Annotated in this window: 406 protein-coding genes, 16 tRNA genes, 9 rRNA genes, 2 pseudogenes, 4 riboswitches and 2 other annotated features (2 of these 439 only partly in view); of the genes and pseudogenes, 105 read left to right on the top strand and 328 right to left on the bottom strand. The window is 42.5% G+C overall.

Annotated features, from left to right (window positions below; translation table 11 throughout):
* The 5 genes from MHH61_RS11420 to MHH61_RS11400 form a co-directional block, all read right to left on the bottom strand.
* A protein-coding gene (locus tag MHH61_RS11420; RefSeq protein ID WP_024425376.1) for a dicarboxylate/amino acid:cation symporter crosses the window boundary here: on the bottom strand, nt 1–56 show its beginning. It extends 1,186 nt beyond the left edge of the window; 56 of the gene's 1,242 nt are visible here — the first part of the coding sequence; it begins with the start codon at nt 54–56; its stop codon lies off the left edge, out of view.
* A gap of 76 nt (nt 57–132) precedes the next feature.
* Nucleotides 133–266: riboswitch (cyclic di-AMP (ydaO/yuaA leader) on the bottom strand.
* 63 nt (nt 267–329) lie between these two features.
* Complete coding sequence (locus MHH61_RS11415) at nt 330–1,352, bottom strand: AI-2E family transporter (protein ID WP_024425375.1); 1,023 nt, start codon at nt 1,350–1,352, stop codon at nt 330–332.
* 197 nt (nt 1,353–1,549) lie between these two features.
* Entirely contained in the window at nt 1,550–2,818 is a 1,269-nt protein-coding gene (gene dctP, locus MHH61_RS11410; protein ID WP_034622583.1) for a C4-dicarboxylate transporter DctP, read from the bottom strand.
* A 124-nt stretch (nt 2,819–2,942) separates the two neighbouring features.
* The gene (locus tag MHH61_RS11405) at nt 2,943–3,626 is read right to left on the bottom strand and encodes a response regulator (protein ID WP_024425373.1); all 684 of its coding nucleotides are present in this window, start codon (nt 3,624–3,626) and stop codon (nt 2,943–2,945) included.
* Nucleotides 3,623–5,227 (bottom strand): sensor histidine kinase, encoded by a 1,605-nt coding sequence (locus MHH61_RS11400; RefSeq protein ID WP_024425372.1) that lies wholly within the window; start codon nt 5,225–5,227, stop codon nt 3,623–3,625. The genes MHH61_RS11405 and MHH61_RS11400 overlap by 4 nt, the downstream gene beginning before the upstream one ends.
* An 83-nt stretch (nt 5,228–5,310) precedes the next feature.
* Here MHH61_RS11400 and MHH61_RS11395 point away from each other — a divergent pair, with 83 nt between their 5' ends.
* On the top strand, nt 5,311–6,408 hold the full coding sequence (locus MHH61_RS11395; RefSeq protein ID WP_125587439.1) for a TRAP transporter substrate-binding protein: 1,098 nt from the start codon (nt 5,311–5,313) through the stop codon (nt 6,406–6,408).
* Nucleotides 6,409–6,433: 25 nt separating this feature from the next.
* On the opposite strand, the gene MHH61_RS11390 is transcribed toward MHH61_RS11395, so the two are convergent.
* The gene (locus tag MHH61_RS11390) at nt 6,434–7,264 is read right to left on the bottom strand and encodes an EcsC family protein (protein ID WP_087976904.1); all 831 of its coding nucleotides are present in this window, start codon (nt 7,262–7,264) and stop codon (nt 6,434–6,436) included.
* A 156-nt stretch (nt 7,265–7,420) separates the two neighbouring features.
* Between MHH61_RS11390 and MHH61_RS11385 the strand changes: the two genes are divergently transcribed.
* From MHH61_RS11385 to MHH61_RS11370, 4 genes are all read left to right on the top strand, one after another.
* The gene (locus MHH61_RS11385) at nt 7,421–7,681 is read left to right on the top strand and encodes a GlsB/YeaQ/YmgE family stress response membrane protein (protein WP_024427360.1); all 261 of its coding nucleotides are present in this window, start codon (nt 7,421–7,423) and stop codon (nt 7,679–7,681) included.
* Between the two features lie 222 nt (nt 7,682–7,903).
* A complete protein-coding gene (locus MHH61_RS11380; protein ID WP_125587440.1) occupies nt 7,904–9,181 on the top strand; it encodes an Nramp family divalent metal transporter in 1,278 nt (425 codons plus the stop codon).
* Between the two features lie 71 nt (nt 9,182–9,252).
* Nucleotides 9,253–9,822, top strand: coding sequence for a GNAT family N-acetyltransferase (locus tag MHH61_RS11375; RefSeq protein WP_125587441.1), 570 nt, complete (start codon nt 9,253–9,255; stop codon nt 9,820–9,822).
* A gap of 98 nt (nt 9,823–9,920) precedes the next feature.
* Entirely contained in the window at nt 9,921–10,184 is a 264-nt protein-coding gene (locus MHH61_RS11370; RefSeq protein WP_008346966.1) for a hypothetical protein, read from the top strand.
* Between the two features lie 40 nt (nt 10,185–10,224).
* On the opposite strand, the gene MHH61_RS11365 is transcribed toward MHH61_RS11370, so the two are convergent.
* The 14 genes from MHH61_RS11365 to MHH61_RS11300 all read right to left on the bottom strand — a co-directional run bounded on the left by MHH61_RS11365 (nt 10,225) and on the right by MHH61_RS11300 (nt 29,278).
* The gene (locus MHH61_RS11365) at nt 10,225–10,449 is read right to left on the bottom strand and encodes a hypothetical protein (RefSeq protein ID WP_024425367.1); all 225 of its coding nucleotides are present in this window, start codon (nt 10,447–10,449) and stop codon (nt 10,225–10,227) included.
* A 240-nt stretch (nt 10,450–10,689) separates the two neighbouring features.
* Nucleotides 10,690–11,043, bottom strand: coding sequence for a hypothetical protein (locus MHH61_RS11360; protein WP_025093596.1), 354 nt, complete (start codon nt 11,041–11,043; stop codon nt 10,690–10,692).
* Between the two features lie 14 nt (nt 11,044–11,057).
* Nucleotides 11,058–12,779 carry a T7SS effector LXG polymorphic toxin gene (locus tag MHH61_RS11355; protein WP_169510861.1) on the bottom strand — a complete coding sequence of 574 codons (1,722 nt, stop codon included), beginning with the start codon at nt 12,777–12,779 and terminating at the stop codon, nt 11,058–11,060.
* A 231-nt stretch (nt 12,780–13,010) separates the two neighbouring features.
* The gene (locus MHH61_RS11350) at nt 13,011–14,732 is read right to left on the bottom strand and encodes a pyruvate oxidase (protein ID WP_125587510.1); all 1,722 of its coding nucleotides are present in this window, start codon (nt 14,730–14,732) and stop codon (nt 13,011–13,013) included.
* A gap of 67 nt (nt 14,733–14,799) precedes the next feature.
* Entirely contained in the window at nt 14,800–16,626 is a 1,827-nt protein-coding gene (locus MHH61_RS11345) for an APC family permease (protein ID WP_125587511.1), read from the bottom strand.
* A gap of 113 nt (nt 16,627–16,739) precedes the next feature.
* Nucleotides 16,740–16,884, bottom strand: a riboswitch (cyclic di-AMP (ydaO/yuaA leader).
* 69 nt (nt 16,885–16,953) lie between these two features.
* Nucleotides 16,954–19,035, bottom strand: a complete 2,082-nt coding sequence (locus MHH61_RS11340) for a cellulose biosynthesis cyclic di-GMP-binding regulatory protein BcsB (RefSeq protein ID WP_125587512.1) — start codon at nt 19,033–19,035, stop codon at nt 16,954–16,956.
* A gap of 4 nt (nt 19,036–19,039) precedes the next feature.
* A complete protein-coding gene (locus tag MHH61_RS11335) occupies nt 19,040–20,308 on the bottom strand; it encodes a glycosyltransferase (protein WP_024427352.1) in 1,269 nt (422 codons plus the stop codon).
* On the bottom strand, nt 20,301–22,013 hold the full coding sequence (locus tag MHH61_RS11330) for a DUF2334 domain-containing protein (RefSeq protein ID WP_125587513.1): 1,713 nt from the start codon (nt 22,011–22,013) through the stop codon (nt 20,301–20,303). The genes MHH61_RS11335 and MHH61_RS11330 overlap by 8 nt, the downstream gene beginning before the upstream one ends.
* A complete protein-coding gene (locus MHH61_RS11325) occupies nt 22,003–22,854 on the bottom strand; it encodes a GGDEF domain-containing protein (protein ID WP_025093605.1) in 852 nt (283 codons plus the stop codon). The genes MHH61_RS11330 and MHH61_RS11325 overlap by 11 nt, the downstream gene beginning before the upstream one ends.
* Nucleotides 22,835–23,917: a glycosyl hydrolase family 8 gene (locus MHH61_RS11320; RefSeq protein WP_125587514.1), complete on the bottom strand. Its 1,083-nt coding sequence runs from the start codon at nt 23,915–23,917 to the stop codon at nt 22,835–22,837. Before MHH61_RS11320 ends, MHH61_RS11325 begins: the two co-directional genes overlap by 20 nt.
* Nucleotides 23,918–24,114: 197 nt before the next feature.
* Nucleotides 24,115–26,301, bottom strand: a complete 2,187-nt coding sequence (locus MHH61_RS11315; protein WP_024427348.1) for a DNA topoisomerase III — start codon at nt 26,299–26,301, stop codon at nt 24,115–24,117.
* A gap of 72 nt (nt 26,302–26,373) precedes the next feature.
* Complete coding sequence (locus MHH61_RS11310) at nt 26,374–27,429, bottom strand: tartrate dehydrogenase (protein ID WP_125587515.1); 1,056 nt, start codon at nt 27,427–27,429, stop codon at nt 26,374–26,376.
* 98 nt (nt 27,430–27,527) lie between these two features.
* Nucleotides 27,528–28,460, bottom strand: a complete 933-nt coding sequence (locus MHH61_RS11305) for a DMT family transporter (RefSeq protein WP_125587516.1) — start codon at nt 28,458–28,460, stop codon at nt 27,528–27,530.
* Nucleotides 28,457–29,278 (bottom strand): AraC family transcriptional regulator, encoded by an 822-nt coding sequence (locus tag MHH61_RS11300; protein WP_125587517.1) that lies wholly within the window; start codon nt 29,276–29,278, stop codon nt 28,457–28,459. Before MHH61_RS11300 ends, MHH61_RS11305 begins: the two co-directional genes overlap by 4 nt.
* 154 nt (nt 29,279–29,432) lie before the next feature.
* On the opposite strand from MHH61_RS11300, the gene MHH61_RS11295 reads away from it, so the two are divergent.
* Both MHH61_RS11295 and MHH61_RS11290 read left to right on the top strand, forming a co-directional pair.
* Nucleotides 29,433–30,107 carry a GntR family transcriptional regulator gene (locus MHH61_RS11295; protein ID WP_164512185.1) on the top strand — a complete coding sequence of 225 codons (675 nt, stop codon included), beginning with the start codon at nt 29,433–29,435 and terminating at the stop codon, nt 30,105–30,107.
* Nucleotides 30,108–30,236: 129 nt separating this feature from the next.
* Nucleotides 30,237–30,533 (top strand): DUF3817 domain-containing protein, encoded by a 297-nt coding sequence (locus MHH61_RS11290; protein ID WP_008347156.1) that lies wholly within the window; start codon nt 30,237–30,239, stop codon nt 30,531–30,533.
* A 75-nt stretch (nt 30,534–30,608) separates the two neighbouring features.
* Here the strand turns inward: MHH61_RS11290 and MHH61_RS11285 are convergent, their stop codons facing one another.
* Nucleotides 30,609–32,861 carry a hypothetical protein gene (locus tag MHH61_RS11285; protein WP_241218627.1) on the bottom strand — a complete coding sequence of 751 codons (2,253 nt, stop codon included), beginning with the start codon at nt 32,859–32,861 and terminating at the stop codon, nt 30,609–30,611.
* Nucleotides 32,862–33,019: 158 nt separating this feature from the next.
* Here MHH61_RS11285 and MHH61_RS11280 point away from each other — a divergent pair, with 158 nt between their 5' ends.
* Entirely contained in the window at nt 33,020–33,238 is a 219-nt protein-coding gene (locus MHH61_RS11280; protein ID WP_034283837.1) for a hypothetical protein, read from the top strand.
* Nucleotides 33,239–33,251: 13 nt separating this feature from the next.
* Nucleotides 33,252–33,434, top strand: coding sequence for a hypothetical protein (locus MHH61_RS11275; protein ID WP_024427342.1), 183 nt, complete (start codon nt 33,252–33,254; stop codon nt 33,432–33,434).
* A 618-nt stretch (nt 33,435–34,052) separates the two neighbouring features.
* On the opposite strand, the gene MHH61_RS11270 is transcribed toward MHH61_RS11275, so the two are convergent.
* Both MHH61_RS11270 and MHH61_RS11265 read right to left on the bottom strand, forming a co-directional pair.
* Complete coding sequence (locus MHH61_RS11270) at nt 34,053–34,475, bottom strand: pyridoxamine 5'-phosphate oxidase family protein (RefSeq protein ID WP_024425562.1); 423 nt, start codon at nt 34,473–34,475, stop codon at nt 34,053–34,055.
* Nucleotides 34,476–34,769: 294 nt separating this feature from the next.
* Complete coding sequence (locus MHH61_RS11265) at nt 34,770–35,639, bottom strand: SDR family oxidoreductase (protein WP_024425561.1); 870 nt, start codon at nt 35,637–35,639, stop codon at nt 34,770–34,772.
* Nucleotides 35,640–35,768: 129 nt separating this feature from the next.
* Here MHH61_RS11265 and MHH61_RS11260 point away from each other — a divergent pair, with 129 nt between their 5' ends.
* A complete protein-coding gene (locus MHH61_RS11260; RefSeq protein ID WP_368004445.1) occupies nt 35,769–36,404 on the top strand; it encodes a class I SAM-dependent methyltransferase in 636 nt (211 codons plus the stop codon).
* A 16-nt stretch (nt 36,405–36,420) separates the two neighbouring features.
* Here MHH61_RS11260 and MHH61_RS11255 read toward each other — a convergent pair whose 3' ends face one another.
* From MHH61_RS11255 to MHH61_RS11245, 3 genes are all read right to left on the bottom strand, one after another.
* Nucleotides 36,421–38,508: a BglG family transcription antiterminator gene (locus MHH61_RS11255; RefSeq protein ID WP_125587520.1), complete on the bottom strand. Its 2,088-nt coding sequence runs from the start codon at nt 38,506–38,508 to the stop codon at nt 36,421–36,423.
* A 128-nt stretch (nt 38,509–38,636) separates the two neighbouring features.
* On the bottom strand, nt 38,637–39,719 hold the full coding sequence (locus MHH61_RS11250) for a C45 family peptidase (protein ID WP_125587521.1): 1,083 nt from the start codon (nt 39,717–39,719) through the stop codon (nt 38,637–38,639).
* Nucleotides 39,720–39,808: 89 nt separating this feature from the next.
* Nucleotides 39,809–40,441, bottom strand: coding sequence for a GDSL-type esterase/lipase family protein (locus tag MHH61_RS11245; protein WP_125587522.1), 633 nt, complete (start codon nt 40,439–40,441; stop codon nt 39,809–39,811).
* 406 nt (nt 40,442–40,847) lie between these two features.
* Between MHH61_RS11245 and MHH61_RS11240 the strand changes: the two genes are divergently transcribed.
* Complete coding sequence (locus tag MHH61_RS11240; protein WP_024425558.1) at nt 40,848–41,483, top strand: FMN-dependent NADH-azoreductase; 636 nt, start codon at nt 40,848–40,850, stop codon at nt 41,481–41,483.
* A gap of 33 nt (nt 41,484–41,516) precedes the next feature.
* Here MHH61_RS11240 and MHH61_RS11235 read toward each other — a convergent pair whose 3' ends face one another.
* The 8 genes from MHH61_RS11235 to MHH61_RS11200 form a co-directional block, all read right to left on the bottom strand.
* On the bottom strand, nt 41,517–42,287 hold the full coding sequence (locus tag MHH61_RS11235; protein ID WP_024427337.1) for an IclR family transcriptional regulator: 771 nt from the start codon (nt 42,285–42,287) through the stop codon (nt 41,517–41,519).
* Complete coding sequence (locus tag MHH61_RS11230) at nt 42,271–43,317, bottom strand: biotin-dependent carboxyltransferase family protein (protein WP_125587523.1); 1,047 nt, start codon at nt 43,315–43,317, stop codon at nt 42,271–42,273. Before MHH61_RS11230 ends, MHH61_RS11235 begins: the two co-directional genes overlap by 17 nt.
* Nucleotides 43,314–44,060: a 5-oxoprolinase subunit PxpB gene (pxpB, locus tag MHH61_RS11225; RefSeq protein WP_125587524.1), complete on the bottom strand. Its 747-nt coding sequence runs from the start codon at nt 44,058–44,060 to the stop codon at nt 43,314–43,316. The genes MHH61_RS11230 and pxpB overlap by 4 nt, the downstream gene beginning before the upstream one ends.
* 18 nt (nt 44,061–44,078) lie before the next feature.
* Complete coding sequence (locus MHH61_RS11220; RefSeq protein ID WP_125587525.1) at nt 44,079–44,870, bottom strand: putative hydro-lyase; 792 nt, start codon at nt 44,868–44,870, stop codon at nt 44,079–44,081.
* 5 nt (nt 44,871–44,875) lie between these two features.
* Nucleotides 44,876–46,093: an NRAMP family divalent metal transporter gene (locus MHH61_RS11215; protein WP_025093622.1), complete on the bottom strand. Its 1,218-nt coding sequence runs from the start codon at nt 46,091–46,093 to the stop codon at nt 44,876–44,878.
* A 26-nt stretch (nt 46,094–46,119) separates the two neighbouring features.
* Entirely contained in the window at nt 46,120–46,878 is a 759-nt protein-coding gene (gene pxpA, locus MHH61_RS11210; protein WP_125587526.1) for a LamB/YcsF family protein, read from the bottom strand.
* Between the two features lie 182 nt (nt 46,879–47,060).
* Entirely contained in the window at nt 47,061–47,768 is a 708-nt protein-coding gene (locus MHH61_RS11205; protein WP_044335092.1) for a Cof-type HAD-IIB family hydrolase, read from the bottom strand.
* 176 nt (nt 47,769–47,944) lie between these two features.
* Nucleotides 47,945–48,214 carry an excalibur calcium-binding domain-containing protein gene (locus MHH61_RS11200; protein ID WP_080652949.1) on the bottom strand — a complete coding sequence of 90 codons (270 nt, stop codon included), beginning with the start codon at nt 48,212–48,214 and terminating at the stop codon, nt 47,945–47,947.
* A gap of 184 nt (nt 48,215–48,398) precedes the next feature.
* On the opposite strand from MHH61_RS11200, the gene MHH61_RS11195 reads away from it, so the two are divergent.
* The 3 genes from MHH61_RS11195 to MHH61_RS11185 are packed head-to-tail and all read left to right on the top strand — an operon-like array spanning nt 48,399 to nt 49,354.
* Nucleotides 48,399–48,776, top strand: coding sequence for a VOC family protein (locus MHH61_RS11195; protein ID WP_034622913.1), 378 nt, complete (start codon nt 48,399–48,401; stop codon nt 48,774–48,776).
* Between the two features lie 25 nt (nt 48,777–48,801).
* Nucleotides 48,802–49,095: a DUF5316 family protein gene (locus MHH61_RS11190; protein WP_025093625.1), complete on the top strand. Its 294-nt coding sequence runs from the start codon at nt 48,802–48,804 to the stop codon at nt 49,093–49,095.
* Nucleotides 49,096–49,120: 25 nt separating this feature from the next.
* A complete protein-coding gene (locus tag MHH61_RS11185) occupies nt 49,121–49,354 on the top strand; it encodes a DUF2651 family protein (RefSeq protein ID WP_024425548.1) in 234 nt (77 codons plus the stop codon).
* A 32-nt stretch (nt 49,355–49,386) separates the two neighbouring features.
* On the opposite strand, the gene MHH61_RS11180 is transcribed toward MHH61_RS11185, so the two are convergent.
* From MHH61_RS11180 to MHH61_RS11150, 7 genes are all read right to left on the bottom strand, one after another.
* Nucleotides 49,387–49,548 (bottom strand): hypothetical protein, encoded by a 162-nt coding sequence (locus tag MHH61_RS11180; protein WP_234107578.1) that lies wholly within the window; start codon nt 49,546–49,548, stop codon nt 49,387–49,389.
* 130 nt (nt 49,549–49,678) lie between these two features.
* Nucleotides 49,679–50,074 (bottom strand): MerR family transcriptional regulator, encoded by a 396-nt coding sequence (locus tag MHH61_RS11175; protein ID WP_125587527.1) that lies wholly within the window; start codon nt 50,072–50,074, stop codon nt 49,679–49,681.
* A gap of 75 nt (nt 50,075–50,149) precedes the next feature.
* The gene (locus MHH61_RS11170; RefSeq protein WP_335374398.1) at nt 50,150–50,959 is read right to left on the bottom strand and encodes an SDR family NAD(P)-dependent oxidoreductase; all 810 of its coding nucleotides are present in this window, start codon (nt 50,957–50,959) and stop codon (nt 50,150–50,152) included.
* 305 nt (nt 50,960–51,264) lie between these two features.
* Entirely contained in the window at nt 51,265–53,013 is a 1,749-nt protein-coding gene (locus tag MHH61_RS11165; RefSeq protein ID WP_125587528.1) for a methyl-accepting chemotaxis protein, read from the bottom strand.
* 99 nt (nt 53,014–53,112) lie between these two features.
* Entirely contained in the window at nt 53,113–54,234 is a 1,122-nt protein-coding gene (locus MHH61_RS11160) for a mannitol-1-phosphate 5-dehydrogenase (RefSeq protein WP_125587529.1), read from the bottom strand.
* Between the two features lies 1 nt (nt 54,235).
* On the bottom strand, nt 54,236–54,670 hold the full coding sequence (locus MHH61_RS11155) for a PTS sugar transporter subunit IIA (RefSeq protein WP_012008933.1): 435 nt from the start codon (nt 54,668–54,670) through the stop codon (nt 54,236–54,238).
* 95 nt (nt 54,671–54,765) lie between these two features.
* The gene (locus MHH61_RS11150; protein ID WP_024427324.1) at nt 54,766–56,208 is read right to left on the bottom strand and encodes a PTS mannitol transporter subunit IICB; all 1,443 of its coding nucleotides are present in this window, start codon (nt 56,206–56,208) and stop codon (nt 54,766–54,768) included.
* 507 nt (nt 56,209–56,715) lie between these two features.
* On the opposite strand from MHH61_RS11150, the gene MHH61_RS11145 reads away from it, so the two are divergent.
* The 3 genes from MHH61_RS11145 (at nt 56,716) to MHH61_RS11135 (ending at nt 59,756) form a co-directional block, all read left to right on the top strand.
* Nucleotides 56,716–58,350, top strand: coding sequence for a copper resistance CopC/CopD family protein (locus tag MHH61_RS11145; RefSeq protein WP_125587530.1), 1,635 nt, complete (start codon nt 56,716–56,718; stop codon nt 58,348–58,350).
* A gap of 16 nt (nt 58,351–58,366) precedes the next feature.
* A complete protein-coding gene (locus tag MHH61_RS11140) occupies nt 58,367–58,981 on the top strand; it encodes a YcnI family protein (RefSeq protein WP_024425541.1) in 615 nt (204 codons plus the stop codon).
* A 178-nt stretch (nt 58,982–59,159) separates the two neighbouring features.
* On the top strand, nt 59,160–59,756 hold the full coding sequence (locus MHH61_RS11135) for an NAD(P)H-dependent oxidoreductase (RefSeq protein ID WP_125587531.1): 597 nt from the start codon (nt 59,160–59,162) through the stop codon (nt 59,754–59,756).
* A 45-nt stretch (nt 59,757–59,801) separates the two neighbouring features.
* Here MHH61_RS11135 and MHH61_RS11130 read toward each other — a convergent pair whose 3' ends face one another.
* The 3 genes from MHH61_RS11130 to gabT are packed head-to-tail and all read right to left on the bottom strand — an operon-like array spanning nt 59,802 to nt 63,897.
* Nucleotides 59,802–61,196: an NAD-dependent succinate-semialdehyde dehydrogenase gene (locus tag MHH61_RS11130; RefSeq protein ID WP_087978516.1), complete on the bottom strand. Its 1,395-nt coding sequence runs from the start codon at nt 61,194–61,196 to the stop codon at nt 59,802–59,804.
* Nucleotides 61,171–62,559, bottom strand: coding sequence for an APC family permease (locus MHH61_RS11125; protein ID WP_125587532.1), 1,389 nt, complete (start codon nt 62,557–62,559; stop codon nt 61,171–61,173). Before MHH61_RS11125 ends, MHH61_RS11130 begins: the two co-directional genes overlap by 26 nt.
* A 21-nt stretch (nt 62,560–62,580) precedes the next feature.
* Nucleotides 62,581–63,897: a 4-aminobutyrate--2-oxoglutarate transaminase gene (gene gabT, locus MHH61_RS11120; protein WP_125587533.1), complete on the bottom strand. Its 1,317-nt coding sequence runs from the start codon at nt 63,895–63,897 to the stop codon at nt 62,581–62,583.
* Between the two features lie 109 nt (nt 63,898–64,006).
* Here gabT and MHH61_RS11115 point away from each other — a divergent pair, with 109 nt between their 5' ends.
* Nucleotides 64,007–65,431, top strand: a complete 1,425-nt coding sequence (locus MHH61_RS11115) for a PLP-dependent aminotransferase family protein (RefSeq protein WP_024427316.1) — start codon at nt 64,007–64,009, stop codon at nt 65,429–65,431.
* A 31-nt stretch (nt 65,432–65,462) separates the two neighbouring features.
* Here MHH61_RS11115 and MHH61_RS11110 read toward each other — a convergent pair whose 3' ends face one another.
* Nucleotides 65,463–65,774 carry a helix-turn-helix transcriptional regulator gene (locus MHH61_RS11110; protein ID WP_024425536.1) on the bottom strand — a complete coding sequence of 104 codons (312 nt, stop codon included), beginning with the start codon at nt 65,772–65,774 and terminating at the stop codon, nt 65,463–65,465.
* Between the two features lie 126 nt (nt 65,775–65,900).
* On the opposite strand from MHH61_RS11110, the gene MHH61_RS11105 reads away from it, so the two are divergent.
* From MHH61_RS11105 to MHH61_RS11085, 5 genes are all read left to right on the top strand, one after another.
* Nucleotides 65,901–66,275, top strand: coding sequence for a hypothetical protein (locus MHH61_RS11105; protein WP_117590485.1), 375 nt, complete (start codon nt 65,901–65,903; stop codon nt 66,273–66,275).
* A 138-nt stretch (nt 66,276–66,413) separates the two neighbouring features.
* Entirely contained in the window at nt 66,414–67,280 is an 867-nt protein-coding gene (locus tag MHH61_RS11100; protein ID WP_234107571.1) for a TetR/AcrR family transcriptional regulator, read from the top strand.
* 16 nt (nt 67,281–67,296) lie between these two features.
* Nucleotides 67,297–68,733: an MDR family MFS transporter gene (locus MHH61_RS11095; RefSeq protein ID WP_025093639.1), complete on the top strand. Its 1,437-nt coding sequence runs from the start codon at nt 67,297–67,299 to the stop codon at nt 68,731–68,733.
* Nucleotides 68,734–68,907: 174 nt separating this feature from the next.
* On the top strand, nt 68,908–70,284 hold the full coding sequence (locus MHH61_RS11090; RefSeq protein WP_041116670.1) for an aspartate kinase: 1,377 nt from the start codon (nt 68,908–68,910) through the stop codon (nt 70,282–70,284).
* Between the two features lie 164 nt (nt 70,285–70,448).
* Complete coding sequence (locus MHH61_RS11085) at nt 70,449–71,294, top strand: GAF domain-containing protein (RefSeq protein WP_025093640.1); 846 nt, start codon at nt 70,449–70,451, stop codon at nt 71,292–71,294.
* Nucleotides 71,295–71,332: 38 nt separating this feature from the next.
* Here MHH61_RS11085 and MHH61_RS11080 read toward each other — a convergent pair whose 3' ends face one another.
* From MHH61_RS11080 to MHH61_RS11030, 11 genes are all read right to left on the bottom strand, one after another.
* Nucleotides 71,333–72,760 carry a HAMP domain-containing sensor histidine kinase gene (locus tag MHH61_RS11080; RefSeq protein ID WP_034622940.1) on the bottom strand — a complete coding sequence of 476 codons (1,428 nt, stop codon included), beginning with the start codon at nt 72,758–72,760 and terminating at the stop codon, nt 71,333–71,335.
* The gene (locus tag MHH61_RS11075; RefSeq protein WP_024425529.1) at nt 72,750–73,442 is read right to left on the bottom strand and encodes a response regulator transcription factor; all 693 of its coding nucleotides are present in this window, start codon (nt 73,440–73,442) and stop codon (nt 72,750–72,752) included. The genes MHH61_RS11080 and MHH61_RS11075 overlap by 11 nt, the downstream gene beginning before the upstream one ends.
* Before the next feature lie 336 nt (nt 73,443–73,778).
* Nucleotides 73,779–74,929 (bottom strand): IS3 family transposase gene (locus tag MHH61_RS11070; RefSeq protein WP_149125678.1). Its coding sequence is split into 2 segments (ribosomal slippage): nt 73,779–74,656 and nt 74,656–74,929, totalling 1,152 coding nucleotides; the frame shifts between segments, so codons are not numbered across the junction.
* 116 nt (nt 74,930–75,045) lie between these two features.
* Nucleotides 75,046–76,380: an MmgE/PrpD family protein gene (locus MHH61_RS11065; RefSeq protein WP_024427308.1), complete on the bottom strand. Its 1,335-nt coding sequence runs from the start codon at nt 76,378–76,380 to the stop codon at nt 75,046–75,048.
* Nucleotides 76,371–77,528: an amidohydrolase gene (locus MHH61_RS11060; protein WP_034622943.1), complete on the bottom strand. Its 1,158-nt coding sequence runs from the start codon at nt 77,526–77,528 to the stop codon at nt 76,371–76,373. Before MHH61_RS11060 ends, MHH61_RS11065 begins: the two co-directional genes overlap by 10 nt.
* Nucleotides 77,529–77,562: 34 nt before the next feature.
* Nucleotides 77,563–78,309 (bottom strand): amino acid ABC transporter ATP-binding protein, encoded by a 747-nt coding sequence (locus tag MHH61_RS11055; RefSeq protein ID WP_025093644.1) that lies wholly within the window; start codon nt 78,307–78,309, stop codon nt 77,563–77,565.
* A 12-nt stretch (nt 78,310–78,321) separates the two neighbouring features.
* Complete coding sequence (locus MHH61_RS11050; protein ID WP_024427305.1) at nt 78,322–78,996, bottom strand: amino acid ABC transporter permease; 675 nt, start codon at nt 78,994–78,996, stop codon at nt 78,322–78,324.
* A 24-nt stretch (nt 78,997–79,020) separates the two neighbouring features.
* Nucleotides 79,021–79,815 carry an amino acid ABC transporter substrate-binding protein gene (locus tag MHH61_RS11045; RefSeq protein ID WP_024427304.1) on the bottom strand — a complete coding sequence of 265 codons (795 nt, stop codon included), beginning with the start codon at nt 79,813–79,815 and terminating at the stop codon, nt 79,021–79,023.
* Nucleotides 79,816–79,836: 21 nt separating this feature from the next.
* Complete coding sequence (locus MHH61_RS11040) at nt 79,837–80,340, bottom strand: GNAT family N-acetyltransferase (protein ID WP_024427303.1); 504 nt, start codon at nt 80,338–80,340, stop codon at nt 79,837–79,839.
* Between the two features lie 17 nt (nt 80,341–80,357).
* Nucleotides 80,358–81,683 (bottom strand): LLM class flavin-dependent oxidoreductase, encoded by a 1,326-nt coding sequence (locus tag MHH61_RS11035; RefSeq protein ID WP_034283773.1) that lies wholly within the window; start codon nt 81,681–81,683, stop codon nt 80,358–80,360.
* A gap of 197 nt (nt 81,684–81,880) precedes the next feature.
* Nucleotides 81,881–83,668, bottom strand: coding sequence for a right-handed parallel beta-helix repeat-containing protein (locus MHH61_RS11030; RefSeq protein ID WP_125587086.1), 1,788 nt, complete (start codon nt 83,666–83,668; stop codon nt 81,881–81,883).
* A 262-nt stretch (nt 83,669–83,930) separates the two neighbouring features.
* Between MHH61_RS11030 and MHH61_RS11025 the strand changes: the two genes are divergently transcribed.
* Complete coding sequence (locus MHH61_RS11025; protein ID WP_125587087.1) at nt 83,931–85,424, top strand: peptide MFS transporter; 1,494 nt, start codon at nt 83,931–83,933, stop codon at nt 85,422–85,424.
* 67 nt (nt 85,425–85,491) lie between these two features.
* Here the strand turns inward: MHH61_RS11025 and uxaC are convergent, their stop codons facing one another.
* The 3 genes from uxaC to MHH61_RS11010 all read right to left on the bottom strand — a co-directional run bounded on the left by uxaC (nt 85,492) and on the right by MHH61_RS11010 (nt 89,331).
* Complete coding sequence (gene uxaC / locus MHH61_RS11020) at nt 85,492–86,928, bottom strand: glucuronate isomerase (RefSeq protein WP_125587088.1); 1,437 nt, start codon at nt 86,926–86,928, stop codon at nt 85,492–85,494.
* A gap of 80 nt (nt 86,929–87,008) precedes the next feature.
* Nucleotides 87,009–88,106, bottom strand: a complete 1,098-nt coding sequence (locus tag MHH61_RS11015) for a Gfo/Idh/MocA family protein (RefSeq protein ID WP_024425518.1) — start codon at nt 88,104–88,106, stop codon at nt 87,009–87,011.
* 58 nt (nt 88,107–88,164) lie between these two features.
* Nucleotides 88,165–89,331 (bottom strand): Gfo/Idh/MocA family protein, encoded by a 1,167-nt coding sequence (locus tag MHH61_RS11010; protein ID WP_125587089.1) that lies wholly within the window; start codon nt 89,329–89,331, stop codon nt 88,165–88,167.
* A 348-nt stretch (nt 89,332–89,679) separates the two neighbouring features.
* Between MHH61_RS11010 and MHH61_RS11005 the strand changes: the two genes are divergently transcribed.
* The 4 genes from MHH61_RS11005 to MHH61_RS10990 all read left to right on the top strand — a co-directional run bounded on the left by MHH61_RS11005 (nt 89,680) and on the right by MHH61_RS10990 (nt 93,956).
* Nucleotides 89,680–90,357 carry a GntR family transcriptional regulator gene (locus MHH61_RS11005; RefSeq protein WP_125587090.1) on the top strand — a complete coding sequence of 226 codons (678 nt, stop codon included), beginning with the start codon at nt 89,680–89,682 and terminating at the stop codon, nt 90,355–90,357.
* Nucleotides 90,358–90,375: 18 nt separating this feature from the next.
* Entirely contained in the window at nt 90,376–91,473 is a 1,098-nt protein-coding gene (uxuA, locus tag MHH61_RS11000) for a mannonate dehydratase (protein WP_125587091.1), read from the top strand.
* Nucleotides 91,467–92,321: an SDR family oxidoreductase gene (locus MHH61_RS10995; RefSeq protein WP_125587092.1), complete on the top strand. Its 855-nt coding sequence runs from the start codon at nt 91,467–91,469 to the stop codon at nt 92,319–92,321. Before uxuA ends, MHH61_RS10995 begins: the two co-directional genes overlap by 7 nt.
* An 84-nt stretch (nt 92,322–92,405) precedes the next feature.
* Nucleotides 92,406–93,956 carry an MFS transporter gene (locus tag MHH61_RS10990; protein ID WP_024427295.1) on the top strand — a complete coding sequence of 517 codons (1,551 nt, stop codon included), beginning with the start codon at nt 92,406–92,408 and terminating at the stop codon, nt 93,954–93,956.
* Between the two features lie 90 nt (nt 93,957–94,046).
* Here MHH61_RS10990 and MHH61_RS10985 read toward each other — a convergent pair whose 3' ends face one another.
* Together MHH61_RS10985 and MHH61_RS10980 are read right to left on the bottom strand one after the other, a co-directional pair.
* A complete protein-coding gene (locus tag MHH61_RS10985; RefSeq protein ID WP_051149986.1) occupies nt 94,047–95,438 on the bottom strand; it encodes an amino acid permease in 1,392 nt (463 codons plus the stop codon).
* A 356-nt stretch (nt 95,439–95,794) separates the two neighbouring features.
* The gene (locus tag MHH61_RS10980) at nt 95,795–96,409 is read right to left on the bottom strand and encodes a dienelactone hydrolase family protein (protein ID WP_024424284.1); all 615 of its coding nucleotides are present in this window, start codon (nt 96,407–96,409) and stop codon (nt 95,795–95,797) included.
* A 313-nt stretch (nt 96,410–96,722) separates the two neighbouring features.
* On the opposite strand from MHH61_RS10980, the gene tcyA reads away from it, so the two are divergent.
* From tcyA to MHH61_RS10965, 3 genes are read left to right on the top strand one after another with little or no spacing between them, the layout of a single operon-like run.
* Nucleotides 96,723–97,538, top strand: coding sequence for a cystine ABC transporter substrate-binding lipoprotein TcyA (tcyA, locus tag MHH61_RS10975; RefSeq protein WP_024424285.1), 816 nt, complete (start codon nt 96,723–96,725; stop codon nt 97,536–97,538).
* Entirely contained in the window at nt 97,525–98,217 is a 693-nt protein-coding gene (locus tag MHH61_RS10970; RefSeq protein ID WP_024424286.1) for an amino acid ABC transporter permease, read from the top strand. Before tcyA ends, MHH61_RS10970 begins: the two co-directional genes overlap by 14 nt.
* Nucleotides 98,218–98,229: 12 nt before the next feature.
* Nucleotides 98,230–98,973 carry an amino acid ABC transporter ATP-binding protein gene (locus tag MHH61_RS10965; protein WP_024424287.1) on the top strand — a complete coding sequence of 248 codons (744 nt, stop codon included), beginning with the start codon at nt 98,230–98,232 and terminating at the stop codon, nt 98,971–98,973.
* A gap of 39 nt (nt 98,974–99,012) precedes the next feature.
* Here MHH61_RS10965 and MHH61_RS10960 read toward each other — a convergent pair whose 3' ends face one another.
* The 3 genes from MHH61_RS10960 to MHH61_RS10950 all read right to left on the bottom strand — a co-directional run bounded on the left by MHH61_RS10960 (nt 99,013) and on the right by MHH61_RS10950 (nt 103,565).
* Nucleotides 99,013–99,297, bottom strand: a complete 285-nt coding sequence (locus MHH61_RS10960; protein ID WP_024427292.1) for an AbrB/MazE/SpoVT family DNA-binding domain-containing protein — start codon at nt 99,295–99,297, stop codon at nt 99,013–99,015.
* A 98-nt stretch (nt 99,298–99,395) separates the two neighbouring features.
* On the bottom strand, nt 99,396–99,956 hold the full coding sequence (locus MHH61_RS10955) for a class D sortase (protein WP_024427291.1): 561 nt from the start codon (nt 99,954–99,956) through the stop codon (nt 99,396–99,398).
* Between the two features lie 6 nt (nt 99,957–99,962).
* Nucleotides 99,963–103,565 carry an isopeptide-forming domain-containing fimbrial protein gene (locus MHH61_RS10950; protein WP_125587093.1) on the bottom strand — a complete coding sequence of 1,201 codons (3,603 nt, stop codon included), beginning with the start codon at nt 103,563–103,565 and terminating at the stop codon, nt 99,963–99,965.
* A gap of 545 nt (nt 103,566–104,110) precedes the next feature.
* On the opposite strand from MHH61_RS10950, the gene MHH61_RS10945 reads away from it, so the two are divergent.
* From MHH61_RS10945 to MHH61_RS10935, 3 genes are all read left to right on the top strand, one after another.
* Nucleotides 104,111–104,755, top strand: coding sequence for a YitT family protein (locus MHH61_RS10945; RefSeq protein WP_024427289.1), 645 nt, complete (start codon nt 104,111–104,113; stop codon nt 104,753–104,755).
* 82 nt (nt 104,756–104,837) lie between these two features.
* Complete coding sequence (locus MHH61_RS10940; protein ID WP_024427288.1) at nt 104,838–105,428, top strand: hypothetical protein; 591 nt, start codon at nt 104,838–104,840, stop codon at nt 105,426–105,428.
* A 92-nt stretch (nt 105,429–105,520) separates the two neighbouring features.
* Nucleotides 105,521–106,213 (top strand): 4'-phosphopantetheinyl transferase superfamily protein, encoded by a 693-nt coding sequence (locus tag MHH61_RS10935; protein ID WP_024427287.1) that lies wholly within the window; start codon nt 105,521–105,523, stop codon nt 106,211–106,213.
* On the opposite strand, the gene MHH61_RS10930 is transcribed toward MHH61_RS10935, so the two are convergent.
* The gene (locus MHH61_RS10930) at nt 106,210–107,547 is read right to left on the bottom strand and encodes a PLP-dependent aminotransferase family protein (protein ID WP_125587094.1); all 1,338 of its coding nucleotides are present in this window, start codon (nt 107,545–107,547) and stop codon (nt 106,210–106,212) included. The two genes, MHH61_RS10935 and MHH61_RS10930, sit on opposite strands and share 4 nt — an antisense overlap.
* A 130-nt stretch (nt 107,548–107,677) precedes the next feature.
* Here MHH61_RS10930 and MHH61_RS10925 point away from each other — a divergent pair, with 130 nt between their 5' ends.
* The 6 genes from MHH61_RS10925 (at nt 107,678) to MHH61_RS10900 (ending at nt 112,475) form a co-directional block, all read left to right on the top strand.
* Nucleotides 107,678–108,592 carry a DMT family transporter gene (locus MHH61_RS10925; RefSeq protein WP_125587095.1) on the top strand — a complete coding sequence of 305 codons (915 nt, stop codon included), beginning with the start codon at nt 107,678–107,680 and terminating at the stop codon, nt 108,590–108,592.
* A 346-nt stretch (nt 108,593–108,938) separates the two neighbouring features.
* Nucleotides 108,939–109,238, top strand: a complete 300-nt coding sequence (locus MHH61_RS10920; protein WP_024427284.1) for a hypothetical protein — start codon at nt 108,939–108,941, stop codon at nt 109,236–109,238.
* A gap of 64 nt (nt 109,239–109,302) precedes the next feature.
* Complete coding sequence (locus MHH61_RS10915) at nt 109,303–110,727, top strand: hypothetical protein (RefSeq protein WP_024427283.1); 1,425 nt, start codon at nt 109,303–109,305, stop codon at nt 110,725–110,727.
* Nucleotides 110,728–110,735: 8 nt separating this feature from the next.
* On the top strand, nt 110,736–111,425 hold the full coding sequence (locus MHH61_RS10910; protein ID WP_024427282.1) for an ABC transporter ATP-binding protein: 690 nt from the start codon (nt 110,736–110,738) through the stop codon (nt 111,423–111,425).
* On the top strand, nt 111,382–111,915 hold the full coding sequence (locus tag MHH61_RS10905) for a stage II sporulation protein M (protein WP_125587096.1): 534 nt from the start codon (nt 111,382–111,384) through the stop codon (nt 111,913–111,915). The genes MHH61_RS10910 and MHH61_RS10905 overlap by 44 nt, the downstream gene beginning before the upstream one ends.
* Before the next feature lie 20 nt (nt 111,916–111,935).
* Nucleotides 111,936–112,475, top strand: a complete 540-nt coding sequence (locus MHH61_RS10900) for a hypothetical protein (protein WP_125587097.1) — start codon at nt 111,936–111,938, stop codon at nt 112,473–112,475.
* A gap of 30 nt (nt 112,476–112,505) precedes the next feature.
* Here MHH61_RS10900 and MHH61_RS10895 read toward each other — a convergent pair whose 3' ends face one another.
* The 12 genes from MHH61_RS10895 to MHH61_RS10840 form a co-directional block, all read right to left on the bottom strand.
* A complete protein-coding gene (locus tag MHH61_RS10895; RefSeq protein WP_125587098.1) occupies nt 112,506–113,246 on the bottom strand; it encodes a thioesterase II family protein in 741 nt (246 codons plus the stop codon).
* 6 nt (nt 113,247–113,252) lie between these two features.
* Nucleotides 113,253–121,448: a non-ribosomal peptide synthetase gene (locus tag MHH61_RS10890; protein WP_125587099.1), complete on the bottom strand. Its 8,196-nt coding sequence runs from the start codon at nt 121,446–121,448 to the stop codon at nt 113,253–113,255.
* A gap of 13 nt (nt 121,449–121,461) precedes the next feature.
* Nucleotides 121,462–131,595 carry a non-ribosomal peptide synthetase gene (locus MHH61_RS10885; RefSeq protein ID WP_125587100.1) on the bottom strand — a complete coding sequence of 3,378 codons (10,134 nt, stop codon included), beginning with the start codon at nt 131,593–131,595 and terminating at the stop codon, nt 121,462–121,464.
* A gap of 63 nt (nt 131,596–131,658) precedes the next feature.
* On the bottom strand, nt 131,659–135,492 hold the full coding sequence (locus MHH61_RS10880) for a non-ribosomal peptide synthetase (RefSeq protein WP_125587101.1): 3,834 nt from the start codon (nt 135,490–135,492) through the stop codon (nt 131,659–131,661).
* A 43-nt stretch (nt 135,493–135,535) separates the two neighbouring features.
* Complete coding sequence (locus MHH61_RS10875; protein ID WP_251215246.1) at nt 135,536–146,230, bottom strand: non-ribosomal peptide synthetase; 10,695 nt, start codon at nt 146,228–146,230, stop codon at nt 135,536–135,538.
* A 22-nt stretch (nt 146,231–146,252) separates the two neighbouring features.
* Nucleotides 146,253–156,959 carry a non-ribosomal peptide synthetase gene (locus MHH61_RS10870; protein ID WP_164512174.1) on the bottom strand — a complete coding sequence of 3,569 codons (10,707 nt, stop codon included), beginning with the start codon at nt 156,957–156,959 and terminating at the stop codon, nt 146,253–146,255.
* A gap of 145 nt (nt 156,960–157,104) precedes the next feature.
* Nucleotides 157,105–157,198, bottom strand: a riboswitch (cyclic di-GMP riboswitch).
* A 368-nt stretch (nt 157,199–157,566) separates the two neighbouring features.
* Nucleotides 157,567–158,370, bottom strand: a complete 804-nt coding sequence (locus MHH61_RS10865; protein WP_024424298.1) for an ABC transporter permease — start codon at nt 158,368–158,370, stop codon at nt 157,567–157,569.
* On the bottom strand, nt 158,363–159,232 hold the full coding sequence (locus tag MHH61_RS10860) for an ABC transporter permease (RefSeq protein ID WP_024424299.1): 870 nt from the start codon (nt 159,230–159,232) through the stop codon (nt 158,363–158,365). The genes MHH61_RS10865 and MHH61_RS10860 overlap by 8 nt, the downstream gene beginning before the upstream one ends.
* Entirely contained in the window at nt 159,232–160,323 is a 1,092-nt protein-coding gene (locus MHH61_RS10855; RefSeq protein WP_125587104.1) for an ABC transporter ATP-binding protein, read from the bottom strand. Before MHH61_RS10855 ends, MHH61_RS10860 begins: the two co-directional genes overlap by 1 nt.
* 8 nt (nt 160,324–160,331) lie before the next feature.
* Complete coding sequence (locus tag MHH61_RS10850; protein WP_024427273.1) at nt 160,332–161,417, bottom strand: PotD/PotF family extracellular solute-binding protein; 1,086 nt, start codon at nt 161,415–161,417, stop codon at nt 160,332–160,334.
* Entirely contained in the window at nt 161,414–163,402 is a 1,989-nt protein-coding gene (locus MHH61_RS10845) for a hydantoinase B/oxoprolinase family protein (RefSeq protein ID WP_125587105.1), read from the bottom strand. Before MHH61_RS10845 ends, MHH61_RS10850 begins: the two co-directional genes overlap by 4 nt.
* Entirely contained in the window at nt 163,392–165,461 is a 2,070-nt protein-coding gene (locus MHH61_RS10840; RefSeq protein ID WP_125587106.1) for a hydantoinase/oxoprolinase family protein, read from the bottom strand. Before MHH61_RS10840 ends, MHH61_RS10845 begins: the two co-directional genes overlap by 11 nt.
* A gap of 367 nt (nt 165,462–165,828) precedes the next feature.
* Between MHH61_RS10840 and MHH61_RS10835 the strand changes: the two genes are divergently transcribed.
* The 3 genes from MHH61_RS10835 to MHH61_RS10825 all read left to right on the top strand — a co-directional run bounded on the left by MHH61_RS10835 (nt 165,829) and on the right by MHH61_RS10825 (nt 168,588).
* On the top strand, nt 165,829–166,257 hold the full coding sequence (locus MHH61_RS10835; protein ID WP_024424305.1) for a NucA/NucB deoxyribonuclease domain-containing protein: 429 nt from the start codon (nt 165,829–165,831) through the stop codon (nt 166,255–166,257).
* Between the two features lie 127 nt (nt 166,258–166,384).
* Nucleotides 166,385–168,082, top strand: a complete 1,698-nt coding sequence (locus MHH61_RS10830) for a methyl-accepting chemotaxis protein (protein WP_098677314.1) — start codon at nt 166,385–166,387, stop codon at nt 168,080–168,082.
* Nucleotides 168,083–168,201: 119 nt separating this feature from the next.
* Nucleotides 168,202–168,588, top strand: a complete 387-nt coding sequence (locus MHH61_RS10825) for a competence protein ComJ (RefSeq protein ID WP_024427268.1) — start codon at nt 168,202–168,204, stop codon at nt 168,586–168,588.
* 1 nt (nt 168,589) lies between these two features.
* On the opposite strand, the gene MHH61_RS10820 is transcribed toward MHH61_RS10825, so the two are convergent.
* Both MHH61_RS10820 and MHH61_RS10815 read right to left on the bottom strand, forming a co-directional pair.
* Nucleotides 168,590–169,396 (bottom strand): aminoglycoside N(3)-acetyltransferase, encoded by an 807-nt coding sequence (locus MHH61_RS10820; RefSeq protein WP_025092812.1) that lies wholly within the window; start codon nt 169,394–169,396, stop codon nt 168,590–168,592.
* A gap of 28 nt (nt 169,397–169,424) precedes the next feature.
* Entirely contained in the window at nt 169,425–169,841 is a 417-nt protein-coding gene (locus MHH61_RS10815; RefSeq protein WP_025092811.1) for an Lrp/AsnC family transcriptional regulator, read from the bottom strand.
* Nucleotides 169,842–169,956: 115 nt separating this feature from the next.
* Between MHH61_RS10815 and MHH61_RS10810 the strand changes: the two genes are divergently transcribed.
* A complete protein-coding gene (locus MHH61_RS10810) occupies nt 169,957–170,721 on the top strand; it encodes an MBL fold metallo-hydrolase (protein WP_034624002.1) in 765 nt (254 codons plus the stop codon).
* A 45-nt stretch (nt 170,722–170,766) separates the two neighbouring features.
* Here the strand turns inward: MHH61_RS10810 and MHH61_RS10805 are convergent, their stop codons facing one another.
* Entirely contained in the window at nt 170,767–171,096 is a 330-nt protein-coding gene (locus tag MHH61_RS10805; RefSeq protein ID WP_024424311.1) for a YckD family protein, read from the bottom strand.
* Nucleotides 171,097–171,278: 182 nt separating this feature from the next.
* Between MHH61_RS10805 and MHH61_RS10800 the strand changes: the two genes are divergently transcribed.
* Both MHH61_RS10800 and MHH61_RS10795 read left to right on the top strand, forming a co-directional pair.
* Nucleotides 171,279–172,151: a transporter substrate-binding domain-containing protein gene (locus tag MHH61_RS10800; protein ID WP_024424312.1), complete on the top strand. Its 873-nt coding sequence runs from the start codon at nt 171,279–171,281 to the stop codon at nt 172,149–172,151.
* Nucleotides 172,152–172,163: 12 nt separating this feature from the next.
* Complete coding sequence (locus tag MHH61_RS10795; protein WP_034283291.1) at nt 172,164–172,841, top strand: amino acid ABC transporter permease; 678 nt, start codon at nt 172,164–172,166, stop codon at nt 172,839–172,841.
* A 117-nt stretch (nt 172,842–172,958) separates the two neighbouring features.
* Here MHH61_RS10795 and MHH61_RS10790 read toward each other — a convergent pair whose 3' ends face one another.
* The 5 genes from MHH61_RS10790 to MHH61_RS10770 form a co-directional block, all read right to left on the bottom strand.
* Nucleotides 172,959–174,257 carry an arsenic transporter gene (locus MHH61_RS10790; protein WP_125587108.1) on the bottom strand — a complete coding sequence of 433 codons (1,299 nt, stop codon included), beginning with the start codon at nt 174,255–174,257 and terminating at the stop codon, nt 172,959–172,961.
* Between the two features lie 132 nt (nt 174,258–174,389).
* On the bottom strand, nt 174,390–175,622 hold the full coding sequence (locus tag MHH61_RS10785) for a CdaR family transcriptional regulator (protein ID WP_024424315.1): 1,233 nt from the start codon (nt 175,620–175,622) through the stop codon (nt 174,390–174,392).
* A gap of 126 nt (nt 175,623–175,748) precedes the next feature.
* A complete protein-coding gene (pruA, locus tag MHH61_RS10780) occupies nt 175,749–177,296 on the bottom strand; it encodes an L-glutamate gamma-semialdehyde dehydrogenase (protein ID WP_024424316.1) in 1,548 nt (515 codons plus the stop codon).
* 23 nt (nt 177,297–177,319) lie between these two features.
* On the bottom strand, nt 177,320–178,237 hold the full coding sequence (locus MHH61_RS10775; RefSeq protein ID WP_024424317.1) for a proline dehydrogenase family protein: 918 nt from the start codon (nt 178,235–178,237) through the stop codon (nt 177,320–177,322).
* Between the two features lie 161 nt (nt 178,238–178,398).
* Nucleotides 178,399–179,169, bottom strand: coding sequence for a nucleotidyltransferase domain-containing protein (locus MHH61_RS10770; protein ID WP_125587110.1), 771 nt, complete (start codon nt 179,167–179,169; stop codon nt 178,399–178,401).
* Between the two features lie 92 nt (nt 179,170–179,261).
* Here MHH61_RS10770 and MHH61_RS10765 point away from each other — a divergent pair, with 92 nt between their 5' ends.
* On the top strand, nt 179,262–179,576 hold the full coding sequence (locus tag MHH61_RS10765; protein ID WP_024424319.1) for a hypothetical protein: 315 nt from the start codon (nt 179,262–179,264) through the stop codon (nt 179,574–179,576).
* 35 nt (nt 179,577–179,611) lie between these two features.
* Here the strand turns inward: MHH61_RS10765 and MHH61_RS10760 are convergent, their stop codons facing one another.
* On the bottom strand, nt 179,612–180,568 hold the full coding sequence (locus MHH61_RS10760) for an acetylxylan esterase (RefSeq protein WP_125587111.1): 957 nt from the start codon (nt 180,566–180,568) through the stop codon (nt 179,612–179,614).
* A 211-nt stretch (nt 180,569–180,779) separates the two neighbouring features.
* Between MHH61_RS10760 and MHH61_RS10755 the strand changes: the two genes are divergently transcribed.
* On the top strand, nt 180,780–181,565 hold the full coding sequence (locus MHH61_RS10755; protein WP_061110396.1) for a carbon-nitrogen family hydrolase: 786 nt from the start codon (nt 180,780–180,782) through the stop codon (nt 181,563–181,565).
* Nucleotides 181,566–181,808: 243 nt separating this feature from the next.
* Here MHH61_RS10755 and MHH61_RS10750 read toward each other — a convergent pair whose 3' ends face one another.
* Entirely contained in the window at nt 181,809–182,726 is a 918-nt protein-coding gene (locus MHH61_RS10750; protein WP_125587142.1) for a LysR family transcriptional regulator, read from the bottom strand.
* A 116-nt stretch (nt 182,727–182,842) separates the two neighbouring features.
* Here MHH61_RS10750 and MHH61_RS10745 point away from each other — a divergent pair, with 116 nt between their 5' ends.
* Complete coding sequence (locus MHH61_RS10745) at nt 182,843–183,616, top strand: class I SAM-dependent methyltransferase (RefSeq protein WP_125587112.1); 774 nt, start codon at nt 182,843–182,845, stop codon at nt 183,614–183,616.
* A gap of 211 nt (nt 183,617–183,827) precedes the next feature.
* Here MHH61_RS10745 and MHH61_RS10740 read toward each other — a convergent pair whose 3' ends face one another.
* The 5 genes from MHH61_RS10740 to MHH61_RS10720 all read right to left on the bottom strand — a co-directional run bounded on the left by MHH61_RS10740 (nt 183,828) and on the right by MHH61_RS10720 (nt 189,118).
* A complete protein-coding gene (locus MHH61_RS10740; protein ID WP_025092801.1) occupies nt 183,828–185,204 on the bottom strand; it encodes an MFS transporter in 1,377 nt (458 codons plus the stop codon).
* Nucleotides 185,205–185,324: 120 nt separating this feature from the next.
* Nucleotides 185,325–186,332, bottom strand: coding sequence for a LacI family DNA-binding transcriptional regulator (locus tag MHH61_RS10735; protein ID WP_061110398.1), 1,008 nt, complete (start codon nt 186,330–186,332; stop codon nt 185,325–185,327).
* A gap of 77 nt (nt 186,333–186,409) precedes the next feature.
* Nucleotides 186,410–187,357 carry a dihydrodipicolinate synthase family protein gene (locus MHH61_RS10730; protein WP_125587113.1) on the bottom strand — a complete coding sequence of 316 codons (948 nt, stop codon included), beginning with the start codon at nt 187,355–187,357 and terminating at the stop codon, nt 186,410–186,412.
* Nucleotides 187,358–187,701: 344 nt separating this feature from the next.
* Nucleotides 187,702–188,259 carry a shikimate kinase gene (locus tag MHH61_RS10725; RefSeq protein WP_003214270.1) on the bottom strand — a complete coding sequence of 186 codons (558 nt, stop codon included), beginning with the start codon at nt 188,257–188,259 and terminating at the stop codon, nt 187,702–187,704.
* 85 nt (nt 188,260–188,344) lie between these two features.
* The gene (locus MHH61_RS10720; protein ID WP_061110400.1) at nt 188,345–189,118 is read right to left on the bottom strand and encodes an IclR family transcriptional regulator; all 774 of its coding nucleotides are present in this window, start codon (nt 189,116–189,118) and stop codon (nt 188,345–188,347) included.
* 148 nt (nt 189,119–189,266) lie between these two features.
* Between MHH61_RS10720 and MHH61_RS10715 the strand changes: the two genes are divergently transcribed.
* Nucleotides 189,267–190,625 (top strand): hypothetical protein, encoded by a 1,359-nt coding sequence (locus tag MHH61_RS10715; RefSeq protein WP_061110401.1) that lies wholly within the window; start codon nt 189,267–189,269, stop codon nt 190,623–190,625.
* A gap of 244 nt (nt 190,626–190,869) precedes the next feature.
* On the opposite strand, the gene MHH61_RS10710 is transcribed toward MHH61_RS10715, so the two are convergent.
* The 9 genes from MHH61_RS10710 to MHH61_RS10670 form a co-directional block, all read right to left on the bottom strand.
* Nucleotides 190,870–192,183, bottom strand: a complete 1,314-nt coding sequence (locus tag MHH61_RS10710; RefSeq protein ID WP_125587114.1) for an MFS transporter — start codon at nt 192,181–192,183, stop codon at nt 190,870–190,872.
* 45 nt (nt 192,184–192,228) lie between these two features.
* Nucleotides 192,229–193,431 carry a CaiB/BaiF CoA-transferase family protein gene (locus MHH61_RS10705; protein ID WP_080701232.1) on the bottom strand — a complete coding sequence of 401 codons (1,203 nt, stop codon included), beginning with the start codon at nt 193,429–193,431 and terminating at the stop codon, nt 192,229–192,231.
* Nucleotides 193,432–193,556: 125 nt separating this feature from the next.
* The gene (locus MHH61_RS10700; protein ID WP_125587115.1) at nt 193,557–193,937 is read right to left on the bottom strand and encodes a cupin domain-containing protein; all 381 of its coding nucleotides are present in this window, start codon (nt 193,935–193,937) and stop codon (nt 193,557–193,559) included.
* Between the two features lie 23 nt (nt 193,938–193,960).
* Nucleotides 193,961–195,721 (bottom strand): thiamine pyrophosphate-binding protein, encoded by a 1,761-nt coding sequence (locus MHH61_RS10695; protein WP_125587116.1) that lies wholly within the window; start codon nt 195,719–195,721, stop codon nt 193,961–193,963.
* 38 nt (nt 195,722–195,759) lie between these two features.
* A complete protein-coding gene (gene aroD, locus MHH61_RS10690; protein WP_125587117.1) occupies nt 195,760–196,533 on the bottom strand; it encodes a type I 3-dehydroquinate dehydratase in 774 nt (257 codons plus the stop codon).
* A gap of 9 nt (nt 196,534–196,542) precedes the next feature.
* Entirely contained in the window at nt 196,543–197,976 is a 1,434-nt protein-coding gene (locus MHH61_RS10685; protein ID WP_251215245.1) for an aldehyde dehydrogenase family protein, read from the bottom strand.
* A complete protein-coding gene (locus MHH61_RS10680; RefSeq protein ID WP_024427250.1) occupies nt 197,973–198,830 on the bottom strand; it encodes a citryl-CoA lyase in 858 nt (285 codons plus the stop codon). Before MHH61_RS10680 ends, MHH61_RS10685 begins: the two co-directional genes overlap by 4 nt.
* Before the next feature lie 316 nt (nt 198,831–199,146).
* Nucleotides 199,147–199,968 (bottom strand): ammonia-dependent NAD(+) synthetase, encoded by an 822-nt coding sequence (nadE, locus tag MHH61_RS10675; RefSeq protein ID WP_024427249.1) that lies wholly within the window; start codon nt 199,966–199,968, stop codon nt 199,147–199,149.
* Between the two features lie 198 nt (nt 199,969–200,166).
* Complete coding sequence (locus MHH61_RS10670; RefSeq protein WP_024427248.1) at nt 200,167–200,763, bottom strand: DUF1989 domain-containing protein; 597 nt, start codon at nt 200,761–200,763, stop codon at nt 200,167–200,169.
* 112 nt (nt 200,764–200,875) lie between these two features.
* On the opposite strand from MHH61_RS10670, the gene MHH61_RS10665 reads away from it, so the two are divergent.
* Nucleotides 200,876–202,192, top strand: a complete 1,317-nt coding sequence (locus tag MHH61_RS10665) for an amino acid permease (RefSeq protein ID WP_164512176.1) — start codon at nt 200,876–200,878, stop codon at nt 202,190–202,192.
* Here the strand turns inward: MHH61_RS10665 and MHH61_RS10660 are convergent.
* From MHH61_RS10660 to MHH61_RS10630, 7 genes are all read right to left on the bottom strand, one after another.
* The gene (locus tag MHH61_RS10660; RefSeq protein ID WP_125587119.1) at nt 202,187–202,945 is read right to left on the bottom strand and encodes a YqcI/YcgG family protein; all 759 of its coding nucleotides are present in this window, start codon (nt 202,943–202,945) and stop codon (nt 202,187–202,189) included. The two genes, MHH61_RS10665 and MHH61_RS10660, sit on opposite strands and share 6 nt — an antisense overlap.
* A gap of 147 nt (nt 202,946–203,092) precedes the next feature.
* Nucleotides 203,093–203,476, bottom strand: a complete 384-nt coding sequence (locus tag MHH61_RS10655; RefSeq protein ID WP_125587120.1) for a UPF0715 family protein — start codon at nt 203,474–203,476, stop codon at nt 203,093–203,095.
* 307 nt (nt 203,477–203,783) lie between these two features.
* Nucleotides 203,784–204,413: a LysE family translocator gene (locus MHH61_RS10650; RefSeq protein ID WP_125587121.1), complete on the bottom strand. Its 630-nt coding sequence runs from the start codon at nt 204,411–204,413 to the stop codon at nt 203,784–203,786.
* Nucleotides 204,414–204,505: 92 nt separating this feature from the next.
* Nucleotides 204,506–205,696, bottom strand: a complete 1,191-nt coding sequence (locus MHH61_RS10645) for an MFS transporter (protein ID WP_125587122.1) — start codon at nt 205,694–205,696, stop codon at nt 204,506–204,508.
* 54 nt (nt 205,697–205,750) lie between these two features.
* Nucleotides 205,751–206,797, bottom strand: coding sequence for a Gfo/Idh/MocA family protein (locus MHH61_RS10640; protein ID WP_103132600.1), 1,047 nt, complete (start codon nt 206,795–206,797; stop codon nt 205,751–205,753).
* The gene (locus MHH61_RS10635) at nt 206,794–207,660 is read right to left on the bottom strand and encodes an HAD-IIB family hydrolase (RefSeq protein ID WP_125587123.1); all 867 of its coding nucleotides are present in this window, start codon (nt 207,658–207,660) and stop codon (nt 206,794–206,796) included. The genes MHH61_RS10640 and MHH61_RS10635 overlap by 4 nt, the downstream gene beginning before the upstream one ends.
* Nucleotides 207,635–208,960 (bottom strand): DegT/DnrJ/EryC1/StrS aminotransferase family protein, encoded by a 1,326-nt coding sequence (locus MHH61_RS10630; RefSeq protein ID WP_125587124.1) that lies wholly within the window; start codon nt 208,958–208,960, stop codon nt 207,635–207,637. Before MHH61_RS10630 ends, MHH61_RS10635 begins: the two co-directional genes overlap by 26 nt.
* A 109-nt stretch (nt 208,961–209,069) precedes the next feature.
* On the opposite strand from MHH61_RS10630, the gene MHH61_RS10625 reads away from it, so the two are divergent.
* Complete coding sequence (locus MHH61_RS10625) at nt 209,070–210,059, top strand: LacI family DNA-binding transcriptional regulator (RefSeq protein ID WP_024424341.1); 990 nt, start codon at nt 209,070–209,072, stop codon at nt 210,057–210,059.
* 44 nt (nt 210,060–210,103) lie between these two features.
* Here the strand turns inward: MHH61_RS10625 and MHH61_RS10620 are convergent, their stop codons facing one another.
* The 3 genes from MHH61_RS10620 to MHH61_RS10610 all read right to left on the bottom strand — a co-directional run bounded on the left by MHH61_RS10620 (nt 210,104) and on the right by MHH61_RS10610 (nt 214,365).
* Nucleotides 210,104–211,726 (bottom strand): L-lactate permease, encoded by a 1,623-nt coding sequence (locus MHH61_RS10620; RefSeq protein ID WP_024427240.1) that lies wholly within the window; start codon nt 211,724–211,726, stop codon nt 210,104–210,106.
* Nucleotides 211,727–211,769: 43 nt separating this feature from the next.
* A complete protein-coding gene (locus MHH61_RS10615) occupies nt 211,770–212,717 on the bottom strand; it encodes an L-lactate dehydrogenase (protein ID WP_025092786.1) in 948 nt (315 codons plus the stop codon).
* A gap of 217 nt (nt 212,718–212,934) precedes the next feature.
* Nucleotides 212,935–214,365 (bottom strand): YfcC family protein, encoded by a 1,431-nt coding sequence (locus MHH61_RS10610; RefSeq protein ID WP_024424344.1) that lies wholly within the window; start codon nt 214,363–214,365, stop codon nt 212,935–212,937.
* Nucleotides 214,366–214,518: 153 nt separating this feature from the next.
* Here MHH61_RS10610 and MHH61_RS10605 point away from each other — a divergent pair, with 153 nt between their 5' ends.
* Complete coding sequence (locus tag MHH61_RS10605; RefSeq protein ID WP_125587127.1) at nt 214,519–215,646, top strand: M20 peptidase aminoacylase family protein; 1,128 nt, start codon at nt 214,519–214,521, stop codon at nt 215,644–215,646.
* 47 nt (nt 215,647–215,693) lie between these two features.
* Here MHH61_RS10605 and MHH61_RS10600 read toward each other — a convergent pair whose 3' ends face one another.
* The 15 genes from MHH61_RS10600 to MHH61_RS10530 all read right to left on the bottom strand — a co-directional run bounded on the left by MHH61_RS10600 (nt 215,694) and on the right by MHH61_RS10530 (nt 230,850).
* Nucleotides 215,694–216,416 (bottom strand): SDR family oxidoreductase, encoded by a 723-nt coding sequence (locus MHH61_RS10600; RefSeq protein WP_125587128.1) that lies wholly within the window; start codon nt 216,414–216,416, stop codon nt 215,694–215,696.
* 110 nt (nt 216,417–216,526) lie between these two features.
* On the bottom strand, nt 216,527–217,279 hold the full coding sequence (locus MHH61_RS10595) for an alpha/beta fold hydrolase (RefSeq protein WP_087978368.1): 753 nt from the start codon (nt 217,277–217,279) through the stop codon (nt 216,527–216,529).
* 107 nt (nt 217,280–217,386) lie between these two features.
* The gene (locus tag MHH61_RS10590; protein ID WP_024427235.1) at nt 217,387–218,268 is read right to left on the bottom strand and encodes a glycine betaine ABC transporter substrate-binding protein; all 882 of its coding nucleotides are present in this window, start codon (nt 218,266–218,268) and stop codon (nt 217,387–217,389) included.
* The gene (gene opuAB / locus MHH61_RS10585) at nt 218,268–219,113 is read right to left on the bottom strand and encodes a glycine/proline betaine ABC transporter permease subunit OpuAB (RefSeq protein ID WP_024424348.1); all 846 of its coding nucleotides are present in this window, start codon (nt 219,111–219,113) and stop codon (nt 218,268–218,270) included. The genes MHH61_RS10590 and opuAB overlap by 1 nt, the downstream gene beginning before the upstream one ends.
* Before the next feature lie 10 nt (nt 219,114–219,123).
* Nucleotides 219,124–220,389 (bottom strand): glycine/proline betaine ABC transporter ATP-binding protein OpuAA, encoded by a 1,266-nt coding sequence (gene opuAA, locus MHH61_RS10580; protein WP_024424349.1) that lies wholly within the window; start codon nt 220,387–220,389, stop codon nt 219,124–219,126.
* A gap of 398 nt (nt 220,390–220,787) precedes the next feature.
* On the bottom strand, nt 220,788–221,882 hold the full coding sequence (locus MHH61_RS10575; RefSeq protein WP_024427234.1) for a toxic anion resistance protein: 1,095 nt from the start codon (nt 221,880–221,882) through the stop codon (nt 220,788–220,790).
* Between the two features lie 14 nt (nt 221,883–221,896).
* Nucleotides 221,897–223,513: a YceG family protein gene (locus tag MHH61_RS10570; RefSeq protein WP_125587129.1), complete on the bottom strand. Its 1,617-nt coding sequence runs from the start codon at nt 223,511–223,513 to the stop codon at nt 221,897–221,899.
* A gap of 70 nt (nt 223,514–223,583) precedes the next feature.
* Nucleotides 223,584–224,399 carry an HAD family hydrolase gene (locus MHH61_RS10565; RefSeq protein WP_125587130.1) on the bottom strand — a complete coding sequence of 272 codons (816 nt, stop codon included), beginning with the start codon at nt 224,397–224,399 and terminating at the stop codon, nt 223,584–223,586.
* Nucleotides 224,396–225,505, bottom strand: a complete 1,110-nt coding sequence (locus MHH61_RS10560) for a cysteine protease StiP family protein (RefSeq protein WP_125587131.1) — start codon at nt 225,503–225,505, stop codon at nt 224,396–224,398. The genes MHH61_RS10565 and MHH61_RS10560 overlap by 4 nt, the downstream gene beginning before the upstream one ends.
* Nucleotides 225,498–226,829, bottom strand: a complete 1,332-nt coding sequence (locus tag MHH61_RS10555) for a phosphoribosyltransferase family protein (RefSeq protein ID WP_125587143.1) — start codon at nt 226,827–226,829, stop codon at nt 225,498–225,500. The genes MHH61_RS10560 and MHH61_RS10555 overlap by 8 nt, the downstream gene beginning before the upstream one ends.
* Entirely contained in the window at nt 226,819–228,006 is a 1,188-nt protein-coding gene (locus tag MHH61_RS10550; protein WP_125587132.1) for an HpcH/HpaI aldolase/citrate lyase family protein, read from the bottom strand. Before MHH61_RS10550 ends, MHH61_RS10555 begins: the two co-directional genes overlap by 11 nt.
* 99 nt (nt 228,007–228,105) lie before the next feature.
* A complete protein-coding gene (locus MHH61_RS10545) occupies nt 228,106–228,885 on the bottom strand; it encodes a TerC family protein (RefSeq protein WP_024424355.1) in 780 nt (259 codons plus the stop codon).
* Between the two features lie 140 nt (nt 228,886–229,025).
* The gene (locus tag MHH61_RS10540) at nt 229,026–229,604 is read right to left on the bottom strand and encodes a TerD family protein (protein ID WP_007498343.1); all 579 of its coding nucleotides are present in this window, start codon (nt 229,602–229,604) and stop codon (nt 229,026–229,028) included.
* A 41-nt stretch (nt 229,605–229,645) separates the two neighbouring features.
* On the bottom strand, nt 229,646–230,227 hold the full coding sequence (locus tag MHH61_RS10535) for a TerD family protein (protein WP_034623949.1): 582 nt from the start codon (nt 230,225–230,227) through the stop codon (nt 229,646–229,648).
* Nucleotides 230,228–230,247: 20 nt separating this feature from the next.
* The gene (locus tag MHH61_RS10530) at nt 230,248–230,850 is read right to left on the bottom strand and encodes a TerD family protein (protein ID WP_024427228.1); all 603 of its coding nucleotides are present in this window, start codon (nt 230,848–230,850) and stop codon (nt 230,248–230,250) included.
* A gap of 414 nt (nt 230,851–231,264) precedes the next feature.
* On the opposite strand from MHH61_RS10530, the gene MHH61_RS10525 reads away from it, so the two are divergent.
* Nucleotides 231,265–232,257 (top strand): LLM class flavin-dependent oxidoreductase, encoded by a 993-nt coding sequence (locus MHH61_RS10525; protein ID WP_125587133.1) that lies wholly within the window; start codon nt 231,265–231,267, stop codon nt 232,255–232,257.
* A 210-nt stretch (nt 232,258–232,467) separates the two neighbouring features.
* On the top strand, nt 232,468–233,508 hold the full coding sequence (locus tag MHH61_RS10520) for an acyltransferase family protein (protein WP_125587134.1): 1,041 nt from the start codon (nt 232,468–232,470) through the stop codon (nt 233,506–233,508).
* A 20-nt stretch (nt 233,509–233,528) separates the two neighbouring features.
* On the opposite strand, the gene MHH61_RS10515 is transcribed toward MHH61_RS10520, so the two are convergent.
* Entirely contained in the window at nt 233,529–234,308 is a 780-nt protein-coding gene (locus MHH61_RS10515) for a glucose 1-dehydrogenase (RefSeq protein ID WP_125587135.1), read from the bottom strand.
* A 119-nt stretch (nt 234,309–234,427) separates the two neighbouring features.
* The gene (locus MHH61_RS10510; RefSeq protein ID WP_024424361.1) at nt 234,428–234,856 is read right to left on the bottom strand and encodes a cell wall hydrolase; all 429 of its coding nucleotides are present in this window, start codon (nt 234,854–234,856) and stop codon (nt 234,428–234,430) included.
* 527 nt (nt 234,857–235,383) lie between these two features.
* Between MHH61_RS10510 and MHH61_RS10505 the strand changes: the two genes are divergently transcribed.
* From MHH61_RS10505 to MHH61_RS10495, 3 genes are all read left to right on the top strand, one after another.
* Nucleotides 235,384–236,445, top strand: a complete 1,062-nt coding sequence (locus MHH61_RS10505) for a DUF4352 domain-containing protein (protein WP_024424362.1) — start codon at nt 235,384–235,386, stop codon at nt 236,443–236,445.
* Nucleotides 236,446–236,732: 287 nt separating this feature from the next.
* On the top strand, nt 236,733–236,969 hold the full coding sequence (locus MHH61_RS10500; protein ID WP_125587136.1) for a hypothetical protein: 237 nt from the start codon (nt 236,733–236,735) through the stop codon (nt 236,967–236,969).
* A 12-nt stretch (nt 236,970–236,981) separates the two neighbouring features.
* The gene (locus MHH61_RS10495) at nt 236,982–237,533 is read left to right on the top strand and encodes a hypothetical protein (protein ID WP_125587137.1); all 552 of its coding nucleotides are present in this window, start codon (nt 236,982–236,984) and stop codon (nt 237,531–237,533) included.
* A 56-nt stretch (nt 237,534–237,589) separates the two neighbouring features.
* Here MHH61_RS10495 and MHH61_RS10490 read toward each other — a convergent pair whose 3' ends face one another.
* Together MHH61_RS10490 and MHH61_RS10485 are read right to left on the bottom strand one after the other, a co-directional pair.
* Nucleotides 237,590–238,765 (bottom strand): ABC transporter permease, encoded by a 1,176-nt coding sequence (locus MHH61_RS10490; RefSeq protein WP_125587138.1) that lies wholly within the window; start codon nt 238,763–238,765, stop codon nt 237,590–237,592.
* Nucleotides 238,765–239,505 carry an ATP-binding cassette domain-containing protein gene (locus tag MHH61_RS10485; protein WP_025092774.1) on the bottom strand — a complete coding sequence of 247 codons (741 nt, stop codon included), beginning with the start codon at nt 239,503–239,505 and terminating at the stop codon, nt 238,765–238,767. Before MHH61_RS10485 ends, MHH61_RS10490 begins: the two co-directional genes overlap by 1 nt.
* A 161-nt stretch (nt 239,506–239,666) precedes the next feature.
* Here MHH61_RS10485 and MHH61_RS10480 point away from each other — a divergent pair, with 161 nt between their 5' ends.
* Nucleotides 239,667–240,368: a LytTR family DNA-binding domain-containing protein gene (locus tag MHH61_RS10480; protein ID WP_024424366.1), complete on the top strand. Its 702-nt coding sequence runs from the start codon at nt 239,667–239,669 to the stop codon at nt 240,366–240,368.
* An 11-nt stretch (nt 240,369–240,379) separates the two neighbouring features.
* Nucleotides 240,380–241,345, top strand: coding sequence for a sensor histidine kinase (locus MHH61_RS10475; protein WP_120208457.1), 966 nt, complete (start codon nt 240,380–240,382; stop codon nt 241,343–241,345).
* A 32-nt stretch (nt 241,346–241,377) separates the two neighbouring features.
* Here MHH61_RS10475 and MHH61_RS10470 read toward each other — a convergent pair whose 3' ends face one another.
* Complete coding sequence (locus MHH61_RS10470) at nt 241,378–242,307, bottom strand: aldo/keto reductase (RefSeq protein ID WP_125587139.1); 930 nt, start codon at nt 242,305–242,307, stop codon at nt 241,378–241,380.
* Nucleotides 242,308–242,465: 158 nt separating this feature from the next.
* Between MHH61_RS10470 and MHH61_RS10465 the strand changes: the two genes are divergently transcribed.
* The 4 genes from MHH61_RS10465 to MHH61_RS10450 all read left to right on the top strand — a co-directional run bounded on the left by MHH61_RS10465 (nt 242,466) and on the right by MHH61_RS10450 (nt 246,170).
* Nucleotides 242,466–242,930 carry a DUF1453 domain-containing protein gene (locus MHH61_RS10465; protein WP_224427073.1) on the top strand — a complete coding sequence of 155 codons (465 nt, stop codon included), beginning with the start codon at nt 242,466–242,468 and terminating at the stop codon, nt 242,928–242,930.
* Between the two features lie 18 nt (nt 242,931–242,948).
* On the top strand, nt 242,949–244,163 hold the full coding sequence (locus tag MHH61_RS10460; RefSeq protein ID WP_024427218.1) for a sensor histidine kinase: 1,215 nt from the start codon (nt 242,949–242,951) through the stop codon (nt 244,161–244,163).
* Nucleotides 244,160–244,816 carry a response regulator transcription factor gene (locus MHH61_RS10455; protein ID WP_024427217.1) on the top strand — a complete coding sequence of 219 codons (657 nt, stop codon included), beginning with the start codon at nt 244,160–244,162 and terminating at the stop codon, nt 244,814–244,816. The genes MHH61_RS10460 and MHH61_RS10455 overlap by 4 nt, the downstream gene beginning before the upstream one ends.
* A 313-nt stretch (nt 244,817–245,129) precedes the next feature.
* The gene (locus tag MHH61_RS10450) at nt 245,130–246,170 is read left to right on the top strand and encodes a DUF4352 domain-containing protein (protein WP_125587140.1); all 1,041 of its coding nucleotides are present in this window, start codon (nt 245,130–245,132) and stop codon (nt 246,168–246,170) included.
* Between the two features lie 48 nt (nt 246,171–246,218).
* On the opposite strand, the gene MHH61_RS10445 is transcribed toward MHH61_RS10450, so the two are convergent.
* The 3 genes from MHH61_RS10445 to MHH61_RS10435 all read right to left on the bottom strand — a co-directional run bounded on the left by MHH61_RS10445 (nt 246,219) and on the right by MHH61_RS10435 (nt 249,725).
* Nucleotides 246,219–247,304: an SEC-C metal-binding domain-containing protein gene (locus tag MHH61_RS10445; protein WP_024427215.1), complete on the bottom strand. Its 1,086-nt coding sequence runs from the start codon at nt 247,302–247,304 to the stop codon at nt 246,219–246,221.
* A gap of 191 nt (nt 247,305–247,495) precedes the next feature.
* Nucleotides 247,496–248,434 (bottom strand): response regulator, encoded by a 939-nt coding sequence (locus MHH61_RS10440; RefSeq protein WP_025092765.1) that lies wholly within the window; start codon nt 248,432–248,434, stop codon nt 247,496–247,498.
* A 4-nt stretch (nt 248,435–248,438) separates the two neighbouring features.
* The gene (locus MHH61_RS10435) at nt 248,439–249,725 is read right to left on the bottom strand and encodes a sensor histidine kinase (RefSeq protein WP_125587141.1); all 1,287 of its coding nucleotides are present in this window, start codon (nt 249,723–249,725) and stop codon (nt 248,439–248,441) included.
* A gap of 517 nt (nt 249,726–250,242) precedes the next feature.
* Between MHH61_RS10435 and MHH61_RS10430 the strand changes: the two genes are divergently transcribed.
* The 3 genes from MHH61_RS10430 (at nt 250,243) to MHH61_RS10420 (ending at nt 253,953) form a co-directional block, all read left to right on the top strand.
* Entirely contained in the window at nt 250,243–251,223 is a 981-nt protein-coding gene (locus tag MHH61_RS10430; protein WP_024427212.1) for a glutaminase, read from the top strand.
* 33 nt (nt 251,224–251,256) lie between these two features.
* On the top strand, nt 251,257–252,684 hold the full coding sequence (locus tag MHH61_RS10425; RefSeq protein ID WP_024427211.1) for a sodium:alanine symporter family protein: 1,428 nt from the start codon (nt 251,257–251,259) through the stop codon (nt 252,682–252,684).
* A 118-nt stretch (nt 252,685–252,802) separates the two neighbouring features.
* Nucleotides 252,803–253,953 (top strand): IS3 family transposase gene (locus tag MHH61_RS10420; protein ID WP_327831716.1). Its coding sequence is split into 2 segments (ribosomal slippage): nt 252,803–253,076 and nt 253,076–253,953, totalling 1,152 coding nucleotides; the frame shifts between segments, so codons are not numbered across the junction.
* A gap of 60 nt (nt 253,954–254,013) precedes the next feature.
* Here the strand turns inward: MHH61_RS10420 and MHH61_RS10415 are convergent.
* The 4 genes from MHH61_RS10415 to MHH61_RS10400 all read right to left on the bottom strand — a co-directional run bounded on the left by MHH61_RS10415 (nt 254,014) and on the right by MHH61_RS10400 (nt 258,575).
* Nucleotides 254,014–254,874 carry an alpha/beta fold hydrolase gene (locus tag MHH61_RS10415; protein WP_024427419.1) on the bottom strand — a complete coding sequence of 287 codons (861 nt, stop codon included), beginning with the start codon at nt 254,872–254,874 and terminating at the stop codon, nt 254,014–254,016.
* A 277-nt stretch (nt 254,875–255,151) separates the two neighbouring features.
* On the bottom strand, nt 255,152–255,517 hold the full coding sequence (locus tag MHH61_RS10410) for a glyoxalase/bleomycin resistance/extradiol dioxygenase family protein (protein WP_024424379.1): 366 nt from the start codon (nt 255,515–255,517) through the stop codon (nt 255,152–255,154).
* A gap of 100 nt (nt 255,518–255,617) precedes the next feature.
* A complete protein-coding gene (locus tag MHH61_RS10405) occupies nt 255,618–257,000 on the bottom strand; it encodes an amino acid permease (RefSeq protein ID WP_125587551.1) in 1,383 nt (460 codons plus the stop codon).
* A 66-nt stretch (nt 257,001–257,066) separates the two neighbouring features.
* The gene (locus MHH61_RS10400; protein WP_025092524.1) at nt 257,067–258,575 is read right to left on the bottom strand and encodes a class I adenylate-forming enzyme family protein; all 1,509 of its coding nucleotides are present in this window, start codon (nt 258,573–258,575) and stop codon (nt 257,067–257,069) included.
* Nucleotides 258,576–258,836: 261 nt separating this feature from the next.
* Between MHH61_RS10400 and MHH61_RS10395 the strand changes: the two genes are divergently transcribed.
* Nucleotides 258,837–259,274, top strand: coding sequence for a MarR family winged helix-turn-helix transcriptional regulator (locus tag MHH61_RS10395; RefSeq protein ID WP_012008812.1), 438 nt, complete (start codon nt 258,837–258,839; stop codon nt 259,272–259,274).
* A 22-nt stretch (nt 259,275–259,296) separates the two neighbouring features.
* On the opposite strand, the gene MHH61_RS10390 is transcribed toward MHH61_RS10395, so the two are convergent.
* The 4 genes from MHH61_RS10390 to MHH61_RS10375 all read right to left on the bottom strand — a co-directional run bounded on the left by MHH61_RS10390 (nt 259,297) and on the right by MHH61_RS10375 (nt 263,783).
* Nucleotides 259,297–260,430, bottom strand: a complete 1,134-nt coding sequence (locus MHH61_RS10390) for a zinc-dependent alcohol dehydrogenase (RefSeq protein ID WP_024424382.1) — start codon at nt 260,428–260,430, stop codon at nt 259,297–259,299.
* A gap of 158 nt (nt 260,431–260,588) precedes the next feature.
* Nucleotides 260,589–261,611, bottom strand: coding sequence for a quercetin 2,3-dioxygenase (locus MHH61_RS10385; RefSeq protein ID WP_125587552.1), 1,023 nt, complete (start codon nt 261,609–261,611; stop codon nt 260,589–260,591).
* Nucleotides 261,612–261,691: 80 nt separating this feature from the next.
* Nucleotides 261,692–262,264 (bottom strand): TetR/AcrR family transcriptional regulator, encoded by a 573-nt coding sequence (locus MHH61_RS10380; RefSeq protein WP_024424384.1) that lies wholly within the window; start codon nt 262,262–262,264, stop codon nt 261,692–261,694.
* Between the two features lie 37 nt (nt 262,265–262,301).
* Nucleotides 262,302–263,783 carry an amidase gene (locus tag MHH61_RS10375; protein WP_169510863.1) on the bottom strand — a complete coding sequence of 494 codons (1,482 nt, stop codon included), beginning with the start codon at nt 263,781–263,783 and terminating at the stop codon, nt 262,302–262,304.
* Nucleotides 263,784–263,970: 187 nt separating this feature from the next.
* Between MHH61_RS10375 and MHH61_RS10370 the strand changes: the two genes are divergently transcribed.
* On the top strand, nt 263,971–265,584 hold the full coding sequence (locus MHH61_RS10370) for a S8 family peptidase (protein ID WP_211484878.1): 1,614 nt from the start codon (nt 263,971–263,973) through the stop codon (nt 265,582–265,584).
* A gap of 38 nt (nt 265,585–265,622) precedes the next feature.
* Here MHH61_RS10370 and MHH61_RS10365 read toward each other — a convergent pair whose 3' ends face one another.
* Nucleotides 265,623–266,162, bottom strand: coding sequence for a DUF402 domain-containing protein (locus tag MHH61_RS10365; protein WP_169510864.1), 540 nt, complete (start codon nt 266,160–266,162; stop codon nt 265,623–265,625).
* A gap of 111 nt (nt 266,163–266,273) precedes the next feature.
* On the opposite strand from MHH61_RS10365, the gene MHH61_RS10360 reads away from it, so the two are divergent.
* The gene (locus MHH61_RS10360) at nt 266,274–266,477 is read left to right on the top strand and encodes a hypothetical protein (RefSeq protein WP_125587555.1); all 204 of its coding nucleotides are present in this window, start codon (nt 266,274–266,276) and stop codon (nt 266,475–266,477) included.
* 58 nt (nt 266,478–266,535) lie between these two features.
* Here the strand turns inward: MHH61_RS10360 and MHH61_RS10355 are convergent, their stop codons facing one another.
* Entirely contained in the window at nt 266,536–267,072 is a 537-nt protein-coding gene (locus tag MHH61_RS10355; RefSeq protein ID WP_041106188.1) for a GNAT family N-acetyltransferase, read from the bottom strand.
* 213 nt (nt 267,073–267,285) lie between these two features.
* On the opposite strand from MHH61_RS10355, the gene MHH61_RS10350 reads away from it, so the two are divergent.
* Entirely contained in the window at nt 267,286–268,503 is a 1,218-nt protein-coding gene (locus MHH61_RS10350) for a multidrug effflux MFS transporter (RefSeq protein ID WP_076840654.1), read from the top strand.
* A gap of 17 nt (nt 268,504–268,520) precedes the next feature.
* Here the strand turns inward: MHH61_RS10350 and MHH61_RS10345 are convergent, their stop codons facing one another.
* From MHH61_RS10345 to MHH61_RS10330, 4 genes are all read right to left on the bottom strand, one after another.
* On the bottom strand, nt 268,521–268,691 hold the full coding sequence (locus MHH61_RS10345) for a hypothetical protein (RefSeq protein WP_164512186.1): 171 nt from the start codon (nt 268,689–268,691) through the stop codon (nt 268,521–268,523).
* Entirely contained in the window at nt 268,688–269,275 is a 588-nt protein-coding gene (locus tag MHH61_RS10340; protein ID WP_041106184.1) for a DUF1700 domain-containing protein, read from the bottom strand. The genes MHH61_RS10345 and MHH61_RS10340 overlap by 4 nt, the downstream gene beginning before the upstream one ends.
* Nucleotides 269,268–269,585 (bottom strand): PadR family transcriptional regulator, encoded by a 318-nt coding sequence (locus MHH61_RS10335; RefSeq protein ID WP_024424392.1) that lies wholly within the window; start codon nt 269,583–269,585, stop codon nt 269,268–269,270. The genes MHH61_RS10340 and MHH61_RS10335 overlap by 8 nt, the downstream gene beginning before the upstream one ends.
* 259 nt (nt 269,586–269,844) lie before the next feature.
* A complete protein-coding gene (locus MHH61_RS10330) occupies nt 269,845–270,675 on the bottom strand; it encodes a YitT family protein (RefSeq protein ID WP_024424393.1) in 831 nt (276 codons plus the stop codon).
* A gap of 336 nt (nt 270,676–271,011) precedes the next feature.
* Here MHH61_RS10330 and mmuM point away from each other — a divergent pair, with 336 nt between their 5' ends.
* The 3 genes from mmuM (at nt 271,012) to MHH61_RS10315 (ending at nt 274,133) form a co-directional block, all read left to right on the top strand.
* Nucleotides 271,012–271,950, top strand: coding sequence for a homocysteine S-methyltransferase (mmuM, locus tag MHH61_RS10325; protein WP_025092518.1), 939 nt, complete (start codon nt 271,012–271,014; stop codon nt 271,948–271,950).
* Between the two features lie 46 nt (nt 271,951–271,996).
* Nucleotides 271,997–273,400 (top strand): S-methylmethionine permease, encoded by a 1,404-nt coding sequence (gene mmuP, locus MHH61_RS10320; protein WP_024427433.1) that lies wholly within the window; start codon nt 271,997–271,999, stop codon nt 273,398–273,400.
* 112 nt (nt 273,401–273,512) lie between these two features.
* Nucleotides 273,513–274,133 carry a hypothetical protein gene (locus MHH61_RS10315; protein ID WP_024427434.1) on the top strand — a complete coding sequence of 207 codons (621 nt, stop codon included), beginning with the start codon at nt 273,513–273,515 and terminating at the stop codon, nt 274,131–274,133.
* 461 nt (nt 274,134–274,594) lie between these two features.
* Here the strand turns inward: MHH61_RS10315 and MHH61_RS10310 are convergent, their stop codons facing one another.
* Together MHH61_RS10310 and MHH61_RS10305 are read right to left on the bottom strand one after the other, a co-directional pair.
* Entirely contained in the window at nt 274,595–275,077 is a 483-nt protein-coding gene (locus MHH61_RS10310) for an Ig-like domain-containing protein (RefSeq protein WP_125587557.1), read from the bottom strand.
* Between the two features lie 108 nt (nt 275,078–275,185).
* Nucleotides 275,186–277,852, bottom strand: coding sequence for a S8 family peptidase (locus MHH61_RS10305; RefSeq protein WP_125587558.1), 2,667 nt, complete (start codon nt 277,850–277,852; stop codon nt 275,186–275,188).
* A gap of 179 nt (nt 277,853–278,031) precedes the next feature.
* Here MHH61_RS10305 and MHH61_RS10300 point away from each other — a divergent pair, with 179 nt between their 5' ends.
* Genes MHH61_RS10300 through MHH61_RS10275 form a run of 6 tightly spaced genes read left to right on the top strand, consistent with a single transcriptional unit; the run spans nt 278,032 to nt 285,582 of the window.
* Nucleotides 278,032–278,553 (top strand): PTS sugar transporter subunit IIA, encoded by a 522-nt coding sequence (locus MHH61_RS10300; protein ID WP_368004444.1) that lies wholly within the window; start codon nt 278,032–278,034, stop codon nt 278,551–278,553.
* Nucleotides 278,550–278,879 carry a PTS fructose transporter subunit IIB gene (locus MHH61_RS10295; protein WP_024424400.1) on the top strand — a complete coding sequence of 110 codons (330 nt, stop codon included), beginning with the start codon at nt 278,550–278,552 and terminating at the stop codon, nt 278,877–278,879. Before MHH61_RS10300 ends, MHH61_RS10295 begins: the two co-directional genes overlap by 4 nt.
* Before the next feature lie 35 nt (nt 278,880–278,914).
* Nucleotides 278,915–280,033: a PTS fructose transporter subunit IIC gene (locus tag MHH61_RS10290; protein ID WP_024424401.1), complete on the top strand. Its 1,119-nt coding sequence runs from the start codon at nt 278,915–278,917 to the stop codon at nt 280,031–280,033.
* A 28-nt stretch (nt 280,034–280,061) separates the two neighbouring features.
* Nucleotides 280,062–282,725 carry a mannosylglycerate hydrolase gene (gene mngB, locus MHH61_RS10285; protein ID WP_125587559.1) on the top strand — a complete coding sequence of 888 codons (2,664 nt, stop codon included), beginning with the start codon at nt 280,062–280,064 and terminating at the stop codon, nt 282,723–282,725.
* Between the two features lie 56 nt (nt 282,726–282,781).
* Nucleotides 282,782–283,666, top strand: coding sequence for an ROK family protein (locus tag MHH61_RS10280; protein WP_024424403.1), 885 nt, complete (start codon nt 282,782–282,784; stop codon nt 283,664–283,666).
* The gene (locus MHH61_RS10275; protein WP_125587560.1) at nt 283,663–285,582 is read left to right on the top strand and encodes a transcription antiterminator; all 1,920 of its coding nucleotides are present in this window, start codon (nt 283,663–283,665) and stop codon (nt 285,580–285,582) included. The genes MHH61_RS10280 and MHH61_RS10275 overlap by 4 nt, the downstream gene beginning before the upstream one ends.
* 57 nt (nt 285,583–285,639) lie before the next feature.
* On the opposite strand, the gene arr is transcribed toward MHH61_RS10275, so the two are convergent.
* The 5 genes from arr to licT form a co-directional block, all read right to left on the bottom strand.
* Nucleotides 285,640–286,056: an NAD(+)--rifampin ADP-ribosyltransferase gene (gene arr / locus MHH61_RS10270; RefSeq protein ID WP_024424404.1), complete on the bottom strand. Its 417-nt coding sequence runs from the start codon at nt 286,054–286,056 to the stop codon at nt 285,640–285,642.
* A gap of 111 nt (nt 286,057–286,167) precedes the next feature.
* A complete protein-coding gene (locus MHH61_RS10265; protein WP_024427440.1) occupies nt 286,168–286,380 on the bottom strand; it encodes a hypothetical protein in 213 nt (70 codons plus the stop codon).
* A 153-nt stretch (nt 286,381–286,533) separates the two neighbouring features.
* Nucleotides 286,534–287,955 (bottom strand): glycoside hydrolase family 1 protein, encoded by a 1,422-nt coding sequence (locus MHH61_RS10260; RefSeq protein WP_125587561.1) that lies wholly within the window; start codon nt 287,953–287,955, stop codon nt 286,534–286,536.
* Between the two features lie 19 nt (nt 287,956–287,974).
* Entirely contained in the window at nt 287,975–289,834 is a 1,860-nt protein-coding gene (locus tag MHH61_RS10255; RefSeq protein WP_125587562.1) for a beta-glucoside-specific PTS transporter subunit IIABC, read from the bottom strand.
* Between the two features lie 235 nt (nt 289,835–290,069).
* Nucleotides 290,070–290,906, bottom strand: coding sequence for a BglG family transcription antiterminator LicT (gene licT, locus MHH61_RS10250; RefSeq protein WP_024424409.1), 837 nt, complete (start codon nt 290,904–290,906; stop codon nt 290,070–290,072).
* 185 nt (nt 290,907–291,091) lie between these two features.
* On the opposite strand from licT, the gene MHH61_RS10245 reads away from it, so the two are divergent.
* Nucleotides 291,092–291,292: a hypothetical protein gene (locus MHH61_RS10245; protein ID WP_024424410.1), complete on the top strand. Its 201-nt coding sequence runs from the start codon at nt 291,092–291,094 to the stop codon at nt 291,290–291,292.
* Between the two features lie 35 nt (nt 291,293–291,327).
* Here the strand turns inward: MHH61_RS10245 and MHH61_RS10240 are convergent, their stop codons facing one another.
* The 7 genes from MHH61_RS10240 to MHH61_RS10210 all read right to left on the bottom strand — a co-directional run bounded on the left by MHH61_RS10240 (nt 291,328) and on the right by MHH61_RS10210 (nt 297,116).
* Nucleotides 291,328–292,947 carry an APC family permease gene (locus MHH61_RS10240; protein WP_034283122.1) on the bottom strand — a complete coding sequence of 540 codons (1,620 nt, stop codon included), beginning with the start codon at nt 292,945–292,947 and terminating at the stop codon, nt 291,328–291,330.
* Nucleotides 292,948–293,288: 341 nt separating this feature from the next.
* On the bottom strand, nt 293,289–294,257 hold the full coding sequence (locus MHH61_RS10235) for a rhodanese-related sulfurtransferase (RefSeq protein WP_024424412.1): 969 nt from the start codon (nt 294,255–294,257) through the stop codon (nt 293,289–293,291).
* A 249-nt stretch (nt 294,258–294,506) separates the two neighbouring features.
* Complete coding sequence (locus MHH61_RS10230) at nt 294,507–295,334, bottom strand: aldo/keto reductase (RefSeq protein ID WP_024427444.1); 828 nt, start codon at nt 295,332–295,334, stop codon at nt 294,507–294,509.
* Between the two features lie 81 nt (nt 295,335–295,415).
* Nucleotides 295,416–295,832, bottom strand: a complete 417-nt coding sequence (locus MHH61_RS10225; RefSeq protein ID WP_125587563.1) for a DUF5301 domain-containing protein — start codon at nt 295,830–295,832, stop codon at nt 295,416–295,418.
* A gap of 29 nt (nt 295,833–295,861) precedes the next feature.
* A complete protein-coding gene (locus tag MHH61_RS10220) occupies nt 295,862–296,323 on the bottom strand; it encodes a DUF523 domain-containing protein (protein ID WP_125587564.1) in 462 nt (153 codons plus the stop codon).
* Nucleotides 296,320–296,550: a hypothetical protein gene (locus MHH61_RS10215; RefSeq protein WP_125587565.1), complete on the bottom strand. Its 231-nt coding sequence runs from the start codon at nt 296,548–296,550 to the stop codon at nt 296,320–296,322. Before MHH61_RS10215 ends, MHH61_RS10220 begins: the two co-directional genes overlap by 4 nt.
* Nucleotides 296,551–296,657: 107 nt before the next feature.
* On the bottom strand, nt 296,658–297,116 hold the full coding sequence (locus MHH61_RS10210) for a MarR family transcriptional regulator (protein ID WP_024424416.1): 459 nt from the start codon (nt 297,114–297,116) through the stop codon (nt 296,658–296,660).
* Between the two features lie 201 nt (nt 297,117–297,317).
* Here MHH61_RS10210 and MHH61_RS10205 point away from each other — a divergent pair, with 201 nt between their 5' ends.
* On the top strand, nt 297,318–298,085 hold the full coding sequence (locus MHH61_RS10205) for a GNAT family N-acetyltransferase (RefSeq protein ID WP_125587566.1): 768 nt from the start codon (nt 297,318–297,320) through the stop codon (nt 298,083–298,085).
* Between the two features lie 96 nt (nt 298,086–298,181).
* On the opposite strand, the gene MHH61_RS10200 is transcribed toward MHH61_RS10205, so the two are convergent.
* Nucleotides 298,182–299,369 (bottom strand): MFS transporter, encoded by a 1,188-nt coding sequence (locus tag MHH61_RS10200; protein WP_125587567.1) that lies wholly within the window; start codon nt 299,367–299,369, stop codon nt 298,182–298,184.
* 77 nt (nt 299,370–299,446) lie between these two features.
* Nucleotides 299,447–299,546: riboswitch (purine riboswitch) on the bottom strand.
* Between the two features lie 387 nt (nt 299,547–299,933).
* Here MHH61_RS10200 and proS point away from each other — a divergent pair.
* The 3 genes from proS to MHH61_RS10185 all read left to right on the top strand — a co-directional run bounded on the left by proS (nt 299,934) and on the right by MHH61_RS10185 (nt 302,951).
* Nucleotides 299,934–301,367: a proline--tRNA ligase gene (proS, locus tag MHH61_RS10195; protein ID WP_125587568.1), complete on the top strand. Its 1,434-nt coding sequence runs from the start codon at nt 299,934–299,936 to the stop codon at nt 301,365–301,367.
* A 143-nt stretch (nt 301,368–301,510) separates the two neighbouring features.
* On the top strand, nt 301,511–301,687 hold the full coding sequence (locus MHH61_RS10190) for a hypothetical protein (RefSeq protein ID WP_164512187.1): 177 nt from the start codon (nt 301,511–301,513) through the stop codon (nt 301,685–301,687).
* Between the two features lie 113 nt (nt 301,688–301,800).
* Nucleotides 301,801–302,951 (top strand): IS3 family transposase gene (locus MHH61_RS10185; RefSeq protein WP_125587610.1). Its coding sequence is split into 2 segments (ribosomal slippage): nt 301,801–302,071 and nt 302,071–302,951, totalling 1,152 coding nucleotides; the frame shifts between segments, so codons are not numbered across the junction.
* A 60-nt stretch (nt 302,952–303,011) separates the two neighbouring features.
* Here the strand turns inward: MHH61_RS10185 and MHH61_RS10180 are convergent.
* The 7 genes from MHH61_RS10180 to MHH61_RS10150 all read right to left on the bottom strand — a co-directional run bounded on the left by MHH61_RS10180 (nt 303,012) and on the right by MHH61_RS10150 (nt 307,093).
* The gene (locus MHH61_RS10180) at nt 303,012–303,788 is read right to left on the bottom strand and encodes a sulfite exporter TauE/SafE family protein (RefSeq protein ID WP_125587484.1); all 777 of its coding nucleotides are present in this window, start codon (nt 303,786–303,788) and stop codon (nt 303,012–303,014) included.
* 58 nt (nt 303,789–303,846) lie between these two features.
* Nucleotides 303,847–304,077: a sulfurtransferase TusA family protein gene (locus MHH61_RS10175; protein WP_034283076.1), complete on the bottom strand. Its 231-nt coding sequence runs from the start codon at nt 304,075–304,077 to the stop codon at nt 303,847–303,849.
* A 33-nt stretch (nt 304,078–304,110) separates the two neighbouring features.
* The gene (locus MHH61_RS10170) at nt 304,111–305,238 is read right to left on the bottom strand and encodes an MBL fold metallo-hydrolase (protein ID WP_125587485.1); all 1,128 of its coding nucleotides are present in this window, start codon (nt 305,236–305,238) and stop codon (nt 304,111–304,113) included.
* 14 nt (nt 305,239–305,252) lie between these two features.
* The gene (locus MHH61_RS10165; protein WP_368004443.1) at nt 305,253–305,813 is read right to left on the bottom strand and encodes a sulfurtransferase TusA family protein; all 561 of its coding nucleotides are present in this window, start codon (nt 305,811–305,813) and stop codon (nt 305,253–305,255) included.
* Nucleotides 305,814–305,860: 47 nt separating this feature from the next.
* Nucleotides 305,861–306,214, bottom strand: a complete 354-nt coding sequence (locus tag MHH61_RS10160; protein ID WP_125587487.1) for a rhodanese-like domain-containing protein — start codon at nt 306,212–306,214, stop codon at nt 305,861–305,863.
* A gap of 12 nt (nt 306,215–306,226) precedes the next feature.
* The gene (locus tag MHH61_RS10155) at nt 306,227–306,709 is read right to left on the bottom strand and encodes a DsrE/DsrF/DrsH-like family protein (RefSeq protein ID WP_041088802.1); all 483 of its coding nucleotides are present in this window, start codon (nt 306,707–306,709) and stop codon (nt 306,227–306,229) included.
* Between the two features lie 123 nt (nt 306,710–306,832).
* A complete protein-coding gene (locus MHH61_RS10150) occupies nt 306,833–307,093 on the bottom strand; it encodes a metal-sensitive transcriptional regulator (RefSeq protein WP_003217059.1) in 261 nt (86 codons plus the stop codon).
* A gap of 183 nt (nt 307,094–307,276) precedes the next feature.
* Here MHH61_RS10150 and MHH61_RS10145 point away from each other — a divergent pair, with 183 nt between their 5' ends.
* Nucleotides 307,277–307,783, top strand: a complete 507-nt coding sequence (locus tag MHH61_RS10145) for a hypothetical protein (RefSeq protein ID WP_125587488.1) — start codon at nt 307,277–307,279, stop codon at nt 307,781–307,783.
* Between the two features lie 154 nt (nt 307,784–307,937).
* On the opposite strand, the gene MHH61_RS10140 is transcribed toward MHH61_RS10145, so the two are convergent.
* From MHH61_RS10140 to MHH61_RS10095, 10 genes are all read right to left on the bottom strand, one after another.
* A complete protein-coding gene (locus MHH61_RS10140) occupies nt 307,938–309,158 on the bottom strand; it encodes an MFS transporter (RefSeq protein ID WP_164512184.1) in 1,221 nt (406 codons plus the stop codon).
* A 16-nt stretch (nt 309,159–309,174) separates the two neighbouring features.
* Complete coding sequence (locus tag MHH61_RS10135) at nt 309,175–310,479, bottom strand: phenylacetate--CoA ligase family protein (RefSeq protein WP_087978238.1); 1,305 nt, start codon at nt 310,477–310,479, stop codon at nt 309,175–309,177.
* Nucleotides 310,480–310,495: 16 nt separating this feature from the next.
* Nucleotides 310,496–311,557 carry an Ldh family oxidoreductase gene (locus MHH61_RS10130; protein WP_125587489.1) on the bottom strand — a complete coding sequence of 354 codons (1,062 nt, stop codon included), beginning with the start codon at nt 311,555–311,557 and terminating at the stop codon, nt 310,496–310,498.
* A gap of 248 nt (nt 311,558–311,805) precedes the next feature.
* Nucleotides 311,806–312,621, bottom strand: coding sequence for a sulfotransferase (locus MHH61_RS10125; RefSeq protein WP_087978240.1), 816 nt, complete (start codon nt 312,619–312,621; stop codon nt 311,806–311,808).
* Nucleotides 312,602–313,441 (bottom strand): sugar phosphate isomerase/epimerase, encoded by an 840-nt coding sequence (locus tag MHH61_RS10120; RefSeq protein WP_024427462.1) that lies wholly within the window; start codon nt 313,439–313,441, stop codon nt 312,602–312,604. Before MHH61_RS10120 ends, MHH61_RS10125 begins: the two co-directional genes overlap by 20 nt.
* A gap of 17 nt (nt 313,442–313,458) precedes the next feature.
* Nucleotides 313,459–314,187, bottom strand: coding sequence for a hypothetical protein (locus MHH61_RS10115; RefSeq protein WP_087978241.1), 729 nt, complete (start codon nt 314,185–314,187; stop codon nt 313,459–313,461).
* Nucleotides 314,184–315,116: a Gfo/Idh/MocA family protein gene (locus tag MHH61_RS10110; RefSeq protein WP_087978242.1), complete on the bottom strand. Its 933-nt coding sequence runs from the start codon at nt 315,114–315,116 to the stop codon at nt 314,184–314,186. Before MHH61_RS10110 ends, MHH61_RS10115 begins: the two co-directional genes overlap by 4 nt.
* Before the next feature lie 14 nt (nt 315,117–315,130).
* On the bottom strand, nt 315,131–315,937 hold the full coding sequence (locus MHH61_RS10105) for a glycosyltransferase family 2 protein (RefSeq protein ID WP_080652956.1): 807 nt from the start codon (nt 315,935–315,937) through the stop codon (nt 315,131–315,133).
* Nucleotides 315,913–316,644, bottom strand: a complete 732-nt coding sequence (locus MHH61_RS10100) for a polysaccharide deacetylase family protein (protein WP_024427466.1) — start codon at nt 316,642–316,644, stop codon at nt 315,913–315,915. Before MHH61_RS10100 ends, MHH61_RS10105 begins: the two co-directional genes overlap by 25 nt.
* 22 nt (nt 316,645–316,666) lie before the next feature.
* Nucleotides 316,667–317,152, bottom strand: a complete 486-nt coding sequence (locus tag MHH61_RS10095; RefSeq protein ID WP_024427467.1) for an ATP-binding cassette domain-containing protein — start codon at nt 317,150–317,152, stop codon at nt 316,667–316,669.
* A 140-nt stretch (nt 317,153–317,292) separates the two neighbouring features.
* On the opposite strand from MHH61_RS10095, the gene MHH61_RS10090 reads away from it, so the two are divergent.
* Entirely contained in the window at nt 317,293–317,652 is a 360-nt protein-coding gene (locus MHH61_RS10090; protein ID WP_024427468.1) for a VOC family protein, read from the top strand.
* 28 nt (nt 317,653–317,680) lie between these two features.
* Here MHH61_RS10090 and MHH61_RS10085 read toward each other — a convergent pair whose 3' ends face one another.
* The gene (locus MHH61_RS10085) at nt 317,681–319,027 is read right to left on the bottom strand and encodes a nucleotide sugar dehydrogenase (protein ID WP_024427469.1); all 1,347 of its coding nucleotides are present in this window, start codon (nt 319,025–319,027) and stop codon (nt 317,681–317,683) included.
* 1,367 nt (nt 319,028–320,394) lie between these two features.
* On the opposite strand from MHH61_RS10085, the gene MHH61_RS10080 reads away from it, so the two are divergent.
* On the top strand, nt 320,395–321,003 hold the full coding sequence (locus MHH61_RS10080; protein ID WP_125587491.1) for a transglutaminase family protein: 609 nt from the start codon (nt 320,395–320,397) through the stop codon (nt 321,001–321,003).
* Between the two features lie 114 nt (nt 321,004–321,117).
* Here MHH61_RS10080 and MHH61_RS10075 read toward each other — a convergent pair whose 3' ends face one another.
* Nucleotides 321,118–321,954, bottom strand: a complete 837-nt coding sequence (locus tag MHH61_RS10075) for a helix-turn-helix transcriptional regulator (protein WP_024424426.1) — start codon at nt 321,952–321,954, stop codon at nt 321,118–321,120.
* Between the two features lie 103 nt (nt 321,955–322,057).
* On the opposite strand from MHH61_RS10075, the gene fabF reads away from it, so the two are divergent.
* Together fabF and MHH61_RS10065 are read left to right on the top strand one after the other, a co-directional pair.
* A complete protein-coding gene (fabF, locus tag MHH61_RS10070; RefSeq protein ID WP_125587492.1) occupies nt 322,058–323,290 on the top strand; it encodes a beta-ketoacyl-ACP synthase II in 1,233 nt (410 codons plus the stop codon).
* Nucleotides 323,291–323,431: 141 nt separating this feature from the next.
* Nucleotides 323,432–323,602 (top strand): annotated as a pseudogene (locus tag MHH61_RS10065) (DUF255 domain-containing protein); the annotation flags it as partial.
* Nucleotides 323,603–323,637: 35 nt separating this feature from the next.
* Here the strand turns inward: MHH61_RS10065 and MHH61_RS10060 are convergent.
* On the bottom strand, nt 323,638–325,062 hold the full coding sequence (locus MHH61_RS10060; protein WP_125587494.1) for a PLP-dependent aminotransferase family protein: 1,425 nt from the start codon (nt 325,060–325,062) through the stop codon (nt 323,638–323,640).
* Nucleotides 325,063–325,221: 159 nt separating this feature from the next.
* Between MHH61_RS10060 and MHH61_RS10055 the strand changes: the two genes are divergently transcribed.
* The 6 genes from MHH61_RS10055 to MHH61_RS10030 all read left to right on the top strand — a co-directional run bounded on the left by MHH61_RS10055 (nt 325,222) and on the right by MHH61_RS10030 (nt 331,823).
* Nucleotides 325,222–326,133 (top strand): DMT family transporter, encoded by a 912-nt coding sequence (locus MHH61_RS10055; RefSeq protein ID WP_125587495.1) that lies wholly within the window; start codon nt 325,222–325,224, stop codon nt 326,131–326,133.
* Between the two features lie 145 nt (nt 326,134–326,278).
* On the top strand, nt 326,279–326,440 hold the full coding sequence (locus MHH61_RS10050; RefSeq protein WP_111927599.1) for a DUF255 domain-containing protein: 162 nt from the start codon (nt 326,279–326,281) through the stop codon (nt 326,438–326,440).
* 29 nt (nt 326,441–326,469) lie between these two features.
* Nucleotides 326,470–328,353, top strand: a complete 1,884-nt coding sequence (locus tag MHH61_RS10045; RefSeq protein ID WP_125587496.1) for a thioredoxin domain-containing protein — start codon at nt 326,470–326,472, stop codon at nt 328,351–328,353.
* Between the two features lie 152 nt (nt 328,354–328,505).
* The gene (locus tag MHH61_RS10040) at nt 328,506–329,276 is read left to right on the top strand and encodes a SurA N-terminal domain-containing protein (RefSeq protein ID WP_056768484.1); all 771 of its coding nucleotides are present in this window, start codon (nt 328,506–328,508) and stop codon (nt 329,274–329,276) included.
* Between the two features lie 238 nt (nt 329,277–329,514).
* Nucleotides 329,515–330,849: a glycerol-3-phosphate transporter gene (gene glpT, locus MHH61_RS10035; RefSeq protein ID WP_125587497.1), complete on the top strand. Its 1,335-nt coding sequence runs from the start codon at nt 329,515–329,517 to the stop codon at nt 330,847–330,849.
* A gap of 92 nt (nt 330,850–330,941) precedes the next feature.
* Nucleotides 330,942–331,823: a glycerophosphodiester phosphodiesterase gene (locus tag MHH61_RS10030; protein WP_025092488.1), complete on the top strand. Its 882-nt coding sequence runs from the start codon at nt 330,942–330,944 to the stop codon at nt 331,821–331,823.
* A 39-nt stretch (nt 331,824–331,862) separates the two neighbouring features.
* Here MHH61_RS10030 and MHH61_RS10025 read toward each other — a convergent pair whose 3' ends face one another.
* The 28 genes from MHH61_RS10025 to MHH61_RS09890 form a co-directional block, all read right to left on the bottom strand.
* On the bottom strand, nt 331,863–333,251 hold the full coding sequence (locus MHH61_RS10025; protein ID WP_034621697.1) for an amino acid permease: 1,389 nt from the start codon (nt 333,249–333,251) through the stop codon (nt 331,863–331,865).
* A 286-nt stretch (nt 333,252–333,537) separates the two neighbouring features.
* Nucleotides 333,538–334,143, bottom strand: a complete 606-nt coding sequence (locus MHH61_RS10020) for an ABC-2 transporter permease (protein WP_034621699.1) — start codon at nt 334,141–334,143, stop codon at nt 333,538–333,540.
* On the bottom strand, nt 334,127–334,960 hold the full coding sequence (locus MHH61_RS10015) for an ABC transporter ATP-binding protein (RefSeq protein ID WP_125587498.1): 834 nt from the start codon (nt 334,958–334,960) through the stop codon (nt 334,127–334,129). The genes MHH61_RS10020 and MHH61_RS10015 overlap by 17 nt, the downstream gene beginning before the upstream one ends.
* An 18-nt stretch (nt 334,961–334,978) precedes the next feature.
* Nucleotides 334,979–335,350: a GntR family transcriptional regulator gene (locus MHH61_RS10010; RefSeq protein WP_003217079.1), complete on the bottom strand. Its 372-nt coding sequence runs from the start codon at nt 335,348–335,350 to the stop codon at nt 334,979–334,981.
* 306 nt (nt 335,351–335,656) lie between these two features.
* Nucleotides 335,657–336,910 carry an MFS transporter gene (locus tag MHH61_RS10005; RefSeq protein WP_098677711.1) on the bottom strand — a complete coding sequence of 418 codons (1,254 nt, stop codon included), beginning with the start codon at nt 336,908–336,910 and terminating at the stop codon, nt 335,657–335,659.
* Nucleotides 336,911–337,118: 208 nt separating this feature from the next.
* Complete coding sequence (locus MHH61_RS10000; RefSeq protein ID WP_120208514.1) at nt 337,119–338,246, bottom strand: DUF418 domain-containing protein; 1,128 nt, start codon at nt 338,244–338,246, stop codon at nt 337,119–337,121.
* Nucleotides 338,247–338,399: 153 nt separating this feature from the next.
* Nucleotides 338,400–338,597, bottom strand: coding sequence for a hypothetical protein (locus MHH61_RS09995; protein WP_236626600.1), 198 nt, complete (start codon nt 338,595–338,597; stop codon nt 338,400–338,402).
* 152 nt (nt 338,598–338,749) lie between these two features.
* The gene (locus tag MHH61_RS09990; protein ID WP_125587499.1) at nt 338,750–339,265 is read right to left on the bottom strand and encodes a HEAT repeat domain-containing protein; all 516 of its coding nucleotides are present in this window, start codon (nt 339,263–339,265) and stop codon (nt 338,750–338,752) included.
* Nucleotides 339,266–339,284: 19 nt separating this feature from the next.
* The gene (gene skfF, locus MHH61_RS09985) at nt 339,285–340,703 is read right to left on the bottom strand and encodes a sporulation killing factor system integral membrane protein (RefSeq protein ID WP_125587500.1); all 1,419 of its coding nucleotides are present in this window, start codon (nt 340,701–340,703) and stop codon (nt 339,285–339,287) included.
* The gene (locus MHH61_RS09980) at nt 340,696–341,418 is read right to left on the bottom strand and encodes an ABC transporter ATP-binding protein (protein WP_125587501.1); all 723 of its coding nucleotides are present in this window, start codon (nt 341,416–341,418) and stop codon (nt 340,696–340,698) included. The genes skfF and MHH61_RS09980 overlap by 8 nt, the downstream gene beginning before the upstream one ends.
* Before the next feature lie 232 nt (nt 341,419–341,650).
* Nucleotides 341,651–342,043 (bottom strand): RidA family protein, encoded by a 393-nt coding sequence (locus MHH61_RS09975; RefSeq protein ID WP_125587502.1) that lies wholly within the window; start codon nt 342,041–342,043, stop codon nt 341,651–341,653.
* Between the two features lie 271 nt (nt 342,044–342,314).
* On the bottom strand, nt 342,315–342,665 hold the full coding sequence (locus MHH61_RS09970; RefSeq protein ID WP_241218619.1) for an ABC transporter permease subunit: 351 nt from the start codon (nt 342,663–342,665) through the stop codon (nt 342,315–342,317).
* Between the two features lie 17 nt (nt 342,666–342,682).
* Nucleotides 342,683–342,832: a hypothetical protein gene (locus MHH61_RS09965; RefSeq protein WP_241218620.1), complete on the bottom strand. Its 150-nt coding sequence runs from the start codon at nt 342,830–342,832 to the stop codon at nt 342,683–342,685.
* Complete coding sequence (locus tag MHH61_RS09960; protein ID WP_125587503.1) at nt 342,829–343,746, bottom strand: ABC transporter ATP-binding protein; 918 nt, start codon at nt 343,744–343,746, stop codon at nt 342,829–342,831. The genes MHH61_RS09965 and MHH61_RS09960 overlap by 4 nt, the downstream gene beginning before the upstream one ends.
* Nucleotides 343,747–343,761: 15 nt before the next feature.
* Complete coding sequence (locus MHH61_RS09955; protein ID WP_034621703.1) at nt 343,762–343,953, bottom strand: PLD nuclease N-terminal domain-containing protein; 192 nt, start codon at nt 343,951–343,953, stop codon at nt 343,762–343,764.
* Between the two features lie 161 nt (nt 343,954–344,114).
* Nucleotides 344,115–344,471, bottom strand: coding sequence for a DUF2200 domain-containing protein (locus MHH61_RS09950; RefSeq protein WP_125587504.1), 357 nt, complete (start codon nt 344,469–344,471; stop codon nt 344,115–344,117).
* 217 nt (nt 344,472–344,688) lie between these two features.
* The gene (gene glmS / locus MHH61_RS09945) at nt 344,689–346,491 is read right to left on the bottom strand and encodes a glutamine--fructose-6-phosphate transaminase (isomerizing) (RefSeq protein WP_034621707.1); all 1,803 of its coding nucleotides are present in this window, start codon (nt 346,489–346,491) and stop codon (nt 344,689–344,691) included.
* 575 nt (nt 346,492–347,066) lie between these two features.
* On the bottom strand, nt 347,067–348,413 hold the full coding sequence (glmM, locus tag MHH61_RS09940) for a phosphoglucosamine mutase (protein WP_024424446.1): 1,347 nt from the start codon (nt 348,411–348,413) through the stop codon (nt 347,067–347,069).
* Nucleotides 348,414–348,438: 25 nt separating this feature from the next.
* A complete protein-coding gene (locus MHH61_RS09935; protein WP_125587505.1) occupies nt 348,439–349,866 on the bottom strand; it encodes a YbbR-like domain-containing protein in 1,428 nt (475 codons plus the stop codon).
* The gene (cdaA, locus tag MHH61_RS09930; RefSeq protein WP_008344027.1) at nt 349,859–350,680 is read right to left on the bottom strand and encodes a diadenylate cyclase CdaA; all 822 of its coding nucleotides are present in this window, start codon (nt 350,678–350,680) and stop codon (nt 349,859–349,861) included. The genes MHH61_RS09935 and cdaA overlap by 8 nt, the downstream gene beginning before the upstream one ends.
* Before the next feature lie 217 nt (nt 350,681–350,897).
* Entirely contained in the window at nt 350,898–351,524 is a 627-nt protein-coding gene (gene rsiW / locus MHH61_RS09925) for an anti-sigma-W factor RsiW (protein WP_024424448.1), read from the bottom strand.
* A 14-nt stretch (nt 351,525–351,538) separates the two neighbouring features.
* The gene (gene sigW / locus MHH61_RS09920; RefSeq protein ID WP_024424449.1) at nt 351,539–352,102 is read right to left on the bottom strand and encodes an RNA polymerase sigma factor SigW; all 564 of its coding nucleotides are present in this window, start codon (nt 352,100–352,102) and stop codon (nt 351,539–351,541) included.
* Nucleotides 352,103–352,286: 184 nt separating this feature from the next.
* On the bottom strand, nt 352,287–353,198 hold the full coding sequence (gene rocF, locus MHH61_RS09915) for an arginase (RefSeq protein ID WP_024424450.1): 912 nt from the start codon (nt 353,196–353,198) through the stop codon (nt 352,287–352,289).
* Between the two features lie 137 nt (nt 353,199–353,335).
* Nucleotides 353,336–353,407, bottom strand: a tRNA-Gln gene (locus MHH61_RS09910).
* A 4-nt stretch (nt 353,408–353,411) separates the two neighbouring features.
* Nucleotides 353,412–353,496 (bottom strand) — tRNA-Tyr (locus MHH61_RS09905).
* 28 nt (nt 353,497–353,524) lie between these two features.
* Nucleotides 353,525–353,597: transfer RNA gene (locus MHH61_RS09900), tRNA-Thr, on the bottom strand.
* A 3-nt stretch (nt 353,598–353,600) separates the two neighbouring features.
* Nucleotides 353,601–353,676: transfer RNA gene (locus MHH61_RS09895), tRNA-Val, on the bottom strand.
* Between the two features lie 6 nt (nt 353,677–353,682).
* Nucleotides 353,683–353,757, bottom strand: a tRNA-Glu gene (locus MHH61_RS09890).
* 220 nt (nt 353,758–353,977) lie between these two features.
* On the opposite strand from MHH61_RS09890, the gene murQ reads away from it, so the two are divergent.
* From murQ to MHH61_RS09860, 6 genes are read left to right on the top strand one after another with little or no spacing between them, the layout of a single operon-like run.
* Nucleotides 353,978–354,889, top strand: coding sequence for an N-acetylmuramic acid 6-phosphate etherase (gene murQ, locus MHH61_RS09885; RefSeq protein ID WP_024424451.1), 912 nt, complete (start codon nt 353,978–353,980; stop codon nt 354,887–354,889).
* Between the two features lie 14 nt (nt 354,890–354,903).
* Nucleotides 354,904–355,773 carry a MurR/RpiR family transcriptional regulator gene (locus tag MHH61_RS09880; RefSeq protein WP_024427487.1) on the top strand — a complete coding sequence of 290 codons (870 nt, stop codon included), beginning with the start codon at nt 354,904–354,906 and terminating at the stop codon, nt 355,771–355,773.
* Complete coding sequence (locus MHH61_RS09875) at nt 355,770–357,149, top strand: PTS transporter subunit EIIC (RefSeq protein ID WP_025093531.1); 1,380 nt, start codon at nt 355,770–355,772, stop codon at nt 357,147–357,149. The genes MHH61_RS09880 and MHH61_RS09875 overlap by 4 nt, the downstream gene beginning before the upstream one ends.
* 13 nt (nt 357,150–357,162) lie before the next feature.
* Entirely contained in the window at nt 357,163–358,518 is a 1,356-nt protein-coding gene (pbp4b, locus tag MHH61_RS09870; protein WP_120208542.1) for a penicillin binding protein PBP4B, read from the top strand.
* Nucleotides 358,519–358,531: 13 nt separating this feature from the next.
* Entirely contained in the window at nt 358,532–360,451 is a 1,920-nt protein-coding gene (locus MHH61_RS09865) for a glycoside hydrolase family 3 protein (protein ID WP_125587506.1), read from the top strand.
* 11 nt (nt 360,452–360,462) lie between these two features.
* Nucleotides 360,463–361,707 (top strand): exo-beta-N-acetylmuramidase NamZ domain-containing protein, encoded by a 1,245-nt coding sequence (locus MHH61_RS09860; RefSeq protein ID WP_125587507.1) that lies wholly within the window; start codon nt 360,463–360,465, stop codon nt 361,705–361,707.
* Nucleotides 361,708–361,750: 43 nt separating this feature from the next.
* On the opposite strand, the gene MHH61_RS09855 is transcribed toward MHH61_RS09860, so the two are convergent.
* The 7 genes from MHH61_RS09855 to MHH61_RS09825 all read right to left on the bottom strand — a co-directional run bounded on the left by MHH61_RS09855 (nt 361,751) and on the right by MHH61_RS09825 (nt 369,603).
* Nucleotides 361,751–362,716, bottom strand: a complete 966-nt coding sequence (locus tag MHH61_RS09855; RefSeq protein WP_241218621.1) for a bile acid:sodium symporter family protein — start codon at nt 362,714–362,716, stop codon at nt 361,751–361,753.
* Nucleotides 362,717–362,778: 62 nt separating this feature from the next.
* Nucleotides 362,779–364,218: a SulP family inorganic anion transporter gene (locus tag MHH61_RS09850; RefSeq protein ID WP_125587509.1), complete on the bottom strand. Its 1,440-nt coding sequence runs from the start codon at nt 364,216–364,218 to the stop codon at nt 362,779–362,781.
* A 355-nt stretch (nt 364,219–364,573) separates the two neighbouring features.
* A tRNA-Thr gene (locus MHH61_RS09845) sits at nt 364,574–364,646 on the bottom strand.
* Between the two features lies 1 nt (nt 364,647).
* Nucleotides 364,648–364,722 (bottom strand) — tRNA-Asn (locus tag MHH61_RS09840).
* Between the two features lie 42 nt (nt 364,723–364,764).
* A 5S ribosomal RNA gene (gene rrf / locus MHH61_RS09835) occupies nt 364,765–364,880 on the bottom strand.
* Nucleotides 364,881–364,941: 61 nt separating this feature from the next.
* A 23S ribosomal RNA gene (locus tag MHH61_RS09830) occupies nt 364,942–367,872 on the bottom strand.
* A 182-nt stretch (nt 367,873–368,054) separates the two neighbouring features.
* Nucleotides 368,055–369,603: ribosomal RNA gene (locus MHH61_RS09825) — 16S ribosomal RNA — on the bottom strand.
* Together the 16S, 23S and 5S rRNA genes with 2 tRNA genes alongside form the textbook arrangement of a ribosomal RNA operon.
* A 375-nt stretch (nt 369,604–369,978) precedes the next feature.
* Here MHH61_RS09825 and pdaB point away from each other — a divergent pair.
* On the top strand, nt 369,979–370,743 hold the full coding sequence (gene pdaB, locus MHH61_RS09820; RefSeq protein ID WP_024425876.1) for a polysaccharide deacetylase family sporulation protein PdaB: 765 nt from the start codon (nt 369,979–369,981) through the stop codon (nt 370,741–370,743).
* On the opposite strand, the gene MHH61_RS09815 is transcribed toward pdaB, so the two are convergent.
* Nucleotides 370,736–371,338: a KinB-signaling pathway activation protein gene (locus MHH61_RS09815; protein ID WP_125587474.1), complete on the bottom strand. Its 603-nt coding sequence runs from the start codon at nt 371,336–371,338 to the stop codon at nt 370,736–370,738. The two genes, pdaB and MHH61_RS09815, sit on opposite strands and share 8 nt — an antisense overlap.
* Nucleotides 371,339–371,428: 90 nt before the next feature.
* Here MHH61_RS09815 and gerD point away from each other — a divergent pair, with 90 nt between their 5' ends.
* Entirely contained in the window at nt 371,429–372,016 is a 588-nt protein-coding gene (gene gerD / locus MHH61_RS09810) for a spore germination lipoprotein GerD (protein ID WP_025092243.1), read from the top strand.
* A 37-nt stretch (nt 372,017–372,053) separates the two neighbouring features.
* On the opposite strand, the gene MHH61_RS09805 is transcribed toward gerD, so the two are convergent.
* From MHH61_RS09805 to MHH61_RS09795, 3 genes are all read right to left on the bottom strand, one after another.
* Nucleotides 372,054–373,112: an Mrp/NBP35 family ATP-binding protein gene (locus MHH61_RS09805; RefSeq protein WP_024425873.1), complete on the bottom strand. Its 1,059-nt coding sequence runs from the start codon at nt 373,110–373,112 to the stop codon at nt 372,054–372,056.
* Nucleotides 373,113–373,215: 103 nt separating this feature from the next.
* Entirely contained in the window at nt 373,216–373,929 is a 714-nt protein-coding gene (gene cwlD / locus MHH61_RS09800) for an N-acetylmuramoyl-L-alanine amidase CwlD (protein WP_024425615.1), read from the bottom strand.
* 58 nt (nt 373,930–373,987) lie between these two features.
* On the bottom strand, nt 373,988–374,431 hold the full coding sequence (locus tag MHH61_RS09795) for a DUF2521 family protein (RefSeq protein WP_044333888.1): 444 nt from the start codon (nt 374,429–374,431) through the stop codon (nt 373,988–373,990).
* 152 nt (nt 374,432–374,583) lie between these two features.
* Between MHH61_RS09795 and MHH61_RS09790 the strand changes: the two genes are divergently transcribed.
* Complete coding sequence (locus MHH61_RS09790; protein ID WP_125587475.1) at nt 374,584–375,150, top strand: DUF4825 domain-containing protein; 567 nt, start codon at nt 374,584–374,586, stop codon at nt 375,148–375,150.
* A gap of 36 nt (nt 375,151–375,186) precedes the next feature.
* Here the strand turns inward: MHH61_RS09790 and MHH61_RS09785 are convergent, their stop codons facing one another.
* The 106 genes and pseudogenes from MHH61_RS09785 to MHH61_RS09260 all read right to left on the bottom strand — a co-directional run.
* Nucleotides 375,187–376,266, bottom strand: a complete 1,080-nt coding sequence (locus MHH61_RS09785; RefSeq protein ID WP_241218618.1) for a serine hydrolase — start codon at nt 376,264–376,266, stop codon at nt 375,187–375,189.
* A 108-nt stretch (nt 376,267–376,374) separates the two neighbouring features.
* Nucleotides 376,375–376,785, bottom strand: coding sequence for a GNAT family N-acetyltransferase (locus tag MHH61_RS09780; RefSeq protein WP_125587483.1), 411 nt, complete (start codon nt 376,783–376,785; stop codon nt 376,375–376,377).
* A 189-nt stretch (nt 376,786–376,974) separates the two neighbouring features.
* Nucleotides 376,975–377,499: a GNAT family N-acetyltransferase gene (locus MHH61_RS09775; RefSeq protein ID WP_034621546.1), complete on the bottom strand. Its 525-nt coding sequence runs from the start codon at nt 377,497–377,499 to the stop codon at nt 376,975–376,977.
* A gap of 282 nt (nt 377,500–377,781) precedes the next feature.
* Nucleotides 377,782–378,621, bottom strand: coding sequence for an HNH endonuclease (locus MHH61_RS09770; protein ID WP_034621543.1), 840 nt, complete (start codon nt 378,619–378,621; stop codon nt 377,782–377,784).
* Between the two features lie 555 nt (nt 378,622–379,176).
* On the bottom strand, nt 379,177–379,569 hold the full coding sequence (gene rpsI, locus MHH61_RS09765; protein WP_007496354.1) for a 30S ribosomal protein S9: 393 nt from the start codon (nt 379,567–379,569) through the stop codon (nt 379,177–379,179).
* A 20-nt stretch (nt 379,570–379,589) separates the two neighbouring features.
* Nucleotides 379,590–380,027: a 50S ribosomal protein L13 gene (gene rplM / locus MHH61_RS09760; RefSeq protein ID WP_003217042.1), complete on the bottom strand. Its 438-nt coding sequence runs from the start codon at nt 380,025–380,027 to the stop codon at nt 379,590–379,592.
* 165 nt (nt 380,028–380,192) lie between these two features.
* Complete coding sequence (gene truA, locus MHH61_RS09755; RefSeq protein ID WP_125587476.1) at nt 380,193–380,936, bottom strand: tRNA pseudouridine(38-40) synthase TruA; 744 nt, start codon at nt 380,934–380,936, stop codon at nt 380,193–380,195.
* 11 nt (nt 380,937–380,947) lie between these two features.
* The gene (locus MHH61_RS09750) at nt 380,948–381,745 is read right to left on the bottom strand and encodes an energy-coupling factor transporter transmembrane protein EcfT (protein ID WP_024425607.1); all 798 of its coding nucleotides are present in this window, start codon (nt 381,743–381,745) and stop codon (nt 380,948–380,950) included.
* Nucleotides 381,742–382,611 (bottom strand): energy-coupling factor ABC transporter ATP-binding protein, encoded by an 870-nt coding sequence (locus MHH61_RS09745; protein ID WP_034621537.1) that lies wholly within the window; start codon nt 382,609–382,611, stop codon nt 381,742–381,744. Before MHH61_RS09745 ends, MHH61_RS09750 begins: the two co-directional genes overlap by 4 nt.
* Nucleotides 382,587–383,429, bottom strand: a complete 843-nt coding sequence (locus tag MHH61_RS09740; protein ID WP_008356549.1) for an energy-coupling factor ABC transporter ATP-binding protein — start codon at nt 383,427–383,429, stop codon at nt 382,587–382,589. Before MHH61_RS09740 ends, MHH61_RS09745 begins: the two co-directional genes overlap by 25 nt.
* Before the next feature lie 125 nt (nt 383,430–383,554).
* On the bottom strand, nt 383,555–383,917 hold the full coding sequence (gene rplQ, locus MHH61_RS09735) for a 50S ribosomal protein L17 (protein ID WP_003216944.1): 363 nt from the start codon (nt 383,915–383,917) through the stop codon (nt 383,555–383,557).
* A gap of 75 nt (nt 383,918–383,992) precedes the next feature.
* Nucleotides 383,993–384,937, bottom strand: a complete 945-nt coding sequence (locus tag MHH61_RS09730) for a DNA-directed RNA polymerase subunit alpha (RefSeq protein WP_003217009.1) — start codon at nt 384,935–384,937, stop codon at nt 383,993–383,995.
* Between the two features lie 175 nt (nt 384,938–385,112).
* Nucleotides 385,113–385,508: a 30S ribosomal protein S11 gene (gene rpsK, locus MHH61_RS09725; RefSeq protein WP_003217231.1), complete on the bottom strand. Its 396-nt coding sequence runs from the start codon at nt 385,506–385,508 to the stop codon at nt 385,113–385,115.
* A 20-nt stretch (nt 385,509–385,528) separates the two neighbouring features.
* A complete protein-coding gene (gene rpsM / locus MHH61_RS09720) occupies nt 385,529–385,894 on the bottom strand; it encodes a 30S ribosomal protein S13 (protein ID WP_003217023.1) in 366 nt (121 codons plus the stop codon).
* Nucleotides 385,895–385,915: 21 nt separating this feature from the next.
* Complete coding sequence (gene rpmJ / locus MHH61_RS09715; protein ID WP_003156543.1) at nt 385,916–386,029, bottom strand: 50S ribosomal protein L36; 114 nt, start codon at nt 386,027–386,029, stop codon at nt 385,916–385,918.
* A gap of 31 nt (nt 386,030–386,060) precedes the next feature.
* Nucleotides 386,061–386,279 carry a translation initiation factor IF-1 gene (gene infA, locus MHH61_RS09710; RefSeq protein WP_003217190.1) on the bottom strand — a complete coding sequence of 73 codons (219 nt, stop codon included), beginning with the start codon at nt 386,277–386,279 and terminating at the stop codon, nt 386,061–386,063.
* A pseudogene (locus MHH61_RS09705) lies at nt 386,257–386,545 on the bottom strand (RNA-binding protein). Before MHH61_RS09705 ends, infA begins: the two are co-directional and overlap by 23 nt.
* 45 nt (nt 386,546–386,590) lie before the next feature.
* Nucleotides 386,591–387,337: a type I methionyl aminopeptidase gene (map, locus tag MHH61_RS09700; protein ID WP_003217210.1), complete on the bottom strand. Its 747-nt coding sequence runs from the start codon at nt 387,335–387,337 to the stop codon at nt 386,591–386,593.
* On the bottom strand, nt 387,334–387,987 hold the full coding sequence (locus tag MHH61_RS09695) for an adenylate kinase (protein WP_024425604.1): 654 nt from the start codon (nt 387,985–387,987) through the stop codon (nt 387,334–387,336). The genes map and MHH61_RS09695 overlap by 4 nt, the downstream gene beginning before the upstream one ends.
* Before the next feature lie 55 nt (nt 387,988–388,042).
* The gene (gene secY / locus MHH61_RS09690; protein WP_024425603.1) at nt 388,043–389,335 is read right to left on the bottom strand and encodes a preprotein translocase subunit SecY; all 1,293 of its coding nucleotides are present in this window, start codon (nt 389,333–389,335) and stop codon (nt 388,043–388,045) included.
* Between the two features lies 1 nt (nt 389,336).
* Nucleotides 389,337–389,777, bottom strand: a complete 441-nt coding sequence (gene rplO, locus MHH61_RS09685; protein WP_003216888.1) for a 50S ribosomal protein L15 — start codon at nt 389,775–389,777, stop codon at nt 389,337–389,339.
* Nucleotides 389,778–389,807: 30 nt separating this feature from the next.
* Nucleotides 389,808–389,990, bottom strand: coding sequence for a 50S ribosomal protein L30 (gene rpmD / locus MHH61_RS09680; protein WP_003217067.1), 183 nt, complete (start codon nt 389,988–389,990; stop codon nt 389,808–389,810).
* A 13-nt stretch (nt 389,991–390,003) separates the two neighbouring features.
* On the bottom strand, nt 390,004–390,504 hold the full coding sequence (gene rpsE, locus MHH61_RS09675) for a 30S ribosomal protein S5 (protein WP_007496332.1): 501 nt from the start codon (nt 390,502–390,504) through the stop codon (nt 390,004–390,006).
* A 24-nt stretch (nt 390,505–390,528) separates the two neighbouring features.
* On the bottom strand, nt 390,529–390,891 hold the full coding sequence (rplR, locus tag MHH61_RS09670; RefSeq protein WP_008356544.1) for a 50S ribosomal protein L18: 363 nt from the start codon (nt 390,889–390,891) through the stop codon (nt 390,529–390,531).
* Between the two features lie 32 nt (nt 390,892–390,923).
* Nucleotides 390,924–391,460 carry a 50S ribosomal protein L6 gene (gene rplF / locus MHH61_RS09665; protein WP_024425602.1) on the bottom strand — a complete coding sequence of 179 codons (537 nt, stop codon included), beginning with the start codon at nt 391,458–391,460 and terminating at the stop codon, nt 390,924–390,926.
* A 31-nt stretch (nt 391,461–391,491) separates the two neighbouring features.
* Entirely contained in the window at nt 391,492–391,890 is a 399-nt protein-coding gene (gene rpsH, locus MHH61_RS09660) for a 30S ribosomal protein S8 (RefSeq protein WP_007496327.1), read from the bottom strand.
* Between the two features lie 31 nt (nt 391,891–391,921).
* The gene (rpsN, locus tag MHH61_RS09655; RefSeq protein ID WP_008356542.1) at nt 391,922–392,107 is read right to left on the bottom strand and encodes a 30S ribosomal protein S14; all 186 of its coding nucleotides are present in this window, start codon (nt 392,105–392,107) and stop codon (nt 391,922–391,924) included.
* Between the two features lie 22 nt (nt 392,108–392,129).
* Complete coding sequence (gene rplE, locus MHH61_RS09650; protein WP_024425600.1) at nt 392,130–392,669, bottom strand: 50S ribosomal protein L5; 540 nt, start codon at nt 392,667–392,669, stop codon at nt 392,130–392,132.
* A 25-nt stretch (nt 392,670–392,694) separates the two neighbouring features.
* A complete protein-coding gene (gene rplX, locus MHH61_RS09645) occupies nt 392,695–393,006 on the bottom strand; it encodes a 50S ribosomal protein L24 (protein WP_008356538.1) in 312 nt (103 codons plus the stop codon).
* 35 nt (nt 393,007–393,041) lie between these two features.
* Nucleotides 393,042–393,410: a 50S ribosomal protein L14 gene (rplN, locus tag MHH61_RS09640; protein WP_003216882.1), complete on the bottom strand. Its 369-nt coding sequence runs from the start codon at nt 393,408–393,410 to the stop codon at nt 393,042–393,044.
* A 39-nt stretch (nt 393,411–393,449) separates the two neighbouring features.
* Nucleotides 393,450–393,713: a 30S ribosomal protein S17 gene (gene rpsQ / locus MHH61_RS09635; protein WP_003216906.1), complete on the bottom strand. Its 264-nt coding sequence runs from the start codon at nt 393,711–393,713 to the stop codon at nt 393,450–393,452.
* A 25-nt stretch (nt 393,714–393,738) separates the two neighbouring features.
* Nucleotides 393,739–393,939, bottom strand: coding sequence for a 50S ribosomal protein L29 (gene rpmC / locus MHH61_RS09630; protein WP_003217155.1), 201 nt, complete (start codon nt 393,937–393,939; stop codon nt 393,739–393,741).
* Nucleotides 393,929–394,363, bottom strand: coding sequence for a 50S ribosomal protein L16 (rplP, locus tag MHH61_RS09625; RefSeq protein WP_003156478.1), 435 nt, complete (start codon nt 394,361–394,363; stop codon nt 393,929–393,931). Before rplP ends, rpmC begins: the two co-directional genes overlap by 11 nt.
* A gap of 1 nt (nt 394,364) precedes the next feature.
* The gene (gene rpsC / locus MHH61_RS09620; protein ID WP_003217241.1) at nt 394,365–395,021 is read right to left on the bottom strand and encodes a 30S ribosomal protein S3; all 657 of its coding nucleotides are present in this window, start codon (nt 395,019–395,021) and stop codon (nt 394,365–394,367) included.
* Nucleotides 395,022–395,024: 3 nt separating this feature from the next.
* Complete coding sequence (rplV, locus tag MHH61_RS09615) at nt 395,025–395,366, bottom strand: 50S ribosomal protein L22 (protein WP_007496316.1); 342 nt, start codon at nt 395,364–395,366, stop codon at nt 395,025–395,027.
* A gap of 17 nt (nt 395,367–395,383) precedes the next feature.
* The gene (gene rpsS / locus MHH61_RS09610; protein WP_003216920.1) at nt 395,384–395,662 is read right to left on the bottom strand and encodes a 30S ribosomal protein S19; all 279 of its coding nucleotides are present in this window, start codon (nt 395,660–395,662) and stop codon (nt 395,384–395,386) included.
* Between the two features lie 57 nt (nt 395,663–395,719).
* On the bottom strand, nt 395,720–396,553 hold the full coding sequence (gene rplB / locus MHH61_RS09605) for a 50S ribosomal protein L2 (RefSeq protein ID WP_024425599.1): 834 nt from the start codon (nt 396,551–396,553) through the stop codon (nt 395,720–395,722).
* 28 nt (nt 396,554–396,581) lie between these two features.
* Nucleotides 396,582–396,869, bottom strand: a complete 288-nt coding sequence (gene rplW / locus MHH61_RS09600) for a 50S ribosomal protein L23 (protein ID WP_003217016.1) — start codon at nt 396,867–396,869, stop codon at nt 396,582–396,584.
* The gene (rplD, locus tag MHH61_RS09595) at nt 396,869–397,492 is read right to left on the bottom strand and encodes a 50S ribosomal protein L4 (RefSeq protein WP_024425598.1); all 624 of its coding nucleotides are present in this window, start codon (nt 397,490–397,492) and stop codon (nt 396,869–396,871) included. The genes rplW and rplD overlap by 1 nt, the downstream gene beginning before the upstream one ends.
* 27 nt (nt 397,493–397,519) lie before the next feature.
* Nucleotides 397,520–398,149, bottom strand: a complete 630-nt coding sequence (gene rplC / locus MHH61_RS09590) for a 50S ribosomal protein L3 (protein WP_024425597.1) — start codon at nt 398,147–398,149, stop codon at nt 397,520–397,522.
* Between the two features lie 37 nt (nt 398,150–398,186).
* Entirely contained in the window at nt 398,187–398,495 is a 309-nt protein-coding gene (rpsJ, locus tag MHH61_RS09585; RefSeq protein ID WP_003156464.1) for a 30S ribosomal protein S10, read from the bottom strand.
* A 218-nt stretch (nt 398,496–398,713) separates the two neighbouring features.
* A complete protein-coding gene (locus tag MHH61_RS09580; RefSeq protein WP_368004442.1) occupies nt 398,714–399,673 on the bottom strand; it encodes an alpha/beta fold hydrolase in 960 nt (319 codons plus the stop codon).
* 109 nt (nt 399,674–399,782) lie between these two features.
* Nucleotides 399,783–400,973, bottom strand: a complete 1,191-nt coding sequence (tuf, locus tag MHH61_RS09575; protein WP_024425595.1) for an elongation factor Tu — start codon at nt 400,971–400,973, stop codon at nt 399,783–399,785.
* Nucleotides 400,974–401,091: 118 nt separating this feature from the next.
* Complete coding sequence (gene fusA / locus MHH61_RS09570) at nt 401,092–403,170, bottom strand: elongation factor G (protein ID WP_024425594.1); 2,079 nt, start codon at nt 403,168–403,170, stop codon at nt 401,092–401,094.
* A gap of 54 nt (nt 403,171–403,224) precedes the next feature.
* Nucleotides 403,225–403,695 (bottom strand): 30S ribosomal protein S7, encoded by a 471-nt coding sequence (gene rpsG / locus MHH61_RS09565; protein ID WP_008356520.1) that lies wholly within the window; start codon nt 403,693–403,695, stop codon nt 403,225–403,227.
* Between the two features lie 121 nt (nt 403,696–403,816).
* The gene (rpsL, locus tag MHH61_RS09560) at nt 403,817–404,236 is read right to left on the bottom strand and encodes a 30S ribosomal protein S12 (RefSeq protein ID WP_008356518.1); all 420 of its coding nucleotides are present in this window, start codon (nt 404,234–404,236) and stop codon (nt 403,817–403,819) included.
* A gap of 113 nt (nt 404,237–404,349) precedes the next feature.
* A complete protein-coding gene (locus tag MHH61_RS09555) occupies nt 404,350–404,598 on the bottom strand; it encodes a 50S ribosomal protein L7ae-like protein (protein WP_024425593.1) in 249 nt (82 codons plus the stop codon).
* 144 nt (nt 404,599–404,742) lie between these two features.
* On the bottom strand, nt 404,743–408,342 hold the full coding sequence (gene rpoC, locus MHH61_RS09550; protein ID WP_024425592.1) for a DNA-directed RNA polymerase subunit beta': 3,600 nt from the start codon (nt 408,340–408,342) through the stop codon (nt 404,743–404,745).
* A gap of 61 nt (nt 408,343–408,403) precedes the next feature.
* A complete protein-coding gene (gene rpoB, locus MHH61_RS09545; RefSeq protein WP_024425866.1) occupies nt 408,404–411,985 on the bottom strand; it encodes a DNA-directed RNA polymerase subunit beta in 3,582 nt (1,193 codons plus the stop codon).
* 255 nt (nt 411,986–412,240) lie between these two features.
* Nucleotides 412,241–412,846 (bottom strand): class I SAM-dependent methyltransferase, encoded by a 606-nt coding sequence (locus tag MHH61_RS09540; RefSeq protein WP_125587478.1) that lies wholly within the window; start codon nt 412,844–412,846, stop codon nt 412,241–412,243.
* Between the two features lie 96 nt (nt 412,847–412,942).
* Nucleotides 412,943–413,308, bottom strand: coding sequence for a 50S ribosomal protein L7/L12 (rplL, locus tag MHH61_RS09535; protein ID WP_008345418.1), 366 nt, complete (start codon nt 413,306–413,308; stop codon nt 412,943–412,945).
* 48 nt (nt 413,309–413,356) lie between these two features.
* A complete protein-coding gene (gene rplJ / locus MHH61_RS09530) occupies nt 413,357–413,857 on the bottom strand; it encodes a 50S ribosomal protein L10 (protein ID WP_024425590.1) in 501 nt (166 codons plus the stop codon).
* Between the two features lie 69 nt (nt 413,858–413,926).
* Nucleotides 413,927–414,067: a sequence feature (ribosomal protein L10 leader region), on the bottom strand.
* Between the two features lie 49 nt (nt 414,068–414,116).
* Complete coding sequence (gene rplA, locus MHH61_RS09525; RefSeq protein ID WP_017359164.1) at nt 414,117–414,815, bottom strand: 50S ribosomal protein L1; 699 nt, start codon at nt 414,813–414,815, stop codon at nt 414,117–414,119.
* Between the two features lie 99 nt (nt 414,816–414,914).
* Nucleotides 414,915–415,340: a 50S ribosomal protein L11 gene (gene rplK, locus MHH61_RS09520; protein ID WP_003216956.1), complete on the bottom strand. Its 426-nt coding sequence runs from the start codon at nt 415,338–415,340 to the stop codon at nt 414,915–414,917.
* A 171-nt stretch (nt 415,341–415,511) separates the two neighbouring features.
* Nucleotides 415,512–416,045: a transcription termination/antitermination protein NusG gene (gene nusG / locus MHH61_RS09515; RefSeq protein WP_003217197.1), complete on the bottom strand. Its 534-nt coding sequence runs from the start codon at nt 416,043–416,045 to the stop codon at nt 415,512–415,514.
* Nucleotides 416,046–416,216: 171 nt separating this feature from the next.
* Nucleotides 416,217–416,393, bottom strand: coding sequence for a preprotein translocase subunit SecE (secE, locus tag MHH61_RS09510; RefSeq protein ID WP_008345422.1), 177 nt, complete (start codon nt 416,391–416,393; stop codon nt 416,217–416,219).
* Nucleotides 416,394–416,427: 34 nt separating this feature from the next.
* Nucleotides 416,428–416,577, bottom strand: coding sequence for a 50S ribosomal protein L33 (rpmG, locus tag MHH61_RS09505; protein WP_008356502.1), 150 nt, complete (start codon nt 416,575–416,577; stop codon nt 416,428–416,430).
* Between the two features lie 76 nt (nt 416,578–416,653).
* Entirely contained in the window at nt 416,654–417,310 is a 657-nt protein-coding gene (gene sigH, locus MHH61_RS09500) for an RNA polymerase sporulation sigma factor SigH (protein WP_008345424.1), read from the bottom strand.
* Nucleotides 417,311–417,373: 63 nt separating this feature from the next.
* Nucleotides 417,374–417,886: a ribosome-dependent mRNA decay endonuclease Rae1/YacP gene (gene rae1 / locus MHH61_RS09495; RefSeq protein ID WP_024425589.1), complete on the bottom strand. Its 513-nt coding sequence runs from the start codon at nt 417,884–417,886 to the stop codon at nt 417,374–417,376.
* Nucleotides 417,887–417,888: 2 nt separating this feature from the next.
* Nucleotides 417,889–418,638 (bottom strand): 23S rRNA (guanosine(2251)-2'-O)-methyltransferase RlmB, encoded by a 750-nt coding sequence (gene rlmB, locus MHH61_RS09490; protein ID WP_125587479.1) that lies wholly within the window; start codon nt 418,636–418,638, stop codon nt 417,889–417,891.
* On the bottom strand, nt 418,622–419,053 hold the full coding sequence (locus MHH61_RS09485; RefSeq protein ID WP_024425587.1) for a Mini-ribonuclease 3: 432 nt from the start codon (nt 419,051–419,053) through the stop codon (nt 418,622–418,624). Before MHH61_RS09485 ends, rlmB begins: the two co-directional genes overlap by 17 nt.
* Before the next feature lie 3 nt (nt 419,054–419,056).
* Complete coding sequence (gene cysS / locus MHH61_RS09480; protein ID WP_024425865.1) at nt 419,057–420,457, bottom strand: cysteine--tRNA ligase; 1,401 nt, start codon at nt 420,455–420,457, stop codon at nt 419,057–419,059.
* Nucleotides 420,454–421,107 carry a serine O-acetyltransferase gene (cysE, locus tag MHH61_RS09475; protein ID WP_024425585.1) on the bottom strand — a complete coding sequence of 218 codons (654 nt, stop codon included), beginning with the start codon at nt 421,105–421,107 and terminating at the stop codon, nt 420,454–420,456. Before cysE ends, cysS begins: the two co-directional genes overlap by 4 nt.
* Before the next feature lie 81 nt (nt 421,108–421,188).
* Nucleotides 421,189–421,419, bottom strand: a binding site (T-box leader).
* A complete protein-coding gene (gene gltX / locus MHH61_RS09470) occupies nt 421,419–422,870 on the bottom strand; it encodes a glutamate--tRNA ligase (RefSeq protein WP_125587480.1) in 1,452 nt (483 codons plus the stop codon). It overlaps the preceding feature by 1 nt.
* Before the next feature lie 94 nt (nt 422,871–422,964).
* Nucleotides 422,965–423,441 carry a 2-C-methyl-D-erythritol 2,4-cyclodiphosphate synthase gene (gene ispF / locus MHH61_RS09465; protein WP_003216928.1) on the bottom strand — a complete coding sequence of 159 codons (477 nt, stop codon included), beginning with the start codon at nt 423,439–423,441 and terminating at the stop codon, nt 422,965–422,967.
* Nucleotides 423,442–423,444: 3 nt separating this feature from the next.
* Nucleotides 423,445–424,134, bottom strand: a complete 690-nt coding sequence (gene ispD / locus MHH61_RS09460) for a 2-C-methyl-D-erythritol 4-phosphate cytidylyltransferase (RefSeq protein WP_024425583.1) — start codon at nt 424,132–424,134, stop codon at nt 423,445–423,447.
* Between the two features lie 13 nt (nt 424,135–424,147).
* Nucleotides 424,148–425,248 (bottom strand): PIN/TRAM domain-containing protein, encoded by a 1,101-nt coding sequence (locus tag MHH61_RS09455; protein WP_024425582.1) that lies wholly within the window; start codon nt 425,246–425,248, stop codon nt 424,148–424,150.
* Between the two features lie 153 nt (nt 425,249–425,401).
* Nucleotides 425,402–426,481 carry a DNA integrity scanning diadenylate cyclase DisA gene (gene disA, locus MHH61_RS09450; protein WP_024425581.1) on the bottom strand — a complete coding sequence of 360 codons (1,080 nt, stop codon included), beginning with the start codon at nt 426,479–426,481 and terminating at the stop codon, nt 425,402–425,404.
* Between the two features lie 2 nt (nt 426,482–426,483).
* Entirely contained in the window at nt 426,484–427,863 is a 1,380-nt protein-coding gene (radA, locus tag MHH61_RS09445) for a DNA repair protein RadA (RefSeq protein WP_125587481.1), read from the bottom strand.
* Nucleotides 427,864–427,956: 93 nt separating this feature from the next.
* Nucleotides 427,957–430,392, bottom strand: a complete 2,436-nt coding sequence (clpC, locus tag MHH61_RS09440; protein ID WP_048240170.1) for an ATP-dependent protease ATP-binding subunit ClpC — start codon at nt 430,390–430,392, stop codon at nt 427,957–427,959.
* Nucleotides 430,389–431,480: a protein arginine kinase gene (locus MHH61_RS09435; protein WP_024425579.1), complete on the bottom strand. Its 1,092-nt coding sequence runs from the start codon at nt 431,478–431,480 to the stop codon at nt 430,389–430,391. Before MHH61_RS09435 ends, clpC begins: the two co-directional genes overlap by 4 nt.
* A gap of 4 nt (nt 431,481–431,484) precedes the next feature.
* Nucleotides 431,485–432,042 carry a UvrB/UvrC motif-containing protein gene (locus MHH61_RS09430; RefSeq protein ID WP_024425862.1) on the bottom strand — a complete coding sequence of 186 codons (558 nt, stop codon included), beginning with the start codon at nt 432,040–432,042 and terminating at the stop codon, nt 431,485–431,487.
* 14 nt (nt 432,043–432,056) lie between these two features.
* Nucleotides 432,057–432,521 (bottom strand): CtsR family transcriptional regulator, encoded by a 465-nt coding sequence (locus MHH61_RS09425; RefSeq protein ID WP_003217184.1) that lies wholly within the window; start codon nt 432,519–432,521, stop codon nt 432,057–432,059.
* 177 nt (nt 432,522–432,698) lie between these two features.
* Nucleotides 432,699–432,814 (bottom strand): 5S ribosomal RNA (rrf, locus tag MHH61_RS09420).
* A 61-nt stretch (nt 432,815–432,875) separates the two neighbouring features.
* Nucleotides 432,876–435,806, bottom strand: a 23S ribosomal RNA gene (locus MHH61_RS09415).
* Between the two features lie 182 nt (nt 435,807–435,988).
* Nucleotides 435,989–437,537, bottom strand: a 16S ribosomal RNA gene (locus MHH61_RS09410).
* Nucleotides 437,538–437,662: 125 nt separating this feature from the next.
* Nucleotides 437,663–437,738 (bottom strand) — tRNA-Ala (locus MHH61_RS09405).
* An 8-nt stretch (nt 437,739–437,746) separates the two neighbouring features.
* Nucleotides 437,747–437,823, bottom strand: a tRNA-Pro gene (locus MHH61_RS09400).
* 7 nt (nt 437,824–437,830) lie between these two features.
* Nucleotides 437,831–437,907, bottom strand: a tRNA-Arg gene (locus MHH61_RS09395).
* 10 nt (nt 437,908–437,917) lie between these two features.
* A tRNA-Leu gene (locus tag MHH61_RS09390) sits at nt 437,918–438,003 on the bottom strand.
* Nucleotides 438,004–438,015: 12 nt separating this feature from the next.
* A tRNA-Gly gene (locus MHH61_RS09385) sits at nt 438,016–438,087 on the bottom strand.
* Nucleotides 438,088–438,117: 30 nt separating this feature from the next.
* Nucleotides 438,118–438,200: transfer RNA gene (locus MHH61_RS09380), tRNA-Leu, on the bottom strand.
* Nucleotides 438,201–438,208: 8 nt separating this feature from the next.
* Nucleotides 438,209–438,284: transfer RNA gene (locus MHH61_RS09375), tRNA-Lys, on the bottom strand.
* Nucleotides 438,285–438,321: 37 nt separating this feature from the next.
* Nucleotides 438,322–438,397: transfer RNA gene (locus MHH61_RS09370), tRNA-Thr, on the bottom strand.
* A 33-nt stretch (nt 438,398–438,430) separates the two neighbouring features.
* Nucleotides 438,431–438,506 (bottom strand) — tRNA-Val (locus MHH61_RS09365).
* A gap of 798 nt (nt 438,507–439,304) precedes the next feature.
* A 5S ribosomal RNA gene (gene rrf / locus MHH61_RS09360) occupies nt 439,305–439,420 on the bottom strand.
* A gap of 61 nt (nt 439,421–439,481) precedes the next feature.
* Nucleotides 439,482–442,412: ribosomal RNA gene (locus MHH61_RS09355) — 23S ribosomal RNA — on the bottom strand.
* A gap of 182 nt (nt 442,413–442,594) precedes the next feature.
* Nucleotides 442,595–444,143 (bottom strand): 16S ribosomal RNA (locus MHH61_RS09350).
* A gap of 341 nt (nt 444,144–444,484) precedes the next feature.
* Nucleotides 444,485–445,984 carry a lysine--tRNA ligase gene (lysS, locus tag MHH61_RS09345; RefSeq protein WP_125587550.1) on the bottom strand — a complete coding sequence of 500 codons (1,500 nt, stop codon included), beginning with the start codon at nt 445,982–445,984 and terminating at the stop codon, nt 444,485–444,487.
* A gap of 91 nt (nt 445,985–446,075) precedes the next feature.
* Nucleotides 446,076–447,077 (bottom strand): tRNA dihydrouridine synthase DusB, encoded by a 1,002-nt coding sequence (dusB, locus tag MHH61_RS09340; RefSeq protein ID WP_117728229.1) that lies wholly within the window; start codon nt 447,075–447,077, stop codon nt 446,076–446,078.
* A complete protein-coding gene (locus MHH61_RS09335; RefSeq protein WP_024425661.1) occupies nt 447,070–447,303 on the bottom strand; it encodes a helix-turn-helix domain-containing protein in 234 nt (77 codons plus the stop codon). Before MHH61_RS09335 ends, dusB begins: the two co-directional genes overlap by 8 nt.
* The gene (gene folK, locus MHH61_RS09330) at nt 447,255–447,758 is read right to left on the bottom strand and encodes a 2-amino-4-hydroxy-6-hydroxymethyldihydropteridine diphosphokinase (protein ID WP_024425660.1); all 504 of its coding nucleotides are present in this window, start codon (nt 447,756–447,758) and stop codon (nt 447,255–447,257) included. Before folK ends, MHH61_RS09335 begins: the two co-directional genes overlap by 49 nt.
* Nucleotides 447,755–448,117: a dihydroneopterin aldolase gene (gene folB, locus MHH61_RS09325; protein WP_080780838.1), complete on the bottom strand. Its 363-nt coding sequence runs from the start codon at nt 448,115–448,117 to the stop codon at nt 447,755–447,757. The genes folK and folB overlap by 4 nt, the downstream gene beginning before the upstream one ends.
* The gene (gene folP / locus MHH61_RS09320) at nt 448,110–448,967 is read right to left on the bottom strand and encodes a dihydropteroate synthase (protein ID WP_024425658.1); all 858 of its coding nucleotides are present in this window, start codon (nt 448,965–448,967) and stop codon (nt 448,110–448,112) included. Before folP ends, folB begins: the two co-directional genes overlap by 8 nt.
* 9 nt (nt 448,968–448,976) lie before the next feature.
* Nucleotides 448,977–449,825: an aminodeoxychorismate lyase gene (pabC, locus tag MHH61_RS09315; RefSeq protein WP_024427181.1), complete on the bottom strand. Its 849-nt coding sequence runs from the start codon at nt 449,823–449,825 to the stop codon at nt 448,977–448,979.
* Complete coding sequence (gene pabA / locus MHH61_RS09310; protein WP_024425656.1) at nt 449,822–450,415, bottom strand: aminodeoxychorismate/anthranilate synthase component II; 594 nt, start codon at nt 450,413–450,415, stop codon at nt 449,822–449,824. The genes pabC and pabA overlap by 4 nt, the downstream gene beginning before the upstream one ends.
* A gap of 13 nt (nt 450,416–450,428) precedes the next feature.
* Nucleotides 450,429–451,847: an anthranilate synthase component I family protein gene (locus tag MHH61_RS09305; RefSeq protein ID WP_125587549.1), complete on the bottom strand. Its 1,419-nt coding sequence runs from the start codon at nt 451,845–451,847 to the stop codon at nt 450,429–450,431.
* A gap of 124 nt (nt 451,848–451,971) precedes the next feature.
* Entirely contained in the window at nt 451,972–452,895 is a 924-nt protein-coding gene (cysK, locus tag MHH61_RS09300; RefSeq protein WP_024425655.1) for a cysteine synthase A, read from the bottom strand.
* Between the two features lie 77 nt (nt 452,896–452,972).
* Entirely contained in the window at nt 452,973–453,881 is a 909-nt protein-coding gene (locus MHH61_RS09295; RefSeq protein WP_024425654.1) for a peptidyl-prolyl cis-trans isomerase, read from the bottom strand.
* Nucleotides 453,882–453,927: 46 nt separating this feature from the next.
* Nucleotides 453,928–454,803 (bottom strand): Hsp33 family molecular chaperone HslO, encoded by an 876-nt coding sequence (gene hslO, locus MHH61_RS09290; protein WP_125587548.1) that lies wholly within the window; start codon nt 454,801–454,803, stop codon nt 453,928–453,930.
* 14 nt (nt 454,804–454,817) lie between these two features.
* Complete coding sequence (locus tag MHH61_RS09285; RefSeq protein WP_024427185.1) at nt 454,818–455,594, bottom strand: type III pantothenate kinase; 777 nt, start codon at nt 455,592–455,594, stop codon at nt 454,818–454,820.
* 162 nt (nt 455,595–455,756) lie between these two features.
* The gene (gene ftsH, locus MHH61_RS09280; protein WP_024427186.1) at nt 455,757–457,658 is read right to left on the bottom strand and encodes an ATP-dependent zinc metalloprotease FtsH; all 1,902 of its coding nucleotides are present in this window, start codon (nt 457,656–457,658) and stop codon (nt 455,757–455,759) included.
* A 95-nt stretch (nt 457,659–457,753) separates the two neighbouring features.
* A complete protein-coding gene (gene hpt / locus MHH61_RS09275; protein ID WP_008357399.1) occupies nt 457,754–458,293 on the bottom strand; it encodes a hypoxanthine phosphoribosyltransferase in 540 nt (179 codons plus the stop codon).
* Between the two features lie 15 nt (nt 458,294–458,308).
* Complete coding sequence (gene tilS / locus MHH61_RS09270) at nt 458,309–459,712, bottom strand: tRNA lysidine(34) synthetase TilS (protein WP_041105731.1); 1,404 nt, start codon at nt 459,710–459,712, stop codon at nt 458,309–458,311.
* Nucleotides 459,713–459,808: 96 nt separating this feature from the next.
* Entirely contained in the window at nt 459,809–460,816 is a 1,008-nt protein-coding gene (locus MHH61_RS09265; protein WP_125587547.1) for a protein kinase family protein, read from the bottom strand.
* Nucleotides 460,800–461,373: the 3' portion of a VWA domain-containing protein gene (locus MHH61_RS09260; protein WP_034325063.1), read on the bottom strand. 164 nt of this gene lie beyond the right edge of the window; the window shows 574 of its 738 coding nt (coding positions 165–738); its start codon lies off the right edge, out of view — the gene reads right to left on this strand; its stop codon occupies nt 460,800–460,802. Before MHH61_RS09260 ends, MHH61_RS09265 begins: the two co-directional genes overlap by 17 nt.

Here is a 461,373-nt window from a genome sequence, read left to right as displayed (position 1 = left end):
AATCCTGTGATTGCACCTACAAACAAGGCAATAATAATTTTCGTCGCCAGCTTCAATAAAATCTCCCCTTCCTCGTCAAAAAGCCCACGAGAGAGTCTTCTCGTGGGCCTGCGTGTCCATACATGTACCACTGTCTACTCTCTTCACGCTGATGAGGTTAGCTGACGGGTTAGGACGAAGAGATGTCCTTTTTTCTCAGATAAGAAAAATTCACCCCAAAAACATGGGTCCCCCATTCCTTTAGAAAGATTAAGCGTGTGGTAATATGATATTTTCATACCATTTATACCTTATTTTTAGAAAATTGTAAACAGGTTCATATGAACTTTTTAATTACTTTCTTCCCTATTTGTCACTTCAAGAATATCTAAAATAAACACAAAGATTGGGATACCGATAATAAGTCCCCAAATGCCAATATAGTGTTCAGAGAAGATCAGCACAATAAACGTGAAGAAAATAGGGAGTTCTGTTTTAGCTGACATGAGCTTCGGATTCAAGAAGTATGCTTCAATAGCATGGATAATCACAATCACCAGCACAATATACAGGACATACATTCCGCCTCCGAGTGTATACGCAATGATGCTGAGTGGAATAAGAGAGATAACCACACCCGCTACTGGGATTAATCCTAGCAAAAAGACCATGACCGCTAATCCAAATAACTGCGGGAAGCCCATAATGCCTAGCGCAATGGTCGTTAGCACACAATTAACGGTTGCAATAATAAACTGTGCTTCGAGTACTTTTCCAAACGTTCGGGAAAATTTACGTCCAAAGAAGGCAATTTCATGATAGAATACGGAGATTTTACTCGTTTTGAACTTGTTCATGAATTGAATGAGGCGTTCTTTTTCGAACAGGAAGAACATGCTTAATATTAAGGACATAATGACCTGGATACTGAACGTGCTGAAATCGGTTATGTATGTATAGAGGAAATTAAACCCTTTCTCAAAGAAAGCTGATATTTTGAAATCTCCGAATACGTTCGTGATGACGTCAAAGAAGGGTAAATCTTGTGGGTGATCTGCAATTTTCTTTCCTAAATGGAATAGCTGCTCTACCTGTTTGGCGATGATTGGTACAAAAACGAATCCGCCAAATGTCAATCCACCAGCCAGAAGAATATACAAAATGGTAATGACCGATTTCTGTCCTATTTTCAGGAAGCGATTTAAAAAGCCTCTAATGACCTCTTCCAACCGATTCATCAAAAAGGTGAAAATGAAGGTCAAAAGAATTAAATTCATCATTCCTCTTAATAGATATAATGCTGTAGCTAATACTACAAATACTGAAAACCGCTTAACACCGGGTTTTTCGAACAATTTTAAAAATGCCGTCATTACGTTACACACCTGCCAGGACTAAAGTCTATTTTTCATCGTATCTGATATACATTATATCGGATCTTTCTGTAAATTATATAATAAAAGGTCAAAGAGGTCTTACGATTTGAATTAATTTTATTGGTTTTTCTTTTTTACACAAAAAAACCGAACCCATGTAGAACATAAGGTTTCGGTTTTTGGTTGTTTTTATACTAAACAGCTTGCTTCATATTCCGCATTTCCTGAAGTGCTGTTTTGCTCTTCGCTTCGTCAAATTCACCTTCACTCTTCGCGACAACAATTGTTGCGATGCCATTTCCAATGAGGTTTGTAATCGCTCTTCCTTCACTCATGAAGCGGTCAACCCCAAGCAGCAGTGCTAGACCCTCTAACGGAATGACCTGTAATGCCGCAAGAGTAGATGCAAGCACGATAAATCCGCTTCCTGTCACCCCAGCAGCTCCCTTTGATGTAAGCATCAGAACAAGGATAATAGTGATCTGCTGACCGATCGACAGGTCTACACCAAACACTTGCGCCAAGAAGACGACAGCCATTGATAAATAGATTGAAGTTCCGTCTAGGTTAAAGGAATAACCTGTTGGAATGACAAGACCGACAACAGACTTAGAGCACCCGTAGCGTTCCATTTTATCCATCATTCTTGGCAGCACGGATTCTGAAGAACTTGTGCCAAGTACAATTAAAATTTCATCCTTGATAAACCGCAGATAACCGAGCAGGCTGAAGCCATACATTTTACAAATGATGTTCAGTACAACGAAAATGAACAAGAACATGGTCAAATAAACGGAGAGCATCAGACTCGCCAGCGGTTTAATCGATGCCAAACCAAAGTGTCCGATCGTATAAGCCATCGCCCCAAATGCACCAAGAGGCGCAGCACGCATGATATAACCAATGATTTTAAAGAAAACAAGTGACAGCTTATCAAGCCATTCGATGATGCCTTTCCCCTTCTCGCCAAGAGCAGCGAGCGCGACACCGAATAGAATAGAGAAGAATAAGACCTGTAAAATATCACCCTTCGCAAAGGCGTCTACCATGTTAGAAGGAACGATGTGTGTGACGAATTCCATCCAGTCGATACCCTGTCCCCCATTTTGGGTATACTGTGAAACGTCCCCTTTTTCAAGCTTGCTATAGTCAAGACCAGCACCTGGCTTCATGATATTCACCACAAAAAGACCGATGACTAGAGCAAGTGTCGTGACAACTTCAAAATAAATAAATGCTTTTCCCCCAACTTTCCCAACCTTTTTCATATCACCCATCTTGGCAATACCAAGAACAATGGTTAAGAAAATAATTGGTGCAATGACCATTTTAACGGCATTGATAAAGGTGTCACCAAGCGGCTTCATTTCTTTTCCGACGTTTGGCCAAACCATCCCGACAATGATCCCGATAATGACAGCTGCAATTACCTGAAATGTCAGGTTCTTAAAAATCCTTTTCATAAAAAATCAACTCCCTCACCCTTTGATGTAAACGCTTAACTATTATCTGTAGATAAATGATAGCGATTTCATCAAAGGCTGTGAAGCTTATGGACATATCGTACATTTTGGTCTTTTTGGTCTCTTAGTCAGAATGTACGATATATTTATTCACAGGCCGTCCTACCCCGCCATATTGCATATCTAATTTCAGCTCGCCTTCTTTAACGAGAAAGTCTAAATACCGACGTGCCGTGACGCGGGCAATGCCAAGTGCATTGGCGACTTCTTCTGCAGACTGCGCGCCTTCCTGCAAGCCCATATACGCTTTAATTTCGTTCATCGTATGCACATTCAGCCCTTTAGGAAGCCAAGTATCTTCCTGCTTAACAGCAGGCTTTCGTATGATATCATCGAGCATCTCCTGAGAGAATTCTGCTGCAGTTTGGATTTTTGATTTAAACGCCTTATAGCTTTCAAGTGATTCTTTCATTCGTTCAAATTTGAATGGTTTAATAATATAATCCCGCGCACCATTTTGAAGCATGATGCCGATGGTCTCTTTGTCCTTCGCTGCTGAAATGACAATCACGTCCACTTTCATCTTCTGTTTTCTGATGTCTTGCAGCGTTTTGACGCCATCCTTTTTTGGCATATAGACATCAAGTACCACGAGGTCTGGACGAATTTCTTTGATCAGCTGGATGCCCTGCTCCCCGTTCCCAGCGACAGCTGCTACTTGAAAGCCAGGAACACTCATAATGAACTCTTTATTCACTTCTTGCACCATCGGGTCATCTTCAATTAACAGCACCTTAATCTGAGTCATCTGTCTCTCTCCTCTATGGTCATTGGGAATTCGATTGAGAAGGTGGTACCAATGCCGATGCTTGATGTGACCTCTACATTTCCCATCCCTTTGTCGATAATCGTTTTTACAATATACAGGCCATAGCCTGTTCCGCCCTCTTTGCCATGTGTGAAGCCTTTATCGAAAATAGAAGGAATCATTTCTTCTTCGATCCCGGATCCATTGTCTTCAATTAAAATTGCGAGAACATCCTCCGTTTGATCGATACTAATGGAAATGACTTTTGTGTCTCTTTCTACAGTATCATACGAAGCAAAGGCGTTCTCAATGAGATTTCCGAGCAGCTTTGTCATATCATGCTGATCAAGCCGTTCAGGGAAATCACGCAGACAGCTATGTTCATCTACTTCGACCATGATGCCAAGCTCCTTGCCCCTTCTGATTTTGCTCATCAATAACCCTGCGACAGCATCATGCTCTATGACGCGATGAAGAAAGTCCGTCACATGTTCCTGCTCCTCTGTCGTTTGAAAGGCTAGATCGAGCGCCTGATCGGCTTTACCAAGCTGAATCAGCCCGGCAATCGTATGAAGCTTATTCATATGTTCATGGTTTTGCACCCGCAAACCGTCCACAAAGTTCTTAACCCCTGTGAGCTCCTCCGCCAATTTTGCTGCTTCTGTCCGGTCCTGAAAAATGGCGACCGCTCCGATGATCTTCTTTTTCATGACAATCGGAATCCGGCTGCTCATGATCCGCTTTCCGCTCATATGAATTTCTTCATTGTAGACGGGTTCTGCGCGATCAATAATCTCAGGAAGTCTCGTATCAGACAGCACACCCCAAATATTCCGGCCCACGACATCACCTGTTACGCCAAAAATCTGCTTCGCCTTCTCATTAAAAATGGTGATCATGTGCTGATTATCAATGGCGATGACCCCTTCATTAATAGAGTGAAAGGTTGCAGTGCGTTCCTCTAGCATTCTGACAATCTCATGCGGCTCCAGCTTAAACATTTGCTGTTTAATATGACGGGCGAGCAAAAATGAACCCACAAGCCCAAAGCTGAGCGTCAGCAGGAGGATCATGAGGATATCCTGCTTCATTTCTCCTAATATATCTGCCATACTTGGCAGAGTTCTTCCTACAAGCACAACCCCTGTTTGATTAAATTGATCATCCTTGACTGGATAAAAAGCTCTGATGGCTGTTCCAAGCTCTCCCTCTGCTTCTGAGAAATAAATATGCTCTGCAAAAGCCGGCTCTTCATCAGTTCCTTCTGAGCGCTGGCCAATCCTCGTTTTCACTGGATGCGTTAATCTCACATGATCCATATCCATCACGACAATATAGTCAGCATCTTGAATAATCCGAATCTCTTCGATTGCATGCTGTAATTGATCACGATCCTTTGTCTGATCAGCTAACGCCTGCTTCACCTCATTCATCTCAGCCACGGTTCTCGCCGTGTTCATGAGTCTTTTTCGAAGCTCCCGTTCCTCTGTCTGCTGAATTCCCCCAACGAGAACAATTCCTCCGATTAAAAGGGCGAAAATGACAACGAAATATGTGAGGATGGTAAGCTTCCATCTAATAGATAATTGTTGTAATTTCAATCGATTTCTCATCATTTTTTTCACCTGTATCTTTACGGATTCTTCCTCTGTCAAGTATGCTTGACATAAGGGGGATCTGACGCATGAAGAATTTACTCGCTTATACACTATTGCTCATGATCGGTTTTGTAACCGCTTTATACTTTGGTTTTTATCATATGATGCCAAAATCAGCGACAACCTTTGATGATGAACAGACAGGGCTGAAGGACCAGCTTGTATTCAAATTCAGCCATGTCGTGGCAGACAATACACCTAAAGGACTTGCCGCAAAGAAATTTGCTGAGCTCGTGCACGAAAAATCCGATGGAAAGATCAGCATTCAAATTTTCTCCAATGGAAGCCTTTATTCTGATATTGAAGAAATAAATGCACTCAAAGAGAATCAAGTTCAATTTATTGCTCCGTCTACCTCGAAGCTCGGCATGCTGTCCCCTGAGTGGCTGGCACTTGATCTTCCCTTTGCTTTTTCAAATTACAATGCGGTTCAAGAAGGCCTGCAAGGTGCAATTGGACAAAGGTTGTTTGGCACGCTGCAAAAAGATGGGTTAAAGGGAATGGCTTATTGGACAAATGGCTTTAAGCAAATTACTTCTAATAAAGGGCCAATCAAACAGCCGGCTGATTTAAAAAACCAGTCTCTCCGCATTATGCAAAGCGACATGATTGAAAAACAATTCAAACTCCTTGGCGCAAAGCCCTATCAGGAATCATTTAATTCAACGTTTCAGCTATTAGAAACCAAAAAAGTAGACGGTGAAGAAAATACCATTTCAAATATTTATTCAAAAAAATTCTATCATATACAAGACTATATGACGATAAGCAATCACGGGTATTTAGGCTATGTGGTCTTAACAGATCAATCCTTCTTTGACCGCCAGACACCCGAAACGAAGCGAATTTTACTTGAAGCCATGGAGGAAACAACGGCTTGGAATGAAAAGCATGCAGAACAGATGAACAAAGATCAGCTGGAGGACATTAAACGTGAATCGCAGATTGCCATTCATGAATTGACGCCAGCTGAAAGACAAAAATGGATGAAAGCCCTTGATCCTTTGTATGATGAAGCCGAAAAAACGATCGGCTCCACCCTCATCAAACAGATCCGCGAACTGCGTGCACGTTATGAACACTCACCTATTCATGCTTTTCAGGAAGAGGATGAGAGCAAATAAAAAATCCCTTTGATATGGGATTTTTTTATGCGCCGGACTCACTCTGTTCTTGCTGCGTGAGCTCTTCTAATCTTGTTAAAATTCTTCGCTTTCGGTATTGCATCATGCCTGTTTCAGCAATTCCTTTTAATTGTGAGCGGTTTGAAACGGCACCAAACAAAATTCCGGCGATGGGAACAAGTTGAAATAGTTTCTTCCAGCCGAACGAATCCCGGTAATTATAGACGACCTCACGCCACCCTTGGATTTGGGAAATCATGTTTTCATGCTTACCTTCGGATGCATGATAGCTTTTGAGTTCTTTTAGAATCGATTTCTTTCCAACGACATCCGCGGAGTTCAGCTGCAAGCATTTAATGATGAAGACCCGCTCGTCTTTGTTTTTAGGATCATAGCCATAGGTAACGGCAATATCCTGTAATGTTTTCAGGGAGAGACCCAGGACCGCAGGGATATCAGCGGCTAGCGTAAACATTCCGCCGACACCAGTTGTCGCCCCTTGCACCGTCGCGAGATTCGTTCTGTTTTTCCCCATATGTTCACTAATGGCATCCATCATTTCGATCGGGGCCTTTCCAATATCCTCTATGCGCTGAATGGATTCGTCTGCACATTTCTTTTGAAATTGATGAATGATGCCTTTTTCCGACGTCAAATAGGCACCGCCAGATTGAATGTAATGACCCATTTCGTCTAGCAGCACACCGATTTTTTTCTGAATAAAAGCAGGCGTGAGCTTGTCCAGCATTTGAAATGGAAGGCGGCTGAGCTTCTCCCAAAACCATACCTTTTGCTGGTCTTTCTCCCACTTTTCGATCTCCTTTAATTGTGCTTTTAGCCATTCTCTTTCCTCCATGCCATATGCCTCCTTAGATGCCGCTGAAGTATTTGTCTGTTATTATACACAATCCTTGTCCATCATACGTATAGAACATTGAAGCGGTTCCGAAAGGTTTTAATCTTTTTCAAAACGGTTATTGCTTAATAAACAAACAAAAGAGGAGTGATCAACATGTTAGGATTTCTAATTTCATTAGTTGTGGCGATTGTCATTGGTCTCATTGGGAGTGCACTCGCTGGAGGCAGTGTACCAGGAGGATGGATCGGCTCAATGATTGCCGGGTTTGTAGGCGCTTGGATTGGTCATGGATTACTTGGAACGTGGGGTCCTAGTCTGGCAGGCTTTGCGATCATTCCAGCGATCTTAGGAGCAGCCATCTTTGTCATTATTTTAAGCCTGATCTTCCGCAGCGTGGGATCAAGGGTATCTTAAAAAAACAAATAACAGAGGAAGCAGTAGGGACACCGTCTAAGGGGCGGTGTTTTTTATGTTGCGCGTTGACAAGGTATCTATTTTTTTCACTTACATATGATAAACAAACCTATTAGTTCAGATAGTTGACTTTTCATGAAGATGGGCATATGATGATTAAAAATTGCATGAAGGAAACTTTTTGTGCCCAAGCAAAACTTTGTAGAATCTAGGTGATGACATATGACAAACAAATACATCGAGGCACAGGCACACATGTCAGCGGCAGCTGAGCGTGCACTTGAAGGTAAGGTCAAAGGATTTAGAAGGCTTCTTCCTTTTCTAGGCCCTGCTTTTATCGCTGCCATTGCATATATTGATCCAGGGAATTTTGCCACCAACATTGCGGCTGGCTCTAAATATGGATATCTTCTCTTATGGGTCATTCTTATATCAAATCTCATGGCGCTGCTCATCCAATCCTTATCCGCAAAGCTTGGAATAGCGACAGGGAAAAACTTACCTGAAATCGCACGTGAAGAGTTTCCGAAACCCGTCTCCATTGGTTTATGGATTCAGGGCGAACTCGTTATTATTGCCACAGATTTAGCTGAGTTTATTGGAGCGGCACTTGGTTTATACTTGCTCTTTCGGATTCCTTTGCTTGAAGCATCTATTATTGCAGCCATCGGATCATTTGCGATTTTAGAATTGCAAAGAAGAGGATATCGAGCATTAGAAGCCGGCATCACCGGCATGTTGTTCGTTGTCGTGATCGCTTTCGCTGTGCAAACCTTTGTCGCCAAGCCTGATATGGCAAGTGTCGCAGGCGGGCTTTTCATTCCAAAATTTGAAGGCACAGATAGTGTACTGCTTGCAGCTGGAATTTTAGGTGCCACTGTAATGCCGCACGCGATCTATTTACATTCAGCATTAACCCAAAGAAGAGTCGTCGGCAGAACGGAAAAGGAGAAAAAACAGATTTTCCGCTTTGAGTTTTTAGATATCCTCATTGCGATGCTAGTCGCTGGAGCCATCAATGCCAGTATGTTGATTGTGGCAGCCGCTCTATTTTATAAAAATGGTCTCTTTGTTGAAGATCTGGATGTTGCGTTCCAGCATTTTAGCACACTCGCAGGTCCTGTATCAGCTATCTTATTTGGTGTAGGCCTGCTTGTAGCAGGACTATCAAGCTCTTCTGTCGGTACATTGTCAGGCGATATCATTATGCAGGGTTTTATTGAATACCGCATTCCACTGTATGTCCGCCGGCTGATTACTATGATTCCCCCTATTGTGATCATTGCATCTGGGGTGAATCCGACATCCGCACTTGTGATGAGTCAGGTGGTCTTATCCTTTGGTATTGCCTTTGCTTTAATTCCGCTCATTTTATTTACAAGTAAAAAACGAATTATGGGCGAATTAACGAATGCCCGCTGGGTAACAGGAATATCTTGGGTGATAGCAGCTCTTGTTGTCGCACTCAATCTCTTTTTAATTGTGGATACGTTTATGTAAAAGACAGTAGTGATGCTGTCTTTTTCTTTTCATATGGTTATGGTAAAATTCCCCTGAGAGGATGTGGGCACATGTTTTTTTATCAAGATCAAGAGATATCCATGCGGCTGCTTGAGCCAAGAGACGCACGAAGTCTATATTTGCTCATTCAGCGGTCAAAAGAGCATTTACGTGAATGGATGCTTTGGGTGGATTCAACGAAAACAGAAGAAGACAGCATGGCGTTCATTCAAGGCGCAATGCAGCAAGCCATGCAGAACAACGGTTTTCAAGCGGGCATCTGGTCACATGGAGAACTTGTCGGGATCATCGGCACCCACCAAATTCATTGGATCGACAGGACTGTTTCAATTGGCTATTGGCTCGGAGAAGGCTATCAAGGAAAAGGCATCATGACAAAAGCGTGCAAAGCAGTCATTCATTATTTATTTGAAGATTGTGGACTGCACCGCATTGAAATCAGGGCTGCTGTCGATAACCTGAAGAGCAGACGCATCGCAGAGCGATTATCCTTTTCGCTTGAAGGCATTTTGAGACAATGTGAATGGCTGGGCGACCGCTTTACGGATCATTGTGTATACGCCCTTTTGCAGCCTGAATATATGAAAGAAAAAACGCATTCTATGAATCAGCCCACGTAATTGTGTCGATTGCATGAATTATTTTACAAAGTGAAGCTTTGTAGTATCGATTGCGATCAGCATCTGATAAAATAGAAGGAAAAATCGAGGTATGAAGTATGTCTCTTATTATTTTATTTTACTTATGGATTGTCCCTTTATTATTTGGCATTTTCTTCTCATTCTTAACAAAGAAAGCCACATACAAACGCCGCTTTGTCCCATCATATAGCATGGCAGGACTCAGCATCGTTTTTCTCATTCTGGCACTTGTCTTTTCAGCCAGCCATTTTCTATTCATTTGCGGTATGTTCCTATTTGCCACCACCCTTGTCGGCACAGGCATCCCTTTATTTTTAGCCTTTACAAAAACACCATCATAAACAAAAACCACCTTTTCGCAATGGAAAGGTGGTTTCTTTTTTATTGATTTGGCATTCTGTAAGTCACAGTGGCATCTTGATTGGCTTCAATTACTTTCACAATGTCTTGAAGGATCTCTGCTGCACGATCGTTTGAGTCATACTTACCGAGCGTCTTGACCCAAGTATCGCTTCCTGCGATCATCCCTTCAATCTTTTTGCCGGCTACTGTGATTTCGTGGACATGAACGAAACTTTGCTGGTTTTGTGTGAAAATCCATAGCATGGTTTTAGCTCCTTTTTTGTGGTGATTGGATTAGTTTAACATGTAATTTCCAATTATGAGTGGGTGATTGAGTTTGCAAGTGCATTTTCAGTTTAAAAAACCTTGATATTTCGTAAAAAAATCAAGGTTAACATAGTATCGTAATCTTTTAGTTTTTATGTCATCATTTAGACGTTAAAATTACATAGGTTCTTTTACTGGCAAAGCTCCATTCATTATTCTTTTATTAATTGTTCACTTTCACTCATCAGACATAGCATCGTCGTAATCCTGTAATTCTTCCATTATTTCTTTTAATCGCTCAATACTATTGATCAATTCATCGTAAGAAATTTCTTGATAATTAAATATTCCTTCACCATATTCATCACTATCAAAGATTTTCACATCCGCTCCCAAATTCAGTAAAGCATCAACTAATTCCTTTAAACTTTCCATACTATCAATATCATTTGCATCCGTTTCGGAAAAAAAGTCCTTGTTTTCAATCCCACTTTTTATATCTGTAATTCCTAAACCGGTGTACTTTCTTAAAGGTAATACATATTTATTAATTGGACCTTTTGAGCTTATCTTAATAGCTATCTTACTCATATTTTTCCTCCCTATTAAAATTCCTCTAAATAATCTGGATTAACAGGTCTACCAGGTGCATTTTTGCTATAACTTCCTCCATGCCAACCCTTTAAATGTTCTCTTCCAGTCACAGGATAAATTAATTCTCCTCTATTACTGATATGTGGATAATTCATAGCATTGTAAGTATGGTGTCCGATAATGGATTTCCCATTATATTGTGGTTTTTTGCTTTTTAAAATCTCTTGTTTTTGTTCATTAGTCCAATTCCTTGTTGTAGATTCTCCATCTAAAATTCTTTTCTTTTCTTGTTTCCAGAATTCAGTAACCCCTGCAGCCCTTCTTTTGGAGAATCTTTTATCCCATTGATATCGTTTATACTCTTCCTTTGTAACAGTACGATTTTCAATCTTTTCCTTTATTTTCTTCTGTTGATTCCGACTTAACGATTTGTAAGGTGTAACTTTTGTAGTTAAATCTAATTCTACTTTCTGTACCCTCTGAGCAATAATTTCTTCACCTACTGCTACTTTTTTATTACTCAAAGTTTTTTCTGTACTCTTAATCCCCATCTTCCCATGAAACCCTTTAGCTCCAAACGGCAAAAGCATACCAAGCGCCGCGTTTATGCTCGCTTCCTGCTGTTCTTTTGAGATCTTGTTTCCAAACATGTCTCGGCCTGTGATCGCTTCGCTGAAGCCGTTGGTGGCGGTGAGTCCATATAAACCTTTTTGCGATGTTTTCAGGGCGTCAAAGGATTTTTGTGATGTCTTGTAGATATCGACTGCCCTGACTGCGGCTGATGTGGCTTGGGTCGTTTTATAGACAGCTTTTCCGCCTTTGAAAATGCGGCCTGCCCAGCCGAGGATTGGGATGTAGCCTGCTGCTGCCATGCCTCCTGCCGCGACTCGCTGGCCTGCGGTGAGTTCCTCGCCTGTGATTGGATCAACGCCTGTTGCGGCACGTTTTGCATCGTTTACGCCAGTCAGTTCATTCACGATGTTTCCACCATAATCGAGGGCTTTTTCATACCAAGGGCGGTTGGCGAGGGCTTCTTGTTCCTTTGCGATCTTACGGGCTTCTTCTTGTTCTTTTTTGATTTTCAGATATTCAGAAGTTTGCTTCTCAATATCGCTCTTTGCCTTGTAGATTTCGCTATTTTGATACGCTTTCTTGTCAAAATTCATAGGCGAAATCGCTTTTCCGTCATTTGTCGCATTCATCATTTCAGCGTACAATGCCATTGTAGCTTGCTGCTCCGTCTCTGACAAAGCATATTCATCTTTTAAATTTTGATCAAGCTCTCTTAGTTCTTTGACCGTCTTTTTTCGTTCATCTTCCGCATCTTCTATTTTTTCATCAAAGGTTTGGCTATCAAATACCTCTAGGGAAATGAGGTCATCAATGTCTTGAAAAATCGTTTTGAGTGCCTTTTTTTGATCTTTCACAATGCTTTTGGCATTCTTGATGCCCATATGTACTGCGTTGTCTAAAAAGTGTTCTTCTACAAAGGTATCGCCGCCAAAGCTCGTATCATCCAGTGTCCCAGAAACACCTTCATGAAAGACTTTTTGCTTATCAATGAAGCTGATAAACATGTCTACATTTCCAGCAAGCTCTTTATAAAAGCTTTTAATGTTATCGGCTCCTTTCCCAGTGAAATCATCACCGAGATTGGCAACACCTTGTAATGCCTTTTTTAAATCTACCATTTGTTCGCGGAGTTCCTGGTAGTGTTTTGCCCTTGTATCCATGGCACTGGTTAGTGCTTTTGCATCAAGTATCTTACCCAGAAGAAGTCACTCCCTCCATTATTGATCATAAAGTCTATTTTACCTTTCTCAGCGAATTGGAAAAATAGGCTTTAAGTTACAAAAATAATTTCCAGATATTTTTAGAGGGAATAAAACAAGTGATAATTGAAATGTTTTTTCCTTTCAGCAAAAAAAGTCAGTCCTCTTTTGAGAGGACCGACTACATTTTGTTTAGAAAAAGCGTTTTAAACTTTTCTTGAGTGGAGGGATATCCAGCTCGCCTTTTTCAAAGAATTTTTTCAGTAAGTACTTACTAAAACCAGCTGCTTGTGTGTACGTAATTTTCCCAGGTAACGGCGGTTCATTGGTGACAGCAACATCAATAATGACGGGTTTATCTGATTGAAGGGCTGTATCAAAGGCTGGAGCTAGTTCTTCATGTGATGACACAGAGATTCCTTTGCCGCCACATGCTTCTGCGAACTTAGCAAAATCAATATCTTCCAGCTCTATACCATAATTGATGTTTCCTTTTACCTGTTGTTCATATTCAATCATTCCAAGGTTGTTGTTGTTTAAGATCACAACAACGATCGGCAGTTTATATTTTACCGCTGTCACAAAGTCTTGCATGACCATTGTGAAGCCACCATCTCCGCAGACAGCAACCGCTTGACGATTCGGTTCATTTAACTTAGCAGAGATCGCTCCAGGCAAACCACAGCCCATTGTGGCAAGCCAGCTGGAGATGATGAAATCCTGCTGTTTCATTTCGAAATGGCGGGCCATCCATACGGTTACATTCCCTACATCTACAGAAAGAATGGCGTCGTCTTCAACTGCTTCTTCTAGTCTAGCAATGACTTGCTGCGGTTTAAGTGGTGATGTGGCAACGGATTTTTCCTTATCCATTTCTTCTCGCCATTTCATCATATGCTCTGTACAAGCTTCAAGGAAACCACGCTGCTCTTTATATTCAATGTAGGAGGTCAGTTCCTGCAAACCACTCTTGCTGTCACTCACGATTCCTACGTCTACTGGATATCTTTTACCGATTTGATCTGGTTTAATATCCAGTTGAATGGCAGGTGTGTCCTCTGGTAAGTAGTCTCTATATGGAAAGGAAGTTCCAAGCATAATTAAGAGATCACACTCTTCCATCGCTTCATAAGCTGGCTTCGTTCCAATTTGACCTAGGTTTCCTAAAAAGTACGGATGCCTGTCTGGCACAACCCCTTTTGCAGGAAGTGTGATGACGATAGGTGCAGCAGCCTTTTCTGCAAATGAAAGAAGCTCTTCTTTTGCATTTCGTAATCCTTTACCTGCTAAGATGACTGGCCTCTTCGCATTGTTAATTAGCTGTGCTGCCTTTAGCAGTTGATCTTTCTTTGGCCGTACCTCTCCCTCAACATAAAGAGGAGATGTATAAACTGGCTTACGCTTAATTTTTTGAGAAAATAAGTCATCTGATACGGTGAGAACAGCCACCCCTTTATGGGTATAAGCTGCTTTAATGGCTTGATTCAATAAATCAGGCAGCGCTTCTGCTGTTTGTACCTGCTGATTAAAGACAGCGACGTCGTCAAACATCCGCTCTAATTTGATTTCTTGAAATGTGTCTCTTCCTACTTCATTCGACGCAACCTGCCCTGCAATTGCTAAAACGGGTGCGCCATCTGCTTTTGCATCGTATAGTCCATTTAATAAGTGGACAGCACCCGGTCCAGCGATGGATAAGCAGACACCGAGCTTACCTGTTAGTTTGGCATCAGCCGCCGCTGAGAGTGCCGCCACTTCTTCATGTCTCGTTTGTATAAATTGTATTTGGCTTGATTCATGCCTAAGCTCTTCAATCAATTCGTTTATGCTGTCGCCGGGCATTCCATAAATATGTTTTACGCCCCACTCTTCCAGTAGCGCTGTTACTTCTTTTCCTGCGGTTCTTTGCGGCATGTGAGAAAACTCCTTTTTTCTTACTCCATACCACCGCACCCTTTTGATCAAACGTTTCAACTTGCTGCTACTTTTTAAAATGATATGGAAGGGTGGCGACCACAATATCCCGTTTCCATAATAGACGGAACCTTAATAAAAAGGCAGATTGGTTATGCAAGATCGTATGCCATCTTTTTTTCGGGATAAATTGAGGCACGAGCACCATCACTTTATATTGATGCGCATTTGCTTTAGCCTCAACCGTTTCAAGAAATTTATCAAGCGGATGAATAAGACTTCGATAAGACGAATGCAATATCACAAGCCGCACACCGCTGTTCAGTTTTTCCCAATCCGCTTCAATTTTCTTATCTTTTTCTTTATCAAAAGATACATGAACTGCTATGACTTGCTCTGATAAGGATTTTGCATATTGAACAGATTGCTCGACGACTCGTGTTACTCCTGCTATTGGCACGATGACCACATTTCCTTTAATCTCAACAGGCTCTGTTTCATTCATTAAACGCAGTTGTTCTCCGACAGACAGATAATGCTTTTTTATGGAATGAAAGATCAATAGCACAATTGGCATGAAAACAAATACTGGCCATACAAGATGGAACTTGGTCAAAATGAGAATCATGAGAACCGTGAAAGAAATCAGTGCTCCGACTATATTGATAGGCATTTTCGTTTTCCAGCCCTGCGGTTTTTCACGAATCCACTTCACACACATACCGGTCTGTGACAAGGTAAATGGAATAAATACACCGACAGCATATAGCGGAATGAGGTGTTCCGTTTTCCCATCAAACAACCAAATGAGCAGCATGGAAGCTACACCTAAAAAGATAATGCCATTAGAGTAACCGAGTCGATCCCCTCTTACAGTAAACATGCGCGGCATATATTTATCCTTTGCTAAGTTGACCGCCAATAAAGGAAAGGCGGAAAAGCCGGTGTTTGCCGCTAATATCAAGATTAAAGCCGTGACAGCCTGAATGACATAATAGAAAAATGTACGTCCAAATGTATCTGATGCAATTTGTGATACAACCGTTTCTTCTGGCTTTGGTGAGATGCCAAAACCAAACGCAAGCAATGTCACACCAACAAATAATACGGCTAGTAATCCACCCATCATCAATAATGTTCTCGCTGCATTTTGTGCAGCTGGTTTTTTAAAGGATGGAATGGTATTTGAAATGGCTTCTACCCCAGTTAGTGCAGAACAGCCAGATGAAAATGCTTTTAATAAAAGAAATAATGTAATACCAGGTACATGTGTGCCGATCGCTGTATGCTCAGGTGCTGGAGGCACACCTCCTGTTAATAATTTAAAGCCGCCGACTCCAATTAGTATAAGGAGTGATAATACAAACAAGTATACGGGATAAGCCAAAATAGATGCCGATTCTGTCAATCCACGAAGGTTAAGCACCATGATCAAAATGACCAATACAATTGAAATCAGCACATGATATGGATATAGTGCCGGAAAAGCCGATGTGATGGCATCAGTACCCGCTGATATGCTCACTGCTACAGTCAGAATATAATCTACAAGCAATGATCCGCCAGCGACCAGTCCTGGCTTTTCACCTAAGTTTCTGCTAGAGACGACATAAGCCCCTCCGCCTTCTGGATAAGCATAAATAATTTGGCGGTAAGATAAAATTAACGCCATTAAAAGAATTAATACACAACCTGCAATCGGGAGTGAGTACCAAAATGCTGCTGCACTAACGACTGAAAGAACAATCAAGATTTGTTCTGTACCATATGCAACGGATGACAATGCGTCTGATGACAATAATGCCAACGCTTTGATTTTTGATAGTTTTTGTTCTCCTGCTGCCTGTGATTTTAATGGTTTCCCAATTAAAATACGCTTCATCAAACTGTACATGTGATGCCCGCTCCTTTAGTGTCAAAACGATTTAAGTTACAAAAGATGGATCGCCAAAAAGACACAGAGGCAATAGAATGCCCCTGCGTCTATTGTTTAGATCACAGGTTGGTCTTTGCTCTCTTTAACGCTTACGAGGTTAGCTGACGGATTCGGGCGCATGAGACTTTGCCCTACCTAAAAAGGATTCACCCCACGTGGTGTCCTGCACCACTAATGGTTCCCCCGCTCATTGAAATGATTCAGCGATTGGTCTTTTATAAAAGAGATCATACTCCCGTTTGACACCAAAGTAAAGACATTTTTTCAAGGTCTTTTGATCGTTTATCAATCAGTCTTTTTGCGGTTTTTTCGCACGAAATAAATAATCAGCCCCACCACAAAAATAATCAGCGCAGCGATACATGCAAAGTAAATCCAAGAATCATCGATGCCTTGCTTTTCATCTTTTTGGAGATCATTTGTTGTGCTGCTGACCGTTTGATGATTAGAGAACATGTCTTTGTTTTTGCTCTCGATTGCGACTGTTGCCGTTTCCGTATTTGTTTGCAGGAAATGAAGCACTTCATGTGAAAGATCAGCGTCAGCTGCATTCATTCCTGAAAAGACGGTCATTGTCTGTTCTTTATTCCATACAGATGGCTGCGTCCATACGATACGAGCAGTCGTTTCGTTGATCATGCCAAAGGAGGATACATCATACTGATACTTTTTCACTGGAACGATGAGATCGTCTGCCTTTTCTTTTAAAAGAGAGAACGTTTGAATGCCCCCGATGAAAATGAGAGAGTGATCTTTTAATTGATCATTTGTCACATTTGAAGCTTTGATCAAATGATATTGGGCAGCTTCCGGCTGACTAAATGATTCTGTCAGCATCGCCATTTGATTGATCGTTTCTTGCTTGATTTGATCTGGAATGACGATCAATGTTTTTCCTTGCTGCGATGTGAAAGGAAGCGGCCATGCGGCTAAATCCGGTGTATCACTAGTCGTACCTTCTGGTATTTGAAGAGAGCTGTTCTTATCAATGTAAATCCAGCCTTCTTCATCCGTATGTCTGCAGGATTCCATGTTTTTAAAGCCTGTAGTAACAAATTGCAAATCAATATATTCGTTCTTTTGGAGTACTTGTGAATCTACTGGAATTGACACATGATAGAATCCATTCTCATCTTTGTTTCCTAGTTTTGTTAACGGTACATCGTGTGGTTCGTTATTGATCATGACTGTTAAGCGTTCCGCTTTGTTCGCTATATCAGATTTTTTAAATGATAGATTTAGCTTTGCACCTGATTTTTGATTAGCGATCAATGCCTTCGGATAATAGTAATGTTCAGACGACGTTTTCTTGGTTCCAACTGTGACATCCTCTCCACCGAAATCTTTTAAACGAATTTGATGAGATGGTTTTGATGCTTTAGCCGTAACCTTTTGAAGCAGTAAATCGCTACCAGTGAGCTGACCAGTCAGTTCTGGTTGAGTTAGGACATTGATTTTTTCAGCAATTGTTTTTGGCTGCTTAGCAGTGACAAATAAAATAGGCTGTTCTTTTTTCTTTCCTGTCAAGGCTCTCACCGCTAATGTGAGCTGATTGCTTGCTGTTTTCATTTTCGCAGCTTGCTCGATCGATTTCACTCGTCCATCCCAGTTTCCTTTTGCTCCCACAGCAATGGTTGGATGCGCGATTTGCTTGATGTCCTTTTCTTGGACAATTTTGAGGTCTGCTTGGCGGTCTTTGTTTTTCAATGTACGGTATACTTTCATAGCCGCTTCTAATTCAGCTGCTTGCGGTGAATTTGGAATCACAATATCTGTTTGTTCTTTCTGATCACCTGTTTGAATGAAAGGTGAAGGGAAGCTGTCTAACGTCACGTCTTTCGTTTGAGTTCCTTTGAAAGCCAGCTCACTTTCAGGATATACTTTCAGCCAGTTGGCAGGTGTCTCTTGGTTGATACACACACCTTCTTTTAACACGCCATAAAATGCGAGCTGAATTTGATGAGAACCTTTTTTCAATTGCGATTTGCTCAATTTGATTTGAATTGATTTCTTTTGGTTTTTCCCTGATACGGGAATGGTCTTTTCAATCTCTCCATCGATCATGACTGTGAACGAAGATGGCGAAATGAGTAATGGTGAAGCCTCTATATTCAATGTAAGGATGCTAGACTCTACTTTTTCTTTCTCTATTTGATAGGAAAATTCAGTGCGGTCTTCTTGTCCATACAAGGTCACTACATCTTCTGATAAGTGCTGCGTTTCTGTCTGGCTTCCTTTAGATGAGCGAATCCATTCATCTTTCACTTGTACTCGATTTGATTGCGCCATTGCTTGACCCGCCATGAAAAAAGGCTGAATGGCAAGGGATATCATCAATATAAAAATCATCCATTTTACCGATTTCAATTTGTCACCCGCTTTTCTTTTGTTGTTGATCGTAACGCTCGGTTTTGTACCATTTCACTTCTTGTTTGAATAATCGGCTCTTTGCCTCTACACATAAGGAGTACACGACTAGCGCAATCCATACTTGAGAATAAGTGAAGTACATGAGCGCCACAATGAGTATATTTTGTTTGGTGAGCTCTGTTTTCTCAATGCTTAATGTAATCATCACTTCTGTTAGAAAGAGGAAGAAAGCCAATCCCCACAGGATCAGTGCAACAGCTCCTACAGATAAGTGAAGGTCAACAAATAGGTTCACGATAAAGATCCCATTTGAGAGCAGGACACCGAAGAAAAATAAGAAATACGTAAAGAAGAAATAAAACAAATCGAAAATCATTCGTTTTCGTTTCAGCTTCATAAACTGTTTTAAAAATTTGAGTACAACATATTGATTGCCTCGTGCCCAACGCGTTCTTTGCCGCCACCAGACTTTCCACGTCTCAGGCTCTTGTTCCCATGTAATCGCAGCCGGGAAAAATCGAATGACATAGCCAAGGTTATAGACTCGAATCGTTAATTCGGTGTCCTCAGCCAACGCATGAACATCCCAGCCGCCAAGTTCTTCTAAAATGTGCCGGCGGATGGCGAAGTTGGTGCCTGGTATTGTCGCAATACCAAACCACTTCCATCTTCCGCCCTGTGCCATCCATTGGAAGCAGATGGTCTCAATATTAATAAATTTGGTTAGTAGATTTTTGGCTGCATTGATGACCCTGAATTTCCCGACAACAGCGCCTGCCTTTGGGTCATTCAATAAACCAAGAACCAAATGATAGACGGCCTTTTGTTCAGGCATGTTATCTGCATCGTATACGCAGATGACTTCTCCTGTTGAAGCCTTTAAGCCTTCATTCAGTGCAGTGGATTTTCCCTTTCCTGCAAATGGCGGCTTCGTTTCAATCATATGGACATGATCATATTGCTCACTGAATGACTGCACGATGTCCCCTGTGCCATCAGAGGAATTGTCATTAATCACAATGATTTCAAGAAGATGTTTAGGATAGGATAGCTGGACCATTGCTTTTAGCGTTTGCCGGATGACAACTTCTTCATTATGAGCAGGAATTAGAATGCTGACGGTCGGCAGCTCTTTCCCTTGTTTCGTCCATTCAGGCAGCACTTTTTCGTAGGTCAGGTAGTGCTGAAAGCCGCCCTGCATGAGAAACATGTGGTATAGGAGCATGATCCAAATCAATATTAATGAAAGATAAAATAAGACATCAGCCACCTAATTTTCTCTCCTTAAAAATTCGTTTTTTCATTGTCAGCCTTAAATACAATGTGTAAAAAGCAAATGCCGCAATAAACAGCATCACCACGACTGTTAGAATTCGCAGCATATTTTCCATGCCGCTTCGTTTAACTGTTTTGGTTTCTGCTCTATTGGATTGTTCTACTTGAATATGTCCATTTCCTGATGTTTTGATTTGTACATGTGGTGTTTGGACTGTTTGTTTTGTTTTCTTTAAATCCAGCCATTCACTAGAAGGAATTGCATCCATCAGCGTCATCAGATTCTGCAATCCAGTTATTCCGGATTCCACATCATAGGACAGCCCGATTGCGGCTGATTGAAGATGCTGGATGGATTGAATCTTTTGTTCTATTAAAATATTTGAACCTTCTTGGTCAGACGCTGGCTCTACTGATTGCTGAGGATATAAGGTCATACCATGAAGCATGGCGGGTTTCGTCACGAGTGGCGGAGCACCGGCTGTTTTCCACGTATGGTCCGACAGCTGTACCTGTCCAAACAGACTGGACACATGCCTTGATATCACTTCATAGCCTTGTTGAGATATGGCATCATGCGGCACCTCGAATGCCAGTGGATAGAGACCTTGCTGCGCAAGAAACTCAATACCTTTTGTCAGTTTTTCTTCTGTATAGATGGTTTCTTGCTGCTGATTCGATCTCGTATAAGCATGGAAGTCTTTCTCATTCGAAAAATGACTTTCACTTTGCTTCTTCTCGGCTTTTTTTGGGTCATTTGACGTAATGGACTGATCATTCTTTGCATCCCAGAACTCAAAGTCCTGACCAGAATCCTCTGTTCGATACGTACGGCTAAATCCATGAAGAATAATGCTGGCTCCATTACTTTGCAATTGTTTTAACACTTTTACGAGCTTCGGGCGGTCACTCAGTGTCACTTCATCGCCTGTTGTTCGATCCACCCAAACAGGGGTTACCGCTATCAGAAACGGGATATGCCGAGTGGATACATATTGTCCAAGCTCAAGCAGCTTCTTTTCGTCAGTGACAGGACTGATGTTCCCAAGCCTTAAGTACTTTGTGGTCAGCTGATCAGAAGAAGGCAGGTGTTTTTCTAGCACTTCTGCAAGAAGCTCATTATGCTGCACGACATTTAAGATTCCAATATAGGCCGCACCTTCCTTTGTTTGAATCACAAATGGAAGATCAGCTTCATGCTTCTTCAATAGAAATTCCCTTTGCAAGTCTGCCCCTTGAACCGTTAACGCAATGATCCTTTTCTCTAGCTGACGGTAAGTGGGATCATCTGTATATTTGATTTGACTCGTGTGTTCTTGTTTATGAAAAGTAAGCTTGGAAAATGGGCGCAGCTGGTCCGCATTGTATCCAATGGCTATGATCTTCTGTGCTTCGTTCATTACACGAATGGTCTGTTTTGGTAAGGTTCTCTTTATTTCCCCTAGATAGATGACTTGCTGAAATTCGCTGATCTTCTTTTCAGCCAAATGTTCATCAGATACAATCGTCGTCTGTTTGGAAAAATGTCCGGCGAGTAGATCCAGCATATGCACTGCTGGAGTCGCTTCTCCCGATTCTGTTGAATAAACGATCAGGGTATCTGGCTTGGCAAGAGCGTCGGCTGAAGCCATGTATTGAAACGAAAGAATGAAAAAAAGAGCGATCATCAAACAGCATTTCATTATAGAATTAAAGTTCATTCATCATCATCTCTTTTTCTAGTTCTTCTAAAAATTGCTCTGGCGTACGATAATCCGAACTGCTTGTTAAATGACAGACATGAAAAGTCAGGGTGACTTCACGACCGTTTAACAGCACATGCTTTTGCAATTTATCTTTTAGCTTCTCAAGGACGACAGAGACATTCTCTTCTGGTGTGTGAGTAAGCAGCAATCCTATTCGTTCTTCGGATAATCGAAATTTCTTATCAGTTTCTCTGACACTTTCGCGAATCTTGATACTTAATTGCTGAAATAGGTGCTGCATTTCTTTTTCTCCATATAATGATTTGAATTCCGCTGCATAATGGATATGAAGAAGGATAAAAACGAATGGCTGTTTGTAGCGTTCTGCCCGTTTCATTTCCTCGGATAATTCCAGCTTCATCCGATCTGCATTGTCAAATCCAGTTGTCGAGTCAATCGCCACAAATTGTTTCATCGCCTGCTTTTGTTGTTCTATGGTGTGACGCATCGTCTTGATTCGCTCATGCAAGCTTCCTGCTGAAATCGCGAAAAAGAGAAGAGCTGCGCCCCAAACCACCACATCCTGCAATGTTTGATTGGAAAAGAAGGGATTTGTGTGGCCAAGCTCTGTAAAGAACATAGCACTTCCTATAAAGAACAGCATCAGCAAGGTAAAAATTAATGCTGGTAAGATGCCAAATAAAATCCCGCATCCTAACACGACAAAAGTCAGTGTGATCATCAAAAAGCTCTCTGCATCATGTACGCCAAGGTAGCCCATAAACAAAATAAGACCTGCAAACGTGAGGAGCAGAGAATAATATAAACGATACGTATTACTGAATAACCGATTCATTAAAAAGCTCCCTTTCTGCAATGAGAGGCAATAAGTTGTCAAATGAGTGTGTGTCTTTTTCGTTCATGTATCCTCCATAATAATCCTTGAGAGGATCTTGAATTTGTAATTCTTTCATGCGGTCATACACCTCTTTTGCGAATTCCGGTTCGTTTCGTTTAAGAGCATACAAGATGACCAGCGCATATACAGAAGGCGATTCATACGTCACTGATGGCTGCAATGTGCTCAGTTTATATCTACCGTACAGCTTTCCTTCTTTTTTAAAAGTCGTTTTAAGCCATTTCATGATCGCGGACGTATTCACCTTTGCACGATCAGCATGTAGAGCCGTATAGAGTTGATCAATCATATTGATTTCTCGATCAAATGAATAGGCTTTTTTCTTTATATCATAGGATTTAGGAAAGAATCCTTTTTTTCTCGGTGCTTGTTTTAGAATGGTCAATTGGTTACTCGTCATTTGTTTCGTGAATATTTTGAGGGATTCCAATTCTTTGATTGCTTTTGGGTCTAAATATGAGAGTGTGATTGTGTGTGAAGTTCGATTTGTTGATGCATCATAATAATCGGACAAGATGCCTCTATACATATTTTTGTCTTTTAACGCTTGTGCGATTTCTTTTGCTGTGGTTTGATACGCTGCATTCTTCCATAAACGATCTGCCTTTTGAAGTGCCGCCACTACCCGTAAGTCATCAACTAGAGCATTGGCCTTACTTTTTTGATCAGATTCGATTTGCCAGCTGAGAAGATGATGGTCTAGTAAAAATTCATCTTGCAGGACACCAAATTGTTGGTCAAAAGAATTTTGGTCTTTTTTTCGAACAAGATAATCCATCCAAAGCCCAAGCGATTCAGATAAGTAGATATGCTGCTCTGCAAATGAAGTGCGAATCATGCCTTGATCTGTCATGAGGTGATGAGTAATAAAATATTCTCCAGGCAATACAGGCTGTGGTGATACTGGATAAGCTGATTCCTTCTGCTGCTTCCAGGTACATCCGCCTAGTAGAATGACAATGAGTAAAACAATACCTATGCGATGTATGGGTGTATCCATTCGTGTCCCCTTTCAACTCCCGTTCTCTTAGCATTCCAACGATTTATTATAGATTGTTTCTGTTTAAATTTAAATAAATATTTTATACCAAATTACGAGTCTTTTCGCATAGACATTCCCATTTTCAGAAAAACAATATGTCGATATGCTTGATTACATTGGAAAACCCATGCGTTTCCGCATGGGTTTTTATAATACTATTGATCTAATTTTAATTTCTTTAATTGCTCAGCTAGTGCGTTATTGATTGGTTCTTCCACTTTCTTTTGTTTCTTCATATATTTAGACACATCATGCTTACTGGCTCTCTTTTGATTGGATTGTGATTTGCGTTTTTCGAAAACAGACAGTTTTTCTCTATGGCCGCACACACAAGCGAAGATTTTGCCATCGCCTTCTCCGCGCAGCTCGAGCTTTTTATGGCAGTTCGGGCAGCGTGCGTTTGTTTTCTTCGCCACATTTTTACGGTGGCCGCATTCTCGGTCTTGGCACACGAGCATTGTGCCATGTTTTCCATTTACTTTTAGCATAAGTTTTCCGCAGTCGGGACAATGGGTGCCAGTGACATTGTCATGCTTAAAGGTTTGGTTCGTCTGTTTGATTTCAGATACGGCTTGTTTTGCATAGGACTTCATTTCACTCATGAATTGAGAAGCCTTTAGCTGTCCTTTTGCGATTTTAGAAAGCTTTTGTTCCCACTCTGCTGTTAATGCTGGAGACTTTAAGTCTTCAGGCACTAAGGAGAGCAGCTGCTTCCCTTTCGATGTGATGAAAATATCTTTGCCCTTTTTCTCGATTAAGAAGCTGTTGAACAGTTTTTCAATGATATCGGCTCTTGTGGCTACTGTCCCTAGTCCGCCTGTTTCACCAAGGGTTTTCACTAAGTCCTTTTCCTGATTTTGCATAAATGCCGCTGGGTTCTCCATAGCAGATAGCAAGGTTGCTTCATTAAAACGAGCAGGAGGTTTCGTTTCTCCTTTTGTTTCTTTCAGCTGGCGCACTTCAAGTGATTGCCCTTCGGAAAGTACCGGCAGATGCTGATCTGCTTCGGCTGATTCCTCGTCTTCATAGGATTCATCATACACGGCTTTCCAGCCGGCTGATTGCACGGTTTTTCCTTTTGCTGTGAATGTTTCACTGCCTATTTTGGCAATCACCGTTGTTTCCTCGTATTCAAAAGGATTCATGAGTACAGCAAGGAATCGTTTGGCAATAAGATCATACAATTTACGCTCTTTATCACTTAATGCACCAGGATACAGCTCTTCCTCGGTTGGAATGATCGCATGGTGATCTGACACTTTTGCATCGTTGACGAAGCCTTTATGCGCTTTCACGCCTGATTGTAAAATGCGGTTCACATGCTGAGCGTACGGTCTGACATTCATTCCTTTTAATCGATCTTTTAATGTAGGAACGATATCCGCTGAAATAAATCGTGAATCTGTACGCGGATATGTCACAAGCTTATGCTGCTCATACAACCGCTGAAGCGTAGACAAGGTTTCTTTCGCTGAGAAGCCGTAGCGTTTATGCGCATCACGCTGCAATTCAGTGAGGTCGTACAGACCTGGAGCAAAAGCTTTTTTCGCTGTTTTTTTCAATGCATCGATCACTGCTGGTTTTCCTTTGCAGCCTGCCAAACGCTCTTTTATGACATTCTCTTGGAATGTGCGGTTTTGCTTTGTTTTGGCATCCTGCCACGTCAAGGTAAGTCCATCTACTTGTGCAGTCATTCCATAAAACGGCTTCGGCTGGAATTGCTGAATGTCTTCTTCTCGTTTGGCGATCATGGCAATCGTTGGTGTTTGTACCCGTCCGCAGGAAAGCTGTGCATTGAATTTGGTCGTCAGCGCCCTTGTTGCGTTGATCCCCACAATCCAGTCTGCCTCTGCACGTGCAACCGCTGAGCGATACAGATTATCATATTCTCTGCCGTCTTTTAGTCGTTTGAAGCCTTCTTGAATGGCTTTGTCCGTAACAGATGAGATCCATAGTCGTTTTAGGGGCTTTTTCACATGCGCTTTTTCAAGAATCCATCTTGCGACAAGCTCCCCTTCACGTCCAGCATCTGTTGCGATGACAATGTCTTTTACATCTTTTCTTGCAAGCTGTGCTTTTACTGCTTGAAATTGTTTACCTGTCTTTTTCATGACGACAAGCTTTAGCGGCTCTGGAATGATCGGCAAATCCTCTAAACGCCAGGATTGAAATTCTTTTCCGTAGCCTTCTGGATCAGCCAGTGTGACCAAATGGCCAAGGGCCCACGTTACAATGTATTGATCTCCTTCTAAAAAACCATTTCCTTTTTTATGACACTTCAGCACACGTGCTAAGTCACGTCCTACTGAAGGTTTCTCTGCTAATACAACTGTTTTTGACACTAGATTTCACATCTCTTTCTTCTATCCATCCTTTTATTATAGCAGACGTGGAGATGTGGTTCTAATGACGGATTATTTCTTCAAGCGCTGGATGATTTCGTTTGTGATTTCTTGTGTTTGATAAGCCCCGCCGATGTCTGCCGTTAAAAAGCCGTCTGCTGTGACTGATTCGATGATTTCGAGCAGGTGTGTACCCAGTTCTTCCTCACCGAAATGATCAAGCATGAGTTTAGCGGTCCAAATTTGACCGATTGGGTTGGCGATTCCTTTTCCTGCAATGTCTGGGGCTGATCCGTGTACAGGCTCAAACATGGATGGATATTTGCCATTCACATTGATGTTGGCGGCAGGCGCCACGCCAATACTTCCCATAATCGCAGCCCCAAGATCAGTTAAAATATCGCCAAATAAATTGCTGGCAACAATCACATCGAATTTCTCTGGTCTTGTCACAAAGAAGGCTGAGAGCGCATCAATGTGCTGCGAGTCTGCTGTCACCTCTGGATAATCCTTTGCTACGTCTTGAAACACTTCATCCCAAAATGGCATTGTATGAACGATTCCATTCGATTTGGTTGCACTTGTCACATGCTTTCGTCTTTTTTCTGCTAATTGAAAAGCAAAACGCATGGCTCGCTCTGTCCCTTTTCTGGAGAAAACAGCATTTTGAATGGCAAGCTGATCTTCCCCTTGATAGATGCGGCCTCCGATTTCACTATATTCACCTTCACCGTTTTCTCTTACAACAAGAAGATCGAAATCCTTTGGCTGAGCAAGCGGTGAGCGAATGCCGCTCAGCTGTTTTGCAGGTCTAACGTTGATCACCTGCTCAAATTCACGTCTAATTTTAATGAGCAATCCCCAAAGCGATACATGATCCGGCACTAAATTGGCATCTCCGACTGCCCCTAAGAAAATGCTGTCAAAGGCTTTCAGTTGTTCCAATCCATCCTTTGGCATCATTTCGCCATGCTCTAAATAATATTCACAGCTCCACGGAAAATCCTGAAAGGTGAAAGACAGACCGCCATGCACATCTGATATCGCTTTCAAAACTCGGATGGCTTCAGGTACAACTTCCTTTCCAACCCCGTCTCCTGGTATTGCTGCAATTGAAACATGCTTCATTGATTTTTCCCCCTTCGTCATCGGTCGACCGTCGACCATTTAATTCGAGTTTACTAAAGAGTGCGTGTTCTTACAATGGACAAAAGACGCTTTTATGATCAAAGCGCCTTTTTATCCTGCATCAGCACACGGGGCTTCTGTTTCTTTCTTCCCGCACTTTTTTTATCTGAAAGCAGCAAACCTCCTAAGGTCAGTATCGTTCCTAGCGCCGACATGAAGGTCAGTCTTTCGTGAAGAACGATCATTGAGATGACCATCGTAATAATGGGCACTCCATAAATATACACACTTGATTTCACCACACCGATCGTCTTCACGGAAAAGCTCCATGTCAGAAAACAAATAGCAGATGCAAAGACGCCTAAAAACAGCAAGTGGAAGGTAAACGATGGATTCGTGAACCGCTCCCAGTCTAAACGAATCTTAAAATGCCAGATCAGTGGAATCATCCATAGCAATCCGTAAAAGAAGACACGTCTTGTCACCTGAATAATATGGTAGCCATATTGATTGATCATTTTCGATAAAATGGAATAAAATGCCCAGACGATGGTAGCCATAAATGCTAAAGCATCACCAAGCGGATTCAATTGGAACGTCGTCATCCCATTAAAGCTAATCAGTACAATTCCCATCATCGCGATGAAAAAGCCTATGAAAAATCGGCTGTGCAGCGGCTCATCTTTTAATAAAAAATAAGACAATAGAAAAGAGAAGAATGGGACAACGGAGCTGATGACACCTGCATTCGAAGCGAACGTATAAGTAAGTGCAACATTTTCTAAAAAATAGTATAAGACCACACCGCATAACCCTGCGAGCGCAAACATCCCTTCATGCTTTCTACACTGCACCTTCATGGTGACTGGATAAATGATCATCAGGGCAAGGTACCCAAGGAAAAAACGAAAAAATAAAATCTCTGTTGGAGAAAAAGCCGTTAATAATATTTTGGTTGATATAAAGGTAGATCCCCATAAAAAAATGGTGAACATGGCTGCTAGATGACCAAGAAGCTGTTTATTTTTCATTTTGCTGTTACCTGCTTTGCAAAAATTTGCTGATACTGCCCTGGCGTAAGCCCAATAAATTCCGAAAAGAAATGAGTCAAATGACTTTGATCAGAAAATCCAGCGGCAGCAGCTACATCTATTGGCTTCATTCCTTGGGCGAGTAGTTCCTTCGCATAGTTCACCCTGATTGTCTGTAAATAACGATACGGGGTAATTCCTCTGAACTTTGTAAAAGCACGCAGCAATGAATATTTGTTCATGGACACAAGCTCACCTAAGTCATCTAACGATATATTTTCCGTGAGATGTGTTTCAATATATTGCTGTACGTCTTGGACTTTTTGTTCATTGGCATTGGCTGCTGATGCTTTTTCCTCTGGTGTATCAGAATAGGTTTCGATCAACTGCTTCATCAAAAAGTAAAAGGCTTCCTGTTTATTCAAAGCAGGAGCTTCTTCTGTGATCATTTGATGAAGATCATATAATTGCTTTGCTAGTTCACTTTGTGAAACCACAGGGGCTTTAAAATGCGGCTTGTGCTGAAAGACCTTCTCCAGCAACTCTGGTTCAATATTTAAGCTGCGATAATCTAGCGGCATGTGATCAAATTGTTCACATCCGTGGTTATCGTACGGATTGAAAAGAAGGATATCTCCTTTTTCAATGATGTATTCTTGATTTTGGCAGAACATACGTCTTTGACCGCCTTCAATAAATCCAATCACATAGTATGTATGAAAATGTTTTGGGAACTTTTTGATGATGGCATGAAAGCGATACGCCTCTATTTGCAAGTCCTGGTCAAAATGGACTCTTCGTTCCTCTAGTGTTCTCATGTCGATCCCCTCTTTTCACTGAGCTCATCATTAGTGTAGCACACCCTTTTTCTCTTGGATTGTACGATATTGACTTTGCGATGCAGGCTTGCCTAGAGGGAAGAACTTGGATAACATGAGACAAAAGATGATGTATAAAAGAGGGAATGATGGGATGAATTCATTCGATATGGAAAGACCAACACCGTACCACATGCAATTTTATGAACAACTGAAGCAAATGATATTTGATGGCCAGTTTCAGCCAGGGGAGCGCATCAATGAAACGCAGCTTGCCAAGCAATTTGGTGTAAGCCGATCACCGGTCAGAGAGGCGATGAGGCTGTTAGAAAAAGACGAGCTTTTAATCGCAGATCATCGATCAGGCTATTCCGTCTATACGTTGACCGAAAAAGATGTCGAGGAGCTTTATCAAATTCGGGTGGCCTTAGAAACACTTGCTGTTGAGCTTGCCTGTAAGGAAGCCTCGCAAAGAGAAATGGATGAAATTGAGCAGGTTCTCACGCAGGCGGACGAAGCGATCAAGCAGCAGCTGCCATCTAAAGAGATCGTCCAATTACATGAAGCCTTTCACCAAAAAATCATTTTGGCGAGTCACAATGACCGCTTATCCAAACAATTAAATCACGTGAATGCACTCATTCACTATTGCCGCATCTTTCATTTTAGTGGCGGAGCTCGTGCTGAAACCATTCAAAGAGAGCATGCAGCCATCTATTCTGAAATAAAAGAGCGCCGCTCCACAGAAGCCGTTCAAGCAATGAGGGAGCATTTATTACATGATGTCATGCACTTAAAGCAAGTACTCTCTAAAACAAACAAAGAGTAAAGGACTTTTCCCATTTTTTAAGCATTCCATGAACATATTTTGAATTTTTCGTAGATTTCAGCATGTCCAGACGATCTTTCGTTTATATTAGAAGATGAGAAACTAGCTTTTATACAGGAGGATTTGTATATGCATACAAGTATTAGCCGTCTTCGACAGGCGGGTTTTATTGAGGGTATGTCTCTTTTAACCCTTCTTTTAATTGCCATGCCTCTAAAATATTTTGCGGATATTCCGATGGCAGTCACTATTGTAGGCTCTCTTCATGGCGCATTGTTTGTCATCTATATGCTCATTTTGGCATATGTGACTTTTAAAGTTCGCTGGCATTTGAAATGGTCCATCGCTGGTTTTTTTGCGGCTTTCATTCCTTTCGGTAACTTCGCCTACGATAAGGTGCTCCGCCAATATGATACAAAAGCTTAATCAAAAAGGGCTAAAACGACATTCGTTTTAGCCCTTAGTCTTCACGCTGAAGCGTCCTGATAAAGGAACGCTTTTTTATATTGATGCATATTTCACAATGGCTGCTCGACGCGTCATGTCGTGATATGCCACCCATAATTCATCACCAGGCAAGACGCTGGTGATTGGATCGATTGGCTGTTTCACTTCATACATCATGCCATTTCTCTCAACCTGAATGATCGCTAACGGCAGATTGCCGATGACGCCTGCAAATTCAACATTGGTCACTTTTGCACTTCCTTGTTTCTCTTGCATGAGACCCATTTCTCTATCCAGCTCTTCTTTCTTTGTCTGGATCGTGATTTGAGTGCCCGCTGCGACCTGCATATGATCAGGGATAAACTGGCTGACCGTTTTTGTGATGGACTCATCTCCGTTTGAAACCGTCACATCGAGCTGAATAGGCTTTTGTTCATGGATGGCAATTGGATATTGCTTCACACGCTGGATCGTTCCTGTTAACGTCACATCTTTCCCCGATCGATTCCGCACTTCATGGCCATAGGCTGCCATTTTGAGCTGGCCGTTGATGTCGACAAGATCGGCTTTTTCTCCTGTTGTAAATTCAAAACCAGCCGCTTGAATCATCGGAATGGTATACCTTTTCTGATCTGCTTCAAATGTAAGCGATAAGACCGTGCCTCGTCCTACGGTTCCATATGATTCTATATTTCTTAAAACAGCGCCTTTGATGAACTTTGGCTGACTTGGCTGTGAGAAGTCACCTTCTTTTAAGAGCATTGCCTTTTTCTTCTTCGGATCATAGTGAATGACAATACGCTGGCCTGGCTGCGGTATCTGGGTGTAGGATACAACCGTTTTAACCGTCTTTTCTATGCGCTGCCCTTCATATTCAAATTGAAGCCGCATGCTGACAACTGGCTGTTCGTTGATGTAGGTGCCCGTTTCTTTAACAGACACAATATTGGCTTCTAATGTGACACTGTCCTTAATCTTGTTCTTTCTCACCAGTCTCAAAATCGGCGGCAGGAAGATCGCTAGTACAAATAATAACAGCGGGATCAAGATCCATATCGCCCAGTTAAGAATGAGCGGTCCGCCCTTCATTACATATTGCGTAAAGGTGTCAAATGATGTTTGGTGAGCAGGGCTTGCGTTTTCGATTGAGATGACTTTTTGCAAAGGAAATTCCTTTAGCTGTTTGCTTTTCGTCTCAAATGCACCCGTTAATTGATTTTCGAATGAATAATAGATCCAATCACTTTTCACATTTTTATGGAAAAATAGTCCTTCTCGGTTTAAATTTTCATATGAAAACGACTGAAAAAGCTTGCTGACAGACGTCGTCTTATTCGTGCGGTGGTTGTAAATATAACCAGTCAGCTTGCCTTTTGCTTCGTCCTTTGCTGTAGAGCCTACAAGAAGAACTTCTTCTTCATTAAGCTGGTAGATAAAGGTTTGATAAATCGGTTTTGGTGTTGGGACGACTTCACCAAGCCCTCCATCTGCATTCACTTTCCTTGGTCTTTTTGGATAGTTAGATTCGACAGCGACGGCAAAGTTTTGGGATGTTCCGATTGTTTTTGCTAGCTGCTTCTCCACTTTATCTTTAATGAGGCTAAACGGTTCAGCGTTTTTGGAGACATAGACCCCAAGCTGATGCTTATCGTTTGAGACTCCGCTGACATATGCTTTCTGGTCATTTTTTAAAGTCAATTCAAATATAGGTATAGGCGTCTGGCCTCTAAAGGAGTTCATGACGGCATCGATGGAAACGGGTCTTGCTGGCAGCTTCAGTTTGTTGAGATTGTGCACATGAAAAAACTGACCATTCTTTAGCTCACCTAGGACGGTAGCGGCGCCTTCCATTTCTCCTGTAAACACAAGCCGTCCATTCCATTGATATGTATTCGTTTTTAAAAACGAGGGTATCTGCAAGTTTTGTTTAATGAGCTCTTTCCTTTCTCCGCTAGGCGTTAGTTTCTCGATCAAAAGCTGCCCCTCTTTATTTTTTAAAGCAAGTAAGAGATTGTTACCTTGAATGGATGGCAGCATTTCATTAAACGTATCGCTTTCCGTGGTCCATTCACTGATTATTTTTCCTGATTGAGGATCATACATTACAAAATGGAGTTGCTGGTCTTTTGATACAGCACTCACCACTCGTTTCCCTTCATCAAATGTAAATATTCGTCTGACGTCATATTGCGTCGCTTTCCCTGCTGACAAATCATCTTGGTAATGGTTCCACACCAAGAAACTAAGAATGATTGCTGGAATAAAGAAGACAATATATCTGAGGAAGATGACTGGTACTCTTTTCACTTGATCGCTTCCTTTCTTGAGGTTCCTTTCACTTATACGTCAGTACAGCGAAAATGTTTCATGCTAGAAGAATACCATCAAAGCCTCTAAAATCCATATTTTACAAACTTTGTTGTTTACGATAAAATCCAATCAGATTCAAAAAAGGAGTTATCTCATTGGATAAGCTATCATCAATCATTCTAGCAGCTTGGCTGCGTGTCCCTCGCTGGTTCAAGCAATGGGTACTCGTATCCATTTCCATTTTCTTTTTTTATATGTGTTTTGTAAAGGGGCTGACTAGCTGGCACACCTTGCCGCCTGTCACTTTGCTCTCATGTGTGATTGGTTCCTTCATCATTTGGCTGATGTGGCTTAAGGGACAAAAAAACAAGTGAAAAGAGGACAATGATGAAAAAATCCATTCTATATTTTGCGATCTCTTTTGTTCTGCAATTCGTTTGGTTTGGTCTTGTGCACCCAAATAGAGGCGTGACCCTGCTGGATATGTTCATGTTTTCTATTTTGTTTGCGGTGATGTTCTTTTTTATTGAGCGAATTTGGCAGTATCAGAAGAAAGGACAAAGTAAATGATCATGAAGCCCGCTTTATTCACTCTGATGATCTGTGCATTTATCGGCCTGCTGTTAGTATCGAACCCTTTTGGAGCGGACGCTATGCGAATGGTTACGACCTTTGTTTTTCCTTTTCTTGTGCTCATTGGTTTCGGGGTTCTATTGTTTGACCTAATGAAAAAGGCTGCCAAATAGATGGCAGCCTGTTCCTTACTCTTTTCATGCAAATAAATAATCAATGTTTAATCTCCGTTACGGAGTGTATGAATTAAGATTCGATCATATCAGTGTGTCATATGTGTTCCGAGTGAACCTACGTTTGAAAGTAAACGCCATGGAAGTTCTGGATAACAAGACAACGAAAGCCCTACCTCTCATTCGTCCTTACGGCTCCGAAGCCGCGCCAGTGTGAATTGTAAATCAAAACGTCTTTTTTCCATTCTTCCGCTTTTATAGGGGGCGGGTGCAGAAGGAAAAGAATAAGTTTGTTCGCTTTGACAGCGTCTCGTTCTTATCAAGTAGAAGCTCTATTGCTTCTCATTATGTCATAGAAAAAAGAAAGTTTACTTTCTTTATTTATTTGCTTATTTCAACACTAATATAAAACTATAACACATTCCCCCTGCTTACGCAAGTGTTAAAGTGATAATTCTGCTGGTGTACGGCTTCCTTCATTCATATAACGAATGGAGGTTGGCTCAATCTTCAGAATCACTAGATTCGGATCCTCTTTTCCTTTAAACCATTTCTCCATCTCATCAGACCAAAGACGGTCGATCAGTTCCCGATCATCGGTTAATGTGGCGGTGCCTGCAATCTCTGCATAAGTATCACCGAATCCTTCGCCTGAATATCCAATAAGAATATGAACATTCGGGTTTTTTTCAATTTCTTCTGCTTTATGTGTTTCTTTACTCGTTGGTGTATATAACGTCAGCCCTTCATGGAAAAAAGTCATATAGCGGGTATGCGGCTTATCCTGTTCAACAGTCGCTAGTGTCCCGACCTTTTGTTCATCTAATAGGTTTAATACCTTTTGTTTTAATTCTTCTTGAGACATATCGTTTCACTCCTTCAAAATTTCATCCGTATACGTAGGTTTCCACGACAGCCCATTCATTAAACAAAGAAATGTGTTTTTCATAAAAAGCGATCTTCTGGCTGATGCTATAGAAAACAGGTTCAATGAAGGGAGAAATTGAACATGCATCATGAAACGATGTTCCATTTGAGTTCACTTGTCATTGCGGCAGTTGTTGTAGGCATTATCGTATGGTCTGTCATATCTGTGCAGAAAAATCGCAAGAAATACTAAAAACACCGCCCAATCAAAGCTGGGCGGTGCCGCGGTAGATCATGTATTCATAAAGGAACCGCCATTGACATGAAGTGTTTGTCCTGTCATATAAGACGATTCGTCAGAAGCCAGCAGGACAAAGCAGCCGACATGCTCTACAGGCTGTCCTGGTCTTCCCATTGGGGTTTCTGCCCCGAAGCTTTCCACACTGTCTTCATCAAATGTAGATGGAATGAGAGGCGTCCAAATTGGACCTGGCGCTACACCGTTCACCCGAATCCCATCTTTCACAAGCGATTGTGCCATAGAACGCGTAAAGCCGTTAATGGCTCCTTTTGTCGCCGTATAATCAATCAGCACTGGGTTACCCCGATATGGGTTAATTGATGTTGTATTAATGATGGAGCTTCCCGGTTTTAAATAATCCAGTGCCTTTTTCGTAAAATAGAAATAGGAATAGAAGTTGGTTCTAAAGGTTTGGTGAAGCTGTTCACTCGAAATATCTTGAATACGTTCTTGCGGATGCTGTTCAGCCGCATTATTTACTAAAATGTCTAATTGACCAAAGGCTTCAACTGTTTTTTCTACTGCTTTCTCACAAAAGGCTTCGTCACCGACATCTCCTGCAATCGTTAAGCATTTAACGCCTTCTTGTTCTACACGTTTTTGCGTATCCTCTGCATCCTCATGTTCATTTAAATACACAATGGCAACATGTGCACCTTCCTTTGCATAGGCAACAGATACTGCCCGTCCAATTCCACTATCTCCACCTGTAATCAGTGCCACTTTTCCTTTTAGCTTGCCAGAACCTTGATATGATTCATCCTCAAAGATCGGCGCTGGATTCATTTCTCTTTCACTGCCTGGCTGCTGATCCTGCGTTTGGCGCGGAATGCCATTTGTTAAATATTCACGTAAATCCATGTGTAAGCTCCTCCTTGATTTGTTGATGTATCCTTTCATTACCACCTCATTTTTTCACTCAAACATCATGAAGCTGTACAAATGTGTTCCCGAAAATCAGCATGTTTGAAGAGGGGAAAAATCGGTTACATGATCATCAAAAAGGAGCGTTCTCACATGCTGTCTATTTCGAAAACCTTTAGCAGACCAAAAGGCTGGCTCGGAAGCATTGCTGGACTCATTATGGCAAATGAAAATAAAGCATTGAATCAGTGGGCCATCCGCCACTTAGATTTGACAGATGGTGAAAACATTTTAGAAATTGGCTATGGACCCGGCTACAGTATTAAACATATGCTCAAGCATTATCAAGATCTTCATATTGATGGGCTTGATGCTTCTTCCACCATGCAGGAGCAAGCACAGTCACGCGTCAGCAAACGGGCAAAAGACAAACAAGTTCGGCTGTATGTCGGAAAAATCGAGAAAACACGTCTTCCCGGAGAGCAGTATGACAAAGTGCTGTCTGCTAACAATTTTACGATTTGGGATGCTCCAAAAACGGGCTTACTCAATCTTTATCACACCTTGAAACCAGGCGGAACACTCGTTATTGTGATGCAGCCAAGAGAAAAAGGAGCTGATGCCAATCGGACAAAAGAGATGGGTGAAAACATATTAAACGACTTGAAGTTTGCCGGGTTTGACCATTTGTCTATTGAGTATGAAGAAATTCGTCCTACCCTTGCCGTCTGTGTCACAGCAAAAAAGCCGAGAAGCGACTAAGCTCTCGGCCTTTTTCTTACCACTTTGCCTCTTTGACAAATTGATAGAAAAGCTGATGTAATTTCTGTTCAATGTCTTCCTTTGTTCCTTGTCCATAAAGCGCCATGCTTTCTTCACTTTCAATGATGGATGAACTGATCAGACTAAACATTTCTGACCCTTCCTTGCCAAGCTCTTGCGGTGCCAGCATCATGAGCATTCGTGACATCTGCTGCTGCCCGCCATCCATGCTTTTAACCTCATATGCCTGATCAAGATCATAAATATGAAAGATTGGTTCCTTGATGAATGCATGCTTTAAATGATAAAGAGCAAACTCAGTGCCAGGTATGCCTAAGCCGCCTTGCTGTTCACGTTCCAGAAGGCCGCCCGCTACATCATCCGCATGTATGAGAAACCCTTCCTCTTCAAGCTGACAAAGCAGCTGCCTGAGGGTTTCATCATGCTGCGGCATCGTCTTTCTTTTTTCGATGGTAAAATGGGACAGGATGCTGCGAATTACAAACATATAATTCGTCACCTGCTCTGCAACCGCCATCATATCAACAGTTTCTTGCACCAATTCTTTAGGAGATTCTTTTGTTCTTTTTTTCTCGATGATATAAGGAATCTTCCGTTTAATATGAGCCTTCACACGCATGGCATCATCCTCGTTTAAAAGGGGGCTGACCATAATGTAATCGATATGCTCATAGGGAATCGGAACGGTCGAGACAATCATGTCATAGCTCGATGCATCGATTTCCTTTAGCTCCATCAAGGAGGATAGATCGAATTTGGCGATCTCCGGCAATTCTTTTTTCAATCGGGAGGCGAGCATTTTAGATGAACCAATCCCGCTTGAGCAAACAACCAGCGCATGAATTTTTGTTTCTTCTTTTTTGATTTCAAGCACTGAGCCAAAGTGAAGCACAAGAAAGGCAATTTCATCCTCTGGAAATTCAATCTCTGGAAAGAAACGCTCGACTCCTTCTTCAATCGCCATAAACAGCAAAAAGTAGTCTTTTTTTATTTGTTGTGTGAGCGGATTATAGATTCTCATCTTTTCCTTTAGACGGTTCATGGCAGGCTCAAGATGAGACACGAGCCCCTCATACAATGAATCATTTTCATTGAGATGATAGCCGGTTTTATTTGAAATAAAATCAATGAGCTTTTTCGTTCTCAGCGCTATATCCAGCTCAATTTCATCAATACGGTATTCTGCCCCAAAGCTGCGATTTGCACTGCGAAGATGGATGGTCATATAACCGACCTCCGCTTCAGGAATTTCCACATTAAACATGCGTTCAAGTGCTCTTGCCATTCGAAGTGATGATTCAAATTCCTTCGTCCGCTTTAATTCCAGCAGCTCTTCCTCTTCCATTCGAATGGTTTCCCCAAGCTGAATACGTTCGATAGCATAGGTTAAGTGAACAACAAGTGCAATATAGGCACTATCAGATAAGGAGAGTGACAGTCGATCTTTCAAATGAAAGAGCAGCCTTTCTACCTTAAGCAGCTGCCCTCTGCTGACAACGCCAAACACCTTTTCTGTCGCTTTCGTTCGATGTTTGATATTCATTTCAATCGTTTCTAAAAATAATTGAATGTCGAGCCGGTCAACAATGAGATTGCCGACAATTTTCCGTTTTGCTTCCTCCGGCCCTTTTAATTCAATGCCGTACCCGCGCTTGCGGATAAGCTGCAAACCGTATGGAGCAATCCACTCCGTCAGTTCATCTAAATCATAGCTGATCGTCGCATTTGTTACCTGCAAGTCAGCTGCGAGTGTGTATAATTTCACCGGTTCCTTCGCTTCAAGCAGCGCACATAGGATTAAGAGTTTTCGTTCATCTGAACTATATTCGATTTGATCCTCATTTGACATATGAGCAAGAAGCCGCTGTTTATCCTCCTGTTCGCCGACTGCCTTCAAGCCTTTCCCCGGCTGTTTATCTAATGAAAGATGATAATCTTTTAATATTGGTTTAATGGATTTTAGTTCTCTATGGATCGTTCTAGTACTCACCTGAACAGAATCGGCTATCTCACGAATGGTGACATAACGATTTTGCTGAATGATGTATTTAATGACTTTCTGTTCTCGTGCCGTTATGTACATGAAATGCCTCCTTCTGTATAAATAGGTCTATTGTCACACCTTAATATAAAACGCTTTCAACGAGCGTTGCAATCTTAAGTTGATCTGAATTTGGCACAGCGGCTGTGACAAATATAAACAAGGGATCATCAGACACTTCTCCAAAATGACGGTCCATAATCCTTTTGATGAAATTGAACCTTTTGTTCTTGAAAAGGCAGTGAACCCCCCGCTTTTAAAGAATAAGTCGGATTGTATACTGGAGAGCCAAAGCAATAATCGATTGTGCCTTCTTCCGGATGGAACATGACGGTTCGCATCGTTCCAAACAGCTCCTCATAATTGTGCACAGCCAGACCATCAGGATATTCTGTCTGGAACAGTTTCACAAGAGAATCACTTGATCGTTGTTCTTTTAACGCTTCCATTAACATATCGTATCTGACCACAGAATGATGTTTGGTCATCCCTTTTGCTGTTTGATCAGCTACCGGATGATTTGTTGCCGCAATATAACCTCTCTCCGGTCTTCTCACCCTTTTTTGACCATCAATGATTTCAATCACAGCCGCCTCTCCTTTTCGATCGGCAAGCATGATATGAACATTTGAGGCAACGGGCATTTCCTGGATAGAGCGAATGGCTTCCTCGATCGTTTGACAGGATTCCAGAACAGAGCGAATCACATGATACACCTGCAAACCAGCCACTGCTGGGGGTTTTAAACCGGGTTCATTGCCAACCGGCGGACCGCAAGCAGAGAAAGTCACAGCAAGACCATACTCATTCATCCCATCAGATCTGCCAAACAAGAGCAGCGACGAGCCTGTATGATATGCCGAGCCTTTTACATGTGTCGTCACAAGACGCATATCATCAAAAATCGGGGAGAAATCATAGTTACGAAGCATGACCGTTTGTTGACCTGCCGCCATATTCCCCTGCCTCACACAGTGGGAACAGCCTGGCTGAAGATGAGATGAATAGAAAAAGGTCAAATAACGCTCATCTAATTGCATTTCATCACAAAAACCAGCAAACTCTTCATCTAATTGAGGAAGAAAGGGACGGATCAGCTGCTTCGTTTCTTTCACAGCCTGTTGTGTTACCGGTTCTGTCCGAATATATTGTGTCTTTAGCAGCGGGTTCTCCTTAAGCCAGACAGCCTGCTGTTTTCCTACTTCATAAGCCGTTCCTGTCATCTTTTGAAAAAACGCACTGATTTCCTCCATGCCTGCACACCTCTTTCGCCTTCGTTTCTTTTATCATATCGAAACCGTCATTTATTGAAAAGGATGAAAAAAACTGCAATCCCACCGGATTACAGCTGTTTACAGTATTCCTTAAACAATGCTTCTGCCATCGCTTCATAACCCTTAGGATTCGGGTGAAATTGATCAATCGATAAGTAGGCTCTTTCATGTCCTTCAAACGCCCGGTACACATCCACAACTTCTACATGCGGATTCGCAGCAAGCAAACGAAGCTGTTGATTATATTGCTGAAGCCAACGCCCGGCTATTGGTATTTGCGGAAATGGATTATATAAATTCATGAAATACACGTAGTAGGGCTGATGCTGCCCTCTTTTGATCTGAGCGATTTCTTGAATCATCTTGCTAAAATTCGCCTGGCAATGCGTGACCGCTTGCAGCAGTTTCTTTTCATCTTCACCTTCTTCATACTGCTGAACAGCTTGAACAAGGTCATTCCCACAGCCTGTGATGGTGATGATGTCAGCTGCCGCAATCGAACGTCTCACCTCTGACCGTTTGAAGAGCTGTAAAATCTGCTCAGTCGTTAACCCTGATTTTGCAAATACGGACAACTCAACAGGTACATGCGTCTTTTTTTCAAGCATCCACCAAAACCGCTGAACAAATCCTCCGCCAAATAAACGTGCCCCCACCCCAACTGTTAAGGAATCTCCAATCGCAACATAGGATCGTCCCACTCTTATCCCTCACTCTCTCCTGCCTTCTCTTATATATACGAAACCGGAGAACAGATGCTTGTAGCAGATGACTTAGGGGCATCCATCTTTTTTTGAGATGCAGCGCCTTTACAAACTCTTTACTTGCGATATCGATCAATTTTTTGTTCAATAAGAGTAGGTTTTTTGCGCTGAAAACTGCGTGTTTACGCGTTCCAGAAAAATTTACAAACTTTTTATCTTGATTTCGAGACTTTTTACCTTGACTTCAAACTACATAGTGATTACAATGAAAATATCAGTTTTCATGTAACTGTGCTTGTTACATCTTTTTCATAGCATTCCAATATGATTAAAGATGCCACATATTCAGTGTACCTTTGGGATACGCTAAAAAAATAACCGAAACAGAAAGGATTGAATGAACATGGCAAAAGTTTTATACATCACTGCACATCCGCATGATGAAACAGTTTCTTACAGTATGGCTACTGCTAAGGCATTTATCGAATCTTATAAGGAAGCAAATCCAAGTGACGAGGTTGTACATATCGATTTGTACAAAGAAAACATCCCTCACATTGATGCAGATGTATTCGCTGGCTGGGGCAAACTTCAATCTGGCGCTGGTTTCGATACACTTTCAGCTGAAGAGCAAGCGAAAGTTGCTCGTCTAAACGAATTAAGTGATCAATTCGTTTCTGCTGACAAATATGTATTTGTTTCACCACTTTGGAACTTCTCATTCCCACCAGTTCTTAAAGCATACATCGACTCTGTTGCTGTAGCTGGTAAAACATTCAAATACACTGAGCAAGGTCCTGTTGGATTATTAACAGACAAAAAAGCTCTTCACATCCAAGCACGTGGCGGATACTACTCTGAGGGTCCTGCTGCTGAACTTGAAGCAGGTCACCGTTACCTTGGTACAATCGCTAACTTCTTCGGAATTCCTTCTTTCGAAGGTCTTATCGTTGAAGGTCACAATGCTGAGCCTGCAAAAGCAGAGCAAATTAAAGCAGATGCAATCGAACGTGCGAAAGCTTTAGGAAAAACTTTCTAATAACTGCACACAAAAAGCCAATGATCTTTACGGTCATTGGCTTTTTATTTGTTCAGAAAAGCCTAATTCTCTCGAAATATCACTGGCGGCTTTTTTCACCTGTTTAATTAAGTAAGGTAAGCGTTCTTTTTGATATCCTGCTTCAAATCCTGCAATGCTAATACCTGCTGCCACTTCCCCCAGATGATTGAAAATAGGAGCTCCAATCGCAGCTGTATAGTTTTCAAGCTCAGAATAGCTTAGCGTATATCCCCTCGCATTTGATTCTTCCAGCATGTTTCTTAAAACCTCTTTATCTGTGATGGTCCCAATTCCGATCTTCCCCAGCTCAATTGAGTCAATATAGGCAAGTCTCTCGCTCTCTGGCAAAAAGGAGAGAATACTTCTCGCACAGGCACCCGCATATAGGGGAGACCGTCTGCCAACGGCGGTGTAGAGACGAACAGGCTGCGTACCTTCAATCTTTTCCACGTAAATGGCTTCGTCGCCCTCACGAACAATGAGCTGTACAGCCTCTCCTACTTCATCGCGTAAGCTTTCCATAAATGGTCTTGCAATCCTTCGAATATCAAGGCGGTCCGCCACAAGCTGACCGTATTCAAGGAACATTAAGCCTAATCGATAAACACCTGTTTCTTGCTTTTCTAACAGTCCCATATCGGCTAAAGAGCTCGCCATGCGATGGACAGATGTTTTCGGCATACCGGAAAGCTCGATCATTTCATTTAATGTTAATTGATCGTGAGCGATAAACAGCCGCAAAATCTCCATTGATTTCACAACCGTTTTATTTGTGTTTTGCATCTTCTTCACCTTTTCTAAACGAGAATGCTTCCAGCTTGATTCTTGCGGCCAGCTCCCTCAGTTCTGCTTCTTGCTTAAATAACGCCTGCTCTGCATCCCGATGATCTATTTGTTCAAAATACAGCTTTGCCCCAGGCATCGCCTGTGCAATAAGCGGCAAATCAACAGTCGCTACTTCTCCAATACGCGGGTATCCGCCTGTCGTCTGCCGATCTGCCAGCAGAATAATCGGCTGGCCATCGGGTGGAATTTGAATAGATCCAAAGGCGACAGCTTCTGAGATCAATTCCAGCTTTTCTTTTAAATGAACCGGCTCTCCCTTTAGCCGGCAGCCCATGCGATCTGATTGGGGTGTGACCTGATAAGGCTGCTCAAAAAACGCGGTTTGAGATGTTTCTTGAAAATGAGAAAGATGCCTGCCTGCCAGCACACGAATCACTGGTGATTTCCGCAGCGGTAAAAAATGATCATGACTCACTGTCCAATCGGGTGCGCCGTATCCCGCCTGTTTCACTTTATTTTTCAGCCTATCAAACAAATGATCCGCTACGAGAGACGGCTCTCCAACAGGCAGAACGTCGCCTTTTTCAAGCGGTCGTCCTTTCAGTCCACCGATCCCTGCTCTGACATAGGTGCTTTTGCTCTGCATGACTGGTTCCACATCAAATCCACCTGCCACAGCAAGATAAACGCGGCAGCCTCTCTTACAAAGACCAAAGGTGATCGTACTTCCTGATCGAACAAAGAGCGGCTTCCATAATGGTGCCCGCTCCCCATCAATATCAATCTCTACATCAGCACCAGTGACTGCAATGAGCTGATCCCTCTCACATGTGAGCACAGGCCCCGGCCCCATCAACGTCACTTCCAGCACTGCTTCGTTTTCTTGGTTGCCAGTGAGAATGTTGGCGATTCTAAGTGAGAGCGGGTCCATGCCGCCGCTCGTTAAGACACCATACTTTTGATAGCCTTGCCGCCCTTTATCTTGAATGGTTGTGTAGATTCCTGGCTTGATGACATGAATACTCAACGTTCTGCCTCCTTCATGCTGAAAAATTCCTTTTCAGACATTTGGACAAATCTGACCTCGTCCCCTGCTTTCAATAGACTCGGAATTTCCTCGTCTGGGCGAAAAAGCGGCAGCGGGGTTTGTCCAATGAGCTGCCAGCCCCCGGGTGTGGAAATTGGATAAACACCTGTCTGCTTTCCTGCAATACCAACAGAGCCTTTTGGAATGGACATCCTTGGTGTTTCTCTGCGTGGTGCCGCGATCTTTTCAGACAGCCCGCCTAAAAACGGAAACCCTGGGGCAAATCCAATCATATAGACAAGGTACGTGCCGGCAGTGTGAATACGCACGACTTCTTCTGGCGTTAAACCATTGATACGGGCAACCTCTTCTAAATCAGGGCCCAGCGCTCCCCCGTAACAGACTGGAATGTCAACGGTGCGGCGCTTTACCTGAACTCCCTCCTGCCATTTGTCTTCAAGAAGTTGTTCAATATAGCCTTTGACCCATTCATACGGAGACAGATCTTGTGTTTGCAGCTGGGCCGATTGATGTACGGTATAAGGCTCGTAAAAAACAGTCACGTTTGTAAAGGCTTGAACTGCTTCTACATACCCTTCAAATGGGTGCTGTTCAATACATGCAAACAGCTGCTCAACACGTGCATGAATCTCCTCACGTATGTCAGCTCCTGCTTGGATGACGATCGCTGCATCTCCCAGCGGGTGATAGGTGATGGAATCTTTTATCGTTGAAAAAGCCACTTGAGGACACCTCTCTTTCTACAGTACACCGAGCTTTTGATCTCTTCGATCTGTGATGAACATATGCCCGGGTGCATGAGTGATCGCAATGTCGGGTTTTGTATGCATGACAATCGCTTGCGGCGTCACACCACATGCCCAAAACACCGGGACTTCTCCTTCTTTGATCACAGATGGCTCTCCAAAGTCAGGATGATTCACATCGGAAATGCCAATCACCGCTGGGTCCCCTATATGGATCGGTCCGCCATGGACTGATGGAAATCGAGATGTCACTTGAACACTTCTTGTGACTTGATGCGCCGGAATGGGTCTCATGCTGACCACCATCGGGCCATGAAAGACTCCTGCTTTTTCACAAGCTATATTCGTTTGATACATGGGAACGTTATGACCGTCTTCAATATGGCGGACAGGAATGTCATTCAGCATAAGCGCGTGCTCAAACGTAAAACTGCATCCAATGAGAAAGGCAACCATATCATCCTCCCAATAAGCCGTGATATCTGTCACCTCTTCTTCAAGAATCCCTTTTCGGTAAATACGGTACTTAGGAAAGTCCGTACGAATATCCGCTTGAGGCGCCGACCGTCTTGGCACTGGATCACCTGGGTCCAGTACATCAAGCAAGGGACATGCAGCCGGATTCCGCTGGCAAAATAAAAGAAAATCAAAGGCAAGTTCCTTTTTGACAATCATTAAATTGGCTTGAGCAAACCCTTCTGCAAAGCCAGCCGTTGGTCCTGTGATCTTTTTTTCGCGAATCAATTCTCTCATCTGTGATGGCTCATATGTTTGATAAGTATTCATCTGAATCAGCTCCATAGTTTCGGGATTTCATTAATGATGGTATAGCCGCCCATCATCGCCATAATGACCACAACAAATGCACCAGTCACTGTCAAAAAGAATGGATGACGATAATCTCCGACAATGTCTTTCTTATACGCCGCAACGAGTAATGTGCCAAGGGCGAGCGGCAAAATCAATGCATTGATTGCTCCAACTAATATCAAGATGTTCACTGGTCTTCCGATCGTAATAAAACAAATGGTCGAGAGGGCAATAAAGCCAATGATGATACCACGCTGGTTTTGCTCAATTTTTGGTGAGAAGGTTTTAAAAAAGGAAACAGATGTGTATGCTGCTCCAATGACGGATGTAATCGCCGCAGCCCACATAATAATCCCGAACATTTTATATCCGATATTTCCTGAAGCTAATTGAAAAACAGAGGCAGGCGGGTTGGATGGATCTATCTGCAAGCCTTTTGAGACAACTCCTAATGTGGCAAGAAAAAGTGCTACACGCATGACAGATGTAATTAACACACCGAAAATAGAGCTTTTCGTCACTTGCGGCAGTGCTTCCTTCCCCTTAATACCTGCATCCAGCAAGCGATGCCCGCCAGCAAAGACGATATAGCCGCCTACCGTTCCGCCCACAAGTGTCACAATGGATAAAATATCAATCGTCTCTGGGACAAATGTTCTCACGGCCGCTTCTCCAACTGGCGGCGCTGTTGAAATCGCCACATACAGCATCAGGCCAATCATGACAAAACCAGCTGCCTGTGTGAAACGGTCCATCGCTTTCCCAGCCTCTTTGATCACAAAGATGAGAATGGCAATCACAGCACTGATCCCTGCGCCGATTCGCGGATCGACTCCGAAGATTACCTGGAAACCGAGACCAGCTCCAGCGATATTTCCGATGTTAAAGGCAAGTCCTCCAATGACAATCAAAAAGGCCAGCACATAGCCGAGACCCGGGAGCACCATATTCGCTATATCCTGACCTCGTTTTTCTGAAACGGCAATGATGCGCCATACATTTGTTTGTGCAAAAATATCTAATAAAATTGAGATCAAAATGACAAACCCAAAGCTAGCCGCAAGCTGCTGTGTGAAGACGGTTGTTTGTGTTAAAAATCCCGGTCCGATCGCGGACGTCGCCATTAAAAAGGCAGCGCCCATCAGCATAGACCGATTCCCCTTTGGTGCCTTCATTTGTTTGACTTTCTCTGTTTTCATGCTGTTTCCCCCTTTGATGACGATTTTTATTGAAAGGCCTTGAGATGAATCCCGGCTTCTTTTAGCTTCGCTGTAATGGTCTTCGCAAATTGAAGCGCATGGCTGCCGTCTCCGTGAATGCAGACCGTATCTGCTTTGAGCTCGATATCTTCTCCTTGAACTGTACGAACCCTGCCTTCTCTCACCATACGAACAACCTGCTGAACGGCCCGTTCATCCTCTTCAATGAGTGCATGTTGTTCGCGGCGCGATGTCAGCGTCCCGTCTGTTTGATACGTCCGATCAGAAAACACTTCATGTGCCACTTGCAAACCTATTCGTTCACCTTCTAACGCAAGTTCACTGCCTGACAGACCAAATAACACAAGGTTTGGGTCCACATCATACACAGCCTTCGCAATCGATTCAGATAATTCAGTATTTTCAGCCGCCATGTTGTAGAGGGCGCCGTGTGGTTTGACATGCTGCATCGTACCACCCTCGGCCTTGAGAAAGGCTGATAGAGCGCCAATTTGATAGATGACAAGATCATAGGCTTCCTCTGCGGAGATAGCCATTGGACGTCTGCCAAAGCCGGCCAAATCTTGCAAACCAGGATGTGCACCAATTTTGACCCCTTTATCCAATGCCATTCTGACCGTCTTTCTCATAACCGTTGGATCTCCTGCATGAAAACCGCAAGCAATGTTGGCTGAGGTGACATATTCTAAGATTTGTTCGTCTGCACCGATTGTGTATTGACCAAAGCTTTCTCCCAAATCACAGTTGATATCCACTTGATACATAGAATCCCTCCTTGTTGTTCCGAAATACGGAATATAAAGTCCGAATATTCGAATTTATATTGATTATACCAACTTTGGATAGACTGCACATGAAATTGTCAGAAAATATAACAATCGAACTAGGAGAAAACAAAAAAAGCGAGAGGCAAAATCCTCTCACTTTTTCTGTCATGAAATGCACCTTATTTAGACAGCACCCAATGTTGGATGGCTTTTGCCACACCGTGTTCTGTGTTAGGAGCCGTAATCCAATCAGCGGCCTCTTTCACCACTTCCTGGGCATTTCCCATCGCAATGCCTAACCCGGCTTCTTGAATCATGGCCATATCATTGAGGCTGTCGCCAAGTGACATGACGTTGTCCATCGTACAGCCAATGCGTTCTGCTACTTTTGCAAGAGCTGCCGCTTTGTTAATGCCGGCTGCATTGACTTCAATATTCGTTGGACTTGAGTTTGTGATCTCTAGGTGCTTATTTGTTTTCAATGTATTGAGTACTTCCTCACGAACGTCATCATCATGAATATCAAAGCCAAATTTCAGCCATTCATGGTCATGAATTCGTTCAGGAAATTCACCTCTCCACACCTTATCCACAGTTGAAGCCCAGTAATCGGTTTCGTACCTATTTTTTAAATCCCACATCATTTGGACATGATCAGGATGCAGCAGATCCCGTTCGATCAGCTGGAAGTTTGAATCCCAGATTTCACTTCCGTTTGCTGTCACAAGGTAAGACGATAACTTGAGCGGCTCAACCAGCTCTCGGCATGTCATCAGTGTCCGCCCTGTGCTAATGACCACATGGACCCCTTTTGCTTCAGCCTCTTTAATGGCTTGTTTATTTTCCTCTGGAATGATGTGCTCACTGTTTAACAGCGTGCCATCCATATCAATGGCAATCAATCGGATGTCTTTCTTATGAGCTTGTGTTGACAAATTGAGTACCCCACTTTGTATCGATTTTTGAAACTATCTTTATTTTAATATAAAGAGGAAGAAGGCACAAAGGGACGAGTTTGATCCCATAGAAAAAAGACCTTGTGACAGGTCTTTTTCACATGTGCTTAGCGTTCACACGCAATGCCGTCTTTATCGCGGTCAAGGTGCTTATTTTTTTGATAAAGTGCTTTAGATACATAAGGCTTGTATTTTGTTTTTCCGCCTTTGTTTTTCGTGTTTTTACTTTTTGCTACGCCGCCTTTATACACTTTGTTCAGCGCTTTGCAGTTTTTGTAAGACTTGACCGTTTTTGCATCTGCTGTGTGGGTGTCGACTTGTGTAAAACTTAGTAAAAGTCCTAAAGACAAGACAGCCACCATGATTTTTTTCAACATGTAAGATCCCCCTATTTTTTCTAATTTTACATTTTTATCATATGTCACCACTTTTTGTTTTTCAAGACTATTGAGCTAAATATTTTGATTTTTTTGGCATGAAATACACCTTATATCCTATATGGTACAATGAGTGGGAAACCTTTCCGTTTTTGACACGTATATGAAGAGAGGAGTTTTTCACATGAAAATGAAATATACCATTTTATATGTAAACGATGTGGAGGCGAGTATTCATTTCTATCAGCATGTACTTGGTTTCCCAATAAAATTGAGGGTTGAATCCTATGTTGAGTTTGACACTGGAGACGTGACGTTATCGATTAATTCACGCCAGGATGTCAAAGAAGCACTCGGATTGCCTGTCCCTGAAGCAAATCAAGCGTCTCACACGTTTGAGATTGGCTTTGTTGTGGATGATGTGGAGCAAACGATTGCATCAATGAAGAAAAAAGGGGTTTCGATCATCAAAGAACCTGCCAAAAAACCATGGGGTCAAACAGTCGCTTATGTGTCTGATCCTGATGGTCATTTCATTGAAATATGTGATGCGGTCTCCTAATTGTCTTTGAAGGGAGTGAACCAGAATGAGAAAAAAACATGCTTTTTTCGCCGGTGTTTGCTCAATGATTGTGATTTGCAGCGCCGCTATCCTGTTGCAGCACCTTGAATGGATTGGGTTTGTCAGTGGCGGCATCTCAATTATTGGAGTCGTGATGTCTGGGGTGCTAATGGGTGCTTGGACAAGTGGAGAAGAGACACGAACAGCCTATCATTCTGAAACAAAAGAACACCGCATGTGGCGTCTTGATACGGCTTTTCTTGTAATCATTTTTGCACTTCCACACATGGCTGCGTCAGTCTTTTATGTTTTGATGTAAACACTTGTTAAAAGGAGTTCGCAATATGGCTGTTTTTATTCTATTCATTGTATTTGGCTTTCCTATTCTCTCTGTGCTGATTGGCATTTTGGGCACGCTCTTTTTGAAGAATGTTTGGATGCCCACTTTAATTGTGCTGTTAGCGAGCATGATCTTCATGTTCACTTATATTGACGGGAATGAATCCTTTCTCATTTGGGTCATCGTCTATACCGTCTTTACATTCTTTGCTGGGTGGATTACAAAGCGGCTCAAGTAAAAAAGAACAGTTTCCACTGTTCTTTTTTTGAATCATATATCCGCACACCATAGTTCAATTTCAATTTTCAGCTCAGGCCATCCTAAAGCTGATACATAAGCAACCGTCATTGATGGGTAAGCTGTTTTGAAGATCGTATCCCACTGAGGGTATAGATGGTCCCAGTCGATCACTTTAGGAGCTCTATTTTTCATTTCATTTAAGTGCTAATTTACACTAAAATACTCTTATATTGAAGCATCTTATTGATTTAAACAAAATATTAAGTAATAGCCCATAAGGATAGCTTCATACCTAAACTACAGGTAAAATACCAGTCATACACTAAGCGTTTTTGTTACCTTTATTTTTTTGAGGCCGAAAAAGGGTCTCATCGTTTTCTAGCTTAGAATCAATAAACTCCACAATACGTTGAAGATCGTGTATTTGATTCATCACTTTTTCTTTATATTCTAAAAGGGTTCTTTTTAATTCGGGAACAGAACTAGGTTTATATTTTACAGGATATTGTAAAATATTTTTCATTTCATTTAATGACATTCCTGTTTTTTTCAGACAAATGATTAGTTCCATTAGCTCTATGTCTTCTTCATCGTATATTCGATGTCCATTTCGTTTTCTTTTTGCATAAGGAAGCAATCCGATTTTTTCATAATAGCGGATCGCATCTTCAGTTAATCCGGTTTTCTTGGAAGCTTGCTTGATAGAATAAGCATTCAAATCATCACCTACTAATTTTGTTTACAGATAGATTAATTAAAATCTAAACGAGAAACTCGTTTTGGTAAATATCAATCAGTTGATTAAGTACTTGTGCCTCATAACCAGAGAATTTGATGCAGTTTCTTTGCCCTTGTTTACAAAAATCCCGGTAATTTCGTTGTTGAAATTGAAAGCAGCTTCATATAAGCGAGATGCCCCTTTGCTTGGAGGAGAAAAAATAAGGTTCCTTATGGGAAGAATATAACTGGGCATTCTTTTTCCTTTGGTCAACTTCGTCCTGTTTGGCCCTGGGCAGACACTGCGAATTTTTATTCCCTCGGTCAATAGCTTCGAAGCAATTCCATTCGTCCACAGGGAAAGGGCTAATTTACTGTTCGCATATGGACCTATAATCTTTTTAAATGGAATTGTCTTAGGATCGATTACTGTATTTAAGTCAAATTGCTTCAAAAATAATAAAGAATTGGAAGACGTATTGATGATCGTTTTCTCCTGCCCATGTAGTAACAGTTCTTTAAGTTCCATTGTAACGATATAAGGCACTAATGTATTAATTTCAAAATGAATTTCACGCCCTTGTTTGGAATATTTGTATTCAGCAAAACTGACTCCTGCATTGTTAAAAATCAAGTCAATTTTGGTCTCGCTTTTCTTAATCTGGCTAAGTACGTTTCTAAGGCTGGAGAATTCGGCTAAATCAGCTTTATATACTCTTAATAGCTTCTTTTTAAGAGCATCAATAATTATCGGTTGATCATTTGGAAAGTCAGAACGAATTACAGCAATTACTTCCCATCCTTGAGATAGAATCTTTTTCGTCAGTTCCAATCCAATCCCAGAGTTGGCTCCTGTAATCAATACCACTTTATTTTGTTCGTTCATTTTATTCTTCCTTTCTGTGTTTCCGATAGTAAACACAGATTACTACTTGGAGTGAACACCAAGTCAAGGGAAATTTATTTAATATATTTCCATAAGCGATTTATATTCGTATCCTTAAAAAAGCTATCCTTTATTATGGATAGCTTTTTGTATTAGTGAAAAATAAAACCAAAATGAGTATCCATAGCCACAAGGTAAGAACATCAATATCTTCTTTTTCATGACCGGAACACTCCTTTTGTTTGCGTGAGCAAGGTTTTGATTAACTTCATCGTACCTGACAAGTGATACATCGTCAAAATGATTTATAGACGATAACGTGCAATGTCCTGATTCAATCGCATGCTTAGTTCATTGAGCCTTTCTGCTGCTTTAGCCACATTAGAGATGGCTGTCACTTGTTCGTCTGTGGATGCAGTGATTTCTTCGATCGCCGCAGCATTTTCTTGAGAAACATGTGCTGCGCCGTGCATGGCTTTAGTGATGAGGTCGTTTTGCTCCAGCAGTGTATTCAGCTCTTTTGCCATCGCGTTTGTTTCAACGATGGTTTGTGAAATCAATGTAGAGATGGCATTGAACTCATGTTCTGTTGCATGCACCGCTTCATCCAGCTCGGCAAAACGATCCATTGTGCTCGACATGATGCCGGCTGTTGCCGTCGTTTCTTCTTTAATGCCTTGGATCATTTGCTGAATTTGAACGGCTGATTGTTTTGTCTGTTCAGCTAAATTCCGCACTTCACTCGCCACAACTGAGAAGCCTTTGCCATGCTCTCCTGCACGTGCTGCCTCAATACTTGCATTCAGCGCCAGTAAATTCGTCTCATTTGAAATGCTTTCAATCGTATCTGTGATTTGAGAAATATCCTGTACTTTTGTAGTTAACTGCTCGATTCCTGCTCTAATGCCTTGAGATGCCTGAATCGATTGTTCATTCGATTGTTTTAATTGCTGTACGATTTGCTGACCCTGCTGTGATGATTGACTTGATTGGTCGGAAATCCGTTTAATTTGATCACTCTGTTCTTTGACATTCTCAATAGATTGATTAAACTGGGTCATTTGTTGATTGGCTACTTCAAGATCGGATGCTTGATGAAGTGTTCCAGTCGAAATGTCTCCGATGGCTCGTCCAATTTCTTCACTGCTGGCTGAGGTTTCTTCAGAGATCGCCGATAAATCTGTCGCTGATTCAACAAGCTGACTGCTCGTTTCCTGTAAACCGCTCACCAGTGTTCTGAGTTCTCCTGACATATGGTTAAAGCCTTTTGCCAGCTGGCCGATTTCATCCGTTGTTTCCTTTAAGTTCGTGCGTTCAATATTCCCCGCCGCAATTTCCTTTGAAGCAGCAGTGACTTGCTTCAGCAGTCTGACTTTTCCTCGAGCAGCTAAATAAAAGACGCCTAGACTCAGAAGGGCGACACCTGCTGTAATGAGAATAATATAGAGCTTCATCTGCTCTAATTCTTTATAAAATTCGTCCTGGAAGACAGCGATACCTACACTCCAATTCCACGGCGTAAACTGGCTCATATAGGCGAGCTTTTCTTTTTCTTCGCCGGTTGCATCGTCCTTATCCATATAGGTCACATAGTGTGCATCCTCACCTTTTGCATTAGCGCCAGCGACCATTTTTTCACGATTGGTCGTGTTATCTGGAATGACGCCAATGTCGTTGACCGGATGAACCTGGGTAGAATAGTCAGTGCCATAAGCGATCAGATAGCCTTTATTTTTATAGATAAAATCTGATTTTTGAGATTGGTATCCCTTCCCGTTTTCATTTTTGGGTCCGCTCAAGTAAAGCCGGGCTTGTTCTTGCGCCTGCTCAAGCGTCAGTTCTTTTTTCTCCACACGGTCATTCAACTGTTCAAGTGTGGCCATCGCTCCGCTGACGATGTGCTTTAAATCTGCTTTCCCTGCATCAATTAATACATGTTTCGCTAACAAATACCCCGTTGTTCCAACAAGTCCACCCGTTAAAATCGTGATCACGATAATGGCAGACATTAATTGAAAAAAGACACTCCTTGACGCAAACGCTTTCTTTTTCATGTACAAATTCCCCCTTACTTTATATATCGTCAAGCAGGGAAAAGTATTAAAAAAGTCATAGAAAAAATCCCTTTCTCACGTTGGAAAGGGATTTTCTGATTAATGGGCTGTTTCTTTAAGAATGGCTTGATAAAGATCGTCTGCTGGCGAGAGTCCACATACCTCTTCCAGCACACCTTCAATGCCTTTTTCTTTTCGTAATGCCTGCAGACGAACAGCTTCTTCGTCTTCAGTAAAGTCGTAAGCCAAAGCTGCCACAATGCCTTTAATTAAATACTGTGGCTGTCTGATTTTTTTCGCTGGACCGATTAAACGGTCATTTGCTCCAAGCTTTCTAAGCGGGGAACGTGCGACGCGTGTGACTTCATCAGAGATAAAGGCATTTTCAAATCGTTTGATGATTTTTTGGATATACGCATCATGTTCTTCTTTTTGAAAACCATATGTGTCGATTAAATAACTGCCCGTTTCGTGAAGTGCACCTTCGACCACTTGACGAATCTCTTGTGTATCGACAGCTTCTTTAATCGTTTGCACGCCTTTCTCATACCCGACATAAGCAGCTAGTGCATGTCCTGTGTTGACAGTAAAGAGCTTACGCTCAATATAAGGCGTCAAATCTTGTACAAAGATCGCTCCATCGATCTGAGGAACGTCTCCAATAAAGCCTGTCTCATCAATGACCCACTCGAAAAATGGCTCGACTGATACTTTCAAAATGTCCTCATGGTGCTGAATGGGGACAATGCGGTCAACCGCAGCGTTTGGAAAACCAACTGTGTGTGACAGCGCTTCTTGTTCATCAGCTGTTAAATGAGAGAAAACGGCTTCCTTTAAATGAGAGCTGCCGCCAATCATATTTTCACATGCCACAATGTTGATGATATGATCAGATTTTTTCTGTTTTAAACCTTCAGCAATCGATGAAGCAATGATGTTCAAAACAGCTGGTCCAACAGCTGTTGTAATGAGATCAGCTGTTGCAATTGCCTCTGTTAATGCGGCTGGATCTTTTGCGGAATTGATGGCTGACACAGGACCAACCACTTCTTGCTGCTGCCCTGGTGCTGCGAGTTCAACCGTGTATTCTCCTTTTTCATTCAGCTCGTTGATCACCGCTTCATTTACATCGGTAAAAACGAGCTCAAAGCCTGATGCTTTTAACAAAGATCCGATAAACCCTCTGCCAATATTTCCTGCTCCAAAATGAAGTGCCTTCATGTTAGTTCACCTCGTTAAAGATGGCAATCAGTTCATCCTGATCCTTTGCATGAATGATACGCTCTACGTTTTCTTCCTCTGAACAGACAATCGCAATTTGAGAAAGAATATCGAGATGTTCATTGTTTTTACCAGCGATACCAAATACAACTTTAGCAATATTCCCCTCGCCATATTCAACGCCATCTGGAATTTGGATAATGGAAATTCCTGAATGAAGGACAGCCGCTTTCGCATCCTCTGTCCCATGAGGAATGGCAATTCCGTTGCCCATAAATGTAGAAGAAATGTTTTCTCTTTCAAACATTTTGTCCACATAATCACTTGTGACATAACCGTTTGCCACTAAGACTTCGCCTGCTTTTTTAATGGCTTCTTCTTTAGAGCCCGCTTGTTCGTTTAGAAAAATATTGTCTTTTGAAAGTACTTGTTTCATGAAAGATCACACACCTTTTTTAGAATAGAAAATCAGAAAACAACCAAAACGGGGAGTTCAATTAGGAAAAATTGGACTCAACCCGTTTCGTCATGTTATTTTTTCAATTTCTCAATCAGCTCATCATATTTCGGGCTGTTTAAGAAATTATCAACTGAGATATGGACAGCTCCTGGCAGTTTTGCCTTGGCTCTATCTGTTAAATCTTTATGAGTAAAGACCACATCGGCATCATCTGGGATGTTGCTGATGGATGTATTTGTCACATCAATATCAAGCTCTGCCTTTTTGACTTTATTCTTTAAGACGGATGCGCCCATCGCACTTGAGCCCATTCCTGCATCACAGGCAAAGATGATTTTGTTCACGTTATCTGGATTGATTTCATCTGGAGATGCTGCTTGCTCGCTTGCTTCAGCACCTTCTTTTTGTGCTGTAAGAGCAGCAGCTGCTGCACTTTTCTTGCCTTTCATGTCTTGCATTTTTTCTGTTGCTGCTGTTAAGTCTTCGTCCACTGCTTTAGATGCTTTTAAAATGACAGAAGCGACAAGGAACGATACGACCGCTGCCACGACAACACCTGCTAGAACGGCAAGGTGGCCGCCTTTTGGTGACATGAGCATAAGAGCGATAATACTTCCTGGTGAAGGCACAGCCTTTAAGCCTGCATTTAACAGTGTAAAGGTCAGAACGCCGCTTGCTCCCCCAGCAATAACCGCCAAAATGAGCTTTGGCTTCATTAAGATGTATGGGAAGTAAATCTCATGGATTCCCCCTAAAAATTGAATGACAATCGCACCCGGTGCAGACTGCTTTGCCGTCCCTCTTCCAAAGAACATGTAAGCTAGAAGAACACCGAGACCTGGCCCTGGGTTTGTTTCAAGCAAGAACAGAACGGACTGGCCTGTCTTCGCCGCTTGCTCTACTCCTAATGGACCTAAAATCCCTTGGTTAATGGCATTGTTTAAGAACAATACTTTCGCTGGTTCAATGAAGATACTTGCCAGCGGAAGTAAATGTGCATTGACAATGATATCTACACCTGCCGCAAGGGCTTTATTCAGGCCTAGTACCACTGGACCGATGGCGTAGAAAGCAATGGCGACTAAAATGGCACCTAGAATACCTGCACTAAAGTTATTAATCAGCATTTCAAAGCCTGATCTGATTCGGTCTTTGAACAGCTGGTCGATTTTCTTAATGAGATAACCGCCAAGCGGCCCCATGATCATTGCGCCTAGAAACATTGGGATGTCCGAACCGACAATAACCCCAATCGTAGCGGTTGCACCGAGTACCCCGCCTCGATGGTCATATACGAGCTTCCCGCCTGTGTAACCGATTAAGAGCGGCAGCAAGTAGTTGATCATTGGTCCAACAAGTGTATTTAATTGTTCATTTGGAAAATAACCACTTGGAATGAACAATGCGGTGATGAGTCCCCAAGCGATAAACGCTCCAATATTCGGCATGATCATACCGCTTAAATAGCTTCCGAAGCGCTGTACTTTTACGCGAAATCCGCTTTTTTCCTGCATCTATGAAAACTCCTTTCTTCTCTCCCTTTATTTAGGGCTTTATAGGTCAAAAGATATAAGAACAAGATTCAGTGAAGCCCTTATGCCTATCGTAAAACGCTTTCACTTTCTCTTCAATTGAAACTAAATGTCACTTTGTCACATAGTGTGTGACAAAATTGAAAAATGATGTGACATCACCTTCAGATCCCAATACAAAAGGGGAGTAAAGGTTGATCTTCCGTTGTTTTGAAGCAAAATTCATGGGAATTTCACAACTTTCAAATGGTCTCTTCTTGTTTCCTCTTCTTAAATCGAATAGGCTTATAATTGATCAAACCTATTCAATTAAGAAATGTCTGCGCAGACATGACACAGAAAAAGTGAACCATCTTGCTGTTTGTTTCGTTTACCTTTTAGAGAGGGCGGTACAATAGGAAGAGCGGTTTTTTCTGTGACTCACAGTTTACTGCCGCTTTCTTTCTGATACATGAGACATTTTCATAGGTAGAAAGGCGGTTATTCACCTTGTATAAAAATAGTAAGTGGCTTCTGCTTCTTATGGTCATGTTCGCTTTTTTCATTCCAAAGGAAGCATTTGCTCACGCATACGTCGTGAGCTCAAACCCGGCGGCAAATGAAGAACTGGATCAGCAGCCTCCTTCAGTCTCGATCACATTTAGTGAAGGGATTGAAAGCGGATTTCATGCCATTAAGGTGCTAAATGCAAAAGGTGATCGTGTGGATAAAGGAGATACGGTCATTAAAGATCAAAAGATCATGGAAGCGGCTTTGAAAAAGAATTTACCAAAAGGAATTTACACCATCCAGTGGAATGCGGTATCAGCGGACGGACACTCTGTCTCTGGCATGATTCCGTTTAGTATTGGAAAAGCGGATGGCGGTTTTGACCAATTAGAGCAAGGTCAAACGAATGAATCCATTGATGTGGCCTCAACTATTGATAAAGCCTTTCTTTATACGTCATTCAGCTTATTCCTTGGGACCATTTTGTTTGGACTGCTTTGGTTTAAGACTGCGATTTCACCTGTATTGGCGAAACGAATGAAGCGGCTTTTGACCGTGTCATTGATGATGATGGGCGGAGCACTTTTGTTCCAGCTGCCGATTCAGACAAAATCAGCGGCAGATGTGTCCTTTTGGGGGGCATTTCAGCCTTCGCTTTTACAAGAAACGATTGCGTCCACTTCTGGCGGTAGTCTGTGGATGATGCTTATGGCATCATTTGTTCTTCTCACCATCTGGACGATTGTAGCGGTGAGAAAAGGGGATTTCTCTTCTTTTCGGGTTTGGCTGTTTCCACTGCTCCTTTTCACAGTGCTCCTTTGGCTGAAGGCACAAATCGGACATCCAGCCGCAACAGACAATAGAATACTCACAACATCACTTGATTTCATCCATCTCGTCTCTGCTTCGATTTGGGTCGGTGGTTTAACAGCCATTGTCCTTCTATTGATGAAGAAACTGCCAAATGAAGATCAGCCGCTCATTCGGAGTACGCTAGCAGCATTTCATCCTTGGGCACTGCTCTCTGTTGGACTCATTGTGTTTTCAGGATTTGTGAATGCCATCTTTATTTTGCAATCGTTTGACGCTCTTTTCCAATCAGCATACGGACGCACCTTTTTAATCAAGCTTGGTTTATTTATCATCATGGGCCTTCTTGGGCTTATGCATTACTTGATGCTGAGATGGGAAAAGAAGCAGAAACGCAGCATTTCCTTACGAGCCGAATGGATGATCGGGATCGCCATTTTGTTATTAACAGCTGTCTTTACCAATATTCCGAGCCCTCCTCCGCCTGCACCTGAGCCCTTCTTTGGTGCAAATCAGGTCGAGCATCGTGATATTGTGTCCTTGAGCATTACTCCGAATGCCCCGGGGAAAAACTCATTCGAAGTGGCATTTACAAAGAAGAATGGCGAAACGATCACTGATATTCAATCTGTAACAGCCAAGATCCATAAGGTGGCTTTATTCGGTGATGAGACACCGAGTGAATTTCAGCTGAAACGATTAAAAAATGGTCATTTCTCTGCTGAAAATCTCTTATTAAATGAAAAAGGCACATGGAAGATTGAAATCCATGCGTTAACTGGTTCTTTTAAGAATATCGATACCACATTTATTAGAAGAAACTAAAAGGAGTTCATCACATATGAAAAAATACGTTAAAGCTTTATTACCAATGCTTCTCGCTTCATTTTTATTAGCAATTCCTGTGAGTGCGCACGTAACAGTCAAGCCTGATACATCTGCGACAAATGCTTGGGAGACCTATACATTAAAGGTTCCTTCTGAGAGTGACAGCCCGACGACAAAGGTTGTCTTGTCAATACCTAAAGGCGTAGAATTCCAGCAATATGAGCCAGTACCTGGCTGGAAAACATCAACTGAAGAGAAAGATGGCAAGGTAACAAGAGTGACTTGGGAAGCAACAGGTAAAGGTGTGCTTGCTGGACAATTCCAACAATTCGTTTTTGTAGCGAAAAACCCTGAAAAAGCAGGTGAAGCTGCTTGGGATGCGTATCAATATTATAAAGATGGAACTGTCGTTGAATGGACTGGCGATAAAGATGCTGATAAACCTCATTCCATCACAAACATTGTGGCATCTAATACTGTAACGGATTCACATGGCCAGGAAAAACCAAAAGAAGAAAAGGCCTCTGAAACAGCCTCTGCTTCTTCCTCACCACTTGTCCTTGGTCTGTCCATTGCTGCTCTAGTGGTGGCACTGATTGCACTTGGACTTGCTTTTAGAAAGAAATAAAAGCTGTATGAGCGATCGTTTTCTCAGAAACGATCGCTTTTTCTTGCATCACAGACTGTTTACTTTTATTAAAAATCAATTATTTTCCATTTTCCCAACTTGTTATTACCAATATAGGATTGAATAGGATAAAGCCGCGTGACATAATGAGACAGATGACCACATAGGAGGCTATGAGATGAACCATGTAATTATATTTGCTCATCCCCAGCAAAGCTTAAATCAAACCTTATTAGATCTTGTTGTGAGCACTCTATTGAACAATGGTCATAAAGTGACTGTTCGTGATGTCTATGCCCTAGGTTTTTCGCCAGAGCTCACCATTGCAGAAAAGGCTGCCATCAAATGCGGTGATGTCCCGATTGCTATTCAAAGAGAGCAGACACTGATTCAGCAAGCGGATGTGCTGACGTTTATTTTTCCAATATGGTGGACAGGCTTGCCGTCCATGCTAAAAGGATATGTAGAGCGCGTGTTTTCTGAAGGTTTTGCTTATCAGATCAGTGAAGATGGAGAGATTGAAAATCTGCTTCAGCACAAAAAAGGTGTCATTATCAACACCCACGATGCACCGAGGACTTTTCTTGATTCCAATAAAGTCTTCAGCTCCTCTCATCACATGACAACCGATACTGAAGTCTTCAATTTTATTGGCGTTCAGCCTGTCGAACGGCTTTTGTTCAGCAGCATGGAGCAGGCATCTGCAGATTACATACATGAAATTTTGAAAGAAACGAAAGAAACGGTGGATCAGCTTTTTCCGCCGGCTGTTTAACATAAAAAAGACTGCCGAGATTTCCTCTGACAGTCTTTTTCACGTTTATTCGTCTAACCCAATGGATACATATTTTGTTTCTAAATAAGGTTCGATCCCTTCGATGCCGCCTTCTCGGCCAATTCCGCTCTCTTTCATACCGCCAAAAGGTGCTTGGACAGCCGATGGACCGCCATCATTCCAGCCAATAATCCCATAATCGAGATGTTCTGAAATGTAGAGTCCGTTCCGATAATTTTCTGTAAAGAAATAAGCTGCTAGGCCAAAAGGTGTATCGTTGGCTAATTCAATTGCCTCGTCTAACGTTTTGAATGTCGTAATTGGTGCCACTGGACCAAATGTCTCTTCATGCATGATGTTCATCGAAGGATCCACATGTGTAAGAACCGTTGGCTGGACAAAATAATATGATTTGTCATCGTCGAAATGCGTATCGCCGCCGACAAGAACTTTCGCCCCTTTATCCACAGCATCTTGAATTTGACCGACAATTTTATCAAAGCCGCGCTTGTTGATAATTGGACCGATGGATGTACCTTCTTCAAAGCCATTGCCTACTTTCAGCTTTTCTACTTCTTTGCTGAAGCTTTGCGCAAATGCTTCATGAATGTCTTCATGCACAATTAAGCGGTTGGCACAGACACAGGTTTGTCCTGCATTCCGGAACTTAGATGCCACTGCCTGTTTGACAGCTAGTTCAAGATTCGCATCCTTGTCTACGATGAGCGGAGCATGACCGCCAAGCTCCATTGATACGTGTTTGACTGTGCTTGCACTGTTTTTGATCAAATGCTTTCCGACGGGCGTTGAGCCTGTAAACGTGATTTTTCGAATCAATGGACTATCTGTGAAGATTTCACCCACTTCTTTGCCATCTCCCACAACCCATTGCAGTGCATCCTCTGGAATGCCAGCTTCATGACCTAATTTTACTAGTTCAATGGCTGTCAGCGGTGTGTCTTCAGCAGGTTTTACAATAAACGTACAGCCTGCTGCAAGCGCAGGAGCTGCCTTTCTCGTAATCATCGCCGCAGGGAAATTCCACGGAGTAATGGCAGCAACAGGACCAACTGGCTGTTTTGTGACGAAAAGCCGTTTGTTCGTCGTATGTGACGGGATGGTTCTGCCGTAGATTCGCTTTGCTTCTTCTGCGTACCATTCAATATAACCAGCCGCATAGACGATTTCTCCTAATGCTTCTTGATACGGCTTTCCGTTTTCTTCTGTGATGATTTTCGCAAGCCTTTCTTTATGCTCAATCATCAGATCAAACCACTTACGAATGATATTGGCACGTTCATGCGCTGACGTTTTTGCCCATGATTTGAATGCTTTGTGTGAACGGGAAATTGCATCTTCGATCTGTTCTTTTGTATGCTGAGCAACTGAAGCAATTTCTTCTCCTGTTGCAGGATTATATACTCTGAGTTCGTTTGTCATGCTCTACCGTCTCCTTCGTTCTTGGATTCATTACATATAGTATATACCCAATGAGTACCCAACCTAAAAGCAATATCCATTCAGCTGGCCACGATAAGGAAGCCGGCATTCCTGGAAAGTAAAATGAAAGGAAAAGAAGACTCAGTCCGATGGCTAAAACACCTGTCGTCCGCCAATATTTAATGCTGTATGGACGCTCCAGCTCAGGTTCTGTTTTGCGAAGCCTCATAAAGGCAATGGACACGATTAAGTACCCGACGATGATTCCGACACCGCCTGCATTGACAATCCATACGAGGGCAGGACGCCCTAATAATGGAGCGAAAAAAGCTAAAACTCCAAGAAATAAAATGGCATTTGTCGGTGTTTTATACTTTGGATGAATATACGCAAACCATTTGGAAATCATACCTCTTTCCGCCATAGCATATAGAATACGGCTTGCACCGATAATAAAAGCATTCCAGCTCGTCACAATTCCTGCTACACCGCCAATGACCAGCACTGTTCCAAACGCTTGATGACCGAGAAGCTGTACCATCGCATCTGCGGTCGCTAATGAGGAAGCTTCGAGCTGTCCTTTTGACATTCCAGCAGCTACCCCAAAGACAATAAGCAGATAAAAAACGACTGCGCTCACGATGGAGATAATCAAGATTCTCCCAATGATTTTTTTTGGTGCGTTAATCTCCGCCGCTACTTGCGGAATGACATCAAACCCAACGAATAAAAAGGGAATCATGACTAACACCGCCATAAGCCCCCCAACCCCGCCTTGAAACATCGGCTCAAGGTTTGCAAAATCTCCATTAAATGTTGCGCCGCCTAAAAGGAGAAAACCTGTCAGAATAATCGCCACTGTGAACACGGACTGAAAAATGGCAGCAGGCTTCGCTCCAATGTAATTCAGCGCTGTTAAAAACAATGCCCCGCCAGATCCAATCAATACCCATGTGAAATAAACGTCCCATCCTCCTATATTCCATAAGAAGCCAGCATGCTGTGTTGGAATCACATAATCAATGACGGTCGGCAAGGCGACAGCTTCAAACGTAATCACAGACACATAACCAAATAATACGCCCCATGCTGAGACGAACGCTGCTTTCATCCCAAATGCCCGCTGGACAAAAACGAGCCCTCCGCCTGTCTCTGGAATCGCAGACGAAAGCTCAGCATACGTAAGTCCAATAAAGATGACGAGAATCCCGCCTATAATGAAAGCAATCACACTGCCTAAAAATCCAGCTGTTAAAATCCAATCTCCCGAAAGTACAACCCAGCCCCAGCCAAGCATTGCACCAATGGACAAAAACAGCACGTCAGACTGCGACATCGTTTTTGCCATTTGTTGTTTTTGCATACAACCATCCCCCTTTGTTGTTTAGCGTGCTTTGAAGGCGTCCTCGATAATCCCTAGTCCTTCGTGAAGCAGCTCATCTGTGATGACAAGTGGTGTTAAGAAGCGAATGATATTCCCATTAATCCCTGCCGTTAAAAGAAGCAGCCCGTGCTCATTTGCATATGCTGCAATCGCTGCGGCTGTTTTCTTATCCGGTGTACGCGTTGTTTGATCTTCCACAATTTCAATTGCCGCCATTGCCCCTAACCGGCGGACTTCCCCAATGAATGGATACGCCTGTCTCCATTCATTTGCTTTGTCCTCAATGACTTTCCCAATATGTTCAGATCGTTGATTCAGTTGTTCTGTTTCAATGATATCAAGGACAGCCAGTGCAGCTACACAGCCTAACGGACTTCCTGCATATGTTCCCCCAAGCTCCCCTGGATCTGCCGCATCAAGCATTTCTTTTCTGCCAACGACTCCGCTCAGCGGTAAGCCAGCTGCAAGAGATTTTGACACAGTAATTAAGTCCGGTACCACATCAAAGTGCTCAATCGCAAAGTATTTCCCTGTTCTCGCAAAACCGGTTTGGATTTCATCTGCAACAAAGACAATCCCGTGCTGCTGACAGAAGGAAGCGACATGCTGAACGAAACGCTTCGATGGCACTATGAATCCGCCCTCCCCTTGGACTGGTTCCATGACCACACAAGCAACAGTTTCAGGTGCAACGGCTGCGACGAAGAATTGATTGAATTGGTCAATGATATACTCGTCGTACGCGGCATCGCTTAATCCTTCAGGTTTTTGATAGTAATAAGGGTACGGTGCTTGGTACACCTCTGACGCAAATGGTCCGAAGCCAAATTTATATGGCTTGACCTTGCTTGTCATGCTCATTGTCATATTCGTTCTGCCGTGAAAACCTCTTGTGAACGACACAACGGCCTGTCTTTTCGTATATTTACGTGCAATTTTCACCGCATTTTCAACAGCTTCTGCACCTGAATTAAGAAAAATGGCTTTCTTATCATGGTCACCTGGTGTGAGATGGCACAGCTTCTCTGCCAATTCGATATACGATTCGTACATCATCACGTTAAAACCTGGATGAATCAGGCTCTCTGCCTGTGCTTTGACCGCTTCCACGACCTTTGGATGTGAATGTCCTACGTTTAATGTGCCAATGGCGCCTGCAAAATCGATAAATCGTTTCCCATCAATATCGAACAGCTCGGCTCCTTTCCCCTTCGCTGCAAGATGACGGTTGCCATTACTCACGCCTCTTGCGACGTATTGATCTCTTTTCCCCTGCCATTCTTCGGTTGAAAAACGGTTTGTTGTCGTTTGACTCATTGTCATCCATCCCCTTTATATCCTTTTTTATTATTCTGAATATTTTTTGGTATGATAGAAAGTACCAATATCATTTTTTTCATGGTACCAGAGAGGATGGAATGGTGAGATGCTGACAATTCAACTAGACCAAACAGGACAAAACGGATATATTTATCATCAAATTTATATGAAAATTAAAGAAGAAATCTTAAATCGCAACCTACAGCCACACGATCAATTACCATCTAAACGAGAGTTAGCCGATACATTAAACGTCAGCGTTAATTCAGTGAATGGGGCCTATCAGCAGCTGCTTGCTGAGGGATATTTATATTCGGTTGAACGCAAAGGTTTCTTCGTGGAATCACTAGAAACATTTCATGAATCTGGGCAGCTGAAACCCTCTTCTCTTCCTGTAGATTTAAAGGAAGAACCGATTGCACGAGACGACTGGTATTCCTTTTCACATATCTCCGTCGATACAGCGAACTTTCCATTTAAAAGCTGGCTGAAAAGTGAACAAAAGGCGATCCATCTCCACCAAGAAGCCTTCGGTGAGCTTCCGCATCCACAAGGTGTGTATGAACTGCGGGAAACGATTGCCCGGTTGATCGGACTTGCACGAGGGGTCAAATGCTATCCAGAACAGCTCATTTTAAGTGCAGGCACACAGTCACTGATCCATTCGTTATCAAGCATTCTTCCGGCCGATCAAATATATGGGTTAGAAAACCCTGGCTACCGCCGGCTCTATCAAATGCTGAAAAACAATCATCACCAAATTGAAACGATTGGCATTGACCAAAAAGGTGTGCGGATGAGCGACATTCATAAGAAACAGCCAAATGTGTTGATCATTACCCCTTCACATCAATTTCCAACAGGGGTGATTATGCCGATTTCCCGGCGTATTCAGCTGTTAAACTGGGCAGCCGATCAGCCAGATCGTTATATTATTGAGGATGATTATGACAGTGAATTTAAATATGGCACAGACAGCATTCCGGCGCTGCAAAGTCTTGACCGATATGACAAAGTCATTTATATGGGCACCTTTTCAAAATCATTGCTGCCTGGCTTGCGGCTAAGCTATATGGTGCTGCCTCAGCATTTATTGAGACGCTATAAGGAGGAACAGCATTTTTTCATTCAAACAGCTAATCTTTTTACACAATACACCCTTCTTCATTTTATAAAAGATGGGGCGTATCAACGGCATATTAAAAGAATGAATGGTTTATATGAGGAAAAACGGAAGCAGCTCATTGAAGAGCTCAATACGGTTTTTGCTGACAATGTGCGGATTATTGGAGAAAATGCCGGTCTTCATTTTATTGCAGAGTTCCGCTCAAATCGAACGCAGCATGAGATTTTACAGCGAGCGAAAGAAAGAAAGCTGAAAATGTACGGAATGGATCGTTTTACCCTTGATGAGCAATTGCCGGGGCATCAGCCAGGCTTTGTTCCGCTCGTCCTCGGCTTCTCACATATGAAGCAAGAAGATATTCAGCCGGCAGTGAAACGGCTGTATGACGCCATTTTCGGGAAATAAAACAGCCAGCTGTTCTTCATAGACAGCTGGCTTACCACCGTTCTTTATCTATAGCTAGAATCGATGACATGAGTCCAGGAAAAGCGGTCTCGATGTCTTCTTTTCTTAAAGAATAGTAACGGTGCTTCCCGTCAATTCTCACTTTCACGACGCCTGCCTCCCTCAGCACTTTGAAGTGATGGGAAAGCGTGGATTTGGCAATATTCATCTCATACGTGCCACATGTCCTCTCCCCCGCTTCCGCTAAGCAGCGGACAATTTCTAACCGGATTGGATCAGCCAATGCGTGCAGCACAGAAATCAGTCTCATATCTTCTTTGTTTGGATGGTTTGGATTCGTCATACAATAAATGTATCGTATTTTGTGCCAACATACAATCTCATTCACCTGGAGCTGACTAGTCAAGTAACGATATGACTTCACAAACGTCCATTATTCATGAGACTGTCTGAAGGGAAGGAACCCATTTTGAAACATAATATATGGATGAGTTTATTGATGATGATTCTCGCGATCTTCCTCTGCGCCTGCCAGTCCGTCCAATATTCTCAGTCAAAACCACCTAGTGCTGAAGAGTTATTAGCTATGGATCAGCAGGCAGATTTATTTCAATGGGAAGGAACGGTCTATGAAACAAATGTAGATTGGACGACATCCTTACACGTCACAAAACATCAGCAAGTAGGTGTCATTCAGAAAACAGCCGTCAAAAATTTTGAACATGGTACAGCTTCTAGGCTGCAAAAAGGGACCGCTATTTACTCTGTGAAAGAGAGAGAAGACATGTTGGTCGTCGAACTTCACGGCAAAACAAAAATATATACCGCACATGCGGAAGGATAAATACCTGTCATGCAGACGGGTATTTTTTTAAGTTCATTTTCTTGTCATGGGTCATTGGTTTTGTTATCATAGCAAAAGTGACCACTCGGTTTCCATTGTGACCATATGGTTTTGCCGATTCGGAAAGGACTTATGAAGATGAACGAAAAGCAAGAAGAGATTTTGCGGGTTTCAAAGAAATTATTTTCTCAAAAAGGCTATATGAGTGTCTCCATGCAGTCAATTGCCGATGCCTGTAAAATATCAAAAGCGTCTATTTATAAACTGTTTGATTCAAAGGAAGCTCTTCTACTAGAACTGATTAAATACAATCAGCGCAAAATGAGAGAGATTTCCCGCATCATTCATTCAGAAACGACGCTGTCCAAAAAGGAAAAATTCACAAAGAAGATCAAGCTTGAGCTTGAAGAGTTTAAAGAGAATCATAAATTTTTGAACATGCTGTCCTTTGAAGCTTTTTCTCAGCATTCGCCTATTGTCATTAAACACTTACGCGAGACACGCTCCATTATCATGCAGCGGCACAGGGACATTATTTTGAGCACATATGGTGAATCTGTCGCTCCTTATGTCTGGGATCTCGTGATTGTTCTCAATGGATTAATGAGAGAATTCATCTTAATGCTGGCGATTGAGCACAAGAACATCAAATTAGAAAATGCTGCTGAGATGATTATCGGTGTGATGGACCGTGTATCGAAAAAGCCTTGCTCAATTGAGCCTGTGTTAACAGATCAGCTCATGGACTCTTATTTGTTTTCCTCACAGGACGGATATGATGAAGAAAAACTTGTCATCTCGTACTTAACGAAGATCAAACAAGAGCTTCACGCACTGTCAAACGGAGAAGAAAAAGACGATCTCCTCTCTGCTTATGAGCTGCTCAATCAAGAATTATCAAAGGATGAACCGAGAACCTTTTTAGTCAGCTCACTGCTCGATTATTTAGGCAAAAACAGCGTTTTATCACAAAACGTGTCACAGTTGAAAAACATCATTTTATAGATAAAGAAGGGATAACATGAATCAATCAACTACATCGTATAATCGATCTGTGATTGTTGGGATTTTCCTCGTTGGGGCATTCGTTGCGATTTTAAACCAAACGCTTCTCATTCCAGCGATCCCGCATATCATGGAAGATTTCAATATTGAGGTCAGCAAAGGACAGTGGCTTACAACAGCCTTTATGCTGACAAACGGGATTCTCATCCCCATTACGGCTTTCCTCATTGAGAAATTTTCAAGCCGTTCTTTAGTTTTAACGGCACTTAGCATCTTTACAGCCGGTACAATTCTTGCTTCATTTGCAACGAATTTCCCGGTGTTACTTGCAGCGCGTATCGTACAGGCAGCAGGCGCAGGGATTTTAATGCCGCTGATGCAAACGATCTTTTTAACCATTTTCCCGAAAGAAAAACGCGGGCAGGCAATGGGCATGGTCGGACTTGTCATCTCGTTCGCACCTGCGCTTGGGCCAACACTTGGCGGCTGGATTGTTGATTCCTTCAGCTGGAAGTTCTTGTTCTATATTGTTCTGCCAATCGGTATCATTGATCTCATTCTTGCTTTCTTCTTAATGAAAAATGTGACGCAGCAAAGAGAAACACGTATTGATGTCTTATCTGTCATCTTGTCGTCGTTCGGTTTCGGCGGGCTGCTTTACGGATTTTCTAGTGTCGGCACGTATGGATGGACGAGTGCGACTGTTCTCATTTCGCTGATTGTCGGCGCCGTGAGCTTGTTCTTCTTTATCCTGCGCCAGTCGAACTTAACAAGACCGATGCTGGAGTTTGGCGTATTTAAATTTGCGATCTTTAGCTTAACAACCTTCCTCGGCATGCTTGTCTTTGCTTTATTAATTGGGACAGAGACGATTCTGCCGCTTTATACGCAGAATGTCAGAGGGCTGTCTGCACTTGATACAGGGCTTATCTTATTGCCAGGTGCTCTCTTCATGGGACTCCTGTCACCGATTATTGGACGGATTTTTGATAAAGTCGGCGGAAAAGGGCTGGCATTAGGCGGATTTACGATACTCACCGTTACCACCCTGCCATTTATGCTGCTCACCCTTGATTCATCGATCGCCCTCATTACGGTCGCCTACACGCTTCGGTTAATCGGGGTTGGGATGATCATGATGCCGCTGACAACCGCAGGTATTAACTCTTTACCGCCTCATTTGATCCCTCATGGGACAGCGATGAATAACACGATGAGACAAGTAGGCGGTTCCATTGGAACGGCTGTGCTTGTCTCTATCATGAGCAGCTCTGCTGCAAATGCAGAATTGGCCAATCCATTAAAATCGGCCGTTCATGGAATGAATACGTCATTCTTCATTTCTGGTCTGATTGCCGTCATTGGTCTCGTCCTCTCCTTTTTCTTAAAGGAAAAAAAACGTGAGAATAAAGTGATGAAGCAGGAGCTATCTTCCTCCTCGTCTTCTTCATAAGAAAAAGAGCTCGGCATATGGCCGGCTCTTTTTTCATATACTCATACAATATCGTCCTCTCTGTAAACACATTTGTATTTCTAGTGAAGAAAAACCTTGATAATTTAAAGAAAAGAGTTGATAATAGGAACTATTCAATTTGTGAGAAAATTTTTACTATAGGAGATGTATGCATTGAAGGTCGTTAAATTTGGTGGCAGTTCACTTGCATCTGGCAAGCAGCTGCAAAAGGTATTTGACATTGTAACAGCAGATCCAGCTCGAAAAGCAGTCGTTGTTTCCGCACCAGGAAAACGGCATTCAACGGATACAAAGGTCACCGATCTATTAATTAGCTGCGGTGAACAATATTTACGTTTAGGCGAAGCACATGATTTAAAGGAAGCAGTCATTGAGAGGTATGCCTCAATAGCGGATGAACTCGGATTAGGTCAAGACATTATCGATACCATCAGGCAAGATTTAGACACATTATTACAGGCTGATTCATCCCGCCCTGAGTGCTATCTTGATGCCATTAAAGCAAGCGGTGAAGACAATAACGCTAAGCTCATTGCCGCCTATTTCCGCCACCAAGGTGTGGAAGCTCATTATGTGAATCCAAAGGAAGCTGGTTTGTTTGTGAGCGATGAGCCTGGCCAAGCACAAGTTCTGCCGGAGTCTTATGATCATTTGTACAAATTAAGAGAGCGCTCTGGCATTATTATATTCCCTGGCTTTTTTGGCTTTAGTCTCTCGGGAGACATCGTCACCTTTTCGCGAAGCGGCTCCGATATTACCGGCTCCATTTTGGCGAACGGTTTGAAGGCAGATGTATATGAAAACTTTACAGATGTCGATGCTGTCTATGCCGTCAATCCAACGATTGTTCATGAACCGAAAGAGATTACAGAGCTGACATACCGGGAAATGCGCGAGCTGTCCTATGCTGGTTTTTCTGTGTTCCATGATGAAGCACTTATTCCTGCCTTCCGTGCAGGCATTCCGGTTCAGATTAAAAACACCAACAACCCGTCGGCAAAAGGGACAAAAATCGTAAATCAGCGGGACCATACAAATGGACCTGTTGTTGGAATCGCCTCAGACAATGGATTTTGCAGTATTTACATTAGTAAATATTTGATGAACAGAGAAGTCGGTTTTGGACGAAAGGTGCTGCAAACACTAGAAGAGTATGGGCTTACGTATGAGCATGTTCCTTCTGGCATTGACGATATGACCATTATTTTACGTCAGGATCAGCTGGAGGAGCAGCATATCGAAGAGGAGCTGCTAGACCGCTTGAAGGTCGTGCTTGATGCAGATGAGGTCGTTTTAGAGCGAAATCTTTCGCTGATTATGGTTGTAGGAGAAGCGATGCGTCATAATGTTGGCACAACAGCAAGAGCGGCAAAGGCGCTGTCAAAAGCCAAGGTCAATATTGAAATGATCAATCAAGGCTCTTCAGAGGTCAGCATGATGTTTGGCGTCAAAGCGGCTCAAGAAAAAGAAGCTGTTCAAGCCTTGTATGAGGAATTTTTCTCTATGTCTACTGTCCCTGTCTCTCTTTAATCAGAAGGCTGCCAGATCTTTGGATCGGCAGTCTTTTTTCATCTCGACGATCAGAGTGTTTTTGCGCATTAAAGTGTATCTATTTCTTGTTTGATTTTGTATTATAGAGACAAATCAACTATCCGTTCCGGCCTATGATCGGAGCTACAAGGAGTCCTAAAACAATGCCTCGTCAACAACTATTAAAACAGTTTCGCAATTTTCATGATGCTTCTACTAGTATTTTAAACATGATGAGTCAATTCATTGATGTGAATACACTGTTTATTGCTAAAAATGATCAAAACACCAATCAAATTGTAAAGGTGCTAAATCATGACGAGCAGCTTCTTGAAGAAGGAGAAGAACTTCCTTACGAAAAGACATTTTGCAAGCTTGTGGTCGATCATCGGGATACACTTGTGATTCCTGACATTTCGAAGGATGACCGTTTTAAATACTTAGAGGTTACGAAAAATCTTCAAGGCGGCTCGTTTATTGGAGTTCCCATTAATTTCACAGATGGGACGAACTACGGAACGATTTGCGGACTTGATTTGAGGCCGAAGCAGTTCACAGAAGAGCATGTGTATATGTTTGAAACGATGGCTTCATTATTAAGCTATGTCCTCGAACTAGACCGTGCCAACCGGCAAATTCGGCAATTGTCTGTACCGATCGTACCAGTTGTTGACGGTGTCGCTGTGCTTCCTCTGCTTGGTGATATCGAAGAGACACGTGCTCAGCATATTTTAGAAACCATTTTACAGGAAAGCTACAGGCTGTCGCTCTCTCATTTGGTCATTGATGTATCGGGAACCAAAAGCCTGAATGAACAAAGCATTCAATATTTGGTCAGCTACGCACAAACGCTGAGACTTTTAGGAATTTCGGCAGTTTTAACAGGTATTAAGCAAGACCTTGCTTTAAGTGCGATTCAATCCAATATATCGTTTAAAGACATCACCATCCGGAAAGACTTGCCGCAGGCACTTGCTCATATTGGGTTGACGTTTACCAAAAATGAATAAGTGGTGATTCACCAAAAAAGGCTAAGATGAACTTCATTTTAGCCTTTTTCTTTTGGAAACGGCAGTCGTATGGTAAATGTCGTTCCATTGTTTTTTTCACTTTTCATATCAATATGCCCTTCATGCAGGTCCACAAGCTGCTTCACGATAGACAAGCCCAATCCGTATTCTCCATACGGTGTATTCGTTCTTGAGATATCCGCTTTATAAAAACGTTCCCATATGTGTTTGACTTCGTCTGGCGCAATGCCAATGCCTGTGTCTTCCACTTCGATGATCGTCTCTTGATTTTCTTGTTTTCCTCTTAAGTAAATACGGCCGTCTTCTGTGAATTGAATCGCGTTCTTTGTGATATTGACAAGTATTTGAATGAGCCTGTCATAATCTGCATAAACCTTTAGCTCGGGATCAACGTCCACGATCAGCTGATTGTTTTTCTCTTCGGCGATTCGGCTCAGCTGCTCTTTCATCACTTCAAATGTGTCAATGAGTGGATAATGAAATTTCTGAAGGGTAATTTGATTCGATCTAATTTTCTCATAATCCATATTTTCATTGACGAGGCGCAACATACGTTTTGTCTCATCAGTGATTAAGGCATAGCATTTCTCTTTCTCTTCTGCTGACACATCCGCAGTGTTCAGCCATTCCACCAGTCCTCGAATGGTGGTCAGCGGTGTTTTCAATTCGTGAGACACATCTGCGATGAATTGACGTCTGCGCTTTTCGAGCCGGTCAATTTCCTCTCTTGATTGCTGAAGACGCTTGGCCATCATATTAAAATCCTCACCAAGTGTGCCAATTTCATCAAGGTGTTTGTTTTCAAGCTTGATGTTGTAATCACCTTGCGCAATCTTTTCAGTCGCCTCTCTCAACTTTTTGATGCGGTTCACATGAAATTTAGACAGGAACAGGCTGAGAATAAAGGTGATCGTCAGCGCCACAAATACGATGATATACAGATAACGATTCATTTGGGCGATGAGCTGTTCAGCGCCTTGAATCGGGGCAATAAGGACAACTCCGCCCTTTAGCTTTCCATCCTCCATGACAGGGAGCGCCACAAGTGATGCCTCTTGATCAAGGCGGCGTGAATCACTTCGCTTCACAATGATTTGCTCTCCTTTTGAGAGTTTGGCCCATAAATCCTTTGTCAATAATACTTCATGCGGCGGCATCACTTGCTGCTGAGACAGAATATCTCCTTTTTCATCAAACACGAAAAAACGAATTTGCCTCGTCGAAAGAATATCTTCAAATGGCCGCAGACGAAAGGTCATCTCGCTTTTAGGGAGTCGTTTATAATCTTGCAAGATTTCATTCCCATAGGAGCTCATTTCATTCACTCTGTTTTGATAGGCAATATCTTTCACAAAATGAGATAAAAGGGTGCTGATAATGACAATGGCGATGAGCAATAACCCAAGGTGGCTGATCAGCAGCTGATAAAAATATTTAATCTTCATCGAACTTATACCCTACGCCCCATACTGTATACAAAAAGGGCTTAGGCCCGTCCCCAATTTTTTGACGCAGCCGTTTAATATGAACATCTACCGTTCGTTCATCTCCATAAAATTGGTATCCCCAAATTTGCTCAAGCAATTGTTCTCGTGAAAATACTTGCCGAGGATGCTGAATAAAAAAGCACAGCAGATCGTATTCTTTCGGTGTGAGGTTCTCTATTCGCTCTCCATCCAGGAAAACTTCCCTCGTTTTTTTATCCAACTGAAAATGTGCTGTCTCCAGCCGTTCGCCCTCATTCACCTTTTCTTGAGTCGTTGTATGAGCAAAGCGTCGTTTCACCGCTTTAATTCTTGCCATCAAGGTTAGTGGACTAAAGGGCTTGGTCACATAATCATCTGCCCCAAGATCAAAACCAAGCACCTGATCAGATTCGGTTTCCTTGGCTGTCAGCATGATAATCGGAATGTCACTGATCTGGCGCACTTTTTGACAAATGGTCAGACCATCCATCGAAGGAAGCATGACATCTAAAATGAGCAGATCCCAATCCTCCTCTTGCTTAAAGCGATTCAATCCTTCTAATCCATCATGAACGAATTCCGCTTGAAATCCCTCTCGTTGAAAAAACATATCCGTCATTGTACAAACGCTCTGATTATCTTCAATCATTAATATTTTCATGATCAGCCTCCGCTGCTACCATTGTTTTTCTTTATGTAGCTTTATTTTACATGTTCCCTTTCAAATCTCAATTGGATTCCCACTGTTTTTATGAACTTATCATCGTTTGGTCATCTTTTATTCATACTTTTTGAAAGAACTAATACTGCGGTGAATCACATGAGGTTTTTTTATGATGGCATTGCAGAAGATGGTCAAGATGTTAGTTGAAATAGGATAGCGTCATTTGCATATATTTACAGAAAGAACTTCCTGACAGTTATAGGATAGATCTATTTAAAAAAGCTCATCACTATGGGACTGACCCCCGTTTTTGAGACAGGGATCAAAACACCTTTATACAGCCAATTGCCGATAGTTGATCGGTGATTGGTTGTTTAGTTTTGTTTGAATACGAATGTTGTTATAATAATAAATGTATTCTTTGACAGTGCGTTCTACGATGGTGGTCGTAGTTCGATCAATACTGTTAAGATAGAACGTTTCAGACTTTAGCGAGGAATGAAACGATTCGATGGAGGCATTATCAGCGGGCGTCCCTTTACGGGACATGCTCATGGTAATGCCTTTTATATGAACAGCTTTCTGATACTCGTAAGATGTATACACAGAACCTTGGTCGCTATGTAACACACAGTTTTCAGGCAGTGCTGGGAGCTGATCAAGTGTGTTTAAAATAAAGTCTGTGTCCTGCTTATCACCAATCGTAAACGCAATCACTTCTCCATTATATAAATCCAATATACTGGAAAGGTACAATTGTTTCTGTCCATAAGGCAAATACGTGATGTCCGTTACTAGTTTTTCAAGAGGGCGATCAGACTGAAAGTTCCGATCCAGTATATTACCAGCCACAGCATAGGGCTGCCCATTTTTCTTACGCTTTTTCATTTTAACCCGGCACTGCCACTGGTTTTTCTGCATGATACGTTGAACAGTTTTATGGTTAATACGCATTCTCACTTTTAGTAAGGCTGTGATTTTTCGGTATCCATATCGATACTTGTGCTCTCGGCACAACGTGCCGATTTGTTTCTCTAGTTGTCTTTTAGAATGATTCTGATTCAGATTCTTTTTCCATCTATAGTACGAAGCGCGTGAGACGCCTAAATGGACACAGATGTCCTGTACTGTCATCGTTTTGCACAATTCTTCTACCAGTTTGATTGACGTTTCCTTATCAACTTCCTTTCCAATTCGTTGTACTTTTTTAAAACTTCATTCTGTTGACTCAGATAGCGATTTTCTGCCTGCAGTCTCTCTAATTCGGAAGAGTACTCGGGACCCTTTCTATGGGTATATTGTTTTCCAACAGGCTGTTCGAACCGGTGTGTATCCCCAGCCTTATGCCACCTCACCCATGTCTGAACCTGCGTTTTATTTTTGATATTCAATTCCCGCAAAATCTCTTTCATTGATACGCCTGCCAATCTCATTTCTACAGCCTTCTGTTTGACTTCAACCGGATAACTCACTCTTGTCCCCATAGAAAAAACACCTCCATGTTTTATTTCGGATTACAACGATCCGTTTTCAAACTTGAAGGTGTTTTTTATTTGTCTCATCTTATGGGGTCAGTCCCCTATATCGATGAGCTTTTTTATCATGCCAGCAACTTCAAATAAGCAGTGTCATTTTCCTCTTCAACCGCCTGTAAAATCTGCTGTGCCTGAGATGCGCTTGTGATGCTGCTTAACTTTTGTATGATGTCTTCTTTCGATAACGCACAGCCTGGTGCTCCCTGCGGAATATCAACCCGCTTGCTCATGGTGGTGCCGTCAGTTAAGGTGAGCTTCACAATCGTAAAGCGTCCTTTTGGGACAGCATCGGGATGGGGTACTGTCGTTTGATCATATCCTCTGTTTACCCGCTTCATCCATGTCCGCATGTCTGATGGAATGTTTTTTTTCGTAAAGGCATCCAGCGTAAGCGTCTGTCCAAACACTGCAAGTGCGATGACATATTCGACACTGAATCGTCCTTCTTCCCCGGTTAAAGGTGTCCGCTCAATAAGCGCTGCATCTCCGCCTGGCGGGAATATGACATCGACCTGTTTTACCTGCTCCGGCAAGAAAGACCGCTCTTTCATTAAGGATTGGATCGCATCTGCTGCATGGTGGGCTGCTGAGCAGAATGGATATACTTTGAACCACAGCCCCGGCGAAACGATACGCCATGTAGAACCATAGCCCTCTAGCAAACGGCTTTTCGCAAGTTCCAGATCTCCATAGAGTGAAAAGAAACCAAGCGCGCCATCAAGAACCGAGTCATTCCCGCCAAAACCTGAACAAGCTAAATCCATAGACCAAACGGCTGTTTTAGCAGCTAAGCCGGCTTGTAATGGTTTCATATCAGAGCCAAATTGCTTTCGCATTCCGGCTGATTGCGCTCCGGCAAAGCCGATTGCTTTCGTCAGTTCTTCCTTGGAGACTTGTTTCAAATAGCCAATCGCACACACTGCCGCAATGGCTCCGAGTGTTCCTGTATTATGCCAGCCCCGCTCATAATGCGCCTTACCGATCGATTCGCCAAGTCTTGCCATCACTTCAACACCTGTGATGTAGGCAGCTAAAAACCGCTCGCCATACCCTTTGCCGTCTGTCAGCTGTGATAGCAGCGCTGGAATGATGACTGCGCTCGGATGTCCTCTCACATCTGAGTGCACATCATCATAATCCAGGGCATGGATGAGGTAGCCATTCAGCATTGCTGCAGATTGGCGGCTCACCTTCTTTCCTTGTCCAATGACAGGAATCTGAGCGGCTCCGCCTTCCTGTTCAACAAGCTGCATCAGCTTTTGGATCCCTTCATCCTCTTTCGCAGCAAGCGCTGATGCTGCAGCGTCTAACAGGCCATTTCTAGCCATTTGAATGGCCCGCTCATCCTGCAGCGGATCAGCAGAAAGCACTGCTTCTGCCAGATGTTTTGTTAATTCCATGATCGAGACTCCAATGCCCGTACGGCAAGCTCAGCAAAGAAGGCAGCGGAAACTGGAAGTGCGTCTTCATTTAATGTAAACGCAGGGTGATGCCACTCCTTCGTACCACTAGTCCCCATCCATACAAAAAAGCCTGGAATGCGTTCTTGATAAAGAGCAAAATCTTCTCCGCCCGGTGACTGCTCTGCCTGCACGACATGTAAGTCAAGTGAGCCAGCCGTTTCTTCTACTACCTTTGTCAAACGCTCATCATTCATGACAGATGGCAAATAAGGATGCCATCTTACTTCAGCCTCTGCTCCAAATCCTTCTGCAATTCCACTGACGATTTGTTTCATAAGCTCCGGAATCATCGCTCTTACTTCAGGCTCAAACGTCCGAACGGTTCCTTCCATCTCAACACGGTCGGGTATGACATTCCATGATGTACCGCCTTGGATACGTGTGATACTGACAACCGCATGATGCAAGGAGCTGATGCGGCGGCTGACGATTTGCTGAAGGGCGCTTGTGATCTGCCCGCTGATGGCTATGGGGTCTACCGTGTGATTTGGAATACCGGCGTGGCCACCCGTTCCTTTAATATCGATTTCAAACCGGTCCACACTCGCCATCAATGCTTTTTCTCTGATGCCAATCGTGCCAACTGGCAGGTCAGGCTTGTTGTGCATACCGAAAATCGCATCGACTCCATCTAAAACGCCTGCCTCTATGACGTGTTTCGCCCCTTGAGCAACTTCCTCAGCCGGCTGGAACAAAATACGCACCGTTCCTTTGATCTCGTGTTTCCGCTCTTTTAATAAAAGAGCCGCGCCAAAAATAGAAGCTGTATGGAAATCATGACCGCATGCATGCATTTTACCCGGTACCTTTGAAGAAAATGGTTCGCCAGATGCCTCTTCAATCGGAAGTGCATCAATATCGGCTCTCAAAGCAATTGTTGGCCCCTCTTGTTCTCCTTTGATTTCACAGACAACGCCTGTTTGAAGGGCTGGGATATCAAGTACAGTGATCCCTTCCTCTTCTAACCAGTGGCGCAGTTTCTTTGTCGTTTCATATTCTTCAAACGCCAGCTCTGGATGCTCATGAAGCGCTCGGCGAATGTTGATCAAACGTTTGTTTAAAGCTTCATTTCCTATTGATTTCACTAGACACTCACCCCTCTAAAGAATAAAAAGCAGCTTATGCTTCTTCAGCCGCTGCTTCTTTTTGGATAAATCGTTTCGTTCGTTCATTCTTTGTTTCATCAAATAGCTCAGTTGGCGTCCCCTGCTCGATAATATGACCATCCGCCATGAAAATCACATGGTCTGCCACTTCTCTTGCAAATGCCATTTCATGTGTGACGATAATCATTGTTGTTTCTTGAATCGCAATGGATTTAATGACTTGAAGCACACCTGAGACAAGCTCTGGATCAAGCGCTGACGTTGGTTCATCCAGCAAAATCGCATGTGGATCAACCGCTAACGCGCGGGCAATCCCAATCCGCTGCTGCTGTCCGCCAGATAATGTGACTGGATAGCTGTCAGCCTTTTGCTCTAACCCTACCTGCTTCAGCAGTTTCATACCGATTTCATTCGCCTGCTGCTTCGTCATTTTTTTCGTCACAAGCAGTGATTCTGTTATGTTTTGCAGTGCTGTCTTGTTTTTAAATAAATTATAGTTTTGAAACACCATGGCCGTTTGTTGACGCAGGTGATGAGCTTCTTTACGTGAATATTTGGACGCATCGAGCCTTGCATCGCCAATTTCAATCGTGCCTTCATCAGGTGTTTCTAATAAATTTAAACAGCGCAGCAAGGTGGATTTACCGGAGCCAGAAGGTCCGATAATGGCCACAACCTGCCCTTTTTTCACGTCGAGATTGATTCCGTCTAAGACGACAAGGTCGCCGAATGATTTCTTCAAATTGGTGAGCTTGATCATGTCCACACCTCCTTAATTCCGGTAAGGTTTGCTGATTTTTCGTTCAAACAGGTCCTGCAGGAAGCTATAAATGATCGTCATCACCCAATACACGATCCCTACGGCTAAATAGGTTTCAAAGTATTTATAGTTCGCCGATGCAATCATCTTCCCTTGTGCAAACATTTCTGCCACACCAATCGTAAAGGCAAGAGATGTTTCTTTTAAAAGACCGATAAAGGTATTCCCCGTCGCTGGAATTGCATTTCTAATGGCCTGCGGGAAAATAATTCTAACGTAAGACTGCCATCTTGTCATACCGACAGATAAGCATGCCTCAAGCTGCCCTTCATCCACTGAGTTCAGAGCCGCTCTGAAAATTTCTGCTAAGTATGCTGAGTTTTTAATACTTAATCCGATAATGACCGCTGTTAAAGCATCCATTGAGGTCATCGCAGGGAATAGCTGCGGGAGACCAAAATAAATGAGAAAGAGCTGAACCAAGGTTGGAACCGCTCTGAAGAAAGAAATATACAGCTTGGCAAATTGGTATAAAACAGGTATCCGGTTTTTCGTAATGAGAGCGAATACCACACCAATGATAATGGCAAATACCATGGAGACAATCGCCATGAAGATCGTTATCGGCAAGTATTGAAGCAATGTCGGAAACACCGTCACCATATACTGCCAATCAATTTTGTTCATGTCTGCTCTTCACCGCCGCTGTCGTTATTTTTTAATTGGCACTGTGACATCGTCTTTGAAATATTTCTCAGACAATTTCTTAAGTGTCCCGTCTTCTCTTAATTCTTTGATGGCTTTGTTAAATTCTTCTCTTAGTTTGTCATGCTTTTTATCTTTCGCAAATGGATAGCCTACTTCTTCATACACAATTGGGTTGCCTACGATTTTCAGCGGCAGACCTGTTTTTTCAATTTGAGCAAGTAATACACTGCGTCCGTTGACATAAGCATCTACGCGGCCATTTGCCACTTCATTTAATACGCCGTCTTGCGTTTCATATGTTTTGATCTTAATTTTCTTGTCAGGGTCTTTGCTCTCTAAGTTTTTAGCATGGTTAGAGCCAAGAACCGCCGCCACTGTTTTTCCTTTTAAATCGTCAAGACCTTTGATGTCGTTGTTGTCTTTTTTCACGATGATTTGTGTTCCTGCGTAAGCGTACGTATCTGTAAAGTTAAATGTTTGTTTACGCTCGTCTGTGATGGCAACTTGGTTTGACACTGTATCGAGCTTACCAGACGTCAGCTGTCCCATCAGTCCGCTGAATTCACTCAGCTGCCAGTCTAGTTTGTAGCCAAGCTTTTTCGCAATGGCTTCTGTTACTTCAACATCGAATCCTACAAGCTTGCCATTGTCTTTATAAGCAAACGGATAGCTTTGTCCTGTAGCGCCTACTTTTAACACCTTTTCGTCTTTGCCTTCACTCTGATTGTTGCCGCCGCAAGCTGCTAAAACTGCCAGCATTGCTGCAAATAGAACGACTAGCCACTTTTTGTTTTTCATGTTTGTAAACCCTTCTTCCTCTTATGGTTGTGTGATATCTGATCTTAATTGTTTTTTGAAATAAACCGTGATATGACCTTTGCCTAAATCCTTTTCACCTGCTCTGACGTAGCCTTTACGCTCATACATCTCTATGAGCCATGGATGCTTATCAGCTGTACCGAGCGACACGTACGGCACCTTCAGTGTATCCCTTAGCACTTCGGTTTCAACCCATTCCAGCAAGGCTGAGCCTGTGCCTTTTTTGGCAGCTGGTTCTGAGGCAAACCACCAGATGTGAGGGACGCCGAATGGTCCTGGCTGCTCTCCCCAAGGCATACGGAGTGATAAGGTGGATAGAAGCTCTCCGTTTTCTTCCATCACATAGCAAAGATTCTTTTGTACATTTTTCTGAACGAGAGCGAAATCAGCATGTGCTGCTTGGAACTGGATGCCTAGCTCACGAATTGGCTCGTAGGCTCTTGTTGTCAGTTCAAGCAGCGCCTCTATATCTGCCTCTGTTGCCAGACGAAACGTGTATCCCAACGTTAGTCACCTCACCCTTATGTCGTGTAGCGATTTTTTGGCTCTGTTAATCCAAGATTTTCTCGTAAGGTTTGTCCTGTGTAATCGGTTTTGAATAAGCCTCGTTCCTGAAGGATTGGGACGACGCGGTCTACGAACACATCCAGCCCTTCTGGCAAGAGCGGCGGCATGACATTAAAGCCGTCTGCTGCTTCTTCACGAAGCCATGTTTCCATCACGTCTGCCAGCTGCTGCGGCGTTCCAATGAAAATATTATGACCGCGTGAGCCAGCAACCGATTGATAAAGCTGGCGAATGGTCAGGTTATCCTTTCTCGCCATATTCATCACGAGATCAAAACGGCTTTTCACCGCATTTGACGTGCTCGGATCAATCTCTGGAAGCGGCCCGTCTAAAGGATACTGAGACAGATCAATCCCGCCTAAGTAATTTTGCAGAATGCTCAGTCCAATCTCAGGAACAATCAGCTCCTGTAATTCTTCATATTTCGCTTGGGCTTCTTCCTCTGTATCAGCAATGATCGGGAAGATACCCGGCATGATGCTGACGTCCTCTCTAGCACGGCCAGCAGCCTCTACTTTCCCCTTCAAGCTTTGATAAAATTCCTTCGCTTTATCGAGATCGTTTTGTGCAGTGAAAATGAGTTCTGCTGTTTTTGCTGCAAGCTTTTGGCCATCTTCAGAAGATCCTGCTTGAATGATCACGGGCTGCCCTTGCGGCGTGCGTGATACGTTGAGAGGACCTCTTACTGAGAAGAACTCACCTTTGTGCTGGAGCTCATGAAGCTTACTAGATTCGAAGAATTCTCCCGTTTCCTTGTTTCTGACAAGGGCGTCTTCCTCCCAAGAATCCCAGAGACCTTTGACGACTTCGACGAACTCTTCTGCACGCTCATATCGTTTATGGTGTGCTAAATGCTCTTCTCCGCTAAAATTTTTCGCTGTTTCTTCAATAGAAGATGTGACCACATTCCATGCTGCTCTTCCGCCTGATAAATGATCAAGGGAGGCAAACTGCCTTGCAATATGGAAAGGCTCACTGTATGTAGTGGATGCTGTTGCTGCTAAACCAATGGTTGAAGTAGACTCAGCAATCGATGAAAGCAGCGTGAGCGGTTCAAATCTCGTTAATACGTTCGGATGAGAGGTTTGATTAATGGATAAACTGTCAGCTAAAAAGAGCAAATCCAGCTTTCCTTCCTCTGCCTTTTTCGCTAATTGTTTAAAATAATCTAGGTTCATGGCTGCATCTGGTACTGCATTCGGATGTCTCCAAGAGGCAACGTGATGTCCAGTTCCTGCGATGAATACGCCTAGCTTGAGCTTCCTTTTCGGCTGTGACACTTGTTCTTCATCCTTTCTATATCCTACATGTATCAAACTGAAGTCTTAGAAGATACATTTTTCTGATTGAATTAATCGGTTTTATTAATAAAAAAAGGGCAAATGTTGCGAAAAATGAAAAATAATTATTACTATATGCCCTTTTTACAGGATTGTCAACCGCCTTCTGAACCTCCAAAATAAGGGATTTCAAACGCTCATGATGGTGTATCAATCTCAATATTTCCGATGAGCCGATCTGTGGTATGTGTCAACAATTGACTGCGTTCCAGCATGTTGTGAGCGATGACAGAATGAGTGGAATTTGCGGTGCGGACAGCAATCGCTTTTTGAGGAGATAGATTGATGATGTTATTGCGCAGCACACGGGCTGAGGCGGCCTGGTCAATAAAGATCGCCGTCGGCTGTCCGATCGATCGATTTAAATAGAAACGGTTATCTCCAATTTGTGGCGAACCATTTTTAATATACATCACCACATATAAGGATGTTTCTTCAAAGGAATTATCTTTAATCTCTAATGCCCCCGTCGTGCTGCTGTATACAGCGTAGTTTTGATAGTGTTTAAAGCGATTCTGCCAGATGAAAGCCTTTGCATTTTCAGTGACACTGATCGTATACGAAGAATCTAGCTCCGGGTGTCCTTCTTGAATAAAGTGATTGCCGTTGATCCCGACTTCCCCTTCCTGCACCCAGATGCCTCTGCTGAATTCTTTGAATTGATTGTGCTGGATGAGAATATTCGTTCCTCTCACCACGGCCGCATCGATTACAGAGTAGACCGTATTGTTTGAAAAGACGACACTATCCGATTGATAGATACGCAGCGAGGCGCTTCTTTTTCCGGTATTCGTTCCTGATTCAATATGGTTTCCTTCTATTAGAATACGATTCGCCATATAAACGGACACAGCCGCATCTTCAAAAAGACTAATCTTATTGCCTGTAATGTGAACACTGTCTCCCCTCACATCAATCCCTTTTTCAAACCCCTCAATCATATTGCCAATAATCACCACATTGTTTTCCGTTTGACCAAGTGAGACGCCTAAGCTCGTAATCCCTGCTTTTGTCACACCTCCTCCCACTGCACGAATCATATTGTTGGCAATGATCGTTTCGGTGGAGAAGCCATAGGAGATACTGCTATCTGTATGATTGCCTTCAATGATCACACCATAACCGTTAAAGTTATAGATGGAGCTCGCTGCACCTCCTCTGACGATGTTGTTGCGAATCTGAATATTCAGAGGCTCCTCCATATTAACGGCATTTTCTCCATAGCCTTCAATATCAATACCCATTCTTGGCTCGACCCCATTTACTCCTGCTCTTTCCAAGAGACAGTCCTCCACAATAACCCCATCACAGCCTGTAATCGAAATATTGTTGCGTCTCGAATCTGTGATGGTGCAGCCAGAAATATCAATAGATGCAGCAGGCGAGTATGGTTCCCCCTCTGTCAACAAACCGTGGGGACTGACAATGATGCCGTCTCCCGTACAATTTTTTATTTGGACATGATTGACCTCTACATGGGAGGCACCTTCAATACATATCCCAAAGCCCCATTCATGGGTTTTTCGTTCAGCGGGGAGCGGCTTGTATACATGCTCATGACGATCCCCTTCAATACGCCCGCCTCGAATGGTCACATGCTCAACCTTTCCTATATAAAAAGCTGCATATCCCCATGAATCATTTGGTTTTACCTTTATTACAGCGTCTGACGCCATCTCAATGCATATATGACTTGGCACCCGTATACCTGCACCTCGGAAAGGAAAAAATGGATCACCTCTGTACACCGCATCGATTAAATATGTGCCGCTCGGCAGCCAGATATGGGAATATCCCTGTGCTTTTGTCCACTCTAAACATTCATTGAGCTTAGCTGTGCAATCCGTTTTCCCGTCAGCAATTACGCCAAAATCTAGTACATTGACAACTGGTTTTTTTAGATCAGATTCATTCAATTCCCCCAACCTAATCACTCCTTTTCACACATGTTCTCTTGTCATCCTATGCATGTGGTAAAGGTTTGCTTGTACATTCCTTCAAATTTTAAATAAATTCTTTCGGAATAACTTTCCGATAATTTTCACTTCAAAGAATTTTTCAATTTTTTGAGTCTTTACGCCTATTGAACTAACATTTTCCTGTTTTAGAATAGTTTTATATTGACACAAGAACTATACAAGAATATCATTTTTCTCATATCTCTTTTTTTAAGAAAGGATCTATGCCATGTCTACAATTGATCACGATAAAATTGTTAAAAGTGTTCCTCAAAAAGGGTTTTTTGGACATCCTAAAGGACTTTACACACTGTTTTTCACTGAATTTTGGGAGCGTTTCTCCTATTATGGCATGCGTGCACTGCTTATTTATTATATGTACACAGAGGTGACAAAAGGCGGTCTAGGCTTTGACCAGACGACAGCCAATTCGATCATGTCTGTCTATGGTGCGCTTGTCTATATGTCAGGAGTGATTGGCGGATGGCTCGCCGACCGGGTATTTGGATCATCCAGTACGGTCTTTTATGGCGGAGTTTTTATTATGCTCGGCCACGTGATTTTGGCTTTGCCAAGCGGAGCAACAGCGCTCTTTATTAGTATGGGACTGATTATTATCGGGACAGGTCTTCTCAAGCCAAACGTTTCAAACATTGTTGGTGACCTGTATACAAAAACAGACCCTCGCAGGGACTCTGGATTTAGTATTTTCTACATGGGGATCAACATGGGTGGCTTTATCTCCCCATTAATTGTCGGAACACTCGGTCAAAAAGTGAATTTCCACCTCGGGTTCTCACTCGCTGCCGTGGGGATGCTTGTTGGACTTATTACATTTGTGGTCACAAAAAAACCGAACCTTGGTCTTGCCGGCACGTATGTGACAAATCCATTATCAGCTGCCGAACGTAAGAACTTCAAAATTTACGGATCATTGGTTGTGATTTTGCTCGCAGTTTTTGCTGTCATTGGCATTCAAACAGGCGCACTCACAATTAATCTATTCACTTGGTTTGTTAGTGCCCTTGGTGTACTCATTCCGATTGTTTATTTCATTGTCATGTATTTCAGTAAAAAGACGAGCGCAGTGGAGCAATCCAGGGTTCTCGCTTATATTCCATTGTTCCTTGCTGCCGTGATGTTCTGGGCGATTCAAGAGCAGGGCTCAAACATTTTAGCAACATATGCAGATCAACGAACAAACTTGAATTTCCTTGGGATGACACTAGCGTCTTCATGGTTCCAATCATTGAACCCAATCTTTATTGTGCTGCTGTCTCCAGTGTTTGCTTGGTTATGGGTCAGACTTGGGAAGAAACAGCCGTCTACCCCGATTAAATTCTCACTCGGTCTTCTGTTTGCAGGGTTATCCTTCATCATCATGATCATTCCTGCATACATGTCCGGTCCGAACACACTTGTGAGCCCATTATGGCTCGTTCTGAGCTTCTTCCTCGTCGTGATCGGAGAGCTCTGCTTATCACCAGTTGGACTGTCAGCGACAACAAAGCTGGCCCCTGCTGCCTTCTCAGCGCAAACGATGAGCCTTTGGTTCCTTTCAAATGCAATGGCACAGGCGATCAATGCGCAAGTAGTCAAACTGTTTGATAAAGTGCCGGAAACCGTCTATTTCGGTATCATCGGATTGCTGGCCATCGTTTTATGCATTGTGATGCTATTACTGACACCAGTGATTAAGAAAGCGATGAAAGGCGTTCATTAATAAAAAACTGGACATGAGTACATCATGTCCAGTTTTTTACTTTATTTATGATCATTATCTTACTGCATTATTCATTCGTTTTCATTGGTACTGTCTCATTTATTTCAATATTAAAATAATTCACGGCATTGTGATAACAAATATCTTTGACTATTTTTCCTATAAATTCGTAATCCCTTGGAAGCTCACCATTTTCTATCCAAGTCCCAAATAAATCACATAAGATTCTTCTGAAATATTCATGGCGAGGGAACGATAAAAAGCTTCTGGAGTCTGTAAGCATCCCTACGAAAGTGCTAAGCAAACCTATATTAGATAATGTTTTCATTTGATCTAGCATGCCGTCTTTTTGATCATTAAACCACCACCCGGATCCAAATTGAATTTTTGCTCTGGCATCAGAAGACTGAAAATTCCCTATAGTAGAGGCCACAATCGCATTATGAGCGGGATTTAAATTATAGATGATGGTTTTAGGTAAAAGGTTGTCTTTGTCTAATTCATTCAAAAAACCATTTAAATGTCTTGCTAGGTGGAAGTCAGACATAGAGTCGTACCCACTATCTTTCCCCGTTAACTTGAACATTCGTGTGTTATTATTCCTTAAAGCACCTATGTGTAATTGCATGGTCCAATGAAGAGAATGATATTTTTTACTCAGGTGAAGAAGAGTGTTTGTTTTAAATTTATTGATATCCTCTAGGGATAGTGTTTTTCCTTGCAGAGCACGTACAAATATAGAAGACACTTCTTGTTCAGTAGCTGGTGAAAATGGAAATATTTCAAAACCATGATCAGAAATTCTGCATCCATTCGCGTGAAAATAATCAATTCGCGAATGTAATGAAGCGATAAAGTTTTCATATGTTAAAACAGCGCCGTTGATTGAATCACCTAATTTTTCTATATAGTTTACAAAATTTGATTGTTCAATATTTAAAGCATGATCCGGTCTAAATGTAGGTAGGACCATAGTTTTAATTCCTACATCTTTACGTATGATTTGATGAATTTCTAAAGTATCGATTGGATCATCAGTCGTACACACAACTTTTACATTAAATTTTTCTAAAATTCCATTTGTGGACATGTTACTTTCATTTAATCTCTCATTACAAATATCCCAAACTTGATGTGCATTTTTTTCTGAGAACAACTCATTTATATTGAAATAACGACTTAATTCTAAATGTGACCAATGATAAAGAGGGTTTCCTATTGTATATGGAACCGTTTGCGCCCAAGCTAAGAATTTTTCCTTGTCACTTGCATTCCCCGTGATCAATCTTTCTTCTACGCCTAACCATCGCATCGCCCTCCATTTATAGTGATCTCCATTAAGCCAAATATCAGTCATATTTTCATATTTTTTGTTAGCAGCAATGTCATCAGCCATTAAATGCGTATGAAAATCATAGATTGGCATATTTTTCGCGTAATCATGATAAAGAACTTTTGAACTTTCATGATTAAGCATCATATCTTCGCTTAGGAATGTAGACAATATCGTCACCTCTATACTTATGTTTAGAAAATCAATTAAATGAAATAAGGTGTTATTAACAAAAATAACACCTCACTTTTTTAGATCTTACTTAATTCAAACTCCGTATTTACGTAGATTGCGTCTCGTTGTGCAATTAAGCAAAGTTCTGCAGCTTTAAAAGTATGTTCTTGAGTCATAGCATTTTCAGTACCGTTTAAACAATCTAAAATAAGTTCACCAAAGTAAGGGAATCCTACTTCTCCATTTAGAGAAAAATGCTGCTCTGTCTGTTGATTTACTAAGTATAAATGGTCTCCTGTTTTATCCCTTGCGATGTCTACGTATTTGCGAATTTCAATATACCCATCTGTTCCAAGAATGAATGTGCGCCCATCCCCCCAAGTGCTAAGGCCATCAGGAGTCAGCCAGTCTACTCTAAAGTAGTTTGTAGCCCCATTATCAGCAATCAAAGTAGCATCACCAAAGTCTTCTAATTCTGGATATTGATGATGCTTATAATTGCCCACTTTACTATGTACAACTTTTGCATCTTTTGCGCCAGAATAGAAAAGGAATTGTTCAATTTGGTGACTGCCAATATCACATAGAATACCTCCATAATATTCCTTTTCGAAAAACCAGCTTGGTCTGCTTTCTACATTACTACGATGTGGGCCAGTTCCAAGAACTTGTACCACTTTTCCAATGGCTCCTTGTTCAATCAATTGACCAGCAAATACGGCACTCTCCACGTGCAAACGTTCACTATAATAAACAGCCCATTTAAGTCCCGTTTCAGCTGTTTTTTTACGAGCAAGCTCCAATTGTTCTAACGTTGTAAAAGGTGATTTATCCGTAAAGTAATGCTTACCATGATCTAAAACACGCAGCCCTAAATCACAGCGTTTAGATGTAATGGCTGCGCCTGCCACGAGCCTAACATCTGGATCTTCGAGGATTTCTTTCTCACTTTTGGCTGCCTGTACCTCCGGATATGCTTTACAAAATTCTTGTACTTTTTTCTGATCATGATCATAAACCCATTTTAATGTAGCCCCAGCCTCAGTTAATCCATTGCACATTGCATAGATGTGTCCATGATCAAGACCTATAGCCGCCATGACGAATTGTCCTTCTGTAACGACAGGGGCACTTTTTCCCTTAGGAGCATAATTCATTCCATCACTTTTCTGCATGATTGTTCCTCCTCTAGCTAGCTTCCAGTTTATTTTTAATAATTTAATAACGTTAGACTCATAGTTTCTCGTAATTTCCTCCAACGGTTATCGTATCGTCTGAAAAATTTTCTACACTGCTTTGTTTTTCATAAAAATGCTTAACGTTCGCGAGCATTCCTTCACGTGTATAAAAAGGATCGTCTGCTAAAAGAGGAAGCTTCACATGAACACCTTGGTTTGCAGATTTATAGATGGCTGTAATAAGTTCTAGTGTTTTTCTTCCTTCTGTTCCATCAATTAAAAGCTTCTGGTTACCCTTGATAGCCATTAAAAAATTATTTATTTGTCCTTTATGCCCTTCAAATAGTAATTCCGGATATTGATGAAAAGCTTCCTGAATACGATTTTCTAAATCCTCATCATTTTTCTCTTGAGGAAACCCATTTTCTTTAGCTATTTGAGCATTTACTTTCCATGGGACAGATACTCTAGCTTTTTCACCTTGAAAAATCAATTGTTGTTCTTCTCCATGATGAACAACAGAACTGGTTACTTGTGCTAAGCTACCATTTCCATAGCGAAGTACAGCAATAGAAAGGTCTTCAACCTCTGCATTATCATGCAAGGTATTACTAGTTGCTGCAAAAATGTCAGTCGGCAATCCTAACATCCATTGCAACATATCAATATGATGGACAGCATGATTAAGTGTACAACCTCCACCTTCTTTTTCCCATGTACCGCGCCACCATAAATCATAATAACTATGACCACGCCACCAAAAAGAATCAACTTGAGTATGAGCGATTTTTCCAATTAGGTTTTGATCAAGGACATGTTTTAATCTCATAATGGGCGTCATAAACCTGTTTTGAGCAACAACAGATAAAAGCTTTTGGCTTTCAATAGATGCTTTTATCATTTCGTCACATTCTTTTAGAGAAGAAGCCATAGGTTTTTCTACTAAAACATGTTTGCCTGCTTTAAGAAAATCGATGGCAATGGTTGCGTGCATATAAGGAGGTGTACAAATGGAAACGGCATCAATCGTAGGATCATTCAATAATTCTTGGTAGTTAGCGACAACTCGTGCTTCCAGGTTATATTTTGTTGCTGCAGACATTGCTTTTTCAGGATAAATATCAGCTAAAGCTACAATTTTACTGATTTCAGGCATTGCAAGATAAGCCTCGATATGGGCAGTTGCAATAGATCCAGTTCCTATAATGGCGATGTTGGACATATCAATCTTTCCCTTCTGCAATAAGATAAATTTTCACTTCTAATAATGAGATAGCGCTTTCAAAAAACTGAATAATTCACCTAGCTGATAGATCAGAGTACCGTTCGTTTTATTAATATTCTAGTTATACTAGTATGGTAGCTCAAAAACATTATAACTTAATCTTTTTGAATTTTGTATAGTTTTTTGAATTTTCTTTTTAATATCCCCCACTTTTATGATTGATTATGGCTTACATAGTGGAATCATCAAGAGATGCTCACAGTGAAGTATTCAGAAAAATGAAATTAATGGCTACCATTCTAATCTACTTGTATGGTAGTATGTTAGAGAAAGGAGATTAGAATAATGAATATTGATTTTAAAAACCAAAACCTCTCTACGAGGGAACAAGTTTACAATATGCTAAAAGATCAAATATTAAGCCTGAAGCTTCCACCTGGGACAAATATTTCTGAAAAAGAAATATCCGTTCAATTTAATGTTAGTCGAACTCCTGTAAGAGAAAGCTTTTTAAAATTATCTCAAGAAGGATTATTAAGTATCTATCCTCAACGAGGTACTTTTGTTTCTTTAATTGATTTGAACCTTGTGGAGGAAGCACGGTTTATGCGAGAACATCTCGAGAAGGCAGTGATTAGACTAGCCTGTCAGGGATTTTCTGAAGAGCTGATTAATGATTTAGATATGAATTTAAGTATGCAAAAAATTTGCGTTAAGAAAAAAGACTATAAAAAAATGTTTGAATTAGATGAGGAGTTTCATAGAACTATTTTCAAACGGTGTAAAAAAGAAAAAACATGGTTAGTTATTCAACAGATGAATGTACACTTTAATAGGAGTCGCATGTTAAGGCTAGTAACAGATTATAATTGGGATAATATTCTTTCCCAACATGTGGATATATTCAAAGCTATACAAGATCAAGATGCTGATAAAGCTGAAAAAATCATGGAAGAGCATTTGAAAATTGCACTTGTTGATAAAGAATTATTGAAGAAAGAATATCCAAATTATTTTAAATAACATTAGGGGTGATGGTAGATGAGGATGACATTCAGATGGTTTGGAGAAGGAAACGATACGATCACACTGGAACAAATAAAGCAGATTCCAGGAGTGGAAGGAATTGTTTGGGCACTGCATGATGTGCCCGTAGGAGAAGAGTGGCCAATAGAAAGAATGTTAGAAATGAAAAAATTAGCTGATAAACATAACCTTCATATTGAAGTAGTTGAAAGCGTGAATGTTCATGAAGACATTAAGCTCGGACTTCCAACTAGAGATCGATACATAGAAAATTATAAGAAAACAATTCAGAAGCTAGCAAAGGTGGGTGTTAAAGTCATATGTTATAACTTTATGCCTGTCTTTGATTGGATCCGTACAGACTTAAATAAAACACTTTCTGATGGATCTACAGCTCTATTTTATGAACATAGTCGAATTAAAGATATTGATCCGAAAGAATTAGTAAATAAAATTAGTGAAAACTCCAGTTTAACCATGCCAGGTTGGGAACCAGAGCGGTTACATCACCTCCACCAACTTTTTGAAGCCTACAAAAATATAACAGAAGATGATTTATGGGCCAACTTGAAATATTTTTTAGATCAGATTATTCCAATTGCAGAACTTCATGATATTAAGATGGCTATTCATCCTGACGATCCACCTTGGCCTGTCTTTGGTCTACCGCGAATAGTAACTAACCAAAAAAACATCAGAAAAATTTTACAACTAAATAGCAGCCCATCTCATTGTATAACGCTCTGTACAGGATCTTTAGGAGCAAATTTAGAAAATGATTTAGTCTCTATGATTCACGAATTTATTGATAGAATACCATTTACTCATATAAGAAATGTACGTGTATATGATAACGGGGACTTTGTTGAAACATCGCATCGATCAAAAGATGGATCAGTAGACGTTTCAGCCATTATACATGCTTATTATGAAAGCGGATTCAAAGGTTATTGCAGACCCGATCATGGAAGACACATTTGGGATGAACAATGCAGGCCTGGATATGGTCTTTATGATAGAGCACTTGGAATTATGTATTTGTGGGGAGCTTGGGATGCTTTAAAAAATAAACAGTCTGTACGAAAAGAAGCAAAGGAGGAAGCTACATGGTAAACATACAAGAAAATAAAAATTTAGCTGGTAAAGTAGCTGTCATCACAGGAGGCAGTGGCGTACTTTGCAGCGCCATGGCAAAGGAACTTGCTAGACATGGCGTGTCTGTGGCTATTTTAAATAGAACAGTCGAAAAGGGCGAAAAGGTAGCCGAAGAAATTAACCTTATGGGTGGGAAAGCGATTGCGATTAAATGTGATGTTCTGAATAAAGATAGTGTGGAACAAGCCGAGAAGATTGTAACAGAGGAATTAGGCAATTGTACAATATTGATAAATGGAGCTGGTGGTAACCACTCCAGTGCAAATACAACCAACGAAATATTTCAAACAGAAGATCTTACTAATCCTAATGTAAATACTTTTTTTCATTTAAGTACAGATAGTGTACAAAATGTATTTGATTTAAATTTTATGGGGACTTTCATTCCTACACAAATTTTCACTAAACATATGGTTTATCAAAAGGGAGCAGTTGTCATCAACATGTCATCTATGAGTGCCCCTTCTCCAATGACCAAAGTGCCTGCTTATAGCGCGGCAAAAGCAGCAATTGAAAATTTCACCAAATGGTTAGCTGTTCATATGGCTGAGGCAGGAATTAGAGTAAATGCTATTGCACCGGGCTTCTTTTTAACCTCACAAAATAAAAAACTTCTCCTAAATGAAGATGGAGATTATACAGAGAGGTCTTATAAGATTATTTCGAACACACCAATGAGAAGGTTTGGTACGCCAGAAGATCTTCTTGGTACCCTATTATGGCTTGTTGATGATCATATGTCAGCATTTGTTACCGGCGTGACAATTCCTGTTGATGGAGGTTTTATGGCGTATTCAGGTGTTTAATATTTTTATTTTTTTCCTTGTCATACATCTTTATTTTATATGTTTTTTTAAATTTATAAGTAGGCTTGGAAAGGAGAAATAAGAATGCAGACTGAGAATAGGAAACTAACACTCAAAAATTATATTGGTTATGGAACAATGGATTTATTTGGAGGGGGAGCATTCGCTATAATAGGCGCATGGATGTTATATTTTTTCATTACATACTGCGGTCTTACCCCTGTTGAAGCAGGATCTATTATTGCAATTGCTCGTATTATTGATGCGATAGCAAGCCCAATTATGGGCCATATCACTGATAATTTTGGTCGTACAAAACTTGGGAAAAAATTTGGAAGACGCAGGTTCTTTTTGCTAGTTGGAAGCCCTTTGATGATTATTTATTCCCTTCTTTGGATTTCTGATATGAATTACTGGTACTATTTAACGGTTTATATTTTGTTAGAATTCCTTGCAGCAATGGTATTAATTCCATTTGAAACACTTGGAGCTGAAATGACGAATGATTTTAATGCACGGACCAAGCTCTCAACAATAAGATTAATCTATTCAGGACTAGGAACATTTTTAGCTACCTTTATTCCAGGCAGATTATTCGAAATATTCGGAAAAGATTCACCTCAAGTTTTTCTTTACAATGGGATTATCTTCACCTTTATTTTTATGGCTGCATTATTAATTACACATAGAACAACATGGGAACGTAAAATAGAAGAAGACATGATAGAACCTGATGGTGTAGAAAAAGTACCTGCTATAGAATCCATCAAAAAAGTCATCATTGACTTAACATCTACTTTTAGAATAAGAAGTTTCCGTCAGCACCTCACGATGTATATTTGTTCGTTTACAGCCATGGATATTTTAAACGCTGTCTTTGTCTACTTTGTTGTGTTTTCTTTAAATAAAGATGCAGTGCTGGCAGCTGATTTATTATCTATTGGTTCATTACTTCAAATGGTATGTACAATATTGTTTGGTTGGCTCGTGATTAAAATAGGCCCTGCGCCATCTTTGAAAATATCTTATATTGCGATTATTACATGTATCAGCGGTTATATATTTTTATACTTCACACAACCAGCTTATATGATTATAGCGCTGTATGCTTTCTCTGTTATCTTAGGCATCGGAAAGAGTGGGTTATATTATATACCATGGAATATTTACACTTTCATTCCTGATGTAGATGAAATGGTCACTCGTAAAAGAAGAGAAGGAATATTTGCAGGTATTATGACGTTTACACGCAAAAGTACTACAGCTTTAGCCACATTTTTGGTAGGAGTTATTTTACAGGAAAGTGGATTCGTTGCAAGCGCGACGACACAGTCTACGACAGCAATAAATGGGATTGTAGGTATTCTGTTTTTCGGAACTGTAGGGCTAGTCGGTATTAGTTTAGTCATTTCATTTAAATTTAAATTATCTAAGAAAACTCATTCCATTATGATTAATGAAATTAATAGGTTAAAGAATAATGGTTCAATGGAACAGGCTGATGATGAAACGAGAAGTGTTTTGAAAGCGCTAACAGGATGGGATTACGAGAAGCTTTGGGGTAATAATAACGTAGGATATCAGAATAAGCGCCAACATTTTGAACAACAAGATTTTAAACAGGATATGAACTAACTTTTGTTGTTAGTTGCACTTCAAAAAAAAACACCTTCAGATTGATATCAGAGGTGTTTTTAAATATCTTACATTTAGTGTTTTTTGATTTTAAAACCGGATCTCATCATCTCCATGGATTTGCAGCTTCAGTGGCTCACTTTGTGCCTGATGCTTTTTCACATAGCGGTGATAGACAATATACCCAATGATCATGAGCGGTACACCGACATATAGCCCGATGCGCTGCTCTTGATCAAAGGCAAGGCTGACCAATACGATGGTATTCAGTGTGATCGCAATGATTGGCAGCACCGGATAAAGAGGCGTTTTAAATTTTAAGTTTTCCAGCTTTCCGCCTGCTTTCAAGTATTTTCTACGGAAAAGCAGCTGTGATAATGTAATCGTGATCCAGCCTGTCTGGGCACTCATGCCGGCAATGGACACGATCCAGGCAAAAACCGTTTTCTCTGCAAAAAACCCGGATAACAGCGAAATCCCTGTAAACAGGAACGTGAGCAGTAAGGCATTCATCGGAATACCGCGCTGATTGACGCGTCTAAACGCTTTTCCTGCCATTCCTTCCTTCGATAAGGAATACAGCATTCTCGTCGATGCATACAAGCCAGAGTTCGCAACAGATAATAAAGCAATGATAATGACAAAGTTCATGATGTCTGCCGCAAAAGGAATGCCCGTTCTCTCAAACACAGTAACAAATGGGCTTTGCAGCACACTAGCTTCCTTCCAAGGCACCATACCGGCTAAGACGAAAATCGATAAGACGAAAAAGACAAGTGTACGCCATACGGTCTGATGAATCGAGCGGGGAACGGTTTTCTCAGGGTTTTCACTTTCTCCTGCCGCAATCCCGATCAGCTCTGTTCCTTGAAACGAAAAATTTACTGTTATCATCGTAACCACAACAGCGAGCAGGCCATTTGGAAACAGCCCGTCACTCACAAAATGGCTGAAGTATGGGGCGGGTTCACCGCTCGTTGTTTCAATAAACCCAAACATCGCCGCTCCACCTACGCCAATAAAGAGTAAAATCGCAATAATCTTAATGGTGGAAAAGAAAAACTCCGACTCCCCGAACGCTTTCGCTGACCGGGCATTTAATAAGAAAAGACAGAGTCCGAATATGAGACACCAAATCCACACATCCACTTGCGGGAGCCAGCGCCTCATCAGCTGCCCTGCTGATAAGAACTCAAGGGCGACCGTTGCTGCCCAGCCGAGCCAATAAATCCAGCCGACAGCAAAACCTGCTGCAGGGCTGACAAATTTCGTCGCATACGTATGAAACGACCCCGACACAGGAAGTGCAACCGACAGCTCACCAAGACACAGCATGGTTAAATACATGATCAATCCGCCCACAATATATGAAAGAACAGCTCCGACTGGCCCTGCTTGTCCAATCGTATAGCCCGTTCCTAAGAAAAAGCCTGTCCCAATGACACCGCCAAGTGAAATCATAAATAAATGGCGGGAGGTCATCGCCCTTTTCAATTGTTCAGGCTGATTTTGTCCAACATCCACAATGATGCCCTCCTTCTTCTAAGATGCTCTGTTATCAAAACATGTCTCCATGTGATTCATTCCATTTTCAAAACAACCTACTAATTATACATCTTTTATAATAAATATGCTTCCTTCTATGGTCACTGTCTCAAAGTCTTTATTTTAGTAATGTTCGCACAACTATGTGGTGGATCAAACCATTTGATAGGATGCCATATATCTAAAATATTGCACAAAAAAACCAGCATGAAACTTTATCGTTGCACACTGGTTTCGTTTCATTCTTTTCAAGTCTCATTTTAGACAGTTCTTATGATCACTTTAGTCACAAGTCATTCTGCTTTTAACAAACACACTTTGATAAATTCATCTATTTTCTGAAAGCAGCGCTTTTTAGATTCAGCGTGAAAGGCCGCAGAATATGAATTGGCGAATCCATGCTCACCCTCTACTATTGTCACGCAAAGCTTTTCCTTTTTCTCCAAAACACTCGCAATCTCCCTTGGATGAAAGGATGCTTCGATCTCCGGGAAAAATAACAGCGTTTTGCAGGCGGGCACAAGATCGACGTCATCTCTGATCCTTGAACCATAAAATCCAATAACTCCTCTAAACAGCTGATCATTTTGGCTGCATCGCCAGGCAATTGTTGCCCCCACACTAAAACCTAGCAGAAATATGTCTATCGCGGCATTCTTCGTTTTTAACTCTTTTGCCAGATTCAGTACACTCTTTACCGGCTTATCAAAACCAACTTTATTCATAAAGTAGTCGTAAGCCTCATTTTCACTGACATAAGGGAAGTGCTTCGCCTGTCCCAATAAATGAGGACAATAAACCTCAAAACCAGCTGTGTCGAAATAATGGATCATACTCTTCATATGATCATTTATTCCGTATATTTCGTGTATTAAGATCATGACAGGTTTTTGTTTCGATGTATGCAAATGTTCACACTTCCCTTTTGTTTCTTAGAAGTCAATTGAATCGATTGGAAAATTTCGTTGGGATGATCATTGCATATTTTACCCGAATCGTTTATCTAACGTTCCTCCAATCAAATCATCTTAATCATCTTGAACTTGTGATTGGTTTTATTCACCTTTTAACTTGGGTATAGTTCTATCGTTTGTCCGTTCGACCGTTTGAGGGCATAAAGTTGGTGAGATTCGCTCAAGCTAGTTTCAAATGCTTTACTTTTAGGTTGCTTCTCTGTAAGATCATATGTTGTAAATACCAACAAGAAAAGTGGGGAATAAAATGAAAAAAATGTTCTTTGCCATTATTTTAGGCGTTTGTGTTGCATTGATCACGGCATGTGGATCTGGTGCAAGCGACAACGCGAATAAACAATCTGGGTCTAAGGAATCAGGAGACCTTTGGAAATCCATTCAGGATAAAGGTGTATTAACCATCGGAACAGAGGGAACTTATGCTCCTTTCACCTTCCATGACAAAAAGACAGATAAATTAACTGGCTATGATGTAGAAGTCATCACAGAGGTAGCAAAACGCCTTGACTTAAAACCTGAATTCAAAGAAACACAATGGGACAGTATGTTTGCTGGACTGAATGCAAAACGTTTTGACGTGGTAGCAAACCAAGTTGGGAAAACTGGACGTGAAAATCAATATGATTTCTCTGATAAATACACGACTTCTCAAGCTATTGTTGTGACAAAATCAGATAACAACGACATCAAGAAGCTATCGGATGTCAAAGGCAAAAAAGCAGCACAATCGTTAACAAGTAACTACAATAAACTAGCAACAGATGCTGGCGCTAAGATTGAAGGCGTTGAAGGTCTTGCACAATCCATTCAATTGATTCAGCAAGGACGTGCTGATCTAACGTTCAATGACAAATTAGCTGTATTAAATTACTTGAAAACAAGCGGTAACAAAAACCTAAAAGTTGCATTTGAAACAGGAGATCCTCAAGAAACGTATTTCGCATTCAGAAAAGGCAGCGGCGAAGTCGTTGACAAAGTGAATGGCGCATTAAAAGAAATGAAGAAAGACGGTACACTTGCTAAGATTTCTAAGAAATGGTTTGGTGAAGATGTTACAAAATAATATCCTAGGAGTCGTCATTCCTTGGGATCTTCTTCAGCAATCTTTTTGGCCAATGGTGATGCAGGGGATTTATTATACAATTCCCCTCGCCATCATTGCCTTTATTATTGGTATTTTTATCGCGCTTGTGACAGCTCTTGCTAGAATGTCTAAGATTAAAGCCCTCAGATGGATTTTCTCCATCTATGTGTCGGCCGTTCGCGGAACGCCGCTTTTTGTGCAATTGTTTATTATTTTCTATTTCTTTCCGACATTTAATATCACACTTGATCCATATCCAAGTGCCATTATTGCTTTTTCTTTAAACGTAGGTGCGTATGCGTCGGAAATTATCCGTGCATCTGTCCTGTCTGTTCCAAAAGGACAATGGGAAGCTGGTTATTCAATCGGAATGACGCATCGCAAAACGCTCGTCCGCGTGATTTTACCGCAGGCTGTGCGTGTATCGATTCCACCGCTCTCTAATTCATTTATTAGTTTGGTGAAGGATACATCCCTTGCCTCCCAAATTCTCGTGGCAGAGATGTTCCGTAAATCACAGGAAATTGCTGCGGCAAACTTGGATCAAATCTTGTTTATTTATATGGAAGCAGCCCTCATCTATTGGGTATTCTGCTTCATTCTATCGCTCGTTCAGCATCAAATTGAAAAACGACTTGATCGATATGTCGCAAGGTAAGGAGGGAACGACATGCTAACAGTCAAAGGTCTCAAGAAATCCTTTGGTGAAAACGAAATATTAAAGTCGATTGATTTTTCGATCAACAAAGGGCAGGTTGTGGCCATTCTCGGTCCATCTGGTTCAGGAAAAACAACGATGCTTCGCTGTTTAAATGCACTTGAAATACCAAATGGCGGCTCCTTTACCTTCGATGATTTCTCGATTGATTTTTCGAAAAAAAATAAATCAGCTGATCTCCTGAAGTTACGCCGGAAATCAGGAATGGTGTTTCAGGATTATCACCTGTTTCCTCACCGTACAGTGCTTGAAAATGTGATGGAAGGTCCTGTTCAGGTGCAGCGCCGTCCAAAGGAAACGGTTCGAAAGGAAGCCATTCAGCTCTTGCAAAAGGTCGGTCTTGAGGATAAAAAGGATCTGTATCCATTCCAGCTCTCAGGCGGTCAAAAGCAGCGTGTCGGGATTGCCCGTGCACTTGCCATTCAGCCAGAGCTCATGCTTTTTGATGAACCAACCTCTGCGCTTGACCCTGAGCTTGTCGGGGAAGTCTTAAAGGTCATGAAGGATCTAGCGAAGGAAGGCTGGACCATGGCAGTTGTCACACATGAAATCAAGTTTGCCCAAGAAGTAGCAGACGAAGTGATTTTTATTGATGGCGGCGTCATCGTCGAACAAGGTCCCCCGGAAGAAATCTTCAAACGACCAAAGGAAGAACGAACAAAACAATTCTTAAACCGGATATTAAATCCAGTATGATGAAAAAAGGCTGTTCTCACGTGGTGAGGACAGCCTTTTTTATATCTCTTTTTGCAGGCGAAGTGCCAGTAAATCTTGCAGAAGCAGTCTCGCTCCCTCTGGACTGATAACTAGCCCGCCGGATAGCACCTTATTGGAACACGTCACTTGTCCTGTTACGATGCAAGGTTTGTCCTGCCAATACGGCTTCATCACAATTTGGTCTTCTTCTCGATAAATCTCCATAAAATCTTGCGGATGAATGTTCAACCGTTTTCTCATCTCTGTCGGCAGGACGATTCTTCCAAATTTATCTATATATTTAACATAATCGTTATTTAACAAATTGCCCCCTCCTGCATCTCTAGATATGATATAAAAGATTCCCTCTTTATGAAGGGATTAAGCGATCAAATCGGTTAATCTGCAGGCTGTTCCAGTGACTAAATACGCTTCCCATATATGATATATCTGTTTGGTGCAGGACCAATATAGGAAAAAGGGTAACATGTGGTGAGGACAAGTTCTTCCTTTTCCTGTTGTAAAGTAATAATTGTTTGATCATCTTTCTTCACTATCTTTGTTTTCTCGATTTCATAGACAAAACGTCCATATGAAAGCTCGATAATCAATTGATCTCCCTTCACAAGTTCTCCTGTTCGTCTAAACACCGTATCACGATGCCCTGATAGAACGATTTGTCCGTGCTCGTTTGGAAAATAACTCTCGTGAAAGTGACCAACGCCTTTTGCTAAATCATCTGCTTCTGTTCCTTCTACAATCGGTAACTCAGCTTTTAGCTTTGGGATGTGCAAAAGCCCAATCGCTTCACCAGTCTGCGGCGCAAAAGGGGAATCTGTTTGCCCCTTTTGCTGAATGGCTGCTTGTGCAGACTGAAATGACTGATCTACTTCTTTTTGTCCATCAACGATATTCAAATATCCTACAATCGCAAGACAAAGCCCTGCTATGATCATTATCGCTGAGATGAATTTTTGAAACATGACTGGTTATCCGTTTCTTTTTCTTCTATTCCAAAAAATCAGGGCTGCACCTATTAATACGAGTGCAAATCCTGCTAGTAAAAGGTTGTACATCGCAGTTGCAGTATTCGGAAGATGATGTCCAGGTGTATCCTGTTGTGGATCAGAAGGTTGATCTGGATTTGCTGGCACTTCTGGCACATTCGGTGGTTCTACTGTCGTTGAGTTTTCAGGTTTGTCTGGTTCATCTACATTCTCACCCTTCACGACTCCAATATTTTGAATGGTTTTACCTTCAGATCCTTTGACAGCCTTCGCCTCAAACGTTACGGTATGCCAATCGTTATCTTTGATATCGCCAAATTGACCAGTTACTTTGCCTTTTGTGTAATCTCCGTTGTCGTCATCTTTTGCATCTGTGACGGTTTGTCCATCTACTTTTAATGAATCTTCGACATATTGAAGACCTTCCGGCAGCTTATCTGTGATGACTAGATCTTTGATGACACTGTCTTCTACACTATTTTTTGTTTTGATGGTGTAAAGAAGAGTGTCGCCTGCCTGTACTTGTTTTTCATCTGTATTGCCTTCTGCTTTTTGAGAGATTTCAGATGTTTTCTCTGATTCAAGCTTTGGATCTCTTGGTCCAATTTTTGTTTCGGTCGTTGGTTCATCTGGCGGTGTGTTTTCGCCTGTTACTTTCGCTGTGTTTTGAATGCTTTTACCTGATTGGCCTTTAGCGACTTTCGCTTCAAAGGTCACTGTATGCCAGTCCGTATCTTTGATATCGCCAATTTGACCGGTTACTGTGCCTTTTGTGTAGTCTCCGTTGTCGTCATCTTTTGCATCTGTAACAACTTGTCCATCTACTTTTAATGACCCTTCGACATATTGAAGACCTTCTGGCAATTCATCGGAAATCACGAGATTGTTGACGATGCTGTCTTCTTCAAGGTTCTTTGTTTTGATTGTATACAGAAGGGTATCGCCTACCTGTGGTGTCTTTTTATCTGTGTTGCCCTCTGCCTTCTTTTGAATGTCCGCTGATTTTTCTGATGCTAGTTTTGGGTCACGAGGGTAAATTTTTGTTTCTGTTGTTGGCTCTTCTGGCGGTGTGTTTTCGCCTGTGACGCTGGCTGTGTTTTGAATGTCTTGACCAGCCTGTCCCTTTTCAACTGTTACTTCAAACGTCACCGTGTGCCAGTCCGTATCCTTCACATCACCAAAAGAACCTGTAACCTTTCCATCTGTGTAGTCTCCGCTATCGTCGTCTTTTACATCCGTGACAGATTCTCCATCAACCTGAAGAGATCCCGTGACATACTTCAGTCCTTTTGGTAATTGATCTGAGATTACTAGATTTTCAACAAGGCTGTCTTCTATCGTGTTTTTTGTTTTAATTGTATAAAGAAGGGTATCGCCTACTTCTGGGTGTTTCTCATCTTTGTTACCTTCTGCTTTTTTCTGCAAGACCGCTGATTTTTCTGATTCAAGCTTTGGATCACGCGGATAGATTTCTGTTTTTGTTGTCGGCTTATCCGGCGGTGTGTTGCCGCCTGTGACATTGGCTGTATTTTGAATGTCTTTACCAGATTGTCCTTTTTCAACCGTCACTTCAAACGTCACCGTATGCCAATCTGTATCCTTAATGTCGCCAAATTGTCCTGAAACGGTTCCGTTTGTAAAGTCTCCGTTATCGTCATCCTTTGCGTCTGTGACTGTATCTCCATCCACCTGTAGTGAATTCGGTACATACGCCAATCCTTCCGGCAGTTCATCTGAGATCACTAAGTTTTCAACGAGACTGTCTTCTTTCGTATTCTTTGTTTTAATTGTATAAAGAAGAGTGTCACCAACCTCTGGATGCTTCTCATCTGTGTTACCTTCTGCTTTTTTCTGCAAGACGGCTGATTTTTCAGAGGTCAGCTTCGGGTCACGCGGATAAATTTCTACATTCGTTGTCGGTTCATCTGGCGGTGTGTTGCCGCTTGTGACATTGGCTGTATTTTGAATGTCTTTGCCTGCCTGCCCTTTGTTAATCGTCACTTCGAACGTCACTGTATGCCATTTTGCATCTTTCACTTCACCGAACGTTCCAGTGACAGTTCCGTCTGTCATATCACCGTTGTCATCATCTTTTGTATCTGTGACTGGATTTCCATCTATCTGTAGAGAATTTGGTACATATGATAACCCTTGAGGTAACTTGTCAGAAATCACCAGATCTTCAATGACGCTGTCTTCAACAGCATTACGGGCTTGAATGGTATACAGTAATGTGTCGCCTACTTCTGGATGCTTCTCATCTGTGTTACCTTCTGCTTTTTTCTGTAAGACGGCTGATTTTTCTGATTCAAGCTTTGGGTCACGCGGGTAAATTTCTATGTTTGTTGTTGGTGTGTCCGGTGGTGTGTTTTCCCCTTTGACATTCGCGGTATTTTGAATATCTTTTCCTGCCTGACCTTTGCCTACCGTCGCTTCAAATGTCACTGTGTGCCAATCGGTATCTTTCACGTCACCTATTTGACCTAAAACAGTGCCGTTTGTATAATCACCTTTGTCTTGATCTTTTGCATCTGTTACGCTTGTTCCATCCACCTTAAGCGACCCTGACACATACGTTAAGCTGCTTGGCAGGTTATCAGATATGATCAGATTTTTGACAATACCATATTGCACGGTATTTTTTGCTTTAATTGTATAAAGTAACGTGTCGCCTACTTCTGGATGCTTCTCATCTGTGTTGCCCTCTGCTTTTTTCTGTAAGATAACTGATTTTTCAGATTCAAGCTCTGGAGGATATGGATCAAATTCTGGCTTTACTCGTGATGCTAAGTCGTAAGATAATGAATCACCTACAGTGCCCATATATGTTGTACTTAATGTTTTCGCATCAAGTGTAAAAAGAGTGGAATGGCCAATGGATTCATTTAACCCTGACTGTAATAGCATTTGTCCATTTGGCAAGAAGCTAATCCCCCGAACGCCTCCGTCAATCGTTTTGCCATCCGCATTTTTAATTGGAATGACACGAATGACTTCTGCTGTATCAGGGTTCATTTGCGCAATGGCTCCACTGCCATTTGATGCGAACCAAAGATAGCCGTCCTTATCAACGACAAGATCTCCGCCAACGCCAGAGCCAATGTCATAGCCTACAATTTTTTTGGCCGTTTTTTTCTTCGTAACTAAATCGTATGTTCCAAGGAAATACTCACCATTAGAAGCGTAAGAATAGATATATTTATCTTGATACACAACGGCATTAGAAGCACCTTCTGGTAATTGGGCTACACTCTCTGCTTGTCCTGATGTCGCATTTATTTTATATAGAGTAGGGGTAGTGCTATTCGCAAATGCATACATAACATTTTCTCGATCACTTACAGCAACACCATTCACTGCACCTATATCGATTCCCTTCACCTGTACACTAGCTTTTACATTTGTTGGATTATTTCCATCAAGTTGCTGAAGAACTAGCGGCCTACTCCCAATAATATATGAATCCGTGTTATTGACAACCACCGTCCCAGCGGCTTTCGTAACAGCTGGTGAGACCGTTAATAAATTTCCAACGATCAGCACCAATATAAGAAATAATTGACTCGTTCTTTTTAATATATTCATTTTTTGACCTCCCCTTTTTCCTGCTTCATTTCATAATGGTATGTACCAGTTCACCTCCCACACTTTGGTAAAGAATATCAGTAACATTTGAAATGCCTCAACATGACTAAATGACTATTTTCGACAAAAATAGACTTTTAGAACTATACACCTCTCGTCATTTGATCTGTCTATGTTTTTTCCAAAAAAATAGCCTTTTTTCATCTTAAATCCCCTCATATATCTATCTTTATAAACAGGTCTTATGATGTGAATTACATACAATCCTTTCTATTTAAAGATAAATATTCTTTAATTGGGTGTAGATTATTTTTTTGGCAAAATATATTGAATTATTTTCTTTTTTTCTTAAAGATAGGAAATTAATGGCTTGGTTTGTCAAAAAAAACAATCCGAAAGTCATACTGCTTGTTTTGCCGTTTTGACCTTTACAATTCGAAAAAATTATTTTTTAAGTAAGCGATTACAATTAGACTAAGCCATTTAAAGGGGTGTGAGAGTATGTTACGATGGAACTCGAGTGTTTAAGAAAGAAGGGAATGCTTTTGAAGCGGGAACATCTTTTACGTTGGTTTTTTTATTTTGTTGGATTGATCGTACTAGCTTTTGGACTATCGCTGACAGTGAAAGGGAAGATCCTTGGGATTGGTCCTTGGGACGCTTTCCACTACGGACTGTTTCAGCATTTTGGACTCACAATTGGACAATGGTCCATTATTATTGGTGCACTTATTGTGACACTGACTTCTATTTTTACGAAATCATTTCCAAAGATCGGCGCTTTACTGAATATGGTGCTGATTGGCGTGTTTATTGATTTCTTTAATGCGATATTACCTGCGCCGCACGGATATTTACCGGCCTTATATGTATTTATTACAGGTGTTGTTGTTTCTGGATATGGCGTTGGCATTTATGTTTCAGCTAATCTTGGCGCTGGGCCACGGGACTCATTAATGCTGCTCATCTCAGCGAAAACGGGACTGAACGTACAGTGGGTTCGAAATGGCATTGAGTTAACAGTGCTTTTGTTTGCATGGATGCTCGGTGGACCGATTGGCATTGGAACGATTTTGACTGCGATCTTCACAGGTCTTGTCCTTCGTTTCTCCTTGCCTCAATCAACACGGCTTCTGGAGCTGCTCATTACAAAAACAGCCGAGAAACCTGTTCAAACCCTGACTAGATGAGAACAAGCCATTCTATAATTAGAATGGCTTTTCTTGTGCTAAAATAAATAAACAGAATATTCACACACAGGAGATGAGACCTATGCAGCTTTTCCACTATCATTACTGGACACCATTTGTTGAAGAGACAGAGCAAGCATATCGTTCGCTAGGCTTTGAGGTAAAAGGTCGTTTCACAAAAAGTGGCTCCTTTCATCCCCCGCTCACTTGGGAAGATTTTAGAGAAGAGCAGCCGACCTTTCGGATCATCGAAATGAGAAAAGGTCAGATCAATATCACTTTTGGCTATAGCAAAAAAGTCCTTTTTGATCACATCGGCTTTCTTGTCTCAGACGAAGAATATGCTCAGCTGCTTGCACAAGCTAAAGAACTAAACTGGCCAATCCAAGCTGGGGAACGGAGAACGTTTCTTTCGACACCTCTTCGTTTAAGGCTTGAGTTACAGCGGCGTACAGATGTCATTGAAACGGGAACCGATGCGCTGCACGCTATGACAATTGCTGTTCCTGATTTGTCACAGACACCTAAAGTGGATCAGCTGCTATCACCTTTGCATCAGCCCATTCACTGGCAAAAAGGTGAACAGCTTTCCCTGCTTAACGTGATTATGACAGATGATGATGGAGTTGATACAACTGATCCGAATGGTGTTCACATCGTGAAACAGACGTAAAACAGCGAGGCTCGCTGCCTCTTTACGTTAATGGACCCTTTTAAGCGGCACTCTTCAATGGTACAATCAATGTAAAAAATTAGAGGTTCGTTATGAAGATATTTGCTATCAAATTACAACACTTAGATGAAATTGATGCACAACAACAAATAGAGCGGCTGAAACCCTTTGTGTCATCTGAAAAGCGTGCTGCGGCTGAACGCTTTCGTTTTTTGATCGATGCAAGAAGAACCTTGTTAGGTGAGGTGCTGGTTCGTCAAACGATCCATGATATGTACGATCTGCCTATGGATCGGATCGTTTTTGAAACTGAGGGCAATGGCAAGCCTGTTGTCCGGCAGCTTCCTTCTTTTCATTTTAATCTTTCTCATTCTGGCGATTGGGTCGTTTGCGCAGTAGATGATGCACCTGTTGGCATTGATATTGAGGAAATCAAACCTATTGATCTGGCGATTGCCAAACGATTTTTTTCAGCGGATGAGTATCAGGATTTACTCTCACAGCCGGCAGAACGGCAGGAAGCGTATTTCTTTCATCTATGGTCAATGAAGGAGGCCTTTATCAAGCTCACTGGAAAAGGCTTATCCTATGGGCTTTCGTCCTTTACAGCCCGTCTGTCAGAGGATGGACAGGCTGCGTTGACATTACCTGATCATGAAACACCTTGCTTTGTTCAAACTTATTCACTTGACCCTGCCTACCAAATGGCGGTATGCACACGAAAGTCTGCTGCGGCTGAAAGCGTAGAGAAAATCACTTGCAGTGATGTGCTGTCCCGTCTTTAATAACGCGTGCTTTGCTGAAATACCGTCTTTAATAGATCGACTCCACGTGTGATCTGCTCTTCTTTCACCTGCCAGATGTTCAGCTGAAGAATGGGGTCCTTTTGATAGGCCTGTAGGTAATGGCGGTCAATTGGCTGAATGGAAACAGATGCCTTTTTCAGCTGCTGAATGAGCTGGTTCATGGGAATCGACCGGTCGACACGTACATGTGTATGGGTAGCTGGTTCCCATTCTCCCAGCTGATAAGCGCTTTGATCATTTTTTAAACTTGCCACGAGCTGCTTGGAGCGGTTTCGATAGCTCGCCCGCATCCTGTCTCTATGCCGCTCAAACATCCCGCTTTTTAAATAGATTTCTAAGGCTGCCTGGGACAGCATGGAGCTGTCGATATCAATCAGCCGTTTGTGTTCGCTAAAAGGTGTAATCAGTTCTTCAGGTAAGACGACAGCTCCTGTTCGCAGTCCCGGAAAAATGATTTTAGAAAAGCTTTTCAAATAAATAACCTTTCCTGCCTGATCGTATGAATAGATCGGGTCTCTTTTTGTGTCGAATTCTAAATCTGCCAGATAATCATCCTCAACAATGTAGACATCATATTTCTCAGCAAGGGCTGCAATCGCTCTTTTTTCTTGCTTTGATAAACTCGTTCCAAGCGGGTTTTGAAATCTTGGCATCGTATAGAAAAAACGAATCTCCTCTTCTCGAAAGATACGTTCTAATTCGATCAGATCGATCCCTTTTTCCGTCCGTTGAATTCCGCGCACAGGCAATTGGTTTTTCTCTAAATATTGGAGATATAAGTGATACCCCGGCTGTTCGACTAGTATGGTTTGTTTTCCATTCGGAAAAGGGATGGTGCTTAAAATGGATAACGCGAGCTGAATACCAGAGGTCATGACGATCTGTTCTGGATGAGCAAACACTTGATAATCCATTAATCGCTTTGAAATGACTGGCAGCAGTGATGGTAAGCCGCTGGATGTGCCGTAAATAAATAAGTCATTTTGATATAAATCGATCGCTTGGTTGATGCAGTGCTGGAAATCGACATATGGAAACACAACGGGATCAGGCGCAGATGAAGCAAAATCAATCCATGTGCCGTCCTGCTTAGCTGCTGATTGCTTCGTTTTCACGACATAATAGCCGCTCCTTTCTACAGAATACAGCAGATGTTCACGCTCCAATGTGTCCAGCGCTTTGATGACAGTGCTTTTACTCACTGCATATTGAGCCGCTAAGTGGCGAATGGAGGGAATTTTCATTCCAGCGCTGTACTTACCTGAATCCATTTTTTCTTTTAAACTCGAGACAAGCTGATCATATTTCCTCACGCCTTTTCCTCCTTGTACCGGTACAGATATCATGTTCTCTTATTGTACACGTTAGATGATCCGATTACGATAGAAGAACAGAACCGGTCAATTCATTTGAAGCATGCATGCTCATGTAAGGAGTCACGTTATGAATATGTCAAAACAAAAAGCGTATGCTGCCGCGATCGCATACGCCTCTATCATTGGTTTTTCCTTTTTGTTTGTCAAAATAGCATTAGAATCAGCAAATCCAATCGATTTATTGGCACACCGCTTTACTGTTTCTTTTGCAGCCGCTCTATTGCTGTATCCGTTTCTACGAAAAAAGTATCGCATATCCATTCAATGGCGTGATCTCATTTACATCGTACCGTTTTCCTTGCTTTACCCTGTTTTGTTCTTTGCTTTTCAAGTGTGGGGATTGATGTATACATCTTCTTCAGAAGCTGGCATCATTCAAGCGACGATTCCCTTTTTGACGATGCTGCTGGCAGCCTGGTTTTTAAAGGAACGTGCGACATGGATACAAGTGCTGTTTACCTTTCTTTCTGTGTGCGGGGTGATGCTTCTCTTTGTCATGAAGGGAATCGATGTCAAGCATTCTCACTTCATCGGCTATGTGCTGATTTTACTTTCAGCCTTGTCATCCAGTGCATATAGTGTGTTTGCCAGAGTGATTACAAAACGATTCCATGTGATCGAACTCACCTTTGTGATGACCTTCTTTGGCTTTGTCTTTTTCAATGCCGCCGCGCTTATCCGGCATTCGATCAATGGAACATTGCCTCAGTTTTTTAGTCCATTTACAGAAGCATCCTTTGTATGGTCGATGCTCTTTTTAGGTATTCTTTCATCTCTTCTTACCGCATATTTATCAAACTATGCACTCTCACAGCTAGAAGCGGCAAAGGTCAGCATCTTTAACAATTTATCCGCGTTTATCACGGTCGCCGCCGGAGTTCTCATTTTACACGAAACGATTGATTGGTATCATCTCCTCGGAGGGGTGCTGGTCATTGGCGGGGTGATTGGCGGGAATGTGGTGAAGAAACAGCATTCATAAGAAAAAGCGGCCTCTTTAAAAAGAGCCGCTTTTCTTATGTCCTATTAATTGTTGATAGTCTTGTATAAGCTTCTTTTTTCGTCCAAATTAAATATCATATTTAATAAAATAAGTGATTTCACCTTGTATTTCATAGCTAGTTACTGAAGTAATGTCATTATCAATATAAAAAATAGATTTATGGGCTATTAATTCTCGAGTAATTTTACTACCTTTTCTCATATTCCATCAAACTACTACTAAATCTTTCGTTACAGAGAAATAAAATACAGTATAAAAAACCCATTTATTAAATATCCTTTTTTTGTATAATATGGGCATATAAGCAAGGGAGGAGGTGTTAATTATGGAATTGAGTTTAAAAAATAGATTTTTTGCAATTGTAGGCTTGAGTCTTATTTTCACTCTAACTTTGACAACTATGATTTTATTGACTCTTGAACCAGTTACACCTTTTGCAAATCTAGTAGCAAACTATCCTCAAATACCTGGCTGGGCTATAACTTCTGTTAGTGCAATTCTAAATGCTGCAGGTACAGTGGGTGCTGTTGCTGCTGTCTTAGGTACTTTTGGACTTGGTGCTATTGCTTCTCTGGTCATTAGTTATGCTAGAAAATACGGAGTGAAATACGCTATTTCTTTCTAAAAAAGATTTAATAGAGAAGGTGTAACAGCCTTCTCTATACACCTTTAAAATGGAAGTGTTGTAAATGCATAAATATTTAACATATACAAAAATCTTGTTAATCAATGATTTAAGAAGACATCATCGAAAAAATGCTCTCATTTTTGTATTTTTTTCTTTTTTATACATAATAACACCACTATTACTAGGTATATTAACTCCTTTTTTCGTTAAGGATTTATCAATAATTTATTTATCGCTGTTTATATTTATGTTTACAGTTAATATTGATAAGAGTTTGATGAGAATACTTTTCTCCTCTGATAAAAAACAGATGGCTATTTTAAAAGTTCATCTTGATCAATACATTTTCGGCAAAGATATGAGTAAGTTTTTCAGCACTATTGTGGGTGTATTATTCTTCATATTAGGGTCCTACTTAGCAAACTTAATTATAAATGGGTATGAGGGAGCTTTTACAATAGCAGCTCTCGCCGCCACTTCTTTTATTTTAGGTTACTTACTTAGATTACACGTCTTGTTGCTACTTTCTAATCCAAAGTTTTTCTCAATTTCATCGAGCATTGGTTATATAACTACAGGCCTCATTGCTCTATGGGTATTCACTGTATTTAGATTCAATTTATTAACAAATTCTTTATCTAGTTATTCAATATATTTTATTTTAACCTTCACATTCATTAGTTTATTGTTATTGATGAATTGGAAGAAAAATGTTCGTAATGTACCAATTTTTAATTCCCAAAAAGAATTAAAAGAAAAACGAAAAAGAACATCTAGAGAGTTTAATCATATTTTGTTTTATGAAATTACGCTTCTCATGAGAAATCCCCCTATTCAATGGTCAGTATTATTATTCATATTAACCTTATCTGGGGGGTTATTTGGTCTAATTCTTTATGGTGTTAATACAAATCAGCTTGAAACATTGAATATAGAAAATGATTTTTTGTTTATTTTTAGTGTGATTTTTCCAATGATTATTATATCGAATGCAATACAACCATATGTCTCTTTTGATATTGATGGACCCATTCTTCCTTTAAAACAGAATCTACCTAACTTAGTGAAAAATAAAATTAAAAATAAGATAATTTTATCTATTATACTACACTTGTTTTTTTGTATTTTATATATCATTTTTTCAAGCTTTGTATTAAAACTAGATCAGCCTTTTTACGTGATGATTACTTTAATAAACACTTGCATTCTCGTCGGTATTTGTACTGTCGGTTCTACTGTTGTATTTCCTTATTTTAATTGGGAATTTGTTTATCAAGTTCCAAGTTCTCTTAGTAAATTGACTTTAAATATTTGTTATGGTTTCATTCTAGCTTTATCAGTGATTTCCTCATACAGCACAGTATATTTCATTTTAACAAATTCTGTTATGGCTGCTTGTTCATTCATCATTTTATTTTTAATGATTAAATTTTGGGATAGAACAATCAACAAAAACTACAAATCATTTAAAACATTATTTGAGTGAGGGATTGTATGTTATCAATTCAAGGTCTAATTAAAGAGTACAAAGAGTCTAACTTTAAAGTTATGATCCCTGAGATGCATTTCCAAGAGGGTAGAATTATCGGACTATTAGGTAAAAATGGTGCTGGAAAAACGACTATTTTAGAAATGGTAGCTGGATTGATAAATCCTGATGAAGGTCAAATATTAATAAATCATAGTAAGCAAAATTTTTCTTCTGTCGGATATATGGAAGACGATCCAACTCTATTTGAAAACTTAACCTGTTTTGAACTTGTAAAATATCAATCTATGCTTGTAGAACAACCTTTAGAAAATGAACAAATCAAGGATTTATTGAGCAAATATGGATTAGAAGAACAAATTCACCGCCGTTCCTCTGCTCTTTCAAGAGGTATGAGACAAAGAATGTCTTTTATATTAACAATATTACATCATCCAAACATTATTTTATTAGATGAGCCATTTACAGGTCTTGATCCTACTAACATGGCTGACATGAAAAAACATTTAAGAAATTTCAGAGATGCCAACAAAATCATTTTGCTCTCCACACATATCATTCAATTTGCTGCAGACTTATGTGATGAAATCCTTTTTATTGATAATGGTAGTATTATTCACTCAGAAAAAAAATCTTCAGGAGTGACTTTTCATGAAGATCAGCTCGAAAAGAAGTTTTTTGAAAAATTATCTTAAAAATTTTTCAGTTTTTATCATATTATTTTTAGGAGGTTTTAGTTTAAGTATTTTTGCTTCAACATTTATAGATAGTATAGATTTTAAAAACAACATTGAGATTCATAGCTATCTAGACATTTTTTTTAATAATCTTTTTGTGTCACTCCTAATATTAATATCTGGAATAGTTAGTTTAGGTTTGTTATCTAGCATGATTATTTTTCTAAATGGTTTTTTCTTAGGTGCATTTTTTATATCGTATACCTATATATATGGATTTGATATAGCATTATACTATATTATTTTCCACGCTCCGATGGAGATTGTCGGTTTGTTCCTTTTTTATTTTGTCTCTTTTGATATATCAAGACAGATTATAGGATATATCATATCTAAAAACAAAATTTCATTTAAAACAAAAGGGAAAATCTATGCTAGTCAGCTTATAACCGGTGTTTTCTTATTATTTATTGCTTCGATGGTTGAATTTTATTTTATAAAAATTTGATATTGTTAAAGGGTGCTATTATGAAAAAACACATTTTATTAGTATGTATGCTTTCTGGTATAATAGCTTTCATCCTTTCTATATTAAAAATGGATGAAATAAATAAAAATCTACTAGAACTACAACTTGATGGGAATCAAGATGTAATTGAAGTTAGTAAGTGGATAGGTATTTCACTTGCTGTGATTGGAGAAATATTCAAGCCAATGATTGAAGTTTTATTTTTTTCATTAGTCATTTTTTTAAGTTTTATTATTTTTGGAATAAAAGATTCCTATAAAAATATTTTTAAAAAAGGGATATTAGCTTACTATTACATTTTACTAGGCAACTTGATTGTTATTATTTTATACCTATTTAAGGTATCTAATGCTGAACGCACGATTACACTTCCATTTTTATGGAACATCAACATTTTCGTTATAGTCGCATTTAGTGTGTGGTGCTATTCTTACTTAAAAGATCAAGAAAATAGAAGTTATAAATTTTACCTCCCATTCGTTTTATTATTCTTATTTTCATTAGCTATATCAGCGTTTTCAAGTATTATTCCTCAGTAAAAAACGACCCTATTGATGGGTCGTTTTTTCTTAATTCTTGATCAATTGCTGCTTGGCTGTTAGCTCAATCACCTGTCTCATCTGCTCTGCAAATGGCTTGAGGTGTGTGTTGATGTACATGTGGCCTCCATCGAAAATGGTGCGTTCGATGGTTTTTGCCCATTTTAACCAGCCGCTTGCATCCTGCATGCATTTCTCATCTTGCCTTCCATTGAATAAATAAACAGGTGTGTCGATAATCGATTGATCTGTGTGCTGGAAGGTTTCTAGTGCCTTGTAGTCTGCACGCAATGATGGCGTAAAGTAATCCATCATTGGTTTGTTCTCTAGTAATTCCTTTGGAATCCCGCCCATTTCGGCAATATGCTGTACAAATGCTTCGTTGGATAAATGCGTCAGCATCTGCCGTTTTGTTTGCGGAGGCTGAATGGCTGAGATCACCACTGCTGCAGGATAAATTCCTTCCTTTTCTAGCAGCTGGGTTAGTCTGTATACCACAAGCCCTCCCATTGAATGTCCAAACAGAATAAATGGGCGGTTCAATTTGTCCGTAAGTCCTTCTTTATACAGCTCTGCCAGCCGGTCAATGCTTGATTCAAGCGGCATGAGATTGGTACCGTGCCCTGGGGGCTCTGCTGCTGTGACTTCGGCCACGTCTTTTAGCTGTTCAAAGAGTGGACGGTATGAGGCGGAATATCCGCCGGCAAAAGGAAAACAAATAAGCTGAATGAGATCTGATTTTTTTTCAAAGGTTTTCAATAACTGATTCATACGTCTTTACCCCTTTATAATCGTTTGAAGAATCCGTGCCAGTTCATCTGCCTGCGGTCTTTTCATCATGGTGACATGATCGCCTTTGATGTGGTAATACGAGCACGACTCTTTCGTATAAGCCTCCCAATCTGCGAACTTCTTCTGGAAATCGCTTGCGTGATCACTGCTTTGAACAATATAAAATGGCACAGGGAATGGTTCTTTTTCTAATTCAATGGCTTGTGACATGATCGTATTATGCGTTTGCATTTGCAAATATTTATCTAAATATTGATCATTCATGAATTGATGAACAACTTCATCCTTTTCTGCCTCTTTGAGTATTTTCTGCTTCACTTCTTGGAAGCTCAATCCTTGTAAAGCTTCTGGCTGAATGCCGACCAGGTTCCCCATCCCAAGGACAAGTGCGAGCATTTTTACTTCTTCTTCGTTCATATCGGCATGAAGTGCCTGATCTGCCTCATCTCTTAGCACTGGCACCGTATCTAAAATGATGAGTCCTTTCGGTGCTTTTCCTGCATGGCAGAGCCGCTGATTCATTCCGTAGGCAAGATGCCCGCCCATTGAATGCCCTGCGAGATAGTCAATCCCCGGACGGTAGAACGTCTCAATAGCTTCAATAAAAAGGGTTACAAGCTCCGTGTAATGGAGGAATTGCGGCTCTTCATCCTCATATAGGCCAGGAGACTGCAAGGCGTACACAGCCCCTTGATGTGTCATGAGCTTAGCAACATCAATATAGCCCATCACTGTTCCACCAGCAGGCGGCGCAAAGAATATTCTCGGTTCGGCTGGATCGCCTTTTTTCAGCTCGATCACGTAGTCCTTCGGAGACCTTTCAACGTTCTCAGCGGCTTCTGGCACTGCGTCCAAATGGGCGGCTAATTGCGCAGGCGCCGGGTGCATGAAAATCCATTTTGGATCAACACGAACACCTTTTTCTTTTAATTTGGCCACAGCCTGAATACTCATAATGGAATCGCCGCCCAGATCAAAGAAGGAGTCATGCATACCTACTTGCTTCACACCAAGCACTTCTTTGAAAGCTGCGACAATCCGTTCCTCCGTTTCGGTGACCGGTTTGTCGTCATCACGGGAAAGGGAAATTGTTTCTGTTGGCTCTGGCAGTGCTTTTTGATCAACCTTCCCGTTCGTTGTCACCGGCATTTCATCCAGTACGACAAAGTAACTTGGAATCATATAGCCTGGCAGGCTTTCCTGCAAAAAGGCTTTCCAGCCCGGAACAGGATTTTCTCCATCTGTCACAAGGTAGGCCGCCAGCCGTTTTGAGCTGCCATACGTTTTGGCGATGACTGTACATTCTTTGACTTGTGGATGCTTGAGCAGGGCTGTCTCAATTTCTCCGCATTCAATTCGGTAGCCTCTAATTTTCACTAGGTGATCTTTTCGGCCGAGATATTCAATGGTGCCATCTGATCGCCATGTACCAAGGTCGCCTGAACGATACAGCTTGTCTCCCTTTAGTTCAGGAAAAGGATTGTCAATAAACCGCTCCTTTGTCTGCTCTGGATCATGAAGGTAGCCTTTCGCAAGGCCAGTTCCGCCGATATAAATTTCTCCTTTGACGCCTGCTGGTACTGGATTGAGCGCATCGTCCAGTATGACGACAGTTGAATTCGACACTGGCACACCAATTGGAACTGATTTTGCGCCTGCTGGCACATGTGTGACTTGATGTGTTGTGGCTAATGTCGTGTTTTCTGTTGGACCGTAAGCATTGACGAGCGCACCTTCCATATGCGGCAGTGCCTTTCGTGCATGCTCACTAGACATGGCTTCCCCGCCAACGAGTAATGTGCGGTAGCCTGCCACACTTTTCGGATCGTGCTCTACCAGTCGATTAAATAAAGCGGTTGGCAGACAGTTGGCTGTCACTTGATACGTTTTGATGAATTGCGTTAATTCTTCCATATTCAGTGCTGCATATTTTGGGAGTAAAATCAGCTGACCGCCATTCAGCAGCATCCCCCATAATTCAAATGTAAAAGCATCAAAAGCATAGTTTGAGAGCTGAAGCATTTTGTCATCTGGACCGAGCTTGATATAGTTTGTTTCTCTAACTAAGCGGACAACTCCTGCATGAGGAAGCATCACGCCTTTTGGTGTACCTGTTGAGCCTGATGTGTAATTGACATAGGCGATCTGGTCTTCACCTATAATCGATGATTCTCTTTGATAACCTGCATTTGTTTCTGGTATTGGCTTGTCCATGATAATCCTTGTACCTGTAAAGCCTACTAGACGATCTGCAAGATGAGACTGGGTGATGATCACTTCGCTTTGCGTATCACGAACGATGAGACGGATGCGTGCATCAGGATATTCAGGTGACATTGGAACATATGCAGCACCAGATTTGATGATTCCTAGTACCGACACAATCATGTCAAAGGAGCGATCAAATAGCATCGGTACAAGGGAGCCTGGTCCAATTCCTTTTGACTGCAAGTACGCAGCAAGCTTTGTCGCCTTCTTATCCAAAGCTTCATACGTCATATGCTCATCCATATAGGACAAGGCAATACGATGCGGATCACGCTGCACCTGTTCTTCAAACAATTCTTGAAGCGTTCGCTTTGGATATGGCGTTTCCGTTTGATTTTTGCCTAGAATCATGGCCGCCTGTTCCGCTTTGTCCATTAAGCAATAATCCGCAAATGTACGCTCAGGCTGTGCCGTCATGCCATCTAGCACATGGAGATAATAGTTCATATAACGATGAATGGTCTCTTGATCAAATAAATCCGTATTGTATTCCACCTGAATCGACAGCTGCTCTTCCTGTTCAAATACATGCAGGGTGAGATCAAATTTAGATACTGTATGATGGACCATCACATGTTCACTTGTCAGCCCTTTAAGGTTTACATCGAGCGAATCGGTGACATACCCCATGGCCGCCTGAAAAATAGGGGACCGGCTTAAATCTCTATCTAACGAAAGGTCATCGACAAGCTTGTCAAATGGATAATGCTGATGCTCAAACGCTTTTAATGTCATCTCTTTCACGTTTTCCAAAAGATCGGCAAACGTCTCTGCTGTTGAGACGTCCTGTCTCAGCGCAAGTGTATTCACAAACATCCCAACGAGCTGCTCTGATTGCTTGGCATCCCGGCCCGCGATAGGCGATCCAATGATGATATCTGTCTGTCCGGACAGCTTGTGAAGCAGGACGTAGTACGCGGACAGCATCGTCATGAACAATGTCGTGCCCTGCTTCTTGGACAAAGCCTGCAAGCGGCGGATAAGCGGTTCATCCAGTACGATTTGCTCTGTAGCACCGTTAAATGTTTGAACCGGCGGACGAGGACGGTCAAACGGCAGCTCCAGCACTGGAAGTTCACCTTGTAACGTATTGAGCCAATAGGCTTGGTCTTCTTGATGATGCTTTAATTGTTCATTTTCCCAATGTACATAGTCTGTCCATTCGATTTCTAAGGCTGGGAGCTGCGGCGTTTCATCTGCAAGCAGCGCGTCATATGCCACTTCTAATTCCTGAATGAGCAGGCTGAGTGACCATGCATCTGAAATGATGTGGTGCTGCGCGCAAAGGAGATAATACTCCTCCTTGCCCATATCTACTATCGTCCACTGCGCAAGAGGTCCTCTTTCTAAATCATAAACGCGGTCTGCCTCTTGCTGAATGAGCTGCTTGAGTCTTCTCGCTCTTGTTTTTTCATTAAATAACGAGAAATTTGCCACAGTCACAGATGGCGGAAGGTCTTCGCGAATAAGTTGAACCGGCTTGCCGCCAAGTGATTTAAATACTGCCCGAAGTGCTTCATGCCGCTTTGTTAAAAGGCCAATCGCTTTTGTTAATGCTTGAACGTGTAATGGTCCTGTCAGCTTCCAAGCACCTAATATATTGTAATGATGGCTCTTTTCTAATGTGGATAAGAACCAAATACGCTTCTGGGCATGTGACAGTTCATAGCTTGTTTGCTTTTCAAGCTTTGGAATTTTAGCTTCCTGAACGGCTGGCGCCCCTTTGATGTCATCAACCATTTGCGCCAGATGTGCCAGATGCTTACTTTCAAATAATATTTTTAAAGGCGCCTTCATTGAAAATTCATGATTGATCCGGGAAATGGTTTGAGTCGCTTTTAGTGAATGCCCGCCAAGGTCGAAGAATTGATCCTCTTTGTACACGCGATCTACATCTAAAATGTCCTCCCATATGGCGGCAAGAAGCTGCTCTGTCTTCGTTTCTGGCAATAGCTTTTCAAGGCTTTGTCCGTTTTTGTCATGATTCAATTTGAGTGCTTCATAATCAATAGAGCCATCTTGCTTTTTCGGTATTTCCTTTACTTGCTGAATGCCCCATTTGCCTTTTGAGACGCTCGTGATCTCTTCAACATGCACTTCTTTGCCAGGCTGAACGGTGTAAAAAAGCTTTTTCTCAAAGACCGGTATTGGAGCTGGCTGAAGATACCCGGCGATGTCTGGATTTGCTTCGTCCAGACCGATAAATAGATGCGCTTCATTGAGCCGGACACCTAAACATAATGAATGGAGACCTTGCTTCTTTCCAATCAATTGAAATCCCTTGCGAACGGTGAGAGCTGCTCCGGTATGCCCCTTAGACAAACCGAGATTATCCCACATACTGAAGTTCAAAGAGATTGCTCGTCTTCCTTCTTGAAAGCTGAGAGCGTGCGCGAGTCCATCTAAAAAGCTGTTGGCCGCAGAGTATGCCCCAAATGTTGTGCCGCCAAAAAAGCCATTGACCGATCCAAAAAAGACAAGCGGTACTGTCGGATCATACTTAAAGGCTTCCTGCAGGACCCATGCTCCGTCTGCTTTCCCTGACATTTCTTTTGTGAAATCCTCTTCTGACGTATGAGCCAGTGTATACTTGTCCGCCTGCTGAAAATGCTCAGACACATGACCAGCACCGGCCAAATGCAGCACACCCCGGATCGATTGTCCAAAGTGCTTTTCCGCCTCATAAATCGCCTGTTCAACTTCACGTAAATCGGTCACATCCGCTTGGATATAAATGACGTCACCAGCATCTTTTAGCTGTGACAAGGCTTCTTTCTTTTCCGAGCTGTCTTCTAGAGATGTCCGTCCGATCAAGACAAGCTTTAAGCCAAATTGGAGCATTTGCTTAGACAGCTCAAACCCAATCCCGCCAAGTCCTCCAGTCAATAAATAAAGACCTTCATATTCTAAAAATCCTTCTGTTTGAGGCGCTTCGATCATATTGACTTTTTCCAGCTTTGGTACGAACCTGTCCCCATTTCGGTAAGAAACCTCTGCTTTTATATGAATCGCAGACAATTCTTCCGCAATATGCTTGGCATCCTGTTCTACATTCTCCGCTTCAATATCAAGATGAGACACCTCTGCTCCTTCCCATTCTTGCGGAATGGTTTTTAGCAGACCTGCAAGCGGCGTTTTCTCCACATGAAGATCGTCTTCAGGCTTCACAAATTGACCACCTTTTGTCACAACGACAAGACGGATGGGCTCTTTATTTGCTTGTCTCAATGCTTGATACAAGTACAAAATGGATTGATTGGTGCTGGCATGCAGCTCTTTGAACTGCGCAGGATCAACGATGTCTTCTTTGTCTGACACATTCCAAAGATGGAGCATACGCCCGATCTTTAGTTCATCTGCTTCAAGTGCGGCAACGAGCCTGACGTAATCCCCCTTGATTCTCGGATTTATCTGGTACATCCCTTTGGACAGACGCAAAAATTCATGACCTTTTCTCACAGAAATATATGGCTGTTTCTTTTGCTCAAATTGTGTGTAAAGCGATTGATACAGCCCTTTTTCATCCTCGAAAACGAGTACATGATCAGTAAAAGGCTGAGTTGGACCGATATGCTCCTTAGCCCACATGCGTTTGAAAAACCAGTCTGGGAGTGTTTGTTCATTTTCAGAAGCAAGATCCAGTGCTTGTTCAATGTCACGGAAGGCTCCATCTTTTAGTGCTGCGCCTAACTGGGCACGCTGGATTTTCCCACTCTCCGTTTTTGGAAATTGGTCTTTTTTCACTGGAATGATGTGATCAGGCTCTATGCCGATTTTTCGAATGATAGCCTCTCTAATCTGTTGAATCATCGCGATTTGTTCCTCTATTGAATCCCTTTGTGAGACAAAAAAGACGGCAAGCGTGTCATTGCTTGATTCGGAATTATAAATGCCATACGCAGCGGCAAAAGTGACTTCGACCCCGTCCACCTCTTCTACAACCGCTTCAATTTCGTAATTCAAATAGTTAGCGCCGTTGATAACAATGATGTCTTTTTCTCGACCTGTCAGAACGAGACGCCCTTCATGAATAAAACCTAAATCCCCTGTGTGAAACCAGCCGTTTTCCGCAAAAACTTCTTGATTGGCTTCTTCATTTTGATAGTAGCCCATCATAATTGTTGGACTCTTCACCTGCAAGCGCCCAACCTGATCTTCTGGCAGCACCTCGTGATGCTCATCTACAATTCGAATCCATACAGACGGAATCGGCGTGCCGACTTCTGTAAACGTCATCTTGTTCGGATGATCGTGCGTCACATATTCGATCTCACTTGTTAACGAGGTCTGATCAATCGTCAGCTGTCCATCCTGTTCACTGTTCCGCATAAATTTCTTTGACTGAACAATGGCAGAGGATGTTTCTGACATGCCGTAAGCAGGTACCATCGCATGACGGCTTAATCCGTGCTGCCCCATAATGTGCATGAAGCGCTGCGTGACTTTCGGAACAATTGCTTCGGCTGCATTCATGATATAAGTCAGAGTGGACAGGTCCCAGTTTCCCTTACGAATGTCGTCTTCATATTCATTCATCATGGAAAAGGCAAAGTTTGGTGCCCATGTCCTTGTGACACCGTATGTTTCTACCCAATCCAGCCACACCATCGGCCGCTCGATAAATTGATCGATGGATGGACTTATCTGCTGGCAGCCAAGGTAGACGTCATGTACATGAAACATGACAATTCCACCAACATGATCAAGCGGCATCCAGTTAAGTGACACATCCTCATGTGTAAAGCCGTTTACCTGCTCAAAGGCCATAATTCTAGATAAAATGCTTTGATGATGATGACGGATACACTTTGGTACACCCGTACTTCCTGAAGACAGCAGCTGCAGCACAGGCTCATTCGGCTCCGGCTCATAATGCTGTTCATCTGGTTCATACGCCAGCAATGCTTCAATTGTTAAGATAGGCACGACCTTTGCTTCAAATGTCTCACGCAGCCCAGCAATGTCCTCAGCACTTGCTTCATTCGTAATAATGAAAGGTTCATTTTGCAGCTGAAACACGCCCTTCAGCTTATTCACACCTTGATTCATTTCATCATAAACAGGCGGCACAGAGACTGGGGTCGGAATGATTCCTCCGAGAATACAGCCCCAGAACACCGTGATAAAATCTTGATGATCTTTCAATTGAAGTAACACTTGATCACCGTTTGACAGTCCTGCTGCCCTTAAGCCGGACAGAATCCGTTCAGCGCTAGTTAGTAATTCAGGATAGGTTTGGGTCAACGTACGCCCGCCTTCTTTCAAATAAGTCACCCCGCGGTCTGGTGACATAAAGGCTGATCGAATCAGCACCTCTGTCAGTGTGACAGGTGTGCCTGGTTTTTTGATCACATCTCCGCCATACACAAGTGCGGGCGGCTTCTCATGGACAGATGATTGTTTTGTTTTGCCCGCTTCACTTTTTGAAATCGGTCCGTTCCCTTGAGTACGCTGTCGATCAGGAAACAGGTCATCTAAGTGATAGGGCGTTTGTTTTTCTGACTGACTTTCAATGAAAGCGGCCGCTTCCGCTACTCCATCTATAGCTTTGGTGCGCTCTTCTATCTTTCTTAATTCATCTTGATCTATGATTTCAATTGAAAGCAGTGCCTCTTTGTCGACTGCTCCACTTTCTGTCTTTGGCAAAGAAGGTAATAAGACGAGAGCGGCTGGCACTTCATGAGGATGAAGCGGACCTTTCTTCAGATCCTCTCTTGTCAACGAAGCGTCCTTCGCCTGTGCAAATAGCACAAGCGATAGACTGCCTTCTTGATTTTTCTTCGGAATGATTGCACATTCCTTTAGCGGAAAATGAAGCATCATGACTTGCTCTAATGCTTTAAGATCTATCCGTTTTCCGTTGATTCTGACGATATGATTTGCTGCATGTCCTTTTCGTCTACTCACTAGCATCGTTCTTCTCCTCCTACATCCAATCCAAAATCTGAATCTTGTTTTCTTCAGTCCAAACGCCGACATCCCCTGTCGGATAGAGGTATTCGCCAGTTTGATGTTTGAATGGATGCGGAATTTTATGCGTCTCCATCCAATCGGCAAGCTCCCCGCAAATTGCTTTGATATCCTTTGCACCGATAAAAATATCTCCAGAAAATCCTACCGGCATGAGCTGATGCTCTTCGCTCAGGACATATATTTCCGTCTCACAGGAAGGATCATGCACACCTGAATAGACCTCTTCTTGATCTGGGTACAGCACGCTGACTTGTGCGTTTTTCGCCCAATCGGTGATCATCCGCTCTTTTTCTTCATTCGTCACAATCGTGAAGGAAGAGAGGGGTGTCTCCATTTGTTCTGTCATCGCTTCAAGTGTATGGATCAGCTGCTGCATCAGCGATTGTATTTGCTTTTCTGTATATTGATTGAAGCGATATGTGACCCGAAGCTCCAGCGTATCTCCCGGAACTGCCACAAGGGTCAGGTCATAGTTCGTTTCTTCATGACTCGCAATGTCTAAAATGCGTACCCCGTATGGCTCGATAGATTCAATCGGATAGTTTTCAAACACGACAATGCTGTTAAACAATGAATCTCCATTCGGGATGTGGGTCAGCTGCTGAATATCTGGCAGTACGGTATATTCGAATTCCCGCATCTGAAAAACTGTGTCCTGCGTATGTGCCAGCAGCTTGGAAATGGTCCACTCTGGCGTAATCGGCAAACGGAGCGGCAATGTGTTTATAAAGAGCCCTGTCATGCTTTCAACCTGTGGTAAATCCGCCGGCCGTCCTGATACTGTCACTCCGAACACAACATCCTCTGATCCTGAATGAAGATGCAAAAGCAGCCCCCATGCTGTTTGAATCAATGTGCTCATTGTCACCTTCTGCGCGCCTGTCATCTTTTCGAGTTTCTCCTGCATCTCGGGTGTTAGTTTGATACTTAGCTGATCAACACCTGCATCTTCATCCGAAGCATGCCCGCCGTCTCCTGGAAGTGGTGTAGCCTCTTCTACTCCTGACATATAACCTTTCCAGAACTCTAGCGCCTTCTCTTGATCCTGCTTTTGCAGCCACTCGATAAAATCTTTATATGGACGTACAGCAGGAAGATCCACCTCCCGTTCATCCACAAGAGAGCGGTATAAAGAAAAGGATTCTTCAATAAAGCTGAACAAGCTCCAGCCATCGATTAAAATATGATGAAAGCTAAAAATAAACGTGCATGTGTTTTCATCACGATGGAATAAAGCAATACGAATCAGCGGTTCATCCGTATCTTCTAGTTTGAAATCCTTTAAACGATCTGTTTGCAAATATTGCTGGATGGCTTCCTTCTGATCCGTTTCACTCAGGTGGCGCACATCGTGCTGAGTGAGATGAATGCTTCCTTCTGATTGAATCAACTGAACAGGCTCCTTTAGCCCTTCCCAAGCAAATGTTGTCCGTAAAATCGAATGACGCTCTACAAGCAGATTCCAGGCCTTTTCATAGGCTGCGCCGTCCGTTAAGCCTACGAGCGTCATATGCACTTGACCAAAATACGCCTGTGACGCTTGATCTAATAGAGCATGAAACAGCATCCCTTGCTGCATTGGAGATAGTGGATACACATCCACTACATTGTCTGGAAGCTCATCGATTTGCTCTTGCGTCAGCTGAACCATTGGAAAATCAGATGGCGTAAAGCCGCCTTTTGTCTCTACACAATGCGTCAGAATATCCTCCATTTTTTCTTTGAACCGTTCAGGTAACAGGCGCACCTCTTCATACTGAAGCAGTTCACGGTTTATCATAAAATTCATCTGAAGCTGACCGTTCACAACATATCCGTACACATCGATCAAATGCTGTCTTTCTGCTTTTGGATCATGTACAAGTCCATTTCGTTCATCTGCTAAATAAAGATGTGCTTCACCGTCTATTTGATCTAACTGTCCAAGATAATTAAAGCTCATTTGCGGCGCTGCCTTTTTGAGGAAACGAGATGCTGTCATATATTGAAGCAAGCCATAGCCGATTCCCTTTTGCGGCACAGCTCTTAAGGTTTCTTTGACATCTTTGATTTGTCTCTCAATATCGGTTTGAATAAAAGGAATAAAAATAGGATAAGAGCTTGTAAACCAGCCGACTGTTCGTGACAAATCCATCTGTTCAAATAAATCCTCGCGTCCGTGCCCTTCTAACGTGATGAGCAGCGGCTTTCCTACGGCTTGTGTGAGTCCTGATAAGAGTAAATCGTTTACCTCTGTTCGGTACGCTTGTGATGCCTGTTTTAATAAAATATCTGTTTGATCCTTCGTCAATTGAATAGACAGGATCTCTGCATGTTCTTCTATATTGAAAAGCGCAGGTGTTTGAAAAGGAGAACCCTCTTCCTCTTGACTGATGATATTTTGCCAAAAAGGAACCTGCTCTTGTAATTGATCGGTTTGTGCATATTCATAAAGAGCATCTGCCCACTGCTGATAGGACGCAGTTTTCTTTGCAAGCGCGATTTCCTGCCCTGCCGCAAGCTGCTTCAGTCCATTTAATAGGTCTTCCTGTATGATGCGCCATGAGATTCCATCCATTACAAGATGATGGGCAGCGATAAAGAGTTCAGACGTACCATCACTTGTGTGAAAAAGAATGGCTTTGATCACTTCTCCCCGTTCTAATGACAACGTTCCTTGACAAGCGGCGGTCTCCATGCGGATTTGTTCCAGCGCTTCCTCCTGAGAAACACCCGTCAGATCAAAGAAGGTGACACAAGGGGTGATGCCAGGCGCACGAATGGTTTGAATCCATGATCCATCTGCTGTTTTTGTATACATCGCTCTCAGCATATCGTGATGATCGACAATTTTTGAGAGAACCTGTGTCAGCTGCTTGAGCTGTATGGATTGCTTGAATTCCATATGCGCTGATAAATTCCAATAATCTTGGTTTGTCATTGATTGCTCAAAGAACCATGATTGGATTGGAAGCAGACGAACAGCTCCTGTGACAGGTGACTGGTCATAGAACGCAGCAGCATCTGACCTTTTCATAGCAAGTGCCAGCTGTGAAATCGTCTGTTTTTCAAATACATCTCTCGGCTGAATGACATAGCCTTCCTGTGCTAAGCGCGCCACCATTTGTATGACAATAATCGAATCTCCGCCAAGCTCAAAGTAGTTATCATGTACGCCAATCGAAGGCGTACCGAGCAGCTGAGTCCATACTTTTTCCAGTACACGCTCTTCCTCACTGAGTGCCCTGTCAGCCGGTTTGTCCACTTCTTCCTGTCTCCACTCTGGCGGCGGGAGACGTTTTTGGTCTACCTTGCCATTTGGTGTGAGCGGGAGTTCCTCCAGCTCTATTAATAGGCTTGGCACCATATAATCTGGCAGTATTTCTTTTAATTGATGGCGAATGTCTTGCGTGGTCATGCTGCCCTTTTGGACAAAATAACCGATCAATCGCTTATGACCACTCTCATGCTGATGCGGAATGACCGCACATTCTATGATGTCTTCAAAGCGCAGCATAGCAGCTTCAATTTCTCCGCATTCGACGCGGTGTCCGCGAATTTTCACTTGATGATCGATTCTTCCAAGGCAGTCGATGATGCCGTTTGGCAGCCAGCGGCCCATATCGCCTGTTTTATATAAACGCGCTCCTTCTTGGAAAGGATGCGGGATAAATGATTGCGATGTTTTTTCTTCATCTCCAAGGTATCCGAGTGCAAGCCCTGTACCGCCTACGTAAATCTCTCCAATAACACCTTGCGGAACCGGCTGTAGCTGGTCGTCTAGTACATAGGTCTGAGAATACGCAATTGGCTGACCGATAGGAATTGTTGCCTGCCCCTCATCCACTGCCCGAATGTGATGCACACAGGAGAACGTCGTATTCTCAGTTGGTCCATAGCCGTTTAAAAGGCCTTCAGGTAAATACGGCAGCGCTTTACGGATATGAGCAGCTGACAAAGCATCACCGCCGACCAATAAGGCATCGAATCCACATAAAGCTTCTGGATGTTCCTCTGTTAATCGGTTAAACAGCGGCACTGTCAGAAATCCTGTTGTGATCTTGTAAGATGTCAGCGTGTCAGCCAGTGTATCCATTGATAAGATCGTATTTCGATCGGTCAGTATCAGCCTTCCCCCGTTGAGCAGGGCTCCCCATATTTCATACGTAAAGGCATCAAAGGAAAAGCTCGCGATTTGTAAAATACGCGTTTGTTCATTAAGGGTGACATAATCTGTTTCGCATACAAGCCGGATGACCGCTTGATGCGGAATTAAAACCCCTTTTGGCTGACCGGTTGATCCTGATGTGTAATTGATATAAGCGAGTCCATCAGGTTTTAAAGCAGCAGACTTGAGTTCTGCCTCTAATAAAAACTCTTCATACCCCTGATCAAGACAAATGAGCTCGGTTTGACTGATCGAGACTTGTTTCAGCCATTCATTTTTTGTCAGTAACAGCTGAATACCTGTATCCCTCAGCATATAATCAATGCGTGCATCTGGATATTCAGGATCAATTGGGACGTAGGCCCCGCCTGCTTTCACAATCGCCAGCACCCCAAAAATCATTTCAGGCGACCTGTCGATCAGAAGCCCTACTGGTTCATGCGGCTTCACTCCTCGCTGCTGCAGATAAGCAGCAAGCCGATCGACTTTCTCTTGTAACTCCTGATACGTCCACTTATTTTCCCCTGATTCGAGGGCGATCGCATGAGGCGTCTTTTTCACCTGCGCTTCAAACCGTTCTGTGATGAGAAGCGGGCCTGCTGGTTGATCTGTTGTGCCGCTCCATTCATAGAGCAGCTGATTCCTCTCTTTCTCTGGCAGGTAATTCATTTGTCTAATCGGCTGTGCTGGATTTTCACAAATACATGCAAGCAGCTGCTCGTAGTATCGAAGGAACCGTTCTATCGTGTCGTCAGAAAATAAGTCTGCATCATACTCTAGTTTTAATTGAAGACCTTCCGCCCCTTCAAAAACAAACAGAGAGAGATCGAATTTGGCTGTATCATTATCTTCAATAGCTAAAACAGATGTCACCTCACCCATCGGAGAAGCTTCAAGGGGCAGGTTTTGCAGAACGAACATAACCTGAAACAGCGGCTGCTTCCCAGCCTCACGTACAATATTCAGCTCATCCACGACCATCTCAAACGGCACATCCTGATGCGCATAGGCACCCATTGTTGTTTCCTTCACTCGCTCTAATAGCTCTGTGAAAGCCGGATTCCCGCTATGATCGATCCGAAGTGCCAGCGTATTCACGAAAAATCCGATGAGCTGCTCCATCTCCGTCCGATTTCTCCCGGCAATGACGGATCCAATGACAAACTCATCCTGTGAAGACAATCGATGCAGCAAGGTAGAGAAAGCCGAAAGTAATGTCATATAAAGGGTACTGTCTGTTTTCTGAGAAAGAGCAGCCAGCTGGTCAGACAGCGGCTTCGATAAGCGGTATTTTTTCGTTTTTCCCCTATAGGATTGAACGGCCGGACGCGTGTAGTCATACGGCAGCATCAACTCTTCAACAGGTACCGCAAATTGCTCCTTCCAATAGGAAAGCTGCTTCTGAAGCGTTTCTCCCGTCAAATACTCCTTCTGCCATAGTGCGTAATCTGCATATTGAATCGGCAGCGGTGAGAGATCAGGCTCCCTCCCTTCGATGATCGCTGTATACCATTCGGACAGCTCCTTTGCGGCAATGCCAATCGACCAGCCATCTGACACGATGTGGTGAATGGACATCAGCAGCAAATGATCTGTTTCTGACAGCCGAATTAATTTCGCGCGAAAAAGTGCATCATGCTCTAAGCGGAAAGGCGTGCCCGCTTCTTTTTTCGCCCACTCAGCCGCTTTTTGTTCTTTTTCTTCCTGTGATGCCAAATCTGATACATCGACCACCTCAAGCGCTGGAAGAGTCATATGCTCATGTATGATCTGTACCGGTTCATCGCCGTTCATCGCAAAGGATGTTCTGAGCGATTCATGCCTTTGCACCATTTGCTGCAGGCTGCGCTGAAGCACCTTTACATCTAAAGGTCCATTCATCCGAAAGGAAATCGTATTATTGTATAATGGCAGATCAGGCTGTAATTGATAGAGAAACCACTGTCTTTGCTGGGCATAGGACATCGGAAGCTCCTGACCCTTTTCTATTTTCCGTATCAGAATCGCTTCATCGGCTTTGGCATGTGAATCAATCCACTCCGCTAACTCTCCAAGTCTCGTATGCTCAAAAAGAACAGCGAGCGGCACATCAAATCCCGTTTTCTGTCTAACAGCAGACAGCATTTGCGTTGCCTTGAGCGAATGACCTCCGAGTAGAAAGAAATGATCACCACAGCTGATGTTTGAGACATCAAGCAGTTCGGACCAAATGTGTGCCAACAGTTTTTCCGTCTTAGTTTGAGGTGCTCTGTCCTCTGAACCTTGTCCACTTTCTTCTATTAATTCATTGAAATGCACTTCGTCCTGCATCCCATCCTCTGTTTCTTTCCAGTATTCTTCAGGATATAGATGGACGGAATATTCACCAGAGAGACGAGACTGTATAAACGTATAAATGGACTGATACAGCCTTTCTTCAACAGCCTTTGTTTGATCGGTTTTGAAAAAGACATATATGACCTGCTCTGTTTGAGTCTCCCCCTGTATCATCTCTTGAATTTCCTGCTTCGATCGATCCAGCCCGATATAAATGAGGGGAACTTCTGTCATCATGCATGCAAGCATTGTTTGAATGCCCGCCCGCTTTGGAATCGGGAGATAGCCCCTTTCTTTTAGCATGCCTTTGATCATCGAACCTTCACTCATTCCGGTCTCATCCCACATGCTAAAGCTAAAGCAATACGGTTTTACTGTAGATGTCAGCCTCTGATAATGAGCAAATTGTTCAACGAACTCATTTGCCGCACAATAAGCGCCAACGGTCATCCCGCCCTTTAACGTTCGAGCTGACGAGCTAGAAAGGAATAAGACATTCTCCCGTTTAGAGGCTGCTTCATGTAGCGCAATCGTGCCATATACCTTCGCCTCGTACATCGCATGTAATGACACAGACGTCATATCACGAAGCAGCTCTTCTTGAATGATGCCAGCGAAATGAATAACGCCATGCAGCCTTTTACCTAATGCCGTCTCCTCTCTTGAGATCAGGTCTTCAATGGCTTGTGCGTCAGTGATGTCCACCTTTTCATATAGAACTGTACCGCCGTGCTTTTCCACTAGTTTCTCAAGTGAAATCAATACGTCTTGCTGCTCCGCAGATAAAGCCTCCCGCGCTTTTCTTCCAACCAGCACTAGATGCGCTTGATAGGATGTCAGCAGGTACTCACTAAGCATCCTCCCAATGCCGCCAAGCCCGCCTGTCATCACGTAAAGCCCGGATGATTCAAATGGCGGTTTCTTCATCCTTTGTTCTTTTTCCAGATGAAGCGGTGTTAAAAGAGGAGTATAACGAACACCTTCACGATAAGCGGCGATATGATGGCTTGTGTCATGTGTGAGCTCTGTCATGATCGATGATGCATGAGAACGGCCAGCGTCCGGTTCTGCCTGAGAAAAATCAAGACACCGCACCTTGATAAACGGCCATTCATGCTGAACAGCTGTCATCAATCCTGCTGTCGTTGCTTTCTCCACATCATGTGTTTGATCTTCCGGCAAATTCATCGCATTGGCAGAGACAAAGGTGATCTCTACCGGCTCATCATAGGCAGCGACCGCTTTAGTTACATATAATGCACTCATACTGCCTGTTTTCTGCGCTTCTTTCGCCAACGCTGCATGAAGTGTGTCTTCTTGAGTTGTGTAGTTCCAAAGGTGAATGATTTGTTTCACCGAAACGCCATACGAACGGAGCGTCTCAAAGAGTTGTTCGTAGTCAGACGGCCGATTCGGGTGGATGATGAAGTGTGTATGTGTAAGTTGTGTGAATGCTTGCCCCGGTTCAACCGTAATATATGTTTGTTCATTGCTTGAAAGAGATTTTAATTGATCTGCCAGCCCTAATGTGTCTGCAAAGATCACCATATTCCCTTCTGTTTGTTTTTCCGCTTCATGAAGCGGAGCAGGTGTCCACTTCTTTTGTAAACTCCAATCAGGCAAGGTGTATTCATTTTCAAGTCTGATGTCCAGCTCCTTGATGATTTCATCGAATTCGCCTTCCTGCCATCGCTTCTTGAGCTGTGCCCTTTCTATTTTTCCAGAGCTTGTTTTCGGAAAGGCGTGCTTCTGGACAGGGATCACACGCGATGCAGACAACCCCATTTTTGTTGCAATATGGGATTTGATATTCTGACTTGCCCTCATGATATAAGAAGGTTCATACAGCTTCGGTGTAAAAAAGAGAATCAGCTCGTCGGATGCAGATGCTTCCATCCGGACGGAACAAGCGGCTACAAAGCTCGTTTCGACGCCGGGTACTTCCTCTGCAATGACTTCTATTTCATAGTTGTGATAATTTTTCCCGTTGATGATGATCATGTCTTTTTCTCTTCCGGTTAATGTCAGCCTTCCTTTGTGCAGAAAACCTAAATCCCCCGTGTGAAACCAGCCGTCTGTTTGAAAGACTTCTTGATTCGCTTCGTCATTCTTGTAATAGCCCTTCATTGTCGTCGGCCCTTTAATTTGCACACTGCCAATATGATCTTCGGGAAGAAGTTCATGCTGATGATTAACGATACGAATCGTGATACCAGGAATTGGTCTTCCCAGCTCTGTAAAGCTGACAGTTCCTGTCTCACGTGCCTCCGCTGGTCTTAGCTGCTCTGTGAGTGATGTTTCCTCAAAGGTTAGAACCCCGCTGCTTTCATCTCCCCGCTCTATCGCAAAAGAGAAGACAACGGCTGAAGAGATTTCAGACATGCCAAATGCCGGTCTCATGACGTCTCCCTTTAAGCCGTGCGGAGCAAGCAAGTGTAAAAATCGGTGAATCGTCTTCGGTACGACCGCTTCAGCCCCATTGATCATACAGGTCATAGCAGAAAGATCCCAAGATCCTGATGAGATGTCTTTCTCATAATCATTGATCATCGCAAATGCGAAGTTAGGCGCCCATGTCTTCGTTGCACGGTAGCGGTCCATCCAGTCAAGCCAGCGCAGCGGCTGAGCGATAAAATCATCTGTTCTTGCCCGAACCTGTTCACAGCCCGTGTACACATTGACAAGGTGAAACATCACAATACCGCCAATATGATCTAAAGGCATCCAGTCTAACGACACATCCTCTTGTGTAAACCCATTGGCTGCCACTGTTCCTTTGACATTCGCCAGCACGCTTCGATGAGAATGCTCTACGCATTTGGGCATCCCTGTACTTCCAGACGTTAAGATAAAAAAGACTGAATCATCCGGTGACGCGGGATAAGCTTCTATATCTCTTTCTAAAGAAAGCATCGGCTCAACGGCTGCGACACGTAACTTGTCTGTATGCCACAATAAAGCTAAGCCTTGCACCTCATCAACCAGCGAGTCATCTGTTAAAATGAGCGGATGCTCCAGCAGCTTCCACGCATGATGAAGCTTCTTCACAGAGGCATTCATTTCCCGATAGGTCGGTGCAGCCGACACTAATGTTGGAACAAATCCCCCTAACACACACGCCCAAAAGGCTGTTACCATCGCATGATTGGATGAAAACTGAAAGAACACAGGATCACCCGGTTCAAGTCCGAGCGCCCTCAAACCTGTCAAAACCCGCTCAGCATCCTCCTTTAACTGCGCGTAGGATTGTGTGAGTTCATTTTCACTATTGACGATATAAGTCAGCCCATTTGTCGTTTTTGCCGCCTCCGTTAAGGCGTCCTGCAAGGTTTGGGCTCCTGCCTTAACATCTAGATCCCCTCCATAGGAAAGGGCGGGCGGCATGTCCGCTAAAGCAAGGGAAGCCGTTTGCGTCTGTATCGATTCAGCTGCGGCCTCCTGCTCCATGTGATTGTCGAGAAATAAATGAGAGAGGTGATATGGCCGCGGTCGAATGGTTTTTTCACGAGAAAAAACAGCGAAGCGTTCGATTTCGTTGGTTTGTAAAATGGTTCTCTGTACATCTTGTAAAATCGTATCCATTGATTCATGTACATTTGATTGGTTCATAATTGATGGTTTCATATGAGTTCCTTTCCTTTTTTATCAGGCAGAGCTGCCAATGTGCACCCCTGCCTGATCTAAAGTTTACAAAACGGCTTCTCTATTTTTTTGATTGACGATCTTTTGGATCAGCTGGGCATTTTGGGCTGCACATTCTTTGTTTTTGAACATGTCAGCATGCTGACCATAGCCTTGATAATAGCGATAAGCACCGGTCGTCGCATCTTCCCAATGATCCATCCAGTCTGGAATATCAATTTGCTCTTCTGATTGGATGAAATCAATATCTGCTTGTATCTTTCCTTGATTCACCCCCTTAACAAATGTTTCATAATAGGCCCGCGTTTTTTGAGCAAGCGCTTCTTGAACGAGCTCTTCTTGGGCAAGTTCACTTTGCTTTGATTGATGGACAATCGCTGCGATATCGTCATCAATGGATCGTCCTTCTAAATCACTTTCACCAATTTTCTTATAGGAATCGATCATGATGACCTTTTCCACCGTCCGTCCTGCTTGTTCAAGCGATTGAACGAGCTCAAAGGCCAGATAGCACCCGCCAGAGTAGCCCATCAAAGTCAGCGGTCCTTCAGGCTGAAGGTGCTGAATATGCTGAACGTATTGCGTCATGCGTTGATCAGCTTCAATAAAGTCAAAGGCGATCAAACGAACGCTATCAAGCGTTTTGGCAGCTTCCTGATAGATAAAGCCGTAGCCCGGTAATGGCGGAAGAGCAAAGACTGTTGGCGTTTGAGATTCATTGAATACAAGATAGCCGGCAGCTTCATGATCCTGCTGTTGAATATAACGGCTGATGGCTTCGATTGTAGGCGTCTCAAACAGCAAGTGAATAGGCACCTGAACATCGAATTCCTTCGACACCTTTGATAAAAGCGACATCGCTTTTAAAGAATGTCCGCCAAGCTCAAAGAAATGGTCATCTGTACTGATATCATTTCGTTCAAGTACTTCACGCCACATGACAAGCAGCTTTTGTTCTACCTCATTGGCCGGAAGCTTCACATGGCGGTTTCCTTGAGGCGTCTCCGGCTTTGGCAGCTGACGTTTATCAATCTTTCCGTTTGGTGTCAGCGGCATTTTCTCAAGTCTGATCAGCTCATGAGGCTGCATGTAAGCCGGAAGTTTCTCCTTCAGCCCTGACTTGATCACATCAACTTTGTCCTTCCACTCCTCCTCACACGTCATATAGGCGAGCAGTCTTGTATGCTGCGAGCCATGCTGATCCGTCATAAGGGCAGCTTGCTTTACGCCTGGATGCATGAGAAGGTGGGCTTCAATTTCTGTCAGTTCAATTCGGTGGCCGCGAATTTTCACCTGATCGTCCACTCTGCCTGCATACTCAATCAGACCATCTGCTCGAAAATAAGCCAAATCTCCCGTACGATACAGCCTTTCTCCCGTAGCAAATGGATGTGTGATAAAGGCTTCTTTTGTCAGATCAGGACGATTCAAATACCCCTTCGCAAGCCCTTTGCCGCTGAGACAAAGTTCTCCAACCATTCCAATCGGCTGAAGCTGTCCTTGCTGGCTCAATATATAAGCACCCGTTTGGTTAATCGGCTTTCCGATTGGAATAGAATACGCTTCAATCGGCGGAGCTTCATCTACAGGATAATAGGTGGCGAAAACCGTTGATTCAGTTGGGCCGTAGACATTGATTAGTCTGCCTTTCCCCATGACACCAAAGGCTTTTCTCACATGCTGTACAGATGCACGCTCACCTCCGAACAGCACCTTGCGCACACTGCGCATCCAATCGGTTTCTTCATCAATAAGAAGATTAAATAAAGCAGTTGGAACAAACATGACAGAAATGCTTTCTCTTTTAATCAGCTCCGTCAGCTCATGCATATCTAAAATGGTGTCTTTTTTCGGCAGGACAAGCTTTGCTCCGTTTAAAAGTGCACCGTATACATCAAAGGTAAAGCCATCAAATACGCTGTTGGATAGCGACAGTAGTGTATCTGTTTCTGAAATGGTTAAGTAGTTCGTATTTTTGACCACCCGGGCAATATTGGAATGGGTTGTCATGATGCCTTTTGGCTGACCCGTTGTGCCTGATGTATACATGATATATGCCGTATCGTGTAAACCTGCTTCCAGCGGCAGATTCTCTGAGCTCATTAGTGAAATCTCCTGATCATCTGCAAACAGATACGTGCCAGCAAACCCAAGTCCCTTCGCCTGACCAATAAAGGATGAGTGAGTCAGAAGATGCGTCGCTCCGCTGTCTTTAAGCATGTATTGAATGCGGCTTTCTGGATAGTCGGGATCAATTGGCACATAGGCTGCGCCTGCTTTTAAGACAGCAAGCAGACTGACAATGAGTTCAGGCGTTCGATCGGCTAAAATGGCGATGACCGTTTGATGTTCGGCTCCATTTTTTTGCAAATGCCTTGCCAATCGATTGGCTTGTTCATTCAGTTCAGCATATGTCATCGTTTGCTCTTCTGCTGATAGCGCCACTGCATTTGGCTGTTTGCGGACATTATGCTCAAACCATTTCGATAAATACAGCTGGTCATGCTCAAGCTCAGGTGCATTCCATTCCTCAAGAATCAGCTGTTTTTCCTGTTTTGTGACGAATGGGAGTGTATGAACCGATTGATCAGGATGCTTGACCGCCTCATGTATCAATAGGCTGAGCTGTTCCTTTAACTTATGAACAAATTGAGGATCAAACGCTCTTTGGTTAAAGGCCAGCTTCAATAGTAATTCTTCTCCAGGCGATGCGAGCAGATTGAGATCATAGTTTGATTTTTCATAGACATTCATGTCCTCCACCGTGAACCCTAATCGTGCTTCTTGCTCGTCCTTCTTTGCGGCTGGAACATTTTCAAACACAACAATATGATCAATGAGCTGCTGCTGACCTGTCTTTGCCTGAATATCATAAATCGGAATATATTGGTGCGGCTCGGCTGCAAGAGACTGCTGCTGTGTTTCTGAAAGGAGTGTACGAAATGTCATGTGATCTGTCAGCTGAATTCTTCTTGGGATGACATTAATGAACAATCCAACCATCCTGTCAACGCCAGCCAAGTCTGCCGGACGTCCTGACACAACTGTTCCAAACAGCACATCATTTGACCGCTGATACCTGCTCAGCAGAATCGACCAAACGGATTGAAGCGCACTGCTTAACGTTGCATTTTGCTGCAGCGCTAACTCTGATAAAGCGGCCGTTTCTTCTTTGCTCATGGACCACTCAATTTCGCCTAATTCATGTTCATTCGTTTGTTTCCGCTGCTCTTTAAAGGTCGATTGTCCATCAAACCCTGCTAATGATTGCTGCCAATATTGAAGTGATGCTTGCTTATCTTGTTTTTCCAGCCACTTTATATATTCTTTATATGGTTTGACCGGCTCTAACTTGTAAGGGACGTCATGTAAAAGTGCATGATAAATCGCAAATAACTCCTGCACCACAAGTCCAAAGCACCAGCCATCCAGAAGGATATGATGATAGCTCCATATCCAGCGATAGCTGGCAGGGCCCGTTTGGAAAACAGACGCCCGCATGAGAGAATCCTTCGAGAGGTCAAATCCTCTCAGCTGATCCTGTTGTTTGAATTTCTCTATACGTTCAAGCTGTTCGTCTTCAGAAAGATCTTGCAAGTCCACAACATCAAGTGTAAAAGGACGTTCTTTTAGTACAACTTGGACAGGGCGCTTTACTTTTTCGTGGAGAAACACGGTACGAAAAATATCGTACCGCTCCACGATGATATTCATGCTTTTCTCAAGTAAGTCATAACGCAGTGTGCCCTTAACGTTCATATCCATTTGCTCTACATAAAAGCCCTTTTCCTGATGATGGAGGGTATGAAACAGCATTCCTTCTTGCATCGGTGACAGATAATACATGTCTTGAACTTGATCCCTTTTAAATTGACTCATCTATTTCATCCTCCCTTCCTTTTTTATGATTCATCTCGTGTTGTTAAGTCAATTTCTCCTCAAGCATGTCAAAAATGTCGTCCATTTCATCCATTTCAAGGTCAGCCGCAGAGAAGTCACTTGGCGTAAATTCCCGTTCTTGCTGCGTGAAGCAATGGGTGATGATGGATTGAATTTTCCCCTTCAACAATGCCATGAACTGCTGTATCGTCTGTTCTTCATATTCACTTGCACAATAGGAACAAGACAAAATGAATCGATTTTGTTGAACAAGACCACTAAGGTTCAGCTTATAAACAGCTTCCGAATCAGGGCTTGCTTGTCGTCCCATATCATAAGTCGACGGCCCAAAGAGTTCTGTCGTCACTTCCTGATCAATCTGTCCAAGATAGTTCAAACTGATTTCAGGCTGTACGTGCTGCCCTGACGGTTCAGTGGCTGTCATGTATTTTAAGATCCCGTAGCCGATTCCTTTATTTGGCACACGCCGCAGCATTTCTTTCGTTCCTTTAATAGCATCAGCTATGGTCTGATCCGGCTTCGCTTCAAGTACAACTGGATACATACTCGTAAACCAGCCAATCGTGCGAGAGACATCCAGCCCTGATAAAATATCCTCTCTACCATGACCTTCAAGCTGCACATGAACATGGGACTCACCTGTCCACTCTTGAACAGCAAGACCGAGAGCACATAAAAGAATATCGGTCATTTCCGTTGTGTACGGCAGATGAATATCGGTCAAAAGATGTTCAGTTTCTGTTTCTGTCAGCTGCATTTGAACCGATTTGGTTTTGGCAACTTTTCTTTTTGTCACTTCATGATCAACAGGTAATGCGGTTAATGGTTTGCTTTCAATTTCTGCCCAATACTCCTGCTGATTTTTTAATGGCTGTGACTGTGCATAACGTTCAATGGCCTCTGCCCATTCTTTAAAGGAATGAGTTTTCAGCGGCAGGACAAGCTTTTGTCCCTGAGCTGCCTGCTGATATAGAGACATAAAGTCCTCTAGTAAAATTCGGCATGAGACACCGTCAATGACTAAATGGTGTGTCACGATGAGTAAGTGATCGCCATCTTCTGCATGGAAACAAATCACTTTCATTAACGGACCTGTTTCGAGGTTCAGCTGACGCTGATACTCATTGGCATATGTGGAAATAGCCTTTTTCACGTCGTGCTCTTTTGAGACATCTTGAGAAATAATCGCCAGCGGTTCCGTGAGCTCCCGCTGGTTGTATTGCAGGATGCCGCCATGTTCCTGCTTGTATACCATACGCAGTGCATCATGATGTGAAAGCAGTTTTTGCATGACTTGTTCTGTAATGGAAAGGTCAAATCCATTTGGCGCATGAAGCATCATCGAGAGATTCCAATGGTGCTGATCGCTGAATGCTCGTTCAAAGAACCAGCGCTGAATTGGTGTTAAAATGACTTCTCCTTCGACAGGTGATTGGTCGGCTGTGAGAAGATCGGCTTCTTCAATATATGGGCGCAGCTCTGCAATGGTCGGATACTGGAATAGAAGTTTCATATCGAGCTTCCAGCCTGCTTGCGTGAGTCTGCTTGCCATTTGGATACCTTTAATCGAATCTCCGCCAAGGAAGAAGAAGTGATCGTGGATACCGACTTGGCTGACGCCAAGGACATCTTCCCAAATGCCGCAAAGCAGTGTTTCCACTTCGTCTCTTGGTGCTTCGTATACCGTTTGGTTCGCTTCGATATCAGGAGCTGGCAATGCTTTCAGATCGACCTTTCCATTGGCCGTCATTGGAAATTGGTCTAGTTTTATGATCCATGATGGCACCATGTAATCAGGCAATGTGCGTTTCAGGCTTTCTTTTAAGTCCTCTGTATCGTTCTCCGTAATCACGTAAGCGGCAAGGGCGTCCTGATCACTTGCATCTTTGACCGTGGTCACGACAGCTTCTTTGACCGAATCCAGCGTTAGGAGCTGCGCTTCAATTTCTGACAGCTCAATACGGAAGCCGCGGATGTTGACCTGATGGTCTATTCTACCGAGATAAATCAGCTCACCATCCTCTGTCCATTTCACTAGATCGCCTGTGCGGTACATGCGCTCGCCCGGATAAAATGGATCTGGGACAAATCGTTTGTCTGTTTCTTCTGGAAGATTCCAGTAGCCTCTTGCCAGTCCTTTTCCTGCGATCACGAGCTCACCTGGTACGCCTGGCGGCGACAGGTCGTATAACGAACCCATGATGTAAAAACGTGTATTGGCAATGGCTGTTCCTATCGGAATCGTGCCTTGTTCTGGATCGATCATTCCGCTTGTCGCTACGACTGTATTTTCTGTTGGACCGTAGTTATTGACGAGTTTGTATGGAACAGGCTTCACTTGTTTCAGCTTGTCTCCGCCTGTTAGTAAATAACGCAGAGAATGATTGTCCATTGACATAAACTGCTCGCATAACTGCGTTGGCAGGAAGGCAATAGTGATCCCTTCTTCATTGAAATACGCATTGAGTTTGATCATATCGAGACGAATCGCTTCATCGATAATGTGCAGCTCTGCGCCGGCGATCCACGTTGGGAACATCTCCCAAATGGAGGCGTCAAAGCCAAAGCCGGCATATTTCGCGGTTCGATCGTCTTTCGTCACTTGGAACGCATCATTGTGCCAGAATGCAAGATTCACAAGGGACTGATGCTCGACCATGACACCCTTCGGCTGTCCTGTCGTCCCGGACGTGTAAATCATATAAGCGAGATCCGTTGGTTTGATATGAACCTGAATCTCGTGAGCTTCTCCTTCTACGGCATCTTCTATGAACAGCACTTGACCTGTAAAGGAAGGTGGTGCAGTAAGCCCTTTTTGCATTAGAAGTACCTCTGCCCCGCAGTCTTCTAGCATGCATGCAATACGCTGCGCTGGATAGTCTGCATCAATTGGAACGAATGCCGCACCTGACTTGAGAACGCCAAGAACAGCTGCCGTCATGTCAAGAGATGGGCGAGTGAGAATACCGACGCGGTCGCCTGGTTTTGTGCCGTTTGAGATGAGTCTTGAAGCGACTACATTCGCCCGGCTGTTCAGCTCTTTATACGTCCAGCTCGTTCCGCAGAAGGTCGCTGCTTTTTGGTGCGGTGCTTCTTGTGCCTTAGCCTCAATCAAGGCATGAACGGTTTGATCTAACGGGACGTCTAGGGCAGGTCCTGACCATTCGTTGATCAGCTCTCGTTTTTCCTCTTCAGTTATGAGAGATAGCGCTGAAATTGGCTGATTCAGCTTAGCCAGCATATCATCTATGATTTTTTCAATATACATGCTCCAGCGCTGAATGGTGCTCTTTTTAAACAGGGCCGCTGCATACTCAAAGCGCAAGCCCACTTGGTCATTTTCTTCAAATACACCGAGCGTTATATCAAATTTTGCATGAACGGTATCTTGCTGCTTTTGCGACAGCTTGAGTCCATGCAAATCCGGTAACGTCAGGTCACGGTCATCTGTTGTCAGCATGACACTAAACAATGGATTGCGGCTTGTGTCTTTCGGAAGATCTAGCTGAGCCACCAATTCCTCAAACGGGTATTCTTGATGTTCATAGGCTGATAGGCTGCGATCTTTCATTTTTTCAAGCAGCTGCGCTGTCGTTTCTTCTGGCTGCACTTCGTTTCGAAGAGCCAGTGTATTGACAAACATGCCTGGAACCCGTTCGATCGAAGCATGCGTACGTCCTGCGGTCACAGCGCCTATGACGATATCTGTCTGCCCCGTTAACTTGGAAAGGAAAATGGCAAATGCCGTTTGCATCACCATGTTCAAGCTCACACCTTTTTCCGCCATGAGCGTTTTGATGGACTGCACCTTTTCAGCAGACAACCATCTATCGACTCGGCCCCCTTCAAATGACTGAACTTGAGGGCGCGGAAAATCAAGGGGCAGTGCTAAGTCTTCCGGCGGCTGTGCATATTGCTCCAGCCAATACTGCCGCTGTTTCTCAAGCAGCGCCTGCTGCTTTTCTTCCTGCTGCCATACCGCAAAATCCTTGTAATGCAGCTGAACTGGCGGTAACGTCTTTTTCTCATACAGCTCTGCGAGTTCTTGAATGAGCAGGCCGCGTGTGACACCATCTGCAATGATATGGTGCATATCCATCATGAATACATATTTCTCATCAGAAAACTTCGCCACTTTTGCCCTCATTAATGGTGCTTGATGTAATGAGAATGGTGTAATGAATGAATCGATGACAGACTGCTCCTGATCGCCCTCTATTTCATCAACCTCTAATGTAAACGGTACTTGGCGATAGACTTTTTGAACGGGTACGCCGTCAATTTCTACAAAGGCTGTCCGAAGTGATTCATGTCTGTCGATCAAGGCTTGAAGCGCTGCTTCCAGCTGCTTCACATCAAGGCTGCCTTCCATCATTAAAACGGCTGGCATATGATAAGTGACTGCATCTGGATGCAACTGCTGAAGTACATACATACGCTTTTGAGCAGAAGAGACGGGATAGAAATCTTGCTTTTCCGCTGGCTGAATGGATGTCACCACCGAAGAATCTGTTTCTTCCAAGTAGGCTGCCATTGCCCGTATGGTTGGTTTTTCAAAAAGGACTTTGAGCGGCACATGCTTGTTCAGCTTTGCCTGCACCTTCGAAATGAGCACCATGCCCTTGAGGGAATGACCTCCCAATTCAAAGAAGTGGTCAAGAACGCCTATTTGTTCAACCCCAAGAACTTCTGACCAAATGTCACACAGCGCCTGCTCAAGTTCCGTTTCTGGTGCCACATGCGCCGCATGGTTCATATGCACCTCATGCGGAAGCGGCAGAGACTTCGCATCCACCTTTCCGTTTTGGGTGAGTGGAACGTGATCGACTTTCACAAAGTACGTTGGAATCATATAATCCGGCAGTGTCTCCGCAAGATTTTCTCTAAACATCAGTGTTCCAATGTGTTCAGGCGCTGTGTAATAGAGTGCAAGCTCCGGCAAACGGGACAGGTGCAGGACTTTTACATAGACTTCTTGAATAGATGCCAGAGCACGTGCGGCATGCTCAATTTCCTGTTTCTCAATGCGATAGCCGCGGATTTTCACTTGATCGTCTACTCGTCCAAGAAACTCAATATCTCTATTTGCATGCTGTCTGACCAAATCCCCTGTGCGATACATTCTCTCTTGAGGATCATATGGATTTTCAAGAAAACGTTCTGCTGTTAATTCAGGCTGATTCAAATATCCTCTCGACACGCCTTCTCCAGATATATAAAGCTCTCCCGGCGCGCCATAAGGAACAAGCCGCTGCTGCTGATTGCATACGAGCGCTCTTGTGTGAGCAATTGGCTGTCCGATCAAAGATCGTTCCTTCAAAGCGTCCAGCTCTTGCGGTGTGATCAGCTTGGTCACTGTACCAATGGTTGTCTCAGTCGGACCGTAATGGTTCATTACTGCCACGCATGGATGCTGCATCATAAATGTTTCAACATCCTCAGGGATCACCGGTTCTCCTCCAAGTACCACCAGGCGTAAAGCATTAAATGAATGTTCCTTAGAATCTGCCATCATATGAAATAAGGATGGTGTCATTTTGATATAAGTCAGCTCTTGTTCATCAATCAACCGCATCAGACGTACAGGGTCTGTATACACGTCTTCACGAGGAACATAGAGTGTCCCCCCTGCTTTTAAAACAGGGAAAATGCTTGTGTAACCAAGATCATATGCATAAGAAGAAAGCAGTGCCGTCCGATCACATTCCTGCAATGTCACCTCATTTATCAGCCAGCTGACATAGTGTGATAGATTGCGATGCGTGAGCTGTACACCCTTCGGCTTCCCTGTTGTCCCAGATGTGTAAATGACATAAGCAAGCTGATCAACCGATACTTCCGGCAATTCTATTGGATGGCTTTGATGCACTGCTTGTTCAACCTGCACCACTTGAATCGACTTATGATTTTGATAGGAATCTGCTAGAGACTCATTTGTCACGATGACTTGTGCACCTGAATCCTCTAATGTGTAGCGGATTCGTTCAGCCGGAAAGGCCGGATCAATCGGGACAAACGCTCCTCCTGCTTTCATCACACCAAGCATGGAGACGATGACATAGACAGAGCGGTCAAGGATCAGTGCCACAGTTTGTTCCTTCTCGACGCCTCGTTTCTTAAGCTCACAGCTAAGTGCATATGACATTTCCTCAAGCTCGCGGTAGGTGAGTTTTCTTTGATCATCCATGACGGCGATAGCATCCGGTGTTTCCTTCGCCTGACGTGAAAATTGGACATGGAATGGCTCATGACGATTCGTTTGTCCTTCGGCTTTTTTCTCCAGACGCTCTATTTGTTCATGCGGATCCAGTATATGGAGCAAGCCGATCTGTTCCTCTGGATGACGAACCGCCTCACGAATAATCGCCAGAAGATGAGTTCCGAACCGGCGGACGGTCTCTTCTTTAAATAATGCCGCTGCATAGTCAAAGCTCAACTTTAATGCTCCCTCGCGTTCAAATGCTTCTAAAGATAGATCAAATTTGACCGAGTGATGCTGAATGGCATAAGGCGAAATGTGCAGATCGCCGAGCTTTAGCGCTGGTACCTCCATGTTCTGCATGTTAAAAGACACGCTAAAAAGCGGGCTCCGAGTTGTATCACGGTCTAATGGAAGATGTGCAATTAACTCTTCGAGCGGATAGCTTTGATGTGCAAAAGCATCAACACTTGTTTCTTTTATTTCTTCAAGCAGCTGTAAAAATGTTTTGGTTTGTTCTGGTTTTCCGCGCATCGCAATGGTGTTGATAAACATCCCCGGCATGTCCTGAATATCAGGGTGTGTCCGTCCAGCAACAGGCGAACCCACAATGATATCTTCCTGCCCGCTATAGGAGGCAAGCAGCACTTGAAAGGCGGATAACAAGAACATATACATGGTCGTATCAGTTTTCTGAAGCAGTTCCTGAATGCGCTGAGTCGTTGCTTGATCACAGCCAAACATGAATCGTTCTCCAGTAAAATCACGTTCTGCTGGACGAGGATAATCAGTTGGCAGCTCTAAAACCGGTAAATCTCCTTCAAATTGCTTCAGCCAATACGCTTCATGTTCCTTCTGTTTCTCCGTTTCTTCTTCACTTAGCTGCCAGACAGCGTAATCTTTATAATGAATGGCTCGTTCAGCAAGAGCTTCTCCATCATAAGCCTTCGCCAAATCTTGAATGAACGTCTTCATGGAGCTGCCATCTGTAATGAGATGATGTGCTTCTAAGACGAGAAGATGACGATTCTCACTGACTTTCAGCAGCTGAGCTCGCAAAAGGGGTGCTGCTGTTAAATCAAATGGCGATTGACGTTCTGTAAGAAATGCCTCCGCCTCTTCTTCCTTGATGTCATGAACAGGAAGGTCAAATTCAGTCCATTCATGCACCCTTTGGACAATGTCTTCCCCGTTCATATGAAAGCTCGTTCTTAAGATTTCATGTGTTTGGATTAACTGATTAAATGCTGATTTGAGCCGCTCATATTCGAGTGTTCCTTCAAGCGTTAAGACGATCGGAATATGATAATTCGTGCTGTCAGGTTCAAGTGTCTGCAAAATATATAAACGGCGCTGAGCTGGTGATACCGGATATTCGTCCGCCTGCTCTGCTGGCAAAATAGGATGTCCGGTTTCTTCTTGACCATCCTGATCGATGTAAGCCGCTAATGAGCGAATCGTCGGCTTCTCGAAAATCACTTGAATCGGCACTTCCTTTTGAAGCACTTCTTGAACCTTCGCAGACATCATCATCGCCTTGAGTGAGTGCCCGCCAGCCATAAAGAAATGCTCGTCTATCCCAATCGTTTTCCCAAGAAGCTCCTCCCAAATGTCAGCGAGTGCCTTTTCTGTCTCGGTCTCAGGCAGAATGATTTTGATTTCCTCGCGATGCACTTTGTCAGGCTTAGGTAAAGCTTTTCGATCTATTTTCCCGTTCGATGTCAGTGCAAAGGTATCCAGCTTCATCACATGGTGCGGCACCATATAAGCTGGCAGTTTTTGATTGAATGCATCTCGTACCTCTTCTTCTGTCAGTGTCCCTGTGAAGTAAGCGATGATTTCCTTTTCATCTGAAGAAAGCTGCTGAACAAGTACAACTGCTTCCTCTATGCCCACTTCTTGGTGAAGCACTGATTCAATTTCACCAAGCTCAATACGGAAACCACGAATTTTCACCTGATCATCGGCACGGCCGAGGAATTCAATCTGACCATCCGCACCATATCTAGCCAAGTCCCCCGTTCGATACATCCGTCCTGACGGCTTAAAAGGATCTGCCATGAATACTTGATCAGTCAAATCTGGACGTTTGATGTACCCTCTTGAAACACCATCTCCGCCCACATACAGCTCTCCTGGGGCTCCAATTGGCTGAAGTCTTTGATAGTCATCTAAAATATAAGCTGACGTATGATTGATCGGCTGACCAATTGGGATCGGGCCCATTTCATCTCCTCTTACTTCGTAAATGGTCGAAATGGTTGTATTTTCAGTTGGGCCATAGACATTCAGCAAGGTAATTGATGGATGATGCTTTTTCACAAGCTCCGCACTTTTCACATTGATCACATCACCGCCGGTGAATAATGTTTTTAACCCTTTGAACATTTGCGGCCGCTGCTGAGCGAGCTGATTAAATAAACCAGTCGTTAAAAAGAGCGCTGTGATCTGATGTGTTTGGATAAATTGTTCAAATCGGTGAATATCCAATAAAGTATCACGGTCAACAGGATAAAGCGTCGCCCCATTCAGAAGCGTAGTGAAGATTTCAAGGGTAATCGCATCAAAGCTGACAGCTCCTGTATGCGCCATACGATCCGACGTGTTCAAGCCTATTTTTTCCTGAGAGCATGCTAACCTCACAATATGCTGATGCTCAATTTGAACTCCTTTTGGCCGTCCAGTTGATCCCGAAGTGAACATGATATATGCCAATTGAGATGGAGACGTCTCGACTGATAACTCCGCTTGTGAGTGATGAGACATGCCGGTCACATGAACAGCTTTGATGCTTTCATCAACTGGCGGCTGGCTGTCAGCATAGAGCAAAACGGATACGCCGCTGTCTTCAAGCATCCAACGGATTCTCTCCTCAGGCTGAGCTGGATCAATCGGTACATAAGCAGCCCCTGCATGTAAAATGGCTAAAATAGAGATCACCGCATCTGCTGATCGGTTCATATATACCGCGACAGCATCCCCCCGCTGAACGCCGTTTTCTACAAGGCTGCTCGCTAAACGACGGATTTCCTGTCCAAGCTCTTCGTATGTGAATGTTCGCTCGCCTTCGACTAATGCCGGATGGTCAGGCTGCGCCTTGATACGTTCATCGAGCAGCTCAGGAATGGACAGATGCTTCGGATAATCTCGCTCCGTCTGGTTCCATGCTTCAATCTGCTGCTTTTCTTCTTCTGTAATACATGTCACTTCATGAAGACGTACGTCAGGATTGTGAATGATTTGCTTCATGAGGTTGGTCAGATGTTTGGATATGTTTTCAATGATCTTTTCTTCAAAAGCCATCGCATTGTATTTGAATTTCAATGTCCACGTTTCACCAGGATAGACAAGGACGTTGAGATCGAAATTCGTTTGTTCAAATCCGTCCTTTACATCAATGGCAAAACCGAGACGTGCAGACATGGTGTCACCGGACAGCTCCTGATCTAAAGGATAGTTTTCAAACCCAACCAAATGATCAAAGAGCTTTCCTCCAGCAGCCGTTTTCTGCTGAATGTCATAAAGCGGCATAAAATCATAGTTTTCCGCTTCCAATGCATGCTGCTGAACCGTTTGAAACAGCTGTTTAAAGGTCTGCTCCTGATCCAATGTCACTCGAACAGGTATCGTATTGATAAACAGCCCTGCCATGCGCTCAATCCCAGACACACTTGGAGGTCTGCCTGATACGACTGTTCCGAATGTGACATCATCTGCTGCATGATAGGTGCCTAAAAGAACGGACCAGACAGCCTGAAAAAGGTTCGGTGCTGTCACTTGGCATTGTCTTGCCGCATCTTGAATGGCTTGTACGGTTTGAGCGTCCCATGTAAACGTCCATTCCTGATGGTCATATTGTCCGTTCGCTTCTTTTTGCTGCAGCAGCCCTTGGTGCTGAACAGCACCATCCAGCCGCTCCGTCCAATAGTCTTCCGCTTCTTGTTTGTTTTGCTTTCCAAGCCACTGGATATAGTCCGCATAAGGCTTACCTTGTGAGCGATCCGGCGTTCGGCCGTTCCGATAAGACTCATAGTAATGAAACAGTTTTTTCATTAAAACACCCATGGACCAACCATCCATAATAATGTGATGGTTGCTCCAAATCAGGTGCCAGTTTGTTTCATTTAATTGAAAAACAGCGACTTTCAACAACAGATCATTCGTTAAGTGAAATCCTTGCTTTCTCACTTGCTTTTTATATTGATCCAATACCTTTTTCTGCTCTTGATGATTCAGATGAGATAGATCTTCTCTATACACATCTATATGACGTTCAGCCAGTACAACCTGACGAGGCTTTTGTAATTGCTGATAGACAAAGGCTGTACGCAGAATGTCATATGTCCGTACGAGTTCATTGAGACTCTTTTCAAAAAGATCGAGATCAAAATCTCCGCTTATTCCAAGCTCAAGCTGTGTGAAATAAGAGGAGGAATTAGGGTCTAGCATGGCATGATACAGCATGCCCTCTTGCATTGGTGTTAAAGGATATACCTTTTGAATTTTCTGCTTGCTCATAAGTCCACCTCTTCATTTTTGCTTAAAATAGATCCATTAGCTTTTCAAGTTCGTCCATAGTGAGATCCTCATCCCCCACATCACTAGGTGTGATCTGACTCTCATCCTGTGATAGACAATGTGAGATCAGTGCCTTCACATTCTTTTCTAAGAGTTCCTTAAACTGTTCGATCGTACGTTCTTCGAATTCAAGGTGATGATAGGAAATCGTCACATGGAGCATGGCTTGTTCTACGAAACCAACAATATCCAGCGCATGAGGTTTCTCAGATTCAGGGCTCAGCGATTGTCCTGCATGCCATGGAGAACGCCTCAATTCACCGCCGCCGATCTGTTCATCAAACTGACCAAGATAGTTAAAGCTGATATCTGGTGTGACTTGAAAATCGATATCGTCCTTCATCTTGTCAGGCGTTAAGTATTTTAAAACGCCATAGCCGATGCCCTTGTTCGGAATGTGTCTGAGTTCCTCTTTTAAATACTTGATCTGATAAGAAAGATCGTCTGCATGCGACATATCCAATAACACAGGATACATACTAGTAAACCAGCCGATGGTCCGTGATACATTAACCGCAGGGAGGATGTCCTCTCTCCCGTGCCCTTCAAGATGAATAAAGTGTCTGTCTTCACCTGTCCACTCTTTCATGGACAATCCTAATGCCGTCAGCAAAATATCATTGATTTCTGTTTGGTAGGCTTCATGTACATCCGTCAACAGACTGCGTGTTTCCTCTTCAGACAATGCAAAACGAATGGTCTGTGTATGAAGCATTCGTTGATCCTCCGTGACATGATCCTTTTGAAGCGGAGAAACGGAATGTGCAAGCAACTTTTTCCAATACTCTCTTTCCGATAGCAGCTCATCTGACACAGCGTATTCAGTCAGCTTCTGGGCATATTCTTGGAAGGAGTGTGTTTTTTCAGGAAGGGTAAGAGTTTCCCCGCGCTTCGACTGTTCATAAAGAGCCATGAAATCTTCAAGGAAAATGCGCCATGACACACCATCAATGACAAGATGGTGTACAGCGAGCAATAAATGATCTCCTTGATCTGTTCGGAAAATGGCAGGTTTCACTAGTGGTCCCTCCGTTAACGACATACTCGCCTGCACTTCATTTGCCAGCTTTTCTACTTGCTGGATCTGCTGCGACAGCTCTCCTTTTACTTCCACCACATCAATTGCAACATTATTTTCCTCGATTCCTCGATGACGCTGGATGACGCGCCCTTCTTCGAGTGGATACACCATTCGCAATGCATCATGATGAATCATGAGCTGCTCCAGTACTTGCTGAACGTTTTTCTCATTTAAACCATTTGGCGCATGAAGCATCATCGATTGGTTCCATTGATGCTGATTCGTAAAGTTTCGTTCAAAGAACCAGCGTTGAATCGGTGTTAATATGACTTCTCCTTTGACAGGTGATTGGTCGGCTGTGAGAAGATCGGCTTCTTCAATATATGGGCGAAGCTCCGCAATGGTCGGATACTGGAATAGAAGTTTCATATCGAGCTTCCAGCCTGCTTGCGTGAGTCGGCTTGCCATTTGGATACCTTTAATCGAATCTCCGCCAAGGAAGAAGAAGTGATCATGAATGCCGACTTGGCTAACGCCAAGGACATCTTCCCAAATGCCGCAAAGCAGTGTTTCCACTTCGTCTCTTGGTGCTTCGTATACCGTTTGGTTCGCTTCGATATCAGGAGCTGGCAATGCTTTCAGATCGACCTTTCCATTGGCCGTCATTGGAAATTGGTCTAGTTTTATGATCCATGATGGCACCATGTATTCAGGCAACGTTCGTTTTAGGCTTTCTTTCAGGGTTGTTGTTTCTTCAGCCGCGATGACATAAGCGATAAGTGCATCTTGATCACTCGCATCTTTGACCGTTGTCACGACGGCTTCTTTGACCGAATCCAGCGTCAGGAGCTGGGCTTCAATTTCTGACAGCTCAATACGGAAGCCGCGGATGTTGACCTGATGGTCTATTCTGCCGAGATAAATCAGCTCTCCATCCTCTGTCCATTTCACTAGATCGCCTGTGCGGTACATGCGCTCGCCTGGATAAAATGGATCTGGGACAAATCGTTTGTCGGTTTCATCTGGAAGATTCCAGTAGCCTCTTGCCAGTCCTTTTCCTGCGATCACGAGCTCACCTGGTACGCCTGGCGGCGACAGGTCGTATAAAGAACCCATGATGTAAAAACGTGTATTGGCAATGGCTGTTCCTATCGGAATCGTGCCTTGTTCTGGATCGATCATTCCGCTTGTCGCTACGACTGTATTTTCAGTTGGACCGTAGTTATTGACGAGTTTGTATGGGACTGGCTTTACCTGTTTCAGCTTATCTCCGCCTGTTAGTAAATAACGTAGAGAATGGTTGTCCATTGACATAAACTGCTCACATAGCTGAGTTGGCAGGAAGGCAATGGTGATGTCTTCTTTATTGAAATACGCATTGAGTTTGATCATATCGAGACGAATCGCTTCATCGATAATGTGCAGCTCTGCGCCGGCGATCCACGTCGGGAACATCTCCCAAATGGAGGCGTCAAAGCCAAAGCCGGCATATTTCGCAGTTCGATCGTCTTTCGTCACTTGGAAGGCTTCATTGTGCCAGAATGCAAGATTTACAAGGGACTGATGCTCGACCATGACACCCTTCGGCTGCCCCGTCGTCCCAGACGTGTAAATCATATAAGCGAGATCCGTTGGTTTGATCTGAACCTGAATCTCGTGAGCTTCTCCTTCTACGGCATCTTCTATGAACAGCACTTGACCTGTAAAGGAAGGTGGTGCAGTAAGCCCTTTTTGCATTAGAAGTACCTCTGCCCCGCAGTCTTCTAGCATGTATGCAATACGCTGCGCTGGATAGTCTGCATCAATTGGAACGAATGCCGCACCTGCCTTGAGAACGCCAAGGACAGCAGCTGTCATATCAAGGGATGGGCGGGTGAGAATGCCGACGCGGCCGCCTGGTTTTGTGCCGTTTGCGATGAGTCTTGAAGCGACTACATTCGCCCGGCTGTTCAGTTCTTTATACGTCCAGCTCGTTCCGCAGAAGGTTGCCGCTTTTTGATGAGGTGCTTCTTGTGCCTTATCCTCAATCAAGGCATGAACGGTTTGATCTGACGGGACGTCTAGAACAGGACCTGACCATTCGTTCAGCTGTTTTTGCTGCTGCTGCGGTGACAATAATTGCATTTGATCTAACGATTGATCTGGCGCTGACACCATTTGTTCCAGCAAATGAAGAAAATATTCTTTCCACTTTTCAATTGACGTCTTTTGAAAGATAGAACAATTAAAATCAAACACGAGCTCAATTTGATCTGCGGATTCGTTTCCAGTTAAGGTCAAATCAAATTTGGCAATATTCTCTTCGAATGGCTGTGGAACAATGTGAAGCCCATCCATTGATAAATCACGAATATCCGCATTTTCCATTGAGAATACTACGTCAAAAATTGGATGACGGCTTGTGTCGCGAACCGTTTGCACCTGATCTACCAATTCTTCAAATGGGTACAGCTGATGCTCATTTGCCTCTAACACAAGCTGATGAACATTTGAAGCAAATTCAGCAGCTGTCTGATGTCCTGATGGTCTTGTTCTAAGTGCCAACGTGTTCACAAACATGCCGATCACAGATTGAATATCAGGATGGGTTCTGCCAACAACCGGAGAACCAATGATGATATCTTCTTGTCTTGAAAGCTTGCTCAAAAGAATACTGTAGCCAGCAAGCAGGACTGTATAGGTCGTACTGTTGAGCGCTCTAACGAGTTCGTCCAATTTCGCTTTAAGCGAACCTTCGATTGTAAATGAGACACGATCTCCTGCGAATGTTTGCACTTTTGGCCTTGGCAGATCTTCTGGCAGTGCCAGTACAGGCAGCTCCCCTTGTAATTGATCCAGCCAGAAAGCCTCTTCAGCTGCTTTTTGCGCAGCAGATGCCTCACTTTTTGACCAAACTGCATAATCCTTATATTGAACAGGTAATTCCTCTAGTTTGTCTCCTCGATACAGGGCTGATAGCTCCTCAATTAAAATGCCAACAGACGCACCATCTGAAATGATATGATGCATATCAATCAGTAAATAATGGACATTTACGGAGACGGAAACCAGCCCTATTCTGAGTAAAGGCGCTTTTTCTACATCAAATGGCCTGATAAAGTCATTCATTAATTCCTGTATGTCTCGGCCGTTCTGTTCAATTTTTTCAATGTCTATAGAGACATTTGTTTCAATCCGTTGAACAGGTTCATTCTGAACAAAATCAAAGCTCGTTCGGAAAGCTTCATGACGTTGGACTAGCTGATCAATTGCCTTTTCAAATCGTTTTTCATCAAAGGCTCCTTCTAGCTTTAAGGCAGCCGGCATATGATAGCTTTGCTCCGCATCAGTCATTTTCTCCAAAACAAACAGTCTTTTCTGAGCAGATGTCACTGGATAATAGGACGCCTCTTTGGCAACTTCTACTCGCTTGATCTCCGTTTGATCCGCTTGATCAACCGCAAGGGCGAACGCTTCTAATGTTGGGGATTCAAATAAAGACTTCAATGTGAGCTCCACCTGCATCTCTTCATATAGCCTGTTCAGCATTTTCATGCCGCGCAGCGAATGGCCCCCGCATTCAAAGAAATGATCGTGCCTGCCGATTCGCGGCACTTCAAGAACTTCCTCCCAAATGTTCGCCAGTAGACGCTCTGTTTCTGTTTGAGGAGAGGTGTATTCATTTGCCCCCTGCTCACTGAGATCAGGTGTCGGCAGCGCTCGCCTATCGACCTTGCCATTATTCGTCAAAGGAAGCTCGTCTAATTGCATGAAAAATGCCGGCATCATATATACAGGCAGTTCACGTCCTGCTTGCTCGCGCAAATCAGATAATGAAACAGATCCTTCCGCTGTGAAATACGCACATAAGGTGTCATTCGAAGCAGCAATGACGACAGCTTCCTTCACCTGAGGATGCCGCAGCAGCTGGTGTTCAATTTCCCCAAGCTCGATACGCTGTCCGCGAATCTTCACTTGATGATCGATCCGTCCAATGAATTCAATATCTCCATTCGGCAGCCAGCGTGCAAGATCGCCCGTTTTATACATGGCCTCTCCAGGACGGAAAGGATTGTTGACAAACTTTTCGCTTGTTAGTTCTGGCTGCTTATAATATCCTTTCACCAGTCCATCACCAGCGACACATAGCTCTCCCGCCACACCCGGCGGCTGAACATGTCCAAACTCATCTACAATATAAACAGCCGTTTGACTCACTGGCTTTCCGATTGGGATAGATAACGCCTGCTTCTCAATATGATTCACAGGATAATATGTGGTGAAAATTGTGCTCTCAGAAGGTCCGTACATATGAACAAGCTTGTCTTTCCCAACTGTCTCAAGTGCAGTCACTACATGAGGCACAGAAGCTCGCTCTCCGCCAAACAGCACTTTTCTTACGTTTTTCAGGCTGTCTTTTTTCATGTCGATGAGTAAGTGAAAAAGAGCTGTTGTGATCATTAAAATACTGACTTTTTCCTTCTCAATCGCTCCAGAAAGCTCATTCATGTTTAAAATATGATCCTTTGGCAGAACAATGAGTTTCGCTCCGTTTAATAATGCACCAAACACATCAAACATAAAGGCATCAAATACATAGTTTGAGAGGCTCATCACCGTGTCTTCAGGATGGATGGTGAGATAATTCGATTGCTTCACCGTTCTCAAAATGTTCCGGTGTGTTACCATATTTCCTTTAGGCTTACCGGTTGTACCTGATGTATAGGTCAAATTCGCCAAGTCCTCAGGTAAAATATGAGCATCTATAGGGCTGTCTGACTGCTGAGCAATCGCTTGATCTTCTGTTTCTATGATGGTTCCCTCAAATGCAGTGAGCACCGAGCGATGGCGCAGCACTTGATGTGTCAGTAAAAATTGTGCACCGCTGTCTGTTAAAAAGTGCTTCACGCGCTCATCAGGGAAATCGGGGTCAATTGGTACATAGACACCGCCAGCCTTAAGCACAGCCAGAACAGAGAGCACCATTTCATTGGATCGTTCAAAGAATAAGGCCGCTTTCATCCCTTTTTTAAAACCATTTTCACGCAAATAATGAGCCAGCTGATTCACTCGGTCATTCAGCTCTTGATAAGAAAGAACCACATCTTCACATTGCAATGCAGGCTGATGACCATGCTGCTGCACCTGTTTTTCAAACTCCGTTACAATGGTTTCTTCTGCTGGATAAGGCGAAGGTAACGGATTCCACCTATTTAACTGAGCTTCTGCTTCTTGTTCAGACAGTAATCGATAGGATTGAATAGCTTCCTGCGGCGCTTGAACCATCTGCTCTAGCAGATAAACATAATGTTTCATCATCTGCTCTGCCGTACTTCGTTTAAATAGCGCCGTACTGTAATCAAGTACAAAGGATAAACCTTGATCTGACTCCATCGCTTGCAGTGTTAAATCAAATTTCGCAATATGGAAATTGGTTTCTTCAACCTCGACCAGCATATCTCCAATATGCTGAGATGCTCCATGATCCGGCGCGAGTGTAAAGACGGTGTCAAACAATGGATGACGGCTAAAATCTCTTGGCACATTCAGCTTTTCAAGCAGCCGTTCAAATGGATATTGCTGATGCTCAAATGCCTGCATTGTCTTTTTCTTTACTTGCTCAATCAGCTGAGACATGGTTCCATTCGGATCTACCTCAGACCGCAAAGCAAGTGTCTGGACAAACATACCGATCATGTCATTCAAATCTGTATGCACACGCCCTGCCGCCGGTGTTCCGACCACGAATTCCTTTTGACCTGTATATTTGGCAAGCAATGTATAGTAAGCAGAAAGCAAGACCGTATACAGTGTCGTGTGATGGTTTGCTGCAAGCTCCTGTAATTGATTCTTTAACGCTTCATCTATTTCTTTGATGACACGATCACCTGCGAAAGACTGGACAGCTGGACGCTGATAATCGGTCAGCAGCTGTAAAGAAGGAATATCACCCGAAAATTCTTGCAGCCAAAATGCCTCTTCTTTTTGAAAGCCTTGGTGCTGCTGCCAAACAGCATAATCTTGATATTGAAGCTTCAATGGTGCTTTAACCGATCCCTCGTAAGCATCTGACAGCTCACGCAGCATCAAATCGATCGAAAGACCATCTGAAATCAGATGATGCATATCGAAAAAGAGCAAATGCTCCTGATCATGCAATGACTGCAAACCAATTCGAAGAAGCGGCGCACACTCAAGATCAAAAGGTCTGACAAATTGCTGCATGTTTTCTTCCATCGTACCGCCTGTCAGCTGTTCTATTTGAAAGGACACTGATGAAACGATCCGCTGACGAGGAACACCTTTTATCGTATGAAAAGAAGTGCGCAGCACATCGTGACGTGAGATCAGTCTGTCAAAGGCTTCAGTCAGCTTCTCAAGCTGCAGAGTTCCTTTTAACCTCACAACAGCAGGCATATGATATGCAGTGCTTTGCTCCAATTGACTCACCATATATACGCGCTGCTGTGGAGGCGACAATGGATAATGATCAGCAGCCGGCGCTTTTGGTATCACCGTTTCAGAAGACTTATCTGCTTGCTCAATATAAGCAGCTAGAGCAGCAATTGTCTGCTGTTCAAATAAAACGGAGAGCGGCACCTCCACTTCAAAGTCTCGCTGAACCTTGGTAAGTACGGTCATTGCTTTGAGCGAATGCCCGCCTCGATCGAAGAAAGAATCATATACACCGATTTTCTCTTGATCAAGAATGTCTTCCCACAAATGAACAAGCTTCGTTTCTATATCGTTTCTAGGTGCCGTATAAACAGCATGTACCGCTCTATCACCTTTTAACGCAGCAAGTGCACGACGGTCGACTTTGCCGCTGACTGTGAGTGGAAAAGCATCGAGCTCTTTGAAATAAAGAGGCATCATGTACGCTGGAAGTTGATGTTTGATAGCCGCATGCAGCATGTCAACAGACACTCCTTCATGACGAGCTTGATAATAAGCACTTAACGCCTTTTCTCCATCCGCTTCGTCAACCACTAGCACGACAGCCTTATCAACTCCATCTACCTGCTCCATCACAGCTTCAATCTCGCCTGTTTCTATCCGGTAACCCCTTATTTTCACTTGATCGTCCATTCTGCCAAGATAATCAATCGTGCCATTCGGAAGCCATCTGACTAGATCCCCCGTTCGATACATCCGCTCATGCGGAGAAAACGGATCTGCTGTGAATACCTTCTCCGTCAATTCAGGCTGATTCACATAGCCTCGCCCAACACCTATACCGGCAATGCACAGTTCTCCAGCAGCCCCATGCAGCTGTAATTGATCATATTCATTTAAAATATAAACACGATGATGACCAAGCGGTTTTCCAATCGACACATAACGCTGTTCAGTTGATTCGCTCAGCTCACTGAGATCTAGACGATGCACCGCCGCATCCACACACGTCTCAGTTGGACCATACACATTCCACAGAGTAAAATCAGGCTGACTCATACGAACTGCTTCAATGAGTGAACGTGCTGCTTTCGCAGGCAGCGCTTCTCCCCCAATCAACATGTGCGTCAATGACAGCCCGTCCAAATCCGCAGCAAGTAAAAGCTGCACATGCGCCGGTGTTCCATCTGCCGCTTCAATTTGATGTTTTCTGTAATAAGCCGCTAGCTGCATGCCATTTCTCGTCGTTTCTCGCGGGATGATATGAAGCGTATGTCCAAATAAAAGGGCAGCAAAGATTTGTTTGACCGATGCATCGAAATGGAATGGGGCTAGAAGCGCCATTTGTAGCTCATTCGCCCCTTGATAAATCTCATGATGCAAAGCATGGACCAAATGATGAAGCTGAAGATGCTCAATCATGACGCCCTTCGGCTTTCCAGTTGTACCCGATGTATAAATCATGTAGGCTAAATCATCCGGCGCCGTCTGATCTACAAGCTCAGGCAGCCGGCCATCATCTAATAATATTTGCTGCTGCACGATCAATTTTTCCGAAAGGGCTGGGTAATCTTGAATGAACGATTCCTCTGTTAACACAATAGAAGCACCTGAATCCTCCACAATAAATTGAATGCGCTCCTCAGGTAATGCCGGATCAATTGGTACATATGCCCCGCCAGCCTTTAGTATGCCGAAGACTGCTGCCATGGCATCTGTCTTCCGCTCCATCAAAACAGCAACAGGCACATCACGTGAGATACCTTTCATTTGTAAAAAACGTGCCAGCTTTTCTGCCTGTTGTTGCAGCTCTCCATAAGTAATTGTTCCATCTTCTGCTACAACGGCTGTCCGGTCTGCATATTTGTTGGCTGTCTCATCAAACAGGTGATGAACCGGTTTTGCGGCTGGCCTTTCAAACGATTCTCCTTCAGATAATTGCAGCAGCTCCTTTTGTTCACCTGCTGAAAGTAAAGGCAGTGTCCCGATCAGCTGATCAGGCTGAGAGACGGCCGCTTCTAGTAATATCAAGAATCGATCAAACATCTTACTCATTTCTTCTTCTGTGAATACATCTGTACGGTAATCCAAATCAATGGTCAATGTATCAGTATCCCAGCGGTCTTTCACATGGATTGAAATATCATTCATTCCGCTCCCGCTAAAAATCGGTTCAGTAATGAACGACAGATTCTCTTTTTTCTGCCACTGCATCACCTGATACTCTAAAGAAATATCAAAAAGGCGTCCTGTAAACCCTTCTCTTTCCCGCAAATCATTCATGAGCAAATTGTAAGGGTACTTTTGGTGTCGCAAGATCTTCATTTGATCCGCCATGACCTGTTTTACGAAATCAAGAAACGATTGCGACCCTTGAACAGATGCACGCATTGGAATCGTCGATACAAACATTCCAATCATCTTTTTTTCTTTGGCATTCGTCCGGTTGCCCATAAAGGTTCCAAGAACGACATCCTCCATACCGCTAAAGCGATGTAAGTAAATATAGACAGTGGACATAAACATTGAAAGCATACTGACTTTCTGTTCTTCACAAAAAACACGAAGCTTCTCCTTTAAAGAATCTGGAACATCCCCTGAAAATCGCTCCGCATGCAAACTCATCTCGTATCCCTTATGCGGTTTTAAAGATGCGAAGTCTGGAATATGAGCAAATTGCTCATTCCAAAAAGCTTGGTCTTTTTGAAAACGTTTAGAAGATTCATAGGTCTGCTCACTCATGATGTGATCAACGAAGGAAATCTCCTCAACTGGCGAGATGTCTACTCCTTGCAGCATGTCATGATATAAATCAATAATGCGATTTCCCATTAAAATGATGGAAATACCATCCGCGACAATATGATGTGCTTTACAGAACAGCCAGCACTCTTGATCACTGATTTGAAACACCGTAAATTCAATCAAAGGGCTGTCAATCAATGGCATTGGCTCACGAATCTGCTCGTTTGCCCAAACCCTTACTTCCTCTTCACTCCAGCCCTTTTCCATGCGAATCGGCTGTTTTTCATAAGGTTTGATATATTGAACAGGCTCCTCCTCTTCATCTCGATACACGAGCCTCAGCCGAAGAGAGTCAGTTTGTCGAATGTACGCTTGAAGCACATCGACGACCAAAGAAGGATCGAGACCAGATGCTGATCTCAACCTGGCGAATCCACCCAAATTAGAAATACTTGTACCTGGATAAAATCTTTCCGTGTAGAATACTCGCTTTTGCGCATGTGTTAAGGGGTAATAAACTGTATTCATTCTCATCCTCCGCCTCTTCTATGTTTTCTCCACCAATTTCACCCTGCACCCTCTATATCAAAAGAACCAAGTCTATTTCATTAAAATAGACGGTTAAACCGAAAAGGAGCCCACCCCGAATAAAACGGAGGGACTCCCATTTTCATTCGGTAGCCTGCCGACCTTAGCAAAAAAAGAATCATTTACCTTAGGACATGGCTTTGCGTCTCTATGTTTCCATAGATTTGCCTTTTTCTTCTTTTCTTTTAGATATTTTCTATTTACGTCCACTTTATATGAAAATATTGTTTTTTTCACCGAAAAATGGGTGTAAAGATTCATGCGTTATACCGAAGGGATCCTGTGAGAATTGACGATATTTACCGAAAATAACTAATAATAGTTGCGTTCAACCGAAAATAATCGACTAAATACCGCAAAAATTTCATATTTTCCCTTAAATTTTGAAAATATGACCGAAAATGTAGGATAGAGGTCTCCTTGCGTTCCCCGCAAATTCTTAAATCTTAAGAACTATATTCCCTAAAAAAATGAATTTTTTTACTGTAAAAACAACAAAAAAAAGAGCTGTCATTTCAAATGACAACTCCTTGTTTCTTCATTATATTTACATCACCTTAGACAGACCAATCGTTTTTTCAATAATGAGCAGCGCAATGATAGAAATGATAATAAATATGACAGATATCGCATTGACACTTGGATCAAAGGTCTGCTCAATGTAATTAAAGGTCCTGACAGGAATTGTAATGGTTTGAGGAGAGGAAACGAACAAACTGATCGATATTTCCCCAAATGACGTCACAGCTGAAAACACCCCTCCTGCAATGATTCCCGGCTTAATCAAAGGTAATGTGACTCGAAAAAACGTGCGAATGGGTCCTGCGCCGAGATTCATTGAAGCCAGCTCAAGCCGCGGATCTAAATTCGAAACACTCACGCCTACCGTTCGAACCACATAGGGAAAACCAATGATGACGTGACCAATGACGAGCGCCCACAAAGACCCTGTAAAACCCATAGCCGTAAACAAGTAAAGCATTGCAATCCCTAACACCACCTGAGGAATCATGAGAGGTGACAGAATGAAAGCTTGGACGGCCTCCTTTCCCTTAAAGGAAAGCCTTGCTAAAGCATACGAAGCCATTGTCCCTAAAAGAACCGTGAGAGGCGTCACGATGAACAGCAGAATCACACTGATCCGAAGAGATTCCATCCATTCTGGATTTGACACGACCTCATGAAACCAGCGCACAGAGAACGAAGTCGGTGGAAATTCAGGAAAGGCATTTGGACTAAAAGCAGATAGGACGATCACAAGAACAGGTATGGTTAAAAAAAGATAAACCAATGACCCAGCAGTCCAAATCAGGATGGAAAGCAAGCGGTCACCTATTGACTTTTTACGCATGCATCCTCGCCTCCCAACGCTTCAATAAATAGCTTAATAGACTGACTACCACAAGCACACAAACCAATAATGTAAAGGACATAGCCGCAGCAAGAGGCAGATTATACACCTGCATGACCTGCTGATAAATTGACAGCGGCAGCAGCGGCTGCATCCGTCCGCCGACTAACAGCGGAGTGATATAACTTCCTGCTGCCAGTGAGAAGACGATGATCGCGCCAGTCACCATGCCTGGAATGGTCAGTGGTAAGGTGACATGAAAAAAGGTTCGAATCCGGCCAGCTCCAAGACTCATAGAAGCCGGTCTTAAGTGACGATCCATATCGGTTAAGCTTGTTGCGATCGGCAGTACTGCAAATGGCAGCATGACTTGGACATAGGCAATAATGACCGCATTCATATTCCACAGCATCGAGAGCGGCTTCTCAATCACCTGTAAATCTAGTAACATGCCATTGATCAGACCATTTTGCGAAAGAAGAACAATCCATGCAAATGTCCGAATCACAACACTTGTCAAAAGCGGCGACACAAGTAGGATATAGAAAAATGCCCGCAGACGCGGATTAGGTGCTTTGACGAGCACGTATGCTGCGGGGTATGCCATCAATAAACAAATCACCGTTGTCTGCAAAGCCACCCACACAGTACTTCCAATCGCCTTTACATATGCATCTGTCGTGAACACATGAATATATTGAGAAAAGCTATACGTTTGTAATGTATTCATCATCGAATCGACATCGCGAAAACTGAGAACGAGCATCATCACCAGAGGAGCTAGTAAAAATACTACAAGAAACAAACAGGCTGGCAGCAGCATAAACCAATGAAATCGTTGATTCTTTTTCTTGATTCGCATCACGTATGCACCTTCGAATCTAAGAAAACGATATCTTCAGGCTGCCAATGGATATGGACGGTTTCTCCAACTTCAGGCAACTCGGGAAATGCCGCATCAGAAGCATGGACAATGATTTCACCATTATCAAGCCCCACAACCAAACGTAATGAATGCCCAATATAACTCACATCTGACAGCACGCCTGATACATGGTTCGGCTTTACTTCCTCCCGCTCAGAAGAGATGCTGATTCTTTCAGGACGCAGCATAAGCAGTTGCTTTTCCCTCTTCTCTTGATGTGCCGCAGCCTGCAGCTGAAGATGCTGACCGTTTGAATGGGTTACATTCGGAACTGTAAATGCCGCATCAGCTTCATTGTACACGGCCTCAAAGATGTTCACCTGTCCGATGAATTCAGCTACAAATCGATTGTTTGGCTGGCGGTACACCTCTAAAGGCGTCCCAATCTGCTGAATTCTTCCCTCTCCTAAAATTCCAACCCGATCAGAAAGGCTTAAGGCCTCCTCTTGATCATGTGTCACAAGAATGGTTGTAATCCCGACATTCCTTTGAATATTTCGCAGCTCTGTCTGCATGTTTTTTCTTAGTTTGGCATCTAGGTTGCTGAGCGGTTCATCAAGAAGGAGAACAGACGGCTGAATCGCCAGCGCTCTTGCAATCGCTACCCGCTGCTGCTGACCACCGCTTAATTGGTGGGGCATCCGTTTCGCAAATGCCTCTAATTGAACAAGAGACAAGCTTTCCATCACCTTCTCTTTAATTTCCGCCTTCTTTTTCTTTTGAACCTTTAGCCCGTACGCCACATTATCAAATACAGTCAGATGTGGAAAAAGTGCATAGCTTTGAAAGACCATACCTGTTTTTCTTTGGTAAGGCGGCAAAGCTGTCACATCCTGATCACCAATATAGACGACGCCTTTTGTTGGTTCTAAAAAACCGCCAATGATGTTTAATAATGTTGATTTTCCGCAGCCGCTAGGACCAAGAAGGGAGAAAAACTCTCCCTCATTCACCGTAAGACTGACATCGTTGAGAGCAATCTGCTCACCGAAGTGCTGACTGATGTGTTCTAAATGAATTCCACTCATGCGATCACCTATTTTCCTCCGCCTAATACTTCGTTCCATCGGTTTGTCCAATTGCCAAGCTCAGAGGTCGCTGTTTCATAATCTACCCACGTCAGCTTGCTGTAATAATTTTCTCCAACTTTCACTTTCCCCTTAATCTTGTCATCGTATTTCACGTCAGAATTCGACATGCCATAATAAGATTTTTCCGAGAAAGCCTCCTGAGCTTCTTTTCCACTTAAGTAGTTTAATAGTTTGTACGCCGCTTCTTCATGCGGACTTCCCTTCGTTAAAGCCCAGCTCGCAACAGCTGCAACAGCACCTTCTTTCGGATATGAGAAACCAATATCCATTCCTTCTTCTTCAAGTGCAAATACTCGCCCGTCCCAATATGGAACAGCCGCAACATCCCCACGTTCTAACAAGGTTTGAATCGATCCTGGGTTATCTGGAAAAGCAGCAACATGACCTTTTAACTGCGCGAGACTTTTAAATGCTTTATCAATATCCTTAGGATTTGATTCTGTCCCCCCTTGCGCATGAACAAGTGCAGAGAAAAATTGCAAACCGGCTGAATAAGTCGGAGATGAAATGGCTACCTTCCCTTTCAGCTGACTGCTCCATAGGTCAGTCCAGCTGTTTGGTTCCTGCTTGACGAGGTCTTTTCTATAAGCAATACCAAGCTGCCCCATACTAAAGCCTGCTGCATATTGTTTTCCATTCACAGTAAGCTTCTTTTGGACAGAACGGTAAAGCTTTTTGACGTTCGGCGCTTGATCTTCATCAATAGGCGCAAGAACGTTTGCCGCGATACCTCTTTGAATCGTATCAGGCTGTAAGATTAGTAAGTCATATGGTGGATTTTTCCCATTTGACGCTTTTAATTTTGTAAACCATTCAGAATCCGCCCCAGAGACGGTTTGCACTTTAATTCCTGTATCTTTTTCAAACTTTTCGAGGATTGGTTTGATATTCTTTTCCCAATCGCCTCCATATACGCCAACAATCACAGTCTGCTGCTGTTTGCCTTGATCCTTTCCATTTCCACCACAAGCGGTCAGCAGTACAACGATTGATAGGATCCCTGCAAAAATAGCGATTAATCTTCTTTTCATGATTCATTTCCCCCTTTTTGTCCATTCATTTGACGAAGTGCTTGAGTAATATCTTCCTTTGTTAACGGCTCATTTCTATGACTGAAATGTTGATGAACTGCATGTTTATAGTGCGTACGTTCATTAGCCGGATAGGAACGAAGCTGAACGGCAAGCTCACTGCTGGCTTCGTCCGTCCATACTTTCTCATAAGCTGCTCTTTGTTCTCCGAAATCCCACACGTCAGTAGATGGAGAATGATTAACCTTTTCACGCACCCTGCTCGTCTGCTCCTCATCAATCTTCCATTCATTTTGGTCTAAATATACTTTCACACCATATTGCTGCAGCGCTCTTTCTTCACTTAATAGACCTGCTTCCACTTCCTGAAGGACTTTTTCTTTCTTCCTGTCAAATGGATTCCCCCAGCCGCCTCCACTTGGTGAAATCAATTGAACGATATCACCTTTATCAAGTCGCAAGACATCTATTTTGGGCTGGTCTTGTTTCTCACCATTAGCTGTGATCAGCTTGACCTCACCAACCGCTCCTGCTCGGCCGCCCATTAATCCCCAAGGCTGAAACTTCATCCGTTCCATTCCTCGTGCTGTCACCATCGATTCAGGCTTTATCATTTCAAATTCCAAACCAATCGCATGTCCGCCTCGATTTTCACCAGCTCCACCTGTATTCGGCAGAAGCTCATATCGGTGAACATGAATATCAATATGCTGTTCCAAACTCTCAATTGGGGTATTCTTCAAAAAGCCTGACGAATGATCAATACCGTCCACTCCATCAGTACCATTTTGAGCACCGCCACCTCCTCCTAATGGTTCGACAACGGACATTTTCCTGCCACCCGTTTGATCATCAGGTACAGAGAGAACCACAATGGCAGATTGACCTGCACCTGCTGCCGGCACTGCTTCAGGCAGCAGCTTACCAATCGCGCCTAGCACGACATTGTACAGCCTCATCGTAATCGAATGTCGAATCCCGACAGAAGCCGGGTATTCTGGATGCACCAGCGTTCCTTTAGGAGAGATTACGTCAATTGGATACGTTATTCCACCATTAATCGGTATAAAAGGATCCTTACTAATGATGTAATTAATCAACCCTTGATAAAGAAAGGAATGTTTCTGACCATTGGTAACAAGGTTAAAGGCTGTTTTTACTTGGGGATCACACTCAGAAAAATCGAGCGTCAGCCGTTTCCCTTTGATCGTTAGCTTGATTTTCAACCGAATAGGGACGCCTGAGATCATATCATCATCTAAATAATCAGCAAATTCACTCGTTCCATCCGGAATAGCTTCAATGACCTTTCCAGCACGATCCTCGGCTTGCTTCAGCAAGTCTATCATTCCTTGTTTCACTTCGTTTTTTCCGAATTTCTCAATCATTTCTTTTAACCGAATATCTGCTGTATTCACTGCAGCAATCATCGCATTGATATCACCATCATTTAGATGACTAGCGCGGCTGTTAGCTCTTAAAAAGGTACGTACGACCTGATTCTCTTTCCCGCCTTCATAAATTTTTACTGGCGGAATTCTTAATCCTTCTTGATGAACATCCGTTGCTGTCGGTGAAATACTCGAAGGCACAAGTCCACCCACATCACTGACATGAACAAAAGACCAAGCATAGCTTACGATTTCATCATCTACAAAAATCGGCTTAATGATATGGACATCTGGCAGGTGAGTCGCCAAACCATCTGTCGTATAAGGATCATTAGTGATGATAATGTCTCCTGGCTGCATCGGTCCGCTTTCTTCAATCGCTTTTTTTAGACTCAGCCCTAAAAAGATCGTCACACCCACTGTCTTCGGATAAACAAAGAAATCTCCAGAAGGCGTGGCTAATGCTGTCGCAAAGTCAGCAGATTCTTTGACGAAGGTCGTAAATGACGTTCGTTCAATGACATGTCCCATGCCTGATGCAATCGCATTAAAATAACTGCGCATCATCTCAAGCTTTGCTGGATCAGTTCTCATGTAAAGCTGCCTCCTTTGAAATCACTAAGTTACCTGATAGATCAATGCTGCCTGCCCAGTTTGGCAAAATTAATGTTGTTGTATCATCCTGCTCAATAACAGCTGGTCCATTTACAATAGAACCTACTGACAGAGTATCCCGGTTATAAACCGATGCTTCGTATTCTTTTTCCTCTATAAAGATTCGTCTATATTCATATGGTTTCAAAGACTGTCCGCTGCTTTCATGAACAGGTGAAAAAGGCAGCGGAGGCGTCTCGCCTATGACTCGAACGCGCAAATGAGTAAACTCGATGTTTGCCTGATCATCCCTATGACCATATTGACGCTGATGCAATTTGTGAAATGCTTCAATGAGTTGGTGGATGTCTTGTTCTTGCTTTAGCCAATCAATCGATAATGGCAATTCAATCTCAAATGCCTGTCCTTGATAACGTGCGTCTGCTAATAATAGAATGGATGTCTGATTGATATGCTGAATGTCCTGCTGGCTGACCCAATCAGTCGCTTTTCGCGACAGCTTCTCATAATCTTGTTTTAGTTGGTTGATCGAATAGTCTTGTAAGCATATTTTCTTCGACAGCACCGCATCATGAATAAAGTCAGCGGTCAGAGCACCTAATGCACATAATGTACCCGGACTCGGAGGAACAACCACATTTTTCGCATGAATTTCTCTCGCAAGAAAATTCGCTACAACCGGCCCTGCTCCGCCAAACGCCAGCAAACTAAAATCTCTAGGGTCAAATCCTTGCTGCTCCATCACATTGCTTAATTCTGTGTACATATTGGCTACGGCTACTTGAATGAGCTGGTCAGCAGCCTCTTCAACCGTTTTGTTGAGCTGTTCAGCAATTGGCTGAAAGGCCTTTTTCGCCGCAGACAACTGTAATTGTAAATGTCCTCCGGCAAAACGTTCTTGATTGAGATAACCGCATATAAGAAACGCATCAGTTAAAGCTGCTTTTTCTCCCTTTCCATACGAAGCTGGTCCCGGATTTGAGCCAACTGATTCTGGCCCCGCTTTTAGAAGTCCGCCCTGATCAATCCATGCTACCGAACCTCCTCCTGCTCCTATTGAATACATCGCAACAGATGGGAGAATAATTGGAAAGCCTGAAAGCTGATTTGATTGCGCCATTGTAGGCTGTCCATTTTGAATAATCGAGATATCTGCACTCGTCCCCCCGACATCAAAAGTGATCAGGTTGGGTTCACTAGCTGATGCTGCAATTCTCGCCGCACCGATGACACCAGCTGCCGGACCAGAAAAGAGAGTCTTAACAGGCGAAGTTGCCGCACTTTCTGCATCCATTAAACCACCATTTGATTGTGTAATGTATGGAGAAATTGGTACACCTTCTTCCTTCAAACGACTTTTCAGTGTTTGCAAATACTGTTTCACCTTTGGTTGAATGTACAAATTAACAACAGACATCACTGTACGCTCGTATTCCCTCATTTGAGGCCATAATTCAGATGAAGTAAGGACTTCTAACTGTGGATAATGATGATTGATATAGGCTTTTGCCTGTAATTCATGAACTGGGTTTTGATAACTATGTAAAAAAGAAATGACGATACCTGCTAGATTTTTAGATATAACATGCTGGACTGCATCATCTAACTGCTGCAGATGGAGAGGGTTTTTGATTGTACCATCGTGTATCAACCTTTCAGAGATTGGATATACATGTTTCCGAGGTATCAATGGTTCTGGCAAACGAGAATTGAAGTCATAAGGAATGGGTAGTCGTAAACGTTGAAGTGACAATATATCTTGAAATCCTTCTGTCACAAAAAGGGCTAAATCTGCTCCTTTTCGCTGCAATAATGTATTAAGACCGATTGTCATTCCGTGAACGAGGTATTGGATGTTGGATAAATCAACACCTCTTTTTTTTAGAAGATTTAACCCATTGATAATACCTTGGGCTGGGTCATCAGTCACTGTGGGTGTCTTGAGTTCAGTCAGCTCCCCTGTTGCTTCATTTATCAACGATAAATCAGTAAATGTTCCGCCTATGTCTATTCCGAGCCGGTATGAGACATCCGCCATTTGTACTTCCCTCCTACAATGTAATTAGAATCATATTTTGATAAATTACGACATTTTTTGATATTTGACTCCATATTATTAAAGCAGATCGGTCTAGTCAATTTTATTTTTTTGAAATTTCTGTGTGTTAAATTCTTGAAATTAGCTCAAAAAGCAGTGATACAGCCATTTTGGATGAGCATAATCGTTTTATGATCTACAAAATTAAAATTTTTATGAATTTCTACAAAAATGAAAAACAAGAAATCAAGTAAAATCTGTTTTTTGAATTTTAAAAGGCGTTTTTTCAAAACCAGGAGAAATTGGTAAGTAATTCTGCTATACTTCTGTTTACAAAATACGCAAACAAGAAAGAGAGCCAGCACCTATGAAACTTCTTAAAATGATTCTCTTGCTTTTATTGATTGTTATTGGTGTAGCAACAGGCTATATCCAGCTGGAGCAAGGGAAACAAGAGACAGCGAATTCATCTTATGACAAAACGATTCATTTTCCATCAGACCGCTATCCCGAAACAGCCAAGCACATAGAAGAAGCCATTGATGAAGGTCATTCATCCATTTGCACAATTGACCGTAAACATAGTGATGAGCAAAGGGATCGATCATTACATGGCGTTCCAACAAAGCGCGGGTATGATCGTGACGAATGGCCAATGGCAATGTGCAAAGAAGGAGGCACAGGAGCTTCTGTCAAATATGTACGCCCTTCTGATAATAGAGGCGCAGGCTCGTGGGTAAGTCATCAATTATCGGATGATCCTGACGGCACAAGAATTCAATTTATCATTGATTAGCAGCCTTTCCCTTTTCTATATTAAAAAAATTTTCACATGACTGCATGCAGGTATTTTAAACACTTTTTTCATGCCGATAATCCTTAAGGAGGGATATCCTACCTTATACCTAAAGGAGTTAAAAAGCATGAAGAAAAAGGGAAAACTGAGGCTTGGCGCCAAAATTTTGCTGATCTTTTTAAGTGTCCTCATCATCTTTTCCGCAGTTGTTGGTTATGTGGTGAATCGCGAGATGACAGAAAACATCAAGCAAATGGCAACTGAAAAAGCAAAAGGTGATTTAAAACTAGGCTACGCCTACCTGAATGAAAAAGTAGAAGGCTCATGGCAGATTAAAGAGAACAAGCTATTCAAAGGAAATACGCAAATGAATGATCATGACACATTGGTTGACCAATTAGCCGAATATACCGGTGATACAATCACGATTTTTCAAGGAAATACCCGCGTTGCTACGAATGTCATGTTAAACGGGAAACGAGCTGTAGGTACAGAAGTCTCTCCTGAAGTGAAGACCACTGTTTTAGATAAAGGAGAAAACTATTACGGCACTGCAAATGTTGCCGGGAAAGACTATCAAACGGCTTATATGCCGATCAAAAATGAAGCAGGCGAAACAATTGGTATTTTTTATACTGGCGCCAATCAAAGCATGATTTCACAAATGCTTCAGTCATTCTATATACAATTTGTCATCGTCCTTTTGTTAAGTCTGATCGTTTCGGTCATCATTATTTCTATTTTCACTAAACGGATTCAGGCACGTCTCAAGCATATGGCTTCTGCCATTAAGAGTGCAGGCGAAGGTGATTTAACCATCAATGTGACGGATACTGCTGGTGATGAATTGTCTGATCTGGCTGGCCATTTCAATAAGATGCGTGAAAAATTAAATCAAACCATTCTAAATGTCATGAACACGTCTGAATTAGTGGCCACATCCTCTGAGCAGCTGTCAGCTAGCGCAGAAGAAACGAGTGCAGCGTCAGAAAAAATCACCCACACGATCCAAGAAGTAGCACAATCATCAGAAGAACAATCAGCTCAAATGACAGCCAGTGAGCACACAATGATTCAAGTATCAAACGAGCTGGCAAACATCACTGAAAATGCAGGACAAATGGCTTCAAGAAGTCACTCCGCACAAGAAGTGGCCCAAAAAGGTGTACACAATATCAGTGAAGTTCATTCACAAATGACGTCTATTGCAAAATCAATTGAAGAAAACGGTACAGCGATTCAAGCGTTGGAAACACGTTCAGCTGAAATTGATCATATTTCCAAAGTCATTACAGATATCGCCAGCCAGACAAACCTGCTAGCTCTTAATGCAGCAATTGAAGCAGCACGGGCAGGTGAGCACGGAAAAGGATTTGCTGTTGTCGCAGACGAAGTGAGAAAGCTTGCAGAAGAATCTCAAGCATCATCAAACATGATTTCCCATCTCATTTCTGAAATACAAAAAGAGATGACTCATTCGACGAATGCCATCAAACGAGTAAGAGAGGAAGCGGCTCAAGGGGCTGTACTTATCTCTCATACAGAGGAATCATTTCATGATATCCAGCAGTCGATGAGAGAAATGGCGAATGGCATTAAGCATTTATCAAGTGCATCACAAAAAATCGCAGCTTATACAAACGATGCGAAACAGTCTTTTGCGTCTATTACAGAAGGCGTGAAACGAACGAGTGAACATTCACAGCAAGTAGCCGGTTTAACAGAAGAACAATTTGCTGCAATGGAAGAAGTAACAGCTTCATCAGAAGCGCTTGCCCATTTAGCAGGAGATTTAAAAGCAATGGTCTCGCAATTTCACATCTAGATCCCACACCAAATAGCGCAAGACGGCGACAATCGTCTTGCTGCCTAACTTTCTCCTCAAGAATCACTCTTTAACCATTCACGTTCCAACGAAAATCCATAAATAAAGGAGTTTTTTATATGAATCACTTAAATCAAGCCTATTCCCTATCTATCTCCTACCACCAAATCACGGTATACACCGGAAGCGAAACACCACCTGTTATTGATTGGACAGATGAGGACATTCTTCAAGGATTTGCAACAGGAGATCAAGGAGTTTCCTTTGAAGGGATCAATAATGGAAAGGCGTCTATTATTGTGACATTAAATAGCGATGAGCCCCAAGTCTCGGTTGATAGAGCCATAACAGTTCCCTTTACGCTTACAAGTGACCAAGTTTATATCACAAGCGTCATGGCCAATGTGCTGTCTTTTTCCATTCCAAAAGGAAACTATCAGCTTACCTGCTACACCTCACAGCAGCCTGATCAAGACGTTTATTATGTAAATTTCCAAACAGTGTAGATTACGACTGATCGTATAGATCAAGCCACTGTTCCGCATAGTCTACCGATTCTCTCATGGGCAGTAAATATGAACTGGCAAGTCCAATTTGATTGTGCTGATGGATGCCTCCTGATTGCAGAAAATCACGGCCAATCTGTTCAAATAGTTCTTCTCTTGTGATGATATCTTGGTACTCTTTCCATACCCTCCACCCATTCTCTAAAATAGGGGCTCCTCTTGTCATGAGGTCCTGCTGAGGGATTCGGTATTCAGCTAGATGAAAAGCTGTCATGCTCTCAAATGATGCGCCAAGCAGCAGCACTTGAGCATGAAGATCATACATGCGGCCAAGAGGCGACTGCTCTCCTAATCCAAAGGAAAGTGCATGGTGTTGCAGAATTTCATGTTTTCTTTTCCCCCAGGCGGTGAATGAAAAATGGGGATGATTGCTTCTCGCCACGCCTGGGTATTTCCAAAATGTTTCCGCCACCTTTCCCATTGCTGCTGGTGTCGTGTAAGCTGGGTCAAATGCGGGCATTGTTTCTTTGATCGATTTCCACCATGAATAAGGAACAGGCGGATCGATCCAATCGGCGGGATCAGAAAGCTCTAACGTTTGTGCCGGCATAATCAGTGTCCCTTCTTCTGTTAAGGTTTCCATCAATGCTTGTATGACGGCTACAGCGCCTCCGTTTACCCAGCCGATTGATGATAAAGATGAATGAACACATAAAATCATGCCCTTTTTCACACCAAGTTGAACCAAGTCTGCTTTGATTCTTTCCTTTGTCATCGGTTCAGCTTGATTTTCGATTAATTTTTGCATCGTTCCTTTTCCTCCTGCGTCTCTTCTATTACTGATGAATGAGACGTTTAACCGCAATAGACAGTTTGTAATTTGCGTAATTCGTCAGCTCCGTTAAAAACTGATCAAGTTCATCATGACTGGAGAAATGTCCTTCAGCCATATAACAGCCTTCACCACTTATTTTGAACAAATTCTTGATTTCTTCCTTTTTATAAAGAAACGACAGAAGTGGTTCATGATGATGACTACGGGTATATAGCTGCAAAAAGGTTTGAATCGTCTTTTGTGTCTGCCAATCAATTGAAATGGTATATGCTTCAATCACGCCTTCTTCTTCTAGCTTTAACACCCGATTTGCAACAGCTTGGCCGGTTAAATGAACTTTTTCACCTAGAGCTTTCATCGTTAATCGGCTGTTCTTTGATAGTTCTTTTAAAATATTCATATCTGTTTGGTCTAGCATTGGCTCACCTCTTTCAAAAATCAAGCCCTTCTGCCAAAAGACTTTCATAATCCTCTGTCACGTAGAACTCTTTTAATATACTGTAAACTTAATCAGAAAAAAAGGAGGCCTTTTTATGAAAATTACACTCATTCGCAATGCGACTTTATACCTTCACTATGGTCATTCAACTTTTTTAATCGATCCCTTTTTAGCAGCAAAAGGAACATATCCACCGTTCCCTCATACAGCCAATCAACATTTGAACAATCCTATTGTGGAGCTTCCTGTAAATATAGATTTAGACAGTCTGTTACACCCAGATGCTGTCTTACTCTCTCATTTACATGTGGACCACTTTGACGACGAGGCCAAAAGGAAATTAGCTCAGGATCAACCAATTTATACTCAATCGGAGAAGGATCGAAAAGAAGTTGAAGAAGCTGGATTTCAGCATGTCACATGCATTGAAGATGAAATGGACATTTGCGGCGTTCATATTAAACGTACAGGCGGACAGCATGGGACGGGAGAAACGGCGAAGCGGATGGGGCAGGTGAGCGGTTTTGTTTTCTCTCACCCTGATGAACCTACCCTTTATATTGCAGGTGATACCATTTGGTGTGATGAACCGAAAGAGGTTGTGAATACAAGCAAGCCAGACGTCATTGTGGTCAATAGCGGGGCTGCTCAATTTTTAGAAGGCGATCCTATTACAATGACCAAGGAAGAGATTCTAGACATTCACCGTTCTCAGCCAAAAGCTCAAATTGTCGTCTGTCATCTTGAGGCAGTGAATCATTGCCTGTTAACAAGAGCTGCTTTAGAAGCTTACGTTCAAGAGCATCATGCAGATCAAGCCATTTTTGTCCCTCAAGATGGGGAAAGTCTCACCTTCTGATCGACAATAAAAAACCGGCACTTAAAGCTGCCGGTTTCATCATTATCATGGGCGATGGTGCTGTGGTTTTTTCAGCAATGGAACAAATCCGTTCTTTTTCAAATGAGTGTAATGCTCATCCATTCGTTTCGTGATGTGTGTGCCTTGTTCCTTTGTTAACACGCCGTACTGTACATATTTCTCAATGACTTCTTTTCGCTTAGAAAGAATTTGCTGCTCAAGGATTTCAATTTGTTTTTGTTGTTCTGCTGTTAATTTCACTTGATGTGTCACCGGGCGCTTTTCCATTTGAGGTGTTTCTCCATGAGCCGTTTCTATATGAAAACCAAATAACAGCATCATCGACAAGATGATCAAACTACTTATTTTTTTCATCATTGTTGTTCCCTCCTTTATTCGCCTTTATTTTGCGCTCGCTTTCCTTTTTTATACATTATTTCTAACACGCAAATTGCTTATAATATTCTTACTTTTTCACTTTTCTTCTGAAAACGTTGTCCTTATAGAGAAAGCGTGCTATGTTTTGTTTTGTATAAAAAATAGAGGAGGATTCTTAAATGAGTCGTTTTTATCATAAAAAACCTATATGGATCATGCTTGTTGTATCTGCTTTCATCCTTATTATGTCTGCTTGCAGTCAATCAGGCTCATCTCAATCTGAAGACACAAAGTGGGATCAGATTAAAAAGAAAGGGAAAATCGTGGTTGCAACTTCAGGCACCCTTTATCCAACTTCTTATCATGATACTTCTAATGGCAAGGATCAATTAACTGGCTATGAAGTAGAAGTCGTCAAAGAAGCGTTTAAACGTCTTGATGTGAAAGTAGAATTTAAAGAAATGGGCTATGATGGGATGCTGAGCGCCATTAATTCTGGTCAAGTGGATGCCGCTGCGAATGATATCGACATCACAGATGACAGAAAAGACAAGTTTGCCTTTTCAACCCCTTATAAATATTCCTACGGAACGGCTATCGTTCGGAAAGATGATTTATCTGGCATTAAAACTTTAAAAGATTTAAAAGGAAAGAAAGCAGCAGGGGCTGCCACAACGATTTATATGGATGTTGCTCGTAAGTACGGTGCAAAGGAAGTCATTTATGATAATGCGACAAACGAGCAATACTTAAAAGATGTTGCAAACGGCCGTACAGATGTCATTCTAAATGATTATTACTTGCAGACACTGGCTCTTGCTGCATTTCCTAAACTAAATATTACAATTCACCCTGACTTGAAGTACATGCCGAATGAACAAGGTTTTGTTATGAAGAAGGACAACAAAGAGCTTCAAAAAGAATTAAATCGTGTATTAGGCGACATGAAAAAAGACGGAACAATGAAAAAGATTTCTGAGAAATTCTTTAATCATGCAGACGTCTCTAAGAAAATTGATGCTGATGTCGAAGATGTCGACATTTCCAAATAAGGAGCTGCAATCGTGGGAGATATTCATTTAGAATATATATTTAATCCTGCACTGGCAAAGGCGTCATTTCCGTTTGTTATGAAAGGCATCTGGCTGACGCTGCTCATTTCCTTTGTGAGCATGTTTTTTGGTACCATTCTTGGCTTTTTTATCGCTCTTGCCAGGATGGCGAATTCATGGATTCTTCGGCTGCCTGCACGACTGTATATCTCATTCATGCGAGGCGTGCCCATTCTAGTGATTTTGTTTATTCTCTATTTTGGATTCCCCTATATCGGCATTGAGTTCACAGCGGTCACTGCCGCCATTATTGGGTTCAGCTTTAATAGTGCTGCCTATATTGCAGAAATTAACCGGGCGGCTCTCTCCTCTGTTCCAAGTGGACAGGTGGAAGCTGCTAAATCATTAGGTCTCAGCTATTGGCAAACGATGCGTGGTGTCATTTTGCCTCAATCCGTCCGCATCGCCCTGCCGCCATTGACCAATGTCATGCTCGATTTAATCAAAGCTTCCTCACTGGCAGCAATGATTACTGTACCAGAGCTCTTCCAGCAAGCAAAAATTGTAGGCGGACGAGAATTCGATTATATGACCATGTATATTTTGGTCGCACTCATTTACTGGGGCATTTGTAGTGTCGTCTCATTGCTTCAGGACTTTTTAGAAAAACGCTATGCGAAATATCTGTAGCAAAAAAAGAGCAGATCTCATGGATCTGCTCTTTTTCAGCGTGTTAGAAAACCTTTGCAGCCCTAAGCACCGAAGCGCAGACCTGCGGGCGAATGCGAGGATTTGTCTACACGATAATTAATGAATAAGCCATAACCATACATATAACCCGAGTAATGTGAGAATCAAGGTTGGGATGGTCAGGATGATCCCGGCTTTCATGTACGCCCCCCAAGAGATATGGACGCCTTTTTTCTTTAAGACATGAAGCCACAGCAATGTCGCCAATGAGCCGATTGGGGTCATTTTCGGTCCAAGGTTGGAGCCGATGACATTGGCATAAATCAGTCCGTCTCTCATGACACCTGCTGTATCTGTATGTCCAATGGCAATCGCATCAATTAAAACGGTCGGCAGATTGTTCATCACAGAGGACAGCACTGCGGCAAGCACGCCCATAAACATCGTTCCTGCAAGCAAGCCATGTGAAGCCCCTTGTTCAATCCATGCCGCCAATATTTCTGTAAGACCGACATTTTTCAGTCCATATACGACGACATACATACCGATTGAGAAAAACACAATGGACCACGGCGCTTCTTTGATCACTCGCTTTGTCGCTACTTGTGGACTTCTTCTCGCCAGCCACAAGAAAGCAAGGGCAATCCCGCCTACGATGATGGACACTGGAATACCGATCAGTTCCCCCGCAAAATAACCCACAAGCAGACAGCCGAGCACATACCAAGACACACGGAACATACGGATATCTCGAATAGCTGACGCCGGTTCCTTTGCCTGTGACAGATCGTAGGTTTTTGGGATAAGCTTTCGGTAAAATACATACAGAACCAGCATGCTCGCTCCAAGCGACACAAGGTTTGGCACGAACATATTCAATGTATATTCTAGAAAACCAATATGAAAATAGTCGGCTGATACGATATTGACCAGGTTACTAATGACAAATGGCAAGGAGGTTGTATCTGCAATAAAGCCGCTTGCCATCACAAAAGGCAGCACCATGCGCTCATCCAGCTTCAACGCTCTCACCACAGATAAAACGATTGGGGTCAAGATCAATGCCGCTCCATCGTTGGCAAAAAAAGCAGCCACAACAGCGCCGAGCAATGTTAAGTAAATAAACATGCGGACACCGTTGCCTCTTGCGGCTTTTGCCATATGCAGTGCAGCCCATTCAAAAAAACCGATCTCATCTAAAATTAACGAAATGATAATAATGCCAATAAAGGCAAAGGTCGCGTTCCATACAATTTGCGTGACTTCCCACACATCGCCTAGATGAACGACACCAAAGGCAAGTGCAAGAATGGCGCCTCCACACGCTGACCATCCTATGGTGACACGTCCTGGCTGCCAAATGACAAGGACGAGGGTCATGATGAAAATCAAAATGGCTAAGGTGACTGATCCCAAAGGTGGCCCCCCTTTCACTTTTCTCATAAAATCTTTATCTATCATACAACGAAATGCATCAGTTGTATGCCATTTTCGAATTTCACATGCAAACCCGCAGGTGATCCTATGCACCTGCGGATTCCATCATCATTATTGATCTTTTTTCATCAGCATCAATTCAATAAATAACTCACATCTCTGGCTAAAATGACTTAAGTCGATCGAAGTCATGTCAAAAATTTGTTTCATTCGATAGTTTAATGTATTTTGATGAATAAACAACTGCTCCGCTGCTGGCTTTAGCTTGCAGTTATTCAATAAGTAGACTTCCAGCGTTTTTAAAAACGAGGTTTGACTCTCGCGGTCTTTTTCCTTCAAGCGTAACAAATCTGGATTGAAGTCGTTTTTCTTTTTTTGATGGCTGTAAATAGAGTCTAAAAACCGGAAGACCCCTAAATTCTCATAATCATATGGAATCAGTTCTTGCCCTCCGACAATTTTTACTGCCTTGACGACCTCTATCGCTTCAAATCGACTTGTACTCATTTTCATGACATCACGGTACTCTCTTCCCATCCCAATATACAAAGGGGAAGGATGGGCATTCGTTTTTGATTGCAGATGTGCGATGACATCAGCGGCAGTCGCTTTCGGTGAGTGCCGGTCTGACAGGCTGCCTAATATAACGACAATATCTGCTTGAACCGAATAGACGTGATTCACTTTATCCTCTAGCTGCAAATACGTTCGAATGACATCCTTCACATCTTCTGCCGTCTCACTTTTGTTATCGGCAGCGTGCACGACCATAACGGTAAATACGGCTGGCAGTGGAATGCTTAAGTTCTCAGCCTCCCATTTCAGCTCTTCTTCAGTATAAAAATGATCATCCATGACCTTTTTGAAAAACTCTTCAATCTTGCCTTCCTTTTTCTCAAGCTGTTTCTTATTCTTATAAATCACTTTTCCAACCTGAAAGGAAGCTTCGTGTAAAAATTGCAGCTCCTCCTGAGAGAGGGAGTCCTCAATGTCCTGCACCCAAATAAAGCCTACTACCTCTTGTTTATGCTTGGCGCTCACAGCCACCCGCCGATTAAATCCGAGCTCGTCATGGCCGCTCACATAAAAAGGCTTTGACTCCTTGTGAAGCCGCTCAATTACCCCTGTTTTCTTTAACCAATCGACCACAGACCCCGGACATTCCTTGGAGAAAATCGTTTGCTGATTCACTGGGTCAAACTGCTGAATGCTGTAAGAATTATAAGCAAGGAGCTGACACTCTGTGCTTTCTAAAATGACTGGTTTTTTTAAATAGCCGCTAATAAATGCAATTAATTTATCGACATCAAAAAATGTATGAAGCTTTTCTAATATCTCTTCCATCCCGATTGCTCCCTGATTAAGTGATACATTTATCATACTTCTTTCCAGTCAGATTTGTATAGAAACAAGTCGCAAGCAGGCAAAAAAAGCATGAACCCATCAGTGCAGGTTCATGCTTTTTCCATATTAAAACATTTCACTAATCGTTTTTGCCTGCATGTGCAGAGCTAGGTAATCTGGACCGCCTGCTTTTGAATCCGTTCCTGACATTTTGAAGCCGCCGAATGGGTGGTAACCAACGATGGCACCTGTGCAGTTACGGTTAAAGTAAAGGTTCCCTACATGGAACTCCTGCTTCGCACGGTTGATGTGATCACGATTATTCGTAATGACAGCACCTGTTAAACCGTATTCTGTGTTGTTGGCTACCTCAAGTGCCTCATCAAAGCTAGAGACTTTCGAGAAAGCCAAGACTGGTCCAAAGATTTCTTCTTGCATTAAACGGGAAGTTGGCTCAAGATCTGCAAAAATGGTCGGGTGGATAAAGTATCCTTCCGAATCATCACTCGTTCCGCCAGTGACTAAGCGGCCTTCCTGTTTGCCAACCTCGATATAATCCGTGATCTTGTCAAAGGACGCTTGATCAATGACAGGTCCCATGTAAACATCCGCAGAAAGTGGATTGGCTGTTGTTTTCGTTTCTGTGATTTCCTTCACTCGCTCAACGACTTGGTCATACAGCTTCTCATGGACGACAGCCCGAGATCCAGCTGAACATTTCTGACCTGAAAATCCGAAGGCTGATGTGAAAATGGCATTGGCCGCTAATTCAACATCTGCATCCTCATCGACAACCACTGTATCCTTACCGCCCATTTCAGCAATGACACGTTTTAAATGCTGCTGGCCTGGCTGCACTTTTGCTGCGCGTTCAAAGATACGTGTCCCTACTTCTCTTGATCCAGTGAATGTAATCAGGCTTGTTTTCGGATGATCTACTAAGTAATCCCCGACCTCTGCTCCGCTTCCTGGTACAAAGTTGACAACACCCTTTGGAAGACCGGCTTGCTCAAGCTCTTCCACAAAACGGGCTGCAATGACAGGCGTCGCACTTGCGGGTTTTAAAACAACTGTATTCCCAGTGACGATTGGGGCTACTGTTGTTCCTGCCATGATCGCAAACAAGAAGTTCCACGGCGGAATCACGAGCGTCACGCCAGTTGGTGTGTAAACATATTGATTGCGTTCGCCTTCGCGGCTGTTTACTGGTTTGCCTTTCGCCAGCTCCAGCATTTGACGGGCATAATATTCTAGGAAGTCAATCGCTTCTGCTGTATCTGCATCTGCTTCATTCCACGGCTTACCTGCTTCTTTGACAAGAAGGGCTGAATACTCATGCTTTTTACGGCGAATGCTTGCCGCAGCTCGGAATAATACGCCAGCTCTTTCTTCTGGAGACGTGTAGCGCCATGTTTCGAATGCTTTCGCTGCTGCTTGAACCGCCTGCTCTGCCTCTTCCTTCCCGGCCTTTGATACGGTTCCAACCACTTCATCCTTTTTCGCTGGATTGATCGAAACAATCTTGTCTTTCGTTTCAATTCTTTCTCCATTAATCACGAGCGGATAGGTTTGACCAAGTGATTCTGTTACTTTAGCTAATGCTTGTTCAAACGCTTTGCGGTTTTCTTCCTGGCTAAAATCCGTGAATGGTTCATGCTTGTAAGGTGTTGTCATTTTTGTCACGCTCCCGTTTCAAATTATTTTCTCGTCATCCCTTTTAGAGCAAAGGCAATGTTTGCCGGCCGTTCTGCAAGGCGTCTCATGTAGTAGCCATACCACTCTCGTCCATACGGAGTATAGACCCTCATTTGATAGCCTTCTTTCACAAGTGCCTGCTGCGTTTCTGATCTCATGCCGTACAGCATTTGAAATTCGAACTGACTTGTCTGTATATTGTGTTTTTTCACAATATTTTTTGTGAACTCGATCATTTGATCGTCATGTGTCGCAATGGCTGTATAGTTCCCTGAGAGCAATTGCTTTTCGATCAGCTTTTGATAATTCAGATCGACATCTTTTTTGTTTGGATACGCCACTTCGGCGGATTCCTTATAGGCACCCTTTACAAGTCTTAAAAATGGCTGCAGCTCATTTAGGTCATCAAGATCCTTTTCTGTTCTGTACAAATACGCCTGCAAGACCGTACTGACATACTCATATTGAGATTTCATCTCTTTAAAAATGTCCAGCGTTTTTTGACAGCGCTGTTCATCCTCCATATCGATTGTCACCATGATACGGTGTTTCTCTGCCGTATCTAAAATACGTTTCATATTGTGATACACAAGGTCATCGTCAATATCCAGGCCAAGTGATGTCATTTTGAGTGACACATGGGAATTGAGTCCCGACTCAGCAATCCGCTGAATGGTTTGAATACACTCAGTCGTCCGTTCATTGGCAATCTCTGCCTTTGTAACAAACTCACCAAGGTGATCAACTGTCACAGCCATTCCTTGGTCATTTAATCGCTTGATAACAGGGATGGCACTCTCAAAGTCCTTCCCTCCGATGATTTTCTTAGATGCAACAGCACTTCCCCAATTACGAGCAATATGGTTCAAGAGACTGCTCTTTGACAAAAACAAGAAGAAATTTCTTGTGACCGACTCCATAAAGGGCACCTCCCACTCTTTGTAAGCTATGTCTTTATTGTAAAGCTCATAAGCTGTCCGCTACAATATTTGAAGATGACAAAAATTCTGACTTTTTTTGTGGTTTTATCACAATAAGAGATAAAAAAGAGCCTGCCGTGATCCGGCTGGCTCTTCCCTGCTTACGCCCACACCTCATCAAGGGTAGACTGCAGCAGCTCATTTAATTCTTGCAACAGGTTGTCTTTCGGCTGATTGTAGCTTTTCACCAATTCATCAAATCGCGCGAGCTCTTTGTCGATAAATGGATGGACATAAGCGAGACGGTTTTCTACATCCATTTCTTCTCCGTCCATTTTACGTTTGAGCAGCTCATGGATTTCCGCTAAAAGCGGACCTTCCTCCACTAGTTCTTCGAGCAGTTCATGAAAGTCCATCGGCGGAACCGTCCTGTATCGTTCAATCCACTGACAGGCAAGCAGCGGACGAAGTACATAGAAATACTTCTTGATTCGCACCTGCTCTCCTCGTAAATGCCGGCTTTCATTCCGCTTCGCCATATTGAGGTAATGATACATCAATGCTGCAGGATAAAACGCTCGATCCTTTAATTCTCTTAGCCGCTTTGCCAAAGAGAAAGATTCAGCATAGATGATGTCAGACGACAGCCATTCCATGATGGACGGATTCGATTTATTGAATAAGCGAAGTGCCTTTCTAAGCTCCCAGCCGCTGATATCAAGCACATCATCAATCGGCCGTTCAATGACATCACGATGTTCTTCCATTGCCCAATACCATTCTTTTCGAGGAACATATAAAAAACGGACATCGTAATCACTATCAGTCGAGGGGAATCCCCATGCTCTGCTGCCTGATTCAACCGCGAGGCAAATTTTTACGTCATACGTTTCTTCGATGATTTTCAGCTCTTCCTTGATTCTCTCTCTCATCATCCATCAACTCTTTCTATAGAAATCTGCATGACTTCTTCACGTTTTGGTAAAATACGAATAAGACATATATGAAAAAGGAGTTGGATCTCATGTCTATATCTCGCATCATGAAATGGATCACCGGGATTTTTGAAGCCTGTCTTGCCATCCCTGTCATCGGAGGACTATTTATTATTAGCAATGGCTATTCACCGCTCATGGTCATGCTTATTCTGCATATTATCACACTCGTCTTATCGAAGCGAGACCAAGGACCAATGATTGGCAGCATCATTGGGATTATCACATCCTGCCTCGCCTGGATTCCGATACTTGGATTCATCCTTCATATCATCACAGCTCTTGCCCTTATTATCACCGCGTTAGTGCCTGATGAAAAAACGAGACAGAATACGAGTTATTAAAAAAGAGGCCCTCCTAGAGCGGCCTCTTTTTTCTTTTATTTGAGTAAATGCTTTTGTAAGAAGGAGAGCTTCTCTGTTTGAAAAGCCGGGATAAACTCGTGTCCAAAATAGCGATATACCTTAAGGTCTTTATCTGCTTCTAAATGGTTGTATGCCGCAAACACAGTAGATGGCGGGGTTATTTTGTCAATCAGACCGATCGCCATCAATGTTGGCTGTTTCACCCATCCAGCTAAATTGATTAAATCAAAATAGCTTAATGTCTCAAATGCCTTTTTCTCCACTTCCGGATCACTGTTTCTTCGAAAGTATGAATTGATTTCTAAATAAGGCTGCTCCAATGCAACGTCCACTGCACGCTCGAAGTTTGATAAATAAGGGTAATCTGCCACGACGACCTGCGGAATGTCTGAAAGGGCTGCAGCTGCAACCGCTAATGCGCCTCCCTGGCTCCCACCAATCACGCCGATCCGGTGTTCATCCACTTCTGGGAAGGACTGAATGACTTCGAGTGCACGAACCGCATCTAAATAAACACCGCGATAATAGTAGGTCTCTTTTGATAAAATGCCTTTTGTCATCCACCCCAAAGCGTGACCGCCTGGTGTCACTGTCTGATCTTCACTGCCGCCTTGACCACGGACGAGCATACCAAAAATTGCATAGCCGTGGAGCGCCCAGTTGACGATGTCGTGAATGCCGCCGTCATAGCTGGCATTATAGCCATGATAACGAACGAGCGCTGGATGCGGGCCAGATTGATCAGGTACAGCATAAAAGCCTTCAATTTTAGAATGTCCAAAGCTTTGATACGTCAGGCGGTACACCTTAACGCCTTTCACTGGATAGTCATACGGTTCAAGTGTTGGCTTTGCCTCCACTTGGCGCAGTTCTTCGAGCGATTTCTTCCAAAAGTCTGAGAAATCAGGACGTGCAGTTTTCTTTGGTTTATATTTTTTTAGATCTTCTAGTGATAAATCGAACAATTGCATATCATACTATTCCCCTTTGTTTTATTAGTTATAGGTATCATACCACTCATTTCTTGATTGAGAAAGTCATTTAACAAAACCTTCTGACATTTCTATTGGCAAAGATGATGGAAACCTTTATGATAAAGAAACTGGCCTTGAAGACTAAAATAAACCATTACATACATTCATGATTTTCACATGACATATAGCGAATAAAGGAGGAACCCATATGAAAATCGCCCTTGTCCAAATGGACGTACAAATTGGAGAACCTGAAGTGAATTTTAAAAAAGCAGAAGCGTTTTTAGAAGAAGCAGTTCGCGAGCAGCCTGATCTGATCATTTTACCCGAAATGTGGAATACCGGCTACGCCCTTGAACAAGCCGAGCAGCTTGCGGATATAAACGGTGAACGCACAAAACAGCTCTTTTCCTCCTTTGCACGGAAGCACCAAGTGTATCTCATCGCAGGCAGTGTATTAAATAAACGGACAGAAGATGAACACATTACCAACACAATGTATGTTTTTAACCGCCAAGGTGAGCTTCTGTTAGATTATGATAAAATTCATTTATTCCGCTTAATGGATGAGCACAACTATTTAACCGCTGGTGATCAGCTTGGTTTATTTGACTATGGTGAAGATGTAACAATTGGTGCGATGATTTGCTATGACCTCCGCTTCCCGCAGCTTTCCAGAACACTTGTGAATAAAGGAGCGAAGGTGCTCGTCAATACGGCACAATGGCCGTCAGCAAGAGTGGACCATTGGCGCAGCCTGCTCATCGCAAGAGCGATTGAAAACCAGTCATTTATGATTGCTGTTAACAGAACTGGCACAAGCAGGGACACGGCATTCCCTGGACACTCTATGGTGATTGATCCACTCGGCCGAATCCTGCTTGAAACAAGCGATGACGAAGACATTTATTATGCGGAAATTGATCTTCAGCTAGTGGGTGAAGTCAGACAGCAAATTCCGGTTATGACGGATCAGCGTCTGGACTTATATTAAAAAGCAGGGTGCTCCCCTGCTTTCAGCGTGTAGACAAACCCTCGCATTCGGTGTCAGGTCTGCGCTCCGGTGCTCACGAATGTCAAATTCGCTCCGCTCCGCTGCTCGCCCTTTCTAGACTGCAAAGGTTTTCTATCACGCTGAAAAGAAGACAAAGGGCTAAAACCAAGATCATTTTAGCCCTTTGTCACCAATCTTAAAGCAGGGTGCCCCCCTGCTGTTTGCGTTTAATTAAACGTTTGTTTAAGCTTTTCCTTGGTTCTGATAAAGGTCCATGAAGGCTTGAGCGGCTTTCGTTAAATACCTTTCTTCAACATATGCAAATACAAGTGTTCGGGTTGGGCATGAATCAATGTTTAAATAAATAACTTGGTTCCTATCCTCTTGTGCCACCATTTTCGGCACAACGGTCACACCTAGTTCGTTTTTGACCAATGCCTGTGCTGTTTGAATATGGCTTGTTTCAAAAGCCGTTTTTGGCTGAAAACCGTGATGACGGCACAGTTCCATGACCACATGCCGAAAACCGTATCCCTCTTTCAGCATAATAAATGGGATACCTTCAAGAAGTTGAAAGGGAACGATTTCGTGACCGGACTCTTCTTGCCCTGCTTGCTTGATGATCTCGTTCAATTCCTCTGATAACCAAGACTGAGCAGCTTGTGGAACTGCAAGAAGGAGCGGCTCTGTCAGCATTTGTTTCGTTTTCAATGATTCATGCTCGACAGGCATAGATAAAATAGCCAAATCCAGTTTTCCAGCCAATAGACGTTTTTCAAGCTCACGAGGAGACTCTTCTATCAGTTGAACGTGAACATGAGGATACGTTTGACAAAAGGTTTTTAATAAACCGGGCAAGACATATCCCCCAGTCACTGCTGGCGCTCCAATGTTCAGCTCTTTCCCGATTTCATAAGCTGCTTCTCCCATTTCACGCAGCAAATCATCTCTTTCCTTCAAAATATTCTCAGCCCTTTTAATGAATCGTCTCCCTTGAGGTGTGGGCGTTACTTGTCCATACTTTCGAATAAATAGCGGTGTGTCTAATTCCTCTTCCAGCTTCTTCATTTGCTGGCTTAAAGAAGGCTGTGCAATATGAAGTTGATCCGCTGCTTTTGTAAAACTTTGCTGCCGGTACACTTCAATGACATATTCCATCATTCGTATATCCACTTTCATCACCTCATAGGTTTTAACTATCCATGTCATATCTTTTATGTCTTAGACAAATAACAGAAGGAATTCTACGATAAAGAGACCACAAAGGGGGAAAAGAAATGAATCCATATGCTAAAGCCGAGAACCAATTTTCACAAAATGCCGAGAACTATCGAGATTCACCTATATTTGCAGCCGGAGAAGAGCTGGAATGGATGAAAACAACAGCAAATGCGAAGGGACATGAGCATTTACTTGATATTGGCTGCGCGGCAGGACATACCGTTTTTTCCTTTTCAGACGTTATCTCTAAAGGGGTAGGCATTGATGTCACGCAAAAAATGATCGAGATTGCAGCAGCACTAGCGGAAGAACGCCACCTGAACCACATTACTTTTGAGCATGCAGCCGCAGAAGCATTGCCCTTCTCTGATGAATCATTTGATTTAGTGACGTGCCGATTTGCTGCTCACCACTTTCCAAACCTTCCGGCAGCCATGTCTGAAATCAGCCGAGTCTTAAAAAAAGGCGGCCAATTTCTGCTCGTCGACCATTATGCACCTGAAAACCCTGCACAGGATTCATTTATTAATCACTTAAATAGACTGAGAGACCCTTCTCATGTGCGGGAAAGCTCGTTATCAGAATGGAAAGAGCTTTTCGATGACAACCAACTGACTCAGAAAGAGATTCGTTACTGGGATCTGCATATTGATTATCAGGACTGGATTATACGCGGACGCACGCCAGAGAATATTCAAAAGGAGATCGTTTCCCACCTTCAAGCCGCAGACCCTGACACAAAGCAGCTGTTTCAGCTTCAATTCGATGCACAGCATCAGCCCATTTCCTTCTGTTTAAAAGCTGCACTGCTTCAAGGAATTAAGCATTGAACTGATAGAAAAAGTCTACCATCGCCGGTAGACTTTTTTAATCTTCACTGTTTCACAGGTGGCTTTTCTTGTTCGTGACTCGTCTCTCTACACGACTAGATTATGTTTCTATTATATGATAATTGAACGAAGATAGGTGATGCATTTTAGATCCTCTGAATAAAAAAAGAACCTACCCTCTTTGGAATAAGTTCTTTACTGCATGCGTAACTTACGGTGCAATATCCTCTAATACTTTCTCGCGCGTTTCGATCATTTTAAAAGCAAGAATTGCTCCCACTACCGTCACACTTGCAAAAAGAATAAATATAGTTGAAACACCGCTTACCTCTAAAATAAAACCTATCATAATAGGAGCGATCGCTGAGGCTAGTCTAAGCCACGCTGTAGCAAATGCCGTTCCAATCACCCTCATACGTGTCGGATAAATTTCAGGTGTATATAGATAGAGGAGAACTGTAATTGTCCCCATCATTCCGTAAGCAGCAGATCCTAAATAGATGACGCTTTCTGGTGAAGTCGCTCCGCTGATCCATAAAGCCGTTAATAAAACACCTGTTAATACAAATGCAATGGTTGCCCAGCGCTTCCGTCCCACTTTATCAATTAAAAATGCACAAGCGAATACCCCTATGGTCTGTAAAATATTTGTGAGAGATGCTGCCCTTAATGAATCTCCGACTGGCAAATGGTAAACAGTATTATAAAGACTCGGTAACCAGTTATTTAAACCATTCGATACAAAGTAGGCAGAAAACCATAGTCCCCATACGACCAATGTTCTTTTACGGTAAAAAGTTGAAAATAGCTCTTTCCAGTCGCCTTTTTCAGTACTGCTGGATACTTGATTTGCGACAGGCATTCGTTTGTCAGTACTAGCTTCAATTTCTTCAATAATTCTTTCGGCTTCATCTAACCTGCCTTTCGAAATAAGCCACCTTGGCGATTCACGCAGCATGAAAAAGAATCCAAAGACGATTAAACCTCCAATGCCTCCAATCAAGAACATCCATTTCCACCCAAAGCTAGGTACGACGAATGCGCCAATTTGAGCTGAGATCATTAATCCTAATGGAAAAATCATCTCATAAAGCATAAAAAATCTACCTCTTCCTTGGGCTCGGGACAACTCATTAATATATGAGGCTGCTACCGGCACCTCTCCTCCAACTCCAATCCCTTGTATAAAGCGGAAAATAAAAAGGGCCATAAAATTACCTGAAAATACACATGCGATACTCATAATAGACATGAGGAACACCGTCCACTTTGCACTAAATACACGGCCGCGCCTTTCTGCTAACCACCCAAAGAAAATAGCACCAATCGCTTGTCCTATATAACCAGACCCAATAAGAAGGCCAATTTGAGCAGGTGATAAATTCCACATGCCGATGAGGACCGGGAGAACAAACGCTAAAGATAGCGCATCAAAAGCATCAAAAAAGGTAGCAGATCCCATAATGATCCGAGGTTTTAAATGCCACCTCGAAAAAGGTACACTTTCCATCCTAGTCAATAGTTGTGAAGCTCTATCAACAACTTGCCCACCTTGAGAATTTGAATTTCCGCTGAGTTCTAACGTCATGGTATCTCCTCCTTATTAGAGGAAATGATGCAAAAGTACATGCCGAAGAGCGCTGAAGAAATCGCTTACATTTTAAATCAAGAGGAATTCTCAAGCGATCTTACGAGTTTTCAGCATCTATCAAATCTTTTTTGGCGTTCCCGTGGTGCCCCGATCTATATAATACATAGGGAAGATATGCTCCATCGCCTCTAACTGTTCTCCTTCTAATAACTGTGTTAGTAAAGAAACAGCTTTTCTTCCCATTCCAACTAAATCAACATGAACAGAAGATAAAGAAGGGGTTAGGAAACTTGCAATGGGCACATCATCGGCACCAACGACAGACAAATCATGAGGTATTGACACATGTGCGTTTTCTGCCGCTTTCATGACCCCTATCGCCAAAAAATCTGAAGAGCAAACAACTCCAGTCATGTGCTGGTTTCCTTGGAGAAATTGAGAAACCACTTCTACTACTTTTCCCCCATCAAATTCATCTAACTCAAACACAAGCTCTTTGTTCAATGTTAATCCTAAACGTTTCAGTGTGCGCTCATACCCCTTGTAATACCTCACACTATGCATCGAACTCATTGGACCATTGACCAGCCCAATGGTTCGATGACCTTTATCAAATAAGGCCGTTACAGATTGACAAACACCTTCTTCATCATCTGGCCTGACACATGGAAATGGTGAATCCTCTAAGTAACTTCCGACAACGATAATGGGAATAGCCAAACTTTTTAGCCAATCCATGCTCAATTCTTCATTTCTTGGAGAAAATAAAATGGCACCATCTACAGCCTGCGTCTCAAGTAACCGCTGCTGCTGCACAGATGTAAATGACATCAGCATATTGAATTCGGTCTCATCTAATTCCTTCGCTATGCCATCTAAAATCGTTGAAAAAAATGGATTATTCAAAATATATGAACCGCGGGGAACCACTACAGCGATATTCCCAGTCTTTCTTTTCACGAGTCCTCTCGCTCCTAAATTAGGGCGGTAGCCTAACTCATCAATCACTTGTTTGATTCTTTCAGCCGTTTGAGCGCCTACTCCTGGTTTACCACTTAATACTCGGGAAACAGAAGCTATAGACACTCCTGCTTTCAATGCGACATCTTTAATACTTACTGACACATTTCATACCTCCGGGAGTCTGTTGTTTTATACCCTATTATAACCTGACTCACCTTCATCATGAAATCAATGGTCTGTTATCTACTGACGTTTTCCTTAAGCAAACCAACACTTTGAAGGCCTTGGCGAATCTCTTCTTTTTCCTTTTGAGTTAAAGGTAATACCGGCTTTCTAGCAAGTGAACTGCTGATCAAACCTCTCTGGAACATCGCTTCCTTCATTCGCAGATGAGAGGTAGAGGAAGGTTCATCCATTTTATATACAGCATGCTTTAATTCAAAGATTCTATCGTACACTTTATTAGCTGCTGCAAGGTCTTGTTCTTTCACACATTTCACAAGTTCAGCGATCAAATCTGGTACAAAACAGCCGAAACCGACAAGCGCTCCATCAATCCCTTGAACTAATGTTGGCAATAAATATTCATCGTGACATGTGAGCAGCGATACATCTGGTGCATGCTTTTTCAGTGCGCGCACATCGACTTCATATTGTGCCATGTCTCTTTGACCAATTTTGAATGAGACAACATTTTCAATTTCCGACATTTCTAGTAATTGATTCGTTGTATATGAGGTTTTTGTCCAAGTTGGATATTGATGGACGATGATTGAAATGTCAATCGCTTCTGCAACATCTTTAAAGAATTGGACAGGTGATTCAGGTTGCATACCGAATCTCAGCCATGAATGCGGCGGCATGAGAAGGATACCTTCTCCGCCAGCTTCTTGAACTGCTTTTGCATGCTGGATCGCTTCAATTGTCCCTTCAGCTGAAACCCCGGAAATGACAGGTACTTCCCCTTTTAATTCGTCAGCTGCAATACGCACAGCCTCAGCTCGTTCATGTGGCAGCAAAGTCATAATCTCGCCAGTATGTCCATTGACAACAATCCCGTTAATTCCTTCGTGCTCCGCCACCCAGCGAACAAGCTTACGAAAAGCAGGTTCATCAATTGAATAGTCATCTTTAAAAGGAATTAAGACCGCCGGGAATACACCGCTCCATTTTTCTTTATTTTTCATCAACAAATTCCTCCCCATTCGATTATAGTAAACGTTTACCGTAAGCGTTTACGTAAACAATCATAGAATGTGCTCACGGAAGATGTCAACATTATTTTTTAAATATTATCATAATTCAAAAAACTCTTATTAAAATTTAGATACTATTTTATTTTTCCGAAAAAGAAAATGATCTATATCAAAAGCCTCATCACCATGAACTGATTGAAGGAGGATCACCGCTTTTTCCAAACGGCTGCACACCAAAAAAAGGATAAATACATTTTGGTTGTCAAAGCATCATCATATGTACGAAGGAAAAGAATTCAATAGAAAAAAAGTCTACCCTCAACGGTAGACTTTTTTTATTTCGAATATAAATCCCAGCCAAGCTTGAGTGTGTCCACAATATAATTGGCGACTTCCTCAGCCTCTAAATGATCTGTTTCCACTCTTGAGTTATGAAGAGAATAAATCTCCCGGCGCTCTTCAAACAGCTCTTTCATCTCATCAAGTGTCCGGTTGTGAAGAACAGGGCGGTTTTCGATTAAAATATCAAGCCGCTGCTTCCAATTCTCCCACGATAGATCAAGGAAAAGAACGGTACAATGCTTCAAGCAGGCGCGTTTGATTTCTTCCTGTTTGAATGCACCGCCTCCAAGGGAAACGATCTTGAGCTGTGTATGTTCACATAAATCGACGATATAATCCTTTTCAGCCTGCCTGAAGAATGCTTCTCCTTTTTGCTGAAACATCTCTGGAATCGTCATGTTGTACTTTTTCTCAATCTCCTGATCGACATCAATAAAATCTCTATATAGCTTTTTGGCAACCAACTGCCCAATGGTTGTTTTCCCAACACCCATAAAGCCAATGAGGACAATATTCCGCTGTCTTACAGGAATTTCTCTATTGATTTTCATGGTCGTGACACGTCCTCCCTACGACAAGGAATGCTACATAATGTTTCTATTATATGATAAATGGAGCTCGAAAAGATAGGCAATCTTAAAAATTGTGTTTGACGACGTAGCCGAGCTGTTCAGAAAGCCGCTGTGCCTGTTCTTTCACTTTTTGCTGCAACTGAGGAATGACTTCTTCAGTAAACCGATGGGTTGGACCAGATATGGATAAACAGGCTTTCACTTCACCATGAATGTTAAAGATTGGTGCCGCTACTGCCGCAGATCCTACCTCGCGTTCATCGATGCTGCAAGAAGTATATGTGTCAAGAATATGTTCACGTTCCTTTTGCCAGTCACCCTTCATCACATGATCAGCCTCAGACGCTAATACTTTTTGTTGAAATTCTTCACTTTGAAATGCCAATAATACCTTTCCGCCTGCACCTGCGTACAATGGCAGTTTTTCACCAATCTTGACAAGATGCCGAATCGATTGCAGCCCTTCCGCTTGTTCAATACAAACCCTGCTTGTTGAATCCAGTACATACAGGTTGACGGTTTCCTTTGTTTCATCACGAAGTGAGTACATGAGTGGCTTAGCCAGTTCCCTCAATTTAATGGACTTCCCTGCAATGTATCCGAGGAGATAAAGCCTTTGACCCAATCGGTATTTCATTGTTTCTTGATTCTTCTCCACAAAATGATTCATTTCAAGTGCCTTGAGCAGTCTCGTTGTCGTAGACATTGCTAAATTCATCTCTTTTGAAATATCCGTTAGCGTCAGCTCTTGACGTTCTTCACTAAAACAATACAGAATATCCAAAGCACGCTGAACTGTACGCAGTCCTGATTCTTCTTTTGACTTTTTATCAGCCATATTCACTTTCTCCTTTTCCCCTTTGATTTCTTATCGACATCAACGATCGATTTTGCTATAATCCATTTTAAACGTTCCATTAAAAGAAAACAAATTCCACCAGACGGAATAAAATCAATTGAAGATATTTGATGGAGGAGATATTTGAATGTACCTGCTCGTTTTTACACTGCTTATCAGTCTATATATAGTTCATCAACTATTTCCTGCTCCTATACTCTCCTATTTTGTTGGTCTGCTGGCCGCTGCTTCGCTCACCATTTCTTTTAAGAAAGCAAGCGGGCTTTATTTGAAAACAGGTGCTGTATTTCTCATCATTGGGTTGTTCTTATTCTTCTTATCCGGCCAGCCTTTGCACACGTTTTTTCTTCACTTTCATTCCATGCTGGGCTTGCTTTCTCTCTTTTTCATGCTGCCTTTTATTCATTCTCTCATACATGTTGGACATTTCGATACACAATTAAATAAACTGCTCACACTGCATACAACGAGCTCAAATCAGCTTTATCGCAAGAGTTCATTTGTCACTCATATACTTGGCATGTTTTTAAATATCGCGACGATTCCCTTACTCTATACATCGCTCAAACCGTCGCTTGAATCCCTAAAAGAACAAGTGAAACAACATCTTTATACACGCAACCTCTTAAGGTCATATGCATTATGTTTAAGCTGGAGTCCTGTTGAAGTGCTGGTAAGCGTCACCATTGATGCAACCAAACTAAAATATTATCAAATTGCACCTATTACTTTTGGTTTAATGGTCTTCGTGCTGGCGATAGATTGGATGCTTTTTTCTCGTCAAAGCAAACGATTACCAAACATCATTCAGTCTTCAAAAACAAGCGCCAACCCTCATCGAATTAAGCGAAAAACCCTTCAGCTCGCTTTCATGCTGCTAGGTTTTATGACAGTCGTCTCACTTGTCGATGCATGGATTGGGAAAGGCTATTTATTCGCTGTAGTACTGACGATTATTCCATTTGCTCTATTATTCTCTTCTGTTATCAAAAAAAGAAAACAATATATCGCTGTCTCTGTACCTCATTGGAAAGAAAGAACCCGTCAGCTCTCCAACTATATGTGTCTATTTTTAAGTGCAGGCTTCTTTGTCGATATGCTCCTTGCGACAAACAGTATGCAGCCGATTCAAGCATTTATTGTCAGTATATCAGACCATGCCATTTGGGTTTATTGTGTCATTGGGTTGTATTTTCTGATCACCGCCCTTTGCGGTTTTCACCCGCTCGTCTCACTTGCTTTGTTAGTGAGTATGATGGCACCAGTCATCCATGAACTGCCTGCTCTTCCCATTGCCATCATGCTGATCGTTGCTGGCACATCAACTGTTATGTTTAGCCCTTTTAATGTTTCTGTCTCCCTATTAGCTGATTTGATGAAGGTCAACCCTTACCGTATCACTCGCTGGAATATATGGTTTGCCAGCCTTTATATCAGCATGGGTATCGCATGTGCAGCGATCATCACCGTTATCTTTTATACATAAAAAAGAGAACTCATCCTTGAGTTCTCTTTTCAGATTGTTGACAAAGGGCTAAAATGATGTTGATTTTGGCCCTTTGTCTTCTTTTCAGCGTGATAGAAAACCTTTGAAGTCTAGGAAGGACGAGCACGGGCGCGGAGCGAATTTAACATTCGTGAGCACCAGCGCACAGGACTGACAACGAATGCAAGGGTTTGTCTACACGCTGAAAAGAGAACTCACCCTTGAGTTCTCTTTTGCTTTCTCTCTATGGTTTTAATTGAATACGTTCAATTTTACCTACGATAAAGATGTACGACAATGCCCCGCCTAAAGCGACTAAACTGACGAATAAAATGCCTCCATTGTAAGAGCCTGTCGCCGACACGATGAATCCGATAATCAGCGGAGTGATGATCCCAGCTAAATTAGCAAAAAAGTTAAATACGCCGCCAGCCAGCCCAACCATTTCCCGTGGTGCCACCTCAGACAGCATCGTCCAAGAGATATTAGACAGTCCTTGTGCAAATGAAGCGATGGATAAAATGGTCAGCACAAGTGGGATATTTGTTGTAAAGTTTGCTAAAACAATGGTACTCGTCATCAGCAAGCCAACCACTACTGGCAGCTTTCTCGCTACATTCACTGATACGCCCTTTTTAAGCAGCCAATCAGATACATAACCTCCAAACAAGACCCCAAAGAAGGCAGCAATATAAGGAAGAGAAGCAGCAAAACCTACCTTGAGAAACGCCATATTTTTCGCCTCTGCCAAATAGGTCGGAAACCATGTTAAAAAGAAAAAAAGGGTAGACGCAACAGAGAATTGGCCAATATAAAGCCCGATCAATTTACGATATTTTAGAAGGGCGGCAAAGTCTGCCCATTTCAGCTTCTCCTGTGATGCGACTGTCAGCCCATCGCCTTGCCGGATTATTTCTAACTCATCTTCATTTATCTTCGGATGCTCTTTCGGTTCGTGATAATACTTGTACCAAAAGAAAGCAAATATGATACCGAGCGCACCTGCCGTAATGAAGACGGTTCTCCAATCGAAAGTCGTCATGATCCAAAATAGAAGAGGTGTCGCAAATGCAAGACCCACATACTCTCCAGCAGTATAAACACCTGTTGCAAAAGCCCGTTCCCGCCTTGGAAACCATGTGGTGACAATACGGTTATTTGCAGGAAAAGCGGGAGATTCTGTAATCCCAATAAACAAACGGCAGCCGAATAAAAAGGCAAAGCTGTTCGCAAACGCCTGTAAGCCTGTGAAAATAGACCAAGTAACGAGTGATATCCCATACGTTACCTTTGAGCCAAATTTATCGAGAATAAAACCGCCTGGTATTTGCATTGCTGTATATGTCCAGCTAAATGCCGAAAAAATCAAGCCTAATAAGGCTGGATTTAATTGCAATGAAGATTGAATTGCAGGAGCAACAATGGATACACTAGCTCGATCAATATAATTAATAGCGGTAATAAAAAACAACAGAATCAATATGCCAAAACGGGCTTTCGTTGGTTTCACATATGCGGGCTGCAATTCATTCCCCTTCAGTTCTGAATGCACTTTCATAACCATCCTCCTTTGTTTCCGCAGCGTGCGGTTCGGTTGAGCGTATTAAATAACCCCTTTTTCTTCTAACTGCTTACACTCTTCTTCTGTTAAGCCAAGCATATTTGTTAAAATCTCATAATTATGTTCGCCTAAATCAGGTGCAATGTGACGGATACTTCCAGGTGTTTTTTCAAACTTCGGAATGATCCCAGGCACCTTCACTTTTCCAAGACGAGGGTGATGCACCTCGACGATATTCTCTCGTGCTTTAAATTGCGGATGCTCAAAAATATCCCGAATACTTAAGATTGGGCTCACAGGAACACCATGTGTATCTAAAATTTCTAATACGTCATCCCTTGTTTTCGACGCGATCCATTGAGAGACGATCGCATCCATTTCTTTGTTATGCTTCAGCCTGGATGCATTGACCGCGAATTTTTCATTCTCTAGTAAATCTAATCGATTCATCGCCTCTGCCAATCGATTGAAGGTCGAATCTGTACTCGTCACAAGAACCAAATAATGACCATCCTTTGTCTCATAGGTACCGGCAGGGCTTGAATGTCCGCTTAGCCCCGGTGAACGCTCACGCACCTTCCCAAGCTTGTCATATTCTGCAACCAAAAACTCTAACATACGAAACACAGATTCATAGAGGGCCAAATCCACCATTTGCCCAGTTCCTTCTGGATGTGTATCCCTGTAATACATCGCTGTCACAGTAGCAAACGCCACATAGATGCCAGCAATATAATCAGTAAGAGAAAAGGAAGGGCTGACTGGATGCCGGTCTGGGAACCCTTGAATATATGTAAAGCCGCTAAACGCTGTCGCTGGTGTTCCAAATCCGGCTTTGTCCTTAAACGGACCCGTTTGCCCATAACCCGATACACGAATCATAATTAAACGAGGGTTGATTTCTTTTAACACATCGTACCCAACGCCCCATTTTTCGAGTGTTCCAGGGCGGAAATTTTCAATCAGCACATCGACCTGACCCGCAAGCTTTTTAAAAATGTCCTTTGCTTCGTCTTTGTGCAGATCCAGTGTAAGGGATTTCTTATTCCGCGAGAGACCTGACCATCTAAGTGGTTCTCCATCTGCAAAAGGGCCGACATGCCGCAGCGTATCGCCTTTGCCAGGAATCTCGACTTTGATGACCTCTGCTCCAAAATCCCCTAGAAGCACCGCGCCATAGGGTGCAGCAATCATCGTAGAGACGTCTAATATTTTTATTCCTTCGAGCGGTGTATTCATATTCATTGCTTGACTCCCTTTCATTCATGTGATGAAGGGCTAAAATCATTCCTAATTTTAGCCCTTTTCATCTTTCTGATTGACCTGGAAGGCCCTGATGATTCAAAAGGAGGGCTTACCGGTGCAATTTTTTAATCCTTCGGAAGCTGCCCTTGCGGTGTGTAGAGCCAAATGAGCCATAAAGGTTCATCTCCTGTATTGACATGCTGGTGCGGGACACCGTCAGGAATGAACATAAAATCATTTTGTTTAAAGGACTGCCTTTCTCCATCACAAATGACTTCGCCAGATCCTTTAATCACATAATCAAATTCCTCTGAACCCGGGTGATTGTGCACTGAACTTGCTTCCCCCGGTTCAAAAATGGTGAGACCCGCCATCATATGTTCTGAACCAACTGTATCCGGTGTAATGGTTTGAAATACCTTTCGAACCATTTGCTCCTCTGGACGATCTAAACCTAACCATAATGGGTTCCCATCTTGAAACGGATTCAATACTTTAATTTTCATTGTTAATTCCTCCCTCGTTTTGATTAATTCACGCTGACATGTGAGCGCTTTGAATTTGGTGAATAAATGTCATTAATATTCCAATGTCCATCCGTAGGAACAGGATCATTTTTCATTGCTACATCAATAACGCAAGGCTCCTGAGAAGCAATGGCATCAGCTAAAGCTTCTTTGAATTCAGAAGCAGAGGTGATTTTAATCCCCTTCATTCCATAACCTCTCGCAATGGCAGCAAAATCTGGTGAATAGCTTTCTCCATCTTTTCTAAAAACAGTGCCGTACGTCGTTTCATAGTGCGCCATTTGCAAGCCGGCTATTGTGCCAAATGCACTGTTATTCATCACAATCCACACAACAGGAATGTTCTCTTCAACGGCTGTTGCGAGAACGGATGGATTTTGACCGAAGCCGCCGTCTCCAACGAGTGACACAACAACACGGTCAGGCTGGGCAATCTTCGCCCCAAGTGCGGCAGGGGCTCCAAATCCCATCGTTGCAAAGCCGCCTGGCGTTAAAATGGTTCCTGGCGTCAACACTGGAAATTGCTGTCCAACCCCATTTTTATTCCAGCCAACATCCGTTGTAATAAAGGCATCTGGCGGCAATACTTCCCGCACTTCCTGCAAAATACGCTGCGGCTTCATTGGGAAGGATTCATCTTGAACATTCGTCAGATTGTTAGCCTGAAAATCCTTACGATATGCCGCAATGTCCTTTTTCAATTCAGGACGATTCAGTCCTTTTGGCAGCCTTTCTTTCGCCACTCGATTGAGTACAGTCAAGGCTTGCTTAAGATCGGCTACCGCTCCAATTTCAACAGGGTAGTTCCGGCCAATTTCATTCGGATCTATGTCGATATGAATGAGCTTGGTTGATTGGAAATTGAACGTATACTCCGATTCCCACGAGCTCGCATCAGCTTCAGCAAAACGAGTGCCTAAAGCCAATATATAATCCGCCTCTTTGCACTGATCATTGATAAATTTTGTCCCCCAAAACCCTGTCATTCCAAGGGTCATTGGGTGATCATCCGGCATGGCTCCTTTCCCCATCAAAGAATGGGCGACAGGGATACTTAGATGGTCAGAAAATGCCTTTAGTTCTTCAGCTGCATCAGCTAATAAAATGCCTCCCCCTACATATAAGAGCGGCCTTTCTGCCTGCAGCAATCGATCTAATATTCGATTGGCCGTTTGATCATCAATAGAAGGTTTTTCAATGGTGTGTGTATGATGGTTGATTTGTTCAAACAGGGACACATCTAAATCTTTTGAGAACACATCCATTGGAACAGAAATAAGCACCGGGCCAGGACGGCCACTTTCAGCTAACTGAAATGCTTTTGATAAAATCTCTGGAAATAATTCTGGAATATCGACTCGCCATGCTCTTTTCACAAACGGCCGGTAAATTTCGTATTGAGAGGCATCGGAATGAAGATTGATTTCTTGGTGTGGGTGCTTTCCGTAATAGTGACTTGGGACATCTCCTGCAATAACAACCATTGGAATGGAATCAAGTGCTGCATTCGCTACCCCTGTTGCGGCATTGGTGAGTCCAGGTCCTAGATGACTGAGAACAACAGCCGTCTGTTTCTTCGCCCGCGCATAACCATCTGCTGCATGTGCCGCTATCTGTTCATGTCTGACATTTACAAATTGAATCGAGCTTTTTTCAAGCGCTGATAAAAAAGCAATATTCGTATGACCACAGAGGCCGAAAATATGCTCGACTCCCCGATTTTCTAAGTACTGAATAACCTGTGTAGAAATATTCTTCTTCATGTTTCTCTCCTCTCACGGTGCAGCTATGAATCTGCTACTCACTTATTCTTTGAAAACACAATAGATAGAACATTGTTCAAATCCTGTATCGCCACTTGCCCGGGAGCTGAGCTTTCTTTCCCTACAGCAAAGGTCATCACAGAACCAAAAAGCCCGCCAATCATTCTTGTAAAAGCACCGTATTCCGCCATTGCCATCGAAATAACGGGAATTGACAGCTGCTTTTTCGCATGGCTGGTCGCCAAGAGCAGTGTTAATGCATCGTCATAGGAATGCGGCATCACTGCGATCTTTGCGATGTCGGCGCCGACTGATTCTGCATTGACGAATAGCTGCACGAGGCGATCCACCTCAGGGGTGCGATCGAAATCGTGATACGACACAATCAAGGTAACGCCATGTCTTTTAGCTGCCTGACTGACTTGCTGTATATGTGTCACATCATGCATTAATTCATAATCAACGGCGTCCACAAGCTGTGTGGAACAAAGTTCGGCAAGCAGAGAAACCTTCTCAGATTCTGAGAGTGATATCCTTTCGCCTCCCTCCTTTTCAGAACGAATGGTGAATAAAAATGGGATGCCCTTTGCCTTTTCTACCATTCCCTTAAGGGTTTCTATCACTTGATCCTTGTCATGAAGGTGATGAAAAAAATCCGCCCGCCACTCTATCACATCAGGCTTCTTCTCTGTTAACACCTCTATCTCATGAAACAATTCTTCCTTTGTTTGTCCGATGAGCGGCGTACAAATCATTGGCTGACCGCCTGCCTGCACACTTTTTACCTTTTGCTGAAATGCATTCACATCCATACGCCCCTTTCACAGACCATTTGGAAGCACGACCATTTTGGTTTCGGTCATCTCCTCGATGGCGAAACGCGGACCTTCTCTTCCAAGGCCACTTCGTTTAATCCCGCCATAAGGCCAATGATCCAGTCTAAAATTCGATGTCCCATTGATGACAACCCCGCCAGCTTCAAGCTCTTTTGCTGCGTGTAATGCCACATCCAGCTGATTCGTAAAGATCCCTGCCTGCAAACCATATCGGCTATCATTTGCTTCTTTAATCGCTTCCTCCAGCTCCTCATAAGGGAGAATGCTGACAACTGGGCCGAACACTTCCTCACAGACGACCTTGGCCTGTTTCGGAGGGTTTAGCAAAATAGCCGGTGTGATGCTCGCTCCATTTCTTTTCCCCCCGCATAAAAGCTGGGCACCCATGCTCTCTGCCTCTTGTATCCATGTCTCAACACGCTGCGCGGCCTGAACATCGACCATACAGCCGATATCACTCTCACTGGACAGCGGATCTCCAACAACAAGCTGCTCTACTTTTTGTTTTAATACCTCAGTAAACGACGGCATCATTTCCTGGTGGACATAAATTCTTTGAACAGAAATACAGCTTTGACCGGAATTACTAAAGCCTGTTTTGGCACACATGGATGCGGCTTGTTCAATATCTGCATCGTGATGAACAATCGTCGCTCCATTCCCTCCGAGTTCGAGCAGTACCTTTTTTAATCCCGCAGAGGTTGTAATGTGTTCGCCTCCGGCAGCCCCGCCGGTAAAAGAGATGAGATTCGTTCTATCATCAGTGACTAACTGTTTCCCGGCGTCGACCCCGCCAATCACAAGCTGCAAACCAGCCTCAGGAAATCCTGCTTCGAGAAGGAGTTCGACAAACGCTGTGGCAACAGCTGATGTTTGCGGTGCAGGCTTCAAAATGATGACATTCCCTCCCGCAAAGGCCGGACCGACTTTGTGACAAATTAAGTTGAGCGGTGCATTAAAAGGGGTAATCGCCAGCACAACTCCGACTGGTACTTTAAATGTCATGGCCATTGCTCCCTGTCCGCGCGATGATACATTGCCAGGAATGGTCTCACCTATTAATCGATTCGCTTCTTCCGCCGATTGCGCCAGCGTCTCGATTGACCGCGAAACTTCATCTCTTGTATTTTTAAGCGGTTTGCCTAATTCTAGCGAAATCAATTTTGCAAAATGGTCTTTTTGTTCTTCAAGCAAGGTGGCTGCTTTTGTTAGAAGCCTTGAGCGGTCGATTGCCGATATTCCCGCTATTTGTTTTTTAGCATGCTGCGCACTAGAAAGTGCCTGTTCTATGTCTTCTGATGAGGCGAGATAGGATGTACCGATCCTTTCTCCTGAGTAAGGATTGATGATATCTGTTTTCACACGACCGGTATCCAGCCACTCGCCGTTTATATATGACAACGCTCTCAAACTACTCAAATTTTCTCTCCCTCCTTCAAGTGCCGCGTTCCATGTCCTGCATAACGAACCAATCTTTCTTCATTCGGACAAGGTCCTTTCACGAGGGCTCCCTTTGTCAGCTCCTCATATGCATGCGCCACGATTCCCATTCCTCTGGATAAGGAAAAAATGCCTTTTGCTGCTTCTGCTGGAATGTTTAATTCACATTGGATGGCAGCAGATACACCATCTATATTCATCGTGATTTTCTTCCCTTTCAGTTGTTCAAGCTCATGCCTAATCGCTTCGGCTAACCGTAAATATGTGCCGCTGATAAGACCTTGCTGGACATGTTTGTGACTCAGCTCATATAGACGTCTCACCCTCGGATCATCATCATGAAGCTGATGGCCGATTCCCGGGATTTTTTCCTTGCGATTTAACCATGTTTGACACACTTGCTTTGCCGCAGAGTGTATATCCTTTTGATCATCGTAGATCGCTTTAGCCTCGTATAGCATGCGCATGGCCTTCTCTCCAGCTCCGCCATGAATGTCACCTAATAGATTCACCCCTGTTGCTACAGAGGAATTAAACGAAATGCCGCAAGTCACCGCCATTCTAGCTGCTGCAATAGATGGTGCTCTTGGTCCATGGTCCGCACCTGCGACAAGAACACTTTCAAAAAGAGCTGCTTTTGAATCATCCAATAATTCACCAACAAGCAGTAAATAGAGCATTTGTGGATAAGACAATTCACCAATCAGTTCTTCAATCGGATACCCTCGAATTTCAATTGAATTTTTTTGAATATGACTAATCTCAGTCTCCCACCAAGCGCCTCCCTCTTTGTAAATTTCCAGTGCACTTCGATTTTTCATTGTGTGAATCATTCCTTTAGCTTCTTATTTGGAGGTGAACCACCCCTTTATTCCATCCAGTGGAATCTAATTTCACTTTTCGGAATGTGGTTTCATTGTAAGCGCATTCTTTTTATTCGTCAATTATTTTTTCTGAAAATACTGTCAACAGAAATGAAATTAAGTGAATCGAACTAATTATGTTTGCTTTTTTTGATCAAAAAAATTGATATTTAGTTAAATGGACTTAAGTAGATCGTTCTACTAATTTAATGAATTTTTGGTTATTTTGTCAAACCCAATTGAAATTCAACATAAAAAAACCTCTCCATCTGGAGAGGTCTCTTTTTTATTTCCACCAGTCATCAAACATGGAAGCGGGTACTTGGCGTTTATGCTCTGATTGAACATAACGCTTTTCAATCGCTTCGGCGGCTTGATCTGACACTGGTTTTCCTTCTAAGTAATCATCAATTTCACTGTACGTAATGCCGAGTTCTGTTTCATCCGTTTGCTGAGGTTTGTCGTCCAGCAGATCGGCTGTTGGTTTCTTTAAATACAAGCGTTCCGGTGCTTCTAGGGCTTCTAAAAGCGCACGGCCTTGGCGTTTTGTCAAACCTGTAAGCGGAAGAACATCTGCACCGCCATCACCATACTTCGTGAAGAAGCCGGTTACTGCTTCAGCTGCATGATCTGTACCGATGACAAGCAATCCTTCCTCACCACCGACAGCATATTGCGCGATCATTCTCATGCGTGCTTTGACATTCCCTTTATTAAAATCAGACAATGGTCCGCCCGTTTCCTTTTGATATTGATCACTGAATGCTGACACGGCAGGTGCAATATCATATTTCCACGACTTGTCTGGCTGAATAAATGATAGGGCGAGCTGTGCATCATCTTCATCCTGCTGCACACCATGCGGAAGGCGTACCGCAATAAAGACCGCATCCTCTTTTCCTTCTTGACGAAGCTCACTGACAGCAAGCTGTGCAAGACGTCCGGCAAGCGTTGAATCCTGCCCGCCGCTAATGCCGAGTACGAATCCCTTTGCCCCGGTTTTTTTCAAGTACTCTTTTAGAAATCCAACCCGTTTTTCGATCTCCTGCTTTGGGTCAATTGAGGGCTGCACATGCAACTCTTGGCTGATCTTTTTCTGCAAACTCATACACTTTTCCTCCTAAGCATCCTCTACATGAAGAGAACAGGTTTTACTCACAATTCATTGATTTAACAACGTTTTTTGAATCTTCATTATACCATGTTTTCATCAAGAACATTTTGTTAGACGTTCCCCTATTTCTGAGATGATCAAACATTCACAAGTGAAAAAGACCACGTCTTGATTGACTGGTCCTTTTCTTTTTTAATCGATTTCTACCCGTATGGATGTACAGCTTGATCCATTGCACTTCCCAATATCAGCAGGGCATGCAGAAACGGCCACAATGAGGTCCATTTCAGCCCGAAGGCGAATGTAGTCACCGGGCAGCGATTTTGGCTGCTCCACAGACAGCTTTCCTTTTTCATCAATGACTGTATTCATAAAGGCATTAAAAGGATAGTACATATCCTCCTTTGGAATCCCAAAGGGCTCAAAGGCAGTCCGCAAATTATCGTAGCATGTATGCATGACCTCTAAGTGCGTCCTGCCGTATAAAAGCTGATACATCTCTTGGCGGCAGGCGGGCATGTATAAATCATGGCATTCCACTGTATCTTCAATGATCGTAAACATCGGTTTATATAAATTAGAATAGAGCTTATCACCTTTTTTCACTTTGGATGAAAATAGGCTGTCCATTGTCGCACCTTGGTCAAATTTTTCATAAAAATCCTTTTCATGATAGGCCATCACATCTGCTACTTGCTGGCCTTCGACATCAACCACTCGCATACATTGGCCTTTTCCTAAACGAAAGCCGAGTCTACCCTTTGGTAAAATGACGTATTCTCCGTTCATCACATGCACTCCTTTCCATGACAGTATGCCCAAAATGTCCCCTTGATCATGTATAAAAAAAAGAGGCGGTCACAAGCTAATGTCATTGAAATAGAAAGGTGTTGCACTTGCATTGAAAGAAGAACAATCTTTATCTTGGTGGCAGCTTTCTCTCATCGGAGTCGGCTGTACAATTGGCACTGGGTTCTTCCTTGGCTCCAGCATCGCCATTACAAAGTCCGGTTATTCCGTCTGCATTTCCTTTTTGCTTGCTGCGGTCGGAACGTATCTCGTCTTTAAACATTTGGCTGCGATGACAGCTGATAACCCTGATAAAGGGTCGTTTTGTTCCTATGCTCGTAAAGCATATGGACGCTGGGCAGGGTTTAGCAATGGCTGGGTATATTGGTTTGCAGAAATGCTGATTACAGGGAGTCAATTGACAGCCATTTCTCTATTTACCCGCCACTGGTTTCCTTCTGTTCCGCTTTGGGTGTTTTCTACGATTTATTCCGCTCTTGCCCTTCTCGTCATTATCATTGGGCTTTCTTCTTTTCAAAAGACAGAAAATGTTCTTGCGGTACTGAAGACAGCGGCGATTTTTCTGTTTATGATTCTTGCCGTGCTTGTGTTATTCGGCATTTTGACAGAACATAAACCGACCCTGCATCTGCCTAACAAGGATCACGAATGGATGCCGCTTGGCCCGCTTGGTCTTTGGAATGGATTGATTTACGCGTTTTATGCATTTGGAGGAATTGAAGTCATGGGGCTGATGGCGGTTCATTTAAAAGACCCGAAGGATGCGGCAAAAGCTGGACGTGTCATGCTGATCATTCTAGCGGTCATCTATATCGTCTCAATCGGACTTGCTCTCTTGCTTGTCCCAGTGACAGCCTTTAATGAGAACAGCAGTCCATTTATTACATCATTAGAGCCGTTTCATTTATCAATCTTTCTTCATATCTTTAATGGCATTTTCATCATTGCCGGTTTTTCGACATTGGTTGCCTCTCTCTATGCGGTCACAACACTGCTCGGCACAATGTCAGAGCATCAAGATGCACCTGCTTGCTTTAAACAAAAAGACCCATCTCATGTGAGGTGGTCTTCGATTATCTTAACTGCTGCTGGCTTAATTGTCTCAATTCTGCTTGCACTCTTTTTGTCAAAACACATCTACGAGCATCTCACAACAGCAGCTGGTCTTACCCTGCTGTACACATGGATCTTTATTCTGTTCTCAAGTAAAAAGTTATCCAAGCCATCCACTCGCCAAACGTGCGAAATGATTCTTGCGCTGCTCTTAATTGGAGCCGCCGTTTCAGGCACATTAACAGAGGCAAGCGGACGACCTGGCTTTTTTATCAGCCTAGGGATCATTGCAGTGATTGCCATCATGGTGCTATTTATGAGGAAAAAGTGGAAGCAGGATCAGACCGCATCATAATTTCATCATGTTTTTTAATGCAGTAAATGGACATTTGGCGGAGGCTGGTTTCTCCGCCTCTTCATCTGGGAGAAAGTATTGCTTCCATTCATGATTGGCCGGGTCACCGTACCATTTTAATGATGAATGAACACTGACCTCATCATATGCTTTGAGCCGCTTGCGAACGAGCTGGCTCATTTTTTGTCCAAACTTGGTCGACCCATTCAATTTCTCAAACACCCATCTAGGCTGAAACGCCATCAAGAGATAAGGGAAGTGGCGGCTTTTTCTGAGTTTGTGAGCAGGTGTGGAACACAAAATAAAATAAGCTTCACCATGGAAGCAATACTCCCACTCATGATGATGAGTATCGAGCGGAATCTCCTCAGGCCACGGTTCTTCATCTTTATGATGGAGCCGTTGAAGCAGCGACCAAAACTGCTGCTCAAACTCTTCAAGCGAACTTTCCTTTAAATCCTGCGGTGTTTCAAAAAAACAGATAAATGAAGCATATTGACCGGTTTCTTTCGCACAGCCTTGATATTCTCTCAGGAGCTGGGCTAATTCATCCACCGCTTCCTCTTCCCTCGGGTCACCAACAAACCCATAGCGTAAATGATCGAGAAAAAATCCCTGTCTTCCGGGTACACAAGGGAATGTATCGGCTTCATCTCCTACCATCTCGCCAAATTGTGTGAAAGCATCCTGTTTCCATTCTTCTAGTGATCGTAGATTTTGATCAAGGCAACTTTTTGCATACAGCTGGGCCATTTCCTACACCTCGTTTTAGCGTCTTCTCCATAGCCTATGAGGTGCAAATGGCTGTGGTGACTGTCCCTCCACGACTTCCTAGCGTATGACAAGATGGGTTTCCTATGATCAGACTAGTGAAAGTTAATAGAGAGCCTTTCATCATACCTACGATGGATTCTTCATCAAAAAGACGGAATCCAGCACCCAATAAATAAGGGCTGCGCAGAAGCTAAACAGATAGACTTTATAGCTGATGAACACAACAAGCCCATAATCAATCCATAAAGCCAAAGCCGAACACACCACCCATGCCGCAATAAAATAAATCAATAAGTCACGGCTTCGAAACCTCTTAGGATGCCGGTGTAAAACAAACTGAATCGGTGCAGCAAAAATGACATAAGCGAGCAAAATGAACAGACTGGTCATCTCCACATAACTAAAGCCCACTTCAGGCTGCATGAATAAAAACGTATAAACGAATGTTGCAGTGATGACTGATAAAATCAGCATACACACATAGTTGAATACTGGCAGAAACATACGCATAGCAGAAGCTCCTTCAAACCATTTAATATTCCACCATTATTCAAGAATGTGTTATGTCTGTCAATCCTTACAAAAAAACAGACTGGATGTGTCAGCCTGATTCAGATTATTGACAAAGGGCTAAAATGATTTTTTATTTTAGCCCTTTGTCTTCTATTCAGCGTGATCAAAAACCTTTGCAGCCCTAGAAGGGCGAGCACTGGAACGGAGCGAATTTGACATTCGTGAGCACCGGAGCGCAGACCTGACAAAGAATGCGAGGGTTTGTCTACACGCTGAAACAGACTGGATGTGTCAGTCTGTTTTTCTACCCAATCAACGCCATGATTCCTTGATACCCAAAATAGGCGCCGAAACCAAGTAAAGATAGACCTGCCAGAACAGATAAGCCATGTAAAACACGTTCACTTAAATAACGCCTAAACGAACTAGCAAGCAGCGCCATGCTGAAATCCCAGATCAGCATGCCGATAAAAATAGCCATACTGTACATGAGCATTTGGGAAGCTCCATACTTTTCGATCGTATTGGCTAAAATGCTGCCGTAGATGCCAAGCCAAAACAAAATACTGAGCGGATTAGATAGAGAAATGAAAAATCCGGTCATGAATGACTGGCCAACTGATGTGTTTCCACTATGCTTTTTCGGACTCTCCTGCAAATTGATTTTACGCAGACTTTCAATGCCGGTATAGGTCAGAACAAAAAAGCCGAACAGCCACAAAAAGGTCTTTACAAGAGGTGCAGTCAAAAGCTGGGCGACACCAAAATAGATGAGAAGCATATAGACAATATCCGCAGCCATAGCCCCCACGCCAAATATCCACGCATGCCAAAATCCACTTTTAATCCCTCTGTCGATTTGGGCTGCATTGACTGGCCCAACAGGCGCTGAAAGTGACAACCCTAAAAAGATATAACCAAAAAACACCGCCACATAGACGTCCTCCTTTTGATGCTGACTTGTACATGTTATTCAAACTTTCTGCGTTTTAGTACAAGTCCTTTGTCATCATTTCAGGTGGAGGCTTAGCGGTCTGCTTTCAGTGCTGACTGCTGCGCGTGTACCGTTTCTTTTTTCTTAGAACGATTCATTTGAATCGCAGCTGCAAACAGAAGAACAGCTAAGAAAGCAAATACAAAGACGGCACTAGCCGCTCCTGCCCATTCCAGACTAAATCCAATCAAAAAGGACAAGCAGGCTCCGCCTAAGCTTGCGGCTGCAATAAAATAACTCGTCGCCTCATCGATGGCATTTTCAATCATTAAGGCAGATGCTGTCAGTGCGATTGGGAACATGCCAGCTGCGCAAAGACCGATGAAAAAGATGAGGATCAGCTGCGCGGCGATGTGGGTTGTCAGAGCAAATATCACAAGCAGCAGAATCATCAGAGATGCACTTAGCTTTAAAAAACGCAGCGGATGCAGCTGATCAGCTTTTCTCGCGATCATGGTTCTGCCGATGACGATCGCTGTCCAGAAAGTAGAGACCGCAAAGAGTCCCCAATTTTCTCCCCCTTTTTCCAGCATGATCGACGGCAAAAAATTCGCAAAGTTCGTTTCAATCCCTGCGTAGAAAAAGGCAAAGCAAATCATGATCACCACAATCATTCGATTATTTCGATCAACAAGTAAAGACGGTTTCCTCGTCCCCCTTGTGGTGGGAGCATCCATCTGTCCATGAGGCAGTTTGTTCATAAAAACCAGCCAGAGCATGAGGAAAAATGTCAGCGCACCCACCTGAAATAAAAACACATACTGCCATGTCTGTTCTGTGACAGTCAGCAGAATCACTAGCGGGAATAACAGCGCACCTAATCCAAAAAAGACCTCCATGATACTGATTCGCTTTGCACTATTAGCCATCGAAATGACATACGCTCCGGCTGTTGTCTCAAGACTGCCTGCGCCGCTCCCAAGAAAAAAACCTGCCAGCACAAGCGTTGTCCATCCGGGCACCAATAGCCCCAGCAGAAGTGAGCCGATCATCAGCAAAAGACCCATGGTCAGCACAGCGCCATAGCCTTTTTTTCTCACTAGAATGGGAGATAGCAGAACACCTGTCAAAAAACCAATAAACTGAAAAAAAATTAAAGATGATAATTCCCCGGGACCCTTATCGTAACTCGACAGCAAATAAGGTGTTAAGCTGCCAAAAAATACATGAATGGTCCCAATAAAAAAATAAAAGACACAGCCAAAATAAAATACCTTTTTCATCTTTTCACTTCCTCTAAAAAGGAGCGGAGTCATGATATCCTCCGCTCCACCTCTTTAATATGCCTGGGCAGAGACAACTGCCTCTTCCCTTTCAAAGCATGTATTGAGCGCAGCCTGAGCGCGATAACCATCTTCAAAATCAGCGACCTTCATATGAGATGGGTATGGATCAGTATTCACCCAATGCATCAGCTGATCGCGGAATGTATCGGACCATCCGTAAAATTCATTTGGCGGATCTGTCAGCAAAGTTTGCGGCATTTGATGACGCTCCACACACAATCCATCACTGATCTCATATTCGTTTTTCATGTTCGTATGGTATTTGAATACCTTGTCATGACCAACGACTTCTACACTAAATCCACATTCCTCAGGCTGCGTGCTTTTGGATGTCACCAAATGAAAGAACACTTGATTCTCCATCTGCCCGAAAATTTCGGTATGATCATCCACCTGAACCTTTTTCTCTTCTTTTTCCTTTACATGTGTCAGCATCTTGGTGTTAAGTGATTCTTTCTTCATTTCACTGCCAAATAAGTACCACAGCATATCAATCAAATGAATGCCAAGATCCCCTAGTGCACCGCTCGTACGCAGACTTTCACCGCTGTCTCTCCATGAAAAAGTCTTTCTTCTAAGGGCACTGTTTTTCTTAAAATGAGTTCTGACGGTCAAAATGCGGCCTAATTCACCGTTGGCAATCAAGTTTTTCAATATATTCACAAAGGATAAATAACGATAGTTAAAGCCCATACTGGCTTGAACTTGGAACTGTTTGGCTGTCTCCACCATTTCCTTCGCTTCCTTCAACGACACAGCCATCGGTTTTTCACATAAAATCGGCTGTCCTGCTCTTAGCGACTGAAGGGCATGGTCCTTGTGACAAAAATTAGGGGATGCAATGATCAATCCATCAGATGCATCTGCCAGTGTCCCGATACTTGAATACACACGTCCGCCGTACTGTTTAATGAATCCCTGTGCGACCGACTCATGCAAATCATAGACACCGGATAATTCTGCACCTTTGATCGTTGATAATGCTCTTGCATGTGCTTTTGCAATATTCCCTGCTCCAACAATTCCAATTTTCTTCATGAATGTGCCTCCTCATGTTTATACATCACTGTTTTCAGTGTTTCATAGATTCCTTTTGCATACCCATGATGACAAATTTGGTGATGGTGCCGTTTGGCTTCAGCTGTCGCATTTTGGACAAGGAAGCCGTGTGTGACGGATTGAAGCATCCGCAAATCGTTCCCGCTATCACCAAAGGCAAAGCCTTGATCTTTCGATAAATCATATTGGTTCAGCATAAAACGGACAATTTCATCCTTCCCTGTTCCGACTGGTAAAAAATCGACATCATAGCAATCCGCAGGATCTCCAGCAAGCGGGTTGCATTTATTGATGTTGACTGCCACGCCTCGCTCTTTAGCCAGTGTTTGGATAAATGATAGATGATAAAGATCTGTCCGTTCATCCTGCTCCTGATAATAGAAATTCTTCTTATACCCTGAACTGCCCAGCTGCGTTTGCGGTCTAAGGGAAATGCCCTTTTCTCGGATGGTTTCCAGGATGTCTTCGATTTTTTCATCTGAAAAGCCCTGTGCATCCAGCCGCTTCATCCACTCTGCATCTGGCTGTCCAAAATGGGCATCCGACGTATATACAATCTCAGTCCCTAAGTTCGACGCAATGAAATGCGGGAATTGATGAAACCCTCCTTTTTCCATTTTGCTCGTGACAGAATCGAGGCTGCTTCCCGTCACCCAGCCCAGCAAGAGCTGTCCCGCTTCACTCTTTTCTGCTACAAAGGCTTCCAGCCGATTGACATCCGCTCTCTGCTCCTCTGTCATTCCGTGAGAATAATACGTTTCATCAAAATCACAGAAGACGATCCACTGCGGATTCTTCGGCAGATTCAGCAGTTTTTTATTGAATGGAAGACTTGATAACATGATGAACCCCCTCGATGACCTTCTCCTGATCTTGCAGCGGCATTCCTGGATAAAGCGGCAAGTGAAGTAATTGCTGCGCAGCTTTTTCCGTGTGTGGAAGTGTCGTTTGTCTATATTTTTGAGAAACAAGATTTGTTTGATGCTGATGCGATAGAACCGGGTAATAGACATCCGTCTCTATGCCCATTTCCAGCAATTTCGCTGCCAGTTCATCTCGTTCTCCCTTCAGCACTCTAATCGGGAATAGATGCCATACATGATCATCTGTCAGCGTCGGGAGCTTCATATATCCTTCATCCTCAAGCGTTTGCAGCTGTTCAATGTATCGCTTGGCTAAGTAAAAACGTTTGAAATTTTGCAGTCCTAAATACTTCATTCGTTCGAGTCCAATCGCTGCCTGCAAATTATCAATTTTCGAATTAAAGCCATAGTCACTGCGTTTGACATTTTTCTTTCCAGCTTCAAAGCCGTGATAGCTGATCTCCATGCATTTTTCCGCTAAGGCCTCATCATTTGTAGCGATGGCTCCTGCCTTTCCGCAGACCCCAAGGTTTTTGTATGGATTAAAGCTGAGAACAAGTCCATCTCCATAAGCGCCAAGGCCGCTGCTGCCAATCGCCTGACAGCCGTCTTCAATGATTTTCAGCCCATGCTGTTTCGCAATCGCCGAAATCTCCTTCATATCCGCTTGCTTTCCATATAAATGAACCGGTAGAATGCATACCGTTTTATCTGTGATATGTTTCTCTATTTCACTCGGTGAGAGGCAGTAGGTTTCAGGATCAATATCGGCATATACCGGAACAGCCCCAATGGCAAGCACTGCATTTTCTGTTGCAGCAAAGCTATTGGCCGGCAAAATCACCTCGTCTCCTGGATGGACGCCTGCTGATATGAGACTGATCATTAATGCATCTGTTCCACTTGACGTGGCAATGACATATTTTTTCCCTAAGTACTCAGCAATCGCCTTTTCAAATGTCGGAATATATGGCCCTGAAGTAAAACGGCCAGAGCTCAATACTTCCTTCAGCACCTGCATAATATCATCGATTTCATCTTCTGAAATCAGTTTGTCAACTGGCAGAAACGGTATCTTTTTTTCCTTATTTTGTTTATAATGGAAGAGAATTTTTTCCAAACCTGTGCGCTCTATATCTTGCTCAAGGAACGTCACCAGCTTTTCATTTGCTAGATGCTTTTCAACTGAATCAGCCTTAACTTGAACACCTTGATTGATCATATCCAGCAAAGGAAGATAATCCTTGCTTTTACCTGATATCTTCGTCAATATTTGCATTCCATTCCCTCCAATTAATCAATTCCTTTTGTTAATATTTAACTTGTTTCACATTGTAAATGATGTTATCGATTTCAGAACAATAACTTTGTGTAAAGGATTTGTTAATATGTGTACAATTTATGAAATTGCCAAACGCTGCGGGGTTTCAACCACCACCGTTTCCAGAGTGCTAAACCATCACCCATATGTGTCAGAAGAAAAGCGGCAGCTCATTTTACAGGTGATGAAAGAAATGGAATATACACCGAGTTCAGCAGCCCGCACACTAAGGTCACATCAGACAAAAACCATTGCTGTGTCTGTTCCAGCTGTGGACCATCCTTTTTTTGCACAATTGATTAAAGGCATTTCAAAGGAAGCACTGGATCAAGGATATAAAGCCATCGTGCTCCAGACGTTTTATCAAGAAGCATTAGAGCTTGAAGGGCTTCAATTATTAAAAAGAAAAGAAGTCGATGGGGTTATATTGGGTGCGTTAGAAAATACGTGGGAGAAAATTGAGCCATTTTTAACGAACGGCCCCATTGTCATGGCAAATGAATATCACCAAACAGCAAACATCCCGATTATTGGATACGATGAACGGGAAGCCGCCTATAAAGCGGTGGACTATTTGATTCGGTCGGGGCGAAAATCGATTGGGTTTTGCTTTGATACAGAAAGCAGTGAAGCGCAGAAACAAAGGAAACAGGGCTATCTTGATGCACTCTCTGCTCACGGTTTGCCGCTGCAAGATGATTGGCTGTTTGGAGAGGCTTTTACCATTGAAGACGGCTTTCGCTTAATGGAGGTCATCCATCACATGAAGGAAGCGCCTGATGCCATTTTCACCGGCAATGATCAAGTCGCAGCAGGACTCATTAAACAGGCTATTTCATACGGCTATCAAATCCCCGGGGATCTAGCGGTCATCGGCTATGACAACCAAGACATTTGTGAGGTGACAGCTCCAACGATCACCACAATTGACATACCGATCGTAGAGCTTGGCCAGCGGTCTGTACAGCAAATGATCGCACTCCTGCAAGATCAAAAACCATTACAGCGCGAACATATCCAGCTGCCTACCCGGCTCGTGACAAGAGAATCTACATAAAGAAAAAGACTGAGATCTCTCTCAGTCTTTTTTAGTCTATCAACCTATACAAATTGAGCGAGAATGAATGTCCATATACATACAATACCGAGCAGGATGAAGCTGTACTTCACGGTCTTTTTGAAGAGCTCAGATTCTTTCCCTGTTTCTCCAACAGCTGCTGTAGCGATAGCGATTGATTGTGGAGAAATTAATTTCGCCATCACACCACCGGTCGTATTCGCCCCAATTAACAAACCTGCCTGTGAACCGATTTGAGAAGCAGTGACTGCTTGAAGGTTACCGAATAAGGCGTTGTTACTCACGACAGACCCCGTAATAAACACGCCGATCCAGCCAAGCACCGGGCTGACAAGCGGGAACAAATCGCCCGTTTTGGCAAGAGCAAGTCCAATCGCTGAACTTAGTCCAGCAAAGTTCGCTAGGTTGGCAAAGCCCATAACAAAACAAATAGTAAGAACAGGAACCCAAAGCTCTTTCACCGCTGCTTTTAAGCAGACAGCGCCTTCTGTTAATGTAATATGTCTGCTAAACAGCCCTGTCAGCATGACCGCAATCAGAATGGCGGTCCCCGTTGCACTGATGACATCAATTTTAAAGATCGCATCAATAGGTGTTTCCGTTTGTGCAATTGGTGGTAATTTCACAATTTGCTGATGTAAAAATGGCATTTTCACTAAAATGGTCGTCCAGTTAAGCGGTCCTCCTACAGCAAACAATGCTTTAAATGCCGGCAGACTCCATACCGTAATAACAGCAGTTAAAATATAGAACGGAGACCATGCTTTCAGTATTTCAACGCCGCGATACGTTTGTTTCTGTTCAATATCTGGCGCTCCTTCTTCACGATAAATGTGTTTTGGCTGCCATTTCCGAAGAAATAAAGCCAAAATTCCCATACTTGCTAAAGCAGAAATAATATTGGCAAGCTCAGGACCCATCGTCACCATTGTGACAGCTTGCAAAATGGCATAGGTACCACTCACAACAAGCAAGGCTGGCAGAGTTTCTTTGATCCCTTTCAATCCATCTACAATCAGAATGAGGAGAAACGGAATACAGAATGAAATAAATGGGATCGTATATACAAGGGTTTGAGATAACGCAAGCGGCGTCATATTGCCCATTTGCGCCCCTGTAATCACCGGGATGCCCACCGCCCCAAATGCACCAGACGCAGCATTGGCAATTAAGCAGAGCATCGCAGCTTTCAGCGGTTTAAACCCAAGCTCTGTTAAGAGAGCGGCACTGATCGCAATCGGTACACCAAACCCAGCAGCGCCCTCTAAAAATGCGTTAAAACTAAAACCGATTAATAAGAGCTGAAGACGTTGATCTTGAGAGATTCCTGCAATACTAGATCGAATGACATCGAACTTACCAGATTTCACGGCAATTTTATAGAGCCATACCGCCATGATGACGATATATCCAATCGGCCACAGCCCATTAGATATACCGAGCAGCACAGCAGATAATGCTTTTTCAACTGGCATATGGAAGAAGAAAACAGCTGTTACAAAACTGACGATTAAGGTAAAACAAGCGGCTAAAACACCTTTTAGCTTAAAAACGGTTAATGCAAGAAGGAAAAACAAGATTGGGAGCATTGCCACCAATGCACTGACGAATTCATTACCAAACGGATCATATATTTGCTGCCACATAGTGATTCATCCTTTTCTGCTCAGATAGGTTGCTTTTGATTGATTAAAAATGAGGAGCCAAAATCTCTTTTAACACATTTACACTGTGTGCAAATTTTTCTTTCTCCGTGTCGTTCAGTGCAAGCTCCATCACTTCTGTTGCACCATTTCGATTCACAAGGGCTGGTACACCAATGTAGACATCTTCTGCTCCGTACTCTCCATCTAAGTAAGTGCTGACAGTTAAAATGCTGTTTTCATTGTGCAGGATCGCTCTTGTAATGCGGGCTAAACTCATTGCTACGCCGTAATAAGTGGCGCCTTTTTTCTCAATGATTTGGTAAGCTGCATGACGAACATTTTCCATGATTTCATCTAAGTCTTCTTGTTTGTATTGATCATTTCTCTTCATTAATTCTGTAATTGGTACACTTCCGATATTCGCATGACTCCAAACAGCAAGCTCTGTATCTCCATGCTCGCCAATGATGTAAGCATGCACGTTGTGTGCCGCTGCTTCAAAATACTCACTAAGCATGTATCTAAATCTTGCCGTATCAAGCGTCGTACCACTGCCAATTACTCGTTCTTTTGGAAGTCCACTGAATTTCCAAGTCGCATATGTCAAAATATCGACTGGGTTTGTGGCAACTAAGAAAATGCCATCAAATCCACTTTTCATTACGTTTTCTACAATGCCTTTAAATATATTTAAATTTTTCTCAACAAGATCAAGTCTTGTTTCACCTGGCTTTTGGTTTGCACCAGCACAGATACAGACGATATCTGCATCCTTACAATCCTCATAATCTCCATACCATGTATTCACAGGATGCGGGGCAAATGCTTTTCCGTGGTTTAAATCCATCACGTCACCCATTGCTTTGTCTTGATTCAAATCGATGACAACCAATTCATCTGTGATTGCTTGATTTATTAATGTAAAGGCATAACTGCTGCCGACGAAACCTGCTCCAATAAGGGCTACTTTGTTTACTTTTTCGTTTGTCATTTATCTCATCCTCCTGAGTAAAACTAGGCTGTTTTTCTTATGTGAAGTATTTCACATTCATATTGTGCAACATTTCACAAACTTTTGCAAGGGGACTGCTCAAAAAAAATATGTAGCGAATTTGTGAACACATTTATTGTGCTTTCAAAGCGCTGGATCCATACATATTTCCACAAGAAAAAAGCTGCCAAACACTCGTCGGCAGCTTCCTACATATTTAATAAGGTCCCCAGTTGATCATGACCCCGATACAAATAAATACAAGACCGATGACAAACCAAATGAGGGCAAGCGGCACCATAAAACGCAGCCATTTTACATAAGGTATACCACTTGCAGCAAGCACAGCCATCAATACACCAGAAGTCGGATTGATACAGTTGACTACCCCTTCGCCAAGCATCACTGCTTCTACAGCTACCTGTCTTGTGATACCCATTAAATCAGCGAGCGGCGCAAGAATCGGGATAAAGACAACAGCTTCTCCTGATCCTGATGAAATCAAAAAGTGAAGAAGCGCACTCGCAATATACATCCCGATCGCACCAGCGATTGGACTAAAGCCTGTCAGCATACTCGCCAAGCCGTTGACCACTGTATCAAGCAGCTTCCCATTTTCTAAAATGACCGAAATACAGCGTGCCATCCCAACAATAAGTGCGCCGTATACAAGGCTTTGGCACCCAATAATAAACGTTTTCGCAATATCATTGGCCGCTAAACCGCCAAGCAGTCCAGCAGCGATAGCCATAAAGATGAACACACCCGCCATTTCCTTATCGGTCCAGCCAAGCTGAAGTGCGCCATATAAGAATCCTCCAAGTGACAATCCGCACACTGCTAAAATCAGCTTATGTCTGCCAGTAAATGCAGGCTTGTCCACAGATTCCGCATCGGCTCCGCCAAGCCCCTTAGCAGGAAACCATTGATCGCCAAGAATGCTTCCCTTTTCTTTATTCTTCAGACGTCTTGTATATAAATAGATGTACACAATACTAGAAATAAGAAAACAAAGATAAATAATGACACGCAGGCCAATTCCGGAAAAGATCGGCAGCTCTGCAATCGTTTGTGATAAACCTAATGGAGATGGAGATAAAATCGTTGCGTTAAATCCTGCATAACAGCCGATGTATATGACAGCCGCTCCTGCTACAGCATCCCATTTCAAGGATCGTGCTACAATGATGCCGATTGGAATAAATCCAATGACAGAGTTCACGACAATTCCGGTCGTTCCAAGGACTGAAAATAATCCCCCAACAATACAAATAAACAATAATTGCTTCGTTTGAAACCGGCTGATGACATGGTGAATCATCCCGTTAATAGCACCTGTCTTCTCCAAAATGGCAATGGTTCCGCCCGTAAATAGAATCAGAAAAATAATAGAAGAGGACCCTACCATTCCTTCTTGTATCGCTGTAAAAAAGCCAACTGGACTCACTGGTGATTGATCAATACGGTGATAGCTGCCAGGAACGGCTGTTGTGATCTCCCCAGATGTCTTTCGGTCAAACTCACCCGCTGGTACAAAATACGTTGCTATTGTACAAATCAGTGCAATCATAAATAAGAGAACATACGCATCTGGCATTTGAAGTTTTCGTTTTTGTTTCTCTGGTGCTGATACTGTCGCTGTTTTCATGTGTCAAAACCCCTTTGTCCCGATCGGAATTTCACTTAATTTTCAGAATAATCAAATGATGTGTTATATTATAAACACTGTTGATATTTAAGAGCAATATTATTTCATTAAAATAATGTTTTGGCAGATTATCTGTCAGCAAGGAGGATTCTCATGACAACTTTGACAAACGAAATGAAACAAACCGTGACAGACATCTTTGAACACTTGCATGCCCACCCAGAAATCAGCTGGGAAGAAACAGAAACGACCGCTTATATTGAAGATATATTGAAAAAATTGGGCTGCAAAACTCAAACATTTGACGACTGTACAGGGGTGATCGGTGAAATTGGAGAAGGCGCACCAGTGGTCGCTGTGAGAGCTGATATTGATGCACTTTGGCAGGAAGTAGATGGTGAGTTTAAAGCCAATCATTCATGTGGCCACGATGCACACATGACAATGGCTCTTGGCACCTTCATGGCATTAAAGGAAAAAGAACGACCAAACGGCACGATCCGTTTCATCTTTCAGCCTGCTGAGGAAAGAGGCGGCGGTGCGCTGAAAATGATTGAAAAAGGTGTGCTGGCAGATGTCGATTACTTATATGGCGTACATGTGCGTCCAATTCAAGAAACATTAAACGGACGCTGCGCTCCTGCTATTTTGCACGGATCAAGTAATCATTATGTCGGCACCATTATTGGCGAGGAAGCGCACGGTGCACGTCCACACCTTGGCATCAACGTAATAGAAGTGGCTTCTACCCTTGTGCAGAGACTCGCGCATATCCATGTCGATCCAAGAGTTGCGCATTCTGTCAAAATGACCAATTTACATGCTGGCGGGGGCAGCTCAAACATCATCCCAGGTAAAGCTTCTTTTACATTAGATGTACGGGCGCAAACAAACGAAGTGATGGATGAACTAGAAAAAGAAATTGAAAGAGCCGTTCATTCTGTAGCGGATGCCTTTGGCGCTTCCATTACACTTTCAACAGACCATCGTCTGCCTGCCGCCACCTTAAATGAGGAAGCTGTCCAGATCATGTCTCATGCAATTGAACAGGTTTTAGGTAAAGAACAGCTTGATCCCCCGATTGTCACAACAGGTGGAGAGGACTTTCACTTTTATGCAGCAAAGCTTCCGCATATCAAATCCACAATGCTCGGTTTAGGCTGTGATTTAAAGCCTGGTCTTCATCATCCGTATATGACCTTCAACCGCTCGGCAATCTTTACCGGCATTGAGATTTTGACCGAAGCTGTCTATCAAACACTCCAGCAGCATTCATCATAAATGAAAAAGCCACCCGCCTTCTCATTAAGCGGGTGGTCTGCTTTATATTATGCATTCAGATCTGCCATGGCGGGAACGTTGATTTCTTTTACGCAAGATACCCTTGATAAATGAATCACACATCTCGCAAGCTCCACAATATCCTGGACAGGGATTCTCGTTTCATCATATAGAGTGATGGCCTTTTCGGCTCCATCCTCATATGGAACCTCCGCCGCCAGCTCTCCTGGATTGATACAGGTGACGGATATTTTATCTTTCCTCACATGCTCTCTCAGTGCATTTACAATTCCGCGCAGGCCAAATTTAGATGCAACAAACGAGACCTGAGGCAGGTTTGTATGGTCGAGTCCGGCCGTTGAGCCAATCACGATGATTTTCCCATTCTCTGATTTCCTTACGTGCGGAAGCAGTGCCTGGATGTATGTAATGGTTGAGGTGACATTCACATTGATTAAATGTGCAATATCCTCTGGCTGATCGTGATCAAAGGAATAATCGTCTTCAAAGCCTCGTTTTTCCCATAAGCCGACGTTATAGATGAGTACATCAATCGTCTTGTTCTCCAGTGCTTCGAGCATATAAGAGATATGCGTTTGGCTTGATAAGTCGATTTTCAGCCAAATTCTATGTACACCGTCATCTATGCTCAAACTGCTTGGTTCACTTCGCGATACAATCCAAACTGTATCTCCACTTGAAGGGAGACCCTTTACAAAAGCATCTCCTAATCCTTGACTTGCACCGAATATGATATAGTTTTTACTCATAGCTCCTCCTTCTAGGAAACACAAACTGTAAGCGCTCTACACCTATATCATACAGATTTTAAGAGACTGGCGCCCTTTTTATGCTCGTCTTCACTTATTGATTGGCGCGGCTACTGGATTTCCTTTAATTCGACTGGTAATGCACGTGCCTCTATAAAGCATTTGATCATTTCTGTAAAAAGTTCTTTCTTCTCAAAAGTAAATGTATGTCCAATACCGGGAACGATGAAGCCTGTTGCCTTCGGATGTGAATTCGTTATTTTTTTTGCTGACCGTTTCATAATGCCTTTTTCTTTTTCTCCCACTGTGACAAGAATGCGTGCCTTCGCTTGTTGAAACGTGTCAGGGAGCTTGTAATGGAGGTTTTCTTGAAACATCGTAAGAAGGGTTTTCTTTTGCAGATGTTTCGATTCCGCCGCATAATGATGCAGTACATGTTGCGAGAGCCCCATCTTTTCGGCTTGGAGCTGGATAAACCAATCTTTCTTTAATAATGGATACGTCAGTGGCAAGAGGGGTCTCACCATGAAATGGAGCCATGGCAAAGGCATCACAAGGGCGCTATTGATGACGGCTATGTCTACGATATCCGGCTCTCTTGATAACACATCAACGACAATCTGCGCACCTAAAGAAAATCCAATCAGAATCACTTGACGGCCATTCGCATTTTCCTTGATCCATGAGATAACTTCACGGGTGCTTTCATTCATTGAAAATATCTGTTCTTTTGCTCTTGTCCCGTGTCCAATGAGATCAGGAGCAAAGCATTCATACGTGTCCTTCAATATTTCAACCTGCTCCTGCCACATCCAGCTGCTTACTCCTCCACCATGCAGAAAAATCATGATTGACTTATCCATCGTCCGACAACTCCATCCTTCTATATAAGAAAAAAGCAGCCGCTTTTTGAGCAGACTGCTTTTTCAACATGCTCCCTTCTATTATAAGGGAACCACTATATCATTGACTATTTTTTCAAATCCTCAATGGAGTTTACGTTCTTCATATATGTTGGAACAACTAGCCCCATTCGAAGACCTTTCATACTTGTACCAAGGTCATCATATTTTCCTTTAAACTTCGCTGCATACGTTTTATGCGTATTTGGCAGCCAAGCGGATAATGATGCGTCCGCACTTCCGGTTGCTATTGCTGTCCACATTGGACCTGCTTCAACCTGAGTCAAAGTTACTTTAAACCCAAGTTCACGCAATACTTCTGCTGCAACATTGGTACTTGCAATCTCACTATCCCATGCAACGTAGGCAAGGTTGACTTTTCCACCATTCGACTTTTTCACGCCTTTTGTCCATTTCGCTACTTGGTCTTTATGTTTTTTTACATATTTTAAGGCGGCATCCTTTGGTTTCACACCATCTTGGATATCAATCATGACTTCGCCCATGTCATCTTGAGACCATTTAAACTGACTAAGCATTTTGGCTGCTTCCGGCTGATCCTTCGCAAATCCTTTACGTGAAATCGTATGAATTTCTTCCGCTTCACCGTAAGATTTTTTTGGATCATCTAAATATTTTAAATCATAGCGGGAAAACATCCAGTGTGGATTCCAGCCAGTGATGATGATTGGCTTTTTACGGTCGTAAGATTTTTTGAGCGTTGCCGTCATGGCTGCACTTGATGCAGACACAACCGTCCAATCCTCTAAGCCGTAATCCTTTTTCGCTTGATCTGTCAGTGCCATAATCCCTGAACCAGGATCGATTCCGATAATGGTTTTATTCACCTGCTGAGCAGCACTCGCATTTGAATCTGTCTGCGCACCGCAAGCGGCTAGTAAAAAGACAAGCAGGGCGGTCATCCCAATGTAGAGAGACTTTTTCCACATTAAGCATTCCCCCTGGATTTTTTCGTTTTAATGTTTTGGGTAATACGGTCAAGTGTAATCGCCACAATCACAATGGCAATACCTGCTTCAAAACCAATACCTGTTTTCAGCTGCGTTACCGCACTATATACTTCTGAACCAAGTCCTGGTGCACCTACCATCGCCGCAATGACGACCATTGATAGAGCCAGCATGATACTTTGGTTAATACCAGCTAAGATGGTTTTTGTTGCAAGTGGAAGCTGAACTTTGAATAAACGCTGGAATGTCGTTGAACCAAATGCTTCAGTTGCTTCAATTAAATCAGCCGGTACTTGTTTAATACCAAGAATGGTCATACGAATCGTTGGCGGCATGGAGAAAATAACCGATGCCACAACCCCAGGAACAACCCCAATATTAAAGAAGAAGATCGCTGGTAATAGATAAACGAATGCAGGCATTGTCTGCATTAAATCTAAAATAGGTGTCACAATTTTACGCACAGTTTCCTTCTGTGAAGCCCAAATACCGATCGGAACCCCGATCACAATGGAAATGACCACAGCGGTCAAAACGAGTGCAAGTGTTTGAAGCATTGGATGCCAGTAGCCTAAATAGTCGATCAGTAAAAATCCAATAAGTGTGAAAAGAGCAACTCCTCTTGTACTGATCCACCAAGCAATGCCGGCAAAGATAAGGGTTAAAATAATGGATGGAATGACGCCAAGTGCTGCCACAATCCCATTTACTGTTCCTGCTAATCCATTTGTGATGCCATCAAAGAAACCACCAAACGTTAATGTTAACCAGTCAACAAATTGATCGATATATTCCGCAAACGGAATTCTAGGTAAATCACTCATACTAAACATCTTATTCTACCTCCTGTGCAGAAGGCTCTTGTGCTTTAATTTCCTCTAGCTTGTTAGAAGACATGTTGATATACTCATCATTTCCTGATAATGCACCAATCAATGCACCTCTGACCACAATGCCCTTCATTCTGTTTTTCTCATCAACAACGGCAATCGGAATGTTCGCATCAGACACCGCATCAAAGATCTCTGTCAAATACGTAGATTCCAACACTGTCGTAAATTCTTTATCGAGCACCGTTTCAAGTGACGCTCCCGTTTCTGCTGCCTTTTTCGCTGCTTGGGCAGAAATGACACCTAATAAATGCTTTTTCTTATCTACTGCATAGATAGACGAAATCCCAAGGTTTTTCATGAGCGTAAGCGCAACACGTGCCCCTTTATCGATCTGAACTGTTTCTGCACGTTTCATAATATGACCAGCGGTTAATACTTTAGAAAGGTCAACATCTTCAACGAAGCGTTCAACATATTCATTCGATGGGTTCATCAGAATTTCTTCTGGTGTTCCGATTTGAACGATATTTCCGTCCTTCATGAGTACAATGCGGTCACCAATACGAAGCGCCTCATCTAAATCATGGGTAATGAAAATGATCGTTTTTCCTACAGATGTATGAAGCTCAAGCAATTCATCCTGCATATCTTTACGAATTAATGGATCTAGTGCGCTGAATGCTTCATCCATTAATAAAATGTCAGGGTCATTTGCTAACGCACGTGCCAATCCAACACGCTGCTGCATACCACCACTTAATTGATTTGGATATTGCTCTTCAAAGCCTTCAAGTCCAACAAGCTTTAAAGATTCAAGCGCTTTTGGTCTGCGCTCTTCTTTATCGACACCTTGCAATTCAAGACCATACTCAGTGTTCTCAAGAATTGTACGGTGCGGGAACAATGCGAAGTTTTGGAAAACCATGCTGATCTTTTTCCGTCTGACTTCACGCAATTGATCCTTTGACATATTTGTTATCATATCCCCATCAATATATATTTCACCGGAGGTTGGTTCAATTAACCTGTTTAGCATCCGCACAAGTGTGGACTTTCCGCTCCCTGATAGCCCCATGATGACAAATATCTCGCCGTCATAAACATCAAAATTTGCTCGATTGACACCAACTGTTGCGCCGGTCTCTTTTAGGATCTCTCTTTTTGTTTTCCCTTTTTCAAGCATTTGAGATGCTTTTTTAGCATTTTTACCGAAAATTTTAGATACATTATTTATCTTGATTTTGATATTTCTCTCTTCAGAATTCATATTTTCCCTCCAAATTAGCATCTTTATAACCGTAACATAAGCGTTATGATGCGAACAATCTTTAGAATTCGCTTATTTCCCCACAATATGTATGAATTCCATATAGAGGTCTGGTCATTAGAGTTTATACGCCGTATTACTCGTAAATCCTATAGAATGCTTCATAAACTACATATTTTACGGGGTATTTCCTCTCATCAGACAATATTTTACTGGAAATTCCTAATTGTGCTAAAAAATAAGTCGAATCCTCGTCATAGCGGTTTTTTGAATCATGGGCGAACCATTCCCCTTAACAGGATTTACCCGAAAATGGTCACATAAAAACCTTTTTCCTCAAATTTTATTTAAATTCATAAAAAACTGCCTGCAACTTTAGTTACAGACAGCTTGTTTTTTTAGGACTCTAGGGCAGCCCGCTTAATATTATCTTGAAGCTCAAGCATACGTTTTGTTCCATCTTCGCGTAATCGCTTGTTCTCTTCTTCGATCTGTTTCGTCTCTTTCATCCCTTGTACAATTGTATTAAAGGAAGATTCGATCGTTTCAATGTCGATGCTTGGACGGCCAGATAATTTGGCAATCTCCACACTTTGACTTGAAATATTTTCAGCATTTCGTTTCAGCATTTCATTTGTTCTTCTATCCAGCTCACTCATAGAATCAGCCACAAGCTTTTGTCTCTTCGCTGTAACAGCTTGAATGATCCCATTTTTGAAAATTGGAATCGTGATGATGAAGGCAGAGTTGATTTTACCGATTAATTTCGTATTCCCACGCTGAAGCAAACGGATTTGCGGTGCCGTTTGAAGCGCCACCATTCGTGCCATATCAAGGTCATACACACGCTCTTCAAGCGCTTGAATGCCATTACGAAGCGTATCAAGCTCCATTTGTGCCAGCTGGTTTCCACTAGCTGCTTTTTCTTCATATGAAGGAACCAATTGCTTTAATTCTTCGATTTTCATTTGACCGGCTACGACATACTTTTCCAGCTCCAAATAGTATTGAATGTTATGCTCATACATTTCTTCAAGCGTCACAGTCGATTTGGTCATTTCATCTTTATATTTACTAATTTCCACATTAATTTTTTCAATTTCTGCACCGAGCGTTTGATATTTACTAAAAATCTTTTCGATCATGCTGCCGCCGCGCTTAAAGATTTTTGACAACAAACCACCCTTCGGTTCGTCAAAATCATTTTTATCAAAGCGATCCATAATCTTACCAAGCTGCGTCAGCATTGTTCCTGAGTCAGTGACGCTTGTTGAACGCATCATTGAAAGGATACGATCAGAGAACTTAGAGATTTCAACGGCCGGCTGTTTCCCGTATTCAAGCAGTTCCAGCTGATTTTTCGCATCGATCTGTCTCGCAATATTCTGCACTTCTGGTTCGTTTCGAAGCTGAACGCGAATATCGTCTGCCTTCTCAATCGTGATTTCCTCTTTATCAATTGAAATGATGTCATTTCCGTTTGTATTTGTCATAAGCTTTGATCTCCTTATCGGTTTTTAATGGATTGAAATAACTTTCTAACGATGGACGGCTCTTTAAACTCCTGGTTCATGACCATCTCATCAAGCCAATGGGTATCAAATAGTTGGTCATCGATATACCGTTCGATACACTGATATCCCGCCGGATGATATACGAAGAGATCCACACCCATTTCATTTAGGAAAATCAGGGCGGCCGCATCAGAACGAGTCAGCTCTCCATTATATTCCGTATGGTATAAAATCACTTTCGGTACGGTTTGTGCGTAATCAAAGGTTTGAATCAGTTCAATGAGATCCTGGCTTAAATGCAGAACCTGCTTGAATAAATAAATACGGACATCTAATTCGGTTTCATTGCCTTCTTTTAATAGCTTCGGATGCTGACAGATTCGAGATATCGCCTCTGCTATCGCACGCTGCGTGCCCTCATATAGATGAGAAAACTGCCACACATTGCTTTTCATTAATAAGTCAGGATCAATCTCTCCAGCAGAAGAAAGTGCATGCTGATAATGAAATTGATAATTCGAAGTCACTTCTTTCGTAAAAGGAAAATGGCGAATGGTCTTCGTCTCTTTCCCCTCCATTAACGTGTGAATGCGATCCCAGTATTCACGCTTGTCTCGTGTGACACCCATCATTTTCGCAAAAAGATTCGGAATCTGTATCGTGTCCCGGTCTGCTTTAAAATTCGGGCGGATAAAGGATCGTTCCTTTGCAATTAAAAACAGCTCATCATACGTGGTCTTCAGTGTAATAGAATGAGGAGTATGATCTCTGAATTGCCACGGCTTATACAGCATTGAATCTTCCGTATGAAGCACCTCTTCAAGCTCTCTTGTCGAGCGGTACGCCACCGTTGATTTCCTCTCAGGCTTTTCAGTAGGGAACGGCTCAAGCTTTGAAGTTCCCGGGTACTGATCAATAAAAGTCAGCTTTTCTTCTGGATCTAATTCGCGGAACGAATCCTCGCCTTCTGGATGAAATAGCACAACATCACAGCCAATCAGCATGACATAGTAAAGAAAATAAAGCTGACTTTTATTCGCCTCTCCATACCAAATGACAACCGGCATTTTTTCTTCGATTTTGACTTCCTTCAGCCATGGACCTAGATGATTATTTGAAAACTTCACGACATCCAGCAGGACCCGGCGGAAATCAGGATGCTGAAATCCACCCTCGTGCAGCTGCTTGAAATGCTCAAATACCTTGATCAATGAAAGACGGATATGCCGGTTCATCACAGGGTTTGGATGGCGTACAATCAGCTGTTCACCATCTAAAAAAGCAACAAAGCGATTCACGGACAATCCCTTTTCTTCTTGGTTAATCAAATGAATACGCTGCAGCGCTTGAAAATGCTCCGGCTCAATATGACGATTGAGTGTTTCACTTAAAATATGCATGCCGTCTGTTTCGTATAATTCATGTAAATAAATAAAATAATCGGTTGCATCATGCGGAGTTCCAAGGACCCGGGCGGCGAGACGCGGCAAGGACAACATATGCTCGTCCTTTACATAACCGTCTCTTTCAGGGAGCGGCTTTTTCAGCACATTTTTCCAGGCTTCCTGCTCCGCCCGTGTATGGGTGACATTGATTTCTTTATAACTCACGCCGCTCCTTCCTTTCTCCTATATTTTCTCGAAAGCTACTACTATCATATCATTCAGCCTTCTACTTCTGCTATCGAATCGAAGGCTTTTTTGCGTTCATCATCTGCTCGATGACACAAGCGGTGATCTCATCTGCTGCGGCCATGCCAGATGCTGCTGTCGGCTCAAGTGATGGGTCAAAGTCCAGAACTTCTCCATGCCTTGGGGCAAAGCCCATATCTGATTGACGAATGAGCCCTGCATCTAACAGAGAATCACCCGCACCATAGACGTATTCAAGCTGCAGCCTGTCCTTTAGAAAAGCAACAGCATCCCACTTATTAAGCGGCTGTGGAATAAAATAAAGCTTCCGTCCCTGAAGAGAAACCTGCCAGCCTCTCTCCTCGCCCCACAGCTTCAATTCAGCAAGCGGAATGTGAGATAGATACTCCTCTTTCATAATCAAATAAAGAAATCTTCCCTCTGCTGTACGGGTACGCTTCACCCATGCCGCAACTGGAAGTTCCGAGATCGCCCTCAGCATCTCTCTGACTGGCATACACTCCCTAAGTCTCTCATCAACAATGGCCTGCCAATCCTCAAGCGGCTTGCCATGATGAAGAATACAGCCCCCATTTGTTGTGACAGCATACTCCGGTTTAAGCTCTTGCTCAAAGAAGGTGATTCGTTCATACTGTGCGGTTGTTCTTGTCGTCACTGGAATGAACCAGCCTGATTGATGAATCGTCTGCAAAGATTTTTTCGTTTTAACAGACATATAGGAAAGCGGCCGTTCGTCCAGCACCTCAACTAAATCATACTCTCCTTCATACGCATACTGGTCAAGCACTCGATGTGAGTAAATCAGCGTCCGGTCTAAATCACTAGCAAATGCAAATGTCTTCATGACGTTTGCTCCAGCGGACGAATTAACCCGCAGCACGTGTAAGACATATTGGCATATTCAATGACAGGAACACCTCTGTCCTCTGCCAAAAGCAAGATATGCTTCAGCTTTTCCTGAGATCCAGGCTGAATCAAGATTTTCCAAGGGATTCTTCTAAGCAGCACACGGGTCGTCTCACCAACTCCCGGCTTAATCAAATGGGTATTTTCAATTTGAAACACCTGACCGATTGCTTCAATGGATGCCATTCCCCGCCAATCTGCCGGCGTCCCTTGCGAGAGTATGGTTTCTGCTTTCTCTTGTACATTTGGTCCGAGGCTTGAAAATGCTTCTTCAATTGTATCCACATATAGATTGGACACATCCTCATCAAGCAGCTCTTTATAATACTTTGCCCCATGGAAATCATCGGCATTGATCCAGCGGTTGTTTAATACCGTACGACTGACAAGCCCTGATACTGTCGAATTCAAGCAGGCACTTGGAATGAGAAAGTCCTCCCTCGTTCCGTATACATGTGTACAATAGCCGGGGTCTGCCAGCACAGCCAGCTCACTCGAGAGACGTACACCATACTTTTTTTCAAAATCAAGAACAGCTTTTTGGAGCTCTTTCGAAATCGCCCCTTTTCCAGTCCATCCATCGATAAAAGCAATTTCAAAACCTGGATGTTCTTTCAGCATGTAATGCAGTGCATTCTCGTCTATTCCACGGTCGCGAATAATAGAGATGCTGTAATGAGGCAGATCGACACGATACGTCTTTCGAATATATCGTTTGATCAGCACCCCGATCGGTGTCCCCGCACGCGCCAAACTGCAAAGCACGGTTTGGAAGCCTCGTTTCTTCACAATCTGTTCTGCTACAACAGCTACTGCTTCTGCTACCTTTTCCTTACTTTCTTCAAGAGATTGATAGAATAAAGTCATATAAGATGCCGTTGGTTTGTACTCAATTGGCAGCATTTCTGAATAATGCGCACCGCTCTGAATCGAACGCTCCCGCTCTTCTGTACTTTTCTCCATCTCAATAGAGGATAAATCTTTGAGTAAGAAGGTTACATCCTGCTCTGGATAGCTCCCCATCTTTGTATACACATTAGCCATTCACCTTCACCTCGTCTGATAAAGTCACAATATGCACATGCTTCACATGCCGCTCAGCAAATAAGTGAACAAGCGGAAGCAATGCCTCCTGAGAGACCTTTTTCTCAAAAAAGAGAAATACATCATCATATTCACCTTTTGGAATGTTGTACACGTAGTGCTGAATTCGGGCATCCTCTGGATTCATAAAGGTAAACCCATTTTGGACAGCGTATCCATCCTTTTCGACTGGGTGAATAGGGCTTCTCGTTGTTGAATGAAAGAGAACGCCTTCCCCCATGTGTGCAGACAGTCTCATCGGCACATACATCAGCTCACCTGTCCCTAAGCAGAGTGTTTGTTTTCCTTTGCGTTCCTGCCGCAGCCTCAATCCCGCTTCAGCAGCTGCTTGGTCGAGCGCTTCCGTATCTGCTGCATTTAAACCAAAACGACCCGTTTCATGTATATATGGCGAATGACCAGCCGAATTTGCTGCATAAGAAAGTGAATAGGGCACCTGCTTAAAGAAAGATTGAAGAGAGTGAAAAGAGAGACTTGGCTGCTTCTCTTGCTCCGCAATCTCATACGAATAAGCTGGCTCATCGAGCGTTTTGCCTCGAAAAATCATCTGCCCTTTTAATAAAGACAATGATGTGATGTGAATTCCAAGCTCCTCTTCAAGCTGGCACATGGCTATCTCATGCTCCTCCGTCCGCCAGTCCAAAATGGAAAGAATGGTATAAGAATGCCTTGGATACTTTGCATGAAGGTCACGAATGATGTTGATATTGGTACGACCTGTTGTGACTTCATCATCTACTAACACGATGGGGCGGTCTGTGCGAAGGAATGCTTCGTCTGCATAACAAAGCTGATCTGTTGCATGCGAATGTTCTTCTTCAAATACCAATGACGGGTCAAGATCCAGCAGCTGTTCACGTGTCGTATGAATGTATGATGCGCCTTCTATCACATCATACACACCATGTCCAAGGGCTGTTGCCGTTTCCGCAAAGCCGATGACGACAGGCTTATTGCCAGCTGAAAGCTTTTCTTCTTTGAGTGTTTCATAGGCTGCCGTTAACACCGTGTGATCATCCGTCTTGAGTGCCTCTACAAGAAGATCTTGGTGCGGGGGCGTCTTTCCCGTTTGCTCTTTGGCATATGCCATCGCTAAAAGACCCGAGACAAGGAGCGGTTTTACTGGATGAACAGGAATATGCTTTCCAAGCACCTTACTCACGAATAAAAAGGCTCTTTTTTTGTTCACCCTTGCCGCCATCTCAAAAAGATGCTCTTTTTCAAGCTGGAGCGCACCTTCTTTGAGGTCAAGCTCAACCTCCATATGTTCCAAGATGTTCAGCGTATGCCGCTTCTGATTCTGTGAGTATGTCGATATAGCTTCTATTTTCATGAAACACCCCGTAAATGTCTGACTTAATTAAAATGTGCTCTGCCCACCTGTAATGCGGCTTCGTTTCATTCATCTTATTAGAGAAAGCACTCTTCATCACGCCAACTGTGCCGTCGGCATGTTCCAGAATGCTTAATGCATCCAAGTACTCTTCCTTTGTCACAACGTACATGCTTTGCACTGGCTTGAGATGTGTTGGATGGATCACTGTCTTTCCATGTATGCCGTTGGCTACATCGAGTCTTGTCTCTTTGAGTAAACCTTGTACATCATCGAATTCAGATAAGGACAGCTCACCGCCCTTAGAAAGCGCACGGATGAATGGTTTTTGTTCCTTTCGTGCAGGACCAAAATGCTCCCATACAGCACCTGATACAACAAAGGAACGGCCAAAATAATTGATAATATCTGTGATCAAATCAGCAATCAATCTGATTTCATAAATGGTGGTGTCGCGATCACGGCGAATGCCATATAAGCCGCAAAGATCCGTTGCCCCAATACGAATATTCAAAATATATTCTTCATCATTCAGCATGATCTGCTTTAACTTAGACAGCACCGTATATCTTGTTTCTTTTTCTAATAAATCGGGTGTTTCCAAAATGGGCATACCGTACAGCGTGGTCTTCGTTTGTGCGGACGCCTGTTTCAAGCTGTCCAAATAATCCTTCGCATTATGAATAGAACACTTTGGAAATACAAAACCCGTCAATAAACGAAGAGATGGACCAAGCAAATCTGCCATTTTCAGCAGCTGCTTCGGCGAACGAACCCGAATAAATAAAAGCGGCATTTGTTCAGCCATTTCAGGTGTATGCGTTAATTTGTCCGACAGTTTGGCGAGTTGTACCACTAGATTCTGTTCAGCCATTTCCACTTCTTGATCACCGATGGCATCCTCTAAACAAAATACAACAGAGCAAAGCGCTTCATATTTCTGCGACAGCAGCATGTCTGCTATATCCTGTCTTGTCGCAGGCATATACAAAGTAGCACCTAATGCATGCGCAAGTACGTGCCTTGGCGTCATCAAATGCATCGACCCCGGCCGTTTGAAAAAAATATCGTGCTGCCTCGCCTCTGATAAAAACTGAAAATACCGCATGCTGTGCCACCTCCTGTTGTTGAGAGAAAATCGAACAAATGACTTGATGATTCAAAAAAGGATGGAGCCGCTAATCAACTCCATTCCTTTTTGATCGTCCTATTCTTCTTTTGAAGCCGCAGCTTCGTTTGTCACTTCTTGATGTTTCTTCTTATTGATCTTATGAACGATAAACGTTCCGATAAATGCTAGGATAATAATCGCAAAGAATACAAGATGCGGGATTTCAATGTGAGCAGCACTCAAGCCCATTTTGATCGCAATGATCCCGATGAGAATAAACGCTGTATTCTCAAGCTCTGGGATACGGTCAATGAGAACAAGGAATAACTGTGCGACTGTACGCATCATGAGAATTCCAAGCATTCCGCCTAATAGTAGAATCCATACTTCCTCAGATACAGCGAATGCTGCAAGAATACTATCAACCGAGAAGGCAAGGTCCATAATTTCAACAGAAATAACAGTTGCCCAGAACACACCAAAGACTCGAATCAACCAGCCTTCTTTTTTCAGTTCCTTCGCTTCATCATCGCCGTCACCTAACCAGAAGTGCTTAATAACAAGCCATGCTAAGTAAGCAGCTCCGAGGACCTTAATCCACCAGAACTTAATAAGCAGCATCCCTACGCCAATGAATAGAAAACGGAAGAAATAAGCGCCAATTAATCCGTAGGTTAATGCCTTTTTACGCTGCTTTTCTGGTAGATGTTTCACCATCACAGCTAATACAAGTGCGTTATCTGCTGATAACAATCCTTCAAGCACGACAAGAGTCCCAATAAGCCCCCAAGAGACAGGGTCTGTTAATACCTCTGCCCACATATGCCAATCAAAAAACGAGGCATATGTATCCAACATATGTTTCAAAATGTCCAACTGGTTTTCCTCCTATAAGTGTAGAAGCATCAGCAGGCTTTCGCCTGCTGCTATTCTTGATCGCTGTTTCTTTCTCACTTAGGAAAAGGCCCTCATATGAGCTTTTGACAGCATCTCTTGAACTGATTTGTTTCTCTTATTTACACTTCTAACCCATAATTTTGACAAAGAGCTGCAAGTCCGCCAGAGAATCCGCTTCCGATCGCGTTAAACTTCCAATCACTTCCGTGTCGGTACAATTCACATACCACAACAGCTGTTTCAATTGAGAAGTCTTCGCCTAAATCGAAGCGAATCAATTCTTCCCCGCCCTCTTCATTTACAACACGAACAAATGCATTAGAGACTTGTCCAAAATTCTGGCTGCGCGCCTCTGCATCATGGATCGTAACTGTAATTCCGATACGATCAATGTTAGCAGGAATTTTCGAGAAATCAACGAGAATTTGCTCGTCATCTCCATCTCCTTCACCCGTACGGTTATCACCTGTATGAGTGACACTGCCGCTCGGATGCTGAAGGTTATTATAGAACACAAAATCTGTATCTTGCTGACAACGATTGTTTGCATCCACCAAGAAAGCCGAAGCGTCCAAATCAAATTCGGCTCCGCCAGAATATTTATTCGTATCCCAGCCAAGACCGATCATCACTTTCGTCAGCCCTGGGTTGGTTTTGGTTAAATCGACACGTTGTCCTTTTGAAAGCTGAATCGCCATATTCGTATCTCTCCTGTCTTTGAAAATAGGAAACTATTGCGTTATCCGATATCTAAGCCAAAGTCCGTTGCAATGCGGGCAAGACCGCCTTGATAGCCTGATCCGACAGCTGAGAATTTCCATTCCCCGCCATGACGGTATAATTCACCTACAATAATGGCTGTCTCAATTGAGAAATCCTCTGCCAAATCGTAGCGAATGAGTTCTTCATTCGATGCTGCATTTAAAATACGTACATATGCGTTAGACACTTGTCCGAAATTTTGACTGCGCGCTTCTGCATCATGAATTGTAATGACAAATGAAATCTTTTCAACACTTGCTGGTACAGCTGCAAGGTCAACATTGACCTGCTCGTCATCCCCGTCCCCTTCACCAGTGCGGTTATCGCCTGTATGTACGACACTGCCGCCTCCGCCAGTTGTTTGGTTGTAAAAGACAAAGTCAGATGGAGAGCTTGCTTTACCTGTCGCATCTAAAAGGAATACACTTGCGTCCAGATCAAAGTCATGTCCGCCGTCATACTTATTGACGTCCCAGCCAAGACCGACGACTACTTTTGTTAAACCCGGATTCGTTTTTGTTAAATCAATTTTTTGACCTTTCGCTAAAGAAATTCCCACTAGGAACCTCTCCCTTCTGTTTAAATATAGTTTCTCGTAATATCTGCAAGCTTCGCATCATTTGTTCCATTTCCAAGCGCCGCAAACTTCCACTCATTCTCGTGACGATAAAGCTCTCCGACGATTAATGATGTTTTTCCTGCATAATCATCTTTTAAATTATATTTCACTAATTCTTGATTGTTTGAACGATCAACGATGCGAATGTAAGCATTTTGAATCATACCAAAGTGTTGGTTTCTTCTAAGGGCATCATAAATGTTCACGACAAACACCAATTTATTCACATTACCCGGCACCTTGCTCAAGTTGACGAGGACTTGTTCATCATCTCCGTCTCCTTCACCAGTCAGGTTGTCACCTGTATGCTCCACACTGCCGCATTTGCTTTTTAGGTTGCCAAAATAAATCAAATCTTTATTTTCCGTAAACTTATCATTTTTCAGCATGAGCACTGAAGCATCACAATCAACATCAGCGCCGCCTCCGCCGCCAAACAGCTTTCCTAAAAATCCGCCGCCTTGTGATACAGGGTCCCAGCCAAGTCCAACAAGAATATTTGTTAGCCCTGTTTTCCCTTTTGTTAAATCAATACGTTGACCTTTTTCTAATGTAATCGCCAAATCAATCACTCCTCCAGCATAATAAAAATCTATTTATTAAGCGATGGACCCTATTAAAATCATCATACATGAAAATTCGACAAAATTCATGAAATGACATTGGAGCCTCTTACTCTTTTTTCTATTTACTAGTATATACGATCTATGTTCAAGATAGGTTTCAAACACTTTATATTTTTTTAACGAAAGATGCAGATTGGAAATGGTTCATGTCGTTAATGAAGTGTTTCATGTGAAACATTGTCGAAAGTTCCCGATGAACAGCTCTTGCTGATAAGGAGTGTATTGATGTGGTTTCATATGTTGATATAGAAAAGATAAAAGCAAAGGATCAAAGGATAAACCCTTTCGTTTCCTTCCACCTAAGGATTTCTTTATACTTATATTCAGCATGTTGATGAAAGGATGTTGATGATGCCATCACTTCATATATTAGATCAAGTCGCCATTCCTAAAGGTCAGTCTGCTCAGGAGACATTGATTCATACAACGCAGCTGGCTCAGCTGGCTGAAACGCTTGGGTATGAGCGCTATTGGTTCGCTGAACACCACAGCACAAGAGGGCTCGCTAGTACAGCGCCTGAAATATTAATGGCTCATATTGCGGCTCATACAACGACCTTGCGTACCGGATCTGGCGGTATTTTACTTCCTCAGTACAGTCCTTTTAAAGTAGCAGAGGTCACGCGGCAGCTTGAAGCCCTTTATCCTGGACGGATTGAGATTGGTGTCGGCAAATCTCCAGGCGGGATCGAAAGGACGAGGCTCGCTTTGACAGACGGCGTGCCTAAAGATCTGTCTCAGTTTGACCGCCAGCTGAAGGATCTTCTTTTTTACTTATCAGACAGACTGCCTTCTGGTCATCCGCATACAGGCGTGAAAGCTGCTCCGCTTGTTGATACTCATCCGCCGGTTTGGCTGCTTGGGCTGGGAGAAAATAGTGCCATGCAGGCGGCGGAGCTTGGAATCAACTATATTTTCGGCCACTTTATCCATCCTGCACGCGGCACACAAGCATTTGAGACGTATCGATCACACTTTTCTCCATCTGTCTTTTCTAGGCAGCCACAATCTATGTTTGCCGTCTTTGTCATCTGCGGTGAAACAGATGAAGAAGCAGACAGGATCGCCAGCAGTACAGATTTATGGCTGCTTCGTGTTGAAAAGGGACTGGACAGCCGCGTTCCTTCTATAGAAGAAGCAAGCGCCTATCACTACACCACACAGGAAAAGAAAAAAGTGCTGCAAAACCGCCAGCGGATGATTGTCGGCTCGAAGAAAACGGTGAAAGAGCAATTACAGACCTTGATGGACCGCTATCAAACGGATGACATCATGATTCTGAACAATTCCTTTGATACGATCGAAAAACAACGTTCCTTCAAGCGAATAGCAGAATTATTTTGAAGCCAGCTTTCCAGGCTTCTTTTTTACATTGTCATAAAAAATGGGAAATGTAACATCAAGATGTCAAAATCCTTCCGTCTGTCATCTGATCGCAAATGTGTCTTCTAATCGTTAGCGAACTGTAAACGCATAAGAGGTGTACCTTTTATATAGTAGAGGTACATATTCAATGAACGGTTTACAACGCTGAGAAAGAAGGAGATGACAGACATGAAAAAGAGACTCGATTGGGTTGATGCAGCTAAAGGAATTGGCATTCTGCTCGTGGTCATGGCGCATGTGCCCATTCCAGATTCGCTCAAGCAATTCATTTACTCTTTTCATATGCCGCTTTTCTTTTTACTATCAGGCATGATGTTTCGATCATCCTCATCCCCTGCTCTGTCATTTATTCAGAAAAAAGCCAAAAGCTTACTCTTGCCCTATCTCTATTTCTCCATCATTACGTATGTATTTTGGTTCTCCGTTACCCGTTTTTTCGCATTCAAGGGACAAACGGATATTGATCCTTTCGTTCCGTTTACAGGTATTTTCATATCCAATGCAGATGAAGCAAGACTCACACATAACCCAGCGATTTGGTTTTTAACGACGCTCTTTTTAGTGGAAATTTTATTTTTCTTTATGCATCGTCTTTCTAAAGGAAAACCCGCTGCCGTGATCTTGCTGACTGTTCTTTGCGGAGGTGCTGGATATGCCTCTACCTTGCTTTTAGATCAAAGTCTTCCTTGGAACGCCAATGTCGCCTTGACAGCTGTTGTGTTTTATTCGATTGGATTTTTAGCAAAGCAATGGTTTGTGGAATTAAAAACAGATCCAACCCTTCTTTTATGTACAGGTCTGCTTGTGCTAACGGCTTACATGCAAAGCTTTAATTCACGGATCGATATGCGCGTCAACGACTACGGTGATCTCTTTATTTTCTACGCATGTGCTCTGCTCGGTTCAGCTGCCGTGATTTATTTAAGCTTTAAATTGAAAACATCCCCTATTTTGACGTATCTAGGACGTAATTCTATTGTCATTCTTGTCTTGCAGTTTGCCGGTATCGATATCATGAAAGCATTTGTTTTTTATGGACTCGGTATCAATATTGCTGATACAGCACAGCTCTCTTGGACACTTTTTTATACGATTGGCACATTGCTGCTCATGGTGCCATGTATCTCCTTCCTGAGCAAATACCCGATGCTGCTCGGCAAACCAGCCAAAGTCGCTCAACGCTACGAACAAAAAACATCCGCCGGATGAACAGGCGGATGTTTTTTGGATTAATCATTGATTTGAGAAGGATAAAGTGTCATTCCACCATCTACAAATAAGGTGGTGCCTGTGATATACGCCGCTTCCTTAGAAACGAGGAATGCAGCAGCGGCCCCAATCTCCTTCGGTTCACCAAAGGTTCTCATCGGAATTTTCTCAAGCTGCTTTTGTTTTTTCAATTCATCCTGTAAATCATCATTCGATTCGGTTGCCATGGTACCCGGCGCAATCGCGTTGATTCGAATACCTGCTTCGGCATAATCAAGAGCCAGCGTCTTCGTCATCATATTCATTCCGCCCTTTGAAGTGGAATAATGAACATTAAACGGGCGCGGAATTTCCTGATGGACACTGGAAATATTTAAAATCGATCCTTTGATGTCATGCTCCATCATATAGGCGAGCGCAGCCTTTGCGCCTAAAAATGCACCTGTTATGTTGACATCGATGACGTTTTGCCATTGCTCCAGCGTCATCTCATGCGGCAGCGCTTCTTCGCCGTTGAAGCCTGAATTATTGACGAATACATCTACTGTACCGAAATGCTCCAGTGCTGTATCCATGATGGCTTGGATGCCTTCCTCTTTGGAGACATCTGCGTGTACTTTCACCGCCCCACCTCCGTGCCTCTGAATGGCTTGTACGGTCTCTTCAGCTCCATCTTCATCGCCTTTATAGTTTACAACCACATTCATTTCCTCTTGTCCAAACCGCAATGCAATCGCTTGTCCAATTCCTTTTGAAGAACCTGTGACAATGGCTGTTTTCCCTTTTAAATCTTGATACATCTTCATTTCCTCCATTCACGTGCTTCATCTTGCTGATACACAATGGTTACCCATTTTGGAAAAAACAAAAACACAACCCTCTGCATTTGTACTCGAAGAGGGTTGTGCGTTTCATCAAGCTAAAAGGTGTTATAAACATTTTCACACGTTTCGGCGGTTGGCTGATAAAAGCAATGTGACTTATACCTTGCCACAAACGGCTGATTGTACCAAGTCGCCGGACAATCGCCAGGCGGTTTAAAATACCAAAGGCTGAATTTTGCCGGCCAAAAACGTTCTCCGTTAATATTTCTCCGCGCAAGTGTTTTTTCCGTTTCTCGTGCTCGCTGATAGAAGTAACCATGCGTGACCGCTTCAAATGCATGCTCCTGATAAATCATTTGTGGAATCGTACGCAGCCCTTTAAAGTCAGAGCAGTTGGCACGCAAACGATTGATGCCCACGTTTCCTACGAGCAGCATCCCTCGCCTCCCTTCACCTTCTGCCTCCGCTCTCAGCAGTCTGGCCATTAAATCAATATCAGAGCTTGTCGCTCTTACCACTGCCATACATCCACCTCCAGTTCGTTTCTCTTTTATTTTATGTAGCGTTTCTGTGTAGATGACTGCCATTTTGACATGAAAAAGCACGTTCAGTGTCGGCAGCCTGTCTAAATTTGCTGGACATGTGTCTCGCTGCCAACAACACTCAAACCAAGTGACCATATACATAACAGGAAGAAATATTCATTACTATATACTCATTTACAAGTCATAAAAATCCTTCTAATTGCGACATCATCTTCAAAAACAGTCATTTGAACCTATTCAATAATCCGACTCAAAACCTTAAAATATAAAATGTTGAGTTTCTACAGGAGATATCAAATAATAAATTACAAGTTTCTCCTCTCAACTTAGTGTCATTTTTACTACTTGAAGCCAATCAACCTCGGAAACGCACTGAGGTATTGACAGTACTTTCGCTTCATTCTACAGTAAAAAACATACAGTATTTTTCTTTTTGTGCAAAAAGAATGATATGAACTACAGCTTTTCAATGAAATTCACCATAAACCCGAGGAGGAAAACACGCCATGTTTAAAAAGAAATTATCCCTGTTTCTTCTGATCTTGTGTGTAACTGTTGTCGCTGCTGCTTGTAGTGGTGGAAAAGACAAAACAGCTGCGAAAGAAAACGATACCAAAAAATCTCTTGATGCAGCAGAGGTAAAGGTAGAAAGTGCTGAATACACATTACCACCTCAATACGATACATCTGTACAAGATGATCAGTATGTACTAAAAGTGAATGTATCTGTAAAAAATATCAGCAAAGAGCCTCTCAATGTTGATAAAAGCAACTTCACGCTTTACCAAGATGACGCACAGGTATCTACAATCTCTCCAGATGACTATAACGAAGTATTATCTTCAAGCTCTTTAAATGCAGACAAAGTGACTAAAGGCGGTCTTTTCTTTGTTGTTGACAAAGACAAAGACTATCAGCTTGTTTACACAGAGCCAGGAAGCGGATCGAAAAAAGATGACAAGACATTAGAATTCGATATTAAAGGAAAAGACTTAATGAAAAAAGCAGATACACTACAAGCATCTGCAAAAGCTCTTTCTTCTTATATTGATGTGATGATTTTTGGTAAGAAAAACGATGATTTCGAAAAACTAACAGGTGATAACAAATCAACTGTTGTGAACGAATTTGATAAATCATTCAAACAAGGTTACATCACTTCATCAGGTATTTCTTCTAGCTCAGCGAAGGACGAAAACCTTGATAAGCTTTTAAAAGCTGTGAAAGAAACATTAGCTGAAAAATCAAAAGTTTCAACAAAAACAAAATCCATCAGTGGTGATAAAGCTGTCGTGACTGTGACTCTGACACCAATCGATGCAAGTCCGCTTGTCGATCGTTTGAAAGAGAAAGCGACTGAGTTCTACAGCAAAAACCGTTCAGCTTCTTATGATGAAGCGCAAAAATACTTACTATCAATTTACCCAGATGAGTTTAAAAAATTAGGACCATCATCTTCTGAAGAAACAGTAGAAGTCAACATGAAGAAAAATGATATCGACCAATGGAAACTTGATTTGAACGACTACAAAACAAGCTCATTAGTTGAGAAATTCATCAAGAACTAAAGAAAAACCCCCGATCCCGGGGGTTTTTTGTTATGATTTATCACCTGGTTTGGTGATCGTGAACCCCCTCTATCATCAAAAACCAGAATATAGTCAAGTTATCTTACCCTTGACAACATTTCTTTCTATAATCAGTGTTCCATTTCTTTAGCTTGATCACTTTGAGATATTCAATCCTGATTATTCTTTTTTGTACTTAAGATTTTTTTCTGCTTATTTGAGTTAAAGATGTAGTGTAAACTCGAAGTAAAAAAGGTACTCCTCATTCTTTATTTCATACTGGTGCGGTGATTGTTGTTGCAGGAGCTGGTTATGTAATTGCTACAGAAGCCAGCAAGCACAGGAATAAAAAGTATAACCATTATGAAGCTATTATCCGAGGCGGAGTATATATTGGAAAAGGAATAAGTAAGTCACAAGCAATTGCTAGAATGAAATCAAGAAAGGGTATTATTATTACTGGCATCCCCATAAAAGAACTTCAAAAGCTCATGCTTTCTACGGAGGTCCTGTTAAATAGTTAATAGAGGTGAATAATGTTCAATTACGAAAAGCTATATAAACAATATTTATATAAAAAAGATCAATTGATTTTTACTAAAGAACAAGTCGTTGAAATGATAACGTCTAAATTTAAAGCTAGAGAATTTTCAAAAACAAAGATTTTAGATTTAGTAGATGATGATCACTTTGAATATACTAAGATATTTAAATGTTTTGTCATTGATGATCCGAGTATATTGATTCAATTGTTTTCGAATGAGGAAAAAAAGGATCATCGTGAACAAGTACTTCATAATCGTCTTCATCCGTTAAACCCTAAAAGAGTAAAAGAATGGGAGTATAATCACTTATTGCTTGATGAACAAGAAGGTAGAAGAATTGATATCATTTTAGAAAGTAAAGATGGATTATATGTTTCAGAATTTACCGTAAGAGATAGTTGCGAAAAGCTTAATAGGTATATAAATGCTTTAATTGAAGGTGCACTTATCGAAAATGGGTTAGAAGAATATCCTGATGGTATTCATGACGAGTATTTTCAATTTTATTTAGAGAACTTGGATCAATTCGGTTTCTTAAACTGAAAAATACGATGATCGGCATTCACTTGAAAACGCCCTCTATCAAAGAGGGCGTTTCTTTATTTCGCAAGCATCCATTTCTCTTTCATAAACAAGCTTCTCACGATAATAAACAAGATGACAACTGCGAGAGCTGAGGAGCCGAGTGTCAAGGCGATGGACGTTGGATCGATGATACCAAACATCAATTGCTTACACAACGCATGAATATTGAGGAATGGGATGGCAAAGTAATACGTATCTAGCTGCGTAGCACCTGCTCTCATGGTAAAGAACATTGGGAGCACACCTAGTGTAATGATCATGGACATGTACGACTGAGCTTCTTTCACTGAGCTTGAAACGACACTGAGCAGCAGTTCAATCATGGATACCATGAAGGAGAAGATGATAAGCGCCGCAAACATGACGGTGATAATGCTCCACATTTGATCACCAAAGTTCAGAGCTTGCTTCAGCTTTTCTGTAAAGAGCAAAGTGGATAGAAGCAGCATGCCGATCGCCACAATCCCACTTAAAATACCGAACATAGAGACAGCGAGCCATTTTCCGATGAGAATCTGGAGTCTGCTGGCCGGCGTCAGGAATAAGGCTTCAATTGATTTTCGGTCTTTTTCACCTGCTACAATATCAAGCGCTGCCGGCAAAGCTCCTGAGATCACGGAGGTCACCAAAATCATTGGAAGGAGAATCGACAACAGCATAGCGGTCACTCCGTTTTCCCCTTCATCACCTTCTTCTACATCAACGGACTGCACTTCAAACGGATGAATAACGGACGTATCGATTTGATCCGCTGCTAAACGCTTCTCGACCACCTGGTTTTGATACTGCTCCAGCAATGATTGCAGCATTTGAACGGTGATCACCGAATCATCATCTGTCGTATATCCATGAATTTTAATGGCGAATGGCTTTTGATGCTTGAGCATATCGCCTGCCTCTTTCGGCATTTCCAGGTAAGCATTTGCCTCCCCATCCTTGACGGCTTGCTGCGGATCATCAAATGTTTCAAGGTTTAGGTTTTTGACCTCTTTGATCATTTGGTTCATTTCGGCTGGAAGCTGTTCATTGATGGCGACTGTATAGGCTTTATCCCCTGGATCTGCAATCATGCTTTCATAAAAGAACACCAGCCCAAGCATGGTCAAAAGAGGAATCAGTACGGTTAAGAGCAACGTTTTTCGATCCCTTAGCGCATCTGTCATTTCTTTCAAAAAGACGGTTTTCCACATTATGAAATCCCCCTAGCGAGCTTCGACATAAAGATATAGTTCAAGTCTTCACTTTGTTCCTGTGCATATAATTCTGGAAGTGTCCCTTTGTAAACAAGCTCTCCTTGATGAATCATCATCACACTGTCACAAAGCTGGCTGACTTCTTCCATGATGTGGCTTGAAAAGAGGATCGTTTTATTTTGCTGCTTGAGCTGATGGATAAAATCTCTGAAAATATTACTCGACGTGATATCTAAGCCTGTTGTCGGCTCATCAAATAAAATAATGTCAGGATCATGAATTAACGTTCTGGCAATCGCCACCTTTTGTTTCATTCCTCTTGAGAATCCTTTCACCTTGCGATCCATGTATTGTCTCATCCCAAAACGCTTTGCCAAATCCTCTATTCTTGCTTTGATTTCATGCTGATCTAAGCCATATAATTTGCCAAAGTATTCAAGGTTTTCTCTTGCCGTCAAACGATCGTAAAGCCCCGTCTCTCCGCCAAACAAGACACCAATTCGCTTTTTCACTTCTGTTGCTTCTTTCACTGTATCAAAGCCTGCGACAGTGACTGTTCCGTGTGTAGGCTCTAATAATGTGGCTACGGCGCGCAATAATGTTGTTTTTCCTGCACCATTTTCTCCTAGAATGCCAACGACTTCCCCTTCCTTCACGGAGAACGTCATGTGTTTCATCGCTTTTACGACTTTTTTCTTATCTTTAAACCAGCAGCTGCAATCGCTGAGAGTAATCATGTGGTTCGCCCCTTTCAACTTTCTAAGTCTATGATAGAAAAAATAACGCTTGCCTGATATAAAAATGTCGCGAAACGTCCTTTTTCTGTCTTGAAATGATCTATTTCAAAAAAACAAATGGTAAAATAGACAAATAATAAGAATGGTCATAGGTGATTTTTATGATAAAAGTAGGTCTCGTCGACGATTACCGAGTAGATTTAGAAAAGCTGCACGCCATTGTAGGCAGGATGGAGGCTGTGGACATCATCTTTGTCACGCAGTCAGCAGAGGATGCATATGAGAAGGTCAAAAAAGGAGACATTGATCTGTTGTTCGCTGACATTGAAATGCCTGGAATGTCCGGCTATGAATTAGCGGACCTCATTCACTCTCACGCACTGAATGTCGATGTGGTCTTTGTGACAGGAAACAGTGGATATGCGGTCCATGCGTTTGATTTGAATGTACATGATTATATTATGAAGCCCTACCAAGCTGATCGAATTGCCAAATGCTTAGAGCGTTATATGTCCACCAAACAGGAGAAGAGCATTCATGGACGGCTTCTCATTAAGCAGCAGTCAGATATTCATGTGCTCCAGAAAAAGGATGTTATTTTTGTTGAGCGAACAGGCCGGTCAACAACTATCGTAACAACGACAGGAGATATCCAGACCTATCAGACATTAAATGAGCTAAAGGGCGATCTAGCTGAAAAGGATTTTATCCGCTCCCACCGATCGTTTATCATTAATATTCATTACATTAAGAATTTCTCGGCGTATGCTAAAAATTCGTATATCGTGTCTTTTGAAGGGACAGATAAAAAAGCCATGATGACCAAGCAGCAATTAGAATTCTTTAAGAAATACTATTTTTAAGGAGAACGAACGTGAACGCTTTCTATCTTGGATTTCGCATTTATGCTCTCATATGGTTAGGTCTTGCGTTTCATGCAGCTGCTGAAGCCTTTCTGCCGCTTTCATCCATTGTGTTGTGGCTTCTTACCTTTTGCGCGGTGTGTGTTTATACATTTTTCATGTACAAAAGATTTTTGCCTCATACGAGCGGTGATGTGATATTAGGCGCTTTTATACTCATTACCTGCACAGGTCTTTTGCTGTTTCTAACGCAACCGAATGGACTGAGCTGTCTTTTGGCGCTCATCATGATGGTGACAATCGATATCCTCTCATTGAAGGTGATGCAGACAGAGAAACAGTTAAATGGACAGCTTCAAGAGCTCATAAACGCAGAATCAAGAACCAACGAATTACTTCTTGAGCTGCGCAGTAAACATCATGAAACAGCCAGACATTTAAATGCCTTTTCCGCATCGAACGACGAGCATGAAATCAAAGATTTGATTCAGCAATACGTCAAACATTTCCCATGGATTAAAGGAGAAAATGCATATTTAGCCTCAACCCTACATCCCTTTTTGGAGCGGGCTGAGAAAGAGGACATTGCACTTTCACTAGACCTTCAAGCACCCTTTTCATCGCTTCCTTTTTCAAAGGCGGATCAGGTTAGTTTTACTGGCAACCTGCTTGATAATGCTCTAGATGCAGCGATTGAAGCGAAGCAAGCCGGAAAAGAGGGAAGCATTTCGGTCACGACCTCTATTCGGAGCGGGCTATTTTTAATCCATTGTGAAAACAGCACAAAAGGTATGGAAAAACACGTGCTAGATCATTTGTTCAAAACTTTTGGCCGCTCGACAAAAGGCGGCGATCATCAAGGCATGGGGACGTATATCATTCAACAGCTTGTTGAAAAGGCAGACGGTACGCTTGATTTCACTTACCGTTCTCCAAATTTGCGGCTCGTCATCAAAATCCCTCTCACCATGTCATAAAAAAAAGGTGCATAGCTGCACCTTTTTTAGTGTTAAGAGAAGATCTTATCGATTTGATTGATTTCCTCTTCTGTTAATTGAACATCGTTTGTTTTTAGGTTTTGCAGCACTTGGTCTGCTCGTTTTGCCCCTGGAATAATAGCATCAATGCCTTCCTGCGCTAAGAGCCAAGCGAGTGCGACGTGTGCTGTTTCTGCATTCTTTGATTGAGCAATGGCCTTCAGCTTGTCTACTTTTTCGAGATTTGAAAGGAAAGCATCGCCTTGGAAAAGCGGGTCCTTTGCTCGAATATCATCAAATGTCGCATCTTTTGTAAATTTCCCAGTCAACAAGCCTGACGCCAATGGGAAATAAGGAATAAAGGAGATCCCATGCTCGACACAGTATGGAAGAAGATCCTGCTCTGCCTGACGTTTCAGTAGAGAATACTCTGATTGAAGCACGTCTAAGTAACCATCTCGGTTAAAGGCTTGAAGCTGTTCAAAATCAAGGTTTGATGCACCGATTGCCCTGATTTTCCCTTCGTCCTTCAATTCCTTTAATGTGCCTGCTACTTCTTCGAGCGGCGTACGTCCATCTGGGAAATGCATATAGTACAAATCAATATAATCAGTTTGCAGTCGTTTCAGGCTATTTTCAACCTGCTCTCTTAAGAAATCACGGCTGTTATCAAGTTCAATTTGCCCGTTTACTTCCTTATGAGCTCCTTTTGTCGCAAGGACAAGCTTTTCTCTGCCGCCTCTTTTGGCAATGATCTCACCGATTAATTCCTCTGAACGGCCCAGCCCATAAATAAAAGCAGAATCTAAGAAATTAACACCTTGATCAAGAGCCGTCTCCACAAGCTCCCGTCCAGCATCCTCACTAAGATTCGGGAATAAATTATGTCCACCTACTGCATTCGTACCAAGCCCTATCGGATTTACCTGCAAATCAGTTCGTCCAAGCGTTACCTTTTTCAAAAGCTCATCTCCCTTATCTACATAATCATCCTTATTTTCCCACGAATCATTTCCAACATTCAAGTATACCGCTCTCTAAAATCAACCTGCAGGTGGACGCGGCGAAAATAGAAGATGCGTATGATGAAGATAGACTAAAACGAAAAGGAGATCTTGTCATGACCATTCAAATTGTCATCATTATGATTATTCTGCTTTTAAGAACAGGCAAGGAAAAAGAAATCCGCCCCATCAGGCTTCTCATAGGACCGCTCATTTTATTAGGCACACTCTCTTATTCCTTTACCCAGCATATTGAAATCACGGCGATGAGCCTGCTTGCAATGATTGTCTTTGCACTCGCAGGTTTTGCAATCGGGCTATGGAGAGGTAAACTATACAAAGTAACATATGATCAACAGTCGGGGCGTATCACCGCCGCCAGCTCACTTTATGGAACACTTTTTTTCATCGGAATCATCCTTATCCGGATGACAGTAGGTTCAATTGTACAGGATGGCGGTCATTCCCTGATCATTTTCGCAAATGGCCTGACATTCCTTCCAATCGGCAGTATGATCGGCTTACGTTTTATTCTTTTAAAAAGATATATGAACATCAAGGCATCTGCTGCTATTAACTGACAGACAGGAGTTTTTGATATGAACCTTCAGCAGCCACTCAAGCTTTTAGGTCAAATAAGGCGGAAATTCGTATTAGGCCTTGTTTTGACCTATATGTATATTCAAATGTATGAGCCCCTTTCATTAGGCGAATTGGTGTTTCGCACCTTCGTCTATTTGGTGTTTCTCCTTTGTCTTTTTCCAAAAAGCAAGCTGTCACCTAAAAAGCAATTTTCTATGCTCCTCTTGATGTGGATTTTGACACATCTTTTGTGGCTGGTGACAGGTCAGATTCAAGACAGTATTGGACTGACCTTTTTTATGATCGGCTTTATCGCTTTTCGTTTTTCAGAGGCGCATCATCCCTATCTATTTGCTATCATCTTTTTCACCAGTGGGATCAGCTATTATATAAACGATTTTTCTTGGAACATGGTGATCACTCTCCCGCTATTCCAGCTGCTTGTGTATACACTTGTTTTGATTTCTAGAATGCGTCGGCGTGAACAGGAATTAAAGGAAGAACACTTCGGAGAACTGCAATTGGTTCACAAGGAATTATCAGAAGCCCATGAACAATTGAAAAAGGCGCATATGGAGCTTGAAGAAGCGACCGTTCAGTCACTCCAATTTGCAGTGCTCGAGGAGCGAAGCAGAATTGCACGTGACCTGCATGACAGTATCGGTCACCAATTAACCTCGATGATTGTCCAGCTGCAGTCTTTGCCCTACCGTTTAAAGCAGGAAGAACCAGAGCAGATGACGCAGACGTTTCAGGAGCTGATCCATATTTCTAAAAATTGTCTCACCGAAGTTCGTTCTGTGGTTCATCATATGGCGTCAGATGATGCAGGTCTCGGACTTGCCGGACTTCGCAGCCTCATCAAGCAAGGAGAGATATCGGGTGAGCTTGACATTCACTTTCATACAGAGCAGCTTACGTATAAAAAATGGCCGCTCTCCGTATCTGAACTGCTTTACCGCATTTTACAAGAAGCCATCACCAATACAATTCGCCATGCCAAGGCCACCGCAATGACCATTACACTATCTAACGACCAGCATGAGCTGATGATGAACATTGAAGACGATGGATATTTGACCAGCGAAAAAGATATTTCATTTGGCTTTGGACTGTCAGGCATGAAGGCACGGTGTGACGCAGCAGGCGGTTCCCTCAAGACGTCCATACGCGAGCCGCACGGCTTTTGTATCCATGTTCACATTCCTATCAAGGAGGACTCCGAGACATGACAAACCCTATTAAGATTGGCATTATTGATGATCAGCCGCTGATCCGCCAAGGATTTCGTTATATTGCAAGCGCTCAAGAGGATATTGACGTCATATGGGAGGCGTCAGACGGTCAGGAGGCGGTTGAGCTTTGCTCGATCAACACACCAGACGTACTGCTGATGGATGTACAAATGCCTGGAATGGATGGCATCACAGCAACAGAGCACATTTTAAAAAAGCATCCAGATGTAAAAGTTGTGATTCTCACGACCTTTGATACGGAAGAATACGTCTTTGACGGAATTCGTGCAGGGGCAGTCGGTTATTTGCTGAAGGATACAATGCCTGAGGAATTAATTGAGGCCATCCGCACCGCCTTTGCTGGTGAATCTGTATTTCGAACGGCAGCCTCTGAGCACATGATGACACGAGCTCTTCAGCAGGCAAATGATACACATCACACTCATCTGCTTCACGAATCATTCACAGAACGTGAACGCGATGTATTACAGCAAATGGCCTATGGCTTAAAGAATGAAGACATTGCTGATCAATTATTTATCAGCAAAAGTACGGTAAAAACGCATGTGCACCGTATTTTACAAAAGCTCAATGCACAAGACCGTACACAGGCTGTCGTCTTCGCCATCCGGCACCGCCTCGTGAAATAAAAACTACCTTCACTTCAAGATTTTTATACAAAAAACATTTAAAACCTAAAATAAATCTATAAATCAATACTTATTGACTAGTATATTATGCTTATTTAATTCCTTATTTTATAGGTTATTGTGTTAAAAACTATCAAAAATAGGGACTAAAACCTATTCCTCATCATGAATGAATTTCGATAGAATGAATAGTGCAAATCGTCATTAGGATATTTTCCCCTTTAACACCCGAATATACCAATCTATCTGTTTCTTTTTTCTTAGTCAGATAGCGGGAATGAAATGACGAAAGAAAAGCAAAGGAGCTTCAACTGTGAATCTTAAAAAATTAAGTGCACTCCTCATGATTTCATTCGTGATGATCATCTCTGCAGCCTGCCAGGGCTCAGCCAAATCAACCGACGCTGATCAAAAGTCAACGAAAACAGCAGAGGTAAAAGTCAATAGCTACGAATATACGTTACCAGAAGACTCAACAACTACCTTGAGAGACAATGAATTGGTGCTAAAAGTCAATCTGACGATCACAAACAAAGGTGACAAAGCCCTTTCATTATATAACTCTGACTTCTCCCTTTATCAGGACGACGCCAAAGTATCTGATTTAAAATTCTACGGCAGCAAAGACCGTCTTGACCTTGGTTCATTGAACAAAGGCAAGTCACTTTCAGGAGCTCTTTATTTCCTAGTAGACAAAGGGAAGAAATATCAGTTCGTCTATCAGGACAGTATCAAGAAAAACAGTGATTCCATCCAAATCGACCTAGATGGAAACAAAATACTCGATTCAGCAAAAAAGCTGGATAACCCAGCAAAAGCGTTATCCGCTTATACCGATATTATTGTTTTTGATAAAAAGAACGATGAATTCGCAGATTTAACGGGTGACAACCAATCGGATGTCGTCAATAAATACCATGAGATGTTTGTAAAAGACTTCAAAAGAAGTGCAGGAATATACGGAAATGAAGTGAGTGACCGAGATATTCTGTCGATGTACAAACGCATTCAAAACACCATGAAGGATAAAGCCAAAGTAGAAACAAGTGTGAAAACCATCTCTGATGACGAAGCAAAGGTTGTCGCTCAAGTAACAGGCATTGATGCTTCTAACTTAAAAGACAAGCTAGACAAGCAAAGAGACGAGTTTTACAACGGGAAAATCCGTTCTAAAGAAGAATTGTATAAAAAAAGCTTAAACTTGTACGCATCTGAATTCGAAAAACTTGCTCCCGTTTCCAGCCCAGCTGAATATGAAGTGAAAATGAAACGTAATGGGGATGGTCAATGGAAAATTGACCTCAATGATTATAATACAGAGCAGTACATGAGTGGTTTTATTAAAACGAGATAATCTAAAAAAAGACGCTGGCCTCTGAAGGAGCCGCGTCTTTTTTAGATTTTATACTGTCGCCTCTTGCTCTTCTTTCACCGCTTTTTCGATATCTTTAAAACGGCTCGATACAGTCGACGCACTAATGCCATACTTTTTCGCTACTTGTGCTTGAGAAAGCGGGGCATCGCTTGCAAGTGAATGAATGTAGTATTCGATTCCGGCAGCAAATGACGCTGCTTTACGGATCACAGGTGATTTCTGATCACAGTAGGCTTTCCAAACCGTTAAAGCACCATCTGTCAGGCTTTGATCACCGTGCTCCTTCATTCCGTCTTCAATCAGCTTAGCAGTTTCCAGCTGGACGTCACTTGCCCAGTCCATACGATCTGCTGATAGACCTGCACCGCCTTCTGTTTGAGCAGGTGTTTCTGATTCTTCTACTTCTTGCTTCGCAAACATACACTTCAGCACATCAGGGAATGATTCTCTCATAAATGTGCTGCGCGCCCCTCCATTTGCTTCATATGCGTCAACAAGCTGGCGAACTTGAAGAAGAAGAGTATCTGTAAACTCTTTCGCAAACATCGTATATTGAATGAAAAACTCTGCCTTTTCTTCAAATTGAACAGGAAAACCAAGCACGAGACTTCCCTTTTCAGGCAGTACCGTTTGATCAGGTTTTACATCTACTTCAACCTTCTCCGCTGTTACCATATTCTCAAAGTAAAGAGACTCGTCCGTTTTTTCATTTAATAAAAGCAAAGATGGCTCCATGTCTGTCCAAGATTGGACCACTTGTCTTGTTTTCGGACGGGTAATATCTTCTGCTTTCTTTGTCAGGAACTCTTGGAAAATGGTCTCTTTCTGATCAGTTAATGGACGGAAGAAGATGCCCCATACACTCAAATGGAAAACTGAGATTTGTTGCGTTTCTTTATCCATATCTGCAAGGAAAGAAAACTCATTAATGAATTGATTGATCGCTCTCTGATGCTTAGAAAAAGCATAATTCATTAAATCCTTTTGAACTTGTACAGCTTCCTTAAACACAAGCTCAGACGTTTGTTCTCCGCCTGATTTTTGACCACAGCAATGTTTATATTTTTTTCCGCTTCCGCATGGGCAGAGCGCATTTCGTTTAATTTTTCCCAAAATAAAACCTCCGACATTCTAGTCTAACCTCACTATTTTAACAAACGATTGCACAGGAGGGTTTTATTTTCAAGAAAAAAGAAAAATCTGAATGATCAGTTAAATTATAAAATCACCTGAAGATCACGATAGATCATAGGAAAGACAGACTTTCTCTGTTTATTTTCTCCAATCATACCAACAGATTTCCCTCAGCTCATTCCTTCGAATAACTGCTTTGCCTCAAAATAAAAGATTTGAACGAATTTCTTCGTATTGACTCTGCCTGTCGATCCTGAGGGAGAAGATGTCTTCTGCATTTCTTTCATTCTTTGACTGACATCGGTAAAATCGAAAAACTTCGACGCGTAGTGCTCAAACTTAGGATTTGAGAAATCTGTTAATCCTAGTGAGGCAAAATGATTCAAGGAATGATGAATAGCTCGTCTAATCCGCTGCTCCGCCGCTTTCACTTCCCGCATCACCTCTACATCGGTTGCACCATGATCCAGTTTTCTTTCTGCTGTTTTGATAAACAGCTGCTTTAGCGGCGGGAAATTGACCTCATGAGAATTGGCTGACTGTGTTTCATGTAAGTAGATGAGTATCTCCAGTAAATCCTTAGAGCCGCTCTCGCCGACAATTCCCAGCTCAGATAAGAGGAATTCCCCAGCCTCTTTCATCGTTCTTCTCTTCGCCCCAGCGCCCGCACCTTGAGAAATGACAGGCTCTAATGGCAGCACGTGGCGAAGAGAGGCTTGTATATCGTAAATCGATTTTTCCAGCTTGATACGCTCCATGACTTTTCGAATCACACTGACGATTTCAATGCGATTGACAGGCTTATGGATATAATATTCAATCCCTAGTTCATAGGCTTCTGCCATCATCTCTTTCGCCTCTACTTGGGAAATCATAATGACCTTGCCTTTGAATTCAGGGTGGATATGGCGGATGGTTTGAATGCCATCTCTAGCAGGCATTAAAAGATCAATCAAAAGGATGTCTACTTTCTTGAGGTTCAGGGAATGTGCCTCTAATCCAACTCCGTCACCCGCTTCATCTACGACCTCTCCCAAATCCTCATCCTCTATGATTTGACCTAAAATCGAGCGTATTGCACGATCATCATCTGCAATGAAGAATCGCATACACTCACCCTCTCTGTATTAAATTTTGTATAGGAAGGACAAGCAGAAAAGCTGTACCTTTTGTTTCTTTTTGTTCGATTTGAATCTGACCGCCAAGCTCTTGAACCAGCTCTCTCACATAGGATAAGCCAATTCCTGTAGACGGTGTTCCAAATGCATCAAATTTGGAGGTATACCCTGGATCAAACACAATCTCTCTCATTTTTATAGGAATCCCTGGTCCGTCATCTTCAATCCGAATCTCTATTTTATCATGACTTCCTTTCAATTCGAGTGAGATCATCCCGGTATCTTTTATTGCTTCGACTGCATTGGCCATTAAATTATTAATCAGCGATAAGAAAATAAACACATGATAATCATGCAGATGAATGCCCCTTATATCAGAAGTAAAGGAGATGTTTTTCCCAAGAGATAAAGCATACTTCTCTTGAATGCGGATCACAATTTGAACAAGCTCTTCCGCCTTCATATAGTCTTGCATATTTTCCTTCGAAATCAGCTTTGAAAGCCCAGCATAAATACGCTGATTGTCCTTTTTCACTTCATGAATTTCTCCTGCGAGCTTTAACAGCTCCTGACTCACTTTTTTCCCTGCTTCGTGTTCATGCAGCAAACGGTAAAGCCGGTATGATTCCTGTGTAATATGCTCTGTATGTTTTAACGTTTTCTTTAAATGCACCGTTTCTTCATATAAATTCGAAATGACCATCATCATATGCTCATTTTGTTTCATGATCTGCTTTTCTCTTGATTGAGCCTCATACAGCTTCATCATATTAAAAAAACTGATCACCACAAAGCTATGAGCAAACGCAATGAGGAACATATCGCTCAGCTTTGATAAGGTCATCGTTGTATCAAACACTAGAAATTGTACAAACAGCTCGACAAAATCAGCAACTAATTCGATCATCAGGCCGATGATCCCAATGAAAATAGAGCGCTGTTTAAAGCGTCCCGTACGGACGGCAAAAAACAGGAAAGCATAAGTGAAATAGAAAAAGAAGCTTGGGAATTGCTGATAAAATGATGAAGCCAGATCAGCATTCTGCTGAATCAAATCTAAACCTACCCGAAAAAGCACAATGGCTGCGCCTGTTAAAAATCCCGGCAATAGCGGTCTAGATTTTCTTAAGAGTAATAAGCAAAAGAAAAACGCAGGTGCGCCAAAGCTGATGCGAAACGTCTCATTCACAGGATAAAACTTCAGCTCTCCTGCAAGCGGCACAATGACTATCATAAAAATTAAAATGAATGCGTCCTTTTTGACAAGCTGATTTAAACTCAAATGACTGACATCCCTTCCCCTGGTTGCATAGCCACAGTATACAAGGAGACTCTTTTCTCCACAATGTACAAAAAAATAATTTTCACTGCTCCTTTTATCCTCAAAATCCTTTTTTATGACTATTCTCCGGGGCAGCAAGGTGACCTTTCAGCTATTCACTGTTTTGATCATTGACGACAATAATAGGAATTGTTTAGACAATCATCGACAGACTGATTTTTATTTGTAAGTTTTTCTGTAGATTTACGTCAGATTGTGTAGTTTCCAAGATAAATTGAATGAACAATTTTAGTGAAACTATATGTAAGCGTTTTCTGAATTTTCACTAAAAACCCTTTTTGTTTTTCCGCCGACAATGCCTTCATTTGTACATATATTTAGGTGTAAAGGAGTGGTGCAAGCAGCGCATGACAAGTTCTTTGAAGATGTGTAACATGTTTTCGTGCCTATTTGATCGCATTTTTTGTCATCCGCCAATTCAATAGGGTACTTTTTGATTTTTGATTGGAGGAATCGTATGAAAACAGCAATTTCTAAAAATACACAACACGCATGCCAGTCTTCTGTTGATCAATGGGCAGAAGAAATACGTCCGTATTACACAAACGGGCAGAATGCTGGCTACATTCCAGCACTTGGAAAAGTGAATTCCTCTCAACTTGGTATCAGCGTGATAGGCCCAGATGGATCATCTGTACGATATGGTGATTGGGACGTTCCCTTTACCCTGCAAAGTATCTCAAAAGTCATCAGCTTTATAGCTGCCTGTTTAGGAAGAGGCGTACCTTACGTCTTGGATCGGGTAGATGTAGAGCCAACTGGTGATGCATTTAATTCCATCTACCGTCTTGAGATGCATAAACCAGGGAAGCCCTTTAATCCAATGATTAATGCTGGAGCTATTACCGTATCCTCCATCCTTCCCGGAAAGACTTCTACAGAAAAGCTAGCATATATTTTCGATTTAATCGAAAACTTAATAGGTAAGCGTCCTTCTGTTAATGAAGAGGTTTATCAATCAGAATGGGCAACTGCACATCGAAATCGGGCACTTGCTTATTATTTAAAGGAAACCAATTATTTAGAATCGGATGTCGAGGACACGTTAGAAGTGTATTTAAAGCAATGTTCCATCGAGGTTACAACAGAGGACATCGCCTTGATTGGACTGATTATATCAAGTGATGGCTACCATCCCTTTAAACAAGTCCAAGTCATCCCAAAGGATATCGCTAGACTAACAAAGGCATTGATGCTGACATGCGGCATGTATAATGCGTCTGGGAATTTTGCTGCTTTTGTAGGCGTTCCAGCCAAAAGTGGTGTGTCTGGAGGAATTATGGCTTGCGTTCCGCCAAGCGCAAGAAGAGAGTTCCCGTTTCAGACAGGCTGTGGAATTGGCATTTACGGTCCTGCCATTGACGATTGCGGAAATAGTATTACCGGTGTCATGATGCTGAAAAAGCTCGCCAAAGAGTGGGATCTCAGTATTTTTTAAAAAGAACAGTGATGAATTCGAAGAGGTGATGTTATGAACGAAAAAGCTTTGCTATCTTATTTAACACATACAAATGATTTTATTTGGACTTATATTGTGATTGCTCTGTTACTTGGTGTTGGGGTGTACTTCACATATAGAACACGCTTCCTGCAAGTGAGAATGATCAAAGAAATGCTGCGTGTCCTGAAGGAAGGAAGAAAAGAAAAAGAGGGAATATCACCGTTCCAAGCATTTGCCATCAGTATGGCAGCACGTGTAGGGACAGGGAATATCACAGGGATTGCTATCGCTATTGCCATTGGCGGCCCTGGTGCCATCTTTTGGATGTGGATCGTAGCCATTATCGGATCTGCTTCAAGTTTCGTTGAAAGTACACTAGCTCAAGTATATAAAGTAAAAGACAAAACAGGTTTCCGCGGTGGACCTGCTTATTACATGGAAAAAGGGTTAAACAAGCGCTGGATGGGGATTTTATTTGCGATCCTGATTACGATTTCTTTTGGAATCGTCTTTAATGCGGTTCAATCAAATACGATCACTGTCGCTTTTAAAAACTCCTTCGGTTTAGACCGTTTAACCGTCGGTATTGTGATGGCTGTCATTTTTGCAGCGATCATTTTCAAAGGAATCCAAGCGATCGCAAAGGCTTCTGAATACATTGTCGTTGTGCTTGCGGTTGCTTACATCGGAATTGCGTTCTTTGTTATTGTCACAAATATCACGGAACTTCCTGGTGTCATCAGCACGATTGTGAAACACGCCTTCGGGTTTGAACAGTTTGCTGGCGGTACGCTAGGCGGTGCCTTATTACAAGGGATTAAACGCGGTCTCTTCTCAAATGAAGCCGGTATGGGTAGTGCACCTAACGCAGCAGCAACGGCTGTCACAAGCCACCCTGTTAAACAAGGATTAATCCAAGCATTCGGCGTGTTAACAGATACGTTAATTATTTGTACAAGCACAGCCTTCCTTGTTCTGTTTTCTGATGCGTATAAAACAACAAACCTGCAAGGAATTGAATTAACACAGGCTTCTCTTAGTCAGCATATTGGACCATGGGCCTCTGGCTTCCTTGCCATCATGATTTTCCTATTCGCGTTTAGTACATTGATCGGTAACTATTACTATGGGGAAACGAACATTGAATTCCTTGGAGCGAACAAAATTTGGCTTAACATCTATCGAATTGCCGTTATTGGAATGGTTCTGTTCGGTGCGGTTGCCACTGTTCCTCTCGTTTGGGGTCTAGCCGATCTCTTCATGGGACTCATGGTCATCGTCAACCTCATCGCCATTACCATGCTGTCTAAGGTCGCCTTCGCAGCACTGAAGGACTACACGAGACAGAAAAAAGAAGGCAAAGATCCTGTTTTCTATAAAAATGCCGTTCCAAACAATGAGAAAATTGAATGCTGGGACGACGAACCTGCTGCATTGAAAAAGAATCAAATCGGATAAATCAAAAAAGCTCTGGTCAACTGGGGACTGACCCCATAAGATGAGACAAATAAAAAACACCTTCAAGTTTGAAAACGGATCGTTGTGATCCGAAATAAAACATGGAGGTGTTTTTTCTATGGGGACAAGAGTGAGTTATCCGGTTGAAGTCAAACAGAAGGCTGTAGAAATGAGATTGGCAGGCGTATCAATGAAAGAGATTTTGCGGGAATTGAATATCAAAAATAAAACGCAGGTTCAGACATGGGTGAGGTGGCATAAGGCTGGGGATACACACCGGTTCGAACAGCCTGTTGGAAAACAATATACCCATAGAAAGGGTCCCGAGTACTCTTCCGAATTAGAGAGACTGCAGGCAGAAAATCGCTATCTGAGTCAACAGAATGAAGTTTTAAAAAAGTACAACGAATTGGAAAGGAAGTTGATAAGGAAACGTCAATCAAACTGGTAGAAGAATTGTGCAAAACAATGACAGTACAGGACATCTGTGTCCATTTAGGCGTCTCACGCGCTTCGTACTATAGATGGAAAAAGAATCTGAATCAGAATCATTCTAAAAGACAACTAGAGAAACAAATCGGCACGTTGTGCCGAGAGCACAAGTATCGATATGGATACCGAAAAATCACAGCCTTACTAAAAGTGAGAATGCTTATTAACCATAAAACTGTTCAACGTATCATGCAGAAAAACCAGTGGCAGTGCCGGGTTAAAATGAAAAAGCGTAAGAAAAATGGGCAGCCCTATGCTGTGGCTGGTAATATACTGGATCGGAGCTTTCAGTCTGATCGCCCTCTTGAAAAACTAGTAACGGACATCACGTATTTGCCTTATGGACAGAAACAATTGTACCTTTCCAGTATATTGGATTTATATAATGGAGAAGTGATTGCGTTTACGATTGGTGATAAGCAGGACACAGACTTTATTTTAAACACACTTGATCAGCTCCCAGCACTGCCTGAAAACTGTGTGTTACATAGCGACCAAGGTTCTGTGTATACATCTTACGAGTATCAGAAAGCTGTTCATATAAAAGGCATTACCATGAGCATGTCCCGTAAAGGGACGCCCGCTGATAATGCCTCCATCGAATCGTTTCATTCCTCGCTAAAGTCTGAAACGTTCTATCTTAACAGCATTGATCGAACTACGACCACCATCGTAGAACGCACTGTCAAAGAATACATTTATTATTATAACAACATTCGTATTCAAACAAAACTAAACAACCAATCACCGATCAACTATCGGCAATTGGCTGTATAAAGGTGTTTTGATCCCTGTCTCAAAAACGGGGGTCAGTCCCATTGATCAGAGCTTTTTTCTTTATGTCAAAAATTCAAGTATGAGTTTGTTGACGACCTCTGGTTTCTCATGATTGATCCAATGAGAGGCATCATCGACAAAGATCAGCTGGCCATTTGGACAGATCTTTATCGTTTCCTTCGCTAGCTTTCTGCTTAAAAATTTGTCCTCCATCCCCCAGATCATGCGAACAGGGACGAGAATTCGTTTGGAAATTGGCTTTTCAAAGCCGCCTTTTTTGATGGCTCGGTACCAATTCAGCATTGAGGTCAAGGCGCCTGGCTGTGTCCAAGCGAGCTTGTAGCTTGAGACATCTTCCTTCGTGAACAAATGTGGTCTTGCCGTCAGCCCAATGGCTTCATCCAGCTTTTGAAAATGATTTTCTTGAAGTGCTGCCTCTGGAGCATTCGGAAGCTGAAAAAAAGCGATATAGGAGCTTTTCTTCCACTGCGGCGGATAAAAAGGAAGAACCTTCATCATCACCCGCGGATGCGGCATATTGACAATGATTAATTTCTCGACATATTGAGAACGGGTTGAAGCCAAATGCCAAGCAACAGCTCCGCCCCAGTCATGTCCGCCGACAATCGCCTTTTGGTTCGGGCTCAGCGTCTTGATCAAACCCACAATATCATCTCTCAGTTTATCTAATACGTAGGATTCGACTCCTTCTGGCTTGTCACTTAGATGGTAGCCTCTTTGATCAGGAACAACAACACGATAGCCTGCCTCAGCCAAGGGGATGATTTGATTTTTCCAGCCGTACCAAAACTCAGGAAACCCGTGGAGCAGCACAAGCAGCGGGCCATTTTCTGGTCCAGCCATTGCTGTATGAAGTGTTACACCATTTGTTTGGATTGATTGAAACTCAATTTGTTCCATTCCTTTGCCACCCTTCTCCTTGTCCTTTTATTCTTCCAACATAGCATATTTTCCATTTTTCAGAAAATAAAAACACTCACAAAAAAACCTTCACACTCGTGAAGGTACAGATTGTTGACAAAGGGCTAAAATGATCTTGATTTTAGCCCTTTGTCTTCCTTTCAGCGTGATAGAAAACCTTTGAAGTCTAGGAAGGACGAGCACCGGAGCGCAGACCTGACACCGAATGCGAGGGTTTGTCTACACGCTGAAACTTCACACTCGTGAAGGTCTTCGTCTATTTCATATAATTCAGAACCCAGATCAACCCATTTTTCCGGTCCTGTACTTGTCCGTGAAGTGCGCCAAAGAAGGTATCCTGTAATTCGACCAGTACATCTCCATCAGCTTCCAGCGCTTCATAGACAGCCTTTAGTTCTTCTTCATTGTCAAACTGCATGATCAATCTGAGATTCTCTGGCTTTGGCGTGCGTCCAAATGTATCTGAAAAATGAAGCAGTGATTCCCCAAGATGCAATTCAGCATGCAGGACACGGTCCTGGTGTTCATTTAAGATATGAATATCCCCACCAAAAATCCCTTGATAATATTGAAGAGATTCTTTCACATCTTCTACAACAATATAAGGACTAACACTAATCATATCCCTCATCCTCCTCTTGTTCCGTTCATCATCTCTTTTATAGCTTATCCCAAATCGTATGAAAAAAGGCACAAATCGTCAACGGATTTGCACCTTTTTCTCATGAAGATTTCGCTAATTCACTATGTTTGTTTGAATACGCTGCATACATGACGACACCGATTAACAGCCAAACCCCAAAGTAAAGCCACGTCCGGCCTGGTAAGTTGAGCATAAGGAACAAGCAGCAGCCCATTGAAATAATCGGCAAAACCGGCACAAAAGGAACCCTGAAGCCCCTCTCAAGCTGCTGATGTGTCTTTCTCAAAATAAGCACAGATAAACTGACCATGGCAAACGTTAATAACGCACCGATATTCGCTAAGTTGGACAGATCCTTCAATTCAATAAAGCCTGAAATAACAGCTGTCATTCCGCCAATCATCCATATGCTAGCAACAGGCGTATCGCTTTTGTTTGTTTTTGAAAACACTTTAGGCAAAAGTCCGTCTCGGCCCATCGCATAGGCAATTCGAGTTGCTGCATAATTATTGGCGAAAATCACAGCCATCAATCCAATGACTGCACCAACAGAAATAATACCAGCCACGCTATTTTGATGTACACTTTGCAGGACATAGGACATAGCCTCTGTGACATTCAGCTGTGTATAGTGCACCATGCCTGTCATGACCAAACAAACGACAATGTAAATGATCGTACAAATAAGTAATGAACCTATGATCCCAATTGGCAGGTTCCGCTGCGGATTTTTCACCTCCTCTGCTGAAGCAGAAATTGCATCAAACCCTAAAAAGGCAAAAAATACAGCAGCAGCACCGGCAATGACACCTTCTGCGCCAAACGGCATAAACGGCTGCCAATTGGATGGCTGTACATAAAAGCCGCCTACTACAATGAAAAGAACAATAATACCGAGTTTCACAAATACCATGATATTATTAAATTTTTTACTTTCCTTCGTTCCTCTAGATAAGATCCACGCAATCAGTAAAGCAATGATAATCGCCGGCAGATTCATATATCCGCCTTGCTCCGGCCCCGCTAAAAATTGATGCGGAATCGAAATTCCAAATCCCTCAAGCAGGCTGTTGAAATAACTCGACCAGCCGCTGGCGACAGCTGAAGCAGTCAGCATATAAACAGACAATAAGGTCCAGCCCATCAAATGGCCTACAAGCTCGCCCATGGTCGTATATGAATAAATGTACGCACTGCCGAATACAGGAAGCGCTGAAGCCATTTCTGCATAACAAAGTGCTGCCAAACTGCACACAATGGCTGCAATCGCAAAGGAGAAAATAACAGCCGGTCCTGCATCCTTAGCCGCTGTTATACCAGTTAACACCATAACCCCTGTGCCAATCACTGCCCCTATACCAAGAAGCGTGAGATCTAGCCCGCCCAGTGTTTTCTTTACCCTTTGCTGTCTGCTCTGTTCCAACAAATCGTGAACGTGTTTCTTACGAAGAATATGTCGCAAACCCTTTCCCTCCAAAACGTTAGAAAAACAAAAAATCATTCAAATTTCATTATAGCAGAATAGGTACTAAGCATTCACAACCAATTCACGTAAATCTTTCTTCATAATTTTACCAAGCTTGTTTTTTGGCAGATCACTGATGAAATGAATGGATGGCACTTTGTAATCTGCCAAACGTTCCTGACAATAGTTCACCACATCTTCTTCGCAGAAATCGGCGGATTCGTCTTTTACGATATATGCACTTGGCACTTCACCATATAATTCGTCCGGCACCCCGATGACAGCTGATTCAATCACACCTGGAATTTGTTCAATGACTTCTTCTACTTGATCAGGATAGATATTATCTCCACCGTATAAAATCACATCTTTGTATCTGCCTGTGATAAATAGAAAACCGTCTTCGTCTAGATAGCCTGCATCTCCCATATGGAACCAGCCATCTTTGAGCACCTTCGCAGTAGCGTCAGGCTGGTGATAATAGCCTAAGAAATAAAATGGGCTTCTCATGACGACTTCGCCAATTTCTCCAGCTGGCAGTGTTTCCTCAGTCTCAGGATGAACGATTTTCACTTCTACATCTGGATCCACTTTACCAGCAGAGCCCATTTTATCCTCGCCCATCGCAGGATGCCACGCACTGACAACCCATGCTTCCGTGCTTCCGTAGCCATGCATCATCTGAATGCCTGCTTCTTTGTAGTCCTTAATCAAACGGACCGGCACCTTCGTACCGCCAGAAATCGCAATTTCAAAGGATGAAAGGTCATACGAACCGCGCTTCATTTCTTCCAGCATGTACGTATAAGCTGATGGGAAAGCCATCATGAACGTTATTCTTTCTTTTTCGATCGTTTCTAAAATGCGCTTCGGCGTTGCATCATGTAAGAAAACAAGTGTATACCCTTCAATGGCAGCAGCGATCAGATGATTAATTGAACTCATATGATAGAGAGGGTGACTCGCCAAGTACCGTTTCCCTTTCAAGTCAAATCCTCGATTCCCGCGTCTTGTTAAAAATTGATAGATTCGTCCATGTCCGACCATACAGCCTTTTGGATTCCCCGTTGTCCCAGAGGTAAATAAGATCATCGCTAGATCCTCTTCTGATACCTCTTCCGCAAGATCACTGCCATCATTTGAAGCCAATATGTCTTCAAACAGCTGCGTTGTTTTCGCATTTACACCAGATTCCACCATGAGGCAGTTGTCTAAAGACACATTCACCGCAGCAATCACATCACGGAATTCTCGGTCAAAAAATAAAGCCTTTGGCTCTGCTTTTTTCAAAATACCTTCCAGCTCAAAAGAAGTAAGCTGCCAGCTAAGCGGAACTGCGACTGCACCTGCTTTAATGGCTGCCAGCATAATCGTTGAAAAGTGATGATGGTTTTGACAAATAAAGCAAACGCGGTCACCTTTTCGAATTCCTTTTTGATTTAAGTAATGTGCAAGCTGGTCGATGCGTTTTGCATATTCTTCAAATGTATAAGACACCCCTCCGCCAGTTACCGCCTCAATTTGTGAAGAGCGCTCCATTCTGTCGTTTAGTAATGCCTGTAAAGTATTCAATATCTTCATCTCCAAACGTTTGATTTCCAATAGCCAATTTCCAGCGAATTGGGTTGGCAGATTTTATCTCATTCACATTCTAAAATAAAAACAGCTGAAAGTAAAATCATTTCATTTTGGAATTGTTCTTTATATTAATTGATAATATAGGTAATTTTATAGCCGTCTTCCATTTTGGTTTAAATCATGTTGATTATTATGATAAGATAGACCTAGTAATTGATCGGAAATGCGAATGCAATAGGAAAAGAGGTATGGAGAATGCAACATTTCGAGCTAGAGGCAAGTTTGTTAGACCATGCACTGACAAAGTATTTAAAGGCGACGAAACAAATAGATGAAGAAAATATTCCGAAAAACGTCACGAATGTTAAAGGGTTTATTTTACGTATCATCTACCGCCATCAATCATGTACTGTGAAAAATATTCTGCAGGAAGTTTCATTATCTCCCTCTGCAACAACAACCGCTCTCAATCACTTAGAAGACGAAGGGCTGATCATCCGCTCTCGAAATAATAATGACCGCCGTACTGTATGGATTGAACTCTCTGAATCGGGTGAACAAATTGCTAAACAAATGATCGACAATCGCCAGCTGCTTGTGAATCAATTGTTCAACCACCTTTCAGAGGAAGATAAAAAAACATTTTTTGAATTAATCGAAAAAATGATGGACGAGCACACATTAAAGGCTTAGGAATACTCCTAAGCCTTCTTTTTTATGGCTTTAAAACGACCTTTATACAATCATCCTGTTTGTCATTGAAGATGTGGTACGCATGAGCTGCTTCATCTAATGGTAATTTGTGAGTGATAATGGCTCTGGGATCAATTTCACCGCTTGTCACTTTTTGATAGAGCTTTGACATGTATCCTCTCGCCGGGGCTTGGCCCATTTTCAGGGTGACGTTTCTTGCGAAAAAAGCGCCTAATGGAAACATGTTGTACAGGCCGCCGTACACACCCGTCATCTGCACTGTTCCACATTTGCGAACGGCTTTTGTGGCAATTTGAATGGGTCCAATCGTTCCGCCTTGGAGTTTGAGCTTTTGCTCAATTTTTTCAAGCGGCGACTTCTTTCCATCCATTCCCACACAATCAATCACAACATCAGCCCCGCCCTTGGTAAGCTCCTTTAATGTTTCTCCCATGTCGGGATCTTCTGTAAAGTCAAAGACCTCAACGCCGCTCATTCGTTTTGCATGCCGCAGGCGGTAATCAATGTAATCGACGGCAATCACACGTTCTGCTCCTTTTTGCCAAGCAAATTGCTGTGCCATTAACCCAACAGGTCCGCAGCCTAGCACGATGACCGTATCGCCTTTTTTCACACCTGCGTGCTCTACACTCCAATAGGCGGTTGGCAGGACATCTGATAAGAACAGCAATTGTTCATCCTCCAGCTCACAATCCTCTGGAATCTTAAACGGTGTATAGTTGCCAAAAGGTACGCGTAAATACTCTGCCTGTCCTCCGGGGTAATTCCCATATTTCTCACTATAGCCAAAAAGTCCACCTGAATCGTAGTGCGGGTTTGAGTTGTCACATTGGCTTTCTAAGTGATGATCGCAATATTGGCATTTACCACATGCAACTGTAAATGGAATGACGACACGGTCTCCCTTTTTTACGGCTGTGACATCCGGGCCAACTTCCTCCACAATCCCCATTGGTTCATGCCCAATCACATAGCCGATTGGAAGCGGGAAATTCCCCTGATACAAATGTAAATCTGATCCACAAATTGCTGTTGATGTAATACGTATGATCACATCTTCCCGATCTTGAATCGACGGTGCATCTACTTTCTTCACTGCAATGCTATTTTTCCCTTGATAAGTAACAGCTCTCACATGGATTTCCTCCTTTAGCTCAAGTCATCTTTACATAGCTTCACCTTGAATGAATGGTTCATTCATCAAATGAGAAATTTATGTGGAGGAGGCAAAAAACAAAAAAAGCCTGTCGATTGTTTCGACAGACTCATGATGTCGTGTAACGCGTTACACACTTATTCCTTTTCGACAAAAAACAAATCATATTGAGTTGAAGTCTCCCGATTGAACATGAAATTCCCTTCTTGAATAAAATAGGGGCATATACTTGGGCTTGGAGATTCTTCAAACTGCTCATACACCTGCTCAATTTCTCCTGGAAGCAGCAAAACCAACATTTTATTTGAATGAGACACAAATTCATAAGAGTGGATCGTATCTGGCGGGATATAGGCAAAGTCACCCGGCATCAAGCAAATCTCCTCTCCGTTCAAATGAAGGTTCATCTTCCCTTCAACACAATAGATTGCTTCTGTATGAACTTGATGATAATGCGGCGGGAAATATTTCTCCTTCGCTCCTTCAACCACAAAATGACTGAATCCGCCTCCAGTTGTTTCTACTGTTGCAATCAGCTCATGAATCTGACCATCAATGATGTATTGCTTCCCTTCACCAGCCTCTAATACATAAGGCTGTACCTCGTGAGGAAGCTGACTATGAAATAAAACGGAGGGCCTCGTTGTATTAGACAGTTCTCTGATTCCATGCATCAGGATGATATCGCTTTCTTTTTCAGCCTGCTGAAAACAGGATGCATCGAAAGCATGATGAGTCATAGACCATTCATTCTGAAAAAGCCTCTTCCCAATTTGCTGATAGACATCTGTCATTTTTCCACCCAGCGTATATGAAATAAATCTTGTTTTATGACTATGCATTCTGTAGCCATGAATCGTTTTGGGCGGGATATGAATATAATCAAAGGCTGTGACCATGTATTTTTTACCGTCCAGCATCACTTCAAGCTTTCCTTCCAGCACAAAAATGGTTTCAAATAAGTGCTCATGACAGTGCAGCGGGAAATAAGCTCCTTTCCCACCTGTGATTAAGGCAAGCTCAAACAGCTGATTCGTTTGATTTGCTTCTGCCAGCATATGAACAAGCTGATTCTCCAGCCCATACAGCTTTCCGGAACCAGACACGGTATAAAAAGAGGTACCTTCGGATTGCTTCATCGATTGCGGTTGCTCCGACATCCCATCACTCCTCATGACAAATTGACTATCTATATTATATAGACCAATTGATATAATAGATAGACAATATGCGAGAGATTTTACTCTTCTCGCATAAATAAGTGTCTAAGGTAACTTTTTACGTGTTCTAAAGGGGTCGTTTGTTTGAGTGCAGTGGTCATCGATAAACCCCCGATGACCATTGAGTGAAGGAGAGAAGCCAGCTCATCCGCTTTGTTTTCTTCATACCCGCTGTTCATTAGCTTTTCTTTTACAAGCTCCTGCCAGCGGATCATTTCTTGTTTGCATGCAGCATGAAGCTGCGCGTTTTCAGGCTTGGACTCTGCCGCAAGCAAGACAATTGGAATCCCTCTTTCACTTTCTTTCTCCATAAATCCTCGAATGATCTTTGTCATAAAACGATCGATGGCGATATAAGGGTCATCCGAATAGGCAAAGCCTTCTTCAATTTGATTGATGACCTTTTGACTAATGTATTCAACAGATGCAATGGCCAGCTCTTCTTTTCCATTTGGAAAGTAATAATAAAGAGAGCCTTTAGGTGTGCCGCTCTCTCTGATAATTTGATTCAATCCTGTCGCATGGTATCCCTGTTTACGTAAAAGAAGTGCTGCCGTTTGAATGATTTTGTCCTTCGTACTCACGTGTGACACTCTTTTCCCTCCATAGACCAAAGTCGCTTATCATGCGTTATCGATTTAATTGACTAGTTCCTTTCCAAATCGAGGATGTCTCCATTTCCGCCGCAAGCCTGAGCAGCCAGTCCTCTTTTCCTTTAGGTGCTGTCACCTGTACCCCTAAAGGCATGCCCGCGCTAGTCAGATGAACAGGAACACTCATTGATGGCTGACCTGTTAAGTTGGCAAGCTGTGTAAATGGGGTGTAGGTCAAGCTCTTGAGGAACATGTCATAAATAAGATCCTGCTGCGCTTGCATGGAAAGAGATGACACACGTAAAAGTGCGGCTGTTTCCTGATCTGAATGCATAAGCTCACCAACCTTTGGAGCTGAATAGGCAGTAGCTGGTGTCACATAGAGATCGTAGGTTTGATGAAATGATGCCATTTGTGCAGCAGCCCGATCCCACGCATCAAGACTTTCTGTATAAGCAGCAGCGGTCACATTCTTGCCAGCCTCCGCCAGCACCCATGCCACGATGTCCGTTTCCTCCGGCTTTACTGGACGCCCTAACGAACGAGCCAAGGAAGTGAATAACGCAGACATTTCTCCGCTGTTCATCACGTAATATTGCTGCATGAGATGAATCCCATCAATTTCCGGCTTGGCTTCCTCTACTTGATGACCTTGCTCACTCAGCCATTTCACTGTTTGCTGAACCGCCTGCTTCGCCTCCTCACTGACCTTCGTGCCAACTGGAGATTCTACGCTGTAAGCAATTCGCATAGAAGATGTACGTTTCACCAGATCCTCTTGGTAACTGCCATCGTATAATGGGGTTTGGAAAGCAGCTTCAGGCTGAATGACTTGAAGAAGATCAAGAAGGGCTGCACTGTCCCGCACTGTTTTTGTGAGTGTAAAGTCAATGGAAGCCCCTTGCCACTGCCTTCCTGCGCCTGGGCCTACCGGCGTTCTTCCCCGCGTAGGCTTAAGGCCGAACAAACCGGTAAAGGATGCTGGAATCCGGATGGAACCACCGCCATCACTTGCTCCGCCAGCAGGTACAATGCCGCTTGCAACAGCTGCTGCTGTCCCGCCGCTTGAGCCGCCTGGAGAATAGTCCGTATTCCAAGAATTTCTCGTTGGCCCATGTAACGCAGGCTCCGTTACATTTCTTAAACCGAATTCCGGTGTATTTGTATGTCCGATCATGAGAAAACCAGCCTGCTTCAACCGATCAACAAAGTGCGAATCCGAATTTGCTTTTACATCCTTTAACAGCAAAGCTCCTGCTGTCAGCGGTTCATTTTTTATTCCTTGTGATATATTTTTCAGCACAAACGGAACGCCCGCAAATGGCTGATACTCATGTAACTCCTTGATGTCTTTTAAAACTTGTTCTTGTCTTGTCCGTATCACAGCGTTTAGTTCTGGATTGACCTCATTCAATCTATCAAATGCCGCCTGCATAAGCTCCTTGGGCGTTACCTGCTTATTCCGCACAAGTGCTGCCAAGCCAGTCGCATCATACGTCATATACTCTTTTACGTTCATCAGCATGTCCTTCTTTCTCTTATCATGATGTCTCTATTGTCTACTAGAATTCTATGAATTTCAATTTCAGGTTACTTGTAAAAATAACTTTCTGAACAAGACGACAATTCTACTATCCCATCCCTCTGCTTTCTCCGATATAATAGAGAAAAAAAGACCGAGGTCATCGGATGAGAGGAGCCACGCATTGAAAAAGAAATTACTTATCGTCATTGCGTTTCTTCTTGCGTTGACAACTGCTTTGCCCTTCCATTCGCAGGCAGCTGCACCGCCAAAAGAAACAGATGTCATCATCGTCTATAAAAATCAAAAAGGAAAACAAACAGCTATTGAGGAAAGTGAGAAAGTGAACGCACAGTACATACATCTTCCCGCTGTCGCTGTGACAACAGATGAACAAGCGGTCACCTCACTCAAAAAAGACCCAAACATCGCTTACGTCTCAAAAAACGTAAAGGTCAAACTCGCAGCTTCTACTGTAAAGAAAACAGCCGCTACTACTAATCAGGATGCATTGGTACAAAAATCTTACAATCTGCAAAAACTAAATATCAAGCAAGCAATAAAAGAAGGCGTCACTGGTAAAAATGTAAAAGTCGCCGTATTAGATACTGGCATTTTCTCACACGAGGATTTAAAGGTAGCCGGCGGTAAATCATTCGTGAACTACACATCCTCTTATAAAGATGATGAAGGACATGGCACACATGTCGCCGGCACGATTGGTGCGCTTAATAACGATTATGGAACAGTCGGCGTCGCTTCCGGTGTGAAGCTGTATGCTGTGAAAGTGTTAGATAAAAAGGGAGAAGGCGACCTGTATAGTCTGCTTCGAGGCATCGATTGGGCGATTACCAACAAGATGGACATTATTAATTTAAGTTTAGGCTTTGAAGACAATATCCCCATCTTGCGTTCAGCAGTAGATGAAGCCTATAAAAAAGGGCTGCTTGTAGTCGCTGCAAGCGGAAATGATGGGAAAAAGAATTATATTAGCTACCCTGCCGCTTACAATAGTGTCATTGCCGTTTCTGCAACAACTTCCAAAGACAAACTCGCGTCTATCTCGAATACAGGAAAAGGGATTGAATTTTCTGCCCCTGGCGAGAACGTCATCAGCACTTATTTAAAAAATGAATATTGGTATGCAACGGGGACATCACAAGCTGCACCGCATGTCACAGGAATGCTGGCACTGTTAAAGCAGCTTCATCCGAAGAAAACAAATGCACAGCTTCGCACTTTATTGCGCAGCTATACAGTGGATCTTGGTGCAAAAGGGAAGGATCCGCAATTCGGCTATGGCCGCGTGCAATATGTGCCGCAATCCACCTTTTTAAAGGCTGCGGCCAGTGCTGTCAAAACAGCCGAAACATCTAAAAAGCAGGCAGATGTCAATCAAGCCAAAACAAGAATTGGCCGGCTCACTGCAAGCAAGCAAAAAACAGCACTCACAGAACGGGTGAAGAAAGTCCAAGCAGCCATTGATATCCGCTCGGCACGTGCAAAGGTCAAAACAGCCGAAAAGAACAAAACACAGGGCGCTATTAAAAGTGCTCAAACGGCCATCAAAAAACTAAATAAAGGCAAAGAAAAAACAAGCCTGCAAAACCGGCTTGACAAAGTCAAAAAACAAGTCGCTTATCAAAAGAAAGTGACGGACGCTAAACAAAAGGTCAAAAAAGCGGAAGCCAAACGAACAAAGAAAACAAAAGCAGCGGCTCAAAGCGCTGTCAAACAGCTAAAAGCCTCCAAAACAAAAACCAATTTACAAAAACGATTAAACCGTATTAAGGTCTAACAGAAAAAACGATTCCTTTCAGCGAGGAATCGTTTTTTCTATCTCAACATCGGCTCAAACAAGCTGTGATGATATTTCCCTTCGGCATCTGCCCTCACTTGATCGAGAATTTTTTCTATCGAAGACGTCACGCCTTCTAATGCCCGGCGTACTGCGCCGTTCTCAAAATCCGCTAAACTCTCCGGCAATTCATCTTCATCCAGTACATAGACTTCACCAGTCGGAAGAACGAGAAGATCAATAATGAGGTCTTCAAACATGACCAGCTGGGCGTTGAACTGTGTATCTCCCACAATATTAAAATAAGATCCTAGTTCCTTCCCTTGATCATCTCTCCAGAAATATATGTTATATGGACGATCCTTCCAATAATAAGCGGTCGTATAGCTCCCTTTTGGAATGGTTAGAAAACCAGCACCTGCCCTCATCGTAAACGGGTCTTCAATCTTATGAAACAGCACAGCCTGCTGTCCCTGTGCATCTAACAGCTGACAGGTATGTTCCACAACTTTCTGATCGTATTTGATTTTTCTCTCGATGACTTCATCCCAACGATCCACATGCAGCGAAAACAACATGTCACAACTCCCTCTAAACATCTCTTTTCTTTCCAGTATACACCGATTTTTTCTGAAGAAATAAAGGATTGCCTCATTTACTTATGGAAGCCCTATGATGAGGTGAAAGAAATGAACGGAATCACGATTCTTGAAAACTTTACACAGCTTGGACAAATCATCCTCATGATTTGCGGCTATGTCCTTTATTGGCGGCTGGTGAAAACGAAGAAAGAACGAAAGCTGTCTCCTTATGAACGCATGTTAAAACTCTTTGTCATGTTCGGTTTCATCTCGTGGGTGGTATCCTATTGGGCGCTGGCACTGTGGGCGTAAATTGAAAAAAGGAAGAGCTTGTCATGGAGGTAAGCTCTTCCTTTTGCTGCACGTTATACTATGAACCTGCCGGCTGTTCTTTCTTGATCACATATTGATAGCTCTTGACATGTGTCCCATTTTGGTTCACAAATTCTTTATCAAGCGCACGCTCAAAGCCCATTCTTTCATATAGGCGAATGGCGGCCTGCATTTTATCAGATGTATGAAGATACAGGACATTTTCGCCCCATGATTGCGTCAGTTCAATACTTTTACGCAGCAATGATTCTGCAATGCCTTTTCCCCTCACATCGGGATCTACTCCTAAAAACCGGACGATGGCTGATGTAATGCCCATTTCGGGTTTGTCATACGCTTGCTCTGATGAACGGAACATTTGCAGCGTCCCCACGACCTTGCCGTCATGTTCCGCCACAAGCATCAGCTCCATGTTCGGATTATCTACAGCTGCTGCAAGCGCGGCAGAATAATTTTGCCAGCCTTCCTCTGTAAATTGCGGCTCATACTGTGCATAGGATTTGATCAGCACGCGTGTGATGGCCTCATGATCTTCTTTGACTGCTTGACGAATAATCAGCTCTTGCTGCTTCATGTCAGCACCTCCTGCTCTCTATTAGTGGGTATACGTATCATGCAATCACTGCATGCGATCACCTTACTCTTTTCTCTACTCATTCAATGTAAAGAGTCTCATTCGAAAGATCAATCATTTTGCACGGAATCATCTCTGAAAATTTTTCATTGAAAAGGAACGCTTGATTCATTATGCTGTGTTGAGGAAGTATACGAGGAGTGTTGTCATCATATGAGTTCTTTATCCTATCCCCAAGAATCGAAAAAAAATCGATTTCTCCTTGCCGCATTGCTCGGATCTTTAACAGCCCTTGCTCCGCTGGCAATGGATATGTATTTACCTGCTTTACCTAATATCGCCCGTGACTTTGAAGCAAGCACGGCGCTGTCTCAGTTAAGTCTCATGGCTTGTTTGATTGGACTTGCTCTTGGACAGCTGATTGCAGGTCCAATCAGTGATACAGTCGGCAGAAGAAAGCCGCTCATGATTGGGTTGATCATCTTTATTGCGGCATCCCTTCTTTGTACAGTGGTCACATCGATTTGGACGTTCATTCTTCTTAGATTGATTCAAGGACTTGCTGGTTCAGCTGGCATTGTCATTGCACGAGCCATTGTCCGAGATCATTATGAAGGATCAGAAATGACGAAATTCTTTGCACTGCTGATGTTAGTCAACGGGGTTGCTCCGGCAGCCGCGCCTATCGTGGGCGGACAAATGTTACGGTTCACGACGTGGCAGGGTGTGTTTGTTCTTCTAGGAATCCTCGGAGCGCTAATGCTCCTAAGATCAATGTTTTCATTGAAAGAAAGCTTACCTGCAGAACGCAGACAGACTGGGGGCTTCAAACAGATCCTAGGTGCGATGAAAATTCTAGCGAGCGATCGTCTCTTTGTTGGATATGCCCTATCACAAGGTCTTGTCTTCGCAGCAATGTTTGCCTATATTTCTGGTTCACCGTTTGTGCTTCAGGAGATTTTTAACCTTTCTCCACAAGGATTTAGTGCGGCCTTTGCGGTAAATAGTCTTGGGATTATCACGGCTGGACAAGTATTTGCCCGAGTCGCTGCGAAAATCGGTGAAGAGAAAGTTCTTCGTATTGGATTGCTGACAGCTGCATTAGGGGGAGTCACTTTATTTTTCATGATCTCAATTGATGCAGGATTGTACGGTATTCTGATTCCGCTGTTCTTTGTTGTCTCAAGCGTTGGAATTGTCGGCACATCTGCGCCGTCTCTTGCGATGCAGCATCACGGAGCGCATGCAGGAAGTGCAGCTGCACTGATCGGTGTGGCACAAATGCTGCTAGGCGCTTGCATGACCCCTCTTGTCGGACTAGCCGGAAGCCAAACAGCCTTTCCAATGGGTCTAATCATTATGCTTTGTGATCTAGGCGCACTTTGCTGTTATTTCTTCTTTGTGGCCCGAGCGAAAAAAAGACCCGCATAAGCGGGTTTTTTCATTTATTATGGCTTGCTCCAATTGATGGTGCGGAACACGTTACTCTCGTCATTGTTGTGATATGCATCTAAATCAAAGCCTGATATTCCAAAACCAATTGCCATGACAATTCCTCCGGCAACGGTGAAGATGATCCCCCATTTGATGCATTGCTTTTTTAAATCATTCACGTTCATACTCTCACGACCTTCTTTTTAAACATTCCCATGAATGCCTTAGTGGTTTGAATAGTCATTTGCACAAATAGCTTTGTCAAATACGCTGTGGCTATGCCACTTAATAATCCGACACCTAATAGAAGAATACCAACGCCAACCTGCGTCACCACCACATGCAAACCGTCCTGAAAAATAAATGGAGAACCAATGATGCTCCAAAAACCGCCGAGCAGACCAGTAAGCGTCAATGCACCTGTCACGAGTGGAATGCACCAAATCACCATATACACAGAAAGAATCAGCAGGAAGACTGTTGCTAGAATACTGCCCCATAACGGAAAGCCTAAAATGAGAATGGAGAGTCTCGTCGCCTTTTCTCCAAACGTCGGCACCTGAACGGTTTTAATTCCTTGTTCCTTCATAATCCCTTCAGCGATCATAGCAGGCTGTCCTACTTGATGAACCGCTTCCTCTTCACTGTAGCCATCTTCCTGATAATCCTCAATCATTTCATCGTAGTATTCGATAAACCGATCACTATCTTTGTCGCCTAGAAGATGCAGATGCTTCTTTAGGCTGCTCAAAAATTCTTTTTTATTCATTGCCCTGTCCTCCAGAAATAAAGTCGTAAATCGCCATCACCTGATCCCATTCCTCTAAAAACTGCGCCATATGCTCCCGCCCGCTTTCTGTCATGCGGTAGTATTTTCTTAATCGACTGTTATGTTCCTGGGAATAGGTCTCCACATAATTGTTTTGCTCTAAACGCTTTAAAATCGGATATAATGTCGATTCTGAAATCTCAATACAATGGGACATATCTTTAATGATTTGATAACCATAGGAATCGCCTTTCTTTAATACCGCCAGTACACAAAATTCCAGTAATCCTTTTTTTAATTGTGCATTCATGTTTACAACTCCTAACTCTTTATACTATACATTACATAGTATTGTGTGACAAGAGGTATAGAGAATAAAAAAAGACCCTTTTTCGGGTCTTTTAGCTCTTTGTCTTCTTTTCAGCGTGATAGAAAACCTTTGCAGTCTAGGAAGGACGAGCACTGGCGCGGAGCGAATGTAACCATTCGTGAGCACCAGCGCGCAGGACTGACAAAGAATGCGAGGGTTTGTCTACACGCTGAAAGACCCTTTTTAGGGTCTTTCATTTTTATATATTCACAAATCCTTCTCCGAACACATCGCGTACGTCATGGACAACAACGAATGCGTCTCGATCTATTTTCTTAATAATTTTCTTAAGGCGCATGAGCTCCTGCTTTTGAATGACCGCGTAAAGAATTTCCTTCGATTCCTTTGAATAATGACCGCGTCCGTTTAAAATCGTTACGCCTCGGTCCAGGGTGTGATTGATTTCTTCCGCAATATCATCTTTGCATGAAGAAATAATCGTCACTGCCTTTTTCGTGTTAAGTCCTTCTATCACGAAGTCCATCACCTTTGTCGCCACGTACAGCATCACAATGGTAAACATTAATTTTTCTGCACCAATAATAAAGTATGAAGCAAATACAACGATCAGATCAAAGAACAAGATGGCATAGCTCACGTTCCAGTCTAAATACTTGTTGGCAATTCTTCCGAGAATGGCAGAACCCGCCGTTGTTCCACCGGCTCTGAGCACAAGACCAATCCCAATTCCGATGATAATACCTGCAAAAATCGCTCCAATAATCAATTCATGAACATTCACGACCCATGTTGTAGTCAGGTGCAAAAATAGAGAGTTACTTGCAACGGCAACCACCGTATAAATCGTGGTCTTTTTGTCCAAGTATTTATATCCCACAAGTAATAAGATGGCATTCAATACAAGGTTCGTCAGCCACGGTGCTATTTCAAACAAATAATAAAAAATAATGGACAGCCCCGTGACGCCGCCTTCACCAAATTCAAGCGGAATGACAAACATGTTCACTGCTGCGGCAAATAAAAAAGAACCAACTAGAATCATCGCTATATCTTTTACACATTTTTTCAATTTCTTCTTTCCTCCTTTTTTGAGCATATAAAAAACCCTCTTTCTGCACGAAAGAAGACAGTCGTTGGACAACATAAAAATCAAAAGACGGCGCCTTTTGATGAAGCTTTCTGAAATCAATCTTTCCATAATATATATCTCTTTTTAGAGGCTGTCAATGACTTGGTTTTCTATTATTTTGACTGCATTTTTATGCATCAAAACCCGCATGTTTTCAGGGTTTTTCCGCCCTACGATGCTTTTTCCTCTCCTTGACAAAAACACTTTAGTCATTTAAACTACTGCCTCATATCATATCCATCATTTCCGATCTAAAAAGGAGGCTGTTTGATTCCGATGAATCCTATTCAAAGCCGTTTACAGGCTCACGCACCTTTGATTTTAGACGGTGCATTAGCAACAGAGCTTGAACGAAAGGGCTGTAACTTAAACGATCGTTTATGGTCAGCCAAAATACTTATTGAACAGCCACAATTGATTCAGCAAGTACACTTGGACTACTTCCAAGCAGGTGCTGACTGCGCAACAACCGCCAGCTACCAAACAACGATTGAAGGCTTTGCTGAAAAAGGCTATACAAAAGAAGAAGCGATTGAACTCATGAAACGCTCTGTCACTCTAGCGAAAGAGGCACGCGATCTTTTTTGGCAGGATGAAGCGCGTCGTGAAGGACGGACAAAACCATTTGTCGCTGGATCTGTGGGGCCATTCGGCGCTTATTTGTCTGATGGTTCAGAATATAAAGGAAATTATGGGCTTTCAGAGCAGGCTCTCATTGATTTTCACAGACCAAGAATTCAGGCATTAGTAGAAGCGGGTGCAGATATTCTAGCATGCGAAACGATTCCTTGTCTGATTGAAGCAACTGCCATTGCAAAGCTGCTGCAAGATGAATTCAGCGGGACATCTGCTTGGATTACATTCAGTGCAAAGGATGGTCTGCACATTAGTGAAGGTGATTCCATACGAGAATGTGTACAGGCGCTTGAGCCTTATGAACAAATCGCTGCTGTCGGCGTGAACTGTACGCCGCCGCAATTTATTACTTCTCTTATTCAAGAGATGAAAAAGGGAACGAGCAAACCGATTGTGGTTTATCCAAACTCAGGTGAAATATATGATCCTGAAGAAAAGGTATGGAGCGGAGATACGTCTCATCTTACTTTTGGGGAATGTGCGCATCAATGGTACAAAGACGGCGCGCATATCATCGGCGGCTGCTGCCGCACGACTCCAGAAGATATCAATGACATCTTAAAAAGAACCACATCATAGCATCATGAATCATCACACATACTTTTAAGCAAAAGGGCGGGAAGACATGGAACAAGCAAAAGATCAGTCACAACAATATCAACGAAAAATGACGAGCCGGCACCTGTTCATGCTTTCTCTAGGCGGCGTCATTGGAACCGGGCTCTTTTTAAGCTCTGGGTATACCATCAATCAGGCCGGACCTGCGGGGACCATTCTTGCCTATCTTGTCGGGGCTTTAATTGTCTACCTCGTAATGCTTTGTTTAGGCGAGCTGTCTGTCGCAATGCCGGTCACAGGGGCTTTTCATACGTATGCAACAAAATATATTGGACCTGGTACAGGCTATACGGTCGCTTGGCTATACTGGCTGACATGGACAGTGGCACTCGGTTCGGAATTTACAGCGGCAGGACTATTAATGCAGCGCTGGTTTCCAGACACTTCGGTTTGGATGTGGAGTGGCGTTTTTGCTCTTCTCATCTTTTTACTGAATGCATTTACGGTCAAGTTTTTTGCAGAATCAGAGTTTTGGTTTTCCAGTATTAAAGTGATGGCTATTATTCTCTTTATTATTCTTGGCGGAGCTGCAATGTTTGGTTTGATCCCATTAAAGGGCGGTGAGGCCGCTCCGTTCTTTTCTAATTTCACTGGGGAAGGCGGACTTTTCCCAAACGGCTTTTTACCGATTTTAATGACGATGCTTGCGGTCAATTTTGCTTTTTCAGGTACGGAGTTGATTGGGATTGCTGCGGGTGAGAGCGTCAATCCTGACGAGACCATTCCAAGAGCAATTCGCACAACCGTCCTGCGTCTCGTCCTGTTTTTCGTTGGAACGATCGTTGTGTTGGCTGGCTTGATTCCAGTAGAAGAAGCCGGGGTGATCAAAAGCCCATTTGTCGTGGTATTTGATCGTATCGGGATTCCTTATGCCGCAGATTTCATGAATTTTGTCATCCTGACCGCGATCTTATCTGCCGCAAACTCAGGATTATACGCATCATCTCGTATGCTTTGGTCGCTTTCTGAGGAACGGACACTTCCTAAAAAACTGGCGAAGCTGACGTCAAAAGGCATTCCTTTGAATGCACTCATTTTAAGTATGATCGGTGGTATTCTTTCTTTGCTATCGAGCGTGATCGCACCAGAAACGGTATATCTTGTCCTAGTGTCAATCTCTGGACTGGCCGTTGTGGTTGTATGGATGGGGATTGCTGCCTCACAGTTTATGTTTCGGAAAAGATTTTTACAGGAAGGCGGACAGCTTCATGATTTATCCTTTCGAACACCGCTCTATCCAGTAGTTCCGATTGCAGCCTTCCTCCTATGTCTTGCATCTGTCATTGGCATTGCCTTTGATCCAAATCAGCGGATTGCCCTCATCTGCGGCATTCCTTTCATTGCGCTCTGCTATGCTGCCTATTACGTGACAGCTTGGATTCAGAAAAAACGAGAAAAACCTGGTGTATAAACATCAGGGTTTTTTCATTGACAAAAAAGGATATCGCTAGTAAAAGAAGCACACTTTGGTATATGATAGGAATCTATGATTTTCAGGATGAACCAAGGGAGTTGTCGTGAATATGGAAATGACCATTACAAGAGCATTAAGTGAACTGAAAATGTTAGATAAAAGAATCAACCGAACCGTTGATGAAGCCGTACTTGGTGGATTGATGATCGGGAAACATATACAGCACGGATTTCAGAATCAAGAAGAGATTGAAAAAAAGGCAAAGGCTGATGATCAATCGATTCGAGCTTTAATCAAACGCCGGAATGCCATCAAATCAGCCATCGTTGTATCGAATGCGACCACAATGATTGATGTGGCAGGTGTCCGTATGACGGTGGCAGAGGCGATTGAACGAAAGACGTCGATAGACTACGATATTCGTTATTTACGGAAAATGAAACAGGTGTACAAAGAGCTGGTCGACAAAGCTGAACAAACGAATGAAGATGTGAAAATGAGACTTGATCAGCATTTAGAGACCTTGTTTGGGAAAGATGGAAAGACACAAGCGGCCGCCAACCAAGAGATCGTGAAGTCTTTTCTAGCTGAAAATGAGGCGGTGATCATCGATCCGCTTCGCCTTCGAGTGAAAATTGAACAGCTTTCGAAAGAAATTGAAGATTTTCAAATGGAAGTTGATTTTTCCTTGTCTGAAAGCAATACACTAACGAAAATACAGATCGATTAATTGATTTTGTTAGTGAGCCGAAAATCGAGAGGACTAAACACCTCCGAGGGAAAGGTCATTCCCTCCTCATCTGATGATCATCTTAGGATGATCCTTGATAAAAGCTCAAAGCTGAACGTTCAAGGATCAAAGTTCAAGTGTGAAAGTTCTTATCTATCAAAGCTCAAGATTAAAAGGTAAACGCTCGATCGAATCTGGGAATAACGGCTGATGAGTGTTTGTTTATCGACTCATTCGGTTGCCGCCCAGCAGGTTTGCTAACAAAAAACAAAGGGCTAAAATGATTTTCATTTTAGCCCTTTGCAGCGTGATAGAAAACCTTTGCAGTCTAAGAAGGACGAGCACTGGAACGGAGCGAATTTGACATTCGTGAGTACCGGAGCGCAGATCTAACACAGAATGCGAGGGTTTGTCTACACGCTGAAGGATGTCACCTGATGACATCCTTTTTTTCTATGAGATTAGTAACGTGATGTATACGCCAAATGGTACACACTTGTGACATTTGAAGATAGTTTGATGTCGTTTGACGTGAACGTCACTGGAACGATATCGTAGTAATGTGTTGACCAGCCTGCATTATTGTATGATTGGTAGCCTGCACCTGCAGGAACTTGAAACGTCAGCGAAAACTGTCCATTCTCATCTGTTGTGCCTGTCGCTGTTTGAGCATATGATTTGATGGCTGCTTCAAAATAAAGCTTGATCGGCTGATTAGGCATGAAGTTTCCGCTTGCATCTTTTAGTGTCCCTTTAAACGTAGCTGGATAATAAGAACCCACGCGATATTTACTGCCATAGCCGTAATTCACTATTCCACTATCGGCTGCTGTGACACTTGTTACTTCTACTGATGCTGGTACTGCACCTGTTTCTTCAGCATGTGCAAAGGTTGGGAATACGAGAAGTAATGATAGAACGAAAGCAAACATGATTTTTTTCATCGATAAATCCTCCTTTTTTTTCCTACTATTTTACTATCGACAGGAATTGGTATTTTTCCAGTTAAAAACAAAAAAACTCCCCTTTTTTTAGAAAGGGAAGTCCATTTTTTATTTTTTCACAACCACTTTTACCGCTTTGCTTTCTCTTTTTCTCACATCTGATGCGGTCACATATAAAACCGTTTTGGCTTTTTGTGGTTTTATTTGGGCAGTAAATGCGCCCTTGCTATTGGTTTTGACTGTTTTGATGACTTTCTTTGATTTGTTTTTCACTTTAATGGTCAAACCTGCACCCGCAGTCCCTTTGACGGCTTTACTTTTGACGGTTACTTTGCTGACTTTCGGCTTAGCTGGTGCTTTGCCTTTTTTCACGACGGTTTTGAGCGTCGTAGCGGCCTTTCCTTTTGACATTTTAATGTGAAGGACCTTGTTTTTGTTCTGATGCTTAATCTTCACGCTAAAGGTTCCTTTTTTGCCTGCTGTGCCTTTTCCAAGCAGCGTTTTGCCTCTATACACAGAAATAGCAGCACCGGCTTTTGCTTTACCTGTCACCTTTTGATGCTGATCTTCCACTTTGTTCACTGATGCATTCAATTCAACAGCACTTAATGCAGCAAATGCATTCAGTCTGCCATGTCCTGTCATCCAATCAATTCCTGGGATTTTAGGATCAACAATTGGCTCCTCGTTTTCATCATAGAAAACGTCGTCTTTTCCATCAATAGATTTAAATGAGATGTCATCTGCTGTCCTTTGCAAAAGATTTCTCACTTGATTTGGCTTTAAGGATGGATTTTTAGAAAGCAGTAACCCTGCTGCTGCTGCCACATATGGTGTCGCCATTGAGGTCCCGCTCAGGTATGAGACATTCCCATCAGGCATGAGGCTCGGAATATCTGACCCTGGTGCTGACATGCTCAGTCCTTTGCCATAGCTTGAGAACTCAGCGGCAATATCCATACGGTTGCTTGCGCCAACCGCCATTGCGTATTTTGATGTCGCAGGGTAGCCCATTTCTGGTACGCCATCATTTCCACTTGCCACGACGACTAGTACATTTCTTTGAGCAGCATAATTCATGGCATATTCAATCACTCTGCTGTAGTAGCCGCCAAGGCTCATGTTGATGACCTTTGCGCCTTTGTCCACTGCATGCTTGATCCCAAGTGCAATATGCTCTGTATCGCCAAAGCCATAGGCATCCAGCACCTTCACCGGAATGATGCCCGTATGTTGATTGAGACCTGCCATTGAGTAATGATTATCGGATTTTGCGGCAATGATGCCTGCCACATGCGTACCGTGTCCATTGTCATCAATCGCATCTTTGTTTCGTCCAATGAGATTCGCACCTAAGTCTGTACGAACAGTCCCGTTTAAATCTGTCAAACGGCTGTCTACACCTGTATCCACAACAGCAATTAATGTTTGCTTCATTTTGCTTGTGCCAATCAGTGTATTCATTTGTTCAAATTTGACGTCAGCGCCTTTTTTCCCGCTGTTTTGCGCACTGTTTTTCAGCGGCCACTGATAACCATACTGCGCGTCGTTGCTTAGCGCACGATACGTTTGAACAGGCTCTGCAAATTCAACATTCGGCATGCTGGAAAGCTTTCTTGCCGTGCTCTTGATCGCCGCTTTGCCTGCTTTTAGTGTCTTTCCAGCTGATTCTTGCCCTGCTGGCACATCATAGACATACATTCCTTTGAATAAAGGACTAACTGACTGTGATGTCACACGGTTTTCTTGAATGCCGTAGCTTTTCATTTTCTTTTTCGCAGATTGAAGTGTTTGGCCATCCTTTAATTTAAAAATGATCTTATTCGTTTTAACCTTCTCTTCTTTTACAAGCTTTTGTTTCTCTAATACATAACCAACTGACTTTCCTTCAAGCTGATCGAAGCCAATTTTTTGACTGACGGCTTCTAATTCCTTTTTTAAATATGCCGGACTTGCTTCTTTGAGCATATCAAAAAGGGAGCCGATCGCCTGTTGTTCTTTTTCTGTTACGATATGACCACTAAATGCACCATTTTTCTCTACGTCACTTAGCAGTGTTTTTAATGTGAGCAGATGGTTGTAAACCTTTTGCTGCTCTTTTTGATGTTTGATGAGCTTTGATTTGAGAAACGGCTTTGTCTTTTGGAGCAGACGTGAAAGCTTTTGACCTTCTGCTGTTTCATTGAATCGTTTATCTTCGATTGTACGAATCGATTGAAGAATTTCACGCCCGTACTTTTTCTCAATAATAATGATTTCAGGCTCATCTTCTTCAGGAAAAACAGGTTCAGAAGGCGGAAGATTAGCTCCTTTATATCCGATTGTATATGCCGCATCCTCTTCCTCATCACGGCTGTCTTCCTCTGACCCTAAATAGAGCACTTTGACATAATAGGGACCTGACCATGCATGCGGGAAGTTGATATCTGTCTCTCCGCTTGCTGTGTCCACGCGATATCTTGAATATGTGTCATCCTTCATCGCTCTGTCCTTGCTTGGATAGACCGATACAGACAGCACTTGTTTACTTTTCACAGAAATTTGCATGTGTGTATGTTTTGCCACCTCTTGTGCAGATGGCGTGATTTGATACCAAGACTCTTCCTTTTCATTCTGTAATGTACCTGAGATGACTTCACCATTTTTTAACCCAATGGCTTCATTGACACTTGTTCCATGACTGGCAGCTGCTGCCTCGTATCCAGGTAATGCTGCCATACATAGAATGATGACCATGAGTACGATCACACAGGATTTGACCTGCTTTTTGAACATGAAAAGACCCCCTTATCTTTTATGATACCTTGGAAGAATATCACAGAAAGACATTTAGTAGAATCTGTTTTTTATATAATTAAACTCGTTTTAAGCTAGGATTTGAGATATTCAGTCAGCAAGACGGATAGCTTCATAAACTTTTTGCCATTTCAAACGGAAAATGATGCTATTTAACCATGCGGAAAAGTACATTACAATCAACTTGTAAGCGCTTAACAAACAAGAGAGAAGGGATCAGCTTGTTCCAAAAAGATCATGTTTTCACACAAGTAAACGGACGATCAAAGAATGAGATTTTACAATACATTTCCGAGAAAGCTGAAGACCTTCAGATTACAAACAATCAGGCGGGGCTATTAGCAGATTTGTTGACACGCGAAGACGAAGTCTCAACAGGACTTCAGCAAGGCTTCGCCATTCCACATACAAAAAGCTCCGCTGTACAAACGGCTTCACTTCTTTTTTTAGAACTTGAACAACCCATTGAATGGGGAAGCTTCGACGATTTGCCCACAAGCTATTTATTTACACTGCTCGTTCCATTAGAAGAAGCAAATGTCACACATCTGAAATTACTGTCAGGTATTGCGACCAGTCTAATGGAACCTGCTTTTATCGAGAAGATTCAACCAGGTCAAACAGCTGATTACTATTACGACGTCATTGAACAACAATTGAAAGAGGGGATTACACAATGAAAATTGTCGGTGTCACTTCATGTCCAGCAGGGTTAGCTCATACTCCAATGGCAGCCAAAGCGTTAGAAAATGCAGGTAAACAGCTCGGACACGAGATCAAAATCGAACAGCAGGGGATTATGGGACAGGTGAACGGCATTACAGCAGAAGAAGCGCAGCAGGCAGACCTCTGCATCATTGCCTCAAATCAGCATATCAACGATGCGGAACGCTTCTCAGGCATTCCCACTGTACGTGTCGAGATCGGACGTGCCTTAAAAAATGCCGAACAAATTATCACCAAAGCTGTAGCACTTGTTGAAAAGAAAAAGTCTGAATCTCAATAAACATGAGCAATGCCATATAGAAAGGAGCAAAGAAAATGAAAGCAAAATTAAAAGTCATTGAAGGCCATCTCATGACCGGTATTTCTTATATTCTTCCTGTAATCATCGGCGCCTCACTTATCGTTGGTTTAGCAAAACTGGTCGGATTAGGGTTTGGTGTTTCAGATTTAAACACCTATAAGGATGCTGGCGGCATACTGCACGGTGCCTATTTAATGGAGCAGGTAGGCTGGACAGGCATTGGCTTAATGAACGTCCTGCTCGCTGGATTTATCGCCTATTCGATTGCGGATAAATCAGGTCTTGCGGCTGGTTTTATCGGCGGGGCCCTTGCCAGCTCAACAAATGCCGGATTTATAGGTGCCGTCATCGCAGGCTTCTTCGCAGGATATGTTGCTCTTTTTGTGAAAAGAAAAATTCAAATTCAAGGCTCTGCAGCTGGGCTCGTCCCTCTGCTCATCCTTCCGCTTATTACCGTTGGCTTAACCGGACTTCTTATGTCAGTTCTGCTGGGCGGCCCATTAGGCGCTTTGAACACGGCATTAATTGAATGGATCAAAGGCATGGTCGCTGATGGAACAAGCACACTCGCGCTCGCTCTCATTTTAGGTGCGATGATTGGCTTCGATCTTGGCGGACCGGTGAATAAATCAGCGTGGATGGCTGGTAACGCCCTCTTCCTATCAGGTGTCTACCTCCCTGCCATTCTCGTCAATATTGCGATTGTCATTCCACCGCTTGGATACGGGCTTGCGACATTGATTCGAAAACGCAACTTCTCCCCAACCTTTAGAGAAGCCGGACGAGGCGGCCTTGTCATGGGCATTATCGGTATTACGGAAGGGGCGATCCCTTTTACCCTCGTCAATCCTTTGAAATTGATTCCGCTCAATGTTGTCGCATGTGCTGTTGGAAGCGGGGTCGCTGCATTATTAGGAGTTCATGACATCATGCCGCCAATTGGCGGGCTATACGGCTTCTTCTCAGTCGGAAACTGGTGGGCTTATTTAATTGGAGCTCTAACTGGCGCACTCGTCATCGGTATTGGCGCCAACCTACTTGTGAATTTCTCTGAGAAAAAAGAGCCAAAAACGCCGGAACATGATCAGAAGCAGAAAGAAGAAGACGATTTTGACCTTGTGCTAGAAGGATAATTTGAACGAAGAAAGGTGTCGTTGATCAATGACTGTCAATGTACATGTGATTCCACATACTCACTGGGACCGGGAATGGTATTTCACCACCTCCCGCTCCCGTATTTACTTAATGAAAAGCGTAATGGACATCTTAGATACCCTTGAAACAGATGAAAGGTTCCATTACTTCATGCTCGATGCCCAGGCTTCCTTATTAGATGATTATCTGAAATGGCGGCCAGAGGATGAAAATCGAATCAAAAAGCTTGTCACAGCGAAACGTCTCATCATCGGCCCATGGTATACCCAAACCGACCAGCTCGTCATTTCAGGTGAATCGATTGTGCGGAACCTGCAATATGGGATTGAACGCTGTCAGCAGTTCGGCCACGTGATGAAAGTCGGCTATGTCCCTGATTCCTTCGGTCAATCCGCACAAATGCCTCAAATTTATCGCGGCTTCGGCATTGTCGATACGGCATTTTGGCGCGGCGTTTCTGACCATATGACGAACCATACTGAATTCAATTGGCGCGGCGCTGACGGCAGTGAAGTCTTTGCTGTGAATCTGCCATTTGGCTACTACTACGGTGGTAATATCCCTGAGAAGGATGAGGACTTACAAGCCTTTTTATCTGAAAAAATCGGTGCGTTGCAAGCAAAGGCCACCACAAAGAATGTCTATTTCCCGAATGGTTTTGACCAAGCACCGATTCGCAAAAACCTGCCTGATTTATTAGAAAAAGCCAATGAACTTGACGAGCATCACTATGAAATCAGCAGTTTAGAAGATTATATTGCAGCCGTGAAAAAAGAGCGGACATCTTTTGAGACGTTACAAGGAGAGCTTATTCACGCGAAGCATATGAGGATTCACAAATCGATCTTTTCAACACGAGCGGATTTAAAAATCTTAAACAATCAAATTGAAAACTATCTCGTGAATGTGATGGAGCCCATCCTAACGATCAGCTATTCTCTCGGACACGACTATCCGCATGATACGGTTCGTGATATTTGGTACCTCATGTTTGAAAATGCAGCGCATGACAGCATTGGCGGCTGTAATAGTGACACGACGAATCAAGACGTCTTCTTCCGCTACAAACAGGCAAAGGAAATCGCTGAGAATCTTGTGGACTTACACATGCGTCTCATCGCTATTCGACTGCAAACAGAGCAAGAAATCACATTTACGTTGTTCAATACCCTGCCTTCAAAGCGTTCTGAAGTCATTGAAGTCGAAACCTTTATCACGGAACGTCCATTTACGTTAAAGGATGCTAATGGAAGAACGCTTCAGTACACAGTGAAAAGCAAAACCGATGTCACAGATTATGTGCTGGCACAGCAAATTTCTCTTAACCCAAGTAAAGAAGTGTACATGCCAAAGCAAGTATGGAAAGCTGTGCTGCTGATTGAAGCCCTCGACTTACCGTCAGTTGGTTATACACAGGTCAGCATGGTCTTCGATGAATCAAGCGAATCGGCATGGGAACAAACTGAAGGACGCGTGATTGAAAATATGTATTACCGCATTGCGGCAAATGACAACGGATCACTGGACATCACAGATAAACAAACTGGCCGGACATTCTCTGAGCAAATGATCTTTGAAGACAACGGAGATGATGGGGATTCCTACAACTATTCACCCCCTCGTGAGGACTTGTATGTGTCATCAAAGGATCTTTCATCAGCAGACATCTCAGTGGCTAAAAGCGGCCTGCAGCAAGAGCTGATCATCAAGCTTCAGCTCACTGTCCCTTACGACCTAGAGGAGCGCTCTAAGCAATTGGCTGCGACTTCACTTCCGATCACAGCGAAGATAGCATTAAACAAAGACGATGCTGTCATCCGTTTTCATGTAGATGTGGACAACCATGCGTTAGATCATCGCCTGCGCGTTCTTTTTGATACAGGCATCGCATCAAACGTATCACTGAGCGATCAACAGTTTGGTACAATCGAACGCCCAACAGAGCTGACGCAAGAGCTAGAATGGTGGAACAATGAACATTGGGAAGAAAAACCGATCACCATTGAACCGATGCAATCCTTTGTCGCACTTCGTGATGAAGCATATGGTGCCGCTCTGTTGACCGACTGCGTGAGAGAATATCAGATCACAGGAGAAGGCTATACAACGATTGCATATACGCTCTTCCGCTGCTTCGGAAAAATGGGGAAAGAAAACCTTCTTTACCGTCCAGGACGCGCATCTGGGGAAAAAATTGTTGATACACCTGACGCTCAGCTGCAAGGTGCACTGTCATTCTCATTTGGAATGCACTATAGCAAGGACGCAGTCAGCGAGGGACACTTAGCACAGCTTGCCAAACGGTACACCACCCCTGTTCAATGCTACGAGCGGGCAGACTTTTTAAACGGTCGTTTAATTTTCTCTTTCCGAGATGAAAAAGAAGACTTACAATCTACTTATAGCCTGCTTGACATCGAGACAGATGGAGCCATTCTAAGCGCTCTGAAAAAAGAAGAGCATGGAACAGGCATTGTCATTCGTCTCTTCAATCCATATTTAACGCGTCAAACAGCCGCTTCAATCAATAGTTCATCTCTACAACACGGAGAAACAGCGAATTTAGGAGAAACACCTGAAGGACATAGACTCAAAGCACAACATGGATCATTACACATTGAACCGCTTACACCTTGTCAGGTACAAACCTACATTGTAAAGAAAAAATGAACATGTAGGGGCGGGATCCATTGGATTCCGCCCCTCTTTAATGGAGGGCATTGATCATGCGAATTGGAGGCATTGAAGCAGGCGGAACGAAATTTGTCTGCGGCTACGGAACAACAGACGGAACGATTGAACACATGACTTCCTTTGCAACAGGGAATCCAGTTGAAACATGCCGGCAAGTGATCGATTACTTTACAAAGCATCGTGTCGATGCCATTGGAATTGGGGCATTCGGGCCTGTCGATGTGAAAGAGCAAAGCCTAAGCTATGGGACGATTTTAGACACACCAAAAACAGCCTGGCGCCAATTCCCTTTCCTCTCTACCTTAAAACAAGCCCTCGGGATCCCGATGAAGCTTGATACCGATGTGAACTGTGCAGCACTCGGAGAAGCCCGTTTTTCAACTGAAGCAGAAAAGCCTGCCTCCTTGGTCTATATTACTGTTGGGACTGGAATAGGCGGCGGTGCCTATATTGAACATCGCCTGATTCACGGATTGCTGCATCCAGAAATGGGTCATATCACCGTTCAGCGGCATCCTCATGACACTTATGGAGGCTGCTGCCCTATACATCATGACTGTTTAGAGGGACTGGCATCTGGTCCTGCCATAGAAGGACGCTATCATACACTGGCACAAATGCTGCCAGAGGATCATCCAGCCTGGTCACTTCATGCTTACTATCTCGGGCAAATGACTGCTAACCTGCTGCTCACCCTTTCACCTGAACGCATCATTCTAGGTGGAGGCGTGATGAAACAGCCGGCTATGCTGCCGCTTATTCTTGATGAAACAGACAAACGGCTTCACGGCTATTTGCAGCTGCCAAAGCCTTTACATGAAATTATCACAAAACCATCCTTTGATGGACTATCTGGTTTAATGGGCGCCATCGCTCTTGGAACTGATGCCTTACAGGCGCAAGGAGCCGCGCAATGATGATGACGGCAGATCCTCGAACCTATCAGCTGATTCAGCGGCTATTTGAAACGAAGGGGTTCGTGAAGCTGGAGGAGCTCACTGCCTCTTTTCGCTTATCTGACCGCTCTATCCGCAATTTAATCAAGGAAGCAAATGAGTATTTAAAGGAAACTGGGGCCATGATTAAAACGATTCGCGGGAAGGGATATACTCTTTTAACGAGTGACCAAGATGCTTTCTTACTTTGGCTTCATCAGCAAAAGCTTCCTGCCCGCTCCCTTGTCCCCGTCATGCCAGAAGAGCGTGTACGATTTATGATGAGAAAGCTGCTGCTTCAATCAGATTACTTAAAAATTGACCAGCTGGCTGAAGAACTGTTTATCAGCCGCATGACGGTCAGTAGCGATTTAAAAAAAGGACGAGAGCTGTTAGCCCGTTACGGCATGACCCTTGTATCAAAGCCTGGATTTGGCTTAAAGATTGAAGGAGATGAGCTGCAAAAAAGAACGTGCTATGCAGACTTACTTCTTGAAGAAGAGCCTGCTCTCTCTCATATCACCGAGCGGGAGCAGCTCCATTTTCCTGATATTTCTCTTGAAACCATTCGATCTATTGTGTTGACGAACCTGCATCAAGAGTCATTGCTCATTAAAGACATTGCCTTAAAAAATTTAGTCATTCACTTAGCCATTGCGATTCAGCAAACACGAAAAAACCAGCGGATATCCGCTAGTACTGCCCGTACACAAAGATCACCCGTTTTAATGAGAATTGCACAAAAAATCATACAGCAGGTGAGTGACACTTTTTGTGTGACCTTATCAGAGGATGAAACAGATTACTTAGTCATGCATCTATTGGCGAATCAAACGTGGAAAGAAGCCGCCCAGCATCAGACGACAGTGGAAGTTCAGCAGGCGGTTACAGTCTTTTTACAGCACATTGAAAAAATAAGCGGTCATCGTTTTGCTGATGACAGCATCCTACAGCAAGACTTGATGCTTCATATGAAGCCGTTATTAAATCGCATCCAATATGGCGTATCATTACAAAATCCGCTTTTGCATGAGATCAAAACGTCCTATCCTTACCCGTTTGATTTGGCTGTCAGCGGGCTGAATGCATTACAGCTGGTACGGACGCCAAATGAAGATGAAGCGGCATATGTTGCCCTGCATATCGCTGCTTCATTTGAAAGAAGTCAGCTCGACACCTCGCAAAAAAAGAAAGCGATTATCGTGTGCGGGTCTGGACTAGGGACGGCCAGACTGCTTGAAATTAAATTGAAGGCAGCCTTTCAGCACGAGCTTGACATTGTTGAGCTCTATTCGTATCAGGATTATCTCATGAGCTCCTCTCTGCCGTGTGACGTCATCATCACAACCGTGCCTCTCACATCAAAGGGGAAACCAGTCATTCAGGTCAGCGCCTTTTTTGAACATCATGATATACAGCGTGTAAATGAAGTCATTCATTTATTAAATGGACACGGGGCACCCTCAAAAGAGCTGATGGCGTTTTTTCAAGAGCGATTGACTTTCATGAATGCTGATCTAAGCAGCAAGGATGAGGTATTAGATATATTATGCAGCCATTTAGAGGCGCATCAGCTAGTATCGTCTTCTTTTCGGCCCTCGGTGCTTGAGCGGGAGCAAATGTCGTCTACCTATCTTGGCAGCGGCATTGCAATGCCGCACCCGCTCATCACAAATGAAAGCACCTCCTCTGTAGCCATCGCACACTTAAAACAGCCGATTGACTGGCAGGGAGACCAAGTATCACTTGTCTTTTTATTAGCGATTCATAAGGATGACGCTGCCTGCATGAACCAATTCTTTGAACAGGCCGTCGATTTACTAGACAATCCAGACCGCATTCGCGCCCTCAAGCAAGCCAACACATTTGATGAGCTGATGGATGCGTTGTTTCAATAAGATCAAACAAAAGGCCGCCCAATTCATGAGGCGACCTTTTTATTTAGATATATATCATTAATCGTAGATGACATTTTTTCCTTCTTCACTTAATTTTTTTAAGGAGCTCAGCATATGATTGATTTCTTCATCGGAATGTCTTTCCCAAGAACCTAATTCTGCGACTATTTTCAACGGAGATTTCGATCGATAAGAACGTGTTGGGTTGCCGGGAAATCTTTTATCAGTCACATTTGGATCATTTTCAAACTCGCCTAACGGTTCTACAATATAAATTCTTTCTTTCGCATCAGACCTAGCTAATTCAGCACCCCATTTGGCCGCATTTAGTGTTCCGGTGAAATAAATATGGTTCGATTTTTTATCCTGATAATTGGATAAATGCAGCGGTTCAAGCAGATCTCCAATCTTCAATTCCGCTTTGGTCCCATGAAAAAATGGCCCGGGATCTAACACCTTTTGCTTGTCATTCATACAGCCACACCCCTCATCGTTTTTGACTTGCGTATAACAGTATACGGCTAGATATGGGCGAGAAACAGTCTATAAATTTCATTAAATTCGGGGTATAATAATAGTAGAGAGTTAGATGTGAACAGACATAAGTACTGTAAATAAAAACGGAAATTTCGCATTCACACCAACAATGACGAAAACAAGAATACCTTCCACAGCTGACAGCGTCACAATCAATCCATGGTTCATTGGATATTCCTTCGCAATTAATTTCTGTCCTATATAATTCAAACCATAAAAAATCAAAAACAATGTGAAGAACATAAAAAAAATCGTCATCATATAAACAACCCCTTTCTGATAATGGATTTTTACCCAATTTTTACAATATATCATCAGACTATCATGTTAGAACAACTCGAACAATATGATCTTTCCAATAAAATGAACGAAAAAAAGCCAGCCACCCGCATAAGGTGATTGGCTTTTTTATCGTTATTTCCCGATGTTGTCTCCATTTTGCTGAATCAAGGTTTCATACCAATAAGAGCTCTTTTTGCGAATTCTTTTAAGGTCTTTTAGGTCAAATTCGTCGCGATTGACGTAGATGAACCCGTAGCGCTTGGAGCATCCTTGGTGTGTGCTGATTAAGTCGATGGCTGACCACGGGCAGTATCCGAATACCTCGACGCCGTCTGTGATCGCCCATTTGATTTGCTCGATATGTTTTTCTAGATAATCAATTCGATAATCATCCTGAATTGATCCATCTTCTTCTAACTTGTCGAATGCACCCAATCCGTTTTCCGTGATAATAAGTGGCAGCTGATAGCGGTCATAAATCTCCCGCATCGTTGAACGGAAGCCGACAGGGTCAATCTCCCAGCCAAACGCATTTTTACTTAAGAATGGGTTGTTGCCGCCTTTGTAGACGCCATCTTCACCTGATTTCAAATGCTGATCTCCGCCGCGTGCAAATTCGTCGTTGCCATCTCCTTTACTCGCTTCAACCGTTTGTGAGGTGTAGTAGTTAAAGGCAATGAAGTCTGGCTTCGCGCTTTTCAAAATATCCATATCTCCCTCTTCGATGACAGGAAGAATGCCTTTTTCTTTCATGTACGCCCAAGCCAGGTTGTTATAACGCCCGAACACCGCCATATCAAGATAAAGCCAGTTGCGGATCGCATTGTAATTCGCCGCAGCAAGCACATCTTCAGGCTTTGGAGAAGCCGGATAAATGAGCGCAATGTTTGGCGCTGGTCCAATTTTCGCTTCAGGCAGCATTTGATGACAAAGCGTCATGGCTTTTGCCTGTGCAACAAGCATATGATGATTCTGCTGATACAGTTCTTTTTTCGGATTTTCTAAATTTGGATCAAGTGTACCTAGCGCTGATCCATGTAAGATCATCATGTTTTGTTCATTAATGGTCAGCCAATATTTTACCTTCTGACCATACTCCTTGAATAGCACCTCTGCATAGCGTTCAAACGCATCCACTGTCCCGCGGTTAGACCACCCGCCCTTTACTTGAAGCGCATGAGGCAGATCAAAATGATACATTGTCACGATTGGTTCAATGCCATAGCGGCGCAATTCATCGATGAGTGAATGATAGAATTCAATCCCCTTTTGATTGATCTCCCCATCTCCATCTGGAATGATCCGTGTCCACGCAATGGAAAAGCGATAAGCCTTCAAGCCCATTTCCGCAAACATCTTCACATCCTCTTTATAACGGTGATAGTGATCGCTTGCCACTTTAAAATCCGTTGTCCCTTCAGGATAACTTGCTCTCATGTCAATGACAGAAGGCCCCTTGCCATCCTCGTTCCACGCACCCTCTACCTGATAGGCGGAAGTAGATCCGCCCCAGAAAAAGTCTTTTGGAAATGATGCTAGTGTTGAATATCTCATGATTTCTTCCTCCTTTTGATTAAACTAGATGTAAAAATGATTGGCCTGGTGTGATTTGTTTCTCTTCTGTTTCAATGATATCGCTAAACTCACCTGAATTGGTAATAATAACGGGTGTTGTGACTGACAGGCCTGAAGCTTGGATGGCTTCTATGTCAAACTCAGCAAGCAGTTCGCCTTCTGTGATAGTTTGCCCCTGAACAACCTTCGGGGTAAAATGCTTTCCGCCTAATTGTACGGTATCCAATCCGATGTGAATGAGTACCTCTGCTCCGCTTTCTGAGGTTAGACCATACGCATGTCCAGTTGGGAACACCGTTGTCACAACTCCTGATACTGGTGCAAACAGCTTTCCTTCTGATGGAATGATGGCTGCGCCCTTTCCTAATGCACCAGATGAGAATGCTTTATCCTGCACTTCCTCCAGCTTGATGACCTCGCCCTTTAAAGGACTTTTCACATGAGCTGCTTTGACCCCATGTTCGTTTTCAATTACCGGTGCAGAAGCTGCTGCTGGCGTTTCATCTTCATCTACTGGATCTTTAAATCCAATCAAATAAGTTAAGATGATCGAAAGGACGAACGAGACCGAGATTCCGATGATGAACCCTGTAAATCCTTGACCGTAGAAAATCGGCAGTGTCAGTAAACTTGGAAGGCCTGACGCAATTGCAATACTTTGTGAATAACCGATAATCGCACCGCCGACCCCAGCAGAGATAACGGCTGCAATAAATGGTTTTTTCAAACGAAGTGTGACCCCGTATACAGCTGGCTCTGTGATCCCAAACACAGCAGAAACTGCTGTTGATCCAGCCAGTGATTTCAGTTTTTTATTCTTTGTTTTCAGCATAACACCGATGGAAGCACCTGCTTGTGAAAATACAGCTGGCGCAGTGGCCGGCTTGATATGATCTTTCCCATGGACTGCGATATTATTTAAAATGACTGGCACAAGTCCCCAGTGGATACCGAAGATGACAAGAATCTGCCAAGCCATCGCAATTAAAGCACCTGCAAGTGTAGGACTAAAGGAGAATACTTTCAGCAAAACAGCTGCAATGCCATTCCCTGCATACACACCAAATGGTCCGAATACGATGAGTGTCAGCGGAACAACCGTGATAAGTAAAATCAGTGGCGTAATAAAGTTTTTGACACTTTCATGAATAACTTTGTTAAAGAAACGTTCGATATATCCCATGACAAACACTGCCAAAATGATTGGGATGACCGTAGATGTATAAGACATTAAGACGACTGGTATCCCGAAGAATGTCACATCTCCGCCGCCTTTTGACAATTCTTGAATGGTTGGGTAAATCAGTGCACCTGCTATCGTCACAGCGACAAACGGATTCGCTTTAAACTTCCTAGCAGAAGTGAATGCGAGCAATAATGGCAGGAAGTAGAACAAGCTGTCAGATGCTGCAAATAAAATTTGATACGATGTATCTTCAGGAGATAACCATTTCGCGTTGATACAGATGCCTAATAGACCTTTTAAAATACCTGCACCCGCCATGACACCGAGAAGTGGTGTGAAAATCCCCGATACAATGTCGACGAATTTCCCGAAAAGGCTTGTGCTCTCTTCACCTGATTTTGCAGATGAAGCAGTGGAATCCTCTAAGAGATTCGTAAACTCTCCAATTTCTCGATATACCTCTGGTACGGTATTGCCAATGACCACTTGAAATTGGCCGCCGCTTTCCATAACGGTAACGACGCCATTTAATTTTTCAATGGCCGCTTTATCTGCTTTTGATCTGTCATTTAAGGTGAAGCGAAGCCTTGTGGCACAATGCACCAATGAATGGACGTTTTTCTCTGTACCAATGTGTTTAATAATGTCTTCTGCTAATTGACGATAACTCATGCAAAAACCCCCTTTTTTTCAAAAAAATACGTTTTTGGGCAAAATAAAAACCTAAACGGGCACCAAAAATAGTCGCAGCTTGCTGTTGCGCTTTTTCAGTGAACGTTTAGGTTTTGCCTGCCGAACAGTCACAATCCTCTAAGACGATCATTGTGAAACCGTATTCTTTTATGTTTATGAGCAAATAGTACCACTCACCTTTTCTCATGTCAACGCTTTCTTTTAAAATCTATCTTTATTTTTCTCGTTTGATCAGTCGATTCAAATGAATGGATAGATACAGCATCTCCTCTGATGTGAGATCCCGATGATAGGTTTGATAGACATATTCTGCGATTTTCTTTGCGCAATCATATGCTTTCGGATATTTCACTTTGATCAGCTGATATAAGTCCTGATCTTCGCTGACAAGCAGTGTTTCGTTAATCAGACGCTGGACGAAAAAGCGCAAATGCGTGAGAAAACGGTAAAAGTTAAGTGAGTCTTCATCAAATTCCATGTTGAGATGATATTTCACAATGGTGAGAATGGCATTGACTTCCTTTGTGATATTGACCGTCGTATTCATATCCTCATTGAGCTCTGCGTTAATGATATGCATGGCAATAAAGCCCGCTTCATCCTCAGGCAGTTCAATATGAAGACGCTCTTCAATCATCTCAAGACAGTCCTTTGCCACAAGAAATTCATCTTTGTATAAGCGTTTAATCTCCCAAATAAGCGAATTCTCAATCAGATGATTTTTCTTCAGCCGTTCGATGGCGTAATGAATATGGTCTGCCAGCGATACATGCAGACTTTCGTTTAATCTTCGGTTCAGCTTTGTATGTGCATATTGGATCATTTCTTCGGTCACTTTGACCACATCATACGGAACCTCTTGAAGAAGCATTTTCATCCGCTCGTGAACGGAATGATCCTCCAGGCGGAAGACTTTATCAATCAACGATTCGTCCACCGGGTCCCCGGGACGTCGCTGGAAAGCGATGCCTCTGCCCATGACAACGATTTCTTTTCCATGTTCATCTATGACACTAATGACATTATTGTTTAGAACCTTTTGAATCTGCATTTCCAAACACCTCCGTCTATGACCAACAACTTTACTCAAAATATGCTCTCATCTTAACACAATTGTCAAATCACTTGATATTTTTATCTGACTTTAGCAATAGTTCTCATCAATAGTCAACCTCTTCATTGCTGGTCTGATCGTGCATCAGCCTGCATACAATACTCCTGAGGAGGTGGCCTTCTGTGAAAGCTTTTTTCTGGTCTGCATCATTTTTATTCTTGCTCATGTTCACCCTCATCATCCTAGGCATCGTGTTCTGGCTGAGTGGACAAGGCTTAGGCCAGCTTTGGAGATATGTGCTCATTTCACTTGTCACAGCGGCCGTTTTGCGCGGCGTCACCACTTGGCTGAAACGGCATGTGATGCACCTTTCATCCAAATAAAAACGGCTGCCCCGAGTGTTCAGGCAGCCGTTTCTTTATTCTTTGGTTGCTGCAGCTTCTTTCTGAGAAGCACGCAGCTCATCATTGATTTTTTTCGCATCCTCTAAAAACTCTGTTTCATATCCACTTTTGAGTGCCCACATATAAAATAGCAGAGCTACCACTGTAATCAGTGCCATGTCCCAGCCATAATGAATGATGTTATAACCGCCGAATTTGTCACTGCCAAGACAGGAAATCGTCATCATGACAAGCAGGTACACAACCATCCAAGCACCCGCCTTAAAGTTGCGGCCGAAGCCTTTCCACTTCGCTTTTGCTTGATAGTAAAAATAGATAGGGAGACCGATGAGAATAATGAACAGCACCTGACCTGTTAACGGCCATCTTGCCCAATACAGTGTCAATGAGGCAAAGACAAAACCGAGAGGAGCAATGATGCTGAGTCCTTTTATTCGAAGCGGACGATATAAATCTGTCCCTGTCTTTCTCAGCGTCATGACGGTCACTGGTCCCGTCAGATACGAAATAAGTGTTGCGACAGAGATAATTTCAGCAAGTACACCCCAGCCTCTAAATAAAAACAGAAAAATAAACGATACGGCTAAGTTAAAAAACATTGCTGGACGAGGCACGCCGTAAATAGGGTGCAGACGGCCAAGCACACTTGGCATGTATTTGTTTTTTTCCATTCCATAAATCATACGAGACGTCGTTGCGGTATACGTAATTCCTGTACCAGAAGGTGACACAAACGCATCCGCATATAAAATCAGAACAAGCCAGTTAATCCCAAGCGCAATGGCAAGGTCCGCAAATGGCGAGTTGAAATTCAAATGACCCCATCCGTTCACAATCATAGATGGATCAACAGCACCGATAAAGGCGACTTGTAAAAGGACATAAATCACAGTTGCAATGAAAATCGATCCGACAATGGCAATTGGAATCGACCGGCCTGGATTTTTTGCCTCACCGGCCATATTAATCGGGCTTTGGAAGCCATTGAAGGCAAACACAATCCCAGATGTCGCAACAGCTGTCAACACACTCGCCCAGCCGTTAGGGGCAATACTTGTTCCAGAAGTAAAATTCTCACTATGAAAACCTACGAATAAGAGCGCACCAATTGTTAATCCTGGAATGACAATTTTAAACACGGTAATGAATGTATTTGCTTTTGAAAATAACCCAACTGTCCAATAATTAAGCAGAAAGTAAATCACAAGAAGCACACTGGCAACCATAAGACCTTCTGTCGTCAATACCCCTTTGGTGACCAAATGAGATGTCCACTTTGCCCATTCCCAAGGCCAAGAGCTCATGTACTGGACAGAAGCAACCGCCTCAACTGGTATCACAGAGACAATGGCGATCCAGTTCGCCCAAGCTGCAATAAACCCAATAAAAGATCCGTGTGAATATTGCGTATATTTGACCATTCCGCCTGCCTCAGGAAACATCGATCCGAGTTCACTATAAGACAAAGCGATAAATAAAATCACAACCATCCCAATCAACCAGGATAAAATAGCAGCAGGACCGGCGATTTGAGCTGCACGCCAAGCACCGAAGAGCCATCCTGAACCAATGATTGAGCCAAGACCTACCATCATTAAAGCGAAAGTTCCCATCCTACGATGCAAATGATTCATGTTCATAACACCTTTCGATTAAAATACAGAGCATGTGTCAAGCAAGCGTCTTTCTTTCAAAGCAGCTCACTTTTCATTTTACTGGTAAATATTTCTTCTAATGAACCTTTACCTTTGTTCATTTTTTCATCTGTTATATTATCTCTCAATTCTTCATTTTCTGAAATAGTCGAACATGCTTATTTCAAAAGAAAGCGCTTTTTCACCTGTTCAATCTATTAGACTGAATAACTACCTTTACCCTTATTTTGAAAAAAACAAAACAAAAAAGATAGAGGAAATGACTTCCTCTATCTTCTAACCCCCGTCATGTATAGAAAAAAGGATAGAGGGGATTCCCTCTATCCTTGTGAAATCGCTTGTTCTTTTTCAATGACAGCTAGTCTTTCTTGTACTTCTTCTTCAGATAAATTGTGCTGTTTCACATACAGGTTCCGTTCGCTTGTGCGGCATTCATGACTGCAGCTGCGCATATACTTATGCTCACTCTCTTCAGTGGCAATCATCTTACGGTTACATGCAGGGTTCGCACAGTTCACATAACGCTCGCAAGGCTCACCAGTGAAGAAATCTTTTCCGACAACCACATGCTCTGTTTGATTCACTGGTACTGTTAAGCGATTATCAAACACATAGCATTGACCGTCCCATAGCTTCCCTTGCACTTCTGGATCTTTTCCGTAAGTGACAATTCCGCCGTCAAGCTGAGAGACATCTTCAAAGCCTTCACGCTTTAACCAGCCTGAGAATTTCTCGCAGCGTACACCGCCTGTGCAATAAGTCAGGATTTTTTTCCCTTCAAGAATCTCTTTATTGTCACGAATCCACTCAGGTAATTCACGGAATGTCTCAATATCAGGACGGACTGCCCCTCTAAAGTGACCAACATCAAACTCGTAATCATTACGTGCATCAATCACAACCGTATCAGGTGATTGCATTTGCTCGTAAAATTCGACCGGGCTAAGATGTTTCCCCGTTAATTCTAACGGATTCACGTCATCCTCAAGGCTGAGGTTCACAAGTTCCTTCCGGTGGCGGACGTGCATTTTCTTAAACGCATGTCCATCTGCTTCGTCAATTTTGATCGGCATAGACGCAAAGCGCGGATCTTCTTTTAACGCTTGCATGTACTTGTCCGTTTGCTCAATGGTTCCAGAAACCGTTCCGTTCAAGCCTTCTGCTGATACAAGGATACGGCCTAACAAACCAAGCTCCTTACAGAATGCTAAATGCTCTGCTGTAAACGTCTCTGGGTCCTCAATGGGGACATATTGATAGTAAAGTAAAACGCGATATTGTTTTTCCATCTATATAAACACCTCTTAAATTTAATCAAAACATACCATTCTTTATCATACAGGAAATACATACCTAAAGGCAATGTCGGCGGCTCAATTCCATAAAACGGAAGGGCCTTTCTTCTCATATATTCGATGGTTTGATTGGAGACTATGTAAAGAAAAGATTATCGACGCCATTCAACTCATTGAGGCCTTTCAACATCAAAAAACTGCACATAAAAAAGCACAGGCATCACACCTGTGCTGTTCTTTCGATTAAAAATCAAAGTTATCTGGATCTGGACCTGTGCGCTCATCTTCATTGAGCTGATCAATGACACCCATCTCACGTGCGGACAGCTCGAAATCGAAGACTTGTGTGTTTTCGATGATTCGGCTCTTTGTCACAGATTTTGGAATGGTGATAATGCCATGCTGCAAGTCCCAGCGAAGAATCACTTGCGCTACTGATTTGTCATGTTTTTTCGCGATATCCTGGAGAACAGGATGGTTCAGAAGCTTCCCGCTTCCTAATGGCGACCACGCCTCAACATGAATTCCTTTCGATTTGCAGTAGTCTCGTAAAGGCTCCTGCGTCAGCTTCGGATGCAACTCGATTTGATTCACCATTGGCACAACTTCTGCCTCTTCCAATAAATCCTCTAAATGATGCTGATGAAAATTACACACTCCGATCGCTCGAACGCGTCCATCCTCATATAGTTTTTCTAGCGCTTTCCATGTTTCTTTATATTTGCCTTCAACTGGCCAATGAATTAAATAAAGGTCTAATACATCTAGCCCCAGCTTGTTCATACTTGTTTCAAAGGCTTCGAGTGTTGATTCATAGCCTTGATCATTATTCCAGACCTTTGTCGTAATGAATAGATCATCGCGAGAGATGCCTGATTGCTGAATGGCTTTGCCTACCCCTTCTTCATTTTGATAGGCGGCTGCTGTATCAATGCTGCGGTAGCCCGCTTCAAGAGCGTCTTTGACTGCATTTACAGCCTCATCCCCATCTTTTACCTGCCATACACCAAAGCCTAGCTTCGGCATTTTTACTCCGTTTGCTAATGTGACTGTATCTGTTAATCCACTCATCAAACAAACCTCCGCTTCCTTTTTACTTACCAAGCACTATACCCGAATTTTCGATTGATCATGCATGACATTCTGACTGAGTTATTTGATATATTTTCCCATATCAACTTGATTGGCGTCAACGATTTGATATTCGCTGATCCGATTTTTTGTTTTAGAACCATCATATGTTTCTAAATAAGCTTGATCGTAAAAGATGAATCCGTATGTCGCTTTGCCATCCTCTAACACCCTGATCCAATAAGACTCTTTTGTGTCTTTTTTAGAGTCATTCACCTTCTTTAATTTCATACCCGAAAATTCCTTCAGCAGCTTTTGAATATCCTCTTTCTTTTCCACTTTAACACGCTCATTATCATGCTCAATTTGAATCGAAGTCACCTTGTTCTGATCAATTGAGGCCACATCATCAAAAGAGTATGTTTTTGCATTGATTATAAAATAAATACCAATTCCTAATAAAATAATGACGACTAAACCAATCATCCACTTTTTCAACCTAACTCCTCCTTCTATTCACACCACACCTATAAAAACAGTGAAGTCCAATCATCCTCCTCAGAAAATACCTGAATTCCGTGCTGTTTAAGCAAGGCGGATGTCACTCCATCTCCAGCTTTTGTCCCCCCGTTAAAATCTCCGCGATAAATCATCCGGCTGCCGCAGGAAGGGCTGTACTCTTTTAACACAACCGCCGTCGCTTTCAGAGACTGAACCTGTTCCAGCGCGGCCTTCGCGCCTTTTACATACATCTCCGTGACATCATTTCCATGTACATCGATCACAGAGGCGAGGCCCTGTAATACATCATGTCCGTCTCCGCCAATGATTTCTGCGGGAGGCCTTGGCGTGGAAAGGCCTCCAAGCAGCTCAGGACAAACTGTGACCGCCTTTCCCTCCTGAACAAGCTCCTCAATTCGCTGATCTAATCGATGGCTGCCATTATAACGAACCTTCAACCCAGCAAGACAAGCACTAACGACAATCATGTATGTTCCTCACTTTTTTTGCTGACTTTAAAATAAATACATACAGGCAAGAAACATATCGTATTCACCAAAAAGGGCAGAGCACAATACAAAGCAGCAGCCCAAATTGGTTCTCCAGGTCCTGCAATACCAAAAAAATAAACAAATAATAGCAAGCTGACAAACAATCCCACGAATGGCATGATGAATGCGTATTTTTTATAATTTTCTATCATTTCTTTCTCCAATGAGCTCCCTCCCTTTCATCACGGCTAAGAACAACGTCAATATATGTTAATTTTACCATAAAAAAACCGAAACCATCTCCTTTTGTACGATGGTTTCGGTTTTTTAACTATATCTTTTCTTTCCAAGCCTTTAAGAAGCGCTCAATCACTTGTAATTCATCCTCATGAAACTGGTGGAGAAATTCTAAATAGGACGTGACTGCTTTATCATGTAGTTCATCATGCAGCGCCGCCAATTGCTTGCCTTCCTCTGTCAAAGAATAATAGACAGATTTCTTATCACCTTGCCGGTGGCAATAGTCGACCATGCCTTTTTCAATTAGTTTTTTCACAGCCTTTGTAATAGCTGGCTTTGATAGTTTTAACTGTTGAGATAGAAATGTATTGTTTGATTCGTTTGGATTGGCTTGAATCATCGATAAAATGTGAAGCTGTGTGAGTGTCCATTCTTGTTTGAGTGTATCAGTCGTGGTAATCAGTGGATCTGTTGGATCATTCCGTCTCTTTTCCCTATGCATAATCAGATCTTGAATCGCTTTTAATACAATCTGCTCTTTTGTTTCCATCTGAACCTCCACTCTTAACTGGTTAATAAAATGGTACTAATAATGAAGAAAGGAGTCAAAAGAAATGTCGATGTGAGTAAAATAATAGGACATCAGACCTGAAAATTGCATATGCACTTTTTTACTAGATTCTCCTCATCCTGTCACATGCTATAATCATGGGGATGTCATCCAATTTATCATAATGAAAAGGTGATCTAAATGAATCCTGAACAACAAATGGCCATTCACCAGTTAGAAGAAAAGATACATCTGTTTTCCTCTGCTGTGAACGGAGCCTTCCTTGCATCGGACGATTTCGTTCTATCAAATACTCATATATCGACTGACACGTTCAATTTGCTCTTACCAACATCAGCTCAAATCCAAGATCCGAATAAAGTGAAAGCAGCCATTGAACACATGCGGTCACAGAAACTCATCTTCAGCACATGGGTCGATCACCGTTTACTCCATCCTGATTGGGCTGATTTATTAAAGGAATATCAGCTTCAAGAGGTCGAACGCAATACCATCATGATGCTTGAGCATACAGGTGACATTGATCCAGTCACATCCTCATCACTTACAATCAAGGAAGTACTTGATGAGCAGACACTCTTTGATTACAAACATATCTTTATAGAACTATTCAAAGGATCGACTGAGGCCGCCGCCTTAGAAGACTATTTCCAGCGTTTTTCGATTGAAGCATTGCACTCAAAAGCTCGCATGTTCGTGGGATATGAACACCACAAGCCGGTCACAACAGGCTTATTATTCGAGACAAACGCCAGCTACGGTATTTATGATGTCATGACAAGGGAAGAACACCGCGGCAAAGGACTTGGCAGTGACATGTTCCATTACCTTCTGACCCAGACAGAGAATAAACAAAAGTGTGTCATCCTACAAGCTTCAGCTGACGGCAAAAACATTTATCAACGTGCCGGCTTCCAACCAATCGGCGAAATGGCCGTCTTTGAATAGAAAGTACTTTTCGTGTGAATTTGAAATGAACATAAAAAAGCTGCCTAATGTTAGGCAGCTAGAGATTGTTGACAAAGGGCTAAAATGATCTTTATTTTAGCTCTTTGTCTTCATTTCAGCATGATGCTGACGATCCATATAAAGCGGCGGTCTCTTCAGCGAAATCACCGCACAGCTAAAGGCAATCAGTACAAACACAGCACCGAATTTAGCCAGATCAACAGATGAACCGGTCATCGTAAACATGACTCCGCCAACCGCTGATCCAATCGAAATGCCGATTTGCAAGGCCGATGTATTTAAACTTTGCTGAATATCAGACGTGACAGGATCTGTTTGAATCAAATAACTCTGCAAAGCAGGCGTCAGTGCCCAGCTGAGCGCACCCCAAAGGACAACCATCACCATAAAGAGCGCGAACACCCCCGCTGTATAAGGAATGGTAAACATGACAACCGCAAACGCGATTGTCACAAGCAAAATGGCTTTCCCTGAACCCAGTTTGTCACTCAGCCAGCCGCCAAATCCATTCCCGCCTATCGACGCAAGTCCGAAGATTAAATAACAAATACTAATCCAAAACGGGGTCATATGCAGAACTTCCATCAGAAATGGAGTGAAATAAGAATAAAGCATATAATGGCCTGCAAGCATAAACAAACTGATCAAGTGTGCACTAAAAATTTTCGGATGTCCTAAAGAACGAATCTGCTTTCTAAGAGGCGTCACTTTTTCAACAGGCATTTTCTCCAATAGAAAATAGATCAGAACCATCGATATGGCAGAAAGAATACTGATTCCTAAAAACATCACTCTCCAGCCAAAGCTCTCTGTAATAAAAATACCGATCGGTACACCGAGAACAAGTGAAGAACTAATTCCTATAAAAATCAGCCCTAAAGCCTTTGCACGATGCGCTGGTTCCACCAATTTGGCAGTGATCGTCAAAGATAATACCACCACAAGCGCTGTGCTCATGGCAATCAACACCCTTGATATCATGACAAGGGCAAAGGTCGAACTAAAATAAGTGAACACATTCCCTAATGTAAACACCAATAACGCGATTAAATAAAGGCGCTTTCGTTCGATTTTGGCTGTAGCGGTCAGCAGCACGGGTGCTGAAATGGCATACACAATCGCAAATACCGTAATGAGCTGTCCGGCTGTTGCAAGAGACACATTCAAATCCTCTGCAAGACTTGGCAGAATGCCCCCGACCACAAGCTCAACTAATCCAACTGCAAAAGTAGAAACGGCTAATAAATATACTCTCCAGTTCATGTCTAACATCCCTTCTGTATATCATCGCTTTCATTTTTGATACAGGGTGCAGACAAACAAAAAAACCCTGATTACAAAAAAGGAAAGCGCGCTTTTGTAATCAGGATTTATCGGATCCTGGTAGAAACCCTCAAACCATATTATTGAGGTTATACAAGTCTATTTTTTTCTTCAAATATATTAGCATAGCCTTACATAACTCGCAAGCTGTAAAAATAGAAAAATACTGCCATTCCGTTACCTAAACAAAAGGCGCTGTAAAAGGAATCAGAACAGCTTGCTTTCTCCCCCATTTACAGGTAAACTGATGAAAAATCAACGAACAAGGATCAACGTAGATCTGGAATAGTAGCTTGAATCGATCTTTAACAGAGAGGGAACGGTGCTGAGAAGTTCCTACTGACATCTTCAAGTGAACCTGCCGATTTAGTTCTGTTTCATACAGCGGTTCATACCGTTATCATGATTGAGTGTAAAGCTGTGCTTTAAATTAGGGTGGTACCACCAGGAATGGTCCCTAACTTAAAGTACAGCTTTTTTGTTTTAAAAAAGGAGGAACCTGCAATGTCAAAAAAACAATTTGTTGAGAAAATTACAAGCATGGAAGACGACTTTGCCCAGTGGTATACAGATGTTGTCACAAAGGCGCGGCTCGTCGATTATTCAAGCGTAAGAGGCAGTATGATCATTCAGCCGTACGGCTTTAAAATCTGGGAGAATATTCGCGACGAACTTGACCGCCAGATTAAAGAAACGGGTCATGAGAATGTCTATATGCCGCTCTTTATCCCAGAGAGCCTGCTGCAGCAGGAAAAAGATCATATCGAAGGCTTTGCTCCTGAAGTGGCGTGGGTCACACATGGCGGTGAATCCGAATTACAAGAAAGGCTCTGCGTCAGACCAACCTCTGAAGTGCTGTTCGCTGAGCATTACAAAAACATTATTCATTCCTACCGCGATTTACCAAAGCTATATAACCAATGGGCCAATGTCGTCCGCTGGGAAAAGACAACACGTCCCTTCCTTAGAACCCTTGAATTCCTATGGCAGGAGGGACACACGTGCCATGAGACTGAGCAAGAAGCGATTGAAGAAACAGAAAGAATGCTTCACACTTACGCTTCTCTTTGCGAAGATCTCCTCGCCATTCCTGTCATTAAAGGGAGAAAAACAGAGAAGGAAAAATTCGCTGGCGCTCGCTTCACCTATACGGTTGAAAGCTTGATGCATGACGGAAAAGCGCTTCAAACTGCCACTTCTCATTTCTTCGGGAACGGATTTGCCAAAGCATTTGGCATCGAATTCTTAAACCGTGAAGGAAAACTAGAGCATGTCCAGCAAACCTCTTGGGGTTTCACAACAAGAATTATCGGCGCTATGATCATGGTGCATGGCGATGACAGAGGGCTCGTCCTCCCACCAAATATTGCACCAACCCAAGTGCGTATCGTGCCAATCGCTTCTCATAAAGAAGGGGTGCTGGATCATGCCTACGAATTGAAGGATCGCCTCGCCCGCATCGCACGTGCTGACATCGATGCAAGCGATAAACAGCCAGGCTGGAAATTCAACGAATGTGAAATGCAGGGTATTCCGCTACGTGTAGAAGTAGGACCAAAGGACATCGAAAAAGGACAAGTGATGCTCGCACGACGAGACACTGGTGAAAAGCAAGCTGTCACATTAGATGCACTTGAACAAACCATCACAGCAACGCTTGAAGACATCCAGCGGACCATGTTCGAAAAGGCGAAGGAACGATTACATGAAAAAACATCACAAGCCCTCACAATCGAAGACATCGAGCAAATTCTTGCGGAAGAAAACCGATTGATTAAAGCCATGTGGTGTGGTGACGAAGCCTGTGAAAACGACATTAAAGAAAGAACAGGTGCGACCTCACGCTGTATTCCATTCGAACAGGAAACCATTTCTGACACATGTGTCTGCTGCGGAAAGCCTGCATCTGATATGGTGTTCTGGGCGAAAGCCTATTAAGAATATGAACGATAAAGAAGCATCTCTCATGATGCTTCTTTTTTGTTAAAAAGACCCAAACACCCATTGACCTCACCTGCATGATCCCCTATAATTCATATTAATATAATCGGTTTTTAAGACTTTAACTGGAGTGGTGATATATGAAACGCTGGCCCTCATTCTTTGCCGAACGCTGCCCTAAATGTAGAACAGCATTAGAAGTCTCAAAGTCCAATGCCCTGCAAGGCAAAGTCGTGAAAACATGTCCCAACCTTCATTATCAAAAAGAGTACCACCCCGCACTAGAAACGTATATCGAGCACGATGACGTCAAATAAAAAAGACCAACATGTTTGCGGGACTGACCCCATAAAGTGAGACAAATAAAAACACCTTTAAATTGAAAAATCGGGTATAGCATATCTGAAAACAATTTGGAGGTGTTTTTTGTATGGGAAAAAGAGTTAGTTATCCGATTAGTGTAAAAGAAGAGGCCGTTCAAATGAGGTTAGCTGGAATCCCGACAAAAGAAATCATGGACAAGTTAGGAATTAAGAATAGAACACAAGTGAAAACGTGGATGAAATGGTATCGCGAGGGTGAAATCCATCGATTTCATCAACCAGTTGGAAAGCAGTATACCTACGGGAAAGGACCAGAATATCAAAATGAGAACGAGAAGTTGAAAACAGAAAATCTTTATTTAAAGCAACAAATTGACCTATTAAAAAAGTATATAGAATGGGAAAGGAAGTGAAAAAAGAAGCATTCGTGTCGATTTATGATGCGGTAAAAGACACAGTAAGTGTAAGTGCATTCTGTCAGATGTTTGAGCTCGCAAGATCAACATTTTATCGTTGGAAAAAACAAGATCTCCTGCCAAAACAGCAAGTGTTAATTGACCTCATATCGTCGCTTTGTGAGTCACACCAATATACGTACGGTTATCGTAAAATAACGGCCCTACTGCGAAAAGAAAGGAGAATAAATCATAAGACAGTACAACGCATTATGCAAACCTACGGTTTACAGTGTCGTGTGAAAATAAAAAAGCGTAAACAGACTGGTCAACCTTACTATATTGCAGAAAATCACTTAAAACAGGATTTTACTGCGACAAAGCCACTTGAAAAACTGGTGACAGATATAACGTATTTGCCATTTGGTCAAAAACCACTTTATCTATCCAGCATAAAGGATTTGTATACTAGTGAGATTGTGGCTTATACGATTGGTGATAAACAGGATGTTTCTCTTGTTTTAGATACATTGAAGCAGTTACAGACATTACCTAAAGGCTGCGTACTTCATAGTGATCAAGGTTCGGTCTACACTTCTTATGCTTATCAAAAGGAGATAAAGGAAAAAAGCATTACCATGAGCATGTCCCGGAAGGGAATGCCCGCTGATAATGCCCCCATAGAATCCTTCCACTCCAGTTTAAAAACAGAAGGATTCTATCTCCACCACCTGACAAACACTACAACAGCCATTGTAGAAAAAACGGTCAGGGAGTATATTGATTATTATAACAATATCCGAATTCAATTGAAATTAAACAGCCAGTCACCAAAAGAGTTTCGGCAACTGGCTGTTTTATAAAGGTGTTTTGATCCCTGTCTCAAAAACGGGGGTCAGTCCCTTGCTCTGTTGGTCTTTTCTTTATAAAATATCCAGCCAAATTTTGACCGCTGTCGCTGTAATCATTACAGCAAGTGCCCATTGCAAGTAGACGGCGTTGATTTTCTGACCGACCTTCGCACCAATCGGAGCTGCCATTAAACTTGCCGCCATCAGCACAACAGCAGGAAGAAGCATGACCTGACCCGTCAATACCTTTCCAGTCGATGCGCCTATCGCAGAAAGAAACGTAATCGCAAGTGACGACGCAATCGTCATCCGTACAGGAATTTTTAAAATAGACAGCATCACAGGCACTAAAATAAATGCGCCGCCTGCACCTAATACCCCGGAAACACTGCCAATCACAAAGGCAATACCTGATGCCAGCCCTTTATGAAAAGTAACTTCTCCCTCTGCGTCTGCACGCTGTCCTTTTTTCGGAATCAACATGAGAATAACCGCCACAATGGCGAGTAATCCATAGACGAGGTTCATCCCTTTCTCCGGCATAAAATGTGATACATAACTGCCTAATAAGCTGCCCGCCAATATACTGCTTCCCATATATAAAATCAGCGAGCGATGTAAAAATCCGCTTTTCCGATAAGCGAGTACACCACCCAGCGTCGAAAAAAGCACTTGAATGGCGCCAATCCCTGATACCTCGTGTGCTGATAGTGCCATCACACCAAAAAGAGGCGGGATATAAAGCAGCATGGGATAGTTGATCACAGATCCGCCGATCCCCACCATTCCTGATAAGAAGGAACCAAGACATCCGATGATAAAAAGTGTAATCAAAAATGCAAAATCCACGCTGGTCTCCTCCTTTGCAAAAGGAAAAGGGGATCTTCAGCAGATACCCCTACATCCTTTAGGACCCTTTTCTCACCCAGAACTTCAGCACGTGACCTTCTTCTGTCTGCGTGATCAATTCATGTCCGCTTGACTTCGCCCATGCGGCCAAGTCAGCTTTAGCCCCTTTATCTGTTGCATGTATTTCTAAAACTTGACCTTCCGCCAAGTCGTTCATTTTTTTCTTCGTTCGAATAATCGGCATTGGGCATGCGAGCCCTGTTACGTCTAAAATTTGATCTGATGTCATTTGATTGTTCCTCTTCTCTTATTTTATTGGACATTACCGAATCGCACAACGGTTTGGACCCATTTCCATTTCCCGCTGCTCTTCCATATCTGGGTACAGCTTCCCCATATTGGCTTGACGAATCTCTTGAAATGCATGCGGCTGTGCAGGCAGACCTTCCGTCACCATCTTTCTAAACACATGTTGATCTTCAATATGAAGCCCATGATTTTCTTTTAAAAGTGAGCCGAGCTCCTTCCAAACACTGCCGTCTTCATTCATTTCTTCTTTGGTCATGAAGTGCGCAGGCAGAACGATGTATTCCTTTGAAAACGCCATATACCGTTCATAAAGCGTCTCTCTCAAATCATCTACCCAGTCCTCCGCCATTCCAGCAAGATCAGGTCTTCCAATTGAATCAATAAACAAAATATCACCTGAAAGAAGATATTGATTGTCTACGATAAAAGATGTTGAGCCGATCGTATGTCCCGGGGAATAAATGGGTTGAATATCAATAGAAGCTGTTCCAATCGTTATCCGCTGTCCTTCTTCAAGACGTTCATATTCAAAGGTTACCTCTTCTGCATCTTTTGGCGGCAGCCAGTAGGCAGCACCCGTTAGTTCAGCCAGCTTTTTCCCACCAGAAATATGATCCGCATGAAGGTGAGTATCCAGCACATGCGTCACAGAGACATCATGCTTTTTCGCAAAATCAATATAGACCTCCGCCATTCGAGCTGCATCCACAACCGCGGCTTCTCCATTGGACATGATCATATAGGACAGACACCCTTTGCCCATCCGTACAAATTGATACAGCTCTCCGCCGCCGCTTAAATCACCTATTTTCACTGGCTCTAGATGCTCACTCCATGCCTTCATGCCGCCCTGTAAATAACGAACAGGCACGCCAGCCTCTGACAGCATCTCCGCCACCAGGATAGAAGAACCTTCCTTGGCACAAACCACCAGCACTTCACGGTCACTAGGAATGTGCTGTAAAAGGCCCTCTACTCCGTCAAGCAGATCAAAATAAGGCACATTCATATCAACGATTGCTTCCCCTTCAATCTTCCAGTCCTGCACATCTGCTTGGTTTCGCACATCTAGCAAAAAGAGCGGCTCTTTGCCCACGATCTTTTTTGTTAACTGCTCTGCAGTCATGGCTTTTACCGTCATGTTTTATTCAGCTCCTATTTTTCAATGGCTCCTGTCCAGCTATTCATGCCTGGCACCACATTGATTAATTGTTGAAATCCTCTCTCTTTTAGCTTTTGCGCAGCTAATTCACTTCTTCTGCCTGAATGACAGATGAGATAAATGTCCGATTCTCTTGTTAACTCCTCTGCACGATCTTCCACCTCACCAAGCGGGATATGAACGGCTCCTGGGATATGCCCCGCTTCGTATTCATCCAGCTCCCTTACATCCAAAATAAACAGAGATTGATCTTCTTTTACCTTCTGTTGAAAGGCATTCAAAGATATTTCCGAAATCATGGGCTCCCCCTCTTCTTCTTGCGCTCCGCCCTTACGAATCAAATGATAAAGCACCTGTCCTTCTACTCTTGTTCCTAAAAACTCATGACCGGCACTTTTTGACCAAGCCACTAAATCCGCTGCTGATCCTTTATCGGTAGCTTGCACTTCAAGCACATCTCCTGGCAAAAGCTCATTCATTTGTTTTTTTGTTTTCACAATCGGCATCGGGCATGCCAATCCTTTTGCATCTAAAATGAATGTTGGTTGCTGCATGTGATGTCCTCCTTTATATAGGGGTGGGGGTATATTTTTATGCGTGCTTAATGCCAAGCATTCATACCACCCTTGATGTTTGTAATATGAGTAAATCCTTGCTTCTTCAATATTTTCGCTGCCTGCATACTTCTCATTCCACTTTGACATATGACATAGATCTCTTCATTTTTCTCAAGCTGAGAAGCTCGTTCTTTTAACTGAGGTAAAGGAATGTTTCGAAATCCTTTTATATGGTTTGTTTGAAATTCTACTGGAGATCGTACGTCAATTAGTTGTTGATCTTTGTTTTTCAGCTTTTTCTTCATATCGGCAGCATCCATTTGGTTCACACCTCGTACTGGTAGGAACCGGCTCACGAGTAAGCCAATCACCAGGATGAACAAAATCGTTTGAATCATTTCATCACCTCACTAAATAAATAAATTCACATTCCCGATTTCAGCCTCTGCTAAATACGCCGCCACACCAGCATATTGAATGTCATCTAATAATTCTTTCTCCTGCAGCCCTAAAAGGTCCATCGTCATTGTACATGCTACGAGATTAATCTCCTGTTCCTTCGCCATATCAATGAGCTGCGGCAAGGTCATGGCATTATGCTTTTTGATGACGTGCTTAATCATCTTTGGGCCCATTCCAGCAAAATTCATCTTTGAAATGCCCATTCGATCAGCCCCGCGCGGCATCATCTTGCCAAACATTTTTTCTAAAAAACCTTTTTTCATTGGCACCATCTCATCCTTGCGCAAGGCATTCAGCCCCCAAAAGGTATGAAAAATCGTCACTTCATGATCATAGGCTGCTGCACCATTTGCAATAATGTAAGCCGCCATCGCTTTATCATAATCTCCACTAAATAGCACAATCGTCGTGCGTTTTTTCTGTTCTTCCATTCTGCTCCTCCTTCATTATTACCCATGGGGGTATATAGAAAACAAAAAATATATACACATACCGGTAAGGGTATATTATAACAAGTAAAAAAATCCGTCAACCTTCAAAGGCTGAAGAATTTCTTACCGGCTCTTCACCAATAGCTCAACTGCCTCTTTCACAAGACCTTCCGTATCCTTGCCTTGTTCAAGACTTTCACGAACACATTGCTCAAGATTTGTACTCACAATCACACCCATTGCACGATCAATGGCATTGCGTGATGCAGACAGCTGCGTCACCACCTCGCGGCAATCCTTTCCCTGCTCCATCATCGCAAGAACCCCTTTAATCTGCCCCTCAATCCGGCGAAGACGGTTCTTCATCTGCTGATTATATTCCATGCACAAGTACCCCTTTCTATTCTTTCTATGAACAGATAGTATACCCTAAGAGGTATTTAGTCAAACGACTTGCCCTACTCTTTTGTAGAGAATGTATGTGAAAAGAATTGCACATTCCACCATTTATTGATAAAAAGAAAATAATCAACGAACGAGAAATCATTGAAGAAAAGAGGGCAACTCATGACTTTACATCATTATATTGGATCAAACAAAGAACTGCCGCTTGGTACCATTGGTCAAAATCCTACCTATAAACCATTCTCTGAACTCAATATCAACATGTTTGATAAAAAACAAAAAAAGCTAAAAAGCTATCAAAAAGAAGAACTTTTGATAAAAGTATTTGAAACAGAAGAGGATTTCGAAGGCATTCACATTGATTATCTAGATCCCGTCTATGAAGCGGTAAGAAACAAATTCACGCATCCTTTTGTTTATGAATTAGACATCATTCATTCTCTTCGTGCACTTTTTAAATTCATTGAAAAAGAGCTGTCAAAAGGAGAAAGCATCGAAATCTATTCTTGTGTAGATGGACTCGAAACGAAAGAAAAGAATAATCAATTGGACGTAGAAATTGACCTAAGCAAAAAACGGTTTGGAAAACATATCGATTTTAAAGAGATCGATGAACTGATTGATATGTTTGAATTAGAAAACTTACAATATGTGTTGGTGAAGAAATAGACCTCCTGCCATTATTCTTTCATATAAATTTTAAATAACCGTCTGAATAAAATGAATTTTTTTCTTATATGTAACACATCCTTTGCAAAAAATAGTGTCAGATTAACTGTAATATTAATAAAAAGTTTTGTTTTTTATATTTATTAATATCTCTTTATCTAGAAATAACTGATGAGATTAATTGATGAGTACTTTTTTGTTTGAGAAAAACTATGGTATATATCAAAGCAATAATGGTTGGTATTAGTAAAACCATGTAAGCGAAATTAGCTCCATAAGTTTCACTTATTAGTCCTAGTATTGGGCTTCCTATAACTACAGATCCTTGGTTAATAAACATTCTGTAGCTGGCCATTCTACCATGATATAATGAATCAGTAATCATTTGTTGTATGGATTGTGTAACTACTCTTAACAAAGCAGTACCAAAGCCTAAAAAGAAAATACCAAAAAAAGACAAAATAATAGTTCTACTAAAAGAAAGGAGAGAAAGTCCTAAAATAACAACACCTATAGATATAGTTGGGACAAAGGATTTTGTTTTTAAAAATAACCATGAAATAATTAAACCAGCAAGTATCGCCCCAGTAGACAAGGCTGCTTCCAGTAAACCAAATATAAAGCTTGGTTTACCAAGATATGTCTTAGTATAAACAGAAAGTAGACCGGTGTTTGAATGCAATACTAGCTGACCAACACATCCAATTCCAAAAAGTCCTAATATGATCTTATTTTTTAATAAATAGTTAAAACCATCTTTAAGATCGAATAATATCGAATTTTTCTCCCGTTCTAATTGAATTGAATTAACATTAATAGATTTTATAAAAGATAAAGATAATAAAGATAGGAGGCTAATTATTAATATTATCAAAAAAATATATACTGCATCTAAAAATATTAATAAAAATCCTGTGGAACTAACCCCAAGAATCCATCCTATTTCACCGATACTTGTTGAAATTCCTATGATCTTTGTATACTCTTTTTTCGAAAAAGTTTGTACAATAAGGGCCTGCATAGCAGGTCTAATAATTGAACTCAACAATTGGACTATTACGTGAGATGTAATTATTGTCCAAACAACTAATGAGTTGGTAGCAATAAAGATTGTCAGAAATAAAATCATTAAACTCTGAATTGATAAAGAAATAATGATAATTTTTTTTTTATTTAAGCGATCAATAATAACTCCTGAAAAGAGATTTACTAACAATCCTGGGATAAAACCAATTCCAACTATTAAGCCAGAATAGAATGCATTACCTGATGTTTCATATAGAATCCAAGTTAAAGCAATTATATACATTGAAGAAGATGTTGAGGAAAAAAGAACGGTTAATACGTATAACCATGAACTATATTTATTTAACATAGTAATTCCTCCAGATTTAACTCGTTTCAACATTACATAAAAAAGACTTTATTTTCCCATTACTCCCTATTAAATCTTCGATATTACAAAAATTTAACCTGATGTCTAATTTACATCCTAATTCTAAATTTAACTTTTCTCTGTATTTAAATATATCTACTTTGTTTTTTTCTTCATTAATTACAATATTAATATCAATTTCCCCTGGAATTGACTGCTTTAATTGGAAGCAAACAACATTTATATCTTCCAAATCTCTCTTTAAAACATACGTATTTAATAAATCACCATCCTTTAAAACAACCGGATTCATTTTTCGACCTTCAAGTAATTTAATTGTTTCACCTTTATATCCGCAAGGACATTTACTTGATATTAAACCCGTATCCCCAGTTTTATATCTCATAAATGGCATATATTTGTTTATTAATCCAGTAACCACGAATTCTCCTGATTGATTATTCTTTTCATTTATTAAGTTTCCATCTTCATCAATTAATTCAATAATTACACTTTCCTCATAAATATGATAATGATCCTCTTTGGACGAACACTGGACTGCTATATCTCCTATTTCCTGCATCCCATAAGTATCAACTACTTTCGACTTATAGGCATTTTTTATGTAATTTCGGGTTTGACTTGTTAAAGATTCTCCACCGCATATTAGTAATTTAATGCCCTTTAGTTTATGAAGTAATTGATTTTTTTCGAAAATTTTGTATAATAAGAGGATTTCAGAACCATGACCACTTATAATATTTGGCTTAAAGTCTATAATTTGATTCAGTATACTTGTTTCAAACTTACCTAAAGAACCATTTATACCTATTAAACCTAAACTGAAAAATGGTAAAGTTTCTTCTGTTTTATCTGAAAATCCATTAATTCTTCCAGCAATTCTTAAAATCCTTGGATGCTCCGTTATGTTATATTCATCTAAAATGAACATAAGGTTAGCTAGTCCCTCATAATAGGATTCAATATTATGTATAGAAGAAAAGGGGGTTCCTGTAGAGCCTGAGGTATTTGTAACATAACAATCATTTTCATTTATATTATTTATATCATCCGATACATAATCTTCGTAACTATCTATAATTTGTTCTTTATCTACTGGAGATATTTCATTCAATAGAATTCTTGGATTTACCGAATTTTCTTTTTCTAAATTTAAAAATTTCGGAACTTTTTGTGTTGCATAACTCAAAAGCTCCTGCAACCTCTCTTCTTGAACTTTCATTCTAAAAGAAAAATCACTCCTGGATTTATTTTTAATTTTGATTTTCTTATTTAATCGCTCTTCTACTAAAGGAATCATATTACCCACTCCTATCTTATTTTTGCAAGATCCGAGTATCTATGTTATATTGTTTCCCTAAATTATTTAATGTCTCTATTTGCTTCTGATCTAAACTTATCCCTTCTTTTATTTTTTTTTGATAAAATCTTTTCTCACGTTCACCAGGTATTAAAATTTCCTCAGTTCCTTCTGCTTTTTTTGAAGATTTAATTAAGGAAATCCAATCCTCCATTCTATAAAAAAATTGTTCTAATTCCATAAAAATATTTATACGTATTCCAATAAAAGTATGTGAAGATTCTGCAACTGAGGAATAATCTGCCCTTTGTCTTTTTACTTGAGAAGCGTATAGCCCACCACTTAATACGCCAGTAAACAAATCGATTAACATGCCAATGCCGTATCCTTTGTGTTTACCGAATGGCAAAACTACCCCCTCATTTAAAAAATCTAACGGGTTATCGGTATTTTTACCATTTTTGTCAACAATCCAGCCCAAAGGTATTTTTTCATCTCCTTTTTCTACAGCTGCTCTTACTTTACCGCAAGCAACTTCCCCAGAAGCAATATCTAGTAAAAAAGAATTCTCTTGCCTTCCAGGAAAACAAACTGCCATTGCATTATTACCCAATACAGCCTCGGCCCCTCCCCAAGCTGCTACGTTTGGTCCTGAATTCGTCAATACTATACCTATCATTTCATTTTCAGCAATCATATTAGCATAATATCCAAGCATACCAATATGATTACTGTTTTTAACCATAACGATCCCAACCCCCTCTTCTTTAGCTTTTTTTACAGCATTTTCTGTAGCTAGAGATGCTGTTGCCGGACCTATTCCTCCATCAGCATCTATCATTTCTAACATGTCATTAAGTTTTTCAATATTCCTTTTAGGATTAATCCTAATTCCACCTTCTTTAATTCGCTTAATATAAGTCTCAGTTAATGAAATTCCATGAGAATCAATACCACAAAGATTAGCACTAACCAAAACATCTGATGTAATTTCGGCATCTCTCATAGGTAAACCTACTCTTTGCAAAACTTGAGAAATGAATTTTTTTAAGTTTGTTGAATTGACCATTTGAACCATAGTAGACAGCCCCTTATATATTGATCCAAACAACAAATAAGGCAAATGTTAAATAATTTGCCTTATTTGTTTCTTTAAAACTACTTATTTGCTAATTACAGATACACTTCCTTTAATATTTAAAAGTTTTTCGATTTTTTTCTTTTTCATATTATCTCACCTCCTTTATAGTTAAAATAATACTTCCGTGGTTTATTTTAACATTATATAAAAAGATTGTAAATATAATTGGGGTTATATTCTGAAAACTATCTATTTTTGATCAATTCAAGCCAAATGTCTCTTATTGTAGGCGGTAATAAATCAACTGAAAAATCGGAATTTTTTTTATTTATTTTTAAATTATTGAGCGTATTATGAAATGACATGTTCAAAAAGTTTGTTAAACGTTCTGTCTCTTTTCCTTCACACAGATCATTGTATTCAATTATAAGATACTTATCTTTTTCCCACTTGCGCATAATTGAAATAATTGGTTCATGCCAACTCTTCCATTTTATTAAATTATTGGTAGAGTTAAATGGACGCCATGGCTTATTTTTATTCCAGTTTAAGATGGAATTTGAAACGTCAAATGGATTGCGAATTAGCAGTATATATTTGGCATCCGGAAACAATTTATCAATATACGGTATTTGATGCATATACTCGTTATACTTATCGCCCCATAATATATAGTCTTCATAAGCTTTCATAATGATTTGACGTGACAAACTAACAGCATCCAAATCAGTCCCGTTAGCTACCAAAGCTGCTGCTTCATGAAGAGCGAGATCAACTTTCTTTAACCAATTTTCCACTCCAATTCCGCTGGGCATAATTCTTCTTAATGCGAAAGAAATTTCATCAGATCTAAAATGTCCAAAAGCGATATCGTCATCAGTAAGCCATCTTTGTAAAAAGTAAATTAATTTCCCATTAATGGTAAATAGACCGCCATGTTTGTTAAACTCATGGTTCAAGGAATACGATAATGCTGTTGTACCTGACCGTTGCACTCCCAATAAAAATACAGGATTATTTTTTTGTAAGACATTCATATTTTTATTTAAAATATGAAGCAAACTCTTTCATACTTTTTAAACTTGCTTCATACCCTCCTCTTGAAAATTCATCATACCAAGGATTATCTCTTATCTGTTGAGGAATTATACGATCTGGTCTCCAGTGAGTTTCAAGTGAAAACCAACCATCATAACCGTCATTAGTTAAAAATTTCACGATATCTTTCCATGGGACATCTCCATCGCCAATATTGACGTATTCTTTTTGACCTTTGGAATCTTTTACATGAATATGCTTTATAACATCTCTCCCTAATTTATAATCATTAGGAAATGGATTTTTATTAAATCCAGAATAAACTGTATTTCCAGGATCCCAAAGTACACCTACTCTATTATTATTTAATACTTCTAACAAATCGATCATTTGTACTATTGAAGGTGTATTCGTTCTCATTCCAGTTTCCACAAGTATCATAATATCCTTTGGTATAATATCTTCAATAATACCTTTCATTATTCTTCCCGCCTCTTTTGGCTCAGGTTGTTCTTTTCTATAAAATGAGAAGACTCTAATGAATTGGGCTTTTAAAATTCTCGCTTGATGAACTGCATGTAAAAAACTATCTCTCGCTTCTTCTATCTGCTTTATTGTCTTGGGAATTGCCGTTTTAAAAACAGGGGAATCAAAACCAACAATACTCAAACCCTTTTTTTCAATACTATATCTAATAGAGTCCAATTGTTCATCGTTAAGTTGATCTGGTCTTATATTCCATACAGACCTAACCTCAATTCCTTTGTAATCGCATTCCTGAACTGTGGAAATAACATTATCTAAATCTTGATCGATTTCATCTCCGATTATGGCCAAATTCACCGTCAATACCTCCAATCTTAAGTATTTATTTGATTAAGTAGTTGTTTAGTAATTAAGTAATCTTCTTCGTAGGAGTTAGAGCGCGTTTCAATTGTAATAAACATAGATGGATTATCTAACAGCTCAAGAATTTTTTTTAATGGATTTAAATTTATTTTCTCTAAAGGTAAATGCCGAGAATTTATTGGATTACACCAATCAAATCCTTTTATTTGCATTGCTTTTACAGCTTTTTTCAAGCGTAATAAACTAATATTTTCAATATCATTGCAAATTTTAAAGAGGCCCATAATATCCAAAAGAATATCAACGCCAGTTTCTTGGTGTAATGTTAGCAAAGTATCTATATCAGCGTAACCATAATGAGTTTCCACTAAAATATTCTTATTCAATATATTTTTTTTAATTTCAGAAATTTGCTGTATTGTAATCATCTTGTTGTGTTCACTCATACAAGACTTATGAGCTAATATTTTTAATTTTACATTTAAATTTTTATAGGGAGTTAACAGTTCCTTTATTAGCTCTTTAGTAAAAAATTGTTTTCCCAGAACTAAATCTAATCCTATAAATGCAATTTTTATTCCATTTTCAATAAAAAAATCACATCCCTTTTCCTCCCATTTTTGTCCTTTACCTACTCTTAAATCTAGGGTATTACATTTAAGTTTTTTTAAATAAGCAAGTATTTCATCTGCAGTTTTCTCAGGAAAACAATTAGTTGAAAACCCCACATATCCACTCATTTTAGTGCCCTTATATTAGAATTCATTTTCTCAATAATTTTTATCGTTCCTCTAAAATTTTCAATATTACATATTTCTGGGCGTTTCCCTATTTTTACTGAGTAAGAGAAATCCTCATACACTAACTTTCTTAAATCATCTGTTGTTTTCTTAGGATAAATCTGCTTCTGATTTATACCGCTTTCTAAATATACAGTTCCGTTTATATAAGTAAATACATTATCTCGATCATATATTATTATTCGTTCGTTTCTTTTTTTTGCCTCAGCTGTTACTGCTAAGGTAAGTACAGATCCATTACTAAATTTTATTATTCCTGCTGTTCTTATATCTAAGCCATATTGATAGTTACGTATACCTTCAAATAAAAAGGAGACCGGTTTCCCTAATAAAATTGATGCAATATCAATGTAATGAATACCTATATGAGTCGTAATTCCACCCCCAGCTGAATTTGGATTTTCTCGCCAAGACCTAAAATACCTTTTCATCTCTCGTGGTCTTGATACTTCTAATGTAGCTATTGTTTCAGGTCCCCACTCAATATCAAACACTTCTTTTGGTAACTGGTAACGATGTTGTAACATTACTCCAATAACCTTATTATAAATATTTGAGTATTCAATTAATTCATCTAATTCTTTTTCACTAAGACACGGGGGCTTTTCTAATAAAATTGATTTACCTTTTTTCATAGCTTCAATAGCCATTTTTGTTTTAAATTGAGGTTGAACACAAAAAGCTATTGCGTCAACTTTTGGATCATCTAAAACATCTTGCCAACTAGAATATGATTTATAATTGTCTATTCGTTTAGTTTTATCTTGTTCAAAAACACCTATAAGATTTACTTCTTCGGTACTGTTGATAGCTTCAACATGCTGCTTTCCTGCCGCCCCATAACCAATTAATGCTAAATTTATTGACATTTAATCTATTCTCCTTATATTTTTTTCTTAGCGGATAGTCGAGCAGTTAAATGGATAATGTTCAAACATCCATTAAATAATGAAACGATTAAAGATCCTTGATATAAGTTTCGGAATTTTACTATTTCTTTAATAAAGGTTTTCCAGCAAATAGCATCTGATTTTTCTCTTCCAGATTTAAAAGCCTCCTTAACAGCCTGCTTTACACCTTTGCTATTCCTATGTAAAATCACTAATTCGGGAATAAAGCAAATTTCATAACCAATAGCATCTAAATCTCCTACTATTTCGTTATCTCCACCGCTAGATAAGCGACTGAACCCATTAACCCTTTTAAAAATATCAGTCCAAATCGCACTGTTACCGCCCGAAAAAAAATCAACTTTATCTCCTCTTCTTAGATTTTTGTACCTCATGTTATATCTCTCCTGTCTTGCTTTTGATACAATACCACGGTCAAAGCGGAGTACTCTTCCTGTAATCCCACATTTTCTTTTTTCGAGAAAAGAAATTGCAGTAGCTATCCAATCGGGAGTTGGTATAGCATCATCATCAAGAAAAGCAATTATTTTAGACTTAACCAAATCTACAGCTTTATTCCTACATGCAGCTGCACCAATTGATTTGCTGTTTCTAATTATTTTTAAAGGTAAATCAAATTCTTTTATCGTAAGAGGCTTTTTAGAATTATCATCGATAATGATTATTTCCTCAATCAATGCAACATTATTTTTTAATAATCCTTGTAAACACCTTTTAAGATCATGTTCCCTATCTTTAGTAGGGATGATCACTGTTACCCGTACCATTGCATTCTCCATTTATATACCAACCTTTTCCATTCATGATTTTGCCTAGCAGGAAGATAGGTCCTGCGAATATTAGTATCTATTTTTTCCCACGATTGTGCTGGTGCTTTAACTGTCCCAAATGCTAAAGTATCCTCAGGGAAGATTATTTCCGATCGGGGTAATAATCCGTAAGGATAAGAAAAATGAATAGAATCACTATTAAACTTACTTTTTAAGGTATCTATTGAAATTATAATTTCATTATTAGCCTCTTTCATTGATAATTTATTTAAAGCTGAATGTGACAAGGTATGTGCACCTATAGTATGTCCCATACTATGCAATTCAATTATTTCAGTCCATGACAAATAATTTTTCCAGGGATTTAAACATAAAGATTTTATGCCTATATTATTTGTTGTCAAAAAGAAGATAGCCTTTACCTCATACTTATTAAGTAAAGGTAATGCAAAATCATATGTGTCTCTAAACCCGTCATCGAACGTAATTAATACTGATGGTTCTTTAGGATTCCAATCGAAAGACCTTTTACTTATAACGGAAGGGTCTATTACTTTAAAATTGTTCAATAACAAGTTTAAACCCTCCTCAAAGTCTTTAGGTGTAATACTGGTATAGTGTTTTAAAGTTGGATGTACATGGTGGAAATACAGTACTAAAGGCCATCCGGGGGCGGATCCACAAAATGCATTTATTAACTCTGACTGTTTAGACATTACAACCTCCATAATGTATAAGCTAGACATTGATTTTACCGTTTTCTAGATAAACGATATTTGATGTGTGTTTTTTAAGAATCATAAAGTTATTGGATAAAAGAATTGTTGTGAAACAATTTGCTCTTCTGTTATACAAGAGTTCCGATAACTTATTAAAATCAAAATCTTCAATATCATCGATAATCAATATTTGAGGAGGATTACTTTTAATTCTTTCAATGGCACTAAAACACTTACCCCTTCTTTTAAAAGTAATTAAACTTAACCTTCTTTTTCGTCTTTTGCTTAATAAACCTATTGATTTACCTTTTTTAGTATTCACTATTTCACCAGTCAATGGGGCAATTTCTCCAATCATAATTCTTGCTAAAGTCGATTTCCCGCTCGAACTAGACCCTATTATCCCCTGCACAATCCCTTCATTCACAGTATAGTTTAAAGCTGCCAATACAATATTTTCTTCACCCGTCGGACCAAAGGATACAGTTATGTCCTTTAGAATCATATTGCCCACCGCCAAATTTTCAGATTATTCCCGAAAATTCTAACCTGCATTTATTTTTTTGTCAATTTTTTGTTTAAATTAAAAAAATATGGTAAGTTTATATTGCAAGAATATCAAATAACGTTGTGGAGGAGAAACTTATGTTTGTTGGAATTGATCATGTTCAAATTGCAGCTCCTAAAGGTAGTGAAGATGAGTGCAGAGAATTTTTTTCAAAAATACTCGGAATGGATGAAATACCCAAACCGGAAAATCTCAAAAAGCGCGGAGGAGTTTGGTTTCAATGCGGCACCCATGAGCTTCATATTGGTATTCAGGAAAACTTTATCCCCGCAATTAAAGCACATCCAGCTTTCAAGCTAAAAGATATAGATAAATTAAAACAAAGATTAATTGAAAACAATATTAAAATAACAGAAGATGAACCTTTAGAGGGAGCTACACGTTTTTATGTAAATGATCCATTCGGTAATCGATTGGAGTTTTTACAACGTCACTAATTACTAGAACAAAGTAATGAGAGTATCTTCATTGCTTTGTTTTTTCTTTTATTTCTTGGAATACAGATCCAAACTTGAATATTTTCTCACTTCTATAATTTTCAAAGAAGTTTCTAGTATCTACTATGAGTTTAGTGTTTTGTAAGATCAATTCACGATTATATTCGCTATGATCAGTTATTAATACAACACAATCATAATGATTAAACAGGTCATAGTTAAGAGGTTTAGATATTAATAGCCTTCCTTCCTTATCCTCAAACTCCATTACATGAGGATCATTAAAATCTATCAATCCTCCACTTTTCTTTAATAATTCATACAATTCTATTCCTGGTGACTCTCTTAAATCATTTATATCAGCCTTATATGCGATCCCTAAAATCAAAATTTTTGATCCCTTTATTATTTTCCCATATTTAAAAAGGGCTTTACTGATATTGTCATGAATATATTTAGGCATATTTTTATTTGTTTCATAAGCCAAATCTATAAATTTAGAAGTGAAATTTGATTCTTTGGCTTTCCATGATAGATACATAGGATCAAGAGGAATACAATGCCCTCCTATCCCTGGACCAGGAAAAAATTTCATAAACCCAAAGGGTTTCGTTCCTGCTGCTTCAATTGTCTCCCATATGTCAATTTTTAAATTTTCTGCTAAAATAGCCATTTCATTAATAAAAGCTATATTAACATTTCTAAATGTATTTTCTATCAACTTGCTCATTTCAGCAATTTTTGGTGACGATACTGGAATAACTTCATCTACAAATGATTCATACAACAATATACCCAAAGTTTCACATTTTCTTGTAGTCCCACCTAAAATTTTTGGCGTATTCTTAGTATTATATTTTAAATTGCCTGGATCTACTCGTTCAGGAGAGTAACACAAAAAACAATTCTCTCCTACCACATAACCCAACTCTTCAATTCCTTTTTGAATAATATCTTCAGTAGTTCCTGGATATGTAGTACTTTCTAGTATTATTAATAAATTTTCTTGCATAAATTTTTTTATATAATAAAGAGCAGACGTTATGTAAGTAATATCTGGTTCATTATTTTCAGTTAAAGGAGTAGGTACGCAAATAATAATTGCATTTAGTTTCTTTATAATACTTTTATCGTTAGTCGGGAAAAATTTTTTTTGAACAATACTCTCCTTAATTTTGCAGGAAGGAATATCTTGAATATAAGATTCTCCTTGATATAGTTTATTTATCTTTCTTACATCTTCATCTATTCCATATACAGAAAATCCAGAATCAGCGATTTCCAAAGCTAATGGCAAACCAACATACCCTAAGCCTATTACACCAATATTAGCTGCCTTATCAATAAATTTAGTTTTTATCTCTTCGAAACTCACTCTTTGTACCCTCCCAAAAGAAACTGTTTAAAAAATAAAAGTCTCACTTGAATTTAAGTCTAAATATCCAAACTATTAAATGGGTATTTTTCTTAGTTTTTACAATTTTACAACAAATATAGTCACAAGTCTAATATTTATTTAAGTTGTTGCTTTATTGTTACTAATTCATTATTTTCAAAGTAGAAACTCCCCATAATTTAAAAGCTATAGATTGTAGGCAAATTATCATGATTATCAAAGCTGAGGATCAACGATCTACACACAACGATAATCAGTAATATAAAGGGGATTTCTCTTTATTTACTAAGGTTCTTGAAGCCCTTTAATGATTCAAACTTTTCATAAAATCCAAATTCCAGCCTATAAATAATATCTCACTGCTAAATGTTTTACTCACTTCCACAAAAAACAACATACCCATGTTACATCTAGATGGAGGTATTTTATTAAATACTTATGTTACATTAAAGAAGAATAAAGACGTAACGAGGGCAGATGATCCTATGCAAAAAAATAACTAACCGACTTAAAGTTTTTTATCTATCAGTAACAGGCAGTAGAGTGCGAGAAAGAATAGGCGATGACAGTACGAGAGATATATTTAATTAAAATGGGGGCGCATTGGAGCCGAATATAGCTATGGTACTAGTAAGTGCGGAACTTATGGGCAATTAATTTGATTTTTGTCCTCTTAGCAGGTCTCATACGTACGGATTCCAGCCTAAAAGGGATATCATTATAAACCATACGTAAATCTTAAATCATACTATTCTAATATCTATTAATAATCACAATGCATATTGTCATGATTATTATGCAAACGTTTTTGATATTTATGTTTCTTATGCAAGTTATAGAAAATTAACAAGCGATAAAACAGCTATCGAAGAATTTAAAACGCTGAGACTACCACAATGGGTTCGTGTGTTTACAGGTATCTAAGAATTAGTTACTGCAGTAGCTTTAATTATCGGTTATTGTTAGGTTCACTTTTGATTGTAATTTTTACTATAGTCGGAACCTTGTCAATGGTGCTCGTTAAGAAACCATTTAAAAACATGATAATGATTATAGTGATAGCTTTGCCATTATCTTATTTTTAAACAGTGTCTCAGACCTTTCAAATTCTCCTGGGTTTAACTAATGAATTTTTACGAAGGAACTTTAGTGAGGTTAAGACCTGAAATTGATGTCACTACATATTTTTAAGGCAGAGAACTAATCATAATTTGTGTTACATCTTTTCATAGCACTCTATAAATATTCAAACTTTACTGAGTAGTAATCTCTTTTATTCTTTCTTAATATATTTCTGATCATGTTCTATAATGTAGTAACATTTATTAGAATATGGGAGTGAAGAAATGAATTTGAAATGTGAATCGAAAAACTTTAATGATTATTTACTTGAATTAAATGAAGTTGATTATTCTAATCCTATTATTTGTACACTTGCAAATGAACTTTTCAACCCTTTGCAGACAGAAATAGAAAAAGCAAAAGCAGCCTATGAGTTTGTTCGAGATGAAATTCCCCATACATGGGATATCCAATCCAAACGAGTGACTTGTCATGCATCAGAGGTATTAACTTATAAAGAGGGAATTTGCTACGCAAAATCGAACCTATTGGCTGCTCTATTGCGCTCACAAGGAATACCCACAGGTTTCTGTTACCAGCGATTAATGTTGTTCGATACGCCAGATAAAGGATATTGTATTCACGCATTAAATGCAGTATTTCTGCAATCACTTAATAAATGGATTCGATTAGACTCTCGTGGCAACAAAACAGGAATTGATGCTCAATTCTCACTGGATCATGAAAGATTAGCTTTTCATACCCAACAAGAATTAGATGAAGTCGACTATCCTTTGATATATGTAAGACCCCATCCAAAAACAATGAGTATTTTAAAAGAACATACAGACGCTATTGAGATGTATCAACACCATTTACCAGAAAAGATATAGGCTTGGGGCCAAGAACCTTCGACAAAGCCAAACGTGAAAATAAACCGGTGCTTGTTAGCATCGGTTATGTCCCTTGTCACTGACGGCTTGGGATCTATTTTATATTAACGAAACCTAGCCTTCAATCAAACGTTTTAACTTAAGCTCCGTATCAGTATCCTCAACTGGAGTATAGACGCTGCATCTTAGATCAGTATCCCCATACACTTGTAATGAAGTGAGATTAAACAACATTTTACCTGCCTTAGCATGACGAAATTCAATTAATACTTCAGGTGCATAGCTGATCTCATTTTCATTCCAGATTTTACGAAACTCAGGATATGCCTGCTCCATTTCTTCTATAAATTGCTCATACCAGTCATCTGCCACATACTGTCCATAATACGTTCTAAATATGGCGATATATCCTCTAACAAAATGCTCCCAATTCACCGCTAAACTTTTAAATTCCTTTCTTGCGAATAGTAAGCGTATGATATTCCTTTCTGCCGGATTGATTTGTTCAAAGTCCAAAAATACATTAGCTGCTGCTTGATTCCAGCCAACAATCTGGCTTCTTCTATCCGATACAATCGTCGGGCAATAACGAAGTTCCTGCAAAATTTTCACTAAAGCCGGACTGATTTCCTTCTCATTCTCAATGATAAAGGATTGTTTCACTCCTTCCTCTAACGCTAAAGCGTACAAATATCTCCTTTCATCGTTATTTAATTGTAATGCTCGAGAAATCGCATCTAATACCGAAGTCGATACTTTTATATCTCTGCCTTGCTCTAACCATGTATACCAAGTAAGACTCACACCGGCTAGTTGAGCCACTTCTTCTCTTCTCAGTCCTGGTGTTCTTCTGCGGGTTCCTACAGGTAAACCAACCATTTGAGGCGTAATTTTCGAACGTTGGTTTTTTAGAAATTCTGATAATGCTTGAAGTCTAGTTTCAGGTTTCATTTAGATCTCCCTTTAAAAGAGTATTAATTATACTAGGATAAACAACAACTTGTAATAGGATAACACAATGGCTAAAGTTAATAAAAACAAGGAGGGAATGATCATGAAAAGAGTTGTCATTACTGGAATGGGAATTATTTCTCCACTTGGAAATGATGTAAATAGCTTTTGGAATCAACTAATCAAAGGACAATCGGGAATATCTCTCATTGATTCTTTTGATACAACTGATTATAAAACAAAAATAGCTGGAATCGTTCGTGATTTCGATGCAGATGAAATATTGGGAAGAAAAGAAGCAAAACGATTAGACCGTTTTAGTCAGTTTGCCTTAGCAGCAGCCGAACAAGCATTAGAAAATTCGCAATTACAGTTAGATCAAGTTGATCTTGAACGTTTAGGCGTATATGTTGGTTCAGGAATCGGGGGAATCCAATCGCTTGTTGATCATGTCAATGTATTAGATAAACGAGGTCCCTCAAGAGTAAGCCCCAGCCTTGTCCCCATGATGATTTCAAATGCAGCTGCGGCCCAAATCAGCATTAGATTAGGGGCACAAGGGCCATCATTGTCACCAGTCACAGCTTGTTCTATTGGGAACACCGCTATTGGTGAAGCTTTCAATGCGATCCGAAATGATGATGCAGATATTATATTTGCCGGAGGAGCAGAAGCTGCTGTTTCACAGATATCTTTGGCCAGTTTTGGAAACGCACACGCACTATCTACTAGAAACCAAGACCCAAGCCGGGCCAGCCGTCCCTTCGATACAGATAGAGATGGCTTTGTGATGAGTGAAGGCGCAGGTATCTTAGTATTAGAATCATTAGAAAACGCGATTCTTAGAGATGCGCCGATATTATGTGAAGTAGTTGGGTACGGAGCTAGTTCAGACGCTCATCATATGGTAGCATCCCACCCAGAAGGTAAAGGTGCCTACTTAGCCATGAAAAAGGCGTTGAGAAGTGCAAATATATCAACAGATGATATTGATGTTATTAGTGCACATGCAACAAGTACACAAGTAGGTGATCGTTCAGAAGTTCTAGCTATTAAGAAATTATTTGGTGAACGTTCAGGTGAAATTCCAACAACGGCAAACAAATCAATGACAGGGCATATGTTTGGTGCTGCCGGCGGAGTCGAAGCCATTGCTTTAGTGGAAAGTTTGAGACGAGGAATGATTCCGCCAACTATTAATGTAGAGAATCAAGATCCAGACTGCAACTTAGATGTTGTATTAGAAGCGAGACAGCTTCCATTGAAATATGGGCTATCCAATTCTTTTGGTTTTGGAGGACATAATTCAGCCATCTTGTTAAAGCATTACGATTGAAGTAGCTATCAAGGGTGTATAGCCCTTGATTTTTTTCATTTTGTAAATACCTCACAGACAAATGATGACGAGCCTCAGCAATCTGATATATTAAATGGAGAAAAGAGAATACTTAAAAACATTTTTGAAAGAAGGTGACCCATGCCAAACAACGAGACACCCAACCCACTCATCCATGAAAAATCACCGTATCTCCTTCAACACGCCCACAACCCAGTTCACTGGTACCCGTGGGGGCAAGAAGCCTTCAACAAAGCCAAACGTGAAAATAAACCAGTGCTTGTCAGCATCGGTTATGCCACTTGTCACTGGCGGAATGTCACTGTCTTTTAGTATTCATTATATATTTATCTGCTTGCCAATTCCTTAATCATTAAACCCAATTCATAAATTCCCTTTTGCAGGTCTTCAAGAGATGCATAAGCATATGATAAGCGAATATAGTTCCCCTTTTCTTGAGCATAGATACTGCCGAGATTGAGAAGTATCCCTTTTGTCAAAGCTTTTGTATAAAGTGATTTCATAGATAGTGGAGGCAATATTTTTACCCAGACAAAGAATCCTCCCTTCGGAATATTCCATGTAGCAACATTCTTCAAATTGGTTTCTAAAAGACTCATGACCAATTGCCTTCTCACCTTTAATTGACTTCTTACCTGTTCTAGATGTTGTTGGTATTCACCGGATGTAAACCACTCTGCCGCTACTCTTTGGGATAACGAACTGGAGCCGTAATCTGTTTGCATTTTTATGTCGGATAAACGGTCAATCACTGATTCTGGACCGACGATCCATCCAATTCTTAAGCCGGGGCTTAATGTCTTAGATAAACTTCCTATGTAAAGCACATGTCCATTTTTATCTATTGTTTTAATAGGATTTGGAGGAATCTCATCGATCCATAACTCACGATATATGTCATCTTCAATAATGGGAAGCTGTGCATTCTCACTTGCCGCAAGTATTTCTTCCCGTCGCCGTTCTGACATTGAGATACCGGTTGGATTATGAAAACAGGGATTTGTATATAATATAGCCCTCCCCCGCTCCCCCCTTGCCACGTGGATATGTTCCGGCAAAAGTCCATCATTATCCATAGGAACTCCAGTCAGCTTCATACCGGCTGATTGAAATACGTGTAATGAATAAAGATAGGACGGCTGGTCAAGATAAACGGTCGATCCCCTTTGTAAAAGCCCCATTGATATTAGCTGTAAGGCTTGCAGTGCACCCGAAACAATAAGAATGGAAGAAGATGAGCCTTGAATTCCCAATGTTCTTAAATAGCCACTTAATGCCTCTCTCAAAGGTAAATATCCTTTTGGTTCCTCATATCCGAATGCCTCTATGTTTTGAGATACCTTTCCCATCATCTCTTTCATAGCAGTTAAAGGAAAAATCTCCTTTGAAAGTTCTCCTTTACTGAGCTGTATAAGATCAGAGTTTGATTCTGATTTATTGATCTCTTGAACGATTTTTTGGCTTGGCCGCTGGATTCCAGAGGTTACATACTGATCCCAATTGGGGGCGGAATTCTTAGCCAAAAGTGTCCATGTATTGTTCGTAACAACTGTCCCTTTTCCCATTCTGCCTTCGATTAATCCGTCCGCCATCAATTCCTCTAAAGCTGTAATTACTGTGCTCCTATTCACCTCAAAGTGTTTGGCAAGCGTGCGCTGGCTTGGAATCTTACTTCCAATCGGCCATTCTCCATTTCCTATTTTATCTTTTATAAATTGAATGATTTGTATGTACTTAGGAAGCTTTCTCATCCTTCATTCTTCTGAAGCGCTCATAAAAAGTATCCTCCTTAAAAACTAAAGTGGTTGGGTCAAAATCTATTTAACTGGTTGAAGTCATATCATCAAATCTTTATTAGTATAGAAATACATTAAATAACTGGTTGGTTTTTGTAAAGAGGAGTGAGAAAAATGCGAAAGAAAACAATTCGAATCGGCATATCTTACAGTCTGATGATTGGGTTGTGGGCATCAGCTTTCCCGGGAATTCGCGCGGGTTTGGAGAGTTATACGCCGGAACACCTCGCTTTGTTTCGCTTGTTGATTGGGTCAATGGCATTGTTGGTTTTTGCTGTTTTGACTCATATGCATTTACCCGACATGAAGGATATCCCTGCTATTTTATCTTTAGGATTTTTAGGTTTTACACTATATCACATTTTGCTGAATATCGGAGAAAAAACAGTCAGCGCAGGGGTAGCAAGCTTACTCGTGACCATGACACCTATTTTTTCTGCAATGTTATCTCGTCTGTTTTTTGGTGAACATTTTGGTTCTTATAAATGGATCGGCTCTATTATAAGTTTATTGGGTGTGTCGATCATTTCATTTGGGGCGGGAAACTATACAAATTCAGTGAACGGCATTTTGTTAATCCTGCTGGCAGCATTTTCAGAGAGTATTTATTTCGTTTTTCAAGCTCGCTATATAAAAAAATATGGATTTATTCCATTCGTTACATTCACTATTTGGGGCGGGACAATACCTATGCTTGTATTTCTGCCTGGCTTAGGGGAAGAGTTTTTGAACGCTTCAATGAACTCAACTTTGTCTATCGTTTATTTAGGTTTATTACCAACGGTTGTGCCTTACTTTGCACTTGCGTATGTAACTTCACTTGTCGGTGCTTCAGAAGCAACAATTTCACTTTATTTAACACCAGCCGTAGCCTTGGCCATTTCTTGGGTATGGTTAGGTGAAGTACCTACGTTTATTGCACTGACAGGCGGGATGGTTACAGTCATCGGGGTGTGTTTCTCCTATCTAACAGTAAATAAAAAGATAAAGATTTTAATTCCTTATTTCTTATCTAAAAAGCAATAAGGTGATGAAGTTAACCCTGAAAATAGAGTCATAAGCAGTTCTCCTTTTTAATAACTTGGGTTTGGTTCACAAAATGGAGTGTATGAATTTTTTTAGGGAATTATGGTATGTTAAACGTACAAATTAATAGAAAGCAGGTGATCCCATGCCAAACAAAAGTAAACCCAATAGATTAATCGCTGAGAAGTCTCCTTATTTACTTCAACATGCTCATAACCCTGTGGACTGGTTCCCTTGGGGAGAAGAAGCATTTGAAAAAGCGAAACGCGAAAACAAGCCTGTTCTCGTATCTATTGGGTATGGATAACCAAAGGAACATGTCACTGGTGCCACGTCATGGCACACGAAAGCTTTGAAGATCAACAAGTCGCTGACATCTTAAATGAGCATTTCATTTCAATCAAAGTCGATCGTGAAGAGCGTCCAGATATCGACTCGATGTATATGTCTGTTTGTCAGATGATGACGGGGCAAGGCGGCTGGCCGCTCAACGTGTTTGTCACGCCGGAGCAAAAGCCTTTTTATGCGGGGACATATTTCCCAAAGAGAAGTGCATACGGACGTCCTGGCTTCATCGAGGCACTGACACAACTGCTGGATGCGTACCATAACGACCGGGATCATATTGAATCATTGGCTGAGAAAGCGACAAATAACTTGCGGATTAAAGCAGCTGGGCAGACAGAAAACACACTGTCTCAAGAGGCAGTTCACAAAGCCTATTATCAGCTCATGAGCAGCTTTGATACGCTGTATGGCGGATTCGGCTCCGCACCAAAATTTCCTGCACCTCATATGCTCTCATTTCTGATGCGCTATTACGAATGGACTGAACAGGAGAATGCGCTGTATGCAGTCACGAAAACGTTAGATGGAATGGCAAATGGCGGTATATATGACCATATTGGTTCCGGCTTTTCTCGTTATTCGACGGATGAAAAATGGCTTGTGCCGCATTTTGAAAAAATGCTGTATGATAACGCGCTGCTGATGGAAGCTTACACAGAAGCGTATCAGCTCACCTCAAAACCTGAGTATAAAAAGCTTGTCCAACACCTGATCCAATTTATCAAACAAGATATGATGAATCCGGGTGGCTCCTTTTATTCAGCGATAGATGCAGATTCTGAAGGGAAAGAAGGGCAATATTACGTCTGGTCAAAAGATGAGATCATCACCCATTTAGGAGAGGAGCTTGGCGCTTTATTTTGCGAAGTCTATCACATCACAGAAGAGGGGAACTTTGAAGGGGAGAACATCCCTCATACCATTTCTACCTCTTTTGAGGACATCAAAGCCTCTTTTTCGATCGATGATAAAACCCTTCAGTCTAAGCTGCAAGAAGGCCGGCAAATTCTACAATCAGTCAGAAAGCAGCGCCCTGCACCGTTTGTCGATGACAAGGTGCTTACATCTTGGAATGCGCTGATGATCGCAGCTCTCGCCAAAGCAGGAAGGGTCTTTGATGAAGAGGAAGCGATCCATATGGCGAAGCAGGCGATGTCTTTTCTAGAAACACATCTTGTTCAACATGAGCGGCTCATGGTCCGCTATAGAGAAGGTGACGTGAAGCATCTCGGCTTTATCGAGGATTATGCGCATATGTTAAAAGCCTATATGTCTTTATACGAAGCGACCTTTGAATTAGATTGGCTGGAAAAAGCCACAGCCATTGCCGAGAACATGTTTGAGCTGTTTTGGGACAAGGAAAAAGGGGGCTTTTTCTTCTCAGGATCAGACGCGGAATCGCTCCTCGTTCGAGAAAAAGAAGTGTACGACGGCGCCATGCCTTCTGGTAACAGCACTGCACTCAAGCACCTTCTCATGCTAAGCAGACTGACCGGACGTCAGGATTGGCTAGACACATTACAGCAGATGTTCCAAGCCTTTTATGTCGATGTCTCTTCCTACCCAAGCGGACACACAGCGTTTCTGCAAGGGCTCCTAAGTCAATATGCAACCAAAAGAGAAATCATCATTCTCGGAAAAAACGGCGACCCTCAAAAAGAACAGCTTTTACAGGCGCTTCAAAAACGCTTCGTGCCATTTGATATCATATTGACTGCCGAAACAGGGGAAGAATTAGCCAAGCTCGCGCCCTTTACAAAAGATTACAAAACAATCGATGGCAAAACCACCGTGTATATTTGTGAAAACTACAGCTGCCGCCAGCCAATCACCGATATCGACGAAGTGATGGAACAATTATTCCACAATTGAGTTTGTCATGAGATGACTATGAGAAGACAAAATGAGGACAAACAGATAAAAAACATGTCAATCCGCTAACAAATTGTCTGTACGGTTTTATTTTTCCTAAAAAACGGTTAGAATGCGCACTAGACGTTCTCATACCGAAGGGAGAGAAAATGATGAAAAAGGTATCATATACACTCATCGCTTGTTTGTTATCTGTTGGGCTTGCAGCCTGCTCGTCAAACGATGCCAAACAAGATAAGCAAAACGATTCAGCCAAAAACAAGGAAACAACACAGGCTGATCAAAAAGAGCAGCAAAAGCAAATGGAAGAAATGCAAAAGAAATTAGACGCACAAAAAATCGATGATCAAAAGGTCGTTGCGACCGTCAACAAAGACAAAATCACAGGCAGTGAATACAATAGCGCCTTATCTACCATTCAAGGCCAGCTTCAGCAGTCCGGGCAAGACCCCACTTCTAAAGAAGGCGAAAAAGCAGTCAAGAAACAAACCATTGATGCGCTCGTAGGACAAGAGCTCATCTTGCAAGATGCTGAGAAGAAGGGCTTCAAAGCCTCTGACAAAGAGGTAGATAAGCAGCTAAAGGAAGAAAAGAAACAGTTTAAAGACAACGCTCAATTCGAAGAAGCACTGAAAAAGAGCGGACTCACATTGGATCAGCTGAAAAGTGACATTGCCGACAGCATCAAATACAGCCAATATGTCGACAAAGAAATCAAATCAGCCTCCGTCTCTGAGAAAGACGTCAAAGCGTACTATGATCAATACGCAGATCAAATGAAAAAACAAAAGCAAAAAGCACCAGAATACAAAGAGGTTAAATCACAAATAAAAAAACAGCTAGAATCTCAAGAAAAGCAAAAAGAAGTACAAAAAGAAATTGAAAAACTAAAGAAATCTGCGAAAATTAATGTGACTCTGTAACCGCTAAGAAAAAATCCGCCATTGTGCGGATTTTTTTGTTACTTCACGAACCATTTTTCCAAATTTATGACAAAAGCCTCATCATAAACGTCTCTTCCATCCGATATGATGGGAGTACAAAAGAAAGCGCTAACAATTCTTTTGTCTCTGAAAAGGTACAGGATCAAAAGCCATTCTCGTACTTTTGCTCTCGTACTTTTGCTTCAGTCAATCGGACATCTACAAAAGGAGGATCTTTATGTTCAAATGGTTTAAACCTGCTCCGCATATCGACAGGCTTGATGATGCCAAAACAGACGAGACGTATAAGCGGCTGCGGCTGCAAGTCTTTTTAGGCATCTTTATCGGGTATGCGGGCTACTATTTGCTGCGCAAAAATTTCGCTTTTGCCATTCCATATCTACAGGAAGAGGGGTTCACGAAAAGTGAATTAGGCTTTGTACTCGCAGCTGTATCTATCGCTTATGGCTTTAGTAAATTCATCATGGGGATGATCTCAGACCGCTGTAACCCCAGATACTTTTTAGCTGCCGGGCTCTTTTTATCAGCTCTTATCAATATCCTATTTGTCTCATTTCCATGGGTTACGTCCAGTGTATGGATCATGTTTTTATTCATGTTCTTAAACGGCTGGTTTCAAGGCATGGGGTGGCCGCCATGCGGACGTACGATGGCGCACTGGTTTTCAGTTAGTGAACGTGGTACGAAAATGTCCATTTGGAACGTCGCTCACAATATCGGCGGGGGGATTCTTGCACCGCTTATCACATTAGGGATTGTGCTGTTTGCGACGTGGAAAAGTATCTTTTTCTTCCCTGCCATCATTGCCATTATCGTCTCCTTCGTGATCATTCTTCTCGTACGGGATACCCCGCAATCCACTGGTCTTCCGCCAATCGAGGAATATCGAAATGACTATCCGGCACAAAACTATGAGGATCAAGAAAAAGAATTAACAGTGAAAGAGATTTTATTTAAATATGTACTCAACAATAAATTCCTATGGTATATCGCCATTGCCAACGTGTTTGTGTACTTTGTCCGTTACGGTGTCGTTGACTGGGCGCCAACCTACTTAACAGAAGCAAAGGGCTTTTCACCAGAGCATTCACGCTGGTCTTATTTTCTTTATGAATATGCAGGCATTCCCGGTACATTATTGTGCGGCTGGATCAGTGACCGCTTCTTTAGAAGCCGCCGCGCACCAGCTGGCGTCATCTTTATGGCTGGGGTGTTAATTGCCGTTCTTGTTTACTGGCTAAACCCTGCTGGCAATCCAATGGTCGATAACATTGCCCTTATCAGCATCGGCTTTTTGATTTACGGCCCGGTCATGCTCATTGGACTTCAAGCCATTGATCTCGCTCCGAAAAAAGCAGCTGGCACTGCTGCCGGACTGACAGGCTTCTTCGGCTACATTGGCGGCTCTGCCTTTGCCAATGCCATGATGGGTGTCGTCGTCGATCACTATGACTGGACAGGAGGCTTCATTTTACTGATTGGTTCTTGTGTGCTTGCGATTGTTTTCCTCGCCATGACATGGAATACAGGAAAACGCGTAGAGCAAGCTTAATGAAAATCACATAAAAGATTCATATCCGCCCAACATGCTCTTTACATCTATTTCTTATGATGGAGGCAGTTACCGTAAAAGGAGGATAAAATATGAAGAAAAGTAGATTACTTGCTTTCGTGTTGCTCTCTTTTGCTTTACTGTCTTTTGCGTGGGTGCCGGCCACCGTATCGGCACATGAAAACCTTTTATCTCCAGATCGCATCTTAACCGTTGCACACCGCGGAGCATCAGGGTATGCACCAGAGCATACCCTGGCTTCCTACAAGCTCGCCACAAAGATGAATGCAGATTACCTCGAACTCGACCTTCAAATGACAAAGGATGGACATCTCATCGTGATGCATGATGAAACCGTTGACCGAACCACAAACGGAACAGGCTGGGTCAAAGACCTCACACTTGCTGAAATCAAACAGCTTGATGCTGGTACATGGTTTAACGAAGCCAATCCCGACAGACAAAATGCCAACTATATCGGACAGAGAGTCCTTACATTAGATGAGGTGCTGCGCTATTTCGGCAAACGAGAGAATTATTATATTGAAACAAAAAAACCAGACCTTTATCCGCAAATGGAAGAAAAACTATTGGCCGCCTTAAAGAAACATCACCTTCTTGGGAAACACACAAGAAAAGGGCAGGTTATCATACAATCCTTTAGTGAAGACAGCCTGCTAAAGCTACAGAAATTAGCCCCACGCCTGCCAAAAGTACAGCTATTAGACAGAAACCAAATGACATCCATCACAGACGATCAGCTCGACTTTATCAAAACGTACGCTGTAGGGGTCGGACCGAATTTTAGAGCATTAACACCTGAAAACGCCCAGCAGGTCAGAAGCCATGGACTCCTCCTTCATCCATATACAGTCAACAGCGAAGCAGATATGACCCGTCTACTGCAATACGGCGTCACCGGTCTTTTCACCAACTTTCCAGATGTCTTTAACCGTGTAAAAGCTTCACTCTAAATATAAAAAGCCTTGCGGTCCATCCCGCAAGGCCTTTGATTATTTCACCGTTTGATCAGAAGAAGCTGTTTCAATCGGCTTCCGTTTTCCAATCCCAAATACAAAAAAGCTAAGTGCTACTAAAATCAAGAACCCAATTGCTACAATAAGAGAAATACGCGTATCCTGATTAATGAGCATAAACACAAGAACCATCAATAAAAATCCGATTGTAAGATAGTTAGAAAACGGTGCTAGCGGCATCTTGAACGGGTGCTGATCAAGCGCTGCCCCCTTCGCCTTTCTGAAGCCAATATGACTAATCAAAATGACAAACCAAGGCACCATCCCAGGAAGTACACTCGCACTATACACATAGACGAAAATGTTTGGCGGAGAAACATAATTCAGGACCACTCCTATCGCTAAACCAATCAGCACAGCGAATGTCCCAAAATACGGTACACCGTTCTTCGAAATTTTTGTAAAGAAAGCAGGCGCCTGACCATTCACACCTAATGTATAAAGCATACGGCCCGCACTGAAAATACCACTATTACAGCCGGACATCGCTGCTGTAATGACAACAAAGTTAATAATACCAGCCGCTGCTGTAATCCCAATCTTCGCAAACGTCGCCACAAATGGACTGCCAAGGGTATTCAGCTGATCCCAAGGATACACAGTCACAATGACAAAGATCGCACCGATATAGAAAATCAAAATACGCCAGATGATACTTTTGATGGCATTTGTCAGCGTCTTTTGTGGATTTTGCGCCTCACCCGCTGTAATCCCAATGAGCTCGACACCTTGATAAGCAGCAATGACTAGAGACAATGCAAACAGGAATCCGCTAAACCCACCTGTAAAGAACCCACCATGCGCCCAAAGATTAGACAGCCCAATAGGCGTTCCGCCATTTCCAAAACCGAAGAAAATAATGCCTAAACCTGCAACAATCATCAAGATAATCGTCACAATTTTGATCATCGCAAACCAAAATTCAAATTCACCGAACGACTTAACCGAAATCAAATTGGCTGCTCCTAAAATGATCATCGCAATTAACCCTGGAATCCACGCAGGCAGCTCTGGGAACCAATATTTCATATAAGCCCCAACCGCAATGATTTCAGACATTCCGACAATGACCCACTGGAACCAGTTACTCCAAGCCGTCATATACCCTGCAAGCGGATGAATATATTGATGCCCGAATGTAGCAAATGACCCTGTACTCGGCTCAAGATATAACATTTCTCCCATCGCACGCATAATAAAAAAGATAAAAATACCACACACTGCGTACGCTAGAAGAACGGATGGACCTGTCCACTGAATGGCCTTCGCTGACCCCATAAATAAGCCAACACCGATTGTGCCGCCAAGAGCGATCATTTGAATATGGCGGGCACTTAACCCTCTCTTTAATTCCTTTTGAGCCACTTTTCTTCCCCCTCATCAACAAACAACATAAAAAATAAAAATCAGAATTTTCATTCTGATTGAGAAACATCAATCTTTCGATGTATATTATCATAATAAATCTACCCTTAAAAAACAATTGTTTTTTTGAGGAAAACACTATTAACAAAATATTCTGACATAAAAGTAAGTTCAAATTATTTTATATTGATATAATCAATAACCAGAAAAATCTTCAAAAAAAGACCGCTCACACGGTCTTCTAAGCTCAAACTGTAAATTTATAGGAACTTCGGTAATTGCTTTCCTAAAACACTTTCCTCTGGTAAATCACAGTAGAAAGTCCCCAAGACAACAAGTAGAAGAGCATAATCAGCACAGCTGACCCCGTATATAAAACAGGGATCGATACATTCATGATAAAATTAGTGAGCCCACTAAATTGCTCTGCTAAATAGAGGACAACAGGCGGTCCCATAGCAGATAATACGATAAAGCCAATGATCACTGCCGTTGTGATATAACCAGGCTTTAAGATATAAAACAATGGAAACGTACACGCCGCGAACAATAAAAACAACCCGCTGCCAATCGCAATATCTGACAGCGAAAATAGTTTCCCAAACACAAGTAATGCAGCACTTGTCAGCCCGATCGAAATGACCATATAAAAAACGGCACCAAGATAACGGGAGGCAATAATTTCATTCCGGGTATAAGGCAAAGAATTTAAAAGGATATTCGTTTCTGCCTTTTCATCATACGCATATGTGTTAAATGGAATGAAGACACTAGCGACTATAAACGTCAATACTGGATGGACATCCATGAAAATAAAAAATAAGATAAACGGAATAAAAATAAGTAACTGCTTCTTTTGCAAAATCACATCACGCTTAATTAAATGAAACATGCGCAGCCCCGCCTTTCAAATAAAACATGATATCCTCAAGCGACGCCGGTTCAATCACAACAGCATCCCCAAAAATAAGTTTCACTTCATCAATTCGATCTGATAATGCTTCAAAACCTGCTGATGTACGCTGAATATGGATAAACGCCTTTTCTGTGTCTCGATCCAACAACTCCAGGCTCCCTCTCACAAGCGCATAACTTTCTGCCACTTCATGAATCGACTGTTGAAAGACCAATCTTCCATTTTGTATAAACGCAATATAATCCGCGATCCGGTCTAAATCAGTCGTCACATGCGTCGAGAAAAAGATCGTCCGATTTCCATCAATCATCAATTCTTGTAACGTGCTGAGCAGCTCTCTTCTAAAAACCGGATCTAAACCAGCAGTTGGTTCATCCATGATAATCAGCTCTGCATGATGCGACAGCGCAATCGCAAGTGACGCCTTCATCTGCATCCCTTTTGAAAATGTTTTGATCGCTTTATTCAGCGGCAGACCAAACTGTTCAATATATTGATTAAAAAGCTGGTCATCCCAGCGTTTATAGGCAGGAGCCACAATCCGTTTGATGTCCTTTAAATTCAACCCTGGAAAAAAAACATTGGCATCGTAAACAAATCCGATTCGTTCCTTAATTTCTTTTTCATGAGTATGATAATCCAATCCAAAAACCTTGATGTCACCTGAATCGGGCTTTAACAAATTCATGATCATTTTAATGGTGGTCGACTTACCCGCTCCATTCTCTCCAATAAACCCTGTGACAAAGCCTTTCTTAACCTGTAAATCAAGCTCCTGAACGGAAAAATTCAATCACATGCTCCACTCATCTCACTCCTCATATAAGAACTTTAATAACTGCTGCAATTCATCAAAAGATAAGCCTAATTCTTTCCCGTTTGTAACAACCGCTCCAAGCTGTTCCTCGATCACCTTCAATTTCTTCTCTCTCATCACTTCTAGGTTTTGTTCCGCAACAAATGAACCCTTGCCGACAATCGAATAAATAAATCCCGCCTTCTCTAACTCTTCATACGCTCGCTTTGTTGTAATCACGCTAATTTGTAGATCCTTCGCCAGTTTTCGAATAGACGGCAGCGCTGCACCTTCCGCAAGCTCACCCGTTAAAATCATCGATTTGATTTGATTCGTAATTTGCTCATAGATAGGCTCCTTAGAATGGTTTGAAATCGTAATTTGCATATAAAAACCTCTTTTTTTCAGAAAATATTGTATATACACTATATATACATTATATACACACTAAAAGAATATTCAACCATTTTAAAAATGTTCTCCTTATTTTTTAAAAATAGAATGCAATTAAAAAACCGCACAGCCCTTAAGCCATACGGTTCTTTTATCTTTTGGATTTGCATTCATTCGCCAAGCAATGGGTGTAATGAATGCGCATGTTGGTATACGCAATGTGGAATTTTCTAATAATTTTAAATCACTTATGAATGTGAAAACGCCATAGAATGATCATTCTATGGCGTTTTCTTTTTTCTATTTTAAAGGTATGTTTTCAGTTTCTTTTTGCGTTTGACATTTATTGTTTCTTTCGGATAAGTTAAGCCATATACCCCCTATTGATATAAACAATATTAATAGGAAGAACGGTAGTTTATATCCATTAAAATAGTCCACTGATAAGCCAAATAGGGAGGGTGCCAGCACAATAAACATTTGATTTAAAGTTAATCCAAAGCTTACAGTTAATCCAATAAACTCTTTGTCTGCTTTTTCAGACATTAGCACAATAAATAAACTGTACCATCCCACCCCTAAAAAACCTAAAATGAAACAAATTATATAAATTCCCCATAGGGGAAGATAGTTCAAAAGATAGACTAGAACAATTAAAATAATAACAGTTAATAATATTGTAAGTTGTAATGGCTTACTTCTATCTCCATTGAACAAATTGTCACTAATCCATGCTAACAATATCCTTCCAATTGCACCGCCAATTAAAACCACACTTAACAACGTTCCAGAAATACTTAATGATATATCTAACGTATTGCTTAGATAACTCATCAGATGAGCTAATATGATTAATTGTAAAGAAATCATACTCATTCCAATAAAAAATACTGGATAAAGACTCGATTTTGCTTTAATCTTATTAATTTTCTCCAAAAAACGATCATTCTGTTGTCTTTGCGCAGTCATTCCATGATCTTTATAGAAAATTGAAAAGATTATACCACCTGCAATTGCTACAATAGCTTGTGTTAATTTAGCTGAAGATAAACCATAATTATAAAAGAAAAAAGGTAGAGTTGTTGAAGCTAATGCACCACCAAGTGGTATTCCTGTTTGACGAATCCCCATTGCAAGTCCTCTGTTTTTGTTTTTTGGGAACCAATTGATGATTGCGCTGCTCCCCCCTGGTTGAGCCGTCCCATACCAAACCCCGACAAAAGCGAGAACAATCAAAAGGTATACGTATTCATTAATAGGAATTGTTATTAACATGGTAAGTCCTAATAAAATTGACCCTATTCCTACAACCCAACGTTCACCGTATTTATCCATTATGTTACCGAATATTAGCATAGAGAATATAGGACCAATATTTACAGCTGATACAATTAAACCTGTTTGAAATTGTGATAAGTTATATATTTCTTGACAAAATGTTGCTAAAGGACCTACTCCGTAATTTACAAATGTTGCACACGTTTGTGAAAAGGTAGCTATTATGAGTATAACCCATCTATAGCTCCCCTCATGATTAGCTTTCATTTGTGACATGCAATCCATCTCTCTTTTTATTCTAAATATGTAAATTTGATGTCATTATCTCAAAAATAAAAAGGAATTTGAATGGATTTTTCAAATTTTCTTTCCGATTTAAAATATACTGGATGTTATATAAAGGTGACCTGTAAAAGTGTCAGAGGAGATTACATTCTTAAAGTGCTCAATTCTTAATAGTAGACTCATGTTTTAAGAATATGCTTTATTTCCAATACACCCATTTTCCCATAAGCCACTCCACAGGACCTCTTCTCCATTTTTTCAAATAGAGATAGCTGATGAACAGCTGTGCTGTGTACAGTCCGACAGCAAGCAGCAGCCCAAACATTGACCCCAATTGTCCAAATAGACCAAGTCCATAAGAATAGAAAATCGTTGTACAAATAATCGACTGCGCCAAATAGTTTGAGAGAGACAAACGGCCAAGCCCTGCAAGCAGGCGTTTGAAACCTTGGGCTGCCTTCGAATAGTAGAAAACAATAAAGGCTTGAATATACCCAATCGTCAGCACATAGGCACCCAGCGTAATCACCAATTCACTCCAAGGAGCATCAATGAACGTCGCACATTTTAAAACGAACCCGATGATAATCATCCAAACCCAGCCTTTACGATAAGCCATTCCTCGATCTTCTTCTGTCAAATGACCCTTTTTCCCGATCGCCATGCCAAGCAGTGCAAACGGGCCAACCATGATCGTACCGAAAAGAAACCCTAATATCGGCATAAGCGTAATGGTCACGATCGCCAGAATCATGGTCACAATCATCATATCGTCTTCAACCGTAATCCGGCTGAGCAAAATATCCCCATAATCACCTTTTGCATACACATCGGTTAATAAATCATCAGTTCCATAAACAAATTTCATCATGTATGGCAAAACGACTAATGACAACGCACCTAACACACCCGACCAAATAAGCATTGTTTTAATCCGGCTGCTCAAAAACATCATCAAGAAAAACGTACAAGCTCCATAATAAAGAAGAATGTCACCGTTCCAAATAAAGATGTAATGCAGCATCCCAAGCACAATCAAACCAAAACCACGGCGAACGACAATGGCATTCGTATTTAATCCCTTGGCCTTCGTCGATTCAATCAGCTTGATAAAAGAATACCCAAACAAAAAGGAAAAGATCGGATAAAAAGACCCTTGGAACAAAATTTCCGTCACATATACACCGAATTCCTGTCCCCAAAAACTCGAATCAAACATTTTCTCAAAATCATAATCATATTGGAAATTAAGCATATTCACAATCAAAATACCTAATAAACTAAAACCACGTAAACTATCAATTAACTCAACCCTAGATCCCTTCAAGACGACAGCTCCTTCGGACAATATAAAGATAAAGCATATTTATCCTACCACACTTTTAAAAAAATGGTTTCCATCCCCATGTGAAAAAGTGCGTTTTAAGGTAAATTTAATAAAAAAACCTAGAATCTATATTCTAGGTATCATACTAAATACTTATGACTTATGACTTTCTTCTTCCCGCAGCACACGCTTCAAATAAAACAAAATTCCCAAACCGAATAAAATCAACGCCATTTCCAAGTCTGCAGAAATCGGCAACCATTTCAGCATCATTAAAATCAGCAAAACCGCTCCAACACCTGCGAAAAAAATGACGTTTCTTTTTAATTCTTTGTTTGATTGAAACAACACTCTCTCCTCCTTGATACTTACTAACCAATTGATTGTTTTTCTAACCAGCCGATATCCCCATTTTCCAAGCTATTCATTGACCCTAAAACTCCTTTGATCTTAAGGGCAAATCCAAGGAAGATGCTCAGGCCAGTTGAGTTTCTGCGTTCCCACTATACATCCCCCTTATCTTTTAGCTGAAAGGCGATGATTTTTCCTAATGCTTCCTCAGCAGCAAAAGGAGTGACGCTGCCTGTTGGATTTTCTTGTTCTTGTTTTAAGCACTCGTACATGTTTTTTTCAATTTTTGATGGATCAATCCAAGAGATACACCATGATGCCCAGAAACAAGTAGGTCCCTCATAACGTTTAGCAAGTGCTAGAAGAAATGGCAAGCTAGGTTGCCCAATCCTCATGAGTGACATGGCAGCGGCCATTCTTGTATCTTCTTCGTCACTTTCTAATAGCCGAGCTAGCGGTTCTGCTGCGTCCCCCGCATCTGCTCCAAATTCACCAAGTACAGCTGCTGCAATGTTCCGCAGAGAGCCTTTTTCTTTTAAAGCCTCAACAAGGACGGGCACTGCATCTTTTCCATATTTTCTTAAATCTCCCATTGCTTGAACGATCGTTACTTCATTTGTATTGGCCAATTGTTGAATGGATTGAGACAGCTTATTTTCTGGTTTCATTTACAATCAACTCCTCTTTTTAATGAACCGCACGGTATCGATAACAAAGCACATAAAATCCAGCCCCAGCAGCTAGGGATACAATTGTAGTCAACAAGCCATCAGTGATGAGATGAATGCTAATCATGACCATCGCACTGATCACAAACGCAAATAGCAATGATCGATAATAGGCAGCTAAAGCAAAACTCATTTCTCGTCTCAGAGGCTGCATAAAGGCAAAGAGCCGTATGGCCAAAAACCATATATAAACTTCTCCACCAAAGGTCCAATACAAAACATCCTGAATCTCAACCAAATAAAGAGAAATCAAGTAGAAAGCATACAGCCAAAAGGTTTGAAACACCTCTAACAGAATGATTTTTTGATATAAAGCACCTGGAAAAAGGTAGAGCACTCCCGTTTGTGCGTGTCTTACAATCCCTGCATAATATGAACTAAAAAGAACGGATGCCGCGATGACGATCAAGAATAGATTCAGCCAATCTGAAAAATAAGTAAAGACGACATAGTAAGTACCAATTAACAGCATAGTAGATAGTACATGGAAAATCATATACTTTTTTATCAGCAATAATTCAATCCAAAGAAAAGCCCAAATGCCCGTTAATGCCGGAAGTCCCCACCATGTCCTGCTCTTTTTTTGAACGATTGGACTTGATTGAATATGTTTTCCCTCAAATTCCTCCCAAAATACTGCTTCCTTGACTAAAGACTCCTTCATCTCTAAACGATGACTAGCCTTGTACATCATCATGAAAGATAGAAACATCACTCCAATAAAAATGAAGACAGAAAGAATGGAGAACTCTTCGATCATACGTCCAGATTGAAACATCAAAGAATCAGCAAAGTTCATCAATGGAGGCTGTTTCATCACCAATTGATTCAAAACAAGTAGTGCAAAGCTGAAAAACATCAAGACAAAACTGAGTAAGAGCAAACGCTTGTATACTCGAATGGTTCTAGCACAAGAAACCGCAATCATCCAAGTTTCGACCAAACATAACAGCCCTGTCAGAATGAGTGATTTGCCAAGCAGAAACGGGTACTGCTGCGTCATAAAAAACAGGAGTAGATCGGCAGTTACAGCAGAGAAAATGAGAAGAGCCCCTCTCCAGAAAATGTGATACATCCACACACTGATAACAACCGTCCATAAAGAAACGCCATTTCCATATAACCAAATGATATCGTTCATTTGGCTAGGCAGCCGGTTCGTAAACAAACCAACCCCCGTATAAAGAACAAACAAACAGATAATGATCCATCCAGCTGTACCCGTATTCCAATCACCCATACTTGAAACTGCACTTAGCTGAAAACCAATTGCCGCTATGAAAAGAAGTAAGATCAGAAAAGGCATTTTCTTTTCTTGATTTTTACTGATCAAGCGCCTTTGAGATTTCATCCATAAAAGGGAGAGTGTGTTATTCACTTGACCACTCCCCCAAAAGTTGAATAACTTCTGCCCTCCACTCAACCTGTTCTTCCTTTAATTGAGGAACATCCATACTCTTCATGATGGCACCGTCTCGAATCAATACAACCCTGCTAGCCGTATCAAGGACAAACTCCAGACTATGAGTCGACACAAAGACCGCCCCACCTTGACTGCTTTTTTGTCTCAGCCAATCCGACAGCCACTGTTTTGACGGTATATCTAACCCGACAGTCGGTTCATCTAATATAAAAAGGGAGGCATCTTGAACAATGGCTCCTGCTAAGACGACACGCTGCTTTTGGCCTCTTGACAGCCTTCCACACAGTTCATTCATCTTCTTTTCCATATGTACTTCTTTCAACGCTTCATATACCTTTTCCTTGATCTGTTTTAAGCCCTTATGATATCCACGAGCACGGAATTGAACATGTTCAGCAGCCGTTAAATCTGGATACAAATACGGCTGATCAGGAATAAGAGCTACTTGTTTTTGGACATGGGCATGACCAGGCGGGAAACCCTCTATGAGAATTTCCCCTCCATCTGGTTTATATAGACCCGTTAAACATCGAATCGTTGTCGTCTTCCCAGCACCATTAGGCCCAAGCAGCGCCACAACCTCTCCTGCTTCGATGGAAAATGACAGACCTTCTATCCCATCACCATTGCTATATCGTTTGCTTACATTCTGAACCTCCATGAATGGCATCAAATCTCTCCTTTTGATTAGAGTGATGTATGCTTATCTATGGTGTGTTATAAAATCAAAAAACGAATGTCAATAGACCCACTAATCTCTTAACCTAATATTACCATATAGAGAATAACAAGGTAATAGGAATGAGATAATCTATTCTATAAACAACGGAAAAAGAAATTATAATTATGTACAAAATAAAAAAAGATTGGGTTGCAGTATCCCAATCTTTTATCTATTAACCCTATACCATCTCCTGACACGCCCAAGCATCCACCTCTACCTTTAAAGCAGGTGAAGCCAATGCCACCACATAAATCATCGTCATACAAGGCAGATGATCACCTAAAAACTGCCCCATGATTCGTTTCCTGCTCTCTGCATCGAACTCTCCCACGAGATAAAATACTAGTTTCGTTATATCTTCCACAGCCATATCTGCCGCTTCTATATTTCGTTTCACATTCTCTAACGCTAATTCGAGCTGCTCCAACGGACTTTCGGGGATTGTCCCATCCGCTTCCATTCCCACCTGACCTGATAGAGTTAACCACCGCTGTGGTCCAGTTGTTTCTATTTGATGGGTATATGGGGCAACTGGCGGGTGAATGGTCTCAGGATTACGTGATGTTCTCATTGATAAAAACCCCTTTTCTGAAAATACAGTCAATTTTTATCATCATATCAAATTTTCAACCGTATTCAGATTTTTATGCTCATAGTAAACCTGAAGATACTGCTATAATTCTTGTCTTCTAAAAAGAATCCATCCGATAAGAAAAAAGAAACCAATCAATACCGATACACCTAGAAAACTTGTAAGTGCCTGATCCGAATAAGTCCCTTTATGAATCATCTCTTCGGCTGCACTTGTCACGCCTTTAGGCGCAAACTTCCCTAATGTCTCTTCATAAAATGAAGGTACGGTAAACAGAATAAGGTTGATTAAAAGCGACACACCGCCAGCTGTGACAGAACGTTGAGAACGCCGAAGCACAAATGGTCGATACCACAATCAGCAATAAATTTGGATAATAAAGAAGTGTTCCTTTTAACACATTGACCCAATCCACATGCCCAAATTGAATGTCCACATAATAAACAGAGGCAAGCACCGCCACCACCAAACTAAACAAAGTCAAACAGGCATAAGCACATATTTTCGAGACATAGTAACTCGTTCGACTAATCGGTTTCACCATAATCATCGCAGTCACTCCAGAGGCACGCTCTCCAGCGATCGTCCCCATCACGATCATAATCAGGATAAACACACCTAGCGTAAATTAGCTGATTTCGATAGAAGATCCGGCAGCATTTTGAGCGTAATAGGCTGCGTAATCATTAAAATCGTAAAAATGATAGGAACAAATAAGATTTTATAGCTAGTGAATAACTCCCTAAATTCCTTTTTCAACATCATCATGCATTCACAACCTTCATGAAAATATCTTCAAGCGTCAGCTTAGATAGTCGATAATGGAGGAGAACACCCCCAGATTCAGTGATGAGACGAGGCAGCTCCTTCAATGCTATTTGTTGATCGTTCACTCGCAACTGATAAGCATCTCCTGTCTCAAAGCATTCCTCCACCCAATTCCGCTCTTTTAACAAAGCCACTAGTTTCGTATTCTGTTGTTCTAATTGAAATTCAATCACTGGCTGGATATAGTCTTCTTTGATCTGTTTCATGGAAGAAGACATCTCAATTTTGCCACTGTTGATCATGATAATATGATCTGCCACACGTTCAATGTCATCTAAAATATGAGTCGACATAAAGATCAACATCTCTTGTTTCAGATGCTCAATCAATGTCAGAACGTCTTTTCTCCCCATGGGTTCAAGTGCAGACACAGGTTCATCCAAGATGAGAACCTTCGGGCTGTTGATAAGCGCTTGCGCAATGGCAAGCCTCTGCTTCATGCCTCCGCTATAGCTGCCAATGGCACGATCCTTCGCCTCATATATGCGGCAAAGCTTCAACAGCTCCTCTGTTTTGGAGCGAATGATTTTTTTCTCTAAATGAAATAACCCGCCAACCCAATGCATCCACTCCTGCCCCGTCATATCCTGATAAAATGCAGGATGCTGCGGACAATACCCAATCACATGACTAATGTCATCCATGTCCTTTGTGACATCCATACCCGCCACCTTCACGACCCCAGAAGTAGGACGAGCAAGCCCTGTCAAAATCCGGATCGTCGTTGTCTTCCCCGCGCCATTGGCTCCTAAAAAGCCAACACATCCAACCTCCCCAACAGAAAACGAAACATCTTTTAAAACTTCATTCGGGCCATACGATTTCGTCAGCCCATAACACTCCAACATATTCAAGCAAATCCCCCCCTTTTAAGATGATTTACGACCAAAAATCAAATAGACAATAGGACCGACACTCGCCACAAACACGATCACCAACGCCCAAATCCACTTCACCTCTCCTCTGATCCTCGATGGATCTCTTTTCAGCAAATCAAACAAACCAATCACCATCAAAATCGCTTGCAGCAAAATAAGAGGTAATATCATCTTCATATCCATCCACGCCACTCCCTTTCCAAACGCCAATTCGTTTTGGTATTACTTCTTTTGACGACATGAAGAGTGAATTCGTTCAAATGGATTTTATTTTTATTGGTCGAATGATCTATAAATATAAAAAAGCCCAGTGAAGGTTAGTTCACTGGGCTTGCTTGTTATTCTCATGATGTACCTCGTAAAATCTTTTCCATCTTCTTTCCTTTCGCTAACTCATCAATCAGCTTATCTAGATAACGAATGTTCTTCATGGTTTCTTCCTCAATGTCCTCTACCCGTACACCACAGATGACTCCTTTAATTAAACTGCGGGAAGGATGAAGCTCAGGAGCCTCGGCAAAAAATGTTTCTATATCTGTATTTTTATCCACCTGTTCCTGCAACTCTTCTGGACTGTACCCTGTTAACCAACAAATAATCGTATCGACTTCAGCCTTTGTTCGTCCTTTTCTCTCTGCCTTTGCGATGTAGAGAGGATAGACTTTTGCAAAGCTCATTGTGTAAATTTTAGGTTTGGTCATGTGTCTGCTCTCTTTCTTTATTATTTAACCTGTATTACCTGCGCAAGGTGCGTTTGGCATTCTATTTATAATGTACTTAGCACATTATAACCCATGTAAATCTTCTAATATTGTACCCTTAATCAAAAATCTTCGTACGTTCCAGTTCTAATGAAACAAAAATACCCCTTTAGAAACGATATCTAAAGGGGTATCAAAAATCCGATTTTATTTAAACCTACTCCACCGTCACACTCTTCGCAAGGTTACGTGGTTTATCCACATCACACCCGCGGTGAAGTGCTGCATAGTAAGCGATTAGCTGTAATGGGACAACAGATGCAAGTGGTGCAAGTGCTGGGTGTACAGCTGGAAGGACGAAACGGTCGCCTTCGTCTTCTAGGCCTTTTAGTGAGATGACACATGGGTTTGCTCCGCGTGCAACGACTTCTTTGACGTTACCGCGAATGCTGAGGTTCACGTGCTCTTGTGTTGCAAGGGCAATGACCGGTGTGCCTTCTTCAATTAAAGCAATTGTGCCGTGTTTGAGTTCTCCGCCAGCAAAGCCTTCTGCTTGGATGTAAGAGATCTCTTTTAGTTTTAGTGAACCTTCAAGGCACACATAGTAGTCAAGTCCTCTTCCGATAAAGAATGCGTTACGTGTCACTGTGAAGAAGTCACGAGCGATTTGTTCCATTTCATCCTTTTGATCGACAAGGGCTTCCATTGCGTTTGCTACAATACCAAGCTCTTTCACAAGATCAAAGTCAAGAGATTGACCGTTTAATTCAGCTGCAACAGATGCAAGGATTGCAAGGACAGCGATTTGTGCTGTGTAGGCTTTTGTTGAAGCCACTGCGATTTCTGGTCCTGCATGAAGAAGCAATGTGAAGTCCGCTTCACGAGAAAGCGTAGATCCTGGTACGTTTGTGATCGTTAATGCTTTATGACCAAGCTCTTTGACTTGAACAAGTACAGCACGGCTGTCCGCAGTCTCTCCAGATTGAGAAAGGAAGATGAACAGCGGCTTTTTCGATAGAAGCGGCATGTTGTAAGAAAATTCACTTGCTACATGGACTTCTACAGGTACTTTTGCCCAGTCTTCAATGTATTGTTTACCGACAAGTCCAGCATGGTAGCTCGTTCCGCAAGCCACAATGTAAATGCGGTCTGCTTCTGCTACTGCGCTTGCGATATCGCCAGCGACTGACAGTTTGCCGTTTTCGTCTTGATATTCTTGGATGATTTTGCGCATAACAAGCGGCTGTTCATCCGTTTCTTTTAACATGTAGTGAGGATATGTGCCTTTCTCAATGTCGCTTGCATCAAGCTCAGCGATATAAGAAGGACGTGTCATGATATCACCGTCAAGGTTTTTAATGATGACCTCGTCTTTTGTGACAATGACCATTTCTTTATCCATTAATTCCGCATATTCGTTTGTTACTTGAAGCATCGCCATTGCGTCAGAAGCCACAACGTTGAATCCTTCGCCGAAACCAACCAATAATGGGCTTTTGTTTTTCGCCACATAGATTGTTTCTTTGTTTTCGTTATCGAAAAGGGCAATCGCGTAAGAGCCTTTTAGTTGAAGAAGCGTTTGACGGAAAGCTTCTTCTGTATCAAGACCTCTGCTGACAAATTGTTCGATGACTTGAACAACAACCTCTGTATCTGTGTCGCTTTTTAGTGTGACGTCTTGTAAATATTCGCGTGTCAATTGTACATAGTTCTCAATGACACCGTTATGAACAAGCGTAAAACGGCCAGAAGCACTTTGATGCGGATGCGCATTTAGATGGCTTGGTACACCGTGAGTTGCCCAGCGTGTATGTCCGATTCCTGCTGAAGATGCTACGTTTGCATCCACGACTTCACGAAGCTCAGCGATACGTCCTTTTTCTTTGAACACATGCACGCCATCTTCGTTTGCCACAGCGATACCTGCTGAGTCATACCCGCGGTACTCAAGCTTCTCTAAACCTTTTAATAAGATTTCCTTCGCATCATTCTGACCAATATAACCTACGATTCCACACATAAATATTCTTCCTCCCGATCATGTGAAAGGGACAAAGAAAGCCTACTAAAATAGAAGGGACATTTCTTCGTCCCTCTCTACATGTTTATTTTGGGAGATCATGTGTATTCCCTTTGTACAAAGAGTCACCTCTTTGGTTTAAAGAAACACTTACGGCTGTGATCTCTTTTTTTGATCAGCCGGGAGGCATCCGCCGAAAATTCGATAACCTCCATCCTCGTCAACTAAGCATCTTTCGTCCGATCGCTTAGTTCGGGCGCTATAATTATAAGAGAGTTTCTGAACATCTACCCTGCCTTTCCTGATAGAATAAAAATCCAGTAACACAAGGATGATTGTACTATAAGGTCTGACCTCCGTCAATCACAATTTAGCGGGTGATCCCCTTCATTTGAGAAAGTGAGACCTCCATACACTATATGCTATGAGGCTTGTCACGTTCTACCTTTGATGTGCTCTCCTATGTATGAAGGCAGCTTCAAGTTGCCCTCACTTATATCATTCGTATAGATCCATCCAATTATGTCGTTTATTCAAAAAAAAGCAAACCGCTGCCAGCGGTTTGCCTTCACCTATTACTCAATACCCATTTCTTCTTTCACAACAGCTGTAATTCGAGCCACATATTCATTACACAGCTCTTTTGTTTTCGCCTCTGCCATGACACGTACAAGCGGCTCTGTCCCCGAAGGACGAACTAGGATACGGCCGTCACCATTCATCTCTTTTTCGACCTCTTGGATCACCGATTTTACTTTTTCATTTTCTTCTACTTTATATTTATCAGACACTTTCACATTCACTAAAAGCTGCGGGAACTTTTCCATTTCCGCTGCAAGCTCTGATAATGTTTTCCCTGTCGCTTTGAGCGTATTCACAAGCATGATCGCAGAAAGCATGCCATCACCTGTCGTATTATAATCAAGGAAAATCAAATGACCTGACTGCTCGCCGCCGACATTATAGCCGTCTTTTTTCATCGCTTCAACCACATAGCGGTCACCAACAGCAGTTTGAATGCTCTTAATGCCTTGCTTCTCAAGCGCTTTATAGAAACCAAGGTTACTCATAACCGTTGACACGACGGTGTCATCCTTTAATCGGCCTTCATCCTTCAAATAACGTGCACATATGTACATAATTTGATCGCCGTCTACGATATCACCTTTTTCATCGACTGCAATTAAACGGTCACCGTCACCATCAAACGCAAGACCAATATCTGCACCCTTCTCCTTCACAAAAGCAGAAAGTGCTTCTGGATGAGTGGAGCCTACACCATCATTGATATTCAATCCGTTTGGAGATGTTCCCATTGTGGACACATCAGCATCTAAATCTGCAAATAAATGTGTCGCTAGAGAAGAGGTTGCACCATGTGCACAGTCAAGCGCCACGTGAATACCTGTGAAATCCTCGTCCGCTGTCTGCTTTAAGAATTGCAAGTATTTCTGACCGCCTTCAAAGTAGTCGTTCACCGTTCCAAGATCGGCTCCAACTGGGCGTGGTAATTGATCGACTGGCTGATCCATCAGCTGCTCAATTTCGTTTTCCTGTTCATCTGACAGCTTAAAGCCGTCACCGCCGAAGAATTTAATGCCGTTGTCTTGAACTGGATTGTGTGAAGCAGAAATCATGACACCCGCTTCAGCATCCATTGCCTTCGTTAAATAAGACACACCAGGTGTTGAGATCACACCTAGACGCATCACTTCAGCTCCAATTGAAAGTAAGCCTGCAACAAGCGCTCCTTCTAACATATGACCAGATACACGTGTGTCTCGACCAACGAGTACCTTTGGACGTTCTTTATCCTTCGTGAGCACATAGCCGCCAAATCTCCCAACTTTAAATGCGAGCTCTGGCGTTAATTCGCTATTCGCTACACCCCTTACACCATCAGTTCCAAAGTACTTGCCCATGTTTCAATCGCTCCTTTTTTACCATTCAAGAGGACGCATCGTCCTCTTTTTTATCTTCTTTGACCCGCTGTCTTTGACTCGATTCTTTCTTTGCTTTATCTTGCGTGGATTCTTCTTTACTCTTCTCACCCTGATCATCGTCATCAGTGGATGGATCTTGTTGATCTTTTTGATCCTTCCGATCATTCGTCGAAGCCGGCTGATCCTCTGTATCAGTAGAAGTGAGTTTCACTTTGACCTTTGATCTCGATAATGTCCAAGTCACATTTTGAGGACCATTTACTTGAACTTTGACCTCATGGGTTCCTTCGTTCAAGTCCCCTGCATTGATATAGGCTTCAACATCTGAAGCCTTTAGTTTATCAATCGCACTCTTTGATCCCTTTGCTGTTAACGTGATCCGTCCAGAAGATGGGCTCACAAAATCAGATGTGAGATCCTTGCTCAAACCCACGACAGAAATCGGTACATTATCGATCTTTTTTTCTTCAGCTGTTGCAACCTTCACTTTGATCTTAACGGTTTCGGGTGATACCTTTTTCACACCATCTGGCATGGGAATATCGGCATCAATCTCCGTATCATCTTTGATCTTGCTTAGGTCCAGCTTGACGCCATCAATAAAATCAAGGGCATCCAGCACCTTTTGAGAGCCGTACACTGTGACCTCACTCGGGCTTGTCTCAATGCTTGAGATGCTGATCCCTTCTGGCAAGCTGCCCGTCCGCTCAATTTTAAAAGGGACCTTTTTGCTTGGACTCGAGATTGGGACCGTAATATCCACCACGGACGGACTTACTTCAACTGGCAGCTCATTCCCGCTGCTATCATACACAGTGAGCTTCGCCTCTTTTTCAATTTGCTGATCGACATCTTCTAAGTTCACAAAAGCTTTAATGACAGAAATTTTGTCGATGACGTCCTTTGATCCAGTAACTGTGACCTTTTTCGGATTCACAATGGGCTGTTCAGGTGAATAGCCGTCTTTGATTTTATTTTGATTATAAAACTCGGTTTCAACAGGAAATTCAGCTGTCGTTTTTTCTTGTATCGTTACAGTCGTCACAGATGGATTAATCGATAGTGTGAGTCCCTTTGATACATCTCTTGCCTTCAGCTCCACTTTATGTGTACCTGTCGATAAGTTCTGCATGTCTGCGTAAATTTCAAAATTCTTTGTTTGTCTTGCTGTTTTCACAGCACTAGTTGATCCTTTAATCGTGACATTGACTGTCTGCGGCACACCAGTGACGACGTACTTCTCGTCATCATAATACGCTTTAACAGGAATGTCGGTTAAAGTTGCTTCATCTGTCGTCGATGTTGGGAAAAAGGATTCACCGATTTTTTTCGGCGTGGGCGCTTGCGCTGAATTGACTGCACCATACAGCAATAAAGCGAAGACCAATGCAAGAAGCTTAACGGCCCAGCGATTATTCAAAATCTTATCCATTTTTCTTGCCCCTCCAATACCATTTGGTCGAGGAAGCATCTTTGCTGTTCTTACTAAATTCAGCAATCAGCATTTCTTCAAGCGCTTCTTCTGTCAATTCTCGGTGGAGATCACCATTCCTTGCGACAGAAATACCGCCAGTTTCCTCAGAAACGATGACAGTTAAGCTGTCTGTCACTTCACTAATTCCGACTGCCGCCCTATGACGCGTCCCCAGCTCCTTAGAGATAAAAGGGCTTTCTGATAGCGGTAAATAGCAAGCTGCAGCTGCAATCTCATCCCGCTTCATAATGACAGCACCGTCATGAAGCGGTGTATTCGGAATGAAAATATTAATGAGCAGCTCTGAACTCACCTTTGCATTCAAAGGAATTCCTGTCTCTATGTAATCATTCATTCCGGTATCGCGCTCAATTGTCAGCAGTGCGCCGATTCTGCGTTTCGCCATATAGTTAATTGCTTTTGTAATTGCCTCGATCGTTTTCTGCTGCTGTTCCTCTACAGGTGTCCCGCTTCTTGAGAAGAAACGGCCGCGCCCAAGCTGCTCAAGCGCTCTCCTTAGCTCTGGCTGAAAAATAATAATGATCGCAAGGAATCCCCACGTAATCGCTTGATCCATCAGCCATTGAAGTGTGTTAAGACCGAGATACGCACTTCCCATCCTGACGAGAACAATGACCACAATTCCCTTTAAAAGCTGAACCGCTTTTGTTCCGCGGATGACCATCATTAATTTATATATCACATACCAAACAACGAGAATATCAACAGCATTACCGAGGTACTGCAAAAAAGGAATATCCCCTAAAGCCATTTCCTCGTCCTCCAGAATTTTCAGTTATTCTTCGTTTGATGCATTTTTTAATATAAAAATAGCCTATGTATCAATACATAGCGTGGCTATTATACCACATTTTGTTTCAGCAAGGAAAATAGTTGCCATATCTGGCTAAGTTGCTAGTATGCGTGAATCCCACCAATGTATAGAAAAAGAGCAGCCCCCTTAGAGACTGCTCTTTAAGCCGATTGAGTTACTTTTGCTCCTCTGGCCCAATGACCCGCATTACGTTTTGTGCTGTTGATTTCATTTTGTACCAGATCCAATCAAATACTTCATTAATTTCATTAATTTGACCAGTGACTTGTCCGGCAGAAGCAGTCAACTGTTCCCCATTGACGACGGTGACATTTCCATCAACCTTGCCTTCTACAATCAGCTTGCCATTTTTGACAGTGACATCACCCTTTACGGTTTCCCCTTTAGGTACGGTCACTGTATCATTTTCAACGACGAGATTCGGCTGCTTTGACACACTGAAATTATGATCGGTATTCCAGCTCGTAAACAGACTGCCTCCCATTAAAATGAGAAAGAGGGCAGCGGCTACCATCAGCGGGTGAGCTTTAATCCATCTTTGAACCGACACACGCTTTTTCTCCTTTGGAAGACCTGCCATCACCTTTGCAGTGAAATCAGATGGTGCTTCTATATGAGATGTACTCTGCACTAGCGCGATGGATTTCTCAATTTGTTGAAAATGAGTACGGCACTCCTCACACGATTGCAGATGGCTTTTTAATTCTTTTTCGTCTTGGGGCTCAATGTCCCCGTCTAAATACTGATGCATAAGCTGGACGATTCTATCCTGACAGCTCATCAAAATCACCTCACTCAAAGGTCTCTCAACTGTTTCCGGAGAGCCTCTCTACCCCTGTGTATTCTCGTTTTCACCGTACCAACTGGTATATTCAGAATCTCACTAATTTCTTTTAAAGAGAGTTCATCAATATACTTTAATACGATGACCGAACGATATTTGTCGGGTAATCTTAAAATTTTTTGCTGAATGGTACTCGATAATTCAAGAGACACCACCTCATCCTCTGGCAAAATGCCATCAGCAGCAATTTGAGAATACATATTTAATCCTTCTGTTCCTGCCACCTCTGCATCTAAATAATAATCCGGCTTTTTTTTGCGAATACGGTCGATGGTCAGGTTGGTTGCAATGCGGTACAGCCACGTGGAAAACTTGCGATTCACATCAAAGCTTTCGATATTCACATAAGCACGAATAAACGCCTCCTGCGCAATATCCTCCGCTTCATGTGCATTCCCAAGCATACGGTAGCACAGCTGATAAATTTTGTCTTTATACAGGTCTACGATGTCTGCAAATGCGTTTTGGTCGCCTTTTTTCACTTGCTTAATTCTCTTTTTAATCATTGTGTCCATAGTATATTCAACCTCTGCCTTCACCGGTCTTTATGTATACGAACCTCTTTCCAAAAGGTTTCATTCTCCTCTAAAAAATAGTGTAACAAATTTTTGACAGTGTGTTACGCTTATCAACCGGTAAAAACCTTAACATATCCTTAAATTTTCCCAAAACAAAAAAAGAACGGGAACAAGTCCCGCTCTACAATAGCTTTTCACCCATTAATGAACCAATTAACGCAACTGCCGCTTCAGCAGTTTTGTTTTTCTCATCTAAAACCGGATTTACTTCAACAAATTCAGCAGACGTTAAAATACCCGCCTCCTCTAAAAGCTCCATTGCGAGATGACTCTCCCGGTAACTAATGCCCCCTGCTACCGGAGTACCTACACCAGGGCATTCCGCTGGATCTAATCCATCTAAATCAAGCGACAGATGGACACCATCTGTTCTCTCCTTTAGATACGCAATCGCTTCCTCCATCACCCTTGTCATCCCTAAACGATCAATTTCATGCATCGTATACACTTTAATGCCTTTCTCTCGAATCAATGCCCGCTCTCCTTCATCTAAAGATCGAGCACCAATTATAACGACATTTTCAGGCTTCAATTTAGGCGAATAACCGCCAATGTTCGTTAAATCAGCATGCCCAAAACCGAGACTGACAGCAAGCGGCATGCCATGAATATTTCCAGAAGGAGAGGTTTCCTCCGTATTCAAATCCCCGTGTGCATCATACCAAATGACCCCTAAGTTTTCATAATGCTTGGCTACCCCAGCAAGTGTGCCAATCGCAATGCTGTGATCACCGCCTAAAATGAGCGGAAACGAACCAGATTGCACAATACTGTCAACCTTCTCAGCAAGCAGCTGATTTGCCCCAGCATTCTCCGTCAAATTTTTCAGCTTTTCACTTGTATATAAACCTTTCTCATCATCTCTTTGTTCAACTGGAATATCTCCAAGATCCTCTACATCAAATGAGAGCGTTTCCAATTTTTCTTTTACGCCTGCACAACGAATCGCACTCGGGCCCATATCGACGCCCCTTCTCGTTTGACCCAAGTCCATTGGAACTCCAATAATCGTGACCTTCTTTTGCTCTCCCATATGTACATCCCCTTTCCGTTCATGCTTATATTTTACTTTCTTGATGCCTTCTGACTCAACTCGACAACATTTTGAATAGTTATACAGTCCCTCTGCCAACATAAAAAAAAGACACCTTTTTGAAAAAGGTGTCTTAACTGGGCTAGCTGGATTCGAACCAACGCATGACGGAGTCAAAGTCCGTTGCCTTACCGCTTGGCTATAGCCCAAAAATGGTGGAGGGGGACGGATTCGAACCGCCGAACCCGGAGGGAGCGGATTTACAGTCCGCCGCGTTTAGCCACTTCGCTACCCCTCCACATATGGAATTGATAAAGAAAAAACAGTGCCGGCAAGAGGACTTGAACCCCCAACCTACTGATTACAAGTCAGTTGCTCTACCAGTTGAGCTACACCGGCATATGGTGGAGGATGACGGGCTCGAACCGCCGACCCTCTGCTTGTAAGGCAGATGCTCTCCCAGCTGAGCTAATCCTCCACATCATGGTGACCCGTACGGGATTCGAACCCGTGTTACCGCCGTGAAAGGGCGGTGTCTTAACCGCTTGACCAACGGGCCAGTTTGTCAAGTTTGTTGTTTCCGTGAAGCTGACAAAAGTTATTATATACAGGTTGTCCCCCTTTTGTAAAGGGGATTTTTATTTTTTTTATTTTCTAACTATTTACTCCCTATTCGTTCAACAATTTGACTGAAATATAATTTCAATATTCAAATATAATATTGAAATTTCATATCATACTCAATATACTGAAAATGAAGAAATAAGGAGGTATGTCACATGCAGCCATCTCAACTGCGTTCTTTGACAACAGAATCAAGAAACCCAAACACAATGGGAATTTCTCAAGCAGATCCGCTTGAAATACTCCAGATGATCAATGAAGAAGATATGAAGGTCGCTCAAGCAGTCAACCTTGTACTTCCACATGTCAAAACAGCAAGTGACTTTGCTTATGAATCCATCTCAAATGGAGGCCGACTCGTTTATTTAGGCGCCGGAACAAGCGGCAGAATTGGCGTAATGGATGCTGTCGAATGTCCGCCAACCTATAGCGTCTCACCTGATGTCATTGTTGGCATCATGGCAGGCGGAGACTCCGCTTTTTCTCAAGCTGCCGAAGATGTGGAAGACAGTGAAGATGCCGGCAAACAGGATTTAGTACACATCCACCTGACATCAAAAGATACAGTCGTCGGTATTGCCGCAAGCGGCAGGACACCTTATATCATCGGCGCTTTAAACTACGCAAAGTCAATTGGAGCTAAAACAGTAGCACTCAGCTGCAATGAACAAGCAGAAATTAGCGAGCTTGCAGATTGCGCCATTGAGGTTATTGTAGGACCAGAAGCCATCACTGGGTCAACAAGAATGAAAGCAGCATCCGCTCATAAAATGATTTTAAATATGCTTTCCACCTCAGTCATGATCAGACAAGGCAAAGTATATGAAAACCTGATGGTTGATGTAAAAGTCAGCAATCATAAATTAAAAGAACGCGCCATCACCATCATTCAACATGTGACAAATGCTTCCTACGAACAAGCCGTGAAGACTCTTGAAGCAGCAGACTTAGAAGTCAAAACGGCCATCGTCATGCTCCAAACAAATACAGATAAGAAAACAGCCAAAGATTTACTCAACAAAACGAATGGCCATATTGACAAAGCGATCTCACGTTATCAATCCTAAAGGAGGCAGAGCTCATGTCAGCAGGTGGACTTACCCTACTACACACAATCAAATCAAAGCTTCCCCAATCTGAAAAAATCATTGCAGACTATATCCTTGCCCATCCTGACAAAGTCATTAAAAGCACAGTACATGAAATTAGTCAGGCAGCCGGCGCAAGCAGCTCTGCAGTCATCCGCCTTTGTAAATCTCTCGGGCTGGATGGCTATCAAGATTTAAAAATGCGGATCGCTGGAGACTTGATACATGACGATAAACAAGGCTACAGAGATATCGAACAAGATGAACCGCTTCAATCCATTATTCAAAAAACAGCAGGAAACTCGATTCAATCGATTAAGGACACCGCTTCTATTTTAAATGCAGATGCTTTAGAAAAGGCTGTTCAATTACTGCTGCATGCAAACCAAATTCATTTTATCGGTGTTGGTGCATCTGGCATCGTCGCAGCTGATGCCCAGCAGAAATTTCTCAGAATTAACTATGCAGCCACAGCCTTCACTGACATGCACATTGCATCTACGGTCATTGCAAATGCGGGTGAGAATGACATTGTGTTTGGGATCTCCTTTTCAGGAGAAACGTTAGACATCATTCAAGCCCTTCAGCTCGCAAAAGACAATCAAGTGAAAACCATTGCTTTAACACATCCAGGTCATACAAGCGTTTCTGCTTTATGTGATGTTCACCTATCGACGTCCGGTTCCAATGAAGCACCTTTTCGCAGTGCTGCCACTTCCTCTAGAATGGCACAGCTCTACTTAATTGATGTCTTGTTCCTCAGTTTAGCTTCTCGTCAATATGAAGAGACAGCCCAATATATTGACAAAACAAGACATGCCATCCGCTCCATGAAACGAAAATCAAAGGGGGATTCAACATGAGTCATCAAAAGAAATATCAGCAGTTGGCGAAAGACATTCTTTCACTCTGTGGTGGTTCTGAAAATATCTCTTCCCATACACATTGTATGACAAGGCTCCGAATTACACCGATGGACAATGAAAAAGTTCACGTCACAGCAATCAAAGAACTCGATGGCGTCATTGGCGTCGTCGAAGCAGAAACGCTTCAAATCATTTTAGGCACTGGCGTTGTCAACCAAGTATCAAGTGCGTTTGAAGAGCTGCTAAATGCCTCTGGCTCTTATGATTTAAACAACGAAGCACAAAAAAACAAGCAAGCCATTTCACAAAAGAATCGCACACCATTCAAGCTGTTCTTACGGCGGATTGCCAGCATTTTCATTCCAATTATTCCGGCACTAGTTGCCTCAGGTCTGATTACCGGGATAACAAAAGCAATCGTGCAAGCAGGCTGGCTTGACGAAAAATCTCAAGCTGCGATTATTTTAACGGTTATCGGTTCTGGACTTTTCGCTTATCTCGGGATATTAGTCGGAACAAATGCCGCAAAGGAATTTGGAGGCTCTCCTGCATTAGGCGCATTAGCTGGTATCCTCATTATTAACCCAGCCTCCGCAGACATTATGTTATTTGGCACAAATATTCTACCAGGCAGAGGCGGACTCATCGGTGTTCTTCTAGCCGCCATCTTTATGGCACTTGTGGAAACCCGAATTAGACGCTTCATCCCGCAATCACTTGATATCATCGTCACACCAACCATCACACTACTCATTACAGGCATTTTCACGTACGTTGTCTTCATGCCAGTCGGCGGATTTATATCTGATGCCATAACCTCAGGACTGACTTATCTATTGAATATGGGCGGAATTTTCGCAGGATTTGTTCTTGGTGCTACCTTCCTCCCACTTGTTGTAACAGGACTTCACCAAGGGCTGACACCGATTCATATGGAACTCATCAATTCAATTGGAGATGACCCGCTTCTGCCAATTCTCGCTATGGGCGGTGCAGGACAGGTCGGCGCTGCATTCGCCATTTATATGAAAACAAAAAAGAAAAAGCTCAAAAGAGCCATTGCTGGTGGACTTCCTTCAGGGATGCTGGGCATTGGCGAACCACTCATTTTTGGTGTCACACTCCCGCTGGGACGACCATTTCTCACCGCTTGTCTTGGTGCAGGAATCGGCGGCGCATTTCAAGCCTACTTCCAAATTGCGACGAAAGCCATCGGGGTATCCGGTCTTCCATTAACCTTTATTGTTCACACACATCAAATGCTTCTTTACTTAATTGGACTATTCATCGCATATGTTGCTGGATTTTTCTTCACATACTTATTTGGGTTTCATGATGATATGGCTGTTGAATTCGAGGATCACAATCAATAAGGAGGTCTAGACCTTGAAGAAATGTTTTCTTTTGATCACATGTCTGCTCATGCTCCTTGGGTTACCAGTACAAACATTTGCAACTAGCTCCCATCCTGTATCGTCTTTGTCTAAAACAGCTCATGAAGAATATCCCGTCTTAAAAAAAGCAAAACGACCGGAACAAGTAGGTGTTTCTTCCAGGCAGCTGAGGAAGGTTGATCAAATGATTCAAAATGACATCAAAGCAGGATTTCCAGGAGCCGCTCTCATCATTATCAAGGACGGAAAGATCGTCCATCAAAAAGCCTATGGCTACCGGCAAAAATATGATGGCACAACAGAACTCAAATCGTATAAAAAAATGAAAAAAGATACACTATTCGATTTGGCATCCAATACAAAAATGTATGCGACCAACTATGCCCTGCAAAAGCTTGTCTACGAGAAAAAACTTGATGTCAGCGAAAAAGTACAGACCATCCTTCCAGATTTTCAGGATGAACCTGATGCAAAGGTAACCGGTAAAGACCAGCTTCGGGTAAAAGATCTTCTCACCCATTCTGCGGGTCTCCCTTCCAGTGTCTTATTTTATAGCAAAGAATCAGCTGGCTCTTTTTATTCTCAAGACAGAAAAACAACGATGAAATGGCTGCCAAAGGTACCGCTGCAATACAAGCCAGGTACCCAGCACATTTATAGTGACATTGATTACATGCTGCTAGGCATGATCATCGAGAAGAAAACAGGCATGCCTCTTGATCAATATGTCGAGTCAACAATTTATCGGCCGCTAGGTCTCAAACATACAATGTTCAATCCGCTGCAAAAAGGGTTCAAGCCGAAGCATTTTGCAGCAACTGAACGTTTAGGCAATTCACGAGACGGTGTCATCGATTTTGAAAACATCCGACGGTACACCCTGCTAGGTGAAGTACACGACGAGAAAGCATATTACTCAATGGCAGGTATCTCCGGCCACGCTGGACTTTTCTCGAACACCTCAGATATGGCCGTGCTGCTTCAGCTGATGCTTAATAAAGGAGGCTATGGAAAAACAACCATTTTTGATCAGGCTTCTATCGATCTCTTTACAGCCTCATCTGATACGAACCCAACTTACGGGCTAGGCTGGCGAAAAAACGGTCATACTGACATGGAATGGATGTTTGGAAAATATGCAAGTAACGAAGCCTATGGGCATACTGGCTGGACCGGCACAATGACGTTGATTGATCCTAAACACAATTTAGGTGTCGTGTTGCTGACGAATAAGAAACATTCACCCGTTGTTTCACCAGAAACAAATCCTAATCAATTTGAAGGCGACCTGTTCCCAACTGGTACTTATGGAAGCATCATGACCGCAATCTACGAATCTTTTCAGTAAAAGGAGGAATTCGATGTTGAAAGCTCTCTTCCCTGCTGCACTGGTTTTAGCCCTGCTAACCTCTTCCATTCCAACGGAAAAGGTTAGCTCTGCCTCTCTGCCAACCGCTAAACAAATGGTTCAAGACATGTCACTGGATGAAAAGATAGGTCAAATGCTCATGCCGGACTTTCGCAATTGGCAAACAAAAGATGAATCCACACCTACAGGCTTCACAAAGATGAATAACGAAGTATCTCATCTTGTAGAAAAATATCATCTAGGCGGTGTCATCTTATTTGCCGAAAATGTCGTTGATACGGAACAAACCGTGAAACTCACCCATGAATTTCAAAAAGCATCACCAAACATTCCTTTACTCATTTCCATTGATCAAGAAGGCGGAATCGTCACAAGGTTACAAAAGGGAACACATTTCCCAGGAAATATGTCGATTGGTGCCTCTAGAAGCAAAAAAAATGCATATGACACAGGAAAAATCATCGGAAAAGAATTAAACGCCTTAGGCATCAATACAAACTTCTCTCCTGTGCTTGATGTGAATAATAACCCAAACAACCCCGTCATTGGTGTCCGTTCCTTTAGCTCTGATCCTGCTCTTGTCTCTAGACTTGGCCTTCAAACCATGAAAGGACTTCAAAAGGAAAAGACCATTTCCACACTAAAACATTTCCCGGGACATGGTGATACAGCCGTCGATAGTCACTACGGCTTGCCGCTCGTAGAGCATGACCTAGATCGTTTAAAAAGGGTTGAGCTGTATCCGTTCCAACAAGCAATCAATGCTGGTGCAGATATGGTCATGACCGCTCATGTGCAATTTCCTGCCATTGATGACACAACGTATCGAAGCAAAAAAGATGGCGAGGACATCATGGTTCCAGCAACCTTATCAAAAAAAGTCATCACAAACTTATTAAAAGAAGAGATGGGCTTTCACGGTGTTGTTGTGACAGACGCTCTAAACATGAAAGCGATTGCAGATAATTTCGGACAGGAAGAAGCCGTAGTGATGGCCATTAAAGCAGGTGTCGACATCGCTCTCATGCCAGCACCAGTCACCTCATTAAAAACAGAGAAAAACCTTGAGAATGTATTCAATGCTGTCAAACAAGCGATTTTAAAGAAAGAGATTCCGATATCTCAGATTAACGAATCTGTCGAAAAAATTCTTCAATTGAAAATCAAACGCGGCATTATTTCCTCCAAAAAACCAATCAGTCTTGAGAAAAAAATCAAAAAAGCCACTCAAGTCGTCGGGAAAAAGTCGCACCTTAAAGCAGAACAAAAAATGGCACGTGAAGGAATCACCCTGCTTAAAAACAACAAAAAGACCTTACCTTTCAAGCCTAAAAAGAATGACAAAATCGTGGTCATGGCACCTTACGAAGATCAGACAAAAGCAATGTCTGTCACAGTCGAATCTCTCGTGAAACAAAAAAAGATCAAGCCTGTACGCATCCAGTCATATGCTTTTGCGGATAAAACGTTCGCCAAAGATACAGCCAAACTGATTCAAGAAGCTGACTATGTCATCACTGGCTCTTACGTTGTCCAAAATGATCCAGCTGTGAATGATGGCGTAATTGATGACAATGTCCAGGATCCGAAAAAATGGGCTACTGCCTTCCCTCGTGCTGTCATGAAAGAAGCAGCAGCACAAAACAAAAAAATGGTCATCATGAGCCTTAGAAATCCTTATGATGCGGCAAATTTTGAAGAAGCCGATGCCTTACTAGCTGTGTACGGTTTTAAAGGCTACTCAAACGGACAATTCAATCAGCCAAATATTCCTGCTGGACTAGAAGTGATATTTGGAGCTGCATCATCTAAAGGGAAACTGCCAGTTGATATCCCATCTGTCACTCATCCAAATCAAACCCTTTACCCATTCGGCTATGGCCTCAACTTGAAAGGGAAACAGATCAAATAGGAGGGATTCTCTTGAAGAAAACAGTCAGTTTCATACTCGCAAGCTTTCTCATGATGAGCACATTGACCGCCGCCTCTCCCGCAGAAGAACGAACAGATACAAAGGGAAAAAAAGCAGCAGTCAAAACAGGGATTGAAACACTTCTCTCAAACAACCTTTCATGGCTAAAAGGGAAAAGAGTTGGTCTCATTACCAACCCGACTGGCATTGATGCAAATATGAAAAGCAGTGTCGATCTCCTATTTGAACATCCAAATATCAAGCTCACTGCTTTATATGGACCTGAACACGGCGTGCGTGGCGATGCACAAGCAGGAGAAGGCGTCGAATCCTATACCGATGAAAAAACAGGTCTTCCTGTTTACTCTCTTTATGGAAAAACAAGAAAACCAACTCCTGAAATGCTGAAAAATGTAGATGTCCTGCTGTTTGATATTCAAGACGTTGGTGCTCGTTATTACACCTATATTTACACAATGGCCTATGCGATGGAAGCCGCTAAAGAAAACAACATTCCCTTTGTTGTCCTAGACCGCCCAAATCCCATTGGCGGACTAAAAGTAGAAGGACCTGTTTTAGAGCCTGAACACGCCTCATTTGTAGGGCTCTATCCAATCCCATTAAGACATGGAATGACCACTGGTGAGCTTGCAAAACTGTTTAACAAAGAGTTTCATATCAATGCTGATGTAACAGTCATCAAAATGAAAAATTGGAAGCGGTCCATGACATTCGATGATACAAAGCTGCCGTTCGTCCTTCCTTCTCCTAACATGCCAACAGTGGATAGTACCTTTGTATATCCTGCCACAGGATTAATTGAAGGCACAAATGTCTCTGAAGGCAGAGGAACGACAAAACCATTCGAGCTCATTGGTGCACCATATATCAATAGCAGCGAGCTGGCAGATCACTTAAATCAGCTAAAACTAAAAGGCGTTCAATTTAGACCTGTGTCATTCACCCCCACATTTTCTAAACATGCCGGTACACTATCTCATGGTGTGCAGTTATACGTCACAGACCGCTCATCCTTCGAAGCAGTGAAAACGGGGTTATCTATTATCAAAGCAATACATGATTTATACCCTAATGACTTTCAGTTCCTTCAAACAGGCAGCTTTGACAAACTCATCGGGAATGGCTGGATGAAAGAAGAAATCAATAAAGGGACTTCCGTCAAACAAATTATGAAACGCTATCATCACGACCTTAAAACATTCGAAAAGAAGCGAAAAAAATATCTCATCTATTAAATCACAGAAAAAACCTCCATCTATCAAAGGATGGAGGTTTTGTTCATGAGAAAGATTTGGTCACAGCAGGTGCTTTCAGCTCAAAACGATTGAGTAAGAAACCAAACAAGGCAGCAAGCACTTGCTGAAACAGCATGCCAATCACCACAGGAACAGCGACAGCAGGCGGGAAAAAGCTAATGGCAAGCACAGCCCCCGCACTAATGTTTCTCATACCGCCCGTATACACGATGGCCACAATCTCTCCTTGAGTACATTTCATCGTCTTTCCAATCAACCATGCAAACGCATATCCGCTCATCGCAATGAGAAACACAGTCGCTGCCTTGCTAAAAAATGCGGCATCCAGTTCACGCAAGTATGGCGCAACAACAGAACTGTTAATCGACACCACTACAAACAAGCCTATTTTTGAAAAAGGTGACAGTGTCTGACTGATCATTTTCGTCACAGCAGGCTTTGCATAGTGACGAACGAGCATCCCTAAAATAGATGGAAGCACCACCATCCAAAACAGCCCTTTCATGATCGCGACCATGTCCATATGAACCTGTGTACCGGCTAAAAGTGACAAACTGGCTGGCACAATCAATGGCGAAAGCAATGTATCAATTAAAATAATGGATAACGTTAATCCAACATTCCCCTTATACATTGCCGCCCATATTAAACTAGAAACTCCTGTGGGAATCACCATTGCAAGTGTCAAACCGGTGATCGTCATGGCATCACCCGCAAATATGAGATGTCCCGCTGACCAAGCATAAAGAGGCATCAACACATGTAAAATCATAAACGATAAAATCAAAGGCAATGGGTGCATCACCGTATGCTTTAAAGCCGAAAAAGTAGAAGACAAACTCCCTGCAAAGGTCATCACAGCAAATACCCATGGCACCAAAAACGTAAAATCCTTTAAATAGGCCGCCAACAAAACACCGAGTAACACACTAAAAGGTGTAATGAGCGGCATCATCCGGCCGAGCACTTGATTCAAACGCACAAGCATGCCGGCCACCTCCATCCCTTCACTTTCTTACCTTTTCTATTGTAACAGACAGAAAGGTCTTTTTAAGAACCATTCACTTGTTTCACAAGCTTTTGACTTGATGTATCCATTCCAACTACGTCCACCTGGACGCCATTTGCTTGATACCTTTCCTTTATACGTTCTATCGCTGCTACGCCTGATTCATCCCATATACGTGCTTCAGACAAATCAATCACAACAGATTGGAGTTCTTTCCCCTGATGGAAAGCTTGGATCAAATCAGTGACAGAAGCAAAGAAAATTTGTCCTTTAACTCGATATTCCCAAGTACCTGCCTGGCTTTCTTTAGACGTAATATGAAGCTTCGATATCTTTGCGACAAAGAATACCGCACTAAGCAGTACACCTGCAAAAACGCCTTTTGATAAATCATGAGTCAACACCACCGTCACGACCGTGACAACCATCACAATAGAATCTGTTTTCGGATTCTTTTTTAGCTGCTGAAAGGAACTCCAATCAAATGTGCCAATGGAAACCATGAACATCACAGCCACTAGAGCAGCCATCGGAATTTGAACCACGACATCACCTAGTACAAAAATCAGCACCATTAAAAAAGCACCCGCTACAAAGGTAGAAAGCCGGCCTCGTCCTCCTGCCTTCGTATTAATCACAGATTGGCCAATCATCGCACAGCCAGCCATACCACCAAAGAATCCCGCAACCACATTGGCAATCCCTTGACCTCTTGCTTCCTTGTTCTTATTACTAGACGTCTCTGTCATATCATCGACAATCTGTGCGGTTAAAAGAGACTCAAGTAAACCAACCATCGCAAGTGCTAAAGAATAAGGAAAAATGATAGCAAGTGTTTCCCAGTTAAACGGAACTTGAGGTATCAGAAAAACAGGCAAAGAACTAGGAAGCTCTCCCATATCTCCAACTGTTCTAACATCAATATGTCCAAATACGGCCAATATCGTCATTACAATAATGGCAATGAGTGGGGAAGGTATCACCTTTATCACCATAGGCAATAAATAAATGATCAGCAAGGCGCCCCCTGTCATCATATACATAGCCATTGATTCCCCAATGAAATGTGGAAGCTGAGCCATGAAGATCATAATAGCCAACGCATTGACAAAGCCAACCATGACGGACCTCGGAATAAATTTCATCAAACGAGACACTCGGCACAATCCAAACACAATTTGAATCAAACCCGTCAAAATCGTAGCTGCAAACAAATATTGCAACCCATAATCAGCGACCAAGTTAACCATGACAAGAGCCATAGCCCCTGTTGCAGCCGAAATCATGCCTGGGCGTCCACCAACAAACGAAATCACAATCGCGATACAAAATGATGCATACAAGCCGACCTTCGGATCAACGCCCGCAATAATCGAAAACGCAATTGCCTCAGGAATTAAAGCCAGTGCGACTAATATACCCGCAAGCACGTCCTGACGTACATGTCCAAACCATTCTTGCTTTACAAATAAATCTTTCAAACCATCTACTCCTTTTTATATACATACCGTACATGGAAAAAGAAGATCAACTATACCTGGAGATAAAGAAAGGGAAAACAAACGATACTTCACTTTCGGGGGAAAAGAGGAACGTACAGAGTCTTTTAATATAGAGGATATCACTTTAGTAAGAATAAAAGAAAGAGAATGAAGAATCAAGAACAAAAAGAAGGAGATAAGTAAAAAATCGATGCAACACTTCTGTGCAAGCCGTTTCATTCTCTTTCCTAATGTCTTCAGTCTACTGATCATCGAGCAGTTCAATATATATGTAAACAAACAAAAAAAGCCTTCTCATCATCGAGAAACCTTGTCATATCAACATATAGAGGAAAGCTTCCAAGCGGGCTCGAACCGCTGACCTCTTCCTTACCATGGAAGTGCTCTACCTACTGAGCTATGGAAGCATGGCTCCGCAGGTAGGACTCGAACCTACGACCGATCGGTTAACAGCCGATAGCTCTACCACTGAGCTACTGCGGAATGATAAAGTAACTTCTTCCATTGGAAGGATATAAACAAAAAGCTTGGCGGCGTCCTACTCTCACAGGGGGAAACCCCCAACTACCATCGGCGCTGAAGAGCTTAACTTCCGTGTTCGGTATGGGAACGGGTGTGACCTCTTCGCTATCGCCACCAAACCTGATGGAGAGAATGTTCTCTCAAAACTAGATAACAATGTTCATGCTTCACAATAGAATATAGGTTAAGTCCTCGATCTATTAGTATCTGTCAGCTCCACGTGTCACCACGCTTCCACCTCAGACCTATCAACCTGATCATCTTTCAGGGATCTTACTTCCTTGCGGAATGGGAAATCTCATCTTGAGGGGGGCTTCATGCTTAGATGCTTTCAGCACTTATCCCGTCCGCACATAGCTACCCAGCGATGCCCTTGGCAGAACAACTGGTACACCAGCGGTGCGTCCATCCCGGTCCTCTCGTACTAAGGACAGCTCCTCTCAAATTTCCTGCGCCCGCGACGGATAGGGACCGAACTGTCTCACGACGTTCTGAACCCAGCTCGCGTACCGCTTTAATGGGCGAACAGCCCAACCCTTGGGACCGACTACAGCCCCAGGATGCGATGAGCCGACATCGAGGTGCCAAACCTCCCCGTCGATGTGGACTCTTGGGGGAGATAAGCCTGTTATCCCCGGGGTAGCTTTTATCCGTTGAGCGATGGCCCTTCCATGCGGAACCACCGGATCACTAAGCCCGACTTTCGTCCCTGCTCGACTTGTAGGTCTCGCAGTCAAGCTCCCTTGTGCCTTTACACTCTGCGAATGATTTCCAACCATTCTGAGGGAACCTTTGGGCGCCTCCGTTACATTTTAGGAGGCGACCGCCCCAGTCAAACTGCCCACCTGACACTGTCTCCCTGCCCGATAAGGGCAGCGGGTTAGAAGGTCAATACAGCCAGGGTAGTATCCCACCGATGCCTCCACCGAAGCTAGCGCTCCGGTTTCCAAGGCTCCTACCTATCCTGTACAAGCTGTACCAACATTCAATATCAGGCTGCAGTAAAGCTCCACGGGGTCTTTCCGTCCTGTCGCGGGTAACCTGCATCTTCACAGGTACTATAATTTCACCGAGTCTCTCGTTGAGACAGTGCCCAGATCGTTGCGCCTTTCGTGCGGGTCGGAACTTACCCGACAAGGAATTTCGCTACCTTAGGACCGTTATAGTTACGGCCGCCGTTTACTGGGGCTTCAATTCGCACCTTCGCTTACGCTAAGCGCTCCTCTTAACCTTCCAGCACCGGGCAGGCGTCAGCCCCTATACTTCGCCTTACGGCTTCGCAGAGACCTGTGTTTTTGCTAAACAGTCGCCTGGGCCTATTCACTGCGGCTTCTCGGGGCTTTAACACCCTAAGAAGCACCCCTTCTCCCGAAGTTACGGGGTCATTTTGCCGAGTTCCTTAACGAGAGTTCTCTCGATCACCTTAGGATTCTCTCCTCGCCTACCTGTGTCGGTTTGCGGTACGGGCACCTCTCACCTCGCTAGAGGCTTTTCTTGGCAGTGTGGAATCAGGAACTTCGCTACTAAATTTCGCTCGCCATCACAGCTCAGCCTTTACGGGAAACGGATTTGCCTATTTCCCAGCCTAACTGCTTGGACGCGGATATCCAATACCGCGCTTACCCTATCCTCCTGCGTCCCCCCATTGCTCAAATGGTGAGGAGGTGGTACAGGAATATCAACCTGTTGTCCATCGCCTACGCCTTTCGGCCTCGGCTTAGGTCCCGACTAACCCTGAGCGGACGAGCCTTCCTCAGGAAACCTTAGGCATTCGGTGGACGGGATTCTCACCCGTCTTTCGCTACTCATACCGGCATTCTCACTTCTAAGCGCTCCACCAGTCCTTCCGGTCTGGCTTCACAGCCCTTAGAACGCTCTCCTACCACTGTTCGTAAGAACAGTCCGCAGCTTCGGTGATACGTTTAGCCCCGGTACATTTTCGGCGCAGAGTCACTCGACCAGTGAGCTATTACGCACTCTTTAAATGGTGGCTGCTTCTAAGCCAACATCCTGGTTGTCTAAGCAACTCCACATCCTTTTCCACTTAACGTATACTTTGGGACCTTAGCTGGCGGTCTGGGCTGTTTCCCTTTCGACTACGGATCTTATCACTCGCAGTCTGACTCCCAAGGATAAGTCATCGGCATTCGGAGTTTGACTGAATTCGGTAACCCGGTAGGGGCCCCTAGTCCAATCAGTGCTCTACCTCCGAGACTCTTACCTTGAGGCTAGCCCTAAAGCTATTTCGGAGAGAACCAGCTATCTCCAGGTTCGATTGGCATTTCACCCCTACCCACACCTCATCCCCGCACTTTTCAACGTGCGTGGGTTCGGGCCTCCATTCAGTGTTACCTGAACTTCACCCTGGACATGGGTAGATCACCTGGTTTCGGGTCTACGACCACGTACTCATGCGCCCTATTCAGACTCGCTTTCGCTGCGGCTCCGCATCTTCTGCTTAACCTTGCACGGGATCGTAACTCGCCGGTTCATTCTACAAAAGGCACGCCATCACCCGTTAACGGGCTCTGACTACTTGTAGGCACACGGTTTCAGGATCTATTTCACTCCCCTTCCGGGGTGCTTTTCACCTTTCCCTCACGGTACTGGTTCACTATCGGTCACTAGGGAGTATTTAGCCTTGGGAGATGGTCCTCCCGGATTCCGACGGAATTTCACGTGTTCCGCCGTACTCAGGATCCACTCTGGAGAGAATGACATTTCAGTTACAGGGCTGTTACCTTCTTTGGCGGGCCTTTCCAGACCTCTTCGCTTATATCATTCCTTTGTAACTCCGTATAGAGTGTCCTACAACCCCAAGAGGCAAGCCTCTTGGTTTGGGCTGTTCCCGTTTCGCTCGCCGCTACTCAGGGAATCGCATTTGCTTTCTCTTCCTCCGGGTACTTAGATGTTTCAGTTCCCCGGGTATGCCTTCTCATACTCTATGTATTCAAGTATGGATACTACTCCATTACGAGCAGTGGGTTTCCCCATTCGGAAATCTCCGGATCAAAGCTTGCTTACAGCTCCCCGAAGCATATCGGTGTTCGTCCCGTCCTTCATCGGCTCCTAGTGCCAAGGCATCCACCGTGCGCCCTTTCTAACTTAACCATTTCTTACTTTAGAAAGAATCACTATGTGTGATGAACTTTGCATTGCATTCAATGTGAATGTATTACTTATTGTTATCTAGTTTTCAAAGAACAATCCTGTCTCGCTAGAGACATGTTTTGAAGGAATGATCCTTCAAAACTAAACAAGACGAAAACGTACGCTGCTCCATATATCCTTAGAAAGGAGGTGATCCAGCCGCACCTTCCGATACGGCTACCTTGTTACGACTTCACCCCAATCATCTGCCCCACCTTCGGCGGCTGGCTCCATAAAGGTTACCTCACCGACTTCGGGTGTTGCAAACTCTCGTGGTGTGACGGGCGGTGTGTACAAGGCCCGGGAACGTATTCACCGCGGCATGCTGATCCGCGATTACTAGCGATTCCAGCTTCACGCAGTCGAGTTGCAGACTGCGATCCGAACTGAGAACAGATTTATGGGATTGGCTAAACCTTGCGGTCTTGCAGCCCTTTGTTCTGTCCATTGTAGCACGTGTGTAGCCCAGGTCATAAGGGGCATGATGATTTGACGTCATCCCCACCTTCCTCCGGTTTGTCACCGGCAGTCACCTTAGAGTGCCCAACTGAATGCTGGCAACTAAGATCAAGGGTTGCGCTCGTTGCGGGACTTAACCCAACATCTCACGACACGAGCTGACGACAACCATGCACCACCTGTCACTCTGTCCCCGAAGGGAAAGCCCTATCTCTAGGGTTGTCAGAGGATGTCAAGACCTGGTAAGGTTCTTCGCGTTGCTTCGAATTAAACCACATGCTCCACCGCTTGTGCGGGCCCCCGTCAATTCCTTTGAGTTTCAGTCTTGCGACCGTACTCCCCAGGCGGAGTGCTTAATGCGTTAGCTGCAGCACTAAGGGGCGGAAACCCCCTAACACTTAGCACTCATCGTTTACGGCGTGGACTACCAGGGTATCTAATCCTGTTCGCTCCCCACGCTTTCGCTCCTCAGCGTCAGTTACAGACCAGAGAGTCGCCTTCGCCACTGGTGTTCCTCCACATCTCTACGCATTTCACCGCTACACGTGGAATTCCACTCTCCTCTTCTGCACTCAAGTTTCCCAGTTTCCAATGACCCTCCCCGGTTGAGCCGGGGGCTTTCACATCAGACTTAAGAAACCGCCTGCGAGCCCTTTACGCCCAATAATTCCGGACAACGCTTGCCACCTACGTATTACCGCGGCTGCTGGCACGTAGTTAGCCGTGGCTTTCTGGTTAGGTACCGTCAAGGTGCGAGCAGTTACTCTCGCACTTGTTCTTCCCTAACAACAGAGCTTTACGATCCGAAAACCTTCATCACTCACGCGGCGTTGCTCCGTCAGACTTTCGTCCATTGCGGAAGATTCCCTACTGCTGCCTCCCGTAGGAGTCTGGGCCGTGTCTCAGTCCCAGTGTGGCCGATCACCCTCTCAGGTCGGCTACGCATCGTCGCCTTGGTGAGCCATTACCCCACCAACTAGCTAATGCGCCGCGGGTCCATCTGTAAGTGACAGCCGAAACCGTCTTTCATCCTTGAACCATGCGGTTCAAGGAACTATCCGGTATTAGCTCCGGTTTCCCGGAGTTATCCCAGTCTTACAGGCAGGTTACCCACGTGTTACTCACCCGTCCGCCGCTAACATCCGGGAGCAAGCTCCCTTCTGTCCGCTCGACTTGCATGTATTAGGCACGCCGCCAGCGTTCGTCCTGAGCCAGGATCAAACTCTCCGAAAAAGTACAAAACCGAAGTTTTGCTTTTCGCCAGTTTGACTGACTACCTATGAATTATCATAGGATTTTTTATAAAAACTCGAATTAACAGGTACGTTTTGTCTTGTTTAGTTTTCAAAGATCATCTCCGCCGTTCTTAGCGGCTTTAATAATATAACATTTCGCTTCATCTTATGTCAACAACTTTTTTCAAGTTTATTTCCCGAAGCGTTTTGTGTTTGTCACTGTGTGTCAGCGACGATTAATAATATATCACGAAAGCATTCTCTTGGTCAACGCCTTTTCAAAACTTTTTTTGAAATAGTTTTATTAAGCATCTTAAACCCTTGTCCTGCATACAATCAAGTAACAATCTTGGACAAGGCAGGAGTGTTTGAATTGAGTCGATTATATGTGTTGCCTATTAAACGGCTGAAGCAAGTTGTCATTATTCTTGTAGCAGCCCTTGCAGCTGCAACCTTTTTTTATGTACAAAAGGCACCGCCGCTGTCGGTATTTAAAACTGAACATGGACCCCGAGCCATTTATAAAGGCGAGACTTCATCAAAGCATATCTCTCTCACTTTTAATATTGGCTGGGGAGATGAGAAGGCTGTTCCTATTTTAAATGTCCTTCGGGAGTACGGTATAAAGAACGCCACCTTCTTTCTGTCTGCTTCTTGGGCTGAGCGTCATCCTGATATCGTGAAACAAATTAGGGAGGACGGCCATCAAATTGGAAGCCTCGGCTATGCTTATAAAAATTATAGCCAACTTGAAGATAGTGAAATCAAGCAAGATCTTGTCCGTGCACAAAATACATTTCAAAAGCTTGGACTAGATGACATTCAACTATTAAGACCGCCAACTGGACAGTTTAACGAAACAGCACTAAAAATAGCCACACAGTACGGTTATACCGTTGTTCATTACAGCATCAATTCACAGGATTGGCTGAATCCGGGTGTCGACCAGATTGTTCAGAATGTAAATGATCGAATGAAAAGCGGAGACATTGTTCTCCTTCACGCCTCAGATTCAGCAACCCAAACCGCTCAAGCCTTACCCGCTATTTTGAAACAAATAAAAGAAAAGCATTTAAAAAATGTGACGGTTGGCGAACTGATCTCCAATACGAAAACAAAGTCATCTGAAGTTAAGTAGCTTTCGTTTTTGAAAACCGCGGCATCGCTAACAGCTGAAACGCATTACAGCCTAATAGCGGGAATAGCATTAAATACAGCCAGTCCTCTTCATTGACTCTGAGCGCCGGGAACCATTCTAACGACGTGATGACGACCATGAGAAACATTGCAGAAACAAATGTTTTCTTAGAGGACTGCTGCTGTTTAAAGTAAGCCACGATCAATGCAAACACACCGATAAATAAAGGCAGCCACAAGTATGGAAAAAATGATTCATTCTCCCCGAAAAACAAAAATCGCAAGTAAGCTAAATCAAACAGCACAAAAATCACAAGAAACAGCTGAATGGTATTCCATAAAGAATGCGACCGGAAAATCTCTAACGCAAACCGGTGCACCGTCAAAAAGACAACAAACCCCATCTGGCTAATGACACTAAAGATCATCCCTACACCAATGAACCAAAACAACACAGATGCGATCTCTAGAATTTCAAATGATATAAAAAGCTTCTGATATTTCCCCCACTCCAGCGCAAAGCCTACCACGCTTGTAATGACCGCTCCAACAGCTAGCACAGAGAAGAAAAAACGAACTAAATCCCGACTTTTCATTGAATTGATCCAACCCCTATTTTTGTTATGTATAAATTTACGTGAAACATTCATATTAAAAGTAAGACATGTAACGAAAGGAGCCACAGTATGTCAAAAGGCATCTTGCGTATAATGAGCTGTTTTCTTCTTTTATCTCTAACAGCTTGTGCTCCCAAAACCCAATCCTCATCTAATATGGACTATGACGAAACAAAAAAAATGGTCGTCGATATATTAAAGACAGATGACGGTAAAAAGGCCATTCAACAGTTATTAAATGACGAGGCAATGAATGAAGCTTTGGTAATGGATGAACAAACTGTGAAAAAAACGATAGAGAAAACACTGACTTCTGATAAAGGCAAAGAGTTCTGGAAGAAGGTCTTTGAGGATTCTAAATTTGCCGAGACTTTCGCAAAATCCATGCAGCAACAGCATGAAAGAATGTTAAAACAGTTAATGAAGGATCCTGACTATCAACAGCTGATGATGGATATTCTCAAGGATCCTGAGATGGAAAAGAAATATGGTGAACTGGTAAAAAGTAAAGAGTTTAGAAAGCACTTAGAAAAAGTCATTACGGAAACATTGAGCAGCCCTCTTTATAAGAAGAAATTCGAAGATGAGCTCAAAAAGGCAGCATCTGAAAGCAGCAGTGATTCCGGATCGCAAGGCAGCGAAGGAAGCGACAGTTAAACATCACCCGAGTGGCATTCATCCACTCGGGCTTTCATTATGCTTTCACTGCTAATTGTTCAATGACTTTATTCGCAATGTGTTGATACACTTCTCCTGTCGGATGACTTGCATCATAGACAGAAGGCGCGAAATCATCCTCATTCCAATCAGGCTGTCTTAAAGGAATTTGGCCAAGGACTGATACACGCAGCTCTTCAGCCAGCTTGTCCCCGCCCCCTTTTCCAAAGACGTATTCCTTTTCACCTGTTTTTTTGCTTTCATAATAACTCATATTCTCAACGACCCCGAGCACCTCATGATCTGTTTGCAGTGCCATTGCGCCTGCTCTTGCTGCAACGAAGGCAGCCGTTGGATGCGGTGTAGTGACAATGATTTCTTTACAGCTAGGCAGCATTGTATGAATATCAAGCGCTACATCTCCCGTTCCAGGCGGAAGGTCTAATAGTAAGTAATCTAATTCTCCCCACTCAACTTCGTGGAAGAAGTTATTTAACATTTTTCCAAGCATCGGTCCTCTCCAAATAACCGGTGCATTTTCTTCAACAAAAAAGCCCATTGAAATCACTTTGACACCAAAGCGCTCCACAGGAATAATTTTTTCCCCTTTAACTGTTGGTCTGACAGTGATTCCCATCATATCCGGTACACTAAAGCCATAAATATCAGCATCAATCAGCCCGACTTTTTTCCCTAGACGAGCAAGCGCTACAGCAAGGTTAACAGAAACCGTCGATTTACCAACGCCGCCCTTTCCACTCGCAATCGCTAAGAACTCAGGCGGATTTTTAGAGTTAAGCAGGGTTTCTTCCTCATCTTGTGATGGCATAAACTTTTCAAGTGTTTCCTGAGGAAGTTCCTCAAAACGAAGTCCTACTGTGTTAGCGCCAGCTGCTTTCAAGGCTTGTACGATGTCTTGCTGCAGCTTCATCTGCTCAGCAGTGCCTGTTTTGGCAATAGCCACCTTTAGGCTCACATGCTCTTTCTCAGGCTTTAGGCTGATTTCCTTGATGGCATCCAGCTCACCAAGCGGTATATGAAGGAAAGGTTCGTCCATCTTCCCAACTAGTTTTCTCACATCATCTTGTCCGATCATAGCAGAACCTCACCCTTTATTGAATTCGTTTACAATCCAAGTATATCATACATATCCTTACAATGTCTGTCCTGTTTGCCTGCGATCAAAAGGAAAAAGCCCCTTATTCAGGCGGCTCTTTTTGCTCTGTTAAATATCTTAAAATCCCTTTATAAATAGAGGCGGCAATTTGATCCTGATATTTAGGTGTTGCCAGCTGGCCAGCCTCTTTTGGATTGGAGAGAAATCCAATTTCCACAAGAGCTCCTGGCTTTGTGACATTTTGCATTAAATAAATGCCGTTGATCCGCTTCGCCTTTCGATCTGTGTTTTCAAGGTTTCTGCGCAATTCATCTTGAATGAACTTCGCTGCCTTTTCATTTTCTTCATACTTTCCGTAAAAAAACGTCTGCGCCCCGCTCCATTTGTTTGATGGTATCGCATTTAAATGAATGCTTAAATAGAGGTCCGCTTCAGATTCATTGATAACTTTAACGCGGTTCCTTAAATCCTCCGCTTTCTTCCGGGCATAACCCTTTGTATTCTTTGATGATAAATCAGAATCATCCTCTCGGGTCATGAGAACAAGTGCTCCCTGCTCCTGCAAATAGTCACGTATCTTCATGGATACATCCAGTGCAATCTCTTTCTCAAGCAGCTCTCCTCCTACAGCCCCGCCATCTGGACCGCCATGACCCGGATCTAAATAGATGATCTTCCCGCTTAGAGGTAAATTCCACGATTTCCAAGAATCATCATTTAGAAATTGAAACCTGAATAAGAATAAGAGGACAATAAACCCGATTAAAAACCCTGTCCACTTCAGCTTTCTTTTCATCCCTGTCCCTCCCATACACCATTATTTTATAGATATGGGACAAGGGCTGGAAATATGCTTAGTGCAGCCGAAGCTTGTGTCTTTTTTCTGATTCACGAAAGCCTTCCTGCCACCACATGCTTAAAAAATCCTTCGCAAATGGATATAAACATGACATCTTCCGCTCCATACGGAACATATTCCCCCACGATTGCAAGCATCCTGCCAGCTCTTCAATCAGCTCAGCTTCCTCCTGGGAGGACCGTTTTTTGATATCGTCGAACGATTCCCCGTATTTACTCGACTCACCGTATCTCCCGCCAGCTAAAAAAGCTTCAATGGCGAAATCGATACAGCCATCACTCATTATACCGGCTGGATCATCTGCAAATGGAAACAGCTTCTTTGTGAATTTCTCAGAAGCGGCCGTTACTTGTTGAAGAGACAATGTACGCAAAAGCTTCTTTTCAAGCGTGACATCTCGTTTTGTTTTCAATTGATAAAATGAAAGCACTTCTGCCATGGACTGAACTCCTTTTTTCTTTGTATTGTTCGTTGGTTTGAACAAAACATGCAGTTCAGTAAATGGAAATGACGGCCTGTGAACGATCGGAATGGAAAATTGTGATAAAATAGACATTTACATATAGAAAGAACAATAAAGGGGCAAAATCAATGAAGAAATGGATGTATATCCTGCTGCTATTAACAGTCGTCTTATCTGCATGCAGCAGTCAAGCCACAGAGAAAAAGAGCATAAAAGGAATAGAAGACATATCCTTAAAACAACTTTCAACACACAAAAACACGTATCTCGGTGACAATTCAGCCATTCGTGAAATCTTATCAGATCTTCCTGGAGGCGTAATACGTGAATTTGAAATCATCGATAGAAAAGCATTAGACGTCACGTATGGAGTAAAAGAAAATGCAGGCTATACAGAAGAACAGTTTGACGCCTTCTGGTTTGATCAAAAGGATACGATCGAAAAAACGTATTTATACAACGCCATCGCACTTTTTATTCTTGTCGATAACGTAGAGCAAGTGACACTTAACATGAGCTCTAAAGACGAGCCGTCCGTCACGTTTAAAAGAAAACAGCTAGAAAAAAAACTCCCTCACCCTTTTAAAAAGTACAAAGACGATACAACACTTTGGCAAAAGGAACTGGTTGATGGAGTTGTGAAGTCAAAAAAGAAACGCCAAGATGTATACAAAGCGTTTCCAATGCAGAAATAATAAAACAGAGGGGTGTTTCCCTCTGTTTTTTGATGTTTATGTAGTGAAAGCCTGTATCAATCGTTGTCGAAAGTTTTGATCCACTGCTGTAGTAAGCATAAATTCGTTGAATACTTCCCCAATCCAGTGAGAATTGTTCGCTTTTGGATCATTGATAAAAAGAGAGATGGAGATAGAGGATGTATCTGTTCTTCGATATAAAGCACTTGTGAAAACAAACAATGTTGCTCCACCTTTATACCAAAAATATTGATCTGTTTCCTTTTTCAATGTTTCTCCCAGTACGATTTGGCTAAAAAGACCCTTTTCTTCTGTTGTTAACAGCTCGTCATGAAGACGTTTCATAAATTGTGCATATTGATTGGTTGTAGACTTTGTCAGCTTTTGCGTCAGTAATGATTGTATACGCCAGCCTAATAAGTTCTTTTTTTTCATTTTTTCTTCTAACGCCTTTTTATACTCTGGGTCATTTTTCATGATATTAAAAATCTCATTCATTAGAGATTTGTATTGTTCTTCGGATACACCGCTCATTTTCTTGAATGCATCCCGCCGACGATCAGATACATAAGCGGACCACAAAATCATTGGCGTCAGCGGCATGAGTTCATCATGTTCTGTAAGACCTGCTTGTTTCATCTGATCATTGATCTTTTCTAAGCCCAGCCGGTCAATCAAATAATCCGTACAAGCATTCGAACTGAATTGCATCATCCCTTTGGCAACATCTAATAAAGTCGCATGCTCAGAAAAATCATTGACCTCCAGCCAGTACGCGTGCGCACCACCGTCTGTTCTATCAATATAAAACCGCTCTATATCAGGCAATGCCACTTTTTCCTCTAGCTTGATGGCGCCGCTCGATACAGCTTTAACAAAATGAAATAAAACCACTAATTTCACCGTACTTGCAAGTGGCGTTTTTTGATCAGCATTCCACTCTAACATCACATCATCATTTTCAATGATTGTCACTGAAACGTCCTTTTTGTTTTTTGCGACAAATGTCAAAAGATCTTCCTTTGTTTTTTTCATATCTCTTTTATACAACAAAACTTGAACCCCTACGTAAAGTACGACCACACCTACAACAACTAGACCGATTTTGAGTAACATGTTTCTCCTTTCCAAATAACAGAGGATTTACATATTAAATATGGCAAATATTTCTAATAAAGGCACAAAAAAGCCAGAGGTACGTGAATCCTCCGCTTCTTGATATCCTTATTCATGAGGCAAATGCAGCTTCATTCCTTCATGAGTGGCTTCAAACCCTAATTTCTCATAAAAATGGCGTGCTTCTGGCCTCTGTTTATCTGTTGTCAGCTGAATCATATGACAGCCGCGGTCGCTTGCGCGTTGAATGGCCCACTTTATAAGCAGCGAACCGACTCCTTTTCCTCTATGACTCGAAGCCGTACGAACTCCTTCGATGGATGCTCTCCATCCTCCTTGATAAGTAAGAAATGGCGTCATGGTTAACTGAAGAACACCAACGGCTTCTTTCTGGTCACACGCAACAATGAGTTCAATATTTGGATCAGCATCGATTGATTGAAAGGCTTTGATATAGCTTTCTAATAATGGGCGAGTGTAACGCTCTCTCTTTTGACCTAACTTATCATCTGAAAGCATGAAGACGATTTTGTCGAGATCTTCTTGCACAGCTTCTCTAAATGTCAATTGATTTAAATTCAATGAAAGCACCTCCTACGATAGATGGAAGACTGTTTTTCACTTACTAAAATACCAGTTAAGAGCGTTCTCATATAAAAATTTGATCAGCTGCTTTTTCATCAAAGTACTTCATATCATGAAAACTGATCAAGCTCTCTTCTCGAACCATTCCTCTTGTAGGAGGGCATAGTAAAACTCATCCCACCACTCATTTCCTTGGGGTATACACTGTTTAAAATACCCCTCTCTCCTCATCCCCAATTTCTCCATCACTCTCCACGATGGCACATTTTCAGGCTGACAAGTCGCAATGATTCGATGTAAGTTCAGAGTGTGAAAACCATGATGTAAGACAGCATACGCCGCTTCTGTTGCATAGCCCTTGTTTTGATAGGCAGGATTGAAAACCCAGCCAATTTCATATGTGTGCTCACCAAAGTAAGAATGAAACACGATATGCCCGATGCAAATCTGGTCTTCTTTTAGTAGAACAGCAAAATTCTTGGCTGTTTTAAGACGATTATTTTTAACAAATTCCTGCGCATTTTCTTTAGAAAAAACACCTTCCGGAATATACTTCATCACTTCCGGATCAGAAGTATATGCATAGACATCCTGCCAATCATCTTCAGCAAATGAGCGAATGATACACCTTTCTGTTGTCAGATTCATATGACACCCCCTCCATAGACTTCGTTTTTTAAACAGAAACCTTGCTATGATCCTATTTTATATGTTTCCATACAGAAAAAAAGCACCAGCAGGATGCTGATGCTTTTCGTATATGGTTTGTCTGTAACAAACCTTTGTAAAACGTCCATACAATATAAAATTGATTAACGAAGTGCGAGACGCGCTAATTAACGGGCTATTTTTGCATCAGCCAAAAAGAAAGAATGTCATTCTGTATATTTGTCGTCAAAATGTGATCAAAATTAACCTGTGCCCATTGGGTCAAATTTTGATTGTTTCCACTTCTACGCACTTTAACACTTTCTCTTGAAGTTTTCTTACGTCCTCTTCCAAATCTAAAATATGCATTTTATCATGGCAATTAGGACAAAGAGCAATAGTGTTGTATATTGAATCATCTCCACCACGTGATAGCCATTTAATATGATGGGTATGTAAATGAGGCTCCCCATTCATATTTAAATATGGAGCCGGTTGTTCACATAACTGACAAACTCCCTTTGCCCAGCGTTTTGCAAATTCTGTAACATATGGGTCACGTTCATATGTAGTTGAGATAGTCTTACGTTTACTACTTTTTCTTCTGGCGGTTCTAGCTCTGTTTTCTAAAACGGTCTCACCCAGTTTTCTTACCTTCTTTTCCCTCAACACTTGTTTCATTTTTATCAACTTATCTGGAATGATAAACTTTTGATCGTCTGCCAACACAAGAGGGAAGACCCATACTTGTCGCAGTTGGTCATTATCATCTAGCTGCTCTTCTTGATAAGGTTCATCAGCTAGTTTCACTACCCCACGATACACATATTTCTTCGCTTCAAACACTTCGAACAAATGCATCTCCACTTTATTACTTAATGATTCAGCCACAGTTTTATTTTGAGATGTCAATGTCTGATCTCCCGTTCTACCCATACCAGTATAATGAAAAACATTTCCGTCCCACCGGTCTTCATACAATGCTTTGGTATGATCCGATACTAAAACTAAGGTATTCGTTTCAAGCGAGCGCCTCATACCTCCTTGAGGAGCACATTTAAAAATTTCAGTTATCTCACTATTATTAAGTGTACTTATGGGTTCTATTTTCACTAAACTCACTATTGCACCTACCTATAATTTAATAACATCACGTAATACGTAATAATAAATATTCCTAGATCGCATCTACAGTTCAACATAGTGGTCAATAAAGGTGATTCAAAGACCTTTAGGCAAATTATATAGCAAAAACACATTATTTTCCCTATTTTCCTCTTACCATACATCATAAATTGGCTAACAAAAATTGGCGAGTTTTGCTACACGAGAACTCATCAAACCATGGAATAAATGCTGTCTCAATAGTGAGGAGTTCGCCTCTGCTGATTACGGAAAATACAACCGCTCTGAGGCAATAGCAGTAATGACCTATTTTCATATTATAAGTTTATTTGAAGCGGGATCAGGCATTAAAGATGTACAGGCTCGATTAGGCATCCAATGACTATGAACATTTATAAACACGTAACAGAAACTCTAAAAGATCAAACCACTCAAAAGTTTCAAAGGTATAGAGTTATAACCAGCAATAAATTTCTCTTGGTCCTATTATTTTAGAGCCTAAAAAAAGACCCCCAAGCATAAGCTTGAGAGCCTTTGAGAAACGTAATAGAATTAACGTTTTGAGAACTGAGGTGCGCGACGTGCGCCTTTAAGACCGTATTTCTTACGCTCTTTCATACGAGAGTCACGAGTAAGAAGTCCAGCACGTTTAAGTGGTGTACGGTACTCAGGATCTACTTCTAGAAGAGCACGAGAGATACCGTGACGAATTGCTCCAGCTTGACCAGAGAATCCACCACCGTGAACATTTACAAGAACATCGTAGCTGTTAGCTGTTTCTGTGATGTTCAAAGGCTGTTTCACGTCTTCGATTAAAGCAGCGAATGGAATGTATTCAGTAATTTCACGATTATTAACGACGATACGGCCTTCACCTGGAACTAAGCGAACGCGCGCTACAGAACTTTTACGACGACCTGTACCGTAATATTGAACCTGTGCCAAATTGTTAACCTCCCTTATAATTAACCGCGAAGTTCGTAAACTTCAGGTTGTTGTGCTTGATGTGGATGCTCAGAACCACGGTACACATTTAATTTTTTGAACATTTGACGACCTAGTGGACCCTTTGGAAGCATACCTTTGATAGCAAGCTCCAACATTTTTTCAGGGTAGTTTGTACGCATCTCAAGAGCAGTTCTTTGTTTCAAACCACCTGGGTGCATCGTGTGACGGTAGTAAATTTTGTCCGTCAATTTCTTACCAGTTAATTCGATTTTCTCAGCATTGATGATGATCACATGATCACCTGTATCAACGTGTGGTGTATAAGTTGGTTTGTGCTTACCGCGCAAAAGTGATGCTACTTCAGTAGAAAGACGACCTAGAGTCTTGCCTGCCGCATCAACAACTAGCCATTTGCGCTCAATTGTGCTTGCGTTCGCCATTGGTGTTGTACGCATGAGTTTCCCTCCTAAATAAATCAATAAATTTTCCTTGAATCAAATGCTACGTTCTATTTCAAAACACAGATAAGTCTTCCGGGGCTTATTTGTGGGGTTGAAATACATACCATATGATATCTTATAACTTTCTGCTTCCTGTGTCAAGAACATGTTACACCTGGTTTAGTTGTCATAGAAAACTTCCCATAAATACAGTCCGTGACTAGGCGCAGTCTTGCCTGCCGCTTCGCGATTTCGGGCGGCAAGCATGGCTTTTATCTCATCAGGGTGAAATTTACCAGAACCGATTTCAAGCAACGTTCCAGCGATAATCCGCACCATGTTGTATAAAAAACCATTCCCTCTCACACGCATTTCAAGGCCGTCTGAGACGTTTTTCCACTCAAGGGCATAAATAACCCTCACCTTGTCCTGAACCTCTGTATTGGCCGCACAAAAGCTTGTAAAGTCATGTGTCCCAATCAGGTGCTCTGCGGCTTCTCTCATTTTATCGATGTCCAGCCGGTAAGGATAGTGGCAGGCATACTGTCTCGTGAACACATTTTGGTGTGTTTCTGTTGAGACCTTATAACGGTACTCCTTCGAAACAACACCAAATCTGGCATGAAACGAATCATCGACCTCCTCAGCCTTTAGAACACGGATATCATCCGGCAGCAGGCTGTTGAGGGCAAAAGGCCATCTCTCCATCGGGATCGAGAGCGGGGTCTCAAAATGGATGACCTGTCCCTTTGCATGGACACCGCTGTCTGTCCGGCCGGAAGCCACGATCGGAATCAGTTCATCCTGTTTGTGCATTCTTGCAAGGACCGACTCAATCTCCGTCTGAACGGTTCGCTGCCCTGGCTGCACCTGATAGCCTTTAAAATGTGTCCCATCGTAGGATACGGTACATTTGACCTTCATCTAGGAATCACCTAATTTCTAAGCAGCACAAGGAGTGCTGTTAACAGGATGAATAGAAGCAGCGTGAACGTGTCCTTCATGCCCCAGACAAGCTGACGGTATTTCGTCCGTCCTTCTCCCCCGCGGTAGCCTCTCGCTTCCATCGCGGTCGCCAGTTCCTCTGCACGCTTAAACGCACTGACGAAAAGCGGAACAAGCAAAGGAACGATAGCTTTCAGGCGATCCTTTAAAGGTCCACTTGTAAAATCAACGCCTCGTGCCATTTGTGCCTTCATGATTTTGTCTGTCTCTTCTAATAACGTCGGAATAAACCGAAGAGAGATGGACATCATGAGAGCAAGCTCATGAACAGGCAGTTTGATTTTACGGAACGGGTGCAGCAGCTTCTCCATCCCGTCTGTCACTTCTATAGGCGTTGTCGTTAACGTAAGAAGTGTCGTCATCATAATGAGATAGACAAAACGGAGTGAAATGAAGATCCCCTGCTTTAGACCTTCTTCATAAATATTCAGAAAACCAAAGTGAAATAGCAAGGCGCCATCCTTCGTCATGAAAATATGCAGAATAAAGGTAAACAGGACAATCCATAGGATCGGCTTCATTCCCTTGAGAATAAAGTATAGCGGCACCTGAGAAACCATCACCACAAGGATGGTAAAGACACCTAAAAGCCCGTAAGTGATGTAATTATTAGCAAAAAAGACAATAAAGACGAAAAAGAAAATTGATAACAGCTTTGTCCTTGGATCAAGACGATGGACAAAGGATGAGCCTGGCACATATTTGCCGATAATCATACTATCCATCATGATGTCGTGTCCTCCTGATAAAGAGCTGTTAAGGCTTCTGCCATCTCATCCATCGTCAGAAGCGGCCTTGGAAACGTAATACCAAGCTTTTCTTCTACAGTCTGCTGGAATTTAATCGTTTCTGGGAGGTCGAGACCAAACGAAGACATGTCTGTACGATTGGCAAACAACTCTCTCGGCGTGCCTGTGGCCTTCACTGTCCCTTTATGCATCACAATCATTTGATCCGCATAATGAGCGGCATCCTCCATACTATGTGTGACCAAGATCGTGGTGAGGTTTGCCTTTTGATGAAGGTCATAGAACATGTCCATGATTTCCTTCCGTCCGCGTGGATCCAGCCCAGCAGTCGGCTCATCAAGCACAAGCACTTCTGGCTCCATCGCTAAAACGCCTGCAATCGCCACACGTCTCATTTGACCGCCGCTTAGTTCAAAGGGAGATCGAGATAATAGGGATTCAGGAAGACCAACCAGTTTCAGCATCTCCTTCGCCTTCGCTTCTGCCTTCTCTTGAGGAGCACCGAAGTTCATTGGACCAAAGCAGATATCCTTGAGGATGGTTTCCTCAAAGAGCTGATGCTCAGGAAACTGAAACACGATGCCTACCTTTTTCCGGAGGGGTTTCATATCCTTCTGCTTTTTATTGGCTTGTAAAATGGTCTCTCCAAGCGCAATGCTCCCCTTCGTTGGTTTGAGCAATCCATTTAAATGCTGCAGCAATGTAGACTTGCCAGAGCCCGTATGACCAATGACAGCGACATAGCTGCCCTCTTTGATGGAAGCATTGACATCATACAAAGCGAGACGCTCAAACGGCGTTTTCATTTGATAACGATGCTCTAATTCTTTGATCGTAATGTCCATAGCTCTTTCACCAATCCTTCTTGTGTCAAATGGGCATTTGCAAGCGGCACACCTTGCTGCTTCAATTGCTTGCTCAAGCGATAGGAGAATGGCAGATCAAGTCCAATCTGAACCAGTTGTTCATCTAGTTCAAATACTTCCTCTGGCGTTCCCTCGGCAAATTTCTTCCCGCCATTCATCACAATGACGCGGTCTGCCTTGGCAGCCTCGTCTAAATCATGTGTGATGGAAATGACTGTGACTGTACCTTGTTCCTTCAGAAGTCTAACAGTCTCTAACACTTCTTCACGGCCAATCGGATCAAGCATTGATGTTGCTTCATCCAAGATCATGATGTCAGGGCTTGCGGCAAGCACACCTGCAATAGCGACTCTCTGCTTCTGCCCGCCTGATAGATGGTGCGGCTCTTGATCAAGAAACTCCTGCATATTGACCTGTTTGACAGCCCAATCTACACGTTCTATCATCAATTCCCGCTCAACCCCGTTATTTTCTAAACCAAAAGCCACATCATCACGAACCGTTGAGCCCACAAATTGGTTATCTGGGTTTTGAAAGACCATTCCGACCTTTTTGCGAATATCCCAAACACTTTCTTCTTTGAGCTCAATCTCTCCAACCTTGACCGTACCAGCATCCGGTAAAATGAGCCCATTCAGCACACGGGCAAGTGTGGATTTACCTGAACCGTTATGACCAACAATGGCGAGCCATTCATTTTGATTCACATGCAGTGACACTTGATCTAAAGCGGGCTTGTCCGCATCCTTGTGATAACGAAATACAATGTCCTTTACGTCAATTAATGTCTTCCCCATCTCTACCGGACCTCCTCTCAGCTCAACCTCTTCTTTGCTTATTCCTAAAAAAGCCGTAGTACCTAAAAAAGGGCATAGATCCAGTTATGAACTGTCCCGCCCTTTCTTAGATACACGATATGTGATTAAACTAATTCAATGACAGCCATTGGTGCGCCATCGCCGCGACGAGGTCCAAGCTTCATGATACGAGTGTATCCACCTTGGCGATCTTCGTAGCGAGTTGCAACGTCAGCGAATAATTTTTGAAGTGCATCTTGGTTTGTTTCAGCGTTAGCTACTTCATTACGAATGTAAGCTGCAGCTTGACGGCGAGCATGAAGATCTCCGCGTTTGCCAAGAGTGATCATTTTTTCAACTACAGAGCGAAGTTCTTTCGCACGTGTTTCAGTTGTTTCGATGCGTTCGTTGATGATCAAATCAGTCGTTAGGTCACGAAGCATTGCTTTACGTTGTGCACTAGTGCGTCCTAGCTTTCTGTATGCCATGTGATGTCCCCTCCTTAATTAGAGATGCTGTATGAATAAAAAACACACGAAAATCCTAGTTCACAATGAAACTAGTCAATCGTCTTTACGAAGACCCAGTCCAAGTTCTTCTAGTTTCGCTTTCACTTCTTCAAGAGATTTACGTCCAAGGTTACGAACTTTCATCATATCCTCTTCTGTCTTGTTAGCAAGCTCTTGAACAGTGTTAATACCCGCACGCTTCAAACAGTTGTAAGAACGAACAGAAAGATCAAGCTCTTCAATTGTCATTTCAAGCACTTTTTCTTTTTGGTCTTCTTCTTTCTCAACCATGATTTCAGCATGCTGAGCTTCGTCAGTTAACCCAACGAAAATATTCAGGTGTTCAGTTAAAATCTTAGAACCTAGAGCGATCGCTTCTTTCGGTCCTGTGCTTCCATCAGTCCATACATCTAGTGTTAGTTTATCATAGTTTGTGATTTGCCCAACACGGGTGTTCTCCACTTGATAAGTCACACGAGATACAGGTGTATAGATTGAGTCGATCGGAATCACACCGATTGGCTGATCGTCTCTTTTGTTTGCATCAGCAGGATTATACCCGCGACCTCTTTGTGCAGTTAAGCGAACACGGAAGCTCGCATTCTTGCCAAGAGTTGCGATGTGAAGATCTGGATTTAAGATTTCAATATCGCTGTCGTGTGTAATATCAGCAGCTGTTACAGTACCTTCATCTTGTACATCAATTTCAAGCGTCTTCTCTTCTTCAGAGTAGATTTTGAGTGCAAGCTTTTTAATGTTTAAGATAATCGTTGTAACATCTTCAACCACGCCTTCGATCGTTGAGAATTCGTGTAAGACACCATCTATCTGGATCGATGTTACAGCTGCACCAGGAAGTGAGGATAAAAGGATACGACGAAGGGAGTTCCCTAAAGTGGTACCATATCCACGCTCAAGTGGCTCTACGACAAACTTGCCATACTTGGCATCGTCGCTGATTTCAACCGTTTCGATTTTTGGTTTTTCAATTTCGATCATCTAATAAAACCCTCCTTCAAAACGTCGAAACCTCGAATAGAATCATATGAGATTCCATCCGAAATTCCTCATTGTTTAGTCCCGTATGTGCTCAGGCAACGAGTCGTGTATTCGTCTCATAAATAACTGTATCATAACCCATTATTGACAGGGACACAAAATCTATACAAACAAATTACACGCGGCGACGTTTTGGTGGACGGCATCCGTTATGAGGAACTGGAGTTACGTCTCTAATTGCAGTAACTTCAAGACCTGCAGCTTGAAGTGCACGAATTGCAGCTTCACGACCAGAACCAGGACCTTTAACAGTTACTTCAAGTGTTTTAAGACCGTGTTCGATAGAACCTTTAGCAGCTGTTTCAGCAGCCATTTGTGCAGCGAAAGGAGTAGATTTACGAGAACCTCTGAATCCTAATGCACCAGCACTTGACCAAGAAATTGCGTTTCCATGAACATCAGTAATCGTTACAATCGTGTTGTTGAAAGTGGAACGGATATGAGCGATTCCAGCTTCAATATTCTTTTTCACGCGACGTTTACGCGTATTTTGTTTACGAGCAGCAGCCATTCTTTAACTACCTCCTTTACTTATTTTTTCTTGTTAGCTACAGTACGACGCGGACCTTTACGAGTACGCGCGTTGTTTTTTGTGTTTTGTCCACGAACAGGAAGTCCTCTACGATGACGGATTCCGCGGTAGCTTCCGATTTCAATTAGACGCTTAATGTTAAGTGAAACTTCACGACGAAGGTCACCTTCTACTTTAAGTTTGTCAATGATATCACGGATTTTACCAAGTTCGTCTTCAGTTAGATCGCGAACGCGAGTGTCTTCAGAAACACCTGCTTCTTTAAGGACTTGTTGCGCAGTCGTACGACCAATTCCAAAAACATATGTTAAAGAAATGACAACACGCTTATCACGTGGAATATCTACACCAGCAATACGAGCCATGATTTGGGCACCTCCTTGTTATTAGCCTTGTTTTTGTTTATGTTTTGGGTTTTCACAGATCACCATTACTTTTCCTTTTCTGCGAATCACTTTACATTTTTCACAGATAGGTTTAACAGATGGTCTCACTTTCATGTGTTTCCAACCTCCTTCTTCCGGAGTTGCTTTATTTGTAACGGTACGTAATTCTACCACGAGTTAAGTCATATGGAGATAATTCTACCGTAACTTTGTCTCCAGGTAAAATGCGAATGAAGTGCATACGGATTTTTCCTGATACATGAGCCAAAACTGTATGACCATTCTCTAGTTCAACTTTGAACATTGCGTTTGGCAAAGTTTCTGCTACAGTACCTTCCACTTCAATTACATCGTCTTTCGCCATTCAAGTGTTCTCCCTTCTTCAAATCAGTAACTTGCTCTCTGACAAATGTCCAAATGAGAATCTCTCAATTGTTCATCTATCACCCGACCTGTTTTGAATATACTGTTCTGAACTTCCGGAGATACGCAATCATAAAAGGTTATATGATTGATATTTTTTCTTAGGAGAATGAAATTTACGCTTTTCTCCGTCTGCGATTAGTACATGGCAGTCAACGAATATGCCGATGACACCTGTATACTGATCTTGTTCTTTCTTTGGACTATACAGACAACCTGCCCGATTTGGGCCTGAAAGGCTTCAGTGAAGACCTAAATCTTAGTCAGTATATCAAAACCTGTATCTGTAATCGCAATCGTATGCTCAAAGTGAGCACACTTTTTCCCATCAACCGTTACAACCGTCCAGTTATCAGCCAATGTTTTCACATATCGGCTGCCTGCGTTCACCATCGGTTCGATGGCCAACACCATTCCAGGTTTTAGCCGCGGGCCTTTGTTGGGCGGACCATAATGAGGAATTTGAGGGTCCTCATGAAGATCCTGTCCGACCCCATGTCCAACATATTCTCTAACAACTGAAAAATTCTCATTTTCAACATACGTTTGTATGGCATGGGAAATGTTCGACAGACGTTCGCCTGGCTTTGCTTCCTGTAAGCCTTTATATAGAGATTCCTCTGTGACTTCCAGTAGTTTGCGGTCTTCATCACTGATTACCCCAACTGGATAAGTCCAAGCAGAGTCACCATGATAGCCATTTAACTTTGCGCCAATATCGATACTAATGATGTCACCATCACGTAAAACCCGTTTACCAGGAATACCGTGAACGAGTTCTTCATTCACCGAAACGCAAATGCTCCCGCGAAAACCATTATACCCTTTAAAAGATGGGATTGCACCCTGCTTTGTAATAAAACGTTCGGCAATTTGATCCAATTCTTTTGTCGAAATACCTGGTTTTATGTGTTTCTTCAGCTCTTCATGAGTCAGTGCGACAATACGTCCAGCTTCTCTCATAATCTCAAGCTCGCGAGGAGTTTTACAGATAATCATTTATTTAATCCTCCAAGCAGGTCCTTGATATCTGCATATACATCGTTAATGTGCTTCGCACCATCAATGTTTGCAAGATATCCTTTTTCTGAATAGAAGTTCAGTAAAGGTTCAGTCTGCTTTAAGTTTACTTCAAGTCTAGTCGAAACGGTTTCTGCATTATCATCTGCACGTTGATAAAGCTCGCCTCCGCACTTGTCGCAAACATTTTCTTTCGCAGGTGGATTGAATACTAAATGATATGTTGCTCCGCAATTTTTGCAAATTCTTCGGCCAGTCAGACGCTCCATCAAAGCATCTTTATCGACTTTAATATTAATGACATAATCAATCGTTCTGCCAAGGTCCTTTAGAATTTCTTCTAAAGCTTCAGCCTGAGCGACTGTTCGCGGAAATCCGTCCAGAAGAAAACCTTGTTCACAATCATTTTTGCCAAGTCTTTCTCTAACAATACCGATTGTGACCTCATCAGGAACAAGCTCTCCTTTATCGATAAAGGATTTTGCTTCGAGCCCAAGTTGTGTCTCCTCTTTCATAGCAGCGCGGAACATATCTCCTGTTGAGATATGAGGGATCCCATAATCATCAACAATTCGTTCTGCCTGAGTGCCTTTACCAGCACCCGGAAGCCCCATTAAGACTAAGTTCATTTCGGATTTCCCCTTCCTTACTTAGAGAGGTTGGGCAGCTGCCCAGCCCTCTGTTTTATTTCATAAATCCACGGTAATTTCGTTTCACTAATTGGCTTTCAAGCTGTTTCATTGTTTCAAGTGCAACACCTACAACAATGAGAAGACTTGTGCCGCCAATTTGTGCAGCGGAAGGTAATCCAGCGAATTGAATGAAAAAGATAGGAAGTATTGAAATCACGGCTAAGAAAATGGCGCCCACAAACGTGAGTCGGTACAAAATGCTCGTAATTCTATCTTGAGTCATTTTCCCTGGACGAACTCCCGGGATATAGCCACCCTGCTTTTGCAGATTTTCAGCCATTTGTTCAGGATTGACTTGGACAAAGGCATAAAAATATGTGAAAGCAACAATCAGTGCTACATAAATCGTCATACCGATTGGCTTAGTATAGTCAAAGTTGTTGGTTATCCAAGTTGTCACATTATTGGTTCCGAAGAACGATGCGATCGTCTGCGGAGTAATAATGAAAGAAACGGCAAAGATGACTGGAATCACCCCTGCTGGATTCACTTTCAATGGAAGGTGCGTTGCTTGACTAGCAGACATTTGTGCACGGCCAGTTCCTTTTGAATATTGAATTGCAATCTTTCTCACTGCCATTTGAATGTAAATAACACCGATAACAATGACAAGAATGGCAATGACAATAAGGGCAATTTTAAGGATTTGCATGAACAGCTGTCCATCTCCACCTACAAATTGTTGAGCGTACACTTGTTTTAATGTTTGAGGGATACCAGCGATGATACCGGCAAAGATAATAATCGAAATACCATTACCAACACCGTGAGCAGTAATCTGCTCACCCAGCCACATTAAAAATGCTGTTCCCGCAGTGAGTACGACCGCAATTAAGAGATACGTTGAAACACCAGGGTTTTCAATCAGCATGCCTCCTGCCATATTGTTGAATCCATATGACATTCCCAACGCCTGGATAAATCCTAGAACAATTGTAAAATACCTTGTGAATTGTGCTAATTTTCGGCGGCCAACCTCTCCTTGCTTTGACCACTCAGTAAACTTCGGCACAACATCCATCTGCAAGAGCTGAATGATGATCGAAGCAGTGATATACGGCATAATCCCCATTGCAAGAATGGAGAATTGGAAAAGTGCCCCGCCCCCAAACGTGTTGAGGATTCCGAAAACACTCATTTGATCCTGTGCCTGGAGAACATCGGCGTTCACATTAGGCACAGGGATGAAAGCACCTATACGAAAGACGACTAACATTAAAAGTGTGAATATAATCTTATTCCGTATATCTTTCACGCGCATAAAATTGGAGATTGTCTTAAACAAGTTAGATCACCTCGGCTGTACCGCCAGCAGCTTCAATCGCTTCTTTCGCAGAAGCAGAGAATTTATTGGCTTTTACAGTTAATTTTTTTTCTAATTTACCGTTGCCAAGAATTTTTACTCCTGCTTTTAACTTGCTTATTGCACCAGTCTCTAGAAGAAGTTCAGGAGTTACTTCCGTTCCTTCGTCAAAACTGTTTAATCTGTCTAAGTTGATTACCGCGTAATCTTTACGGTTGATGTTTGTAAAACCACGTTTTGGAAGGCGTTGGAATAAAGGCATCTGACCACCTTCGAAACCAGGGCGTACACCGCCGCCAGAACGAGCGTTTTGACCTTTATGACCTTTACCAGAAGTTTTACCGTTACCTGATCCAATACCACGACCAACACGGTTGCGTACTTTACGTGAACCTTCTGAAGGCTTCAATTCATGAAGTTTCATTTGGGCACCTCCTTATCGATTAAAAATGTTTTATTGTTCTTTAACAGAAACTAAATGAGACACCTTGTTAATCATGCCGCGGATCGCTGCATTGTCTTCATGTACGACTGTTTGGTTTGTTTTCTTAAGACCAAGAGTACGAACAGTGACACGCTGATCTTCAGGGCGACCGATTACACTGCGTTTGAGGGTAATTTCTAATTTATTTGCCATTATTGTTCCCTCCTTATCCTAACAGGTCTTCTACAGATTTTCCACGAAGCTTCGCTACATCTTCAGCACGTTTAAGCTCACTTAAACCTTGAAGTGTTGCGCGGATCATGTTGATCGGTGTATTAGAACCTAGAGATTTAGAAAGGATATCAGCTAGACCAGCAAGCTCAAGTACCGCACGCACTGGGCCTCCAGCGATAACTCCTGTACCTTCTGAAGCAGGCTTCAATAGAACGTTTCCTGCACCGAATCGACCGATGATTTCATGTGGAATTGTAGTTCCAACCATTGGTACTTCAATTAAATTCTTTTTCGCATCTTCAACAGCTTTGCGGATCGCTTCTGGTACTTCTTGTGCTTTACCAGTACCGAAACCTACATGACCGTTTTTGTCACCGACAACAACTAAAGCTGCAAAACGGAAACGACGTCCACCTTTAACAACTTTCGCTACGCGGTTAACCGTAACTAAGCGTTCTTCTAACTCTAATTTGCTTGGGTCAATACGACTCATTCGGATGTGTCCCTCCTTCTTTTATTAAAATTTAAGTCCAGCCTCACGAGCAGCTTCAGCTAGAGCTTTTACACGTCCATGATATAGGTATCCTCCGCGGTCAAATACCACGTTAGAGATTCCTTTTTCAACAGCACGTTTTGCAACAAGTTCGCCAACTTTCGTAGCAGCTGCAGTGTCAGAACTATTCTCGATCTTTAACTCTTTATCAAGAGTAGAAGCACTTACAAGTGTTACACCGTTAACATCATCAATTACTTGAGCGTAGATATTCTTGTTAGAACGGAAAACGTTAAGGCGAGGTCTTTCAGCAGTACCTGAAAGTTTCGCACGAACACGAGCATGTCTTTTAAGACGAGTAGCGTTTTTGCTAGTTTTCGTAATCATCCGAGTCACTCCTTTCTTCACTTTAAGCGATCTTACTTACCAGTTTTTCCTTCTTTACGGCGAACGAATTCACCTTCGTAACGAATTCCTTTACCTTTGTAAGGCTCTGGAGCACGGACAGCGCGGATGTTAGAAGCTAGAGCTCCTACACGCTCTTTATCGATACCTTTAATGATTACTTTCGTTTGAGATGGAACTTCGATTTCAACTCCAGCCTCAGGAACGATTTCAACTGGATGAGAGTATCCAACGTTAAGAACAAGTTTGTTTCCAGATTTAGCTGCACGGTAACCGACACCGATAAGTTCTAAACCTCTTTCGAAACCTTTAGATACACCTTCAACCATGTTTGCAATCAAGCTACGTGTTGTACCATGTAATGCACGGTGTTCTTTATTTTCAGACGGACGGCTTACAGTTAAGACGTTGTCCTCAATTTTAATTTCCATATCAGGGTGAAATGCACGAGTTAGTTCACCTTTTGGTCCCTTTACTGTCACTGTGTTATCGTTGTTTGTCACAGTTACTCCTGAAGGGATCTCGATTAGTTTTTTACCTATACGAGACATACCAAGCACCTCCATTCATCTTAAACTTTTTTTACCATACGTAAGCAAGTACTTCTCCACCAGCTTGTTTAGCACGGGCTTCTTTGTCCGATAAAACACCTTGTGATGTAGAAATAATTGCGATTCCAAGTCCGTTAAGTACACGTGGTACTTCATTTGATTTCGCATATACGCGTAAACCAGGTTTACTGATTCTTTTAAGACCAGTGATAACACGTTCGTTGTTTTGGCCGTATTTAAGGAACAAACGGATAATTCCTTGTTTGCTGTCTTCGACGTACTCAACGTCACGGATAAAACCTTCACGCTTTAAGATTTCAGCAATTTCTCTTTTGATTTTTGAAGCCGGTACTTCTAGCTTCTCATGACGTACCATGTTCGCATTGCGAATACGAGTCAGCAAATCTGCAATCGGATCTGTCATAACCATTATTTAATAACCTCCTTCCCATTTATGGGGATTACCAGCTGGCTTTTTTAACGCCAGGAATTTGTCCTTTATATGCAAGTTCGCGGAAACAAATACGGCAAAGTTTAAACTTACGAATAACTGAATGTGGACGTCCACAACGTTCGCAGCGCGTATACTCTTGAACTTTAAACTTTTGTTTGCGTTGTTGTTTCGCAATCATAGACTTTTTAGCCACGATTTCGCCTCCCTTTCATTGATTATTTCTGGAACGGCATACCTACTTGAGTTAATAACTCACGTGCTTCTTCGTCCGTATTGGCAGTAGTAACGATAACGATATCCATACCGCGGACCTTTGTTACTTTATCGTAATCAATTTCTGGGAAGATTAACTGTTCTTTAATACCAAGCGTGTAGTTTCCACGACCGTCGAAAGATTTCTTAGAAATCCCGCGGAAGTCACGTACACGTGGTAAAGACACAGAAATAAGTTTATCAAGGAAATCATACATGCGCTCTCCGCGAAGTGTTACTTTCGCACCGATTGGCATTCCTTCACGTAGACGGAATCCAGCAATAGACTTCTTCGCACGAGTAACGACAGGTTTTTGACCAGCGATAAACGTTAATTCTTCAACAGCAGTATCGATTGCTTTAGCGTTTTGAACAGCGTCACCAACACCCATGTTGATCACGATTTTTTCGATTTTTGGCACTTGCATTACTGAAGTGTATTCAAATTTAGAAACTAATGCAGGTGTAATTTCTTTTACATACTTTTCTTTAAGGCGGTTCATGAGAAAGACCTCCCTTCCTTATTTACTATTTATCTAGAACTTGCCCAGATTTTTTCGCTACACGGACTTTCTTTCCGTCCTCAACTTTATACCCAACACGTGTCACTTCACCCGTTTTAGGATCAAGCGGCATTACGTTTGATACGTGGATCGGCGCTTCTTGTTCAGAAATTCCGCCTTGAGGGTTAGCTTGGGTTGGTTTAGAGTGTTTTTTCACAAGGTTAATACCTTCTACTAAAACACGTTCCTTTTTAGGGAAAGCAGCAAGGATGACACCTTGTTTACCTTTATCTTTACCAGAGATAACCACTACTTTATCGCCCTTTTTAACATGCATTTAATCGCACCTCCTTGAGTCGCGGATTGTATTCATTAAAGTACTTCTGGTGCTAGAGAAACAATTTTCATATAGTTGTTTTCACGAAGTTCACGTGCTACTGGTCCGAAGATACGAGTTCCACGTGGGCTCTTGTCGTCACGGATGATGACACATGCATTTTCATCGAAACTGATGTAAGATCCATCGTTTCTGCGAGCTCCGCTCTTAGTACGAACGATAACTGCTTTCACAACTTCACCTTTTTTGACAACGCCTCCAGGTGTTGCTTGTTTAACCGTACAAACAATGACATCACCGATGTTAGCCGTTTTACGTCCAGAGCCACCAAGAACTTTAATCGTTAGTACTTCGCGTGCGCCAGAGTTGTCAGCTACTTTTAAACGAGTCTCCTGTTGAATCATTAATGTTACCTCCTTTCGGAAAAAGAAATCCGAACTTTATTAGATAATAACGGCTTCTTCGACAACTTCAACTAGACGAAAGCGTTTAGTCGCAGATAAAGGACGAGTTTCCATGACCTTTACGATGTCTCCGATTTTTGCTTGGTTGTTTTCATCATGTGCTTTGAACTTTTTAGAGTATCTTACACGTTTGCCATAAAGTGAATGCTTTTTGTATGTTTCAACTACAACAGTGATGGTTTTATCCATTTTGTCAGAAACAACACGACCTTGATACACTTTACGTTGGTTACGTTCGCTCATGTTTGCGGGGCCTCCCCTCTAATTATTATTTATTAGCAGCGATTTCTCTTTGACGAATCACAGTTTTCATGCGTGCGATTGATTTACGCACTTCACGAATGCGAGCAGTGTTTTCAAGCTGCCCAGTCGCTAATTGGAAACGAAGATTGAAAAGTTCTTCTTTAAGAGACTTTACTTTTTGTTCAATTTCAGCAGTGGTAAGGTCACGAATTTCATTAGCTTTCATTTGATTCACCACCAATTTCTTCACGTTTTACGAACTTCGTTTTAATTGGCAATTTGTGAGATGCAAGACGAAGAGCTTCACGAGCAACTTCTTCAGACACACCAGAAATTTCAAATAAAACTTTGCCCGGTTTTACTACAGCTACCCATCCTTCTGGAGCACCTTTACCGGAACCCATGCGGACCTCTAGAGGTTTAGCTGTGTATGGCTTAGAAGGGAAAATTTTAATCCAAACTTTACCGCCACGTTTCATGTAACGAGTCATAGCAATACGAGCAGCTTCGATTTGACGGTTTGTGATCCAAGAAGCTTCAAGAGCCTGGATACCGTACTCACCGAAATGTACTTCAGTACCGCCTTTTGCACGACCACGCATTTTTCCACGATGTTCTCTGCGATACTTCACGCGTTTTGGCAATAACATATTATTTTCCTCCTTCCGCAGTATTCTTCTTAGTTGGAAGGACTTCTCCACGATAGATCCATACTTTTACGCCAAGCTTACCATAAGTAGTGTCAGCTTCAGCAGTAGCATAGTCGATGTCAGCACGAAGTGTGTGCAATGGAACAGTACCTTCACTGTAATATTCAGAACGAGCAATATCTGCACCGCCAAGACGACCAGAAACCATTGTTTTGATTCCTTGTGCTCCAGCACGCATTGTGCGTTGGATTGTTTGTTTTTGTGCACGACGGAATGAAATACGGTTTTCAAGTTGACGAGCGATGTTTTCAGCAACTAGCTGAGCATCAAGATCTGCTCTCTTGATTTCAAGAATGTTGATGTGTACACGTTTGCCAGTTAGGCTGTTAAGAGCTTTACGAAGTGCTTCAACTTCAGATCCGCCTTTACCAATTACCATACCTGGTTTAGCCGTGTGGATTGTGATATTTACGCGGTTTGCAGCACGTTCGATTTCTACTTTAGAAACAGACGCGTCAGACAAACGCTTGCTGATGAATTCACGGATTTTCAAGTCTTCATGTAAGAAGTCAGCGTAATCTTTTCCTGCGAACCATTTAGATTCCCAATCACGAATGACGCCAATACGAAGACCTACTGGATTTACCTTTTGACCCACGGATTATCCCTCCTTCTTTTCTGATACAACGATTGTAATGTGGCTAGTACGTTTGTTAATTGCGCTCGCACGACCCATAGCACGTGGACGGAATCTCTTAAGTGTTGGACCTTCGTCAACGAATGCTTGAGTAATCACTAGGCTGTTAGCGTCCAACTCGTAGTTGTGCTCAGCGTTTGCGATAGCAGATTTTAATACTTTTTCAATAATTGGTGAAGCAGCCTTAGGTGTAAGGTTTAAGATAGAAACTGCTTCTCCTACTTGCTTACCTCGGATCAGGTCCATTACTAGACGTGCTTTACGAGGAGCAATACGGACTGTTCTTGCGACAGCTTTAGCTTGCATTTAAAAGCCTCCTCTCATTAGCGTCTTGTTTTTTTATCGTCACTAGCATGACCTTTGTAAGTACGGCTTGGTGCGAATTCGCCCAATTTGTGACCTACCATATCTTCAGAAATGAAAACAGGTACATGTTTGCGTCCGTCATAGACAGCGATTGTGTGACCGATGAATTGTGGGAAAATTGTAGAACGACGAGACCAAGTTTTTACGACTTGCTTTTTGTCAGTTTCATTCAATTTCTCGACTTTAGCCATCAAATGATCATCAACAAATGGTCCTTTTTTTAAGCTGCGAGCCATTGTGGAACCTCCCTTCGTGATTGAACTACGGTCCTAAATGAACCGTAGACAACCCCGTTACTTGTTTTTACGACGACGTACAATGAATTTATCAGACTTGTTGGTTTTCTTACGAGTCTTGAATCCAAGAGTCGGTTTACCCCATGGAGACATTGGTGATTTACGTCCGATTGGAGCGCGTCCTTCACCACCACCGTGTGGGTGATCGTTAGGGTTCATTACAGAACCACGAACTGTTGGGCGTACGCCTTTCCAGCGAGAACGTCCAGCTTTACCGATGTTGATTAATTCGTGTTGCTCGTTTCCAACTTGACCGATAGTCGCACGGCAAGCAGAAAGAATCATGCGAACTTCTCCTGAGTTCAAACGTACAAGAACGTATTTACCTTCTTTACCTAGAACTTGAGCAGAAGTACCAGCAGAACGAACTAATTGTCCACCTTTACCTGGTTTTAATTCAATGTTATGCACAACTGTACCAACTGGGATGTTGATAAGTGGAAGAGCATTACCTGGTTTGATGTCAGCTTCTGGTCCAGAAGTAACTTCAGTACCAACTTGGATTCCTTTCGGAGCAAGAATGTAACGTTTCTCACCATCTGCATAGTTTACAAGAGCGATGTTAGCTGAACGGTTTGGATCATACTCGATTGTAGCAACGCGTCCAGGTATACCGTCTTTATCACGCTTAAAGTCGATGATACGGTATTGACGTTTGTGACCGCCACCTTGATGACGAACAGTCAATCTACCTTGGTTGTTACGTCCGCCTTTTTTGTGTAGCGGTGCAAGCAACGATTTTTCTGGTTTGTCAGTCGTGATTTCAGCAAAATCTGAAGTAGTCATGCCACGACGACCATTACTGGTTGGTTTATACTTTTTAATCGCCATTTTGAATTTCCCTCCTTCTTTTTAAGATTTACGCTTCAAAAATTTCGATTTCTTTGCTGTCAGCAGTTAATTTCACGATCGCTTTTCTGCGACGGCTAGTCATACCAGTGTAGCGTCCAACGCGTTTTGATTTTCCTTTGTAGTTTTGAACGTTGACTTTCTCAACTTTCACTCCAAAGATTTCTTCAACAGCGTCTTTCACTTCTGTTTTGTTAGCTCTGACATCAACTTCGAACGTGTACTTCTTCTCTGTCATTAGATCAGCAGAACGTTCAGTAATGATAGGGCGCTTTAGAACATCACGAGGATCTTTCATTATGCAAGTCCCTCCTCTACTTTTTCAACCGCTGCTTTAGTGATCAGAAGTTTGTCGTGGTTGACAACGTCAAGAACGTTGATACCGTTAGCTTCAACAACTGTTACTCCAGGGATGTTACGAGCAGATAAAGCAACTGTTTCGTTTGCATCCGCAGTGACGATCAACGCTTTCTTCTCAACAGATAATCCTTTAAGGATGCCTGCGAATTCTTTCGTTTTCACTGCATCAAGAGTCAGATCTTCAAGAACGATGATGTTGTTGTCGATTACTTTAGAAGACAATACTGACTTGATAGCCAAGCGGCGAACTTTTTTAGGTAATTTATAAGAATAACTGCGTGGTGTTGGACCGAATACGATACCGCCTCCGCGCCATTGTGGTGAACGGATAGAACCTTGACGAGCACGACCTGTACCCTTCTGTCTCCAAGGCTTACGACCTCCGCCACGTACTTCAGAACGAGTTTTTACTTTATGAGTTCCTTGACGTAAGGAAGCTCTTTGCATAAGAATAGCATCGAATACTACGCTTTCGTTTGGCTCGATTCCAAACACAGAAGCGTTTAATTCGATTTCACCGTTAGTAGAACCGTTTTGGTTATATAATGCTACTTTTGGCATGACTTGTTTCCTCCTTTCCTAAGAGAGTTATTTAGATTTAACTGCACTCTTTACAGTTACTAGAGATTTTTTAGCTCCTGGTACGTTTCCTTTGATCAATAGAAGATTGCGTTCTGCATCAACTTTAACGATCTCAAGGTTTTGGACAGTGATTTGCTCTCCGCCCATACGACCTGGAAGAAGTTTACCTTTGAATACACGGTTTGGATCAACAGGTCCCATTGAACCAGGACGACGGTGGTAACGTGAACCGTGAGTCATTGGTCCGCGTGATTGTCCGTGGCGTTTGATAGCCCCTTGGAATCCTTTACCTTTTGATGTTCCTGTTACATCTACGATATCTCCATTTGCGAAAATATCAACTTTGACTTCCTGACCAACTTCATACGCATCTAACTCCGCACCGCGTAATTCTTTTACGAAGCGCTTAGGAGCAGTTTCCGCTTTAGCAACGTGGCCTTTCTCTGGTTTGTTAGAAAGCTTTTCACGTTTATCATCAAAACCGATTTGGATTGCTTCATAGCCATCCGTGTCAACAGTCTTCTTTTGAAGAACAACGTTAGCAGCAGCCTCAACAACAGTTACAGGGATAAGATCACCGTTTTCTGCGAATACTTGCGTCATACCAATTTTTCTACCTAAGATTCCCTTGGTCATTAGTCACACCTCCTATAATATGTGTTTTCTATTTGAATTAAAGTTTGATTTCGATATCTACACCAGATGGTAAATCTAAACGCATAAGTGCATCAACTGTTTGCGGAGTTGGATTCACGATGTCGATTAGACGTTTGTGAGTACGCATCTCGAATTGCTCACGAGAATCTTTGTACTTATGCACCGCACGAAGGATTGTGTAAACTGATTTTTCAGTTGGAAGCGGGATTGGACCAGATACACTAGCACCAGAACGCTTAGCCGTTTCAACAATCTTCTCAGCAGATTGATCAAGAATTCTATGATCATATGCTTTTAAACGAATACGAATTTTTTGTTTTGCCATTATTTTCCCTCCTTTTCGCCTACTTACGTTAGACAGTTCTCCGTGAGAAAAACCTGATCACCTCGCCATGGCAAAGCGGCCGGGTGTGTCAGCAACCTCTCACTTCATCGCAGTCAAAGACCAACATGCACTATTGTACCAAATTGGCCTGCGTGTTGCAATAATAAATCGGATAAATTTATGATTTGCACACTTTTCATATTATACAGGGATTCAGCCTATAAATCAAGCTTTCCCTGAAGATGATGTATAGCAGTCTTTCTTATGATACGTATAAATTCATCTGGCTCTTCGATATGCGGAGAATGTGCAGAGTCTTTAAAGGTAAACCATTCTTTGATTGGTGCTTTTAATTGATCAACATATGGTTTTGATACAGCAGCTGGTGTAATCATGTCGTGATCGCCAATGAGAAAGTAGCACGGTATTAATATAGTAGAAACTCGGTATTGAATACTCTCATTCATGAGCTGATCCCATAACTTGTCTTGACTAAACTTCTGCCCTTTTATGAACTTCCATTTATCTTTCAGCTGATATCGCTTACTAAAAAGAAACCCTTTTAGTATTTGAAAAACCGGCTTCCATCTATGTGTGAGACCTACGCTCGCAAACTCTTTATATAGAGAAAACAAGGCATGAGCTGATGTCCGTTTCCATGGAGGCGGTGTCAGTAATCGCAGACACCCAGCAAACAGCCGATTGCGATGGTATTTCTTCAAAAGGAGCTCGTACGATACGATATCTTCCTTTAACACATCTACTACCTGACTAATCCCATAATAAGCATGATAAAGATCCGGACGCTTATGTACTGCTTGTATGGCAATTAATGATCCCCACGAGTATCCTGCGATATACAATTTTGAATGACCTAGATAAGATAGGATCTTCTCTGTCAATTCAATCGTGTCTTCAATAAATTGCTGAATGGTCATCGATGCATCGGGAAGATTCTCTTGATAGGAAAGTCCTGCGCCACGCTGATCCCAATGGACAACTGTAAAGTCTTGATCAAGTTCCTCGAGAAAGGAATCAATATAACTGATTTGAGCTGAGCCGGGCCCACCGTGTAAAAATAAAAGTACAGGCTTCGTTTCACTCGTCTGATCTTCTTTCATCCTAATCCATTGGTCAATTCCGCCGATCGACCATTTTTTCAAATATGTCTTTGCCATTCCAGCGATCCTCTCGGTTCCATTTAGATTCTATAGCTTATAGTAGCCGTTCTGATCTGGAAAAGCAAAAAAAGAGACCCTTTTGCAAGGAGTCTCTTTTGTATATTTATTACTTAACGATAGTTGAAACAACACCAGAACCTACAGTACGTCCACCCTCACGGATAGAGAAACGAGTTCCTTCTTCGATAGCGATAGTAGAGATAAGTTCAACTTCCATCTCAGTGTTATCGCCAGGCATTACCATTTCAGTACCTTCTGGAAGATGTACGATACCAGTTACGTCAGTTGTACGGAAGTAGAACTGCGGACGGTAGTTAGCGAAGAATGGAGTATGACGTCCACCCTCTTCTTTAGAAAGTACATAAACTTCAGCTTTGAAACGGCTGTGTGGAGTGATTGTACCTGGTTTAGCAAGTACTTGACCACGTTGGATATCTTCACGAGATACACCACGAAGTAGTGCACCGATGTTGTCACCAGCTTCAGCATAGTCAAGAAGTTTACGGAACATTTCAACACCTGTAACAGTTGTTTTACCGTTTTCTTCTTGAAGACCGATGATTTCAACTTCGTCACCGACTTTAACTTGTCCACGCTCAACACGACCAGTAGCAACTGTTCCACGACCAGTGATTGAGAATACGTCCTCAACTGGCATCATGAATGGCTTCTCAGTGTCACGCTCTGGAGTTGGGATGTACTCATCAACCGCATCCATAAGTTCAAAGATTTTTGCTTCGTAATCAGCATCTCCTTCAAGAGCTTTAAGAGCAGAACCTTTGATAACTGGTACATCGTCACCAGGGAAGTCATAGTCAGAAAGAAGGTCACGAACTTCCATTTCAACAAGTTCAAGTAACTCTTCATCGTCAACCATGTCACATTTGTTAAGGAATACTACGATGTATGGTACACCTACGTTACGAGAAAGTAGGATGTGCTCACGTGTTTGTGGCATTGGACCATCAGCAGCAGATACTACTAAGATCGCGCCGTCCATTTGAGCAGCACCAGTGATCATGTTTTTAACATAGTCAGCGTGTCCTGGGCAGTCTACGTGTGCATAGTGACGAGTTTCAGTTTCATACTCAACGTGTGCAGTTGAGATTGTGATTCCACGCTCGCGCTCTTCTGGAGCACCATCGATTTGGTCATAAGCCATAGCTGTACCTTTACCAGATTTCTTATGAAGAACTGTTGAGATAGCAGCAGTTAGAGTTGTTTTACCATGGTCAACGTGTCCAATTGTACCAATGTTAGCATGCGATTTGGAACGGTCGAATTTTTCTTTAGCCATTCTAAAAATCCTCCTTAAAGGTTCATTGTATTTGGTATAGAGTGATAGAAAGTGAAGAGTTACCTCTCACTTTCTGATCTTCAATAGTAGTTATACTTTAGTTTAAAGGCAAAATCAATTATTCACCTTTATTTTTTTTGATGATTTCTTCACTGATGCTCTTAGGCACTTCTTCGTAGTGATCCATGTGCATAGTGAAAGTACCGCGTCCTTGTGTGTTAGAACGGAGTGCAGTAGCATATCCGAACATTTCAGAAAGTGGAACCATAGCGCGAACAACTTGAGCGTTACCGCGAGCTTCCATACCTTCTACACGTCCACGACGAGATGTGATATCACCCATGATGTCTCCCATGTATTCTTCTGGGATAACAACTTCCACTTTCATCATTGGCTCAAGTAGAACTGGGTTACACTTGCTGACAGCATTTTTCAATGCCATAGATGCAGCAATTTTGAACGCCATTTCGTTAGAGTCAACATCGTGGTAAGATCCATCAAATAATTTTGCTTTGATGTCGATTAATGGGAATCCAGCTAATACACCATTTTCAAGTGAATCTTCAAGACCTGCTTGAATTGCTGGGATGTATTCACGTGGAACAACCCCACCGACGATTGCATTTTCAAACTCGAATCCTGCGCCTTCTTCGTTTGGTTCGAATTCGATCCAAACGTGTCCGAACTGACCGCGTCCACCAGACTGACGTACGAATTTACCTTCAACTTTTGCACCAGAACGGAATGTTTCACGGTACGCAACCTGAGGAGCACCTACGTTAGCTTCAACCTTGAACTCACGCTTCATACGGTCAACAATGATATCAAGGTGAAGCTCACCCATACCAGAGATGATCGTTTGACCAGTTTCAGGGTTTGTTTGTGTACGGAATGTTGGATCCTCTTCAGCTAGTTTAGCTAAAGCGATACTCATTTTATCTTGGTCAGCCTTAGATTTAGGCTCGATAGCTACATCGATTACTGGCTCTGGGAATTCCATAGACTCAAGGATAACAAGATTTTTCTCGTCACAAAGAGTGTCACCAGTTGAAGTATCTTTAAGACCTACAGCTGCTGCGATATCCCCTGCATATACAGTAGAGATTTCTTCACGGCTGTTTGCGTGCATTTGAAGGATACGTCCAACACGTTCACGCTTGTTCTTAGAAGAGTTCTTCACGTACGAACCAGAATCAAGTGTTCCAGAGTATACGCGGAAGAAAGTTAGTTTCCCAACATAAGGGTCAGTCATAACTTTAAATGCAAGAGCTGCGAATGGTGCGTCATCAGTAGACTCACGAACAACCTCTTCATTTGAATCTGGCAGGATACCTTTGATTGCAGCAACATCAGTTGGTGCAGGAAGGTAGTCAAGCACAGCGTCAAGTACAAGCTGAACACCTTTGTTTTTGAAAGCAGATCCAACAAGAACTGGGTAGAATTCAACATTCAATGTTCCTTTACGGATTGCAGCTTTCAATTCAGGAATTGTGATTTCTTCACCCTCAAGGTATTTTTCCATAAGCTCTTCATCAAGCTCAGCGACAGCTTCAATTAGGCTGCTGCGAAGCTCTTCAGCTTTGTCTTTATACTCAGCAGGGATTTCTTTAGCATCAGAGCGAGTTCCAAGGTCATCTTCGTAGAAGTATGCTACGTTTTCTACAAGGTCGATGATTCCTTCGAATTGATCTTCAGCGCCGATCGGCAATTGAATTGCATGAGCGTTCGCTTGAAGACGATCTCTTAATGTGCTTACAGAGTAAAGGAAGTCCGCACCGGTTTTATCCATTTTGTTAACGAATACGATACGAGGTACTCCGTAAGTTGTTGCTTGGCGCCAAACTGTTTCAGTTTGTGGCTCTACACCTGATTGTGCATCAAGAACAGCAACCGCACCATCAAGTACACGTAAAGAACGTTCAACTTCAACAGTGAAGTCTACGTGTCCTGGTGTATCGATGATGTTTACACGGTAACCTTTCCATTGTGCTGTAGTAGCAGCAGAAGTGATTGTAATACCACGTTCTTGCTCCTGCTCCATCCAGTCCATTTGTGAAGCTCCTTCGTGAGTTTCACCAATTTTATGGATACGACCAGTGTAGTATAAGATACGCTCAGTCGTTGTCGTTTTACCGGCATCGATGTGAGCCATGATACCAATATTACGAGTTTTGTCTAAGGAGAACTCTCTTGCCATTGGGTAATTTCTCCTTCCTCATTAGGGAATAGTTTTTTTAGTTTGGTATAAATCCTACCAGCGGTAGTGAGCGAATGCTTTGTTCGCTTCTGCCATTTTGTGTGTATCTTCACGTTTCTTAACAGCAGCACCAGTGTTGTTAGCTGCGTCAAGGATTTCGTTAGCAAGACGCTCTTCCATCGTTTTTTCTCCACGAAGACGAGCGTAGTTTACTAACCAGCGAAGACCTAAAGTAGTACGACGGTCTGGGCGAACTTCTACAGGAACTTGGTAGTTAGCTCCACCTACACGACGTGCTTTAACTTCAAGAACTGGCATGATGTTTTTCAAGGCTTGTTCGAAAACCTCCATCGCTTCATTACCAGTACGTTCTTTGATGATATCAAATGACTTGTAGAGAATTGTTTGTGCTTTTCCTCTTTTACCGTCGATCATCATTTTGTTGATCAAACGAGATACAAGTTTAGAATTGTAAATTGGATCTGGCAATACGTCTCTTTTTGCTACAGGACCTTTACGTGGCATCTGAATAGCCTCCCTTCTCTTTTAAAAGGATTTCTATCTGTCTCTCATCTCAATATCATTGTCAGCTTCCTGACTCCACTGATCTGATATCAACTTCTAAAAACCCTTATGTTTGTTTGTATTATTTGCTTTGTTTAGGGCGTTTTGTTCCGTATTTAGAACGTCCTTGCATACGACCGTCAACTCCGGCAGTATCAAGCGCACCACGAACGATGTGGTAACGTACACCCGGTAAGTCTTTTACACGTCCGCCACGGATAAGTACTACACTGTGCTCTTGTAGGTTATGTCCGATACCAGGAATGTAAGCTGTTACTTCAATCAAGTTAGACAAACGTACACGAGCATATTTACGTAGTGCTGAGTTTGGTTTTTTCGGTGTCATTGTACCGACACGAGTACAAACCCCGCGCTTCTGTGGAGATGTTACGTTAGTGTGCTCTTTTTTGAAACTGTTGTATCCTTTGTTAAGTGCAGGTGACTTTGAGTTTTCAACTTTACTCACGCGTCCTTTGCGTACTAGCTGATTAATTGTAGGCATGTTGTTATTCCTCCCTTCATTACTTTTTTTATAACCCACATACCCAGGTGGTTCATCAAAAGGCAAAAAACAATGCTTTTGCATTTTAAGCATGCAAAAACAAAACAAGTACGTTATAACATAATGGCAACAGCTGCTGCCCCAACTTCAATTCCGCAGGCCTTGCCGAGCTTTTTCATGGAATCTACCACTAAAATGTCTACACCCTTCTCTTGTGCTAGTTTCAATACACTAGCAGTTAAAGCAGGATCAGCATCTTTCGCTACGACGACTTCCTTTACTGAATCTCGTTTCAGAGCTTTTACTGTTTGCTTCGTACCGATAATAATGGATTGAGCCTGTGATACTTTATCATAAGACATCGAATATCCTCCAAAGTAACAGGTTTTATTTTGAGCACCTTGGTTATATTATCATCATGGCAGAAGGATGTCAATATCGTATGACAGATTATCTTGACATCCTTCACCATTTTTGATGATTTTATAGGAATCTCACGAGAAAGATTACTCTACAGGAACCATATCGTCAGACGGCTGCACTTGCGAAACCGGCTTAACTTTACGGTAGTTTGGCATTCCCGTTCCAGCAGGAACAAGTTTACCAATGATCACATTCTCTTTCAAGCCAAGCAGTTCATCACGTTTTCCTTTGATCGCCGCATCTGTTAGGACACGAGTCGTTTCTTGGAAGGATGCCGCAGACAAGAATGAGTCTGTTTCAAGCGAAGCTTTTGTAATACCAAGAAGAACTGGACGGCCTGTTGCAGGACGTTTGCCTTCGAATAGTACTTTTTTGTTCGCTTCAGTGAATTGATGTACATCAAGAAGTGTGCCTGGTAATACGTCTGTATCCCCTGCATCAGCGACACGCACTTTACGAAGCATTTGGCGAACCATTACCTCTACGTGCTTATCTCCGATTTCTACCCCTTGCATACGGTATACTTTTTGTACTTCATGAAGCAGATATTCTTGAACAGCTGTCATGTCAGTCACTTTAAGAAGTTCTTTCGGATCGATCGAACCTTCTGTCAGTACTTGACCACGAGTAACTGTGTCACCTTCAACAACTTTTAGACGCGCATTGTAAGGAGCTGTGTATGAGCGAGTTTCAACTTCGCCTTGAACCACAATTTCCTGCTGCTTGTCACGAACATCGTTAATTTCAGCAACGACACCATCAATTTCAGAAATTGTCGCTTGCCCTTTCGGATTACGCGCTTCAAATAGCTCTTGGATACGAGGTAGACCTTGAGTGATATCGTCTCCTGCTACCCCACCGGTGTGGAACGTACGCATTGTAAGCTGTGTTCCTGGCTCACCGATTGATTGTGCAGCGATGATTCCAACTGCTTCACCGACTTCAACGTCAGTACCAGTTGCAAGGTTACGGCCGTAGCATCGTTTACATACACCATGAGGCGTGTTACATGTAAATGCAGAACGGATCCATACTTCCTCAATTCCTGCTTCAACTACTTCAAGTGCTTTATCTTCATCAATTAGTTCGTTTTCGGCTACAATGACTTCGCCTGTTTCAGGATGAACAATTGGTTTTCTTGCAAAACGTCCGATCAGACGTTCTTCAAGTTTCTCAATAATTTCATTTCCTTCTTTAATAGACTTCGCCAAGATTCCACGGTCTGTACCGCAATCTGTTTCACGGATGATGACATCCTGTGCAACGTCAACGAGACGACGCGTGAGGTAACCTGAGTCAGCTGTTTTAAGGGCTGTATCGGCAAGACCTTTACGCGCACCGTGAGTGGAAATAAAGTATTCCAATACGGTTAAACCTTCACGGAAACTAGATTTAATCGGAAGTTCGATGATACGTCCAGCCGGGTTGGCCATCAGACCACGCATACCAGCCAGCTGAGTAAAGTTAGATGCGTTACCACGCGCTCCAGAGTCACTCATCATGTAGATTGGGTTGACTTCATCAAGGGACTTCATCAGTTTACCTTGGATCACATCTTTAGAAGAACTCCAGATTGAAATAACTCTCTCATAACGCTCTTCTTCAGTAATCAAACCACGTCTGAATTGCTTCATGACGTTATCTACTTTTGCTTGTGCTTCTTCAAGAATTTGCTGCTTATCATCTAATACGACGATATCAGACACACCAACCGTAATACCGGCTTTAGTAGAGTATCTGAAACCAAGATTTTTCATGCGGTCAAGCATTTTAGATGTCTCAGTGATATGGAATCTCTTAAAGATTTCTGCAATGATTTTACCTAAAATACCTTTTTTGAACGGCGCATTGATTTCTTGTTTCTCGATCGCAGCTTTTACATCCTCACCTTTTTCAAGGAAGAAACGATCAGGCGTTTTTTCTTCAATATTGCTCTTTGTCGGCTCATTCATGTATGGGAATGATTCCGGTAAGATTTCGTTAAAGATCAGTTTTCCAACTGTTGTAATCAACAATTTAGAACGCTGTTCATCTGTGAATGTCACATTCTTCAACGAGCTAGCTGCAACAGCTACACGTGTATGAAGATGCACATAACCATTTTGATAAGCTAGAAGGGCTTCGTCAGTATCTTTGAAGACCATACCTTCTCCGATAGCACCTTTGCGCTCAAGTGTAAGGTAGTAGTTACCAAGCACCATATCCTGAGATGGCGTAACAACTGGTTTTCCATCTTTCGGGTTCAAAATGTTTTGAGCCGCAAGCATTAAGATACGAGCTTCAGCTTGAGCTTCAGCAGACAATGGTACGTGAACCGCCATTTGGTCACCGTCAAAGTCAGCGTTGTAGGCTGTACATACAAGTGGATGCAGACGAATTGCGCGTCCTTCCACAAGTGTAGGTTCAAACGCTTGAATACCAAGTCTGTGAAGAGTCGGTGCACGGTTTAGTAAGACTGGATGCTCACGAATAACTGATTCTAAAACATCCCATACTTCCGGCTGCACGCGCTCAATTTTACGCTTCGCACTCTTGATGTTGTGAGCTAATCCTTTTTCAACAAGCTCCTTCATCACGAATGGTTTGAATAATTCAAGAGCCATTTCTTTCGGAAGTCCACACTGATACATTTTCAAATGTGGTCCTACGACGATAACGGAACGTCCAGAATAGTCAACACGTTTACCAAGCAAGTTTTGACGGAAACGTCCTTGTTTCCCTTTCAGCATGTGAGAAAGAGATTTCAATGGTCGATTTCCTGGTCCTGTTACTGGTCGGCCTCTACGTCCATTATCAATCAAGGCATCGACAGCTTCTTGAAGCATACGCTTCTCGTTCTGAACGATGATGCTTGGCGCGCCAAGATCTAATAAACGCTTCAGACGATTGTTACGGTTGATGACACGACGATAAAGGTCGTTCAAGTCAGAAGTAGCAAAACGTCCACCATCAAGCTGAACCATTGGACGTAATTCTGGCGGAATAACCGGAAGTACATCAAGAATCATCCAAGATGGTTTGTTTCCTGAGTTACGGAAGGCTTCTAACACTTCAAGGCGTTTGATCGCACGTGTACGGCGCTGTCCTTGAGCAGTTTTCAGCTCTTCTTTCAGTGTATCTACTTCTTTTACAAGATCGATATCTTGAAGAAGTTTGTTGATTGCTTCTGCACCCATAGCTGCTTGGAATGTATTACCGTATTTATCTAAATAAGCACGGAATTCTTTCTCAGAAAGAAGTTGTTTCTTCTCAAGCGGTGTATTGCCCGGATCTGTCACAACGTAAGAAGCGAAGTAGATCACTTCTTCTAACGCACGTGGTGACATATCAAGAACAAGACCCATACGGCTTGGGATACCTTTGAAATACCAAATGTGGGAAACTGGGGCAGCCAGTTCGATATGCCCCATTCTCTCACGACGGACTTTTGCCCGTGTTACTTCTACACCACAACGGTCACATACAACACCCTTATACCGAACGCGTTTATACTTCCCACAATGACATTCCCAGTCTTTTTGCGGTCCGAAGATACGTTCACAAAAGAGACCATCTTTTTCAGGTTTCAGTGTACGATAGTTAATCGTTTCAGGCTTTTTCACTTCACCAAAAGACCAAGAACGGATTTTATCAGGTGATGCGAGACCGATGTTCATATACTCAAAATTGTTCACATCTAGCAAGGGGCCTACCTCCCTTTTAATCTTCGGGTTATACCCTAGTCACTTGCTCTAATCGTTTCTGCTATTCTTTTGTGACTGCGTCACGTTCAAGATCGACAGGTGCGAGGTCTGCAGCATCTTCGTCATTAGATAACGCTAATCCGTCTGCTTTCTTCGTTTCCTCATCGTCTTCTAAATCTCTCATTTCTATCTCTTCTTCATCGCCAGATAGGATTTTCACATCCATACCTAAACTTTGAAGTTCTTTGATTAACACTTTGAATGATTCAGGGACACCTGGTTCAGGTACGTTATCCCCTTTGACGATGGCTTCGTATGTTTTCACACGACCCACAACGTCATCCGATTTAACTGTTAAGATCTCTTGAAGTGTATATGCTGCACCGTAAGCTTCAAGTGCCCATACTTCCATCTCTCCGAAACGCTGACCACCAAACTGTGCTTTACCGCCAAGTGGCTGCTGCGTAACAAGTGAGTATGGTCCAGTTGAACGAGCGTGAAGTTTATCGTCAACCATGTGAGCCAGTTTGATCATGTACATGATTCCGACAGATACACGGTTGTCGAATGGTTCACCAGTTCGACCGTCATAAAGGACTGTTTTCGCATCACGGGACATACCTGCTTCTTCAAGCGTTTCCCAAACATCTTCCTCGCGCGCACCATCAAATACTGGTGACGCAATGTGGATGCCGAGGTAACGTGCAGCCATACCCATATGAAGCTCAAGTACCTGACCGATGTTCATACGAGATGGTACCCCTAGAGGGTTCAACATGATATCGATCGGTGTTCCGTCTGGAAGATAAGGCATATCTTCTTCTGGAAGGATTTTAGAGATAACCCCTTTGTTACCATGTCGTCCGGCCATTTTGTCACCTTCAGAAATCTTACGCTTCTGAACGATGTATACGCGGACTAATTGGTTTACACCTGGAGGTAATTCATCTCCATCTTCACGGTTGAAGACTTTTACATCGTGGATAATTCCGCCGCCGCCGTGTGGAACACGTAGTGACGTATCACGAACTTCACGAGCCTTTTCACCGAAGATTGCATGTAATAGACGTTCTTCAGCTGTTAGTTCAGTTACACCTTTAGGCGTTACTTTACCTACAAGAAGGTCTCCGTCTTTTACTTCTGCACCAATACGGATGATTCCGCGCTCGTCAAGGTTGCGTAAAGCATCTTCCCCAACGTTTGGAATATCACGAGTGATTTCTTCTGGTCCAAGCTTTGTATCACGAGCTTCTGATTCATATTCTTCAATATGAATAGACGTGTAGACGTCATCTTTTACAAGGCGCTCACTCATGATGATCGCATCCTCGTAGTTGTAACCGTCCCAAGTCATGAAGCCGACCATGACGTTACGTCCTAGAGCCAATTCACCTTTTTCCATAGAAGGACCGTCTGCAAGGATTTCCCCTTTAACGACTTCATCTCCAACACTTACGATAGGACGCTGGTTGTAGCAAGTCCCTTGGTTAGAGCGGACAAATTTCAGCAGGCTGTATTTGTCTAGGTTTCCTTTGACTTGTTGTCCGTCAACGTCTTCATAACGGCGAACCCAAATATTTTTTGCTTCTACACGTTCTACAACACCTGGGTATCGGCAGATGACAGCAGCACCAGAGTCTTTACCTGATACGTACTCCATACCTGTACCAACAATCGGTGATTCTGGCTGCATCAAAGGCACAGCCTGACGCTGCATGTTCGCTCCCATTAGAGCACGGTTAGAGTCATCGTTTTCTAAGAATGGGATACATGCTGTCGCTGCAGAAACAACCTGCTTTGGCGAAACGTCCATGTAGTCAACGCGGTTTCGAGGAACAACGGTGTTTTCCCCTCTGAAACGAGCAATGATATTATCATCGATAAACGAACCATCATCAGCTAACTGAGCGTTCGCTTGTGCTACTACGTAGTTATCCTCTTCATCAGCAGTTAAGTAATCGATTCTCGGTGTCACTTTACCAGTTTCAGGATCAACCCGGCGGTAAGGTGTTTCGATAAATCCGAAGCGATTCACTTTTGCAAATGAAGATAGAGAGTTGATCAAACCAATGTTTGGACCCTCTGGTGTTTCAATCGGACACATACGTCCATAGTGAGAGTAGTGAACGTCACGAACTTCCATTCCTGCACGCTCACGTGTCAAACCACCCGGTCCAAGCGCTGACAGACGACGTTTGTGCGTCAATTCAGCAAGCGGGTTTGTTTGATCCATGAACTGAGAAAGCTGAGAACTACCAAAGAACTCTTTGATAGAAGCGATCACAGGACGAATGTTGATCAGCTGCTGAGGTGTGATCGTGTTTGTGTCTTGAATTGACATTCTTTCACGGACAACACGCTCCATTCTGCTTAAACCAATACGGAATTGGTTTTGCAGAAGTTCACCTACAGAACGCAGACGACGGTTACCAAGGTGGTCGATATCATCTGTGTCACCTACACCATGAAGAAGGTTGAAGAAGTAACTGATTGACGCAATGATATCAGAAGGCGTGATGTTTTTCACAGCTTCCTCTACATATGCATTTCCAATCACGTTGATCACTTGCTCGCCTTCTTGATCAGTCGGTGCATAAATCTTAATAGATTGAAGTTCTACTTCATCTTCTACTACGCCACCATTAGGATAAAGCTTTCTAAATCCGATGCCGTTTTCTAAGTATGGAAGAACTTTATCAAGAACTCTTCTGTCTAAAATTTGACCTTTTTCTGCTAGAATTTCACCTGTTTCAGGATCAACTAGCGTTTCAGCCAATTTTTGATTGAACAGTCTATTTTTAATATGAAGCTTCTTATTAATCTTGTAGCGTCCAACATTTGCTAGGTCATATCTCTTAGGATCGAAGAAGCGAGAGTCTAGCAAGCTTTTCGCATTTTCAACAGTTGGCGGTTCTCCAGGACGGAGGCGCTCGTAGATTTCGAGAAGTGCTTTATCCGCATTCTCTGTATTGTCTTTTTCCAGCGTGTTGCGTAAGTATTCATTCTCGCCAATGAGGTCAAGAATCTCTTGATCAGAGCTGAAGCCGAGAGCACGCAAAAGAACCGTAACCGGCAACTTACGTGTGCGATCGATGCGTACATAGACTACATCCTTCGCATCAGTTTCGTATTCTAACCATGCGCCACGGTTTGGAATGACAGTCGCAGTAAAACCTTTTTTACCGTTTTTGTCTACTTTACCACTGAAATATACACTTGGAGAACGCACTAACTGAGAAACGATTACACGTTCCGCACCATTAATGATAAAAGTACCTGTGTCTGTCATGATTGGGAAATCACCCATGAACACATCTTGGTCTTTTACTTCTCCAGTTTCTTTGTTAATTAAACGAACTTTTACTCTTAGTGGAGCAGAGTAAGTTACATCACGTTCTTTTGATTCTGCTACAGGATACTTAGGATCCCCTAGGCTGTAATCAATGAATTCAAGAGAAAGGTTACCAGTAAAATCCTCAATTGGGGATATATCTTGAAACATCTCTCTAAGACCCTCATCAAGAAACCACTGATAAGAAGAGGTTTGAATTTCAATGAGATTTGGTAATTCTAACACTTCGCTTATGCGTGCGTAGCTTCTGCGCTGGCGGTGTCGTCCATACTGAACTAGTTGACCTGTCAACTGATTCACCCCTCAAATCATGCGTATTATATGTGTAAAAAGTATTTCTGTCTTTCAAATGTCAGTAAAGAAATACTTTTACAAGACAAAAGAAAAAAGGGTTTCTAAAATAAGAAAACCACATCCAAAAACAAATACCGATTTTATTAGTTTTCCCAAGTATGCATAATTTATACAAAATAGTTGTTTTTTAAGCCTATCAAGCAAAATATACACATTGGCATTTTATAATGTTAACACAGCTAGGAAACTGCGTCAAACTTTTTTAGCTTTGATGATATAGTAGCCCTTTTTTTTCAGCACAACCTCGACTTCTCCAAAGAGCTTCTCTAATTTTTCAATCGCAGATGGTCCACCTTGCTTTTTCTGAATAACCACCCACAACTCACCTTCCGGCAATAAATGATCAGCACTTTTTTCAAAGATCGCATGTACAACTTTCTTCCCTGCCCGTATTGGGGGATTGGTCAGTATAGAGGCAAAAGCAGCTGAGGAATGAACATTCGAGAACAAATCACTTTGATAGATGCGAACATTATCAATGCGATTATGTTTAGCGTTTTCCTTTGAAAGTTCGACTGCTCTTTCGTTCACATCAATCATATGAATGGTACGGCTAGTCATTTCGTTTGCTAACGATAAGCCGATCGGTCCATAACCGCAACCGACATCTAAGACATCGCCATCCAAGTCAGGTTCTTCGAAAGCTTCAATTAAAAGCCTTGAACCAAAGTCGACTTCTTTCTTAGAAAACACTCCACTGTCACTTGTAAAAGTAAAGGTACGGTTTCTCAAGGTGAAGTCCCATGTCTGTTTATTGCTTTTCACTGATGGCTTTTCCGTATAATAGTGGTCACTCATGGTGAATGGACCTCCTCTGGATTCAATCGTTTCAGGAGATTAGAAAAGAAAAAGCCCGCCAGTAAAAGCGAGCTTTCCCAAAAGATTAGGCGAAGATTACTTAACTTCTACAGAAGCGCCAACTTCTTCAAGCTTAGCTTTAAGTTCTTCAGCTTCTTCTTTAGCAATACCTTCTTTAAGTGGTTTTGGAGTGTTGTCAACAAGTTCTTTAGCTTCTTTCAAGCCAAGACCAGTGATTTCACGAACCACTTTGATAACTTTGATTTTTTGGTCTCCAGCACCAGCAAGTACTAGATCAAAATCAGTTTTTTCTTCAGCAGCAGCACCGCCACCAGCAGCTACAGCTACAGGAGCAGCAGCAGTTACGCCAAATTCTTCTTCGATTGCTTTTACTAAGTCGTTTAACTCAAGTACAGTTGCTTCTTTAACTGAAGCAATGATTTCTTCGATATTTAAAGCCATTTGTAATTCCTCCATTTTAAGTTTTTTTACGTAAACGTAAAGTACGCATTAAGCGCCTTGTTCTTCTTTTTGATCTGCAACTGCTTTAGTAGCAAGAGCAAGATTACGAACTGGAGCTTGAAGAACGCTAAGCAACATAGAAAGTAAGCCTTCGCGAGACGGAAGTTCCGCAAGAGCCTTCACTTCTTCTACAGTCGCTACGTTTCCTTCGATGACACCAGCTTTGATTTCTAAAGCTTCGTGGCTTTTCGCAAATTCGTTGATGATTTTCGCAGGTGCGATAACATCTTCGTTACTGAATGCGATAGCGTTTGGACCTGTTAAGAAATCGTTTAAACCCGTTAGTTCAACTTGTTCAACTGCACGGCGAGTCAAAGTGTTTTTGTAAACTTTGAATTCTACGCCAGCTTCACGAAGCTGTTTACGAAGTTCAGTCACTTCAGAAACTGAAAGACCGCGGTAATCTACAATGACAGTAGACATACTATCTTTAAATTTAGAAGTAATTTCATCAACGACAACTTTTTTAGTATCGATTGCATTGCTCATGGTTACACCTCCTGTACATTCTTTGTGTAACACTTATACCGATCAGGCCATCACGTTCCTAACGAACGGTTCTCCATATAAAAAGCCTCCACTAAGACATGGAGGCTGTATATACAAGCATACGTTAACGTAAGACTGTGACATATACACCTCGGCGGGTTAATTAAGCCATAAGGCCCCTGCTGTCTACGGTATAAATGGACATTATTCTATTTTACAACATTTTGATATTATCAAAATGGTTGTCATAAGTCAAGAATTATTTTGCAGAGAAAGAAGATGGATCCACTTTCACGCCAGGGCCCATAGTAGATGTAACAGAAACGTTTTTCACGTATACACCTTTAGCCGCTGCAGGTTTTGCTTTAAGGATTGTGTCATAGATTGTTGCAAAGTTCTCAACAAGCTTTTCGTCCTCGAAAGAAACCTTTCCGATTGGCGCGTGGATGTTACCAGCTTTATCAACGCGGTATTCTACTTTACCAGCTTTGATTTCATTGATTGCTTTTTCAACTTCGAACGTTACAGTTCCTGTTTTAGGGTTTGGCATAAGACCTTTTGGTCCAAGTACACGACCGATCTTACCAACTTCACCCATCATGTCAGGTGTCGCAACGATTACATCGAATTCGAACCAGCCTTGTTGGATTTTAGTGATGTAATCAGAATCTCCAACGTAGTCTGCTCCAGCAGCTTCTGCTTCTTTTGCTTTTTCGCCTTTAGCGAACACAAGAACGCGTTGAGTTTTACCAGTTCCGTTAGGAAGTACAACTGCACCGCGGATTTGTTGATCGTTTTTACGAGGGTCTACGCCCAAACGAAAAGCAACTTCTACAGTCGCATCAAATTTAGCTGTATTTGCTTTTTTTGTAAGAGAAACAGCTTCAGCTACATCATACGCTTTAGTACGATCGATCAGCTTAGCAGCTTCTACATACTTTTTACCTTTTTTAGCCATTATAAAAATCCTCCTTATGTGGTTTTAGCGGAATAACCTCCCACGAATAAGGGTTGCGAACTTGTCAAAACCAAACTCGCAACCCAACAAGACAAAAAATTAATCTTCGATGACAATACCCATACTGCGTGCAGTACCTTCAACCATGCGCATAGCTGATTCAACGCTAGCAGCGTTTAAGTCAGGCATTTTTGTTTCCGCGATTTCGCGTACTTTATCACGCTTAACAGTTGCCACTTTATTACGGTTAGGTTCACCAGAACCAGACTCAATACCAGCTGCTTTTTTAAGTAAAACTGCAGCAGGTGGAGTTTTAGTAATAAATGTAAATGAACGGTCTTCAAAAACCGAAATTTCAACAGGAATGATAAGACCAGCTTGGTCAGCTGTACGAGCGTTAAACTCCTTACAGAATCCCATGATATTAACACCGGCTTGACCTAGTGCAGGTCCAACTGGTGGAGCTGGGTTAGCTTTTCCAGCAGGAATTTGCAATTTAACAACTTTAACTACTTTTTTAGCCACGAGACACACCTCCTTAAAGTCCGTGATGTGGTAATAGGGGAATCCCCCTCCCACTCAACAACTTCATTCTTTATATGAATGACGAAATAACTAGCTAGCGATCTTGAGTGAACTCAAGACGTACCTTTGCTATATTACCACTTCTATACACTCATTTCAAGCTCTTTTAAATTACAATTTATCGATCTGTGTGAACTCAAGTTCAACAGGTGTTTCTCTACCAAACATATTAACGAATACTTTGACTTTGCTTTTATCGTAATCAATTTCTTCAATCGATCCAGTGAAGTTAGCAAATGGTCCATCGATGACCTTAACTGTTTCTTTCAGTTCAAAGTCGATTTCTGTTTTGCGTTCTTCAAGACCCATTCTCTTCAGAATGGTTTCGGCTTCGCCTGGCAGCAGTGCAGTCGGCTTTGAGCCTGATCCAGCTGATCCAACGAATCCAGTGACACCTGGTGTATTACGAACAACATACCAAGAGTCGTCAGTCATCACGATTTCCACTAGGACATAGCCAGGGAATACTTTCTTTTTGACGACTTTTTTCTTACCATTTTTAATATCCGTTTCTTCTTCTTCTGGTACGACGACGCGGAAGATTTTATCCTGCATGCCCATTGATTCAACACGCTTTTCCAAATTCGCTTTTACTTTGTTTTCATAGCCAGAGTACGTATGCACAACATACCAATTCTTTTCCATTTTCGTTCAGGACTATTTAGTCCTTCCCTCCCCACATTTCATAATGTCTATTTGACGAATCTCGAGTAACGGTAAATATTTTCAAGCAATTGAAAAAACCCGTAAAACGGGTTTTTTGGCAAGTCATATTATGATCTATTATAGCACGTTCAGCAGACCATTATTCAAGTATTAATGAATTAATTCGATTAATTGTGAGATTCCTATATCAAGAAAAGAGAAAAAGATGGCAAAGAATACGACTGTTAAAATAACAGTGATTGTGTAGCGGACCATTTCGTTCTTCTTTGGCCAGCTGACCTTTTTCATTTCTTTTCCGACACTTTTTAAGAAACTGATAATACGCATGTAAAAGACCTCCACAGATTAAAGAACGCAAATCTTACTTCGTTTCTAAATGTGTTTTATGTGAATTACAAGTCTTGCAATATTTCTTAACTTCTAATCTTTCAGCTGCTGAAGCAACACTTTTCATTGTCGTATAATTGCGGCTTCCGCAGTCTTTACAGGCTAGAGTAATCTTTTTCCTCATATTTACACCTATTTTCTCGACATCATTTCATTAGTACCTTATCACAGTGTCGAAAAAGCTGTCAATATAGGTTTGATTAGAGACTAATCTCGCGAAGCTCTAAATATTTCTCTAATTTTCTCTTTACTCTTTGGAGTGCGTTATCAATTGATTTCACATGACGGTTTAAATCTTCCGAAATCTCCTGATAGGATCTGCCATCAAGATACAGCACAAGTACCTTTCTTTCCAGCTCGCTTAGCAGTTCACCCATCTTCATTTCGATATCATCAAATTCTTCTTTGCTAATAATTAAGTCTTCTGGGTTAAGCGCTTTAGCACCGGAAATGACATCTAATAATGTTCTGTCCGATTCTTCATCGTAGATCGGCTTGTCTAATGATACATAGGAATTTAACGGGATATGTTTTTGGCGAGTAGCTGTTTTAATTGCGGTGATAATTTGGCGGGTAATACATAATTCTGCAAAAGCCTTAAATGAAGTAAGCTTGTCCTCTCTGAAATCGCGGATAGACTTATAAAGTCCGATCATTCCCTCTTGGACAATGTCCTCTCGATCCGCTCCTATCAAGAAATAAGATCTTGCTTTCGCACGTACAAAATTGCGGTATTTCGTTATTAAATAATCTAGCGCATCACTATCTCCGACATGAACCCTTTCAATGACTTGTTCATCTTCCAACTGGCAAAATTGCTCTCTGATGGACTTACCCTTGCTGTTGTTTAGATTCACTTCGATCCCCCCGACCGCACCTAGATAGAAATATTATACATTAATGGTTGAAATATCGTCAAGCTATTCCAGATTCCCGCGCCGCCATTTTTCAAACGTTTTCAATACATCTTCTGACAATTCAATCTTAGATGCTGGTTTATCAGAAGTAATCTTTTTGACCCTCGTTTCAATCTTTCGTTCTATCACTTCAATCTCTCTTAAAAGCTCACGAGCCGACTTCCGAAGAGCTCCTTGTCCAAAAATAGCCCATTGTTCCGTAAAATCTGAGGTTGCCACATGAATTTGCGTCCGGATATTATTCAAATCCTGCGCCAGCTTTTCAATCCGCTCATCCGCCGTTTCATTCTCTCTCGTAAAGATGACCTCTACTCGGTGGTTGGTCCGCTTTTTTTCAATTCCTTTGACCATATGGGCATCGAATACGACAATGACTCGATACCCTGTGTATGCTTGATATTCTGCTAAATGTTGAATCAGCACGTCTCTGGCTTCTTCAAAGCTGTTTTCCTTTAAGTGCTGCAGCTGAGGCCATGCACCTATCATGTTGTATCCATCGACTAAGAGGATATCCATCTCTATTCTCCTAACGGATAACGTTTTCGATACACTTCATACATCAATAGACCAGCCGCAACTGATGCGTTTAACGAAGTAACCTTCCCGGCCATAGGCAGTTTAATCAGAAAATCACACTTTTCTTTAATCAATCGGCCAATTCCTTTTCCTTCACTGCCAATCACAAGAGCCAGCGGCATTGTGCCATCAAATTGTCTGTAATCCTGTTTAGCAGACGCATCTGTTCCCGCAACCCAGATTCCTCTTTCTTTCATTTCATCAAGGACTCTTGAAAGATTGGTCACTTTTGCAACAGGAATATGCTCAATTGCTCCAGTGGATGCCTTAGCAACTGTTGTTGTTAGACCGACCGCTCTCCTTTTCGGAATGACAATCCCATGTGCACCTACAGCATCTGCCGTACGCATAATAGATCCTAAATTATGCGGGTCTTCAATTTCATCTAAAATCAGAAAGAAAGGCTGCTCATTCCGCTTTTCAGCGATTTGATACAGATCGTCCAATTCTGCATATTCATATGCTGCTACTTGTGCAACGATTCCCTGGTGCTGACCTGTAACCATTTGATCAAGCTTTTTCCTCGGAACATACTGAATGGTGATATTTTGCTTTTTAGCGAGTTCAATGACCTGCTGGGCTTGTCCTTTTACAGTGTTTTCTGCCATCCAGAGCTTGTATAACTCCCGATCTGACTTCAGTGTTTCAATCACTGCATTTTTCCCAATGACATAATCATGTTGCTGACTCATTTGTCTTCCTCCCTGACGTTCCGATTTCAATCGCCTGACCAATCAGCTCTTCTAAGCGTTCGTCCTGCTTTTCGATAAATAAATACCCCATGAGCGCTTCAAACGCTGTACTATAACGATACGTTTGAACGTCTGTGTTTTTAGGCACTGTGCCTGATTTTGCGTTTCTTCCTCTTTTCAGCACCGCTTCTTCTGCTTCAGTGAAAAAGCCTTGCTGCTGAAGCGTAAATAAAATAGCAGCCTGTGATTTAGCTGAAACAATTTTGCTTGCTCGTTTGTGCAGCTCATTTGGTTTTGTCGCCCCCGTTTGGAGGAGGTGATGCCTCACATATACTTCAAAAATGGCATCACCCATATAAGCCAGCGCAAGTCCGTTCAGCTGTTTACCGTCTTTCAGCTTTTCAAAATTCAACATTGCCTATTCTCCTCTTTTCCAGCGAGTACCTTGAGGAGTGTCCTCCAACACAATATTCATGTTCTTTAATTGATCACGAATTTGATCAGATAGGGCAAAGTCACGATTTCTTCTAGCTTCATTGCGTTTTTCAATTAACGCTTCTACCTCTTCGTCAAGCGTGTGCTTTTCTTCTAATGAGAAGCCGAGAACAGACGTAATTTCTTGGAACAAGCCGATAAATGCCTTGATCACTTCCTCCGAAGTATGATCATTTTCCATATAATAATTCGCCTGTTTCGCTAATTCAAATAAAACAGAGATCGCATTTGCCGTATTGAAGTCATCATTCATTTCAGAAATAAATGTCGCACGCTGCTCTTCAATTTTTTCCAGCCATTCAGCATTGTCTTCCGTGATATTAGTACTGCTCTCAAGACGGTGATGTAAATTCGCATACGATGTCTTGAGTCGGTTAAACGCACTCTTTGTACTTTCTAATAAATCCATTGAGTAGTTAATTGGGTGGCGATAGTGAACCGACAACATAAAGAAGCGGAGCACATCAGGATCTTGTTCTTTCACAATGTCATGCACGAGCACAAAGTTGCCAAGTGATTTTGACATTTTTTCATTATCGATATTAATATACCCGTTATGCATCCAATATTTCGCAAAAGGCTTCCCTGTCAAAGCCTCAGATTGGGCAATTTCATTCTCATGGTGAGGGAATGTTAAATCCTGTCCGCCAGCATGAATGTCGATCGTATCACCTAAATATTTTTTGACCATTGCCGAGCATTCGATGTGCCAGCCTGGGCGTCCTTTGCCCCACGGGCTATCCCAAGAGATTTCCTGATCCTTTGCAGCCTTCCAAAGGGCAAAGTCCAGCGCATCTCGTTTCTTTTCACCTACACGAATACGAGCACCCGTCTTCAGTTCATCAATTGATTGGTGAGAAAGCTTTCCATAACCTTCAAATGAGCGTGTGCTGTAATACACGTCACCATCTGCTTCATAGGCGTAGCCTTTTTCAATCAATGTCGCAATAAACGCAATGATATCATCCATGTTTTCCGTCACTCGCGGGTGAAGGTCTGCTTTTTTGCAGCCGAGCGCACTGACGTCTTCAAAGTAGGCTTGGATAAAACGATCAGCAATTGTCGGCACATCTTCTCCGAGTTCATTGGCTGCCTTGATGAGTTTATCATCCACATCTGTAAAGTTTGATACAAAGTTCACATCGTAACCGCTGTATTCTAAATACTTACGTACAGTGTCATAAACAATAGCAGGTCTAGCATTCCCGATATGAATGTAGTTATAAACGGTTGGTCCGCACACATACATCTTGACCTTTCCTGGCTCAAGCGGGACAAATTCTTCCTTCTTACGTGTCAATGTATTATAAATATTGATTGTCATGATTGTTCTTCCTTTCTGCTCAATGAAGCCAGCTCACCTTTTAGCTTTTCCATTTCTCGTTCCAATTCTTTAAAACGATCGGAAACTGGATCTGGCAAATCTTGATGGTTGAGATCACGATTGATTTTCTTTCCATTTTGAACGACCACTCGCCCAGGTATACCTACAACAGTGGAATGGTCTGGGACGTCTTTTAACACGACCGACCCTGCACCAATCTTGGACCCTTTTCCAACCGTGATAGAACCAAGCACCTTGGCACCTGTCGCAATGAGGGCATCATCTAAAATGGTCGGATGCCGCTTTCCCTTTTCTTTCCCTGTTCCCCCTAATGTCACGCCTTGGAAAACAGTGACATTGTCTCCAATTTCACATGTTTCCCCGATCACGACGCCCATGCCGTGATCAATGAAGAACCGCCTGCCAATGGTTGCCGCCGGATGAATTTCCACCCCTGTGAAAAAGCGGCTGACCTGAGAAATGATCCGCGCAATAAAATACAGCTTCCGCTTATAAAATGCGTGCGCAATACGGTGAGCCCAAATCGCATGAAGCCCTGAATAGGTTAGCACTACTTCAATATAGCTTCTAGCAGCAGGATCTTGATCAAACACAGTATCAATATCTTCTTTCAGCATTTTGAAAAACACATGCTCCCCCCGTTCTCCCCATGAATCTCTCTTAGGACTTGCTCTCTTTTTTTGGACAAATAAAAAACGCCTCTGCCAAATGACAGAGACGTTTTGAAAACGCGGTTCCACTCTGTTTAGAAAGCTACTTATCTTTCAGCCTTCTCAACTTAATCCCATAACGGAGGGTACCGCCCTTGCATACTAACGTACGTGTTCCTCAAGGGTCTTGAGGGTGCATTTCCAATGTCTGCCCATAAGTCTCTTTCAGCCGGTGGAGACTCTTTCTGTGATGGACGAGTACATTGTACTTCTCCCTCGCAACGATTTCCTTATATTTGTTTAATGCGGTTTAATACCGTTTCTTTACCTAGTAATTCAATACTTTGCGGAAGTTCTGGACCATGCGTTTGTCCTGTGACAGCCACGCGAATCGGCATGAATAGTTTCTTGCCTTTATGCCCTGTTTCTTTTTGTACCGCTTTAATGGCAGCCTTGATTTCATCAGGTGTGAAAGACTCAAGCTGTTCAAGCTGACCTGCAAAAGATGCCATCACTTCTGGTACTTGCTCCTCTGCTAGAACTTCCTTTGCCTCTTGATTATACTCAATTTGCTCCTTAAAGAACAACTCTGTTAACTCAACAATTTCTGCTCCGTAGCTTAATTGTTCGTGATACAGAGAAATAAGCTTGCGTACCCACGTGTTTTCTTCTTCAGTCAGCTGCTCACTTACCTTGCCTGCTTTTTGAAGATGCGGAAGTGTTAGTGCCACAACCTGATCAAGATCAAGTGCTTTCACGTATTGGTTGTTCACCCATTTTAGTTTATGCATATCGAATAGAGCTGGTGACTTAGAAAGTCGGTTTACATCGAAAATGTCAATGAATTGCTCTTTTGTAAACAGTTCTTCTTCGCCTACTGGAGACCATCCAAGTAATGCAATGAAGTTAAACAGGGCTTCAGGTAAATAGCCTAAGTTCTTATATTGCTCGATGAATTGAATAATTGATTCATCACGTTTACTTAATTTCTTGCGGTTCTCGTTCACAATCAACGTCATATGTCCGAATAGCGGAACATTCCAGCCAAATGCATGAAAAATCATGATTTGTTTAGGGGTATTTGAAATATGATCTTCTCCGCGAAGAACGTGAGTCATTTTCATCAAATGATCATCCACGGCTACGGCAAAGTTATAAGTTGGCGTGCCATCTTTTTTCACAATAACAAAGTCACCAATGCCGTCTGTTTCAAATGAAATTTCACCTTTGACCATGTCGTCAAATTTGATGATTTCTCCTTTGGGCACTCGGAAGCGGATGCTTGGCTCTCTTCCTTCAGCAATCAGCTTGTCCTCTTCTTCTTTTGATAAATGACTGCATTTACCAGAATATCGAGGCATTTCACTGCGGGCGATTTGTGCTTCACGCTCTGCCTCTAGCTCTTCTGCCGTACAATAGCACTTATACGCCAAGTCCTTCTCTAACAGCTCGTCATAATATTTTTTGTAAATATCATTACGCTCTGATTGTCTATAAGGACCGTAACCGCCATCTTTATCAATGCTCTCATCCCAATCAATACCGAGCCATTGCAGGTGGCGAAGCTGGCTTTCCTCCCCGCCTTCTACATTACGCTTTTGGTCCGTATCCTCGATTCGAATAATAAATTTGCCGCCTTGGCTGCGTGCGAACAAATAGTTGAAAAGAGCCGTTCTAGCATTCCCAATATGTAAATGACCAGTTGGACTCGGTGCATAACGAACACGCACTTCATTTCCCATGAGTTTAACTTCCTTTCATCTGCATCATGTTGTCTGACACCAATTTTTTATAAACGTATTTTATCATCAAAACCTATTCTCATCAAAATGGATTTTACTTTTTCTGAAGAAGCACTGTTGCCTGAGAGGCAATTCCTTCTCCTCTTCCTGTAAATCCGAGTTTCTCTGTCGTTGTTGCTTTGACATTCACCTGTGTGACATCGGCCTCAAGCGCTTCTGCAATTTTCTCACACATTGGTTGAATGTAAGGTGCCATTTTTGGCTTTTGCGCCATGATGGTGCAGTCAATATTCACAAGTGTGTAGCCCTTTTCTTTCACAAGTGCCCACACATGCTGCAATAATTTAAAAGAATCTGCATCCTTAAACTCAGGATCTGTGTCTGGGAAATGTCTGCCGATATCTCCTTCAGCAATCGCACCCAGGCATGCATCTGCCACTGTGTGAAGCAGTACGTCAGCATCTGAATGCCCTAGCAGACCCTTTTCATAAGGGATGGTGACCCCGCCGATAATTAGAGGTCTTCCCTCTGTTAATTGATGTACATCAAAACCTTGTCCTATTCTCAACATGATCTAGTACCCTCTTTCCGCATCCATAATTGCCTTGGCAACCAATAAATCATCCGGTGTTGTCAGCTTAATATTGGTATAGTCTCCTTGGACAATATACACATTCTCACCTTGTAATTGTTCAACAAGACTGGCGTCGTCTGTTCCAAGGAAGCCTGTCCGCTCCGCATATTCATGCGCCTCTTTTAAAATAGAATGACGAAAAGCTTGTGGGGTCTGGACTGCCCACAAGCTCTGACGTTCAATGGTTTGTTCCACTTTGCCTTCTTGAACGCGTTTGATTGTGTCTTTCACTGGTACCGCTACAACTGCGGAGCCTTTTTCAATCGCCGCTTTAACGAGCAAGTCAATCTGTGTATGCTTAATAAAAGGCCTTGCCCCATCATGAACAAGCACGATGTCCGCATCTTTCACAGCCTTTAATCCTTCGTATACACTTTGCTGACGTTCTTCACCGCCAGTGACAAGTGAAACAGGCGTTTGAAAAGCGTGTACCTTGAGTAGCCTTTCAAAGTCTTGACGCTCCTCTTCATTGATCGCTAGGATCATTCGTTTGCATTGCGCATGAGCATCAAACACCTTTAGTGTATGAATGATGACCGGCATTCTTTTCAGCTCAATAAAAAGCTTATTGCGGCCGGCCTTCATTCGTTTCCCCTGCCCCGCAGCCGGAATAACTACTTCATAATACATGTTCGTTCTCCCTTTAGAGCGCCTTCTCCAGAAGTTTTGGCTTCGCAAAAATCATTCTTCCAGCAGCAGTCTGCAGCACACTTGTGACGAGCACGTCAATGTCTTTTCCAATGTAATTGCGTCCTTCCTCGACCACAATCATCGTCCCGTCATCTAAGTAAGCAACACCTTGGTTATGCTCTTTCCCATCTTTGATGACCTGTACCTTCATTTCTTCCCCAGGCAGTACAACCGGTTTAACGGCATTGGCTAGATCATTGATGTTTAACACTGCTACTTTTTGAAGTTCGCATACTTTATTTAAATTAAAATCATTGGTCACAACAACACCTGAAGTTAATTTCGCCAGCTTCACAAGCTTGCTATCAACCTCTTGAATGTCTTCGAAGTCACCTTCGTAAATTTCAACTTTGATATCCAATTCTTTTTGAATACGATTTAAAATATCAAGACCTCTTCGGCCTCTATTTCTCTTTAATACATCTGAAGAGTCTGCAATATGCTGTAATTCCTCGAGTACAAATTGAGGAATGACCATGACACCTTCTAAGAATCCAGTTTGGCAAATATCTGCGATTCTTCCATCAATGATAACACTTGTGTCTAAAATTTTCAGCTTTTTATCTTCTATTTCAGGTTCATCATCAGCTGCTCCTTTTTTCTTTGTGACCTTTGCAGATCGGGAGAACAGCCCTATCATTTCATCCTTCTTCTTAAAGCCTACCTGAAACCCAAGGTATCCTAAAAAGAAAGCCAGGAAAATCGGAATAATGGTACCAAAAATATGATATGGTATATTGTTTAGCGGGATCACGTTTACAATAAGATATGCTAGAATAAGTCCAAATACTAATCCGAAACTTCCAGATATAAGATCAGGAAGAGGCGCCTTCAATAGAGAATCCTCGATCCATTTCACCCAATTAACCACATAACCTGTGCACCATTTACCAATGATGAAGAACACAACGGCTCCTATTAGTGCTGAAGAGTAAGCATTTGTTATGAAAGGTATGTCCTTTACATTTAAAAGCAGAAATAACTCTGGAATGATAAAAATCCCCACAACTGCACCCAAAATGATAAAAAACGCCTGAACGATTCTTTTTAACATACCTTCACCTCCTTTATTTTTCATCTGTCAATCCACCTTCATCTGACATTGATATATGTTTAAGTTTCCTATCATGAGCAACAGAAAACAAAACCATCATTAATATACCCATATTCATCCATTTTTAACCGTAGTAGAGGAAAATTTCTCTTCTTAAAGCTGACGATCGATATAATGTTTTTCTTGTAACCTTTTTAAACCTTTTTTTATCTTTTTCGCTCTTACTTCTCCAATTCCTTCTACTTCATCCAATTCTTGTACATCTGCTTCCATAATTCGATCTAGCACACCGAATGCTTCAACCACATTTTCGACGATTGGCATTGGCAGTCTAGGGATTTTATGGAGCAATCTGTATCCTCTTGTGTACACATATTCGTCAATATTTGTAGAAGCTGGATATCCAAGTAACTTGTACAGAATGGAATCATCTAAAAGCTCAAAGCTCGACATATCTTGAAGTTGTTTAAGCAGCACATACGGATCTTTAATCTTTTCTTTCACGTAATCTTTAATAAATAAAGCCGCTTCCTGCTCCATATCTGTAATCAATTCATTGACCTGCAGACGGATCAAGTGTCCCTCTGTTCCAAGCTCTTTGATATACATATTGATTTCATTTTTGATTCTGAGTACCATTTCGTAGCGGTGCAGCACGGATAATACATCCCCAAAGGTCACAAGCTCTTCGAATTCTAGGGCGCTTAACGCAGAAATGGCGTGATCTAAAATCGTTTTATATTTCTCAAGTGTTTGAATGGCTTGATTAGCCTTTGTTAAAATAAAGCCAATATCTTTCAGCGTATAACGACGATTCCCTTGGTATAAGGTAATGACGTTCCTCCGTTCAGAAATAGCAATAATTAAGCAGCCTGTCTGCTTTGCTACACGTTCAGCCGTCCGGTGCCTCATGCCTGTTTCCGATGAATGAATGGTTGCATCTGGCATCAGCTGTGTATTCGCATACAAGATTTTTTGACCAGAATCGCTAAGAATAATGGCCCCATCCATCTTCGCCAATTCATATAAATGTGCTGGGGAGAAGGCTGAATTAATGTGAAATCCTCCATCTACCACACTCTTTACTTTGTCATTATAACCAACAACAATGAGCCCGCCAGTATTGGCTCTCAGGACGTTTTCAATCCCTGCCCGCAGAGGTGTTCCTGGTGCCACAAACTGTACAATATCTAAGAGATCGAGTTCTCTCGCTCCTTTTTTCTCTTTTTCCATTTCTATGATCCCCCTAGTGAAATTCGAAGTGCCTCCGCTACATTTTCTACACCAACTAACTCAATCCCTCTCGGCTTTTTCCATCCGTCTATATTCGCCTGAGGAATAAACATTCGCTTAAATCCTAGTTTTGCAGCTTCCTGCACTCGCTGTTCAATTCTTGATACTCTTCTGACTTCTCCCGTCAGACCGACCTCTCCTATAAAGCAATCCGCTTGATACGGCGCTGCATCTTTAAAGCTTGATGCAATACTGACGGCAATAGCTAAGTCAATCGCCGGTTCGTCAAGCTTCACACCGCCTGCGACCTTTAAATAGGCATCTTGGTTTTGCAGCAGCAGCCCCACGCGTTTTTCTAAAACTGCCATGAGCAGCGATACTCGATTATGGTCAAGGCCAGTGGCCATTCTTCGCGGATTCCCAAAGCTTGTCGGGGAAATTAACGCCTGTATCTCGACAAGTACGGGTCTTGTTCCTTCCATTGAGGCAACAACACACGAACCAGATACACCTGCCGACCGCTCTTCTAAAAAGATTTCTGATGGGTTTAATACTTCCGTGAGCCCTTCCTCTCTCATTTCAAAAATTCCCAATTCATTCGTTGAACCAAATCGGTTTTTGACCGCCCGTAAAATACGAAACGTATGATGACGCTCGCCTTCAAAATAAAGAACTGTGTCCACCATATGCTCTAAAAGGCGTGGACCTGCGATCGAGCCTTCTTTGGTCACGTGACCAACGATAAAAATAGGAATACCATTTGTTTTGGCAATCTTCATCAGCTGCGCTGTACATTCTCTAACTTGAGATACAGAGCCGGGAGCTGACGTTATATCGCTTTGATAAACGGTTTGAATCGAATCCACCACAACAAACGCAGGTTTCATCTCCTGTATAGCAGACGTTATATACTCCATATCGGTTTCAGCCAAAACATGTAAAGAGGTGCTTTCAATGCCAAGGCGGTCCGCTCTTAGCTTCGTTTGTTTAATGGACTCCTCACCAGATATGTATAACACATTCTGATTTTTGTCTGAGAGCTGTGCTGATACTTGTAATAACAATGTGGACTTCCCAATCCCAGGATCTCCGCCGATGAGAACAAGAGAACCTTTGACAATTCCACTTCCTAATACTCGGTTAAATTCTTCTAAATTTGTTTTAATTCGGGGTTCTTCGGATGTTTCAATTGCAGATATAGGTGAAGGTTTTTGAATGGTTTGAACAGAATGATTAAAAGCACTTCGACGGTTTGCCGGCTCTTTGCGAACGACCTCTTCTGTCATACTGTTCCACGTGCCGCAGCCTGGACATTTCCCCATCCATTTGGCTGACTCATAACCGCACGATTGGCATATAAATTTTGATTTTGTCTTAGCCATAGATTGAAGAATACAACTCCTTATACTGGTCAGAAAATAAGTAAAGGGAGGCATACACCTTGCTGGTATGCCTCACACTTTTTTCTTACTATATTAGTTCGTAGCAGCCGTCGCTTTTACGACAATTTCTCCATCTTCCACATCTAATACGATATGTTGACCTTTTTCAATATTCCCCTTCAGAAGCTCCTCAGAAAGTCGATCTTCTACATGCTTTTGAATCGCTCTTCTTAACGGACGCGCACCGTACTCAAGATCTACTCCTTCGTCGGCAATTTTCGCTTTTGCTGCTTCCGTCAATTCAATTGATAGGTCTTGTTCTTTTAATCGTTTTGTCAATTGATCAGACATGAGAGACACGATCTCTTTGAGATGTTTCTTCTCAAGCGAGTGGAAGACAATGATTTCATCAATACGGTTGATAAACTCAGGTCTAAACGCACGTTTCAACTCGCCCATCACTTTGCCTTTCATATCCTTGTAATTTTGACCTTCATCCTGCACGTTAAAGCCAACATATTTATTGCGCTTCAGCTCACTAGCTCCAACGTTTGATGTCATGATCAAAATCGTATTTCTAAAGTCAACGGTACGCCCTTTAGAATCAGTCAGACGACCATCTTCTAACACTTGCAGTAAGATATTAAATACATCTGGATGAGCCTTTTCAATCTCGTCTAAAAGAACGACAGAATAAGGTTTTCTTCTCACTTTTTCAGTCAGCTGTCCACCTTCATCATAACCCACATAGCCTGGAGGTGACCCAACAAGTCTGGATGTAGAGTGTTTCTCCATGTATTCAGACATATCAATACGGATCATTGCTTCTTCATCACCGAAAATAGACTCAGCGAGTGCTCTTGCAAGCTCCGTTTTACCAACCCCTGTTGGTCCTAAGAAGATAAAGGAGCCGATTGGACGTTTTGGATCTTTCAGGCCAGCACGTGCACGTCTCACCGCTTTCGCTACAGCGACAACGGCTTCATCCTGCCCGATCACACGAGAGTGGAGCAATTGTTCCATGTTCAGAAGCTTATCTGTCTCCGTTTGAGCAATTTTCGAAACAGGTACTCCCGTCCAGCTCGAAACGACCATTGCAATATCATCTACAGATACCTCTGAATTCTCTTGTCCCTGCTTTTCTTTCCATGATTTCTTTGTCACTTCTACTTTTTCACGCAAACGCTGTTCTGTATCGCGAAGAGAAGCTGCTTTTTCAAATTCTTGACTTTGAACTGCCGCATCCTTTTCCTTGCGTACTTCATCCAACTTTTGCTCTAACTCTTTTAGGTTAGGCGGTGTCGTGAACGAACGTAAACGGACTTTCGAACCTGCCTCATCAATTAAATCAATCGCCTTATCTGGAAGGAATCGGTCAGAAATATAACGGTCAGACAGCTTCACTGCCGCCTCAATCGCTTCATCTGTAATAGACACACGGTGATGTGCTTCATACCGGTCTCTAAGCCCTCTTAAGATTTGAATACTTTCATCAACAGACGGCTGATCTACTTGAATTGGCTGGAAACGTCGTTCAAGCGCAGCGTCCTTTTCAATGTATTTACGGTACTCATCTAACGTTGTCGCTCCAATACATTGAAGCTCACCACGTGCTAAGGATGGCTTCAAGATATTAGACGCATCAATCGCGCCCTCTGCTCCACCAGCACCAATGAGTGTATGAAGCTCGTCGATAAAGAGAATGATATTTCCTGCCTGGCGAATTTCGTCCATCACTTTTTTCAAACGATCCTCGAATTCACCACGATATTTCGTCCCAGCTACAACAGTTCCCATATCCAGTGTCATCACTCGTTTATCGCGCAGGATTTCAGGCACTTCGTTATGAATAATTTGCTGTGCAAGACCTTCTGCGATGGCTGTTTTACCAACACCAGGCTCACCAATCAGCACAGGGTTATTTTTTGTTCTTCTACTTAGGACCTCAATGACACGTTGAATTTCTTTGCTTCGGCCAATGACAGGGTCCAAGCTGTCCTCTTTTGCAATAGCTGTCAAATCTCTTGCCAAGCTATCTAGTGTTGGTGTATTTGCATTGCTATTAGAGCCTGCCGCAGATGCACCGGTTTCATTGCTTCCAAGCAGCTGCAGAACTTGCTGACGTGCTTTATTTAAGCTCACTCCGAGGTTATTTAAGACACGGGCAGCGACACCCTCTCCCTCACGAATAAGACCTAATAGAATATGTTCTGTCCCTACATAGGAATGACCTAGCTTTCTTGCTTCATCCATTGAAAGCTCAGTGACCTTCTTCGCTCTAGGCGTATAATGAGGAATAGCTTGAGACACCTCTTGCCCTCTTCCAATCAAGCTTTCGACTTCTTTTTGGATTTTATCTGAAACAAGGCCCAGTGCTTCTAACGCTTTGGCAGCGATGCCCTCACCTTCACGTACAAGGCCAAGTAAAATGTGCTCAGTACCTATGTTCTTATGGCCTAGGCGAATGGCTTCTTCTTGTGCAAGTGCTAATACCTTTTGAGCTCTTTCAGTGAATCTTCCAAACATCATATCGTTTCATCCTCCTGTCCATTCCTATGCATTTCTAAGCGCAGCCTTTCTCTAATAATCGCTGCTCGTTTTATATCTCGTTCATTTGGCTCTAAGGCTCCTCCTGAATATTGTTGAAGGAAGCCGGGCTGAGTCAAAATCATGAGTTCATTCAGTATATTACTTGAAAGCCCCTTAATGATACCTAAATCAATTCCAAGCCGCACATCTGACAAACACTTTGCTGTTTCTTTTGATTCAATCATACGACAATTGGCCAAAATCCCTAAGGAACGGTACACTCTGTCCTCAAGTTCAATTTTAGATGTTTGATATAAAGCTTTTCGTGCAGATCGCTCTTGTTCAATGAGCTGAGCGGTCACACTATTCAAGTCATCTACAATGTCTTCTTCTGATTGACCAAGTGTCATTTGATTTGATATTTGAAAGATGTTTCCTATTGCTTCGCTGCCCTCACCATAAATTCCTCTGACCACAAGACCTAATTGATTAATGGCCGGAATAATCCGATTCATTTGTCTTGTGAGCGCTAATGCTGGTAAATGCATCATGACCGAAGCCCTAATACCTGTACCTACATTGGTCGGACAGCTTGTTAAGTATCCTCGCTTTTCAGAAAACGCATAATCCACTTGCTCTTCAATCCAGTCATCTACCTGATTAGCCGCTTTTAGTGCATTGGCTAGCTGAAAACCTGGGAATAAGCATTGGATTCGAATATGGTCCTCTTCATTCAGCATCACACTGATTTCTTCATTTTCAGAAAGCAAACAGCCGCCAAATCTTGATTCAGCTAAATTGGGGCTAATCAAATGCTTTTCAACAAGTACCCTCTTTGCTAAAGGCTGCGTTTCATTCATTCGAATCAGAACAAAGTTTCCAATGTCCTTCACTTCCTGGCTAGCAAACTTTTGTTCGAATTGCTGGAGAACAGCTTCAGCTTCAGCTTGAGAAAACTGAGTTGGGAAACGAACATGCTCTAGATTGCGAGCTAGCCGGATACGACTGCTTAGAACAATGTCACTTTCTGGTCCTTTTTGTTTCATCCACTGACTTAGAGCGTCTTGAATAAAATGCTGGAGCGACATGTCGTTAATCTCCCTCCCTCTGCTGAGATTGCTCATGCTCTAATGCACGAATTTGATCTCGAACTTCCGCTGCCTTTTCGAACTCTTCCTGTTCAATCAGCTGCTTCAGCTCTTGCTGCATTAACTCAAGTTTCCGGCGAACATGCAGGCTGCCGGCAATTCGTTTTGGGACTTTTCCATTATGGACTGTATTTCCACTATGGACTTTCCTTAAAACAGGGTTCAGATACTGATCAAATGTACGATAGCATTCTGCACAGCCAAATCGGCCTGTTTTTCTGAACTGTTGAAAGGTTAAGCCACACTTAGGACATTGATCCACTTCTTTCGCTTCTTGAAAAATAGACGAGCCCTTGTTAGCACTTGTGGTGAAGCTAGGATCAATATTCAATAAGCCTGATAATAAGTTGTGAATCGAGAAACCTTGGTTTCCACTCATAGCATATGAATCACTGTTTTCTTTTGCACATTGTTCACATATGTGCATTTCTTGTTTTTCTCCATTTATAACTTTCGTAAAGTGAAAAGTGGCTGGTCTCTCATTACATTCTTGACAAATCAATCTTTTCACCCGCTTTACTTTAATTTCAGAGCATTTAACATCGCTTTCATCATCCGAGCACGCAGTTCATCACGTTCAGGTAAATCAATATGCAATACAGAACGGTCCATGACACTAATCATCATCTTAGCTTCTCTTTCAGATAAAATGTTATTTTCAACAAGACGCATGATGATATGATCAGATGCAGCCTGTGATAAACGATGATATATTTGGGAAATAATGTTGTTCAATAAGTCGACTTCATCATTCATTTTGACTTTAATGATGCGGATATAGCCACCGCCGCCACGCTTACTTTCAACGATATAGCCTCTCTCGCTCGTAAAGCGTGTATTGATAACATAGTTAATTTGTGAAGGTACGCATTGAAATTTATCTGCAATTTCATTGCGCTTAATTTCTAATATTTCTCGACCGTTCTGATCCAAGACTTCCTTCAAATACTGCTCGATGATATCAGAAATATTTTGTGCCACTCCGCCTCCTCCTCCATTGACTTTGACTATATTTGACTTTAATCTTACTATAAATTTTTTCGATCGATTTTTCAAGATAATCGCTCAACTAACAATATTATTTCCACATTTATATGGTATCAAACCTCTCAAAAACACAAAAAAGACCAGTTCCGACTGGAACTGATCCTTATAGAAGCTTGGCGGCGTCCTACTCTCACAGGGGGAAACCCCCAACTACCATCGGCGCTGAAGAGCTTAACTTCCGTGTTCGGTATGGGAACGGGTGTGACCTCTTCGCTATCGCCACCAAACCTGATGGAGAGAATGTTCTCTCAAAACTAGATAACAATGTTCATGCTTCACATTAGAATATAGGTTAAGTCCTCGATCTATTAGTATCTGTCAGCTCCACGTGTCACCACGCTTCCACCTCAGACCTATCAACCTGATCATCTTTCAGGGATCTTACTTCCTTGCGGAATGGGAAATCTCATCTTGAGGGGGGCTTCATGCTTAGATGCTTTCAGCACTTATCCCGTCCGCACATAGCTACCCAGCGATGCCCTTGGCAGAACAACTGGTACACCAGCGGTGCGTCCATCCCGGTCCTCTCGTACTAAGGACAGCTCCTCTCAAATTTCCTGCGCCCGCGACGGATAGGGACCGAACTGTCTCACGACGTTCTGAACCCAGCTCGCGTACCGCTTTAATGGGCGAACAGCCCAACCCTTGGGACCGACTACAGCCCCAGGATGCGATGAGCCGACATCGAGGTGCCAAACCTCCCCGTCGATGTGGACTCTTGGGGGAGATAAGCCTGTTATCCCCGGGGTAGCTTTTATCCGTTGAGCGATGGCCCTTCCATGCGGAACCACCGGATCACTAAGCCCGACTTTCGTCCCTGCTCGACTTGTAGGTCTCGCAGTCAAGCTCCCTTGTGCCTTTACACTCTGCGAATGATTTCCAACCATTCTGAGGGAACCTTTGGGCGCCTCCGTTACATTTTAGGAGGCGACCGCCCCAGTCAAACTGCCCACCTGACACTGTCTCCCTGCCCGATAAGGGCAGCGGGTTAGAAGGTCAATACAGCCAGGGTAGTATCCCACCGATGCCTCCACCGAAGCTAGCGCTCCGGTTTCCAAGGCTCCTACCTATCCTGTACAAGCTGTACCAACATTCAATATCAGGCTGCAGTAAAGCTCCACGGGGTCTTTCCGTCCTGTCGCGGGTAACCTGCATCTTCACAGGTACTATAATTTCACCGAGTCTCTCGTTGAGACAGTGCCCAGATCGTTGCGCCTTTCGTGCGGGTCGGAACTTACCCGACAAGGAATTTCGCTACCTTAGGACCGTTATAGTTACGGCCGCCGTTTACTGGGGCTTCAATTCGCACCTTCGCTTACGCTAAGCGCTCCTCTTAACCTTCCAGCACCGGGCAGGCGTCAGCCCCTATACTTCGCCTTACGGCTTCGCAGAGACCTGTGTTTTTGCTAAACAGTCGCCTGGGCCTATTCACTGCGGCTTCTCGGGGCTTTAACACCCTAAGAAGCACCCCTTCTCCCGAAGTTACGGGGTCATTTTGCCGAGTTCCTTAACGAGAGTTCTCTCGATCACCTTAGGATTCTCTCCTCGCCTACCTGTGTCGGTTTGCGGTACGGGCACCTCTCACCTCGCTAGAGGCTTTTCTTGGCAGTGTGGAATCAGGAACTTCGCTACTAAATTTCGCTCGCCATCACAGCTCAGCCTTCACGGGAAACGGATTTGCCTATTTCCCAGCCTAACTGCTTGGACGCGGATATCCAATACCGCGCTTACCCTATCCTCCTGCGTCCCCCCATTGCTCAAATGGTGAGGAGGTGGTACAGGAATATCAACCTGTTGTCCATCGCCTACGCCTTTCGGCCTCGGCTTAGGTCCCGACTAACCCTGAGCGGACGAGCCTTCCTCAGGAAACCTTAGGCATTCGGTGGACGGGATTCTCACCCGTCTTTCGCTACTCATACCGGCATTCTCACTTCTAAGCGCTCCACCAGTCCTTCCGGTCTGGCTTCACAGCCCTTAGAACGCTCTCCTACCACTGTTCGTAAGAACAGTCCGCAGCTTCGGTGATACGTTTAGCCCCGGTACATTTTCGGCGCAGAGTCACTCGACCAGTGAGCTATTACGCACTCTTTAAATGGTGGCTGCTTCTAAGCCAACATCCTGGTTGTCTAAGCAACTCCACATCCTTTTCCACTTAACGTATACTTTGGGACCTTAGCTGGCGGTCTGGGCTGTTTCCCTTTCGACTACGGATCTTATCACTCGCAGTCTGACTCCCAAGGATAAGTCATCGGCATTCGGAGTTTGACTGAATTCGGTAACCCGGTAGGGGCCCCTAGTCCAATCAGTGCTCTACCTCCGAGACTCTTACCTTGAGGCTAGCCCTAAAGCTATTTCGGAGAGAACCAGCTATCTCCAGGTTCGATTGGCATTTCACCCCTACCCACACCTCATCCCCGCACTTTTCAACGTGCGTGGGTTCGGGCCTCCATTCAGTGTTACCTGAACTTCACCCTGGACATGGGTAGATCACCTGGTTTCGGGTCTACGACCACGTACTCATGCGCCCTATTCAGACTCGCTTTCGCTGCGGCTCCGCATCTTCTGCTTAACCTTGCACGGGATCGTAACTCGCCGGTTCATTCTACAAAAGGCACGCCATCACCCGTTAACGGGCTCTGACTACTTGTAGGCACACGGTTTCAGGATCTATTTCACTCCCCTTCCGGGGTGCTTTTCACCTTTCCCTCACGGTACTGGTTCACTATCGGTCACTAGGGAGTATTTAGCCTTGGGAGATGGTCCTCCCGGATTCCGACGGAATTTCACGTGTTCCGCCGTACTCAGGATCCACTCTGGAGAGAATGACATTTCAGTTACAGGGCTGTTACCTTCTTTGGCGGGCCTTTCCAGACCTCTTCGCTTATATCATTCCTTTGTAACTCCGTATAGAGTGTCCTACAACCCCAAGAGGCAAGCCTCTTGGTTTGGGCTGTTCCCGTTTCGCTCGCCGCTACTCAGGGAATCGCATTTGCTTTCTCTTCCTCCGGGTACTTAGATGTTTCAGTTCCCCGGGTATGCCTTCTCATACTCTATGTATTCAAGTATGGATACTACTCCATTACGAGCAGTGGGTTTCCCCATTCGGAAATCTCCGGATCAAAGCTTGCTTACAGCTCCCCGAAGCATATCGGTGTTCGTCCCGTCCTTCATCGGCTCCTAGTGCCAAGGCATCCACCGTGCGCCCTTTCTAACTTAACCATTTCTTACTTTAGAAAGAATCACTATGTGTGATGAACTTTGCATTGCATTCAATGTGAATGTATTACTTATTGTTATCTAGTTTTCAAAGAACAATCCTGTCTCGCTAGAGACATGTTTTGAAGGAATGATCCTTCAAAACTAAACAAGACGAAAACGTACGCTGCTCCATATATCCTTAGAAAGGAGGTGATCCAGCCGCACCTTCCGATACGGCTACCTTGTTACGACTTCACCCCAATCATCTGCCCCACCTTCGGCGGCTGGCTCCATAAAGGTTACCTCACCGACTTCGGGTGTTGCAAACTCTCGTGGTGTGACGGGCGGTGTGTACAAGGCCCGGGAACGTATTCACCGCGGCATGCTGATCCGCGATTACTAGCGATTCCAGCTTCACGCAGTCGAGTTGCAGACTGCGATCCGAACTGAGAACAGATTTATGGGATTGGCTAAACCTTGCGGTCTTGCAGCCCTTTGTTCTGTCCATTGTAGCACGTGTGTAGCCCAGGTCATAAGGGGCATGATGATTTGACGTCATCCCCACCTTCCTCCGGTTTGTCACCGGCAGTCACCTTAGAGTGCCCAACTGAATGCTGGCAACTAAGATCAAGGGTTGCGCTCGTTGCGGGACTTAACCCAACATCTCACGACACGAGCTGACGACAACCATGCACCACCTGTCACTCTGTCCCCGAAGGGAAAGCCCTATCTCTAGGGTTGTCAGAGGATGTCAAGACCTGGTAAGGTTCTTCGCGTTGCTTCGAATTAAACCACATGCTCCACCGCTTGTGCGGGCCCCCGTCAATTCCTTTGAGTTTCAGTCTTGCGACCGTACTCCCCAGGCGGAGTGCTTAATGCGTTAGCTGCAGCACTAAGGGGCGGAAACCCCCTAACACTTAGCACTCATCGTTTACGGCGTGGACTACCAGGGTATCTAATCCTGTTCGCTCCCCACGCTTTCGCTCCTCAGCGTCAGTTACAGACCAGAGAGTCGCCTTCGCCACTGGTGTTCCTCCACATCTCTACGCATTTCACCGCTACACGTGGAATTCCACTCTCCTCTTCTGCACTCAAGTTTCCCAGTTTCCAATGACCCTCCCCGGTTGAGCCGGGGGCTTTCACATCAGACTTAAGAAACCGCCTGCGAGCCCTTTACGCCCAATAATTCCGGACAACGCTTGCCACCTACGTATTACCGCGGCTGCTGGCACGTAGTTAGCCGTGGCTTTCTGGTTAGGTACCGTCAAGGTGCGAGCAGTTACTCTCGCACTTGTTCTTCCCTAACAACAGAGCTTTACGATCCGAAAACCTTCATCACTCACGCGGCGTTGCTCCGTCAGACTTTCGTCCATTGCGGAAGATTCCCTACTGCTGCCTCCCGTAGGAGTCTGGGCCGTGTCTCAGTCCCAGTGTGGCCGATCACCCTCTCAGGTCGGCTACGCATCGTCGCCTTGGTGAGCCATTACCCCACCAACTAGCTAATGCGCCGCGGGTCCATCTGTAAGTGACAGCCGAAACCGTCTTTCATCCTTGAACCATGCGGTTCAAGGAACTATCCGGTATTAGCTCCGGTTTCCCGGAGTTATCCCAGTCTTACAGGCAGGTTACCCACGTGTTACTCACCCGTCCGCCGCTAACATCCGGGAGCAAGCTCCCTTCTGTCCGCTCGACTTGCATGTATTAGGCACGCCGCCAGCGTTCGTCCTGAGCCAGGATCAAACTCTCCGAAAAAGTACAAAACCGAAGTTTTGCTTTTCGCCAGTTTGACTGACTACCTATGAAGTATCATAGGATTTTTTTATAAAAACTCGAATTAACAGGTACGTTTTGTCTTGTTTAGTTTTCAAAGATCATATTGGTGGAGCCTAGCGGGATCGAACCGCTGACCTCCTGCGTGCAAGGCAGGCGCTCTCCCAGCTGAGCTAAGGCCCCATAAAAGATGGTCGGGAAGACAGGATTCGAACCTGCGACCCCTTGGTCCCAAACCAAGTGCTCTACCAAGCTGAGCTACTTCCCGATCTTAATGGCGCGCCCGAGAGGAGTCGAACCCCTAACCTTTTGATCCGTAGTCAAACGCTCTATCCAATTGAGCTACGGGCGCTTATTTATAATGCCGAGGGCCGGACTTGAACCGGCACGGTAGTCACCTACCGCAGGATTTTAAGTCCTGTGTGTCTGCCAATTCCACCACCCCGGCGTGGATGGTATAAGCGGAAGACGGGATTCGAACCCGCGACCCCCACCTTGGCAAGGTGGTGTTCTACCACTGAACTACTTCCGCATTACAGGATTTCTTTATTTTATTTGGCAATGCGGGTGAAGGGACTTGAACCCCCACGTCATAAAGACACTAGATCCTAAGTCTAGCGCGTCTGCCAATTCCGCCACACCCGCATGAAACATGGTGAGCCATGAAGGACTCGAACCTTCGACCCTCTGATTAAAAGTCAGATGCTCTACCAACTGAGCTAATGGCTCGCTTTAAAAGCGACTTGTCTATCTTACCATATGAAAGTGGTGCCGGCAAGAGGACTTGAACCCCCAACCTACTGATTACAAGTCAGTTGCTCTACCAGTTGAGCTACACCGGCTTTATCTATCCTAACATTATGTAAGAATAAATATGGTGGAGGATGACGGGCTCGAACCGCCGACCCTCTGCTTGTAAGGCAGATGCTCTCCCAGCTGAGCTAATCCTCCATATTGTGTCGTTTCGAAGTGTCTCTCGATCTGACAAATAGTATTATATAACGATAAGATATTGTTTGTAAAGACTTTTTTAAAATAATTTTTGAATTTATTTTAAAGCTGTTTTTTCATCTTTTCGTTAAGGCACCTAAAGAAGTTTACCACTTGTCTCATCATTTTAAAAGCCTTTTTTTCATTTTTTTATGTTTTTTTGTTAAAAAGAGTACTAATAAGGCTTTATTCCTTTGAAAACAGCTATTTCGAAGCTTTCATACCCTTGATTTTATTTCATATATCTCTGGATAAAAACGTTCAAAAAAGAAATCTTGTTATTATTTTATTTTTCTGAGAAATCTTTTTTGCATAAAAAAGTGTGAAAATACTGCTGGTCTTTACTATTTTTCAACAAAATCGTTTCACATCATTTTTCTATTGCTTCAAATAATTTTAACAGGAGAAATAAAATGAGTATTGTTTCTTTCATTTCTTCTATCTTTTTAAATTGGAAATGCAACAATAGCTGACCATCCCCTTCGGGATGAAGTCTTTCTATTTAGTGCCCTATACATCGCCTTTCTATATCTATTTAGCCGAAGGTGAGGTTTTCTATGCTTTTAGTGTAGACCCTTGATAATTTGAGCTGCTGGTTCATATGATGACCGACATGTTAAATTGAAAGAGCGTAAATTTTGATTCATTTAGCAATCAACGAGGGAACAACGTATTTTCACTTTAAGAACCTATTATATAGAAGCAAGTCATGCAAAACACAAAAAAGACCAGTTCCGACTGGAACTGATCCTTATAGAAGCTTGGCGGCGTCCTACTCTCACAGGGGGAAACCCCCAACTACCATCGGCGCTGAAGAGCTTAACTTCCGTGTTCGGTATGGGAACGGGTGTGACCTCTTCGCTATCGCCACCAAACCTGATGGAGAGAATGTTCTCTCAAAACTAGATAACAATGTTCATGCTTCACAATAGAATATAGGTTAAGTCCTCGATCTATTAGTATCTGTCAGCTCCACGTGTCACCACGCTTCCACCTCAGACCTATCAACCTGATCATCTTTCAGGGATCTTACTTCCTTGCGGAATGGGAAATCTCATCTTGAGGGGGGCTTCATGCTTAGATGCTTTCAGCACTTATCCCGTCCGCACATAGCTACCCAGCGATGCCCTTGGCAGAACAACTGGTACACCAGCGGTGCGTCCATCCCGGTCCTCTCGTACTAAGGACAGCTCCTCTCAAATTTCCTGCGCCCGCGACGGATAGGGACCGAACTGTCTCACGACGTTCTGAACCCAGCTCGCGTACCGCTTTAATGGGCGAACAGCCCAACCCTTGGGACCGACTACAGCCCCAGGATGCGATGAGCCGACATCGAGGTGCCAAACCTCCCCGTCGATGTGGACTCTTGGGGGAGATAAGCCTGTTATCCCCGGGGTAGCTTTTATCCGTTGAGCGATGGCCCTTCCATGCGGAACCACCGGATCACTAAGCCCGACTTTCGTCCCTGCTCGACTTGTAGGTCTCGCAGTCAAGCTCCCTTGTGCCTTTACACTCTGCGAATGATTTCCAACCATTCTGAGGGAACCTTTGGGCGCCTCCGTTACATTTTAGGAGGCGACCGCCCCAGTCAAACTGCCCACCTGACACTGTCTCCCTGCCCGATAAGGGCAGCGGGTTAGAAGGTCAATACAGCCAGGGTAGTATCCCACCGATGCCTCCACCGAAGCTAGCGCTCCGGTTTCCAAGGCTCCTACCTATCCTGTACAAGCTGTACCAACATTCAATATCAGGCTGCAGTAAAGCTCCACGGGGTCTTTCCGTCCTGTCGCGGGTAACCTGCATCTTCACAGGTACTATAATTTCACCGAGTCTCTCGTTGAGACAGTGCCCAGATCGTTGCGCCTTTCGTGCGGGTCGGAACTTACCCGACAAGGAATTTCGCTACCTTAGGACCGTTATAGTTACGGCCGCCGTTTACTGGGGCTTCAATTCGCACCTTCGCTTACGCTAAGCGCTCCTCTTAACCTTCCAGCACCGGGCAGGCGTCAGCCCCTATACTTCGCCTTACGGCTTCGCAGAGACCTGTGTTTTTGCTAAACAGTCGCCTGGGCCTATTCACTGCGGCTTCTCGGGGCTTTAACACCCTAAGAAGCACCCCTTCTCCCGAAGTTACGGGGTCATTTTGCCGAGTTCCTTAACGAGAGTTCTCTCGATCACCTTAGGATTCTCTCCTCGCCTACCTGTGTCGGTTTGCGGTACGGGCACCTCTCACCTCGCTAGAGGCTTTTCTTGGCAGTGTGGAATCAGGAACTTCGCTACTAAATTTCGCTCGCCATCACAGCTCAGCCTTCACGGGAAACGGATTTGCCTATTTCCCAGCCTAACTGCTTGGACGCGGATATCCAATACCGCGCTTACCCTATCCTCCTGCGTCCCCCCATTGCTCAAATGGTGAGGAGGTGGTACAGGAATATCAACCTGTTGTCCATCGCCTACGCCTTTCGGCCTCGGCTTAGGTCCCGACTAACCCTGAGCGGACGAGCCTTCCTCAGGAAACCTTAGGCATTCGGTGGACGGGATTCTCACCCGTCTTTCGCTACTCATACCGGCATTCTCACTTCTAAGCGCTCCACCAGTCCTTCCGGTCTGGCTTCACAGCCCTTAGAACGCTCTCCTACCACTGTTCGTAAGAACAGTCCGCAGCTTCGGTGATACGTTTAGCCCCGGTACATTTTCGGCGCAGAGTCACTCGACCAGTGAGCTATTACGCACTCTTTAAATGGTGGCTGCTTCTAAGCCAACATCCTGGTTGTCTAAGCAACTCCACATCCTTTTCCACTTAACGTATACTTTGGGACCTTAGCTGGCGGTCTGGGCTGTTTCCCTTTCGACTACGGATCTTATCACTCGCAGTCTGACTCCCAAGGATAAGTCATCGGCATTCGGAGTTTGACTGAATTCGGTAACCCGGTAGGGGCCCCTAGTCCAATCAGTGCTCTACCTCCGAGACTCTTACCTTGAGGCTAGCCCTAAAGCTATTTCGGAGAGAACCAGCTATCTCCAGGTTCGATTGGCATTTCACCCCTACCCACACCTCATCCCCGCACTTTTCAACGTGCGTGGGTTCGGGCCTCCATTCAGTGTTACCTGAACTTCACCCTGGACATGGGTAGATCACCTGGTTTCGGGTCTACGACCACGTACTCATGCGCCCTATTCAGACTCGCTTTCGCTGCGGCTCCGCATCTTCTGCTTAACCTTGCACGGGATCGTAACTCGCCGGTTCATTCTACAAAAGGCACGCCATCACCCGTTAACGGGCTCTGACTACTTGTAGGCACACGGTTTCAGGATCTATTTCACTCCCCTTCCGGGGTGCTTTTCACCTTTCCCTCACGGTACTGGTTCACTATCGGTCACTAGGGAGTATTTAGCCTTGGGAGATGGTCCTCCCGGATTCCGACGGAATTTCACGTGTTCCGCCGTACTCAGGATCCACTCTGGAGAGAATGACATTTCAGTTACAGGGCTGTTACCTTCTTTGGCGGGCCTTTCCAGACCTCTTCGCTTATATCATTCCTTTGTAACTCCGTATAGAGTGTCCTACAACCCCAAGAGGCAAGCCTCTTGGTTTGGGCTGTTCCCGTTTCGCTCGCCGCTACTCAGGGAATCGCATTTGCTTTCTCTTCCTCCGGGTACTTAGATGTTTCAGTTCCCCGGGTATGCCTTCTCATACTCTATGTATTCAAGTATGGATACTACTCCATTACGAGCAGTGGGTTTCCCCATTCGGAAATCTCCGGATCAAAGCTTGCTTACAGCTCCCCGAAGCATATCGGTGTTCGTCCCGTCCTTCATCGGCTCCTAGTGCCAAGGCATCCACCGTGCGCCCTTTCTAACTTAACCATTTCTTACTTTAGAAAGAATCACTATGTGTGATGAACTTTGCATTGCATTCAATGTGAATGTATTACTTATTGTTATCTAGTTTTCAAAGAACAATCCTGTCTCGCTAGAGACATGTTTTGAAGGAATGATCCTTCAAAACTAAACAAGACGAAAACGCACGCTGCTCCATATATCCTTAGAAAGGAGGTGATCCAGCCGCACCTTCCGATACGGCTACCTTGTTACGACTTCACCCCAATCATCTGCCCCACCTTCGGCGGCTGGCTCCATAAAGGTTACCTCACCGACTTCGGGTGTTGCAAACTCTCGTGGTGTGACGGGCGGTGTGTACAAGGCCCGGGAACGTATTCACCGCGGCATGCTGATCCGCGATTACTAGCGATTCCAGCTTCACGCAGTCGAGTTGCAGACTGCGATCCGAACTGAGAACAGATTTATGGGATTGGCTAAACCTTGCGGTCTTGCAGCCCTTTGTTCTGTCCATTGTAGCACGTGTGTAGCCCAGGTCATAAGGGGCATGATGATTTGACGTCATCCCCACCTTCCTCCGGTTTGTCACCGGCAGTCACCTTAGAGTGCCCAACTGAATGCTGGCAACTAAGATCAAGGGTTGCGCTCGTTGCGGGACTTAACCCAACATCTCACGACACGAGCTGACGACAACCATGCACCACCTGTCACTCTGTCCCCGAAGGGAAAGCCCTATCTCTAGGGTTGTCAGAGGATGTCAAGACCTGGTAAGGTTCTTCGCGTTGCTTCGAATTAAACCACATGCTCCACCGCTTGTGCGGGCCCCCGTCAATTCCTTTGAGTTTCAGTCTTGCGACCGTACTCCCCAGGCGGAGTGCTTAATGCGTTAGCTGCAGCACTAAGGGGCGGAAACCCCCTAACACTTAGCACTCATCGTTTACGGCGTGGACTACCAGGGTATCTAATCCTGTTCGCTCCCCACGCTTTCGCTCCTCAGCGTCAGTTACAGACCAGAGAGTCGCCTTCGCCACTGGTGTTCCTCCACATCTCTACGCATTTCACCGCTACACGTGGAATTCCACTCTCCTCTTCTGCACTCAAGTTTCCCAGTTTCCAATGACCCTCCCCGGTTGAGCCGGGGGCTTTCACATCAGACTTAAGAAACCGCCTGCGAGCCCTTTACGCCCAATAATTCCGGACAACGCTTGCCACCTACGTATTACCGCGGCTGCTGGCACGTAGTTAGCCGTGGCTTTCTGGTTAGGTACCGTCAAGGTGCGAGCAGTTACTCTCGCACTTGTTCTTCCCTAACAACAGAGCTTTACGATCCGAAAACCTTCATCACTCACGCGGCGTTGCTCCGTCAGACTTTCGTCCATTGCGGAAGATTCCCTACTGCTGCCTCCCGTAGGAGTCTGGGCCGTGTCTCAGTCCCAGTGTGGCCGATCACCCTCTCAGGTCGGCTACGCATCGTCGCCTTGGTGAGCCATTACCCCACCAACTAGCTAATGCGCCGCGGGTCCATCTGTAAGTGACAGCCGAAACCGTCTTTCATCCTTGAACCATGCGGTTCAAGGAACTATCCGGTATTAGCTCCGGTTTCCCGGAGTTATCCCAGTCTTACAGGCAGGTTACCCACGTGTTACTCACCCGTCCGCCGCTAACATCCGGGAGCAAGCTCCCTTCTGTCCGCTCGACTTGCATGTATTAGGCACGCCGCCAGCGTTCGTCCTGAGCCAGGATCAAACTCTCCGAAAAAGTACAAAACCGAAGTTTTGCTTTTCGCCAGTTTGACTGACTACCTATGAAGTATCATAGGATTTTTTATAAAAACTCGAATTAACAGGTACGTTTTGTCTTGTTTAGTTTTCAAAGATCATGTTCGTTATCGCTCGTAAGCGACTTTAATATCTTACCATTTTGCATCGGTTAAAGTCAAGAACTTTTTTCAATTTCTTTTTTTAACCTCGTTGCTGTTTTGCGGCAACGAATAATAATATACCACCTGGAATCTTTCCTTGCAATAGTTTTTTTAAAAAAAGTTTCATTTTATGAAAAATAAAAAGCGCCATAGATAAAATGGCGCTTTGATTGATGTATTAGCGGTTTCTCATTTGCGGGAAAAGCAGTACATCTCTGATTGATGGAGAATTTGTTAAAAGCATGATTAATCGGTCGATCCCGATTCCTAAACCACCTGTTGGAGGCATGCCGTATTCTAATGCTTCAACAAAATCGTCATCCATTAGATGTGCTTCGTCATTTCCTTCTTCACGTTCTTTTAATTGAGCTTCAAAGCGTTCTCTTTGATCAATTGGATCGTTTAGCTCTGTGAATGCATTTGCATGCTCACGGCGCACGATAAACAGCTCAAAGCGATCTGTGAAGCGAGGATCTTCAGGATTTTTCTTAGCTAATGGAGAAATCTCCACTGGATGTCCGTAAATGAATGTAGGCTGAACCAATGTTTCTTCTACTTTTTGCTCGAAGAACTCATTGATAATATGACCTACTGTCATATTTTTCGTGATTTCAACACCATGATCAGCAGCATGCTGTTTTGCTTCTTCTATAGACATCTCCTGCCAGAAGTCTACACCTGTTGCTTCTTTGACCGCTTCAACCATATGCAGTCTCTTCCATTCAGGTTTGAGATCAATTTCATCTTCTCCATATTGAATGGTTGTTGTTCCCAGCACCTCTTGGGCAATATGGGCAATCAAGTTTTCAGTCAGATTCATGATGTCTTTGTAGTCTGCGTATGCTTCATACAGCTCGATCATAGTGAATTCTGGGTTATGACGAGTCGATACACCTTCATTACGGAATACGCGGCCAATCTCGTATACTTTCTCTAGACCACCGACAATTAGGCGTTTTAAGTGCAGCTCGATCGCAATACGCATATAAAGCGGTATATCAAGTGCATTGTGATGAGTAATGAAAGGACGCGCTGATGCACCACCAGGAATGCTGTGCATTGTTGGTGTTTCAACTTCTAAGTATCCTTTAGAATCTAAGTATCTTCTCATGGATTGAATGATTTTGCTTCGCATAATGAACGTCTGCTTACTTTCTGGATTTACAATGAGGTCAAGGTAGCGCTGACGATAGCGTTGTTCAACATCTTTTAATCCATGATATTTATCAGGAAGCGGGCGAAGTGCTTTTGTCAGAACCTCAAAGCTAGTCGCTTTAATAGAAAGTTCTCCTACATTTGTTTTAAAAACAGTTCCTGTTACACCGATAATATCGCCTAGGTCTGAGCTTTTAAATAATTCGTAGGCTTCTTCCCCTACACTATCTTTACGAACGTAGATTTGAATTTGTCCTTCTAGGTCTTGAATATGCGCAAAGCCAGCTTTACCTTTTCCGCGCTTTGTCATCATACGTCCAGCGATTGTTACTTGAGCCGCTTTTCCTTCTAAGTCTTCTTTAGAAAACTCGTCATATTCAGCGATAATTTGCGCAGATTGATGAGAACGGTCATATCGTTCACCGAATGGATCGATACCCTCTTCTCTCATTTTATTCATTTTGTCACGTCTGACCTGGAATTGGTCATTTAATTCTTCGTTATTAAGCCCTTCATTACTCATTTTATATCACTCCAATAATGTATTTTGCAGAGAAAAGCAGAAAAACTGCCAGTACATGCACTAGCAGTGAGCTACAAAAAGAAAGATAATCTTATCCTACTTTTATACTTTGAAGCTCTTTTGCCTCGGCTTCGATCGTAAAGTCATCAAGAACTTGTACAAGCTCCGCTCTCGTTTCACTTTGATTGATTTGATTTCTTACGTCCGCATTGCCTCGGACACCTTTTAAGTACCATGCTGCGTGCTTTCTCATTTCTCTAACAGCCACATGCTCGCCTTTCAGATCGATGAGTCTGTCTAAGTGAAGCTTGCACACTGACATTTTCTCACGCACGTTTGGCTCTTCTTTCAGTTCACCCGTTTCTAAATAATGAACCGTTCGATAAATCATCCACGGGTTTCCTAGTGCAGCTCTTCCGATCATGACAGCGTCCACACCCGTTTCATCAAGCATACGTTTTGCATCTTGAGGGGTTTTGACATCGCCATTGCCGATGACAGGAATTGAAACAGATTGTTTAACCTCTTTAATAATATCCCAATTCGCTGTTCCTTCGTACATTTGCACGCGTGTCCGTCCGTGAAGCGCAACCGCTTGTCCACCTGCTCGTTCAACAGCACGGGCATTGTCGATAGCAAAGATATGGTCTTCATCCCAGCCCATTCTCATTTTCACAGTAACTGGTTTGTCTACAGCTTCTACGACAGCAGAGACCATTTCATAAATCTTGTTTGGATCAAGGAGCCATTTCGCTCCTGCATCACATTTCGTAATCTTTGGTACAGGACAGCCCATGTTAATATCAATGATATCAGCTGTGGTATTCTGGTCTACGAACTTTGCCGCTTCGACGAGTGTGTCTTTTTCCCCTCCAAATATCTGAAGGCTCAAAGGCTTTTCCCGTTCATCAATGTATAGCATACCCATCGTTCTCGCGTTGTTGATCAGGATCGCTTTGTCACTGACCATTTCAGCGCAGACTAAGCCCGCTCCAAACTCTTTCACCGTCAGTCTGAAGGCAGAGTTGCACACACCAGCCATTGGTGCGAGCACTACTTTGTTTTTAATATCGATATCTCCGATTTTAAACATTTTTCCCCCTCCTTTCTTCTTCAAGAATTGGCGAAAGTTCTTCCACCGTTATATTTAAAGCATCTGCTATTTGACCAACCAATTGGTTTGTTGGTAATCGATTGCCTCGCTCAATTTCTCCTAAGACAGAGACAGAGATGCCCAGTCTTTTCGCGAACCCTTCCTGAGTATACCCTTTTAGCTTTCGGTATGCACGAATTCTTCTACCCCACATGTCTTTTTCCATATGCTTACACCTTCTTGGTCTGTTACGGCATTTATTTGTACTTCGCCGATTTCTGGGCAAATCTCACTCATCGGGACAAGAACGAATAAACGTTCGTACATTCTAGGATGCGGCACTACAAGTTGTTCTGTTTCAATATTTTCACGATTATAAAGTAAAATGTCAAGGTCAGCCGTTCGCGGTCCCCATCTCACTTCTCTTGTTCTGCCTAACTCCTGCTCGATTTTCTGAGTAAGAGACAGCAGTTCCTCCGGACGAAGTGAAGTGGTAATTTTCACGGCCATGTTTAAAAAGTCATCTTGGTTTTCATAGCCTACAGGTGCTGTTTCATATATCGATGAGATTAATTCCACTTGAACCTCTGGATGTTCATGCAGTTTTTTGACGGCTTCTTTTAAATAGGTTTCTTTTTTACCTATGTTTGAGCCTAATGCGATGTATGCTGTATTGTTCATGTGCGCGATCTCGTCATTTCAATTGCAACGGACTGATAGTGTCCTGGAATTGGCGGATCTGGTTTGATCACCTTCACTGTACATTCCTGAACTGTCGGAAAATCCTTTAACACTTGGTTTGCAATTCTTTCTGTCAGTGTTTCAACGAGATTGACCGGCTTACCTTCTACAATGCTTTTGCAGATTTGGTAAAGCTCTGCATAGTTGATGGTCTCATTGAGATCATCAGTTTGTCCGGCTTTACTTAAATCAAGTGAAGCTGTTAAGTCCACGCGGAATCGCTGCCCTAATTTATTTTCTTCTGCAAATACACCATGGTACCCGTAAAATTCCATTCCATTTACATATACTTTATCGATGATAAGCGCCTCCCTTATTCAGCATAGCATCCATCATTTTTGCCATTCTTGCTATTTCTTTTACATCATGTACACGGACCATCGCACTGCCCTTTTGAATCCCAAGGCAAACAGTCGCACCTGTTCCTTCAGTACGTTCTTCAGGCGGCAGGTCTAAGACAGCACCAATGAATCGTTTTCGTGATGTAGCTAGCAGCAGTGGATACCCAAGGTGACAAAAATGTTCGAGTTCATTCATGACCTTCAGGTTGTCCTCTTTATTTTTCGCAAATCCTACCCCTGGATCTAATATGATCATGTCATCACGGACACCCGCTTGCTGGGCAATTTGGACACTTTCTTTCAAATCGGCGATCATATCTGAAATCAGATGTGTGTAGTTTCGTTCTGGCCGATTGTGCATTAAAATGATTGGGACATTGTGCTTCGCTGCCACATGTGCCATTTGGGGATCTGCCTTCGCTCCCCATACATCATTAATGATGGAGGCTCCAGCTTTCACCGCTTCATCTGCAACACGGGCTTTATACGTATCAATAGAGATAGGTACATCTAATTCTTTTGTGATCTTCTCAATGACAGGAATGACCCTTGAAAGCTCCTCTTCTTCCGAGACAAGTGCCGCTCCCGGGCGAGTCGATTCTCCGCCAATATCAATAATATGCGCCCCGTCTTCTATCAGCTGCGCTGCATGAGCCAGCGCTTTATCTACTTGATTAAACTTTCCTCCATCTGAAAAAGAGTCAGGAGTGACATTTAAAATGCCCATGACCAATGTCTTTTCTTCATAGCTAAGGGTGTGATGCTTGGCCTGTATGATTTTAGGCTGTTTTATCAATTGTTGTGTCATTGTGTCCACCTACTCTTTATGGTCTTGACGTTCTTTTGTGTATTGCATTCTTAACTTTGTTGAGATGGTCCGGCTGTTTTTGGGCAAGTGGATGTCTCCTATACTCCCGAAAGGTACAACTCCCTGAACAGAATTAGTCATCCATACCTCATCAGCTGAGAGCAAATGTGAGACTGGGTATCGTCCTTCCTTTAGCGAGATCCCCATCGCGTGGAGCGTTTCCATACAGTATCGACGAGTGACCCCATTTAAAATGCCTGTATCAAGTGACGGTGTATAGACCACATCATCTTTCCGCCAAAAAACATTCGAGGTAATACCTTCTGCCACATCATCTTCTTTCGTTAAAAAGATGCCTTCTAACGCCGGGTCGTTCCCCACTTCTCTTTTCGCGAGCAGGTTGTTCATATAGTGATGAGACTTGAGGCGCCTTGGCCCTTCTGGTGTATTTCTTCTTGTTTGAAGAATGACTCCCTTTTTCTCATCTAAAATAGATTCTGGACGGAATGGAGAGATCATGACAAAAACGACAGGCTCTTCATAAGGATCTGCAGAAAACCCATTGCCTCTGCCCGCAGAAACATTCAAGCGAATTCTCGCATGGCCGCCGGCTATTTGGTTTTTATTCAGTAAAGTATAAATGATGTCGAGTACAAATGGTTTCTCTATTGTGGATTCGATGCAAAGGTCACGTAATGATTGATTGAGCCTTTCAAGATGCCAATCTAACAGGAAGACTTGTCCTGCCAGGCTGGTAAATGTTTCGAATACACCGATGCCATATAGAAAACCATGATCAAAAGGAGAAAGAGTCGCGTCTTTCTCCTCTATATACTGACCGTTCAGATAAATGATCATGCGTTTACTTCATGCCCCTTTTTACGATAGGTTTCAATGAAATTTTTCAGCATTTCTTTTCCGAAGGACGTCATAATCGATTCAGGATGGAATTGCACACTTTCAATCGGCAGTTCTTTATGGCGAATCGCCATGAGCTCGCCTTCTTTTGTGCTGGCTGTTGCGTCAAAGCACTCTGGCAATGTCTCATTTTTGACAATTAATGAATGGTATCTCGTTGCGACGAGCGGATTTTGAAGTCCTGTGAAGACACCTTTTCCGTCATGTTTAATCTCTGACGTTTTACCGTGCATTAAGCGCTCTGCTCGAACGACATCCCCGCCAAAGACTTGTGCGATGGATTGGTGACCTAGACACACACCGAAGATCGGAATACTTCCTGCAAAGTGCTTGATCGCCTCCATACTAATTCCCGCTTCATCAGGACTGCATGGCCCTGGAGAAATCATGAGGAAATCCGGCTTGAGCTCTTCAATTTCTTGAATGGTTACTTGATCATTCCGTTTCACGATCAATTCTTCTCCAAGCTCACCTAAATACTGGACCAGGTTGTACGTAAATGAATCATAATTATCAATCATTAAAATCATACTCTGCTCACCTCTAACTCAAAATAGTCTCTTCTTTGCTCAGCTGTAATGCTTTTTTCACTGCATAGGCTTTTTTAATCGATTCTTTATATTCGTGTTTTGGGACAGAATCTATGACGATCCCCGCACCTGACTGCATAAAGGCTTTTCCTTCTGTACAATACGCAGTACGAATGACGATATTAAAGTGCATATCGTGATTGAATCCAAACCAGCCTATAGATCCAGTATAAAGCCCACGTCTTGTTGGCTCAAGTTCTTCTATGATTTCCATCGTCCTTACTTTTGGAGCACCTGTAATCGTTCCACCTGGGAATACAGCTCTCATAACATCTACCGCGTCACATTCATCACGCAGCTCTCCTTGTACATTGGATACAATATGCATCACGTGTGAATATTTCTCAATCGCCATAAATTCGTTCACTTTTACGGATCCATAAGTGGATACGCGTCCAAGGTCATTCCGCTCAAGGTCAACGAGCATCACATGCTCTGCGCGTTCTTTTTCATTTTCAATGAGCTCTTTTGCCAGCGCTTGATCCTCAGCGTCGTCTTTGCCTCGTGATCTTGTTCCGGCAATTGGTCTTGTTTCTAGCTGAGTTCCTTTTTTCTTAATAAGCAGCTCTGGAGATCCACAAACAATTTGGAAGTCAGGCGTATGCAGGTAAGACATGTAAGGAGATGGATTGACTTGACGTAACGTTTTGTATAAATCATACGGATGAGTGTGAAGCTGTTCATCTTGTCTGATGGATAAGTTCACTTGGAACACATCACCGTTTGCGATATATTGCTTAATTTTCTCTACTGCTTCCCCAAAGGTTTCTTCAGTGAATGGTGCTGCTGGTACAAATTCTGTGGAAGGTTCACTGACAGGTGATTGTGCTGATTCTTCTGAAGAGCTTGTCCATTTTTGCTTCCATTCTTCAAGCCTTTGGTTCGCTTTACTCACTGATTCCGTTTCCTCTATGTGCGTAATCAGCCACAGCGCGTGCTCTTTATGATCAAAAACTGCAACATCGTTAAATACGAGGAAATAAAGGTCTGGTGTTTGAAGATCATCAATTGACAGCATCTTAAAATGTTCGATGTATCTAGCATAATCGTAGCTTAAAAACCCAATTGCTCCGCCTTGAAAGTCGGGGTATTCGTCGTTCGTTTCGGTTCGAAGGGTTTGAAACCAATCCGTAAAGGCTCTGAATGGATCACCTTCTTTGAACAGCACCTCATCTTGATAATGGATAGTCGTCATTCCATCTTTCCCCTTCGCTTTAGCGATCGGGTGAATACCAGCGATGCTATAAGAACCGACGCGCGCACTTTCAAGAAGCACATGATGTGTTTCACGAGCAGTTAATTGTTCGTATCTTTTCAAAAATGCATCTTTCGTAAAAGGAATTTTGATGCCCATCGGCCTGCGTTGTGTCATGTTATCATCCTTTTTCATTTTCATTAACCTTATTGTAATGCAATCCAATTTATTTAGAAAATAGTATTTGCTTTCCATCTTCAGAATTCATAAAAAAACCCCAGCAAATGCTGGGGTGATTGGTTTAATCGAATTGATAAAGAGGTGTACTGAGGTAACGCTCACCATTACTTGGGATGATGGCCAGAACCTTTTTCCCTTTACCAAGCTTCTTCGCTGTTTGAAGCGCTGCGTAAATAGCTGCTCCAGAAGAAATACCGCCAAGGATTCCTTCTTCTTTCGCTGCTTTTCTTGCAAGCTCAAATGCATCTTCGTTTTTCACTTGGATGATGCCGTCATATATTTCTGTGTTCAAGATGGAAGGAACAAAACCTGCTCCAATTCCTTGAATTTTATGCGGACCCGGCTTACCGCCTGACAATACAGGGGAATCTGTCGGCTCTACTGCATAAAGCTGAATGGATGGGATGGCTTCTTTTAGGACTTCACCAGCACCTGTAATCGTACCGCCCGTACCAACACCTGCAATAAATGCATCAAGCTCGCCGTCAAACTGTTCAAGAATTTCTTTCCCAGTTGTACGACGGTGAATCTCTGCATTGGCTTCGTTGCTAAATTGCTGAGGCATGAAGTAACCATGCTCTTCTGCTAATTCTTCCGCTTTTTTGATGGCACCCTTCATTCCTTCTGCACCTGGTGTTAAGACAAGTTCCGCACCATAAGCGCGTAAAAGGTTGCGGCGCTCCTGACTCATTGTGTCCGGCATAACCAAAATCGCATTGATTCCTTTAGCAGCCGCTACCATTGCAAGGCCGATTCCTGTATTTCCGCTTGTTGGTTCAATAAGCGTATCGCCGGCTTTTAATGTACCTTTTGCTTCAGCATCTTCGATCATCGCTAAAGCAATACGATCTTTGACACTGCTGCCCGGGTTCATATATTCAAGTTTCAAGTAGACATCCGCACTGTCTTCATCTACTAAACGGTTTAATTTAACGACTGGTGTATTTCCTATTAGTTCAAAAACTGAATTTGCAATACGAGCCATCACTAACACCTCTATCTCCGAGTAATTTTATTGTATTAATATTAAATTATCAATTTCAAAAAATTTTGTCAATGCTTTTAGTCCTGCTCTCCATCGTAAAACCATGTGACTTTCGCTTCTTTCCACAGGGTTTTGACATTCGCCTTTTCACCTAGATCTTCCATGGCAATCTGCCTTTTAATCTGGTCTTTGACTTCGTCATAGGAGAAAGAGCGACCATTTAATTTTTCTTTTAACTGAATAATGGCATACCCGTTTTTGGTCTGAATCGGCTCTTTCGTCCATTCATCTGGCTGAAGCTTTTGAGCTTCTTGTATGTATAGGGCTGGGATACTTTCCTGCTCTTCTGTCACAAATCCAAGATCTCCGCCGTATGGTGAGGTGTAACGGTCGATTGAACGTTCAGCTGCCACGGCTTCGAAGCTAGACCCACCTTTTAAATCTTTTAATACATTTTCAGCCTCGCTCTTTGTCTTCACGACGATATGGCGAATGCGGTATGAATCATCATATTGATATAAGTCCTTGTTTTTTTCATAAAACGATTTCGCTTCTTTTTCAGAAACGACGGCATCTCTTGTTAAAAGCTGCTCTAATAAAATTTGATAACGAATCTGTTCTTTCCATTCCTTCTCACTTGTATGTCCATCTTCATAGAAATTATTAGACACCGCTTTGAGCATGAGCAATTCACGATTGATCTCTTTTGAAGACACTTCCAGCTTGTTTTGCTTGGCAAGCTGATTGACCACCTTCTGATTGATCATTTGCTCAAGAGTCGCCTTTCCGTAGCGGTCTTCCATTTTCTTTAGCCATTCTTGACGCGTCACCTTCTCTTTTCCAATCGACGCAATTTCTTCACCACTCTTCCCGTTAGAAGAAGCCTGTGACATTTGTGACTTTGTTAATACATATGCAATGACAACGGCATTAATCATGAGCAACACGAGAATAAATGTCCATACCACTCTTGCTTTTAGTCTCATCTTTCGTCTCCTTTCCATTCTAAAAAGAAAACCCGCTGCTTAGAGCTTAGCGGGTTAATTCTTCACGCAGCTCCTCTAGCTCTTCTTTTGTAAATACATACGTTTCGTTACAAAAATGGCATTGAGCTTCTGCTTGTCCGTCTTGTTCAATCATATCGTCAATTTCGGTTTTTCCTAGGCTGATAATGCCATTTGCAAACCGTTCTTTTGAGCAGTTACAAGCAAATTCGACAGGTAAAGTTTCTAAAATTTGAGGCTTTTCACCAAGTACTTCTTCTAATATTTGTTCTGGTGTCATCCCTTTTTCAATGAGTTTAGAGATTGGTTCAATAGTTGACAGGCGCTTTTCTAGTCTTTCAATGACAGCATCTTCTGTACCAGGCAGCAATTGAATGATGAAACCGCCTGCTGCGAGAATCGAATTATCTGGATTGACAAGGACACCTACGCCTACAGAAGAAGGCACTTGCTCAGAAGAAACAAGATAATAAGTAAAGTCATCTCCAATTTCACCTGAGACAATTTCTGTTTGTCCTGTAAAGTGGTCCTTCAGCCCGATATCTTTGACAACACTTAACGTTCCAGATGTTCCGACTGCACGTCTAACATCCAGCTTGCCATGTTCATTTAAGTCAAAGTGAACTTGTGGGTTTGAGACATATCCTCGTACCTGGCCTTTTGCATTTCCATCAGCAATAATGGCGCCGATTGGTCCACCGCCTTCTATTTTGACAGTTAGCTTATTCTCACCTTTCAGCATAGCACCCATCATGACTGTTGCTGTCATCGTTCTGCCGATGGCTGCTGATGCAGTCGGCCACGTATGATGTCTTCTTTGTGCTTCGTTGATTGTATCTGTTGTGTTTGCAGCATATGCGCGGACTTTTCCATCATATGCTAACGCTTTAACTAAGTAATCCATTTGATTTAAACCTCCTATAATACACCGACACGATTACGTTCATAAATGAGCTGCAGTCCTTTTAATGTGAGGAACGGATCGACAATATCAATACAGTCTGATTCATTTCCAATCAATGTAGACAAACCGCCTGTTGCAATGACTTTCGGTGTTTGTTTGGCTTGCTGCTTCATCCGTTTCACTATTCCCTCGACTTGGCCAACATATCCATAAAGGATGCCGGATTGCATCGCACTGATGGTGTTTTTTCCAACAATGTGATCTGGACGGACAATTTCAATTCTCGGCAGCTTCGCCGCTCTTGTATATAAAGCTTCAGTTGAGATGGTAATACCCGGTGCAATCGCTCCACCCATGTATTGTTTTTGTTCATTGATATAACAGTAGGTTGTTGCTGTTCCAAAGTCTACCACAATAAGAGGTGCCCCATATAGGTGAATTGCTGCTACTGCATTGACAATTCGATCTGCCCCGACTTCCTTTGGGTTGTCACACATAATGTTTAATCCAGTCTTCATTCCAGGCCCTACAATTTGGGGTGTTATGTGAAAATACTTTTCGCACATTCTTTCAAGTGCGAACATCATTGGCGGGACAACAGACGAAATGATAATCCCTTCTATTTGGTCAAACATCAGCCCCACATAATCGAATAAAGCCCTGATGGACATACCAAATTCATCTTCTGTTTTATGACGGCTTGTTTCAATTCGCCAATGGTAGTTTAGATCGCCATTATGATAAACACCTAAAACGGTATTTGTGTTTCCTACATCTATCACGAGTAACAACTTCATCACCACTTTGAATAGTTTCTCAAAAAGAGCATTTTTCGACTTTCTATCATACCATACACGAATTGAGTTCCATTTGTAAACAATTCGAAACCGATCCATTCATGAATCGAAATAAAAAAAGCCGCCGGTGATCCCGGCAGCTTTCACAGAAGGAGATTAGATCTCCTCATCTTCTTTTTTCTTGATGTTTACTTTCACATCATCGTTTTTCTCTTCGTCATCTGCATATACACGCTCTGGAAGCTTTCCAGTTTCGTAAAGAGATTTAATTTGTTCAGCATCTAATGTTTCAACTTCTAGAAGGGCTTGTGCGATGATTTCTAACTTATCTTTATTCTCAGTGAGAATTTGTTTCGCACGTTCGTAGCTCTCCTTAATGAAACGCTGAACTTCTTGGTCAATTTCGTAAGCGATCGCTTCACTGTAATTCGGCTCATTGTTAAAATCACGGCCAAGGAAGACTTGACCTCCTTGTGATTGACCGAATTGAAGCGGACCAAGTTTATCAGACATACCGAACTCTGTGACCATTCTTCTTGCAATGCCTGTTGCACGCTGGAAGTCGTTGTGAGCGCCTGTACTGACTTCACCAAACGTAATTTCCTCTGCAACACGACCGCCGAGCAAGCCGACAATCTTATCAAGAAGCTCTGGCTTCGTTTGGAAATAACGGTCTTCTCTTGGAAGCATGACCGCATATCCGCCTGCCTGACCACGAGGAACGATCGTTACTTTATGCACCATGTCCGCTTCGTCTAGGATAAGACCTATGACGGTATGACCTGCTTCATGGTAAGCCACAATATTACGTTCTTTCTTCGAAATGACACGGCTTTTCTTCGCCGGCCCAGCGATGACACGGTCAGTCGCTTCGTCAATATCACGCATATCGATTTTCTTTTTGTTATGACGGGCAGCAACAAGTGCTGCTTCGTTTAGTAAGTTCTCAAGATCTGCTCCAGAGAACCCTGGTGTTCTGCTTGCAATGGCTTTTAAGTTAACTGACTCGTCAAGCGGTTTGTTTTTCGCATGAACTTTCAGTACTTCTTCACGGCCAATAACATCTGGGCGGTCAACCGTAATTTGACGGTCAAAACGTCCCGGACGCAGCAATGCAGGGTCTAGAATATCTGCACGGTTTGTCGCAGCAATGATAATAATACCTTCGTTGGCACTAAAACCATCCATTTCAACAAGAAGCTGGTTAAGCGTTTGTTCACGCTCGTCATGACCACCGCCAAGACCGGCTCCACGCTGACGACCCACTGCATCAATCTCATCAATAAAGATTAAGCAAGGTGCATTCTTTTTCGCATTTTCGAATAAATCACGTACACGTGATGCACCGACACCGACGAACATCTCGACGAAGTCAGAACCACTGATGCTGAAGAAAGGAACGCCTGCTTCTCCTGCAGATGCTCTCGCAAGCAATGTTTTACCTGTACCTGGAGGTCCTACTAGTAAAACCCCTTTAGGGATTCTTGCGCCAAGCTCCGCAAATTTACGTGGGTCCTTCAGGAATTCAACCACTTCTACAAGCTCTTGCTTTTCTTCATCTGCACCGGCAACATCTTTAAATTTCACACGTTTCTTCTCTTCTGTGTAAAGCTTCGCCTTACTCTTACCAAAGTTCATGACTCGGCTTCCGCCGCCCTGAGCTTGGTTCAATAAGAAGAAGAACAGGATAAAGATGATGATAAACGGAATGATGGTTGTCAGAACTTGCAGCCATCCATTTGTTTCAGGTGCTGGTTCTACTTTTACATCTGTATTCTTCAGTGCACTGTAAATTTGGTCAACACCTTGACCATCTGGAACATGGGTAATGAAGTATTGATCTTTCTTCGCGCCATCTAATTGACCACGAATTTCATAAACCCCTCTTACAGGCTGAATGGAGATACTCTCCACTTTTCCCGCACTTAGATTTTGCGAAAATTTGCTGTAAGACATGTTCTCAGGCTTTTGATTTGGGGATCCTAACCAACTGACGACCCCTATCACAAGTAATAAAATAAGTATATAAAAAATCGTATTACGAAAAACCCGATTCATTCCTTACCTCCTCCCACAGTAAGCACAACTATGTTCAATAGTATCATAGAAAATCATTCCAACACAACCAATAACCTCATGTATACGTATGCTGATTAGCCTTCGTAAACAGATGGTTTTAACACTCCAATATACGGGAGGTTTCGGTAACGTTCAGCGAAATCCAATCCATAGCCGACAACAAATGCATCTGGCACTTCAAATCCAACATAATCTGCTTTGATGTCTGCTTTGCGGCCGCTTGGTTTATCAAGCAATGTCACAATTTTAATGGAATTTGCTTTACGGTATCGGAAAAGCTCTACCAGATAGCTCAAAGTTAACCCACTGTCGATGATATCTTCCATAATCAAAATATCTCTTCCTTCAACAGAAGTATCTAGATCCTTAATGATCTTTACTTCTCCAGAAGATACGGTAGACTTTCCGTAGCTAGATACATCCATAAAATCAAGTTCTAAATATGTATCAATGTGTTTGATCAGGTCTGCCATGAATGGAAGAGCCCCTTTCAAAACACCAATAGCCAGGGGAAATTTACCATCATAATCACTGGTTAATGTTGCACCCAGTTCCTTCACTTTTTGCTGGATCTCTTCTTCTGAGATCAAAATCTTTTCAATATCTTGTTTCATGCTTTTGCTTGCCCCCTACAAATTTTCGTGCTGTCTATATTGTAATACAATGAGATCGCTGTTTGTCATATCAATTTCTTCAAAAACGGATTTTTTCAGACCTGGGATCCAGATGATTTGATGATCCGAGTCAGTGACGATCGGCCAGCTGTCTCTTTCTGCAAGAGGCACTTTTTTATCAATAAATATATCCTTCACCTTTTTTGATCCATTCATCCCTTTAAGTTTGATTCGATCACCATTTTTTCGTGAGCGAATGATCAAAGGGAGACGAACATGATCTTTTTGAAGCAAGAAAAAATGGTTTCCGTTCCGTGCATCCTTCGGAACATGATTTGATACGGCGATAGACTGTCCATTTGGGAGAAAAAGCTCTTCTCCGAGCTCAACCTTTAAGTGAAGAGCATAAGACTGGTCTAATACATGCGATCGTTCAAAGGTAAACATACAGTGATCATAAGACTTGACAGCTTGTAAACCTTTTGGCAAATCTAATGATCCAGACGGTTGATCGGTATGAGATAACCAGTCTAAAGTCCCTAGAATATGCTGGTTTGAAAACGCTGATTGAGTGTTTTCATAAAGATAGTTTAATATTAGTTGAATGCCTCTTCTTTGTAAAGGCAAAGGCAGGTCAAGCAAAGGCTTCGTTTTGATCTCAATTTGCTTAGGCGATTGACTCGTTATCACTTGGTTCATTTGTTCCTTTGTTAAAGCCTGCAAGTATTGCTCATCCTCAGTCAGCATGTCACTTACAAACTGAAAGCTTTCATGTACATGAGGTGCCTCTTCTTTTAACACGGGAAGAATGTGTCTTCTTACCCGGTTTCTCAAGTAGTCATCCGTATGATTGCTTTGATCAATGACATAGGGGACATGTTCTTTTTCACAAGCTTTTAGTACGTCGTCCTTAGAGTATCCAATGAGCGGTCGAATCAGCCACCCATTTTGAAAAGGACGTTTTGCTTGGATACCCGCGAGTCCTATACCAACAGTCCCTCTCGCAAGTCTCATCAACATTGTTTCTACTTGGTCGTCTCCATGATGTGCAAGCGCTATAAATTGAGCGTTGTATTGCTCCATCAATTGACGAAAGAAAGCATATCTGCACTCCCTTGCAGCTGCCTGTTTGTTTAAGCGGTTTTCTTTTGCATATTGGGTGACCTGTATGCGGGACGATTCAAAAGGGATCTCGTGCTCCTTACAGTAAGCCTCAACAAATGCCAAATCAGCAAAGGACTCTTCTCCTCTGAACATGTGATCTACATGGGCTGCAATCAGCTGATAGGAACCTTTGCGGCGCTTGTTAAGTTCATGCAGTAAGAGCATAGAATCCGGTCCGCCGGAAACCCCGACAATGACTGTCGTATTTTCAAGGTAAACATCATGTTTTTTCAAAAAAGATTCAATTCTATTCACAACTTCCTCCTCACAAAGAGCAGGTAATTTAAAGATATACATATCCTATCACTTTCAGTAGCTCCAAGCAAAGAAGAAGCCTGCTTTTTTACAGCTCTACAACAGGAACAAAACCACATATGCACAGTAAAGGGCGAGTACACTGCATACGATAAGAATGGTTTCAAAAAGCCCGCCTGATTTTTTACGTATTGACGTTCTTTTTGCTGCTGCAGCCCGCGATCGTGAGGTCACTTGTTGATTTTGATTAACAGCGGGTTTTGGCGCAGGTTTTTGCTGCTGCTTCTTTTGGCGCGATTTTCTTGATGCAATCAGCTGTCCTTCTTTCAGCATCGCACTTTTCATGTCTGCTGCTGATTGATATTTACCTTGTAGAGCAGCCTTTAACACCCTTTCATATCGCTTTAATAAAGGATGTCCTTCAATGGCTCGATAAAGCTGCTTTTCTGGTTCTGCTCCTTTTTTGAATTCTTTCTTATACGCACAGTTGACCATCACCATGGTTAGGGCAAATAAATCATAGGTTGGTTCAGCTTTTCGTGTACCGAATCCCCAATAACCTCGATCAAAAAACTCGGTATACTCCTTAATTGCCCTGCCTGCTTTCGTCGTTCCTCCCACATCAATGCACCGAATCGTTGCCGGGGGACCAGAAACAATGAGATTATCCGGCTTTAAGTCACCAAAAATCCATCCTTCCTGATGTAAATGAGCCAGACTGGATAAAAGCTGAATCATCAAAACAACGATCCACTCATCACCCTTTTGTTTCACAAATTCAAGCAGTAATGGGCCTCTGACATATTCCATCACATAAAAGGAGCGTTTTTGAGGCATACCTGGATAAATCGCATCATCCATATCATAAAAAGAAGGCCCCATGGTTTTCACAGGAGCCTTTGAAAAGGATTTTAATACATTGACTTCAGATGCAATGAGCATACTGTCATCACTCACTTTAAGGGCCGCTTGCCCATGTGGCGATTCGGCCAGATAGACAACACCGTTCGCCCCTTTTCCAAGCTCTTTTACAATACGGTAATGATGGTGGTGCCATTTCCCTTGAATCACCGTGCCTAACGGGATGTTAGAAGCCGAATTCATCATCATGCTCTTCCTTTGCTTCAAGCAGCCCTTTGCGTGAACGAACTGATTTGAAATGCTGAAGTGCTTCCCGAAGCGCTGGTCCCGTTGGGGTGATGCCTCCAGTGGTCAGTTTTGGGAAAATAGATGATAATGAATCGAATCGAGGCGTCCAATTCAACACAATTTCAGCATCTGAGTTTTTCCCGGGAAATACACACATCCCAAACTGATTTTCTCCAATTCTTGAATTTAAACTGATGGAAAGGTCGATAAGTGCCTCTTTGACGGTTGGCAGCTTCGGTTTCATACTTGCACTTGTATCAACAAGCACAAGTACTTGAAGATGAACCGTTTCTCCTAACTCATCGACAACCTCCATTACTTCCCCGCGCTTATCAGGTGGAAGCTCTTCAATTTCAGTGTCTTTGCCGAGTATTTGCTGCAATTCTTTATTCACAACACCTTGCAGGGTTTGTGTCATTGCTTTTTTCGTGACCATTTGTACTGTTTGAGATAACTGCTGGACGTAGACAACTTGATGGATGCCTCCCCCTGCGAGAGCAATCCCCTCTACT

Origin of the sequence: Bacillus sp. FSL K6-3154 (assembly GCF_040869395.1) — a bacterium.
In the GTDB taxonomy this organism is placed as follows: Bacteria; Bacillota; Bacilli; order Bacillales; family Bacillaceae; genus Bacillus; species Bacillus safensis.
This window is presented reverse-complemented; position numbering and strand designations above follow the sequence as displayed.

What these genes read in the sequence shown, in the direction of transcription:
- hpt (WP_008357399.1), bottom strand. Translation starts at nt 458,293, where the DNA reads ATGAAACAAGATATTGAAAAGATTTTGATCTCAGAAGAAGAGATCCAG.
- rplD (WP_024425598.1), bottom strand. Translation starts at nt 397,492, where the DNA reads ATGCCAAAAGTAGCATTATATAACCAAAACGGTTCTACTAACGGTGAA.
- MHH61_RS11325 (WP_025093605.1), bottom strand. Translation starts at nt 22,854, where the DNA reads ATGAATCGGTTATTCAGTAATACGTATCGTTTATATTATTCTCTGCTC.
- MHH61_RS09975 (WP_125587502.1), bottom strand. Translation starts at nt 342,043, where the DNA reads ATGAGAACATCACGTAATCCTGAGACCATTCACCCGCCAGTTGCCCCA.
- rpsL (WP_008356518.1), bottom strand. Translation starts at nt 404,236, where the DNA reads ATGCCTACAATTAATCAGCTAGTACGCAAAGGACGCGTGAGTAAAGTT.
- rocF (WP_024424450.1), bottom strand. Translation starts at nt 353,198, where the DNA reads ATGGGAGAGCAAAAGAAGGTCACGATTATTGGAGTTCCAATGGACTTG.
- opuAB (WP_024424348.1), bottom strand. Translation starts at nt 219,113, where the DNA reads ATGAGTGATTTACCTAGAATTCCGTTTGCGGAATATATCGATCAATTT.
- MHH61_RS09855 (WP_241218621.1), bottom strand. Translation starts at nt 362,716, where the DNA reads ATGCTTGTGCGTTTGAATCAAGTGCTCGGCCGGATGATGCCGCTCATT.
- MHH61_RS10110 (WP_087978242.1), bottom strand. Translation starts at nt 315,116, where the DNA reads ATGTCAATAAATTTAGCATTAATTGGTTATGGGGCGGCAGGAAAGCAG.
- MHH61_RS10900 (WP_125587097.1), top strand. Translation starts at nt 111,936, where the DNA reads ATGAAAAAACACATTTTATTAGTATGTATGCTTTCTGGTATAATAGCT.
- MHH61_RS10310 (WP_125587557.1), bottom strand. Translation starts at nt 275,077, where the DNA reads ATGAAAAAAATCATGTTTGCTTTCGTTCTATCATTACTTCTCGTATTC.
- rpsS (WP_003216920.1), bottom strand. Translation starts at nt 395,662, where the DNA reads ATGGCTCGCAGCTTAAAAAAAGGACCATTTGTTGATGATCATTTGATG.
- MHH61_RS10465 (WP_224427073.1), top strand. Translation starts at nt 242,466, where the DNA reads ATGACCATTCAAATTGTCATCATTATGATTATTCTGCTTTTAAGAACA.
- MHH61_RS10720 (WP_061110400.1), bottom strand. Translation starts at nt 189,118, where the DNA reads ATGGCTGATAAAAAGTCAAAAGAAGAATCAGGACTGCGTACAGTTCAG.
- pxpA (WP_125587526.1), bottom strand. Translation starts at nt 46,878, where the DNA reads ATGTATCAAGTGGATATCAACTGTGATTTGGGAGAAAGCTTTGGTCAA.
- MHH61_RS11275 (WP_024427342.1), top strand. Translation starts at nt 33,252, where the DNA reads ATGAAAAAATCCATTCTATATTTTGCGATCTCTTTTGTTCTGCAATTC.
- MHH61_RS10635 (WP_125587123.1), bottom strand. Translation starts at nt 207,660, where the DNA reads ATGTTATCAAGTCTTCCATTCAATAAAAAACTGCTGAATCTGCCGAAG.
- infA (WP_003217190.1), bottom strand. Translation starts at nt 386,279, where the DNA reads ATGGCGAAAGACGATGTAATTGAAGTGGAAGGTACTGTAGCAGAAACT.
- MHH61_RS10705 (WP_080701232.1), bottom strand. Translation starts at nt 193,431, where the DNA reads ATGAATATGAATACACCGCTCGAAGGAATAAAAATATTAGACGTCTCT.
- gabT (WP_125587533.1), bottom strand. Translation starts at nt 63,897, where the DNA reads ATGAGTCAAACGACAACAAACCGTTTTTCAACCGAAGAATGGCAGGGG.
- MHH61_RS10835 (WP_024424305.1), top strand. Translation starts at nt 165,829, where the DNA reads ATGAAACTTCTTAAAATGATTCTCTTGCTTTTATTGATTGTTATTGGT.
- MHH61_RS10785 (WP_024424315.1), bottom strand. Translation starts at nt 175,622, where the DNA reads ATGGAAGAGATATTAGAAAAGCTTCATACATTTTTTGATGTCGATAAA.
- pruA (WP_024424316.1), bottom strand. Translation starts at nt 177,296, where the DNA reads ATGACAACACCTTACAAGCATGAACCATTCACGGATTTTAGCCAGGAA.
- MHH61_RS10820 (WP_025092812.1), bottom strand. Translation starts at nt 169,396, where the DNA reads ATGCAAAAATTAATCGAAAATCAAGCTGAACCGATGACAAAGGAAAGA.
- tcyA (WP_024424285.1), top strand. Translation starts at nt 96,723, where the DNA reads ATGAAAAAAATGTTCTTTGCCATTATTTTAGGCGTTTGTGTTGCATTG.
- MHH61_RS10855 (WP_125587104.1), bottom strand. Translation starts at nt 160,323, where the DNA reads ATGAGTGGAATTCATTTAGAACACATCAGTCAGCACTTCGGTGAGCAG.
- MHH61_RS10670 (WP_024427248.1), bottom strand. Translation starts at nt 200,763, where the DNA reads ATGAACGGAGAATACGTCATTTTACCAAAGGGTAGACTCGGCTTTCGT.
- MHH61_RS10825 (WP_024427268.1), top strand. Translation starts at nt 168,202, where the DNA reads ATGAATCACTTAAATCAAGCCTATTCCCTATCTATCTCCTACCACCAA.
- MHH61_RS09695 (WP_024425604.1), bottom strand. Translation starts at nt 387,987, where the DNA reads ATGAACTTAGTCTTAATGGGGCTTCCGGGTGCTGGTAAAGGCACTCAG.
- MHH61_RS09950 (WP_125587504.1), bottom strand. Translation starts at nt 344,471, where the DNA reads ATGACCAAACCTAAAATTTACACAATGAGCTTTGCAAAAGTCTATCCT.
- MHH61_RS10730 (WP_125587113.1), bottom strand. Translation starts at nt 187,357, where the DNA reads ATGAAAAATAAAGAAAAATGGAGCGGTGTATTCCCGGCGGTCTTAATT.
- MHH61_RS10210 (WP_024424416.1), bottom strand. Translation starts at nt 297,116, where the DNA reads ATGGAAACAAAAGAGCAGATTGTATTAAAAGCGATTCAAGATCTGATT.
- MHH61_RS09580 (WP_368004442.1), bottom strand. Translation starts at nt 399,673, where the DNA reads ATGGCAAAGACATATTTGAAAAAATGGTCGATCGGCGGAATTGACCAA.
- MHH61_RS10100 (WP_024427466.1), bottom strand. Translation starts at nt 316,644, where the DNA reads ATGTCTAAACAGTCAGAGTTAATAAATGCATTTTGTGGATCCGCCCCC.
- MHH61_RS09485 (WP_024425587.1), bottom strand. Translation starts at nt 419,053, where the DNA reads ATGTTGAATTTTGAAAAGCTGAAAGACGGTAAACAGCTGAACGGACTT.
- MHH61_RS10630 (WP_125587124.1), bottom strand. Translation starts at nt 208,960, where the DNA reads ATGCAAATATTGACGAAGATATCAGGTAAAAGCAAGGATTATCTTCCT.
- MHH61_RS11140 (WP_024425541.1), top strand. Translation starts at nt 58,367, where the DNA reads ATGAAAAAATACGTTAAAGCTTTATTACCAATGCTTCTCGCTTCATTT.
- MHH61_RS11395 (WP_125587439.1), top strand. Translation starts at nt 5,311, where the DNA reads ATGAAGAATTTACTCGCTTATACACTATTGCTCATGATCGGTTTTGTA.
- licT (WP_024424409.1), bottom strand. Translation starts at nt 290,906, where the DNA reads ATGCAGATTCAAAAGGTTCTAAACAATAATGTCATTAGTGTCATAGAT.
- rplF (WP_024425602.1), bottom strand. Translation starts at nt 391,460, where the DNA reads ATGTCTCGTATAGGTAAAAAACTAATCGAGATCCCTTCAGGAGTAACT.
- MHH61_RS11045 (WP_024427304.1), bottom strand. Translation starts at nt 79,815, where the DNA reads ATGAAAAACAAAAAGTGGCTAGTCGTTCTATTTGCAGCAATGCTGGCA.
- MHH61_RS10750 (WP_125587142.1), bottom strand. Translation starts at nt 182,726, where the DNA reads ATGATGGAATATGTCATTGAAGTGTACCGGCAGCAAAGTTTTACAAAA.
- MHH61_RS10925 (WP_125587095.1), top strand. Translation starts at nt 107,678, where the DNA reads ATGAATATGTCAAAACAAAAAGCGTATGCTGCCGCGATCGCATACGCC.
- ispF (WP_003216928.1), bottom strand. Translation starts at nt 423,441, where the DNA reads ATGTTGAGAATAGGACAAGGTTTTGATGTACATCAATTAACAGAGGGA.
- murQ (WP_024424451.1), top strand. Translation starts at nt 353,978, where the DNA reads ATGCAGCCATCTCAACTGCGTTCTTTGACAACAGAATCAAGAAACCCA.
- MHH61_RS10710 (WP_125587114.1), bottom strand. Translation starts at nt 192,183, where the DNA reads ATGAAAGTGCATTCAGAACTGAAGGGGAATGAATTGCAGCCCGCATAT.
- pabA (WP_024425656.1), bottom strand. Translation starts at nt 450,415, where the DNA reads ATGATTTTAATGATTGATAATTATGATTCATTTACGTACAACCTGGTC.
- MHH61_RS10205 (WP_125587566.1), top strand. Translation starts at nt 297,318, where the DNA reads ATGAATCCTGAACAACAAATGGCCATTCACCAGTTAGAAGAAAAGATA.
- MHH61_RS10845 (WP_125587105.1), bottom strand. Translation starts at nt 163,402, where the DNA reads ATGAGAACTGATCCAGCAAAGCTTGAGATGATGCGCAGTTATTTTAAT.
- MHH61_RS10115 (WP_087978241.1), bottom strand. Translation starts at nt 314,187, where the DNA reads ATGAGTGGATATGTGGGGTTTTCAACTAATTGTTTTCCTGAGAAAACT.
- MHH61_RS09435 (WP_024425579.1), bottom strand. Translation starts at nt 431,480, where the DNA reads ATGTCGCTCCAGCATTTTATTCAAGACGCTCTAAGTCAGTGGATGAAA.
- MHH61_RS10165 (WP_368004443.1), bottom strand. Translation starts at nt 305,813, where the DNA reads ATGCAGCAACCAACATTCATTTTAGATGCAAAAGGATTGGCATGCCCG.
- MHH61_RS11005 (WP_125587090.1), top strand. Translation starts at nt 89,680, where the DNA reads ATGAATATTGATTTTAAAAACCAAAACCTCTCTACGAGGGAACAAGTT.
- MHH61_RS11305 (WP_125587516.1), bottom strand. Translation starts at nt 28,460, where the DNA reads ATGAAAAATAAACAGCTTCTTGGTCATCTAGCAGCCATGTTCACCATT.
- proS (WP_125587568.1), top strand. Translation starts at nt 299,934, where the DNA reads ATGTCAAAAAAACAATTTGTTGAGAAAATTACAAGCATGGAAGACGAC.
- MHH61_RS10565 (WP_125587130.1), bottom strand. Translation starts at nt 224,399, where the DNA reads ATGAAGACATTTGCATTTGCTAGTGATTTAGACCGGACGCTGATTTAC.
- MHH61_RS10965 (WP_024424287.1), top strand. Translation starts at nt 98,230, where the DNA reads ATGCTAACAGTCAAAGGTCTCAAGAAATCCTTTGGTGAAAACGAAATA.
- MHH61_RS10865 (WP_024424298.1), bottom strand. Translation starts at nt 158,370, where the DNA reads ATGCGTAAAAAGTCAATAGGTGACCGCTTGCTTTCCATCCTGATTTGG.
- MHH61_RS10605 (WP_125587127.1), top strand. Translation starts at nt 214,519, where the DNA reads ATGACAACTTTGACAAACGAAATGAAACAAACCGTGACAGACATCTTT.
- MHH61_RS11385 (WP_024427360.1), top strand. Translation starts at nt 7,421, where the DNA reads ATGTTAGGATTTCTAATTTCATTAGTTGTGGCGATTGTCATTGGTCTC.
- MHH61_RS09965 (WP_241218620.1), bottom strand. Translation starts at nt 342,832, where the DNA reads ATGATGATGTTGAAAAAGGAATTTAGGGAGTTATTCACTAGCTATAAA.
- rpmD (WP_003217067.1), bottom strand. Translation starts at nt 389,990, where the DNA reads ATGGCAAATAAATTAGAAATTACCCTCAAACGCAGTGTAATCGGTCGC.
- MHH61_RS10075 (WP_024424426.1), bottom strand. Translation starts at nt 321,954, where the DNA reads ATGAAACCTGAAACTAGACTTCAAGCATTATCAGAATTTCTAAAAAAC.
- dctP (WP_034622583.1), bottom strand. Translation starts at nt 2,818, where the DNA reads ATGAAAAGGATTTTTAAGAACCTGACATTTCAGGTAATTGCAGCTGTC.
- MHH61_RS10235 (WP_024424412.1), bottom strand. Translation starts at nt 294,257, where the DNA reads ATGGAAAAACAATATCGCGTTTTACTTTACTATCAATATGTCCCCATT.
- MHH61_RS10760 (WP_125587111.1), bottom strand. Translation starts at nt 180,568, where the DNA reads ATGCAATTGTTCGATTTATCACTAGAAGATCTAAAAAAATATAAACCA.
- MHH61_RS11055 (WP_025093644.1), bottom strand. Translation starts at nt 78,309, where the DNA reads ATGATCAAGCTCACCAATTTGAAGAAATCATTCGGCGACCTTGTCGTC.
- MHH61_RS10590 (WP_024427235.1), bottom strand. Translation starts at nt 218,268, where the DNA reads ATGTGGAAAAAGTCTCTCTACATTGGGATGACCGCCCTGCTTGTCTTT.
- MHH61_RS10620 (WP_024427240.1), bottom strand. Translation starts at nt 211,726, where the DNA reads ATGTGGCAGCAAATATATGATCCGTTTGGTAATGAATTCGTCAGTGCA.
- MHH61_RS10695 (WP_125587116.1), bottom strand. Translation starts at nt 195,721, where the DNA reads ATGAAGAAGAATATTTCTACACAGGTTATTCAGTACTTAGAAAATCGG.
- MHH61_RS10010 (WP_003217079.1), bottom strand. Translation starts at nt 335,350, where the DNA reads ATGCAAATTACGATTTCAAACCATTCTAAGGAGCCTATCTATGAGCAA.
- MHH61_RS09785 (WP_241218618.1), bottom strand. Translation starts at nt 376,266, where the DNA reads ATGTTACTCAAAATCGGTCTAGTTGTTGTAGGTGTGGTCGTACTTTAC.
- MHH61_RS11100 (WP_234107571.1), top strand. Translation starts at nt 66,414, where the DNA reads ATGAACGAAAAGCAAGAAGAGATTTTGCGGGTTTCAAAGAAATTATTT.
- rpsG (WP_008356520.1), bottom strand. Translation starts at nt 403,695, where the DNA reads ATGCCACGTAAAGGTCCTGTAGCAAAAAGAGACGTATTGCCAGATCCA.
- MHH61_RS10280 (WP_024424403.1), top strand. Translation starts at nt 282,782, where the DNA reads ATGCGAATTGGAGGCATTGAAGCAGGCGGAACGAAATTTGTCTGCGGC.
- MHH61_RS11375 (WP_125587441.1), top strand. Translation starts at nt 9,253, where the DNA reads ATGTTTTTTTATCAAGATCAAGAGATATCCATGCGGCTGCTTGAGCCA.
- MHH61_RS10290 (WP_024424401.1), top strand. Translation starts at nt 278,915, where the DNA reads ATGAAAGCAAAATTAAAAGTCATTGAAGGCCATCTCATGACCGGTATT.
- MHH61_RS10740 (WP_025092801.1), bottom strand. Translation starts at nt 185,204, where the DNA reads ATGACGTTAGAACTCAGCGGAAATTCAAATTCTCAAGGTGGGCAAGTT.
- rplX (WP_008356538.1), bottom strand. Translation starts at nt 393,006, where the DNA reads ATGCATGTTAAAAAGGGCGATAAAGTAGTGGTTATCTCTGGTAAAGAT.
- MHH61_RS10375 (WP_169510863.1), bottom strand. Translation starts at nt 263,783, where the DNA reads ATGAACGTAAAAGAGTATATGACGTATGATGCGACTGGCTTGGCAGCA.
- uxuA (WP_125587091.1), top strand. Translation starts at nt 90,376, where the DNA reads ATGAGGATGACATTCAGATGGTTTGGAGAAGGAAACGATACGATCACA.
- MHH61_RS10640 (WP_103132600.1), bottom strand. Translation starts at nt 206,797, where the DNA reads ATGAAGAAAATTGGAATTGTTGGAGCAGGGAATATTGCAAAAGCACAT.
- rplR (WP_008356544.1), bottom strand. Translation starts at nt 390,891, where the DNA reads ATGATTACGAAAACTAGCAAAAACGCTACTCGTCTTAAAAGACATGCT.
- aroD (WP_125587117.1), bottom strand. Translation starts at nt 196,533, where the DNA reads ATGGATGTGAATGCATTTCAGCAAAAGGTAAAAAGTGTGCAGGCAGGC.
- nadE (WP_024427249.1), bottom strand. Translation starts at nt 199,968, where the DNA reads ATGAGTTTGCAGAAAAAGATCAGCCAAGAGTTGCATGTGCAGCCCTCA.
- MHH61_RS11135 (WP_125587531.1), top strand. Translation starts at nt 59,160, where the DNA reads ATGAACCATGTAATTATATTTGCTCATCCCCAGCAAAGCTTAAATCAA.
- MHH61_RS11255 (WP_125587520.1), bottom strand. Translation starts at nt 38,508, where the DNA reads ATGTACATAACGGCACGAGAACAGAAAGTCATTAAATACATCATTCAG.
- MHH61_RS10830 (WP_098677314.1), top strand. Translation starts at nt 166,385, where the DNA reads ATGAAGAAAAAGGGAAAACTGAGGCTTGGCGCCAAAATTTTGCTGATC.
- clpC (WP_048240170.1), bottom strand. Translation starts at nt 430,392, where the DNA reads ATGATGTTTGGAAGATTCACTGAAAGAGCTCAAAAGGTATTAGCACTT.
- MHH61_RS10105 (WP_080652956.1), bottom strand. Translation starts at nt 315,937, where the DNA reads ATGGAGAATGCAATGGTACGGGTAACAGTGATCATCCCTACTAAAGAT.
- MHH61_RS10360 (WP_125587555.1), top strand. Translation starts at nt 266,274, where the DNA reads ATGAACGGAATCACGATTCTTGAAAACTTTACACAGCTTGGACAAATC.
- MHH61_RS10385 (WP_125587552.1), bottom strand. Translation starts at nt 261,611, where the DNA reads ATGTCGGAGCAACCGCAATCGATGAAGCAATCCGAAGGTACCTCTTTT.
- MHH61_RS10885 (WP_125587100.1), bottom strand. Translation starts at nt 131,595, where the DNA reads ATGAAACCATCAATTATGAACCAATCAAATGTACATGAATCAATGGAT.
- MHH61_RS10890 (WP_125587099.1), bottom strand. Translation starts at nt 121,448, where the DNA reads ATGCTAGTGAGTAGACGAAAAGGACATGCAGCAAATCATATCGTCAGA.
- MHH61_RS10485 (WP_025092774.1), bottom strand. Translation starts at nt 239,505, where the DNA reads ATGATTACTCTCAGCGATTGCAGCTGCTGGTTTAAAGATAAGAAAAAA.
- MHH61_RS11320 (WP_125587514.1), bottom strand. Translation starts at nt 23,917, where the DNA reads ATGGATACACCCATACATCGCATAGGTATTGTTTTACTCATTGTCATT.
- cysS (WP_024425865.1), bottom strand. Translation starts at nt 420,457, where the DNA reads ATGACAATCAATATTTATAATACATTGACACGTAAGAAGGAAGAATTT.
- MHH61_RS10765 (WP_024424319.1), top strand. Translation starts at nt 179,262, where the DNA reads ATGTCTATATCTCGCATCATGAAATGGATCACCGGGATTTTTGAAGCC.
- folP (WP_024425658.1), bottom strand. Translation starts at nt 448,967, where the DNA reads ATGACACAACAATTGATAAAACAGCCTAAAATCATACAGGCCAAGCAT.
- rpmC (WP_003217155.1), bottom strand. Translation starts at nt 393,939, where the DNA reads ATGAAAGCTAATGAAATTCGTGACCTTACCACTGCTGAAATTGAACAA.
- rae1 (WP_024425589.1), bottom strand. Translation starts at nt 417,886, where the DNA reads ATGGATATCCTCTTAGTCGATGGATACAACATGATAGGTGCATGGCCT.
- MHH61_RS10080 (WP_125587491.1), top strand. Translation starts at nt 320,395, where the DNA reads ATGAATTTGAAATGTGAATCGAAAAACTTTAATGATTATTTACTTGAA.
- MHH61_RS10660 (WP_125587119.1), bottom strand. Translation starts at nt 202,945, where the DNA reads ATGGCCCAGCTGTATGCAAAAAGTTGCCTTGATCAAAATCTACGATCA.
- MHH61_RS10935 (WP_024427287.1), top strand. Translation starts at nt 105,521, where the DNA reads ATGAAGATATTTGCTATCAAATTACAACACTTAGATGAAATTGATGCA.
- MHH61_RS10655 (WP_125587120.1), bottom strand. Translation starts at nt 203,476, where the DNA reads ATGCGTATGTTTCTGCCAGTATTCAACTATGTGTGTATGCTGATTTTA.
- MHH61_RS10155 (WP_041088802.1), bottom strand. Translation starts at nt 306,709, where the DNA reads ATGGAAGAACAGAAAAAACGCACGACGATTGTGCTATTTAGTGGAGAT.
- MHH61_RS11360 (WP_025093596.1), bottom strand. Translation starts at nt 11,043, where the DNA reads ATGAGTAAGATAGCTATTAAGATAAGCTCAAAAGGTCCAATTAATAAA.
- MHH61_RS10970 (WP_024424286.1), top strand. Translation starts at nt 97,525, where the DNA reads ATGTTACAAAATAATATCCTAGGAGTCGTCATTCCTTGGGATCTTCTT.
- MHH61_RS11155 (WP_012008933.1), bottom strand. Translation starts at nt 54,670, where the DNA reads ATGAAACAAGTACTTTCAAAAGACAATATTTTTCTAAACGAACAAGCG.
- gltX (WP_125587480.1), bottom strand. Translation starts at nt 422,870, where the DNA reads ATGGGAAATGAAGTGCGTGTTCGTTATGCACCGAGTCCAACTGGTCAT.
- rplN (WP_003216882.1), bottom strand. Translation starts at nt 393,410, where the DNA reads ATGATTCAACAGGAGACTCGTTTAAAAGTAGCTGACAACTCTGGCGCA.
- MHH61_RS10810 (WP_034624002.1), top strand. Translation starts at nt 169,957, where the DNA reads ATGAAAATTACACTCATTCGCAATGCGACTTTATACCTTCACTATGGT.
- MHH61_RS11160 (WP_125587529.1), bottom strand. Translation starts at nt 54,234, where the DNA reads ATGAAGGCACTTCATTTTGGAGCAGGAAATATTGGCAGAGGGTTTATC.
- cdaA (WP_008344027.1), bottom strand. Translation starts at nt 350,680, where the DNA reads ATGGCTTTAGGGGATATTCCTTTTTTGCAGTACCTCGGTAATGCTGTT.
- MHH61_RS10395 (WP_012008812.1), top strand. Translation starts at nt 258,837, where the DNA reads ATGCAACATTTCGAGCTAGAGGCAAGTTTGTTAGACCATGCACTGACA.
- MHH61_RS10240 (WP_034283122.1), bottom strand. Translation starts at nt 292,947, where the DNA reads ATGAATCATTTGCATCGTAGGATGGGAACTTTCGCTTTAATGATGGTA.
- MHH61_RS10200 (WP_125587567.1), bottom strand. Translation starts at nt 299,369, where the DNA reads ATGAACTGGAGAGTATATTTATTAGCCGTTTCTACTTTTGCAGTTGGA.
- MHH61_RS11195 (WP_034622913.1), top strand. Translation starts at nt 48,399, where the DNA reads ATGAAAATGAAATATACCATTTTATATGTAAACGATGTGGAGGCGAGT.
- MHH61_RS11115 (WP_024427316.1), top strand. Translation starts at nt 64,007, where the DNA reads ATGCTGACAATTCAACTAGACCAAACAGGACAAAACGGATATATTTAT.
- MHH61_RS11165 (WP_125587528.1), bottom strand. Translation starts at nt 53,013, where the DNA reads ATGAAAAAGAAAGCGTTTGCGTCAAGGAGTGTCTTTTTTCAATTAATG.
- ftsH (WP_024427186.1), bottom strand. Translation starts at nt 457,658, where the DNA reads ATGAATCGGGTTTTTCGTAATACGATTTTTTATATACTTATTTTATTA.
- MHH61_RS10355 (WP_041106188.1), bottom strand. Translation starts at nt 267,072, where the DNA reads ATGAAGCAGCAAGAGCTGATTATTCGTCAAGCAGTCAAAGAAGATCAT.
- rplE (WP_024425600.1), bottom strand. Translation starts at nt 392,669, where the DNA reads ATGAACCGCCTTAAAGAAAAGTATGTAAAAGAAATTACACCTGCATTA.
- rpsE (WP_007496332.1), bottom strand. Translation starts at nt 390,504, where the DNA reads ATGAGTCGTATTGACCCAAGCAAATTAGAGTTAGAAGAACGCTTAGTT.
- rlmB (WP_125587479.1), bottom strand. Translation starts at nt 418,638, where the DNA reads ATGAGTCAGCAACATGATTATGTCATTGGGAAAAATGCAGTGATTGAA.
- MHH61_RS10515 (WP_125587135.1), bottom strand. Translation starts at nt 234,308, where the DNA reads ATGTATCAAGATTTAAAAGGGAAAACAGCCATTGTCACAGGTTCTTCA.
- MHH61_RS10040 (WP_056768484.1), top strand. Translation starts at nt 328,506, where the DNA reads ATGAAAAAGGTATCATATACACTCATCGCTTGTTTGTTATCTGTTGGG.
- MHH61_RS10145 (WP_125587488.1), top strand. Translation starts at nt 307,277, where the DNA reads ATGACTTTACATCATTATATTGGATCAAACAAAGAACTGCCGCTTGGT.
- MHH61_RS11050 (WP_024427305.1), bottom strand. Translation starts at nt 78,996, where the DNA reads ATGAACAAAATTGATTGGCAGTATATGGTGACGGTGTTTCCGACATTG.
- MHH61_RS11200 (WP_080652949.1), bottom strand. Translation starts at nt 48,214, where the DNA reads ATGTTGAAAAAAATCATGGTGGCTGTCTTGTCTTTAGGACTTTTACTA.
- folK (WP_024425660.1), bottom strand. Translation starts at nt 447,758, where the DNA reads ATGAACAATACAGCATACATCGCATTAGGCTCAAACATAGGTAAAAAA.
- rpmG (WP_008356502.1), bottom strand. Translation starts at nt 416,577, where the DNA reads ATGAGGAAAAAGATTACTCTAGCCTGTAAAGACTGCGGAAGCCGCAAT.
- MHH61_RS10645 (WP_125587122.1), bottom strand. Translation starts at nt 205,696, where the DNA reads ATGAAAAAGGTATTTTATTTTGGCTGTGTCTTTTATTTTTTTATTGGG.
- MHH61_RS11365 (WP_024425367.1), bottom strand. Translation starts at nt 10,449, where the DNA reads ATGCTATGGATTTTCACACAAAACCAGCAAAGTTTCGTTCATGTCCAC.
- MHH61_RS10870 (WP_164512174.1), bottom strand. Translation starts at nt 156,959, where the DNA reads ATGAATACAGTTTATTACCCCTTAACACATGCGCAAAAGCGAGTATTC.
- MHH61_RS10505 (WP_024424362.1), top strand. Translation starts at nt 235,384, where the DNA reads ATGTTTAAAAAGAAATTATCCCTGTTTCTTCTGATCTTGTGTGTAACT.
- MHH61_RS10055 (WP_125587495.1), top strand. Translation starts at nt 325,222, where the DNA reads ATGCGAAAGAAAACAATTCGAATCGGCATATCTTACAGTCTGATGATT.
- truA (WP_125587476.1), bottom strand. Translation starts at nt 380,936, where the DNA reads ATGAAGGTCAAATGTACCGTATCCTACGATGGGACACATTTTAAAGGC.
- MHH61_RS11355 (WP_169510861.1), bottom strand. Translation starts at nt 12,779, where the DNA reads ATGGATACAAGGGCAAAACACTACCAGGAACTCCGCGAACAAATGGTA.
- MHH61_RS09540 (WP_125587478.1), bottom strand. Translation starts at nt 412,846, where the DNA reads ATGAGTGACCACTATTATACGGAAAAGCCATCAGTGAAAAGCAATAAA.
- rplO (WP_003216888.1), bottom strand. Translation starts at nt 389,777, where the DNA reads ATGAAACTTCATGAATTGAAGCCTTCAGAAGGTTCACGTAAAGTACGC.
- rplA (WP_017359164.1), bottom strand. Translation starts at nt 414,815, where the DNA reads ATGGCTAAAAAAGGTAAAAAGTATGTAGAAGCTGCTAAGCTGATCGAT.
- MHH61_RS09745 (WP_034621537.1), bottom strand. Translation starts at nt 382,611, where the DNA reads ATGGACATTACGATCAAAGAATTAGAGCATCGTTATCAAATGAAAACG.
- rpsJ (WP_003156464.1), bottom strand. Translation starts at nt 398,495, where the DNA reads ATGGCAAAACAAAAAATTCGTATTCGTTTAAAAGCATATGATCATAGA.
- rpsH (WP_007496327.1), bottom strand. Translation starts at nt 391,890, where the DNA reads ATGGTTATGACAGATCCGATTGCAGATTTGCTGACTCGTATTCGCAAT.
- dusB (WP_117728229.1), bottom strand. Translation starts at nt 447,077, where the DNA reads ATGTTTAAAATCGGAGATATCGATATTAAAAACAAAGTAGTGCTCGCA.
- rplW (WP_003217016.1), bottom strand. Translation starts at nt 396,869, where the DNA reads ATGAAAGATCCTCGTGATGTTCTAAAGCGCCCTATCATTACTGAACGT.
- MHH61_RS11300 (WP_125587517.1), bottom strand. Translation starts at nt 29,278, where the DNA reads ATGAGAACACTAGAGGAACGAAGAGTCCATTTTGACCAGGACTTGCAA.
- gerD (WP_025092243.1), top strand. Translation starts at nt 371,429, where the DNA reads ATGTCAAAAGGCATCTTGCGTATAATGAGCTGTTTTCTTCTTTTATCT.
- MHH61_RS10715 (WP_061110401.1), top strand. Translation starts at nt 189,267, where the DNA reads ATGTACCTGCTCGTTTTTACACTGCTTATCAGTCTATATATAGTTCAT.
- MHH61_RS10175 (WP_034283076.1), bottom strand. Translation starts at nt 304,077, where the DNA reads ATGACATCAGATCAAATTTTAGACGTAACAGGGCTCGCATGCCCAATG.
- MHH61_RS09970 (WP_241218619.1), bottom strand. Translation starts at nt 342,665, where the DNA reads ATGATCGTGATGGGGACGATCGCTGGAGAGCGTGCCTCTGGAGTGACT.
- mmuM (WP_025092518.1), top strand. Translation starts at nt 271,012, where the DNA reads ATGAATCCTATTCAAAGCCGTTTACAGGCTCACGCACCTTTGATTTTA.
- MHH61_RS10895 (WP_125587098.1), bottom strand. Translation starts at nt 113,246, where the DNA reads ATGAATCAGTTATTGAAAACCTTTGAAAAAAAATCAGATCTCATTCAG.
- nusG (WP_003217197.1), bottom strand. Translation starts at nt 416,045, where the DNA reads ATGGAAAAGAATTGGTATGTTGTGCATACGTACTCTGGCTATGAAAAC.
- sigW (WP_024424449.1), bottom strand. Translation starts at nt 352,102, where the DNA reads ATGGACACAATGATTAAAAAGAGAATTAAGCAAGTGAAAAAAGGCGAC.
- MHH61_RS10525 (WP_125587133.1), top strand. Translation starts at nt 231,265, where the DNA reads ATGCCATCACTTCATATATTAGATCAAGTCGCCATTCCTAAAGGTCAG.
- rpsK (WP_003217231.1), bottom strand. Translation starts at nt 385,508, where the DNA reads ATGGCTGCTGCTCGTAAACAAAATACGCGTAAACGTCGCGTGAAAAAG.
- MHH61_RS10335 (WP_024424392.1), bottom strand. Translation starts at nt 269,585, where the DNA reads ATGAATGCACAATTAAAAAAAGGATTACTGGAATTTTGTGTACTGGCG.
- mngB (WP_125587559.1), top strand. Translation starts at nt 280,062, where the DNA reads ATGACTGTCAATGTACATGTGATTCCACATACTCACTGGGACCGGGAA.
- MHH61_RS10755 (WP_061110396.1), top strand. Translation starts at nt 180,780, where the DNA reads ATGAAAATCGCCCTTGTCCAAATGGACGTACAAATTGGAGAACCTGAA.
- MHH61_RS11075 (WP_024425529.1), bottom strand. Translation starts at nt 73,442, where the DNA reads ATGAAAATATTAATGATTGAAGATAATCAGAGCGTTTGTACAATGACG.
- MHH61_RS10940 (WP_024427288.1), top strand. Translation starts at nt 104,838, where the DNA reads ATGCAGCTTTTCCACTATCATTACTGGACACCATTTGTTGAAGAGACA.
- MHH61_RS10840 (WP_125587106.1), bottom strand. Translation starts at nt 165,461, where the DNA reads ATGGCGGATGTCTCATACCGGCTCGGAATAGACATAGGCGGAACATTT.
- MHH61_RS10490 (WP_125587138.1), bottom strand. Translation starts at nt 238,765, where the DNA reads ATGTGGAAAACCGTCTTTTTGAAAGAAATGACAGATGCGCTAAGGGAT.
- MHH61_RS11265 (WP_024425561.1), bottom strand. Translation starts at nt 35,639, where the DNA reads ATGGATTTACGTGAATATTTAACAAATGGCATTCCGCGCCAAACGCAG.
- MHH61_RS10540 (WP_007498343.1), bottom strand. Translation starts at nt 229,604, where the DNA reads ATGGCGATTCAGCTTTCAAAAGGACAACGTGTCGATTTAACCAAAACC.
- MHH61_RS10610 (WP_024424344.1), bottom strand. Translation starts at nt 214,365, where the DNA reads ATGAAAACAGCGACAGTATCAGCACCAGAGAAACAAAAACGAAAACTT.
- rplQ (WP_003216944.1), bottom strand. Translation starts at nt 383,917, where the DNA reads ATGGCATACAGAAAGCTAGGACGCACTAGTGCACAACGTAAAGCAATG.
- MHH61_RS10700 (WP_125587115.1), bottom strand. Translation starts at nt 193,937, where the DNA reads ATGAAAATTAAAGTATTGAATCCGTTTCAAGATGGGAACCCATTATGG.
- MHH61_RS10305 (WP_125587558.1), bottom strand. Translation starts at nt 277,852, where the DNA reads ATGTTCAAAAAGCAGGTCAAATCCTGTGTGATCGTACTCATGGTCATC.
- MHH61_RS09555 (WP_024425593.1), bottom strand. Translation starts at nt 404,598, where the DNA reads ATGTCTTATGATAAAGTATCACAGGCTCAATCCATTATTATCGGTACG.
- MHH61_RS10615 (WP_025092786.1), bottom strand. Translation starts at nt 212,717, where the DNA reads ATGACAAACGAAAAAGTAAACAAAGTAGCCCTTATTGGAGCAGGTTTC.
- MHH61_RS09955 (WP_034621703.1), bottom strand. Translation starts at nt 343,953, where the DNA reads ATGGATATGAAGATGATATTACCTCTTATTTTGCTGCAAGCGATTTTG.
- MHH61_RS10230 (WP_024427444.1), bottom strand. Translation starts at nt 295,334, where the DNA reads ATGAGTGGATTAACAGATACAGTCACATTAGCAAACGGAGTAAAAATG.
- MHH61_RS10920 (WP_024427284.1), top strand. Translation starts at nt 108,939, where the DNA reads ATGGAATTGAGTTTAAAAAATAGATTTTTTGCAATTGTAGGCTTGAGT.
- MHH61_RS10510 (WP_024424361.1), bottom strand. Translation starts at nt 234,856, where the DNA reads ATGGCAGTGGTAAGAGCGACAAGCTCTGATATTGATTTAATGGCCAGA.
- MHH61_RS10560 (WP_125587131.1), bottom strand. Translation starts at nt 225,505, where the DNA reads ATGGCTAATGTGTATACAAAGATGGGGAGCTATCCAGAGCAGGATGTA.
- fabF (WP_125587492.1), top strand. Translation starts at nt 322,058, where the DNA reads ATGAAAAGAGTTGTCATTACTGGAATGGGAATTATTTCTCCACTTGGA.
- fusA (WP_024425594.1), bottom strand. Translation starts at nt 403,170, where the DNA reads ATGGCAAGAGAGTTCTCCTTAGACAAAACTCGTAATATTGGTATCATG.
- MHH61_RS10020 (WP_034621699.1), bottom strand. Translation starts at nt 334,143, where the DNA reads ATGTTTCATTTAATTAAGCGTGATGTGATTTTGCAAAAGAAGCAGTTA.
- MHH61_RS10550 (WP_125587132.1), bottom strand. Translation starts at nt 228,006, where the DNA reads ATGCGGTATTTTCAGTTTTTATCAGAGGCGAGGCAGCACGATATTTTT.
- MHH61_RS10595 (WP_087978368.1), bottom strand. Translation starts at nt 217,279, where the DNA reads ATGGATAAGTCAATCATGATTTTTCTGCATGGTGGAGGAGTAAGCAGC.
- pabC (WP_024427181.1), bottom strand. Translation starts at nt 449,825, where the DNA reads ATGATCATTTATCTGAACGGTCAGTATATAGAGGAGAAAGACGCGACT.
- MHH61_RS09875 (WP_025093531.1), top strand. Translation starts at nt 355,770, where the DNA reads ATGAGTCATCAAAAGAAATATCAGCAGTTGGCGAAAGACATTCTTTCA.
- lysS (WP_125587550.1), bottom strand. Translation starts at nt 445,984, where the DNA reads ATGAGTAATGAAGGGCTTAATAACGAAGAATTAAATGACCAATTCCAG.
- rplJ (WP_024425590.1), bottom strand. Translation starts at nt 413,857, where the DNA reads ATGAGCAATGCAATCGATACTAAAAAAGTTGTCGTTGATGAAATTACT.
- tuf (WP_024425595.1), bottom strand. Translation starts at nt 400,973, where the DNA reads ATGGCTAAAGAAAAATTCGACCGTTCCAAATCGCATGCTAACATTGGT.
- opuAA (WP_024424349.1), bottom strand. Translation starts at nt 220,389, where the DNA reads ATGAATTCTGAAGAGAGAAATATCAAAATCAAGATAAATAATGTATCT.
- MHH61_RS10575 (WP_024427234.1), bottom strand. Translation starts at nt 221,882, where the DNA reads ATGACAAATACAAACGGAAATGACATCATTTCAATTGATAAAGAGGAA.
- MHH61_RS11065 (WP_024427308.1), bottom strand. Translation starts at nt 76,380, where the DNA reads ATGGAATTAACAAAACATCTGGCAGAAGCAGTGCTTTCTGCTGATCCG.
- MHH61_RS10520 (WP_125587134.1), top strand. Translation starts at nt 232,468, where the DNA reads ATGAAAAAGAGACTCGATTGGGTTGATGCAGCTAAAGGAATTGGCATT.
- MHH61_RS10410 (WP_024424379.1), bottom strand. Translation starts at nt 255,517, where the DNA reads ATGATTAGTGTTAGTCCTTATATTGTTGTAGAAGATGTGAAAGAATCT.
- ispD (WP_024425583.1), bottom strand. Translation starts at nt 424,134, where the DNA reads ATGTATTATGAAGTAGTTATTCCGGCTGCGGGGCAGGGGAAACGAATG.
- MHH61_RS10775 (WP_024424317.1), bottom strand. Translation starts at nt 178,237, where the DNA reads ATGGAGTCGGTCACAAGAAATTTCTTCTTGTTTTTGTCAAAGAGCAGT.
- MHH61_RS09980 (WP_125587501.1), bottom strand. Translation starts at nt 341,418, where the DNA reads ATGCCATTCATGGAGGTTCAGAATGTAAGCAAACGATATAGCAATGGT.
- MHH61_RS10345 (WP_164512186.1), bottom strand. Translation starts at nt 268,691, where the DNA reads ATGAACGTGAATGATTTAAAAAAGCAATGCATCAAATGGGGGATCATC.
- MHH61_RS10460 (WP_024427218.1), top strand. Translation starts at nt 242,949, where the DNA reads ATGAACCTTCAGCAGCCACTCAAGCTTTTAGGTCAAATAAGGCGGAAA.
- MHH61_RS10340 (WP_041106184.1), bottom strand. Translation starts at nt 269,275, where the DNA reads ATGAATAAAAAAGAATTTTTGAGCAGCCTAAAGAAGCATCTGCATCTT.
- rpsQ (WP_003216906.1), bottom strand. Translation starts at nt 393,713, where the DNA reads ATGAGCGAACGTAACCAACGTAAAGTGTATCAAGGTCGTGTTGTTTCT.
- MHH61_RS09295 (WP_024425654.1), bottom strand. Translation starts at nt 453,881, where the DNA reads ATGAGACTAAAAGCAAGAGTGGTATGGACATTTATTCTCGTGTTGCTC.
- MHH61_RS11290 (WP_008347156.1), top strand. Translation starts at nt 30,237, where the DNA reads ATGCATACAAGTATTAGCCGTCTTCGACAGGCGGGTTTTATTGAGGGT.
- MHH61_RS11345 (WP_125587511.1), bottom strand. Translation starts at nt 16,626, where the DNA reads ATGTACAGTTTGATGAAGCGTATTTTAATTGGGAAACCATTAAAATCA.
- MHH61_RS10915 (WP_024427283.1), top strand. Translation starts at nt 109,303, where the DNA reads ATGCATAAATATTTAACATATACAAAAATCTTGTTAATCAATGATTTA.
- MHH61_RS09265 (WP_125587547.1), bottom strand. Translation starts at nt 460,816, where the DNA reads ATGAATTCGGCTTCTAACATCCCGTTAGGCACGGTGATTCAAGGGAAA.
- MHH61_RS10160 (WP_125587487.1), bottom strand. Translation starts at nt 306,214, where the DNA reads ATGATTCAAACGATTTTGTTCATCCTGGTGATTGGCTTACTCGTGAGC.
- MHH61_RS11170 (WP_335374398.1), bottom strand. Translation starts at nt 50,959, where the DNA reads ATGAACGAACAAAATAAAGTGGTATTGATTACAGGAGCCAACTCTGGG.
- glmS (WP_034621707.1), bottom strand. Translation starts at nt 346,491, where the DNA reads ATGTGTGGAATCGTAGGTTATATTGGTCAGAATGATGCGAAGGAAATC.
- MHH61_RS11130 (WP_087978516.1), bottom strand. Translation starts at nt 61,196, where the DNA reads ATGACAAACGAACTCAGAGTATATAATCCTGCAACAGGAGAAGAAATT.
- MHH61_RS11260 (WP_368004445.1), top strand. Translation starts at nt 35,769, where the DNA reads ATGATCATCAAAAAGGAGCGTTCTCACATGCTGTCTATTTCGAAAACC.
- MHH61_RS09790 (WP_125587475.1), top strand. Translation starts at nt 374,584, where the DNA reads ATGAAGAAATGGATGTATATCCTGCTGCTATTAACAGTCGTCTTATCT.
- MHH61_RS10430 (WP_024427212.1), top strand. Translation starts at nt 250,243, where the DNA reads ATGAAAACAGCAATTTCTAAAAATACACAACACGCATGCCAGTCTTCT.
- MHH61_RS11310 (WP_125587515.1), bottom strand. Translation starts at nt 27,429, where the DNA reads ATGAAGCATGTTTCAATTGCAGCAATACCAGGAGACGGGGTTGGAAAG.
- MHH61_RS11110 (WP_024425536.1), bottom strand. Translation starts at nt 65,774, where the DNA reads ATGACGAATCCAAACCATCCAAACAAAGAAGATATGAGACTGATTTCT.
- glmM (WP_024424446.1), bottom strand. Translation starts at nt 348,413, where the DNA reads ATGGGCAAGTACTTTGGAACTGATGGTGTAAGGGGTGTAGCGAATAGC.
- MHH61_RS10850 (WP_024427273.1), bottom strand. Translation starts at nt 161,417, where the DNA reads ATGAAAAGAAGATTAATCGCTATTTTTGCAGGGATCCTATCAATCGTT.
- rplV (WP_007496316.1), bottom strand. Translation starts at nt 395,366, where the DNA reads ATGCAAGCTAAAGCTGTCGCAAGAACAGTCCGTATTGCTCCTCGTAAA.
- arr (WP_024424404.1), bottom strand. Translation starts at nt 286,056, where the DNA reads ATGAATGACAAGCAAAAGGTGTTAGATCCCGGGCCATTTTTTCATGGG.
- MHH61_RS10440 (WP_025092765.1), bottom strand. Translation starts at nt 248,434, where the DNA reads ATGCGATTCTTCATTGCAGATGATGATCGTGCAATACGCTCGATTTTA.
- MHH61_RS10875 (WP_251215246.1), bottom strand. Translation starts at nt 146,230, where the DNA reads ATGAGCAAGCAGAAAATTCAAAAGGTATATCCTTTAACACCAATGCAA.
- MHH61_RS10860 (WP_024424299.1), bottom strand. Translation starts at nt 159,232, where the DNA reads ATGCGAATCAAGAAAAAGAATCAACGATTTCATTGGTTTATGCTGCTG.
- cysK (WP_024425655.1), bottom strand. Translation starts at nt 452,895, where the DNA reads ATGGCTCGTATTGCAAATTCAGTTTTTGAACTAATAGGAAATACACCA.
- MHH61_RS11085 (WP_025093640.1), top strand. Translation starts at nt 70,449, where the DNA reads ATGCCTCGTCAACAACTATTAAAACAGTTTCGCAATTTTCATGATGCT.
- MHH61_RS10910 (WP_024427282.1), top strand. Translation starts at nt 110,736, where the DNA reads ATGTTATCAATTCAAGGTCTAATTAAAGAGTACAAAGAGTCTAACTTT.
- MHH61_RS10480 (WP_024424366.1), top strand. Translation starts at nt 239,667, where the DNA reads ATGATAAAAGTAGGTCTCGTCGACGATTACCGAGTAGATTTAGAAAAG.
- MHH61_RS10135 (WP_087978238.1), bottom strand. Translation starts at nt 310,479, where the DNA reads ATGATTCCTTTAGTAGAAGAGCGATTAAATAAGAAAATCAAAATTAAA.
- MHH61_RS09775 (WP_034621546.1), bottom strand. Translation starts at nt 377,499, where the DNA reads ATGAATCTGACAACAGAAAGGTGTATCATTCGCTCATTTGCTGAAGAT.
- MHH61_RS11235 (WP_024427337.1), bottom strand. Translation starts at nt 42,287, where the DNA reads ATGCAAAACACAAATAAAACGGTTGTGAAATCAATGGAGATTTTGCGG.
- MHH61_RS10770 (WP_125587110.1), bottom strand. Translation starts at nt 179,169, where the DNA reads ATGAGAGAGAGAATCAAGGAAGAGCTGAAAATCATCGAAGAAACGTAT.
- map (WP_003217210.1), bottom strand. Translation starts at nt 387,337, where the DNA reads ATGATTATCTGTAAAACTCCTCGCGAGCTTGAGATTATGAGAGAAGCT.
- MHH61_RS09990 (WP_125587499.1), bottom strand. Translation starts at nt 339,265, where the DNA reads ATGAAACCAGAAAATAAGCTGTCTCAATCCATTCAACAATTGGCCAAT.
- MHH61_RS09740 (WP_008356549.1), bottom strand. Translation starts at nt 383,429, where the DNA reads ATGGGGAAGACATTAATTGACGTAAAGGACATTGTATTTCGTTATCAC.
- MHH61_RS10060 (WP_125587494.1), bottom strand. Translation starts at nt 325,062, where the DNA reads ATGAGAAAGCTTCCTAAGTACATACAAATCATTCAATTTATAAAAGAT.
- MHH61_RS11295 (WP_164512185.1), top strand. Translation starts at nt 29,433, where the DNA reads ATGAATTCATTCGATATGGAAAGACCAACACCGTACCACATGCAATTT.
- MHH61_RS10455 (WP_024427217.1), top strand. Translation starts at nt 244,160, where the DNA reads ATGACAAACCCTATTAAGATTGGCATTATTGATGATCAGCCGCTGATC.
- MHH61_RS10140 (WP_164512184.1), bottom strand. Translation starts at nt 309,158, where the DNA reads ATGTTAAATAAATATAGTTCATGGTTATACGTATTAACCGTTCTTTTT.
- MHH61_RS10600 (WP_125587128.1), bottom strand. Translation starts at nt 216,416, where the DNA reads ATGAGTAAAAACTATATCATATTCGGTGCAAGTCAAGGATTAGGAGAT.
- MHH61_RS10625 (WP_024424341.1), top strand. Translation starts at nt 209,070, where the DNA reads ATGTGTACAATTTATGAAATTGCCAAACGCTGCGGGGTTTCAACCACC.
- rplB (WP_024425599.1), bottom strand. Translation starts at nt 396,553, where the DNA reads ATGGCGATTAAAAAGTATAAACCAACCAGTAATGGTCGTCGTGGCATG.
- MHH61_RS10090 (WP_024427468.1), top strand. Translation starts at nt 317,293, where the DNA reads ATGTTTGTTGGAATTGATCATGTTCAAATTGCAGCTCCTAAAGGTAGT.
- MHH61_RS11380 (WP_125587440.1), top strand. Translation starts at nt 7,904, where the DNA reads ATGACAAACAAATACATCGAGGCACAGGCACACATGTCAGCGGCAGCT.
- MHH61_RS10170 (WP_125587485.1), bottom strand. Translation starts at nt 305,238, where the DNA reads ATGACGGTAAAAGCCATGACTGCAGAGCAGTTAACAAAAAAGATCGTG.
- MHH61_RS11220 (WP_125587525.1), bottom strand. Translation starts at nt 44,870, where the DNA reads ATGAATACTTATCAAACATATGAGCCATCACAGATGAGAGAATTGATT.
- MHH61_RS11350 (WP_125587510.1), bottom strand. Translation starts at nt 14,732, where the DNA reads ATGCCGCAAAGAACCGCAGGAAAAGAAGTAACAGCGCTACTGGAAGAG.
- MHH61_RS10260 (WP_125587561.1), bottom strand. Translation starts at nt 287,955, where the DNA reads ATGAGATATTCAACACTAGCATCATTTCCAAAAGACTTTTTCTGGGGC.
- MHH61_RS10950 (WP_125587093.1), bottom strand. Translation starts at nt 103,565, where the DNA reads ATGAATATATTAAAAAGAACGAGTCAATTATTTCTTATATTGGTGCTG.
- MHH61_RS11370 (WP_008346966.1), top strand. Translation starts at nt 9,921, where the DNA reads ATGTCTCTTATTATTTTATTTTACTTATGGATTGTCCCTTTATTATTT.
- MHH61_RS11250 (WP_125587521.1), bottom strand. Translation starts at nt 39,719, where the DNA reads ATGGAGGAAATCAGTGCGTTTTTTCAAAAGATGACAGGAACGGCTTAT.
- MHH61_RS10190 (WP_164512187.1), top strand. Translation starts at nt 301,511, where the DNA reads ATGAAACGCTGGCCCTCATTCTTTGCCGAACGCTGCCCTAAATGTAGA.
- MHH61_RS10030 (WP_025092488.1), top strand. Translation starts at nt 330,942, where the DNA reads ATGAAGAAAAGTAGATTACTTGCTTTCGTGTTGCTCTCTTTTGCTTTA.
- MHH61_RS10800 (WP_024424312.1), top strand. Translation starts at nt 171,279, where the DNA reads ATGAGTCGTTTTTATCATAAAAAACCTATATGGATCATGCTTGTTGTA.
- rplC (WP_024425597.1), bottom strand. Translation starts at nt 398,149, where the DNA reads ATGACCAAGGGAATCTTAGGTAGAAAAATTGGTATGACGCAAGTATTC.
- MHH61_RS09750 (WP_024425607.1), bottom strand. Translation starts at nt 381,745, where the DNA reads ATGATGGATAGTATGATTATCGGCAAATATGTGCCAGGCTCATCCTTT.
- MHH61_RS09865 (WP_125587506.1), top strand. Translation starts at nt 358,532, where the DNA reads ATGTTGAAAGCTCTCTTCCCTGCTGCACTGGTTTTAGCCCTGCTAACC.
- MHH61_RS10095 (WP_024427467.1), bottom strand. Translation starts at nt 317,152, where the DNA reads ATGATTCTAAAGGACATAACTGTATCCTTTGGTCCGACGGGTGAAGAA.
- MHH61_RS10995 (WP_125587092.1), top strand. Translation starts at nt 91,467, where the DNA reads ATGGTAAACATACAAGAAAATAAAAATTTAGCTGGTAAAGTAGCTGTC.
- MHH61_RS11205 (WP_044335092.1), bottom strand. Translation starts at nt 47,768, where the DNA reads ATGGATGGCACGCTGTTAAACAGTGAGCACATCATTCCAGAGGAAAAT.
- MHH61_RS11180 (WP_234107578.1), bottom strand. Translation starts at nt 49,548, where the DNA reads ATGAAAAATAGAGCTCCTAAAGTGATCGACTGGGACCATCTATACCCT.
- secE (WP_008345422.1), bottom strand. Translation starts at nt 416,393, where the DNA reads ATGCGTATTATCAGTTTCTTAAAAAGTGTCGGAAAAGAAATGAAAAAG.
- rplP (WP_003156478.1), bottom strand. Translation starts at nt 394,363, where the DNA reads ATGTTATTGCCAAAACGCGTGAAGTATCGCAGAGAACATCGTGGAAAA.
- MHH61_RS10555 (WP_125587143.1), bottom strand. Translation starts at nt 226,829, where the DNA reads ATGGAGGTTGAGCTTGACCTCAAAGAAGGTGCGCTCCAGCTTGAAAAA.
- MHH61_RS10005 (WP_098677711.1), bottom strand. Translation starts at nt 336,910, where the DNA reads ATGTCACAAATGAAAGCTAATCATGAGGGGAGCTATAGATGGGTTATA.
- MHH61_RS10315 (WP_024427434.1), top strand. Translation starts at nt 273,513, where the DNA reads ATGGAAATGACCATTACAAGAGCATTAAGTGAACTGAAAATGTTAGAT.
- MHH61_RS10300 (WP_368004444.1), top strand. Translation starts at nt 278,032, where the DNA reads ATGCGGAAAAGTACATTACAATCAACTTGTAAGCGCTTAACAAACAAG.
- disA (WP_024425581.1), bottom strand. Translation starts at nt 426,481, where the DNA reads ATGGAAAAAGAGAAAAAAGGAGCGAGAGAACTCGATCTCTTAGATATT.
- rplL (WP_008345418.1), bottom strand. Translation starts at nt 413,308, where the DNA reads ATGGCTTTAAATATCGAAGAAATCATTGCTTCAGTTAAAGAAGCAACT.
- MHH61_RS11330 (WP_125587513.1), bottom strand. Translation starts at nt 22,013, where the DNA reads ATGAACTTTAATTCTATAATGAAATGCTGTTTGATGATCGCTCTTTTT.
- MHH61_RS11240 (WP_024425558.1), top strand. Translation starts at nt 40,848, where the DNA reads ATGGCAAAAGTTTTATACATCACTGCACATCCGCATGATGAAACAGTT.
- MHH61_RS11215 (WP_025093622.1), bottom strand. Translation starts at nt 46,093, where the DNA reads ATGAAAACAGAGAAAGTCAAACAAATGAAGGCACCAAAGGGGAATCGG.
- MHH61_RS11015 (WP_024425518.1), bottom strand. Translation starts at nt 88,106, where the DNA reads ATGCAGAAAAGTGATGGAATGAATTATGCTCCTAAGGGAAAAAGTGCC.
- MHH61_RS11010 (WP_125587089.1), bottom strand. Translation starts at nt 89,331, where the DNA reads ATGTCCAACATCGCCATTATAGGAACTGGATCTATTGCAACTGCCCAT.
- MHH61_RS09780 (WP_125587483.1), bottom strand. Translation starts at nt 376,785, where the DNA reads ATGCTTTCAGATGATAAGTTAGGTCAAAAGAGAGAGCGTTACACTCGC.
- MHH61_RS09305 (WP_125587549.1), bottom strand. Translation starts at nt 451,847, where the DNA reads ATGACACAACGCAGGCCGATGGGCATCAAAATTCCTTTTACGAAAGAT.
- MHH61_RS10905 (WP_125587096.1), top strand. Translation starts at nt 111,382, where the DNA reads ATGAAGATCAGCTCGAAAAGAAGTTTTTTGAAAAATTATCTTAAAAAT.
- rpsM (WP_003217023.1), bottom strand. Translation starts at nt 385,894, where the DNA reads ATGGCTCGTATTGCTGGTGTAGATATTCCACGTGATAAGCGTGTTGTC.
- MHH61_RS11270 (WP_024425562.1), bottom strand. Translation starts at nt 34,475, where the DNA reads ATGTCTCAAGAAGAATTAAAACAAAAGGTATTAAACCTATTAGATGAA.
- MHH61_RS10815 (WP_025092811.1), bottom strand. Translation starts at nt 169,841, where the DNA reads ATGCTAGACCAAACAGATATGAATATTTTAAAAGAACTATCAAAGAAC.
- MHH61_RS09335 (WP_024425661.1), bottom strand. Translation starts at nt 447,303, where the DNA reads ATGGAAAAAGACATGTGGGGTAGAAGAATTCGTGCATACCGAAAGCTA.
- MHH61_RS10050 (WP_111927599.1), top strand. Translation starts at nt 326,279, where the DNA reads ATGCCAAACAAAAGTAAACCCAATAGATTAATCGCTGAGAAGTCTCCT.
- MHH61_RS11025 (WP_125587087.1), top strand. Translation starts at nt 83,931, where the DNA reads ATGTCTACAATTGATCACGATAAAATTGTTAAAAGTGTTCCTCAAAAA.
- MHH61_RS10725 (WP_003214270.1), bottom strand. Translation starts at nt 188,259, where the DNA reads ATGAAAATCAATAGAGAAATTCCTGTAAGACAGCGGAATATTGTCCTC.
- MHH61_RS09935 (WP_125587505.1), bottom strand. Translation starts at nt 349,866, where the DNA reads ATGGATAAGATTTTGAATAATCGCTGGGCCGTTAAGCTTCTTGCATTG.
- MHH61_RS09880 (WP_024427487.1), top strand. Translation starts at nt 354,904, where the DNA reads ATGTCAGCAGGTGGACTTACCCTACTACACACAATCAAATCAAAGCTT.
- MHH61_RS11095 (WP_025093639.1), top strand. Translation starts at nt 67,297, where the DNA reads ATGAATCAATCAACTACATCGTATAATCGATCTGTGATTGTTGGGATT.
- MHH61_RS10880 (WP_125587101.1), bottom strand. Translation starts at nt 135,492, where the DNA reads ATGAGTCAATTTAAAAGGGATCAAGTTCAAGACATGTATTATCTGTCA.
- MHH61_RS10745 (WP_125587112.1), top strand. Translation starts at nt 182,843, where the DNA reads ATGAATCCATATGCTAAAGCCGAGAACCAATTTTCACAAAATGCCGAG.
- hslO (WP_125587548.1), bottom strand. Translation starts at nt 454,803, where the DNA reads ATGGATTACTTAGTTAAAGCGTTAGCATATGATGGAAAAGTCCGCGCA.
- MHH61_RS10150 (WP_003217059.1), bottom strand. Translation starts at nt 307,093, where the DNA reads ATGGAATATAATCAGCAGATGAAGAACCGTCTTCGCCGGATTGAGGGG.
- MHH61_RS11125 (WP_125587532.1), bottom strand. Translation starts at nt 62,559, where the DNA reads ATGCAAAAACAACAAATGGCAAAAACGATGTCGCAGTCTGACGTGCTG.
- glpT (WP_125587497.1), top strand. Translation starts at nt 329,515, where the DNA reads ATGTTCAAATGGTTTAAACCTGCTCCGCATATCGACAGGCTTGATGAT.
- MHH61_RS10045 (WP_125587496.1), top strand. Translation starts at nt 326,470, where the DNA reads ATGGCACACGAAAGCTTTGAAGATCAACAAGTCGCTGACATCTTAAAT.
- MHH61_RS10425 (WP_024427211.1), top strand. Translation starts at nt 251,257, where the DNA reads ATGAACGAAAAAGCTTTGCTATCTTATTTAACACATACAAATGATTTT.
- MHH61_RS11150 (WP_024427324.1), bottom strand. Translation starts at nt 56,208, where the DNA reads ATGCAGGAAAAAAGCGGATTTCGCGTAAAAGTACAGCGCTTCGGAAGC.
- MHH61_RS09795 (WP_044333888.1), bottom strand. Translation starts at nt 374,431, where the DNA reads ATGGCAGAAGTGCTTTCATTTTATCAATTGAAAACAAAACGAGATGTC.
- MHH61_RS11390 (WP_087976904.1), bottom strand. Translation starts at nt 7,264, where the DNA reads ATGGAGGAAAGAGAATGGCTAAAAGCACAATTAAAGGAGATCGAAAAG.
- mmuP (WP_024427433.1), top strand. Translation starts at nt 271,997, where the DNA reads ATGGAACAAGCAAAAGATCAGTCACAACAATATCAACGAAAAATGACG.
- MHH61_RS10220 (WP_125587564.1), bottom strand. Translation starts at nt 296,323, where the DNA reads ATGATTGTCGTTAGTGCTTGTCTTGCTGGGTTGAAGGTTCGTTATAAT.
- MHH61_RS09815 (WP_125587474.1), bottom strand. Translation starts at nt 371,338, where the DNA reads ATGAAAAGTCGGGATTTAGTTCGTTTTTTCTTCTCTGTGCTAGCTGTT.
- MHH61_RS11415 (WP_024425375.1), bottom strand. Translation starts at nt 1,352, where the DNA reads ATGACGGCATTTTTAAAATTGTTCGAAAAACCCGGTGTTAAGCGGTTT.
- MHH61_RS10275 (WP_125587560.1), top strand. Translation starts at nt 283,663, where the DNA reads ATGATGATGACGGCAGATCCTCGAACCTATCAGCTGATTCAGCGGCTA.
- MHH61_RS10985 (WP_051149986.1), bottom strand. Translation starts at nt 95,438, where the DNA reads ATGACCTCCCGCCATTTATTTATGATTTCACTTGGCGGTGTCATTGGG.
- MHH61_RS10415 (WP_024427419.1), bottom strand. Translation starts at nt 254,874, where the DNA reads ATGGAACAAATTGAGTTTCAATCAATCCAAACAAATGGTGTAACACTT.
- rpmJ (WP_003156543.1), bottom strand. Translation starts at nt 386,029, where the DNA reads ATGAAAGTGAGACCATCTGTTAAACCTATCTGTGAAAAATGTAAAGTG.
- MHH61_RS10955 (WP_024427291.1), bottom strand. Translation starts at nt 99,956, where the DNA reads ATGTTTCAAAAATTCATCTCAGCGATAATGATCATAGCAGGGCTTTGT.
- MHH61_RS11080 (WP_034622940.1), bottom strand. Translation starts at nt 72,760, where the DNA reads ATGAAGATTAAATATTTTTATCAGCTGCTGATCAGCCACCTTGGGTTA.
- MHH61_RS10805 (WP_024424311.1), bottom strand. Translation starts at nt 171,096, where the DNA reads ATGAAAAAAATAAGTAGTTTGATCATCTTGTCGATGATGCTGTTATTT.
- radA (WP_125587481.1), bottom strand. Translation starts at nt 427,863, where the DNA reads ATGGCTAAGACAAAATCAAAATTTATATGCCAATCGTGCGGTTATGAG.
- cwlD (WP_024425615.1), bottom strand. Translation starts at nt 373,929, where the DNA reads ATGAAAAGAAAGCTGAAGTGGACAGGGTTTTTAATCGGGTTTATTGTC.
- MHH61_RS10295 (WP_024424400.1), top strand. Translation starts at nt 278,550, where the DNA reads ATGAAAATTGTCGGTGTCACTTCATGTCCAGCAGGGTTAGCTCATACT.
- MHH61_RS10680 (WP_024427250.1), bottom strand. Translation starts at nt 198,830, where the DNA reads ATGATTCACACAATGAAAAATCGAAGTGCACTGGAAATTTACAAAGAG.
- MHH61_RS10495 (WP_125587137.1), top strand. Translation starts at nt 236,982, where the DNA reads ATGTTCAATTACGAAAAGCTATATAAACAATATTTATATAAAAAAGAT.
- MHH61_RS09455 (WP_024425582.1), bottom strand. Translation starts at nt 425,248, where the DNA reads ATGTTAAAAAGAATCGTTCAGGCGTTTTTTATCATTTTGGGTGCAGTT.
- MHH61_RS11185 (WP_024425548.1), top strand. Translation starts at nt 49,121, where the DNA reads ATGGCTGTTTTTATTCTATTCATTGTATTTGGCTTTCCTATTCTCTCT.
- MHH61_RS10365 (WP_169510864.1), bottom strand. Translation starts at nt 266,162, where the DNA reads ATGTTGTTTTCGCTGCATGTGGATCGTTGGGATGAAGTCATCGAGAGA.
- MHH61_RS10130 (WP_125587489.1), bottom strand. Translation starts at nt 311,557, where the DNA reads ATGGTTCAAATGGTCAATTCAACAAACTTAAAAAAATTCATTTCTCAA.
- MHH61_RS11190 (WP_025093625.1), top strand. Translation starts at nt 48,802, where the DNA reads ATGAGAAAAAAACATGCTTTTTTCGCCGGTGTTTGCTCAATGATTGTG.
- MHH61_RS10255 (WP_125587562.1), bottom strand. Translation starts at nt 289,834, where the DNA reads ATGAGTTATCGTCAATTAGCAGAAGACATTATTAAACACATTGGTACA.
- rsiW (WP_024424448.1), bottom strand. Translation starts at nt 351,524, where the DNA reads ATGAGCTGTCAGGATAGAATCGTCCAGCTTATGCATCAGTATTTAGAC.
- MHH61_RS10350 (WP_076840654.1), top strand. Translation starts at nt 267,286, where the DNA reads ATGAGTTCTTTATCCTATCCCCAAGAATCGAAAAAAAATCGATTTCTC.
- MHH61_RS09730 (WP_003217009.1), bottom strand. Translation starts at nt 384,937, where the DNA reads ATGATCGAAATTGAAAAACCAAAAATCGAAACGGTTGAAATCAGCGAC.
- MHH61_RS10990 (WP_024427295.1), top strand. Translation starts at nt 92,406, where the DNA reads ATGCAGACTGAGAATAGGAAACTAACACTCAAAAATTATATTGGTTAT.
- MHH61_RS10265 (WP_024427440.1), bottom strand. Translation starts at nt 286,380, where the DNA reads ATGATGACGATTTTTTTTATGTTCTTCACATTGTTTTTGATTTTTTAT.
- MHH61_RS09805 (WP_024425873.1), bottom strand. Translation starts at nt 373,112, where the DNA reads ATGATCGGACAAGATGATGTGAGAAAACTAGTTGGGAAGATGGACGAA.
- MHH61_RS11405 (WP_024425373.1), bottom strand. Translation starts at nt 3,626, where the DNA reads ATGACTCAGATTAAGGTGCTGTTAATTGAAGATGACCCGATGGTGCAA.
- rplM (WP_003217042.1), bottom strand. Translation starts at nt 380,027, where the DNA reads ATGCGTACAACACCAATGGCGAACGCAAGCACAATTGAGCGCAAATGG.